Source organism: Rhizobium sp. ERR 1071, from assembly GCF_007828675.1.
GTDB classification, from domain to species: Bacteria; Pseudomonadota; Alphaproteobacteria; order Rhizobiales; family Rhizobiaceae; genus Rhizobium; species Rhizobium dioscoreae.
In genome coordinates, this window is sequence record NZ_VITM01000004.1 from 1 (window position 1) to 454,191 (window position 454,191).

Sequence of the window (454,191 nt, forward strand, 5' to 3'; positions counted from 1 at the left end):
CATCGGACACCTCGTCACAACCATCGAGCCTAGCGAATGCAGCAACTACTTCGCCAACGCCGGATACGCTTCCGTCAAAACCTGAAAAGCTCTAGTGATATCGGGCAGGAGCGAGCTGGGCTTAGCTTCAAGCTGTAATTCATGCTTCCAGCAAAACGCCTGTCTTTTTGCGGGACTGGCGTCAGCTCTGCTTGAGCCGATGTCGATGGGCTGCCTGCTTGGAGCGATTGCCGCACATCGCCATGCTGCACCAGCGTCTGCGGCGCCCGCGGGTATGGTCAACGAACATCAAGGTGCATGCGTGGCCTTCGCAGGCCTTCACATCGGAAAAATCTTCCGTGCAGACAAAACGTCCCAGCGCTTCGCCGATCGGTAATAGCAGCGATTCCGGAGAGCGCCATTTCCGCATCGGCTGAAGGCAGAGTTTGCGATCTTCGCCCGGCTTTCTTGTGACAATCCGGCTAAAACCTTCATCGCGTTCCAACAGACGGTTCAGCGGTTCCAGATCGTTCAAGGCCTCTGATGCCAGCGGCTTTCCCCTGTGGGAGTTTACGAAAGTTCTGAACCACTCACGCAGGCTTCTTGCCTGGTCGGCGACTTTGTTGAGTTCGCCCGGCAGCGCCTGCTTGCGCATGGCGGCAAGCGTTTTCCGCGGCACTAGGCCTGCCTGTTCCAGCCAGCGCAGCAGACCCTCTCCGTCGTCAATCCAGTCGATCGGCACATCCACCGGCGTTGCGACCGAATTGAGGAAATCCAGTCCGAGCGTGTCGCCAACGAAGATGGCGGGTGAACGGCTGTCCATCGACTGCTCCTTATTCCGGCCGACAGGGGGCTGAAAGGCCGCTCGAAAACATAGCGACTATATAACCCTTCCAAAGCCTCTTGACAAGTTACCCAAGTGAAGAGTAACCATATCAGTGTCATTAAAGAGGTTATTTATTCCAACTGGCGGGAGAAGGCCAATGCTACTACAGAGGGCCGAGTTGTCCGCGCTGATGATGGCGTCTGTCGCTGATATCGGTGCCAATGCAGGCGCGTCCGCGGCATCATTTGAATTCTGAGATGTAACCTAAAAAATAGATGTTCATAGGTTACGAAAGGAGCTTAACATGACTGATATCACCTATCGCAGCGTCAATATCGAAGATGTCAAGGTTTTCTACCGTGAAGCGGGCTCGGCCGGCGCGGACAAGCTTCTGCTGCTGCATGGCTTCCCGACTTCCAGCCACATGTTCCGCGATCTCATCCCGCTTCTGGCGGATCGCTACCACATCATCGCCCCAGATCTACCCGGCTTCGGGCAATCCGACGCGCCGAAGGGCAGCAACACATTCGACAGCATCGCCGAGACGATCGACCGTTTCACGGAAGTCGTTGGCTTCGACCGTTTTGCCGTCTATGTCTTCGATTATGGTGCGCCGACCGGCTTCCGACTGGCGTTGAAGCATCCGGAACGGATCACGGCGATCATCTCCCAGAACGGCAATGCCTATGAAGAGGGCCTGAGCGAAGGTTGGAATCCGATCCAAGCCTATTGGCGCGAAGCCTCCGATGAAAATCGTAATGCCCTGAAGGCATTCCTTCAGCCGGACGCGACGGCGTGGCAATACACGCACGGTGTCCCGGACCTCTCGAAGGTCTCTCCCGACGGCTATTCGCTCGATAGTCTCTATCTGGCCCGACCTGGTTCGGAGAAGGTGCAGCTCGATCTTTTCGGCGACTACAAAAGCAACGTCGCGCTCTATTCGACCTTCCAGAATTATTTCAGAACCTACAAGCCGCGTCTGCTTGCGGTCTGGGGCAGGCACGATCCCTTTTTCTTGCCGCCAGGTGCTGAGGCCTATCGCCGGGACATTCCAGACGCGGTGGTCAAATTCTTTGATACCGGCCATTTTGCTCTAGAAACCCACGCTGCCGAGATCGCAGTCGAAATCCGCGCTTTCTTGGGTTGATATCAAGCTGGACCGCGCCGGCGCTCGATCGGCGCGGTCGGATCATTCGCAATGCAAATGGGAGGAGACCGCAAAGCTGATGCCTTTCGGGGTTTCCTCGAGCGCATCAGATCGCTTAGGCTCGGAACCCTTCGTGGCATGCCTCATGAAAGGCTGATCTTGTCTTGACGCTGCCTTGACAATCCCAACGCAGATGGTTCGGCGAAACCAAATCCGCCGGACTTTCGCATGAATCAAAAGACATCAGCTGCTGCGGCGCCGGAGCGCCTCCTATCCAAGATTTCCCCTTGTCCTGCGTTGCCACCAACGGCTTCCCGACCGCCTATATCGCGATACATCGTCATCTGGAGAATATTGACCTTCGGCCTGCGCGTGCGCTGGAAGCGTGCTTTTCTCTTCTGGTGCCGCTTTGCTGCAAACCCGCTTCTGACTATTCGTTGGTGGCGCTTTATCGCGGCGTTCGCGGCTACGCATGAATTACCGCCTCCGCATGACGAACTGCTGCAGAAACCGCTTTCGAAGTTTCTCGTCCACAGAATGCCCAATTCCCGTCGGCTGTCTCTTCTCATCGAGCATTTTTCGATTGCTGAAACCATCCTCTCCAGAGACAGCATGATACGGCTCTGGCGCGGCGAATGGCTGGAAATGGGGACGGTGCAGGGCAAATGCGAGGCATATGCATGCCACCTTGCGCTCGCCGACCGCAGCGGCGGCCGCCATGAGGGTGCTTTCGCCATCAAACTCCTGCGCGTGAGCGATCAGGCTGTTCTTTGCACGGCCAGATTCACGTTCGTCTATCAAGGGACGAAGGGGCGTTATACATTCGTCGTCGGCAGCATGCAGGGACCACGCAATGCGAAGCAGCGTATCATCGAGGTAACTCGCGATCTCGCCGGCCTCAGGCCCAAAGAGGCGATCCTGATCGTGCTGCAGGGCCTGGCGGCGGAGGGAGGCATGCAGCACTTCCTCGCGGTTTCGCAGGCAAGGCACCCGATTCAATATCGCCGGCGTTCCCGGCAATCGATGCTGCTATCGAACATCGATGCTTTCTGGCTTGAGCGTTCCGGCGAGCCGGAGTGCGTCTACGGCTTCCAGATCCCCCATTCGAAAATTCAGAGAGAGGACAGGCGCAGCCAGAAAAAGTCGTGGTTCCTCAATATCGGCGAACTCTTCCACTGACGGCCCGACCGCGGTGGCCTTGTTCAACAAAGCCGGCATTGTCCGGAGGCTGTATCCTGCTCACCGAAACCGCGCGTTTCTCCAGGCATACCGTCTGGCAAATGGATTGCGACCATGGCGCCGCCCTCGGGCCGATTTGCGAATTCAAGATGTCCGCCGTGGGCAGCCGCGATTGCCTGCACCACGGATAGTCCCAGCCCGGTGCCGCCGGTCGCCCGCGAACGCGAGGGGTCGCCGCGCCAGAAAGGGTTGACGGCGACGGCATCCATATCCTGCGGAAATCCGCGACCGTGATCGAGAACGCGAATGACGATCCTATCGTCCGCCAGCTGCTCGGTTTCGCATCGCAGCCATCCACCTTCGGCAGCGTAGCGGCACGCATTTTCGAGCAGCGCCAGCACGGCTTGGCGAATGCGGGGGGAGTCGGCTGAGATCCAGGCGGGTTTCAGCTCAGTTTCGACCTGCAGCTTGCTGGCTTCCAGCATGGGTTTTGCCGAGGCGATGACAGTCTCGACCAGCAGGGATGCGTCGATGCGCTGACGTTCCATCACGAGTTTCTGGCCGATGGCGAGCGACAGGGTGCGCAGATCCTCGACAACCCGTCCCAGGCCTTCGACCTGCAAGAGGAGGTCGGAAATGATTTTCCGATCCATCGGAAACACGCCATCGAGCATGCTCTGCAGCGATCCCTGCAGGATGGTCAACGGTGTGCGCAGCTCATGTGCAACCGCCATGTTGTTGAAGCGCAATCTTTCCTCCATCGTCTCCAGGCTGGTCGCAAGGGCGTTGAAGGTTTCAACGAGGCTCGCGACTTCGCGCGTGCTGCGATAGGAGGCTGCGACGCGGACGGAGAAGTCGCCGGACTTCAGGCCCTCGGCGGCGAAAGTGAGATCTTCGAGCGGGCGCGCAAGCCGCCGCGCCAGGAAGACGCCGATTACGGCGCAGAGTAGAGCCGACAAGAGGCCGAAAACGAGGACGGAGAGCTGCACCTTGAGATCCGTAGGTTCCGTCAGCGAAATGAGGTGTTCGACCAGGAGCTTAAGGGAATCTCCATCGGGAACCTTGTTTTCGCTCAGCATCTTGTAGGTCGCCGCGGCCTTGGGCGGCAGGGCCTCGCTGATGCCTTGCTCCAGATAGGTCGCATACCAGTTGACCCCCAGATAGGTTAGGCCAACGCTGAGCAGCAGCATGATCGTGGTGACTATGGCCGTGAGCGTTGCAAGCGGCGCGCTGGGAATTCTCTGTCTTTTCATCGCGGATCCGAAAAGCGATAGCCGATGCCGCGCACGGCAGGAAAGAAGCCGATCTGCCCCATTTCTTCCAGTTTGCGTCTGAGATTAGAGATGTGGGTATCGACTGTACGCACCAGGGCATCGCTTTCCGGCAGGCAGGCATCGAGAATATCGGCGCGCGCGAAAGCCTGGGTCGGATGGCGGATCATGTAGGCGAGGATTCGAAATTCGCTCAGCGTCAACGGCACTGCAACACGGCCTTCGTCCCTGTTGATGAAGACGGTGTAGCTGCCGAAATCGACCTCCAGCGCGCCGAAGCGCTTGATGGCTTCTGCGCGCTCGCCCTGCGTCCGGCGTAGGACCGCTCTGACGCGGGCGACGACTTCCTGCGGGTTGAACGGTTTGACGACGTAGTCGTCGGCACCGAGGCGCAACCCGCTCAGTCGGTCGATGTCGTCAGCGACGGCTGTGACCATGATGACCGGCGTTGAGCCGGCCTGGCGCAGGCGGCCGAGCACACCGAAGCCGTCCAGTTTCGGCAAACGAACATCCAGAAGCACGAGATCGGGCTTCAAAAGCGCATGGTGCTGCAGCGCGGTTTCGCCGTCGCCGGCGCGGACCGTGCGAAAACCGTCCCGCGTCAGATAGCCCTCGAGTATCTGTGCGATTGCCGGTTCATCCTCCACGATGAGAACAAGACTGTTATCCACCCCTAGCGCCCTGTGTTTCTTCTGTTTTTCCGTTCGGCTTTGCCGCCCGAGTTCTACTATTGCGGACAAAACCGGCTTCCGCAATTTCCAAACAGCTTTCCGATTGCCTGATGGCCGATTCTGAACAGGGCCTTGATGCGATCTTCGCCATTTCTTGACAATCGGGATTCAGCTTGGCGCCATTCCGTCTCTGGAGATATGGCATGTGGAAATTTGCATCGAATTCCTGGAGCTCCGATTCCGGCCAAGCGCGGCTGCGCCGGCGGCAGGAGCACGCAACGGCTGATGGTGAATTGGCAGCCATCGGTATGCTGATCGTCTGGAGCAGTTTCGTCTTCGTGGTCTTTCCGAAACTCGATCTGGCCGTTGCGCGCTTATTTGCCCACGGACATGTCTTCTGGCTCGCGGAAAACCCCTGGCTGAAGGCGGTGAGGGATATTGCCCGTCAAAGCCAGCCTTATATTCTCGGCACCATGGCCGTCATCATCGTCCTGCATGTTTTCCTGCCGCGGCGATTGCGGTTCTGCCCTCCTCACAAACCGCTTTTCGTGCTCCTGAGCTTTGCCGCCGGGCCGCTATTGGTGGTGCAGACGCTAAAAGTAGCGATTGGACGCGTGCGCCCTCGTCAGCTGATCGAGTTCGGGGGCACAGCTGATTTTACCCCGGTGTGGCAGTTTTCGGCAGCGTGCACCCGCAATTGTTCCTTCCCTTCCGGCGAAGCAGCCGCGGCTGCGGCGGCGCTGTCCCTATTGATATTTGTGCCTGTGGGGCGCAGATGGATTGCTGCGGTAATCCTGGTACCATGCTCGCTGTTCGTGGCGTTCAACCGCGTGATCTTTGGTGCTCATTTCCTGTCGGATGTCATGCTCGGATGGCTTCTGACCATGTTTGTCATGGCCATGGTCTGGCGCTGGATCGAAGCGAATTCGCGGATGATCGATCGCCACGTCACGCGCCTGATGTTCAGATGATCCCATCGTTATGGAAGCAGGCGCCGACATCCTCGTTCAGCCCTGTTTGCGATCGCCGCCGAGCGGGATTGGCTGCCGGGTGTCGCCGCAATGCGACAGTCCCAGGCAAACCCATGTTACAAACCTTAATACAACGTTTCTTCACCTTTCTTTCGATCAGGGGTTACCTATTTAGCGTTGGCCATGCCGTCGGACGCGATTGAGGCCGGTAAGGCGGATGGTGAAGGGACCTTGGCGGGGTGAGAGTGACGGGATGGGGTTGGTAGATTGGGCGTTGCGCGGAATGCTCGACCCGGATGGCCGACGCAGGATGCGCTCCCGCAGAGACCATTACGAGCCGTGGGTCGTGCTGGCCGTGGAAAGTTTCGAGCGGGAAATGCTGGCCTTCTACAGGCGCTCGCAGTTCAAGCTTGTTCATACCGCGGCGTGACGGCCGCGACGCCAACGCAATAGAGCATGTGAAAGCCGTCGCCGCAGTCGGCAGTGAATGCAGGGGATGTTGCAAGCACTCCAGGGACGCGCTTGCGCCGTGAATGGCGTCATCCGATCCGCATCGACAGTTCGATGTCTTCGGCGAACGGTACGGACATATATCCGCTTGCCGGCGACCGCACCCATGCCAAGTAATCGGGGCAGAAATCCGCATTGTCGGCCAGCACGAGAGCTCCCGGCCTTAGGCGGCTTTCCACCAGCCTCAGAATGTCCGGATAGAGCGCCTTGGCGCCATCGAGAAGCAACAGGTCGATAGCATCGGGCAGATCGGCGCTCAGCGTCTGCAGGGCATCGCCTTCCCGGATCTCTACGAGATCGATGAGGCCAGCGGCTTTTAGATGTTCCCGCGCCCGTGCCACTTTGGAGGGTTCGAATTCGGTGGTGATCAGACGCCCGCCGCCATTGTCCCGCAGCGCAGCCGCAAGGTGAAGGGTGGAGATGCCGAAGGAAGTTCCGAATTCGACGATGGTGCGGGCTCCCGTGCTTCGCGCCAGCATATAGAGCAAGGTTCCAGCCTCGCGCGAGACCGCGAGCGGTATGTCCTTCAGCCGGGCATAGAAATCGAGGTAGTCGGTTTTGCTGCGCACCAGACGCGCGCGTTCCTCGCTGGAAAGGCCGCCCCAGTAGGCGGCGACCGATGGAGTTGTCGCGGGCGACGTCGCATCGGCTTCCTCGAACAGGCGATCGAGCAAGGGTGCGAGCGGGGCGTTGGTCAGGGAGGTCATATTTTTCTCCGTTCAGGACTGACGTTTTCGTCGGCGAAAAAATACGAATAATTCGTCGCTTTTCATAATCGCGTCGGCCGATGTAGGCGTGGAATGCATTTATGATTTTGAAAATATTCAGTAAATCCGCGAGCTGATCACATCCCGTGCAATCTCGTGAGAGCTGTCATTCGCATTTCAGTGGTCGCCGGAGATATCGAAACCGACGATGTCGACCGGATGGTCGAAGCCCCTCAGAGCGTGGCGGCCGAAAGACTTGCATTGAATGCCGGCGGCCTCCGCGAGAGCCGAAGTCATCAGCATAACTGCGTCCAGATCCTTGGCGAGGGCCTGCAATCGGGCCGAGCGGTTTACCGGCGTGCCGATGATCGTAAACGAAAATCTGCCTGCGGAACCGATATTGCCGTGAACGACGTCGCCGATGTCGATGCCGATCCGCGCCCGCAGCGGCGGCGCCGTCTTTCGTGACAGCATGGCATTGACGCGCTCCAGTGCCTGCAGCCCCTCCAGCGCGGCCTTTACCGCAGCAGCACAGAGCGGCCGTTCACTTTCGGCGTCCGGAATGGGAAAGAACATGACGACGGCGTCACCGACATGACCGGAGACCTGGCCGCCGGCACGAGCCAGAGGCCGGGTAATCGTCTCGAAGAACAGATTGAGGTGGTCGATGAGAGCCCGAGGATCCAGCCGCTCGGTCAGCGAGGTGAACTGGAATAGGTCGCAATAGATCACGATCGCCCGAATTTGCTCGACCTCGCCAAGGCCCACGCGGCCGTCGAGCAAGGCGGTTGCAGCATTGCGGCCCAGATAAGTCTGCAGCAGAACGCGCGCGGCGGCGGCATTCAATCGGGCTCCGAGGGCAAGTGCGAAGACAGGCGTCAAGAGATGCAGCAGCTCTATTTCCATCGCTGAAAACCCACCGGGACGCTCGGTGATGAACAGGCTCATGACGTCGTCGAAGAAACCGAGCGTGACGTCGGGGGCAAGATGGTTCGCAAAGGCGATGGCGTCCGTTGCTCTATCCTGCGGAACGGATGCAAGGCGACCGCTGCGAGCATCAAGGCGGAGAACCGCTGCGTCCTCCTCCAGCATGGCAGTGAAGATCTTACCGCCGAGAATATTGTCTTCGGTGCCTTCGCCGTCTCGCCGCCAACGAATGAAATGCTGCACCCTCTCCGGATCGACGGCATCACAGCCGATCTCGATCGTCGAAATGTCGAGACCCACCGCATACAGCGCACGGCCGAGAAGAATGACGAGCTCGGAGTCGCTCGCGCCGGCAAGTGCGGCTTTCACCAGGCTTTGGCTCACATGCGAGACAGTCTTTGCCAGGGCGTCGGTTTCGACTGCTCCGCGTGCCGGCCCGCTGCTTTCATCGCCATGTTGTTCTTCGGTTTGCATGGCGCGCAAAATACGATTAATTCGTCATCTTTCCTATTCGCATTGTCAGGCCTCGATATGACGGATCGTCCAAGAGCCCGGATTTCCTCGCGAAAGCAGCCGAAGCAGGCTCGCTCGACCGAGCTCGTTTCCGCGATCCTGAGTGCTGCGGCTCAGGTTTTGGCAACGGAGGGCGCTCAGCGCTTCACCACCGCACGCGTTGCCGAAAAGGCCGGTGTCAGTGTCGGCTCCCTCTATCAATACTTCCCCAACAAGGCAGCGATCCTCTTTCGCCTGCAAAGTGACGAATGGCGGCGGACTTCGGATATGCTGCGACGCATCCTCGAGGATACGGCAACGCCACCGCTGGGCCGATTACGCTCCCTGGTCCACGCGTTCATCCGCTCCGAATGCGAGGAGGCCGCGATGCGTGTTGCGCTCAACGACGCGGCGCCGCTTTATCGTGATGCGCCGGAGGCGCATGAGGCGCGGTCATCCGGGGACCGCATCCTGCAGCTCTTCATGCGCGAAGCCTTGCCGGAGGTCGATGACGCGGCCCGTGTCCTGGCGGCGGACTTGATCGCCACGACGCTGAGCGCCACGGGAAAGCAGCTTTCGGAAAGCACGCAAACTGCGCAGGAGATCGAAGCCTATGGCGATGCCATGGCGGATATGTTCTGCGCCTATCTTAAAAGCCTCAGGCTTCGGTGAGGGGCGGGCCAGCATGCCTCCGGCGCGGTCAACGCGATGTTGACACGCTTGCGGCAAGCGCCTATTGGAATGGCAGCCGGCGGTGCCGGCCGTAAGCGTTTGACGTCAAGCAACGCACTCAACGATCCTCGTCGGTCGGAGTGCGTTTTTTTGTGCCTTCGCTGATCGAGGAAAAGCCCGGAGATTATCATGGCTTTTCGATCGACACCTGAACAGACGCGCGGCCGGCTGATGCTGCTGAGCGTCATTCTCTTCATATCCTATCTTTGCATCGGCATCTCGTTTCCGATCGTGCCCCTTTATGTGAGCGGTCAATTGCGGCTCGGCAATGTCTGGGCCGGGCTCGGCGTCGGCATCGCCTTTCTGGCAACCATCCTCACGCGCGGCTATGCCGGCGGGCTCTCGGACCATCGCGGCGCCAAGGTGGCTGTGACGCGGGGGCTTGCATTCTATGTCGTGGGGGCTTTGATGGCTTTGGGTGCCGGCGTTCTCACCGACACGCCGTTGCCGTCCTTTCTACTCCTCCTTCTGGGACGCTTGGCTTTGGGGCTGGGCGAAAGTCTGGTTGCCGTCGGCATCATCGCCTGGGGCATTGGCGTCGTCGGCCCGGCTCGTTCGGGCAGGGTTCTGGCGCTGGTCGGCGCCGCCATCTATGGAGCGCTCGCCGTAGGCGGGCCGATCGGTCTGGCTTTGTTCAGCCGGTTTGGCTTTGCCGGGACAACGGCGATCAGCGCTGTTCTACCATTCCTAGGGCTGATGGCGATCTGGCGGGTTCCTGGCGTTGCGCCTAATCCCGGTGCGCAGCGCCCGCCATTCTGGACCGTCGTCGGCAAGGTCTGGCTGCACGGGGCGGTCGTGTGTTTTCAGGGCATAGGCTTCGCCGCGATTGGTGCCTTCTTCACGCTGTATTTCCTTAATCGGGGCTGGAGCTATGCCGGGCTGGGCCTGACGGCCTTCGGCGTCGGCTTCGTTTTGGTGCGCGTGCTCTTCGGCCATCTGCCTGATCGTATCGGTGGCTTGCCGGTCGCGTTCGGGTCACTGGCGGTCGAAGCGGTAGGCCAATTGCTGATCTGGAGTGCCGCCGATCCCATGCTCGCCCTGGCGGGTGCCTTTCTGACCGGGCTCGGATGCTCACTGATCTATCCTTCCATGGGCCGCGAGGTCGTCCGGCGGGTGGAACCGCATCTGCGCGGCACCGCGCTTGGAGGCTTCTCGGCCTTTCAGGATCTCGCCTACGGGCTGACCGGGCCATTTGCCGGCCTTCTGGCCGACCGGACCGGCTATGGCAGCGTCTTTCTGGCGGGCAGCGTCGCGGCGATCGCCGGCCTGTTGATCGCACTCTCGCTCCGCAGGATACGCACTGTTGCGTTCGGCTGATTGATGTGGTGGTCCCTGCGTTCGGCCGGGACCGCCAGTAGGCTTGGCAATATGACCAGCGACATCCTTGGCACAGCTATAGGGCAGCGAAAACCACGCCGTAGTGATAGGGCGGCAGCTCGATCACGGCCTGGGACTTGAAGCCGAAGGTCTCGACAATCGCCGCGACCTTGGCCGGCGCCATGCGCATCTCGGTCCTGGGACCGCGCGGCAGCCCGAGCACCGTAGTCTCCTCGCGCGATCGCGTCTCCCAGTTGACGATGCCGAAAAGCCCCTTGGGAGCGAGCACCGAATGGATGGCGCGGACGAGGCCAGGCTGATCGGGAACACCGTGAAACGTGTTCGCCATCAGGACATAATTGATATTTTCGGGAAGATGTTTTGCGACGTCGCGCGCATCGGCATGGATCCATTTTTGCACGGAGACGCCTTGTCGATCGGCTTCCGTCCCCGCCATTTCGAGCATGGTTTCGTCCAAATCGAGCGCATAGACCTTTCCGGCAACGAGTTTTGCCAGCGGTGCGGTGAAGTAGCCATCGCCGCAGCAAAGATCGAGGACGGTCATGCCGGGCTTGATGCCGAGTGCTTGGAGTGTTGCCAGCGGATCGGGCCAAAGTGCCGTCCACCAATCGCGGTCCGGCATCGATGTCGCTGGAAATGCTTCGCCCATTGGGATCTCCGCAGATGGAGGACTTGCGGCACCATAGAATACCATTGATACCGCGGCGTCAGAATATCACGGCGAATGCGGCGTCATCGCGACAAGAGGCTGCAACATGCGTGGATGGTGGAGCGAGAGCAATCCGCGTGTGTTGGCGACCTTAGAGAGCTTGCGGCGCATCCTTCGGCAGGCTTTTGAGAGCCCAGGATGCGATGGCCTTGTCCGCCAGCCTCTCCGTGACCTCGAATTCGCTGATCATCAGGCTGGGTAGAAGCGAAGTGCTGCGTGCCTGTGCGGCAAAATTCCTTTCATAATGCGCCGGCTCCAGCACATATGTGGAGAAGGCGGCAACCTTCCGCCCCCCAAAATCCATCCGTTCGAGGAAACTCATGACAGGCGGCGTGATGGTATTCCACCACACCGGGCCGCCGACGAGGATCAGGTCGTATTTCGAAAGATTGGGAAGGCCATCGAGCAAGGGAGGAAGCTCTCCCGTTTCCAGCTCGTATTTGGACTGCTCGGCTGCACGCTGCATGTCGAGAGGATAAGGGTTGCGCATCTGGATTTCGAAGAGCTCGGCCCCCAGGAGTGCACGAAGCTTTTCGGCAACCGCCCTGGTATGGCCGGTATAGGAATAATAGACGACCAGAGCCCGTCGTTCGTCTGCGGCAAAGCTCCATCTGGGTGCGGCGGCCGCGGCCACCATCGATGTCAACACGGTGCGGCGGGAAATGTGCATGGGTTTGCCTTCCAATTTAAACGAGGCTTTTGGGTGCGGAAGATGACCGGACAATTTCGACGGCGGACAATCATTGCTGCCGCGCCGATGAAGCGCCCATTGATGCCACGGCCCTTTGGGCCGGCAGCATAGGTCCGCCGGAAGTCTGCATTGCCTCGTCGAGGCGCTGCTCGAGAGCCAGGGGATCGGTTTCGCCCTCGTCGGCGAATTTCATGAGCTCACGAGCGGCGATGATCGCCGTTCGATCGGCGAACTCCAGTTCGTGCCGGGCGCAGAAGATTTCGAGAACGCGGCGAAGCGTTGCGATCTGTGATAATTCCATGGCCAATTCCATATCCTCCTGTCAGCGTCGATAGTCTCGACCGGGCAAGTGATCTTCGAGCAGGAGCTTAAGACGCTCATGTCGCAGCTTTGTGCCGGAGATGTAAAAGCCTGTCGCCGGCGATGGCAGCGCCGGCCATCGGCTCTGGCACAGGCCGGCGCGGCAGTGATTGTTGGACGGCTGCTGCAAGCGGCCTATTTTGCAGAGCAAATGGCAGGATTTGCCCTTGATCGAAGCCGGGCGATGTCGTCGCCCCATTCCGCATATCGGTGGTACGAGAGCTGCGACAGCTTGTTACAAATTTGCCCGTCCGCGGCACATCCATGTGACAACAACCTTATAGTTTGTCAGCTGCAGGGGACCTCTTCGCGCAACATATCGATTGGATTTCGAGGACAGGTTCGATGAAATCCGTATCCTCTCGATACGGCTTGCACCGGCTGTCGCAAGGTTTGCAAGCGGGGGTGCCGCTTGCAGCGCAACCCTCCGGTCTATGTGAAACTTTGATACACTTTTTTCGATGCGGCTCGGAGCGGCCTTCTGTAGAATGACTTGAGATCGTGGAAACCGTCATGCAAAAAGCTGCGCACATCGCCGTCGTCGATGATCATTCGGATATAAGGGACCTTGTCGGCCAATATCTCGAGCAGCAGGGCTATAAGGTCAGCGTCGCCGATAGCGGGCTCGCCCTGAGAAGGATCCTCGAGCGCGGTGCGGTGGATCTGATCGTTCTGGACGTCATGATGCCGGGCGAAGATGGTCTCTCCGTCTGCCGCCATCTCAGGGGGACGACGGATACCCCGATCATCTTTCTGACCGCCATGAGTGAGGATACGGACCGCATCATCGGCCTTGAACTGGGGGCTGACGATTATCTGGTGAAGCCATTCAATCCGCGCGAATTGCTGGCACGCATCCGGGCTGTCCTGCGTCGGGCCAATGGTGTGCCGCAGCAGCAGCGGGAAACGCTGAAAAAGGCCAGGGTTATCCGCGTCGGTCAATGGCGCGTCAATATGGGGCGGCAGGAGCTTTCGGGCGACGACGGTGTCGGCATCCCGCTCAGCACCGCCGAATTCCGGCTTCTGAAGGTCTTCCTCGAACGTCCGGGCATGGTGCTCAGCCGCGAGCAGCTTCTCGATCTGACGGTTGGCAGGACGGCCGACATCTTCGACAGAAGCATCGACAACCAGGTGAGCCGCTTGCGCAAGAAGATCGAGCCGGATCCGAAGAATCCTTCGGTCATCAAGACGCATTGGGGCGGCGGCTACAGCCTCTCGGCGGATGTGGGGTTCGAATGATCTACTGGTGGAGGAGGAGCCTTGCTGCCCAGTTCATCGGCTTTACCCTGCTTGCCCTTGTCGTCTCGCAGTGCCTGACGTTTTCGATTTCCTGGGACGAGCGCACCAAGGCGCTGCATGCCGCCATGAAAAGCGAATTCTTCAGCCGGTGCGCCTCCGTCACGCGCTTGATGGAATCCATGCCCAAGCCGTTGCGTGAACAGGCGCTGCTCGCAAGCGAGACCAGCTATTCCCGTTTCTGGCTTTCGCAGATTGAGCCGACGGATGCCGGCGCATGGCGCTCGCGTGCGGCAAATGAACTTGCACGGCCGATCGAGAATTTTATCGACCTTGGAGCGAAGTGGGGCATGCGCTCGAGCCCGGATGTCGATCATCTGATGTCGAAGGGGGTAATGACGGCGAACGCCGGCGAGGACTGGGCTACCCCACCGCCCGTTCTCTGGAGCCTGCCGCAGCCGGCAAAGTTCGTTTATTTCGGGGATCGCAATGGATATGGCCTTGCCGTCAAGCTCAATGATGGCATGTGGCTGAATACGGCGTTCTATAAGAATGTCGGCGACCGCTGGTGGGATATGAAATCGCTCACCTCACTTGCGACCACCGCGCTCATCCTGTCGCTCATCGGAGTATTCATCGCCAGCCGCATCGCACGCCCGCTGAGACGGCTTGCCGTTTCGGCGGAAGCCTTGGGGCGTGGCGAAAATCTGCCGCCGTTGCCGGAGCAAGGACCTGACGACATCAAGCGTACCGCCGAAGCATTCAACCGCATGCAGGAGCGTCTGCATCGCTTTGTCGATGATCGAACGAGGATGCTGGCCGCGATCGGCCACGATCTCAGGACGCCGTTGACCTCGCTGCGGTTGAGGGCCGAGTTCGTCAAGGATCCGGACGTACAGCAGAAGATGCTGGCGACCATCGACGAGCTTCAGAGCATGACGGAAGCCGCCATTTCCTTCGCACGTGGTGAATCCACGGCCGAGGAAACGCGGGCCATCGAACTGGAGGCGCTGGTCGGCAGCATTTGTGACGACCTTGCCGATCTCGGCCTGCCAGTGGAGTATATCGAAGGACCAAAGACGACTTATCGCTGCCGGCCCGATGGCTTGCGCCGCGCCGTCCGCAATCTTGCGGAAAATGCGGCGCGCTACGGCGGCCATGCCAGGGTCCATATTCACCATTCGGCCGGCACCATCGATATCGTCGTCGAAGACAATGGCCCGGGCATACCTGAGGATATGAAGGAAAAGGTATTCGCGCCCTTCTTCCGTCTGGAAGCTTCGAGAAACAGGGGCACGGGCGGCGTCGGGCTCGGCCTGTCGATTGCAAGGGCAGTGGCCCGGCAGCATGGCGGCGATATCCTGCTTCAGCCCAACAATCCCGGTCTGAAGGCGATCATTTCCTTGCCCCAGGAAGGGCAGGTCAAGACGCCTTCGTCGCGGGTGAGCCGGAGAAGAAAGCGGGCGCAAGCTCTCAAGCTTGCCGGGCAGGAACATTAAAGCACGTCGCGATCTTTCAGATTCGCTTCCTGTGCTTTAGTTCCTTGATTTTGCGCATGTCGTTCTCGCAAAACCGCTACACACTTTTGCGCGACATGCTTTAGATGCTTGATTCGGCTTATGGTAGGGCAACCGCATGAACTGAAGTCGTTGCGGCGTCCCTTCTCCCCGCCGGGGAGAGGGAATTTTCAGTGCTCATCCGCCCCATGTGCAATAGCCCTGCGGCTTATGGGGAGACAATGCCGGAAGTCACAAGTAGCGGCACGGCAACGGTCAACGGGCAACCAGGAGCTACCGCATCTGCAATATGATCGGGCTGCTGCTTGCCGGATCCGTATGCTCGCGTAGGGCCTTCACATCGTTTGCTGCAACCGCTCCGCCTTGATTTCCCCACGAAGAGCGCACGAATGTCAGGACATCGGCAATCTGCTGGTCCGAAAGCTGCTGGCGGAACGGCGGCATGCGATAGGCATCCGGAATTCCGTTCGCCACGACGCGGCTGGAACCGTTCAGCGTCACATTGATCTGCGATGCGTTTTCCTTCGCAAGCGAAGCGGCAGAGCCGGCGAGCGGTGGGATCCATTGCTGCTTTCCGCGTCCGTCGACGCCGTGACAGAAGCTGCATTTTGCAACGAAAGTCTGGGCGCCCGGTATCTGCTCACGGTTGGAAAGCGATACGTTCTGGGCGGTGCCTTCGTCGTATTGCCAGGGCGTGCCGTCGCGGGCGGGATCGCCGGGCAGGGATTTCAGGTAATGGCTTATTGCCTTCAGGTCGTCATCACTCATGAACTGTGTCGAATTGTTGAAGGCATCCGCCATGGAGCCGAAGACGACGGCGTGACCGTTCCTGCCGCTCTTGAGGAAGGCATAGATATCCTCCTCGCTCCAGCGGCCAAGGCCGGTATTGGGATCGCCGCGCAGGCTTGGCGCATACCAGCCGTCGAGAAGAGCGCCGGAAAGATAGAGCGGACTGCTCTCATCCAGCGCCTTTTCTGCCATCGTAATGGCGCGCGGTGTATGGCAGCTGCCGCAGTGTCCCGGCCCCTGAACGAGATAGGCGCCACGGTTCCACTGGTCGTCGCCGGCCGTTTTCGGCTGATAGGTGCCGCCTTCGGTGAAAACGGCGTTCCAGAGTGCCAGAGGCCAGCGCATGTTCATCGGCCATTTGATGTCGGAGGGTCTGTCCGCCTGTTGTACCGGCGCGACCCTATTCATGAAATAGGCGTAGAGCGCTCGAATGTCGTCGTCGTTCATCTTCACATAGGAAGGGTAGGGCATGGCCGGATAGAGGCGATGCCCGTCGCGCGCAACACCCTGGCGGACGGCGCGGTCGAAATCTGCGAGCGTATAGTTGCCGATCCCGGTTTCCTTATCCGGGGTGATGTTGGTCGTGAAGATGGAGCCGAGCGGCGTCCCCATTTCCAGCCCGCCGGCGAAGGGACCGCTCTTCGGCGTGCTGTGGCAGGCGACGCAATCGCCGAGGCGCGCAACATATTCGCCGTTCTGCAGCAGGTCCTCCGAGGGCGCCTGTGTCGCGGCGACACTATCGAAGGGCGAAGCCGGCGTGCGCGTGACGAACCACGCAATACCGCCGGCCACAAGCACGATAATCAGGAGAAGAACCAGAAGAAGTTTCTTCAAGAGTGTGCCCTCATGTCTTTGCTTCGGGATTTCGTACACGGCCAGAGCATGATGCCGAAAAATGGGATCGGTTTTCGGACGACATCATGCTCTACTTCTTTAATTCTAGAGCCGGACAAGATCGTCCGGCTCTAAGGGGGAGCCAACCAAGCCGGCTCTCGGACCGAAAATGGGCCGAGAGCCGGAACTTTGCCTGGCGCAGCGAGTGCTGCGTCTCAGCTTTCAAAGGTGTAGTTGGAGAGGGGCATACTGCGTATCCGCTTGCCCGTCAGCGTGGAAACTGCATTGGCGACCGCCGGAGGGACGGCTGGCAGGCCCGGCTCGCCGATGCCGCCCATCTCTGCCCCGCTTTCGACGATGCGGACGTGAACGCGCGCCATGCGATCCGGCGGCAGGATCGGATAGAGGTCGTAGTTGCGCGCCACCGGCTCGCCGTTCTTGTAAACGGCCTCCTCCATCAGAACCTGTGACATTCCGAGCGCAGTCGCCGAATTGATCTGTGCTTCGATGATCGCCGGATTGACGATGCTGCCGGGATCGATCGCTTCCCAGACATCATGGACGACGACCTGGCCGTTGTGAATGGAGACCTCAGCGATTGCCGCCGTATGGCTGCCGAAGGGAGAGGCCATGGCAACGCCACGCGCCCGCTTCGAGCCATCCTCCGCCGTGAAGGGGCCCCGCTTCCAGCCGCCTGAGAGATCGCCGGCCGCTTTCAGGAGATTGCTCAGCCGCTCGTTCTTTTGCAGCAGCTTGAGACGCAGCTCGTAGGGGTCCTGCCCACCCTTGTCGGCCAGTTCGTCGAGGAAGGTCTCGTAGAAGAAGTCGTTCATGGAATTGCCGACAGAGCGCCAATAGGCGAGTGTCGTGGGGTTTTTGACGTAGATCTGTGCGATGCGGTAGTTCGGGATTGCATAGGATTTGCCGGCCAGGCCCTCCAGGGCCGTCGGATCCAGCGAATCCTCCTTGTGACCGTAAACGCCCTCGGTCGGTCCCTCGCAAGCGCTGATGGCCTCGAGCGCCACTGGCATACCGTTGGCGTCGAGTGCGCCGCGGAAGCGCACTGCCGCCATCGGGCGCATCGGATCGCGCAGAAATTCCTCCTCGCGGCTCCAGATCAGTTTGACCGGCCGCCCGACTTCCTTTGCAAGCTGGATGGCCTGCGGATAGGGATTGGCGGACGGATACAGGAAGTGCCGTCCAAAGAAGCCGCCCAGAATGGGGCTGTGGAGCGTCACTTTCGATGGGTCGAGGCCGGTCAGCTTGGCGATATCCGCCTGGAATTGCTCGGGCGCCTGGTTGGGCATCCAGATTTCGAGACTGCCATCCGGGTTGAAGCGGGCTAGGGTCGATGGCGGCTCCAGCTGCGCATGATGCAGATACTGGCTCCTGTAGGTGGCGGAAATGACGGTCTTGGCGCCGTCGAACGCTTTGGCGATATCGCCGACATTCTCCGCCTCCTTGCCATTGCCCGGTTCGTTGGCGAGCTTGTCGTTGAAAGCTGTTGTCGAAAAATCGGCGGGCATATAGCGGAGCGCAGGATCGGCGTCCGAGCCGGGTTCGCGCCAATCGACTTGAGCGGCTTCTGCTGCCCGCTTGGCATTCCACCAGCGTTCAGCGACGACAGCAACAGCGCCGGACAGACTATGGACGGAATGAACACCCGGCATCGCCTTCAGCTGGTCTTCGTTGCGGATCTTGCCGACCGTCAGGCCGAGGCGGGGAGCGTGCTGGACGGCGGCATGCAACATGCCGTCAACCTTGCAATCGATCGCGTAGATTGCCTTGCCCGTTGACTTGTCATGCATATCGAGCCGTTCGACCGGTTTGCCGATCCATCGGAATTTGCTTGGGTCCCGAAGCGCGACGTTCTCAGGGGCAGGAACCGGCAGATCCAGTGCTTCGCTCGCAACGTCGCCATAGGCGAGGCTGCGGCCCGATGCGGCATGGATCACGCGGCCGGGTTCCGTCGTCAGCTCGGTAATCGGAGCATCCAGGCGCTTGGCGGCTGCTTGCAGGATCATGTTGCGGGCGAGCGCGCCGAGCCGGCGCATGGTCTCATAGCTGGTGCGCACCGACATGCTGCCGCCGGTGATGCGCATCTTGCCGTGCACGACAAGATAGTCGCTGCCTGTCGGCGCATTTTCGACAATGAAGGTCTTCGGATCGGCATCGAGTTCTTCGCCGACGATCTGCGCCATCGCAGTGAAGACGCCTTGCCCGCCCTCGACGAAGGGGCTCATGAAGCGGATGGTGCTATCCGGGCGGATTTCGAGGAATGCCGGAACGCGAGTGCCTGGAGGCATAGCGCTTGCCGCCTGCTGTGCCCGTGCCCGGCCGACAGGAACGCCGAAGCCAAGCACGAATGCCCCGGCTGCCGCACCGGCAGAAGTGAGGAGAAAGTGCCGGCGTGAGATGTTGACCGGAGATCCGGTAGGGAATTCATCCTCCGGAACGAGATTGCGGCTGGTTTCGGTCATAGCGTCTCTCCTTCCTTGGAGGAGAGGTCTTTGACCGCCGCCTTGATCGCATTGTAAGTCCCGCATCGACAGAGATTGATCATCGCCGCGGCGATTTCGTCATCGGAAGGGTTTGGCGTTTGTTTGAGGAGCGCGGTCGCGGCGACGACCTGCCCCGATTGACAGTAACCACATTGCGGAACCTGATGCTTGACCCAGGCGGCGACAACACGCTTTCCAACCGGGTCGGCTTCGATCGCCTCGATCGTCGTGACCTGTCGACCGGCGACGCTGTCGAGCGGCGTCACGCACGAGCGCACCACTTCGCCGTCGACAAGGACCGAACAGGCGCCGCATTGTGCCAGCCCGCAACCATATTTGGTGCCGGTCATGCCCAACTCATCACGGATGATCCAGAGGAGCGGTGTATCTCCCTCCGAATCGACTTGGTACGATTGGCTATTGATTTGAAGATTCATGAGGCGCCTCCTGAGGCTTTCGATCGCGAACCTTCAATGCCGGTGCTGTTCGATGATCTGGATGCTCAACGAACGGATGACGTATAGCTCAGGCTCACAACCCGGACTATAACACTGAACCGGCCGCATCAAAAAGATTAGTATGTGAAACGTGATAGACGTTAGAAACCAGATTCATAAATCCGGTTTCCAGGCCTTTTTCGTTCGCGCAAAGGGGCGGCTGCATCGAAGAAGTGATCGATGCAGCTTTCGCGCCAAGCGATAATATGCTGATTCTAATGCGTAATCGCGCAGCTATGGTCCTGCACGTCCTCGCCGCCCATGCCCGGTGCGGCGACATCCGTCAGGACGATGAAGCCGGGGCCGTCGGCGAAGTTGGCGCCGACCACCACGAGATTGTGATCGCCCATTTCCTTTGCCGGGTCCTTCAATGTCTTGGCAAGCGCCAGGAATGGATTGAAGTCGCCCAAAGTCTCGCCCTTGACCCGGACCGCCATGAACCTGTGGCCGGCGATGGTATCGGGAAGAGGTGCCCAGTCGGCACCAATTTTGTCGGCATCGGCCTTGAGGACTGCCCGTGCATCAGCGCTCAGGCAATCGATGTGGATATGCAGCTGGTTCTGTGAGCGCGCTTGCTGTGCGTTAATAGCCAGGCTGAGGCCGTCACGCGGGAGCGCATGCGGCAATCGAACATCGACATCGGCCCGCTCGGCCCAGGCATCGGCAAAGAAGTTATGCGTTGCAGGATCGAGGAGCGCCGCGCTCTCCATGCCGGTAATCTTGTCGGTCGGAATCAGCAGAACTTGCGCAACGCCCCGCAGATCCTTCAGCATCGCGTAGTGTTCGGCCGTATTCACCGAAAGGCAGGGTGCAGTTTGTACGACGCACTTGTCATGAACGATCTTCCAGAGCACGTCGGAGTCGGCGAAGGCCGGCGCGAAAAGGAGGGGGAGGAAGGATGCGGCAAGAGCCGTGACGCGATACGAGAATGTCATGGCGGGAAATTTCCTAGGTTCAAACGGTTTGGCATTGTCCGAAATTCTGGAAGCTTAGCACAGGCCTATTAGGCTGATGTGACGGCTTGGCGGCGGCAAGTGACAAATGTGGGCAGGCGCGTGTCGCAGAGATTGCGCAGCATCAGCTTCGCTTCATCTTGGGCTAAGGCCGCTTTCAGTTTAGTTGCCTAAATGGCAGGAGCCGGGGAAAACCATGCCTCGCCCCAGGGAGGAAAAGGTCGCTTGCGGTGACTTTCCAAACATCGGCTGCGAGGCGTTCGCAACGCTCGATTGCCGCAACTTTGCGGCAGACAAAAAACGATCAGGAGCTTGAAATGGGTATCGGAAAGCTGATTGAAGAAGTTGCAGGTGCCGTGGCTGCCGACGAGGCCGTCGAGGCTGTCGACCCGAATGCCGGTTTCCTGACGAAGGCGGCCGCCGCCGTCGCCGGTTTCGAAGGCGTCAACAAGCTGACGGACGTGCTGAAGGAGAAAGAACAGGAGCCGGCTGCCGACAATAGCGGCGACCAGAACGGCTGACAGGAAGCGGCAAGCACGCCTGCCGAAAAGATTTTGAAAGCCGGGCATGTCCCGGCTTTTACGCCAGGTTCATCAATCTGCTGTCCGTCTTCAGCCATCGGCCTCGATGGAGATAAAAGGGCGAAAGAATGCAGTCGGCTGCAGGATCGAACTGGCGATATTGGCGATGATCGGGCCTGAAGCCTCGCTCTTTGCCAAAGCTTCCTTCCAGACCGGATCGGTTACGAACTCCGCCCATTTCCGCTGGCGTTCCTCTAGTGATTGCCATTCAAGTAAATAGATGAGGTCATTGCTGGACGGTCCGATCATCGTCGTCCAGAAACCGATGGGGCGGATTCCGATCCGATCCCAGATCGCGAGTGTCGCCGTTTCAAAACGCTCCTGGAGCGCTGGCAGCTTGCCGGGTAGGCAGGTATAGATGCGCATTTCATGGATCATGAAAATCCTCCTTAAGTGAATTCACAAGAGGTCGAGCCTGTCACTGACGGCCAGATTTAAAAATAGTTGAGCGATGACAGGAGGTTGTGATCATTTTGGTGCTGAATCAAAATGAGGGTCCGATGGCCTCGGCTACTATTGCTCGATTTGAGCATAACTTAGGTACACTTCATTTTTCAAGTGATTTGATGGATGGGGAGCGGGCGTTGATCGATCCCTTCACCCCGCCGGCTCGCAAGAAGGGACCGAGGACAAATAGCAGAGGCTCTTTCGATCCGCCTCCTGCCCATCCTCTATCTCGATCGTTTCAAAGCTAGATTCGCCCGAATGTCGGGGCTTGACGAAAACAAGCCAGGCATTAATTTAAACGGAGGCGCCTCCGTTTATTTGTTGCGTCCTCCGCTTCCCAATTCAGATGAGAGCCGATCATGACGTCAGAATTCCATCGGCCCATCTTTCCAACAGAAACCATAGCAACCGGTAGACCGACGGATAGATTCCACTAGATTCCGCAGGTCTTATCTTCGTGACGATGGCAGGAGCTTATCATGACACGAACCATCCATATCGCGCTCGACATTAACGGGCAGCGCCACGAGCTCGATATCGAGCCGCGTGTGACGCTTCTCGATGCGCTGCGCGAGCATCTTTCCCTCACCGGCACCAAGAAGGGCTGCGATCAGGGACAGTGCGGCGCCTGTACCTGCCATGTCGACGGTAAGCGCGTGCTATCCTGTCTGACGCTGGCTGCGCAGGCCGAAGGCCGTGAGATCACGACGATCGAGGGACTGAGCGGCGAGAGCGGCGATCTGCATCCGGTGCAGGCCGCATTTATCGAGCAGGACGCTTTCCAGTGCGGCTATTGCACGCCGGGCCAGATCATGTCGGCGGTTGCCTGCATCCGCGAGGGACATGCCGGCTCGGATGCGGAAATCCGCGAATATATGTCCGGCAATCTCTGTCGGTGCGGGGCCTATAACAGCATCGTTGCGGCGGTGCGCCAGGCCGCGGAGGTGGCATGATGCGAAACTTCTCCTATCTGCGGGCCACATCGACAGCAGAAGCCGCCCAGGCGGCGCAGCAGGCCGGCGCCATGCTGCTTGCCGGCGGAACGACGCTGCTCGATCTTGCCAAATGCGGTGTCGGCGAGCCCGATACCGTCATAGACATTACCCATCTTTCCGGTATGAGCGGCATCACCGTAACCGCCGATGGTGCAACGATCGGCGCGCTTGCCAGGATGAGCGAAGTCGCCGACCACAAGGATATCCTCGCGGCCTTCCCGGCTGTTTCCGAATCCTTGTCTCTGGCCGCCTCCGCCCAGCTTCGTAACATGGCGACAGTCGGCGGCAACCTCCTGCAGCGGACGCGCTGTTCCTATTTCCGCGATCCCGGCGCCTTTCCCGCCTGCAACAAGCGCAATCCCGGTTCCGGCTGTTCGGCGATCGGCGGCGTCACGCGCAATCACGCCGTGCTCGGAACCAGCGAGGCCTGCATCGCCTCCTACCCCGGTGATCTGGCGGTTGCTCTGGTCGCATTTGACGCCGTGGTCGAGACGGATAGCCGTAAAGTCGGCATCGACGATTTCTTCCTCGTTCCGGGCGACACGCCGAACAAGGAAACCGTCCTGCAGCGCGGCGAGATCATTACCGCCGTCACTATTCCTGCCTCCGCCGCTGCTCGGAACTCCACCTACCTCAAGGTCCGTGATCGGCAGTCCTATGAATTTGCTGCCGCGAGTGCCGCAGTCGGCCTGGAGCTTGAAGCCGACGGGAGAACGGTGCGTGATGTCCGCGTGGCAATCGGCGGGGTTGCCACCAAGCCCTGGCGGGCACGGGCAGTCGAGCAGGCACTCATCGGCAAGGCTCTCACTCCGGAGGCTTTGGAGAAGGCCAGCCGGCTCGCCATGGAGGGTGCCGCCGATCATGGCGGCAACCATTATAAGATCGAACTTGCGCCGCGCGTCATCGTCCGCGCCATTCAGAAGATGGGAGGTCTCGCATGACCATGATGGAACCCCGCAAGCACGGCGATGCGTCCGACGGCACCGTCGGCGGTCGTCAGTCGCGCTTCGAAGGCAGTATGAAGGTAACGGGTACGGCGACGTATGCGCTGGAATATCCGGTCGAAAACCTCGCTTATGCCGTGCTCATCCAGAGTACGATTCCGGCTGGCCGCGTTGTCGAGGTGGATGCTTCGGCAGCACTTGCGATGCCGGGCGTGCTGCTGGTGCTGACGCCGGAAGATGATCTCGGTCTCAAGCTTTCGGCTGATTGGGGCGGCAATAAGCCCGCCGACGGACCCTACTATCCGCTGCCGCGTGATGTGGGTTTCAACGGACAGTCGATTGCCGCTGTCGTTGCGGAGAGCCGCGAACTGGCGACGGAGGCCGCCAGGCTGGTGCGCGTCACTTACGAAGAGAGCCAGCACGTCGCCGATCTCAACGATCCGAATGCCGGCGAGGGCAAGCTCATGGAGCCCCTCTCGATTGCCTGGGGTGATGCCGAGGCAGCACTTGCTGCTTCCCCGGTTAGGATCGAAGCGGAATATTCGACACCGCGCGAATATCACGTGGCGATGGAGCCGCATGGTCTGACGGCGAAATGGGATGGCGACCAGCTGACGATCTGGGAGCCAAGCCAATGGTCCCATGGCATGGCGCGCATGTATTCCGAATGGTTCGACATGCCCTATGAGAATGTCCGGATCATTTCGCCCTTCATCGGCGGCGGTTTCGGATCGAAGGGGGTGCCGCTTGCCTATGGCGCGGTCGCCGTTGCGGCTGCCAGAAAGCTAGGCCGGCCGGTGAAACTAGCGGTCACCCGCCCGCAGAATTTCACGAGCTATGGCGGGCGCGCCGCGACCAGGCAGAAGATCGCGCTTGGCGCGACGGAAGACGGTATCCTGCAGGCGATCGTCCATCGCGGTGCCAGCGAAACCTCGGTCGATGCCGACTGGCCGGAGCAGACGGGGGCGGCAACGTCGATCCTCTACAAGGTCGAGAATTTCTCCTCGCAGCATCGTGTCGTGCCGGTCAATAGCGTCACGCCGGGCGCCTTGCGTGGTCCGGGCAAGAATCCGAGTGCCTACGGCATCGAATGTGCGATCGAGGAGCTGGCCTACAAGCTCGGCATGGACCCGCTCGAGATAAGGCTGAAGAACTATGCCGATCACGATTACCAGTCCGGCAAGCCGTGGTCGACGCGCCGGCTGCGCGAGGCGCTGACGGAAGGCGCGGAGGCTTTCGGCTGGTCGCGGCGCAGCCACGCGCCGCGCTCGATGCGGGACGGCAAGACGCTGATCGGCTGGGGCATCGGCTGCGGCACCTTCCCGGTCATCCGCGCACCGAGTGAAGCGATGATCCGCATTCTCGCAAACGGTCGGGTCGAGGTCGTCAGCGGCGCCATCGATATGGGGCAGGGCACCTACACGATCCTTGCCCAAAGCGCTGCGGAGGTCTTCGGCATTCCGGTCGATCAGGTCGAGGTCTATCTCGGCGATTCACGCCTACCGGGTTCGGCGATCGCCGGCGGTTCCATGCTGGCAGGCTCGATCATGGGGGCCGTCCATAAGGCGGCGGTCGCTGCCCGTGACGAACTCATCGGCCTTGCGCTTAGTGATGCCAATTCGCCCTTCCGCGATACGGGTGCAAATACGCTGAATTTTGCCGAGGGGCGCATCGCAGCCCCGCGTGGCGAGGCACCATCGCTGACGCTCGCCGAACTGATGTCCGCGCTGAAGCGCGAGGAGATCGAAGTCCGGCGCAACACCCTGCCTGACGGTGCGAACGCACAGGAGCAGCTTCAGGCGTGGACCACCATGGCTAGGGTTCAGGGACCGACCATGGGCGATTATTCCATGCATAGCTGGTGCGCCCATTTTGCCGAAGTGCGAGTCGACGAGGACTTCGGCACGGTGCGCGTCTCGCGCATGGTTTCCGCCTTTGATTGCGGCCGGCTCTACAATCCGAGGCTGGTGGAAAGCCAGTGGCGGGGCGGCATCATCATGGGCATCGGCCAGGCGCTTCTGGAAGAGGGGCTGGTCGATCAGCGTAACGGACGCACCGTCAACAACAATGTCGGCGATTACCTCGTGCCGACGAATTCCGACATTCCGGATATCCAGGTGATCTCCGTCGGTGTTCCTGACCATAATGCTTCGGCGCTCGGAGGCAAGGGCGTCGGGGAAGTCGGCATCGTTGGTGTTGCGCCTGCCATCGCCAACGCCGTGTTCCATGCCACCGGCAAGCGTGTTCGCGACCTGCCGATCACGCTGGAAAAGCTGCTCTAACGACAGTTCGGCTTGAGCCGCATTGTGTAAATGCGTGCGGCTCAAATGCCTCAAGCCTATCTCACTTCTGGTGGGTGTCTTCCAACAGATTTTCTCCCCCGCGAGCGTTGCCATTTCGGCAATCAGAAGGCCGAAAATCGGCGCTTCTTCAGAACGCTCCCATTTGTCATAGTTCGTCGAAAGCGCCCTTGAGAGCGCTGCGAGGCGAGCGTTATGGCTTACGTAATCACCGAGCCCTGCATCGATACGAAGGATGGCGCCTGCACTGTCGCCTGTCCGGTCGATTGCATCTATGAGGGCGGACGTATGTTTTACATCCATCCGGACGAGTGCATCAATTGCGGCCTCTGTCTCTCGGTCTGTCCCGTCGACGCCATCCTGTGGGACGAGGAAATGCCGGCGGAGCGGCTGTTCCTGCGCGACGTCAACCGCGATTTCTTTGCCGACGGCGTGACCGGCTGGGGTGCCCCCGGCGGCTGGGACAAGAGCCGCACGACCAGTCTCGATCATCCCTTCGTGGCGGCTTACGATGGTGCGCCCGAAAATTGCTTGTGATGCAAAGATGTCCTGATTAGGTGTCTCCGCTGCTCTTTGGGCAGTGGTTGTTGCCTCTCGCGATATCAGGAAATGCCGGACCAGCTCGCATAATAGGCGCGCGTCGCTTCCGACAATGCGTTGACGAGAGGCCGTTGCCTCTCAAGTCTCGGCAGATCGGCTCTTGCCTGCGCCAGGAGCTCGGCAATGGCAGCATCGAAGTCGACGCCTGTCAGTTCGCCTCCGCGCATCACCTCGCGGCCAGCCACGACAAGTCCGCGGGCGTATTGCGCGCTCATGCGCGTCAACAGGACCTCCGCCTCGTCGACATCATCGAACAGCGCATCGGCGATTAGGGCTTTATAATCGATGATCGTAAAGTCTTCCGCACTCTTGGCATTGATGACCTGCCTCCCAACCCGGATTGCTGCGTCGAAGACATTCTCGGCCGTCAAATGTCGTGTCAGGTTACGTCCGCCATGTAGCAGATAAAGGAGACGCATTTCCCGCCATAGATCCTGATCGTCATCCAGCCCTGTGCCGTCGAGGCCGATGGCGAAGGCGGGACCGCCGAGTTCGGTCATGGATGCGATCGGAGCGATGCCGGAGCGAAGGCGCAGATTGGCTGAGGGATTGCTGACGAGCTGCACGCCGCGCTCGGCAAGCAGTTCAAGTTCATCGGGGCGCAATTGGACGCCATGGGCGATGGCGAGCCGCGGCGACAGGAAGCCTATTTTGTCGAGATAGTTGACGACGCCCTCGGGAAAGCGGCGGTCCAGCCATAGGCGCTGGCGGGGACTTTCGAGCAGATGCATGTGTATGCGTCGATTATGATGCGCAGAAGCCTCCGCAATCGCCTCCAGAAGCGCGTTCGAACACCATTGCGGCCCGATCGGCCCATACTGCACATCGACCAGCGGGCTGGTGTTGGCCGCAGCAACCGCCTCAACGGCTGCAAGTTGGGTGGAGATCGGAGCGTAGGCTGGGATGGTCGGCTCCAACGCCTGCCAATCACCTGTGGACAGAAACGGCTTCAGCCGTTGCGGCCCGCCATCATAGGCCCAGGCATTATAGTCGAGCAGCGGGCAGGAAAGCGCAAGTCGAATGCCGATATCGTTGGCGGCCCGTATGACGGCGATTGCCTCATCGACCAGATGATCGACATTGAGCGAGTTGTGGCAGTGCATCGTCGCGCCGACGCCGGTTTTGGCCAGCCGGCCGAAGGCGACAAGCGCCTCGAGATAGGGATCGGTGCGCGGCCGCAGCCTCAAGCCCGGTATCCACACCTCAAGTGCGTCGTCGACCGCGCCAAAATCAAGTGTGCGGATGCCATAGCCATGATCGTGGGCGTTGACGGGCGAGGGGAGGATGAGGTCGCCGGGCAGCGCAGTCGCAGCGTTGAACTGCAATGGCAGGTCTGTCAATCTGTCGAAGCGCGTGGCCGGGTCGTAGCCAGGACATTTTAGCAGGCGGATCGTTTTCATACTTTTCTCATCTGCTGACGATGGCTCTCAAATCCTCGCCGAACCTGCGCAACTCGGTATTAAGCAGCTCGATGACTGCTTGGCTAGCATGAGTTAGATGCCGATCGCGGGGGACGAAAACAGCGATATCGACGGTGCTGAGCTTGAAGTCCCGAATCGGAATGGCAACGATTTCGCCCGTCTGGATTTCCGGCCAGAGTCCGACCGGGGTAAAGAAACCAATGCCGTCTCCCGACATGATTAATGGTTTGAGGAGGATTGGATTGTTGGATGCGACCAACGTTCGCCCCACACGATTAAGCCCCGCAAGCTCGACCGCTATCGCCGAACTGACGACTTCGCTGTCGAGCGCCAGAAGCAGCTTATATTGGGCGCATTCTGGCAGCGTCACCGATTTCGCCCTAGCCAATGGATGCGATGAAGCGACCATGGCCATGAAGGCTGTGCGGATCGACCCCACAAGCTTCAGGTCATGTGGGGTCGCAAGGTCAAAGCTGATGCCGATATCAATGTCGCCCGCCGCCATGAAATGGAAAATATTGTTGTAGGCTCCCGCTCGGACGCGAAAGTCGACCGCAGGATGCAGTTTATGAAACCTCTTAATGAAATCAGGAAGAAACGTGACGAGCAGGCTGTCGAGGGCGGCGATATGGACGCGGCCCGTATTCTTTCCCTGAAGGTCACCGAGATTGGACTTCATTACCTCGAAGTCCTGCAGCGTCTCCTTGGCGTGGCGCAGCACGATTTCGCCGGCGGACGTCAGCCGCAGCCCGTCGGAAAAGCGTTCGAAGAGCGGTGTTCCAAGCTCGTCTTCGAGCTTCTTGATCTGGCGGCTGACGGCGGAGGTTGCCACATGCAGCTCTTCGGACGCCTTGCGGATGGATCCAGAGCGTGCGACCTCGGTGAAATATTTCAGGATGCTGGCATGCATAGAAAGCCCTCGGCAATCTTGAAGCTATAGCATGCCTATCTGCCGCGCCAAACGGGCGCACGCTTCTCGCGGAAGGCCGCTACACCCTCCATCGCATCCTCGCTTTTCAGCGCCTTGATGAGCGCCGGCGTCCGCAGCGCCTGTGCCTCGGCCGGGCTCAAATGGGCGGTGCGATTGACCGTCTGCTTGATCGCCCGCAGCGACAGCGGCGCGCAGGCGACAATGTCGGCAACCCAGCGATCGACAGCCGCATCGAGTTCGCCAGCCGATACGACTTCGTTGACGACACCATAGCTTGCCATTTCCTGGGCGCCGAACTGACGTCCCGTCAGCATCACGGCCATGGCGCGGTTGAACGGGATTTTGCGCTGGAGCAGCACCATGCCGCCATCGAGCGGCATGCGACCGACGCGCGCTTCCGGCAGGCCGAAGCGTGCCGTTTCCACCGCAATGACGATATCGCAACCGAGCACCATCTCGAAACCGCCGCCCAGCGCGTAGCCGTTGACGCGGGCGATGACGGGCACGTCGAGCGAGCGGCGGAACGCGAGGCCGCCAAAGCCGTTTTCCCGGCCGACGGTCCAATAATCGACGCCGGAACTGCCGCTGCCACCCTTGAGGTCGGCGCCTGCACAAAAAGCCTTTTCGCCTGAGCCTGTCAGGACGACGCAGCTGATATCGTCGCGCTTCTCGATCTCCGCCCAGATCGACTCAAGTTCGGCTTCCGTCTCGGCATCGACGGCGTTCATCCGGTCGGGCCGGTCCAGGGTGACGCGGGCGACGCGGTCTCCTACGGTGAAGGAGACGCTCATGCTGCGTCTCCCTGCACCTCGGAAAGCGAAGCCAGAATTTCGTCATTGTGCTGGCCGAGCTGCGGCGGAGAAATTCGCACGGTCACCTGTGCGGCCGACATGTCGATCGGCGAGCCGATCAGACGGATCGGACCGGCTGCGGTCTCGCCTGCCTCGAGGATCATCTTGTTGATGATCGTCTGCTCGTCCTTCAGCGCCTCGGGGAGTGAACGCACCGGGGCGCAGAGGATGTCGACGCCTTCCAGCCGTTCAATCCAGTGCGCGGTGCTGTTCTTGGCGAAGTTGTCGCGGAAGATCGCCTGCAATTCCGGCCGCCGCGCCATCTGCGCATCGAAATCCTTATAGTGCGGATATTGCGAGAGGTCCTCGATCTCCAACGCCTCGCAGATGTCACGCAAGGGGTTCGGCTTGAAGGCGCCGACCATGACGATCGCGCTGTCCGTTGTCTCGAAAACACCCGTCAGCGGAAAGGCGCCCCAGTTCAGATCCTTCTGCCGCATCAGATGTGTCGTGCCCTCCTGCATCTGCATGGCGATCATGGAGTTGTAGAGGCTGACGGCGACCTGTTGGCCTTCGCCGGTCTTGTCGCGTTGCAGCAGGGCAAGCAGGATGCCCTGGACGAGATGCATGCCGGCCGAGTAATCGGCAAGCGGCGTGGCATAGATCGAGGTCGGGTGGCTATTGTCCGACTTGCGGCGCATGACGCCGGAGACGGCCTGCGCCAGCACATCCTGGCCGCCTTTATGCTGATAGGGGCCGGTCAGCCCGAAACCCGTGCCGACGGCATAGATCAGGCGCGGATTGATCTTCTTGAGATCCTCATAGCCAAAACCCATGCGTTCCATGACGCCGGGCCGGAAGTTGTTGACGACTACGTCGGCAGTCTCAAGCAGCGCCTGGACGGTTTTGCGGGCGCCGGCATCCTTCAGATCGAGCGCCAGGCTCTTCTTGTTGCGGTTCAAGGAGCAAAAGACCGGATTGTTGAGCCCGTCCGGATCGGAGCCCAGCGACCAACGCGAGAGATCGCCGATCTTGACCTTCTCGATCTTGATGACTTCGGCGCCATAGTCGGCCAAAACCTGCGTGCAGGAAGGGCCGAGCATGACCTGCGTGAAATCGATCACGCGGATTCCGTCGAGTGGCAAAGTCGTCATTCTGCAGCCTCCAAATATGTCGCGTTCTCCGAGGGAATGTCGCCTGGATCGGCTCCCTGAGCCCGCATCTGCTTCTGAATTGCCCGGATATCGGCCTTGCGAACGGTCGTTCCGGCATTGAGGGCAACCGTTGCTGCGACACCCGCCGCTTCGCCCATCGCCATGCAGGGCGGGATCTCGCGGCTGGATTTCTGTGCCTGCGGCGTTGCCGAATAATGCCGGCCGGCAACGATCAGCTGATCGACCTCCCTGGGCAGCATGGCGCGGTACGGCGTGTAGTAATCGCGGCCGCGGCAGACCGTGTCCGCAAAATGGCGGCGGGTCATGACGTCGTCCTTCGTTACGACATAATCTCCCTGCAACAACCGCGTCTGGCGCACGCCGGTCTGCGGCGCAAAATCGACGACATAGGCGTTCTCGAAGCCGGGCATTTTTTCCCGCGCGAAATCGAGCAGCTTTGCGATCCGCGAGCGGCCTTCCATCTCCGCCTTGGTCAGGTCGTCGACCTTCAAACCACTCAGCGTCGGCATATGCGGGCAGTTCAGCCAGACGACGCCTGGCAGCGGCGTCTTCAGCCACCAGAAGGACCAGCAACCGCCGATCAGCCGCTTGGCTTCGTGATCGAGCGCCTTGAAGGCTTCCGGCTCCTGCCGTTCGAAACGCTCCGCCGCTTCCGTATCGACGCCACCCCAACGCGAGACCGTCGTCAGGATGAAGTTGGATTCGACATGGGAAGCCCCCGCGCTTGCAGCGACATCGAGATCGCCCGTCGTGTCGATGACGACATCGCCGAGGATCGCCTGCATACCTTCCTTGGTCTGGCAGATGACGCCCTTGATTGCGCCACCTTCGACGATCGCCGAGGAGAACCAGCTATGGGTTCTGAGCTTGATCTTCGCTTCGGCGATCATGTCATAGGCCGCGCGCTTGAAGGCGTCGGGATCGAAGGCGGCCGAAAAACAGATCGGATGCGGCATCGACTGGGTGTGGAAGTCGAAAAGGCCCCAGCGCGCCCAGCGCTGCCAGGCCTCCGGCGTATCGCGGAATTCGATCAGGCGATCGCGATCGGTCGGGGTCACGCAGAGTCCCCAGCGCTTCATACGCTCGATCATCTCCATGCAAATGCCGCGCACAGTGATTTCAAGCTCGTTGATCATGTCGTCGAGCACGAGCACCATGCCGCCGGCGGCAAGTCCGCCGACATAGGGATAACGTTCGAGAAGCGTGACGCTGGCGCCGTTGCGTGCGGCCGAGACGGCAGCGGCAATCCCTGCCGGGCCACCGCCGACCACAACCACATCAGAGCGATCGACGACACGGATATCCCGTGCAGGCTGGTGAATAACCTGTTCCATTGGTGTTCCCTCGATGTTTTCTAAGCTTTAGTGCTGTCCCGCCGGTTTCCAGCGGATCATCTTCGCCTCGGCGACTGAGACGATGAAGAAGAGGATCACGGCCAGCAGCGCGGCAATGACAACCGTCGCGTAAAGCAGCGGCGAGCGGAAATTGTAGGTCGCCTCGATGATGAGCGCGCCAAGTCCGAAGCTGGAACCGATCCATTCCGCGACGATCGCGCCCATGACACTGCTCGTTGCGGCGATCTTCAGCGCGGCGAACAGAAATGGCAGCGAGCTTGGCAGACGGACCTTCCAGAGAATCTCCGAATTGCTGGCCGAAAGCACCCGCATCAGGTCGAGCATTGCGGGGCTGGCGGAGCGAAGTCCCTGCACCATGTTGACCAGCGTCGGGAAGAAGCAGATGAGGCCGGCAATGATGATCTTCGGGGCGACGCCGTTGCCGAAGATCAGGACCAGGATCGGCGCAAGCGCGATGATCGGGATCGCCTTGACGAAGACGGCGATCGGATAAAAGGCCTTCTCGGCCGTCGCACTGTGGACGAACCAGATCGCCAGCAGTATGGCGACGAGATTGCCGAAGACGAAACCGAGAACGGCCTCGAGCACGGTCGGCAGGAAGTTTCGCGTCAGTGTCGCGGCATTGTCGCGAAAGGCAGAGAGCACATCGAGCGGGCTTGGCGCCATGAAAGTCGGGATCTTGAAGATCCAGATGACCGCCTGCCAGAGCACGATGCAGCCGAGTGCCGCAAGAATCGCGGGCATGTGCGAGGAGAGAACGCCGATGGTTGCGTCGAGGATGGCGACCTTGCGCGGCGCCTTGGCGATGTGGCCGATGTCAGAGTGCACGGCGTTGCTCATATGCATTCCTCCAGGAGCGCGCGCAGATGCGCGGTCACTTTTATGAAGTCGACCGTGTCACGCATCGCAAGGGCGCGGGGATAGGGAAGATCGACCTTCATGAATTCTTTCACCCGGCCGGGGTGGGCCTGCAACATCAGCACGTGCTGACCGAGGAAGACCGCCTCCGGAATGGAATGGGTGACGAAAACGATGGTCGTGCCCGTTTCGCGCCAGATGCGAAGCAGTTCCTCGTTGAGCTTGTCGCGGGTGATTTCATCCAGAGCGCCGAAGGGCTCGTCCATCAGCAGGATACGTGGCTTTGTTATCAGGGCGCGGGCGATGGCGACGCGCTGGCGCATGCCGCCGGACAATTCGTGCGGCAGGGCATTTTCGCGACCCTTGAGGCCGACGAGAGCGAGCAGCTCCATGGGATCGGCGTAGGAGCTTTTGTCGTGCCTGCCGACTTCCAGCGGCAGGCGGACATTGTCGATGACGCTCCGCCACGGCAAAAGCGTTGCCTCCTGGAAGACGAAGGCAAAATCGCGACCTTGGCGCGCCTCTCGTGGCGGTCGGCCGAAAACCGAAACCGAACCGTCGCTGATGTCAACGAGATCGGCGATGCAGCGCAGCAAGGTCGACTTACCGCATCCGGACGGCCCGAGCATGGTGACGAACGATCCTTCCGGAATATCGACGGAGACCTTGGACAGAGCGGTGAACTCGTTGCCCTTGTCGCCGAAGCGAATATCGAGATCGCGAATGGAAACGGCAAGCCTTGACGTTTCGACGACCGGTAGCGGCGGCTGCTTGATGGTGGCGGCGCTCATCATGGCATTCATCCGATCTGCTTGCGGATATCGGTCGTCGCGTCGAGGATCGCCATGGTGGCGACGTCATCGACGGTCGGTATTGCTCCCGTAAACTGCTTGAGATCGGCGTAAGCCTTGATCTGTGCTGCCCAATTGTCCTTGTTCATCGCGCCCCAGCCGGTCTGCTTGGTGCTATCGCCGAAGGAGAAATCGATAACCGGGTGGACGGCTTCAAGCTCGCTGGCCTTGTCGAGATTGGGATAGGCATCGACCAGCATGTCGACGGCTTCTTCCGGATGGTCGCGGACGTAACCCCAACCTTTGGCGGCAGCCTTGGTGAAGCGCACCAGCACGTCGGAATGTTTGTCGAGCTGTTCGTCGGTCGTATAATAGACGTTGGCGTAGAGCTGCAGGCCGGCATCCCAGAGCATCATGTCGACACGATCGTCGCCGAGCACCTTCAGCGCGTTGGTGTTCGTGACCCAGCCGGTGACGGCATCGGCCTGGCCGGTCATCAGCTGGTTCATGTCGGAACCCATGTTGACCATCTTCACCTTGTCTTCCGGAATGCCGTTTTTGGCGAGGAGCGCGCGCAGCAGGATGAAGGCGGTCGGCTGGGTGGCGATCGTCTTGCCGATCATGTCCTTCGGCTCGCGGATCGGCGCCTTTTTCAGCGAGAAATATGTAAATGGATGCTTACGGTATCCTGCCAGAAACGCCTTGACCGGCATGCCGGCCGAGCGCGCGAGCATGACGGACGGGCTGGAGGAAATCTGCCCGATGGTGGATTGGCCTGCCGCAACGCCGGCAACGCCATCGACATTCGGGCCGCCGGGGACGATGGTGAGATTGATGCCCTGCTCGGTGAAAAAGCCCTTCTTCTGTGCCGCGACTTCGCCGATGAGTCCGTTGGAAGCAAGCCAGCCGAGCTGCATGCGCACTTCGGCAACATCGGCGGCCTTGCCGGCACGGATGCCGACGAAGGTCTGGGTCGCAGCAAGACCCCCGACCAAGGCAGCATTGGATAGGAAACGGCGACGATTCATCATGAATTGAGACATGCTGATAGTTCCCCTGTTGATTGGGCGATCGGACTTTTCGTCTCGTTATCCACCAATGCCAGGGATGATGGGGGAATTCAGCGTTCTAATAAAGAACAATTATGCGCACTATCGATTGCCGAAAAGGCAACGGTCAAGGTGGCGTAAGTCATGCCTTAGTTGCCGTGTTCATCACGAGAGTGCAGCCGTCGACCACCGCCGGACTTTGCGAGATCGGTGGCGGATAATGATGGATCAATGCTGTATGGGATATTCGAGCTGCAGCGCGACGATATCAGATGTTCGCGCACCATACCGCGCGGCAATCTCGAACAGCGTCTGATCCAGCGCCTGCGCGGGCGGGCGCGCGGGAACCGTCAAGACCGAGGCCTCGGTATGGGCTGAAAGGTCCGGCACAAGCAGGAGGCCGCTGCGCGAACGGATGGATTGGGCCGGCTCCGCAATGACAGCCTTCGAACGATAGGTTCTCGACCACGCATCCGCCGTCAGCGCCAAAGCGATTTCATCGAAACCGTCCTCCGCGGGCAGGCGGATGATCTCGTGGTTCCAGAAGGCAAGGGTGTTGCCGGCAAAGCGCCAGAGGCGGCTCGTTGTCATGTGAAACGGTGCGGAATCATGCGCGCTGCTCCAATCGATGACACCCAGCCGGGTGGCAGCCGAGCGCGCCTTCTGCGCTCCAGCAATGGCCTCCACCAGAGTCAGGGAAGCGGGGATCGATGCCGTGACGCCCGTGGTGCTCATGACATTACCGTCGACGATGTAACGCCGGTTATGAACCCACACTGTCCGCGGAAAGGTACGGCGGATTTCGTCGAAGGCGTACCAATGGGTGGTGGCGCGCTTGCCGTCGAATACGCCGGCCCTTGCCGCAAGCCAGGCGCCCTCACAGATCGAAACGACCATCGCGCCCTTCGATGATTGCTCGCGAATCCAGGCAATGACGTTGCGGCTGCTGTTGTCATGCATGGCGGGGATGATGACGATATCGGCGCCTTCCGGATGCTCACGGTCAAAATCCCGCATTGTCGCGTCCGGCTTGATTTTCAGCGCCGGCATGAGGTTCACGATGCCAGCCTGGGTCGAGACGATAATGACATCGGCGACATCGGCACTGCGCAGGACGCCGTAGGGGATGACGAGATCGGTTGTCTCCGTGCCTCGGTTGTCGGCGGCGATCGCGATGAGAGGCCGTGTCCGTCCGGCTTTGAACGTCGGGAGCCGGATGGCATTTTCCGCAGCTATCACAGGTCTTTCGAAAGGGAAAACCGCAATGCAAAATACGAGCAGGGCGAGAAGCAAGATTTTGGGGGAATGGCGATCCATGGCACGTGTCCAGATTTTTGATGTCATACCCTCGGAAATATTTGGTTCGCAGGCTGGCGAAAATGACAAAGATATCGCATTTTTCGCCAATGCAGGATTCTGGACATTCCCCGCGGCGTATCGTCGTTATCGGCTATGACGGTGTTCAGGCGCTCGATATCGTTGGACCCATGGAGGTCTTCGCGATGGCGAACCTTCATTTGCCCGAGGGTGCGCCGCCTTACGAAGTCGTGCTCGCGTCCCCGGCCGGTGGATCGGTGAAAAGCAGCTCCGCCGGCGGCCTTGTCTTCGGCGAGACCATGAGCCTCGAACAACTGCCCGCCGCTCTCGATACGATCATCCTCTCCGGCGGCAGCGAGGATGGGCTTCGGCAGGTCATATTTCAGACCGACCTGCTTGCCTGGCTGCATTCGCGGGCGAAGCCTACCCGGCGCATGGCTAGCGTCTGCACCGGAGCCTTCATCCTCGCGGCCGGCGGTTTCCTCGATGGCAGACGCGCGACCACGCATTGGAATTCCTGTTCCCTTTTGAAGGAATTGCGGCCTCAGATCGAGGTCGAGCCCGACGCCATCTTTGTGGCGGAGCCGCCCGTCTTCACCTCAGCCGGCATTACGGCTGGCATCGATCTATGTCTGGCGCTGGTCGAGGCCGATTGTGGTCCGAAGACCGCTCTTGCCGTTGCGCGACAGATGGTATTGTTCATGCGCCGGCCGGGCGGTCAGTCGCAGTTCAGCGCGGGCCTCGCCCTTCAGGCGAATGCGACACCGCGCTTGCGTCAGCTCCTGAGCGAGATCATCGACGATCCCACAGGGGATCTATCGGGACCTGCTCTTGCCAGCCGGGTCGGCATGACGGAGCGCACCTTTTCGCGCAGTTTCCGCAAGGAGACCGGAACAACGCCGGCGCAATTCGTGGAAACCGCACGGTTGGAGCGGGCAAAGGCGCTTCTCGAAAGCTCTGACTGGCCGCTGGCCCGCATCGCCGAGCGTTCGGGCTTTTCAAGCCCCGACACGCTGCATAGGGCCTTTCTCAAGAATCTTGCCATAACACCCGGCTTTTATCGGGCGCGTTTTGGCACGGGCGCCTGACGACAAGGTCAGCCTCGTCACTCACATGCCGACTCATGCCGCGCTGGTAAAAACTTCTCTTCTTTCGTAGATAAATATGGATTTGGAGCCAAGCTCGCGCATCAGCCGCCATATTCGATGATTTCGAGCCCGGCATTGTAATCCGTGGCATAGATCAGACCATTGGCGTCAACAAAGACGTCGGCTGATTGGATCACTTTCGGGCGGCCTGGACGGCGGTCGGTCATGACAGTCGGCCCCGCCGGCACGAGAGCGCCGGTTTCGACAGGATGATAGGGGTCGGAAATGTCGAAGGCGCGGATGCCGGCATTCTGCCACGTCGCAAAGATCAGCGTCTCGGAGACGAAAGATCCGGGCCGGTTTTCGTGCAGATTGTGCGGTCCGAAATGACCGCCCTTCTTCGCGTAGTCGATTTCGGCGGGGATCGGGAAAGTCGAGATGCTGATCGGATTTTCGGGCACGCGGATGTCGAAGACCCAGGTATGTTTCCGGCCGTCTTCCTCATTGTCCAGCACAGCCTCATCCGCCACGACAAGAAGATCGCGGCCGGGAAGTGGCAGCGGCGAATGTGTGCCGCCGCCGTAGGGCGGGCACCAGTTATGGTGTTTGATGAGCCGGGGGGCGGAATGATCCTTGATATCGAGGAGCGTCAATCCGCCATCGCGCCAGCAAGCGTAGGCGGTGTCGCCATGGACGAGCGCGTGGTGCAGGGCATAGCGCTTGCCGTCGCCCCAATTTGGGGTTTCGCCCGCCGCGCGGTTCATGCCGGGAAGCCACCATTGGCCGACAAGTTCGGGCCTGGTTGGATCGGCCATGTCGATGGTCACGAAGATATAGTCGGTAAAGCCGTCGAGCAGCGCCGAGGCATAGGCATAGCGGCCGCCGACATACCAAAGCCTGTGAAAGCCGACGCCTTCGACATCCAGTTGGCCGATCTTGCGCGGCTTGTCGGGAACGGAAATATCAAACACGCTCATGCCCGCGGTCCAGGCGCGCTCACGCTTTCTGGAGGCGACCGTCTCGCCGACGGATTGCGTGTAGTAGGCCTTCTCGTTCGTGAAGGTTTCCACGTCGGCAAAGAGGTCGAGCGCGTTGATGACCAGCAGCAGGTCGTCATGCGTCTGCAGATGGATGTTCCAGGTGTTGGCTGGCGCTGGCACGTAATTGACCGTCTTGGGATGTTTCGGGTCGCGTACGTCAACGATCGAGAAGCCCTGCGACCAGGGATGGGCGACATAGGCGTAGCCTCGATGAACCATCAATTGCAACCCATCGCCACGGCCGCCGATATCGTTATGGCCGATCAATGTCATGTTGCGGGCAAAGTCGGGTTTCGGCAGGTCGGTCGATGCCATGGGACGTCTCACGCTCAGGGGAATGAAAAGGGCCGCCCTTGCGGGCGGCGCCTGCGAAAGCAGCTGATAAGTCTCAGTTCTTGGCCGCCGGAATCCAGGCTGCCGTCGCGGCATCGCTCTTCAGGAAGGCCGGGAATTTCTGTTGCAGCTCTTCGATGGTGCCGATCTTGTTGTTGACGAGATCGTCGCGCGTGATGAGTGTCGGCTGCAGAAGAACGGAGTGGCCCGGAGGCTGACCGGCAATGGCAAGCGAAACGGCGCGGACGGAAACTTCACCGACGACGGCAGCGTTGGTGGCAGCCGTCGCTACCCAGGCGCTGTCCGGTTCGACCATCAGCTGGATATCGGCAGTCGACGTGTCGACGCCGTAGATCTTCACTTTGGCGGAAAGGCCGAGCTCGTCGATAGCGAGCTTTGCACCCTTGGCGAACTCATCCCATGGCGTGAAGATCACCGAAATATCCGGATTGGCGCGCAGGACGGCCTTGGTCTGGTCGGCGACGGAGGCGGGAACGGTGTCATTGACCACGCCCCAGACGGCCTTTTCCTTCAGATTGTGCTTGGCAATGAAGTCCTTCCACACCGCATATCGGCGGTCGAGCGGCGCGAAACCGGCAACGTAGACCGCACCGCCGGTGAACCCGTCACCCTTATCCTTCACGGCCTGGTCAAGCACGAGCTTGGCCATGTCCTTGTCGCTCTGTTCGATCTGCGGAATTTGCGGATTGTCGAGGTTGACGTCATAGGCGACCACCTTGATGCCCTTGTCGAGTGCCTTCTGCACGACATCCTTCAGGACCTCTGGACGGCCATTGTTGATGATGATGCCGTCGACGCCGAGATTGATCGCCTGCTCGACAAGATTGCGCTGCGTGTCGTTGTCATTGCGGGCCTGCGAAACAGTGAGGTTGACGCCAAGCGCATCCGCCTGCCGCTTGACGCCGGCCTCGAAGGCTTGCAGCCAGTCGCCGCTGCCAAGGAAGCTGATGACGGCGATATTGACTGTTCTTTTATCGAAGGGAGCGGGCGCGCCGCTGAGGCCTGCCGCCGATGCCGTGGTCATGAAAAGCGAGCCGGCGACGACGGCCGAAGCTATGATTTTGAATAATTTGATCATTGAAAATCCATTGAGCGTTGAGTTGGGATGGATGGCGGGATCACGCCTTGCTGCGGCCGATCCCGTAGGTCAGCGCAAGCGCGCCGACGAGAACGGCACCCTTGATGAAATCCTGGGTATAATAGGGCGCATTCAGCATCGTCAGGCCGTTCAGAAGCACACCGACGAAGACCGCTCCGATCGTCGTGCCAAGAACGTTGGGGCGGCGCAGGCCAAGGACGGCAAAGCCGATGAGCGAGGCTGCGACGGAGTCCATCAGCAGCGATGCGCCGGAAGAGACGTCGCCGCGACCGACGCGGGCGGCAACGATAATGCCGCCGAGCGAAGCGAGAACGCCTGACAGCACATAGGCAAAGGTTTTCAGCCGGGCGATATTGGCGCCGGCGAGCCGCGTCGCGGCTTCATTGCCGCCGGTTGCGTAAAGAAGGCGACCGAGGCGCGTACGCTCGGTGAGGACATAGAGCACGACGGCGACGACAAGCATCAGAATGACGGGAAAGGGAATGGTGCCGAACAGGCTTGAACGTCCTATCGTCAAAAAGGTGGGATCGACCTTGCCGATCGCCTTCGTCCCATCGGGAAGGATCAAACCCACCGAGATCGAGCGTCCGGCTGTCGGGATCAGCTGCAATCCCGTGAGCAGGAACATGGTAGAGAGGGTCGCGAGGAGATCCGGCACCTTCAGCCGAACGATCAGCAGAGAATTGACGAGCCCGACGATCGCGCCGAAAGCGAGAACCAGCGGCACGGTCTCATAGACATCGAGGTTCCATACGATCATGGCATAGCTGGCGGCCATGACACTGGAGGCAGCTACCGCGCCAACGGATAGATCGAAACCGCCGATGGCAAGCGTCACCGTCACGCCGGCACCGATGATGGCGACCACCGAAACTGCCTGCAGGATGCTCATCAGATTGTTGATGTTGATGAAGGCCGGCTGGGCGAAGCTGAAAATGATAATAAGGGCAAGGAGGAGGAGAAATACAGCGCCCCGCCGCACGAATTCCTGCGGTGATATCGCATGGTTCGTCCGCCTGATCTGTTCGGGGATTTCCACGGTACCTTCACTCATCAGGCATATTCCTCGTTCTGCCGGCCGCCTGAGGCCGCATCAACGGCTTCTTTGAGACCATGATGTTCCATCACCAGCACCCGGTCGGCGACTTCGAGTGCCTCTTCCGGATCGGATGTGGCGATCAGCGTAGCGCGGTCGGTATGGGCGCGTATGGCCGCGATAATGTCCTGGCGGGCGCCGACATCGACCCCCTGAAAGGGCTCGTCGAGAAGCAGCAGGCGGCTTGGCTCGGCTTCCCAGCGCGCGAGCACGACCTTTTGCTGATTGCCGCCGGAAAGAGACCAGACGGACGCCTCGGGACCGGGGGCCTTTATGCCGAGGCGCCGGATGGCCTTTTCTCCCTCACGGCTCTCGTGCCCGGAAAACAGGAAACCCGATGGATACCAGCGTTTTAGGTGCGGTAGGCTGATCGTTGCCGCAATACTCTCTCCGGGCCAGTCTGATGGCATCAGAGAAGAGCGATGCCGGTCAGCGGCAGCCATGACGACGCCACGCGCGATTGCATCCGCAGGCGAGCCGGGCTGAAATGCAATGCCGTCCAGAAGCGCCGTGCCGGAGGCAAAGCGTCCGATGCCGAAAAGCGTAGACAGAAGACGGCTCTTGCCGGCGCCGAGAACGCCGGTAATGGCGACGACCTCGCCGACATGAAGCCTGAGATCGATCGGGGGGCTATCGGCAAACAACTGTATGCCCTGAAGCTCCAGTATGGTTCGGTCGAATTGTTCACGGCGATGCGGGCGAGCCGCCTTCATGGAACGGCCGATCATGGTTTCGATGGCGGCGTCGAAGTCAATCGGGCGCGAGAAGGCACCGACGTTGCGGCCGCCGCGCAGGACGACCACGCGATCGGCGAGCGCATCGAGATCGGCCGTACGATGCGAGATATAGAGAATGCCCAAGCCGCGGGCCTTCAGTCGACGGACGATATCATAAAGCCGGCTCGCCTCGCGCGCAGACAGGCTTGCGGTCGGCTCATCCAGGATCAGCAATTGCGCCTGATTGGAAAGGGCGCGCGCAATGGCGACCATCTGCCGGTCGGCAGTGCCGAGATCGCCGAAATCTCGATCGAGCGGCAAGTCGAAGCCGGTTTCAGAGAGGATCGCTTCTGCCTTCCGCCGCGCTGAACGCTTCGACAGAAAGAAGGGCAGGCGTCCGTCAACATATTGGTTGAGCAGCAGCGCATCCGCGACCGAAAGGCCGGCGACCCCGACGACATCGGTCGATTGATGCACGGTAACGATGCCCTGCGCTGTTGCCTCGGCCGGACTGTCGGGGCGATAATCCGCGCCGTTCCATAGGATCGTGCCTGAATCGGCGCGGTGAATACCCGACAAGATTTTGACCAGCGTCGACTTGCCGGCGCCATTCGCTCCCATCAGTGCGACGACCTCGCCGCGATCAACGGTTAGAGACGCTGCCGACAAAGCCTGTGTCGAGCCGAAAGCAAGCGAAAGATTTTGGGCATCCAGCAAGGTCATGGGCATGGGTTCGATGATTGTCAGCGGTACTCGTAAGCCACTGGCGATCAATTAAAAGGACGAGCCTTGCTTTGTTTATTTAATCCATAGAATAAATTTTTTCGGGCTCCGGTTCGCCTCCATCTGGAGCTCGTGGATGTGCGGCGAGATCGAGCAAGTGTTGCCGACGCCTGTCGTCAGGGAGTTTAATTTGTCTGAAATTCCGAGGGAGCCGGAAAACCCTTCCTTTAATCTACTAATTTTATAGACAATATAAAACCGTTAAATATCAGCAATGTCCGCGATAGCGAGGTGATCACGTCGCGCCCGCGGAAACATGCGCCAGGGGTTTTCATGGATACAGTGCTCTATCTCGCTTCTCTTGCAACGCGGCCAAGCCTTGCGGCAACCAAACGCGCCTGGTCGATCCTGCAGCATTTTCTGGCGGGCCTGATGGTCCTCTTTTCGCTTCTGGTGCTGCTCCACGCTCTTTGCGGAAGCTGAGATCTGCGCTTCGATTAAGGGTTGGCGAGACGAAGCAAAGAAAGGCCCGGCGTGCCGCATCTGAACGCCGGGCCTTATGCGGTTACTTGATGCTGTTCAGATCGACGCCCTTGGTTTCCCGAACGAAGATAAGGCCGATGATCAGAGTCATCGCAGCAATCGCGATCGGGTACCAGAGGCCGTAGTAGATATCGCCCTTGGCGGCGCTCATGGCGAAGACCGTTGCGGGCAGCAGGCCGCCGAACCAGCCGTTGCCGATATGATAGGGCAGCGACATACCTGTATAGCGGATGCGGGTCGGGAACATCTCAACCAGGATTGCGGCGATCGGGCCGTAGACCATCGTCACATAGATGACGAGGATGGTCAGGATGAAGATGGTCAGCGGCCAGTTGATGACCGAGGGATCGGCAACCATCTTGAAGGCACCACCCTTGGGTATGGTGTAGACCGGCATTTCGGTCGCGCCGCCGGCCTGATCCGCCGTCAGAAGCTTCGCCTTGACGAGATCCGCGACCGGAGTGACTGTCTTGTCGCCCGCCCGCACGGTTGCCGCATTGAGCCCGAGTTCCGGGTTTGCGGCGATGAAGGCATCCAGCTTGGCGTCCGGTACCTTGGCGGGATCGCGCGCCAGCGGGAAGCCGGCCTTCTGCAGGGCAAGGTTCATGTCATGCGTGAATGCCGCGCTCTTCGCTGCTGCACCGGCACCTGCCGCCGTCGCATCGTAAGAGGTGATGGTCGCGTCGCCGACCTTGACCGTCGCCGGCTGCCCGGCTGCGCCTTCGACAATCGTATAGGGCACGGACGACTTCGCCAGGAAGGACGTGGCGATATCGCACGAATTGTTGAACTTGGCGGTGCCTACGGGATTGAACTGGAAGGTGCAATCGCCAGGAGCAGCCGTCACCGTCGCCCGGATGGTTTGCTCCGCTTGGGCAAGCGCCGGATTTGCGGCATTGGTCAAAGCCTTGAACAGCGGGGAATAGGTGAGGATCGCCAGTGCAAGGCCCGCCATGATGATCGGCTTGCGGCCGATCTTGTCGGAAAGCCAGCCGAAGAACACGAAGAAACCGCTGCCGATCAGAAGCGCGATCGCGATCATGATGTTGACCGATTGGCCGTCGACCTTCAGCACGTTCTGCAGGAAGAACAGGGAGTAGAATTGGCCGGCATACCAGACGACCGCCTGGCCGGCGGTAAGGCCGAGCAGGGCGATCAAGGCGATCTTGGCATTCTTCCACTGGCCGAAGGCCTCGGAAAGCGGAGCTTTGGAGCCCTTGCCCTCTTCCTTCATCTTCTTAAATGCCGGCGATTCGCTGAGCGACAGCCGTATCCAGACGGAGATGGCGAGCAGAAGGCAGGAGAGCAGGAAGGGAATGCGCCAGCCCCAGGCGGCAAAGGCATCCTTCCCGAGGGCGTTCTGGACGATCAGGATAACGATCAGCGACAGGAACAGGCCGAGCGTCGCAGTCGTCTGGATCCAGGAGGTGTAATAGCCGCGTTTGTTGTCGGGTGCGTGTTCGGCGACATAAGTCGCAGCACCGCCATATTCTCCGCCGAGCGCCAGACCTTGCAGCAGGCGAAGGATGATCAGGACGACGGGCGCGGCGATGCCCCAGCTCGCCGATCCGGGAAGGACGCCGACCAAAAAGGTCGAAAGACCCATAATCAGGATCGTGACGAGGAAGGTGTATTTACGCCCGACAAGATCGCCGATGCGCCCGAAGACGAGGGCGCCGAACGGCCTGACGAGGAAGCCGGCGGCAAAGGCGAGCAGGGCGAAGATATTGCGGGTTGCTTCCGGATAGTCGCTGAAGAAGGCCGTGCCGATGAAGGCGGCCAGAGAACCGTAAAGATAGAAATCGTACCATTCGAACACGGTTCCAAGGGAGGAGGCGAAGATGACCTTCTTCTCCTCCCTGGTCATGCCTCGACTCGTCGTCTCGGCCACGGACGTGGATGCCATGAATCAATCCTCCCAATTGCACCAGGGACATGGTCAAAAGACCCGTGTCATGTCCCCCATAATGACATTACGCAGGACTTTCCTGCCGATGGGCGCGGAAAGTCGCGCCAGTGGGTGCTCTCCTGATTTCCTCCCCCAGAAGATCACGCACCTGATGCATATGTGAGTGTTGGCCAAAAATTGAAAATTGCAATGGCTGCAACCGCTGCCGCTTACGGAAATCTGTGTGTAAGCATCAAGAAATACGAATATGTCCTTCCCCAGCGTGGCGGCAAGGGCTTTTGGCCGAGAAAAGAGCTGTCGGGCTTGGTGAAATATGAGGCACCCGACAGGTTTCGCGGAAGCGGGTCCAGGCCGTTTCCAGCCTGTCTTATGCCGCCTGCAGTTGCAGGCGGCGCATTGGCGGAAAGGCAAGCGCGATGGCGGCAGCCCCCAACCCCACAAGGGACGAGCCGATGAAGAGCCAGGAATAATTGGCGAAGGTATCGAAGATCCAGCCGCCGATCAAAGGCCCGGCGGCCATGCCGATGCTCGAGAGCATCGATGCCGCGCCAAAGACGGTGCCGATGACGCGCGGTCCGAAATATTCGCGCGCGAGCACGGCATAAAGCGGCATGACACCGCCATAGGCGCTGCCGAAGATGACCGCCAAAGCATAGAACTCGCCGAGTTCACTGACCATCAGATAGGTAGCAAGTGCCGCCGCCTGCACGAGAAGGCCCGCAACAAGCACCGGTTTCACACCGAGCCTGTCCGCCAGCGCCCCGTAAAGAAGACGGCCGCCAAGGCCTGCGAGGCCCTCGACGCTATAGATGCTGACTGCTGCCATTGGCCCTACACCACAGATGGTGGCGTAACTGACCATGTGGAAGATCGGCCCGGAGTGGGCTGCACAGCAGGCAAAGAAGGTCGCGCCGAGTACGAGGAATTGCGGCGAGCGGAAGATCCGGCCAAGGGGCAGGCTCTGCTCTTCCCTCTGCCCGCCCGAAGCGGTGGCTTCGGCAAGAACAGGTGCCCGCCGCACCAGCAGTGCCGCCGGTATCAGTAGAACCCAGGCCATGATGCCGATGATGAGCATGGCGAAACGCCAATCGTAAGCGGAAATCAGGTAACGGGCGAAGGGCGATACCGTCATAGGTGCAACGCCCATGCCGGCCGAGACCAGCGACACCGCAAGACCTCTGCCCTCGTCGAACCAGGCGGTCGTCGCTGCGATCATCGGTGCGAAGAAGGCGCTGGCGGCAAGGCCGACGAGAATACCGTAGGTCAGCTGGAATTGCAGAAGCGAGCCCGCCCGGCTTGCCAGAACAAGCGCAAGTCCAAGCAGCAACGCTCCGATCACCACCACGATGCGGATGCCGAAACGATCGCTTGCGGCACCCCAGGCAAAGGCGCCGAGGCCCATGGTCAGGAAATTCAGCGTCATGGCGGCAGCGATGCCGGCATGCGACCAGCCTGTATCGGCGGCAATTGGTACCTGAAAGATCGCCAAGGAAAACATCGCGCCGAGCGCAACACAGGTCATCAGCGCGCCGGCACCGACAATCACCCAACGATAGGACGAACTCATTTTTGCAGCTCCCTTCATCCGGTTCAGCTCACGCGCGAAAGATCGGATAATATCCTTTCGCGTCATATCTGGAATAAAGACGATTGCGTCGGGACGATTTCGACATTGCCGCCGGAAAAATTTTTATCGGCGGTGCGGGAACACGTTGAAGCGGCCTGGATGAGAGGCGTCCTCGGCAACCGAAGTGGTAGAAGCTTACCCTCCCCTTGAGGGGCCTCGAAGGGAGGTTTTGTTTCGCACCCAGTGCGCCCCGCTAGAAAAATGTCCTCCTGCGGGGTGATGGCCTGAACGTCCAGCCGCCGCCAGCATCCGGAATTTAATCTTGAGCTCATATAGGGCTGCTAAGACAGCCGCCTCGATGCTGGAAGACCCTGCTTCGCGGCTGTAAGGCCAGCGCATGCAGCTGCAAATGACATACATGCTCAAAGCAATACCGAACCAGATTCATATCATGGAGCGGACCATTCAATGGCTCATATCGTCATCATCAATCCGCGTTTCGAAACCTCTTATTGGGGCATGGAGCACGCTCTGCCGCTGTTCGACGTGAAGGCCAACCTTCCGGTTGCCTGCCTGCCTTTGCTGGCGGCGCTGACGCCGGCCGAACATACCGTCACTCTGGTGGACGAGAATATCGAGCCGATAGACTACGGCCTTTGCGAGAAGGCCGATATCGTTGCGCTGACGGGCATGATCGTCCAGCGCTTCCGCATGACGGAAATCCTGACCGAGCTCAAACGGCGCAACTGTTTCACCGTCGTCGGCGGACCTTGGGTTACGGTCAAGGAGGATTATTTCGGCAATCTCGTCGATGTCTCCTTCATTGGCGAGGCGGAAGAGACATGGCCCAAATTCCTGGCTGAATGGCAGGAGGGTCATCATGCGCGGCGCTATGAACAGGCTGACAAGACGGATATGAGCAAGGTGCCCGTGCCGCGTTTTGATCTCCTGAAGATGGACGAATATGCTGTCGGCAGCATCCAGTTTTCGCGCGGCTGTCCCTTCACCTGCGATTTTTGCGATATCATCGTCGTTTTCGGCCGCAAGCCGCGCATCAAGACCAGTACGCAGATTATTGCCGAGATGGAGGCCCTGCTCGCCTCCGGAATGGATACGGCTTTCATCGTTGACGACAATCTGATCGGCAACAAGAAGGCAATCAAGGAGGTCCTGCGGGATGTCGTTGCCTGGCAGGAGCGCCATCATTACCCGATGACGTTCCTGACGGAGGCATCGATCGATCTGGCTGACGATGCTGAATTGATGCAGTTGATGGTCGATGCCAATATCCGCGTCGTCTTCATCGGCATCGAAACTCCGAACGAGGAGGCGCTGCGCGAAACCAAGAAGCTGCAGAACCTGCGCAAGGGCGGGACGATGCTGGACAAGATCCACACGATCCAGCAGACCGGGATGGAAGTCTGGTGCGGCATGATCCTGGGCTTCGATAGTGACGATGCGACCATTTTCGATGCGCAGCGGGTCTTCATCAGGGATGCGCGCATCGTCAACGCCATGATCGGCATGCTGGCGGCGATTCCGAAGACGCCGCTTTATACGCGCCTCGCCAAGGAAGGTCGCCTCGACCACGACGATCCGCCCGCCTATGGCACCAATGTCATACCGCTCAATCTCTCGCGCGAAACCCTGCGGGATGGATATCTTTCGGTTCTAAGCGATCTGCACGAGCCGGCCGCCTATTTCGATCGGTTGGATGCGCTTTACATCGATGCGCGTATCGAACCGGAAAGTACCCGCTTACGCCACCTGCGCCGCCATCCACTGCGCCTGCTGGCACTCAACGCGACATGGGCATTCGAAGCTGTCGGGATTTTCCTCCGGTTGATGCGCCGAGTTAAGGAGGCTGATTTGCGCGCCACTTACCGCGCGCGGCTTTTCAATCTCCTGCGGCATCGGCGCTCTCCTGTCGTCCTGCAAATCTACGCCATCAAATGCGCCATGCACTACCACGCCCATATTATGGTGCAGCAGATGCGCACTGGCGGCGGTATCGTCAATTCATTCTAACGGGCTCTGTAATTTCCGTTTGTCGTCGGGCTCGCCTTGCGGCCGCGGTCTAACATTTCGTTCGCAGACGATTATTCGACACCATCGTCACTGTTGCTTCGATGCAACATATTGTGCCGGATATTTGCAATTCGAAATTGTGGGGTTGCCGATTTGTGGATCTCGCGTATGATTACGCCATCCGTAAATCGAACAAGGAGGCGTGACATGCATAATTCACATATGTTTACCTACGTCTCCGGCGGAATGATGTCGATCGCCATGGTGTGTGCTGCACCAACCGCGCGGCGACTCTATAATTAAAGCTCAAAAGAGCTTTATTTTCTGCCGCTTAGGCGTTTTCCCAATAAACCTATATGACTTGCCGAGGGTGTGATTTGGTGTGTCGTTGACGCATCGACTCCTGAAGCCGGTCAAGCTTCAAGAGGACCTGGTCGCGTGACTGCGCCAGGAATAGCGATGACTCATTCACAATTTATAGTTGCCGAGAGTTTGACGGCGACGGTCGATGAACTGTACCAGAAATTCGGTGCGTGGAGGACTGCGCGCGCCCTGCTGTTTGTTGTCTGGAAACGGCGGCAGACTTATGAGCAGGTATACGGATTATCGAATTATCAGCTTCGGGATATCGGTCTTCCCGAGCGTGAGGAAGGGCTGGATTATCGCAGCTTGCTGGCGTTGCATGTGAGCCGCCTTAAATGAGGTGGGTTTGATGCAGATGGGCACTTTACGGCTCGTCCTTCTTGACCTCTGCTGGTTCGAGAATGGCGGTGCGGCTGCGAAATCACGACGGACGGGAAACCATTTGTATGGTGGGTTCACCGCTCCGTTCGCTGTAGCCTACCTATCAGCCGCCGCGCGGCGGATATCGCAGGGGGAGGCGATGCCTTCCCCTGTGACCTGACTGGCGTCGAAAGCCGAAACTGGCCGATATCTTTCCTACCGACAGCGTATCGGTCTGAATTCTCCAGTGAATGATGAAGTGTCGCCTGGAGAGGGTCGCAATCTTCCCGCAATCCGCTTATGCAATGCAATCCTTACATTTTTGGGGACGGTTCATTGCGGATATTGTTGCTTGAAGACGAGCCGGAAATGGCTGCGGCGCTGAGCGCTGCGTTGCAGGCTCGCGATGCCGTCGTCGATCACGTCTCGATCCTGGCCGATGCCGAAGAGGCTGCGATCAATCTCCCTTATGATGTCATTCTCCTCGACCGGCAGGTTCCGGATGGCGATGGCTTGTCGATCATTCCGAAGCTGCGCGCGGCCGGCATCGATACGCCCGTTATCGTGTTGACGGCACGCGGCGATCTCGACGACCGTATTGGCGGCCTTGATACCGGCGCCGACGATTATCTCGTCAAGCCTTTTGCCATGGAGGAGCTTCTGGCGCGACTGCGCGCCATCCTGAGGCGCCCCGGCGAACTGCGGAGCGAGGTGATGAATTTCGGCAGGCTATCTTATGACTTCGGCTGTCATGACATCCTGATCGAGGGTGAACGGCTCGAATTGCCCCGCCGGGAAGTTCTGGTCTTTGAGGCGCTTGCGCGTCGGCTTGGTCGCACGGTATCGCGCCACGCTCTGGAGGAGGCTGTCTATGGGTTCAGCGAAGATATCCAGTCAAACACCCTGGATGCGCATATCTCCCGTCTTCGCCGCAAGCTTGCCTCGGTGGAGTCCGGGCTGGAGATTCATCCTGTTCGCGGCATTGGCTATCTGATGAGACTGAAATCATGAGCGGAGGCCAGCCTTCCTTGCGATGGCGTCTCGTATCGCGCCTATCATTCCTGCAAGCGATCTTCCTGTCGCTGCTTGCGGTGCTCATCGTGGCTGCTCTTTGGGCGACCGGCAGTTTCATCTCTCTTCAGCCGGAAGATGAGACCATCGATGCCATCTCCCGGTCCCTTGGGCGCGATCAGAATGGTGCCCTTATGCTGAAGGAGACGGCAGCGCTTTTGGCGCGGCGTGGGGATCTGCCGGGTCTCTGGTTCGTCGTTCGCGATCGCAGCGGCGCCACGATCAAGGACGGAAACGTACCCGCGGCCTATGCCGCGATCGGCGCTGCGCTCGACGGTGTCGGACAAGCCCGTTTCGGCGGCAATCTCGGCGGCAGCACCGTACCTGCCGCCCGGTTGCAATGGGTCTCGTCTCCGGCCGGTGAGGTCCAGGTTCTGACAGGTATGGACGGCAGCGTGTCGACGATCCGTGTCCTTGGCGCGGTGGGCATTGTCTTCTTCAGCGCTCTTCTGCCGCTGCTCATCGTAACGGCGATCGCAACGGTGATTGCCGCGCCGCTCGTGATTCGCCGCGCTTTTTCTTCGCTCGATTCCGCCGTTGCCCGCGCCGGGCAGATCGATATCAATCGCCAGGGGATGCGGCTACCGATCGATGATGTTCCGCGCGAGATCCTGCCGCTTGTCGAAGCCGTCAATGACGCGCTGAGCCGGCTGGACGACGGCTATGAGCGGCAGAAGCGTCTGTTTTCCCATCTTGCCCATGAGTGGCGGACGCCGGTCGCAATCCTGCAGGCACGTCTCGATGGTCTGCCGGCAGGCCCTTTGAAGGAGCGGCTGTTTGAGGATACGGTGCGCCTTGCGACGCTTGCCGAGCAGTTCCTCGATCTTCAGCGCCTCAATCATCGCTTCGAGCCAACTTCAGTTGATCTCGTACAGGTCGCCGAACACGTCGTTTCGGAACTGGCGCCGCTCGCGATCGCTGCCAATTACGAACCCTGTTTCATCAAGGACGAGGAGGCCGTGGAGATCCTTGGCGATCGCATGGCCATCGAGCGGGCCGTCACCAACCTCGTGCAGAATGCGATTCAGCATGGCGGCCGCCGCGGCAGGATCACCGTCCATGTCGGCTGTGCCACCGGCATCACCGTAAGCGACGAAGGAAATGGTGTCCCGCAAGAGGAGCGGGACCGCATCTTCGAACCGTTTCACCGCCTCCAGGGACGCAGCAAAGGTTTCGGCCTCGGGCTGAACCTCGTTCAGGAGATTGCGAGGCTCCATGGCGGAAAGGTTTGCGTCATCGACGGACCGACGGGTGGTGCGTCTTTCAGATTGAACTTTCCGATGGCCGGATAGCCTATCGGCTCCCGATGCAATGTTCTCGCAATCGGCTCCTCCTAGGAAAAGCCTGCCGCACAGGCGAATCTCTTGAGCCCCTACTGGCGGGAACATATGTCAAACACATCACTATTCTTGCGAACTCTGCTGACCAATCCGCGCATGGTGGGAGCGATCGCCCCCTCCGGCCCGGTCCTAGCCAATCTGATTACAAGCGAAATTGGTCCTTCGGCGGGACCGATCCTCGAGCTCGGTCCGGGCACGGGAGTATTCACACGAGCCCTACTCGCACGCGGCATATGCGAAAGCGATATTACGCTGATTGAATCCGCTGATAGTTTTGCCAGTCTGCTGCGACAGCGGTTTCCTGATGCCCGCGTCATCTGCGCCGATGCTGCGCGGCTTGATGCCTATGACTTGCCTGAAGGAGAGCTGTTCGGCTGTGCGATCAGCGGGTTGCCGCTACTTAACATGTCGCCGAAGACGGTCATTGCCATTCTTGCTGCGGTATCAGCGAGGCTGCGTGAGGGCGGGGCACTCTATCAGTTCACCTATGGCCTGCGCTGTCCGATACCGCATCGCCTGCTCGACCGGTATGGCTTCAAGGCAACGCTGCAGGGCCAGGTGCTGCGCAACTTTCCGCCTGCTAGGGTCTATAAGATCGTCCGGCGCAGGCCGATAAAATCTCCGGCTGCCGCCACATGAGTGACTCCTCCTATATGTTGGATGTTCTGCCCGATCTGGCGGCGTGGGGACTGTTCGGCCTTGCATTGTGTTCCGCGATCGAGAAGCTTGTCCCCATCCTACCGTCGATCGCCCTATTCTTGATGCTGGGCATGCTGGGTGTCGCCAACCCGGTTGATCTGCCTGCAGTGATCGCCGTTACCGCCGCCGGTTCAACGGCAGGCTCGCTGTTCTGGTATGGAATAGGCCGTTGGCTGGGACCTGCGCGTGGCGACCTCTTCGTGCTGAGGATGACCCGGCGTCTGGATATCAAAGAAGAGTGGTATCTGCGCCTGAAACGCAATTATCATGGTCATGCCATACGGGCCACGCTCTTCGGTCAGCTTGTGCCTATCGTTCGCGCCTATATGGCATTGCCAGCAGGTGTGCTTGCCATCCCGGCGCCAGGCTTTGCCATCGCGACATTCTGCGGCGCATTGATTTGGAATACGCCGTTTCTGGTATCGGGTTATTTGTTGCGTCAACAAATATTGGCGCCAGATGCAGCAGCACCTGCCGCCGTCGTAGCAATCATCTTGGTCAATCTTCTGCTTGCGCTGCTGCGATTTTACCGGCCAAGCCGTAGCGCGGCTTAGCCGGTCATCATGCTTACCGTCGGCTATACGGTCAGAACGGCGTATATGACGCCACCGTTTTCGCCGCGTGTAAGGGAAACATCGGCGATCGGGTGTTTGACCTTGTCGATGATCGACTGGACATCCTCGTCCGTTCGCCAGATCAGCGGCCAATTCATGAAGGTCTCCATATAACCTTCGACACCGATATCCTTGGCGAAGTTTGCGAGCAGGAATTTGCCGCCGGGCTTCAGCATCTGCAGGCAGCGTTCCGTCAGACGCACGGCTACGCTTTCAGCCAGATAATCGTAAAGGCCGGCTGCATAGATGAAGTCGAACGTGCCGAGCTTCTGCGCGCGTCCCAAAATGGTGCGAACGGAGCCATTGATCGCTTCGATGCAGGTGCCATGGAAGGTCGAGCTCACCGCCCCGACACTGACCGGGTCCTGATCAAGCGCGACCCAGCGCTTGAGCCTGCCGCTCTGCAGAGCCTTTGAGAGCTCCGCTTCGCGAAGATGGCCGGCCGCGATTGCCAGGACTTCGGCGCCATCCGTCGCCTCCGCCACTGCATCGACGTGGGCTGCCAGGATCTCCCGCCTTTCTCGCACGGCGACGGCGGATGGTGCGCGCCGGGTGAAATCGTAAACTTCTGCGCCCAGCGCCGAAGCTTCCGCCACCTGTGCGGCAACGGCCGGATGTTCATAGATGAAATCCAGCAGATAGGCATCGCCGCTGTAGCCGCGCGGCTTTTCGAAGGACCATCGCGTCAGAGGGTCCTGCAGCAGGTAGGACGACACGGGATGCCCCTGCGCCACCGAGGCGAGATGTGCCCAGGTCAGGGGTGTCGTCTTGTTTTTCAGCGCCTGCAGACGCTCCGTCAAGGCTTGCATGGTGCCTGGAACGGGCGCGTTTGCTTCGAACGCCTGCTGCGTGAGGGAGAGAATGAGGGCGAGTTCGGCCTCGCCCTCCTTTATTTGGTCGGTTGCAATGTTGTTACCGGACGATCTCGTATGTTCCGAGATGGACTGGGAGGTAACGAGGCTGAAGCCATCAAGAGCGGTTTGAAATTGTTTCAATTTTAAATCATTCCGTGAACACTACGCAAACCATATCTCATATAAAAATTGAGCGCTATGGTTTTGTTAATGTCGCTGCGGCAACGCTGTCGTTATCAAACGGATCAAATTAGCCGCCGTGGTGAAGCGAGCGATTTGTTCATTCGAGCGACGCAAAGGTAACGCGGTGGACATGAGGTCTCGGCTAACTCGGGTGATGATGAGCATGCGTCGATTGTCGGGAAACAGCGATCTTGGTCAGAGCGAGGCTCGCATGACTAACCGCCCCGATGAGCTGCGCGGGCTCTACAAAGCCTATAGCAACGATGCGCGGCGCGTCTTGGCTCGCAGCGGTCTGTGGCTTGCCGTGCCCGTTTATATCCTCTTCCTGGTCACGGATCTGGTCTTCATTCCCGACGTCTCGCACGTGACGATCCCTGCGCGGTTTCTGATTGGGGGCTTTTCGCTTTTGATCCTGGAAATGCAGTTTTCGCGGCAACGTCGTGCCGGCGAGCTTGAGGCGACATGTGCTGCGGCCGTCGTTCTTGGATATGTCGTGTGGCTGCTGCCGGCATTGCAGACGGCCAATGCCGAGGCATTCTCCTATTATGCCGCCTTCGGCGCCATCTTCATGATGGGCGTTAACCTGTTCTTCAGCCTTGAATTCGGCCTGGCACTGATGTCGTCAGGGCTGATCTTCGCCTTTTTCCTGCTGTCGCTGACGGAATTTCACTATAGCGCCGCCTACTGTCTGGCCTTCACCACCTTCTATCTCTGCTGCTTCGTGTTCACCTCCTATGTGAACTGGAAACTGAACAAGGAGCGTTTCAACGTCTTTCTCAATGCCAGGGAAGCGGAGCTGCAGCAGCGCCAGGCGACCGAGCGCGGCGAGGCGCTTCTGCGGCTTTCGATCACGGATTCCCTGACCGGGATGGAGAACAGAAGAGCCGCGGATATAAGGCTGAAACAATTTTGGGATCGCTGGCGCGAGAAGGGCGCAGCATTCGCCATCCTGCTGGTCGATGTCGACTTCTTTAAGAAGTATAATGATTATTACGGCCATCAGGAGGGGGATCACTGCCTTGTGACGGTTGCCAATGCGCTGTCGAACATCGTTGCTCCACTCGGGGCAACGGTGGGACGTTACGGCGGCGAGGAATTCATCGTTATCCTCGATCTGGAGAGCAGTTCGGATGCGCTGGCTCTGGCGGATGCCATTTGTCAGGGGATAGAGGCTCTCGATATCGTCCATGCACAACGTCTGGACGGCTTCCGGCATGTCACGGTGAGCGTTGGAGCGACCATTACGAGAGACGTCGCCGGCGCGAAGCTGGAGAACGTGATCAACGAGGCAGACCGTGCTCTGTATTCGGCAAAGGCGAGCGGCCGCAATTGTGCACGGATCTTCGATCCGAACGAGCTGCCGGGCGGCGATGCGAGCGAGAATATCGCGGCTATTTTGAAGATCGCCATCCAGCAGAACCTCGTCTCGCTGGTCTACCAGCCGATCCAATATCTCCAGACTGGAGAAATCGGTGCCTATGAAGCTCTGATGCGCCTGCAGTTGCTCGACGGATCGAATGCTTCTCCCGCCGTCTTTATCCCGATAGCGGAACGCACCGGCGCCATCATGGAACTCGGCTATTGGGCGATCAGAAGGGCCTGCTGTGATTTGCTTACCCGCGACATTGTCGACACGGTCAGCATAAACGTCTCCCCGATCCAGCTGCGGGCTCCGGGTTTCGCCGCACAGGTGGCCGCTATTCTGGCGGAAACGGGCGTTTCGGGTCACAGGGTGGCGTTCGAGATCACCGAGGGCGTCGATATGGAGATACGCCCCGATGTCCTCGACAGCATTCAGGATCTGAAGAAGCTCGGCATCAAATTCTGGCTGGATGATTTCGGCACAGGTTTTGCCGGATTGTCATGGCTGCGGCTGATGGAATTCGAAACCGTCAAGATCGACAAATCCTTCCTGCATGACGCGGCAAGCAACGACGGTGCGAAGATCCTTCTCGAGGACATCATCGGTCTGGTGCGCAATCGCGGCCATCGCATTCTGGTCGAGGGCGTGGAGGACGAGGAGCAGCTCAATCTCGTCAAATCCTTTGGCATCGATGCCGTTCAGGGATACCATATCGGCCGTCCTGCACCGGCGCTCAAGCATCCGATTACGATGATGCATACGAGTCGCCGCCGTCTGCAGGCATCGGCCTGAAGCGCAGGCCGCCTCCAGGGCGTGGGTGATGAGAATGGCAAGCGTCGATCTGTCCGAGGTCTACCGAGGCTATATTGCCTGTCTGAACAAGCAGGATTGGTCGAATCTGGGTAAATTCGTCCATGAAGACGTGCATTACAATGACGCCTACATTGGACTATCGGGCTATTGGCAAATGCTCGAAGGCGATTTTCGCGCCATTCCTGATCTTCATTTCGATATCACTCTACTGATCTGCGAACCGCCACGCGTCGCAAGCCGCCTGCAATTTGATTGTAGGCCGACGGGAATGCTGTTCGGTATGGCGGTGAATGGCAGAAGGGTGCAGTTTGCCGAGAATGTCTTCTATGAGTTTCTGGATGGGCGGATCCGGAACGTCTGGTCTGTCATCGACAAGGCTGCAATCGCAGCTCAGCTCTAGGACTTCTTCCCAAGGCGCAACGCGATAAAGCCTGCTGCGAATGCCGCGAGGCCGCTTGCGATAATCGGGCCGGAATAGCTGCCGGTATGGTCGAAAATAAAGCCTGCTGCAGTTGGCCCGATCAGGGCTGCCACACCCACGGCCGAATAGAGATACCCGATAACCGCACCAATCTGGCGCGTGCCGAACAGATCGGCGGCGACAGCCGGATAAAGGCCGACGCACCCGCCATAGCTCATGCCGAAGATCAATGCGAACAAGATCAGCTGGATCATGCCTGATGCCGACGCCCATATGGCAAAGGAGGCCGCGACTGCAAGGGTGAGCGATGCCAGCAGTTGCTGGCGGCCGAAACGATCTCCCAGGCCTGCCAGAAAGAAGCGGCCGATGACGCTGCCGACACCGATAACGCTGACAAGGGCGGTTCCGTCCTGAATGGAAAGCCCCATGTCGCGGGCGGCGGCGACGATATGAACATAGGGGATGAAGGTGCACAGAGAGGACAGGAGCAGCACGATATAGAAAAGCCAGAACCGTCCGTCGCGCCATATAGCGGGGAGCTTGGGATTGCCGGCGTGCGCCGGGAACGAGATCGTACCGTCACGGCGCTTGCGGACAAGCAGAGCCGCCGGTATGCCAAAAACGGCGAAGATGCAGGCAAGCGCAAGGAAACACCCTCGCCAGCCGATGAAGGGAAGAGCCTGGCCGATGGCGAAGGGCAGGATCAAGGTCCCAAGCCCAATCCCCGCCGTCGCGACGCCCGACGCCTGGCTTCGTTTGTGGATGAACCAGGATTGCACCGCTCCGATCGCCGGAACGTATGACAGGCCGATCCCAAATCCGACGCCGAAGCCATACCAGATGTAAAGTGCGGTCAAGGATCCGGCACGACTGGCGGCGATATAGCCAATGATCATTGCACCCAGTCCCAGAAGAACAAGGCTGCGCGACGACCATCTGTCGGCGAGAGGCCCGGCAATCGCGCCGAGCGAGTAGAAGAGAAATGCGGAAATGGAAAAGACGAGGGCGACCTCGCCGCGCGACGCATTGAACTCCGCAGCAAGCCCCGGCAAAGTGGCGGAGAAGGAGTAGGCGGCTCCGAACGTCACGGTCGTCAGCACATGGGTGGCGGCGACGACCTTCCATCCATCCCGCGTATCGGCTTCTTCATGGTCGCGCGAAAGGATAAGGTCGGGCATATCGGGCTCTGCAAAAGATCGTGCTGCTGGTCAATATGCTTCACGGGGCTACGTTCGAGAAATGAATAGTGCTGATGGCGCCTATTGATTCTCTTGATCCATCCCACCGTTGACGGACAGGGCTATTCGCGAATTGCCTGCGAGGCGGCCAGGTCGGTTTCAATGAAGACGCATGATCTGTCTGCTGTTTGCAGCAGTGTGTCTGCCACGCTGCCATAGGAGAGGCTGCCACTGGCTCGCTTGCTCACGCCGATCACGATCAGATTATATTTGCCGCTTCGGGCGTGCCGCAGGATCGAGAGCTCCGGTGACGGTCCTTGCTGAACCACCTTCTCGATCTCGACGCCATAGTACTCCGCGATCGCGCCGACCTTGTTGAGAACGTCCCATTGGTCATTGCCTCGGTCGCTGATGCGCGGAATGGCTCTGACCTGTCGCGGTTCAACGATCCGCAGCAGGGCGCAATGGGCTCCCGCCGCCTTCGCAATCGCAAGCCCGAATTCGGCTGCCCGGACGGAGCGTTCGGTGCCGCTGACGGGCAGCAGGATTCTCAAGTCCTGGGGACGTTCGGGGAGCATACCGCGTGCTGTTACGATAGCTGACGTTCCCTGGAAGGCAGAGGTCATGATTTGCAGGGCCGTGCTGAAGCGCCCGTCTTCGCCCATGGTCGGTTCGATGCCCATGAAGAGGAGATCGTGGCCGGCACCCGAGACATCTTCGAGCATGGTTTCCAGCGTGTCGTTCTTCTCCCGGACCGTAACATGGATATCGCTTTCGCTGGCCATATCCTGCTTCGGGGAAGCCGACGCCAGTAAATCGGTCGCGCATTGTCTCAAATCGTCAGCGACGGCTCGACCTTGCGGCGCTGCGCCTGTCGTCGCTGTATCATTTGGATCGTATATTGCGTCGCGTGGTTCCCTGATATCCAGGACGGTGACAGGCATCTTGCGCGTCACGGCGAAGAAGGCGGCGATCCACGTGGCGAGGCGGCTGCTTTGCGAGCCATCCACGGTCAGCAGGATGCGTTCGAAATTTCCGAGGAAGCTTTCGCTTTCGAATTCTTCACGTTCGAGCCGGTCACGCTCCTCTTCGCGCAATGGCAGGCGGGCAAGCGCCCAGCGAAGTGTTGGTGGCATCGCCATCGTAGTGATGACGGCCATGGCGACAATGATGGAGAAGAGTTTCTCGTCCAATACGCCGACGGACAGGCCTATGGTCGCGACGATGACTTCCGTCGATCCCCTGGCGTTCATTCCACAGCCGAGCGCCAGAGCTTCGGATGCCGAATAGCCGCCAAACTTGGCGGCGGCAAAAGCGCCTCCGAACTTGCCGATGCTCGCTATGATGACGATGGCGGCCGTCAGCAGCAAGATGGAGGGATCGGCCAGCACGGTAAGATCGGTCTGCAGGCCAGTCAGCCCGAAGAAAACAGGCATGAACAGCGCCGTCGTCAAGCCGCGAAGCTGGACGTCGATCTGTCGGGTAAGGATCGGCGATTCACCGACGAGAATGCCGGCGACGAAGGCGCCGAGCACGGTATGGACGCCGATGAGATTGGTGATGATGGCCATCCCGCCCATGATCGCAACGATGGCGCTGAGCACGGGCAGGTCGCTGCGAAAATTATCGTTGGTCCAGCGGATGATCTCGAACACGATCCGCCGTCCTACAGTGAAGCTCACGGCCATGAAGGCCAGTGTGCCGATGACGCTGGTCGCCAGTGTCATGAGATCGACCGTCCCTTTTTCCGCAAGACCAAAGGTTATGGCGATGATGACCCACCCAACCGTATCGTCGATAATGGCCGAAGCGACGATCAGCTGACCGATGTTCCGGCGCATGAAATCCATTTCGCGGACGACGGAGGCGACGATCTTCACGGAAGAAATGGAAAGCGCGGTACCAAGAAAAAGTGATGTGACCAGCCGCTTTTCGGGATCGGGAAGAAAGGCGTCCGGGATGAGCTCGCCGAGTGCAAAGCCGGCCGCAAAGGGAATGACGATGCCCGTCAACGAAACGCCGGCCGCCGATTTGCGCAGGCGTTTCGCAAGAGCGAGATCGGTCTCCATGCCTGCGAGCAGCAGGAGAAAGAGAATGCCGAGCTGGCCGATCGCGTCGGTCATGCTCTTTTGCGCGCCGTCCGAAGGAAAAAGGCTCGCTTGTGTATGCGGGAAGATCAGGCCGAAAAGGGAGGGACCGAGAATGATGCCGGCGATGATCTGACCCATGATCGATGGCTGGCCGATGCGCACCATCAATTCGCCGAGCAGCCTGCCCGATACGACAAGCAGAATGATCTGGACCAGGAACAGCCCTTCCGAAGGGTGGCTGGCCTTCTGCCCTTCGACAGCGAAGGCGGATTGCGCAATCGACAGCAACAGGGTGATGGCAATGAGAATGATAACGGCGGCTGACGGAAATGCTTTTAAGACATTCTGGCGTGATGGCATGGACTGATCCCACTGAGCAGCAGGAAAAACGCGCCAGAACCTTTGCCGTTCCAGTTTTATCGCTGGTTGCAGCCTTCAATGACCCGGCGTCGGGTTTCGGCCGCGAGCATGATCCGCCGCTCATGTGGCGCCGGACCCCCGCCTGTTCGCAACGATCAGACCCGTTCCAGCGCGATGGCGATGCCCTGGCCGACGCCGATGCACATGGTCGACAGCGAATAGCGGCCGCCGGTTTCCTTCAGCTCCAGGGCGGCGGTACCGGTGATGCGGGCACCGGACATGCCAAGCGGATGACCGAGCGCGATGGCGCCTCCGTTGCGGTTGACGCGCGTATCATCATCGGCAATGCCGAGTTCGCGCAGCACGGCAAGCCCCTGCGAAGCGAAGGCCTCGTTCAATTCGATAACGTCGAACTGTTCCTGGTCCATGCCGAGGCGCGTCATGAGCTTGCGGGAGGCGGGAACCGGGCCGATCCCCATGATGCGCGGGGGAACACCGGCGGCCGCACCGCCGAGAATGCGGGCAATCGGTGTCAGGCCGTATTTCCTGGCAGCTGCCTCTGAAGCAATGATGAGCGCGGCAGCGCCATCATTGACGCCGGAGGCGTTGCCGGCCGTCACCGTGCCGCCTTCCTTCTTGAAGGGCGTGCCGAGCTTTGCAAGCGCCTCCATGGTGGTTGCGCGCGGATGCTCGTCCTTGCCGACAATGACAGGATCGCCCTTGCGCTGCGGGATCGTGACCAAAGTGATTTCCTTGGCAAGCCGGCCGTTTTCCTGTGCCGTGGCTGCCTTTGCCTGCGAACGAACGGCAAAGCCGTCCTGGTCTTCGCGGCTGACCTTGTAATCTTCTGCGACGTTCTCGCCGGTTTCCGGCATGGAATCCACGCCGTATTGCTTCTTCATGACAGGGTTGATGAAGCGCCAGCCGATGGTGGTATCGTAGATCTCGGCATTGCGCGAAAAGGCGCTTTCAGCCTTGGGGATGACGAAGGGCGCGCGCGACATGCTTTCGACGCCGCCGGCGATCATCAAATCAGCCTCGCCGGCGCGGATGACGCGGGCGGCTGCGATAACGGCATCCATGCCCGAACCGCAAAGCCGATTGATCGTCGTGCCGGGCACTGAAATCGGCAGGCCGGCCAGCAGGCTTGCCATGCGCGCGACGTTGCGATTGTCCTCGCCCGCCTGGTTGGCGCAGCCATAGATCACGTCGTCGACGGCTTCCCAGTCGACAGAGCCGTTGCGTTCGATCAGCGCCTTCAGTGGTATTGCACCGAGATCGTCGGCGCGGACGGAAGAAAGCGATCCGCCGAAGCGGCCGATCGGCGTGCGGATGTAATCACAGATGAAGGCTTCGGTCATGGTCTTCTCCCTACGGCATGGCGCGCAAAAGTGAGCAGCGGATTTGCGACAACGGCATGCGAAATATTATAAGCTTAAAGCATTGCGCGCGAATCTGAAAGATCGCAACGAGCTTTAGAGCGTCGGCACGATCAGGTCGGCAACCGGGCCGTCTGTATGCAGGGGCGCACCGGTCATCGCTTGCAGCTCGTTCATCGTCATGGCAGCGAGTTTTTCGCGCACGACGAAACCTTGCTTGCCAATGTCGATGACTGCATGGCTCGTATAGATACGGGTGATGCAGCCGACACCGGTCAGCGGAAAGGTGCAGGCCTCCACCAGTTTCGGTTTGCCGTCCTTCGTCACATGTTCGGTGATGACAAAGACCTGCTTGGCGCCATGGACCAGATCCATGGCTCCGCCGACGGCAGGTACACCCTTGGAGCCGACGCGCCAATTGGCAAGATCGCCGTTCTGCGCCACTTGATAGGCGCCGAGGATCGCGACATCCAGATGGCCGCCACGCACCATGGCGAAGCTATCGGCGTGGTGGAAAAAGGACGCGCCCGGTTTCAGCGTGACGGCCTTTTTGCCGGCGTTGATCAGATCCCAATCTTCCTCGCCTTCCGCCGGCGGCTCGCCGAAATTCAGGATGCCGTTTTCGGTGTGGAAGATCGCCTGGCGGCCCGGCGGCTGATAGCGGGCGACCATTTCCGGAAAACCGATGCCGAGGTTAACATAGGCGCCGTCTTCGATATCCTGAGCCGCGCGCCAGGCGATCTGGGCGTTGGAGAGCTTGATGTCTTCGCGTGTGTCGATGGTCATACGTAGGCCACTCCAGCTCGAATGAGATTTTCTTCCTGCTGCGGATCAGCGACTTCAACGACACCATTGACGAAGATGCCGGGGGTTACGATGTGCTCGGGATCGAGCTCGCCGGCGGCAACGATTTTCGAGACCTGTGCGATCGTCTTGGCCGCGGCCATGCACATCAGCGGATTAAAATTGCGGCCGGCCTTGTTGTAGATGAGATTGCCCTGCACGTCGCCGACTTCAGCCTTGACGATGGCAAAATCGGCCTTGAGCCAGCGCTCTTGAACATAGTGGCGGCCGTCGAATTCGGCGATGACCTTGCCGTTGGCGAGTTCGGTGCCATAGGCGGTTGGGGTATAAAAGGCTGGAATGCCGGCGCCGCCGGCACGGATACGTTCGGCGAGCGTCCCCTGAGGCACCAGCTCCAGCTCTATTTCGCCAGCTAGATAGCGGTCGGTGAAGGCGCGCGGATCGGACGAACGCGGGAAGGAGCAGATCATCTTCCTGACCATGCCGGCATCGATCATCGCAGCGATGCCGATACGCCCGTTGCCGGCATTGTTGTTGATGACGGTCAGGTTCTTCGGGCCTTTGTCGATCAGCGCATGAATGAGTTCGATCGGCGCACCGGAGCCGCCAAAGCCACCGATCATGACGGTCGCACCATCGCCGATCTCGGAGACGGCAGCCGCCGTGCTCGCAATTGTCTTATCCATGCGCAAACTCCCACTTGCCAATGCGGGCGGACCAAGGCGCCCCGTCCTCTTCCTTTCGAATAGATCAGCAAGGGCTGGACGGCAATTATTTTGTGCGATATTTGACATTTGTTCATATATCGCACAAAATGCCGCCAAAATCGGGGATCAGAGATGCGCGAAACGGATTTCGTCAGCGGCTTTGCCAAGGGATTGAAAGTCATCGAAGCCTTCGGCGAGACGCAGCAGCGCCTGACGATTGCCGAAGCATCGAAGCTGACCGGCCTCGATCGCGCCACCGTGCGCCGTTCGTTGCTGACGCTCTCCGAACTCGGCTATGCCACTTATGACGGCAAATTCTTCACGCTGACGCCGAAGATCCTGAGGCTCGGCCACGCCTATCTGGCCGCGACGCCGCTGCCGACGATCATCCAGCCCCATCTCGATCAGCTTGCTGAGCGCGCCGGGCAGAATGCGTCAGCCTCGGTGCTCGACGGCACGGAGGTCGTCTACATCGCCCGCGCCTCGCAGCGCCGGGTGATGTCGATCAACTTGACGCCGGGCAGCCGGCTTCCGGCCTTCTGCGCCTCGATGGGCCGCGTTCTGCTGGCCGCTTTGCCGGAAAGCGAGGCGCGCTCCGTGCTTGGGCGAACCGACCTCAAGGCGAACACGCCCAATACCAGGACCGATCCGGAGGAGCTGATGGCGGAATTCCGCCGGGTGAGGGAACAGGGCTACGCCGTTATCGACCAGGAACTGGAGATCGGGCTGTGCTCGATTGCCGTGCCGGTCGAAAACGACCGTGGCCAGACTGTGGCGGCGATCAATATCGGCGCACCGGCCGCCTATGTCGCGGCTTCCGACATGGCCGAGCGCTTTCTGTCGCTGCTGAAAGAGACGCAGAAGGCACTGCGGCTAGTGCTGCCGTAGCTTTTGTGTATTTTCGGGGCCATCCTCGTCCTTCGAGGCTCCGCCTTCGGCTGCGCACCTCAGGATGAGGATGGAGCATGCCCGACGCTCGATATGCTTTGGAGCCTCTTTTTGGCGAAGTGAGAGGATTAGCCCTCATGGTGAGGAGGCCTGTAAGGCCGTCTCGAACCACGAGGGCGGGTGATTACCCGATTGATTTCTGTTCACATTCCCAACCTCTCCCTCTCCTCGATGCGCCAGGCGCGCGGCGTCTGGCCGGTCTGCTTGACGAAGAAGCGGGAGAAATAGGCGGGGTCGGCAAAGCCGAGGCGATAGCTGATTTCCTGAACGGTCGCGAAGGTGAAGACCAGCTCGCGCTTGGCCTCATCCAGCAGCTTGCGTGTGATCAGCTCGTGCGCGCCATGCCCGGTTCTGCCACGCACGATGCGGCTGAGATGGGCCGGCGAGATGCCAAGGCTTTCCGCATAGAAGGCGGCCGGCTTGTGCGAACGGAGGTGGCGCTGGATGAGGCCCTGCAGCATCTCCATACGGCGCTCGCTCTCGTCGCCTGGGTTCGACCCGTCGTCGGCGTTTTGGGCGATCCGCGCCGTCAACAGCAAGGCCGCGGTCAGATAGGCCTCCAGCAGGTCGTTGCGGCCGCTGCGGTGGCTTGCGAATTCTTCGCCCAGACGTTTCAGCGTGCTGGCGACGTGCGCGGCATCTTCGTTGCGGGTGTCGAGCAAGGTCAGATGCGGATCGGCAAGCCATGTCCCGAGCCTGCTGCGATCGCCAGGCGAGGCCTTCAGATGCGAGATCAGCACCGTGATGACGAAGCCCTCTATGTCTCGCGAAAACCGGAAGCCGTGATTGAGGCGTGGCGGAATAGTAATCACGGCGGGTGGCGTAATGGCGTGGGAAATTCCGTCGAAGATTGCGTCGCCGGATCCGGCATCTATGTACAAGATCTGAAAGAAGCTCTCATGCCGGTGTGGACGGATTTCCCAGTGATGGAGGCTGCTGCGAGAGGAGATCGTCTCGCAATGTAGCCAGAAATCGGGCTTGCGACCGGTATTTTCGCCATAGAGCTCATAGGTCGGCACATTCTTCGTCATGGCACTCCTCGCTTACCATGTTCGATTTGTGCAATTTCGTGACCGAAATGTCCATTGCGGACTTACCTCGCGCCGAAGAGACTTGAGGCAAGAAATACGCATGGGAGGAGACGATGCGCACTCAAGTCGCCATTATCGGTTCGGGGCCGTCCGGGCTTTTGCTCGGCCAGCTGCTGACGGAGGCCGGCATCGACAACATCATTCTCGATCGGGTCGGCAAGGATTATATTCTCGGCCGCGTGCGCGCCGGCGTGCTGGAGGAAGGCACCGTCCGATTGCTGGACGAGGCAAAATCCAGCGCGCGGCTGTATGCCGAGGGCTTGCCGCATGACGGCTTCTCGCTCGCCTTCGACGGCCGTGATCATCGTATCGACCTTCATGGCCTCACCGGCGGCAAGCGGGTCGTCATCTATGGACAGACGGAGATGACCCGCGACCTGATGGCCCGCCGCGAGGAAAGCGGCGCTCTAACCATCTACAGCGCTGCCAACGTCCAGGCGCACGGGTTCGATGGCGATATGCCCTATCTGACCTATGAGAAAGACGGCGTTTCCCATCGCATTGATTGCGATTTCATTGCCGGCTGCGACGGCTTTCATGGCGTCAGCCGCAAATCGGTTCCGGAAAAGGCAGTCCGCAGCTTCGAGAAGGTCTATCCCTTCGGCTGGCTCGGCGTGCTGGCGGAAGTAGCGCCCGTCAATCACGAGCTGATCTATGCCAACCATCCCCGTGGTTTTGCGCTCTGCTCGATGCGGTCGATGACGCGCAGCCGCTATTACATCCAATGTCCGCTCGACGAGAAGGTCGAGGACTGGAGCGACGATCGCTTCTGGGACGAGCTGCGCCGTCGATTGCCGGCCCATCATGCCGAGGCGCTGGTGACCGCACCACCCTTCGAGAAATCGATCGCGCCGCTGCGCTCCTTCGTGGCCGAGCCCATGCGTTTTGGCCGCCTCTTCCTGGTTGGCGATGCGGCCCATATCGTGCCGCCGACCGGTGCCAAAGGGCTCAATCTGGCGGCAAGCGACGTGCATTACCTGTTTTCGGGTCTTGTCGAGCATTATCAGGATCGCTCCAATACCGGATTGGATGCCTACTCGGCTCATGCGCTCGCCCGGGTCTGGAAGGCGGTGCGCTTCTCCTGGTGGATGACAACGATGATGCATCGCTTTCCCGATACCAGCGATTTCGACCAGAAAATCCAGGAAGCCGAACTCGACTATCTCACCCATTCGCGTGCCGCGTCGACCGCGCTCGCCGAGAATTATGTCGGCCTGCCGTTCTGAGCGAGCTTTTAGAGCTTCTTGGCGATCTCGCTTGCCGCTTGCCGGATGGTCTGCATCAGGATCGACAAGGGAAGGGTGGGGATGGCGTCGGTGCGCATGGTCAAGCCCACCGGCCCCTTCGTCTCGCTGGTATCGATCGGCAGAAGTGCTAATAGTCCGTCCTCGACATCGCCGGCAACGACGCCGGCCGAGATGATCCAGATAGCGTCGCTCGAGCGCACGAAGGCGCGGCCGAAGGAATCGGAGACGGTCTCGATCTGGTTGGGCAGCCCGCCGGCGCCGTTGGCGATCAGAAAGCTCTCGACGAAGGGTCGGATGATCGAGCCGCGCGTCGGCATCAGGACTGTATAGCGATTGAGATCGGAAAATAGCGACTGCCTGTCGGACAGAAGCGGATGGCCGGCCCTGACGGCGAAGACGACCTGTTCGGAGTAGAGGTGCTCGAAGGAAAAGCCGGTCATTTTGTCGGGGCTTGCCAATCGGCCGACGACCAGATCGAGATCGCCGATGCGCAACTGCTCCAGAAGGACCGCGTTTTCGCCGGTCACGATCTTGATGCGGCTCCAGGTCTCTTCCTTGAGAAACAGGTCCATTGCCCGCGGCATGATCCGCGTCGAAACCGTCGGCAATGCGCCGACGCGGATCGGCGGCGCTTCGCCGGAGCGCTCCTGCGAGACGGAATCCAGCCCTTGTCGGAGTGCTGTCAATGCGGCACCGGCATGGCGAAGGAAGACTTCGCCGTAGCGGGTGATGCGGATGCCGCGCCCGTCGCGCTCGAAGACGGCGACACCAAGCGCTTCTTCCAGCTCGCGGATGGTCTTCGTCACCGCCGGCTGGCTGATATTCAGCAGGCCAGCCGCCTTGATCACGCTTTTCTGGCGCGCAACCTCGACAAAGGTCTGCAGATGGCGGAACTTGATGCGTGCGTCGAGCATGCTCACCCATAACCCCGGAGTTATCGTAGAGCAAAGAAATATCATTTTACCTAACCAGATTATACATCCAATCTCGCACCCGAGGAGATTTCCAGTGCAGTTTGCCCGCATCAACGACGTCACGATCCATTACCAGATCATTGGCGGCCCCGCCGACAAGCCGGTTCTTGTCTTTGCCAATTCGCTCGGCACCGATTTCCGGATCTGGCGGGATGTGATCGTGCGGCTCGCCGGCGATTTCGCCATCGTGCTTTACGACAAACGCGGCCATGGTCTCTCCGATCTCGGCCAGATGCCCTATACCATTGAGGACCATGCGACCGACCTCGCCGGCCTGCTCGATTTTCTCTCGGTCAAAAATGCGATCGTTTGCGGCCTGTCGGTCGGCGGGCTGATCGCGCAGTCGCTCTATCAGCGGCGACCGGACCTGGTACGGGCGCTGATCCTCTGCGATACTGCCCCCAAGATCGGCACGACCGAGAGCTGGAATGCCCGCATCGCCAAGGTCGAGGCTGATGGTATCGAATCCATCGTCGATTCCATCATGGAGCGCTGGTTCACGCCCGCCTTCCGTCGTCTGGAAAACCTCGCCTATGCCGGCTATTGCAACATGCTGATCCGCCAGCCGGTTGCGGGCTATGCCGCTACCTGCGCGGCCCTTCGCGATGCCGATCTGACCGAAGCCGCGGCAAAGATCGCCGTGCCAACCATCTGCATCGTCGGCGATCAGGACGGCTCGACGCCGCCGGAGCTGGTGCTTTCGACGGCAAAGCTTATTTCGAATGCGCGTTATGAAGTTATCAAAGACGCGGGCCACATCCCCTGCGTCGAACAACCCGAGGCGTTGACCGAAGTCATCCGTGCCTTCATCGATGTCGTCCTGCGTGGAGAACAAGCCTGATGAATGATCCCACCGCGCCGTCCGAGCGTTATCTGCAGGGCATGGGAACGCGCCGCGCAGTCCTGGGCGACGAGCATGTCGATCGCGCGCAACAGGGCGTGACAGAGTTTGACAAGCCTTTCCAGGAGCTGATCACCGAAGCGGCCTGGGGGCACGTCTGGTCGCGCCCGACGCTCAGCCGTCGCGAGCGCTCCATCGTGACGATCGCGCTTCTGGCGGCACTCGGCCAGGATGACGAGGTGGCAATGCATGTGCGCGCCACGCGCAACACCGGCGCGACGCGCGACGATATCTGCGAGGCGCTTCTGCATGTGGCGATCTATGCCGGCGTGCCGGCGGCAAACCACGCGATCAAGATCGCCAAGCAGGTTTTCGAACAGATGGACGCCGAACAGGCGGCATGAAGCGAGGCAGACATGTCCGATAGAAGCAACAGCAAGCCCGAAACGGGCGCCTTTTTCGCGAGAGACCGCGCCTGGCATCCGCCGGCCCTCGCGCCCGGCTATAAGACGTCCGTATTGCGCTCGCCGCAGCGCGCATTGCTGTCGCTTGACGGCACGATCTCGGAGATCACCGGGCCGGTCTTCGGCCATTCCATATTGAACGAGCTCGATAACGACCTGATCCATAATTTTGCCAAGCCGGGCGAGAGCGCTATCGGCGAGCGGATTATTGTCCATGGCCGCGTGCTCGATGAGCGCGGCCGGCCGGTGCCGGGCGTCCTGCTCGAGTTCTGGCAGGCCAATGCCGGCGGCCGTTATCGCCACAAGAAGGAAACCTATCTCGCGGCCATCGATCCGAATTTCGGTGGGTGCGGCCGCGCCATCACCGATGATGAAGGCCGCTATGCCTTCCGCACCATCCGCCCCGGCGCCTATCCCTGGCCGAACGGCGTCAACGACTGGCGCCCTGCGCATATCCACTTCTCCGTCTTCGGCCATGGCTTTGCGCAGCGGCTGATCACGCAGATGTATTTCGAGGGCGATCCAATGATCTGGAAATGTCCGATCGTCGGCACGATCCCCGACAAACAGGCGATCGAGCAGCTGATCGCACCGCTCGACTGGGGCAATACGATCCCGATGGATGCCCGCGCCTATAAATTCGACATCGTGCTGCGTGGTCGCCGGTCGACCTTGTTCGAAAACCGGCTGGAGGGCAATTGATGGTACAGGATCTCGGTTATCTCAAGGAAACGCCGTCGCAGACGGCAGGGCCTTACGTCCATATCGGTCTGACGCCGAACTATAGCGAGATCGGCGGTGTCTACGAAACCGACCTTGGCTCCGTCATGTTGAACGACAAGACGCTCGGCGAGCGTATCACCGTGACGGGCAGGGTTCTCGATGGCGCGGGAGCGCCGGTCAAGGATGCTGTTCTCGAAATCTGGCAGGCCGACAGTGCCGGGCTCTACAACAGCCCCTCGGAGCTGCGCGGCACGGCTGATCCGAATTTTACCGGCTGGGGGCGTTGCCCAACCAGCTCGACCGACGGCGTCTTCCGTTTCGAGACCATCAAGCCGGGCCGTGTTCCCTTCAAGGACGGCCGCAAGATGGCGCCGCACATCACCGTCTGGATCGTGGCACGCGGCATCAATATCGGCCTGCACACGCGCATGTACTTCCCCGAAGAGGCCGCCGCCAACGCCGAGGATCCCTTGCTGCAACGGATCGAACATAAGGATCGTGCGGCAACGCTGATCGCCCACAAGGAAGGTTCCGTCTACACGTTCGATATCTATTTGCAGGGCGACAAAGAGACGGTTTTCCTCGATATATAGGCCATGAGCGTTTCTCCCTTCGACCACCCTTTTCTGTCTGGTCTTCTCGGTGACGAGGAGATGGCGGCATATTTTTCCGCCGAGGCTGATATCCGCGCCATGCTCTCTTTCGAAGCGGCACTTGCCAAGGTCGAGGCGCAGCATGGTTTGATCCCGCAGGAGGTGGCTGGACGGATCGCGGAGGTCTGCACGACTTTCGAGCCTGACCTGCCAAGCCTGAAGACGGCAACGGCGTCCGATGGCGTCGTCGTACCCGATCTTGTTCGGCAGTTGCGCGAGGCGGTCGGTGAGGATGCAGGCAAGCATGTCCATTTCGGCGCCACCAGCCAGGATGTCATCGACACCAGCCTGATGCTACGTCTGAAGGCGGCCGCTTTTGTCCTGATTGGTCGTCTTTTCGCGGTATCGTCCGCGCTTACCAAACTGGATGAGCGTTTCGGTTCGAACCGGCTCATGGGCCGCACCCGGATGCAGGCCGCGATCGCAATCACCGTGTCCGATCGGCTGCGGGCGTGGCAGCATCCGCTCGATCAGTATCGCGATCGGCTGACGCAGGAAAGCTTCCCGCTGCAGTTCGGCGGCGCGGCGGGCACGCTCGAAAAAATCGGCGAGAAGGCAGCCGAAGTAAGGAGCGCGCTGGCGCAGGCGCTTGGGCTTACGGACGAGCCGCAATGGCAGAGCCAAAGGGCGCGCATTGCCGAGCTGGCGGGGTTGCTCTCCATGATCTCGGGCAGCCTTGGCAAGATCGGCCAGGACGTGGCACTTCTGGCGCAGGCGGGCGACGAGATCGAACTCGCCGGCGGCGGCGGCTCCTCCGCCATGCCGCACAAGCAAAATCCGGTCGCGGCTGAAACGCTTGTCACGCTAGCTCGCTTCAATGCCGTCCAGCTTTCCGGCATTCACCAGTCGCTGGTACACGAGCAGGAGCGCTCTGGCGCCGCCTGGACATTGGAATGGCTGCTATTGCCGCCTATGGTGGTGGCAACGGCAGCTTCATTGCGCCACGCGTTGCAACTGGTCGGTTCGATCAAGCGCTTGGGAACGACGGCTGAGTAGGATATTCGTCGCATCCATAACTGAATCGGTATGGAAGCAAGGTTTTATTTCATTTTACATCACCATTTCTCATGAGAAATTGGCGATGATCAGAATTTGAATGATCAAGGGCAGCTCAAAAAGACGGCTGCCGGGAGGAGAGAAAATGAAACGGTTTGTCTTGGCCGCCATTGCGGCCGTTGCTCTTGGCGGTGCTGCCTATGCCGATACTATCAAGGTCGGCGTCATCGGTCCGTTTTCGGGTCCGTTCGCGCTGCAGGGCAAGAATTTCAAGGCTGGCATCGATGCCTATATGGCCGTCAATGGCAAGAAGGTCGGCAATGATGAGGTGGAGGTGATCTATCGCGACGTGCCGCAGGCCGATCCCGCCCAATCGAAGTCGCTCGCCCAGGAGCTCGTCGTCAAGGAGAAGGTCCAGTATCTCGCCGGGTTCTACTTCACGCCGGATGCGATGGCCGTGACGCCGATCCTCAAGCAGGCCAATGTGCCGATGGTGATCTTCAACGCTGCCACTTCGGTAATCGTCACCAAGAGCCCGCTCGTCGTACGCACGTCCTTCACCACTTGGCAGACCTCGACGCCGATCGCCAAGGTTGCCTACGATGCCGGCGTGAAGAAGGTCATCTCCGTCGTCAGCGACTACGGTCCGGGCGTCGATGCCGAAAACGCGTTCAAGGCCGGCTTCGAAAAGCAGGGTGGCGAAGTGGTGCAGGCGATCCGCATGCCGCTCTCGACCAATGACTTCAGCCCGATCATGCAGCGCATCAAGGATTCCGGCGCGCAGGGCGTCTTCGCCTTCCTGCCCTCCGGCCCGACTACGCTCGGCTTCGTCAAGGCCTATAATGAGAATGGCCTGAAGTCCGCCGGCATCAAGCTCTTTGCGCCGGGCGACCTGACACAGGAGTCCGATCTGCCGGCGCTTGGTGATGCCGCGCTCGGCATGCAGACGACCTTCCATTACGCGATTTCGCATGACTCGCCCGAAAACAAGGCTTTTGTCGCAGCCGCCGACAAGGCGATCGGCAATCCGGCCGAGCTGACCTTCCCGGCCGTGGGCGCCTTCGATGGTATGCATGTCATCTACAAGATGATCGAGGCGACCGGCGGCAAGCAGGATGCGCAGAAGGCGGTCGATGCCGTGAAGGGCCTGTCCTGGGTCAGCCCGCGCGGTCCCGTTACTATCGATCCCGAAAGCCGACATATCACGCAGAACATCTATTTGCGCGAGGTCGCCAAGGGCGATGACGGCAAGTACTACAACAAGGAAATCCAGACCTTCGAGAAGCAGGGCGATCCCGGCCTTGCCGCTGCGAAGTAAGTTGCGCCAAAACTTCATGCGCCTGAGTGTAGACATCCTCAGGCGTGTGATGGCAGCGGCCGCGCTACACAAACCGGACCAGCGATATCAATGCAAACCGTGCTCAGCATAGCAGTCGATGCCCTCGCTTACGGCATGGTGCTGTTCGTCATCTCCATCGGCCTTTCCGTCACCATGGGGCTGATGCGCGTCGTCAATCTGGCCCACGGCGCCTTTGCCATGATCGGCGGCTATATCGCTTCCTATGCGGCGCGCGATCTAGGGCTTGGTTATGGCGCCGCCGTATTGCTGGCGGTCGTCGGCACCGTCATCATCTCCATCCCGATCGAACGGTTGCTTTATCGGCGCATCTATGGCGCGCCTGAATTGACGCAGGTGCTGATGACGATCGGCATCACCTTCTGCATCATCGGCATTGCCAATTATGTCTTCGGCCCAACCTTGAAAACCATCCCCTTGCCGGGCAGTCTGCAGGGCTCCGTCGATCTTGGCTTCCGCACCATTGGCACGCATCGCATTTTCGCAATCACCTGCGGTCTCATCGTCGCCTTGGCCTTGTGGTACACGATCGAGAAGACCTCCTTCGGCGTCAAGCTGCGTGCCTCCGTCGATAATGCCGCGATGGCGGCCGCTCTCGGCGTCAGGACGGAAATCGTTTATGCGGTCAGCTTCGCCATTGCCGTCGGGCTGGCCGCCTTCGGTGGCGTGGTGGGTGCGGAGCTTCTGCCGGTCGAGCCCTATTATGCCCTGCGCTACATGGTGACCTTCTTGGTTGTCGTCTCGGTCGGCGGCGCGGGCTCGATCTCCGGTGCGCTGCTCGCCTGCCTCATTCTTGGCTGCATCGATACGACTGGCCGCTACCTCATGCCGGAATATGGGGAATTCTTTTTCTATCTGGCCGTCATTGCCATTGTCTGCGTCTTCCCGCGCGGCTTTGCCGGGAGAATGAAGTAACATGGCGCTGACGCTTGAAAGAGAGGCCGCTTCGATCGTGACCAGACATCGCACACTTGGACAGGATTTTATCGCGGTGGCGGTCATCGTCCTGCTGGCTGCCGCCGGCTACCTGCTGTTTCCGGATAATCTCGCTCTTCTCACCCGACTGATCGCGATCGCGCTTCTCGTCCTATCGCTCGATCTTGTCACCGGCTATTGCGGCGTGGCGACTCTCGGCCATGCGGCGTTGTTCGGCGCGGGTGCCTATGCAGCCGGCATTGCGTCAGCCCATTACGGCATCAACGATCCCTTGCTGATGACGCTTGCCGGCATCGCCGGCGGCGCGGCTGCCGGGTTGATTTGCTCCATTGTCATTTTGAGAGCTCATGGCCTGCCGCAGCTCGTGCTCTCGATTGCGCTGATCTATCTCTTCCACGAATTCGCCAACAAGGCGTCGAGCTGGACAGGCGGCAGCGACGGCCTGTCGGGTATTTCAGCTGATCCGCTGTTCGGTGTTTTCGAATTCGATCTCTATGGGCACACGGCCTACTTCTATGGCGTGGCACTGTTGCTGATCGTGCTCGTGCTTTTGCGCTTTCTCGTGCGTTCGCCCTTCGGCATGCTCTGCCGCGGCATCCGGCAGGATCCCTTGCGCATCCGCGCTATGGGTGCCTCGCCGAAAGTAGCTCTCATCAAGATGTATGTCATTTCCGGTGCTGTTGCCGGCATCGGCGGTGCGCTGAATGCGATCTCTACGCAGGTCGTCGGTCTCGACAGTCTCTCCTTCACACAATCGGCCGAGGCTCTGGTCATGCTCGTGCTCGGTGGCACCGGATCGCTGTTTGGTGCGCTCGTCGGCACGCTGATCTTCATGCTTTTCGAGGATTATGTCTCCGCCGCCAACCCCTTCCATTGGCTGACGATCGTCGGCGGGCTTCTCATCCTCGTTGTTCTCTTCGCGCCCAAGGGTATTTACGGCACGGCGGCTGCCTATGTGGCCCGTCGTAGGGAGGCGCGGGCATGAGCGTGATTTTCGAAGTCAGCAATCTGAAGAAGGCGTTCGGCGGGCTGACGGTGACGAACAATGTCAGCCTGTCGATGGCGCCGGGCGACCGCGTCGCTCTCATTGGCCCGAACGGCGCCGGCAAGACCAGCTTCGTCAATCTCGTGACGGGCAATCTGCAGGCGGATTCCGGTGAAGTCCGCATTGCCGGTCAGAACGTCAACAAGGTCGATGCCATCGGTCGTGTGCGACGCGGGCTGGTGCGCTCGTTCCAGGTGACGCGGCTGTTTCAGGATATGACGCCGGCCGAGCATGTCGGCATGGCGGTGCTGCAGCGGACGGGTCGCTCCGGTCGCATGTTCGGTAACTTCCTCTCCATGCGCGATGTCATGGCCGAAACGGAGGAACTACTCGGAACGCTCGGCCTCAGCGCGCTTGCGCATCGCAAAGTCAGCGAGATTGCCTATGGCCAGCAGCGGCTATTGGAAATTGCCGTTGCCATGGCGCTGAAGCCGAAGGTGCTTTTGCTGGACGAGCCCGCCGCCGGCGTGCCGCAGAGCGACACCGGCCGCATCGAGCAGGCGCTGGCCGATCTGCCTGCCGATCTCGCCGTGCTGATGATCGAGCATGACATGGACCTCGTTTTCCGTTTTGCCAAGCGCGTCGTGGTGCTTGCGGCCGGCACGATCATATTCGACGGATCACCGAAAGACGTGACGCAGGATGCGCGGGTGCGCGAAGCCTATCTGGGGAGCTACGCCAATGCCGGCCACGCCGCTTGAAGTCGAAAATCTGTCGGCCGGTTATGGTCCGACACGGGTGCTGGAAGGCGTCTCCTTTTCCGTGCCGGCAGGCGGACGGCTCGCCGTGCTCGGCCGCAATGGCATGGGCAAGAGCACGCTGCTGGCCACGCTCGCCGGGCAGACCCGGCGCTATGATGGCCGCATCCGGCTCGGCTCGGCCGATATCGCCGGCTTACCGAGCGCACGCCGCGCTCATCAGGGCCTCGGCTATGTGCCGCAGACGCGTGACGTCTTTCCGACGCTGACGGTGGAGGAAAATCTGTCCGTCGGGCTGAAGGGGCGGCCGAAGGCCGCCCTGCAGGAAGCCTATGACATGTTTCCACGCCTGCAGGAGCGCCGCAGAAACCTCGGCGGCCAGCTTTCCGGCGGCGAGCAGCAGATGCTGTCGACGGCCCGCACCATCCTCGGCCGGCCCTCAGTCCTGCTTCTGGACGAGCCGCTGGAGGGGCTTGCCCCCGTCATCTGCGAGGAACTGATGGCGGCCTTTACCAAGCTCGCCAAGGCGGGCGACATGACGATCCTGCTGGTGGAGCAGCGCATCCAGAGCGCATTGGATTTTGCCAGCGATGTCATTATTCTGGAGCGCGGCCGGCTGGCCTGGAAGGGTACACCCGAGGCGCTGGCCGCGGATCATCACGCGGTTGAACGCCTGCTCGGCGTTGGTGGCCTGCACTAGCACCTTTTACAGCGGCCTCGCGCCCTTGCATTTCATGACGGTTCATCGCTCCGGGAACGGTTGCGCCGCCAGCCTATCTGGTCTGGCTGATCGCGACTTTGCCCTCGCTTGCCTCTTGGCCGACTCGACATACTAGTGGTGAAACGCGCCGCTATCGGCGATTTATGTTGACGACAAAACGTTGACGATTTATCGATATATTATCATCGTTGTTGGTGTCGTTCTGCTGGAGGCGGGTTTGTCGGAGAATATTTCGGGTCGTTGGGATTTCTGGATCGACCGCGGCGGCACCTTTACCGACGTTGTCGGGCGCGATCCGTCCGGCGCTCTCCACGCCCGCAAGGTCCTCTCTGAAAATCCGGAGGCTTACCGCGACGCAGCCGTTCACGGCATCCGCCTGCATCTTGGTCTTGGCAAAGGTGAGCCGGTTCCCGAAGGTGCAATCGGCGAGGTCCGCATGGGCACGACGGTCGCCACCAATGCTCTGCTCGAGCGCAAAGGCGAGCGCCTCGCTCTGGTAACGACAAAGGGTTTCCGTGACGCGCTGCGCATCGGCTACCAGGAACGCAAGAAAATCTTCGCGACCGAGATCGTCAAACCGGAAGCGCTCTATGAAGATGTCGTCGAGATCGAAGAGCGCGTGCTTGCCGACGGTACCGTCGAATTGGCTCTGGACGAAAAGGCCGCCGAAATGGCGCTGCGTGACCTTCTCGCCAAAGGTTATCGCTCCGTCGCCATCGTCTTCATGCATGCCTATAAATTTCCGGCGCATGAGGCGGCCGTTGCCCGGATCGCAAGGTCGATCGGCTTCGAGCAGGTCTCGGTCAGCCATGAGGTTTCGCCGCTGATCAAGCTCGTCGGCCGCGGCGATACGGCTGTGATCGACGCTTATCTCTCGCCGGTTCTCGGACGCTATATCCGCCAGGTCTGTGATGAGCTCGATGTCGAGCGGACCGGCGCGCGCGTCATGTTCATGATGTCGTCGGGCGGGCTGACGGCGGCAGACATGTTCCAGGGCAAGGATGCCATTCTCTCAGGCCCCGCCGGTGGCGTTGTCGGCCTTGCGAAGACCGGTGAGCAGGCGGGCTTTGCCAATGTTATCGGCTTCGACATGGGCGGCACCTCCACGGATGTGGCGCACTTCGACGGCGAATATGAACGCGCCTTCGAGACGGAAGTGGCCGGCGTACGCGTCCGTGCGCCGATGATGCTGATCCATACCGTGGCCGCCGGTGGCGGCTCGATCCTGCATTTCGATGGCGATCGCTTCCGCGTCGGCCCGGATTCGGCCGGCGCCTTTCCGGGTCCGGCCTGCTATCGCAATGGCGGTCCGCTGGCCGTCACCGACGCCAATGTCATGGCCGGCAAGCTGCTGCCGGAATTCTTCCCCTCCATTTTCGGACCCAATCAGGACCAGCCGCTCGATGTCGAGACGGTGCGGTCCAAGTTCGCCGCACTCGCAGCCGAAATCGGCGATGGCCGCAGCCCGGAAGACGTCGCCGACGGCTTCATCCGCATCGCCGTTGCCAATATGGTCGAGGCGATCAAGAAAATCTCGGTACAGCGCGGCTATGACGTGACGCGTTATGCGCTCAACTGCTTCGGCGGCGCCGGCGGGCAGCATGCCTGCCTGGTTGCCGACGCGCTCGGCATGAAGAGCATCCTTCTGCATCCGATGTCCGGTCTTCTCTCGGCCTATGGTATGGGCCTTGCCGATATCAGGGCAACGCGCCAGAAAGCGCTCGGCGTTTCGCTTGATGATGCCGCACCCGTCGCCATTGCAGCGCTCGGTAGCGAATTGCGCGGCGAATGCGTGCCCGAGTTGGAAGCCCAGGGCGTCGCAACGGGCGACATCAAGACGGTCCAGCGCGCCCATATCCGCTATGCCGGCACCGATACCTTGTTGGCGGTCGAGACGACTTTCCCCGAAATCGACGATCCCGCGCGGCTGCGCAGCCAGTTCGAAACGCTGCACAAGCGCCGCTTCGGTTTCGTTGCCGAGGACAAGCCTCTGGTCGTGGAAGCCGTCGAGATCGAAACGATCGGCGGTGCTGCTGCCGATATCGCAGTCGAGCTTGAAGCGGCGGCCGAGGGTGAGGCGCAAGCTGCAAGGCGCACCGCCTTCTACTCAAACGGCGAAAGTCACGATGCGGCCGTCGTCCTGCGTGAGGCGATCAAGCCGGGCCAGACTGTCACCGGCCCGGCCATCATCATCGAGCCGAACCAGACGATCGTCATCGAGGATGGCTGGCAGGCGCAGCTGACCACAAAGGATCATATCGTTCTCAAGCGCATCAAGGCGCTGCCCGAGCGCAATGCCATCGGCACCAAGGCCGACCCCGTCATGCTGGAGATCTTCAACAATCTCTTCATGTCGATCGCCGAGCAGATGGGTATGACGCTGCAGAACACCGCCTATTCGGTCAATATCAAGGAGCGGCTGGATTTCTCCTGCGCCGTCTTCGATGCCGAAGGCAATCTGGTCGCCAATGCGCCGCATATGCCGGTTCATCTCGGCTCAATGGATGCCTCCGTTGCGACCGCGATCCGCGAAAATGCCGTCATTCATCCGGGCGATGTCTTCCTGATCAATGCGCCCTATAATGGCGGCACGCATCTGCCTGACCTCACCGTCTGCACCCCTGTCTTCGATGATGCCGGTCAGAAGATCCGCTTCTGGGTTGCCAGCCGCGGCCATCACGCCGATATCGGCGGTATCTCGCCGGGATCGATGTCGCCGCTTGCCACCCATATCGAGGAGGAAGGCGTCTATATCGACAATTTCAAGCTGCTTGATCGGGGCCGGTTCTGCGAGGTGGAGCTTACCAAGCTGCTGACGGGTGCCCGCTATCCTGTGCGCACGCTGGCGCAGAATATCAATGACCTCAAGGCCCAGGTTGCCGCCAATGAAAAGGGCGTCGCCGAGCTGAAGAAGATGATCGCGCTCTTCGGCGAAGATGTCGTCGATGCCTATATGGGCCATGTTCAGGACAACGCGGCGGAAAGCGTGCGGCGTGTCCTCGATCGTCTGTCGGACGGCGAATTCAGCTATGAGATGGATCAGGGCTGCAAGATCGTCGTCAAGATTTCGATCGACAAGGACAAGCGCGAGGCGACGGTCGATTTCACCGGCACATCGGCGCAGCGCCCCGACAATTTCAATGCGCCGCAGCCCGTCACGCGCGCTGCCGTCCTCTATGTCTTCCGCGTTCTCGTCGAGGCGGATATTCCGATGAATGCCGGCTGCCTCCGGCCGATCCGGATCATCATCCCCGAAGGCACGATGCTGACGCCGAAATATCCGGCTGCCGTCGTTGCCGGCAATGTCGAGGTCAGTCAGGCCGTGACCAACTGCCTGTTCGGCGCGGTCGAGGCGCTTGCCGCAGCCCAAGGCACGATGAACAATCTGACCTTCGGCAACGATGCCTATCAATATTACGAGACGATCTGCTCCGGCGCGCCGGCAGGACCGGGCTTCAACGGCGCCGATGCTGTGCATACGCACATGACCAACTCGCGCCTCACCGATCCCGAAATCCTTGAGACGCGGTTCCCCGTCGTGCTGGAGGATTTCCATATTCGTCCGAATTCGGGCGGGCGCGGCAAATGGAACTCCGGCAACGGCACGCAGCGCACGATCCGCACGCGTGAGAAGCTGGAATTCGCGATCCTGTCGGGCCATCGGCGTGTGGCGCCCTTCGGCATCAAGGGCGGCGAAGCCGGACAGACTGGCCGCAATTATGTCCGCCGCAACGATGGCAGGATTGAAGAGCTGATCGGCTCGGCCCATACCGTGCTCGAAGCTGGCGAAGCCTTTACGGTCGTCACTCCCACCGGCGGCGGCTACGGAAAACGGGAGGAATAGCAATGTGATGCCGGGTCGAGCGGCCTTGATCGCTCGGCCCGTCGAATCTGCTGGGCCTTGATCCGGTTCGAAGGAGTTTTCAGGTGACGTCCGAGGAAAAGAGCAAACGACGCGAGTTGATCGTATCATCGGCCCATCTTGCCGGCGGCAGCTCGCCAGCCTTGTCGGAGCTGGAATACGGGTCGATCCTCTTTTCCCATGCCTTCAATCGTTGGCTAGTGCGCTGCATGGCAGCGGCCGGCGTGCCCGGTCTTTCACCGATCGAGATCCTGATCATCCATTCCGTGCGGCATCGCGACCGGCCGAAGACGCTCGCCGATCTCTGCCTCGTCCTCGATATTGAAGACACGCATGTTGCCAATTACGCCATCAAGAAGCTCGAGGCGGCAGGCCTCGTCAAGAGCGGCAAGGCCGGCAAGGAAAAGACCATCCGGGTGACGGATAAGGGCTTGGACGCGCTGAAGCGCTATACCGAAATTCGCGAGCGGCTATTGGTTGAGGCAACGAAAGTATCGGGTCTCTCGCAAGACGATCTCTCCGATATCGCTTCGCATCTAAGGGCATTGTCCGGCTATTACGAACAGGCGGCGCGGTCGGCCGCCACGCTCTAGGATAGACGCGCGCAAGTCTCGGCCAAATCTTCTCAGTCTCTCGCACAGGTTCGCATCTTGTTGTGGTCTAATATAGATTAGCCCATCGGGACCACACGCAAATTCCCCCTCTTATCTATTCTGCCATTTCATACCTATATTAGGCCTGTGCGATCCGTTGGCGACAATCCGCCCAACGATCTGTGTCGGCTGACCGATGAGATCCAGTTTTTACCACTGCACGACTTTTAGAAATTGCTGGCTTCGCACGATAGCAAAAGTGTGCTTTTTTTGACCGAAAGGGGAATGGTGTAAAAACTTCCATGAACAACGATAGTTTTGAGCTGAAATTTTGGGGCGTGCGGGGGAGCATCCCTGTATCGGGACCGGAATTTGAGCGGTACGGCGGTAACACGTCGTGCATTGAGTTACGGCATGACGGCAGGCATATCTTGTTCGACGCAGGGACCGGTTTGCGCGAAGCGGCGGCATCCCTTGCCAAGGAGGAGGTCCGCAACATCGATCTCTTCTTCACCCATTCGCACTATGACCACATCATCGGCCTGCCTTTCTTCAACGCGATATACGATCCGCGCGTTAGCGTCGATCTCTGGTCGGGCCATCTGGCCGGCAAAACGACGACGCGGCAGCTGATCGGCCAATTCATGCGGCCGCCATGGTTCCCCGTCGAACCCGACATCTGTCGGGCGACGATGAATTTCCGCGATTTTGCCGCCGGCGACACGTTGAAGCCGCATCCCGGCATCGTCATTCATACGACGAGGCTGAACCATCCCGGCGGCTGTATCGGCTATCGCATCGAGTGGTCGGGGCGAGTGATCGCCATGGTCTATGATACCGAGCATGTGGCGGGCCGTCTCGACGAGGCGGCGCTTGAGCTGATGGCGGATGCCGATCTTGCCATCTACGATGCGACCTATCTCGAAACGGAGATGCAGAAATATCTCGGTTTTGGCCATTCTACATGGCAGGAGGGCATCAAGCTCGCGAAGAAGGCCGGTGCCAAGCGGCTTGCCATGTTCCATCATGCGCCCGGCCGGACGGACCGGGAACTGGATGACATGCAGCGCGATGCGCAGAAGAGCTTCCCCGAAGCGTTCTTCGCCTTTGACGGGCAATCGCTGCAGCTCTGAGACACCGTTTGGCTAGAAGTGTCCGTTATTACACGGGGTAACAACCCTTTGACTGAAACGGCTTTCGGGAGGTTGAAGAGATGGCCGTCAAGCGAATGGACAATGTCGGAATCGTCGTCGAAAACCTGGCAGGGGCGATTGATTTTTTTCGCGAACTCGGCCTCGAGCTTGAAGGGCAGGCGACGATTGAGGGAGAGTGGGCCGGGCGTATCACCGGCCTAGGCGATCAGCGCGTCGAAATTGCCATGATGCGCACGCCGGACGGCCACAGCCGGCTCGAGCTCTCCCGTTTCCTTGCGCCGGCCGTCGTCGCGGATCATCGCAACGCCCCGGTTAACGCTTTGGGTTATCTCCGCGTCATGTTTGCCGTGGACGACATCGACGACACCCTTGAAAGGCTTCGCGCGCGTGGCACGCAGCTCGTCGGCGAAGTCGTCCAGTATGGCGACGCGTATCGCCTCTGCTATATCCGCGGACCTGAAGGACTTCTCATCGGGCTCGCCCAGGAACTCGGCGCGTAGCTGAACGACTAATGTACGAAGTCGCCGACCGGCCGCCATTCGATGGCGGCATGGTCGGCCGTCTCCTCAAACAGCGCCTCCACGAAATTCCAGGCGAGATCGTCATGGGCGAGATGGTGCGTCATCACCCCGATCGGTTCGTCATGGCCGTCGAAACGGATCCGGAGTTCTTCCACGAGACGTCCGATTACTTCGGCATGCGGTAAACCACCACGTACGCCGTGCCATCTCATGATGTCGATATGGGTGTTGATCAAGCCGATGGGGGCCTGTTTTGCCAGTCCGAAAACGGAGACGGCGCGATAGCCGAAGGGGGCGAGATGTGGCAACAGCGCATCATCGATCCGGTTCCACGGCGGGACCAACAGCGGCACGAACTGTTGTGGGTAAAGGGTCTTCAGCTTATCGAAGCCGCGGTGCAGCTCGTCGAGCACGATCGACTGCGGCCGATGCAGACCGAGCTCCTGCTTTTTGGTTTCGTCAGGAGCATAGTTTTGATGCGTCCAGCCGTGCACCGTGGCGGTGATGTGGCTTTCCCGCGTCAGACGTTCGGCGAGTGCCTCGCCCGTCGGTCCCGGAATGATCGCCAGAGCCATCGGCATGTCGAAACGATTGGCAAGCGACAGAAGCCGGTCGAGGGCAGGGGTCGGCTCGATGGCGTCGTCGTCGCGGAACCAGAATTTCACCTTCCGTCCCGCCTCGCTCCATCGCCGCAGTTCGTCACGCACGGGCTGCCAATCGGCTCTATCGCTCATAATAGGTGTCTCCCAAATGGTTTCGAAGAATGGTTTCCAACCGCCGCGCTGCGGCGGTCAGCGAGCGCTCCTGATGCACGAAGTCATAGGCTGCGTCTGCCATGGTCTGCCGCAGGTTCTGATCGTTCAAAAGTCGAGCGATGGCACTGGCATAGGCCTCGATATCGCCCTCTGGTGTTAGAAGTCCGGTCTTGTCCGCCATCACCACCTCCGGCACGCCGGCCGTTGCCTGCGCGACGACGGGCAGGCCCGCCGCCTGCGCCTCCAGATAGGCGAGGCCATAGGCTTCGTTGCAGCCGGGCCAGACATAAAGACCGGCGGCCGCCAGTTCTTGCGCGATCTCTGGGGTGGAACGCTCTCCGCGCCAGATGATGCGGCTTTCGCCGAATGTGGAAAACAACGACCTTGCCTCGGCCCGCATCGGCCCGTCGCCAATGATGGTCAGGATCCAATCCTGATCGCGGATAAGATCGAGCGCACCCGCCAGCATGGCGTAGCTGTCAAACTTGTCGCCCTTCCGTAGCATTGCCACTGTAATCAGCCGTCGCGGATCGGAGGACGAGCGGGCGAAGGGTGCGGTATCGATGAAGGGCAGGAAGCGCTCGTAGCGGGCATCGGGGATCGCATCGAGCAAACCAAGCCGGTCCCGCTCGGTAAAGCACAGATTGACGGCGGCAAGCCTTACCGCATCGGCGATAAGGCGCTGGTTCTCGCTCCAGCCGGTCTCGTCATGACGGCGAGAGTAGGAGGCCTCGGCCGTCACATAGGGAATGCCCAGCGTCCTGGCGACGCGTGGACCGATGAGATCGGGTGTCTTGTAGTAGGGATGATAGGTGAACCACAGATCGGGTGCCGCCTTGTCCCGCCATTGCTCCCGCAGTCGGCCCATCTCGCTCTCCGCCTGCCGGGCGATCTCCGCGCGTGAGTCGGCTTCCGGGGTAAGCGTGAAGCTGCGCAGTTCGGACGCGACTTCGACCTCATGCCCGGCCATCTTCAATGCTGCGATGATCTGGCGCGCCATCAGCCGGTCGCCGGATGGGACCGGATGGGCAGGCGACTTCAAGGGAGCATAAAAGGCAATCTTCATGATGTCGTCGCACAGTTGACGATTAAGTGATGGCAGGAACCCGAATCGTGAGAGGATTGCCCGAATTCCGACCGGTTGCGTGACAATAAGGTCCCTGCTTCAAAAAGCCGCATCCTCGACAGTATGCGGTGTTGCGGCTACTGCATAATTCCTTAAATCGGAATCGATTTGAGGATAAAATTATGCAGCAGGTTAAAAGTGCTTCAGCGATTTTTGCGCGTCATATATGACGCGCGCCGCTGTAGATAAATAGGCGATAGCCGTTTTCGGATCTGTTGTGAACGGGCAATATACATTGGGTTTGATGACCATCGAGGCAAGAAAGCCAATCATAACCGATCGCCTCGTGCGAAAGCTCCGTCTCGGCTCCGGTCTGATCGTTTTTGCTTTCGTCATCATGCATCTGGCCAACCATTCCCTCGGTCTGATCTCGCTCGGCATGGCCGAACGTGCGCAGCATTGGTTCATGGCGGTTTGGCGCAATCCGGTCGGAACCGTGCTGCTCTATGGGGCACTGATCCTGCATATCCTGCTCGTGTTGCGAATGCTCTACAAGCGCAGGACGCTTGTCATGCCCGCGGGCGAGGCTTTTCAGATCGTTACCGGTCTATTGGTCCCCCTCCTGCTGATCGACCATATCGTTGCGACGCGCATCGTTCATGAGGTCTATGGCTATCACGATACCTACAAGGCGATCGTGCGCAGCCTGTGGGTGACGTCGCCATTCAACGGTGTGCGCCAGTCGCTCGTCCTTCTGATCGTTTGGCTTCATGGGTGTATCGGCGTTCATTTCTGGCTGCGCTACCGCCCCTGGTACATGGTGATCGCGCCCGTCATGCTGTCGCTCGCCATTGTTCTGCCGATCCTCGCTTTGCTCGGCTTTGCCGCAATGGGCAAGACGGTGGCACATGAGGTCGCCCAGGAGGATGAGCGCGGCTATCCCGGCGGCTATTACAGCGACGTTCGAAGCTTTGGCGAGTCAGGCTCGGCGCCTGGCAGTAAAATGGCGGAAGACTTGTTGCCGTACCGCGCCGGATTCTATGGCGCCTTCAGCCTGTCGATCGCCGCCCTTTTCGCCTTCCGGGCACAGCGCAGGCTAAAAGAGCGGCAATATCAGGTCGCCATTCGTTACGCGGGCGGGGAAGTCGTGCACGCGCCGCGCGGCTTCAGCGTGCTCGAGGCAAGCCGTCTCGGCGGTATCCCGCATTATTCGGTCTGCGGCGGCAAGGGGCAATGTTCCACCTGCCGCGTGCAAATCATCGAGGGAGCGGAAAACCTGCCGCCGCCCGAGCCGTTGGAGCAGAAGACCCTGAACCGTATCGGCGCCACGCCGGATGTCAGGCTTGCCTGTCAACTGCGTCCGACCGGAAACGTCAGCGTTGTGCCGCTGCTGACGCCGATGGCCGAGGCGACGATTCCGGTCTACACGCAAACGGCAAGTCCCGGCCGCGAGCGCGAGATCGTCGTCTTCTTCTGCGATCTGCGCCATTTCACGTCGTTGACGGAATCGCGGCTGCCTTTCGACATCGTCTTCCTGCTCAACCGCTATTTCGCGATCGTCGGCCGTATCATCGAAGAAAATGGTGGCCGGATGGACAAGTTCATCGGCGATGGCGCCATGGCGCTCTTCGGCCTTCGCACGACCCCGAAGGAGGCCAATCGCCAGGCATTGAAGGCCGCCGCGGCGATCATCCGCGAGATCGACAAGCTCAGTGCGGAGCTCGCTGATGAACTGGCTGCCCCACTCGAAATCGCCATCGGCATCCATACCGGCCTCGCTGTGGTGGGCTCGATGGGGTATGGCACCGTCAAGAACGTGACGGCAATCGGCGATACGGTCAACGTCGCCAGCCGCCTTGAGAGCGTCGCCAAGGAGTTCAATACCGCGCTCGTCTTTTCAGAACCGGTGGCGCAGCTTTCGGAAGCAGATATTGCCGGCACAGAAAGCCGGGAGATTGCCGTCAGAGGCCGGGGTGAGCCCTTGCGGGTCTACATCGTTTCGAAAGAGGCGAGCGCCCACTTTGCCTGATTTTCAGAGCGTAGCGGCATCGTCGACCTTGTCCGTTTGCAATGCAATGGCGCCGGTGTAGAGATGGCGCTCATGTTCGATCGTAGGATTCTCACAAAAAAATACTGGAGACGGGCTTTTCGCCGCAAGCGGGATGCGATCGCCACGCGCTTCTTCGACACCAGGCTGGGCCGGGATATCCTCGTCAGTGCGATTGGGCCTCGCGTCAAGATGATGACGGTCGATTGCGGGGATCACGTCCTCAGTTTCTCGCCGGCCGACTATATCGGCCGCAAGGTTTTTCGCAAAGGGCATTTCGAGCGCGACCATGTCGACCGCTTGCTGAGCGTATTGCGCGAGCGCGGCTTACTACGCAAGGGCTCGGCGCTGCTGGAACTCGGCGGCAATATCGGCACGCAGACCTGCTATTTTGCCTTGAGCGGCGCCTATGATCGTATCGTCAGCGTTGAGCCGGATCCGCGCAATTTTCGCCTGCTGGAGGCCAATATCGCCGACAATGGCCTGCAGAATATGGTGACGGCGGTCAATTGCGCCGCCGGCGATCGCGAGGGGCAGCTCGATTTCTATCTCAACCACAAGAATCATGGCAAGAGCAGCGCATTGCGGCAGAGCGCGACCGACGAGAAGATCTCGGTGCCTGTCCAGCCGGTCGGCGATATTCTCCTGCAGGCGGGCGTCGATTCCGCCGATATCGGGCTGATCTGGATGGACATCGAGGGCTATGAGCCGGTTGCCTGTCGTTCGATGGGTGCGCTGATGGCCTGCAAAGTGCCGCTTTATATGGAATTCACCCCGGCCTTCTACGGCAAGGATCAGACCAAAGACTTCATCGCCGATCTCGCCGGACACTATAGCGAATGTCTTGCGTTCTTCGAAGACGGCGAGCAGGTCATGAAGGTGGTCGAACTGCCGGTCGAAGGCGAACAGTTCGACGTTCTGTTTCTGCACTGAGCCTATTTGCGCCGATAGATGAAATAGCGGCCGTCCTTGACGGTCGAGGGCAGGGGCAGCGCCTCGAGATCTGGATGATCGAGAGGAAGGCCGCTGACCGCAAGCCCGCCCGGTGCCAGCACCCCAGCCATGATCTCGGGCAGCCAGGTCAATGTTATTGCATCCTTGTCTTCGTAGCCGGTGCCGATATCGGCATGGGCGAGCGAGGCATTGGCGCCGATGAAGGTTTTCGCCGTGTCCCTGATTTCGCCGAGCACAAGATCGTCGGCCGATGGCATCGAAGGACCGTAGGCATTGACCGTCCGGTCGAAGGCAATGATGCGGCGATCGGGAAAAAGTTCGCGCAGGTGATCGAAGGTGCGGCCATTGCCAAGACCGAGCTCCAGCACGGGGCCGGCAAGCGTTCTCACCTCGTTGGCAACGGTATTTAAGATATCGCGCTGCGCGCTGAGGCGGCGAATGAAACTATCGAGGCGGCTCATCGTATTTGAAGTATCCTTGGCGTCTTGTGCCTCTCCCGCAGTGGGCGTAGCACGGCGGGTATTGCGGCGTCGACCACCCGCTAGATTTTCGGCGCATTTGCTGTAGGGATAGATTGTCGCGGCGCTCAATGAAGGGGGACATCATGGCCGAGCCATCCAATGATGATTTCTTCCATAAGCTTGCGGGTTTCACGCGTTTCGAAGGCGTGACGGACAGCGCCAATTACCAGCCCCTACCGGATGACTGGCTGATTGCGATCGCCGATATCGTCAGCTCCACGAAGGCGATTGCCGCCGGACATTACAAATCGGTCAATATGGCAGGCGCCAGCGTGATTTCCGCCGTACTCAACGCTTTGGACCGAGGCGACTATCCCTTCGCCTTCGGCGGGGATGGTGCATTGGTCGCCGTCCCGCCTTCCGGCGCGGAGCAGGCGCGACAGGCGCTTGTGGCGGTACGAGGCTGGGTGATGGAGGAGCTGCAACTCGATCTGCGCACGGCTTTGGTGCCGATGAGCGCCATTCGCGGGGAAGGGTTCGACGTGCAGGTCGCGCGGTTCAACCCGAGCGACCATGTTTCCTACGCCATGTTTTCCGGCGGCGGCACGAGCTGGGCGGAACGACAAATGAAGGCAGGACGCTTCATCGTCGAAGACCAGCCGGAGAAGGAGGAGCCAGATCTCACGGGCCTTTCCTGTCGTTGGAACCCGATCAAGGCGCAAAATGGCGAGATCGTCTCCATCATCGCCATTCCCGGCGAGGGTGGAAACGGTCCGCAATTTCAGCAATTGGTCGCCGATATCATCGCGATCTCTGCAGAGCAGAGCCGCGACGGCCACCCTGTCCCGGTCGAAGGTCCGACGCCGGCATTGAGTTTCGGTGGCGCCGATATCGAAGCGCGGGCTTTGGCCACCCCGGCCAATCGCTGGTGGCGAAAGCTTGCAATTGACGCGCAGGTCATTCTGTTGTGGGTTCTCTCTAAGTTCGGAGCGAGGGCTGGAAGCTTTGATGTCAAGATCTACCGGCGTGATCTCGCAGCGAATTCCGATTTCCGCAAGTTCGACGACGGTCTGAAAATGACGATCGATGTCGACGCCATGCATCTTGAGCGTATCGAGGCGCGCTTGCGTCAGGCCGAGGCGGAGGGTGTCTGCCGTTTTGGTCTGCATCGCCAGGATAGCGCGTTGATGACCTGTTTCGTGCCTACCCCGCTGATGCGCGACCACATGCATTTCATCGACGGGGCGAGCGGGGGTTATGCGATGGCGGCCATGGCGCTGCGGGAAAAGAGGCCGCCCGAGCTTGCCGCGAGCGAATGATCTTCGATTGCCACGCGCAGCTGGCCATGGGTTTCAGTCGTGATTTTTATCGACCCATTTCGGTTTAGCCCATTGTTTCAGCTGAATATGCGCCTTATCTGAAAGAGAACAAAACGAGAGTCGCCGATTGCGACGGCTGTCGTTGTGCTGCATTTCTGGTGCGGGGGCGTGAGAGATGCAGTCGATTTTCTGGTGTCCGCGCGATCCAGGGGTAGCAAGGGAACGCGCTGGTGCCGTTGAATGATTGTTTCATCCAGCCTTGAACAATAGGCCGGAAATTCCGGAAGTGGACGTCGGCGAAAGAGCCGGTGCTCCATGGCCGGCGAGACATCGGGCATTGCAAGATAGGCCGCGGGGACAATGACTATCCATTCGAGTGTTTCTGATCTTCTTCTCGATAAAGTAGCGGAATGGCTGACACAGGCGGCGCTCACGGGCGAGAACCTGGAGACCATCATTCGCGGCTTCTGCGAACGCATGGCTGCGACGGGGATGCCGCTCAAGCGCGTGCATTTGACCTTTTCCATGCTTCATCCGCTCTATGATGCGCTCGGCTTTACCTGGCGGCGTGCCGGCGGTCTGATGATCGAGGGCTATCGGCATGGGAACGAGAAACCGGAACGCTTCGTGCAGAGCCCCTACTACTATCTCTTGTCCAACAATCTTCAGCACCTGCGTCGCCGGATCGATGTCGACGGTGCGGTCGAATTTCCGATTTTCGAGGATCTGCGCAAGGAGAAGGTCACCGACTATATGGCCTTCGTGCAGACTTTCGGCGCGGGCTCGGTGCAGGGGATGATGGGTTCCTGGTCGACCGACAGCATCGGCGGTTTCAGCGAAGAGATGATCGGCGCGCTGATGCGCATGCAGAACCATCTGGCCATGGCCGCCAAGATGGCGGTCCTCGGCAAGCTCGCCAACAATATGCTGACCACCTATCTCGGCGGCGATGCCGGAAAGCGCGTGCTGAACGGCCAGATTCGCCGCGGAGACGGCGAGACAATCCGCGCAGCCCTCGTCATGGGCGACATGCGGCAATCCACAGTTTATGCCGAAAAGGAAGGGCGCCAGGCCTATATCGATACGCTCAATGAGTTCTTCGACGCGATCGCGGCGCCGTTCAATCGCAATGGCGGCGAAATCCTGAGCTTCCTTGGCGACGGATTTCTCGCCGTCTACCCATGCGGGCGGCACAAGGACCCGTCAAAGGTGGCTTGCGAAGCCGCACTTTCGGCTGTTTTCGAGGCGCAACGCCGTGTCAAGGCACTCAACAGCGATCGCCAGTCGCGCAATTTGAGCGAAGTTCGCTATGGGATCGGCCTGCATGTCGGCAACGTCATGTTCGGCAATGTCGGCTTGAGGGACCGGTTGACGTTTTCCGCATTCGGCGCGGCGGTCAATGAGGTCGAGCGCCTACAGTCGCTGACCAAGAAATATGGGACCGAAGTCGTCGCGAGCCAGGCATTTTCCAGCTACACCGATTGCGAATGGGGAAAACTTGGAGAGGAGAAGCTGCGCGGTGTGCGTCAGCGCTTCACCGTCGTCTCCCCGAAAGCGGCGACGCCATCCAATGGCGCGCTCGAGACCTTTCAGGAGACGGCACCAGACAGCCTCTCCGAGGCCGAACAGGTCATTCTCTTGCATAGGGACGCCAAGAAGTTCGAGAGCCGTCTTCAAGTCGAAAACCTGACTCCGTGACTGCGCATGCCTCGCGCTTCAGCATAAGCCGATATATCACTGGAAAGGCGACAGTTTTTTTACAGTCTCCGCATTGCTTTGACCAGCTAGACACCCGTTATGGCCTACGTTAGTGTGCCGTCCAAGGCCACAAAGGTCATGTGAGCGGGAAGTAATATGTATGGCGTCAGGGACTGATCTACTGCGTATCGAGAACCTCGACGTCTCGTTTTCCCTTTACGGAGATAGTCTGCGCGTCGTCAAGAATGCCGGCTTGAGAGTGCTTCCAGGCAAGGTTACGGCGCTCGTCGGCGAATCTGGCTCCGGCAAGTCGATCATCAGCCAATCGATCATGGGCATTCTCCCAACGGCGGCAAAGGCGACGGGCCGGATTCTCTTCACCGATCCGCTCAACGGTCTGACGACCGATATTCTCCAGCTGCCGCGCGACGGCGCCGCGATCCGCGGGCTGCGTGGCGCGCGCATGGCAAAGATCTTCCAGGAGCCGATGACCTCGCTGTCGCCGCTGCATACGGTCGGCAACCAGATCAGTGAAGCGCTTCGCATTCACAGCGCAGGCACCAGTAGAGCTGAGCAGCGCGAAAAGACGGAAGAGATGCTGAACCTCGTCGGCTTTCAGGACCCGGTTCGCACTTTCGACATGTATCCCTTCGAACTTTCCGGAGGCATGCGTCAGCGCGCGATGATCGCCATGGCGCTGATCTGCAATCCGGCGCTGCTGATCGCCGACGAGCCAACGACGGCATTGGATGTCACCATTCAGGCGCAAATTCTCGGACTGCTGCGCAATCTCCAGCAGACGTTCAACATGGCAATGTTGCTGATCACCCACGATCTCGGCGTGGTTGCGAACATGGCCGATGAGGTCGTGGTCATCTATCACGGCGAGATCATGGAAGCAGGTCCCGTTGAGACGATCTTCCGTCAGCCGCAGCATCGCTATCTGAAGGCGCTGATGTCGGCGGTGCCGCATTTCGACATGAAGCCGGGAGAGCGATTGAAATCTTTGCGGGATGTCCCGGTCAATCTCGGCACTTTCTCGGGGAAGAAGAAGCTTATCGGCAACGGTGTGCCGGCTGCGGGCACCGCACTCGATGTCCTGCTCAGCGTGCGCAATCTGACCAAGACCTACACCTCGAAGGCCGGTGGGCTGTTCGGGCGGCGGGATGGCACGAAGTTCCGTGCGGTCGATGATGTCAGTTTCGATATTCGCCGCGGCGAATGTCTCGGCCTGGTCGGGGAAAGCGGTTGCGGCAAGACGACCGTCAGCAAGATCCTGATGCGGGGTGTTACCGCCGATAGCGGTTCCGTCACCTTCGATGACGGCAGCGGCAAGATCGATGTGCTTGCCGTCAAGGGCGATGAATTGATGGATCTGCGCACGAAGATCCAAATGGTTTTCCAGGACCCGGTCTCTTCGCTTTCTCCGCGCATGACCATCCGCAACATCCTGAGCGAACCCCTGGAAATCCACGGGCGGGGCGAAAGCGACGAGCGCAAGGAGAAAGTCACGGCGCTGATGCAGGCGATCGGGCTCGACAAGCACTATCTGAGCCGCTATCCGCACAGCTTCTCCGGCGGCCAGCGCCAGCGCATCGGAATTGCGCGCGCATTGGCGCTTGGGCCAAAACTTCTGATCCTCGACGAGCCCGTCTCGGCTCTCGACGTGTCCGTCCAGGCGCAGATTCTCAATCTCCTCAAGGATCTGCAGAAAGAACTCGGCCTGACCTATCTGTTCATTTCGCATAATCTGGCGGTGGTCGACTATATGGCTGATCGGATTGCCGTCATGGCGCGTGGACGCATCGTCGAAATCGCGCCGCGCGAGATCATCCTGCGCGATCCCGTTCATCCCTACACGCGCTCGCTGCTTGCGGCGGTGCCATTCCCCGACCTGGACCGGCCGCTGGATTTCTCCGCCCTGGGCAGCGAAGGCGCCGCGGCCAAGCAGAAATGGGGGCCGCAATTCTCCGAGGGATCAGACGGAGATCTGGCCTATGCCGATTTGGGCGGGGGGCATTTCGTGCGCGCCCGCCGGGGCCTCGGTGCCCGGGAGCTGCGCAAATGATCAATCGGCGCACTTTTCTTGGCCTTTTGGCCTCTACCGTTCTGCCTCAGCCCGTTCTCGCAGCCGACATCGACAACGAGCCGGAATATTTTGCCGATTGGCTGAGGGCGGGTCAGATGCCGCACCTTGCCAAGCGTTTGCCGAAATTCCCGCGCATCGTCAACGTCGCGGCCATGGGCCGTACGCCGGGTCAATATGGCGGCTCCGTGCGCACCATTGTCGGCAGCCAGAACGATATCCGCTTCATGACGATATACGGCTATGCCCGTCTCGTCGGCTATGACCGTACCCTGTCGTTGCAACCTGATATTCTGGAGTCATTCACCTCCGTCAACGACATGGTTTTCACCTTCAAGCTGCGCGACGGACATAAATGGTCGGATGGGCATCCTTTCACGGCCTATGATTTCCGCTATTGGTGGGAAGACGTCATCCTCAACAAGGAACTGACACCGGGCGGCGGCGCCTTGGAGTTGCGCCCGCACGGCAGCCTGCCGCGCTTCGAGCTGCTCGACGAACTGACGGTGCGTTATTCCTGGGATGATCCTAATCCCGATTTCCTGCCGATCCTTGCGGCGCCGCAGCCGCTCGTCATTGCCGGCCCTGCGCATTATCTGAAGCAGTTTCACAAGAAATATCAGGACAGCATTCGCCTTTCCTCGCTGATGAAGGAAAACCGCGCCAAGAAATGGCAGGACCTTCATATCAAGATGGCCCGTTCCTACCGGCCTGAAAATCCCAACCTGCCGGTACTCGATCCCTGGCGCAACACGACCGCCCCACCGGCCGAGCAGTTCGTCTTCGAGCGCAACCCCTATTTCCATCGCGTCGACGAAAACGGCCGCCAGTTGCCCTATATAGACCGGATGATCCTGAACATCAGCTCTTCCGCGATCATCGCTGCCAAGACCGGCGCGGGAGAAAGCGATCTGCAGGCAAACGGCATAGATTTCAACGACTATACCTTCCTCAAGGAAGCGGAGAGGCTGCACCCGATCAAGGTCAATCTCTGGAAGGCGGCGCGTGGGTCGCGGGTCGCACTGTTTCCCAATCTGAACAGCGCGGATACCGTATGGCGAGACGTTTTGCGCGATGTCCGGGTGCGGCGGGCCCTGTCGCTGGCGATCAATCGCCATGAGATCAACATGGCCGTCTTCTATGGCCTCGGCACTGAAAGCGCCAACACGGTCCTGCCAGACAGCCCTCTCTTCAAGCCCGAATATGCGGCGGCCTGGATTGCGTACGATCCGGATCAGGCCAATGTGCTGCTGGACGCCGCCGGTCTTGCCAAACGCGATGAAGACGGCGTTCGCCTGTTGCCCGACGGGCGGCGCATGGAGATCACGGTTGAAACACCGGGCGAAAGCCCGCTGGATGCGGACGTCCTCGAACTCGTCACCGATCACTGGCGCAAGGTCGGCATTGCGCTGTTCACGCGTGTATCGCAACGCGACATTTTCCGCAGCCGCGCCATGGGCGGGCGTATCCTGATGTCCTTGTGGTACGGCCTGGACAATGGCGTGCCGACAGCGGACATGAACCCGGCGGAACTGGCGCCGACAACCGACGACCAGATGCAGTGGCCGCTCTGGGGCATGTACTATCTTTCGCGTGAGACGCAGGGCGTTGCGCCCGATGTTCCGGAGGCGGCCAAGCTCGTCAAGCTGCTCCGCGAATGGGAGGCGGCCGCCTCTTCCTTCGAGCGCGCCGAGATCTGGCACGAAATGCTGTCGATCTATACGGACCAGGTTTTCTCCATCGGCCTCATCAACGCCACGCTGCAGCCGATCGTGCATTCGGCGCGCATGCAGAACGTGCCGGAGAAGGCGCTTTACGGTTTCGATCCAACCTGTTTTCTCGGTGTCTACATGCCGGATACCTTCTGGATGAAGGAGGATCGCCGGAATGCTTAGATATATCCTTTGGCGCATCGCGGTGATGATCCCGACCCTGATCGTCATTTCGATGCTGGTCTTCACGATCATCCAGCTTCCGCCTGGCGATTTCTTCGAAAGCCAGATCGCCGAGCTGCGCGCCCAGGGCGAGACGGCGAACCTTCAGGAGATCGAGAATCTTCGTCACGAATACGGCCTCGATCAGCCTATGCCGCTTCAATATGTCCATTGGGTTGCCGGAATGCTGCATGGCGATTTCGGTTATTCCTTCGAATATCAGCTGCCGGTTTCGGATGTCGTCGGCGACCGCTTGTGGCTGACCATTCTCGTATCGATGACGACGATTCTCGTGACCTGGCTGATCGCCTTCCCGATCGGCATCTATTCGGCGACTCATCAATATAGCTGGGGCGATTACGGCCTGACTTTCCTTGGTCTGCTCGGTATCGCCATTCCGAATTTTATGCTGGCGCTGATCCTGATGTATTTCGCCAATGTGTGGTTCGGCGTGTCGATCGGCCATCTGATGGATCAGCAATATCTCTCGCAGCCGATGAGCTGGGAAAAGGCGCGCTCGATCCTGTCGCATCTGTGGATTCCGGTCATCATCGTCGGCACGGCAGGAACGGCGGGCATGATCCGCCGCCTTCGCGCCAATCTGCTCGACGAGATGCAGAAGCAATATGTCATCACCGCACGGGCAAAGGGGTTGCACCCCCTGAAGGCTCTGGTGAAATATCCGCTGCGCATGGCGCTGAACTTTTTCGTCGCCGATATCGGCTCCATCCTGCCGTCGATCATTTCGGGCGCTGAGATCACCGCCATCGTGCTGTCGCTGGAGACGACCGGCCCAATGTTGATCCGGGCCCTGCAAAGCCAGGACATGTATCTTGCCGGTTCATTTCTGATGTTTCTCGCCTTCCTCAATGTTATCGGCGTGCTGATCTCGGATATCGCGCTCGGCTTTCTCGATCCCCGCATCCGCTTGCAAGGCAGGAGTACAAAGTGAGCGTATCTCTGCCAAAACCCGGGGCTCCCCTGGAGCATTACGTCTCGAACGCGGATTTCGATCCGGATCAGTTCGAAGCCATGTCGGCCGGCCAGCAGCGCTATTACATGGCTTCGCAGAAGAAGCTGATGTGGTGGAAGTTCAAAAAGCACAAGCTTGCGCTCGCCTCCGGTATCTTCCTGCTGCTCGCCTACGGCATGATCCTGATTGCGGAATTCCTGGCGCCCTACGGTCTGCACAGCCGCAATGTCGATTACATTCATTCGCCGCCGCAGATGGTTCATTTCTTCGACAAGGGCGAGTTCGTCGGACCGTTCGTCTATGGCCGGAAAATGACGCTCGATATCGATACGCTGCGTCGGATCTATACCGAAAATCCTTCCGACGTGCAGCCGATCCGTTTCTTCTGTCGCGGCGATTCCTATCGTTTCTGGGGCTTGGTGGATTCGAACCTTCATCTGGTCTGCCCTTCCGTCGGCGGGCAAATGTATCTGCTTGGAACCGATCGCCTGGGCCGGGACGTGCTGTCGCGCATCATTTACGGCGCGCGCATATCCCTGACGATCGGGCTGATCGGCATAGCGATCAGCTTCGTGCTCGGCGTCGTCATCGGCGGTCTGGCGGGCTATCACGGCGGTCTTTTCGATCTCCTCGTTCAGCGCGTGATCGAGGTGCTGCAATCACTGCCGAGCCTGCCATTGTGGATGGCGCTGGCGGCGATCATGCCCGTGAGCTGGAGTCCGATCATCGTCTATTTCGGCATTACCATTATTCTCGGCATTCTCGACTGGACCGGCCTTGCACGCGCCGTGCGCTCGAAGCTTCTGTCCCTGCGGGAGGAAGACTACGTGCTCGCCGCGCAATTGATGGGCGCAAGCACACGCCGCATCATCGGCCGTCATCTCGTTCCCGGCTTCATGTCGCATCTCATTGCCACGGCGACGATCTCTGTTCCCAGCATGATTCTCGGCGAAACCGCCCTTAGCTTTCTCGGATTGGGGCTTCGCCCGCCAATCACGAGCTGGGGCATTTTGCTGACCGAGGCAAGAAGCGTCAGCGTCATCGCCTTCTATCCATGGCTCCTTTTCCCTATGATCCCGGTGATTTTGGTCATTCTGGCGTTCAACTTTTTAGGAGACGGCTTGCGCGATGCCGCCGATCCCTACAAATAGCAGGATGAACGGCGAAGACAGGATTGCAATTCGAGAAGCGGCCCGCGGATGTCGTTTGCCGACATACCGCGTATAACTTTCACCCCCAGAGGTTTTTGCCTATGAAGCGGCGCTTAGAAGATGCTCGAATCCTCATGTATAGCCATGACACGTTCGGTCTCGGCCATCTGAGGCGGTGCAGAACGATTGCCCATGCGCTTGTCGAGGACTATCGCGGCCTGAATGTGCTGATCATATCCGGCGCGACGATCGCCGGCGCATTCGATTATCGCGCCCGTGTCGATTTCGTCAAAGTGCCGAGTGTCATCAAGCTGCGCGACGGCGAATACACGTCTATGGCGAGCCATGTCGCATTGCAGGAAACGCTGAAGATGCGGCAATCGATCATTCGCCACACGGCCGAAACCTTCCAGCCCGATGTTTTCATTGTCGATAAGGAGCCGATGGGGCTGAAAGGTGAGGTCGAGGAAACGCTGACCTATCTCAAGGCGCGCGGCACGACGCTCGTACTCGGCATGCGCGACGTCATGGATGCGCCGCATCTCCTGGAAGCCGAATGGAAGAAGAACAACGCCCTGCAGAAGATCGATCAGTTCTACGATCGCGTCTGGGTCTATGGCCCGCCGGACTTTCACGATCCACTCGTCGGCCTCGATGTTCCCCCCGGCGTGCGCCGGAAGATGGAGTTCGTCGGCTTCCTGCAGCGCAGCGTTTCCACCCTGGGCACGAAGTCGGAACATGTGCCTGACGAGGATTATATCCTGGTGACGACTGGCGGCGGCGGCGACGGCGCCGATCTCGTCAGCGATGTCATTGCCGCTTTCGAGGAGGATAGCTCTCTCACGCAGAAGACGCTGATCGTGCTCGGCCCCTATATGCCAGCCAAGGAGCGCGGTCAGCTTTTGGAACGCGCGAGCAAGATCGACTGTCTGCAGGTCATCGAGTTCGACAACAAGATGGAAGAGCTGATCGCCGGCGCCAAGGCCGTTGTTGCCATGGGCGGCTATAATACCTATTGCGAGATCCTGTCCTTCGACAAGCCGGCGCTGATCATTCCGCGCACGCGGCCGCGCGAGGAGCAGCTCATCCGCGCGCAGCGGGCAAGCGAACTCGGCCTCGTCGACATGCTGCTGCCGGAAGAATCGGCCGATCCGAAGCAGCTTGCCGCTGCGCTGAAGCGCCTGCCGAACAGGGCGCCACCTTCGGCGAGCAACAGCAACATGCGCCTGGAAGGGCTCGTGCATATTTCGCGCACCGTCGGCGAATGGTTCGATGACCGCGAGCGCTATACGCCGCTATCGATCGTTGCCGAGTAGATCACCGGAACCTGTCGATGCGGAAGAAAATACTGGTGGTCCTGAAAGGCTATCCCCGCCTGTCGGAAACCTTCATCGCGCAGGAGCTGCTCGGCCTGGAAAAGGCCGGCTTCGACCTGACGCTGATTTCGATGCGCAAGCCTACGGACAAGAAGCGCCACCCCGTCCATGACGAGATCAAGGCGCGCGTCATCTATCTGCCCGAATATCTGCATAACGAACCGTTGAGGGTGCTTCGCGCGTTCTTTGCCGGTATCGGCAAGCCCGGGTTCAAGCCGCTCCTAAAGCAGTTCTGGACCGATCTCAAGCGGGATATCACGCCGAACCGCGTGCGGCGCTTCGGTCAGGCCCTGGTGCTGGCGCATGAATGGCCCGATGGCGGCGAATGGCTGCATGCGCATTTCATCCATACGCCGGCCTCGGTGACATCCTATGCCAGTATCATGACCGGCATTCCCTGGACGTGTTCGGCCCATGCCAAGGATATCTGGACGTCACCGGACTGGGAGCTTTCGGAAAAGCTCGGCCGCGCCCGCTGGACTGTGACCTGCACGCGCACCGGTTTCGAGCACATGCGCGATCTGGTCGGAGCGGACGACAAGGTTCATCTGAGCTATCACGGGCTGGATCTGGATCGCTTCGGCTCCTTCACTGGCGAACATTCCAGCCGCGACGGCAAGGACGCTTCCGATCCCGCTTTTATCCTCAGCGTTGGACGTGCGGTGGAGAAAAAGGGATACGACGTGCTGTTGAAGGCGCTGGCATTGCTTCCCGGCGATCTCAACTGGCGCTTTACCCACATTGGCGGCGGAGATGGCTTGACGAAACTCAAGGCATTGGCTGATACGCTTGGCATCGCCGACCGCATCACCTGGAAGGGTGCGCTGGCACAGGAAGACGTGCTTGCCCAATATCGCCAGGCCGATATCTTCGCGCTCGCCTGCCGGGTGGCCGCCGACGGTGATCGCGACGGGCTGCCGAACGTGCTCGTTGAAGCCTCTAGCCAGCGCCTTGTCTGCGTTTCCACCGATGTCTCCGGCGTTCCCGAACTCCTCGAAGATGGTGCGAACGGTCTTGTCGTTCCTCCGGAGGATCCGCAGGCGCTCGCCGTAGCGCTGGAATCCGCCATTCGTAACCCGGCACTGCGTCACAGGCTGGGCGAAGCGGCCGAAAAGCGGGTGCGCGAGCATTTCGACTATCACGCCAGCATCCGGCAACTGACGGGGCTGTTCGAGGAGCAATGGCAGAGAGAAGATCAATGGCGGAAATCCGCATGACAACCTCGCATAGCCTACCGTTGCGGGTCTTTTTCTACGTTCAGCATCTGCTTGGCATCGGCCATCTGGCGCGCGCGAGCCGCATCGCCAGCGCGCTGGCGCAAGACGGCTGCCAGGTGACGGTGGTCACCGGCGGCCTGCCGGTAAACGGCTTCCCGGGGGCGGACGTCACCTCCGTCACATTGCCGGCCGTGGTTGCGAGCAGCGCCGGCTTCTCCGGTCTCGCCGATCAGTCTGGCAATGCCGCCGGCGAGGAGTTCCTGTCTCGGCGCCGCGACTTGTTGCTGGAGGCGTTCCGGCAGGCGGCGCCCGATGTCGTCATCATCGAGGCCTTTCCCTTCGGTCGCAGGCAGATGCGTTTCGAGCTTCTGCCGCTGCTCGATGCCATTTCTGAAGCCGATCCGAAGCCGAGGCTCTACACCTCGGTGCGGGACATTCTGCAGCAGCAGAAGAAACCGGGGCGCGACGAAGAGACGGTCGGCCTCCTGCGCGATCATTTCGATGGCGTGCTCGTCCATGGCGATCCGCATTTCGTCCGGCTGGAAGAGACCTTTCCCCTGACGGAGGCGATCGCTGACAAGATCATCTATACGGGTCTTGTCGCACCCGCTTTGCCACCGGAACCAGTCGAAACCTTCGACATCGTCGTTTCAGCCGGCGGCGGCGCTGTCGGGCGCGACCTTATCCGCGCCTCGCTCGAAGCGGCAAGCCGAGTGGCGAGCGATCGCCGCTGGCTGTTGATCGCCGGGCCGAACCTCCCGGAGCGGGATTATGCTGAGCTCGCCAGCGACGCGCCCGGTAATGTCGAACTGGTTCGCTTCCGCAAGGATTTTCCCTCCCTTCTGCGCGGCGCCGAGCTTTCGATTTCGCAGGCCGGCTATAATACGGTCGGCGATCTTCTCGTGGCTGGCTGCCGAGCTATCCTGGTTCCTTTCACCGCCGGTGGGGAGACGGAGCAATCCGTCCGAGCCGAGCGGCTGGAGAGATTGGGCCTGGCCTTGGCCTTGCCAGAAGCGGGATTGACGACGGATATGCTGGTCGAAGCCGTGAAGACGGCATTGTCGCGCCCCAAGCCAGGCAAGCCGGATATCGATCTTGGCGGCGCCGCCAGAACTTCCGCCATTCTGCGTGAGGTCATGTAGCGACGTGTGCGGCTGATATCGGAGACATCCTGTCGTTTTATCCTCCTGGATTCCCGCAATCTTGTGATATAAATCGAAAAATCGATGAATCGGGAGGAGCGTGGACGAAAGACCGGGCGGAGTCCCCTTTCACATATGGGGCCACGTATCCGTAACGAAACCTTCCCGCATCTCTGCAACATCGGTGCCGGCATCGCGCTGGCGCTGGGCGTTGAATTTGAAAGCCTGCAGTAAGCAATGGAAAAAAGCCTAGCGCGTTACATTTGGTCGAATACCCGGCTGGAGCAGGTCTGGATACTGCTCGTCGTCGCGGCCTCGATGATCCCGTACTTCCTGTCCTTCGACTTGCCGAAGCAGATCGTCAACGGGCCTATCCAGGGCAAAGGTTTCGAACATCCCGGCGATACGCAGACCTTCATGCACATTGCTTTCAATGTGCCGCTCATCGGCCATGTCGAGATTTTTCAGGGCGTGCAGCTGACGCGCATGTGGATGCTCGTTGCGCTGAGCATGGTGTTTTTGGCGCTCGTCGTCCTCAACGGTCTCTTCAAGCTCTATATCAACACCTATAAGGGACGTCTGGGCGAGCGCATGCTTCGCCGTATCCGCTTTGAGCTGATCGACCGGGTCTTGCGGTTTCCGCCGGCGCACTTCAAGCGCGTCAAGCCCGCGGAAATCGCCACTATGATCAAGGACGAGGTGGAGCCGATGGGTGGCTTTACGGGCGATGCTTTCGTGCAGCCCGCCCTTCTCGGCGGCCAGGCGGTGACGGCGCTCGTCTTCATCATCATGCAGAATTTCTGGCTCGGCATGATTGCCGCGGCCATCGTCGCCGTGCAGGCCATCGTCATTCCGCGTATGCGCAAGCGGCTGTTGGAACTTGGGCGCCAGCGGCAGCTGACGGCGCGCGAACTTTCCGGCCGCGTCGGTGAGATCGTTGATGGTATCGGCACTATCCATGCCAACGATACCACGAACCTGGAGCGCGCCGATATCGCGCACCGGCTCGGATTGATCTTCTCGATCCGCTACGATCTCTATCAGTGGAAGTTCCTGGTCAAATTCATCAATAACTTCCTCGCTCAGGTAACGCCGTTCCTGTTCTATCTGATCGGCGGCTTCCTGGCGTTGCAGGGCCGACTGGACATCGGTCAGCTCGTCGCCGTCATCAATGCCTACAAGGATCTGCCCGGACCGCTGAAGGAGCTGATCGACTGGGACCAGTCGCGTCAGGACGTCCAGGTAAAATACAATCAGGTGGTCGAACAGTTCAGTGTCGAGCATCTGATCGATCCGAAAATCCAGGCGGTTTCGCCGGCGCCCGCCGCCCGCATCACCCATTCTCTCGTCGCGACCAATCTGACCATCGTCGACGACAGCGGCGCGCGTGTGCTGGACCACGTTTCGGTTGAGATTCATCCGGGCGAAAGGGTGGCGATCGTCGGCGACAGCGGTGCGGGCGGCGAATATCTTGCAGAGGCGTTCGGACGCCTGATCTGGCCGGATAGCGGCCGCATCTCGATCGACGGCCACGATATTCTGGAACTGCCGGAATCGCTCATCGGGCGACGCATCGCCTACGCCTCCTCCGAGACCTTCTTCTTTCACGGCACTTTGCGCAGCAATCTCCTCTATGGTCTCAAGCACGCTCCGCTCGTTGCCCCCGTCTATAGCGAGGATGAAGCGACAAAGGTCAAATGGAGCATGGCCGAGGCGCGTCGTGCGGCCAATCCGGAATTCGACCTCAATAGCGACTGGGTGGATTATGCCGCCGCCGGGGCGACGGGGCCGGATGATATCTACTCCGCCATCCGTCCGGTTCTCGATGCCGTCGCCATGTCGCAGGATATTTTCGACATGGCCTTGCGCTCGAATGTCGATGCCACGGCACATCAGGATCTGACGTCGCGCATCGTCGAGCTGCGGCAGGCATTGCGGTCGCGGCTCGAGGAGGAAAAACTCGCGGATCTCGTGGTTCCCTTCGAGTTCGATGCTTATAATCCGCAGGCGACCGTTGGTGAAAATCTGCTTTTCGGTACGCTGAAGCGGCCGCAGATGACCAATCGCAAACTGGCGGCTCATCCCTATTTCCAGCAGATATTCGCCGAAACGGGTCTGGTATCCGATTTGTACGATATGGGCCTGGAGATCGCCGAAAACGCAGTCGAACTCTTCACGGACCTGCCGCCGGACCATCCGTTCTTCCAGCAGCTGACCTTCATGACGGCGGAAGACATCCCGACCTATGAGGCGCTGCTGCAGAAGCTCAACGGCAAGGGCTATGAGGCGGCTAACGACGATGAGCGTGCGGCCATCATCCGGCTGAGCTTCTCCTATATCGAACCGCGTCACCGCTTCGGCCTTCTGACGCAGGTGCTCATGGAAAAGATCGTGAAGGCGCGCGCGAAGTTCTACGAGAATATTCCGGCCGATCTCGCCAAGGTCATCGAGCGCTACGATCCGGAGCGCTTCACTGCGTCTGCCACCTTGATGGACAACGTGCTGTTCGGGCGCATTGCGCATCAGCAGGCGAATGCGCCGGAGCGTATCCATCAGATCATGTATGATGTGTTCGGGCGTCTCGGCATGCATGATGCAGTTCTGTCGATCGGGCTGGATTTCGACGTCGGCTCGGGCGGCAAGCGCCTGACCAACGTGCAGCGCCAGAAACTCAATCTCGGTCGCGCCCTTTTGAAACGAGCCGATTACATCATCTGCAATCGCCCGCTGCCGGCACTCGACCATCGCGTCCAGGATCAGATCGCGAGAGCCATTCTGGGCGAACTCCATAGCGGCGATTATGCGCCGGCGATCATCTGGGTTCTCTCCAACCCCAGTTTTGCCGAATTGTTCGACCGTGTCATGGTTTTCGATCACGGCAGCCTCGTCGAAAATGGCTCTACCACCGATCTTTTAGAGAAAAACGGTATGTTCAAAGAACTGTTATCGTAATATCCTATCTCGACAGTGGCGTCTGGGGCCGAACACTGGGGGTACCGAAGCTCATGCTTCTGAAGGACGAAGTTGAAATGCTGAAGCGGGTGCCGATTTTTTCGCGCATTGCACCGGCAAAATTGAAACTCTTGGCGTTTACGTCCGATCGGGTCAGCTACAATGCTGGCCAAACCCTGTTTCATCAGGGTGATCAAGGTGATGCGGCCTATGTTGTTCTTTCAGGAACTGCTGATATTCTCGTCGATAGCCCAGCCGGCGAGATCAAGGTTGCCGAAGTCGACCTCAATTCCATCGTCGGCGAAATTGCCATCCTCTGCGATGTCTCCCGTACAGCCACGGTGAAAGCGACTTCCAGGCTGGAAGCCTTGAAGATCAGCAAGGAGCATTTCCTGAAGCTGCTCAGCGATTTCCCGGAGATGGCCGTCGAGATCATGCGCGTGCTGGCCGATCGCCTGAACCATACAACCTCGGAACTGACCGCTGTGCGCAGCCGCCTCGACCAGCCGCAGTCGATGTCCACTCATTGAGATTGAGGGAGCCGGTGCTCGTGCTTTTGAGAGGCGGGCGTCCCATTTCAATATGGCAAACTCAATTCCGAAATATGCGCGGCCCGAATATGAACGCCGATTTCTCCTCAGCGACATTCCAGATCTTTCCGGTCTAGCATCCCGGCTGATCGAAGATCTTTATCTCGACGGCACCCGGCTGCGCCTGCGCAAGATCATCTGCGAGAATGGAGACGAGCAATACAAGCTCTGCAAGAAGTACCCCGGCCCGAGCGCCAATCCCCTCGCAATCGTCAATATCTATCTGACATCGCAGGAATATGATCTTCTTTCAGCGTTGAACGGCAAAGGCATTCGGAAGAGGCGGTACAATATCGCCTCGTCTGCGCTTTGCCTCGATGTTTTCGAAGGTCAGCTTGTCGGCCTGGTTCTATGCGAGATCGAGGCGGAATCCGTCGCCTTGCTCGAAGCGCATGCATTGCCTCACTGGATTGGACGCGACGTTTCAGACGATCCGTTTTTCACCGGTGGCAATCTTGCTTCTATCGATGCTGCGCAACTCTCGGCGAGACTGGTGTCGCTCGGATCTTGCGCTTAGTCGTCAACGATCTCGCAGGCAATGAAGAAGCCCCACTGTAGGCAGCGCGATCCAATCAAGCCAATCGGAGGGAGGTGCGGCGTTGCGTCGTCCTTTTTCGCGAGGGGGTTTTTCTGCCGCCTCGTCGGCTCCGACGGCAAGGTTGCTGGTGGCCCGGACAGTCGTCGCGATGATGCGGCGCGCTCTTACCCGTGAAGAATATTGACAATATATGCTACGAACTCCACAATTGAGGTGGAATGGAAGGATAGTTCCGATGGCGTCGGGTAGCATTCATGTGAAGGTCAGCGGTGCGCTGCAAGACCACATTCAGCAGCAGATCGGCGACACTGGTCTTTATGAGAACGCCAGCGAATACATTCGCGCCTTGATACGTCGCGACCTTCAAACCCGTAATGAGGCGTGGGATGCGCTGCAAAAGGAGCTTGCACCGGCCATGCGCGCGGATGACAGCGAGTTTATCGCAGTTTCCGCCGAAGATGTCATTCGCCGCAATACGCGTCGCTGATCATGGTGGTGTATCGCTTTTATCCGCGCGCGGATGCGGCGCAGGACAAGATTTGGCGGGATACAGTTGAGACATGGGGAGAGAAGCAGGCGGTGACGTATATCACCGGCTTGCATACCCATTTGCAGCGGCTATGCGAGGAAAGGGCGATATGGCGCAAGCTTCCGCAGCGTCTTGCAGTTCCCGCCGACGTGAAACACGAGGCGTATTTCAGTCGCTACGAGCATCATTATGTCTTCTTCCGGGAGCTCGATAACGGCGATCTTGGCGTGATGAGCATTTTGCATGAGCGCATGGACCTGCCCGTGCGCCTTGCCGAGGATCTGGCGGCGCTTTCCGGGAGAGCGGGATCTTTCAAGGCATAGGCTCGGTGTGGCCAATTCGCCTTTGAAGTCTCAGATCAATCCCCGCCGGGCCAGATTGCGCATCAGATGCGAGGCGCCGAAGGTCCAGGGCGGGCATTCGGTCGACAACAGCACGCGGTTGCGCAGCGAACCGAGCTTGTCGTTGGAAATAGTGACGATGTCGCCGACCTTGTGGGTGAAGCCTTGGCCGGGCGTGTCGCGATCTTCGACGGGGGCGAAAAGCGTTCCCATGAATAGCACGAAGCCGTCGGGATATTGATGATGGCGGCCGATGGTCTGGGAGACGAGATCGAGCGGATCGCGGCTGATTTCCTTCATCGACGAGCGGCCGTGCAGCACATAACCGTCCTCACCTTCGACTTTGAGGTCGAGATCGGCGTTGCGCACGTCATCAAGATTATAGGTCTCGTCGAACAGACGGATGAACGGCCCGATCGAGCAGGAGGCGTTGTTGTCCTTGGCCTTGCCAAGGAGCAGGGCGGATCGGCCTTCCACGTCGCGCAGGTTGACGTCGTTGCCGAGGGTGGCGCCCTTGACCCGGCCCTGGCTGTCGACCGCCAGCACGATTTCCGGCTCGGGATTGTTCCACTTGGAGATCGGATGCAGGCCGACATCGGCGCCTTGTCCCACAGACGACATTATCTGCGATTTGGAAAAGACTTCCGCGTCCGGTCCGATGCCCACTTCGAGATATTGCGACCAGACACCTTCCTCGATCAACGCCGCCTTGACCTTGGCCGCTTCCGCTGAACCGGCCTTCAAGTTGCGCAGACTGTCGCCGATCAGTGCGGTCACCTTGCCGCGGATCGCTTCGGCTAGGTCCGGATTACCGGCTGCGCGCTCCTCGATGACGCGCTCCAGCATCGAACGGGCAAAGGTGACGCCACAGGCCTTGATCGCCTGCAGGTCGATGGGGGCGAGAAGGTGGATGGCCGAGTGGTCGGCCTTGGCGGCCAGCAGATCATCGAGTTTGGCGATGGCTTCGCCTTTCTGGGTGCGAATGAAAGCCACCGGATCATCTTTTTCCAGAAGGTCGCGCATGGTCGGCGTTTCCTTCGAGGTGATATCATAGAGCGTGCCGTCGCGAAGGGTGACGAGAGCGGGGCCTTGCACATCCGGGCGCCAGATGCGGCCGACGAATGTTCCGGTGGTGAATGTGTTCGAGCTGGCCATGTCGTTCGTCTCCTCCAAACTGCGAGCGTTTCTAGCGCAGTCGATCCCGCTTTGCCATCTGTTATGACGGCATCATTCGCTGCATTTTGGATTTTCATCTTTTCCTGGAAGCTAAAAATGTAAGGCCCCGCGGCGCCACCGCGAGGCCTTTTGGGCCGCAAGCCGGGAGAGAGTGGCTTTACGCGGCCTGAACCTTGCGATTGCCGCGCGCCCATTCCGGCAGCCAGTCGCCGTGGGCTGCCAACAGCTCGTCGACCAGCGACCAGATTTGGTCGAGATCGAGTTCGGCTGCCGTGTGCGGATCCATCATCGCGGCATGGTAGATGTGCTCGCGATTTTCGGTCATCAGAGCTTTCACGGTCAGCTCCTGCACGTTGATGTTCGTGCGGATGAGCGCCGTCAGCTGCGGCGGCAGATCGCCGACATAGGTCGGCTGGATGCCGGAGGCATCGACGAGGCAGGCGACTTCCGCCGCGCAATTATAAGGCAGCGAGGTGATGCAGCCATTGTTGCGGACATTGCCGTAGATGACGGAGGGTTCGCCGGTCCAGACCGAATTGATGATCGAGGAGGCATATTCCTTCGACTGCTTGACCTCGATCTTTTCCGCCGTGCGGTATTCCTCAGCCTGGTTCTTCCAGCGCGCCACCTGCTCGATGCAGCGTTTCGGATATTCGTCGAGCGGAATGCCGAACTTCTCGATCAGATCCTCGCGGCCCTCCTTGATGAAGTAGGGGGTGTATTCGGCGAAATGCTCGGAGCTTTCGGTGACGAAATAGCCGAGGCGGGTCAGCATTTCATAGCGCACCTTGTTCGGGCAGCGCGGGTTCCAGCCGGGCTTCGGCGCGCGTCCTTCGCGATAGGCGCGAACGAGATCCGGATAGAGATTACGATAGGAACCATCCGGCTGACGATGCTCGAATTCGAGATAGAAGGCCATGTGGTTGATGCCGGCCGAGCGGTAGCGGATCTCGTTGTAGGGAATGTCGAGATCGTGCGCCAGTTCCATGGCCGTGCCCTGCACCGAATGGCAAAGACCGACCTGCTTGATCGTTGGGTACTTCTCCCCGATCGCCCAGGTATTGATGGCCATCGGGTTCACATATTGCAGCATGATCGCGTTCGGGCAAACGGCGAGCATGTCTTCGCAAATCTTCCAGAGATGCGGAACCGTGCGCAGGCCGCGCATGATGCCGCCGACGCCGAGCGTGTCGGCGATCGTCTGGCGCAGGCCATATTTCTTCGGCACTTCGAAATCGGTGACGGTGCAGGGCTCGTAGCCGCCGATCTGAAAAGCGACGACGACGAAATGCGCACCGTCGAGCGCCTTGCGCTGATCGGTAAAGGTTTCGACCGTCGCGGAGGTGCCCAGCGTCGAGGCCAGCTTGCGGGCAACAATGGCGCTTTCGTCCAGCCGCTGCGGATTGATGTCCATCAGCGCGATCCGGGCGTCCGCAAGGGCGGGCCGCTGCAAGACGTCGCCGATGATATTCTTCATGAAGACGGTCGAGCCGGCGCCGATGAAGGTGATCTTGGGAGTACCTGTCATGTCAAAATCTCCTGGGATGCTACGAAGCTACTTCGAACGCCGCTCTGACAAGGCGTTCTGTGTAAGCGGTCTTGGGATGGGACAGAACCTCTTCGACCGGCCCTTGCTCCATGATCTTGCCATGCTGCATGACGATGACGCGATGGCAAAGGGCGCGGACGACCTTGAGGTCGTGGGAAATGAAAAGGTAGCTCAGGCCTTTTTCATCCTGCAGCTTGCGCAGGAGGTCGATGATCTGGGCCTGAACGGAAAGATCGAGTGCGGAGGTCGGCTCGTCGAGCAGAATGAATTCTGGCTCGAGCGCGATGGCGCGGGCAATGGCGATACGCTGGCGCTGGCCGCCGGAAAATTCATGCGGGAAGCGCGAGAGAATGTTGGCCGGCATGCCGGCACTGACCAGTGCCTCCTTGACGCGCTCCAGGCGCTCCGCCTTGTTGGAACCGAGATTGTTGACAATCAGCCCCTCGCAAATGATCTGGCCGATGGTCATGCGCGGATTGAGCGACGAAAAAGGATCCTGAAAGACGATCTGCATGCGCGAGCGCAACGGCCGCATCTCGGCGCGAGACCGGCCATGGATCGGCTGCCCGTCGAAGAAAATCTCGCCGCCATCGGCATCGATCAGCCGCAGTAGCGCCTGACCGAAGGTGGTCTTGCCCGAGCCGGATTCACCGACAAGCCCGAGCGTCTCGTGGCGGCGCAGCTCGATATTGAGGCTGTCGACGGCGACGAGTTCGCGCATGTCGGGTTTGAAGAAGCTGCCGTGCCGCAGCATGAACGCCACCTTGACGGACTTGCCTTCGAGAATCGTGTCGCAGTTCGGCGGCAGCGGCTTTGCCTGTCCGCGTGGCTCCGAGGTCAGCAGGTGCTGCGTATAGGGATGCTGCGGGCGCGCAAAGAGCGCCTCCGTCGTATTGTGCTCGCGCATCTCGCCATGCTGCATCACATAGACGTAGTCGGAGAACTGGCGCACGACCGTCAGGTCGTGAGTGATCAGGATCACGGCCATGCCGAGCTGCTTTTGCAGGTTGCGGATGAGGTTCAGGATCTGCGCCTGCACGGTGACATCGAGCGCTGTCGTCGGTTCGTCGGCAATCAGTACGTCCGGGTCGTTGGCGAGCGCCATGGCGATCATCACGCGCTGGCGCTGGCCACCGGAGAGCTGGTGCGGATATTGTTTCAGCCGCGCTTCCGGATCGGGAATCTGAACCTGCTTCAGGAGATCGAGCGCCCGCTTCTCCGCGTCGCGGCGGCTGACCTTGCGATGGACCCGTATCGCTTCGACGATCTGGCTACCGATGGTGTAGATCGGATTGAGCGAGCTCATCGGCTCCTGGAAGATCATCGAGATGCGGTCGCCACGCAATTGCCGGCGCGCCCGCTCCGAGAATTTCAGCACGTTCTTGCCGTCGTAATGCACGGCGGACTTGTCGGAGACGACGGCGCGTTTGGTCAGCAGGCCCATCACCGTGCGGGCGGTCACCGATTTTCCCGAGCCGGATTCGCCGACGATGGCGATGGTTTCGCCGCGATAAAGCTGGAAGGTGATGTCTTTGACGGCATCGACCATGCCGTCCTCGACCTTGAACTTGACGGCAATATTGCGAGCGTCGATGACAGGTGCGGCTGTCTTGTTCGCAGCATCGAGCCGCCTGTCGGGAGCGAAGGAATTGACGAGTGCAAGAGCCATATCCGTTCTCCTCTCAATAGGGATCGATCGCGTCGCGCAGGCCGTCGCCAAGGGCGTTGAAGGCGAAGACGGTGACGAGAACGAAGGCGACGGGCGTCAGGATCCAGGGATAGGAGCCGATGACCGAATAGGTCGACGTATCCTGCAGCATCAGACCCCAGGAGATCAGCGGCGGTTTGACGGCAAAGCCGAGGAAGCCGAGGAAGGATTCCAGCAGCACGACGCTCGGGATCGCGAGCGTGACCGTCACGATGACGTGGCTCATGACGTTCGGGAAAATATGCTGCAGGATGATGCGCCGGTCGGTCGCGCCGACCGCCATGGCCGCCCGGACATAATCGATCCGCGCCAGAGCCAGCGTCTTGCCGCGCACCTCGCGCGACATCTGCGCCCAGCCGAGCGCCGACATGACGACGATGACGAAGGCGAGGAAGACGTTGGTCGGAGCCGTCACAGGGATCAGCGAGGTCAGTGCCAGGTAGAGCGGCAGTTGCGGGAAAGCCAGTACCACTTCGACGAAACGCTGGATCCAGGCATCGAGCGTGCCGCCGAAATAGCCAGATATCATGCCGACCGCAGTGCCGACGACGGTGACGATGGCGACTACCGTCAAGGCGATCATCAAGGAGATGCGCGAACCGTAAATGGCGCGCGACAGCACATCCCGGCCGAATTTGTCCGTGCCGAGGAAATGAACGGGGCCGCCGTCGGTGGCGCCGAAGAGATGCCGGTCACCGGGGATCAGGCCAAAGAGATGATAGGGGTCACCCTTGACGAAGAGACCAAGCAGGCGAGGGTGATCGTAATCCGGTCCGACGATCGGTTGGAACGTGACCGGATCGAGATCGCTGGTCTCGGCAAGCGCGTAGACCCGAGGCTGGAGGACGAAATTGCCGTCCTTGTCGTGAAAGCTGATGACCTGCGGCGGCGCGAAGCCGGTGTCGGTCGCCTTGGGGTCGAGCGGTGCGATGAATTCGGCGAAGATCGCCATCAGCAGCAGCAGGACGACGAGAGTAAGGCCGCCCATGCCGGTCCAGGAGCGCTTCAGGCGACGCCAGACCAGGGCGAGGTAGCTCTCATTGCCGCTCTTCTGCTTGATTTTCTCTTCGGGCGGCGGCGGGGAGTTGCTGAAGGCGAGCATCAGTGGATTCCTCCCTGTTGACGCACACGTGGATCGAGCAGGGCAAGCAACACGTCGGCGATGATATTGCCGACGATGAGGGTTGCCGAAAGCACCATCATGAAGGTTGCGGTCACGTAGACGTCGCCGACGGCCATCGAGCCGACGATCGCCGGCCCGACGGTCGGCAGCGTGAAGATGATCGCGGTCTCGATTTCGCCCGTCAGCATATAGGGCAGAACCACGCCCTGATACATGATCAGAGGATGCAGCGCATTCGGCACGGCATGGCGCATAACGACGGCGCCGCCGGAAAGGCCCTTAGCTCGCGCCGTTTCCACATATTGGGCATTCAGCGTATCGAGCAGATTGCCGCGCATGATGCGCATGTTGTAGGCGAGGCCGCCGAACGTGGCGATCGCGACGACCGGCCAGACATGCTTGACGAGATCGACGAATTTGGCCCAGGACCAGGGCGCACCGCCATATTGCGGCGAGAAGAAGCTGCCGATCTCCGAGACGTTGAGCTGGAAGACGAGGAGATAGACGATGATCAGTGCCATCAGAAAGCGCGGCACCGTCATGCCGAGGAAGGAGATGCCGGCAAGCAGATTGTCGATCCAGCTATATTGCCGCGTTGCGGCCCAGATGCCGAAACCGATGCCGAGAATGGAAGCCAGGATGTGGCACACGAGCGCCAAGGCTAGTGTTCGCGGCAGGCGCTCCCCGACGACATCGGCCACCGGCTTGTTGTAGACCATGCTGTAGCCGAAATCGCCCTTGGTGACGATGCCACCGATCCAGTTGAAATACTGGACGATCATCGGCTTGTCCAAGCCATGTTCCTTGCGATAGGCCTGCGCCTGGGCGTCGGCCTGTTCGAAGGACGCGCCGCCCTGGTTCATCAGTTGCGAGCGGATATAATCGGCATAATCGCCCGGCGGCGCCTGGATGATGGCAAACGTCACCACGCTCAGGATCAGGAGCACGGGAATGGCGGAGGCTATGCGAACGAGCAGGAATCGTAACATGGGACGGTTCGCTTCTCTTGATGCTGTCGACTGTCCCATTCTCCAGGAACGACATCGCCAGCGCTTCATTTAACCCGGCGATAGCTGATCGCTGGATGTTTCAGGTCCCATGGCAGCCTGCATCATACAGGCTGCCATGGGGTTGGTTGGAACCTTATTTGATCGGGCCGGCGCTGCCTGGGGCACCCGGCAGTTCCTCTGGGAACAGCTCGTATTTGCCCTGTTTGTCTGCCGCCACCCAGAGCCGCTCGCGGATGATCGAATCTTCTGCCCAGTTGAACAGGAAGATCGGCGTGCCCGGAGGAACGTTGGAGAAGCGCTTGTTGATGATGAGAGCGCCTGGATATTCGGTCAGGCCGATATTGTAGAGATGCCCGGTCGAGATCTTCTGGAACTGCTTCATCAAGGCCACGCGCTCGTCGTTATCTTTCGACGTGATGAACTTGTTGACGACATCGACCATGTCTTTTTCGAAGGGCATCAGGTCCAGCTGACCGCTTTCCGGGGCGCGGTGGTTCCAGCTGGTGCGGGGGCCGACCGGTGCAAGCTGTTCGGTATTCTGCACGACCGAGGCAAGCTCGGTGCTGTTGCGGCGGACCATCCAGTCGAAACGGCCGCTATAATTGGCATCGTCGCGCTTCGGACCAACGAGCGAGTTTATGATCACTCGAAGCCCGAGTTTTTCCATCTGGCTGACGACACCCTCGGCAAGGCTCTTGTCGGTGGTGTAGTCGCTGCTGACCAGAAGCGTGATCTCGACATCCTTGCCGCCGTTGATGCCGGCCGGGAAGTTGACGATGCCGTCGCCGTCCGTGTCCTTCAGGCCCGCTTTTGCAAGCTCGGCCTTTGCCGCCGCGAGATCGAACGGGTAATAAACCGTGGAATTGCGATCATAGAAGCTGCTGCCGGAGGATAGGCCGCCCGGATAGATCGCGGTGAACGGTCCCTTGACCAGTGACTCGCCAAGCGCCTTGCGATCGAGCGCCATAGTGACGGCCTTGCGGAAATCCTCATTGCGGTTCAACTCGCGCACCGCTTGTGCACGCTCGTCCGGACTGCCCCAGCCATTGGCAGAGAAATTCATCTGCAAATTATAGCCGATGAGGCGGGGACCGAAGGCGAGACGGGCAGGAGCATCGGGCTGTGCGGCGCGCTTCAGAGAGGCGACGAAGTTTTCCGGCTGCTCGAGGTTCGACAGGTCGCCAGAGCCGGCAACTGCCTGTACGTCGCGGTCTGCCCAGGTCGAGAGCTTGTAATGCAGCTCGTTGAGGTAAGGCAGTTGGTTGCCCTTTTCGTCGACCTTCCAGTAATAGGGATTGCGGCGCATGACGATGATATCGTCGGAACGGTATTCGACCGGGACCCAGGCACCCATGACCGGCATGTTCATATATTCCGGCGGGAAGGCGTTCTTGAACTGGTCGTAGGTGTTCTTGGAATATTTCGGGTGCTGCGGCTTCAAAAGATGCGACGGGCCTGGGCAGAAATTGGGATAGGCCATCGTGTAGAGATATTGTTTCGGGAAGGCGTCCTTGAAGGTCCATTCGATTGTGTAATCGTCGATCTTCTTGAGAGTTGTTCCTTCGCCGAAAGCTTCCGGAGATGCACCGCCGCCAAGCGGCGAGACGTTCGGATCGATGACCTCGTCATCCCAGTAGAACATGATGTCATCGGCGTTGAAGGGCGCGCCGTCGGACCATTTTGCACCTTCGATCAGGTGCATGGTGAGCTTATGGCCGTCCGACGACCATTCCCAGCTCTTGGCGAGGTTCGGCAGCGGTTCGGTGTCCTTGGCTTCCACCTGGAAGAGGGGAGCCGTGCGCGTCAGGCACTCCGAAAGGCCGATGTCGATGCCGCCCCAGCCCTGCGTCTGGCCGGCGCCGTAGTTCCAGCCTTCCGGCCGGCCGCCGATGACATGGCGCAGCGTGTCGCCATAGACACCGATGCCGTCGGGCATGTTGCCGGTTTTGAACACGAGCGGCTCTTTCGGCAGGCGATCCTTGACGGGCGGCAGTTTGCCGGTCTTCACGAACTTCTCCGTCACCCAGGCAGGCTCGTGATATTCCGGCAGCGCCTTGAACTCCAGAATGGAGTTGCGCTCGACATATTTGATTTTTCCTTCCGCCGGAAAGACCGGTGGAACGGGCGGCACAGTCGGGTCGGCCGCATGGGCGCTGATCGCGATTGCGGATGTGGCAATCGTCAACGCAGCCAAAAGGCCGATCGGTCGAAAATGTCTCATCTTTTCTCTCTCCCTAAATCGCGAGCGTTCCGTTCGAGACCTCGCGTTCCTCCTTTGAAACGAAAGATGGCTGGTTGAAGCGGGATATCCCCTTAAGATCCCGCCTCAACCTCCACCTTCCGGCCTGCCTGCTCGTCAGCCAGCCTGTTTCAAGGCTGCTTTCTCTGCGCGCAACTCCTCGATCGAGCGAATGTTGCGGCTCGCCGCGCCCTTCCAGTCGCGTGTCTTGACCTTGCCGCGCGACAGGCGCTCCTTCGCCTCGTCCACGGCATGTGCATATTGCGGCAGCCAGCGCGCTTCCGCGACGACCATTTCGTCGACCATCTGCCAGACCTCTTCCGGCGTGGCGACGGCGCCGACCAGCGGATCATGCAGGACGGCAAGTTTCAGGAGGTCGATATCGCCGCTAATGGCGGCATGAACCGACATACGCTGAACGTTGATCGAGGATATGCAGGTGGCCGCACATGCCTCCGGCAGTGTGATACCCGCCACCATATTGATGCCGAAGCGATCGACGAAGCCGGGTGACTCGATGATGGCATCGGCAGGCAAATTGGTGATGACGCCATTGTTCTTGACGTTGAAATGGCCGCGATAGACGCGGTTGGTTTCCAACGCTTCGAGAATATGGCTGGCGTGCTCGTTGGAGCGGCGTGTGGGATCGATCGGTTGCGACGCGCTGTCGAGGATCTGCTGGAATTCCGTCTCGAACCAGTTGCGCGTCTCGGTGGAGTGGCGAAGATAGCCGCCGGTCTCGCCATGGATCCAGTCCGACATGTCGATCCATTTGTTGATCTCGTCGGGGCGCTTGCGATACCAGGGCAAGTATTCCGACAGGTGTCCGTTGCTCTCGGTCGAATAGACGCCGAAACGCTTCAGCACGTCGATGCGCAGCTTTTCCTGCTGCGAATAGACTGGATGCGCCTCGAAGGCCGCGATCAGCTCGTCCCTGCCGATCTTGCGGCCGTTGAGGCGCAGGTCGACGAACCAGGTCTGGTGGTTGATACCGGAGCAGATATAGTCGAGTTCGCGCTTGTCCTTGGCGCCGAGCACTTCGGCAATCTGTTCGGCGCCGTGCTGGACGCCGTGGCAGAGGCCGATCGTATCGACTTTGCCGTATTCGATGGCCGCCCAGGTGTTCATCGCCATCGGGTTGGCATAGTTCAGGAATTTGGCGCCGCTCTCGGCGACTTCACGGATATCCTTGCAGAAATCGAGAATGACCGGAATGTTGCGCTGGCCGTAGAGAATGCCGCCGGCGCAGATCGTATCGCCGACGCACTGGTCGATGCCGTATTTCAGCGGGATGCGGATATCCTCGGCATAGGCTTCCAAACCACCGACCCGCACGCAGCTGATGACATAGCGGGCGCCCTCCAGTGCCTTGCGCCGATCCGTGCTGGCGGTGACGCGTGTCGGCAGCTTGTTGGCTTCGACGATCCGATCGAGGATCGCCTTGATCATCGTCAGATTGTGCTCACTCACGTCGGTTAGCGCGAATTCGACGTCGCGGAATTCCGGCACGCAGAGAATGTCGGTGAACAGCTTTTTCGTGAAGCCGACGCTGCCGGCGCCGATAATAGCGATTTTGAAACTCATGATCCTCACCTTCAAGTCGATCGAACAAGCAGCGGCAGGGAAATCGACGGCATTTTCGTCCAGTGTCGTATCGGTTGCGGAACAGGCCGAAATCGAGATTTTTCCTCCGATCGCCGTTCCTCGCCGGCGAGCATGCGCTGTTTTCTGGCGGGATTATGCCTATAATCGCCGAGGCGAACAGAGAACTATTATGCTTTTGAGGGTAATTTTGTGCTGCAAGAATTGATCGACAACGGACAGGTCATGCGGACGGTTTCGCTGCCGCGCGGACGCCACCGATTGCACGCCATGCCGACCAGTGCGGGATATGAAGTGCGCTATGACGAACCCTATGATTGGGATGGACGACGGCGCGGTCTGACACCCTTCACCGTGCTGCAGCACACGATCAGTGGCACCGGGCGCCTGCGCTATGAAAGCCGCAATTATCGTGTCAATGCCGGCGACACGCTCCTCGTTCTCGTGCCGCATAATCACCGCTACTGGCTCGAGAAGGGGGAGCGCTGGGAATATTTTTGGATTTCCATGAACGGCGAGGAAGCGCTGCGCATTCATCGGCTGATTCTCGCCGCAGCCGGTCCTGTGTTGAAGCTGCAGCAGGCGACGATCGATCATCTTGCCGATTGCAGCCTTCGGCTCGTCAAGGGCGCCACGACGCCGGCTTCGGCTTCGGCCATCGCCTATGAGGCGGCCATGGCGCTCTATGACGACGTCTTCGGCTCGCATGCCTTTGCCGCCGACCGATCCGTCATGCAGATCGTCATCGACTACATCAATGCCAATCTCGACAAGCCGCTGCCGGTCGAAGAGCTTGCGAAGGTGGGCGGCCTCAGTCGCGCGCATTTTTCGCGCGTTTTTGCCGAGAGCGAAGGCGTGCCACCCGCGGAATTCGTTCTACAGCAGCGCATGCAGCGCGCGGCGAAGCTGCTGACGAAGGCTGCCTTCATTCCGGTCAAGGAAGTCGCGATCATGTCGGGCTTCGACGATGCCAATTATTTCTCCAAGGTGTTTCGCCGCATCTACGGCATCAATCCGACGGAGTTCCGCACGACGGGCATGTATGCCGCGGTGCGCAGTCCAGTCGAGGAGACGAAGAATGCACGGAGCCGATAGAACCGTAATAGGTCGACGTTCTTGCTATCGCTTGCCTGTCTTGAAAATGGAAATCCGCCAACCCGTCGCATTGCGCAACGACGGCGAGCCTGTATAGATATCGCCCCGCGGCGTCCCGCCTGCCTCGCCGCGCGTCTGACTTCCCAGCAACATCTGTTCGTCATCCGATGCGACGGGCTTAATCGATAGGATTGAATATGCGTTCTGTTGTCGCCTTCAATGAATCCTGGACGTTTCATGAAGGGTTTTCGCCCGGAGATGCCGGCCGCCCGCAGGATGGACAGCAGGTCACTCTGCCGCATACGGCCGTCGAACTGCCCTTCAATTATTTCGACGAGAAATCCTATCAGCGCGCCTTCACCTATCAGAAAATCGTCAATTGGGATGAAAGCTTCGCAGGCCGTGAGGTATCGCTGATCTTCGATGCGGCCATGGCCGATGCCGTCGTCTATCTGAACGGCGAGGAAATCGTTGCCCACAAGGATGGCTACACGCCGTTCGAGGCGCGGCTGACTGGTCGCCTGCATAAGGGTGAGAACCTGATCACGGTCAAGATCGATGGCAGCGAGAATCCCGAGATCCCGCCTTTCGGCGGTCGGATCGACTATCTCACCTATGCCGGACTCTATCGCGATGTCTGGCTGAAGGTCGCTGCGCCCGTCTCGGTCGCCAACATCAAGATCGAGACGACAGATGTCCTTTCCGACCACAAATCCGCGACGGTGCGCTGCGACATCTCCAATCCGCAAAATCTCGCTTTCAAGGGTACGGTGACTGTTACTCTGCGCTCTGCCGACGGAGCAGCCATCGCTTCGGGTGAGGCTGACACATCAGGTGAAAGCGTCAAGCTCAGCTTTAGCGGCCTTTCCGGTCTTGCGCTTTGGGAGCTCGACAACCCCGTCCTCTATTCGGCGGAAGTGGAGCTTGCGAGCGAGCACGGCGCGGACCGTCTTGCTGCGACTTTTGGCTTCCGTACCGCGAGCTTCACAGCGGAAGGCTTCCTGCTGAATGGCAAAAAGCTGAAGCTGCGCGGTCTCAATCGCCATCAGGCCTTCCCCTATGTCGGCTATGCGATGGGCCGTTCCGCCCAAGAGCGTGATGCCGAAATCATGAAGCGTACGCTGAAATGCAACATCGTACGCACTTCGCATTATCCGCAATCGAAATGGTTCCTCGATCATTGCGACCGTATCGGCCTCTTGGTCTTCGAGGAAATCCCCGGTTGGCAGCATATCGGCGATAAGGAATGGCAGCAGGAATCGATCCGCAACGTGCGTCGGATGATCGAACGCGACTGGAACCATCCCTCGATCGTCATCTGGGGCGTGCGCATCAACGAATCCCAGGATTCTCACGATTTCTACGCCGAGACGAACCGCCTGGCACGCGAGCTCGATCCGACGCGCCAGACGGGCGGGGTGCGCTATATCACCGAGAGCGAAATGCTCGAGGACGTCTATACGATGAACGATTTCATCCTCGGCAACGAGGAACTGCCGGGTGCCAACCGGCCGCGCACGCCGCTGAGGCCGCAGCAGGAAAATACCGGTCTCTCCAAGGATGTGCCCTATCTGATTACCGAATTCGGCGGCCATATGTATCCGACGAAAATCTATGACCAGGAGCAGCGCCAGGCCGAGCATGTCCGCCGGCATCTGGAAGTCCTGAATGCCGCCTATGGTGATCCGTCGATATCGGGCGCCATTGGCTGGTGCATGTTCGACTACAACACGCATAGCGATTTCGGCTCGGGTGACCGGATCTGCTACCACGGCGTCATGGACATGTTCCGCGAGCCGAAATTCGCCGCTTATGTCTATGCCAGCCAGTGCGAGCCCGCCGAAGAGATCGTCATGAAGCCGGTAACGATCTGGGCGCGGGGCGAGCGCAACATCGGCGGCGCGCTGCCGCTGATCGTGCTGACGAACTGCGACGAGGTCGAACTGCGCTATGGGTCGCTGACCAAGCGTCTCGGCCCGGACCGGGAAACTTTCCCGCATTTGCCGCACCCGCCTGTCGTTTTCGATCATCGATCCTTCACACCGGACGAACTCGGCGTATGGGGGATGGAGTGGGAGGACGTGCATTTCACCGGTTACATCAATGGCAAGCCGGTAGCGCAGCAACATATGGTCGCCAATCCGCTGCCGACCTCGCTGCAGGTGGAAGCCGATGCCGATACTCTGCGCGCGGGTGAGCGTGACACGGTGCGTGTCATCGTGCGTGCCCTCGATCAGGCCGGCTCGCGTCTGGCTTTTCTCAATGAAGCCATCACGGTCAAGATCGATGGCCCGGGCAAGGTCCTCGGACCGCAAACGGTGGCATTCCAGGGTGGAACCACGGGCTTCTGGCTGCAGGCGACGGGCAAGTCTGGGACGATCAACCTCGAAGTCTCGTCCCCGCGCTTTGCCAGCCAAAGCTTGAGTTTTACTGCGAGGTGAGCGAGCAGCCGGCTCTTGCCGTCAGGCGACCGAGCCGGCAATTTCCCCCGCACCCTGGGGGATCGACTGTAACAGCGTCTGCCGCGCCGAGGCGAGATGCCGGCGGCACGCGGCCTCGATCCTTCGCTGGTCGCGTGATTGCAGGGCCTCGATATAGTCGAGGTGTTCGGTCACGGCGCGGGCATTGCGCTCGCGGGCGAACGTCTTGTTCCACTGGTAGTGATAGTGAAAGATGATGGCGATGACGTCGTAGAAATCGGCGATGAAGCGGTTCCTTGAGGCGCGATGGATGAGAAGATGAAACTTTTCATCGAGACGCGAGAAATCGCGGTAATGCGCGTCGAAATCCTCGAGCAGGGCGTGATGCTCCTGCTCGATCGCTTTGAGATCCTCCCAGGCGCGGTGATTGGCGGGCAGGCGGCCGAATTCGGCGGCGGAATGCAGCTCGAACATTTCGCGCACGTCGGCGAGCTCAAGCGCAAATTCGCTGGTGAAGCCCTTGAGGATCCAATGGCTGTTTGGTCGCTTTTCGATCAGGCCGAAGCGGCTGAAACGAATGAGGAATTCGCGCACGACCGAGGTACCGGTGCCGATCTCGCGCGCCAGTTCCAGCTCGTTGATCTGCATGCCGGGCTGTGCTTCATCGGACATGATGCGCATCATGAAACTGCGTTCGATGATGTCATGGAGTGAATCGGTCTCTTCCTTCGGGAAGAAATCGTCCTCCGTCGGCCGGCGCAGAACCGTCTTCTGCCGCTTGTTCCAGAGAATGATGCCGGCGTCATTTAGACGCATTAGGATCGCGCGCGCCGTGCTGCGGCTGACGCCGAGTTCGGCGGCGATTTCCGGCTCGCTTGGCAGCTCGGTATCGGGCTTCAGGCGCGCCGCATAGCGATTATACGCCTCCTTGAAGAGCGTGTTTTGCCTTGCCATTTCCCCCTCGCGTATCGTCGCCGCTCTTTACCGGCGGCGCTGTCTGAACCATGATCGAATGGCAGTCAATTGCAGGAGTGTTGATGGAGCGCACTGGCCACCTTCCTCCAAGGCGTCAGGCGATTTGCTCGTTGACACCAAAATGTTTATTGTAGATAAAAAACAAAATCAATTGGTGGATGGACTATCGGGAGCTGACCGCCACCAATGACGAAGGAGGAATGGGAGCGGCCCGCTTGGATCGCTCCGATAGGGATACAAGAGCGCCGGAAATGCGCTCATGGGAAATTGCGTGACAGCCATCACAAGGGAGAGGTGATGCAAATAAGAACAATCGGCAGGACGGCCCTCAAGGTCACGGAGATCAGCTTCGGCGCTGCGGCGCTGGGCGGCCTCTATCGTGCCTGTCCGCGCGACCAGGCAATGGCAACCCTCCAGGCCGCCTGGGACAGCGGTATTCGCTATTTCGACGCTGCGCCCTGGTATGGCTTTGGCCTTGGCGAACGCCGCGTTGGTGATTTTCTACGAGACCAGCCCGAGGACAGTTACGTGCTGTCGACCAAGGTCGGTCGTCTCATGCGCCCGGTGCCGACCGACAAGGTGCCGAATTACGGCTATGTCGATCCTCTGCCCTTCGATGCCGACTACGACTACTCGTATGATGGCATCATGCGCTCAGTCGAGTTCAGCTATGCCCGTCTCGGACTCAATCGCATCGATATTCTCTATGTCCACGATATCGGCGGCTATACGCACGGCAAAGCCTTGAACGAGCGTTACCTTGGGCAGCTCCTGGGGTCGGGATTGAAAGCTCTGGGGGAGCTGAAGTCGTCCGGCGCGATCAAGGCCTATGGTCTCGGCGTCAACGAAGTGCCGGTCTGCCTGGATGTGATGAACGCGGCTGATATCGACTGCATTCTGCTTGCAGGCCGCTATACCCTGCTGGATCGTTCGGCCGTTGCCGAGCTGCTGCCGCTTTGCGAGAAGAAGGGAACGTCGCTCATCGTGGGCGGCGTCTTTAACTCCGGTATTCTGGCGACTGGCCCCGTGCCTGGCGCGCATTTCGACTATCTGCCGGCGACGCCGGATATTCTGGCCAAGGTGGGGGCGATGGAGGAGATCGCCCGCAAGCACGGTGTACCGCTTGCCCAGCCGGCGCTTCAGTTCCCGCTGCGCAGCCCTTGCGTGGCGTCGGTACTGATCGGTACGGCGAAGCCGGAAAGTCTTGTCCGCAACATGCAGCTCGTGGAGCCAAGGCTTCCCGACAGTCTCTATGCGGAGTTCGAAGGTTTGACTGTGGTCGCGCCTCCATTGGGAGACGAGGCGGTCAGAGTCTAGCAGATTGGGAGCTATCGAGCCGTCGGGAGAGACGGCCTCGAAGAGGAGGAAAGCCTGTTTTGGCGTCGGTGGCCTTTCCGCCGCGCGATGCGTAATGCCGCAAGGCGTTGCGATACCGAGCCGTAAGCGTTCAGCGGCGGGTGTGCAGGAGAACAGAGCGCGTTGAGAGGAGAAGCAGATGAAAATTGCCAAGTCACTTCTATCCCGCCGCAGCTTTACCGGCCTTGCCGGCGCTGCCATCATAGCGATGGCGATGCCCGTGCAGTCCTTCGCGGCCGACGTGACCATTCCGATCATTGTCAAGGATACCACATCCTTCTACTGGCAGATCGTTCTTGCCGGCGCTCGCCAGGCGGGCAAGGATCTCGGTGTGAAGGTGCCGGAACTCGGCGCACAGTCGGAATCCGACATCAACGGTCAGATCAGCATTCTCGAAAACGCCGTTGCCGGTAAGCCGGCTGCTGTCGTCATTTCGCCGACCGAGTTCAAGGCGCTCGGCAAGCCCGTGGATGAAGCCGCCAAGTCCGTGCCGGTCGTCGGTATCGACTCTGCTGCCGATTCCAAGTCCTTCGTCTCGTTCCTGACGACCGACAACGTCCAGGGCGGCCGTATCGCTGCAGACGGTCTTGCGGCCGCAATCAAGGGCATGACCGGCAAGGAAGAGGGTGAGATTGCCATCATCACCAGCCTGCCGGGCGTCGGTTCTCTCGACCAGCGCCGTCAGGGCTTCCTGGAAGAGGTCAAGAGCAAGTACCCGGGCCTGAAGGTCGTTGCCGACAAATATGCGGACGGTCAGGCCACGACCGGTCTCAACATCATGACCGACTTGATCACGGCCAATCCGAAGCTGGTCGGCGTCTTCGCTTCCAACCTGATCATGGCGCAGGGTGTGGGCCAAGCGATTGCGGAAAACAAGCTCGGCGACAAGATCAAGGTCATCGGCTTCGACAATGACGACAAGACGGTCGGCTTCCTGAAGTCGGGCGTTCTTGCCGGCCTCGTGGTGCAGGACCCTTACCGCATGGGTTATGACGGCATCAAAACGGCGCTCGCTGCTTCCAAGAAGGAAAAGGTCGAGGCCAATGTCGACACCGGCGCCAACCTCGTCACCAAGGCGAACATGAGCGATCCGAAGATCGACGCGCTGTTGAACCCGAAGGTCAAGTAAGGCTTGAGGCCGCGCCTGCACAAAGCGGGCGCGGCCTTTTCGTCTGGCCGCTTCTCCGAGGCGGTCGCGCGGCGGTGCGAGAGGGAGGAGACCTCATGACGAGCCTTGAAGAAATCAGCCATCGGCACGACGATACCGTCAAGACGGAAGCAAACCGCATTCCGCCAGGCTCGCCAATCCTGGAACTCAAGGGCCTGCAGAAACGCTATGGCTTCGTCGAGGCGCTGAAGCCGGCGACCGTCACGTTTCTGGCTGGAGAGATTCATGCGATCGTCGGCGAAAATGGTGCGGGCAAATCGACCCTCATCAAGCTCCTGACCGGCGTCATCACCAGGACGGCGGGCGAAATTTTCTGGTGTGGGCATCCGGTTGCGCTCGCAACGCCGAATGAGGCAATCGCCCGCGGCATCAATGCGGTGCATCAGGAAGTCGTGCTTTGCCCGCATCTGACCGTCGCTGCCAATCTTTTCCTTGGCGATGAAGTCAATCGTTTCGGCCTGATGCGCAAGAAGCAGATGGTGGCGATGGCGCAAACCGTGCTCGATGATCTCGGCTTCGGACTGCCGGCCGGCGAACTCCTGAGCTCGCTCACCATCGGCCAGCAGCAGCTCGTGGCAACGGCAAGAGCCGCGATGCGCGGCACCCAATTCCTGATTTTCGACGAGCCGACTGCCTATCTCACCCGCCAGGAATCGGCGCAATTGTTCAAGCTGATCCGCCGTCTGCAGGGCGAAGGCGTAACGATCGTCTATATCAGCCACCGCATGGAAGAGGTGTTCGAGCTGGCCGATCGCGTCTCGGTTTTGCGTGACGGCACGCATGTCGGCACCCGCACGATCGCCGAAACCAACGAGGACGAGCTGATCAAGCTGATGATCAATCGTTCCATCGAGCAGATCTACCACAAGGAGGAGATCCCGATCGGCGATACCATCCTCGATGCCCGCGGCCTTTCCGGCCCCGGCTTCGAGAATGTTTCGCTCAGCGTCCGTGCAGGCGAGATCGTCGGTCTTTACGGACTGATCGGCGCCGGCCGAAGCGAATTCGCGCTGGGTCTTTATGGTCGCCAGCCGCTTTCTGCAGGCGAAATCTACTGGCAGGGACGCAAGGTCGACATCCGCAACGAGCGTGACGCGATGGAACTCGGTATTGCCCTGGCACCGGAGAGCCGACGCGATCAGGGCCTCTGCCTCAACCTGCCGATCGGGCTCAACATCAATCTCCCCGTGTTCCGGCGGCTGAGCCACGGTCCGATCATCAACAACAAGAGTGAAGCTGCGAATGCCGACAAGCAGATCCGCGATCTCAGCATCAAGACACCGAGCCGGCGGGTTCTGGTTTCAGCCATGTCCGGCGGCAATCAGCAGAAAGTGGTCATCGGCAAATGGCTGAGCCACGGTGCCAAGCTCTTCATCTTCGATGAGCCGACAGTCGGCGTCGATGTCGGAACGAAGGCGGAGATCTATCGGCTATTTGCCAAGCTGCTGCGCGCCGGCGCCGGCATCATCGTCATTTCGTCCTATCTGCCCGAGGTTTACGAGCTCGCGGACCGTCTGCACGTCTTCCGCCACGGCCAGCTGGTCGCCAGCCATGATTTCCATGCCGCGACGCATGAAGAAGTCCTCGGCGAGGCGATCGGCGTCTGAACAATAAACAAGTCTAAAGAGGGAGAACAAAAATGGCCGCGAATACGACAGAAGGCCCGACCGTTGCGCCCCGGCGCAAGATGAACATCCTCTTCAGCTTGACGCTGATCCTGCTGTTGCTGGCACTGTGGGTCGTGCTCGGACTCTGGACCGACAAGTTCTGGACGCCGCTCAACATCACCAATCTGATGCGTCAGGGCTCTATGACGGCCATTCTTGCGCTTGGGCAAACCTTCGTCATCATCACCGCGGGCATCGACCTTTCCGTAGGCGCGATCGTCGGCTTCTGCACCGTCATCATCGCCTGGCTGCTGCAGGCCGGGTTTCCGGTCTGGGCGGCCATCCTGATCACATTGCTGTTCGGGGTTCTGATCGGGGCGTTCCATGGTTTCGGCATCGTGCGCATGGGCCTGCCACCCTTCATCATCACGCTCGCGACATTGACATCGCTTCGCGGTATCGGCCTGCTGATTACCAACGGTTCGACGATCAATATCGTCAATGATGATTTCACCAATTTCGCTGTCTCGGATTTCTTGGGAATCCCGAGCCTGTTCTGGATGGTGATCCTCGTGGCGATCCCGGCCGTGATCTTCCTGCATCTGAGCCGCTGGGGGCGCTATCTCTTCGCCGTCGGCTCAAACCGCGAGGCTGCACGTCTGTCCGGCGTCAACGTCAACTGGATGATCTATCTCGCCTATATCCTTTCAGGGACCTGTGCGGCGTTCGTCGGCATTCTTCTTGCCTCGCGTATCGCCATCGGCAATGCCACGCAGGCCGACGGCTGGGAGTTGCAGGCGATCGCCTCTTCGGTGATCGGTGGAACCAGCCTGTTCGGCGCCGTCGGAACGGTCTACGGCCCGCTGATCGGCGCCTTCATCCTGGCAACCATCAACAATGGCGCCAACCTGCTGAACCTGAATTCCTTCTGGCAGCGCATTATCACCGGTGTCCTGATCATCGTCATCGTTTATTTCGACCAGCTGCGGCGCCGCCGGGCCTAGGAAAGGGACAGGGCGAGGCATGGGGCGACAATCGAGCGGGACGCTATCCCCGTTCGATTGTTGCCCATGCTTGTCGTCAAGGAAGGTCGCTTTGGAGCGCTGTGGGCCTAGACCTATCCGGGCAGGCGCCAGTTTAGAGGCTTGCAGGTAGAAGCAGGCATCAGTCTGCGCACAAGCTGCGCCGGAACCAACTGTCCTTTAGGAGAGGTCTACCGAGGCGTCCTCAAGCGTATGCGCGATATTGCGCAACGGGTGTGCGCAGCGCGGGCCTCAGGCCGGCGAAGGGCGCGATCTTTGCCAGCTCAGGTTTCTCAGCAGATTGCGCAGCGGCTTTTCGACAGCTTCGTAGGCGCAGATGCCGAGAATGGTGCCGCTGATGACGGCGACGAAGGTGATGGCGTCGGAGGGTATCTGCATCCGCGCCATCAGCTTGACGACCACCGAAATGGCCAATGTGTGCCAGAGGTAGATCGAATAGGAGCTGTTGCCGAGATAGGTAAGGAGCGGGATGGAGGGCAACTTGCCGCTGCGTTCCACCGACACCATGCCGAGTACGAGGGCAACAGCGAGGGGTCCGCAGGTCACCTCGTTGAAGTCCAGGCCGAGAATCTGGATCGCAGCAAAGCCCGACAATGCGACGGCGATCAGGGCAAGACCGAGGCCCGCCCCCGGCACGTGTCCGGATAGCCAGAGGCGTCCGAGGATTGCGCCGGCGACGAATTCCAGGATGATCGGCCGCGTATAGGTCAAAAGCAGCGGGGACTGTGAGGCGATGATGCCGCCGGCAAGGACAAAGGCGAGGAAGATCGCCGTCATGCTGGCAAGCCGCAGCCGTTGCGGCAGGAACAAGCAGGCCGCGAAGATGACGTAGAAGAACATTTCGAAATTCAGCGTCCATCCCTGCACCAGAACCGGCCAGATCTCATCACCGCTCGTGCTTGGCGAGCGGACAGGAATGAACAGCAGCGAACCGAGGATATGACCTGCCGTCAGCTTCATGTTCGGAAACAGGCCGATGGCGGCGCCGGCAATCATGATGGCGGTCACGATCCAGTAGGATGGCGCGATGCGCTGCAGCCGGTCGAGCGCAAAGCGCAGCGGCGTCACCGGTCGACGCTCGCTCATGGTCCACATGATGAATCCGCTGATGACGAAGAAGACGTCGACGCCAGCGGCGCCGATGCGGAAATGGCCGCCGCTGCGCTCGGCTGCGTGAAAGAACACTACCGCGAGCGCTGCAAAGGCACGGAGATATTGAATGCCGTAGAGTGTCTTCATTGGCCCGTTCGCGGCTCCCAGTTGACAGGCGGCGCGAATGGTATCTGCTCATCCGTTCGCAATGGCATGTTCGCCGGCATGCGCGCTCGCATGGAAAGCTTTCCTGCTGTGAAGTAAAACAGGAAGGACCCGACATGGTACGGATTGAGAATATCGATCTCGACGAAAGAGCGGATCAGCAACAGGGTCGCGACACCCAGAAGGATGTAGGATTCATCGTTTCTGATGTCGCTCAGAAAGCGGCTGATATGGCCGATGAAAGCCGTCAGCAGGATCGAGGCGAGCAGGAAGACGCCGACGAGTCCGGTTTCGACCGTAGTTTCGATATAGGTATTATGGAAATGGAAGCCAGCGCGGGAGGCGATAAAGAACTCATCCCACAGTCGCTCGGGCTCGGAGAAACCCTGGACCCAATAAGCTTGATAGCCGACGCCGAAGAAAGGATTCTGCTGTGCGGCCGCGATGCCCTGCTGCCAAAGATAGGTACGCCCGGTAAGCGTGGAATCCTTGCCAAACGCACCGAGAACAAGATCGACCGCACCGAGATAGACGCCGGCAACCGCGAGGATGACGCCGGAGACGGCCGCTGTCACAAACAGCCTTTTACGCTGCTTGGGAGACAGATACAGGATGACGCGCAGGCTTATGCATAACACTACGACCAGTCCCGTCGTCAGCACCGATGTTGCCGATGCCGAAGCATGGAGGCAATAGGCGGACAGCAGGCCGGCAAATCCTGCACCCAGCATCCAGATCCGACGTTCGCCAAGGACGAAGACGGCTGCGAAGGCGAAATAGATGCCGAGCGAGGCATAAAAGCCGAGCTGGTTCTTGGAATCGAAGGCGCCGACGAAGCTGTAGCTTCCGTCGATCGGATCATAGGCGTAATAGCCGAACAATATCGAATAGATGAGCACGATGGCGGTGCCCGCGATCGCGCCGCGCGTCAGCGTGCGGATATCGAGCGTGCGCATGGCGACCAAGGCGCAGAAGATATGCGTCATGTACTGGATCGCCGCGCGCGCCGTCACGGAGGGCACGACCGACCAGAAAATCGAAAGGCAGGTGAAAACGCCGAATGCGAAGAGCCAGAGCTGTCTATTATAGCTGCCGAGCACGTTCCGGTAATCGATCATGACGAGCGGAAACCAGAGGGCATAGTACAGCAGAATCGAGGGCTGGCCGAAGCGGGAGGAATAGGCAAATACGAAGAAGGAGAGAGCAATCGCCACCGCTCCGTAGGTGGCGTTGCTGCCTGGACGCACAAAGATCGATTTGGCTATCCGCATCGACTTTCCTATCGGATGGCAAGGCCGGTAGTGACCTTGATTAGGTCGCCCGGCAGTACCTGCGTGTTCTCCTGAGCCTGAATTTCCTTCGACTGGCCGTTTTCGTCACGAATGATGGTGTAGGAGATGCTGACACCCGGTCCGCTTGGATCGAGGTTGCTGGCGTCGGCGGATTGGGCCACGGCTTCCTGCATGAGCGATTGGCTGGTCGACAGTTTCAGCTGCAGCGTTTCCAGCTGCGTGTCGGTATCCTGCATGTCCTGGGCCAACGAGCTCTGCCAGTCGTTGTGCAGAGTGATCTCGTCCTGGTTGGCCTTGTTGATATCCTGTTTGGCTTTCAGGGACGCGGTTTCCGTATCGAGAAGCGTCGCTTCCAGATCGGAGGCGCGCTGTTCAGCGGAGATCCTGCGGGAGGCAAGCTCCAGGCCGCGTTCCGTCAGGCTTTCGACTTTGTCGCGATCGGCCTTGGCCAGATCGAGCTGGCGGCTCTGCGTGTCGTTCTTTTTCGAAAGCGCCTCGACTTCGTTCTGTAGGAGCGCCTTCAGATCTTCCAGTGATTTTAGCTGCGTCGTCATGCGCTTGGCGCGCGTGTCCATCAGCGCTTTCTCGCTTGCGAGCAGACTTGCCGTTTGGGGCAATTGCTTGAGCTCTGGCGGCACATCGATGTCATCCTTGCCAGCCAATTCGGCCAGCAGCCGCGCCTTGCGCATCAGCAGGCGGCTGCGCTCCGCCATGTAGACGACGGCGTCGCCCTTGGCATTGATGAAATCGCGCGCAAAGCGCTGTCCGGCATCGGCACGGCGCATGCCGCCGCCGAGGCTTACGGCTTTCAGCACGGTCAGGTTGGGTACGAACGGATATTCACCCGGATTCTGCACTTCCCCTGAAAGGTAGATCGGTCGGAACTGCGACATTTCAACTGAAGCCGATGGGCGATCACGCAGGCCGAACTGCTTCTGCAGCCCGAGGCCGATGGCTTCGGCGATCTGATCCGTGGTCTTGCCGACTGCGGGCATGTCCCCGATGAAGGGAATGGATATCGAGCCGGAAGGGCCGACCGTATAATCGCCCGAAATGGTGGACCAGTCACGAACCGTGCCTTCGGCGGTCTGCCATTCGGCGACGCGCACATGCAGCTTGTCCATGACGCCCAGATGATATCCGGGAAGGTTTTCGGCCGAGGCCGAGACGGAAGCTACGCAAAGGCTGAGAGCAACGATAGTTGCGCAGCGTAGCGATGTATTGACGCGTACAAGCCTCTTGGAAGGCCGAAATTCAATCATGCAGGATCTTCCCTGTTATTGGTAGGCAACCCGCAAGACGCGGGAGAACCGCAGGAAACCTCCCGCGGTATCTGTCAGTCATCATCAATAGCTGCCGCGCGAGAGGCAGACTGCAGGAATGGTTTTGGCGATGATCACCATGTCGCTGCTGAGCGACCAGTTCTTCACATAATGCGTGTCGAAGGCGACACGGCTTTCATAGGAGACGTCGTTGCGGCCGCTGACCTGCCACAGACCGGTCAGGCCCGGACGGGACTGCAAATAGTAGATTGCCGCGGTCTCGTAGCGTTCGAGCTCGTCTTCCACGACCGGGCGTGGTCCGACGACGCTCATTTCGCCGCGGATGATGTTGATGAGCTGCGGCAGCTCGTCGAGGCTGAGCTTGCGCAGGACGGCCCCGACGGTGGTGACACGGGGGTCGTTCTGCAGTTTGCGCGTTGCGCGCCACTCTTCCATTGCCTTCGGATTGGCCTGCAGGTAGGCATGCAGCACCTTGTCGCCATCGACGACCATGGTGCGGAACTTCAGGCAACGGAAGGTCTTGCCGTTATGGCCGATACGGCGATGACCGTAGAAAGCGGGGCCGCGGTCTGTAAGTTTTACCAGCAGCATCAGCATCAGAAAGAGCGGGCTGATGAGAACCAAAGCGAGCATAGCGGTAGAGACGTCGAAAACGCGCTTCAGTACTCCACCAGTGGGCGGAAAGACGTCGCTTTCCGCGGCGCTGAAAAAAGCCGATGTGGCCGATCTCGTCGCAGACTTCATAGAGAAAACTCCATTCATGTTGACGATTGGTCGGAAATTCTCGGACGCGTAATTAGAGCCGGGATGATCGGAGTGTAGGTTCCGATTTGGACTTTTTAAGCCAAACTTTTGTAGCGATATGGCATGGCGGTATAGAATTACCGCACCGATGGTGAATTGGTTTAATTTAGTGATCAACTATAGATGGGTTGTACTGTATCGTGTTGCGTATAATGTCACGGTTGACAGCTCTGCCGCGTCATAGTCGACGATTTCTAAGGATGTTATAGGCATCGAACGGTAAGTTGTTCATTATCATTGGCTTCGATAGCCTGTGTTTGGTTTCCCTTCAGCTATATGCTATCCCGATTTCTTCATGAGATATATTGCGCTGCAGCAATATTTTGCAGCGCACATACTGAGATCGGATTTTTCAGGACTTTGTAATAAAAGTTGATTGGATTGACGATGAAACGATGGAGGCGCGGCTGACCTCATGCTTCGTAAAAATTGCATTATTTCATTACATCTCCATATAATTGCAAAGAGAAAGATGAACAAATTCAATTGTAATTATAATCGAGGTGTAGTTTTAACAGGCCCGGCGTTAGGGTCGTCTCAAATCGCAACGGATCTGGGTAACTTGGTTGAATCTCAATGAATCATAAAATATATTTAAGACTTAGGTCTGATAAGGGAGGAAAGACCTTGATCGTTTTTCATTTGATGGTCGAGCGGGCGGGGTAAGATTATGTATGCGCCCCGCGTTTTCATCAGCATGCTGGGCACGCTGATCGTATTTGCCATCGCAACATATTTCCTGACGAACTCGCTTTCGACCACCCTGATCGAAACGGTCATCTGTGCCGTCCTTCTGCAGGTCGGTTATTTCCTGGGTGTGCTCTACCTTGTCTGGAAAGAGCGCAAGGCGCATGAAGCCCTGTCGAGCGAAGATAAGGTGCCGTCATCGGCCCAGGAGGACAGCAAGGTCGCCGGTCTGTCCGCCTCCAGTTTAAAGCGTTCGGAACCGTTCAACCCCTGAACCGGCTAGACGATTAGATCTTTTGATGATCCGGTAGTTGCCGGATCGGCGCCATGTCCTAAGTCTCCGCCTGAACCATTGGAGGCTGACGTGATCGACAGTGCAGAAAAAAGTGTCTGCGTAATCATTGCCGCAAAGAATGCCAGCGACACCATCGGGCTGGCCGTTGCCTCGGCCCTTCGCGAGCCCGAAGTGGCGGAAGTCGTCGTCATCGACGACGGTTCGACGGATGGGACCGCTGCCGCGGCGGCCAAGGCCGATGACGGCAGCGGCAGACTGACGATCCAGGAATTCGAGAAGAACCGTGGTCCCGCCGCAGCACGAAACCACGCGATCGACATATCCAAGGCTCCGCTGATCGGCATTCTCGATGCCGACGATTTCTTCTTTCCGGGGCGTTTTGCTGCGCTGCTTGCCGCTGACGATTGGGATTTCGTCGCCGACAACATCGCCTTCGTCAGTGCCGACACCGTTCCTGACGCGCATGCACGGCTCGATCATTTCGATGCGAAGCCGCGGTTTCTTGATCTTGCTGCTTTCGTCGAGGGCAATATTTCCAAGCGAGGCGTGCGCCGCGGCGAGATCGGCTTCCTGAAGCCCTTGATGCGGCGTTCCTTTCTAGATGCGCATGGCCTGCGCTACAATGAGGCGCTGCGCCTCGGCGAGGACTATGACCTTTACGTCCGCGCGCTGGCGAAGCGTGCACGTTACAAGGTCATCCATAGCTGCGGTTACGGCGCCGTGGTGCGCAGCGATTCCCTGAGCGGCCGGCACAGGACGGAGGATTTGCGTCGTCTCTATGAGGCTGACCGGACCATTCTTGCCAAGGGCGGGCTTTCTTCGGAAGATGCTGCGGTAATCCGCCGTCATGAGCAGCATATCCGCGATCGCTACGAGCTCAGGCATTTCCTAGACATCAAGTCGCAATCGGGGCTCTTGTCTGCTGCGATCTATGCGCTTTCGCATCCCTTCGCCGTCCCGGCGATTGCCGGCGGCATTCTGGCCGATAAGACCGAGCGCTTCCGCAAGCGGAGCGGTGCGCCCATTGCCCATGCCGGTGCGAACGGCCTGCGCTATCTTCTGCAGGCCGCTCCGAAATAGCGGTATCGCGGCTTACAGATAATCGCGGCGAACGCCTTCGACCACATTGAGGAGGCGCTCCTTGCAGGCGGCGAGCGCGCTATCCTTGCTCAGCTGCGGCCTCGCCTTGCTTGCCTGCCACAGAGCCAGGGCGGAAGGCATGGCAAGTGCCTGCTTTGCCATGATGCGCAGCGTAGTCTGCTCGGGATCGGCAAGCATCACGTTTTCCCCGTAGCGCTGTTTTCCGAGCTCGTCTGCTGCCAGCTTGCTGCGTTCGAAGCCGACTCCCCAGAACTTCGCGCCCTTGGCGATCGCCTCGGCGCGGGTCGAAACGGGGATGTGCTTCGGCTGATAGGTGACGCCGAGCGAGCGCGCCCAGTCGTTCCATTTGAAGCTGTTGATGGAGCGCGAGGAGCTGACTGCAATCCATGGAACGCGGAAAGCATCGGCAAGGATGGCGCCATGCATGGACTCCGCAACGATCATTTCTGAGGCGGCAATTTCGCGGATCACGGCCTTTGCCTCGCCGCGGGGATCGAGATAGGAAAGGCCCACGGTCTTGCAGATTTCAGGCCAGAGACCAGCGGCAGCCGATTCCCAATGCGGAATGAAGGTGCGCTTGCCGTTTTTCGAAATGCTCTGGAACTCGGGCATTTCCGTCACCAGGACGGCGGGGTCGACAATGCCCATTGTGGCAGGCAGGCCAGCCTTTTCCGCTGTCAGCGGGCCGCGTACGCTGCGAATGTCCCATTGCGATGTGTCGCGCATGTCGGGAAGGGAACCATAGCCGAAGCCGCTGCCGATGACGAGCTTGCGTCCCTCGTCGGGCAGGATCTCTGTGTTGAGGACGGTTCCGACGCCGACCAGCAGTGTTTCCTTGTGAACATCGCGAAGGCCGGGAAGTAGGAAATCCCAGAGCCAGAGATTGAGATCATCACCGAAATTGCCATGGGTGGATTCCCAGTGGAACGGCTTCATACAGGACTCCTTGCTGATCCAAACGATAGCGGGGCACGCCGTGGCTCTTCGATGCGGCATGCGCAGCTCATGCTGCGCTGCAAAATCTAGGGCGCGAGTTTGCCGACGGCAAGCTGCATGACGCTTTGTAAAATCGCCGGGTCGCGCAAGGCCCATTTTGCCAGCAGTCCAAATTGCGGCAGACGCCGCTGCCGCACCTGCCGCGCCTGGCTCCAGAGCGCCTGCCGCCGGGCGCGATTTTTATAGAGGCGGATGGACTCGACATCCTGAGGCCGCCGCGAAAATCTCTGTTCCAGCGTGTTGAGCGCCGTCCACGTGTTGAATTGCTGACGCAGGAATTCGGGGGAATCGTTATCGATGCTGTGGAAGATATTCACGCCTTCGCCACGCAGTGCACCGGCATTTTCACATAGCAATACCCGCTTGGCTGCGAGAACGCAGTCGCAGAAGAACAAGACGTCCTCTGCCGCCAGCCGCAATGACGGCTCGAAACGGATCTTTTCGAAGAGCGGCCGCCCGATCACCATGCAGGACATATGCAAAAAGCTCCAATCCTGCAGCATGACGCTGGCAATGTTCGGAATTTCGACGACGGCGGGCCTGTCCGACAATCGTATCGTATCGGCCGACTTTCCGAGTTCGGCGATGCTGAAATGATAATAGAACTCCTTGCCGCCATCGATGGAGTCCCAGTAGCAATCTGCATTGTAATGGGTCAGCGTTCCGAAGGCGTTGCTGAGATGTTCCGGTGCCCATTCGTCATCGGAATCCAGAAAGGCCACGAACCGGCTCTCAGCTGGCACGCTGTTAAGGCCGGTATTCCGGGCCCCGCCGGGACCCGCGTTGGTCTGACGGATCACACGAATGCGTTTTCTTTCTTCATTGCTCAGCGACTGCAGCTCGTCTTCCGCCGGAAGCGGCGATGCATCGTCGACGATGAGGATGTCGAAATCCTGAAATGTCTGCCGGGATATTGATTTCAACGCGCGCAGCAGAACGCCGGTTTGCTTCTGATAGAACGGAATAACAATTGTGATAGACGCCATTTTCCCGCCTTTACGGTTTTGATTCAGGGGCTTGCGGTCTCATCCCCGAGGGCATGATCATTGGCTTTCCAACGGCATCCGCGGCAATTTTCCGGCCGATTGACCCATAACGGAGGTCGTTGTGACGCCAACAGGTAGCGTCCAATCGGTGTCGAGCAATGTTGAGAAACGAGATTTTCTGAAACTTTATCCCAGCGCGACGGCATCCAGACCATCCCGCCGTGGGATCCCAGACCATCTCGCGAGGGATCATTGTGACACATTGCGCGCCATGATCTTACATTTATGCACCCATGAGGGGAGCGACGTAAGCCGCTTTTCTCACATGGATTGAAATGCTGTCGCATTTTGGTCATGGTTCGCCTACCAAACTCTGCTGCGCTGCAAAAAATCTTCACCTTCCAGTAAAAAAACAAGACGGGTCGAACTCTTCCTCGGAAGCCGGCATCGAAAGTTCGCGCGGGCGTCTAAGTGCCTTTCGCAGCAGAGCTTTTCTCCAATTCAAATCGATTATTCCATGCTCAAAGGCATGCAGACCGGTGTTTTCAGCACTGGTCCGCATATGATTTTTTACTCATTTTTGCTGCGGTGCCATATTCCCTTTCCAAAGAGCGCCCTAGGTTAAGTCTGCGAGCTCTGCTGTGCTCTGTTTGAAATGGCTGCAAGGGGGGATGCAGCACGAAGAAGGGGTGACAGACATCGTGAATGTGACTGCCAACGTATCTTCGCGGATAAACCTCATGCGTATCGTGCTCATCTCGGGCATAATCTTTGTTCATATACCGTTCGATCCGCATAGCAGCCCATTCAACGGCGCCTATGGCTTTTTCGATTGGCTGCGAGTGTTCCTGCGTGACAGCTTGTTCCGTGTAGGTGTTCCCTGCCTGAGCGTAATCTCCGGATACTTGCTGTTTCGAAATGGAAAGGCACCGCAGAGCTATACAGAGACCATTAGCCGGAAGACAAAGACAATTATTCTGCCGTTCCTGTTGTGGAATAGCGCGTTCTTCCTCTTCGTACTTCTTCTTCAGTATTATGGTATCGGAGATGGATACCTGCCGGATCTGTCGGAGGCTAATCCGTACACGATATCGAATCTCCTGCTCGCTATCGATGGCGAACCGATAAATCTGCCGCTCTATTTCCTGCGCGATCTTTTTGTTTGCATTTTGCTGTCGCCGGTGCTGGCTTTTCTTATTCGTCGTGCTCCGTTACCGACGTTGATCTTTCTGCTCTTGCTGGCGGCATGGCCAATATCTATCGGGATAGTGTTGCGGAACTCGATCCTCTTCAGTTTCAGCTTTGGAATCTACCTGAGCCTCCATCGTATCGACGTGACGCTCATAGATCGCTATGCCGCCCTGATCGCGCCCGCCTTCATTGCGCTTGCCGCGCTTCTGGCCACGGCTGCCTATATGACAGGGCCTGGATTGCCGTTGTGGCTCGAGGTTTGTCGCAATCTGATGGTGTTGGTGGGCATTCCCGGGTTCTGGGCAGTATCGGCAATCTTCATCCGCAGCCGGATCGGGATGGGTCTGGCGGGAACGGGCAGCCTCAGCTTCTGGATTTTTTGCGCCCATTATCCGTTGCTCTTCTGTCTATGGGTTCTTTGGAACCGCGGCGGCAGCGAACTCTATCCGATTTTCTATCTTTTGGCGGCAGCGCTTGCCTTACTGCTGCTGCCCTTGACCAACGGCATGGCGCGCTACGCCCTGCCAAGCTTCCACAACCTGCTGACTGGCAGCCGGGTACGCCCGCAAACCGGAATCCGTGCTGTCCAGAACCGCGCCGCCGAAGGTCGGCAAGTGCGTTCGAAGCAAAGGTGATGCCATGACGACATCGAAAAGAAGTTACATGCAAAGACTTGGTCTTGTCTCAATCGCTCTCCTGAGCGCGTGCTTCCTGCCACAGGCCGTGTCTGCCCAGGATGATCAGGCAACCGGCCAGTCATTCGTCGACAATTTCGAACGTTTGGATACCAGCCGCTGGTATATTTCCGATGGCTGGAACAATGGAGCTTATCAGAATTGCACCTGGTCGCGGAAACAGGTGAACGTCAAGGATGGGACGCTGCAACTGCAGTTCACCCAGTCCAAGACTGGCGATCGCAATTATGCTTGTGGCGAAATCCAGACGATGAAACGCTATGGATACGGCACCTACGAGGCGCGTTATCGCACAGCCAAGGGGCCTGGCCTCAACTCAGCCTTCTTCACCTATATCGGTCCCACCGACAAGAAGCCGCATGACGAGATCGATTTCGAAGTGCTCGGGAAGAATCCCGGCCAAGTTCAGGTCAACCAATATATTTCCGCCAAGGGCGGCAACGAAAAGCTGGTGCCGGTTGCAGGTGGCGCCGACCAGGACTTCAACGATTATGCCTTCGTCTGGGAAAAGGATCGTCTGCGCTACTACGTGAACGGCAAGCTCGTTCAGGAAGTCACCGATCCTTCGAAGATACCGACGAACGCGCAGAAGATCTTCTTCAGTCTCTGGGGCACCGATACGCTCAGCGGCTGGATGGGCAAGTTCGCCTATAGCGGCGAGCCGGCAACCATGGAGATCAAGCGCGTCGCCTTCACTGCGCCGGGAGAGAAGTGCCTGTTCCCGGAATCGATCACCTGCAAGCTCGATTGAACATGGCCGGCCGCGTGGCATCTCGCGCGGTCGGTTGCAATGCCACCATGCAACACCAACCACACAAGGCGCCCGGTCGTGGCCGGGCGCAAAAGCGGAAATTTTGATGCTGCATATACTGTATTTCGTCCATGATCTTGCCGACCCGGCTGTGCGCAGGCGGGTGCTGATGCTGCAGGCCGGCGGGGCACTCGTGACGCTCGCGGGGTTCCGGCGCGATGACAATGCGCTGGCTGCCATCCAGGGTGTCGAGCCGATCGAGCTCGGCAAGACGCGGGACGCCCAGTTTGCGCAGCGCATCGCGGCGGTGGCCAAATCGGCGGCGAAACTGCGTGGTGCGCTGCGCTCGGTCGCAAGGCCGGACATCATCATCGGCCGCAATCTCGAAATGCTGGCGCTGGCCCATCGCGCCAAGTCCATTTTTGGCGGCGATATGCCTGTTGTCTATGAATGCCTCGATATCCACCGGCTATTGCTGCGCGACGATGTCGTGGGCAGCGCGCTTCGCAGTGCGGAACGCCATTTCGGTTCGCAGGCGGCATTGCTGGTGACCAGTTCGCCAGCCTTCATCGAACGTTATTTCCGCCCGCGCTCCGGGCTGCATGTGCCGGTCATGCTGCTCGAAAACAAGGTGCTGGCGCTTGAACCTGCGGCGCGCGCCATCGCATCGACAGCAAGACCGCCGGCTGCGGGCAAGCCCTGGAAGATAGGCTGGTTCGGCGCTCTTCGCTGCCGCAAGTCCTTGGCCTTGCTCGATCAATTCTCGCGGCGGATGGAGGGCCGTTTCGAGATCGTCCTGCGGGGTCGCCCGGCCTACTCCGAGTTCGAGGACTTCGATCGCACCGTCCGCGATGCACCCTTCATGCATTTTGCCGGCGCCTACAAGAATCCCGAGGATCTTTCGGCGATCTATGGCGAAGTCCAATTCTCCTGGGCGATCGATTTTTTCGAAGAAGGCTTGAACTCCAACTGGCTGCTGCCGAACCGCCTCTATGAAGGCGGTCTTTATGGCGCTGTGCCGATTGCGATCAAGGATACGGAGACGGCAAGATTTCTTGCCAGCCGAAAGATCGGGCTTACGCTCGACCAGGCTGATGCCGAACATCTGACGGCGCTTTTGGGTGAGATGGACATGAGGCGTTATCTCGACGCCTTCGAGGCGGTGGCTTCCCAGGATCGCAAGCAATGGATGATGGATCGCGCCGACTGTCAGGGGCTGGTGCAGCGGCTGGCGTCGCTGACGCACGCCAATGAGCAGATTGCCGAAGTACAGGCCCTCCCACAACTGCATCGCAATAGAGGTGGATTGCAATGACGACTGAAAGCTCTGGGGACATGCGCTGCATAATCGTTATTCCTTGCCTCAACGAGGAAAAGCATATCGAGCCGCTGATCGCCAAACTCGGGCAGGCTCTGGACGAACTCGACGCCAGGATCGTAGTGGCTGATGGCGGCAGCACCGATCGCACGCGCGAGATCGTCCGGGATATAGCTGTAAGAGATCCCCGCGTTCTGTTGCTCGACAATCCGAAGCGGCTGCAGAGCGCAGCGATCAATCTCGCCATCGAGACGTTCGGCGACGATCATGAGTATTTCATCCGCATTGACGCCCATGGCGATTATCCCGACGATTACTGCCAGACGCTGGTGCAAGAGGCCGGTGCGACGGGCGCGGATTCCGTCGTCGTTGCTATGCGCACCATGGGTTTCAGCGCCTTCCAGAAGGCAACGGCCGTCGCGCAGAACTCCAAGCTCGGCAATGGCGGCTCCAAACATCGCGAAGGAGCCAAGGGCCATTGGGCGGAGCATGGGCATCATGCGCTGATGCGCGTTGCCGCCTTCCGTGCCGTCGGCGGCTACGACGAAACCTTCAGCCATAATGAGGATGCCGAGCTGGATTATCGGCTGAACAAGGCGGGGTATCGGATCTGGCTGACGGACAAGACTGCCATGACCTACTATCCGCGCTCCAGCGTCCCGACGCTCTTCAAGCAATATCTCGGTTATGGCCGTGGCCGCGCGCGCAATATTCTCAAGCATCGCAGCATGCCGAGCCTGCGCCAGATGCTGCCGCTTGCGGTCGTGCCGATTTTCATCGGTGCCTTCCTGGCGGTCCTTAACTGGATTGCGGTTATTCCGGTTGGTCTGTGGGCTGTGGCCTGCATCGCCTACGGTTTCTGGATCGCTCTCGGCCAGAAGAACCCCTACGGCCCCCTGGCCGCAATTTCCGCCATGGTCATGCATTTCGCTTGGTCCATGGGCTTCTGGATGGAAGTTTTCAGCTTTCGCAATCGCAGGGTCGCGTCATGACACAAGTCCATCGACGCCCCATTAAGATCGACATAGCGGTCTGCACCTATCGGCGGGCAGAGCTCGATCAGACGCTGCTGTCGCTTGCCGTGCTCAACGTCCCCACAGGTGCGGTCATCCGGATCATCGTCGCCGACAATGATGTGACGCCGAGCGCGCGGGGCCGTGTCGACGCCATGCGTTCGGCCGTACCCTTCGAGATCGTCTATGTCCATTGCCCGGCATCGAACATCTCGATTGCCCGCAATGCCTGCCTCGATCATGCAAGCGGCGATTTCCTTGCCTTCATCGATGATGACGAGACTGCTTCGGAAGACTGGCTGACGGAAATGCTCATCATGGCCGACACGACCGGCGCCGACGCCGTTCTCGGCCCCGTGCAGGCGGTTTACGCGAATGTCGCTCCGGCATGGATGCAGCAGGGCGATTTCCATTCGACTCTGCCGGTCTGGGTCGCGGGAGAAATCCTGACCGGCTACACCTGCAATGTATTGCTGCGCCGCGGCGCGCCTTCGCTTGCCGGGCGGCGTTTCAATATCGCCCTCGGGCGCAGCGGCGGCGAAGATACCGAGTTCTTCACCCATATGCACAAGGCGGGCGGCAGGATCGCCTATGCCGCGGATGCGCTGGTCTACGAACCCGTTCCCAACGGTCGGGCAACCGTCTCTTGGCTCTCGAAGCGCCGGTATCGCATGGGACAGACGCATGGTCGCATGCTGCTGGAAGCCAGGGGTGGCTTCGGGCGCTGGCGCGCGATCGCGCTTGCAGGCACGAAATCTGCCTATTGCTTTGTTGCCGCGGCGTTGCTCTCGGCATCGCCCATCAAGCGCCATCGCTATGGCCTGCGCGGCATCATGCATGCCGGCGTCGTCAGCGGCCTCTTCGGAGTTCGCGAAATAGAACAATACGGAAATCTGGAGAAGGCACCGCAATGACGGATTTCATCCCCGATGTCAGCTTCGTCATTGCTGCCTATAATGCCGAGGAAACGCTCGAGCGCGCCATTGACAGCGCGCTGGCGCAAGGTGCCGTCAGCATGGAAGTCATCGTCGTCGACGATTGCTCGACGGACGGCACGCGCGAGATCGCCAGCAACCATCCCGATCCGCGCGTACGACTCGTCGCCATGGCCCGCAATGGTGGCCCGGGCGCTGCCCGCAATGCCGGGCTCGATGCGGCCCGGGGTCGCTGGGTGGCCGTGCTCGATTCTGATGATGCCCTGCGTCCGGACCGCATGGCCCGCCTGATCGCCAGGGCGGAAAAGGCCGAGGCGCAGATCGCGGTCGACAATCTCGACGTCATCCGCGAGGACGTGGGCACGATGCTGCCGATGTTCCCCGAGGCGATGCTGGCACGCATGCCGACGCTGACGCTGGCAAAGTTCATCGCCTCCAACATGATTTTCCAGTCCGAGCACAATTTCGGCTATATGAAGCCGGTCTTCGAGCGAGCCTTCGTCGAGAAGCATCGCCTGCGCTTCGATGAAACCCTGCGGATTGGCGAGGATTACATTTTCCTGGCTTCCGCGCTCGCTCGTGGCGGCCTCTGCGTCGTCGAGCCGACCGTAGGCTACTTGTATTACATTCGCGATGGATCGATCTCGCGTGTTCTCAGGCAAGACCATGTCGAAGCCATGCTTGCCGCAGATACCAGATTCTTCGCCGAACATCCCTTCGGGGCTGCTGCCCTTGCCGCACAGCGGCGACGCACGCGCAATCTGAAGGACGTCATCGCGTTCCTGAAGCTGGTCGACAGCATCAAGGAACGTGAATTGCAGGCGATGCTCAAGATCGCATGCCTCAACCCGCGGGCGGTGCGCCATCTCAGCATGCCGATCTTTGCGCGTTTTCGTCGGTTGGCCGCATCTCTGCGGAGCGGTCGCCAGCCGTCGCCTACCTCCCAACTTTCCTCCCCCCTGCCCAACATGGGCGCAGGCCCTCACTCTAACAAAGGATAGAGCCATGGACCCCAAACGTCGTGTGAGAAAAGCAGTCATCCCGGTTGCCGGCAATGGAACGCGCTTCCTGCCCGCCACCAAGGCGATGCCAAAGGAGATGCTGACGATCGTCGATCGTCCGGTCGTGCAATATGCCGTCGATGAAGCCATCGAAGCCGGCATCGAGCACATCGTCTTCGTCACCAGCCGCAACAAGTCGGCGATCGAAGACCATTTCGACGACACGCCGGAGCTGATTTCTTCGCTGCAAAGGGCAGGCAAGAGCCACCAGGTCAGCGAGCTGGAACGCCTCCTGCCGCGGCCGGGCGCTGTCAGCTTCACCCGCCAGCAGGCTCCGCTCGGCCTCGGCCACGCTGTCTGGTGTGCCCGCGATCTGATCGGCAACGAGCCATTCGCGCTGCTTCTGCCTGACATGCTCTGCTACGGCATTCGCGGCTGCATGGCCGGCTTGATGGACCTCTATAATGAGACCGGCGGCAACATCGTCGCTGTCGAGGAATGCGCTCCGGAAGAAACCTCGAAATACGGCATTATCGGCAAGGGCGAGTCCGTGCGCCATGGCTTCGCCGTGACCAAAATGGTCGAGAAGCCGCATCCGTCCGAGGCGCCTTCAAACTTTTACCTCAATGGCCGTTATATTCTGCAGCCCGAGATTTTCGACATTCTGGCCCGTCAGGAGCGCGGCGCCGGCAATGAGATCCAGCTGACCGACGGCATGCTGCGCCTTTCCGAGACGCAGACCTTCCATGCCCAGGTCTATAACGGACGCACGTTCGACTGCGGGTCCAAGCACGGCTTCATCGAAGCGAACGTCGCCTTCGCGCTCGCTCGCTCCGATATCGGCAGCTTGGTCTATGACTCGATCCGCAACATGGTCGTCTCGCACGAAGCGCAGATGACCGCCGCTTAAGCCTGTTCACATTGTGGCCTGCGGCCGGTAAGGCCGCGGGCCATGGCTATTGTTCATTCGGGCTTCTCCGACAAGGTGGTCGCCATGCATCAGAAGAACTTCACTTTCCACAGCGCTCTTCCGCAAGCGGAGTCGCAGGATAGCTTTATCGATCTCGACCGGCTGATGGCCGTCGTGGTCCGGCGCATCCGCACCATCATTTTCGCCGTGGCCGCCTTTGTCATCCTGGCCGTCGTCTATCTGTTGACGGCCACCTCGAGCTATACGTCGATGACGCAGATATTGCTCGACGAAACCATGACGAAATATGCCGAGGATCAGCCGCCGGCGGCAAGCAGCCAGCAGGCGGACATGGAGATCGCCAGTGCGGTCGAAATCCTCAAATCGAACGAGATGGCGTTGCGTGTCGTCGACACGGCGGGCCTCGCGGACAACAATACCTTGCTCAATCCGCCCGTATCTCCGGCGGCCTTGCTCAAATCCGGCGTTAGCCTGATCGTCAGCGTCTTCACACCTGGCCGCCCACCTATGACGCCCGAGGAACAGCGGGAAGCCCAGCGCCAGAAGGTTGCTGCCGTTCTGCAGGATAATCTGAAGGTCGAGCGCGTCACGCGAAGCTCGGTCGTAGCCGTCTCCTTCAGTTCGACGGACAAGCGTCTCGCCGCCAAGGTTACGAGCGCTTATGCCGACGCTTATCTGACCGACCAGCTGAACGCCAATTTCGACGCAACCGAACGCGCTTCCGTCTGGTTACAGGAACGCTTGAACGACTTGCGCCAGCGCGCTCAGGAGGCTTCGCTGGAAGTCGAGAAATACAAGGCGGACAATGGCCTGACGTCAACCGGCGGCGAACTGATGTCGGAACAGCAGATTTCCGACCTCAACAAGCAGCTGATCATCGCCCAGGCCGACACGGCCAGCGCCGCCGCCCGCTACAATCAGTATAAGTCGATCATTGACCAAGGCCCTGATAACGCCGTCAAGAACGCGACCATCTCGTCGAGCTCGACCGACAATTCGGTGCTGCAGGATCTAAAGACGCGCTATCTCGCCGTCGAAAAGCGCGAACAGGATGTCACGCAGAATTTCGGCGCCGATCATCCGCAGGCCGTGGCGCTCAAGGCCGAGCGGCAGGACATCACCCGGCAGATCTATCAGGTCCTTCAGCAGCTCACCGCCAGCTACAAGAACGAGTATGATGTCGCTCAGTCGCGGGCGGAATCGCTGCGCGAAAGCATCGACAAGGTCGTCGGCAAGAATTCCGAGGCCAACAAGTCGCTGGTTCACCTGAATGAGTTGAACCAGAAGGCATCGGCGCTGAAGACGCTTTACGAGTCCTATCTCGGCCGCTTCGAACAGGCGACCCAGCAGCGCTCGTTCCCCATCGCCAAGGCTCGCGTCATTTCGGTGGCCGGCGTGCCCACTGCGCCGTCCAGCCCGAAGAAGACGCTCGTCATGGCGCTCTCGGTCATCCTCGGTCTGATGGTCGGCTGCGGTGTAGCTGCATTCCAGGAGTTCCGCGACCGTTACTTCCGCGTCGAGGCCGACGTGCGGGCTGCTCTCGGTTTGAAATTCCTGGGCTATCTGCCGCTGCTCGGTCAGCAGAGCAAGAGCAAGAGCAAGAAGAAGTCGCGCAGGGCCGATGCCGGAGCGGAGCCGATAACGGCGGAAGAGGGAGAAAACGGCGTCGCCTTCGAGCGCATAATGCGCATCTCCGTCGAAGCGCCGCGCTCGATCTTCGCCGAGACCTTGAGGAATGCGAAACTCGCCAGCGACGTGATGCTGCAAGGCCGTGCCGACCGTGTCATCGGCGTCGTCTCGGCACTGCCGGGCGAAGGCAAGTCAACGACGGCTGCCAATTTTGCCGCCCTGCTTGCGAGCAGCGGTAAGCGCACGCTTCTCATCGACGCCGACTTGCGCAATCCGGGCCTCAGCCGCACGCTGAAGACGCCGCCGCAGGCGGGCCTGATCGAGGCTGTGCTTGGCGAGGTGCCCTGGACGAATGCCGTGAAGGTCGACCCGCGCACCAAGCTTGCCATTCTTCCGGTCGCCGTGCGTGATCATCTGCTGCACACCAGCGAGCTTCTGTCCTCGCAGGGCATGCAGCATCTGATGGAAAATGCCCGCAAGATGTTCGACTACATCATCGTCGATCTTGCGCCGCTTGGTCCCGTCATCGACGCAAAGGCCTTCGCGCCGCAGGTCGATGCCTTCCTGCTGGTGACCGAATGGGGCGCAACGCCGACCAATCTGGTGCGTGATGTTCTCGAGCAGGAGCCGCAGATCAACTCGCGCATCCTCGGTGTGATCCTCAACAAGACCGACATGTCGGAACTGCCGCGCTACAGCGATTTCGGCGGAACGGAGCGCTACCGGCAGAAATATGTGAGCTACTATACCGAGGTGCAGCCGCGCGCCCAGGTGGATGCTTAGCCCGCCGGTCTCTTGCCGGTCTTGAGCCGGGTTCTCGCCAGGGCATGTTCGCGCCAGATCGTGAATATGCCCGCCGCGACAACGATAAGCGCGCCTAAGATCATGGGCGCGCTCAACTTTTCGCCGAATATCATGACACCGATAATGGCGGAAAAGACGAGCTGCAGATAGGTCAGCGGCTGGATCACCACCGCGTCCAGCATATCGTAGGCTCGGATGAGGAAATAATGGCTTGAAACGCCGGTCAGGCAAAGAATGCCCATGAAGATCCAGTCATGGGGCGCAAGCGGTGTCCAGAAGAACGGCCCGATGCAGGTCATGGCGATCGCGCCCACCACACCCGTATAGAAAAAGCTGGTCATGGCGCCGTCTTCGCGGCTGACATAGCGTGTCAGGACGACGTAAAGCGAAAATAGCAATGCGCCGAAGAGCGGCACCAGGAAGCGCGCATCGAAGACGCCGCTTTCCGGCTTCAGGATCAACAGCACGCCGAAGAAACCGAAACAGATCGCCAGCCATCGCCGCCAGCCGACCTTCTCGCCGAGGATGGGGATCGACAGCAAGGCCACCATCAGCGGACCGGATGAAAAGATCGCCTGAGAATGGGCAAGGCCGACGACGACGAAGGACGAGATGGCGACGACGATCTGCGCGGCGAGCAGCAAGCCCCGGGCAATCTGTAGGACAGGGCGTTTGGTCCTGACGTTGCGCCGCAAGCCGCCAGGCGCGCGCGAAGCCATTGCGATGGCGAAAAGCATGAAAGCCCAATAGCGGATCATCGCCACCAGAAGCGGCGGGTAGGCGCTGACAAGGTGCTTGGAGATGCCGTCCTGTATGGCGAATATGCTGATTGCCAACAGCGTGAAGACGTAACCGGTACTATTGGATTTCATGGCTTTCGAAGGAAGAAGATGTGCGGGGCCCCGGAGGCGCCGGGACCCGGCACCACATTCACATTAGGTCATTCATCGGTTCAATCATAGGCTCCATGTTTGCGGTCCGGTCCATCCGCAGAGCCACGCATCAGTCCTTTTTGCGATCCGCGACGAAGGCCGTGAAGCCATCGATGAAAGCCGCAAGATTGTGCTTCACTTTCTCGTCGACGATTGCGCCATCGGCATCAAAGACACTGCCGGCACGTGACACCATGAGCCGACCGCCGAACCAGGCTTCGGCGCCGAGCGTGCGCAACACCGTCAACCAGGCGTTCTGGCTGAGGATGGTACCGAAATTGCCCGGCGAAGCTCCGAGGACGGCGATCGGCTTTCCGCCGAAAACCTGAGCGATGTCTGTGGAGGGCCGGCTCATCCAGTCGATTGCGTTCTTGAAAACGCCCGGAAGCGAATTGTTGTATTCCGGCGTAAACAGGATCAGCCCATCGGCTGAAATGGCGAGGTCCTTGAGTTCCTGTACTTTTTCCGGAATGCCATCCGCAGCCTCGAGATCGGCATCGTAAAGCGGCACGCCATGGATGGTGCGGGCGATCAGCTCGACGCCGTTTGGTGCCAATTCGACGGCCGCGTGCAGCAGGGCCGTGTTGAAGGAGCCTTTACGCAGGCTGCCCGATATGCCGAGTATCTTCATCGCTTCCCCCATTTGCCGTGATGGGAAGACATTTATGTTTCGCCGTCCTTCGTCAAGGCCTGACGGAATCTTATGTGGTGAGCAATAACTTCGGTTTGACCGTGCTTACCGCCCGGAAGGCATGACCCGGATCGGCGCTGAAGCCGATGCTGGCCGCCGCCGGCATCACTGGCCCTGTTGAAGCCGCCTGGTTTTGGTTGCCGCTCTCAAGGAGTATAGCCTAAGTCATCAGCTCTAACTGGGTAGTCCGCGGGCAACTTGCCGTCCACTCAGTCATGCGAATGGGGTTCGGGGTGGTCTGCGCCGTTGTCGGATGGAATGATGTGCAAGTTCCCGAAGCGTACGCCGCGTTGCGTCACGACGCTGTCGGCAAAGGTCTTTATCTCGTCCACCTTACCCTTCAGCACGGAGACTTCGAGGCAATCTTGCCCATCGATATGAACATGAAGCGTCGAGACTGAAAGATCGTGGTGATCGTGTTGCGCCGTCGTCAGCCGGCGCGACAGGTCGCGGGTCTCGTGTTCATAGACGTAGGCAAGGGCCGCGTAGCATCGCGCTTCGCCATCTATGGTCGGCTGCGCGCGGGTCACGGCATCGCGCACGAGATCGCGCAAGGTTTCCGAGCGGCTGGCATAGCCGCGCTGCGCGCTGATCTTATCGATCGTCTCCAAAAGATCGTCGTCGATGGTGATGGTTATGCGTTGCATATCCTGATCCTCGTTCCACGCAGCGGTTGACATCGACTAGAGGAAATTTCGAAGCGATTTGCAACGGTATCAGGCGTTATTGGCGGCCACGGAAACGACGCTGATAGGTGGGATCGTAGAGCGAGCTTTCGCGGAAATCACTAGCGGCGAGCGACGGGCCGACGAAGATCAATGCGGTGCGCTCGATCGGCTCCGCCGCTACCTTTGCCTCAATCGTGGCAAGCGTGCCCCGGATAATCCGCTCATCGGGCCAGGATGCCTTGACGACGATCGCAACCGGGCAGTCCGCGCCATAAAGCGGCGTCAGATCCTCGACGACTTCCTTGAGTGCATGGATGGCCAGATGGATCGCGAGCGTCGCGCCGGTCGCGCCGAATTTCGCTAGCGTCTCATTGTTCGGCATCGGCGAGGCCCGACCGGAAACGCGGGTCAGAACTAGGCTTTGGGCGAGGGCTGGTATGGTCAGTTCGCGGCCGAGCGCCGAAGCTGCGGCTGCGAAAGCGGGAACGCCTGGGGTCAGCGTATAGTCGATGCCATGCTGCTCCAGCCGGCGGATCTGTTCGGCAACCGCGCTCCAGACCGAGAGATCGCCCGAATGCAGGCGCGCGACATCCTCGCCCGCTGCATTGGCTTTCAGGTATTCGGCCTCTATCTCGTCAAGCGACATCGGCGCCGTATCGATGATGCGGGCGCCGGGTGGGCAATATTGCAGCAGTTCCGGCGAGACAATCGAGCCGGCATAGAGGCAGACCGGGCATTTGCCGATCAGGTCGCGGCCGCGCACCGTGATCAGGTCGGCGGCGCCTGGGCCTGCGCCAATGAAATGCACTGTCATCACTCTACCTCATTCTCAATTATGGCTTGATCCAAGACCATTGCGTCACCGGCATGGCCGGCCGCCAGCCGGTCATGCGGCCGACAGGTGCGGCGCGCGCAATGTCGATACGGATCAGCGAGCCGCCGCGGCGTGCCTGTTCGGCCAACAGAAGGACTTCCATTTCGGTCGTGACGGCATTGGCGACCAGCCTGCCGCCGCTTTTCAATTGGCCGATGGCGGCCTCCAGCACGCCGGCATCGCTGCCGCCACCGCCGATAAAGATCGCATCCGGTGCCGGCAGGCCGGTAAGAGCAGCCGGCGCCTCGCCTTCGACAACGGTCAGGCCCGGTACACCGAAATTCGCTGCGTTTCGGCGGATTCGAGCGGCGCGTTCAACGGAAGCCTCAATGGCAATGACGCGCAGTGACGGATCGGCCAGCATCCATTCGATGCCGATCGAGCCGGAGCCGGCACCGATATCCCAGAGCAGCTCACCATAACGTGGCGCCAGCGCGGATAGCGTCATCGCGCGGATCTCCCGCTTGGTGATCTGGCCGTCATGTTCAAAAAGCTCGTCGGCGAGGCCTGCGCTTAGCGGCAAAATCCGCGCGCCGGCTTCCGCCTTGACCTCGACGCCGCAGATGTTCAGATCGTTGATGCCGGAGAGGCTAAAGCTAGCCGCAGTTTCCCGGGAGACTTTTTCGTATGGACCGCCAAGCGCTTCCAGAACCGTCAGTTCTGACGGACCGAAACCAGAGCTGCGCAGCAGGGCGGCCAATTCGGCGGGGCCTTTGCCATCGGATGTCAGCGCCAGGATCTTGCGGCCCGAATGCAGGTGCGGCCGGATCAGATCGATGGACCGGCCATGGAGCGACAGAACCGTCGTCTCCTGCAGGGGCCAGCCGAGGCGCGACGCGGCAAGGCTGAAGGAGGAGGGTGCTGGGATAACGGTCATTTCAGCGGCCGGAATGTGCCGCGAAAGTGTCGCGCCGACGCCGTAGAAAAAAGGATCGCCGGAGGCAAGAACCACTGTCGGTTCTCCGCGCCGGGCAAGAACCGCTTCAACGGATTTTTCGAATGGCGAAAGCCATTGATGGGTTTCGCCTGTTATCAGTGACCTCATCAACTCGATGTGGCGTACACCACCGAAGACCGACGGCGCGTCAGCGATCTGCCGTTTGGCCTCGTCGCCGACACCGGCTGGACCGTCTTCGCCGATGCCGATAAGAGTAAGCCAGCGTTGAACTGAAGGTGTCTCAGCCATGGGCAAGGTCCGCATTCTGATCCTCGGCGGCACGACCGAGGCCCGAGCGCTGGCGGCGGCGCTTGCCCCGCGCACTGATCTCGACATTGTTCTGTCCCTTGCCGGACGAACCGCCGATCCGGCGCCGCAGCCCGTTCCGGTGCGCAGCGGCGGTTTCGGTGGCGCAGAGGGGCTTGCCCGCTATGTCATCGATGAAAAGATCGATCTGGTGATCGATGCCACCCATCCCTTCGCGGCCCGCATTTCCGCCAATGCCGCGCAAGCGGCTGTTCAATGCGCTGTGGCGGCCTTTGCGTTGCGCCGTCCGGCGTGGATGCCGGTCGAAGGCGATGACTGGCTTTCCGTACATAGCGTTTCGCAAGCCATCGCTGCACTTGGCGCCAAGCCTTTGCGTGTCTTCCTTGCGACTGGCCGGCAGGAGGCGCATCAGGCGAACGCGGCGCGGCAGCATCATTACTGGGTCCGCAGCGTCGATCCCGTCGAGCCGCCGCTGACCGTGCCTGACGTCAGCTACATCCACAGCCGCGGTCCGTTCCGCCTGGAGGACGAGCTGGAGATGCTGCAACGGCATGGAATCGAGGCGGTCGTCGCCAAGAACAGCGGCGGTGACGCGACCTACGGGAAGATAGAGGCGGCAAGGCAGCTCGGAATCAAGGTGATCATGGTCGAGCGCGCGGATACCGCCGGGTTGCCGGTGGTCGAAACGGTAGACGCTGCGCTCGATCGGATCGATCATTTCGTCTCTTCCCTGATGAAGCGCGGCGTATAGACCAGATCGGGGCGTCCTTCGCGGGCAATGACGCGCGTCTCGGCCGAGCCGATGATGACGCAGGTCGCCATATCCGCCTGCGAGGCCTCGGCATCGGCGAGCCGAGCCACTGTCATGCGCTCGTCGGGACGACCGGCGGCCCGACCGAAGATGGCAGGTGTTTCGCCGGGCAGCACGGCGCGCAGGATCTCGAAGGCTTTGCCAAGCTGCCAGGGCCGCGCCTTGCTGATCGGATTGTAGAGCGCGATCACAAAGCCCGCTTCGGCAACGGCGCGGAGGCGACTCTCGATCAGCGGCCAGGGTTTCAGATTGTCCGAAAGCGAGATCGCGCAGAAATCGTGCCCAAGGGGAGCGCCGATGCGGGCCGCAACGGCAAGCATGGCCGTGATACCCGGCACGACGATAAGGTCTACCGTCCGCCATTCAACCGGACCATGATCGATCGCCTCGCAAACGGCGGCCGCCATGGCAAAAACACCGGGATCGCCGCCGGAAACAACGCAGACATTGACGCCGGCTGCCGCCCGCTGCAGCGCCACCTTGGCGCGGTCCAGCTCCTCGCGATTGTCGGATGCCTGACGGATCTGGTCGCTGCGCAACGTCAGGCGGTCGAGATAGGGGCCGTAACCGTAAAATTCATGAGCATCCGTGACGGCAGCAAGCGCCTCTGGCGTCGTCTGCTGGGGATTGCCGGGGCCGGTGCCGATTACATAGAGACGTCCGCTCATGGCCGGCTTTCCCAGCCGGGAACCAGCACAATGGAGAAATAGGGCGCTTCGGCATCGTCGCGGCTGGCAAGCGGCGTCATGGCGCCGTTCGCCATCGTGCCGCGCTCCACATAGATCGCTTCCTCCAGCCGGCCGGCGGCATCGAGCGCGCGGCGGATTTTTGGCAGATTGCGGCCAACCTTCATAATGACGGCAGCCTGTGTATCACCCAATCTGCGGGTTAGCTCGGCCTCCGCCATCGTTCCGGGGAGCACGGAGAGAACGTCGTCTCCCTGCACCATCGGCAATCCTGCAAGAGACCAGCAACCGGACATGGCTGTCACGCCCGGGATGACTTCAGTGGGGAAGCGATCGGCAAGGCGCACATGCAGATGCATGTAGGAGCCATAAAACAGCGGATCGCCCTCGCTGAGTACGGCAACCGTCTTTCCTTCGCGAAGATGCGCCGCCACCATCTCGGCCGAGGCGTCATAGAAGGCGGTGATCTGACGGAGATATTCCGGCGCGTCCTTCTCGATCTCGGTCGTCACCGGATAGTAGAGCGGCAGCAGCGTGACGTCCGCTTTCAGCAGGTCGCTGACGATGGCCTTGCCGTTGCCGTTTCTGCCTTGCTTGGCAAAATAGGCGACGACATCGGCGCGCTCCAAAGCCTTGACGGCCTTGACCGTCAGCAGTTCGGGATCGCCAGGCCCGGTGCCGACACCGATCAGATTTCCGTTGGATGGTGCGCTCATAGGCCCGGCCTCGCAAGCGCGTTGAGGGCGGCTGCCGTCATGGCACTGCCGCCTAGCCGGCCGCGCACGATGGCAAAGGGAACGCCGTAGGAGTTTTCGGCAAGCGCATCCTTCGATTCCGCCGCGCCGACGAAACCGACGGGCATGCCGATGATGGCAGCAGGCTTCGGCGCGCCATCGCGCAGCATTTCGAGAAGGTGGAAGAGGGCCGTCGGCGCGTTGCCGATAGCAACGACGGAGCCCGCCAGCCGATCGGTCCAAAGATGCATGGCGGCCGCCGAGCGCGTGTTGCCAATGGACTTGGCGATCTCCGCCGTGCGCGGGTCCTGCAAGGTGCAGATCACTTCGTTGGCGGCAGGCAGACGGGCGCGCGTGATGCCGCGAGCGACCATCTCCGCGTCGCAGAAAATCGGTGCACCGTCAGTCAGCGCCTTGCGGGCGGATGCGACGAAATCGGGAGAGAAGAGAAAATGTTCTGCCGCTTCCACCAATCCGCAGGCATGAATCATGCGGACGGCGACATCGGTCTCGGCTTCAGGGAAACGCTGGAGATCGGCTTCGCTGCGGATTATCGCAAAGGAGCGCTCGTAGATCGCATCCCCTTCGCGGATATAGTCATAGTCAGGCATTTCTATCCCTGTCGTAAGGCCGTCGCGATTGCGTCCCGGCCGAGCCGTTTAAGACACTGCTGTGCCGATTCGCCAGCAGCTTTGTTGTTTCGCACCAGTTCCCCGAGCGCAGCCAGCGCCGATTTCAGATATTCCTTATGGATGTAAGCCACGGGCTCTGATGATGCTGACCCATTTACGACAATAGCATAGCCCGTTGCAGCACCGACGATGGTCAGCATCGCCGGGAAAGGATGGGCGCAGCCTTTTGCGCAGCCGGATAGATGCACCTTGAGCGAACCATCCAGCAGCTCAGGCCCGATTTCGACCAGATCGGCGGCCGCCTTTTTCGTGGCGTAGTGGGCAGAGGCGCATGCGCCGGCACCGGAACAGGGAACGGCATAATTTGCAGGATCATCGGCGCGTGTCTGAAAGCCGCAATCAGCTGCCGCGGCGAGAATGCCATTGATCCGCTCGCGCGGGAGGCCGAGCAGCAACAGGCTGTGTTCGGGGCCGGTCCGTAATTCATGCGCCCCCGCCATCTCTGCATGGTCAAGAAATCGGATGAATTCTTGAGCGTGGATTTGACCGAAGGCGGGCCGCAATCCGAGTGCGGTCTGTTCGTTGTCGAGCGGAATGACACCGACAGGAAGGGCGGATGAGTTAGTTTCTCGTCGTGGGAAGCTGGAAGGGGCAGGAAACTGTAGTCCTAAAGCGGCGATGTCCAGGTCACGGCCACGGGCGCGGGGTCCGATTGCAGCCAAGGCTTTGAGCAATGCCATGACACAGGCTATCGCTTCTTCGCCAGGCAGGACGACAAGCCGTATGGCCGTCGCCTCGGTTCCCGCAATGGCAAGAGTCCAAAGCTTTCGGCCATCGGCGGCAGTGACAGCCTTCAGCCTGATATCCGCCGAGAGTTCGTCAAGGACGAGCCGGCCGCCGCCGTCAACGATAATGGCGAGCTTTGCAGCGAGCAATGGCTTGGGACGAAGTGCATCGATGGCGCTTCGCAGACGCTCAGAAAGCCCGCGTGCATCAGCGATCTCGGACGGATCGACACCGCTGAGCGGCGGGACTTCGATCGCGACGCCGCTCTCTGGCACGATGCCGGCCCGATCGATATCGGCGGCCAGTCCAGGCATGCTTTGCAGCGTCATGCCACGTAGCTGAATATTGCCGCGCGCAGTGATCTCGATCAGGCCATTGCCGTGTCTCTCGGCTGCTTCCGCCAAGAGGCGTAATTGCGCGATAGTCAGCCCCGGGGTCGACGGCCGCAAGCGAACAAGAAGGCCGTCGCCGGTCTGCATCGGTGCACTCAGCGAGGGGCAGGCACCGCGAACCATAGAGGGCAGGGGCGATGCAACGCCGTCCTCGGCAGCTCCCCCCTGAGAGAAGCACGCTTGTTCCTCCACTGTCTGCGCGTCGACCGCAACCATAAGACTGCCCTTCATAAGGGACATTTTCTTGCACAAACCGGATCGGCGGGCAAACGATTTGGTATTTGGCGCTTATTCGAGATCGTCGAAGTCCCGACCCTTACGCATAAGATAGATATCCATGATCCATCCATGCCGGGCGCGGGCTTCGGCGCGGGTCGCAAGAATCCGCTCGCAAACGTCCGCCAGCCTGCCGGCGATGATGATTTCATCCTTGGTGCCGAGATAGGCGCCCCAATAGATATAGGCATCGGGATCGTCGATCTTGCTGAAGGCCTGCTCGCCATCGAGCATGACGACGGCCGTTTCGGCAATTCCGGGAAAGCTTTCGGCCAATCGCCGACCGGTGGTGATCTGAACCGGCTTGCCGACCAGATTGAGGGGGATGCGATGACTTGCTGTCAGCGCTTGGATGCTGGTGATGCCGGGAATAACGCTATAGTCGAGCGCAACATTGCCGCGGGCGACGACACGCTCGAGAATGCGGAGCGTGCTGTCATAAAGGCCGGGATCGCCCCAGACGAGGAAGGCAGCACTTTGGCTTTCCGTCAGATGTTCCAGAAACAGCCGCTCGTAGGTCGCGGAAATCGCGTCATGCCATTCATCGACGCTCCGCACATAGCTGCGGTCCGCCGTCTGGCGTGATGGCACGTCGTAATCCACGTAGCGGGTGGCTGGATTGGTGACGTAGCGCTGGCAGATCTCGCGCCTGACGTCGGCAAGCTCGCTCTTGGCCGCGCCCTTGCTGGGAATGAGGATGACATCGGCTGAGTTCAGCGCATTGATTGCCTGCACGGTCAGATGTTCGGGGTTTCCCGTGCCGATACCGACGATGTGAATATGCCGCATATGCTTTGCCTCGCTCTTCAGCGCTGTTTGCCGGAAGCGCCTGCTCATTTCAAGAGGAGGCTTCAAGCTGATTGCCGCTCAAGGGTCCAGCGGTTGGCCATATAGCTGCGCGGCGAGGTGCCGAGCATGCGGCGGAACATGGTGGTAAACGCCGCCACGCTCTCATAGCCTGCTTCGAGCGCGATGTTGGTGACGGGCTGGCCCTCCGCCAGTTGCGGCAGGCAGGCAAAGACGCTTGCCTGCTGGCGCCAGGTGGTGAAGCTGATGCCGGTTTCCTTGCGGAACTGCCTGGTGAACGTTCGGCGGCTTACCGAAAGCTTTTCGGCCCAATCATCCAGCCTGGCATTAGGCGATGGGTTGGAGAGATAGTTGCGGCAGAGCGCAGTCAATCGGCGGTCGGACGGGAAGGGCAGGCCGAGCGGACGCTCGGGCAACGTTGCGATTTCCTCGACCAGTAGCGACAGAACGAGCTTGGCCTTGCGATGGCTGACCGGCGCCTCCCGCAGCCGGATGGCTTCGAGCAGCAGGCTGCGGGCAAGATCGGTCACTTCGACGACACGCGGCGCTTCACCCTTCGGCGGCTGGCCGCGCGGCGTCACGTAGACGGATTTCATGCTGACGTCGCTCAGGATCTCAATCGAATGCTCCAGCCCGACGGGGATGAATAGGGCATGGCCGGGCGGCACCATCCAGCGGCCGCGCGCCGTCATAATCAGGGCGACGCCGGCGAAGATGCAAAGCAGCTGCGTGCGGCGGTGGTGATGCCAGGGAACCGTGTAGCCCTGCGGCGGCTCGGCGCTATGGACGAGCACGTCGGCTGGCGATTCCTCCATCCAACGCATGTTTCGCACATGGTCGTCGTCGAGGGTCGCCAGCAACTGTTTCGATAGCTTTTCCATTTTGGCCCAATCGAGAAACTATTGGACCAAAACACGAAAGAAGGACATTCGCAAGCCGTGCTAAAGGCGGATCAAGTCATATCGTCGGCAAGTCTCGCCGGCGCAGGAGGATTCCCCACATGGTTGCGGAAGTGGCGGGTACGCAGGCCCGATATCAAAAGACGACGATGTCGATCGTTATGGCGGTCAGCACCTGTCATCTGCTGAACGATACGATGCAATCGCTGCTGACGTCGCTCTATCCGATGTTCAGAGAGAATTATGCGCTCGATTTCGTGCAGATCGGCCTGTTGACGATGATGTTCCAGATTACCGCCTCGCTGCTGCAGCCAGTGGTCGGTATCGTGACCGACAAATGGCCGATGCCCTATTCGCTGCCCGTGGGCATGGTCAGCACCTTTGCAGGCCTGGTGCTGCTTGGCTATGCCGGCAGTTTCGGCGTGCTCCTGATCGCTGCAAGCCTGATCGGCTTCGGTTCGGCCGTCTTCCATCCGGAGGCTTCGCGCGTTGCACGTCTCGCTTCGGGCGGACGTCACGGGCTGGCGCAGTCGCTGTTTCAGCTCGGTGGTAACGCCGGCTCGGCGATCGGGCCGCTCATTGCCGCGTTCTTCGTCCTCCAGCATGGCCAGAAGAGCGTCGCCTGGCTTTCGGTGCTGGCCGTCATTGGCTTCATCGTTCTGAGCTGGGTCGGCAACTGGTTCATCAACCATCGCCGCCAGCAGTCGGCCCGCCCTGCACCGAGCCGCGCCTTGCCGATCGCGCGCAACAAGGCGATGTGGGCGCTTGCCATCCTCATCCTGCTGACGGCGACGAAGAACGTCTACATGGCGAGCATTTCGAGCTATTTCACCTTCTACGTCATCGACAAGTTCCATCTCGATGTCCGGGATGCGCAGCTGATGCTGTTTCTTTTCCTCGGCTCGGTCGCGGTCGGCACGATCATGGGCGGGCCGGTGGGCGACCGTTTTGGCGCGCGTTTCGTGATCTGGTTCTCGATCCTCGGCGTCATCCCGTTTGCGCTGCTGATGCCCTATGCGAACCTGTTCTGGACCTGCGTCCTGACCGTCGTCATCGGCCTCGTGCTTGCCTCGGCCTTCCCGGCGATCGTGGTCTTTGCGCAGGAGCTGATCCCTGGCCGCGTGGGACTGATCGGCGGCATCTTCTTCGGCTTTGCCTTCGGGGCGGGTGGACTGGGTGCGGCCTGGCTCGGCGATTTCGCCGATGCGCGTGGCATCCCTTTCGTCTATACGCTCTGCTCGTATCTGCCGTTGTTGGGATTATTCACGATCTTCCTGCCACGAATTCCGCGGCATTGATCGAAACCGGCGGGCGATCAGCCCCGCCGCTGTTCTTGAGCGCCCGCGTTGAGACCCCTTTGTCAGGCGTAGCGGCTGATCGCGAGGTCGGTCGCGTCGATATCAGGCTTGCGGCCACTGACGAGATCGCTGATGACGCGTGCCGAACCGGAACTCATGGTCCATCCAAGCGTGCCATGACCGGTATTGAGATAAAGCCCCTTGATCCTCGTCGGTCCGATGACCGGCGTGCCATCCGGCGTCATCGGCCGCAGGCCCGACCAGAACGAGGCCTTGGCGACATCGCCGCCGGGGAAGAGATCGGTCACGGAATGCTCTAGCGTCCGGCGCCGGGCAAGGCCGAGATCATTGGTATAGCCGGAGATTTCCGCCATGCCGCCGACGCGGATGCGGTCGCCGAGGCGAGTGATGGCGATCTTGTACGTTTCGTCCATGACGGTCGATTCCGGTGCGCGCGAGGCATCGGTGATCGGGATCGTCAGCGAATAGCCTTTGACCGGATAGACGGACAGGTTGATGCCGAGCGGTTTCAGCAGCAGCGGCGAATAGCTGCCGAGCGCGACAACGATCGCATCGGCATCCAGGCGTCCACGATTGGTCACCACGCCACGTACTTGGCTGCCCTCGATGTCGAGCCCCTTGATCGTCGTGCCGTACTGGAACCGGACGCCAAGCTCAATCGCTTTTGCAGCAAGCGCATTGGTGAATTTGAAGCAGTCGCCGGTCTCGTCCTTCGGTGTCAGCAGACCACCGACGATCTTGCCGCGGACATGCCGAAGGGCCGGTTCGACGCGAATACAGCCATCGGGATCAAGCACCTCATACGGAATGCCGTCGGCCGCAAGAGCCTTGACGTCCTTGGCGGATGCATCGAGCTGCGCTTGCGTGCGGAAGAGCTGGAGCGTGCCCTGCATACGCTCGTCATAGGCAATACCCGTCTCTTCGCGAAGCTCAGCGAGCGAAATGCGGCTGTAATCGGCAAGGCGCAGCATGCGGCTCTTGTTGATCGCGTAACGCTCCGACGTGCAGTTCGACAGCATCTTGACGAGCCATGAGAGCATGGCGCCATCGACCTTCGGGCGCAGGATGAGCGGCGCGTGGTGCATGAACAACCACTTGATCGCCTTCATGGGAATGCCGGGGGCCGCCCAGGGCGAGCAATAGCCGAAGGAAACCTCGCCGGCATTGGCGAAGCTCGTTTCCAGCGCCGGGCCCTGCTGCCGGTCGATGACCGTAACCTCGTGGCCCGCCTTGGCAAGCTGATAGGCTGACGTCACGCCGATGATGCCGGCACCCAGAACGACGACTTTCATGATGTCCTCAGAGACTTGAGAGATGGGAAGGTCAGCGATATTGACGGTGGAAGCGATGGCCGAGACTGGTCAGGATTTCATAGGAAATCAAGCCGGCGTCGCGCGCAAGATCATCCACGGTCTGATGATCTCCCAGAACTTCCACCATGCTGCCGAAAGAGAGAGCGCCTTCGGGCAAGGCGCTGATATCGATTGTCGTGCTGTCCATCGACACGCGGCCGACGATGGGCAGACGCACGCCGTCGTAATAGACGGCGCCGCGATCGCTGAGGCTGCGCGGCAAGCCGTCGGCGTAGCCGGCGGCGATCGTCGCGAGCCGGGTCTTGCCTTTCGTCACATGCACGCCGCCATAGCCGACCCGAGCGCCTTCCAAAACGGTCCGTGTCTGCACCACGGCAACTTCGAGCCGGACAACCGCTTCCATGGGGTTGGCAACGCCACTGGTGGGAGCGCCGCCATAAAGAGCGATGCCTGGCCGTGCCAGTACGCCATGGAAATCTCCGCCAAGAAAGATGCCGCCGGAATTGGCGAACGAAACATCGTATTGCGGAAACTCCGTTGCGACGCGACACATCTCGGCAAGCTGATCACCGTTTTGCCTGCTGTCGGTCTCATCTGCGGAGGCGAGGTGGCTCATGATGAACAGGATATCGACGTCGTCGGATGTCTGCAGATGAGCTGCCACGGCGCTTCTGTCCTCCGGCGGTATGCCGAGCCGCGACATGCCGGTATCGAATTGGAGAACCGCGGGGAGCCTGCGGTGAAGAGAGCGTGACATCTCCGACCACTGCCGCAACTGTTGGAGCGAATTGATCACAGGCACGATGCCGCCATCGGCGCAGGCAGCCTCATTGCCGGGTAAAAGGCCGTTCAGCACAAAAATAGTTGCATCGCCACGGAGTTGCGGACGCAGCCGTAGCGCTTCAATGAAGTGGGCGACGAAAAAGTGGCGGCAACCGCGCTCGTAGAGTGCTTTCGATACCTGATTGGCGCCAAGTCCGTAGGAATCCGCCTTGACGACGGCGGCGGCCCGCGCCGGTGCGACGATAGTGGATAGCTTGTCATAGTTCCGGCATAGCGCGGCCAGATCGATCGTCAGATAGCCACACGCTCCACTATCGATCGCCAATTTTGGCGCCAGAGAATCCACAATACCGCCGTCCATGTCCGCCCTCGTCGTTCAATATAAGATTATTGAAAGGATCGCGAAATTGCTTGCTAAACAGTGATTGATTATTGTTTAAATGCATTGATATTGAAAGGATCTGCGAATTTTTGAAAGAATCCACATGCCCGCTCTCGACGCCATCGACCGCAATATTCTCCGCTTGCTTCGCCTCGATGCCCGAGTCAGCAACGCCAAGCTGGCAAGCGAGGTGGGGCTGTCGCCATCGGCCTGCCTGCGGCGTATCAAATTGATGGAACAGGCGGGCGTGATCAGGGGCTATACGGCCCTGGTGGACACGTCCCAGGCAGAGGCATCGATCGCCGTCATCATCAACATCACGCTCGAGCGGCAAACGGAGGAGCATCTCGATCGTTTCGAGGCGGCGGTACGCAAACATCCCGAGATCAAGGAGTGCTTTTTGATGACGGGCGGCTCCGACTATCTGCTGCGCGTCGAGGTCGCCAATCCCGGCGACTTCGAACGCATCCATAAGGATATTCTGTCGACCATGCCGGGAGTGCTGCGAATCCATTCGAGCTTCTCGATCCGCAATGTGCTTGCGACGCGGCCGAAAGGACTGCGTTGAATCGACCGGGATTGAGCACCGGGTGCGGCGTTACTCTGCCTTGTCGTGAGCTTGATCCCAGCCGATCCCTGCGGCGGCATCCACCGCGCAGATCAAGCCGCTCGGCTCGTAACGGACTTGGACCTTGCCGCTCAATTCCGCCGCCAGCAGGTTTTCGATCAAGCGGGAGCCGAAGCCCTTGCGGGTCGGAGGCTTTACGATTGGCCCTCCCGATTCCTGCCAGCGCAGTTTGAGGTGATCCGTCCTGCCCGTTTCCAGTGACCACGTGATCGCAACACGGCCATCCGCCACCGAAAGCGCACCGTATTTGGCGGCATTCGTCGCAAGCTCATGCAGCGCAAGCGATATGGAAACGACAGCTCTCGGCGCGAGTTTGATTGCCGGTCCGGAAATTTCGAACCTGTCCTTCGGATAGGGGGATAGCGCCTGGGCAATGACGGCAGTCAATTCCGCCTGCTCCCATTGGCCGTGGATCAGCAGATCGTGGGCGCGTGCCATCGAGGACAGCCGCGCCTCGAATGTCTCGACGGATGCCTTGTCCACATCGTCCCGCCCGAGCGTTTGGCGCGCGATGGCCATCACGGTTGCGAGCACATTCTTGACGCGATGATTGAGCTCGCCCACCAGCACGGTCTGCAGGCGCTCGGCCTCCTTCTTGGCGCTGATGTCATGAGCAGTTTTGGACGCCCCCACGATTCTGCCATAGACGTCATAGATCGGGGAAACGCTAAGCAGAACATCGACAAGCGCGCCGTTCTTGTTGCGTCGCTTGGTTTCGTAAGGCTCTACCTTTTGGCCCGCACGAATCCGCGCCAGGATCGCCGGCTCTTCGTCGCTGCGGTCTTCCGGAACGAGCATCATCACGGATTGGCCGATGGCCTCTTCGGCCGATTGTCCGTAAAGCCTCTCAGCACCGCTATTCCAGCTTGTAATGATCATGTTGAGATCGATGCTGAGGATAGCGTCGTCCGATGAGGCGACAATCGCCGCGAGTTGCCGCTCTACTTCCTGTGCACGCTTGCGCTCGCTTATATCGGTGACGATCGCGGCAGCCTGCTGGATGCGTCCCGAACCGTCTTTCAAGGCGGAAACGCAGTTCGCGACCCAGACGAGGCTGCCATCCTTGCGAACATAGCGCTTTTCGATCTCGAAGCTTTCTCCCGTCGCCATCATCGCTTCGAACAGACGAGTATTCTCATGCAAATCGTCCGGATAGGTGATGTCGTATGTCTTCATGCCGAGGAGCTCGCTCTCGGAATAGCCTACAATTTCGCAGAAACGCTCATTCACCCGAACGAAACGGCCGTCGAGTTCGCACTGGGCAAACCCTGTCGTCGATTGCGAGATGACGGCGCGAAACAGCTCTTCACTTTCACGCAGCGCCTGTTCCGTTCGGACCCGTTCCGTCGTCTCGTTGACGATGCAGAATACACCCAACGCCTTGCCGTCCGTACCGCGGACGGGCGAATAGGAAATGTCGAAGTAAACCGTTTCTGGATAGTCGTAGCGCTCGATATAGAAGGGCCGGTCCTTGGCAACGACCGCCATGCCATCATGAAGGACGGAGCGAAGAAGCGGTTCGAGATCGCTCCAGAGTTCGGCCCAATTTTCCCGCGCAGGCCGTCCGAGCGCTCGCGGATGCTTGTCGCCTATGGTTCGCGCGTATGCATCGTTGTAGAGTGCGATAAAGTCCTCGCCCCAGAACATGACGATCTGTGCTTGGGCAGGGAGCATGAGGTCGACTGCAGCGGTAAGGCACATGGGCCACGCCGATCTGGGGCCAAGACTGGTGGCTGCCCAATCGTAGCTAGAGATAAGTGCAGCCATCTCGTTCGTTTGTCTCGACAGTTCCGGCACGATATTCAGGATGCATCCTCTCTTTGGCGACCGTAATCCGCACGGATTGCCCGGTTCGTCTTATGCTTGCGAGAATTCATAGCATATTATCCCTCACGAAGTGCAGAGAGAAAAACTGCTGATTTCAATGTATTTTAGCTGACATAAGCAGCGTTTCCGTCGTGACTATTTCCGATTGCTCGAGGTGGTGTTGCAAAGCCTCTCATCCGAGGCGAGCGCAATCCGCCCCTGGCTCCGAGTGAGTTGTCAGGTGTCCGGCCTTGCATGCATTTCGGCCGTCAGCCATCTTTCGAGCGCTAGGGCATCCGGCCTTCCGGCAATGTGCGGCGCGATCCAAAGCACCATGCGGCGCGGGCCGGGTAGAAAACCGAAAGGTGCCACCAGCCGCCCGGAAGCAAGTTGATCGAGCACGAGCATTTGCGGCACGACCGCCATACCGAGGCCGCATGCGGCGGCCTGGATCAGCAGATAGAAATGATCGAAGGCCGCCTGTGGTGTCAGACGCAGATCCGCCTGTCCGGCTATGGCCTGCCAGTCGCTCCAGGCTTGCGGTCGTGTCTGCGTGGAGAGGATCGCTGCATGTTCCATATCGTCGGGACGCGAAATGCCGGAGCGGTTCAGATATTCCGGCGAACAGACAGGACCGATGGCCTCGCCGCCGAGCTCCCGGATGATCGCATCCTTCGGCGGATCGATGACACTGGAGCGGATGGCGAGGCTGATCTTGTCTCGGACGAAGTCGACCTGATCGTAATTCATGTTGAACTGAAGGGCGATATGCGGGTGGCGCTCGTGAAACTGGCCGATGCGCGGAATGATCCAGCCCATCATGATCGAGGAAGAGCAGGAGAGCGTCAGCGGGCTTGGGCGGACGCGCTCGACGCTTGCCTGCATCAGGCCGAAAGCACTTGCCAGCCCTTCAGCAAGCCGCGAGCCTTCCGGCGTCGGCTCTGTCGAACGGGCGCGGCGGGTCACGAGGATGACGCCGAGCGTCTCCTCTAGCCCGCGAATGTGCCGGCTGATCGCACCATGCGTAACGCAGAGCTCGTCGGCAGCAAGCGTCATCGACCTGTGCCGCGCGGTTGCTTCGAATGCCTTCAGCGCATTCAAGGATGGAAGAGGGCCGCTCATTTTTTAGATTCTGCTATCCCGTGATGTGATTTTTCCTCACATGATAGGGAGATTAAATCGTTTGCTTGCGGCTTGTCCATCCCGCTAGAGATCAAGGTCATTCGAAGGCGCATGCGGCCGAAGGCAGGGACTGGAGGGGAAGTCGGAGTTTCCGTCCTGTCAGCGACGCAAGCGGATCGCTGCGTTGTCAAGATTTCAGCACGGGGGAGGGATTTTCATTGCAGCCCGCAAATCAGGAAATGTCACAGGTCGAGCGTTCGGCCATATCAAAGGTTTCGAAGCGGCTGGTGCCGTTCATCGCCTTGATGTTCTTCATTAACTTTCTTGACCGCACGGCGATTTCCTTCGCCGGGCCGAACGGCATGACGACGGATCTGGCGCTGACGGCGGCGCAGTTCGGCTTTGCCGCCGGCATCTTCTTTTTCGGTTACATCGTTCTCGAAATCCCGAGCAACCTCGCGCTTCACAGATACGGCGCGCGCCGCTGGCTTGCCCGCATCATGGTAAGCTGGGGCATTGTGGCGATCTTGTTCACCTGGGTATCGAGCGCGACGGAGCTCTATGTGCTGCGCTTCCTGCTGGGCGTTGCCGAAGCCGGCTTCTTCCCGGGGGCCATCCTGTTCTTGAGCATGTGGGTGCCGGCCAAGCATCGCAGCAAGATCCTGGCACTGTTCTACCTTGCCCAGCCGCTGACAACAGTCGTCGGAGCGCCCTTTGCGGCCACGCTGATCCAGATGCATGGCCTCTTCGGCCTCGAAGGCTGGCGTGTCATGTTCTTCGGCGTTGCCATTCCGGCTGTCATCGTCGGCATCATCACCTGGTTCTACCTCGCTGATCGCCCCGATGATGCGAAATGGCTGACCCAGGCCGAGAAGGATTGGCTGAACCGGGCGCTTGCCGGCGAGGAAAAGGCAAAGGCGGCGGCGCATGGCAAGATGACCGGCCTTGCCTTGACGGACGGCCGCGTCTGGTTGCTGTCGGTCATCTATTTCGGCCTGATCTACGGCCTCTATGCGCTGGCCTTCTTCCTGCCGACGATCATTGCCGGCTTCGAAACGAAATTTGGCACCAAGTTCGATGTCTTCGACAAGGGGCTGATTACCGCTATCCCCTACCTGCCTGCGGCTTTTGCCCTCTTCTTCTGGAGCCGCGATGCGTCCAGACGTGGTGTGCGGCCGTGGCACATCGGCATTCCGGCCTTGGTGGGCGCCTTCAGCATTCCGGCCGCGCTTTATATGGGCTCGCCTGAAGCGACGATCGTGATGATCACACTGACGGCTTGCGCGATCTTTTCCGCCCTGCCGAATTTCTGGGCCATTCCGTCGCGCTTCCTGACTGGGCCGGCGGCTGCCGCGGGCATAGCCCTGATCAACACGATCGGCAATATCGCAGGCTTTGCCGCACCCTATGTGACGGGTCTCGTCAAGGATGCGACCGGCCTCTATGAGCTGCCGATGTTTATCGTAGGCGCACTGATGCTGTTGTCGGCCCTGCTGGCCTTCTCTTTGAATGGACGGGTCCGCGAGCCGGAACTGGTTGCTTACGGCAGCAAAGGCTGAATTCGCCTAGCCTGAAGGACGGATGTGTTTGATGGCGACCGTGGAAATGGCCGCCATTATCTTTCGTCAGGCTGCCCTGAGCAGCATGCCGAAGAGATCGCGCGGATCGTCCGGGTCGGCGATGATGTCGAGCTTCTGGAAATAGTTCGTGCCCGCCAGCTTCTCGCGAACGTAGCGCAGGGCGGAGAAATCTTCGATCGCGAAGCCGACGCTGTCGAACAGCGTGATCTGCCGGTCGCTGCTGCGGCCGGGTGCCCGGCCGCTCACGACCTGCCAGAGTTCGGTGACCGGATAATCCGGATCCATCTGCTGGATTTCGCCTTCGATGCGGGTCTGCGGCGGATATTCGACGAAAGTGTCGGAGCGCAGCAGGATATCGCGGTGGAGCTCCGTCTTGCCGGGGCAATCGCCGCCGATGGCGTTGATGTGCACGCCGGCACCGACCATATTGTCCGTCAGAATGGTCGCGAATTGCTTGTCGGCCGTACAGGTCGTGATGATGTCGGCACCTTCGATGGCGGCCTGGGCCGAAGTGCAGTGCACGAGCTTCAAGCCGGTCTTTGCGAGATTGCGAACCGTCTTTTCCGTGGCTCTCGGATCAATGTCGTAAAGGCGGACTTCCTCGATGCCGAGGACGGCCTTCATCGCCAGCGCCTGGAATTCCGCCTGTGCGCCATTGCCGATCAAGGTGAGGCGGCGCGAATTGGCCGGCGCCAGATGTTTCGCCGCCATCGCCGAGGTTGCCGCAGTGCGCAGCGCCGTCAGCAGCGTCATTTCCGTTAGCAGCACGGGATAACCGGTCGAAACTTCCGCAAGCAAGCCGAAGGCGGTCACCGTCTGCAGGCCCTGCGCCATGTTCTTTGGATGGCCGTTTACATATTTGAAGCTGTAGACGGCGCCATCCGATGTCGGCATCAGCTCGATGACGCCGTCATGCGAATGGGAAGCGACGCGGGGCGTCTTGTCGAAGAGGTCCCAGCGGCGGAAATCCGCTTCGATGGCGTCGGTGAGTTCGATGAGCACGGTTTCGATGCCGATGTGATGGACGAGCCGCATCATGTTCTCGACGCTGACGAAGGGAATGAAAGCTCTTTCCGATGGGAGCGGTGCGGACATTCTCGTATCCTCGATGGAAATCATTTCCCATAGGGTATCAAGCGGATCGATTGACTGAAATCGCAAAACTGTGCCAGTTTTGGTATGGGTTTGCACAAATTACCCATAATTTTTGACGGATTGAACAAGATCAGGATCGTGCGATGACGCTCGCCAAATATATTCCCGATGATCTCGACCGGCGTATCATCGCTCATCTGCGCGCTGACGGGCGGGCTTCGCTCTCCAAACTGTCCGATGTCTTGGGCGTCGCGCGTGGTACGGTGCAGAACCGGCTGGATCGACTGATAGAGACCGGCACGCTGCTTGGCTTCACCGTAAGGGTTCGGGAAGATTATGAGGAGCAGACCGTGCATGCCGTCATGATGATCGAAGTCGTCGGGAAATCGACGACGCAGGTCATCCGTAAACTGCGCGGCCTTCCCGAAATATATTCGCTGCATACGACGAATGGCAATTGGGATCTGGTCGCCAATATCCGCGCGACCAGCTTGTCGGACTTTGATCGGGTCTTGCGCGAAGTGCGGATGATCGATGGCGTTGCGAACAGCGAGACAAGCCTTTTGCTGAGCAGCCTGTGAGAGGCATCGTTGGCGGATGTGGCCGATGCGAACCGCATACAGCCAGCCATCATGGATTCTCGCGCTGTCGAACGGAAGCGCAGACAGGCCGTGCCCCGCAGCTTGAAAACTCGCGGCTTGTTGTTATGATTTTCGTATGGAACTTGCTCTGCTTGCCCATGCCCTTGCCTGGATCGTGCTTGGTCTGATCGCCGTGACGACGGTCGTTCCGGTCGGGACGAGGTATCCGTTCATGGCGATGGCGAGTATCGATAGCGTCATCCCGTTCGGCCTTCTGGGGTTTTTGTTTGTCATGGCTTACCCGGAAGACCGCCGCATCATTGCTCTTGTGTGCATATTGGTTGCAGCTGCAAGCGAGTCGCTCGCGCTCATCCTGCCGCAGAAGTGCCTCAGGATCGAGCGCGCGATCTTGAAAGTGCTTGCTACGGTTTCGGGCCTGCTTTTGGGCGCATTATTTATGGAGTGCATGCTGCAGGCATCGTAATTTGCCGACAGCACCCAGCCCATTCGACCCCCCTTGCATCCTTTGCGCCTTCTCAAAGCGAATGAATGATCATATCTTCCATATACAACTAACGATCAGACGGCTTGCCGCTTTGGCTCTCCAGCCGATAGCGATGCCCAGGATAAACGAGGCGCGCTGTGGAGACAATGCCGCGCGCCGACCATGTGCGCCTCCAGATCGTCAGGCAGGGTTCGGTCTTCAGGATCGTCAGCAGCTTGCATTCCCAGGCTTGCGGCATGACGGCTTCGACGACATGTTCCGATCCGCTGAGCGGAGCAACGGCCGAGAGATAGGCGTTCGGCGTCATGTCGGTAAAATCCTGCTGCAGATAGTCGGGTGCGGCGTCCGGATGGACATGCCGGTCCTCGATCTGCACGGGCACGCCGTTCTCGCTATGCACGATCAGCGAATGGAAAACCGGCGATCCGATGTCGAGTTCCAACGCGTCGGCAATGTCGGGCGATGCGGCTTCCCGGGCGAGAACGACTACGCTTGCCTGATGGGAATGGCCGCGTTCGGCGATCTCCTCGGCGATGTTGCGGACCTCGAACAGGGCGGAGGCGCCCTTGCGCTCGGCGACGAAGGAGCCGACGCCCTGGATGCGAACGAGCTCGCCTTCATTGGCCAGTTCCCGCAGCGCACGATTGGCCGTCATTTTGCTGACGCCAAGTTCGACCACCAATTCGTTTTCGGAGGGAACGCGATATTTGGGCGGCCACTCGCCACTATGAATGCGGTCGAGTATCATCTGCTTGACGCCGGCATAGAGGGGCGCGGCGTCATTTTCCGCCAGTTCGCGTTTCATCTCGCCGGAACGTTTCATTGCCTATTTCCTTTGCACAGAGTGAATCTGCCTCGAAAACAACTTTCCCACTTGCATATCATAAATTATCACATATGGTACCCTATACAACCTCGCAATCAATCCTAAAAATTAATTGGGAAAGCGGGCAAGCCGGCGAAGATCGGTAGGAAATGCTGCAAGGCTTATTTCAACCTCAGAGGAGCTCTACACGATGAGATTCAGTGCAATTCTCTTGTCAGGCGTCGTGGCTGCCGCCGCTTTTGCCGCGCCGGCCTTCGCCAAGGACTGGAAGACGGCAACGATCACCCTGGAAGGTGCTTACGCGCCGTGGAACATGACGAACGCCGATGGTACGCTCGGCGGCTTCGAGCCGGAGCTTGCCAAGGTTCTGTGCGAACGCGCCAAGATCGATTGCAAGCTCGTCGCTTCCGACTGGGATGGCATGATCCCGGCGCTGAACGCCGGCAAGTTCGACGTCATCATGGATGCTCTGTCGATCACCGACGAGCGCAAGCAGGTCATCGGCTTCACCATTCCTTATGCTGCAACGCCTGCCGCTTTTGCGACCGCCAAGGACAGCCCGCTTGCCAATGCTGCCGGCACCGGCACCACGATCAAGATGACCCCCGGCCAGACCGGCGTTAAGGAAATCGACGTGTTGAAGGAAGCCTTCAAGGGCAAGACCATCGGCATCCAGGCCGCAACCGTCTATGCCAAGTTCGTCTATGACAATTTCGGCTCGATCGCCACGATCCGCGAATACAAGACCGGCGCCGACCGCGATCTCGACCTGCAGAACGGCCGCATCGATCTCGGCTTCGACGATGCCGTCTACTTCGCGAACGCTTTTGCCAGCGCGAATGATTCGCTCGCCTTCACCGGCCCGGAAATCGCCGGTTCCATCTGGGGCGAAGGCGAAGGCCTTGGCATCCGCAAGGCGGATACCGACCTGCGCGACAAGTTCAATGAGGCGATCAAGTCCGCGCTTGCCGACGGTACCATCAAGACCCTGTCGATGAAGTGGTTCAAGGTCGACGTCAGCCCGAATTGATGAGTACGTCTTTGGGCCGTTATCATCGGTCTCCGGCTTTGCGGCCGGAGACCCTATGGTATCCTGACGCCTAAAACTGCCACGGACAGGGATTGGATCTATGGCAAGCTTGCAATTGCTGGGCTTCGGCTCGAACGGGTGGGGCGCGCTGCTGCTTGTTGCCGCCTTGATGACGCTGGCCGTGACGGCGACCGCCTTGGCCATCGGCGCCGTCCTCGGCGCGGCCATTGCCTTCGCGAAGCTCTCGGGAAGCATGGTGTTGAAGACGCTCGGCAATATCTACACCACCGTTTTCCGCGGTGTGCCCGAACTTCTGATTATCTATCTGATCTATTTCGGCGGGTCGTCGGCGGTAACCTCCATCGGCAAATGGCTTGGCTATGAAGGCTTTCTCGGCCTGCCATCCTTTGCCGCCGGTGCTCTCGCTGTCGGCATCATTTCCGGCGCTTATCAGGCAGAGGTTTTCCGTGGAGCCTATCTCGCCATTTCCAAGGGCGAGCTTGAGGCGGCGTCCGCAATCGGCATGCATCGCGGTTTGCGTTTGCGTCGCATCATCATTCCGCAGGTCTTCCGCTTCGCCATTCCCGGGCTCGGCAATGTCTGGCAGCTCAGCCTCAAGGATTCCGCTTTGATCTCGGTCACGGGCCTTGCGGAATTGATGCGCACCAGTCAGGTGGCTGCCGGTTCCACCCGCCAGTATTTCCTTTTCTTCATAGCCGGCGGCATTCTCTATCTGGTCCTGACCAGCCTATCGGATCGCATCTTCAACAAGGCTGAACGTCGCGCCAATCGCAGCATGCCGGCTGCGACGATCGGCCAGGCTTGAGGAGGACGGTATGGATTTCGATTTCCTTTCGAGCACGATGGTCACACTGCTGAAGGCAGTGCCAATGACGCTGCTGCTGTTCTTCCTGTCGATCTTCTTTGGCGGCATTCTGGCGCTTGTCATCGTCGCCATGCGCGTCAGCGGCAATCCGATTCTCTCCGGTTTTGCCAAGGGCTATATTTTCGTGTTCCGCGGCTCGCCGCTGCTGATCCAGATGTTCCTGGTCTTCTACGGTTTGGCGCAATTTTCGATCATTCGCTACTCCTTCCTCTGGCCCTTCCTGCGCGAGCCGGTCGTCTGCGCGATCCTGTCGCTGGCGCTTTGCACCGCCGGCTATTCGGCCGAGATCTTCCGCGGCGGCATCCGTGCCGTTTCGCCGAAGGAGATCGAAGCCGCCCGTTCGATCGGCATGTCCGGCTTCCTGCTGGTGCGTCGCATCATCGCGCCGATCGCCTTCCGGCATGCGCTCCCGGCCTATTCGACCGAGATCGTGCTGATGATGAAGTCGACCGCGCTCGCGAGCCTCGTCACGGTCTGGGAGGTCACGGGCGTTGCGCAGCGGCTGATCTCGCAAACCTACCGCACGATGGAGGTCTTCATCTGCGCGGCGATCATCTACCTCGTGCTGAATTTCATCATTCTGCAGGCCATGGCCCTGCTGGAATATTCTCTGTCCCGCCATCGCCGTGCGATCCCGCCGGCGCTGAAGGCTTAAAGCTTACTGGAGCAGGCAAATCATGCCAGGTGTCACCCGACTTTCCGTCCGCAACATCCGCAAGAGCTTCGGTACTCACGAGGTCTTGCGCGGCATTTCCCTCGATGCACAGGATGGCGATGTGATTTCGCTGCTGGGCGCTTCCGGCTCGGGCAAATCGACCTTCCTTCGCTGCATCAACCTCCTCGAAATCGCCACGGATGGCGAGATCTGGGTGGATGGCGAGCAGATCCGCATGGTCCACAAGAATGGCAAAAGCTATCCGGCGAGCCATAAGCAGGTGGATCATATCCGCTCCGAACTCGGCATGGTCTTCCAGAGTTTCAATCTCTGGTCCCATATGACGATCCTGCAGAATGTCATCGAGGGGCCGGTTCATGTCCTGAAGCGTCCCCGCGCAGAATGCATCGCCGAGGCCGAAGTGCTGCTGGAAAAAGTCGGTATTGCCGACAAGCGCCACGCCTATCCCGCGCATCTTTCCGGCGGGCAGCAGCAGCGAGCGGCGATTGCCCGCGCGCTTGCCATGAAGCCGAAGCTCATGCTGTTCGACGAACCGACCTCGGCGCTCGATCCTGAGCTTGTCGGCGAAGTGCTGCGTGTCATGCGCTCGCTTGCCGAAGAAGGCACGACGATGCTGGTCGTCACCCACGAGATGAGCTTTGCCCGCAACGTCTCCAACCGCGTCGTCTTCATGAAGGAAGGCCTCGTCGAAAGCACCGGCACGCCGGACGAGATGTTCGGCAGCGGCGCCTCGCCGGCCTTCCGTCAATTCATCGGCCATTTCGGAAATGGGCAATGACCGTCATCGTCGATAAGTCGCTATCCTGGCGCGACGTCGTTCGTGTTGGCGGCGGTGAGCCGCTGATCCTCTCCGACAAAGCCTGGAAGCGCGTTGAGCAGGCAAACCGCATCGTCGAGCGTATCGTCGAAACGGGCGTGCGCGCCTATGGCGTCAACACCGGCGTCGGCGCGCTCTCCGATACGGTGGTCGATCGCGATTCCCAGAGCCGGCTCTCGCGCAACATCATCTTGAGCCATGCCTGCGGTGTCGGCCCGCTTCTGCCGGCGCGCGAGGTGCGCTCGATCATTGCGGCGCAGATCGCCAATTTCGCCCATGGCTATTCCGGTGTGCGGCCCGAGATCGTCAGGCATCTTGCTGCGTTTCTCGAATATGACTGCATTCCGGAAGTCCCGTCCAAAGGCTCTGCCGGCTATCTCACACACAATGCCCACATCGCTCTCGTTCTGATCGGCGAGGGCAGAGCTGTCGTGAAGGGCAAGCTGATGAGTGGTGCAGAGGCGCTCGCAGCGATCGGTCTGCCTCCCCTGGTACTGGGTGCCAAGGAGGGTTTGAGCCTCGTCAACGGCACGGCATGCGCCACGGGATTGTCGGCGCTTGCAGTCTCGCGTGCCGAACGCCTGCTCGATTGGGCCGATGCCATCGCCGCGCTGACCCTGGAAGCCGTAGGCTGCCAGATGGCAGCTTTCGAGGGAAATGTGCTTGCGCTGCGTCCATCGGCCGGGATCGCCAAGGTCGGGCGCAGGCTTCGCAGCCGCTTGAATGGCAGCGGCCTTGTCGCTGCTGCCCTTGGGCGGCGGACGCAGGATGCTCTGAGTCTGAGATCGGTACCTCATGCCCATGGCGCAGCCTGGGATGTCTTCGAGCAGACGGCGCGCATTGTCGATCAGGAACTGGCTTCGGTCACCGATAATCCGGCCGTTTCGGGTACGCCGGAGGAGCCGATCGTCTCGTCCGAAGCCCATGCCGTTGCCCCCGCCCTCGGCCAGGCGGCTGATAGTCTGGCGATCGCGATCGCCCAAATTGCCGCGATGAGCGAGCGGCGGACGGATCGTCTCGTCAATCCCCTGGTCAGCGGCCTGCCGCCGTTCCTTGCGAGCGACGCCGGCAGCCATTCCGGCTTCATGATCGCGCAATACACGGCTGCCGCGCTGAGCAACGACAACCGGCGTCTCGCCGCGCCCGCATCGCTTGACGGCGGACTGACCTCCGGCCTGCAGGAGGATTTTCTGGCCCATCCGACAGCGGCGGCCAACAAGCTGCTCGCGATCCTCGATAACGCGGAATACATCCTGGCGATCGAACTGATGGCGGCGGCCCAGGCGCATGATTTTCTTACCTCGCACGGGACGCGGGCGCCGGGAACCGAGCGTATCTACGCGGCCGCCCGTTCCTGCGTGCCCATCTATGGCGATGACCGTCCGCTGAATGCGGATATGGAAGCCTTGCGGGGCATGATCGCCAAGATCGCGCCACCTGCGGAAGATGAAACTGGAGCATGAAATGACTGCGGAATTCGACCTTGCCGTCATTGGCCTCGGCGCAATGGGAAGTGCAGCCTTGTCTTTCGCCGCAGCGCGCGGTGCAAAGGCGATCGGGATCGAGGCACATTTCCCCGCCCATGTGCTCAGCTCCTCGCATGGCGACAGCCGCCTGATCCGCCTCGGCTACTTCGAAGATCCGTCCTATGTTCCGCTGCTGAAGCGTGCCTATCAAAACTGGCGCTCACTGGAGGCGCGGCTGCGGGCCGAAATCCTGACCGTCACGGGTGTCCTGCAGATTGGCACGCCCGACAGCAAGATCGTCAGCGGCACGCGCGCCTCCTGTGACATGCATGGATTGCCGCACGAGATACTCGATCGCGATGCCATGAAGCGGCGCTTTCCGGCTTTTGCGCTGGAAGAAGGGGAGGTCGGCGTGCTCGATCCGCAGGGCGGCTATGTCAGGCCTGAAGCAGCGATCATGGGCTATTTGAAGCTTGCGGCGGAAGATGGTGCCGTTTTGCATTTCGGCGAGCGCGTTGTCGTGATCGAGCCCGACGATACGGGCGTGACGGTCGTTTCCTCGACGGGACGATATCGCGCCCGCAAGGTGATCGTTGCAACAGGTGCATGGATTGCCGAACTCGTGCCACAGCTGAAGGCGCACGCACAGCCGATCCGCCAGGTGGTTGCCTGGTATCAGCCGAGGGACGGTTTTGTTGCTGAGCCGCAGCGCATGCCCTGCTTCCTGCGGGATGAAGGCGCCGAAGGCTCCTATTTCGGCTTTCCGGCCATTGGCATCGATGGTGTGAAAATCGGCCGCCATGCTCACTTCAGGGAGCCGATCGATCCCGCCATGCCCAATCCGCCGGTCAATGACGCCGACACCGATCTGCTCGACAGCTTCGCCCGCAAGCGCTTGCCGAATGCCGCGTCATATCGCGTGCGGGCGACGACCTGCCGCTATACAATGCTGCCGAGCGAAGATTTTCTCATCGATAAAGTGCCTGGACAGCCGAATGTGGTGGTCTCGTCAGCCTGTTCCGGCCACGGCTTCAAGTTTACGAGCGTGGTCGGCGAGATACTCGCCGATCTGGCGCTCCAAGGCGGCAGCGCGCTGCCGACTGCTCTGTTCTCCTTCGAAAAGCACTTGGCGGCCAACCCGCTTAGCCGCCAATTTCGCAGATGACCTAGCCGATCGTCATACGTCGCAAGACATCCGATTTGAAATAGAAGTGCTGAACAAACGCTCCGAATATGTGCAGTACGACGGCGATCCAAAGCAGCGTCTTGATCGGGCCGCCATGGACGAAGGCGGCTGTATCGATACCGAAATAGTAGGCTGCCATTCCCGATAGGGGCATTGCGAAGATCAGTGCGTAGAGCAGGAAATGCGTGATGTTTGCGATGTAATGTAGAAATGCGGGCTGATTGTCGGGCAATGCTGGGACATCGGACACCAATCTCAGGCAAAGGCGCACGATAGCCAGCAGCAGGATCGCGATACCGGCATAGGCATGGATGTTGGCACTGGCGACATCGGCCGGTGTTGGCACCTGGCCATGCCGCACAAGACGCCGCCACGCGTTCATGCCATCGGGAAACAGGAGATTGAAAAAGATGAGAATGGCCATGAGCCAATGAAGAATGCGTTGCGGAGCAGAGTAGGTCGATCTGGCAGGCATCGGGTCTCCTTAAATTGGAATTGTTCTAAAGGTAGAACATGATTCTAACGAGAACCTGAATGCGAGCCTTCCAGCGTACTTCGTTCGGCATCCTCATATCCTGGCGCATACCTGGCGGTATCCTGAGGGCGCCAGCCTTCGCGTCCGGCTAGGGAGGTGCCCGGAAGGCTGTTAAGCTCTTCCGGGGCTCCGGGCTTCCTCACATCAGCTGAGCACCGCGCGCGGTTCGAGAAATGATTCCAGGCCGAAGGCGCCGAATTCTCGGCCTATGCCCGAGTGCTTGAAGCCGCCGAAGGGTGCAGTCGGTTCATGCGGCGCGCCATTGATGACGACGCGGCCCGCTTCGATGCGATCCGCCATCCGCTTTGCCCTGTCGACATCGGCGGAGAAGATGTAGGCCTGCAAACCATAGACGGTGTCATTGGCGATCTCGAGTGCATGCGTCTCATCGCGATAAGGGATGACGCAGAGTACCGGTCCGAAAATCTCTTCGCGAGCGATCCTCATGTCGCTATTGACGCGGGAGAAGATGGTTGGACGAACGAACCAGCCGCGATCGACCCCTTCCGGCCGGCCTTCACCACCCGCGAGCAGCCACGCGCCTTCTTCCTGGCCGAGACGGATATAGGATTGCACGCGATCCCATTGTTTCCGGCTGACCATGGGGCCGATCCTGACGGCGGGATCGCTTGCATCGCCCACCTTGAGTGTCGCAACCGCTTGAGTCAGACGATCGTGGATTTCCGCCAGCCGGCCTTCGGGCGCGAGAATGCGTGTGCCGGCGATGCAGGCCTGGCCGCTATTGGCAAATCCGGCTGCCAAGACCTGCGGGATGACAAGATCGAGATCGGCATCGTCGAGAATGATGTTTGGGCTCTTGCCGCCAAGCTCAAGCGTCACGCGCTTAAAGGTCGCCGACGCCGCCTGAAGGATCGCCCGTCCCGTCACCGTCGAGCCGGTGAAGCTGATCTTTGCGATGTCGTGGTGGCTGCTGAGAGCGGCGCCTACCACATGGCCGTAGCCGTTGACGATGTTGAAAATCCCATTCGGCAGGCCGGCCGCATGCAGGCACTCGGTGAGGAGTTGCGTCTGGATCGCGCTCATCTCGGAGGGCTTGATGACCATGGTCGCGCCTGCAGCGATGGCTGTGGCCAGCTTGTTGCAGATGAAGCCGTAATTGCTGTTCCAGGGCGTGATCGCGGCTGCAACACCGGCTGGGCGCATCTCTATTTCCGCATGGCCGATACGGCGGCGAAATTCATAGGTTTCGAGTGTCTTGGCCATGTTGAGGAATGCCGTGGCGGCATGTGGCACCGAAAAACCGATGAAGGATGCCGGCGCGCCATATTCCTCGCGCATGGCGTCGGTGAGGTCTGAGGCTCTGGCCGCAACGGCGTCGTGCAGGCTGTGCAGCATGGCGACGCGCTCGGCCTTCGAGCTTTGCGACTGGCTCGCAAATGCCGCCTTGGCGGCGCTGACAGCGTTGTCGACATCCTGCTCGTCGCCAAGGCATACGGTGCCGATCCGCTCTTCCGTGGCCGGGTTGAAAAGAGGTGCTTCCTCTTTGCCATGGGGCCGAACGAAGCTGCCATTGATGTAAATCGTATCTATCGCGCGCATGAGCGTCTCCTTCATCTTCACGACAGAGGTAAGATGCGCTATCTGTTCGGTCTAGTAGGACAAAGTGGGACAGGCTGATAAGGAAAATCGCGCAATGAAGGCTAGTCTGGCGGAGCTTGAGGCGATCGCTGCGGTTGCCCGCCATGGCGGTTTTCGCGCGGCCGCCCGCGAACTCGGGATGTCCTCCTCGGCGCTCAGCCACGCGGTCGCAACACTGGAGGAGCGCCTGTCCGTACGGATATTCAACAGGACGACGCGCAGTGTCACGCTATCGGATGCCGGTGAGCGCTTCGTGGCGGAAGTGGCGCCGGCGCTTGTGGCAATCGACAGGGCTATCGAAAATGCAGGCCTGTCTTCCGGTACGATATCAGGCACGCTTCGTCTCAATATGGCGCCCGGCGCAGCGCGCATACTACTGACGCCGCTTATTCTCGAATATGGCCGGCGCTATCCTGATGTCGAAATCGAGATCGTCACCGATAACGCCTTGGTCGATGTCATCGGCAAGGGCTTTGACGCCGGCATCCGGATTGCCGAGGCAGTTCCGACCGATATGGTCGCAATCCCGATTATTCCGACGCTGCGCTCGCTGGTCGTCGGCTCACCTGCCTATTTCAGCAACAGGCCATACCCGCTTGTTCCGGGCGATCTCCTGCGACATCGCTGCATCCGTGCTCGCATGGCGAGCGGCAAGCTTTATCGCTGGGAGTTCGAGCGGCACGGCCAGTCCATCCTTGTCGATGCACCGGGAAGCCTCACCCTCGATGCTTCCGACCTGATGTTAAGCGCTGCGCTCGAGGGGGCGGGGCTGGCCTATATCAGCGAAGCCTCCGTTGCCGGGCACATAGCGGCGGGCAATCTGATCGCGGTGCTGGAGGATTGGAGCCCACCCTATCCGGGGCTCAGCCTGTATTTTGCCCAGCGCCGCCAGATGCCGGCCCGATTGCGGGCCTTGATCGAGCTGATCCGCGAGCACAATGCGTCCCGCTGAACGTCGGTGAAAGATTAAGTTTCAGACATGAATCTCCATAGCGCTTGAGTGGCGCCATATCGAGATGTAGCCATATCGCCTGAGATATCGTCGAGATGATTGCTTGGAAGGTGAGCGTGTCATGGACCAGAAGATCGAAGCCGTTCTCGAAGCCTATCATGGGCTAATTCGTGAAGAGCACAGCAAGCCGAGGGAAATGCCGCCGGGCGGGCGTGACGGTGGTCAGGATCGTCGGTTGAGGGCGGTCGGACCGGAGACGGGTCGCTTCATCAACATTCTGGCGAAGAGCCTGAAGGCGCCCACCATTCTGGAGCTTGGCACATCCTTCGGCTATTCAGGTATCTGGCTTGCTGAGGCCGCGCGCGCCAGCGGCGGCAAGCTTATTTCCATGGAGTTGCACGCCTACAAGACCGAGTTTGCCAGAGAGATGGCCGAAAAGGCGGGGTTATCGGCGCATATCGATTTCCAGATCGGCGATGCGGTGGAGATGATCAAGGCGCTGTCGTCCGGCGTCGATTTCGTGCTCGTTGACCTGTGGAAGGATCTCTACATCCCATGCCTTGAGGCCTTCTATCCGAAGCTCAATGCCGGCGCCATCATTGTGGCCGACAATATGTTCATGCCCGGGAATGAGGATGTGAAACGCTATGGCGAAGCCGTTCGCGCCAAACCTGGCATTACCTCTGTTCTGTTACCCGTCGGTTCCGGGATCGAAGTTAGCCGCTACGATCCTGTATAAGGACTGGAGGCAGGCGGCGGTTCATTCCTGAGCCGCCGTCTGCTTGAGTTTACTTGCCGGCGTCCTTGGCTGCCTTTTCGATGACGGCGGCGACCTTTTCCGGCTGCGAGGCGAAGACGGCATGGCTCGCCTTGATTTCGGTCACGTTGCTGCCGGCGCGCTTTGCCATGTCGCGCTCAAGCTCGGGGTTGATGGAGCGGTCGTTGGTTGCGACGACCGCCCAGCTCTTCTTCGCCCTCCAGGCGGGATCGCCGACTTTGGCGGTGAAGGCGGCCTTCGACGCGAAAACCTGTGACTTCGCCAGAAAATTGGCTTCATCCTTCGGCAGGTCGGCGGCAAAGTCAGCAGCGAAAGTCGCCGGATCGAGATAAAGATACTGGCCGTCCTTGGTTTCGCGGATGTTCATGCTACCTGCCGGCTTTGAGCTCGCAAGGCTGATCAGGCTCTCGCCCTTGTCGGGCTGGAACGCTGCGACATAGACGAGACCGGCAACATCAGGGCGATTGCCCGCTTCGGTGATGACCATGCCGCCATAGCTGTGGCCGACGAGCAGGCTCGGCCCGCTCTGAAGGTCGAGCACGCGATTGGTGGCGGCGACATCGTCAGCGAGCGAGGTGATCGGTTCCTGCACGACGGTGACGTTGAAGCCGTCCTTTTCAAGGATTGCGGCGGTCTTGCGCCATCCCGAACCGTCGGCAAGGGCGCCGTGGACGATAACGATGTTCTTGATCTCGGCTGCCTGCGCAGCAAAGGCAAAGGTGCTTGCGGCAAGGCCGAGAGCGATGATGGAGAGAAAACGGGTCTTCATGGGTATAACTCCTGTCAGTTGAGCTTCATGCTTGGGGGTGAAGGGGAATTTCAGCCGAAAGTGAAGGCGTAGGCCTGCACCCCGCGATCGAGGAAACGGATCTCGAAGTTACGGGCGGTGACATCACCGGACTGGCGGACGAGCTGATAGAGTCTGGTGGCCGTCACGGTGCCGTTGCCGTCGGAGTCGATATCGGAGCCATGGTCCATACCCGGCGCTTTTCCGTCCACGGTCACCTGGAAGCGGATCGGCTTTCCATCTGCCGAGGGGCCAAGGACGAGGTGCAGGTCGCGGGCGCTGAAGCGGTAAGTGATGCCGCCGCCTGCCTTATCGAGCGATGCCTGTTCCGGGCCGATTGTCCAGGTGCCCGTCAGACCCCATTGATTGAGGCCGGGATTGGCAATGGAATAGTCGGCGGCCGTATCTGCCTTCAGTCCTTCGGGGGAGACGAAGCCTGTCGCCTGGCTATAGCCGATATAGGTTTCGCCGGAGCGGATATGGCTGAGGTCCGGGCTTGCTTCCGCACCCTTTGCATTCGGAACCACAGGGGCGCTCTGGGCCATGTCGCTGCCTGCTTCGCGCAAGAGGTCCTGGATTGCCTGTTCCGTCTGGCGATAATTGCCTTCGCCGAAATGCTGGTAGCGGATCTGCCCCTTGGCATCGATCAGATAATGGGCAGGCCAGTAGTTGTTTTCGAAGGCTCGCCAGATGCGATAGTCGTTATCGATTGCAACGGGGTAGCTGATCTTGAAGTCGGCGACCGCCTTCTTGACGTTGTCGACATTCTTCTCGAAGGCGAATTCCGGAGCATGGACGCCGATGACGACGAGGCCCTGATCCTTATACTTTTCCGCCCAGGCACGAACATAGGGAATAGTGCGGATGCAGTTGATGCAGGAATAGGTCCAGAAATCGATGAGGACGACCTTGCCGCGAAGCTCGGCCGTCGTCAGCGGCTGCGAGTTCAGCCAGGTGACCGCGCCATCGAGCGACGGAGCGGGGCCTTCGACGGGCAGATCGCTGTGGAACGGGCGCACCGCGTCTGTCGCAACCTTGACGGCGCTGTTGCTGGCAACCTCGGTTTCCGGGGCTGAGGTCTTGGGGTGCAGCTTCTCCAGCAAGGCCTGCTCGAAGGAACCGGTGCTTGCGTAGGAGAGGCGGGCGAGCAGGCCGGTATCGAGGCCAAGGGCGATCGCTGCAACACCGGCCAAAACGGCGGCGCCAGCGAATTGGCGGATGCGTTCGCTGACGCCGAGAGACTGCTTCATGCGGGCAAAGATCTTGCCGCCGGCAAAGAGAGCAACGGCAAGCGAGGTCGCGGCACCGGCACCATAGGCAAGCAGCAGGAATGTCGTCTGCAGATTGGCGCCCTTCAAAGCCGCACCAGTCAGGACCAGTCCGAGGATCGGGCCGGCGCAAGGTGCCCAAAGCAGGCCGGTTGCGATGCCAAGCACGAAGGAGCTTCTGACGCTCGCTGTTGCCCGATTGGCCCCGGCGGCGTTCAGCAGGTTGTTGCCGAGATCGACGGCCGGTCGGGAGAGGGCGCTGGCGATGCGCGGCGAAATCAAGCTCAGGCCGAAGAGGCCGAGCAGAACGATCGCCGCGAGGCGGCCATATTCATTGGCGCGGATCGCCCAGGCACCGCCGACAGCAGCCAGCGTCGCGACGACAGCAAAGGTGAGCGCCATGCCCGCAAGCATGGGAAGCGTGCTGCGGACGAAGGGCTGTCCTGCACGGGCAAAGACGAAGGGGAGGATGGGCAGGATGCACGGACTGAGAATCGTCAGCGCTCCTCCGAGATAAGCTATGATAAGAAGCGTCATCGTTCTTGTTCCTTTAGAAGCGATTGAGCGGCTGCGAACGGCCAGGTGCCGTGTGCAGCAGTGACGCTATCTGCCGGTGGCGACGTATCTCAAATGTGTCTGATTGGATGGCCGAATGTACCGAAACGTCGACGTCTCGGGCTGCGATACATTGCGATACAAATTGATTGTCGCGAGCCGATTTGGACAGGGGTCTCGGCGCCTATCGAATGTTTGCGGGTCAGGCGTAGTGGATTGTATCACACTGTATCTGTGCCGCCGGAAGCTACAAAGGCATTCAAAACGCCGCTGGCTGCGACACATCGGCGATACATGCGGCTGGCTTTCTTATGCTCACGATCCAATCGACAGGAGATAGAGATGTCCGAGGAAATCAACCACACCCGCCGCCGCTTTTTCGGCATGGCCGCCATCGCCGTCGCCGCCGCCGAATTCGGCCTGCCTGCCATTGCCGGCGCACAAGAAACAAAGGCTTCCACATCGACCCTGCCGGCGATCAAGGCCGGCACTCACACGTCCTTCGGCGCGCTGAAGCAGATCAATGCCGGCGTGCTCAATGTCGGTTATGCGGAAGCCGGCCCGGCCGATGGCCCGGTCGTCCTGCTGCTGCACGGCTGGCCCTATGACATCTACAGCTTCGTCGATGTCGCGCCGCTCTTGGCCGGTGCCGGCTACCGGGTCATCATCCCCTATCTTCGCGGCTACGGGACCACCCGCTTCCTTTCGAAAGACACGCCGCGCAATGGTCAGCAGGCAGCCCTTGCCGTCGACATGATTGCGCTGCTCGACGCGCTGAAGATCGAAAAGGTTGTAGTTGCCGGCTATGATTGGGGTGGCCGCACCGCTGACATCATGGCGGCTCTCTGGCCTGAGCGTTGTAAGGTGCTGGTCTCCGTCAGCGGCTATCTCATCGGCAGCCAGGAGCTCAACCGCAAGCCGCTGCCGCCAAAGGCAGAGCTCGCATGGTGGTATCAATTCTATTTCGCCACCGAGCGCGGCCGTCTCGGCTACCAGGAGAATCGGCACGATTTCGCAAAGCTGATCTGGCACACCGCCTCGCCGCAATGGGCTTTTGACGATGCCACTTTCGATCGCTCGGCCGCAGCATTCGACAACCCCGACCATGTCGATATCGTCATCCATAACTACCGCTGGCGCCTCGGTCTGGTCGAAGGCGAAGCGAAGTTCGATGCCTATGAAAAGAAGCTCGCCGCCGGCCCGGTGATTTCAATCCCGACCATCACCATGGAAGGTGACGCCAACGGCGCGCCGCATCCGGAGCCTGCGGCCTATCGCGGCAAGTTCTCGGGCAAGTACGAGCATCGCACCATCACTGGCGGCATCGGCCACAATCTGCCGCAGGAAGCGCCGCAGGCTTTCGCCCAGGCTGTAATAGATGTTGATCGTTTCTAGTTCAGCGGTAGCGTGTGGGAGGGTGCCGGCGTAAGCTGGCGCCTCCTGTCGTTGGTGCTATGAGGGAATGTTCGTAGCTCGATGCTTACGATGATGAGTGGGAAATCGAAATGGATCATATCGACCATATCCTGATCGTGGATGACGATCGGGAAATCCGCGAACTGGTGTCGAGCTATCTGAAAAAGAACGGTTTGCGGGCGACAACGGCCGCCGATGGCCGGCAGATGCGCAGTTTCCTCGAGGCCAATTCGGTCGATCTGATCGTGCTCGACGTGATGATGCCTGGTGATGACGGCCTGGTACTGTGTCGCGAGCTTCGTGCGGGAACGCACAAGGCGACACCCATTCTGATGCTGACAGCGCGCAGCGACGAAATGGACCGCATTCTCGGCTTGGAAATGGGCGCGGACGATTATCTGGCAAAGCCGTTTGCCGCCCGCGAGCTCCTCGCCCGCATCAAGGCGGTTCTGAGGCGCACCCGCATGCTGCCGCCCAACCTGCAGATCAGCGAAGCCGGTCAATTGTTGGTCTTCGGAGACTGGCGGCTGGATACGGTCGGCCGTCATCTGCTCGATAAGGACGGCACGGAGATCACGCTTAGCGGTGCGGAATACCGCCTGCTGCGCGTCTTTATCGATCATCCGCAGCGGGTGCTCAATCGCGACCAGCTTCTGAACCTCACCCAGGGCCGCGACGCCGATCTCTTCGATCGGTCCATAGACCTCCTCGTCAGCCGTCTTCGCCAGCGGTTGGGGGATGACGCCCGGGAGCCGATGTATATCAAGACGGTGCGCAGCGAAGGCTATGTCTTCTCCGTGCCGGTGGAAATTGCGGAGCTTCGCCCATGACGGTGGTCGACCTTCCGGGTCACCGGCCATGGTGGCCGAGTACCCTGCGTGCACGCATTTCGCTGATCCTGCTGGCCGGGCTCGCGATCGCTTACGGCCTGTCTTTCAGCGTGCTCTATATCGAGCGCTACATGTCGGCAAAGGCGGTCATGCTCGGCACGCTGGAGAACGACGTTGCGACCTCGATCGCCGTTCTTGATCGCCTGCCGGCCGATGAGAGGGCGAATTTCGTCGATTGGCTCAGCCGCGGCAATTACAATTTCGAGCTGGGGACGGGCCTGCCTGGTGTGCCCGATACCTCTGCCCATGGCGCGGAGATCGCCGCCAAGATAGAAGAGGCGGTTGGCCATCGCTTTCCCATTCGCATGGAATCGATACCAGGGCCGATCTCGCGGCTGCAGGCACATCTCAATTTGAGCGATGGCAGTCCGCTGACGATCGATGTTACGCCCAAGGGCGTCATGCCGATCGCGGCCTGGCTGCCCTATGTCTTCGTTGTACAGATGCTGCTGATCGTGCTTTGTACCTGGTTTGCCGTCCGCCAAGCGACACGTCCGCTCGCCGAGCTTGCTGCTGCGGCCGATGCGCTCGATCCGAACAACAAGAGCCCGGCCTTGAGCGATCGGGGGCCGAGCGAAGTCGCGCATGCCGCCAGGGCCTTCAACGCCATGCGGGATCGAATAGCGCATTATCTCGAAGAGCGCGTGCAGATCCTTGCGGCGATATCGCACGATCTGCAGACGCCGATCACCCGCATGCGCCTGCGCGCCGATATCGCCGACGATTCGCCCGAGAAGACCAAGCTGCTGCAGGATCTCGGCGAGATCGAGCGTCTGGTGCAGGACGGGATCGCCTATGCACGCAGCGCCCACGGCAATGGCGAGAAGAGCGCACGCATCGATCTTGCCTCCTTCATCGAAAGCATCAGCTACGATTATCAGGACACCGGAAAATCCGTCGAGATTCTTGGCCTGATCCAGGGCACGGCGACGACGAAGCCGCATGCGCTCCGCCGCATCCTTACCAACTTCATCGATAATGCCCTGAAATTTGCCGGTGCGGCGGAGATCGCCGTGGAGCGGCGGGATACGGGCCAAATTGCGATCACTGTTCTGGATCGCGGTCCCGGCATTCCGCAGGACCAGATAGAGGCGGCCATGCAGCCCTTCTTCCGGCTGGAGCAATCGCGCAACCGCAACACGGGCGGTACGGGGCTCGGGTTGGCGATTGCCCAGCAGCTAGCCCAGACGCTCGGTGGCTCCGTCAGGCTCTATAACCGCGAGGGCGGCGGCCTGGCCGCCGAAGTTGTTATTTCCTGATCGCGCGGAAAGGATTTAGATAAACTGGTCGTTCTGTTCGTCCGGATAGCGGTTAAATCCAACCAAAGAGCCACGCTAGTAATAGGAGCATAATAGCTAGCGCCAACCAAGACAGGAGTCGTTCTCTGGATCGTCGTTTGGCATCCTCTTTGGAAACAACTTTATATGCCTCCATCCGAATCTTCTCTGCGTCCCCGTCCAGATCGCGTGTCTCGAAATGTTGTCTGGTTTCGTTATACCCCAAGCGTGTCTCTGACTTCGCTGTTCCCGTTATCTGGTCCATTTATTATTTTCAGGATCTTTGTAAGCAATTGTATCCGGCCTGTTGGCGCCTACGTTTTGTAACACTTCCGGCGATTTCGGAAACATGCCGGATACGTCGATCCATCAAAAACAACTCCGTCAACTGACGTTGCCCCCACAGCATAGCAGACAGGCAGCGCAACAAAGGAGTGTTCCATGACCAAGATCGACAAGGTTCTCTACACCGGCAAGACCCACACCATCGGTGGCCGCGACGGCTTCGCGCGCAGCGATGACAACCAGCTGGATGTCAAGCTTTCGCCTCCCGGCAGCGCCCATGCCGGCACCAATCCCGAGCAGCTCTTTGCCGCCGGCTGGTCGGCGTGCTTCATCGGAGCCATGGGCCTGGCCGCTGGCAAGCGCAAGATCAAGCTTCCTGCCGATCTCGCCGTCGATGCCGAAGTGGATCTGGGTACCACGGATGGTGCTTACTTCCTGCAGGCGCGCCTGACCATCAGCATGCCCGGCATCGAGCCAGAGCTTGCCCGTACGCTGGTCGAGGAAGCTCACCAGACCTGCCCCTATTCGAAGGCGACTCGCGGCAACATCAATGTCGAGCTGAAGCTCGCCTGAGAATCGCTCAAGCGTCGATATTGCGCGTCGTTCCGGAAGGTGCGGCGCGCCGAATCGTTAATTTTTCTGCATTGACTATCAAGCAGGCCGGCGCCTGCTTTTCCCTCTGGAGGATCTCATGCGACCAATCATTCTTCTCCTTGCAGGAGCTGCGATTTTTGCCGCTCCCTGCGTCTACGACCCCAGCTCCAACGAGCCTTCGGCGCTTGCGAGCCTCGCCGTTTTGTGGGGCGGTTCGGGCCCCAATCGAGCCCCGAATTAACCATTTGTTAACCATATCAACGGTACACAGGATCAACGATTTATTCACATAGATGACCAAAGTGCTAACAGACGCTCGTTCGATCCGTATCAAGGGCCGCTCTTTTCTTGCGGTCATGCTTTCGCCGGATCTTCCGCTGGATCAGTGGTTGACCAGGCTTGACGACCTAGCAGCCCGTTCGGCCGGCTTCTTTCTGGGGCGGCCGGTCGTGCTCGACATCACCGACCTGCCGATCGACAAGGCGCAGCTCAAGGAGCTGATTGCCGAGCTTTCGGCTCGCAATGTCAGCATCATGGGCATCGAGGGCGGTCGCCCGTCGATATCTGGACCCGGCATGCCTCCGATCCTGAAGGGCGGGCGTCCGGCTGCCGATTTCGAAGTCTCCGAGGCCGAGCCGGTCGTCGAACGCCGCAACAGCGAGCCCAAGGCTGCGCCTCAGGAAGTGCGTGCGGTTACGCAGTCGCTGATCATCCGCGAGCCGGTACGCTCCGGCCAATCGGTGATCTTTCCCGAGGGCGATGTCACCGTCATCGGTTCGGTGGCATCGGGCGCGGAAGTCATTGCGGGTGGATCGGTCCATATTTACGGCGCCCTGCGCGGCCGCGCCATGGCGGGCTCGATCGGCAATGCCTCGGCGCGAATCTTTTGCCGCAAGCTCGAGGCCGAGCTGCTGGCGATCGATGGCATCTACAAGATGGCGGAAGACATATCACCCGGCCTCAAGGGGCAAGCCGTCCAGCTCTGGCTGGATGGTGAAACGATCATGGCCGAAAAACTAATCTGAGCCGAAGCCGGCCAAAACAGGAGAGCAAGATGGGCAAGGTAATCGTCGTCACATCAGGCAAGGGCGGAGTTGGAAAGACGACTTCGACGGCCGCATTGGGGGCGGCTCTGGCACAGAGAAACGAAAAGGTCGTCGTCGTCGATTTCGACGTTGGCCTGCGCAACCTCGATCTGGTCATGGGCGCGGAACGCCGCGTCGTCTATGATCTCGTCAACGTCATTCACGGCGATGCCAAGCTGCCGCAGGCCTTGATCCGCGACAAGCGGTTGGAGACGCTCTTCCTCCTGCCGGCTTCGCAGACGCGCGATAAGGACAATCTGACGCCCGAGGGTGTCGAGCGCGTCATCAACGAGCTCAAGAACTATTTCGACTGGGTCATCTGCGATAGCCCGGCCGGTATCGAGCGCGGCGCCACGCTTGCCATGCGCCATGCCGACGTCGCCGTCGTCGTCACCAACCCGGAAGTCTCCTCGGTACGCGATTCCGACCGGATCATCGGCCTGCTGGACTCCAAGACGCTGAAGGCGGAGCGCGGCGAGCGCATGGAAAAGCACCTGCTGCTGACCCGCTTCGATACTGGCCGCGCCGAACGCGGCGACATGCTGAAGGTCGACGACGTGCTGGAGATCCTCTCCATCCCGTTGCTCGGCATCATCCCGGAAAGCACTGATGTCCTGCGCGCGTCCAACCTCGGCTCGCCGGTGACGCTTGCCGATGCGCGCTGCGCGCCGTCGCTTGCCTATTTCGACGCCGCACGCCGTCTTGCCGGCGAGCAGGTGCCGATCACTATCCCCGGCGAGAAGCGGGGTATCTTCGGCAAGATCTTCGCAAGGAGGGCCGCATGAGCATTTTCGGACTGTTCCGCAAGCAGAGATCTGCACCTATGGCGCGTGAGCGTCTGCAGATTCTCCTTGCCCATGAGCGCGCCTCGATAGGCTCGGATCTCGTATCCGTGCTGAGGGAGGAAATCCTCGCCGTCATCGCCAAGCATGTGCAGGTCGATCGCGACAAGGTGCAGGTGAAGATGGATCGCGACAAGGATGTCTCCATGCTGGAGATCGATGTCGAGATCCCGCGTGATGCGGCCTTGCAGGCTGCCTGACGAAAGATCAGCGCTTGTAAAATGTGCGAATTCTGTCACATGGAATTCTCGTGTGACAGAATTGCTAAAATTTTCGCAGCCGCCTCTTGCAAAGGGTGCGATTCGCGATTATTTGCAGCCCATCACCTGTATCGATGGCCTGCCGCGTTGACATTTCTGTGTCGAGCCGGTGTTCGCTGTCCGGGTCAATAAGCAAGGGCGCTCCCCAGAAATGGGTAGAGCGCCCTTTGCTTTTGTCGCATTCCTGATGCTTTTCTTGTTCCATGCGATATGCCAGTTTGCAGCGATGAGGCGGGAGGCGGCTGGCTTGAGCGGGTTGAATTATCGAAGGAATGCGATCTTCAGATGGCTGCTCGCCAGCCTCTTGGTTGCGGCCTACGCCGTCTCTGCTCGCGCTGCCGATAAGACGATCTTTCTGACTTTCGATGACGGCCCTTTGCCTGGAACGAAGAACATTCTTTCCGTGCTAAGTCAGGAAAATGTCCCCGCCGCCATGTTCATGGTCGGCCAGCATGTCGAAACTATTCCAGCCGGGCGTGATCTCCTGGCAGAAGCCAAGGCGATGCCGCTGGTGACCGTCGGCAATCACAGCTACAGCCACGCCAATAATCGCTATAGACGATACTATTCCAATACCCAGGCCGTGGTTGCCGACATGCTACACGCCAATGAGGTGCTGGGTCTGACGCCGATCGTCAATGCGCGACTGCCGGGCAGGGACGTCTTCCGGCTTCCGACCGTATCGCGGGAGGATCTATCCATCAACGTTGCCCAATGGGAACGCGAGTGGCTGGATTACGAGCTCGTCGCCGAAGCAGGCTTCTATCTCTATGGCTGGGATTTCGAATGGGTGCATAGCGACGACGGCAAGCCGGTCCAATCGGTGGACCATCTCGTCAACGAGATCGACCACCTTTTTCAATACGGTCGTTTCACGCAGCGTGGAAAGATGATCCTGCTCATGCATGACGAGATGTTTCAGGACCAGTTCAATGGTCGCGAAAACCTGCAGTCGCTGATCCGCAAGCTTAGGGAGCGCGGCTACGCTTTCGGCGACATCAGGAATTATGCGCCCTCGAAACCTTGAACACTTCTGTGTCTTCAGGTTCGGGTCTGTGATCTCTCGGACATAGCGTGAAATCACCGTGCATGTTTGCGCGGCAGGGCGAAGGCTCGAGACAGAAGCGATCGTCGTTTTCGAATATGCTCGCCTTATGTATTCGCGCGAGCGTCATAGTTTTCCTGTGCCTCTTCGATGTGCCGCAGATGGTTGATCGCCCATTCGTAGACCGCGCCGAACGGCACTTGAAGCGTCCGGCCAAGATCGGTGATCGAATATTCCACCGCGACCGGTGAGGTTGCCAGCACTCTGCGCGAAATCAGCCCGTTTCTTTCAAGCCGTCGCAATGCCTGGGTCAGCGCCTTGTGAGTAATTCCTTCCAACCTGCGCATGAACTCATTGAAGCGGGTGGGCTTTTCCTCAAGCACGGTCAGTATCATGACGGACCATTTGTTCGCGACCTGATCGAAGAACGAGCGCGCCGCACAGTCCGCGAAGAAGACGTTGTCCACCTTGCCGGGCATCTGGATATCCTCCGGTATATCTACGCACTTTAAGGTGCGTAATTGATCGTAGATTTCCAATGTATATCTACAAGTCACCCGAGCAATCAACACCGGGCTGCCGAGCGGGAAGCTGGCGGACATGCCAGAGATTTCAAAGGAGACTATCAGTGGCAGAGAGCAATTTCGACCTATCGCGGCGCGGTCTGATGACCATCCTTGGAATGACGGTTGCGGCTGCTGCTGCAGGCCCCGGTGCTGCCCTTGCCGCGCCGCCGCGCACCGCCAAGCTTTTCTATACGGTCTCCGGAAAGGGCCGGAACGTAATGCTGCTGCATGGCTGGACGTGTGATTCCCATGACTGGAGTTGGCAATTGCCCGCCCTTGAAAGCCGCTATCGGGTCGTTGCCGTCGATCTGCGCGGCCATGGCTGGTCCGAGATCATGCCATCAGGCAGCTACATGCCTGGCGACTATGTTCGTGACATCGAAGCTCTGATCGAAAGGAAATTCGAGGGTGAGAGATTTATATTGATAGGACATTCCATGGGTGGGCAGGTCGCCGCGCGCCTTGCGGCAAAGCGGCCGGATCTTGTCGATGCGGTTGTATCAGTCGATGGTTCTCTCGGCTTTGCGGACAGCCTTGGGCCGATCTTCAAGAAAACCGTCGACGGCCTCCAGACGCAGAGTCCCGGCGTGGTCGGTCCGGCCCTGTTCGAAAGCGTCTACGACCCTTCAACCGATCCGGCAATCAAGCGCTGGCATGCGAGACGACTTCAGGGAATGCCGGAGCATCCTGTTCGAGAATCCTTCGGACCGCTATTCTTCGGATCTGATCAAGTCGGCCTTGGCAGCAATAGCGAAACCTTCTGCAAGACGATCACAGTCCCTTTCTATCATCTCTGCCGCGACGAGAGCCAGGCCGTACGGATGCGCACATGGTTCTCGAACGAGAAGTCCAAGGTCGATGTCTGGAAGAACGCCGGGCACTGGATCATGCAGGACCGCAAGGACGATGTGAACTCGGCGATCGTGTCTTGGGTAGAGTTGCTATGAGCGACGGGGGGCTGAGTGCTCCCTTAATGAACTTCCAAGCTGACAGAAGGAGTCGACGAGGATATCGAGGCAGTCAGGAAACCGTTCGTTGAAGCGGCGGTCTGAACGGCACCATACGACGGAGCGCGTTTCCCTTACAACGGATGTTAGCCTTACCTCGCCGCAGCTCCTGCTGCGACCGTCAGGATGAAATCGTCGAGCTCCTGTTCCAGGCTTTCGATCGGCAAGCCGACGAAACGCCCTTCGAGGCTGATGCTGACGACGCCATGCACGGCGCCGAAGAGCGTTCTCGCCCGGATGGCGCGTGCCGTCTCCGACATGTTCGGCTGCAATTCCGCGAGCGGCTCGGCAATGACGCCCATCAGGAACATATGCTCTTCCAGATGCCATTCGGGGCTCGGGCGGTCATCCGGCGGGCGGTGATCGAAAAGCGCCTTCCACAGATTGCGATGGGTGACCGCAAAGCGCAGATAGCCGCGCGCGAGATTGCGCAGCCGGTCCGTCGGTGTGTGATCCTTGACTTCGGCGAGTGTCAGCGATGCTTCCAGCGCCTTCAGGGTTGCCGAATTGACGTGAATGACTAGATCGTCAAGGTCAGCAAAGACAGTGTAAAGACCTCCGAGAGCACAGCCGACATCCTGTGTGACGTCGCGCGCTCTCAGGTTGGAAAGCCCGTCGGCTGCGATGCGATTGCGCGCCGCCTCGATCAACCTGAGCTTCAGATCCTCGCGCTTTTCCAGAGTTTTTCTCGCCATTGACAATTCCAATTCGATTTTTTGAACGTCGTTCAAAATTTTCTTGAACGACGTTCATGATTCTGGCATAAGTCGTTTTGTGAACATCGTTCATAAACGGGAGACGACAAATGTTCAATTCAATTCTGACGCTCATTCGCGGTCGGTCCTACGATGCCGAACAGGCATTCATCGATCGCAACGCGGTGCCGCTGCTGGCCCAGCAGATCCGCGAGGCGGCCAGCGCGATTCAGTCGGCGCGGCGGGCCGTGGCGATTGCCATCGCGCAGAATGAGCAGGAAAAGAACCGGCACGCAGCGATCATCGGCCGCATTGCGGACCTGGAAACACGCGCCGTCGCCGCCCTGCAGAAGGGAAGCGACGAACTTGCGCGGGAGGCGGCCGAGGCGATCGCCCAGCTCGAAGCCGAGCGCGATGCATCCGAGAAGGCACAGGCGCAATTCACTCAGACGATCGGCAAACTCAAGGCAACCGTTCGCACATCGGAAGCGCGGCTGCAGGAACTGCAGCGGGGCGAACGCCTGGCGCGCGCCACCGAGCAGACACAGAAGCTCAATGCCGCCTGCGACGACAATTCCGGCCTGGCGACGCTTGATGACGCCGAGGAGACGCTTGCCCGTCTTCAGGCCTATCAGAGCCGCTGCGAGATCGCAGCCTCGGCCATGAAGGAGATGGATGCCGCGAGCCGGCAGGCACATATCATCGAAAAACTCGCCAATGCCGGTTGCGGCGCTCCGTTAGGCCCTTCAGCCGACGACGTGCTTACCCGCCTGCGTGAGCGCATGAATTCAGCAGCCTGAAACCGAACACAACGAACACATTTGAGAGGATACAATCATGAATGACAGCTTTCAGAAACATTCCCAGGCTTGGGTCAGCTTCTCCTACATCTCTTTTGCGGCCGCGGCTTTCATGCTCCTCATCGGCCTTTACATGATGCCAATCGATCTCTGGGGCAAAGGCTATCTCGTCATGGGCATCCTGATGCTGGTGCAGACGGCGGTCAACGTCACTAAGACGATCCGAGACAATAGCGAGGCTGACAAACTGATCCGCAAGGTAGAAGATGCCCGTACGGAAAAGCTTCTGGTTAAGTTCAATCGTGACGGTCAGGACTAGTCTTTATTAACGACGCCGTAGAGTTGTATCCGCGCTCAACCTTTGCGTAACAACTCTATGGCGTCCTGTTGGCCGAATGAGGGATACGCCATGCAAACGCACCTGATGAGATCGAGGAAGTTCGCGCCGCTGTTCTGGACGCAATTCCTGACCGCCTTCAATGATAATTTCTTAAAGCAGACCCTGGTTTTCGTCATTCTCGCGCAGATGGCGACGGAGGGTGCGGCGCTGGTGACGCTTGCCGGCGGCATCTTCATCGTCCCGTTCCTGCTCTTGTCGGCGATTGCTGGCGAGCTTGCCGACAAATACGACAAGGCCAAGATGGCAGAGCTTCTGAAGCGCTGCGAGCTCGGTGTCGCGGCGATCTCCGTTGTCGGCATCGCCTTCTCCTCCATCTGGATCCTGATGCTTGCCCTCTTCGGCTTCGGCGTCATTTCCTCGCTCTTTGGGCCGATCAAATACGGCATCCTGCCGGATCACCTGCAAAGCCGGGATCTTCCAAAGGCGAATGCCTGGATCGAGGGCGGTACTTTCATTGCCATCTTGACCGGCACGATGGTTGCGGCGGTCGCCTTCCGCGAGGGCGAAAATGTCTGGATCTTCGGGCCGATGATGATGGGGCTTTCCATCCTCTGCTGGTTCGCCGCCCGTCTGATTCCTGCGACCGGTTCCAAGGCACCTGATCTCATCGTCGACACCAATGTCGTGCGCTCGAGCTACCGGCTGGTCAACGAGCTTCGCGCTGACAGCCGCATTTGGCGCGCTTCGCTCATGAACTGCTGGTTCTGGTTCGTCGGCGCCTTCATCATGTCGATGCTGCCGGTCATGGTCACCGATATTCTCGGCGGCTCGGAAATCGTCGTTCCCGCCTATCTGGCGATCTTCGCCATATCGGTTGCCATCGGCTCGGCCATTGCCGGATGGATGGCGGCCGGCCGCATCGTGCTCTTGCCGGCGCCGATCGGCATGCTGATCGTCGCGCTCTTCGGCCTCGATCTCGGCTGGAACCTCTGGGGTCTGCAGTCGACCTCTCATGCCGAAACCATTCTCGCCTTCTTCGAGGGACCAAAGACCATCCGCGTTGCCATCGACCTCGCCGGCATGGCGATTGGCGGTGCCTTCCTGGCGGTTCCAACCTTCTCGGCCATGCAGAGCTGGGCGCATGAGGATCGCCGCGCTCGCGTCATCGGCGCGTCGAATGTGCTTTCCGCTCTCTTCATTGCCGTCGGCCTGGCGCTTGTGGCGGTGCTTCAGGCCGTAGGCCTGTCGATCCCGATGATCATCCTCTGCATCTCCGTGCTCAACGTGGCGATCGCCTGGCTCGTGCTGAAAATGCTGCCAACCAATGCCTTCCGTGATCTCATCTCCATCATCTTCCGCGCCTTCATGCGGCTGGAGGTCGAGGGCCTTGAGAACATCCGCAAGGCCGGCCCCGCACCGATCATCGCGCTCAACCATGTAAGCCTGCTCGACGGTGCTCTCGCGCTCGCCATCACCGAGGAAGAGCCGGTCTTTGCCATCGACTATGCCTTCGCGAGGAAATGGTGGGTACGGCCACTTTTGAAGATGTGCAAGTTCCTGCCGCTCGACCCGACCAAGCCGATGGCGACGCGCTCGCTGATCAAGGTCATCCAGGACGGCAGCCCGGTCGGCATCTTCCCCGAGGGACGCCTGACCGTCACCGGCACGCTGATGAAGGTTTACGACGGTGCCGCCATGGTGGCCGACAAGACCGGCGCCATGATCGTGCCCGTTCGCATCGATGGGCTGGAGAAGAGCTATGCCTCCTATCTGACCTCAAGCCATGTCCGCCGCCGCCTCTTCCCCAAGGTCAAGGTGACGATCCTAGAGCCGGTCAAGCTCGACGTATCCGCAGAACTCAAGGGCAGGAAGCGCCGTATCGCCGCGGGTGCCGCTCTCTACCAGATCATGTCGACGCTGATGTTCCGCACCGCCGACACCAATAATACCGTCCTTGGACGCGTCATCGACAGCGCCCATGAATATGGCGGCAAGAAACTCGCTGTGGAGGATCCGATTGCCGGCAAGCTCTCCTATGCCAAGCTGCTGACAGGCGCTGCGGTATTGGGTGCGAAGTTCAGGAAGATGTTTCCGAACGAGAAGACGCTCGGCGTGATGCTGCCGAATGCCAATGGCACGGCCGCGACTGTGCTTGGCGTCATGTCGGCGGGCAAGGTTCCGGCCATGCTGAACTTTACGGCCGGTGCGGCCAACATCCTGTCGGCCTGCCGGACAGCTGAAGTCAAGCATGTGCTCTGCTCGCGCGCCTTCATCGCGCAGGCCAAACTCGGCCCTGTGGTCGAGGAGCTCGAAAAGCATGTGACCTTCGTCTGGCTGGACGAGCTGCGCACTGAGGTCACCTTCGTGAACAAGATCCTCGGCCTCATGCGCAAGTACCGACCGCTGGTTAGGCGTAATGCCGACGACCCGGCCGTCATTCTCTTTACATCCGGTTCCGAGGGCGCGCCGAAGGGCGTGGTGCTGACACACCGCAATGTTCTCTCGAATGCGGCCCAGGCTGCCTCGCGCATCGACTTCCACCCTGGTGACAAGGTGTTCAACGTCCTGCCGATGTTCCACTCCTTCGGCCTGACGGCAGGCACGATCCTGCCGCTGGTCTCGGGCGTGCCGGTGTTCTTCTATCCGTCGCCGCTGCACTACCGCATCGTGCCGGAGCTGATCTATGTGTCGAACGCCACCATCGTCTTCGGCACGGATACGTTCCTGAACGGCTATGCCCGCACAGCGCATCCTTATGATTTGCGGTCGATCCGCTACATCTTCTCGGGCGCCGAGCCGGTGAAGGCATCGACCCGCGAGGTCTACATGGAGAAGTTCGGCCTGCGAATCCTGGAGGGCTACGGCGTGACCGAAGCCGCGCCGGTCATCTCATTGAACACGCCGATGTACAACCGCACCGGGACGGTCGGTAAGATCATGCCGGGCATGGAATGGAAGCTCGAGCCGGTTCCCGGCATCGACGAGGGCGGCCGTCTTCACATCCGCGGCGCCAACGTCATGGCCGGCTACCTGCGCGCCGACAATCCCGGCGTCCTCGAGCCGCTGCCTGAGGGTTGGCACGATACCGGCGACATCGTTACGATCGATGAGGACGGCTTCGTCAAGATCCGCGGCCGCGCCAAGCGCTTCGCCAAGATCGGCGGCGAAATGATCTCGCTTGCCGCGGTGGAAACGCTTGCCGCACAGCTCTGGCCGGGTGCTCTCAGCGTCGTCTCGGCGGTGCCCGACGTCAAGAAGGGCGAGCGTCTCGTGCTCCTGACCGATGCGCCGGGTGCGACGCGAAGCGATTTCCTAGCATTCGCCAAATCGAAGGGGGCCACGGAAATGATGGTCCCCGCCGAAGTGACCGTCGGCAAGGTGCCGGTTCTCGGCTCCGGCAAGGTCGATTTCGTGACGGCGCGTGCCATGGCTTTGGAAGCTCAAGCGCAGTCACAGGCGGCGTAAGCTCCGGATCCTGAAGCAGTGGAGCGGTCGATGGTTTCTGCCATCGGCCGCTTTTTGCTGCCAGTTCATGGCGGAGTGCATCACTTTCGTTTCAGGCGGCAATTGGCAGGATGATCTGAAACGTCGTGCCATCCTTGCCGCTATCCAACAACTCGACGCTACAGCCATGCGAGGCGAGCATTGCTCTCACGATGCCGAGGCCCATGCCCGTGCCGCCATCGTCCCGCCGCGTCGAAAAGAAGGGCTCGAAGACACGATCCCGATTGCCATCGGCAATGCCGCGACCATTATCGCGCACTTGGATCGTCATTCTCCGCCCTTCGTCGCTTGCCTTGATTGTAAGGCTTGTGGCGCCGTTCTGAGAGGCATTTTCTGCCAGATTGGCGAAGACAATACCGACGGCCTCGACTGGCAACGGCAGCATCATGACGACGCTGCCCTCGTCGCTAATGGTCAATTGGCGAAATTGCATCTTTAGCTCGGTTATAACGTCGCGAAGGCTGCTTGAACCTTGCTCGGACGGAAGCTCGGCTTTCGCCAGCTCTCGCAGGCGGGACAATAGCCTGTCCAGCCGTTCGGTGTCTGCGATGATGTTTGCGAGAAAGCGGTTGCGCTGCTCCTGGCTCATCGGATTGCTATCGTCATCGTCGCGCAGCAGTTCCGCCGCTCCCTTGATCGAGGTGAGGGGCGATTTCAGTTCGTGCGAAACATGGGTGGCAAAGGAGCGCACATAATCGGAATGATCGACCAGCTTGCCGGCGAGATCGAGAAAGCTCTGCGAAAGGGTTGCGACCTCGCGCGTGCCGTAGATGTCGAGCGGCCGGATTGCGGATCGTCCGCCGCGGGCGATCTCTTCGGTGCGGGCGATCAGGGCATTGATCGGCGTAGTCAGCGTGCGCGTGAGCACATAGGCGACGATGAGGGTGAGGATCAGAACGGCAGCGAGGGTGGCGATCTCCGCCGGTGCCATGGCTCCCGAGGCGGCGCGTACGGCGCGAAACCAGATGACAGTCAGCAGCGGCAGCATCATCACGGTCAGAAGCACGGCATAGACGATGAGGGCAAGCGGCGGCCGCCATTTCGGCTTTACCCTTGGCGCATGCATCAGACGCTTCCTTCCGTTGGTGATGTCAGCTTGAAGCCGATGCCGTGCACCGTGGCGATGATGCCCTTGCCGCCGGCGGCCGAAAGCTTGGCGCGAAGATTGCGGATATGGCTGTCTATGGTGCGGTCAGCGACCTGCATGTCAGCGCCATAGGCCGCTTCCATCAGTTGATCGCGGCTGAAGACGATCTCGGGGCGCGACAGCAGCGTATCGAGGATCGAGAACTCAAGTGCGGTCAAGGTGAGCGGTACATCGGCAAAACTGGCGGTGCGGCCACCGCGATTGAGCCGCAGAGATCCCACGGACACGGAGCTATTGGCCGCATCCGGCTCAGAGCCATGGCCGGTTCGCTTCAGGATAGTCTTTACCCGGGCAACCAGTTCGCGCGGGCTGAAAGGTTTGGTGACATAATCGTCGCCGCCGATTTCCAGGCCGAGGATCCTGTCGATTTCTTCGTCGCGCGCCGACAGGAAGAGGATCGGAAGGTTCGATGTCTTGCGAATGCGGCGGCAGACTTCCAGTCCATCCATATCGGGCATGCCGACATCAAGGACGATGAGGTCGAGACCGCCTTTGTGAAAGGCCATCATGGCCTCAGTGCCATTGCGCGCGGTCGTCGTCTTCATGCCGGCGCGGTCGAGCGCGAAGCAGATCACGTCGCGAATATTCGGTTCGTCGTCGGCGACGAGGATGCGCTGGGCCATGCTGTAAGGATCCTGGTTCACCCATTCGTTTTCTTCGTTTCCGCCTGATCTTGCAAGAGTTGCGTCCGCTTGAGGTAGCCGTCGAGGCGGGCTCCACGATATGTCCAGCTTCGCCAATCGTGCGAGCGTCCGAGATGCTGCCATAGTAGTGTTTCGCGCACCCTGCGAGCATCCGCGTCGGCGGGCAGCGATGCCAGATAGGTGTCGAGCGCCGGAATGGCTGCTGGGCCAAGTGTCAAGAGATAATCAAGATCGAGCACGATGCCTTCACCCGATATCTCGCGGCTATGGGCAACGTTGAAGCGGGCGATGAAGGCGGGAATATCCGCGAGCGCGGCGGCATAGAGCGTAAGAACCAGCATTGCGGAGCTTAACGCGATCAGCCACTCGTTGGAGCGATCCAGCAGGATGCGCAGAAGGATGAGGCAGAGACCGACCGCAACCAGCCCCATCCAGATGCCGGCAGCAATGCGCAGTTCCGTCAGGGAATAGACTTCGACATAGAGGTCGAGCCGCAGAATGGAGGAAAGGCAAAGCAGGATGTTCTGCGCGATCCAGAGATGCACCAGGCCGCGAAGCATGGGGCTTCTGTCGCCTGGCCCGCCGCGCCGCATGGCGGCAAGCACGAAGATGGCAGCGAGGATTGCGGTGAGCATCAGCGGATAGGCGCCGCGATGGGCGTATTCGGCATGGCTCATGCCATCTGGCAGGCTGGCGCCACCCCAGAGATAGGTGAGATCGAGCAGCGTCTGCACGGCAAACAGCACATTGAAGACCAGCAGCGAACGCAGCAGGGCACCATGGCTGAATAGCGCATCTTCAGCTCCGGTTGCGATATCGGGAACATCCCGTCGGCGAAGGCGCCGCCGCATGAGGCGTGGGCGAAGCAGCAAGCACAGGAAGGCTGCAACGGCAAGCCAGAAGCCGATCCGCCATATGCTCAACAGTTGCAGCAGGAAGGTAAGGTCGATGCTGCGCAGCGTCTTGTCGATCAGCGGATTGGCGGCTGCAAAGAGGGCAAGAAAGCCTGTTGCAAAAACCAGCGGCATGATCCAGTTGCGAAGATGATGCCGGACGCCGCGCGGTGACGGTTTTTGCAGGTGCTGCAGCCAGCGATAGCTCGCGCGGCGAAAAGGCCGCGCCGGCACGTCCAGAAGGAAACGCAGCAGCACGAGCGGCAGGCGAGTCCATTGCGAGGGGATCAATCCGCCGATGCCGAGCGAGATCAAGCAAAGGCCGAGAAGGCTGATTGCGATGCCCATCCAGGAGGTGGCTTCGGCAAGCGGAATGGACGCGACAAGGCCGAGGGCGACAAGCGCCGCGATTTTTTGAACGGATGGTCTTTTTCGGAAGGAGCTGAGCAGACCGGCGGCAACGGCATTGGTGAAGATAAAAAGATTGAGGCCGGGCTGTCTGTCGAAAAGGAGAAGGTCTGCCAGGGCGACAAGGGCAATGAATGTGAGGAGTTTGCGATGGGATTTATTTGTGGAGTTTAAGGGAAGGGGCGCTGCATCGGATAGGCTCATCGGTATCGGCTCCGTGCGAGATATTCGGCGAAAGGTATGATCTTGGCCCCTTGAGCGGGCGGATCGACTTGAGGATGATGATCGTCCCCGAGCCACCAGCCTTCTTTGAGAAGGCTGCGTGGCAAGCGGGTGGGCGGAGCGGTGATGGTCTCGGGCGTGTTATTCATGGCGCGACGATGGCGCCCGTCTTTGCAGAATCTGTGCAGAAGCCGAGGAGCTATTCAGGAAAATGGGTTAGGTTGGAAAGTTCAAATCATCGCACTTGTCTGAGATTTGAACAACAATTGCCGTGCGCAAGGCCAATCTGGGCAGGATAAATTTTAGCATTGCGTGAAAGATGTCTCAAAATGGGGCAGTCACTTGTGGAACTTAAGCATATATTTCCCAGCTTCCAGTCGGCCTATGGATTGCGGGTCTGAAAATCGATTTGTTGACGCGGCTGTCGTACTCACCCCTGACGACAGCCGGGAATCTCGGAAGCGGCCGCTCGGCCGCAACCGAGGTTCTCGTCAGAAGGTCGCGACGCCTACAGCTCTCCGCGCCGCGCGATGCAGACGAGGGTTCGTGCCTGTGCGCCGGGAATGAGCTTTCCACGCTGCATATTCTCGCTTGATCCCGCGGCTGCTTTTCTTAATAGAGGGCTCGGCACGGCATGTACTTTAGGGGTGCCTGAAAAAAGGCATAGAGGACGGCAGATGAGAATTACCACAATTACGAATTGGGCCTACGGTATCACCGTGGTCCTGACCGTGCTGTCGGCTGTGGCATTCATTCTCTCGGCCCGAAGTGCTGTGCAGGAGCGGCAGGCCGTGGAGCAGCATCTGCTGCTGAACAGCATGGGCGAGGAGCTTGCACTCGGCGCGGAGGAGACGACGGACGAAGCTCGCCTCTATGTCGTGCGCGGCGAGGAGAGGCATCTGAATGCCTTCACCGTTGATGAAGGTGAAGAGCGTCGTCGGGATGCGGCCATCAATGCTCTGCGCGGCCCCGGCATTCCGGATGCCGAGCGTCAGGTCATCGAGGAGGTGGCGGTCAATGCGCAGGCGCTCGATAAAGTGGAGGCGGCGGCGGTCGCCGCCTATACCGGCGGCGATCAGACCGGTGCGCGCGATACGCTGTTCGGCCCTGAACATGAGCGCATCCAGACGGCACTGCTCAACAGCGTCAATCAGTTTCGCGCCCTGGCGACGGCGCGCACCGAGGCCTCCTTCCATTCCGCGCAGGCACGCAGCGATCTCTGGGCCAACATTGCCAAAGTGATGCTGGCCTTGACTGCGGTCATATTCCTCGGCGTGCTCTATTTCATCCTGCGGCGCCGGGTGGCGCTGCCGCTGGTGCGCATGACCGGGATCGTCAACCGGCTGGCAAGACAGGATTATGCCGTCGAGGTGCCGACCGACCGCCGCCGTGACGAGATCGGAGAGATGAACGACGCGATCCAGATCTTCCGCGAGAACGGTCTGGAGCGAAACCGTCTCGACGCCGAGCGCAAGCGCGATCTGGAAACCAAGGATCTCATCCTGCAGATGATGCATCGCCTCCAGGCCTGCTATGCCCAGAACGAGCTTGCCGAAGTCGTCGCACTCTTCGTGCCGCAGATCTTTCCCGGTGTCGCGGGATGCCTCTACACGATGAACGAAAGCAGGACGGCGCTGAGCGAGGTCAGCCGGTGGCTGGAGCCAGAACATACCGAGCCGTCCTTTGCTGCTTCCGCCTGCTGGGGCCTGCGCCGTGGTCGCCCGCACGTCAGCCACGTGGCGGATACCGATATTCCCTGTCAGCATCTGGACCACTCCCGCGTGCCGGGTCTTTGCGTCCCCCTGACCGCGCTCGGCGAGGCGATCGGCCTGCTTTACTTCGAGGACCGCACGAAGGATGCGACGGCCGCCGATGCGCCGCGACTCTATCTGGAGCTGATCGCCGAGAATATCGGCCTTGCGATCGCCAATCTGCAGCTGCGCGACCGGTTGATCAATCTCGCCGTGCGCGACGCGCTGACAGGCCTGCTCAACAGGCGCTCCCTGGACGAGGCGCTCAACAACCTTCACAGGGATCAATCCGCCCGCACGGTCATCTGCATGATGATCGACATCGATCACTTCAAGCGTTTCAACGACGAGTTCGGCCATGATGCCGGTGACGAGGTGCTGCGGCATGTCGGGCAGATCGTTGCCGATACGGTTGGCGAGGCCGGTACAGTCTACCGCTTCGGCGGGGAGGAGTTGACGGTCATTGCCACGGATATGACCGACGAGGAAGGTTTTGCGCTTGCCGAGAAGCTGCGTACGAGTGTGTTCGGCACGCCTTTTTCTTATCGCGCGCGGATTGTTGGGCCGCTTTCCGTCTCCGTCGGCATCGCCTCTTCCCCGGTGTCGGGACCGACCACGACCCTGATCAACCGCGCGGACGGCGCTTTGCTGAAGGCAAAGCTGAACGGCCGCAATCGGACAGTGGCGGCGTTCGTCGTGGAGGCGGGCGGTGAATTGCGGGTGGAACGGAGCTGATTTCGACGGACGACAGCGGCGGCGAAATGCGGTGTGGTCACCTTGCCGAACACATGCTTGGATTGTAGCCTGAGCTGAAGGTCGCATGGCGGAGGAAGGTGATTTCATGGCCGTGACGCAGAGCAACTCATCCTTGTTACCTGATCGCGAGACCTTGCAGGCCATGGGCTTTGATCCCGGCCTCGGCCGCAAATTTGAAGCCGGCATCGAATCTGGCCTGCTGCGCGATCTGCATGTCGTGCTTGCCGCCCGTTCCGGGCGCGTATGCCTGGAATATTACGCCGTTGGTTCCGACGAAAATTGGGGAGATCCGCTTGGGGATGTCGCCTTCGACGCCGATACGCTGCACGATCTTCGTTCGGTCACCAAGAGCATTGCCGGCCTTCTTTATGGCATCGCGCTCGACAGGGGATTGGTACCGCCACTGGATGCATCGCTCTACGAGCAGTTCCCGGAATACGGCGATCTCGCCCGAGATCCTGCGCGCGCCAAGATCACTGTCGGCCATGCCCTGACGATGACGCTGGGGATGGAGTGGGACGAGGATCGCCCCTATACGGACCCGCTGAACAGCGAAATTGCGATGGAGAATGCGCCGGACCGATATCGTTTTGTTCTGGAACGTCCGGTGATCGCCGAGCCGGGAACGCACTGGATTTATTCCGGCGGCAGCGTCGCATTGGTGGGGGCGATCATCGAGCGCGGCACGGGCAAGCGCTTGCCCGATTTTGCGCGAGAGGTTCTCTTCGAACCGCTGGGGATTGCAAAATTCCACTGGAACGCCGGGCGTGACGGCGTGGCGTCGCCTGCATCCGGATTACGCCTGACCGCTCCCGATTTGCTGAAGATCGGGATGCTTTTCCTCCAGAAGGGCGTGTGGAACGGCAAAAGGATCGTCTCGGAAGAGTGGATCGCGCAATCTCTCGCGCCGGCGATTTCGACCGGGGACGGTCTGAGCTATGGCAGGTTATGGTTCTCGGGCGACGCGCCGGTGCCGGCGTTTGATGGGCCGCGTCCATGGTATGCTGGCTTCGGCAATGGTGGGCAGAGGCTCTGGCTGATGCCCGATGCGGATATCGCCGCTGTCATCTACTCCGGCAAGTATAATTCCTGGGACGCCTGGATCACGCCCACCCGCGTCTGGCGCGAAATCATCCTTGCCAATCTGCTGAAAGCGTGACGATGGCGCCTTCAAAGGCCGAGTTCCCCACCCTTGTCACCGAGCGGCTGCGGCTTCGCGAAGCGAGTATGGCCGATCGCGACGACTTCCATGCGCTGATTTCGATTCCGGAGGTCACGCGGTTCTCGAATTGGGTTGATGCGCCCAAAATGGCGCAGATTGAACGTTCCCTGCGATGGATGATCAAAATCTTCCCCAAGGGAGCAGGTTGTTCATGGATCATCGAGGATTGGCTTTCAGGCCACTTGCTCGGCGCGATCCGCTTCAATAGCATCGATCGGCGTGCCAAATGCGCCGAACTTGGATATGAGCTGCATCCTTCGGCCTGGGGCAAGGGGCTGATGAGTGAGGCGGCGAAGGCTATCGTCCGGTGCGGCTTCGACGATTTTTCGCTCAATCGCATCGAAGCCTGGACGTTGCCGGGAAACACAGCTTCCGATCGGGTTCTGGAAAAAGCGGGCTTCCAATATGAGGGCACACTGCGGCAGAAGGCGCGGTTCAAAGAGGCCTTCCATGATTTCCGCATGTTTGGCTGCCTGGCCAGCGACCGACAGAACTAGCCTAGTCAGTCCCCTGGCTGATTTCGCCGGTCAGTGTTGCGGTTTGAAAATAGTCTCGGGGCGAGCGCCCGAGCGCCCGCCGGAACATGGCCGAGAAGGCGCTTGGGCTCTCATAGCCGCAGTCCAGCGCGACATCGAGAACACTTCGACCTTCCGCGAGCAAGGTGAGAGCCTTCAGCATGCGTGCCTGTTGTCGCCACCGGCCGAAACTCAGTCCCGTTTCGCGCTGAAATAGCCGCATGAGGGTTGCCCGGCTCATATGCAGCCCATTGGCCGCCTCTTCGATCGAGATTGTGCTCGCAAGATCGCCGAGCAAGGTTTCACAGAACGCCGCAAGCCCCGGATGTTTCGGTAGAGGGAGCTTCAGCGGCTGTGCCGGCAAGAAGGTAAGTTCGAGAAGCAGCAGGTGAATGACTGCCTCCACAACCTCTTTCTGATCGGGTTTGTCGACAAGACCGGCGAGCCGCAGGATGAGTTCGCGCAGCAGCGGGGTGACTTCCACCACCGTGCACTCATTCGGTAACGCATCTCTGCCATTGGGATCGATCAATAATGAGCGAAACTGCACGCTCGTATGGCTTGCCGTCACGTGTTCGAGCTGCGGCGGCAGCCAGACCGCTCGGCTCGGCGGTACGACCCAGGTGCCGCTATCCGTGGTCAAGGAGATCACGCCGCTGACGGCGTAGAGCAGTTGCGCCTGCCTATGGCTGTGGCGAGAACTGGTGAAGCGATGATCGTCATGTGCGATGACGGCGACACCTTCAGCGACATCGGTGCCGTGCTGAAGATAGTACTGATCCTTTTGCGACGATGAATGATCCATACGCGCGAGAATATCAAAGATGTCGACAGTAACCTAGAGTTCCTTTCCAGCAGGATATCTACTTTCGTGTCTGCCGCATCCCACAATCTGCATCGATCGGATCGGCCGCATGGCGCTGCCGTCGCATCGCTGCGCGTGCGGATGGATGCCGACACCTCGTCCTGCATACCCGTTTTTCTTCAGTTTTCCGTTGCATTGCGACTTAGCCGCGGTCGTCGGGCCTGACGGCATCCCGGCGGCCGTATTCTGCTGTCCGCTTTCTCCCCAATTGACCGACATGCAACGGAACGGATCATGCTGAAGAATCCTGAAACCAAATATCGTCCTTTCATCTCGCCCATCGAATTGCCGGATCGGCGATGGCCCAACAGGCGCCTCGCCAAGGCACCCCGCTGGCTGTCAACGGATCTGCGCGACGGAAACCAGGCGCTTGCCAATCCTATGGATGTCGAGCGCAAGCTGCGCTTCTACGACATGCTGCTCGCCTCCGGCTTCAAGGAGATCGAGGTCGCCTTTCCGTCGGCCTCGCAGATCGAGTTCGATTTCGTCCGTGCGCTCATCGAGGAACACCGCATCCCCGAGGATGTGACGATCCAGGTGTTGACCCAATCGCGCGCCGATCTCATCGCGCGCACGTTCGAATCCCTCATCGGCGCCCGCAAAGCCATCGTCCATCTCTACAATGCGACCGCACCACTCTTCCGCCGCGTCGTCTTCGGCATGGAGCGACACGAGATTGTCGACCTTGCCATCAGCGGTGTTACCGCAATGCTGGAGGAAAGCCTGAAGCAGCCGGAGACCGACTGGACCTTCGAATATTCGCCGGAAACCTTCTGCTTCACCGAGCCGGATTTCGCGCTCGAAATCTGCGAGCGCGTGCTCGATGTCTGGCAGCCGACTGCGGAACGCCCAGCCATCCTCAACCTGCCGGCAACGGTGGAAGTGGCGATGCCGAATGTCTATGCAGACCAGATCGAATGGTTCTGCCGCCATATTTCGCGCCGCGATGCCGTCATCATCAGCGTTCATCCGCATAATGATCGCGGTACGGCGGTGGCCTCGGCCGAGCAGGCGCTGCTGGCGGGCGCCGATCGGGTCGAAGGTTGCCTGTTCGGCAATGGCGAGCGTACCGGCAATGTCGATCTGGTGACGCTGGCTCTAAACCTCTACACGCAGGGCATCGATCCCGGCCTGACCTTTCCGTCGATCCGTGAGGTGGTGAAGACGGTGGAATATTGCAACGGTCTGCCCATTCATCCGCGCCACCCTTACGCGGGCGAACTCGTGCACACGGCCTTCTCCGGCTCGCATCAGGATGCGATCCGCAAGGGATTTGCCGCGCATGAGCGGCGCAATGACGGCGTCTGGGAAATGCCCTACCTGCCGGTCGATCCCGCCGATATCGGCGAGAGTTACGAGGCCGTCATTCGCGTCAACAGCCAGTCGGGCAAGGGTGGGGTTGCCTGGGTGATCGAGCAGGACAAGGGCTTGAAGCTGCCGCGCGCCATGCAGGTCGATTTCAGCAGGCGGGTGCAGCTCCTCGCCGATGAGACGAAGCGCGAACTGACGGCCGAAGATATCTGGAAGGCGTTCGTCGACGCCTATCATGTTGACGATTTCGAGCGCTTCGAACTCGTCGATTACGAAGGTGGTTTTCGCAGGGGAACCGGCACCGAGCGCATCTTCACTGGCCGGATTCGCCATGGCAATCAGGATGTCGTCGTCAGCGGTCGCGGCAACGGCCTCGTTTCGGCGGTACTTGCCGCGATTGCCGAGGCCTTCGCAGTGGAGCTGAGCGTCATGGACTATCAGGAGCATGCCCTGCGTCGCGGCAGCGATGCGCAAGCGGCCGCTTATCTGCAATGCGTCCGGCCGGACGGATCGCAGCTCTTCGGCGTCGGTATCGATCCCGATGTTGCGACGGCAACCGTCAAGGCGGTCCTCAGTGCCGCCAGTGCGGCCGGTTGACGATCGTCTGTTCCGCCCGCGCTATCGGCTGCAAATCGGCCGATAGCCGGGCGGCGCCAAGACGCCGGATTGGATCATTCGATTGGCTGCAGCCAGCCCCGATAATGAACGACGGGGCCGATGAGAGGGAGGGCAATCGATACGTCGAAGTGGAAGCGATCGTCCTCCGCCCATTCACGAGCGATGCTTTGGGGCGCCAGAAGGCGCGGCAGCGGAATGCGCAGGAACGACCAGTGTCGCATCTCCATGCTGAGCCCGTTGCCACGGCTAGGAAGATCGAATGCAAAGCGGAAGGGACCGAAGCGTTCGACAAGGTGGCCATTCTCTTCGTTCAAATGGCTGTGGAAGCGCTGGCCGGAAAAATCCCGCGTCCATTCTTCTATGCCGTTGGTTTCCTCGAAGGACACATGTAATGCGTGCTTTCCTGCCGCGGGAAAGCCAAATATTTTCGCGACCAGCCGTGCAAGCGGTGAGCGCCCACGGGTGACGACCGCCTCGCCTCTGGCGCCGCCATCGCCGAAGACCTCGTGCATGGCACGGACCGGTTCGGATAGATGAGCAAATGCAGGCCCCATGACACGCTGATAGAGCGGCATATAGGGTGCTTCCGTCGTTTCCTCGGCAACCGCCAGATCGCGAAACAAGCCCCGGAAATCCTCAAGCGACAGGAGCCTGCCGGCGTGACGGGCGCCGGGCGAAAGACGGCAGTCGCGCAAGGCCCGCGCCAGCAATTGCGCCGGAAGCGTGGGAATTTCCACGCCGTCTCCATTTTCGGCGATCAGGGTCCAGCGACGAGCCTTCATGGTGCCTTGCTCTATGCCCTTGATCTCGATCATCACAGCCGATCGCGCCGTGCCAAGCCTCGCTGTCAGGCGTTGCAACGGCAGCAGAAAGCGGCTGATCTTTCTAAGCGATGTCAGCCAGCCCCAGGCGACCGGCCAGGACAACAGCCAGAGCGCCAAAGACTGAAAGACGAATTCCGGCCCCGCGCGGAAAATGACGCTGGGCTGTCCGGCAAAACTATCGACCAGAAGATCGTGATCCGGCACGTCGGCAAGCGCCACCAGCCGGCGCAGAGCGCGGTGGCCGGAAACCGCATAGGTTTCGCGCTTCAGCATGTGCCAGCCCGTCGCATCCTGCCAGTGCCGGCCGCGCCAGAGCCGCACCGGCTTGCCGACGTAACTCAGGATCGCGGCTGCGACCGAGGCGCCGGCGGTCGCGCGATTGGAGGCGCTGATCGACATTTTTATCGAGCGAACCTCCTCCATGTTCTTGGCAAGGGCGGCTACGACGGCGCCGGAGAGCGCCGGGACGCTCGACGCGCCCGAGATGATGGTGACGCCAGCGGTCTTAGCCTCTTCGTCAAGCGAGCTGATCGCGCCGACGAAATCGCGCGCGTCGGCAAGATCGATATAGTGGATACCGGCCTCTATGCAGGACCGCGGAACTCTCTGCTCACTATATTGGAAAGGGCCTGCCGCATCGATCAACAGAAAGGGTCTGTGCTCCCCGAGGATCGCAGAGATATCGCCATTTCGATCGGCTTGCAGGGCAAGTGCGTTGGGTAATCGAGCGGCGATTGCTTTTGCTGCTTCAAGATTGCGTCCGGCGACCAGAACCTCGAAGCCGTCTTCGGCAAGGCGCCGCGATAGCCGCGCGCCGAACCCGCCATAGCCGCCGAGAACGAGGGTTCTTTTCAAAGTATGCGGCTCGCCTGCTCGGGTGTCGGCAGCCAGCATGTCTCCCGTTTGCCGAAGATGCGATAGCGATTGCGGGCAAGCCAAAGGTAGATCGGGTCGCGCAGCATGCGCGGTACGATGCGCAGTACGGAAATGGCCTTCCAGGGCCAGCCGAGACCGGCATAAATGGCCAGCACCGCGTCACTATCGCGCAGCACCTTCGCGCCGTCGACGATGATGAGGCTATCCGGATCGGTGGGGTCCATGCCGCAGCGGCGATAGAGGGCGATGCCGGTTTCATTCTGCATGGAGGCAAGACGAAAACGGCCGAGGCGATCATGACGCAGCACGAACTGGGCGTTGGCGGTACACAGGACGCACATGGCGTCAAAGACGATGATCGGCCCTTGATAGTCGCTGATGGTGCTTTTGCTCATGTTGGCGGCATTGTTTTCCGTAGACCCGTCTGGTCACAGCTTTGACCGGTTGCATTGTCGCCGTCAATTGCACGTTTCCGTGGGCTGCCATGTCAAACCGGCAAACGACCGCGAGCTTTGCATCGCAGCGCTGGGCAGCGGAAGGATCGAGAGAAGCAAGCCGTTCGATCGCCGGTTGGCATGCGGCCCGATCTGCAAGATCGGGCCGCGCGCATCGCGGAAGAGTAGCTTAGCGATAACGCCAGCCACCATGCCACCACTCGCGATGCACCCAATAGCGATGCCCATCCCAGTAGCCGCGGCCGGGATAGTAGATGCCATAGGCCGGAACCGCCGGCACGACGACCACAGGCCGTCCATCCGGACGGCAGTAGCCATAGGGATTGCGATGCCAGCCGATGCCGCAGCCATCGCGGGCTTCGGCTGGAGAGATGGCCGCAAAGCAGGCGGTCGCGGCGAAAGCCAGCAAAATGATCTTTTTCATGATGTCCTCATTCGTCCTTGAAGAGCTTCAAGCTGTTATCCCTTCAGCGCTTGAACGGGGACGAGCGGCAAATCCGTCGCTGCATAGCGATGATTTTGCATTCGGACGGGAAAGGCTGGCATACGCGGTGCGTAAGCCGGCGAGCGATGCAGGAGAACTGTACTTACCGCGGAATCAGGCCGCGAGATCAGGATCGAATTTCAAGGGCTCGGGATGCGAGGCGAGATTGAGCCGGGCACGATTTTGCTGCAGGCACCGTTTTCCTGCCGATGAGCGGCATGCGCCGGATCAACGCGCGCAGAACGGCGAGAATTGCCTTGTATTGTTCCCCAGGACACAAGCGGCCGCTGGAATCATAGGCAAACAGGAGACGGCGTCGCGCGAATGCATGCGCGAGCCACAGGGCAAAAGCTACGCCGACGCCCCAGCCCATTAGCGTGTCGCTTGCCCAATGTGCGCCGACCCATTGGCGCGACAGGCAGATGAGGACGCCGACAGGCATGAAGACGGGGCGAAGGCGGGGAAAGACCAGCGCCAGCGACATCGCCATGGCGCCGGCCGTTGCCGAATGTCCGGAAGGAAAGGAGGCAAAGTCGGCGTGGAAGGCAAAGGGACGAAAGAAAAAGGCGCCGTTCGTATCCAGGAGTTCCGGCCTGGCGCGACCGATGATGTTCTTTGCGAGCGAATCGACAATGCCGCCGCCGGCCACCGCCAGGAAGACGAAAGCAGCCGCGGTCGCGATGAGATCTGCCCCCGTTCGCATGGATTTCCGCAGCTTATGCGCGGGCGCGAGGATCGCAAATATCAGCAGCGCTCCGCTGAATGAGAGCACCAGAAGCCCGGTGCCGAGGCTGCTGATCCATTTCGCCGTCCCACGCAATTGCGCGGGAAACGATTTCATCCAGATGCCCAAGGGATAATCGGCCGCCCACATGACGAGCAATGATAAGGCGAGGAAGATGGCGATGATAACGATCGGGCGCTCCAGAAATGCGCGATTCGCAGGCGGCTTAATGGTCGGGGTGTTGAAGAAGCAGTGAAGGCCGCCAGCCATGCGTCTGCGACCGGTGTCGGCGGAACGTCCCAGCATTTCTTTTATGGCCTCTCGGCCCCGCTGCCATGCCTGCATAAAGCCGACTTCCATCAATGTCGAAACAGCCGCTCGTGGAGCTGGGCTCACCAATCGCCTTCCGCTCCGTTTCCCTAGGAAGAAGCTGCTACAGCAACACGCTGACAGCGGCCTGAAAGGTCGCGATTGGCGGGTCAGATCTCGGTTGTGTAGGCGGCAAAACCAAAACGCACGGCATCTGCCAGACAGCTTCGATGTTCGGACTGTGCAATCATGGGCTGAAGAAACAACGGTGCCGAAAAAGACTGTGCCATCAACAAGGTAGCCGCCGAATTTCGCGGCCCTGGGCGAAAGTCGCCACGAGGATTGCTTCGATGGCCTTTTTTAGCGACAATTGGGCTAGCGTTCGGTGGGAGGAGCCAAATGCAGCACTATTCCGCACATGCGGATCAGGTTTACGCGTCGGCGCAATCGGCGGCGGCGAGTTCTTCGGTCGTTGCCTCCTGGCGACGGTGCATGGTCATGCATCGTCTGGCGCCGGAAGAGAAGCGTCTGCCGATGCGCTTGACCAGCCAGGAATTTCAAACAGCGCTGGAGCGATCGGAACGGCTGGTTGCCGAAGCGGCCAGTGAACTGGATCGTCTTTTTCTCGCGGTCGGCAAAGCCGGTTGCTGCCTGCTTTTGACCGACCGGGATGGCATCGCACTCGAACGCCGGGGTGCTGCCGGCGACGACAAGGATTTCCACGATCTCGGTCTATGGACGGGATCCGTCTGGACGGAAGCGAGCATCGGCACCAACGGCATCGGTACGGCGCTTGCCGACGAGCGGGCAGTTGCGATCTTCCGTGACCAGCATTTCTTCTGCTCAAACATCAATCTCAGCTGCACCACAGCGCCGATCCGCGATCATCGCGGCCAGCTTGCCGGCGCGCTCGACATTTCCACCTGCCGCGATGACGTGAACGACGCGACACTGGCGATCCTGTCGCAGACGGTGCGCGATGCGGCTGTGCGCATCGAACTCAATCTTTTCCGCAGCGCCTTTGCAGGTGCCCGCTTCGTCATGGTGCCGACGGATACGGCTTCCACCTCAGCACTGCTGGCCGTCGACCGCAACGACCTCGTGCTTGGTGCGACCCGCGCGGCCCGTCTAGCACTGCGGCTCGATGATCACCGCATTGCTGCAGGCATTCCTGCTTCTGACATTCTTAGCGAGCAGGGGGCCGGGAGTGAGGATCTCCTGGAGGCCGAGCGCGCTGCTTTGCTGAGGGCTCTTTCGCGCGCCAACGGCAATGTCTCCCAGGCGGCCGCAGCGCTCGGCATGAGCCGCTCGACGCTGCATCGGAAGATGAACCGCCTCAATCTCCACTGAAGCGCCATCAACGCGCATTCGATCTGGCAGCTGTCGCAGAGTTGCGACACTGTGCGCTGCAGCACGGCAAGCCGCCTCTATCGCCCGCCGCGATATGCCCTCAGACTTCTCCCATCGGTTCGCTTATTGAACCTGCCGACCAAGGGAGGATGGCATGCTGCATCAGAAGATCGTGGAATCTCCGTTCAAACTCAAATATGGCAACTATATTGGCGGCGAGTGGCGCGAGCCGATCGCGGGCAAGTATTTCGACAATCTCACGCCGATAACAGGCGGCAAGATCTGCGAGATACCGCGCTCCGACGAAAAGGACATCAACGCCGCGCTTGATGCCGCCCATGCAGCCAAGGACAAGTGGGGGCGGACGTCTACCACCGAGCGCTCCAATATCCTGATGAAGATCGCCCAGCGCATGGAAGACAAGCTGGAAGTGCTGGCGCAGGCTGAAAGCTGGGACAACGGCAAGCCGATCCGCGAAACCATGGCGGCCGATATCCCGCTCGCCATCGATCACTTCCGCTATTTCGCCTCCTGCATCCGTGCCCAGGAAGGCTCGATTGGCGAGATCGACCACGATACCGTCGCCTACCACTTTCACGAGCCGCTCGGCGTCGTCGGCCAGATCATTCCCTGGAACTTCCCGATCCTCATGGCCGCCTGGAAGCTTGCGCCGGCACTGGCCGCGGGCAACTGCGTCGTCATCAAGCCGGCCGAGCAGACGCCCGCCTCGCTTTTGGTCTGGGCCGAACTGGTCGGCGATCTCCTGCCGCCGGGCGTACTCAATATCGTCAACGGCTTCGGCCTCGAAGCCGGCAAGCCGCTCGCCACCAGCCCGCGCATCGCCAAGATCGCCTTTACCGGCGAAACGACGACGGGTCGGCTCATCATGCAATACGCCAGCCAGAACCTGATCCCCGTCACGCTCGAACTCGGCGGCAAGTCGCCGAACATCTTCTTTGCCGATGTTGCGGCCGAAGACGATGACTTTTTCGACAAGGCGCTTGAGGGCTTTGCGATGTTTGCGCTTAACCAGGGCGAGGTCTGCACATGCCCGAGCCGAGCGCTGATTCAGGAATCAGTCTACGACCGCTTCATGGAGCGTGCCGTCAAGCGCGTGGAAGCCATCAAGCAGGGCAATCCGCTTGATGCCGCAACCATGATCGGCGCCCAGGCATCGAGCGAGCAGATGGAGAAGATTCTCTCCTATCTCGATATCGGCCGGCAGGAAGGTGCCGAGGTACTGGCGGGTGGCGGTCGTGCCGATCTCGGCGGCGAGCTGTCGAGCGGCTACTACATCAAGCCGACCATCTTCAAGGGCCACAACAAGATGCGCGTGTTCCAGGAGGAAATCTTCGGTCCGGTCGTATCGGTCACGACGTTCAAGGATGAGAGGGAAGCGCTTGAGATCGCGAACGATACGCTCTACGGCCTCGGTGCCGGCGTATGGACCCGCGACGGCAATCGCGCCTATCGCTTTGGTCGCGAGATCCAGGCCGGCCGCGTCTGGACGAATTGCTATCACGCCTATCCGGCCCACGCCGCTTTCGGCGGCTACAAGCAATCGGGCATCGGACGTGAGACGCACAAGATGATGCTCGATCACTATCAGCAGACCAAGAATATGCTGGTGAGCTACAGCCCGAAGGCTCTGGGCTTCTTCTGAGACCTCCCAACGGAAGCTGACAAGGCTCCCGGCTGCGGCCGGGAGCCTTCGAGTATTCGCACATTGGGGATGGAGGATCATCATGGACGATAATGGGTCGGAACCGCGGGTGCTTGCGACCGAGAAGGCACTTGAGCTTATCCGCGAGATACAGAAGGACCATCCCGATATCCTGTTTCATCAGTCGGACGGGTGCTGCGACGGCTCTTCGCCGATGTGCTATCCGGCCAACGAATTCATGATTGGCGACAATGACGTCAAGCTCGGCGAGATCGGCGGTGTGCCCGTCTATATCAGCGGCAGTCAGTTCGAGGCGTGGAAACACACGCAGCTCGTCATCGATGTCGTACCGGGACGCGGCGGCATGTTCTCGCTCGACAATAGGCGGGAGAAACGATTTCTCACACGCTCGCGCCTCTTCGGCGGTGGCGAAGCCTGCGTAATCCCGGACATCAACCGTGCGCCGGTGCAATAGGCGGGGCCATAAACGGCGTGTAGTATTCGCCTAATACCTGCGACCGCAGACACTTTGCTAAAGTGCCGTCCGTTGGTTTTCAGGGAGGAAGACGATGCCAGCAGCAAAGATCCTGATGATTACAGGTGATTTCACCGAAGACTACGAGACCATGGTGCCGTTCCAGACGCTGCTTGCCTGCGGCTACACGGTCCATGCCGTCTGCCCTGGCAAGAATGCCGGCGAGACGGTGGCAACGGCCATTCATGATTTCGAAGGCGATCAGACCTATTCCGAGAAGCGCGGTCATAATTTTGCATTGAATGCGACATTCGCCAGCATCCGCGCCGAAGATTACGATGCGCTCGTCATTCCGGGCGGCCGTGCGCCGGAATATCTGCGCCTGAATCCAGACGTCATCAAGGCTGTTCAGCACTTCTTCGAGGCGGGCAAGCCGGTTGCCGCCATCTGCCACGGCGCGCAGCTGTTAGCCGCGGCCGGTGTCCTCAAGGGACGCACCTGCTCGGCCTATCCCGCGTGCCGGCCCGAGGTGGAACTTGCCGGCGGCATTTATGCCGACATCGCCATCAATGATGCAGTTGCCGACGGCAACCTCGTGACTGCACCCGCATGGCCGGCGCATCCGTCATGGCTGCGCCAATTCATGGCCGTGCTGGATGCCAATGCCTTGTCGTCAGCAAACGCTGCTTGAACTTGAGGGGAGACGCGCATGTGCGAATTGTTCATCAAGGCCGATGCCAGGCTCTGGGAAAGCACCACGCGCTCCCTGCGCATCGATGGCATGGTGACCAGTGTCCGGCTGGAAAATTTCTTCTGGTCGAAGCTGGAGGAAATCGCGCGACGTGACGGAATGAATGTGGTGCAGCTGATCACCAAGCTGCACCACGAATCCATCGACGCCGGCCACGATCTCGGCAATTTCACCTCGTTCCTGCGGGTGTGCTGCGCCCGCTATCTCGACCTGCAGCTGGCCGGCGACATTTCCAGCGATCTTTCCCAGCCGATCGCTGGTGTGGACGCGCCCGCCATCCTCGGTCGCGAGCGCCTGAAGTATCATTGAGCGTATTGCTATGCAGCGCCCGAGAGCCGGTTCTCGGGCGTCTTTGCATCCGACAATCGTTCGGCAATCAGCCGTGCCGCCGCATCAGCAGCGGTTTCCATGTAGCTCGGATCGCGATGGAGCAGGACCACCGCAAATGAACCGTCGAGGAGCAGCATGATCTGGCGCGCGAGCGGCAGGGCATTGTTGCCCGCGCCCGCCTCCACGAAGACCGATCCCAGCCACTCCTCAACCCGCTTCTTGTGAGCGCGCGCCGCAACCAGCGCGGGATGGCCGGGAAGGTTGATGAGTTCCACCGAAGTCCGCAAAAAACCACAGCCCTTCCATTTGGCGCTGCGTGCCGATTGCGCCAGCTGGCGGAAAATGCCGGCAACCTTTTCTGAAATGTCGCCTTCGGTTTCTTCGAACCAGCGTTTGAAGAAGGCAAGGTTCGGCTCGTCGCGCGCCTGCAGATGGGCGGCGATCAGGTCGTCCTTGCTGCGGAAATGATAATAGAGGGTGCGCTTGGTGACGCCTGCCTTCTCGGCGATGGCGTCGACACTGATCGCGCGGATGCCGTCGCTGTGGAAGAGTTTTGCGGCGGCCTGAAGAATACGCTCGCGTGTCGGCAGGGAACTGTCTCTCATGGCTCAATGTATACCGGGTAGTGAATATACACAACGCGGCGATCGTCCCATCTTGACGCCCATGAGCCAGCAACCTCGACCATCCTTGAATGAAGACAGTCTTTCGATTTCCATCCCCTGTCGGGATGACGTCGTTCTCGGTGGCCGCCTTTGGCTGGCGGAGACGAAAAGGCCGGAAGGCAGCGTCATCATCAACCCGGCCACCGGAGTTCTCGCACGCTATTATCACCGCTATGCGCAATTTCTGGTGCGGCATGGGTTCGATGTCCTGACCTTCGATTATCGCGGCATCGGCCAGTCGCGCCCGCAACGGCTGCGTGGGTCCCGTTATCGCTGGCGGGATTGGGGCGAGCGGGATTTCGATGCCGCGCTTCGGCTGATGTCCGATCACCGTCGCAACGGTCCGCTTTTGGTGGTGGGTCATAGCGTCGGCGGATTCCTGCCGGGATTGGCTGAGAATGCTCCGGAGATCGACAGGATGCTGACGGTCGGAGCTCAATATGCCTGGTGGGGCGATTACATGCCGAGCAGGCGGGCCGCTCTGTTCCTCAAATGGCATGTGGCTATGCCTGCGATGACTGCGCTCTGCGGCTATTTCCCGGGCCGGCGGCTTGGCTGGCTGGAGGATCTGCCGAAAGGTGTGGCAAACGAGTGGAGCTTTCGTGGCCCCCGGTTCGAGCGCAGCCATCCTGTGGGCGAGAGGCGGGAGGTGCTACGGCGAATGAGCGCCGTGAAAGCATTGATCCTGGCCGTTGCGGTTTCGGACGACGAACTTGGCACCGTACCGGCAATTCGCCGCACACTGAATTACTATACCGGCGCGCAACGTCAGTCGGTGCTGCTCCGTCCGGCTGATTTTGGTCGGGACGCAATCGGCCATTTCGGCCTCTTTCACGATAGCCATGCTGCCGGTTTCTGGGTCGATACGCTGTCGTGGCTTCGGGAGGGCCGTAATCCCTGGCCGGCATCCGAGCTGAAATAGCAAAGCCGAGTATCCGCATCGGCGCACCACTTCGCGCTTGTTGCATCGGCTGATTGTCTCGGGTAGATGCCATTCACAGATCGTGAATGAGATGAAAGCTAGGCATTTGCCGGCTTTGGAATACTCAAGAAACTTGCAGAATGGAGTTTGGCATGACCAGCCAAAATGACGAATATGTCTATGACGAAGTGACCGGCGAGTGGCGACCTGCCGCGGAGATGGCAGCGGCTGCCGTCGCTACGGAGCTTGTCGTTCACGATGCAAGCGGCAACGTCCTCGCCGATGGCGACTCCGTCACCCTCATCAAGGATTTGAAAGTGAAGGGCGCCAATCAGACTTTGAAGCAGGGTACCGTTATCAAGTCGATTCGACTGACCGACAATCCTGAAGAAGTCGATTGCCGTTACGACGGGATCAAGGGTTTGGTTCTTCGCACCGAGTTCATACGCAAGCGCTAGAACTGTTCCTCCCTCTTCGCATTGCAAAATTGAACGATATCGGGCCGATTATCCGGATTCCCGAATTGTAAAATTGGAAATTGGTGCTTATCTCCTTTGCTGGATGCTTTTACATAACCTGCACGGGTATGTAACGGTTGCAGGCCGGCTGGGGGATTATGCATGCATCTTGAAGACTATGCCGCACTCGGCCGCTCGGAGTTGCGCGTCAGTCCGCTTGCGCTCGGAACCATGACTTTCGATAAGGGGTTCATCCGGCATTCGCATGAAAATCAACCTGCGGCGATCCTGACGCGCTATCTCGAACTCGGTGGCAATTATCTCGATACCGGCAACGGAGCGATGAAAGCGGGCGGCCAGACGGTCGTCGGCAGCTATGTCGCACAAAACTCGATCCGGCGCGATCGTCTTGTCATCGCAGCCAAATTCGATGTCGCGCGACATGGCGAAAGGCTTGGCCGCAAAGCCGTGATCGACGGCTTCGAGGAGACCCTTCGTCGGCTGCGCACCGACTATCTCGACCTCTATTGGCTGAACAATTGGGACATACAGGCGCCTTTGGAAGAAATGCTGGAGGCGCTCCACGATCTCGTTCAGTCGGGAAAGCTGCGTTATTTCGGCATTTCAGATACGCCGGCCTGGAAGGTAGCGCATGCCCATCTCCTGTCGCAGTCCAACGGCTGGGCTCCATTCATCGGTTTGCAGATCGAATATTCGCTTGCCGCACGGCTGTTTGAAATCGAGCTCATTCCCTTGGCGCGCGGGTTGGGGCTTGGCGTCGTCTCGCATTCGCCATTGAGCGGCGGCCTCATCAGCGGCCGATATACGCGTGCCAACAATGCGGGCGCAAGAACAGGGCATGCGGCGCAATTGATGCAACGGCCCGACGAACAGGATCTTGAAATCGTCGACGCCCTGTTCCGCGTTGCCGATGAACTCGGTACGACGACCGCACGCGTCGCCCTTGCCTGGGCAATGGCGCGCCTTGGCGTATCTTCGACGATTATCGGCGTCCATACGCTGAAGCAACTCAATGAGGATATCGGTGCGCTCGAAGTCCGGCTCTCGCCCGAACAGACAGCGACGCTGGATGCGCTTACCATTCCCAATCACACCATCGCCCTGCCGTTGCCGTTGCAGAATGCCGCGCCTCTGTGCTGCGTCGATTGAACTCCCAGCACGTGTTTGAGGAGTTAGTGTAACGAAGTCGCATTACTCCAAATGCCAGCGTGTGCTTAATTTCGGTAATACTTAAAGTAATTTCATTAATATTGATGTCTTACGCTAGCGGTTGGATAGCTCAACCGATGGTTACCGATGTCAGAAGCAGGAAGACCGCCCCATATTCCGGCCCTAGATGGATGGCGTGGACTGGCCGTCTTTCTGGTGTTGATGGGTCATTTCGGCGGTGACAACTACCTGCCCGGTCTTGGATCCGCCGGTGTTGATCTATTTTTTGTCCTCTCAGGACGGCTTATGGCCGAGATCCTTTTCGTCAGGGAGATGCCTTTGGGCATTTTCTTCTTTCGGCGTTTCAGCCGCGTCTATCCGACTTTGTTTATATTTGTTTTGGTGAATGCAGCGATCTTCTCCTCAACGTCGCTTGCACCCGATCTTGCGGGTGTGCTCGCCGCGCTTTCTTTCACGCTGAACTACTTTATAATTACGAGCCATACTTTCATTTCGATATTCGATCACATTTGGTCATTATGCGTCGAAGAGCACAGCTATCTTCTGCTCGGACTGCTGGCCTTTGGCTTGCGCGATGCCGGCAACAAATTCGTGGGATTTTCCCTGTTGTTACTTGGTCTTACCGCACTTGCCACCGGCATTTTGCAATATGACGTTTACGGGCAAAATCCATTTATCGTCTTTTGGTCGAGCCAAGTGGCGGCAGCGCCAATTTTGATTTCTGCCGCGTTGTTCCTGCTGATCGGGCAGCGAAGCTGCGGATTATCCCTGGAATGGTTGGTACCTTTGATATTTTTCTGCGGCTTGGCCGCACGCTTGTTCGCGGACGCCGCCTGGCTGTTTTTTGGCGTTAAAACCTTGTTGCTGGCGATCAGCGTATGTTCGATCGGGAGTGCTACTCGCTTCTCTAAGATTTTATTTGAAGGCTCTGCCATCCGGCGACTTGGGCGGATGTCGTTCTCAATATATTTATGGCAGCAACCGTTTTACGTACTGGCTCGGCTAGATCGCTTGGCCGAACTGCCTGCGCTTGTCATAGCCGTATGCCTCGGGTTGCTTAGCTACTATCTGATCGAGCAGCCGGCACGCACGGGATTGAATGCGTGGTTCGAAAGAAGCAAGCGGCAAAATGCCGTCTCTGAGACCGGTTGAAAAGGGCGCGATCACCTTTGATCGCGCCCGATATCTTGCATCAAGCGATGTCGAAGCGGTCGGCGTTCATGACCTTGGTCCATGCCGCAACGAAGTCCTGGACGAACTTCTTCTCGGCATCGGACTGGCCGTAGACTTCGGCGATCGCGCGCAGCTGCGAGTTGGAGCCGAAAACGAGATCGACGCGCGTGGCGGTCCACTTCACGTCGCCCGTCGCGCGGTCCCGTCCCTCGAAGACGTCTTTGGCATCCGAAACCGCCTTCCACTCCGTGCCCATGTCGAGCAGGTTCACGAAGAAGTCGTTGGTCAGCGTTTCCGGACGCTTGGTGAAGACGCCGTGCTGGCTCTGACCAACATTGGCGTTCAGCACACGCAGGCCGCCGATGAGGGCGGTCATTTCCGGCGCCGTCAGCGTCAGCAGCTGTGCCTTGTCGATCAGCAGTTCTTCGGAAGAGACGGTGTAGGCCTGCCGCTGGTAGTTGCGGAAGCCATCGACGATCGGTTCGAGAACGGCGAAGGCCTCGACGTCGGTCTGTTCCTGCGTCGCATCGGTACGGCCGGGAGCGAAGGGGACGACCAGGTCATGACCGGCCTTCTTCGCAGCCTGTTCGATAGCGACCGAGCCGCCGAGAACGATCAGATCGGCAAGCGATACCGTCTTTCCACCGGTCTGAGCATCGTTGAACTTCTTCTGGATGCCTTCGAGCGTCGCCAGCACGGAAGCGAGCTGGGCCGGCTGGTTGGCTTCCCAGTCCTTCTGCGGAGCAAGACGGATGCGAGCGCCGTTTGCGCCGCCGCGCTTGTCCGAGCCGCGGAACGTCGAAGCTGAAGCCCAGGCTGTCGAAACCAGCTGCGGAATGGTGAGACCCGATGCAGCAATCTCGGCCTTGAGGACAGCGACATCGTTGGCATCGATCGATGCGGGACCGGCAGCCGGGATTGGGTCCTGCCAGATGAGCTCTTCGCTCGGCACTTCCGGACCGAGATAACGAACACGCGGCCCCATGTCGCGATGAGTCAGCTTGAACCATGCGCGGGCGAAGGCATCGGCGAACTCATCCGGATTTTCGAAGAAGCGGCGAGAAATCTTCTCATAGGCCGGATCGAAGCGCAGGGCGAGGTCGGTCGTCAGCATCGACGGCGCATGACGCTTGGACTTGTCGTGCGCGTCGGGGATCGAGCCGGCGCCGGCGCCGTGCTTCGGCACCCACTGATGCGCGCCAGCAGGGCTCTTCGTCAGTTCCCATTCATAGCCGAACAGGTTCCAGAAGAAGTTGTTGCTCCACTTGGTAGGCGTCGAGGTCCAGGTGACTTCGAGACCGCTGCCGATCGTGTCGCCGCCCTTGCCAGTGCCGAAGCTGTTCTTCCAGCCGAGGCCCTGTTCTTCGATGCCGGCTGCTTCCGGCTCGGGGCCGACATGGGCGGCATCGCCTGCGCCATGCGTCTTGCCGAAGGTATGGCCGCCGGCGATGAGGGCGACGGTCTCCTCGTCGTTCATTGCCATGCGGGCGAAGGTCTCGCGGATGTCGCGTGCGGCTGCAAGCGGGTCCGGATTGCCGTTCGGTCCCTCAGGATTGACGTAGATGAGGCCCATCTGCACGGCTGCGAGCGGGTTTTCCAGATCGCGATCGCCGCTGTAGCGCTTGTCGCCGAGCCAAGTGTCTTCCGCGCCCCAATAGATGTCTTCTTCCGGTTCCCAGACATCTTCACGACCGCCGCCGAAGCCGAAGGTCTTGAAGCCCATCGATTCCAGCGCAACGTTGCCCGTCAGGATCATGAGGTCGGCCCAGGAGATGCTATTGCCGTATTTCTGCTTGATCGGCCAGAGCAGGCGGCGGGCCTTATCGAGGTTGACGTTATCCGGCCAGCTGTTGAGCGGAGCGAAACGCTGCGTGCCGGAGGAGGCGCCACCGCGGCCGTCGCCCGTGCGGTAGGTGCCGGCGCTATGCCAGGCCATGCGGATGAAGAGCGGACCGTAGTGACCGAAGTCGGCTGGCCACCAATCCTGCGAATCCGTCATAAGGGCGGTGAGGTCCTTCTTCAGGGCCTCCAGATCGAGCTTCTTGAATTCCTCGGCGTAGTTGAACGCCTTGCCCATCGGGCTGGAAAGGGCCGAATTCTGGTGAAGAATCCGAAGGTTCAGCTGATTCGGCCACCAGTCTCGGTTCGAACGTGCGGAAACGCTCGTGTTTCCATGCGGAAACGGACATTTGCCGGCAGTTTCGACTTTTGTATCCATGATACTCTCCCTTACGATGATTTGATTTGTGACGACCGGAGAAGGAGCTTTGCCAGCCCGCCGGAAAATGGCCCGGTTCTAAAACGGGTATGGCAGCGACATGTCAGACGCATGAATCTCTCGTTGTTCTGGCCTCGCGTGAAACGGAGACGTGGAAGCAGGCAAAGCTTGGGTCCCCTGCCTTCCGACCGGCCCGTGCATCGATGGACTGAACGCAGTCAATGCTCTCAATATGAGCTTCGTATGACAGGCGGCCGCATCTCATCTCTGCTGCGGCACTATAGCCAAGCCTTTCCATTAATTTAAGTTGGATTTCCTGATTGGCACGATAAGATGGGCTTATGGCAAACTTCACGCTCAAACAGCTTCGCTATTTCGAAGCGCTGGCTCGGCTCGGCCACTTCGGACGTGCGGCCGATCTATGCGCGATCTCCCAGCCCGCCTTGTCGATGCAGATCAAGGAGCTGGAGGAGCAGCTCGGCACGGACCTCTTCGAAAGAGGCGCGCGCCAGGTCCGGCTGACCAATTTCGGGGAAGCTTTCGCGATTCGCGTCCGCGACATCCTGCGCTCCGTCGACGAGCTGGGAGATCTTGCCCGCGCATCGCATAATCAGCCCGTGGGACGGTTGCGGATCGGCATCATCCCCACGGTCGCGCCCTATCTCTTGCCGAGCATCATCGGCAACCTCACCCGTATCTATGACGGGCTTGATATCCATGTGCGTGAGACCCTGACCTCGAAACTGGTCGAGGAGCTGGAGGAGGGGAGGCTGGATACCGCGATCGTCGCCCTGCCGATCTCCGAAACATCGCTCACGGAAGTGCCGCTATTTGCGGAAAACTTCGTACTCGTGCGGCCGAGCGAGGACGAGGGCAAGCCGGTGCCCAACCGGGAAGCGCTTCGCGAAATGCGGCTGCTGCTCCTGGAGGAAGGACACTGCTTTCGCGATCAGGCGCTCTCCTTTTGCAACATCCACTCAGCCCTGCCGCGGGAGCTGATGGACGGCAGCTCGCTGTCGACGCTGGTGCAGATGGTCAGCGCCGGCATCGGCGTCACTCTGATACCAGAGATGGCGGTAGCCGTGGAAACCCGCTCGGCCTCGGTGTCGACGGTGCGCTTCCAAAGCCCGCAGCCCTCACGCACCATCGGCATGATCTGGCGCAGGACGAGCCCTCTCGCCAAGCAGCTTCTGCAGATTTCCGAAGTGGTCCGTGAGGCGGCCGATGCCATGCGCGAACAACACGATTCAATCTGGCGCGCGCAAGACCTGGAGCTCGAAGGGCGATTGCAACCGCCGGCTGCTCGCCGTCCCGGCTTTGGCACCATCGATGATCCGGCTTCGCATCGGTAAGCTCCGCATTGCGCATTAACGCTATTTGGATCTTTTCCACAGAAGGTGATATTTCAAACGATTGAAAATATTCTAATCGTTTAAATATTTTAATAGCTTGATTTACAAAGAAACTCCTCCATGTCATGCCAGTAACGCATGACAATGGAGGTCGTGATGCAAGAGCTTGAAAGCGTAAGAAATGAAATTCCTACGTATGTGATTGATCGCCTCGAAAATGAATGGCGGGTAATGCAGACTCGGAATGTGCAGCTGGAAACCGGGCTGCGGACTGAAACGCCTGCAAATACGGCGCCTGCAACGGGCGATAGTCGCGGATCGCTCGATAAGTAGTATTTATGAATGCAGGAATCGCACTGCTCTCGCAGGCCTGGCGTCGCTATTGAAGGCGTCGCATTCCGCTTTTTCCATGACATTCCAGAAAACGGACCAGCCCCGGCTTATTGCCAGGGCTATCGTTTATTGTCGCGTCGCCGGTTCCTCGTGCGATCGAGATAAGAATAGGTTCAGGCGTCGAGATAACGCTCGGTCAGGCGTGCCCACATCGCCGCACCGACGGTGAGACTTCCGTCGGCGAAATCATATTTGGCGCTGTGGAGAATGGCCGAATTCAAGCCATTGCCGAGGCGCAGGAAGCTGCCGGGCTTATGCTCCAGATAATGGGAGAAATCCTCGCTGCCGGGAATCAGGCCACAGGTGGTGACTTTATCAGCGCCGACGAGCTCCTCGGCAACCATCCGCGCGAATTCCGTTTCCTTCTCCGAGTTGACGACGACCGGATGGCCGTGGACATAGTCGATCTCTGCACTCGCACCATAGCCATCCGCGATAGAAGCCGTCAGCTTGCGAATACGGGCTTCAAGCAGCTCACGCACCTTCGGATCGAAGGAGCGGACCGTGAGTAGCATCTTCGCGCTTTCCGGAATGACATTCGAAGCCTCGCCGGCGTGGATGGCGCCGACGGTCACGACCGCCGTCTGCGTTGGGTCGACACTGCGGGCAACGATCGTCTGCAGACTGACGACGAGGTTGCAGGCGACGACGACGGGATCGATGGTCAGATGCGGGCGTGAAGCATGGCCGCCCTTGCCTGTGATGGTGATCTCAACTGTGTCGGCGGCGGCCATTAGCGGGCCGGAGCGTAGCAGCCACGTACCTTCCGGCGCACCCGGATGATTGTGCAGCCCGTAAATGACGTCGAAGGGAAAGCGTTCGAAGAGGCCATCCTTGATCATCGCGGGAGCGCCGCTGACCGCTCCCGCCTCTTCGGCCGGCTGGAAGATCAGGTTTACAGTACCGTTGAAGCGGCGGGTACGAGCGAGATATTCGGCAGCTCCGAGCAATATGGTGGTGTGGCCATCATGGCCGCAGGCATGCATCTTGCCGGGCACCTTGCTGGCATAGGGCTTACCAGTCTGCTCGGTAATCGGCAGCGCGTCCATATCGGCGCGGATCGCGATGCTCTTCTTGCCGGCACCGACCGTCATGCGCGCAACGACACCATGGCCGCCGACATTGCGCGTCACCTCATAGCCCCAGGCTTCCAGCTTCTCGGCGACGAAACGCGCCGTTTCCGCCTCCTCGAAAGACAGCTCAGGATGGGCGTGCAGATGCTGGCGAATATCTGTCAGTTCGGCCTTCATCGGCTCGAAGTGGGAAAGGCGGGCGAAATCGTTGTCGAGGGTCATGGCTATTCCAATGGTTCGCTTGAGCCGCCATCCGCCATAGAGCGTGCGGGCTTCACTGATGATATCTGTGTCGCGCTAGATGAAGCGCGACAGGAAACTTCTGGTGCGCGGATGCTGCGGATTGCCGATTACATCCTCCGGTTTGCCCTGCTCGACGATCTTGCCGCCGTCCATGAAGACGACACGGTCGGCAGCCTCGCGGGCAAAGCCGATCTCGTGGGTGACGACGATCATTGTGAGGCCCTGTCTGGCAAGGTCACGCATGGTGGCGAGCACTTCGCCGACCAGTTCCGGATCGAGCGCAGACGTCGGCTCGTCGAACAGCATCAGCTTCGGCTTGATCGCCAGCGCTCGGGCGATTGCGACGCGCTGCTGCTGGCCACCCGAAAGCTGGCGCGGATAATTGTTGGCCTTGGCTGACAAGCCAACGCGGTCAAGCAACGCCAGCGCATTTTCCGTCGCCTGCTTCCGGCTCTCGCCATGGATGCCGATCGGTGCCTCGATGACATTCTGCAGCGCCGTCATATGCGGATAGAGATTGAACTGCTGGAACACCATGCCGATCTTGCGCCGCTGCAGCGCGATCGCATGGTTGGAGAGCTTGACTAGCCGGCCCTTGTTCAACCGATATCCGATCTGTTCGCCGTCGACTTCGATCGAACCGCGATTGATTGCTTCCAGATGGTTGATGCAACGCAGAAAGGTCGACTTGCCGGAACCGGAAGGGCCGAGGATGACGACCACTTCGCCTGGCGCCACATCGAGGTCTATGCCTTTCAGAACTTCGAGATGTTCGAAGGACTTGTGGACGTTGCGCGCCTGTACCAGGGGACTGACGTTGATGGCTGAGTTCATGGGAGCGTTCATTGGCCCGCCTCCTGTGCCGGCACGAGCGCGGGCGTGCTCTCCGTTGCCGCCTTCGTCCCACCGGTGCGGCGGTCGGCGCGGCTGTAATAGCGCTCGATATAGCTCTGGCCGATGTTGAGCACCGAGGTAATCAGCAGATACCAGATGACGGCGACGAGCAGCATCGGGATCACTTCGAAGGTGCGGTTGTAGATCGATTGCACGGAATAGAGCAGGTCGGCCATGGCTATGACGCTGACGAGCGAAGTCGCCTTGATCATGCTGATGAGCTGGTTGCCGGTTGGCGGCACGATGGAGCGCATGGCCTGCGGGATGATGATGCGGCGCAGAGCCCGGATTCTCGTCATTCCGAAGGCCTCGGCGGTCTCGAACTGGCCTCTGTCGACGGAAAGCAGGCCGCCGCGAATGATCTCGGCCATATAGGCGGCTTCGTTGAGGGCGAGGCCGGCGATTGCCGCCGTCATCGGGCTGATGACGGAATTCGTGTCCCAGCTGACGAAGGTCGGGCCGAATGGAATGCCGATCGACAGCGTCGGGAAGAGCGTCGAGAGATTGTACCAGAAGATCAGCTGCACGAGCAGCGGCGTACCGCGGAAGAACCAGATGAACAGGGACGCAAGTGTGCTTGCCAGTCTATCCTTCGACATGCGGGCAATCGCCAAAAGCAGGCCGAAGATGATGCCAAGCGCCATGGCGACGACGGTCAGACCGAGCGAGACATAGAGGCCGCTGATGACGACGGGATCGAAGAAGTACTGGGCGACAACATGCCAGCCGAAGTTTTCATTGTGGGCGACCGACCAGGCCCAATAGGCTGCGATCGCAAGCGTGACGACCCAGGCCGTCACACGACCCTTCGGGAACGGCGTGTGGGCATTCGCCACATCCCGTTCCGACGCATCGCCAGAAGGCGATGCGTTGTTTCTGGAATTCGTATTCATTTCGGCAATGTCCCGCCAAGATTGATACCGGGTTCCTTGATCATGTTGTTCTCAAGGCCCCACTTCTTCATGATGGCGGCATAGGTGCCATTGTCCATAAGCAGTTTGACGGCATCCTTGAGGATGGGACCGAGAGGCGAGCCCTTCGGCACGACGGCGCCCTGATAGAGATCCTCGAAGCCGTTCTTCTGGCCGACGCCCGTCAGTTCGAGCTGGCCATTCGCCTGCGAGACAAAATAGGTGAGTGGGGCCTGCGAGGAGAAGAAGGCATCCGAACGCTTGGAGCGGACGGCGAGGATCGAGCTCGGCTGGTCTGTGAAGGACTGGACCTCGATCGCGCCCTTGCCATCCGTCTTGCATTTCTCGGCCTGAACCTGGATCACCTTTTCTGCCGATCCTCCGGCCATGACGGCGATGCGCTGCCCACAGGCGCTGTCGAGCGAGGTGATGCCCTTCGGATTGCCTTTCTGGACGGCGAAGACGACGAATTCCTGTACCCAGTCGACGAAGTCATTGGCTTCCTCGCGGCTCTTGAAATCGCCGATCGGGCCGAAGGCGAATTGATAGCGGCCGGAGTTGATGCCGGCGAGGATCGCAGGCAGCCCGCTGACGCTTTCATGCTCGATCTTCACGCCGAGCACCTCGCCGATCGCATCGGTCAGATCGGCGCTGGCGCCCGTCAACTTGGTGCCGGTGACGATTTCATAGGGAGGGAAGGAGCCGTTGTTGACGGAAATCATCTTGCCCGATGTGCGGATCGCCTCTGGCAGCTTGGCCTGCAGGTCCTTGTTGATCGAAAGTTTCGGCAAGCTCGCATCCTCGGCGAAGGCAGCGCCCGACATCATCAGGCTTGCCAGGGCGACGTAGGTCATTTTCTTCAGCGACATGTTCATTCCCCTTTTTTGCTTTGCGTCTCTGATTTTCAGTTGGTGGTCAGGCAGCGCTCGTCCGGCTGCCGTCGACGTCGAACGGGAAGAGTTCCTCCGGCGTCATGAGCCGGAGCAGGATACCCTGCACATGCAGTTCCCTGGCGAAATCGGCGATCATCTTGCGGTTGGCGGCAAAGCCGCTCGCGTCCCACCCTTCGGGCAGCTCGGTTGCCGATTTCAAGAGTTCGTCGAGCATGAAGGGCGTGGTGTCGGCATATTTGCGCCGCTTGCTGAGCCACATGCGTTGCGATTCATCGATAAGAGCGCTCAGTTCGCCCATGACCCAGGGATGCTCGGCGACGAGCTCGGCCTTCAAGCCGATCAGGTGCATGCCGGGTACATAGCCCACATCGGCAAAATAGCGATGCTCGGCGGCGCGGAAATCCGGCAATAGCTGGCGGAAGCCGGAATTGCCGGCGAAATAGCCATCCGGCATGAAGGGCGTGAAGATTGCGTCGAGTTTGCCTTCCTTCAGCAGATCCACCATCGGCCTTTCGCCAGGTGCTGCCTCAATGCGGCCGGGGCGGCCGAAGCCGTCGAGGCGATCGGTGATCGGATGGGCTTCAGTGAGGCGGCCGGCATACCACATGGCATCTTCGACGCCGACACCTTCGCGCCGTAGTGCTGCCCGAGTCCAGGTATTGCCGGAGTCGCGCCAGCCGGTTACGCCGATGCGCTTGCCGGCGAGCTCGGCAAAGCTTGTGATCGGGCTTTCCTTGGTGGTGATGACGCAGCGATGGCGGAAGCCGCGCATGATGAAATTCGGAATGCCGACGACACTTTCGTCACCGTCGATGCGCATCTGCGTGTAGCGGCTGAAGGACGTTTCCGCCGCGTCATAGGCGTCGCTCTTGCCGACATGCGGGATCAGCGTGCCGACCCGGTCCACTCTAATGTCGAGTTTTGGGGAAGAGACATCGCCCAGGACCAGAGGGGTCATGTAATCCCAGTCACGAAGGGCAAGGCGGAGAGCAAGGGGCATGAAATTCACTCGCAGGAAAACTTGTTTTCTCAACGAGTAAATGTTCAATATAGGTCGATCAAATGTTATTACGTTATTGAACATTAAAAATGGTGCGAAAATGAGCGAAGAGTGGGATGCGAAATGGTTTGCCTCGAAATTGAGCGATCGGACCATTCGCGGCATCGCGCTCGAGACGAGCGCGCTCATCCGAGCCGGTGCCCTACCTGTTGGCACCAAGCTGCCGCCGCTCCGCGACCTGGCCTTTGCCCTTGGTGTGAGCCCGGCTACCCTATCGGAAGCCTGGAGCGAGCTCAGACGCCAGAAGATCATCAGCGGGCGCGGCAGGAATGGCACATGGGTGAGCGGCGACCGCTTCGTCGCCAAGCCGGCACGGCTGGCAAGCGTCGGCGACTACGGTTCCGATGCCCTCAATCTGACGGCAGCCGTTCCCGATGTGCAGCTACTGCCGAAGCTGGAGGCCGCGATGGCCTATGGCGCCTCGGCCGAAAATCTCAACAGCTACGAGCGCAGCCGCATCCTGCCGGAGCTTGAGCGCGAGGTCAGGAAGACATGGCCCTATGAGCCGGAAGCGTTCCTGGCGACCAATGGCGGCTATAATGCCGTCTATACCCTGATCAATGCCTTGGTCATGCCGGGTGCCGCCGTTGCGATCGAGGATCCGACGGGAATGCGGCTTCTCGATATTCTTGAGGATCGGGGCGCCCGCATCATTCCGGTGAAATGTGATGAAGAGGGTCCGCTGCCGGCCTCGCTGGAGGAGGCGCTGAAATATCGCCCGGTCGCCTTCATCTTTCAGCCGCGCATCCATTCCGTCACGGGCCAGAGCGTGAGCCCTGCACGCATGGCAGGGATCGCGGAGATCCTTCGCGACAAGGATACGTTGATCGTCGAAGACGATGGTGTCGCCGACATCTCGATCTCGCCTCGCCATTCCATGGGGCATCTCTTTCCCGATCGGGTCATCCATATCCTGTCATTTTCGAAAACGCATGGGCCGGATCTGCGCCTCGCCGTATTGTCGAGCTCGCGCGCGATCATCGACCAGATCCAATCCTATCGCAGCTTCAGCTCCGGCTGGACCAGCCGCATTCTGCAGGCGGCGGCTGCCTGGTTGCTGCGCGATCCGGCAACGGCATCATGCCTCGATCATGCCCGCAGGACCTATCGGGAACGCCGCGCAGGCCTCATCGATGCGCTTCGCGAGCGCGGCGTCGATGCGTGGCATGGAGAAGGACTATGTGCCTGGGTGCCTGTCTCGTCGGAGCCCTTCGCAATGGTGACGCTTGCCGCCCGGGGCATTGCAGTGCATCCCGGCGCCAAGTTCTCGATCCTGCCCAGCAGCCATTTGCGGGTCGCGACGGCCAAACTCTTGGAGCGGCGCGAATATGTTGCGGATGCCATCGCACTGGCGGCCGTTCACACGTGAAGGGTGGAGCTAATGGCTTGAAGTTGCGCCCAGGCTTTTAGGCGTCTCCCTCCAAGAGGAAGCGTACTTGACGAGGATAGTCGCAAGCCTGGCCGAGATGAGCGAAATGATGGAAATTGCGACGAGATAGATCGCGATGTAGACGGGCTGCGGCAAGTGGATATTACGCATCAGATGCCCGTAGATCTCGGTAAAGCCGCGATGGCACATGTAGATCGGGTAGGAGAGATAGCCGAGAAAGATTCCGAGCCGCTGCAGCCTCTCCGGCAGTTCGAGCATGGTGCCGGCAAGGACGATGAGCGGCGAGATCAGAATGCAGAAGACAAGCGCATATTTCAGCGAATAGGTGGGGAGAAACAGCAAGGCTAAGATCGCCGCGATAGGCAATAGTGCGGCATAGCTGTTCACCGTGCGCCCCAGCACGGTTTTACCTCGAAGCCGATAGATGATCATTCCGAGGGTGAAGGAGAAGAAGACGCGGGCAAGGCCGCCATCCACAGAGTGCCATTCCCAGCCGAGATCGAGCGATTTGTGGAAAAAAACCGAGACGATCAGCATCGCCAGAGATGCGGCGGCAATGAGGATGAGGCTCCGCGTTTTCAGCCTGAACAGCACCAGTGCGAATACCAGATTGGCCAACAGCTCCCAGAACAGCGACCAGGCGGGACCATTCAGCGGGTAGAGCGCCAAGATGTCTCCGGCCGACCGCGTCAGAAAGCTTGGAGAAGGCAGCATCAAGACGGTGGTGAGGATGCTTGCGGCAAGATCGGCCCGCCCGACGCCTGCCGCCTGCCAATGTAGCAGCAATTGCACGAGGCCGTAGACGCTGCCGATCAGGAAGAGCGGATAGAGACGCGCGTATCGTGCCTTCATGAAGGCCAGCACCGTCATGCCGCCATCAAGCTTTTCACCATAGGCCCTGGCGATGACGAAGCCGCTGAGCACGAAGAAGAAATCGACGGCGATATAGGCCGAAGGCGCATAGGGCCTGTCGAGGTGATAGACGACAACGGCGAATGCCGCCAGGCCGCGCATCGCATCCAGGGCGGCATATCTATGTCTCGTCGCATCAGCCGGCATTGATCGAAACCTCGTTGAGCGGAAGGGATTGCGCTTACGCTATCCAGCGGCACGCGCGCCGAAAAATTCGCTTCTCAAATTTCGATCGAGCGGGCGCACCCGCGAAAGATTGCCCAGGAACTGACGGGGACTTGTCAGCACCGACCGGTTCAGGAAATGGGTCCTGATGAGATTGGAGGACTTGCTGTGGGCACCCGCATGGCCGACCCGATAGATCGCGCCGCGGAAAGGCAGCGAGCCGAGCGGCGCGCCGGCGTCTGCAAGCAGCTTGCCGATGCGCACATGGCTGCCGAGCATGGATTTGATATAGTCGATCTCGGCATCCTCGAAGGTCGCCGGCAAACGGTAGAGATCGGAGCGGATGATCAGCGATGTCCCGCAAAAATTGGCGAAGTCGTTGTGATGCATAAGCAGCCGGCCGCCTTCGTTCCAGAGATAGCCGCGGTCGATCTTCCAGCCGTTGGCATCGGGATTTCTAGCGGCGAAATCGACGATATTGGCGCTGACAAAATCATCGTCGTCGACGATCATGAAGAAGCGGGTATCGCGCGCGGACAGCATGCCGCTCAAGACGCGGCGGCCCTTGTCCAGCCGGAACGCATCGTAGACCTTTTCGCGATCGGCACCATCGATGTCGTGGAGCTGGTTCGGCGGGAAGGTCACGCGTTCCGCCGTAAAATTCGGCGGCAGATCCGGCAGATCTGCGCCTTCATTGGCGACGACTACGCCGCGCCAGTTTTTGTTGGACTGCCCGGCGATCGATGCGATCGTTTGCGACAGGCGTCGTTTGAGCGCCGGCCAATCATTGGAATTGGCCTGATGGCGAACGGGAATGATGAACGTGACCAGTGTCATGAGGCGCCTTTCCGACTTGGTATTCTATCGCGGGATCGAATGAGCGTTGTTTCCGTCCTTATTCGCGATGGCGGCTACTATGCCTTCGCGCGACGGCCTTGCAGCGTCGTCCGCACGAGGAAGAGGACCCTTTCCTTGCATAAGAGAAGGATGAGGGCCGAATAGGCGAGGCCACCGACCAGGACTTCGCAGACGAGGCGTTCCGCAAGGGGCCGGTCGATCAGCGCCGACGAGATTGCCAAGACGGCGACAAGCATGCCGAGATAAGCAGCGATAGGTCTTAGGAACTGGCCGAAATATTCCAGAATGCTGAGGCCGATCAATCGCGACACCATCCACAGCGTCACCGGCCAGAGCATCACCACTCCGAGCATGAGTCCGAAGACGACGGTTGTCACCCCATATTGGTGAAGAACGAGCACGGTGAGGATTGAGACGATGTTGCGCACCAGCTGATAGTAGAACCACCAGTCGGATCTGCCCTGGCTGGTAATCAAGGAAGCCTGGATGATGCCGATGCCGGCCATCAGGCCGATGACGCAGAAGAAGCGAACCGGCCAAACGGCGGCAGCCCAGTGCGGCCCGAAGATCAGCGGAATGGCATCGTCGGCGACCGCTGCAAGCCCCATGAAGGCCGGAAAGGACACTAGCGAGCACCCGAAGGTCGCCATGAGGAAGGCTTCACGCACTTTGTCCTTATCATGCTGCAGTGAGGAGAGCAGCACGTGGCTGACCGAATTCAGCCCGCCCGCCACGACATTGTTGAGCATCTCGTAGAGCCGCCGGGCGAAATTATAGATACCGAGAGCAGCCGGGCTTACCAGCGTGCCGATGATCAGCTGGTCGAGATTCATGGTCTGGAGGAAGCGGTTGCCCGAGGCGAAGATGCCGTAATGCAGCAGTTCGCGCAAGCTCGAGAGCTTTACCCTGAAGCCAGGCAGCCATTTCGCACCCCAGAAAGCGGCGATGCAAGCGGCGGCCGGTGCTGCGATTTGGGCAATCGCAAGCGCCCACAGGCCGAAACCGGCGAAAACCAGCGAAAGACAGATGATCGCCGAAACAGAGGTGGCGATCGCGGTGCGGGCCGCAGCAAGATGGAAGGACATCGTGCGGCCGATCAGGGCATTGGGCACGATGATCATCATGTCGAAGAAGATTTTCAGGCCGATGATCAGCAGCAGTTTGACGATATCGTCATGTCCTAGCCAATGGGCGAGAAACGGCGAAAGCAGAAACAGCGCGGCATAGAGGATGGCTGCAGAGACGAAGGATAGCCAGAAGACCGTATCGAGATGGCTGCGCCGAATGGATTTCTGCTGGATCAGCGCCTCGCCGAAGGCCGTCGGGCCGAAGCCGGAGGCGAAACTGACGATGGCGAAGGCGAGCGCTACCAGGCCGAAATCCTGCGGCAGAAGGAAACGGGAGGTGACGACGAAGACAAGGCTGTTGAGTGCCGTCGGGATAAGCGTATCCAGCGCCGACCAGAAAGCGCCCCTCAATGCGGCCCGTGACCGGTTTTCGCTTAAGTGTTCAAAGACGACTTCATCCGCTTCGGACGCTAGCAATCGCATACCTCGCCGTTTTAGATCTGCAGCGGATGCCGGAGATCCGGCGCCCGCCATTGCCGCTTCGCCATCGTTTGATAGAGCAGGACGGCGTGTTGGATGCTTGATCTAGGCCAGCCCCTCGATTTGTCTAGGGAGAATTGTTGCATTGCAACATTGCGTTGCTGAAAGTGATCTCGCGATCAAGGCAAACGCGAATTTTATCTGTTCAGAGCGGCGAAAAGCGCCGCCTTCACTGCGCGGCCGAGCGGACTCTTGGCTCGTCCCATTCGATTTCGGGAGCAGCATCGGCTTCATCCAGAGGCTCGTTCATCTCGTAAAGATAGCCTTCGAGCATGTCGCAGGCGCGTTCGTTGGCGCCGATCTTGGCTTCCGTTTCGCTGATGGCGGTGGCGATCGCCTTGATGCGGGCGCGCAGCATGTGTCCGACCACGTCCTTGCCGGGGCGCTTGCCGAGCCGGTCGAGATGAAGGCCGATGCGATTGGAGTGTCGCTCGAGCTCGCTCTTGCTGAAATTCGCCTTGCGAATTTCTTCCAGAAGGCTCGCTCGCATCTTGGCGACCGGATCGAATGTGCCGGGTTCCCGCTCGTCCAGCACTATCTCGGTAATCAGCTTTTCGATGGCGACCAGCGCCTGCAAGTCGACGGCATCGGTCAGTTCGACGTCATAGCCGGTATCGTCGAACACCTTGCGGCGAACGGGGTCGAGAAGAAGCTCGTAGGCCTTCTGCAGCTGCGCGAAAGCGTCGGTATCGCCGCCGGAATCCGGATGGGCTGCCTTCGCGCGCTTGCGATAAGCCGCCTTGATCTGCTCTTCGCCCGCATCGCGCGCAACGCCGAGAATATCGTATGGATCAGTCACTCCAACTCCTGCCGCCGCTTGTTCCTGTTTTAAGGCCTGGCCGCTGATATCGCCCGCGCGGTTTAAATGTCCCGCCTGGCCGTTTCAATCGGCTCCGGCGCTATTTGTACCATCACAAAGGCAGAGTTTGGACAAAAAGAGTCCTATGTCAAAGGCGAGCAGCCTCTTCTGTGGAAATTCAGCATCTCAAATCGTTCGGTCGAGCGCGACTGCTTGAGCCGGCAGAGTTGACAATGGTCAGCCTTGTGGAACGTCGGCGTCTTTTGGTGACATAACGGCAATCGGCCCGCTTCGTCGACGGAAGCGGGCCGATCATTCACTGCCTCAGATGCTTACGCCGCCGAGAACGGCACGGCGACGAAGGTCTTGTTGCCGTCGCGCTCGATCAGAAGCAGCACGGACTTGCGACCATCCTTGCCGGCCTTGGCGACGGCCGTCTGCACCTCATGGGCGTTATGCACCGGCTGGTCGTTGACCGAGACGATAATGTCGCCGGTCTGGATGCCGGCCGCAGCGGCGGGCTTGTCCGGATTGACACTGGCAACGACGGCGCCCTCGACGCCATGCGGCAGATTCAGCTGCTCACGCACATCCGGTGTGAGGTTGGCAAGGCCGACACCGATGCTTGGCTGGTTGGACGGTTGCACCTTGCCGTCGCCAGCGTCGTTGGCAGCCTGCTTGCTGTCGTCATTGCCGCCGATGGTGACATTGACGTCCATGCTCTTGCCGTCGCGCCACAGTGTGACCGAACGCTTGTCGCCGGGAGAAAGATCGGCGACCAACCGCGACAGATCCTTCGGCGTCTTGACGGCCTCGTTGCCGACGGCGGTAACGATGTCGCCGCTCTTGATGCCGGCGCGTGCGGCTGGCGTATCGTCATTGACGCTGGCAACGAGCGCACCCTGGGTCTGCGAGAGGCCCATGGCATTGGCGATATCCGAGGTCACCGGCTGGATGGCGACGCCTAGATAGCCGTGATCGATCGAGCCGTTCTTCTCGAGCTTGGCGACGATCGCCTTGGCCTCGTCGGAGGGAATGGCAAAGCCGACGCCGACGCTGCCGCCATTCGGCGAGTAAATAGCGGTGTTGATACCGACCACATTGCCTTCGCGGTCAACCAGCGGCCCGCCGGAGTTGCCGTGGTTGATGGGCGCATCGATCTGGATGAAATCGTCATAGGGGCCGCTGTGCAGGTCGCGACCGCGGGCCGAGACGATGCCGGCGGTAACGGTCGTGCCGATGCCGAAGGGGTTGCCAATCGCCAGAATCTGGTCGCCAAGCTTCAGCTTGTCGGAATCACCCCAGGCGATTGTGGCGAGCGGCTTCGGCGCGTTGATCTTCAGGACGGCAAGATCGGATTTAGCATCGGCACCCAAAAGCTTGGCAGGCAGCTCGGTGCCGTCATCGAGCGTCACCTTGATGTCGACCGCATTCTGAATGACGTGGTTGTTGGTGACGATGACGCCGTCCGGGCTGATGATAAAGCCGGAGCCGAGCGCCATGGCGCGCTGGTTCTGTTGCTGGTGCGGCATCTGCTTCGGGAACGGGATGCCCTGATTTTCGAAGAATTGCCGGAACTGCTCGTCCATCGGCGAATTGCTTTCGGCGCTGGTGTCGGTCGCCTTCATGGTGGTGGTGACGGTGACGACGGCCGGTTTATCGGCGTCGACGATCGGAGCGAAGGAGCCGCCGGGCGCGATGATGCCGGCCGGCTCTGCCGCCGAGGCGAGGGTTGCGGATGTGCTGAAGGCAAAAGGCAATGCGCCGGCGCCGACGATGATAGCGGCACCGACGATGGCGGCTGTGCGATGTTTGCGGAGAAGAGAAGGCATGGCAAAAGTCCCTTGCGAGATCGTTGGCGGTTTGGCGGCCCGTCCATATCGGGGATGGGCTGCGATTGGTCCGCGTCAATTTTGCGAGCGACTTCGTTTCCCATTTTTTACTACGGGAAGCAAAGTATAGATTTGAATTGGCGCTTGGTGTTAATATGATCCGCAAATTAACTTTTACAAATTAAATATTGATCATGTTTTTATTGCAAAATTTTAAGATATTACATGAATTTAATGTTGGGCGGCCGGAAATTTTCCATATTCAAAGCTGCGCTGCCGGCCAACGCTTGAGGGCCTCTGTTCCAAGCTCCGTCAGCGCGTAGATGCCGCGGTCGATGCGCTCGAACCAGCCATAGACATTATCCCTTAGAATTTGTGGGGCCTTCGGTGCCGCTTCGCGCATATCCTTAGGGCGCTGCACGCCGTTTTCGATAGCGGCGGCGCAGTCAAGGGCCTGTTGGCGGTAGGCGGTCATGATCGGCTTGCGGGTGCTGCCGCCGAGTGCCGGGTCACCCTTGCGCCGGCGATGTTCCTCGACAAGGCGCGATCTGCGCCGTGTGTTCTTGCGCGGCATTGGCGCGATGGGGCTGACGACGATATCCACGACGTCGTTGTCCGATACGGCGAGCATGCCAAAGCCCAGCCGGCGGCACAAGTCGCGGAACCGGCGATCGCCTTCCCGGCCCTTTCCCTTCTTCGAGACGCGGGCGGCGATCCAAACTTCATCGCTGGCAGCTGCGCGATCCACCGCCTGCAGGATGAGTTCGAGATTAAAGGTCATCTTCAGTTCGCAGATGACCACGACCGGCGGCTCGCCATCAGTCACTCCAACGAGGTCGCAGCCGCCGATTTCGCCTTTCACCGCATAGCCGGCGGCTTCGAGAAATGACTTGATGGGGAGATAGAGCGCCGTTTCCAAATCCGCCTCCGGGCTTTGCATGTCCGGACAAGGTTAGCCGATTCGGTTAACCAGACGGTCGATAAAGGTGCGAAGCGGGTCTTGCTGCAAAGGCGAATATTGCAGGCGTGTGAAAAAAAAAGGGCCGATGGCGAGGCCCCTCTCACGGGTAGCTTACGCCTTGAAATCCAGCTTGACGTCGCAGGCGCCGATCGAAGCCGGCAACAACGGCTTGCGGATGCGCTGCCCGAATTGCCGCTTGAAACCGAAGATATTGCCGATGAGGCTCTTGGTATAGAGGCCGGGGCCGCTCGAATAGATGCGCCAGCCGCCATCGACGGCGATATCGCCTGCCTTGACGCGCGCCCATTCCGCGGAAGCCTGATAGCGGTCGTCGAAGGTCGCATCGCTGCTGCTGAAATAGGTATTGCGCTGGCGCAGCGACGCATGTTCCACCCGGCCGCTGACTGCGATCGGGTTGGCAAGTGCCAGTGCTGCCCATACGGCCTCTGCATCGTCTTCAAGCGCCAGGGCTTCGCAGTATCGCAGATGCGCATGCACATACATGAGTCCGATCTCGCGGCCGAAGAACGACGAGGATTCGGCACGCCGGAAGAGCTTTTCTGGGCCGCCGGAATAGGTCGCCGGCTTTTCCATCAATCGGACGCCATCCGGGAACAGCAGGTTCTCGCGGATGATCTTCATATGGACATGGCGCTGATCGGGCGTGAACAGGCCGCCGATCATCGGCTGCGTCATCGCGATCAGCGAATAATGCAGGCCCGTGCGCGTATCCTCTGGATGCAGAAGCAATTCGACGCCGTCATGGCTCGGATCGAAGACGCCATAACCGGCAACGATGCCGTCACGCATCAGGAGCCGGTTGAAATCGGCGCGCATGGCGACCGCAGTCGCTTGAAGCGACTGCGCTTCCTCATTGCGGCTGGCAAGCGTCAGGATATTGGCGTAGCGCACCAGCTGCTCGTAAAGAAGTGAAACGGTCCAGCTGCTGACCATCCAATCGCGCAGATGCGGGTCGGCCGGCTGCAGGCTGTCGTTCCAGTCGCCCTCGCCGTAGCGGATGAGGCTCGTGCCCGGCACGAAGCGGCTGCGTACGGTGTTCAGCAGTTTTTCGATGTGATCGGAGATCGTCGCGCGTTCCGACGTCAGCTGCATGGTGTCGTCGGCACGCCACGGCACGGTTTCTGCAAGGAAAGCGATGTCGCCGGTCGCCTCGATATAGTCGCAGAGCGCCTTCAGCGGCCAGACGACGATATCGCCGTGAGCCTCGCCGGCGCGGATGTTGGCATAGGGCTCCAGCATGAACCATTGCGGCCAGTCGCCGCGATCGCGATACTGCTCGGAAAAGAGCGTTGAAAGGATCTGCCGGACTTCTTCGTCATGCTCGTAGGAAAGCAGGAACTCGATCGGCCCCTGGCAGACGTCCCGCGTGCCCCAGGCAGCACCCGTATATTGTTCGAGCCCGTGCGGCACGCTCAAATGCACGATGGCATCATGCGCGATCCAGGGCAGCATGACCGCCTGTGCCGCCACATCGCGGCCATCGCCCTCGATGCGCGCGCTTCGCGTTACATGGCTCCAGAAACGTTGCGCGGGTGCGAGCATCTCTTCGCTCTCGACACCGGCGCTGTAGCGCGCGGCAAGCGCTTCCGCCGCATCCGGATCGGTCATCGAGCCCGTGACGGCAAAGCGTAGTGCCTTCGTCGGGCGCGATTTCAGGGCGATGAACGGGCCGTTGCGGGTGGTGCCATCGGTATAAAGCAGCTCATCGCCGCCAACGGTTTCGAAGGCATCCGGGGTCGACGTGACGAGGTGATAGCCGGCCTTCGGGTAGCGATCCCAGAGCCAGGACGGCTGCGGCCGGAAGGAGATGCGCTTGCCTACCGTATCGATTGCGATGTTCGCCACGGCCTCATAGTCTCGCTCGCCAAGCACGACATAGCCGAAGACGAGGAAACGGCAGGGTTCGCCCTCCACCGAAACGCTCCATTGCATGGCCGGATCGTCGCCAGAGGCGATTGCCGAAACGATGATGGTGCGACCGGGGAGCTTGTAGATCCACCTGGTATCGCTGAGCCCCATTTCGAAGGCGGCGGGCACGCCGAGCAGGCGCCAGCCGTCGCCAAGGTCGACGAGAATGCGCAGGCCGCTCGATCGCGTCATATTGTAGGGATCGCGCGAGACCGAGAACAGCTTGTGGAAGGAGGTGTTGCCGATGGTCAGCTGCGCGGCGAAGATGCCCTGCATCCAGCAGGTGGCAGCCAGCGTCTGGTCATCGAGCAGCATATTCTGGCCGCTGCGAACGATGGCGCCGTGGCGGCGAGCCACCAGGCGTTCCTTTTCCTGGAGCACGATGTGCCTGTTATGCACTCCATCCGGCACGAAGAAGGAGAGCAGTTTTCCATCGGCCCGCTCCTCCAACATCCGCTTCGGATAAAGCGTGTCGATGGCGGCCTGATCCAGGCTGCCGCTCTCAGCAAGAGGGGCATCCTGCACGAGACTGCGTGCCGATTGAGCGGTAGCAATCGTATCGATCGCCAATTCGCCCTGAAGTTTCGGCAGGCCATCGAGATGGGTAAGGTCGGCATCGCTGGAAGCAGCCGGATGATCGGCGATGAAGAGGCCGAAGAAGGTCGTTGTGGTTGATGCACCTGCTGCTAGGGAAAGCGGCTTCGACTGAATTGTCGGGCAGGCGACCTCATGCTGGCGGCGCGTGCTCGGCAGGCTGGCGCCGAAATCCGGCACCATGACGCCATCATTGCTCTTGGGGGGCACGAGCAGCTGGATTGCATCTGTCGCGTAAGCGGCCGCACCTTCGAGGCAACCCTGCGCAAGCCACGGATTTCGCCCGCCGCCCTGCTTGAGGTTTTGTCGATTCATGATGACAGGGCCGAAGGCGGCATGGCTGGCGATGTGATGGTCGATATATTGTGAGGCATAGGCCTCGCTGTTCATCAGGAAGCCGCGATCGCCGAGGCCGACATCCTGAACGAGGATGAGATCAGCCGAAAGCATCGCGTTGGTGCTGTTTTCCAGCGAAATTTGCCAGAACCATGCGGTCTGGCTCGGATGCAGCCGGAGGCTGACGGTGTGTCGTACGCCTTCCGTTTCGCCGCTCCAGGAAAAGCCGCTCTTGCCATGGCCGAACTCTACCGTGGCTTTCGGGCCGACGATTTCGGCCGTCGCCGGCTTACGCCCGCCGATGCGCAGATAGAGCCGGCCAATACCGCCATACACAGGCGATCCGAGCACCTGATTGATCATAACGCCGCCCTGCTGGTCGGCAAAGTCGATCGAAAACAGTGTGCCGTTCGGCAGCGCCGAAGCCGAAAGACCGGCGGTATTGGCGAGCGTGATAAGGCCAAGTTCTTCGCGGCGGGGCGTTTGAAAGCTGCGATTGGTGTCCGAGGACATAAGCGTGATCTCGCTGATTCATGGATCGGATGAGGGGCACTAGATCACAAGGCGGCGCCCGATCATAGGAGGCAATTCGCCATTCACCAGCGCAATCTTTTGTGACGGCCTACGGAAAATACAGGCGCCGATCCGGCGCAATGCGCCGGATCTTTTCTGTGGGAGAGCACCCGGTGTCAGTGGTGCGGGTGCTCCGCAACCTGGTTGGCCGTGCGTATAACAGCCGAAAGATCGGCATCGTCGAAGGCTTCCTTGGAAATGCCTTTGACCTTGAACGTTCTGCTTTCGCCAGGCGCGAGATTGACCAGCATGTCGTCGACTTCGGCATTCGGACTGATGCGATCGACGAACAGGCAGACATCACGCAGGAAGGACTGCGCCGTGATGGTGATAGCAATCTCGTCCGGCGTCTGGACGCTTTCGATATCGAAGCGGGGCTGCGGATATTGCAGCTGCATGTCCTTCTCGAAGAACCACCAGGCTTCCGCATCGCCGAGGCGAGCGCGCAGATATTCGCGGCGCGGATCGCCCGGGGTCGCGACCTCGGACGGGATGTCGATATCGGTATTTTCGAAGCGATCGCAGAGGATGCGCCAGACGTGGTGACGGGCGAGCAGCTTGCCGGTGAAATCGAAACGCTCGACCGTGAAGGGCACGCGCCAGAACAGGGTCGCGTCGTTGACGGCAACGGCGGCCAGCCCATCGCCGCGTGGCTGAATGGTGAGGAGATGCGGCGCATAGCTATGCTTCAAGGCATACCACAGCGGCTTCTTCCTGCCAGCGCCATCGACGGCCGCCCAGGAGGTGACCGGCCAGCAATCGTTGAGCTGCCAGACGATGGTGCCCATGCAGGTCGGCCGATGCGAGCGCATATGGTCGATGCCGTAGCTGATTGCGCGCGCCTGGTTCAGCTGCGTGACGAAGAGCCAGTCGTCGAAATTTTGCGGGTGGGGAAACCAGCCTTCCAGCCCCTGTAGAAGCTTGTCATTGCCGCCGGTTGCCTTCTGGTGATGCAGGACCGCGGGGGAGGCCGGGGCGCGATCCTTCTCGCGAACGGATTGGGCAAGTGTTGCGAAGGTCGGCGGCGCCTGCCAGCCGAATTCGGAGCAGAAGCGCGGGATATAATTGCGGTAGGTCTCGTAGCCCACCTCGTTCCACACATCCCAGATATGCCTGCAGCCGTGCTCATCGGCATTCGGCGCGATCTCCATCGAGCCGGAATAGGGGCTGCCTGGCCAATAAGGACGGGTCGGATCGATCTCGGCCACCAGCTTCGGCAGGAGGTCGAGGTAGTAGCCGGCGCCCCAGGGGCGATTGCCCAGCACGTCCTGCCAGCCCCAGTCGAAATAGCCCCAGATATTCTCGTTATTGCCGTTCCAAATGACCAGCGAAGCGTAAGGCATGAGCCTTGTGATCGCCTCGCGCGCTTCCGCCTCGATCTCGCTGTAGACCGGCTCTTCTTCGGGATAGGTGGCGCAGGCAAACAGGAAATCCTGCCAGACCATGATGCCGGCGGCATCGCATTCCTCGTAGAACGTATCGGTCTCATAGATGCCGCCGCCCCACACGCGCAGCATATTCATATTGGCATCCCGGGCCTGGGCGATCCGCTCGCGATAGCGTTCGCGTGTCACGCGCGGCAGGAAGCAATCGTCGGGAATCCAGTTGGCGCCGCGGGCAAAGACCGGCACATCGTTGACGACGAGGGTGAAGGCGGAGCCGACTTCGTCGGGCGTCGTATCCAACCGCACGGAGCGGAAGCCGACGCGCCGCTTCCAGCCGTCAAGCGCCGCACCATCCGAGCCGAGCAACTGCAGGTCGAGATCGTAAAGCGGCTGACCGCCCATGCCGTGCGGCCACCAGACCTGCGGATTGTCGATGCGGCATTCGATCAGCGCGTGGGTCTCCCCCTGCGCGACGCGCACTTCCGCGCGCTTGCCGCCGACGGAGAGCACGAGCGCCACGCTATCCGTGCCCTTGTCGGCCCATTCGATTTCGACATGCAGGCGCGCGACGCCCTGGCTGCCTTGCAGGGTGATTTCCGGGCGGATGCTGCCGAGACGGGCCTTCGACCAGCTCTCGATCAGGATCGGCTTCCAGATGCCCGAAGTGACGACGGTCGGGCCCCAGTCCCAGCCGAAGTTGCAGGCCATCTTGCGGATGAGATTGCTTGGGCCGGGATAGTTCTGGGGAATATCGGCGGCGCTGCCCAGCTGCTTGCGGACTTCCTCGCCATGTTCATAGGCGGATTGGAAATCGACGATCAGCTCGTTGCGGCCGCTTTTCAGATGATCGCTGATGCCAAAGCGGTAGCTGCGATGCATGTTGCGGGTTTCGCCAAGCAAACTGCCGTTCAGTTCCAGGCGCGCGGCAGTGTCGAGGCCGAGGCAGGAAAGATCGATGCGCTCGGCGTCCTCGCCGTCCCAGTCGAAGGCCAGACGATAACGCCAGGCGGCGCGGCCGATCCAGTCCTGCGAGATTTCGTTGACGTCGAGATAGGGATCGGTGATCAGCTGCGCCGCCATCAGGTCGAGATGAACGTTGCCCGGCACGGTCGCGGGAATCGAATTGGGCAGGGCCGGTGCGCTGGAGGGCGCGCGAAGGCGCGAGATGGTCCAGCCGGTGTCGAGCGTCTGTCTTTTCATGTCATGTATCCGTGATGAAATGGATGTCTCAAACAGCCTTTGGCGCGATGAACTGCAGGCCCGCCTGCAGGTGGCGGTTCATGTGATAGGCGTAAGCGATTCGATCCCGTTGTTCCAACGCTTCGATAATGGCGCGATGGTCATGATAGGCGCTGTCGACGGCCTCGCGTGAGCGCTTTCCCGCCTCCATCAGCCGCTGCAACAATGGCTGCAGAATGCCATAGACTTGTGACAGGGTCTGATTGCCGGCGAAGCCGACAAGGGTGGCATGAAACCTGAAATCCAGTTCCGCAGCTTCGGCCAATGTCGATGCGGCCTTCATCGCGTCGTTGATGGAGCGCAGCCTGTCGACGGCGACTTCATCAAGCGTTTCGAACAGAAGATCGCTGAGATTGACCTCGATGAGGCGACGAAATCCCTGGATATCGAGAAAGCTCTCCGCCGAGATGTCGATAGCGAAGGAGAAGAGGTCCATCAGTGCCTGCTGGCGGCGGTCCGTAATCACCGCGCCGACCTTCTGGCGGCTTTCGACAATGCCATAGGCCTTCAGGATGCGGATCGCTTCGCGCACCGTATTGCGGCTGGTATTGAACATGGAAGCGAGCTCGGCTTCCGAGGGCAGTGCGTCTCCGAGACCGAGATTGCGCTCGCGCATCAGTCGCCGCAGCGCGTCGACCACCTGATCGACCGCGGAACCTCTATCCTCGATATCAGCGGTATCCACCACCGTCTCTCCTCCGTTGTTGAAAGCATATTGTTGGTCAATAGTGGCGTCAAGCGACCAAAGATGATGGACATTTCGCTTTTCAGCGGTATTTTGACCGACAAATGGAGGGGACATCATATGGAAAGCTGCTGGCGGTGGTTCGGCCCGAAGGATCTCGTTCCGCTCTTGCATGCGCGCCAGGCCGGCGCGACAGGCATCGTCACGGCATTGCATGAAGTCTCGCATTCGCGCGTCTGGACGCCGGCCGAAATCGAGGCGCGAAAGGCGCTGGTGGAAGCGGCGGGGTTGCGCTGGAGCGTCTGTGAATCGATCCCGGTACCAAACGCGATCAAGCTCGGCGGGGCAGGAGCAAAGGCTGCGATTGGTGTCTGGAAGGACAGTCTCGCCCATCTCGCCCGCGCTGGCATCAAAACCGTCTGCTACAATTTCATGCCGGTCGTCGACTGGACGCGTACGGATCTGCGCTTCGAAATGCCGACCACCGCGCTCGCATTGCGTTTCGACATGGCGGAGTTCGTTGCCTATGATGTCTTCGTCCTGCGCAGGCAAGGTGCGGAAGAAAATTATGCGCCGGACCTGCTGCGGCGTGCCGAGGAGCGGCTGAAAGGGCTCTCGCCGGAGGCCGTGCAACGGCTGGAGAATAACATCATCGCCGGTCTTCCTGGCGGCGAAGACAGCTATGGCCGCGATGCCATACGCTCGGCCATCGCACTCTTCGACGGTATGACGGCTGAGGATCTCCAGGCCAATCTCGAAGCCTTTCTGCACGAGATCGTGCCAGTTGCCGCAGAGCTCGGTGCGAGACTTGCGATTCACCCCGACGATCCGCCCATCTCGCTTTTTGGCCTGCCCCGCGTCGTCTCGACGGCGTCGGATCTGCGCCGCATCCTCGGCAATGTCGACGATCCGGCCAACGGTTTGACGCTCTGTGTCGGATCTCTCGGCTCTCGCGCCGACAATGATGTGTTTGCTATCGCAAGCGAATTTGCCTCGCGCATCAATTTCGCGCATCTGCGCGACGTTGCGCTCGAAGCCGATGGTTCATTCGTGGAGGCCTCCCATTTGGAGGGGCGCAGCGATATGTATGCCATCCTGCGCACATTGCTCACGGAGGAGGCACGGCGTCGCAAGGAAGGCCGGGAAGACCATATGATCCCGATGCGGCCGGACCACGGACATCTGATCGGCGACGATATCGATAAGCCGACCAATCCCGGCTATTCCCTCATCGGCCGCTTGAAAGGTCTTGGCGAACTTCACGGCGTCATCCATGCGATCGGCAAAGCAGGGCTTTGAACCTCACGGCATTTGCCGTCCCATGTCGGTGAAAAGGGGCGGAGGAATAAAGCCTGCTGTTGCATATTCGATAGGCTTTTGCCTAAAGTTTAACCTTGTTACAATTTTGATTTTATTTAGTTTTCTCGTCTATCAATGTCCAATTCGCTGATCTTCAAACTCGAATTGGCAAGGTCGACCTTCCTATGAATTCCGTTTGGCCCGACGCCCCGAACGACGATTTTCGGTCACTTTTCAAGACGCATCCGTCTCCGATGTGGGTCTATGATCCCGAGACGCTGAAATTCCTGATCGTCAACGATGCCGCCCGCGATCTCTATGGCTATAGCCTCGCTGCTTTTGCGGTCATGACCGTCCTTGATATCCGGCCTCCGGAAGAGCGCGAACGCATGCTCGATGCGGTGCACCACCGCACCGACATCGAGACGGCGCAACGCTGGACGCATCTGAAGGCGGATGGCGAGACATTCGAGGTTCTGACCTATGGGCGGGAAATCCGCTTCGACGGCAAGATGGCGATTCTGGCGATCGTGCAGGACCGCACCGAGGTCAATGCGGCACGGCGGCAGGTCGATGCCACCCAGTCGCTGCTGGACAGCATCGTCGACAATCTCCCCGTCGGCGTTTTCGTCAAGGACATGGAGCGGGATGGTCGTTATATCCTGTTCAATGAGGCGTGCGGCGCCATCGTCGGGCAGGCAGCACCAGATGTGATCGGCAAGTCGGATCGTGCGATATTTTCCGATGAGCAGACGGCGCTTTTCCGGGAGCAGGACAAGCTTGCCTTCGAAACCGCCGAAACCGTCTACTTCGAGGAAACCATTCACACGGTGGACGGCGTATTGCGTATCCTGAAGACAGCGAAACGGGCGCTTCCCGCCCCGTCAGGGCAAGCGCCGCGCTATGTTCTCGGCATTTCCCAGGATGTGACCGAGGAGCGCAGCGTCGAGGCAAGGCTTGCGCATCTTGCCATGCATGATTCCTTGACCGGGCTTCCGAACAGAGCTTTCTTTTCCGAGAACATCGTGCGGCAGGTGGCTGCTGCGAGGCCGGAAAAGCCAATCGCGCTGCTCTATATCGATGTCGATCATTTCAAGCATATTAATGACAGCAAGGGCCATGCCGCCGGCGACATGCTCCTGCGCCAGGTTGCCGAACGCCTCCAGCAGCTTGCCGAGAGGAGCGATCTGGTCGCGCGCCTGGGTGGCGACGAGTTCGCGCTGGTTTTACGGATGACGGATGCCGGGCGAGCGCGCCGCTTCGCCGACCTGTTGTTGCAATCGCTGTCGGCACCCTTCGATCTCGATGGCGTCCGGGAACATGTGACCTGCAGCATCGGCATTGCCATTGCGCCCGAGCACGGCAACGATGCTGACGTGCTGATGCGGGACGCGGATCTGGCGCTCTATGCCGCCAAGACGAGCGGCCGTTCGACCTATCGGTTCTACCAGACGGAGATGCGGCTCGAAGCTGAACGGCGCCATCAGCTCACGCTGGAGCTTCGTGAGGCGTTGCAGAACGACGAATTCGAACTTCATTACCAGCCGATCATTCGTCTGGACGAAGATACTCTCTCCGGCTTCGAAGCTCTGATCCGCTGGCGCCATCCGAAGCGCGGACTCATCTCGCCGGCAGAATTCATCCCCATCGCCGAAGAAACGGGGATGATCGTTCCGATCGGCGACTGGGTGCTGAGGGAAGCTTGCCGGACCGCCATGGAGTGGCCCGGCAACCTGAAAGTGGCAATCAATCTCTCCGTCTATCAATTCCGTCATTCGAGCCTGCTGGCCACCGTCGTTTCAGCACTGAGCGAGACAGGTCTTTGTCCCGGACGCCTGGAGATCGAGGTCACGGAATCCATCCTGCTTTCCGAGGTCGAGCAAAGCTTATCGCTGCTGCGTGCCCTCAAGGAGCTCGGTATTCGCATCGCGATCGATGATTTCGGCACGGGCTATTCCTCGCTCAGCTATCTGCGCTCCTTCTCTTTCGACAAGATCAAGCTCGACCGCAGTTTCGTCGCCGGCATGGATGCCGATCCCGGTAATCTTGCCATCGTGCGGGCCGTAGTTGGCATCGCCTCCGGCTTCAATGCGGTCACATTGGCTGAAGGCATCGAGACGGAGGCTCAATTGGCAAAATTGCGAGCCGAGGGCTATCACGAGGTGCAGGGTTTCCTGCTCGGCCGGCCAATGTCACGCGAGGATGCCCTGGCGCGAATTCTCCGTGAGGCCTATCCCGCCCCGACGTTACGTGCCCGAAAACCAGCGCATGTATGACCGCCGAAACCTTCGGGCGGCCGTCGCAATTAATAACCAAAAAAATTTGGTACCTTGTTGTCGGGAAGGGTGGTTGACCAACGTCCTTGGATCAGCCCCGACAAGGGCGCGACACAAAGAACCGTTCCAAGGAGACCAACATGAGTGATGCAACAGAACAGTCCCAGCAGCCGCGCGTGCCGGTTCGCGGCGGCGTCGTAGCCTATCTGACGGTAGATGGCGCTGTGAAGGCAGCCGAATTCTACAAGCGCGCCTTCGGCGCCGAGCAGGCCTTCATGTATCCGGTCGATGAAAAAGGCCGGACCATGCATATTCATCTCTACATCAACGGCAGCTCGGTCATGCTCGGCGACGCTTTTCCGGAATACGGCCATGCGCTGGAAAAGCCGCAGTCCTTCACGATGCAGCTTGTCGTCGATGACCTCGATTTCTGGTGGAAGCGTGCCGTCGATGCGGGAGCGGAAGTGGTCGTCGAGCCGCAGGTTATGTTCTGGGGCGATCGCTGGGGCCAGCTGCGCGATCCATTCGGCGTCGCCTGGGCGATGAATGCGCCGGTCAACGGCTGACGATATAATGCCCTCGGTGTTTGTGGCGCCGAGGGCATTTCTTTTGGTCCCGCTGCGAAGACGCTATTCTGCAAGCAGGGTCCGCGAGAGAGGATGCTCAGCGTCCGTAAGGCCGTCCAGAACCGAATAGTGATGCTTGTCGGGCTCCACCACGACCTCGGTCGCCGCGCCGAGCCCGGTCCAGATATTGGCGAGCAGCGCATTCTGGCGGACGAATTCGGCGCGCTCGGCACCGCCAGCCCAACAGGTTAGGCGAATGTTGTCGACCGGCTCGAGGAGAGCCGGGCTTTCGGTCCTTGCTTCGGCGTCGTCGATCTGAAGCTGCGCGTTCATGCTGCGCTTCATGATCGGGCGCAGATCATGAAGGCCGGAAATGGCAAGCACATGGCGAATGCGTTTGCGGATTGTCTCGTTCAGCGGCGATGTCGTTGTCATCATGCGGGCGACAAGCTGACCGCCCGCCGAATGGCCGGTCAATACGATGGGTCCGCTGACGAGTTCAGCCGCTTTCGTGATCGCGGAGGCGATTTCCTTGCCGATCCCGGCGATGCGATTTTCCGGGCAAAGCGTATAGGACGGGATCGCAACCGCGTATCCTCTGATAATTGAGCCTGCTGCAAAGTGCGACCAGTAGCTTTTGTCCAGTTGCAGCCAGTAACCGCCATGGACGAAAACCACCAATCCCTGCGGCTGGCTTTCGGGCAGAAAGAGATCGAAGCGATTGCGCTCCGCAGGACCATAGGCCAGATCGAGTTTCGCGCGTCCCGCGGTCGTCAGCCTGTCACGGAAGGATTTTGCCGGCTCGACCCAGGCGGCTGGCCAGTGATCGCCGTCGACGATATAGGCGCCATTGGTATAGGCTGCGTCCCAATCGGTGACCCTGAAATAGCTCATGTTCAGCTTCCTCTCTCCAGCTGCCGACGCCTGTAGATCAGGTCACGGCCGCGCGCACCGCAAAGCGTGCGTCCTTCCATGATCCGCTGCTCAGGATTTCCTCAAGCACCGTCACGGCGCGCCATACGTCATGATAACCGACATAGAGCGGCGTAAAGCCGAAGCGCAATGTCGACGGGGCGCGGAAATCGCCGATGACGCCGCGTTCGATCAGCGCCTGCATGACCTCATAAGCATTGCTGTGGATGAAGGACACCTGGCTGCCGCGCTTTTCGCTGTCGCGCGTCGTCTCGAGTTCCACACCATATTGGCCGCATTTGGCTTCGACCAAACGGATGAAGAGATCGGTCAGCGCTATGCTTTTCCGGCGCAGCGCGTTCATGTCCACCTCATCCCAGATGGAGAGCGCTCCTTTCAGAGCCCGCAAGGAGAGGATCGGCTGCGTGCCGCAGAGAAAACGCTTGATGCCGGCATCGCCGTCGAAGCTTTGTTCGAAGGCGAAGGGACGGGCGTGGCTCCACCAGCCACTGAGCGGCTGGACGATCGATGCGTGATGACGCTTCGCCGCGTAGATGAAGGCCGGCGCGCCCGGGCCGCCATTCAGATATTTGTACGTGCAGCCGACGGCGAAATCGGCACCGGCACCGTCGAGATCGACGGGCAGGGCGCCGGCGCTGTGACACAGATCCCAGATGACGAGTGCGCCCGCTGCCTGGATGCGCTTCGTCAGTGCCACCATGTCGCGCAGTTCGCCGCTCTTGTAGTTGACATGATTGACGAGAACGACGGCGACGGTCTCATCGATCAATTCCTCGATGGTGTCGGCATCGCGGCCTTCGAGGCGCAGCGTGACACCTGGGCGCGTCGAAACGACGCCTTCGGCCATGTAGAGATCGGTCGGGAAACTGTCGCCCTCCGCCACGATCACGTTGCGATCCGGTCGCATCGCGAGCGCCGCATGAAGTGTCTTGTAGATGTTGATCGAGGTGGAGTCGGTCACGACAGTCTGCCCTTCGGCAGCGCCGATCAGTCTGCCGATACGATCACCGAGTTCCAGTGGCAGATGAAACCACCCGGCGCTGTTCCAGCTGCGGATCAGGCCATTGCCCCATTCTTCCATGGCGGCCTGGCGCACTTCGGCAAAAACCTCGTGCGAGGCCGCGCCGAGCGAATTGCCGTCGAGATAGATGACGCCAGCGGGCAGGGCGAAGCGGCTGCGGAAGACGCGCAGCGGGTCGGCCTCGTCCATGGCCTCGACGGCCGCGAGATCGGGAAGGCTATCCATGATGTCGTTGCCTCGTAAACTTATTCGCGAATGGTTTCTCGGGTGACGGCTCCGCCGCGGCTGCGGCGGATGCTCGGCAGCGCCAGCATGATCAGCACGAACAGGCCGGTAGCGAGTTTGAGGTTCGGCGGCGGCATGCCGGCGGCAAGGCAGAGCGATACGAGCTGATAATAGATGATGGAGCCGACGAAGGGCGCCAGCAACTGACGCAGGACTGTCTGCTTGCCGGTGAAAGCTTCGCCGATCATCAGCGCTGCAAGGCCGTTGATGAGGATGCCGATACCCATATTGACATCGGCAAAGCCCTGCGATTGCACCATCAGTGCACCGCTTGCGGCTGAAAAGGCGCTGGCGATGCCGACGCCGCCGATGGTGGCAGCCCAGACATTGATGCCCTGTGCCTCGGCCATGTCGGGATTGGAGCCGACCGCCCGCATGGCCGTGCCTTTCTCCGTCTTGAAGTAAAGGTTAAGGGCGATCAACACGATGATGGCAAGCAGGCCGGCGATGACGATCTTGCTCGCGGGAAAGCCGGGCTCGGTGAATGGCACGACATCGAACACGGTCGGAGAGCCGAAGACGGAGAGGTTCGATTTGCCCATGATGCCGAGGTTGACACTATAGAGCATGGTCGACATCAGGATGCCGGCAAGCAGCGTATGGATGCGGAAGCGCAGGTGAATGAAGGCCGTGCAGCAGCCGGCGGCAAGGCCGACGGCGAAGGCGACCGCAATGGCAAGCGGCGGCGCGACGCCGGCGGCAAGCAGGATGCCGCAGACGCAGCCGCCGAGCGGAAACGCACCTTCACTGGTCAGATCCGGAAAGCTCAGCATACGGAAGGGGATCATGATGCCGAGGACGACGAAGCTCAGGATGAAGCTCTGCGCCAGCGTGACCGGGATGAGCGAGACGAAGCTCGAAACGGTTGATTGAATGAAATCCATCATGATGTCAGCTCACCAGCAGCATGCGGTCGGTCTTGACGGCGAAGTGGCCGATCAGTTCGGGCACGGTGATGCGCCGCTTGCCATCTCCGGTTATTTCGAGATGGACGCGGCCGGCATCGAGCATGATGATGCTGTCGCCGAAATCGACGGCGTGCTGCATGTTGTGCGTGACCATCAATGTCGTCAGCTTCAGCGCCTCGACCGTGCGCACTGTTGCCTGCATGACGATATCGGCCGTGCGCGGGTCGAGCGCGGCTGTGTGTTCATCGAGCAGCAGCACATCTGGCGAGCCACCGACCGCCATGATGAGCGACAGCGACTGGCGCTGGCCGCCCGAAAGAAGCTCTACTTTTGTGTCCAGCCGATTTTCGAGGCCGAGGCCGAGGACGGCGAGCCGATCCTTGTAGGCGGCGAGCCGCGCCGCATTCAGGCCGGGCCGAAATCCTCTGGCTTTGCCGCGCAGTTCCGCCAGAAGCATGTTTTCGCCGACCGTCATGCTGGCGGCGGTTCCCTTCATCGGATCCTGAAATACGCGAGCCAGACGCGCGGCGCGTTTGTGGACCGGCATGTTCGTCACGTCATCACCGTTAATGAGGATCTGACCGGAATCGAGGCTGAGAGCGCCGGAAATCGCATTCAGCATGCTGCTCTTGCCGGCGCCGTTGGAACCGATGACGACGCCGAATTCGCCTGTCTTGAGGGAGAGCGTCAGGCCATTAAGCGCGACCTTTTCGTCGGGCTGGCCTCTGTAGAAAACCTTGCGCGCGGATTTGATCTCAAGCATCCGTGCCTCCCCTGCAGTGTAGGGTTATGAAATGGCGGCGTTCCTGACGCCGCCATGGATCGGATTGATCCTACAGCGCCGCGCGTCACATCTGACGCGCAAAAGTCGCTGTAGCACTTTAAAGCTGCTGCATAATTTTATCCTTAGATCGACATCGATTTAAGGAATTATGCAGTAGAAAATGCCGCCTATTACTTCGTGAAGCAATTGCAATCGGCAAGCGAAGCCGGAACTTCGGCGCCGAATGCTTTCAACACGGTCTTGTTGATCAGCGGCGCGTGGTCCTTGTAAGCCGGAACGGAGGGCTTGATCGTCTTCGGATCGGCACCCTTGAGGATCTCAGCGGCGATCTTGCCGGCATTTTCGCCAACCTGCTCATAGTTGACAGCAAAGCTTGCCGGCACGACGCCATTGCGGACGGCCGCGTCGTCGGAATTGACGATCGGGATCTGAGCCTGGCGGGCGGCGGCGGCAACGGCGGGGATTGCCGGCTGCAATAGGTTGGAAGCGGGCGTGTAGATCACGTCTGCCTTGCCGGCGAGCGATGCGATGCGCTGCTGAATGTCGTTGACATTGTCGACGCCGACCGGAACCACTTCGAAGCCGGCTGCCGGAGCGGCGGCCTTGACCTTGTCGATCAGCGCAACGTCGTTGGCCTCGCCCGGATTATAGGGCACGCCGATGCCCTTGGCATTCGGAAGCAGCTTCTTGGTGAAGGTGAGGATGGCCGAGATGTCCTGCAGGTCGCTCGAGCCGGTGATGCCTGTGTCACCGGCGTCCCAGGACGGGACGAGCTTGGCGGCGACGGGATCGGTGACGGCCGTAAAGACGATCGGAATGCCGGAGCCGGCCAGCGCCTTCTTGGCAATCTGCGATACGGGGGTGGTCACCGTATACATCAGCTTCGGATGTTCGGATTGCAGCTTGGCGATCATCTGCGGAACGAGCGAGGCGTCGAAGCTCGTGTTGCTTTCGGAATAGACGACATCCTTGCCTTCGACGAAGCCGTTGTCAGCAAGAGCCTTCTTAAAGCCGGCAATCGATGCGTTGAGCTGCGGATGCTCGCCGAAGTTGGCGATGGCGATCTTGATGGGCTCGGCCGATGCGGTTGCAACGCTTGCTGCGAAGGCGCCGACGACAGCGAGGCCGGCCAGCCACTTGGACGTAGATCTCAGCATATTTTCCTCCCGGTGTAATAAGGAGCCGTTTTCCTTCGGCTCTCTCGGGCAGGGATCATAGCGAGTGCTGCAGGCCTGTCAATTTGTGATATATGATATTCACGATGGGCATATATAATATATAATTTCCGGATAAGGAGCTTTTATATATAATCTGCGCCTGGGGAGGATCGGGACGAGGGCCATGCAGGACAAGGATGCGCTGAGCAAGACGGAAGCGGCTTACTGGCTGTTGCGACGCGACATCCTCAATACCAAGCTAAGGCCTGGTGCCTCTCTTCGGTTGAGCGCCCTTCGGGATATCTACGGCCTCGGCTGGACGCCGCTTCGCGAGGCGCTGTCGCGGCTGGAGGCCGAAAAGCTTGTGACTGCGATCAGCAATCGCGGCTTCGCTGTCGCTCCAGTATCGCGGGCCGAACTGGAGGACCTGACGCGGGCGCGCATGGTCGTAGAGCTGCCGCTTCTCATGGAGTCGATTGAGAAGGGTGGCCCGGATTGGGAATCGGCCGTCGTTACTGCACATTATCGCCTCTCACGCTGCAAGATCGTGCCCGACTCCGCCTCGGAGGAGATGGCGGACGAATGGGATGAGAAGCACAGCGCCTTTCACGCTGCGCTTGTCAGCGCGGCAACGTCGAACTGGCTCCAGCGTTTCCAGTCCACCATCTCGGATCAGCTTCGCCGCCACCATCGTTTTCTCGGCCTTGCGCCGACGCAGCGCGCGGCTGCTGGCCTTTCGATCGGTTATGAAAAAGCCGTTGCCGCTTTGCAGGATGCCATGGCGATCGAGCATCATACGGCATTGATGGAAGCGGCCCTCGACCGGGATCTGGAACGTGCCAGAGCGCTGATGACCGAGCATATCGGGTACACGCTGCAGGTTTATATTCGCTCGGAGGGTCATGTGAGTTAGGTCGAAACCGGATCATCGGAGAGCTGGAACGCTTGGCGCGCGAGATGTCTCCCCCTGCAGGTTTTCGTCGATAAGCCGCTCGTCAGCGCCGCCAAGGAAAATATCCTTGCCGGCGTTGCCGCTATCGAATGCGAACTGGTGCGCACCCCAGGGTCTTTCCAGCCCGTTCCAGTGATTGCAGCTCCATCGGTTCGATTCCCGTTAGGAGCGCTCAACTTGGGCCTGCCTGGGGTGGGTGATCGGTCATTGCCCAAAGCGACTGGGTAGGAAAGGGCATGCGTTGTCGCTGATGCGACGTTCCAATGCGTCGAGTACCAGATCCGCCGTTTTGGGAGCTGCCGCGATGCCGACATGCCCGTGGCCGAATGCGGCGATCAGGCTGGGATGGCGTGACAGTGGGCCGATCACAGGAAGCCCGTCGGGCGTGGATGGCCGATGTCCCATCCAGAGGCGAAGGTGGGGTGTCTTGTCGGCAGCCAGATAGGGGTAGCTCGCCAGGGCATGGCGTTGCAGCACCTGCGCGCGCTCCCAATTAGGGGGTTTGTTCACGGTTGCAAGCTCGACCTGGCCCGAAAGGCGCAGGCCCATATTGGTCGGCGTATTGGCCATCCGGCCGGTACTCGGCATGACGGGAATTTCGAAGGGTGCCTGCCCTGATGTCACAGTCACATGATAGCCCCGTTCGCTCTGCATCGGAATGCGCACGCCAAGCGGGCGAAGCAGGCGGCCGGAATGTATGCCCGCGGCCACGACGATGCGGTCGGCAGATAGCGTCTCGCCACCCTCCAGCACCGCCTGCGGCGTTACGCCGTCGAGGATAGCTGTCACGGCGGACTGGTGGAATTGTACACCCTTGCGTCGAGCGGCTTCCACAATGCCGGCTACATAGCTTCCGGTGTCGCGGCAATGGGCGCCGTTCACCACATGGATGGCGAAGCGATAGGGGGGACCGAGAGCCGGAAGCCTTTTCCGGATTTCGGTCTCGTCCCACTCCACATATGCTACGCCGTTTTCTCGGCGCAGTTCCCAGCTCAGCGCTTCCGCCTCGAAGGAGGCCCGGTCGGGATAAGCGTAGAGCAGCCCTTTCTGAAGAACGAGCTGTTCCTGTCCGGTCTTTCGCGCGAGTTCCAGATGTCGCTCAGGGCCATCATGCAGCAGGAAGTTCAGCAATTTCGCCGTCCGGCGTACGCGGGTCTTACTGGCGCCAGCCCACAAGAACCGCAGGAGCCAAGGCGTCAGCTGCGGCAGCGACCTCCAGTCGATCGTCAGCGGCCCGTTTCGATCGAGAAGGAAACCGGGAACCTTACGCCACAAACCGGGCATGCTCATCGGAATGATCGATGCCGGGCTGATCCAGCCGCCATTGCCGTAGCTTGCCCCGGCTTCGCTACCCGGGGCGTTGCCGTCGCAAAGCGCGACATCCCAGCCTGCCTCCGCCAATCTCAATGCCGCGGTGGCACCGATAATGCCAGCGCCAACAACGATTACCTTGCCTGTCATTGCCGTTTTCGTCCTGCTCTCAGGAAAGTCCGCCATGGAAATGGCTGAGGAATTCTCGCGTTCTCGCCTCGCGAGGCTCGTTGATGACCTGGCGCGCATCACCCGACTCGACGACGAAGCCGTCCTGCATGAAGATGACCGTATCGGCGACATCGCGGGCAAAGGCCATCTCATGAGTGACGAGGATCATCGTCATGCCCTGCTCGGCTAGCTGACGAATGACCGCCAGAACTTCGCCGACCAGTGCAGGGTCGAGTGCCGAGGTGGCCTCATCAAACAGCATGACTTCCGGTTTCATGGCGAGCGCGCGCGCGATCGCCACGCGCTGCTTCTGCCCGCCCGAAAGCTGCTCCGGGCGCGTGTCGGCTTTCGCGACCAGGCCGACCTTGGCGAGAAGCTCCATCGCGACGGTTCGCGCGGAATTCCTGTCCTGCTTCAGCACGCTCACAGGCCCAACCATCACGTTGTCGATGACGCTCATATGCGGGAACAGATTGAAGTTCTGAAACACCATACCGGTATTGGCACGGAAGGCCGCAAGGTCCCGGTCGCGCATGGCAACCCGGCCCGCGGAAAAATCCATCCGCCTCCCGCCGATGGTAATGCAGCCCGCATCCGGCAACGACAGCAGATTGAGGCTGCGCAACAGGGTCGACTTTCCCGAGCCGCTTGGCCCGATCATCGCCACCACATGACCGCGCGGCACCGAAAGGTTGATGTCCTTCAAGACGTCGAGAGGACCGAAGGATTTCTTCAGGCCCACGACCTCGATCATCGGCTCTTCTGCGCCCATTCTCTCTATCTTGCCATTCATGCCTTACGACCCTCCAGCCAGTGCGCCAGGCGCGTCATGGGGAACAGGACCGCCAGATAGACGAATGCAATCAAAGTGTAGGTTTCAAGCGGCCGGTAGGTGGCCGAGGTCACGAGCTGACCTTGATAGAGCAGGTCGGGCACGGCGAGCACGGAGAGAAGCGAGGTGTTTTTGAGCTGCAGGACAGACTGGTTGACCAGCGGCGGCACCATGCGGCGCAACGCCTGCGGCAGAATGATCTTGGCCATCAACTGGCCTCGACGCATGCCGATCGCGCGGCCGGCATCCCATTGCCCGGCATCGATCGAGACGATGCCGCCCCGAATGATCTCCGCATAGAACGCGGCGCCGTACATGGTCAGCGTGATGAAGGCTGCCATCGCAGGGGAGATCTGAATTCCGACCAGCATGGGCAAGGCATAGTAGCACCAGACCAATTGTACGAGCACGGGCGTACAGCGAAAGAGTTCCACGATCGTCATGATCGGAACGGTGACGATTTTCAGACCCGAAAGCCGGGCAAGAGCGAAGAGCGTGCCGACAAGGATTCCGGAAACGATGGTCAGAACGGTAAAGCCGACCGTGTAGCCCAAGCCCTGAAGAAAGAGGCCGCGATACTGCCATAGGCTGGAAAAGTCCCATTGATACTGCATCACAGCGCGCTTTGTTCGGCCCGGCTGAAAGTCCGGGGAGAGGTTGATGTAAAAAGCCACTCGCCCAATGTCAGGATGTCGAAGACGGGAAGGCCGAGAGCCGTCGCGATCGCCTGCGCAAAGGGTGGCATGTTGGTGCATTCCAGCACGATGGCGCCGACCGACGGATGCTCGGCGACGAGCTTGCGAGCAGCATCGATCACTTCGGCCTCCAGCGCCGCGTGATCGTATGCGGCAGAGCCTTCGATGAGCGCGTGAAATGCCCCGTTGGCGGGCACGCCGCGCACGGGCACGGATGGATCTGCTCCGCAGGCTTCGAACACCTCGGGAACGAGGCTTCCTGCATCATACGTTATCACGCCGGGGCGCAGGCCTGCGCCGAGCGCCATCTCGACCATGGGCAGCTGCATGAGACTGGAGGCAGCCACCGGCACGCCCAACGCCTCGGCCAGTTTCCGTTGGTGTCGCGCCATGAAGCCGCAGGACGTGACAATCGCGCGGCAGCCCTCCGAAATCAGCTCCCGTCCGGCGGCGACGAAATCGTCGACGAGACCCTCGCCGCCAGCACGGACGACGAGGGAAACGGATGCACCGCGCACCCGACGGAACCGGACCGGAAAGCGCCATGATCCAGCATGGCCGACATCGCCGGGCGGGCGTTCGAACGTCGTGTCCAGCATGATGATGCCCAAGGCACCCGAAGAGACAGACATGGTCGTGCCTGTCAGAAGGTCAGGCTTGCAGGCAGTGCAGCCTTGTCGACACCCACGAGCGCGAGGCTATCGACAATCCAGCCCGAGACCTTGCCTTGTCCGCGGCGTTCCGCAAGCCAGGCATCGACATAGTCGCGGAACTCGCCATTCGGATCGCGGCGCACGCCGATCGTGGTCGGCTGGCTTCCGTGAGGGTCGGGAATGATGAGTTTGACGTTTGGAGCGAGGTGTTTCGTCGTCACGACAGCGAGGAGCGCGACCTGGATGATGGCATCGGCGCGACCCGACTGAAGCGCCAGAATGGTCTCATCGGCAGATTTGAGCGCAACCAGCGTGCAGTTCGGCAGGTTCTTGCGGGCGAAGTTGTCCTGCGTCGAGCCGAGGTCGACGGCCACCCGCATCTCCGGTCTGTTCATTTCCTCCCACTTCGTCACCTCCAGATCCTTGCGGGCAACGAGTGTGAAGGTATTGTCCATCAGTGCCTTGGTGAAATCGACAACCTTGGCGCGCTCCGGATTGTTGCTGAGCCCGAACATGATATCGATCTTGTTGCTTTGGAGATCGATCACGGAGTTGCCCCAGGTCGTCTCGACCAGTTCCAGCTTGACGCCGATATATTGCGCGAGGTCTTGTCCCATCGCGACGCAGAAACCTTCCCATTTTCCGGTTGCGAGATTCTTGTGATAATAAGGCTCGGTGCCTGCAAACACGCCGATCCGTAGCGCCCCCCGCGCCCGGATCGCTTCGAGCGTCGGACCTTCGGTCGCTGCAAGAAGTGCGGAGGATGGAAGTAGCGCAGCAGCGCCTGCGAGCAGCACTGCCCTTCCGAAATCACGTCTGTTCATGGTCATATCCCAGTTGATTGCTCGTTCCCTATTGCGCCTTGCGGGCGATCAATGCGTTTTCGCGATTGATTTTGTTGGAAAGGACGACCGAATAGGTCACGCTTTCGATTTCTTCGATCCGCGCAAGCTCATCGATGAGCGCTTCCAGATCTTCTAAAAAATTGACGTTCACGCGGCAGAGAATGTTGGCCGGGCCGCTGATCGCGTCGGCGGTCAGGATCTCGGGATAGCCGCGCAATACCGCAAACAGCCTTTGCGTCGCGCGCAGGGCGGTGGTGATGAAGATATAGGCTGAAACGCTTTGATCAATCTCGCGACGGCCCACGATCGCACGATAGCCAAGAATGACGCCGCGACGTTCCAGCCGCTCGATACGCTCCTGGACACTTGAGCGCGCGAGGCCGACGCGTCGCGCCAGTTCACTGGCCGTTACGCGTGCGTTTTCCTCCAGGATGCTAAGCAGATTGCGGTCAATGCTGTCGCCGTAGTCCATGTCGTTCCCACTTTCTTTTGCGGGAAGACTGGGGCCAAATTTTCCCAAAGAAAAGCATTGAAAAATGGGTTCTTCATGACTTTTATTCATGCTGGTCAACAGGAGCTTCGTCATGCGCCGTTTTCTGCCGTCCTTGAGCGCCCTGCATGCCTTCGATGCATCCGTGCGTCACTTGAGCTTTACCAAGGCTGCCGAGGACATGGGGATCACGCAGAGCGGCATCAGCCGGCAGATAAAAAACCTTGAGGATTTTCTGGGGCTTACCCTGTTCGAGCGCGCCGGCCCGAAGCTGGTGCTGACGGAGGAGGGCGCGCGCTATTACGATGAGATTTCGCGCCTGCTCGACAAGTTGGAAGATGTCTCCATCGATGCCGTCCGCGGTCGAAAGGCGCAGAGCATGCTGAAGATCGGCTTTCCGCCGACATTGATGCGGCGCTGGGGTGCTGCGATGCTGACCGCCTTTGCAGCCGCGCATCCTCAAACATGGTTCGAGGTCTATCCCTGTCGTCACGATCTCGATTTCGCGGCATCCGAGCTGGATCTTGCGTTCGTGCGCGGTACGGGCAATTGGAGCGGGGCGCGCAGTCAGTTGCTCTTCGATGAAGAGTTGATCGTTGTGGGAGCGCCGAATCTGGTGCCATTGCAAGGCCTGCCAAACGACGAGGCGCTGCTGGAATACCCGCTGATCCAGAATTCCAGCCGGCCGAGCCTGTGGCTGCATTGGCTGCGGGGAGCAGGTGTGCACTACAAGAGCCGCATCTACGGTCCGCGTTTGCCGAACTTCGATATGATCCTCGAATGTGCCATCAGCGGCATGGGGCTGGCGGTCGTTCCCGAGCTCCATGTGCGCACCGAACTTGCCGCAGGAATTCTGAAGCCCGCCTTAAGCAGGCTCCAGACGTCGGGGGAAGGCTTTTATCTCTGTTTCCCGCAGGCGCGGATGAACTCGGCCAACGTGCGGATCTTCCGCGATTGGTTCGCCACCGAATTCACGCGCCGGCGGCAATTCCTGCCTCTGGCGTATCCCTTGGATCAAAAATAGGCCTTCTCCACCGGCTTTAGCTCGAGCGGATCCTCTCCCCGCTTCAATAGCCATGAATAGACCGGCGGTACCCGGTCTGCGATGGATTCGACATGAACGTCGATGAAGCACGGCCCATCGTCGTGAGCAAAGGCGGACGCCAACGCGGTATCGAGTTCCGAAGCCGTTTTGGCCGTCCATGCCTTGAGACCATAAGCCTCCGCGATTGCCTGACCGCGCGGCGCCAGAAAATCCACACCGAAGCACTGATTATGACCTTTGAGCCGGTGGAGGCCCTTGATCCAGCCGAATGTCCCGTTGTTGAAGAGGATAAGGATCGCCGGCACCTGCAGGCGCATCAGTGTTTCCAGTTCGCCGACCGTCATGCCGAACGATCCGTCGCCGAAGAGACCGATCGGCCTCTTGGATGGATCGGCCCGCCAGGCTCCGACTGTGGCGGGAAGCGCTGAACCCAGGCCGCCAAAGGCACGTGGTATGGCAAAGCGGGTCTCGCGGTCATTGATTTTGAGGAAGCGCGTCATGTATGGGGTCGGCGTTCCCGCATCGGAGTAGATGAGCGCGGGCTTGCCGGAAGATTGCAAAGCTTGATTGAAAGCACGCACGGCGCGCTCGGGCCGTAAAGGAACCCGCTCGTCGGAAAGCGCCTCCTCCGCATGCTCCCAAAAGACTTGCCGGCGCCGGTTGAGCTCGCCGACCCAGGCTTCGTGCAATGCGGGCTCGATACTTGCTTTCAGCTCCAGCAACTCCGTGAGGACAAGCAAGGCATCTCCCTGGATGGACAGCAGATTCTCGTAGTTGTTCGCCATGATCTCGGGCGAGATATCGATCTGCGCCAGGCGTTTATTGAGCGTGATCCGCGGAAAGGTCCAGCCGATGGTGACGACCGAACCAATGCGCGAGCCTACGAACAGCGTGAAGTCGGAATGTTCAAGCGCCCAGTTCGCATGCGGATGATATCCGTTGTCGCCGATGACGCCGATTGCGAGGCGATGGTCGTCATCGATTGCACCCTGGCCAGTCATCGTCGTGCACATCGGCACATTGAATTTTTCGGCAAGCCGGGTGATCTCGTTGCCTGCACGGGCGCGGTTCACCCCACCTCCCGCCACGATCAGCGGTCGCTCGGCCCTGGAAAGAAGCTCCAGCAGCTTTTCGAGCTTCGAGCGCGGCGGCAGCGTAGGATAAGCAGGGAAGGTACGGCATTCCTCCTCGACATGCAGAGATATTCGCGTCAGGTCTATCTCGGCCAGAAGCATATCCTCGGGGATCTGCAGATGTACCGCGCCAGGTTTGCCTGAGCAGGCGACGCGAAAGGCGCGGCGGATGATTTCGGGCAGTTTTTCCGGCGTCTTTACCTGCACGGACAGCTTTGTGACCGGTTCGAACAGTTTCGCGCAATCTAATTCCGTCAGGACGCCGCGTCCCTCGCCGGGTAGTGGAATGTCGATGGTCAGCAGGATTACCGGCACCGACGATCCGTTCGCTTCAGCGACCGGCGGCAAGGAATACATCGCGCCGGCGCCCGATGGGCATTCAAACACGCCGGGCTTGTTGGTGAACCGCCCGTAAGCATCCGCCATGAAGCCGGCAGAGCGCTCGTCGCGGGCCATCACATGCCGTATTTCGCCTTCGCGGTGCTGAAGTGCTTCATAGAGCGGCACATTGGTATCTCCGGGGACACCAAAGATCGTATCGACCCCGTATCCGATGAGCATGTCTACCAGAATGTCAGCACCGCGCATTCGTCTCTCCTGTATCTCGCTGTGCTGATCAGGATAATGAAGCAGAGGTTTGCCGGGGACCGGCAAATCGGCGGCTTGAAGCGGCAGCCGCCGGCAATCTGCCGGCTCTGTCCTTGAGATTGTATGGGGCTGGCGTGCGCCAAGCGCATTGCGATCATATCCGCGCTGTGACTTACCAAGCGAGGCGTTATCGATTGCTGTCGTGAGGTGGTGAGGCGACCGATCCGCGCTCGATCAGGCCTGTTTTGATGGCGGTTCGCCCGACGGGCAGATCCTTGCCGTTCAGCCGCGAGATAAGGCGCTCGGCCGCCTTCTTTCCCATTTCGTAGACCGGCTGGTCGACGACGGTGATCGGCGGTGTCGTGACGGTCGTCCAGTCCGCATCAAGGAAAGAGATCATCGATATATCGCGCGGCATGGACAATCCCAGTTTTTGCAAGGTCTTGAAGACCCTGAGCCCGACGAGACTGTCCGACGCTATGATGGCGGTCGGAGGCGCCGCATCGTGCAGCAGGCTCTTGACGACATCATCCGTCCTTGACTGGTCGGTCGCGCCGAGCCGCACGTAATATAGCGCGTTCTCGATGCCCGCATCGGCCTGCTCCTTCAACATGCCATCCACCCGTTCGTGCACGGCAGAATTGGAAATGCTGCTGATATCGCCAAGGGGTTCGCTCCCGGCATCCATCGCCGATATATAGGCGATCCGTCTATGCCCCATGTCGAGAAGATGGCGGGTGGCGACCATGGCGGCATCGAAATCGTCACCCGTCACGGCGTCGACGCCGAGCTCCGGAATGTTTCGGTCAAAGAGGACAAGAGGCACGCCGACGCGGCGTATGTCCTGAAGATGCTCCATTCGGTCGCAGCGTGCCGGCGTTACGATCAATCCATCGACGCGCTTGCCGATGAGCAGGTCGACCGCCGACTTTTCCGCATCGAGTTCTTCACCGGAATTGGCAATGATCACATTGAAGCCGGCCATGCGCGCGGCATCGCTGATGCCCCGGACGGCAAGGCTGAAGAAGGCATTTTCGATATCGCCGACCACGACCCCGATGATGCCGGATTTGCCTGTCGTCATGCTCCGGGCAAGTTCGTTCGGCCGGTATTCGAGCGCCGCCGCAGCGGCAAGCACCTGCTCGCGAACCTTGTCACTGACGGTGCCATAGCCGCCGAGCACGCGGGCAGCGGTCGCCTTCGAGACTTTAGCGACCCTGGCAACATCGGCGACTGTTACGGAGCGTTTCGAGGTGAGGGGCTCTTCCATGGTATGACGATTACAAGAGTTGTTGACGGGCGGTCAATCTGAAGTTAACAAATAGCATTGAGACCGGTCTCTTTATGCATGATACCGGTCTCTTGTCCAGAAAATCTCTTGCTGCCGCAAGGAGTGGAGATGCGGACGCGCATGCATGAATGCCGATAAGAGCATCCTTCAGAGCGGAGAACGAACATGAAACTATCCAGCATTTTCTCGGCCATCGCCGCGCCTCTGCGCGCTGGCGTGCTCGCCTATATCGTCGCGGCAAGCGTCGGCCCGGCGGTCGCCGCCGACAATCCCTATAACCTGATCGATCCGAACGTCATCAGCGTCGGCACGATGGGAGATTCCAAGCCCTACACCTTCACGACGGCCGATGGGCAATTCACCGGCTTCGATATAGAGCTCTTTCTGAACGTCGTTTCCCGCATGGGCTTTCCCAAGGACAAGGTGACGTTTACCGGCCAGGAGTTCTCGGCCTTGCTGCCCTCCGTTGCCAACCAGCGTTTCGACGTCGCCGTCGCGGCGATCGGAACGACCGAAGCACGCAAGAAGACGGTCGACTTCTCCGATGGCTATCTCGCCGGCTATCTCTCGGTTCTGACATCGGATGCCTCGATGAAGGATGCAGCCGGCCTCAAGGGCAAGCGCCTCGGCGTCGTGCAGGGCACGCTGCAGGAGGTCTATGCCACGAAGAATTTCACCGGCACCGATCTCGTCAAATTTCCGGACAACAATTCTGCCGTGGCGGCGCTGAACAACGGCACCATCGATGCACATTTCCTCGATTATGAAGCAGCCAAACAATATGGCGAGCGCTATCCGGCACTGAAGATTGCCGTGAATATCCCATCCTTCGACGCACCGGCGGGCTTCGTCGTCCACAAGGGCAACGACGCCTTCCGGCTGGCGCTCAACAAGGCGCTGCACGAAGCGATGCAGGATGGCACCTGGAAGACGCTCTATGAGAAATGGTTCCCCGGCTCGCCGATGCCCGATCAATATCTTCCCAAGAAGTAAGGCCGCGCTGCTGCCCGGCTTCCCGGGCAGCAGCATCAACCTGCCTCACGAATTTCATGGGGAATTGAATGGATTGGCTTGAAAATCTCCGTCGCAGCTTCCTCGATTGGGATGCGATGGCAGAAGTCCTGCCGAGCATGATCACGGTCGGACTGAAGAACACACTCATCCTGGCGGCAGCCTCCACCGTGCTCGGCGTCATCATCGGCATGGTGCTCGCCGTTATGGGCATTTCGCAGTCACGTTGGCTGCGCCTGCCGGCGCGCATCTATACCGATATTTTTCGCGGCCTGCCGGCGATCGTGACGATCCTCATCATTGGCCAGGGCTTTGCCCGCATCGGTCGCGAGATCTTCGGGCCGTCGCCTTTTCCGCTTGGCATCATCGCGCTGAGCCTGATCGCCGGTGCCTATATCGGCGAGATCTTTCGATCCGGCATTCAGAGCGTCGAGCGCGGGCAGATGGAAGCCTGCCGCGCGCTGAGCATGAGCTACGGACAGGGCATGAGACTGATCGTCATTCCGCAAGGGGTCCGGCGTGTCCTGCCCGCCCTCGTCAACCAGTTCATCGGCAACGTCAAGGATTCGAGCCTTGTCTACTTCCTGGGGCTGCTGGCCTCTGAGCGCGAAATCTTTCGCGTCGGCCAGGATCAGGCTGTGGTGACGGGCAATCTCTCGCCTCTGCTGCTGGCCGGCATCTTTTATCTGGTCATCACCGTGCCGCTGACGCATCTCGTCAACTACATCGACGCGCGTTTGCGCCTTGGACGGCAGGGGCGCGGATCCGGTGGCACGAGCGGCCTTGTCGAGGTCGGCGAGCTGGAGGCCGCTTCGGGTACCGGGATGCCTACAGACGCCGCTACTCCGCGCTCCAAAGGTGGGGCCGTTCAAATCCGCGATCTCAGCATGTCCTATGGCGATCTCGAAGTGCTGAAAGGCATCGATCTCGACATAGCCAGAGGCACGGTGACCTGCATCATCGGGCCGTCGGGATCGGGCAAGTCGACGCTGCTCCGGTGCTTGAACAGGCTCGTTGAGCCGAAACGCGGCGACATCGAGCTCGATGGCGAAAGCATCCTGTCCATGAAGCCGGAAAGCCTGCGCCGCCGCGTCGGCATGGTGTTTCAGCACTTCAATCTCTTTCCGGATCACACCGCGCTTGAAAACGTCATGCTGTCGCTGACGAAGATCAAGAGGATGCCGAAAGCTGAGGCGCGCCGGATTGCCGAGACCCGCCTGGCGGAAGTGGGGCTTGGTGGCCGCAAGGACCATCGCCCAGCCGGTCTTTCCGGCGGCCAGCAGCAGCGCGTCGCCATTGCCCGGGCGCTCGCCATGGATCCGGAAGTCGTCCTTTTCGATGAGGTCACGAGCGCGCTCGATCCGGAATTGGTGAAGGGCGTGCTCGACCTGATGGCCAATCTCGGGCGCCAGGGCATGACCATGGCGGTCGTTACTCACGAAATGGGATTTGCCCGCAGGGTCGCCGATCAGGTCGTCTTCATGGATGAAGGCCGCATCGTTGAAGCCGGCCCGCCGCAACAGATCTTCGACAATCCGCAAAGCGAACGGCTGAAACGCTTCCTCGCCGAGGTCCTCTGACAAACGGGCCGGCGAGAAATCGGACGGCCCTTCCATCGTAACAATTCCTACTGACAAGGTTTTCCAACATGCATGCTCCCACTCGTTCTTCAAAAGTCGTCGTTGTCGGCGGCGGTATCTTCGGGGTTTCCACGGCCGTTCATCTAGCGCGGCTTGGCATTCAGACAACGCTGATCAACGACGGCCCGCTGGCGAATGGCGCATCGGGCCGCTCGCTTGCCTGGCTCAATTCCGCAAGGCGCCGCTCCGATGCCTATCATCGGCTACGTCTCGCCGGCATCGACCGCTATCGCACGCTTTCCGCACGATATCCGGACGCGGCATGGCTACGTTTCGACGGCGGCCTGACCTGGGATGCCGACGAAGCCGATAACGACATTGCCGCCGTCTTCGATTACGAGCGTGACCTTGGCTACCATGCCCAATTGCTGACGCCGGGCCAGATTGCGAAAGTGACGCCAGGCGTCAATGCAAGCGCCGTCACGCAGCAGGGCGCAATCTTCAATCCGGGCGAGGGGTGGGTCGATCTGCCGTCCCTGATCGGCGTTCTTGCCGAAGAGTTCCGGGCATTGGGCGGCGAAATCGTCACCGATGCCGGCCGGGCGGCTGTCAAGGTGGAGGATGGCTGCGCCCGTGGCGTCACGACTGCGAATGGCGCCCGTTGGGCCGCCGATGCCGTATTGTTGGCGGCCGGCGGCGAGGTGCCGGCGATCGTTGCGGAAGCCGGTCAGCATATTGGCGACGATACGCCGATCGCTCTTCTCGTTCGGACGAAGCCGGTCAAGCATCCCCTGAAGGCTGTGCTGAATACGCCAAGGGTTGCCATCAGGCCCACTCCTGACGGCGCTTTTGCGCTCGATTCAGCCTGGTCGGAGGAAGAGGTTGTCGTAAAGGACGATGGCAGCTATGCAATCAAGCCTTCGACCCTTGAAGGGCTCCTGCAGGAAGCCTCAAAGGTGTTGGAGGGGAATCCGAAGCTCGAAATCGGCGACTACGGCGTTGGTCCCAAACCCATTCCGGGGGATGGCGAGCCGGTTTTCGGCGAATTGCAGGCCATACCGGGCTATTTCGTTGCCTTCAGCCATAGCGGTGCCACTCTCGGCCTGATCGCCGGCGAACTGCTTGCCGATGAGATCGCCACCGGCAAGCGTCATCCGCTTCTGGCCCCTTTCCGGCCGGAACGCTTCGTCAGATAGTTTGATCGGAACAGCAGCAGACAGGTTCAAGAGTGTCCGTGAGCGCACACAAGCGATCTTCACGGTCAAACCTGTCGCGCCTGCCGGCATTTCGGCCTTCTCCTGATCGAGGATGTTGGCGGCGATCAGGCATGCGGCGGCAAAGGAACGCCCGCCAGTTTGGTCTTGATCCAATCCGAAATACGATAATAGCGCAGCGTCAGCTTCGGACCGTAATTCATATAGAAGGGAGCCGCTGAAAGCGGCTCCAGCTTCAGCGACAGGTCTTTTTCCGGCACGCCTCTGGCCCATTCCGAGAGGATACCGCCGAGCATGCTTCCTGTTGGCACGCCGCGGCCAGACAGGCCCGTCAGCGCCACGACGCCTGGTGCCAGATCGTAGAGGCGGGGGATGGTGCGGTATTGCATGTCCAGCTCGCCAAACCAGAAATATTCCCAGCGGATCTCCTGTTTGATCTGCGGATGCAGCCATTTCAGCCGGTCGCTCATGACCTGCCGCGTATAGTCCATGTCGCGGCCGCGCCGTCCCATCGGGAACATGGAGGCGACGATCCGGCCTTCGGCATTGTATTTGTAGACATAGATATCGCCACGTCCATCATGGATGGTGGTGTTGCGCGGCAGCACCGACAGCCGCTCGTCGTCGGAAAGCGGCTGGGTAGCGGCGACGAAGACCCTCTGGATCTTGAAGGTCCGATCGAGTTTCGGCCAGCCGCCGACGGTATAGGCGCCCGTCGCGAAGATCACCTTGTCGGCAATGACTTTCCCTTTCAGCGTGCTGACCGCCCAGCCGCCCGCCACGCGCTCGCATCCGGTCACTGGCGAATCGGTGTGAATGACGCCGCCTTCCTGGATGACGGCACGTGCGAGACCACGAGAATAGCCGAGGGGATTAAGATGGCCGGCCTCTTCATGCAGCCAACCGCCGTGAAAGCGCGGGCTGCCGGTGATCGCTGCAACCTCGTCCCTGCCGATGGCCCGCGTTTTCGCGCCGACAGCATTGTAGGTGCGAACCTTCTCCTCGATTGTCTTCATCAAGCCGGGATAAAGCGCGCCCATGACATAGCCGTTCTGCTGCCATTCGCATTGGATCTGGTACTGCCGGATCATGCTGGAGACACGGTCGTTGGCGCGCGTCTGCCGGGCGATCAATCGCTCGGCCCAGGGCTCGCCCAGCATGGAGCGCAGTTCCGGCAGGCTGTAATGGGTGAAAGTCGGCGTGCAGTGCCCGGCGTTACGGCCAGAGCCGCCGAAGCCGATTTCCTCCTTTTCGAGAAGTACGACGCTTGTGCCGCTCTTCGCAAGCTCAAGAGCGGTGGTCAGGCCCGTATAGCCGCCACCGACAATGCAGACATCGACCTTGATCGTGCCTTCCAGCTCCGTCGTATCGGGTGCGGGGGCCGCAGTGGCATACCACAGGGTTGTTTTGAACGGCGAAAATTTCGTCATCCCGCATCCTCAGTGCAGATCGCTGCGGGCATCGAGCGCATCGCGCAGGCCGTCGCCGATGAAGTTGAAGCTGGTGACGGCGAGCGTGATGGCGACGCCCGGGACGATGGCCAGCCATGGTGCGCTGGCGAGATATTGCTGGGCGCCGTTCAGCATATTGCCCCAGCTCGGGAGCGGCGGCTGGATACCGTAGCCGAGGAAGCTGACATAGGCTTCGAGCAGGATGGCGCGGGCAACCGTCAGCGTAGCGGCGACGATGATCGGGCCGATTGCGTTCGGCAGCAGTTCGCGAAACATGATCCATCTGTTGGAGAGGCCGAGCATGCGCGCGGCGAGCACGAAATCGCGTTCGCGCAGCGATCGCACTTCCGCCTCGACGATGCGCGCGGTCTCCATCCAACTCGTCACCGCGATGATGACGGTGATCATGAACGGGCTCGGCTTGATGAAGGCGGCCAGCGCCAGCAGCAGGAAGATGCTGGGAAAGGACAGAAAGGCATCGACGAAGCGCATAAGCAATATCCCGATGCGCCCACCGTAATAGCCCGCCACCACGCCGATCACCGTGCCGATCAGTGTGCTGAGCACCATCGCGAAGAAGCCGACGAGGAGCGAAATCCGGCCTGCCATGAACAGGCGTACAGCAACGTCGCGCCCAAGCGGGTCAGTACCGAAAATATGGTAGCCGGCCGTAAAGGGCGGTGCGAAACGAGCCCGCAGGTCGATATAGAGCTCGTCATAGGGAAGCAGTGACGGCCCGAGCAGGCAGGCAAGGACTATGAGCGTGATCATGGCCACGCCGAGGAGCGCGAGCCTATGGCGGACGAAACGGCGCAAAGTCCGATTTTGCCACCAGCGCGAATGGGCGAATAATGATTGCGAAAGGGTTGCGGGGGAGGAGGAAGACATGGCGTTTCTCCTAACCAAGCCGGACGCGCGGATCGACGAAGGCGACGAGCAGATCCGCAAGCAGATTGCCGATCAGCACGAAGATTGCCGAGAACATCAGGAGGCCCATGACGACCGGATAGTCGCTGTAGCCAAGGCTATCAAGGAAAAGCCGGCCCATTCCCGGCCAGGTGAAGACGGTCTCCGCCACCAGAGCACCACCGAGAATGGTCGGCAATTGCAGGCCGGCAAGCGTGATCATCGGCAATAGCGCGTTGCCGACGACATGGCGCATCAGGACGCGCCGGGGCGAGAGGCCCTTGGCCCTGGCGGTGCGTACGAAGTCCTGGTTGATGACCTCGAGCGTGGCTGTGCGCATGTAGCGGCTCCAGACCGCGATGTTGACAAGCGCAAGCACGAGGCTCGGCATGATCAGATGGATCGCATAATCACCGAGCGAGCCGTTGCCGACCGTGTACATGTTGCCCGCCGGCAGCCATTTCAGCTTCAGCGAGAAGATATAGATGGCGACGAGACCGAACCAGAAGGTCGGTATCGACAGCGCCACCATGGCGCCGACGGTGGCGCTGTAATCGAAGATCGAATAGCGGCGGGTTGCCCCCTTGATGCCGATCCAGGTGCCGATCGCGATCGAGATCACCATCGATGTGCCCATCAGCAGCAGCGTGGCGAACAGATGGCCGAAAATGATCGACAGTACCGGCTGGTTGTCCCGGTAGGAGCGGCCCCAGTCGCCCATCAGCAGATGTCTCAACCAGTCGAGATATTGGATCGGCAGCGGCCGGTCGAGACCCATTTGGGCAGCGATCCTGTCGAGCGCTTCCTTGGTCATGCCTGGCGTCAGCGTATATTGCGACAGCGGACCGCCGGGAGCGAGGGTAAGTACGGCAAAGCCGATCATCGATACGAGGAGCAGCAGCACCAGGCTCTGCCACAGGCGGCTCAGGAGATAGCGCAACATGGCATTCGTCTCCGATGGTTGCGGAATGTGAAGCGATCAGCCCTTCGATGCTTCGGCCGAAGGGCTGGAACGAGCAGCCTATGCCTTGGCCCAATACCAGGTGCCCACATTCCAGCTGTCGATGCGCACATTGATGTTGGGAGTGACGTTTTCGACCCCCACCTTATGGCCGCGTACGGTCGCATACTGGAATAGCGGCAGGAAAGGCAGGTCGTGGCGCATGATCTCCTGGATCTTCTGGTAGACCTTCTTGCGTTCCTCCGGCACGAAGATCTGGCCGCCTTCCGCAAGGAGCTTGTCGACCTCCGGATTGGCATATTGCCAGGAGTTCTGGCCGGCTCCGCCCTTGGCGGTGATCGCCGAGGAACGGAAATAATCGGAGGTGTCGGGGTCGGAGCCGGTCTGGAAGTTGATGCCGACGATGACGGAATCGAACTTCGACATTGTCCAATAATCGCCCCACATGACCGCCGGCGGCAGGTTGGAGATCGTAAGCTCCACGCCGATGTCCTTGAAGGTCTGCTGCATGAACTGCTGCACCTGTTCGCGGATATGATTGCCGGCGGTGGTGGAGTTGGTGAAGGAAAGCTTGACGCCGTCCTTCATGCGAATGCCGTCGGGACCGGGCTTCCAGCCGGCATCGTCGAGGATCTTCTTGGCCTTGTCGGTGCTGAATTCCTGCTTCGGCAGGTCCGGATTATAATAGAAGGACTGCTGCGGAATGTAGCTCTCGGTCGGTGTCGGCAGGCCGTAGTAGAGCGCATCGATGATCGTCTGCTTGTCGATCGCGTAGTAGAGCGCCTCGCGCACCGCCGGATCCTTGAATTGCGGCTTCTCCATGTTGAAGCCGACGGATTCGACCGTGGCGGCCGGAACGACGGCAACAGCCTTTCCATCCAGCCCCTTGGCCTCGTCATAGTGATCCGGGGTGATCCATTGCAGGCCGACGACGTCGATATCGCCGGTCTTGAACTGCGTATACAGCACCGTCAGGTCGGGAACATATTTGTAGACCAGGGTTTCGAGATAAGGGCCGGTGCCGAAATAGTCGGTATTGGCCGCGAGCGTGATGTGATCGCCGGGGACGCGCTCGACCCATTTGAAAGGGCCGGTGCCGATGGGGGCATTGTTGAAGGGGGCGGTGTTCTTGTCCTTCTCCGCACCAAGGATATGCTTTGGCACGATGAAGGTCATGGCGAGGATCGACGGGTAGGGCGCAAATGGCTTTTCCATCCGCCAGGTGATTTCCGTCGGCGAGACGACGGTCAGGTCGCGTACCAGCTCATGGCCGGTCTTGCGCCAGCTGCGGAAGTTCGGATCGACCATGAGTTCGAGGGTGAACTTGACGTCTTCGGCGGTGAACGGCGTGCCGTCATGCCACTTCACGCCATCGCGCAGTTTGACCTTCCAATGAAGGCCGTCGGCCGAGATGCCGCCGTTTTCGACCGTCGGAACTTCGGTTGCAAGCGAAGGGGAAAACTTGCCCTCCGGTGTGACGGTAAAGAGCGGATCGAAGACACTGAAATGGATGCCCTCATCGACTTCGATGTGGATCAGATGCGGATTGAAGACGGTCGGCTCCTGCGAGAAGCCGATGACTAGCTGGCCGGTCGGCTTGGCGGGAGGTGCCGCGAAAGCCTCGCCGCGACCGAGGATATTGGGCATGATCAACCCGGAGGCACCGAGCGCCATCATAGTCAATGCCTGGCGGCGGGTTGGTTTCAGGAGGATGGTGTCATTTGCATCGGTCATGATCGTTCCCCTTTTTGTTGGTAGGATTCGGCTGTTTTTCTCTTTCGTCTTTGTATTGTCTGCTTGGTTCGGAGAGGTCAGAAACCACTGATCAGTTCGATCTTCGAACCGTCATGGAAGCGGGAAAAGCGGAAGTTCTTGCGATCCACCACTGGCGGCTTGCCGGTGACGATGTCGGCCATCAATCGTCCGGCCGCAGGCCCGATGCCGAAGCCGTGGCCGGAAAAGCCGGTGGCGATATGAAAGCCCGGAATGCTGTCGATCGCATCGATCACCGGCACGGCATCCGGTGTCACGTCGATATAACCTGCCCAGCGCTGAGCGATCTCGGCCTTCTCGAAAACCGGAAAGGCTTTCTTGAGGTTGGCAAGCGCCGCATTCGAAAGCTTGGTGGAGGGTTTGGGGTCGAGAACGCGGCAATATTCGAAGGGGCTTGCCTCGTCCATCGCCCACCGATTGGGAATGCGCGCTTCGTCGAAGAACCGGCCGGAAACGCGGAAGTTCAGCGAGCGCCACTCCTTTTTCAGCGCCGGCAGGAACTTGCCGGCGTAGCGGAAGGAGCTCGGCACGATGTCCACGATGTTCTCATGGCCCGAAGCGATGGTGTAGCCGCCATCCTGACGCTTGCGCAGGGCAAAGCCGCTCGCCCAGATGGCTTGCTCGGGGCCGCCTTCCAGCGGCTTGGTGCGCAAGACGGAATTCATCACCTTCAACTGCGGCAGATCGAGCCCGAACATGCCGGCAAACAGGCTTGACCAGGCGCCGCCGGCAAGCACGACGGCCTTGCAGGCGATGGGACCACGTTCCGTGATGACGCCGGAGATGCGGCCGCCGGCTGTCTCGATACCGCGCACGGCGCATTCGGTCAGAATGGAGGCTCCCTTGTCGCGGGCGGCCTCGGCAATGGCGGGGGCGGCTCGCTGCGGCTCGGCACGGCCGTCGGCGGCGGTAAAGAGCGCACCCTTGAGCTCCATCTGCGTGCCGGGAAAGAGGTTCTTGAATTCGGTGCCGCTAATCATGCGGCTTTCCAGCTGGTAGCCTTCCAGATTGCGGTTCCAGCGCTCATGATCGGCATATTGCTTGTCATCCGCGCAGGTGAAGATGATGCCGGCGCGCTTGTAGCCGGTGTCGCGGCCGGTACGTTTGTCGAGCGTGCTCCAGATGCGCAGGGCCTCCGCCATGAGGGGCACCTCGCGCGGATCGCGCCTCGAAATGCGCACCCAACCCCAGTTGCGGCTCGATTGCTCCTGGCCGATGCCACCCTTCTCGCAAAGCGCGACCCGCAGGCCCCGTTCGGCAAGTTCCAGCGTCGTCGAGGTGCCGATGATGCCACCACCGATGACGACGACGTCGACTTCCTTGGGCAGTTCCGCATCCCCGTGAACGGGAACAACATAGGGGCCGGGCATGGTCAGAAGGACTCCTCTAACTGGCAATTGATGGTAAATTCGGCAACGCTTGCCTCGTTCGGCAGCTCCATCAGCATGGAAATGATGCGGGCGAGGTCGCGCGGATCGGTCATCTCGCTATCGGGCTTGCTCGTAAGTCCGCGCGCCATGTCGGTCGCGACGAAGCCGGGGCAGATGGCGGTGGCGCGGATGCCAAGGTCAAAGCCGGTGTGGCGTATGGCGTGGGCCAGCGCGACCGCCGCGAATTTGGAGACGGCATAAAGGCCGGAGTTCGCGGACTTCACCCGCTTTCCCGAGAGCGAAGCGACGATGATGACGCGGCCGCGACCGCTTGACGCAAGGGCGTTCCACGCGGATTTTGCAAGTCTTCGCGGTGCCTTGACGTTCACCTCGAGCAGATCGTCGAGGTCGGCATCATCGGCTTCGATCACCGTCTTTGCGATGCCAATGCCGGCATTGGCGACGATCGCGTCGATGCGCCCGAAGGTGCGAAGCGTCTCTTCCACCCAGCGATCGGATGCGTCCGTATCGATGGCATCATAGGCAAAGGCGCTAACGTGCGCAGGGTCTGCCCAGGCGGGCATTTCAGGACGGCGCATGCCGAGCGAGAGCCGCCATCCCTTGGCGGCAAGTTCCTCGGCGAGTGCGGCGCCGATCCCCCGGCTGGCACCGGATATCATTGCTACCCGCTCGTCACTCATGCCCATGTTTGCTCTCCCACGGTTTGCCGGCTCACGATTGCGCCACGATGCGCCGGTAAGTCCGGCGCAGTATGTCGATCAGGAGCCTGTGTTCTTCGTCGGTGATGTCGGAAAAGAATTCGCGTGATTGCTTGGTGACGATGGCACGCACACGTTTTGCCAGTTCGTGACCTTTTTCCGTGATGTAGAGTTCCTGGGCGCGGCTGTCGTCCGCCGACGTCTCGCGCGTAAGGAGATCATGTGCTTCCATCTGTTCGATCAGCCTGCCGGTCGCCGAGCGGTCTTTCAGGATGATTTGCGCGATGGTGGAAGGCCGGATTCCCGGATTGTCGTCGACCAGGAACAGGGTCGTGATCTTTCCCGTTCCGCGGGCGACGTCCAAACCTTCCAGCTTCTCGTCCAGATCGCGCGAGACGGCGAGATTGATGCTGCGGATGTAAAAGCTCAGCGTATCCTCCAGGACGTCGATATCGATGTCCTTGACAGAAGTTGGCGGGGCCTTGGTCGGCGGCATGGCTCGGAACCTTTGAAAGGCGACGAAACACCGTTCCCGCCACCCCTAATGCGTGGCAGGTCCATGATCGTCTGCGGCGGATCGTCGCTGGAAATTTCATGCTCATGAAAGGACGGATAGTGGATAAATGCAACTATTTTTTCGCCCAATCAGATAAAAAATAATCAGTGCGGAAGGCTGCCCGTTTCTCAGGCATCAATCGCCGCCGGTGCATGCACGAATGGTGGTAATTAAGCAGAAGCGGGTCGCATTCGGCGCCGCCATGCCTCGTTGGTGGACATTTAGCCGACCGCTTCCCAATCGCCGCCGGGGATGGCAGCCAACAGGTTTTGGGTATAGGCATGAGCCGGCGCACGAAAGATCTGCGAAGGCGGCCCACATTCGACAATCTCGCCCTTGTACATGACGGCGACTTCGTCACAGATCTGGCTGGCGACGCGCAGGTCGTGGGTAATGAAGATCATCGCGACCCTGGTATCCTGCTGGATTTCGGCAAGAAGCTTGAGGATTTGCGCCTGGATCGAGACGTCGAGAGCGGAGACTGCCTCGTCGGCCACCAGCAGCACGGGGTCGAACATCAAGGCGCGGGCGATGCCGATGCGCTGGCGCTGGCCACCGGAGAACTCATGGGGAAAGCGGTCAAAGGCACCTTCGTCGAGGCCGACGCGCTTGAGAAGACGCAGTGCCTTCGCCTTGGCCTCATGCATCGACAGGCCGTGCGCCATCGGTCCAACGGTGAGAATGCGGCCGATCGTATGGCGCGGGTTTAGCGAGGCGAATGGGTCTTGAAAGATCATCTGTATATAAGGACGCAATGGCCGGAACTCGTCGTCTGACAGCGGAGCGATATCGCGGCCATCGAAGAGAATCCGACCACTGTCCGAGCTCAAAAGCTTCAACAGGACGCGGCCGAGCGAGGATTTTCCGGAGCCGGATTCACCGACCACTCCCAATGTGCGTCCCTTGCGGATCGAGAAGCTGACGTCGTTGACCGCCTGCACCGTCCGCGATTTCGACAGGAAGCCGCTTCCCGCTCGATAGGTCTTGTTGAGCTTATCGACTTCCAGCACCACGGGCGCTTCGGCAATGGTTTCGCGACCGGCGGTCGTCATGCGGGGAACGGCCGCGATAAGACGCTGCGTATAGGGATGAACAGGCGCATTCAGCACCTGCGCCGCCTGTCCCTGTTCGACAAGATGCCCCTTCTCCATGACGATCACCCTGTCGGCAATCTCGGCGACCACCCCGAAATCATGGGTGATGAACATGACGCTCATCTTCTTGCGCGCCTGTATCTTGCGGATCAATTCGAGGATTTGGGCCTGCGTCGTCACGTCCAATGCAGTGGTCGGTTCGTCGGCGATCAGCACATCCGGATCGAGCGCCAGCGCCATGGCGATCATCACGCGCTGACGCTGCCCGCCGGACAGCCGGAAGGGATATTGATGCTGGAGAAGATCCGGATCTGGCAGGCCGACTTCGCCGAGGAGTTCCTTCACCTTCTGTCGCCGGCTTTCCGGCGTGCCGATCTTATGAGCATCGAGAACCTCGATGATCTGGTCGCCGATCGTCATCAGTGGATTGAGTGCCGAGAGCGGGTCCTGGAAAATGATCGAAACGGCTCGTCCCCTCAGGCTTTGAAGGGTGGCAGCGTCGGCGCTTACGAGGTCCACGCCCTTGAAGCGGATCGTACCCGCCGTTACTCTTATGATGGATGGCAACAGGCCCATGATCGCATTCGCGGTCACCGATTTCCCCGAACCGGATTCACCGATGATGCAAAGGATCTCGCCTTGCATCAGGTCGAAGGTGATATCCTGCACGGCATGCACGCGTTCCATGTTCTTCGGGAGGCTGACCGTCAGACCGCGCACGGAAAGTACCGGCTCGTTCGGCAGGACTCTATCTTGAGTATCGGATGGGATCATGGAAGGCCTCCTTGCTCTGAACCAGCGAACACGCCCTCTCAGGGAGAGCTGACGAATTGCCAGAAGCAAGAAGAATGCCGGTATTGCTGCCCTGAAGGCAAGCGAAGGAAATTAATCGACAGATTTTTGCCGTCCACCCGCGCTTCAAGCGATCGGTCACAGCAACCTGCGGGTATGGAAATCTTCGCCTATGCACATTTGCTATCGTTCAAACGGTTCGCCAAGTGAGGCGACACCATTGAGCTTCAGGAGCCGGCGATCTACGGAGATGATGCCAAGGACGATGATCGTCACGAGATAGGGCAGGCATGCGAGCAATTGCGAGGAAATTGCGAGCCCGCTGGCCTGCGCCGCAAGACCCATCAGCGACACCGCACCGAACAGGCAGGCGCCCAGGAAAATCCTGGATGTCAGCCAGGTTCCAAAGACAACGAGGGCAATGGCAATCCAGCCCCGCCCGGCGATCATGCCGTCCGCCCAGAGCGGCGTATAGATCGTGGAGGCGTAAGCGCCGGCAAAGCCTGCCATCATGCCGCCAAACGCAACTGCCGCGAAGCGGATCGAGACAATGGGATAGCCGATAGCATGCGCAGCTTTCGGATTTTCGCCGACGGCGCGAAGAATAAGACCGACCTTGCTATAGGCAAACATCGCCCATATGCCGACCGTCACGACAAGCGAGATCCAGACGACGATATCCTGGCTGAAGAGGCCGCCCACGACTGGAATTTGTGAAAGCCCGGGAATTGCGATCTTTGGCAAGGTGGTGACGGTCAGGCTCTCATAACTCTTGCCGAATAGTGCCGAGAGGCCCTGGCCGAGAATGCCGAGGGCAAGACCGGCAGCAACCTGGTTTGCGTTGAAGCCCAGTGTGATAGCGGCAAAAATCATGGAGAGGAGTGCACTTCCGAGACCGGCCGCAAGGAAGGCAAGAAGATGACCGCCGCCATGATAAACGACAATGAACGCGATGACGGCGCCAACGGCCATCAAGCCCTCTACGCCGAGGTTCAAGACGCCGGCGCGCTCGGCAACAAGCTCGCCCAGGGCTGCCAGCAGAAATGGCGTTGCGGCTGCCAGCATGCCGGCAAGAATGAACTCGACGGCGCTCATGATGCGCTCCGGACGGGCATGGGGCGCCAGACGATGCGATAGCGCACGAAAGCCACGGCGATGAGATAGATGAGGAGCAGACTGCCCTGGAACACGCGGACGGCTGCAATGGGCAGATTGGCGGAGACCATGGCGTTATCGCCACCGATATAGAGAGCTGCCATGATGATCGCGGAGATGACGATGCCGATTGGATTGAGGCCGCCAAGATAGGCAACGATGATTGCCGCGTATCCATATCCGGTCGAGATCGAACGCTGCAGCTGGCCAAGCGGTCCGGCAACTTCAGCGGCGCCCGCAAGTCCGGCGGCCGCTCCGCCAATGATCAGCGACAGCCAGATTGCCCAGCTCTCCTTGAAACCGGCATAGCTCGCGGCCCGGGGAGCCAGTCCGCCGACCTGCAATTTATACCCGGCGAAGCTCTTCTGCATGAAGATCCACGCCGCGATCGACAGGCCGACGGCAAGGATAAGCGAGACATTGACGCGGGTTCCCTCGAACAGGATCGGCACCATTGCGTCGTACTGGAACATGACCGATTGCGGGAAATTGAAGCCGCCGGGATCTTTCCATGGGCCGAGAAGAAGATAGTTGAGCAATTGCGCGGCAACGAAGCTCAGCATCAGTGAGACAAGGATTTCATTGGCGTTGAGCCTGACGCGCCAGAAGGCAGTGAGAGACGCCCACAGAGCACCGCCGAGAGTGCCGAGCAGCAGCATTGCCGGCCATATCCATTGGCCCGTTGCCTGCGGCATCCAGATGGGTATGGCGGAGGCGAAGATTGCGCCAAGAATGAATTGGCCCTCAGCGCCGATATTGAAGACCTTCGCGCGAAAGCCGATTGCGAGACCCTGTGCAATCAGAAGCAGGGGGCCAGTCTTGAGCAATACTTCCGAGAATGAGGCCCAGGAGACGAATGGTTCGATCAGCATGGCATAGATCACCGCCATCGGATCACGGCCCATCGCGACATAGAGGCCGAGATTGAGTGCGATGGTGACGATGAGGGCGATCGGCGGCGCGAGCAGCTTTGCGGCGAACGAGGCTCGATCGCGGCGGACAAAGCTGGGAAGGATTGCAGAAAAGGAACGGCTCATGCGAATGCCTTTTCGCCTTGGGGCTGTGCGCCGATCATGTATCGACCGATATCTTCAGCTTTTGTATCGCGGGTCACGAGTGGCAGGCTCAGCGTGCCGTGGTAAAGGACCTGAATGACGTCGCTAAGCTCGAACAATTCCTCGAGCTCTTCCGATATGACGAGAATTGCCATGCCTTGATTGCGCAGCTCGATCAGTCGCTTGCGAATGGCGGAAGCCGCGCCGACATCCACGCCCCAGGTTGGTTGCGCAAGAAACAGCAGTTTCGGGGCGAGCATGATTTCGCGGCCGACGATGGACTTCTGCAGGTTTCCCCCGGAAAGCGACCCGGCTTCAGCCTCTGGACCGCGCGTGCGCACGTCATAATCCCGGATGCACTCGTTTGCGAAATCCGTAGCCTTCGCTTTGTCGATGAAACCATGCCTGACAAGCTTCAAGGGATGGGCCGTCAGTAAGCTGTTGAGCGTTAAGGACATTTCGGGAACGGCGCCATGCCCGAGCCGATCCTCCGGAACAAAGGCAAAGCCAAGCTTCCGGCGGCTGGCGGCGTCGAGACTGCCGACATCCTGTCCCATCATGAAGATCTGATCGCGTTTGTCTCGGGGCAGGGGCATTTCCCCTGAAATCAGGGCGGCAAGCTCCTTTTGCCCATTCCCGGAAATGCCGGCGATGCCCAGAATCTCGCCGCTGCGCACCGTCAGGCTGATCATGGAGAGCGGCATGCCAAAGGGGTCGTCCGGCCGGTAGTCGAGGCCGATGATTTCCAGGCGCTTTTCACCCTCGGCCAAAGCCAAGGCTGGCATCGCTTCGGGCATGTCGCGGCCGATCATCATGCGGGCGAGATCATGGGCGTCGTGTTCGCGCGGATCCACATGCCCGGTCACGCGTCCGCCGCGCAGGATCGTAGCCCGGTCACACAGGGATTGGATTTCTTCCAGCTTATGCGAGATGAAGAGGATCGACACGCCGCGATCGCGCAGCCGGCGCAGCGTGTCGAACAGCTTCTCGACGGCTTGCGGCGGCAGGACCGATGTCGGCTCGTCGAGGATCAGCAGCTTCGGATCAGTCATCAGGCACCGGATGATTTCCACCCGCTGCCGCTCGCCGACCGACAGTTCGTGCACATGGGCGAGCGGATCGACTTCGAGACCGAATTCATCTCCCAGGGCGCGGATGCGCTGCGCAAGCTCGGCCCTGCTCCCGGAGACGATCAGGCGAATATTCTCGACCACCGTCAGGCTCTCGAACAGCGAGAAGTGCTGAAAGACCATCCCGATGCCGGTACGCCTCGCTTCCGCGGGGGAGGCAAGGCTCAAGGGCTTTCCATGCCAGGCAATGGTGCCTTCGTCCGGTTGTTCGACGCCGTAGATCAGCTTCATCAGCGTCGATTTGCCGGCGCCGTTTTCTCCGAGGATGGCATGGATCGAGCCCGGGGCTACGTCCAGATCGATATGCTTGTTGGCATGGACCTGGCCGTAGCTTTTGGAGATGCCGCGCAGCGACAGCAGCGGAATGGTCATGAGCGACTTACTTCGGCAAAGGCGTCTTCACACCTTTGACATGCCAGTCCATCGCGACGATCTGGGCATCCGTCAGTGTCGCGCCCGAAGCCGCTCCTTCGCTGCCATCGGCCTTGGTGATCGGGCCGGTGAACGGCGAAAAGCCGCCGCTTGCGATCTTACCTTCGATTTCCTTGATCTTGGCCATGGTGTCGGCCGGAATTGCAGGGCTCCAGTCGACCACTTCGACGACCTTGTCCGCGACGCCGAGGAAAGCGTTGGCACCCTTGAAGGTGCCCGCGAGATGGGCATCGACCGATGCCTTGAAGAAGGGCGACCAGTCTGTGGACACGCAGCCGAGATAGGTTTTCGGCGCATATTTCTTCATCGAGGAATTCAGGTTGAAGGCGTAGACACCGGCAGCCTCGCAGGCTGATATGACCGAGGGCGTATCCTGTGCGTTCGAGAAGATCACATCGCAGCCTTGCGAGATCAAAGCTTTGGCGGCCTCTTGTTCCTTGGCCGGATCGAACCAGGAATTGACCCAGACGACCGATACCTCGATATCAGGCTTGACGGCCTGCGCGCCTAACGTGAAGGCGTTGATCGACGTGATCAATTCGGGAATGGCGAAGGCGGAAACCGAACCGAGCTTGCCGGTCTTGGAAACGGCGGCCGCTGCCATGCCGAGCAGGTAGGTTCCCTGGAAATACTTGGCGGCGAAGGGCGAGAAATTCGGCGCGACCTGGAAGCCGGAGGCATGCAGGACGGTCACCTTCGGGTTGCGGCGGGCAATCTGAAGCGCGCCGTTCTGATAGCCGAACGAGCCAGCGATCAGGAAGTGGTTTCCGTCGGCGACTGTCTTGTTCATGATGCGATCCGCATCCGGGCCTTCGGCGATGTTCTCGATCACGGTCACCTTGACCTTGTCGCCATAGGCGGCCTTGATCGGATCGAGGCCCGCGGCCAGCGCATGTCCCCAACCGACATCGCCGATCGGCGAGGGCACGACGAGCGTAATGCCGAGCGGTTCGGCGGCGGCAAAGGCGGAGCGACCGGTAAAGGCCGTTGCGAGGCCTGCGACGGCCGCGCTCTTCATCAATGTTCTACGGGTCAGATTCTTCTGCATCCCAGTTCCCCTTTTTGGCTTTTCAGAATTCTACTGTTGCAAGAGCCGCCTCAGCCGCGGCAAACAGCGCGGCCTCGTCCAGTCCGGTGAATTCACCGCCTTGCCAGACGATGCGTCCGTTGATCATGGTCAGATCGGTGGGCATGCCGATCCCGACCTTCGCAATCAGGCTCAGCGGGTCATGCCGCGTCCCGACATAATCCATTCGTCGCGTATCGATCGCGAAGAGGTCGGCGGCCATACCTGGGGCAAGTCGCCCGATATCCGTGCGCCCCAACAGGCTTGCGCCCCCGCTGGTCGCATATTGGAGGAAGTCGAGCGGGGCCGGAACGGCATGCGCGCGCGTGGATGCCGTCAGGCATTGCAGCATGTAGGCGGAATGGATGCAGTGCATGAGGTTCGAGTTGTCGTTCGATGCCGCTCCGTCGCAGCCGAGACCGATGCGCAAGCCGAAGGCCTGCATCGCCGGGATGTCGGTCACTTCGGCGCCGACAAGGTAAACCGGTTCCGGGCAATGGGAAACGCCGGTGCCGCTTGCCGCCATCTTGCGCAACTCGTCATGCGTCAGCTCCCAACAATGGGCGTAGAAGGTGTCAGGGCCTGCAAAGCCCAATTCCGCGCAGTAGTCGACCGTGCGCATGCCATGCCGCGCCTCGATGACTGGGCTTTCGCCTTCGCCGACATGGGTGTGCATTTGCACACCGCGATCGCGCGCCAGCGCGACCGATTCGACGAAGGTTTCGCGATAGCAATTGACCGGCTGGCAAGGCGCGACAACCACCTGGCGCATGCTGAAGGGGCTGGCATCGTGATAGCTATCGATCAGCCGCGCGCAGTCGGCGATGAATTCGTCGGTGGTTTCGAGCATGGCATCCGGGATCGTCGATCCCTCGGACTTCGGCAGGGTGTTGCCGCCACGGCCTGCGTGAAAGCGCATACCGAGCAATTCTGCCGCCTCGAACTGGCGATCGATCAGGCGCTTTCCGGCATGGCGGGGAAAGCAATATTGATGGTCGAAGGCGGTCGTGCATCCGTGCTTGATCATCTCGGCCATGGCGGTGACCGAAGAATGATAGAAGCAGTCTTCCGTCAGCCGTGAGAAGATCGGATAGATCCGGTCGAGCCATTCGATGACCGAAAGCTTCGTCCAGTCGAGGTCGGCCCGGTTGCGCGCGAAGCATTGAAAGAAGTGGTGATGGGTGTTGACGAGCCCCGGATAGACGAACCAGCCGGATGCGTCCTGGACTGCCGTTCCTTCGGGTAGGCCGTTCAACGACAGGTTTTCGCTAATCGCCTGGATCGCTGAGCCCTTGGTGAGCAGGTCGACGTTCCGGCGTACGCTCGGCCCATTGCCCTCATCGACGATAACAGCCGCACAATTCTTTAGGAGATAGCCGGTCATTCCATCATGCCTCTGCTGCCGGATGCGGATCGGGTTTCAACTCATGCAGGCGATGAATGCCGGGCATTTCGATGAAACCGGGTAGGCTGCGGATGGCGCGCATCCAGAGGCGGATCAAGGGATAGGGATCAAGCGGGATGCCGCCGTCAGGCGCAAGCGCGACATAGGGAAAGCAGGCGATATCGGCGATGGTCGCCCGGCTTGCTGCAAGGAATTGCATGCCGCGCTCGCCCTGTTCGAACAGGGCAGCTTCGAGTTCGCGCAATGCCGCAATCCCCTGAGCCTGTAGAACCTTGATGTCACCCGGTCGCAGGAGCATTTCGTGGAGCCGCGCGCCACCAAGATTGGCGGTCAGGCGATGAGAGAAGGAAAGCCATTGCTGTACGCGCGCCGTCTCCTGCGGCGAATCCCGGCCCAGCCATTCCGGCGCAGCATTGGCAGCGAGATAGGCAAGTATTGCCGAGGACTCGGTGAGCACGAGATCGCCATCCTCGAGGATCGGGATGGAGCCTGCCGGATTGAGCGCCAGAAGCTCCGGCCCGCGATGCTCCGCGCCGGGATGGAAGTCGACCGGCCGGATTTCGAGCTTGATGCGGAGGATCGCGGCCATCAGCCGGATCTTGTAGCAACTCGGCGATAGAACATAATCGTAGAGCTTCATTGTGCGACCAACTGTGCGCCGTAGGTATAGTTGTGGCGCTTGAGCCATCGCCGGTAGGCGACCGAGGTGAGGTCTGCCCTTGTCGGAATTTCCATGCCGGGATCGAGCGGAAGAAGCGCGGGTATCTGGTTTTCGAGGATCGAACGATCCTGCAGGAAGATCGTCTGTTGAAAGTGGATGAGGTCGGTCATCGGCGTTTCATCATCGAAGAGCGCCATCCAGGGCCATACGTCGCATAGGTCTTCGGCAAGAGGCTGGACGAATAAGGTGATGACGTCCCATTCGCTGGGGCGCGGAGGGCACGTCTTGTAGAGGACGGAACAGGTCGGGGCCGGCACGCGGTACATATATTCGGTCGTAATGCCACCGGTCGCGGATTTTGCAGCCTGCGGCTGGTAGAATTTTACCTGCGTTGCCCAGACTTCATCCACACCCTCGCGGATCTCGACCTTGTAATTTTCGACCTCCGTATGTGGTTCCGCACCGAGGATGTCAGTATGGACGAAGGGAAAATGCGCGATGTCCAGAAAGTTCTCCACCGCGCGAAGCGGCGAACAGCGCACGCGAACGACGCCGACATCGACGAAGCGCCGGCCCGGCTGATCGGCCTCCGGAATGGCGAAAAGCTCCTTATCCGGGTTGCCGAGGGAGGACCAGACATGGCCATACCGGACACGGATCGGGAGGGCTCTTCCCTCGGCGGTCGTCACACGCGCATTGCCATCCTGATCGCGCGCGACCTCGATGGCCTCGCCCATCAGCCAGGTCTTGATTGCCTTCTCGCTGAGCTGGCTGAAAAGGCCCACCGGATACCATTCGTCGATCATAGCGCCGCCTTTCATTCCGCACTCTCCTTCAGGCGCTCTTCCGCCGCGCGGCGGAGGGACTCGACAATCCTGGACGCCGCAATGCGGTCTGCCGGGCTCCGATCCCTATCGATCAAGAGAAGAAGGAGCGTATGTTTTCCCTGGGGTGCCAGCAGCAGCCCGATCCAAGGAAATTGAGGTAGGCGAACCAGCCCCCTTGCATCATTCTTTGCCCCTGCCGCAGCTTCGATCTCCGCGACGCCCGTTTCAACGATCAGGGAGCGCAGCGGGATGAATTCCTCGAGCTGAGGAGGCGGTGTTGCCGGTTGTCCGATTGCCACCCATAGAACACCATCCGCTTCTTCCACTTGCTGGACGGCGACGCGGATGGTTTCCGGCGGAACGAGATCGGGATGGGCCGGAATGCGAATACATCCGCCTGACGGCGAATAGCTCCACCCGTGGTAGATGCAGGAGAGTGCCTCGCCGCGGACGAAGCCATGTGACAAGCTCATTCCGCGATGCGGACAGCGATCGGATGATGCGGTTGCGCGACCCGACTGACTGCGCCATAGAGCAATCGGGCCAACCGATGTCCAGGCCGGTATGACGGTTCCTGGTGGCAGATCGGAGGAAAGGGCGACTGGCGCCCAGGATCCGGCCCCATCAAATGGCATGGTCTCAACTCTCTAATTTCACCAATGGCTTAGCGCCACAGGTCATAGGCAGGCACTGATGCCTGCATCCCCTTAGCGTTCAAAGATTTTGCATAAATAATTCGCATTGGCAACAATGATTAAATAAAAGGCAATAGATCAGGAATTCCTAAGATGCGATGTTTCCGGCCCATTCATGACCCTGCGTTGAATCTCCTCAACCCAGACGTCGATCGGACCGAGTGAGCAGCCCATTTCCAGCATGTCGATCAGTTCCACAGGTCCGGTGACCTCAAGTTCGATCCGGGCCGCATCGGAATGGAAGAATGTCTGCGCAAGTCCGAGCTTGTTGGCGTGACGCCGGATCCACGGGACGAATGAGGCTGCGTTAAGGTCGCCCAGTATCGTCATGCGCTCCCGAAATTCACCTTGCGGCACGTGCATTCGCCAATGATCCCTGCCTTGCATCAAGATTACAGAATAACCGCTTCATGGGTTTGCGAAAGGGGCATCTCCCAAAACAATGCTCCGCCGTCCCTGTGGGCAGCGGAGCTTGAGGCTGTGTCAATTCTTGACGGTGTCTTCCAGGAAGAATCGGCCAAGCGGGTTTTGATGGAAATTATCGATATTCTTGCGCGCGACGTTGATATACGGGCTGTAATATAGGTCGATCCAGTTGACGTCGTCCTTCGCCATCTTCTGCAGATCGATATACATCTGCTCGCGCTTCTTCGGATCCAGCTCCAGCCGCGCCTTGGCGACGAGATCCTTTACCGCATCATTCTTGTAGTTGGTCATGTAGTTGTTGTTGGAATCGTGGCCGAGAACGAAGGTCGTCTTCTGGTCCGGATCGAGAATATCGTTGGTCCAGTAATTGACGGAAATGTCGTAGTCGCCAGCGATGGTCATGTCCCATTCCTGGCTGGGGTCCACCTTTTGCAGGTCGGCGGTAATGCCGGCCTTGGCGAGTTGCTGCTGGACCAGCACGGCCGTCTGTTCATCCACTTCATCGCCGGCGCGAATGAGGTATTTTAACGTGAGATTGGAGACGCCGGCCGCTGAAAGCATCTGCTTGGCCTTTTCCGGATCGTAGGGGCGTTGCGGATTATCCGCATAGTAATACAAGGCGCCCTTGGGAATGTAGGAATTGGCAACGGTGCCCTGATGGAAGGTAACGGCGTCGACGATCGCCTTCTTGTCGATCGCCATATCCAGAGCCTGGCGGACCTCCTTCTTGCCGAGGTCGCCATGGGCGTGGTTGATCAGCAGGTGATCCTCACGCGTGGAAGGATCGATCAGCACGTTGAGGTTTGGGTCCTTTTTCAGCTCTTCGACACGCGAGAACGGAACGAAAATGGCGGTATCGAGCTGGCCGGCCTGCACGTTCAGCATCCGGGTGTTGTCGTCCGGTACCGAGATCCATTCGACGCCGTCGAGTTTCACGCGGTCGGCCTGCCAGAAATTCGGGTTCTTCTTCAGGATGATGCGATCGCCGCGGCGCCATTCCTCGACGGAGAAGGCGCCGGAGGCGATCGGCTTTTCCGCATAGGCATCCGGCCCCATCGATTCCATCCCGGCCTTCGAGATGACCGATGCGTTCGGCAATGCCAGCGTTGAAAGGAAGGGCGCCGATGCATGTTTGAGCTTGATCGTCAGCGTGTGCGGATCAGTCGCGACGGCGGTATCGATCACCTTGTATGAGTCGCTCCAGAGCGATGCCTTGTCGTCGCGGATGCGCAGCAGGCTGAAGGCTGCATCGTCAGCCGTCAGCGGCGAGCCATCGGAAAACTTCGCATCGCGAATCTTGAAGACATAGGTCAAGCCGTCATCCGAGGTCGTCCAGCTTTCTGCGAGACCCGGCTCCAGCTTCGTGCCCGTCTTGTCGACGCGCACCAGCACGTCGTAAACGTTGGAGAACACCCAGTTGTCGATATTCTGCGCTGTTTTGATCGGATCGAACGTCGTCGAGTCCTCACGGCGGCCGATGGTCAGCACGCCGGCGGCTTCCGCATAGCTCGCGCTCAGCGTCAGGCCGGCGAGGACGGCGGCAAGCCCGATTGTCTTCCATTTGTTGATCATGAATTCGTTCCCTTCGTTGTTATCGCATGCGTTTGGCTGATTGTGTCTGCCCTGCGGGTGCCGCATCGCGTTCGCCATGCAAGGGCTTGTCCGGATCGATATCGGGAATGGCTGCAATGAGCGCTGCGGTATAGGCATGCTTCGGGCGGGAGAAGATCTCCTGCGAGCGGCCTTCTTCGACGATCTCGCCGCGATACATCACAACGGTTCGCTCACAGAGGTCGCGCACGATGGCGAGGTCGTGAGCGATGAAGATCAAGGTCAGGTTTATCCGGCGCGTCAGTTCGCGGAAGAGATCGATGATCTGCGCTTGGATGGTGACATCGAGGGCAGCCACGCATTCGTCGGCGATGATGAGCTTCGGATCGACCGCAAGCGCCCTTGCAATGCCGGCACGTTGGCATTGGCCACCGCTCATGCTGCGCGGCTTGCGATCGGCGAATTCGCGCTCCAGCCCCACGAGATCCAGCAACTCGCCGATGCGCGCGGGGATGTCGGACTTTGCGATCTTGCCCTGGACTTTCAGCACCTCGGCAAGCGTCTGGCCGATCGTCAGCCGCGGGTTAAGCGCATTGAAGGGGTCCTGGAAGACCATGGCGGTTTCGCGCCGGAGCCTTGCGAGGCCAGCGCTCTTCTGCTGGGTCAGATCGACACCATCGAACGTGACGTGACCGGAGGAAATCGGGGTAAGGCCGAGAACGGCACGCGCAAGCGTGCTCTTGCCGCTGCCGGATTCTCCGACGATGCCGATGGTTTCGCCCGGCATGACCTGCAGGCTGACGCCGGAAACGGCGCTGACCGTCTTTGCGCCGCTGCCCCTATAGAGACCGCCGCCGACCCTGAAGTCGACACGCAGGTCATCGATTTCGAGCAGCGGCTTGGTTGACGTTTTCGGCCTGGTTGGCTCCGATTGCGTTGCAGCTTCGTCGGGCAGGGAAGGGTGGCTGTTGATCAGGTCGATCGTATAGGGATTTTCAGGCCGGCTGAGGATCGTCCTTTTGGGACCCTGTTCGAGCAGCCGGCCGTTGCGCATGACGGCGATCCTGTCGCAGGTCTGGGCGACGATGCCGAGATCGTGGGTGATGAGGATGATCGAAAGCCCGCGCTTGTCGCGAATGTCGATCAACAGTCGCAGGATCTGCGCTTGGATGGTGACGTCGAGCGCTGTCGTCGGCTCATCGGCGATCAGGATCTTAGGGTTGCAGGAGAGTGCGACACCGATCATGGCGCGCTGCCGCATTCCGCCGGAAAACTCGTGCGGATAGCTGTCATACTGTCTTTTGGGATCGGGAAAGCCGACCTGCTCAAGGATCTCGGTCGCGGCTGCGCGCGCCTCGCGTGCCTTGAGACCTTGATGATAGCGGATGCCTTCGGCGATCTGGTCGCCGATGCGCATGACGGGATCGAGATGGCTTGTCGGATTCTGGAAGATCATGCCGATCTCGCCGCCACGCACCTCGAGCATCTCGGCATCGCTGATTTCCGTCAGTTCCCGCCCTTCGAGGCGGATGGAGCCACTGTCGATCTTCAGAAGCGACGATGGCAGCAGTCGCAGCAGCGAACGGCACAGGAGGCTCTTGCCCGAGCCGCTCTCGCCAACAAGGCCAAGTATCTCGCCCTTGCAAAGATCGAGCGAAACGCCGTCGATCAGCGTGCGGGCACCATCGTCTAGGCGGGCCTTAACCACGAGGTCGCGGACGGAGAGGATGGGCTCGCTCATTCATGCACCCCGAGCAGTTCGCCGAGCGCATCGCCCAGCATGCTGAAGCCAAAGGCGAGGCAGACGATGGACAGGCCGGGAAACAGCGTGATCCACCAGGCCGTGGTGATGAAGCTCTGGCCTTCCGCGACCATGACGCCCCATTCGGCAAGTGGCGGCTGAACGCCGAGGCCGAGATAGCTGACGGCCGCACCGCTTAGGAGCACCAGAACGGCGTCCGACATGGAAAAGACGATCGAGCCGGCAATGGCATTCGGCAGCAGGTGACGGAACATGATCCTGGGCCGGCTGAAGCCGAGACTGACGGCGGCAATGGCATAATCGCTGCCCTTCAGCACCAGCATTTGTGCGCGGATCAGGCGCGCATAGGAAACCCAGCCGACGAGAGCCATGGCGATATAGAAGCTGCTGAGCCCCGGTCCCAGAATGGCGATGATCGACAGCATCAGCACCAGGAAAGGGAAGGCGAGGATGATATCGACGATGCGCATGAAGAGCGCATCGACAATGCCGCCGAAGAAGCCGCCGATGGTGCCGACCGTGGTGCCGATCAGAAAGGGGAAAAGCACGCCGATCACGGCGATCTGCAGATCGATGCGCACTCCCCAGATGACGCGCGAAAGAATATCGCGCCCGAAATTGTCCGTGCCGAACGGATGCAGGAACGACGGTGCCTGCAGACGCATGTCGGCATTCTGGAATATCGGGTCATAGGGAGCGACGATCGGTGCTGAAATCGCCAGAAGAAGGAAGAACAGAAGGATGCCTCCGCCAAGCGTCAGCGTCAGGTGTTTTCCGAAGAGCCTGTTCAAGCCGAGGGAGGTTGTCGCTGTCGTGCCGATGCTCATAGCTTCACCCGCGGATCGACGGCGACCGTGACGATATCGGCGAGGAAATTGACCAGCACCGTGGCGCAGGCAAACACCATCGCCACGCCCTGGACGACCATGTAGTCGCGCGAGAAGATGGCGCGCACCAGCAGTTGACCCATGCCGGGCAGGGCAAAGACGCTTTCGACGACGACCGTGCCGCCGATCAGCCAGCCGATGTTGACCGCAAGCAGGTTGATTGATGGCACCAGCGAGTTCGGCACGACATGCCGCCAGAAGACGATGCCCTCAGGCATACCCCGGGCGCGGGCCGCAGTCGCCACATCCGATTTCAAGGATTCGATCATCGCCGCCCGCAGGCTGCGGGTGAGCACGGTTGAAAGCGATAGCGCAACCGTCAGGGCCGGCAGGATGAGATGGGCGATCTTCTCGCCGATCGTCGAGCCATATCCCGAGACCGGCAGCATCCCGAGTTGAACGCTGAACAGGATGATCAGCATCAGCCCCAGCCAGAAGGGCGGGAAGCCGATGCCGAAGGTCGAGACCACGCGCACGATGTGATCCGGTGCGCGCCCGACATTGCGTGCGGCAATCGCCGACATCGGCACGGCAATCAGGATCGACAGGATGACGCTCGAGACGACCAGCGAGACGGTCGGTTCGATCCGCGTCGAAATCAGCGGCAGCACGTCGATCTTGTAGAGGATCGATTTGCCCATCTCGCCATTGCCGAGATTTCTGATGAAATAGAAATATTGCAGCCACATCGGCTGATCGAGGCCGTATTGCGCGCGAATGCTGGCAAGCGCTGTCGGGGTGGCGCGTGTGCCGAGGATATTGCGCGCGGGATCGCCGGGAATGAGGCGGACCAGAACGAATGTGATGACGCTGATGCCGAAGAGGACAGGCAGGAACTGCAGCGGTCGCGTCAGTACGAATCTATAGCGATGCATGGCGGCGATCGCCCCCTTGTCGTCGGTGGGATTGGATCACCTTAGCTTGCATCAGCTTGCCCTATGCCGCGACAGGAAGTCGAGGAGCGCCGGATAGTAATCCCACGGGTTCTCATAGAAAGGCATGTGGCTGGCATTGGCGAAGACCTTGAGTTCGGCATCCTTCAAGGCACGCTTCATCCTGAGCGCACAGGCCGGCGTCAATTCGTCATGTTCGCCCGCCGTGATCAGCACCGGCATGGCAAGCTGCGGAAGGTCCGGAATGCGGTTCCAGTCCTTGAGATTGCCGATATAGAGAAATTCATTCGGCCCCTGCATCGTCTCGTAGGGACCCATGTTCCAATCGTCGAGCGAGCGGCGGACGGGTGCCGGCCATTCCGGCAGACGGCAGACATGGCGATAATTGAGGATGGTGACGGCGGCGAGATATTCGGGGTGATTATAGGTGCCCTGCGCCTCGTGCTTCTGCATCATGGCGACCGTTTCCGGACCGAGTGCCGCGCGCAGCCGCTCCAGCTCGGAAATCAGGTGCGGCATATCGGCGACGGTATCTTCGAGGATCAGCGTCTTGAGGTTCTCGGGATAGGTCAAAGCATAATCGATTGCCAGCCAGCCGCCCCAGGAGTGACCGAGCAGATGGACCTTGCCGAGGCCGAGCGCCTTGCGGACAGTCTCGGTCTCCTCGACATAGCGGCCGATGGTCCACAAACCCTTGTCTGTTGGGCGGTCTGAGGCGCCGGTGCCGAGCTGGTCGAAGGCGACGACCCTGTACCCCTTGTCGATCAGGCAGGAATGCGCCTCGCGCAGATAGTCGCAGGGCAAGCCTGGGCCGCCATTCAGGCAGTAGACCGTCTCCGGCCCGCTGCCGAAGCTGTAGGCAACCACCTTGTAGCCATCGACCTCGACGACATACCGCGCCTCCGGCTCAATTTCACGCCACATTGATAACTCCGGCGAAAGATTCTGCTTGCTCAATATTTGAGCATGGCTAAATTTTTTACCTTAAACCGTGCTCGGCACCAGCTATAAGAAGTGATAGGTTGGGAGGTCGCAGGCACAGACGGGAACCGCTGCATGTTCGATCAAATCGGAACCATCAGGCGCCAGTTCACGGCGCATCAGACGCTGGACGGCCGTATCGATCATATCTTCGAGAGCATGAAGGCGATCGGTTTCGAGGCTTTGATCTACGATTATTCGCCGGTGCCCTACGACCTAGACGGCAAGATCATGATCCCTTCGCTTCTGAAGCTCAGGAACATCTCCGACGACATGTATGAATATTGGTTCGATCGCGGCTATTTCCGCATCGATCCCGTACAGCAAGTGGCGCTACGGACTTCGGCGCCGTTCTTCTGGAATTACGATCCCGATGCCGATACGCTGATCAAGCGCTTCATGAGCGAGGACACGGTTCCCGTCGCGCGCTACCTGAGTGAGCGCGACATGTCGACGGGTGTCACAGTGCCTGTGCACATGCCGCGCGGCGATTATGCGACGGTCACCGGAGTTCGTTTTGGTACCAACAAGGAGTTCGAGCGCGACGCCCTGCGCTATATCGCTGATTTCAACCTGCTTGCGCATGTCTTTCATGAGACGGCCTATTCGCTCTTTGATACCGCAGCGCTGAGTGTCGGCAAAATCCGGCTGACGGAGCGCGAGAGGGAATGCCTGCGCTATTCCGCCGAGGGCTATTCCGCCAAGGAGATCTCGCGCATCATCGATCGCTCGGTGCCGACCGTCGTCATGCACTTGAATGCCGCGGCAAAGAAGCTCGGCGCCAAGAACCGCACGCAGGCAGTCGTCCGGGCCACGCATTATCGCCTGCTGGACGCACAGCCATCCTATAACTTGTGATAGCTGCCGTACCCGTTTCGGCCGCGTTATGGTCTGGTCCATCGAAGCCTGGAGATGGAGAGATACGTGGCCGCAATCCCGACGCAGGAAGCCTTTCTGCCCTTCCGTGAATACCGGACATGGTACCGCATCACCGGCTCGCTCGATTCCGGCAGGCTGCCGCTCGTCGTCGCCCATGGCGGGCCGGGCTGCACTCATGACTACGTCGACAGCTTCAAGGGCATTGCCGAAATCGATGGCCGCGCCGTCATCCACTATGATCAACTCGGCAATGGCAAGTCCACGCGCCTGCCGGAGAAAGGCCCCGACTTCTGGACGCCGGCGCTTTTCCTCGATGAGCTGGATGCGTTATTAAGGCATCTCGGCATTCAGGAGCGCTACGCCTTTCTCGGGCAATCCTGGGGCGGCATGCTGGGTGCCGAACATGCGGTGCGTCGACCAAAGGGTCTCAAGGCGCTCGTGATCGCCAATTCGCCGGCCAACATGCATACCTGGGTGGCGGAAGCGAACCGCCTTCGCGAGGAGCTGCCGCAGGAGGTGCAGGACACGCTGCTGAAGCACGAACGGGCTGGCACGATCACCGATCCGGAATATATCGCCGCTTCCCGCGTCTTTTACGATCGCCATGTCTGCCGTGTCGTGCCTTGGCCGGAGGAGGTTGCTCGCACCTTCGCCACCATGGACGAGGACAATACCGTCTACCGCAATATGAACGGCCCGACCGAGTTTCACGTCATCGGCACCATGAAGGATTGGACGATCGAAGACAGGCTTGCCCTTATCGAAGCACCGACCTTGCTGATTTCGGGCAAGTATGACGAGGCGACGCCGCTGGTGGTCAAGCCCTATGTCGATGGCGTGAGGGGTTGCGAGTGGGTGCTCTTTGAAAATTCGAGCCATATGCCGCATGTCGAAGAGAAGGATCTTTGCCTGAAGACGGTTTCAAGTTTCCTGGAGCGGCATGACTGATCGTTGGGCCTTAACAGTGTAGCTAATCCCGATGCCAGGCTCGCTTCTTCCGCGTGGACCAATCGGATTCCATAGCGGAATAGCGCGCTGTCCTAGATCGGTTTGTGGAGCATAGGGCGGCCGTTGTCGAAGCTCTTGCGCCCCTTTTTCCAGCCGGCAATCACTCGGGCAATCTCGCGCACGGCCGCACCGGGGCCGGCACTGTCGAGGAGCACGATCGTCGCTTCGTCGCCGGCCTGCAGACGCGTGCTGCCGTCGCGTTGGCCCGCTGCCATTCCGCTCACCATGTCGAAAGCCAGGCTCATATCTTCGTCACGCGAAAGCTGGGCGACATTGGCGTAAAGATTGGCCATGCGAATGAGCGAAGCGTCGCCATAGGGCGTGAAGGGATTGAGAATATTGTTGGTCGCGATGGAGGTGACGACCCCTCTTTTTGCGAGCAGATGGGCCGGCGCTACGCCACGTGGAATCAGCCGGTCTTGACCTCGGCCCATGAGGAACAAATCGGTCGCCGGAAGCACCGATAAAGCGATCCCTGCTTTTACCAGGTCGTTGGCAATGGCAAGAATCTGCGCCTGTGGCATGGCCGACAGATTGGTGACGTGGCCGATCGATACGCGGCCCTGCCAGCCATGACGGAGCGTCGCGTCAATCACGTCAGGCAGATCGGTTCGATCCGGATCGAGACTGAAATCGAGATGAAAGTCGACCGCGACATTGTGCTTTACGGCAAGGGCAAAAATCATGTCCACGTGCCGGCCGGGGGAGGGATCTGTATAGGGGCAGCCGCCGACCAGATCCGCACCATCGGCAAGTGCTGCGTCGAGCATATCGTATGTTTGGGGTTCGTTCGTAAGCCCGTCCTGGGCAAAGGCACAGATTTCGATGTCGATCGCGAAGGCATAATCCCGACGGAGACGCTTGATCGCTTCAAAGGAGCGGAAGCCCGCGCGCGGATCGATTTCGACGAAGGTGCGCATCCGCGTCGTGCCATGGGATATCGCTTTCTCCACGACGCGCGCAGCGCGCGAATAAACATCGGCTTCTTCGAAGCCTGCCTTCGCTTTGGCGACTTCCCGCACGGCCTCAGTCAGTGTCCCCTCGCACATTGCGCAACGATCGAGAATGCAGGCCTTGTCGAGATGAATGTGGGTATCGACAAATCCGCCAAAGGCGAAGCTTCCCCCGCCGTCTACGTTCGATACTGCGTCACATCGAATGCGGGGTTCGATGGCTGCAATCCGGTCATCCCGCACGCCGATGTCGACGAAATCGCCATCTTCTACAACACGGACATTTCGAATGATGAGATCGAACGGTTGGCCGTTGGCGCTCACAGCAGGATCGCGCCTCCGTCGCTCCGCGGATCATGCGCGCCGTCAATCGCCCCGTCTTCGCCGATGCGGATGATACCGGCTTGGCCCCCAAGTGGACTGAAGGCGTCGATGGTGGAGATCTCATGCCCCATGGCTGCGAGGGCAGAAACCGTTTCGGCGCCAATATTTTCCTCGATCTTTAAGCTATCCCGACTGTCGGAAAATGTGCGGCCGAGCAAGAAGCGCGGGCGTGCGAGTGCTGCAGCGGGATCAAGGCCGTGGTCGATCAGCAGGCTGAGCAGCAGCGACAGGGTCTGGGGTTGACCGTCCGCGCCCTGTGTGCCGTAGACCAGATGCGGACGCCCGTCCTTCAGCGCAAGGCCCGGGTTGAGCGTATAGAAAGGACGCTTTCCCGGTTGGATGCAATTGGGATTTACCGGATCGGTGCTGAAGGCCGCCCCTCTGTTTTGCCAGAGGAGGCCAGTGTCGCCGACCACTACGCCGCTGCCCCAGTCGAAATAGAGGCTTTGCAGCAGAGAGGCGCATCTTCCATTGGCATCCACGGCGGCAAGCAGCGCTGTATCGCCGTGTCGATAATCTTGTGGCCAAGGCAGGGCTCGTGCCGGATCGATCGCCGCAGCCTTGGCGGCAAGGCGCATTGGATCGAGGAGGTATTTCGAGGCGTCCTCGGCGAAACGAGGATCGGCGATCGCATGCCGATCGAGGAACGCCTGTTTCACGGCTTCGACCAGCGCATGATAATAGGCTGGACCGTCAGGTCGGAAATTCGCCATCGGCAGATGGTCGAGCACACCCATGATGGCGAGGGTGGTTATTCCTTGCGTCGGAGGGGGTGGAGCAAGAAGTATCGTGTCGCGATACGCCTTCTGGAGAGGAGCCGCGACATCAGTCCGCGTGGCAGCAAGATCTGCGGCCGAAAGAGGAGAGCCGGCCTCGGCAAGCCCGTTTACAATTCGACGGGCGAGAGCCCCCTCATAGAATTCGCGGGTGCCGTGACGCGCTATGGCTTTGAGCGTCTGCGCCAAGGCAGGCTGGTGCTGGATGCCGCCGGACTGGAAGAGCCCGGTAAAGCCCGGCCAGCCCTCCAGTTCATCGCGCCGGAATTCGTACCAGAAGGCTTGCGACCTGCTGACTTCGAAGCCGGCGTCCGCCAGTGCGATGGCGTCATCGAGAAGGGCCGGCAATCGCTCCGTGCCGCCCCATTCGTCGGCGGAATAGGCAAGCACTTTCTCCCAACTATCCACGAGGCAGGCCGTCGTCAGGGTAGAGGCTGCGCCCCGCAAAAGTATGTCTCCACGCGGAATGGCCGCAGCCGCCTGCCCGATGCCGAGGAAAGTCTGTGCATTGCCTATTTCGTCCGCCACCAGCCAGACAGCGTCACCGCCGAGCCCGCAGAAATGGGGGTAGGTTACCGATAGAGCAGCTCCGGCCGCGACCAGTGCCTCAATCGCATTGCCGCCGCGTCTGAGCACTTTCGCGCCTGCTTCGCTGGCCTGCCAATGCGGTGTCGCAATCATGGCGCGGGACGATGGCGAATTGGTTTGAGCGATCTGTCTGGTGGAGGGAATCATGAAATCAGCGGTCGCACTGATGGCGATGATGTCTTGTTCGGCATTGGTAAATCCTGGCGGCATGGTCTGGAAAACCGGACATGCAATACCGATGCCATAAGGCGACGCAGCCGGACGATCATGATTCAAGCCATTGTATCTATTCAGAATAAATCAGTTCCTTGTCGCCAAGGCGGCAAAGATGCCAAGGGCCGATCTTGCGTTCATGCCTCAGCGAGTGCCCAGGAATTCGCATGCTCGTGTATTGGTGATGGAAAAAGTGGCGGTTCAGCCCCCGATGCAGTCCGGAAGACGCCGCTGCCATTGGATGACGCGCTGGACTGTCTGCGAGTGCCACCCGCAATCTCGATCGCAGCGCACTACACCGCTGCCTGCGCCAAAGTGATGCTCGGATGCCTCCGTCACCGCCTCCAGCAATGAAGACGGTGATGAATGACTTTTTCAGCCATGAGAGGGGATGACAAAGCCGTTCGCTCTCCTATTCTCACGGAGCAGATCATTTCTTTGATATCGGCAGCCGCCGATTTCGATCTTGACCTTGGGAGGACATCATGACGCGCACGGTGATTATCGGTGCAACGGGCCATATCGGCACCTATCTCGTGCCGCGGCTCGTGGAAGCAGGGCATGAGGTCGTGGCGATCAGCCGCGGCCACGCCAAACCCTATTCGCCGAACAAAGCGTGGAATGATGTGGATATGCAGGCGATGGATCGCTCCGCCATGGAGAAGGAGGGCAGCTTCGGTCCAGCCATTCGCGCCTTGAAACCGGATATCGTCATCGACATGATCTGCTTCACGCTCGATAGCGCAAGGCATCTGACTGAGGCGCTCACCGATCATGTCGGCCATTTCCTGCATACGGGTACGATCTGGACACATGGATTTTCGACCGTGGTTCCGACGCCGGAAGAGGCGCCGAAGCGGCCCTTCGGCGACTATGGCATCCAGAAGGCGGCGATCGAAGCGCATCTGCTCGAGGAGGCGCGCCGCAGGGGATTTCCCGCAACCCTGATCCATCCCGGCCATATTGTCGGTCCAGGCTGGGAGCCTCTTAATCCCGCCGGGCATTTCAATCTGTCGGCGTTTTCGACATTGGCGCGCGGTGAAACCCTCGTCCTGCCGAATTTCGGCCTGGAGACAGTCCACCACGTTCATGCCGACGATGTCGCGCAAATGTTCATGGGCGCTATCGCCAATTGGCGGGCCTCGATAGGAGAGGCTTTCCATGCGGTTTCAAGCGGTGCGCTGACGCTTAGAGGCTATGCCGAAGCGATGTCGCGCTGGTTCGGACATGAGCCGAAGCTGGAATTCCTGCCCTATGAAGCATGGGCCGAAGGCCAGTCGGCGGAAGATGCGCAGGCGACCTGGGAGCACATTGCCAGAAGCCCGAATTGCTCGATTGCGAAGGCCGAGAGGCTGCTTGGATACCGGCCGCGCTATACGTCGCTGCAGGCCGTTCAGGAGGCGGTTACCTGGCTGATGGAGAATGGTCGGATCGGTTGAAAGGCCAGTCTTTAAGCCTGGTCAGTGGTTTTGAGCCAGGCATCCATGCCTTTTGCTGCAGCATGACCAGTCGCAAAGCAGGCCGTCAGAAGATAGCCGCCGGTCGGCGCTTCCCAATCGATCATTTCTCCGGCCGCGAACAGGCCGGGAAGTTTCTTCAGCATGTATCTCTCGTCGAGCTCATCCCAGCGAATGCCGCCGGCAGACGAGATGGCTTCGGCAATGGGCCTTGGCCTCAGCAACGGAATCGGCAGGGCTTTGATCAGGCGGGCAAGCGTTTCCGGATGCGAGAGAACGGCGGGCTCGGCAAGCTCGCGCAAAAGGCCCGCCTTGACGCCCTCGATGCCGGCGCCCTTGCGCAGGCGATTGGAGAAGCTGGCCTTTGGGTCCTGCCGCGCCAGATCGCGCGCCAAGCGCACCTCATTGCGTCCGGGCGCCAGATCGACAATGAGCGAAGCCTCGCCCATTTTTGCCAACCGGTCGCGCAACGAGGCGGCATGCGCATAAACCAGACTGCCCTCGATTCCCGTTTTCGAGATGACGAATTCGCCGGGAAAAGTCCCTTCTTCCGATGTTGCCGTCACGGATTTGAGGGGTTCGCCGGCAAAGCGCTCGCTGAAGGTCGCATTCCAGGTGACGTCGAAACCGCAATTGGCCGGCTGGAAGGCGGCGATATCGATGCCTTTGTCGCGAAGCCAGCTGACCCATGCCGCATCCGATCCGAGCCGGGCATAGCTTGCCCCGCCGAGTGCCAGCAGAACGGCGTCATGATGCACGAGCTCGCGCCCGTTCGGTGTTTCGAAGACCAGGCCGCCATCTTCGAAGCCGCACCAGCGATGCCGCGTCATGATGCTGACATTACGCGCCTCCAGCCCTGCCAGCCAGGCACGCAGCAGCGGCGAGGCCTTCATGACTTTTGGGAAGACGCGGCCGGACGAGCCGATGAAGGTTTCCGTTCCCAGGCCTTTCGCCCAGGCTCTGATGTCATCCGGTTGGAAATCGTCAAGCGCTGCGCGCAATCGGGACGAGGCGGCGCCGAAGCGGTTGGCAAAGACATCGTAATCTTCCGAATGCGTGATGTTGAGACCGGATTTTCCGGCCAGCAGAAACTTGCGCGCAACCGTCGGCATGGTGTCGTAGATCACGACGCGATGGCCAAGCCGCGATAAGGTCTCTGCCGCCATCAACCCGGCAGGGCCGCCGCCAATGATTGCAATTTGCTTTTTTGTCATACTCACCCGGTGCCGCTTGCCTACTGTTCTCTAGGGCCGGATGGGGGCCGAACGCAAGATCGCCGCCGTCCCGGTCCAATCTCACTGTCGTTGAGCCGGGTTACGGCAGCGCCGGAAATCCCACGTTTCCTCTCGTATCCCGTGCCATATCCACGTTTAAATCGATATAACCATATGGTTACTATTGCTTCTGATTCACCGGGGGCTGTCAACTTATGCGATGATCGGTTACTTATCGGCGTGAGGGTGGGCCGCATAAGCCTTACGAAATGCCGCCGGGAGCCATGATGTCAGAAGCCAAGACCGTGAAGCGCAGCGCAAGGAATGCAGGCCTTGCGAATGCAGAGAAAGCTCCCTCGCGCGCAGCTTCGGAACGGCCCCGTCTCAGGGATGCGGAACGCACCAGCAAGGCGATTTTGGCGGCCGCGACCAAGGAATTTGCCGAGCGCGGCTATGGCGGTGCTCGCGTCGATGCCATCGCCGAACGGGCGAAAATCAATAAGCGGATGCTCTATCACTATTTCGGCGGTAAGGATGCGCTCTACGTCGCCGTTCTGGAAGGCAGCTATATCGCCATCCGTTCGGCGGAAGCACGGCTCGATCTCTCGCATCGCTCCCCTGCAGACGGCTTGCGGGAGCTCGTCGTCTTCACCTGGCAATATTTTCTGGATCACCCGGAATTCCTAGGAATCCTCAGCACGGAAAACATGCATAAGGCCCGCTTCCTGAAGCGTTCGGCGCGCATTTTCGAGCTGCACTCGCCGCTGGTGTCGGAGATCTCCGGCTTGCTGGACCGCGGCGCGGCCGCGGGCGTATTCCGCAGCGGCTGCGATCCGGTGAAGATCTATATGAGCATCGCGGCCCTCGGCTCGTTCTTCCTGACGAACCGTTGGACGCTCTCGACGATCTTCCGTCGCAATCTCTCGGACAAGAGCGAAATCGACGCCTGGGGGGAGCATATCGTCGACGTGATTTTCGCCTATCTGCGTCCCTGAAATCTCCCGCGCAACAGACTCAGCAACGATAGACGATTGCCGCTGTGACCATTGACGATGGCCGTTGACAGCATGGCTTTGCCATGTCAGTTATGTAACTATATAGTTATTTACGGGAGGAAGAAACTCATGGCAACGAAGCCGATCGGCATCATCATGCACGGCATTACCGGCCGCATGGGCTATAACCAGCATCTCGTGCGTTCCATCCTGGCGATCCGCGAACAGGGCGGCGTTCTTTTATCGAACGGCGACAGGCTGATGCCGGAGCCGGTGCTTGTCGGCCGCAATGCTGAGAAGATCGAGGCGATTGCCCGCAAGCACGGTCTGTCCAAGACGACGACCGATCTCGATGCCGCTCTTGCCGATCCCAGCAATACGATCTTCTTCGATGCCGGTTCGACGCAGATGCGCGTCGAGCTTCTCGAGAAGGCGATTGCGGCCGGCAAGCATGTCTATTGCGAGAAGCCGATCTCGGAGACGCTGGAGGAGGCGCTCTCGGTTGCGGCTTCGGCAGAGCGTCGCGGCGTCAAGAACGGTGTCGTCCAGGACAAGCTCTTCCTGCCTGGCTTGCGCAAGATCGCCATGCTGCGCGATAGCGGCTTCTTCGGCAAGATTCTCTCCGTGCGCGGCGAATTCGGCTATTGGGTTTTCGAAGGCGATTGGGGCGTCAAGGCACAGCGCCCATCCTGGAACTATCGCAAAAAAGATGGCGGCGGCATGATCCTCGATATGTTGCCGCATTGGCGTTATGTGCTCGACAATCTCTTTGGTGAAGTCAAGTCGGTCAGCTGCCTCGGCGCCACACATATTCCAAGCCGCGTCGACGAGAACGGTAACACCTATGTCGCCGATGCTGACGATGCCGCCTATGCTACCTTCGAACTCGAGGGCGGCGTTATCGCCCATATCAACTCCTCCTGGGCGGTGCGTGTACGCCGCGACGATCTCGTCACCTTCCAGGTCGACGGCACCCATGGATCCGCCGTCTGCGGCCTGATGCGCTGCTGGACACAGCATCGCGTCAACACGCCGAAACCGGTCTGGAACCCCGATCAGCCGCAGCCAATCAATTTCTTCGATACCTGGGAAGAGGTGCCTGACACGCAAGCCTTCGACAATGGTTTCAAGGCGCAATGGGAGCAGTTCCTGTGCCATGTGGCCGAGGACGCGCCCTGGAAGTTCACGCTGCGCGAGGGCGCCAAGGGCGTGCAGCTGGCAGAGCTGGCACAGAAGAGCTGGGCGGAACGTCGCTGGGTCGACGTGCCTTCCCTTTCGGCCTGCTAGGAGGCTGATCTCATGGAGAGAAGCCTTCACTTGCCAAGGGCGGACGGCACGATCACTGCCTTCTCGCCCGTCAATGAGCCGTTGATCGCGCCTGTAAAACCGACGGGCGGCCATCACTTCAATCGCGTGGCCTATGCGGCGGCGCATGTCGTGGTCGATGCGCTTGCGGACAACGATCCCTGGCTTGACCGCAACATCGACTGGGAGCGCACGATCGCCTTCCGCGAATATCTCTGGGGTCTCGGCCTCGGCGTCGCGGAAGCGATGGATACCGCACAGCGCGGCATGGGACTCGACTGGACCGGCGCAAAGGAGCTGATCGCGCATGCGCAGTCGGCCGCCCGCGGCCGGCCGGATGCCGTGATCGCCTATGGCGCCGGGACTGATCATCTGCAGCCCGGTCCCGATGTCACGATCGATGATGTCATCCGCGCCTATGAGGAACAGGTCGCTTATGTCGAAGGACAGGGCGGCCGCGTCATTCTCATGGCGAGCCGGGCTCTGGCGGCAGTCGCCAAGAGCCCGGACGACTATGTCAGGGTCTACGACCGCATCCTCGGTCAGGTCAAAGAGCCCGTCATCATTCATTGGCTCGGCTCGATGTTCGATCCGGCCCTGGCGGGCTATTGGGGCTCGGCCGACGACATGCTGGCCATGAAGACGGCAACAGCGATCATCAATCAGAACGCAGCCAAGGTCGATGGCGTGAAGATTTCGCTGCTTTCGGCAGAGAAGGAAATCATCATGCGCCGCCGGCTCGATCCGTCGGTCAAGATGTATACCGGCGACGATTTCAACTACGCAGAACTGATCGCCGGTGACGAGCAGGGCTATTCGCATGCCCTGCTCGGCATCTTCGATGCCATCGCGCCGGCAGCGAGCGCAGCTCTCGCAAAGCTCGCTCAGAACGACCTCGACGCCTTCCACGCGATCCTGGCGCCGACCGTCCCGCTATCGCGCCATATCTTCAAGGCACCGACGCGCTTCTATAAGACAGGTGTCGTCTTCCTCGCCTATCTTAACGGCTTCCAGGACCATTTCCAGATGCTCGGCGGCCAGCAGAGCGCCCGCTCGATCCAGCATCTTTCGGAGCTGTTCCGTCTGGCGGACACGGCGCGCGTACTGCGTGATCCGGATCTCGCAGTCTATCGCATGAAGGCAATCCTTGCCACCATCGGCATCGACTAGCGGATAAGAATGGGGGAGGATCACGATGGCCGTAGAGGGTCTGTCCATCAATCTGGCGACGGTGCGCCAGCAATATGACATGCGCCAGGCGGTCGAAGCCTGCCTGAAGCAGGATATCGTCGCTATCGCGCCCTGGCGCGATCAGGTGCATAAGATCGGGCTTTCGGAGGCTGCTCGCATCGTCGCCGACAACAAGCTCAAAGTGACTGGCCTTTGCCGCGGCGGCATGTTTCCCGCGGCAAGCGCCGAGGGTAGGGCGGCTGCAATCGACGACAACAAGCGGGCGATCGACGAAGCGGCGGCGCTGAATGCCGATTGTCTCGTCCTTGTTGTCGGTGGCCTGCCGGAAGGATCGAGGGATATCACGCATGCCCGCGAGATGGTAGCGGACGGTATCGCGGCGATCCTGCCACATGCGCGCAGCGCCGGTATTCCGATCGCGATTGAGCCGTTGCATCCTATGTATGCGGCCGACCGCGCCTGCGTGAACACGCTGGAGCAGGCGCTCGACATCTGCGATCTCCTCGGCGAAGGCATTGGCGTCGCGATCGATGTCTACCATGTCTGGTGGGACCCGAAGCTTTATCAGCAGATCGCGCGCGCTGGCGCCGGTGGCCGCATCCTGGCGCATCACATCTGCGACTGGCTCGTGCCGACCACGGACCTGCTGCTCGATCGCGGCATGATGGGCGACGGTGTCATCGACTTGAAAGGCATCCGCGCCGAGATCGAAAAGGCCGGCTTCTTCGGCCTGCAGGAGGTCGAGATCTTCTCTCAGAATAATTGGTGGAAGCGCCCGGGTGAGGAGGTCCTCTCCACCTGCATCGAGCGTTTCCGCAGTGTTTGCTGAGTGGCAGTACCCAGGATCGATAACAAAAAACCGGACCAGCAAGTGGCCCGGCTCTTTTTCGAAGCGATGAGGTGACGGCTTACTCGGCCGAAACGATCTTGCCGCCTTCCCATTTGTAGAGCGAGAAGCTCTGCGAGGTCAGGTCGCCGGTTTCGCCGTAGGTGACCTTGCCGATGGCGGTGTCGATCGGTTCGCCTTTCTTCAGAGCGGTACCGACTGCTTCGGCATCGTCTGCCTTGCCGGCCTTCTCGATGCCGGCCTTCAACACCTGCACGGCAGCATAGGCGTTCAGCGTGAAGGCTTCGGCCGGGATGTTGCGCGCCTTGAGGGCGGCAACGGCGCTCTGCGAATCCGGGTTCTTCAACGCGTCAGACGCGTTGGTGAAGAGCGTGCCGGCAGCCGAATCGTTGGCGATCGCCCAATATTCGGTATTGGAAAGGCCGTCGCCGCCGATGATCTGCGCCTTGACGGAGATGTCGTGCAGCTGGCGGGCCAGCAGACCTGCTTCCGGATGATAGCCGCCGAAGTAGATCACGTCGACGCCGGCCTGCTTCAGCTTTGTCGTCAGAGCGCTGTAGTCTTTCTCGCCGGGGGTCAGCGAGTCATTGACGACCTCAGTGATGCCACCTTTGTTGATCGCAGCCTTGAAGGCGTCTGCCAGGCCCTTGCCGTAAGCGCCCTTATCGTTGAGGATGGCGATCTTCTTGTCCTTGAAGTTCTTCACGACATATTCGCCGGCGACGACGGCCTGCTGGTCATCTCGGCCGCAGGTGCGGAAGATGTTCGTGAGACCACGATTGGTCAGGTCCGGAGCGGTTGCGGTCGGCGTGACCATCAGGATGCCGTTTTCGGCCAGCGCGTCCGAAACCGGAATGGCAACACCCGAAGTGACCGGGCCGACGACGAAGCGGATGCTATCGCCGACAAAGCCGTTGGCGACGGATACGCCCTGCTTCGGATCGCCGGCATCGTCGCCGAGCTTCAGGATGAGCTTCTGGCCGAGAACGCCGCCGCTCTTGTTGATTTCGTCGATGGCGGTCTGTGCGCCATTCTTGACCTGCTCGCCATAGGCAGCGACGGGGCCGGTCAGCGGCGCGATGAGGCCGATGGTGATGTCCGCATGTGCGAGAGGTGCGAAGGCCAGCGAAGCGACGAAGGTCGCGGCCGTCAATGTCTTCAGACTCATGTTAGCTCTCCTTGGATGGGCGCGGCAGCGCCCTTTGAACCCGCTCGCAATCGCCTGTCTCGACGCGCAAACTGCCGTGAGGCGTTCTTTTTAAAGAGACAAAGCTGATATCGAAGCCGATGATCGCCTTCGGACATTTTTTGATCTCGAAAGCGCTCATGAGGGTATTTTGTGTAGGAATATTGCGACGATTCCGCAAGAAAATAACCGTCGCGAAGACAATTTTAGCGTTTTTTCGAAAAATTTTGACGAGGGATGGTTGTTGCCTGCTTGCCGCAAGGGCCTAGGTAATAGGGCGGCAAAGCGAGGTGGATCTGAAAGTGGAAATCTGCATGCGGCGGATCCACATAAGCCGCGGCGTCTGTCATGGTGCGGCCCGGGCCAAGGAGATCAGTATCGCGTGAACGACAATGACGATTCGAAGGTCTATTTTGACCTCTGGCGGCTGATTCCCGACGGTACCCCGATCGTGACGCATTCCAGCCGGCTTTTTCCCGTGCGTCGTGATGGCGAGCCGGCGATGCTGAAGATCGCCGACGCACCGGAGGAGAAATCGGGGGCCGAGCTTATGGTCTGGTGGAATGGCATTGGTGCTGCGCGCGTTCTCGAGCATCAGGACGATGCTATCCTGCTCGAACGGGCAATAGGCAGCCGCTCACTTGCCGAGATGGCAAGGAATGGTGAGGACGACCAGGCAAGCCGGATCATCTGCAAGGCCGTCGCCGGGCTCCACGCCTCTCGCGGCGGCGCCTTGCCGCAATTGGTTCCGCTTGTCCACCGCTTTCGTTCGCTCGAAACCATGGCTCATTGTGAAGGCGGTATCTTCGTCCAGTCCGCGGTTGTCGCGCGCATGCTGTTGGCGGAGCCCCGCGATGTCGTCGCCCTGCATGGGGACATTCATCACGGCAATATCCTCGATTTCGCGGAGCGTGGCTGGCTTGCGATCGATCCCAAGGGCCTGGTGGGCGAGCGCGGCTTTGACTACGCCAATCTCTTCTGCAATCCCGATAATGCCGTCGCCACATCTCCCGGCCGTCTTGCCCGGCAAGTAACGGTCGTTGCCGAGGCGGCGGGAATGGAGCGCGGACGCCTGTTGCAATGGATCATTGCCTGGGCCGGCCTTTCGGCAGGTTGGCTGATCGAAGATGGCGAGGATGAACACGTCGAAGCAGCGTTGCGCGTTGCCGAAATCGCGGCGGCAGAACTCGCCAGAACCGAAGATTAGGAGATCAGGGTCCCGCGCCAGGACTGCCGATAGCGCGCCAACCCCGGCAGTTCGGTGCGAGTGGAGGAGCTGGCCGCGGCACTGATGGGTCTTATCCCCGTCAGCAAGGCGGCACCCTGGCTGGTGCCCGTTGAGCCGGCTAGTGCGATGACATCGGTGCTCGTCAAGGCAGAGAGGGCGATGAGGTAGGCGCGATTGAACGCAAAGGGACCTTCGACGAAGATTGGTCCTTTAGCGCCGATCAGATCGAGGCAGGCTTCCGTCATCAGCGCGAGATAGACGCTGACGGCGGCAAGGCGTTCGGCGGAATTGGTCGCACTGCCGATCCAACGCATTTTCCTGCCCGGAAACGGACCAGAGCCCTCGACTACATTGGGCAGTAGCATGAGGCCTTTCTCGATCACCCGTTCCAACGCGGCTTCGATTGCTTCATGGGATGCAATACCGATTTCCGCTGCCAGAATCTCGAACTCGCGGCCGCCCATGAAGCGGGAAGACGGCACGGCGCGGCCATAGGCATCGACATTGGCAAGGGTATCGCGGGCGGGATCGAGATGATCGAGATCGCCGCCGACGCCAAAACTGATAACCCATGTCCCCGTCGAGACGACGGCAAAAGGCGCTTCATTCTCGACAAGATGCGGCAGCAGCGAGGCGTTGGAATCATGAATGCCGCAATAGACAGGGACAGGCGACGAGAGACTGATATCGGCGGCAAGTGCTGGTAGCACCGGGCCTAGGGCGTCGAATGCCGAACGGACCGGCGCCATCAAGGCACGAATGCCAAGCGTGTCAACCAGGGACGAATAGCTTTGGGTCGTCGGGTTCCAGAGATCGGTATGGCAGCCAAGAGACGTCATCTCGTTGGCCGCGACGCCGGTCAGGCGAAACGCCCAATATTGCGGATAGGTCAGGATCGTTGCGACGCGGGCAAAATCAGCGGGGAAGGCGCTTTGCTGATAGTGGATCTGCGCGCCAGCATTCAGGCCACCGGATAGCCGCGGCGAAAAGGTTTCGGCAAAAGCCGGACGCACTTGCCCATAGGCTTCCTGAACGGTTTGCGGATAGATGTGTTCGTAATCGAGAACCGGCAAGGCAAGATCGCCGCCGGCGTCCAACAGGACCACCGAAGCACCGTGCGTCGTGATTGATATGGCATCGAAGCCGGGCGTGGCTGCAAAGCCCTTCAGCGCATCAATGATGAAGCGCCATAGGCTTTCGATATCGTAATGCGGGTAAGGACCTGACTTCAGGACGCTGTTTGTAGTCCTGACGGCGGCAATCTCGGCTCCGGTCCCGGCATCCAGCACAACGACCTTGGCGTTGGTCTTGCCGATGTCGATCACGGCGATGTGGCGGTAGGCTGTCTCGCTGTTCATGGCAGATGAAAGACCGTGACAAGATCGCTTTGGATGGGCGAGTTATCGGGATTGGTCGCCATGATGTCCGCCATATGTGCCCACCATTTCTTCATGATGGGATGTTCGGGCAGGCTGGCCATGGTGTGATCTTTCGGCCGGGTCAGCACGCCGAAAAGCGTATTCGTCTCGCGGTCGAGATGGATGGAGTAATCGCTGACACCTGCCTGATGCAGCAGATCCACCAGCTCAGGCCAGATTTCATCATGTCTCTTGCGGTATTCTGCTTCCATGCCTGGATTGAGCGTCATCTTGAAGGCGTGGCGTTCGTGAGCAGCGGTCATTTGGAGCTCATGGTCTTGATGCGCTTTGCCACGATCGGCAGCGCGATGGTGATGATGAGGAGGAGGCCGATGAAAATCGACATGACAATGCCGGGAACATTCAGCAGGCCAAGGCCGAAGGTGACCAAGCCCATGACGAAAGCAGCGATGACGACGCCGCCGATCGTCCCCGAGCCGCCGAGGATCGATACGCCGCCGAGCACGACCATGGTCACCACCTCCAGTTCCCATCCCAGCGCGATCGAGGGGCGCGTCGAGCCGAGGCGCGAGGTGAGGCAGACGGCGGCGATACCGCTCATGATGCCGGTTAGGAGAAACAGGATGAATTTGACCCGCTCGACTGGAATGCCCGAGAAGCGCGCAGCAAAATCATTGTTGCCGATCGTATAGACCTGCCGGCCGAAATTCGTCGCATGCAGCAGGATGGCAAAGGCGATCGCCAGCACGATGAAGAGCACGAATTCGAACGAGAAGACCCAGACGACATAGCCCTGGCCGAAATAGGCGAAACTATCCGGATAGTTGCCATAGGCCTGGTCGCCGAGAACGATATAGGAAATGCCGCGAAACAGGCTCATCGTGCCGATGGTGACGACGATTGACGGCAGCTTCAGCACGGAAACGAGGAATCCGTTGAAGATGCCGCAGACGAGGCCGACGCCGATACCGATCGCAACGAGGCCGGCCGTGTCGACGCCCATTTGCGCGGCAGCGCCCATCGCCGTCGACGCCAGCGCGATGATGGCTGCGACCGAGAGGTCGATTTCGCCCGCGATGACGAGCAGCGCCATGGCAAAGGCGATCATCGCCTTTTCGGTAAAGTTGAAGGTCGCGTCCGAGAGATTGAACGGATCGAGGAAATAGGGCGAGGCCAGCGAGTTGAAGATGAAGATCGCGACCGCGACGCCGAAGAGCAGTGTTTCCCAGCTTGCCATGATGCGCTTGAAGGGCGTGCCGAGGCGATCAGGAATGGCGCGCTTTTCCGCGGTTGCCGCTTGCGAACCGTTGCTCATGCGTGTGCTCCCTGGCTGGCGGTGTCCTTTGCGGCTTGATCGCGCAGGATGATGCGGCCGCGGTTGCGTTCGCGCCGGGCGTTGAAGACGACGGCAAGGATGATGACGGTGCCTGAAATCGCCATCTGCGTGAACGGCGAGATGCCGATGACCGGAAGTGCGTTCTTGATGACGCCGAGGAAGAGGGCGCCTAAGACCGCGCCGGCGACTGAACCGACACCGCCGGCGATCGATATGCCGCCGATGACGCAGGCGGCTACGCTATCGAGTTCGAAACCATTGGCGATATCGACATAGGCGACCGCATAGCGCGAAACCCAAAGGTAGCCGCTCAGTCCCGCGAGCGCACCAGAGAGGACGAAGGCGAGGAAGCGCGTCCAGCCGACATCGATACCGGCATAGACGGCGGCAACCGGATTGCCGCCGCTGGCATAGGCCGAGCGGCCGAACTGCGTGTAGCGCAGCACCAGATACATCATCAGAACGATGGCGATACCGATCCAGGCAAGCACCGGCAGGCCGAGAAGCGGCGTGCGCGGCACGTTCAGGAAAATCGGCGTGAATTGATGCGCATTGACCCAGGCGCCGCCCGATAGGACGAATGCCATGCCGCGATAGATCGTCAGGGTGCCAAGCGTGACGACGATCGGCGGGATTTCCAGCGCCCAGACGAGATAGCCATTGATGGCGCCGAGAGCCGCGCCCATCAGGATTGCCGTAATGACGAGTGCGATCAGCGGAATATCGGGATAGGATGCGTTCAGCATTGCAACCGCCATGCCGGTCAACGCCAGATTGGCGGCAACGGACAAATCGATCGATTTTGTCAGGATGACCGTCATCTGGGCGAGCGCGAGGATGATGAGGATCGATGTGTCATTGAAGATATTGGCGAGATTGGCGGGCTCGGCAAAGCCGGCTGCGCGCGTCGCGAAGCCGGCGATCATCACGACGATGATAATGGCGAGCAGAGTTTCGCGCTTTTTGAGGATGCGTGGCATCCCGTCCTCCCTATGCATTTCCAGTGGCGGCGCGCACCAAGGTTTCCGGCGTGAGCCCCTCGCGCTCGAAAAGGCCAGCGGACAGGCCTTCCTTCATGACCAGCACACGATCCGACATGCCGAGGATCTCGGGCAGTTCGGAGGAGATCATGATGATGCTGAGACCTTCAGCCGCCAATTCGCTGATGAAACCATGGACGGCGGCCTTTGAGCCGATGTCGATACCCTTGGTAGGCTCGTCCAGAATGATGATCTTCGGCTGCGTCGCCAGCCACTTGCCGATGACCACCTTCTGCTGATTGCCGCCAGACAGCGTGCCGACGGGCACGGAAAGTGCGGCAGCGCGCAGATCGAGCCGCTCGGCATATTTGCGGGCGAGAGCGAATTCGTTGGCTGCCTTCAGGAAGCCCTTGCGCGAGGTGCGCCCGAGTGAAGGCAGCGACATATTCTGATAGATCGGCATCGGCAGTGCCAGGCCGTGGCGACCGCGCTCTTCGGGCACATACACGATCCCCGCGCGAATGGCATCCTGCGGCGATCGCACTTGGATTTCCTGTCCGTCGAGCGTCAGGCGTCCGGACAGCGGTTTGGTAATGCCGAAGAGCGATTGGCAAAGCTCGGAACGTCCGGCGCCGATCAAGCCATAGACGCCGAGGATCTCGCCGCGCCGAAGCTTGAAGGAAATATCGCGGAATTCGGTGCGGTGACAGTATTTGTCGACTTCGAGAACGGTTGCACCGATCGTCACAGGCACTTTCGGGAAAGCGTCCTTGACATCGCGGCCGACCATCATACGGACGATCTCATCCTGTGGTGTCAACTTCAATTTGCCGTGGCCGACGGCCCGGCCGTCGCGGAAGACGACGAAATTGTCGGCGATCTCGTAGAGTTCGTCGAACTTGTGGCTGATGAACAGGATGGCCTTGCCCTTTGCCTTCAATCCCTCGACGATGCGGAAGAGATCATCGATCTCCTTGCGGGAGAGAGCGGCGGTGGGTTCGTCCATGATGACGATGCGGGCCTCGATCGACAAGGCGCGTGCGATTGCCACAAGATGGCGCTGCGCGATGGAGAGGTCCTTCAAGCGGGTTGTCGGATCGATCGCGCTTTCCAGCGATTGGAGAAGCTCTTTCGATCGGCTGTTCATCCTCTTCCAGTCGATGGTGCGCCAGGATGTGCGCGGCGCATGGCCGAGGAAGATGTTTTCGGCAACAGTCAGCTCGTCGAAGAGTACGGTTTCCTGATGAATAGCTGTGACGCCGGCATCGATAGCGGCCTGCGCATTCGCAAAGGCCATCGCCTTGCCATCGACGAGGATCTCGCCCTCGTTCGGGCGGTAGATTCCCGTGAGAATCTTGACGAGTGTCGATTTGCCCGCGCCGTTCTCACCGATCAGGGCGGTCACCTTGCCGGGATAGAGCGAAATGCTGACGCCATCCAGCGCCTTGACGCCGGGAAAGATCTGGGAAATGCCGCGCATTTCCAGAATGGCCTGATTGTTCGCGGCTGGTGCGTCCGCGATGGAGCGTTGAAGGACTGTGGTCATCAGCAATGTACCGGATCAATGAAACCAGGTCCGGCGGCTGATGCCGCCGGAGAGCTGCGAGTTCGATTTTCGATCAGAAAACCTTGGAGAACTGATCGATGTTCGAAGCATTGTAGACGAACGGATCGGCCATGGCGGCTTCGCCGTTTTCGCCAACCTTGATCTTGCCCATGCGGCCGGCATTGATCTCGCTGCCCGGCTTGCCGTCGGTCTCGCCCTTGACGAGGCGATAGGCGATCTGCGTTGCGGAATAGCCGAGATCGATCGGATTCCAGATCGCAAATTCCTTCGTCGCGCCGGACTTGATGGCGCCGGCCATTTCGGACGGCAGGCCGAGACCGGTGACATAGACCTGGCCGATCTTGCCGGCATCCTTGACGGCCTGCGAAGCGGCGAGCACGCCGACGGTCGTCGGAGCGACGATGACCTTGACTTCGGGATGCGAGGTCAACAGGCCCTGGGCTTCACGATAGCTCTTGTCGGAGAGATCGTCGCCATAAACGGTCGTGACCAGGTTGAGGCCGGGGAAATCCTTCAGCTGCTTCTTCATCTCGCCGATCCAGATGTTCTGGTTCGTCGACGTCGTCGTGGCCGACAGGATGGCGAAATTGCCCTTGCCGCCGTCGAGGTGATCCTTGGCGAGCGTCAGGCACATCTTGCCGATCAGTTCGTTGGACGAGGGGTTCAGCTGCAGGATACGGCCAGCCTTGGCGACGCCGGAATCCCAGGAGATCACCTTGATGCCGCGCTGTGCCGCCTTCTTCAGGGCCGGAACAACTGCGTCGGGATCGTTTGCGGAAATCGCGATGGCATCGACCCCTTGGGCGATCAGCGAGTTGATGACTTCGATCTGGCCTTCGGCCGTGGTCGAGGTCGGGCCGGTGTAGATCACCTGCACGCCGCCGAGATCCTTGGCTGCTTCCTGTGCGCCCTTGTTGGCGGCTTCAAAGAAGCCGTTGCCCAGCGACTTCACCACGAGGCCGATCTTGATGTCCTTTGCACTGGCCGCGCCGGCGAAAAGCGTGGCGGCGAGCGCGACGCCGATCGCCAATTTCTTTGCAATATTCATGTCACTTCCTCCCAAAGTTAATAGGCATGCTCACCCCACCTGAGCCGCGCGTCTCATGCGACCGACGGGGAATCTTCCTCCTCGGCTTCAGCCGAAACATTTGCAATAATGAGCGAAATGCCCGCATCCTCGATCATGCGCATGGTTTCGGCGGTAACACCGTCGTCGGTGATGATGGTCGAGACCTGATCGAGCGGGCAAAGGATCAGGCTGGAGCGCTGGCGGAATTTGCTTGAATCCACCATGACGACGAGTTCGTCGGCCTGGCGCATGAGCTTCTGCTCGCTCTGGATGACCAGCGCGTCGGCTTCCATGACGCCCAGCGGGCCTACGCCCTGCGCACCGATGAACATGCGCTGAGCATAGAAATTGCGGATCGTATCGTTGTCGAAGGGCGAGAGGATCAGGCTTTGTTCGCGATAGATCGCGCCGCCCGGCACCGTCACGTTATTCTTCGAATGCTTGACCAGGTGTTCGGCGATCGCGAAGGAATTGGTCATCACCTGCAGCCGGAAGGCCGAGATATAGTGAACCAGCTGGAATGTCGTCGTGCCGCCATTGATGATAATGGCGTCGCCGGGATTGCAGAGTTCGGCCGCCTTGCGCGCAATTGCGCGTTTCCTATCGATGTTGACGGCTTCGGATACACGAAACGGCCGCGCGGCCAGATTGCCGAGCTGCGGAGGATGGATCGATTCCGCTCCGCCGCGCACACGCCTGATCTTTCCCTGTACGTGCAGGGCAGCGATATCACGGCGTATCGTCGCTTCCGAAGCCTCGGTCAGCTCGGAAATATCCTGAATCGTCACGACAGACTTTTCCTGTACGGCGCTCAGAATAATGCGATGGCGTTCGCGTTCGTGCATTGGCTCCTCCTTGTCGGCGGTTATTTCGCAAATATGACAATGTGTCAATCATAAACGATCATAAACTTTCATATTGCATCGCAACATTATCGAATTTGATCGTTTTCGATTGACAAGGCGACTATACGTGAGCGATACCCTGCTCACAAAGGGCGGTTCCATCATGATCCGATCTGCCCGAAAGACTTGATTTCAAGGGAGGATGACATGGCGGCTGGCGTTCAGCTTCTGGAAAACCGTTGGGATGATGCACATGCTGATGGGCTCGATGAGCCTGGCAAGCTGCTTTATCGGTCGAATCTGCTCGGTGCCGATAAGCGTATCACCAACTATGGTGGCGGCAACACGTCGGCCAAGGTCATGGAAACCGATCCGCTCTCCGGCGAGAAGGTTAGGGTGCTCTGGGTCAAAGGCTCCGGCGGCGATGTCGGCACCATCAAGCTTGACGGTTTCGCCACGCTTTATCAGGACAAGCTGGACAGCCTGAAGAACATCTATCAGGGCGTTGCAGACGAGGATCGCATGGTCGGCTTCCTGCCGCATTGCACTTTCAACCTCAACGCCCGTGCCGCTTCGATCGATACGCCGCTGCATGGCTTCGTGCCGTTCACCCATGTCGACCACATGCATCCGGATGCCATCATTGCCATCGCCGCCTCGAAGAACTCGCGCGAGCTGACGCGCGAAATCTTCGGCGACGAGATCGGCTGGCTGCCCTGGCGCCGTCCGGGCTTCCAGCTCGGCCTTGATCTCGAAGCCTTCGTCAAGGCGCATCCGAATGCCAAGGGTGTTGTTCTCGAAAGCCATGGCCTCTTCACCTGGGCCAACGACGCCAAGGAATGCTACGAGCTGACGCTCGCGATCATCAACAAGGCGATCGAATGGTTCGCAGCCAAGACCGAAGGCAAGACGATTTTCGGCGGTGCCATCACCCAGAGCCTGCCGCAGGCGGAGCGTCGTGCGATCGCCGCCCGGCTAATGCCTGAGATCCGCGGCCGCATCGGCAAGGCCGAGCGCAAGCTCGGCGATTTCGACGACCAGGATGCCGTGCTCGAATTCGTCAACTCAAAAAACCTTCGCCCGCTTGGCGCGCTCGGCACCAGCTGCCCGGATCACTTCCTGCGCACCAAGATCCGGCCACTGATCGTCGATTTCGATCCGGCCAAGCCTGATGTCGATGCCGTCATCGCCGGCCTCGACAAGGCATTGGAAGATTACCGCGCCGACTACGCACGCTATTACAATGATTGCAAGCATGACAATTCGCCGGCCATGCGCGATCCGAACCCGGTGATCTTTCTCGTGCCCGGCGTCGGCATGCTGTCCTTTGCCCGCGACAAGGCGACTGCCCGTATTGCTGGCGAGTTCTACGTCAACGCCATCAACGTCATGCGTGGCGCCTCCACGGTTTCCGAATATCAAGGCCTGCCTGAGCAGGAAGCCTTCGATATCGAATATTGGCTGCTGGAAGAGGCAAAGCTGCAGCGTATGCCGAAGCCGAAAAGCCTCGCCGGCCGCGTTGCCTTCGTGACCGGTGGCGCCGGTGGCATCGGTCGCGCCACGGCCGCCCGGCTGGTAGGCGAGGGCGCCTGCGTCGTTTTGGCTGATATCGACCAGTCGGCACTTGAAGATACCCAAGCCGATTTTGCCAAGAGATACGGTGCGGATGCCGTGCGCAGCGTTAAGCTCGACGTGACGAAGGAGGATGCCGTTATATCCTCCTTCGCTGAGGCTTGCGTCGAATTCGGCGGTATCGACATTCTGGTCTCGAATGCAGGCATTGCTTCGTCCGCGCCGATCGAAAGCACCGAGCTTTCGATGTGGAACCGCAATATCGATATCCTCGCGACCGGTTATTTCCTCGTCTCGCGCGAAGCCTTCCGGCTGTTCCGCCGTCAGAACCTGGGGGGCAATGTCGTTTTCGTCGCGTCGAAGAACGGTTTGGCGTCCTCGCCGAATGCCGCTGCCTACTGCACGGCAAAAGCCGCCGAGATTCATCTCGCCCGCTGCCTGGCTCTGGAAGGTGCGGAAGCCGGCATTCGTGTGAACACGGTCAATCCCGACGCCGTGCTGCGCGGCTCGAAGATCTGGAACGGCGAGTGGCGCGAGCAGCGCGCTGCTTCCTCGAAGATTGAGGTGGACGAGCTGGAGGAACATTACCGCAAGCGCTCGATGCTGAAGCTCAATGTTTTCCCCGAGGACATTGCCGAGGCGATCTACTTCCTGGCATCGGATCTTTCCGCCAAGTCGACGGGTAATATCATCAACGTCGACGCCGGCAACGCGCAGAGCTTTACGCGGTAGTTGGCCGCACTTCCTTCTCCCCACTGGGGAGAAGGTGGCCCAAAGGGCCGGATGAGGGGGCGCGGCAGATGCAGTTCTATCTTTCGCTCACGCTCAAGATGGTCGTCGCTCCGCTCCTTATCCCCTCATCTGCCCGTTGGGCATCTTCTCCCCGCGGGGGAGAAGAGGGAATAAGCTGATCGAAACGCCGATATTTCGAATAACGCATTGGGAGGAAAGAATGGCCGAATACAGGATCGCGCCCGATCTGGTCGCCGCAGAAAACGACAAGCGCGCCGCCGCATTGAAATCCGATTATGAGGCGCTGGGCGCCACGCTCGCCCGCCGCGGCGTCGATATCGAAGCCGTCACAAAAAAAGTTTCGGAATTCTTCGTCGCGGTCCCGTCCTGGGGTGTCGGAACCGGCGGCACGCGCTTCGCCCGTTTCCCCGGCACCGGCGAGCCACGCGGCATCTTCGACAAGCTCGACGATTGCGCCGTCATTCAGCAGCTGACGCGGGCAACACCAAGGGTTTCGCTGCATATTCCCTGGGACAAGGCCGATGCGAAGGAATTGAAGGCGAAAGGCGATGCACTCGGCCTCGGCTTCGACGCCATGAACTCCAACACTTTCTCCGATGCGCCCGGTCAGGCGCATTCCTACAAATTCGGTTCGCTGAGCCATGTCGATGCGGCGACCCGCGCCCAAGCTGTCGAGCACAACATCGAATGCATCGAAATCGGCAAGGCGATCGGCTCGAAGGCGCTGACGGTATGGATCGGCGACGGCTCCAACTTCCCCGGCCAGACGAATTTCACCAAGGCCTTCGAGCGCTATCTCGCCGCCATGGCCGATATCTACAAGGCGTTGCCAGATGACTGGCGACTGTTTTCCGAGCACAAGATGTACGAGCCGGCCTTCTATTCGACGGTCGTGCAGGACTGGGGCACCAACTATCTGATCGCGCAGACGCTCGGCCCCAAAGCGCATTGCCTTGTCGATCTCGGCCATCACGCGCCGAATACCAATATCGAGATGATCGTCGCGCGCCTCATCCAGTTCGGCAAGCTCGGTGGCTTCCACTTCAACGATTCCAAGTATGGTGACGACGATCTCGATGCCGGTGCCATCGAGCCCTACCGCCTGTTCCTCGTCTTCAACGAGCTGGTCGATGCGGAACGGCGCGGAGTGAACGACTTCAATCCGGCGCATATGATCGACCAGTCGCATAACGTGACCGATCCGATCGAGAGCTTGATTTCCAGCGCCAACGAGATCCGCCGCGCCTACGCGCAGGCGCTGATCGTCGATCGCGATGCACTTAGCGAGTATCAGGACGCGAATGACGCGCTGATGGCATCGGAAACGCTGAAACGCGCCTATCGCGCCGATGTCGAACCGATCCTGGCCGAAGCTCGCCGCCGCGCTGGCGGTGCCATCGATCCGGTCGCCACCTACAGGGCGAGCGGTTATCGCCGCAAGGTTGCCGGAGAGCGTCCGGCTTCCGTTGCCGGCGGCGGCGGTATTATCTGAGATTATCGGGTGCCGGCACAAAATGGCGCCGGCACCCGATGCCTATCGCGCCTGCCCCAATTGCTGGAGTTCGGCCTCTCGCCAGGCGGACCAGCGACGCCGCAATTCGCCTGGCCGCAGGCCATAGTTTTCGTCGAGCACCTCGACCGCGAGAATTCGCTCCGTGCGGAAATGCCGGAAGCCTCCACGTAGCTCGCACCACGCCACCAGAATGCGGCTCGTGTCGGAATAACCAAGGATGACGGGCCAGACGATCCTTGTGCTTTCCGCGCTCGCATCGGACCGATAACGCAGGCGAAGTTTTCGTCCTTCGCGGATTGCCGCCCGCAGCATTGGCAGGTCGATGTTTTCCTCTTCGGATTCCTGAAGAAGCGGTTTGGCGCCGACGCTCGGCTCGAGGATGAAGGGGCGCAGGTGCTCGGGCACGATGGCAGTGATCTTGGCAACCACATCGCGTGCGGCATTGGCAAGGGCCTTGTCGGCGCGGCTTGCAACCCATTGCGCTCCGAGGACGACAGCCTCGATCTCCTCCGGTGTCAGCATCAACGGCGGCATTTCGTAGCCGGGCGAGAGGAGATATCCGAAGCCGGCCTCACCCTCGATCGGCACGCGCTGGCCCATCAGATCGGCGACGTCGCGATAGACCGTGCGTTTGGAGACTTCGAGCTCACCCGCCAGCGCGGCAGCGGTCACCGGCCGGCTCGACCGGCGCAATATCTGTATGATCTGAAACAAACGGTCGGCGCGACGCATTCCTGCTGACTCCTGCTGTCAGTATGGTGGCAACAGCCTTATGCAACAAGAGCCTTCGAGCGCCAACGATATGTTCGGCCGGCCTTTTGAAGGAGTATGCGATGAAACTGGCATCCACGCGTCTGATCGCCTCAGACATCAGGAAAATGGTCGGCTTTTATGAGATGGTCACCGGCCATCGGGCCGAGTGGCTGGCACCGGTCTTTGCCGAGATCGTCACCCCCGCGGCGACGCTTGCGATCGGGAGCGTCGAGACCGTCGCTCTGTTCAAGGAGGGCAGTGCCGAGCCCTGCGCCAATCGCTCTATCATCATCGAATTCCAGGTTGATGATGTCGATGCCGAATTCGCAAAGCTAAAGGACATGGTGGAGGTCGTGCACGAACCGAAGCTGATGCCATGGGGCAACCGGGCAGCGCAGATCCGCGATCCCGAGGGTACGCTCATCAGCCTCTACACGCCTGTCACGGACTTTGCGAAGCAGCGTTTTGCTGGACGTTGAGCGATAAGGCGCCGGCGAAATCCTGCGGTTGGGCGATGCCGTCTGCCTGTCGGCATTTCTCGTCTTCAGTCACGCCTTGGCGTCTTGCGAGCGTGACCAACCGACCTAAATAACTGCATATTTGTCATGGTCGTCTGGCAGATTTGAAATCATCTTTCGGCACGACAACCGAAGATGGTCGCAGCCGTGCTTCGTCGATTTGCTTCAGTCGCATGTGCACTTTCGAGTGGCCCGACAGTGGGAATTGGGTATTGTCGCTTGCAACGGCTCGCCTTGATTTGACGGTCGAGGCTGGCAAAAAGCAGAGCCCTGCTGTTGATAGGTGAGGAAAGACGATGACGACTGACATGAACGGTTTTACCGGACGCCTGAAACGCCGCGAGAATGGCGGCATGATCTCCGGCTGGGTCGGCATACCCGATCCGATGCTCGTCAATCATCTGGCGCAGGAAGACTTCGACACCATCGTGCTCGATATGCAGCATGGCATGTGGAACATGGAGTCTGCCGCCAACGGGATTGCCTATGTGCGCCTGGCCGGCAAGCCGGCGATTGCCCGCATTCCCGTCGGCGATTTTGCCTCTGCCTCGCGCCTTCTCGATGCGGGCGCCTCCGCGATTATCGCGCCGATGATCAATTCTGCCGATGATGCGCGCGCGTTGGTGCAAGCGACGAAATATCCGCCGCTCGGTGAGCGGAGCTGGGGGCCATCGCTGGCGCTCAATCATTTCGGCCTGCCAGCTGAAGATTATCTGCAGAGCGCCAACAGCCTGACCGCCACCATCGCCATGGTGGAAACCCGCATGGCACTCGATGCGATCGACGAGATTCTCGCGGTCGACGGCATCGATGGTATCTTTGTTGGCCCGTCCGATCTTTCGATCGCGCTTTCGAACGGCGCCCGTCTTGCACCCGATAGCGCCGCGATCGATCAGGCGCTTGCAACCGTGCTGGCACGCTGCCGCGCCCACGGCAAGGTCATTTGCGCCTTCGGCGGCGATGGCGCCCGCGCCGGGGAATATCTGAAGCTTGGCCTCGATCTGGTTATCGCCGGCACGGAAACGGCGCAGCTGCGCGCCGGCGCCCGCACGGCCATTCAGGCTGCGCGAAAAGGCGCTGATTCATAATCGGCTGAGATAAAAGCTGCCCGAGGTATCCCACGGGCAGCGGTGGTTGCGCTAGAGCCGGATGATTTAGGTCTGTTCAACCTAAAATCTGGATCCGCTCTAGTTCACCAGCTTTACATAGCAGGGCCGATAGGTCTCGGTACCGCAGCCGCCACCGACCGCTTGTGCCGGCGTGATTGTGTTTTGGATGGCGATTGCCGCGAGCGCGACGGCGATGATTGTCAAAACAGTTTTGGTGTATTTGTCCATGAGTTTCCCCTAATGATAGAATGACTAACGATATGCATCTTAAAATTGCTTTTCTGAATGCGGGCTGAATACAGATGCTCAAGGTTGTGCCCCGATGTCGGGTGATACTATCGGATAACAGCCCAAACACGACCTTCCCCCCTTGTCGACTTTGATCGCAGCCTGCGCTTGCATCGTCACCCGCCTGCGGGCATTCTCGCTCCGACATGGCGGAGCGGAATGATTTGTCGAAGGTGCAGGGATTGGCGGCGGGGCGCGGCTTGCGTCGCGAAGTAGGTCAGCGCGTGACCTTGCGGACCGTTGCTACGGCTCTCGGTCTTTCGGTCACGACGGTCAGCCGTGCCCTTAAGGAGGGCGCAGAGGTCAATCGCGAGACCATCGAACTGGTCAAGCGCGTTGCGGGCGAGCTTGGCTATCGTCCCAATCTCGGTGGCATCAATCTGCGCACCGGCAAAACCCACGCCATCGGCATCGTGCTGCCTTTCGGGCGTGAGGGCGAGATGAACATTGTCGTTGCCTCGCTGATCGAAGGCGCTTCGCGCTATATGAAGTCGCGAGGGTACCGAACGACAATCGTCCCGCAGCTCCAGGCAGATGATCCACTCGCGACGGTGCGCGATATCGTCGAGGAGGGATCGGTCGACGGCGTCATCATCACGCATACGACACCACAGGACGATCGCGTCAAATACCTGCTTGAAGTCGGCATGCCTTTTGTCACCTTCGGGCGGACGGAGCTCTTGAGCGTTCATCCGAGCATCGATCTCGATCATGAAGTGATCGGCGCAGAGGCTGCACGCCTTCTGCTCGATGCCGGCCACCATATGCCGCTGCTGATCGCGCCCAACCAGCAATTCACCTACAGCCTGCAATTCGTAAGAGGGTGGCGCAGGACTTTTGCCGAGCATCATCTCGATGTGCCTGATGATGGCATCCATTTCACCACGGCGACACCCGACAATGGTCGCGAGATGGCAAAGCACATAGCAGCGCAGAATCCCGCAGCGACCGCCGCTTTCGTTGCCAGCGAGGAGGCAGCTCTCGGTTTCCTCGCCGGCTTGCGCGATGCCGGGCGGCAGGCCGGCAGTGATTTCGCGCTGATTACCTATGGCGGCACCGCACTGCCAGATTTCTTCAACCCGCCTTTGAGTACCTTTCACTATTCGAACCATGCCATAGGCGAGCGATTGGCGGCCTTCCTGCATCGGGCAATCGCCGGCGAAAATCCGGCCGATCTGCGCGAAGTCGTCCAAGCCGCCTTCGTCGATCATCAAAGCCAGTCACGTCACGCTTGAAAAATATTGCTGCTTGCAGGATGAGCAGGCGGCGAGAAGGTATTCGTAACGTTACGAATTTGCAGATTGCGCAATATTGAAACGTTAGTCGGCCAGAAAATCGCTGATTGACAGTCTTCCTCTTTTCCATAATCGTAACGTTACGAATTGCCGATTTCGAGTGAGGAAGCTCATCGGCAAGGCACATTGTTCAGGCGTGGAGGCCTCGCCGCGCGCGGCTTCACGCATTGTAAGGGGAGGATGACGTGAGCGACGGATCGCTTTTTTTCGGATCGCCTATTTGGACCTTCAATTGGAACCCGCCGTATCAAGCGCCGTTGCGGCGGCTCGCTGCGACAGGCTGCAAGGGATTTGAGCTCACCGCCTGGTCGGTGGACATGTTGAGCTACTACACGCGCGAAACCATCCGCGAGTTGAAGCAGATTGCAGACGGAGAGGGGCTGGTGCTCACCAACTTCTTCTTCAATCTACCCTTCAGCCGCGCAGCAAATGCTGCCGTCTCGACAGTTGACCTCGATGGCTACAGGCGCGGCATGGAAGTCGCCGCCGCGATCGGCACGCCGATCGTTACCAGCATGACACCCTATCCGTTTCAGTCCGAGGTCAGGCCGATCCTGCAGCGGCCGATCTCGCAGGAGTGGGGCGCGGCAGTCGAACCGCAATGGGATTGGACGGGTGAATATGAAGCCGTCGTGGAGGGTTTTATCCGGGCTTGCGAGATTGCCGCCGCCGCGGGTCTCAAGGTCGCGATCGAGCCGCATCCTTATCGCTGGGTCAGCTCCGGTCAGGGCATGCTGCGGCTGATCGAGCGCACCGGTGCCGCCAATCTCGGCCTGAACTTCGACCCGAGCCATCTCTTTCCGGCCGGCGACATGCCGCATTACGTCGTGCTGGCGCTCGGCGATCGGATCTTCAACACGCATTTTTCCGATAATGAAGGGCACACCAACGCCCATTGGCGCCCGGGGCGCGGCAAGATCGATTGGAAGGCGATTTTCGCGGCACTCAAGACCATCGGCTATTCCGGCCCGATCACGCTGGAGCTGGAAGACGCGCCGGGTGCATCGCATTGGACCCATTTCCGCGAAGCGACGACGGAATTCGATGACGAGATGCGCCGTGGCATGAGCTATCTGCGCGCCGCTGCCGCCGAACTCGATATCACCATTTCCTAGAGGCAAGCCAATGAGCAACGAACCCATGAAAGTCGGCATTGTCGGCGCCGGCAATATCAGCGCCACCTATGTTGCGACCCTGCATATGTTTGATTTCATTCGCGTGAAGTCTGTTTACGATCTTTATCAGGAGCCTGCCCGCAAGCTCGCCGAGCAGTTTGGCATCGAGGCCGTTGCGCTCGATACGATGCTTTCCGATCCGGAAATCGGTCTCATCATCAACCTGACGACGCCGGTCTCGCATTATGCCATCAGCAAGAAGGCGCTGCTTGCCGGCAAGCATGTCTATTCGGAGAAGCCGCTTGGCGTCTCCATGGGCGAGGCGGAGGAGTTGATGGCCATCGCGCGGGCAGGAGACCTGCGGCTCGGTTGCGCTCCCGACACCTTCCTTGGCGGCGGTCACCAGTTGACACGGCGCTTGCTCGATGAAGGGCGCATCGGCAAGACGATTTCGGCCACCGCCATGCTGCTGTTGCCGGGTCATGAGCATTGGCATCCCAACCCAGACTTCTTCTACGGCCGCGGCGGCGGGCCGATGCTCGATGTCGGTCCGTACTACGTGACGAACCTCATCGCCTTGCTCGGCCCCGTGCGCGAGATCTTTGGCACTGCGAAGATCACCCGCATCGAACGCACGGTGAAGACTGATCCGCGTCGCGGCGAGACGATTAAGGTACTGGTGCCGACCCATCTGACGGGCGTTATGGAGTTCCATAGCGGTGCGACCGTCACCATTGCCACCAGCTTTGATGTTATCAAGCACAAGCACAATCAGATCGAGCTTTACGGTTCGGAAGGTACTATGGTGACGCCGGATCCAAACAATTTCAGCGGCAAGGTTGAGATATTTCGCGATGGCGATGAGGCGTGGAGGGAGATCCCCGTCGATCACCCCTATACGGAAGGTGTGCCAGGTCATCTCGGTCTGCGCGGATTGGGCGCGGCGGAGATGGTGGATTCCCTTCGCTCGGGACGTCAGCATCGGGTATCGTCGGAACTAGCTTTCCACGCCCTTGAGGTGATGACGGCATTCGAGCGTTCGGCGCAATCGCGTTCTGTGGTTGCAATCCACAGTAGTTGCGGTCGGCCCGATCCAATACCGCGCGCAATAAATGAGGGACGTTTCTCATTGAGTGCGCTATAGAGTTGAGAAAATGCGGTCCTTTTGGACTGCGGGCTTGACGAAGGGGCAATGCCTGAGGAAGCATTGCTCACGTGCTGCAGGGAACGGAGGCCCTGCCGCACAGTTTTGGAGGATCAGGAGATTCGGCATCCGGTGTCTGGAGACGGCGGCGGCTGAGGAAAGGCGTTTGAAGAACGCCCTCAAAGGAGGAGGAACGCATGCGCAAATTGATGATGGCATTGGTCGGCGCTACGGCGCTGGTCGCGGCGAGCGTGACCGGCGCTCTGGCCGAAGGCAAGAAGGCCGAAGTTCTGCATTGGTGGACTTCGGGCGGTGAAGCCGCAGCCGTGAAGGAGCTGGCCAAGGCCTTCAACGCTGCAGGCGGCGAATGGGTGGATACCGCAATTGCCGGCTCCGGCTCGACTGCTCGTCCGATCGGCATCAACCGCATCATCGGCGGCAATCCGCCGACGGCCATGCAGTTCAACACCGGCACGCAGATGAACGAACTGGCCCAGCAGGGCCTGCTGCGGCCGCTCGACGATCTCGCCAAGGAGCAGGATTGGAAATCGGTTCTGACACCATCTTTCTATCAGGCCATCCAGTTCCAGGATCATATCTATGGCGCTCCCATCAACGATCACGGCCAGAATTGGGTCTTCTATTCCAAGGCCGTTTTCACCAAGGCCGGCGTGACGGAAGAGCCGAAGACCTGGGATGAAATGTTTGCCGCGCTCGACAAGATCAAGGCTGCCGGCCTGATCCCGGTTGCCGTCGGCGGTCAACCTTGGCAGCTGCAGTCGATGTTCAACGCCATCCTGCTCGGCGAGGGCGGGAAGGATCTCTATGCTAAGGTCTGGAAGGATCTCGACACGGATGCCGTCAAGTCCGACCAGTTCAAGCATGTGGCGGAAGTCTTCGCCAAGCTCCGCAACTATCAGGACCCTGGCAGCCCGAACCGCGACTGGAACGTCGCGACCGGCATGCTGATCGACGGCAAGGCCGGCATCCAGTTCATGGGCGACTGGGCCAAGGGTGAATTCATCCATGCCGGCCTCGTCGCCGACAAGGATTTCGGCTGCATCCTCGGACCTGGCGAATCCAACTTCATGATGGGCGGCGACATTTTCGTCTTCCCCGTTCTCAAGGATAAGACGGCGACCGACGCCCAGACCCTGCTCGCTACCGTCATCATGTCGAAGGAAGGCCAGCTTGCCTTCAACTCCAAGAAGGGTTCGGTGCCCGTGCGTCTCGACGTCGATACGTCAAAGCTCGACGCTTGCGCCCAGAAGGGCCTGAACGCACTCAAGGATCCGAGCCGCCAGATCCTGGCACCCGACGTGCTGACCCCTCAAGATATCGTCCAGACCGAAGGCGATCTCATTGCTCAATACTGGACGACGCCCAGCATGACGGCGGACCAGTTCGCCACGCAGTTTGCCCAGGTCATCGAACAGGCCAAGTAAGCTTCGATCGACATCCATGCGGCGGCAGGTGAGCCTGCCGCCGGTTTCCATGAATGCTGAGGAGGAGCGCGTCCATGAGCAGCCCCAATACGAGCGCCACTGCTGCAAAAGCGGCTGTCGCACCTGCGAGCGTCAGCCGCAGGAGGATACATTTTTCGCCCTACGTGGCCCTGTTTCCAGCCTTCGCCATCGTGCTTCTGGCCTATGTCGTCACCGTCGTCTGGAACATCTGGATATCGTTCACGGACAGCAAGGTGCTGCCGGTCAACACTTTCGTCGGCACGAAGCAGTATGAGCGGTTGTTTTCGACGGCGCGCTGGCTGCTGTCGCTGCAGAACGTCGTCGTCTTCGGCATTCTCTTCATTGCCGGCTGTCTGATCCTCGGCTTTCTTCTCGCCGTCGCGCTCGATCAGAAGGTCCGTTTCGAAAACACCTTCCGGACGATCTTCCTCTATCCCTTTGCCATGTCCTTCATCGTCACCGGGCTGGTCTGGCAGTGGATCATGAATCCGACGCTCGGCCTGCAAAAGGTTGCCGACAGTGTCGGCTTCACCTGGTTCCGCTTCGACTGGATCGTCCAGAGCGATCTCGCGCTCTACGTCATCGTGCTTGCCGGTGTCTGGCAATCTTCCGGCCTCGTCATGGCGATCATGCTTGCGGGCCTGCGCGGCGTCGACCGGGAATTGTGGAAGGCGACCCGCATCGACGGCATACCGAGCTGGCGCGTTTACCTGCATATCGTCATCCCGATCCTGAGACCGACCATCATCACCGCCAGCGTTCTTCTGGCGATTGCGGTTGTGAGGGTTTACGAACTGGTTCTGGCGACGACCGGCGGCGGTCCGGGTATCGCGACCGAAGTGCCCGGGAAATTCATCATGGATTACCTCTTCGGGCGCGGCAATATCGGCCTTGCAACCGGAGCATCGACCGTGATGTTCATCACGGTGGTTATCCTGGTGACGCCCTGGCTCTATTATGAATATTTCCGTGAAAAGCCGAGGGGGAACTGATGACGACGCCATCTTCCGTCACTGGTGCCATGCAGGGTCCGACCGGCCGCAAGCCGCAGCATCTGACCCCAGGACGCATCGGCCTTTATCTCTTTCTCGTCATCGCGGCCCTGTTCTTCCTGCTGCCGCTCTATGTGATGCTTGTCACCTCGTTCAAATCCATGCCGGAGATCCGTCAGGGCAATATCTTCGCCTTTCCGCAAATGTGGACTGCGGATGCCTGGATACAGGCGTGGAGCACGGCCTGCACCGGACTGGAATGCGGCGGCATCAGCGTCGGCTTCTGGAATTCGGTGAAGATCCTGATCCCGAGCATGATTTTGTCGATCCTGATCTCGTCGCTGACCGGCTATGCGCTATCCTTCTGGCGGGTCAAAGGGGCAAACGTGCTCTTTGCCATCCTGCTGCTCGGCGCCTTCATACCGTACCAGGTGTTCATCTATCCGCTGGTTCTGATCTATCGCGACGTGGGCATCTATTCGACGTTGCCCTGCATCATCATCACCCACACAGTCTTCGGTCTGCCGGTGCTGACGCTGCTTTTCCGCAACTATTATTCGAGCCTGCCGATGGAGCTCTTCAAGGCAGCTCGCATCGACGGCGCGGGGCTGTGGCAGATCTTCTTCCGGCTGATGATCCCGATGTCGATCCCGATCCTGGTGGTCGCGGCGATCCTGCAGGTGACCGGCATTTGGAACGATTTCCTCTTCGGCGTCGTCTTCGCCGGCCGAGAAAACTTCCCCATGACCGTGCAGCTCAACAACATTGTCAACTCCACCCAGGGTGAGAAGCTCTACAACGTCAACATGGCGGCGACCATCCTCACCGCCCTGGTTCCGTTGATCGTCTATTTCGGCTCGGGCCGCTGGTTCGTGCGCGGTATCACCGCCGGCGCAGTCAAGGGATAGTTCATGGCCAATGTTTCCATTCGCGAACTTGCAATCGATTTCGGCAGCGTCAGCGTCCTGAAATCGCTCAATCTTGAGATACAATCCGGCGAGTTCATCGTACTCCTCGGCCCCTCCGGCTGCGGCAAGTCGACCTTGCTCAACGCCATTGCCGGGCTGACCGATATCACGGACGGCCAGATCTGGATCGGCGACAGGAACGTCACCTGGGAGGAACCGAAGGACCGCGGCATCGGCATGGTGTTCCAGTCCTATGCGCTTTACCCGACGATGACCGTCGAAGGAAATCTCTCCTTCGGGCTGCGCATTGCGGGCATGGCGAAGGAGGAGATTGCCGAGCGTGTCGACCGCGCCGTGCAGATCCTGCAGATCGACCCCTTGCGCAAACGGCGACCGGGGGAGCTTTCCGGCGGCCAGCGCCAGCGTGTCGCCATTGGCCGTGCGCTGGTGCGTGACGTCGACGTCTTCCTGTTCGACGAGCCGCTCTCCAACCTTGACGCCAAGCTCAGAACCGAGCTGCGTGTCGAGCTGAAGCGCCTGCATAGCGGCCTCGGTTCCACCATGATCTACGTGACGCATGACCAGATCGAGGCGTTGACGCTCGCCGATCGCATCGCCGTCATGAGCGGCGGCGTCATCCAGCAATTCGCCACGCCGAAGGAGATCTATCGCCGTCCGGTCAATCGCTTCGTGGCAGGCTTCGTCGGCTCGCCATCGATGAACTTCCTGTCGGGGCAGGTGGCGAGCAATGGCGGCATGCCGGCGTTCATGTTGCCGGATGGCCGCGCGATCGACCTCAACGGCTACGAGTTTTCCGGCACGCCGGGCGAGGGCCGCAAGGCGACACTTGGCGTTCGGCCCGAGCAAATGCAGTTCCGGCCCGCGAGCGGGCGGGCTGCCAGCCTGCCGGCGACGTTCACCATCGTCGAGCCCATGGGCTCGGACAATCTGATCTGGGGCCAGGTCGGCGGCGAAACACTGTCGGTGCGGATCGATGCCGATGAGGATGTCGCACTCGACACCGAGCAGCCGGTTTATTTTCAGCCGGCGCTCGCGTCGTTGTTCGGGGAAGACGGGCAGCGTCTATAAGATGCGGTGCCGCGCGTTGGACGAAGCGTGCGGCACAATCTTCATGCCCTGACTTCGAAGATCATGTTGAACGGCGTTTCAGTCGCCTTGCGGAAATGCGAATAGCCCGCATCCATGGCAACCTTGCGCAGTTTCAGCTCGCCAGCCTGCGCGCCCAGACCAAGCCCGACCTCCTGCGACAGCGAGGCTGGCGTACAGATCATCGTTGAAGCCCCGTAGTAGACGCGGCCGACGGGGTTGAGATTGTCCTTCAGGCAATCATGGGCGAAGGGCTCGACGATCATCCAGGTGCCGTCATCGGCGAGGGTTTCCTTAATATGTTTGCCGGCACCGACGGGATCGCCCATGTCGTGCAGGCAATCGAACATCGCCACAAGATCGTAGTCGGCAGCCGGGAAGTCCTTGGCGGTCGCCTGTTCGAACGTGATACGGCCCGCAACGCCCGCTTCCTGCGCCGCAGCTTTCGCTCGTTCGATGGACGGGAGATGGTAGTCGAAGCCGAAGAAAGTCGAGTTCGGATAGGCTTCTGCCATCAGGATGGTCGAGGCGCCGTGGCCGCAGCCGACATCGGCGACGATCGCGCCGGCCTCGAGCTTTTCCTGCATGCCGTCGAGCGCCGGTATCCATTCCGAAACGAGATGGCTGTTGTAGCCTGTCCGGAAGAAGCGTTCCGTGCCGCGAAACAGGCAGGTGCTGTGCTCATGCCAACCAAGGCCGCTGCCGGTCTTGAAGGCGTTGACGACCTTCGGCTCGTCGATCCACATGGATTGAACGACATCGAAAGCGCCGACGAAAAAGGCAGGGCTGTCTTCCTCCGCAAATACCATTGCCTGTTCCGGCGTCAGGTAGAAGCGCTCGGTCTTATCGTCATAACTGACATAGTCGGCGGCTGCCTGAGCTGACAGCCATTCGCGCACATAGCGTTCTTTCACACCGACTTTGTCGGCCAAATCGGCCGAAGTCCTTGGCGTTCCGTCAGCCATGGCCTTGAACAGGCCCAAATGGTCTCCGAGCGTTACCAACACGCCTGAGACCGCCGCGCCGAGATCGCCGACCAAGCGCCCGACAAGGGTATCGAGTTTCTGCATATCAGGTTCGCGCATGACATCCTCCCATCAGAATTGATGCAGCGTTCCGTCACGATGTATTCGGATAGGGAAAGATACTCCCAGGCTGGAGGGCAGGCAATTACGCCATCCGGCTGAACACGCCAGGCCCTCGCCCTGAAAAGTAGCGCAACCTATTGATGTGATGTGTTATTTTTGGAGGTCCAAAAGAGAGCTCACGCCTCAGTTGGCGCGCGCCAGCTCCTTTTCCAGAACTGAGAGCAGGCGCGGATCGTCGGCGGTTACGTCGGGCGCAAAGCGCGCGGCAACCTTGCCGTCGCGGCCAATCAGGAATTTCTCGAAGTTCCAGACGATGCCGCCATTGTCGCCGGTGTGCAGGCCGCGATCGGCGAGGCGGGCACGCATCGGACCGTCGCCGATGGTCTCGACGCCGGATGCGATCAGGCTGTCGTACAGCGGATGACGCTCGTCGCCAGTCACTGCGATCTTGGAGAACATCGGGAACTGCACGTCGTAGGTCAGCGTGCAGAAGTCCAGAATCTCTTTGTCGGTGCCTGGCTCCTGGCCCTTGAAATCATTGGCCGGGAAGCCGGCGATGACCAGACCTTCGCCGCGCTTTTCTTCATAGAGCTTTTCCAATCCTTCGTACTGTACCGTCAGGCCGCATTTGGACGCGACATTGACGACCATGATGACCTTGCCGCGATAGTCGGCAAGTGTCGTATCGCTGCCGTCGATCCTCTTTACCGGAATATCGAGCACGCTATCGGTCATATCATTCACTCCAGATGAGACGGAAAACAGGATGCCGATATTTGCCCGGAATTCGGTGGCGTCAAGGTCAGAATGCGCGTCAGGCAGCCTCCTCCATTCGAACCAGATGGCCCTGCGAGACTTCGCGGTAGTGTCGCGCGGGTGGCTGATAGCCGACGGGGCGCACCGGGCTCTTCAATTCGTCGACGGCGAGGTTGCGCCGGATGCCGCGCCGGGATGGATCCGGTACCGGGACGGCCGCCATCAGCTTCCTCGTGTAGGGATGCTGTGGATTCTCGAAAACCGACGCGCGCGGGCCGATCTCGACGATCTCGCCGAGATACATGACGGCGACGCGGTGGCTGACGCGCTCGACCACGGCCATGTCGTGCGAGATGAAGAGATAGGAGAGATTGAGGCTCTGCTGCAGATCCATCAGCAGATTGCAAACCTGCGCCTTGATCGACACGTCGAGTGCCGAGACGCTTTCGTCGGCGACGATTACTTTCGGATCGAGCGCAAGCGCGCGGGCAATACAGATGCGCTGACGCTGGCCGCCGGAGAATTCGTGTGGATAGCGGCTCATCATGTCGGCCTTTAGCCCGACGCGCTCCAGAAGATCGGCGGCTTTTTCCCGGGCTTCGGCGCGCGTGCCCAAGCGATGCTCGATGAAGGGTTCGGCAACCGCAGCGCCGATCGTCATACGCGGATTGAGGCTCGCGAACGGGTCCTGGAAGATCATCTGGATGCTGCGGCGCATCCGGCGCAGATCTAGCGTATTGAGCTTCATCACGTCATAGCCGTCGAGGCGAACCTCGCCGGATTTGGGATTGATGAGGCGCATGATGGAGCGCCCCGTCGTCGACTTACCGCAGCCGGATTCGCCGACCAGCGACAGCGTTTCCCCTTGTGCAAGATCGAAGGAGACATTCTCGACCGCATGGATCGCGCCCGTTGGGCGGGCCAGCAGGCCGCCACGAAGATCGAAGCGGGTGACGAGGTTCTTCACCTCGAGCACCGGTGTCTTGCCGTGATCGACGGTATCCGCGAGCGCCTTCGGTTCGCTGCGCTCGCCAGTGCTTGCGTCGACGACCGGGAAGCGCAGCGGCTGCGGCTGATCTTTCATGGAACCGAGGCGCGGCACGGCTGACAGCAGGGCGCGGGTGTAAGGATGCTGGCCGCGATGAAAGATATCGTCGGTCTTGCCGGTCTCCACCGCTTCGCCGCGATACATGACGATGGTGCGGTCCGAGATTTCGGCGACGACGCCCATGTCGTGGGTGATGAAGAGGACGGACATGCCTTCCTCTTCCTGCAGCACCTTGATGAGATCGAGGATCTGGCCCTGGATTGTCACGTCGAGCGCGGTCGTCGGCTCATCGGCGATCAGGAGTTTCGGGCGACTGGCAAGCGCCATGGCGATCATCACGCGCTGGCGCATGCCGCCGGAAAACTGGTGCGGATATTCGTCGAAGCGCGAGGACGCGTTGGGGATGCGCACTTTCTCCAGGAGGCGGATCGTTTCGGCTTTTGCCTCCGCCTTGGAAATATTGCGATGGCAGGTCAGCGCCTCGGAAATCTGCCGGCCGATGGTGAAGATCGGATTGAGTGAAGTCATCGGCTCCTGGAAGATCATCGCGACGTCCTTGCCGCGCACCTTGCGCATCTCGGCCTCCGGCAATGCCAGGAGATCGCGGCCGTTTAGCCGGATCGAACCTTCGGTGCGGCTGTTTGCTCTTGCAAGAAGCCGCATGATCGAGAGCGAGGTCACGCTCTTGCCGGAGCCGCTTTCGCCGACGATGGCGACCGTCTCTCCCGGCATGACATCGAAGGAAATGTCCTTCACGACCTTGCGCCACTCGCCATCGACGAGAAACGACGTGGTGAGATTGGAGATGGAAAGAACAGGCTGGGTGTGTGGATTGGTCATCTGCGCTGCAACGGTCGGCATGAAGTTCCCTTTTATGATTTTACCATTGGTCAGGCTTCAATCGCGATTGCTCACGATGGGACTGCCATCGTGGCACGGGAGGCTGAAGGGCGACCTTCGGCAATCCTCTTGGCCTCAAGCGCGGCAATCTTTTCGTCGACCTCGCGGCGGTCGGTCATCCCGCTGGGGTTCTGCCGCGTCGGCATGGTTTCTGCGACATGCAAATAGCGTTCCTGCGCAACTGTGTAGAGCCGCTCGAGTTCGGTCAGCGGATCGGCGCTGTCGTCGACTCGGATGTTCAGCCAAGCGTAATCCTGGTCACGGTGGATGACGAGTGCTGCCGATTGCTTGCCACGCTTATCCCCGCCTGCATCTTCGCCCGCCCGCATGGCTTCGAGCAACCGCTCCGCAAGTGGTTTGCCTGCGGCCTTCTTGAAGGTCGCAAGCGTTTCCGCAATCACCTGCGGTCCAGCCAGCATGTTGCCGGCCACCGATACATTGTCGTCGACCAGATGCCCCGCCCAATCGATACACCTGGCGCCGGTAAAGGCGGCATTGTTGCCCTTGTTGTCGATCAGGTGAAACTGCCGCTGTTCGCGGCCTTCGTCGCGGGCGCTCAGCGTTTCCAGAATTTCATGGGGCGCATGCCCGGATGCCAGCATCGCAAGTCCGTCGATGCCGTAAAGCGGGCTGGCAAAGGCCTGCGTCGCAACCGCGCCGATGCCGCCGCGAATATGCGGCACGATGCTGCCGACGGCAAAGAAGCGCGTGGCGACGGCGATGGCGAGATTTCCGGTTTCGGGTTCTCGGGCAACGATCGACCATGTCATCGGCTCTATCTCCCAACGGCATAGGCTTGCATCAAACGAGGTGTTGCCGCTGCGCGCAAGAGGCCATCGGCGTCGCGCCGTGCGGCGGTCAGCCGACCCACGGTCCACTCCGGTGCGACGGTCAGCTGGTGGCCTCTCTTGCGGAGCGTATCGAGCACGTCAGCGCCGAAATTCGCCTCCGCCGTCAGGCCACCCGGTTCGCGGGTGCGCGGATAGAAGGAGCTCGGGAAATGCGTGCTGTGGAACAGCGGCTTGTCGATCGCTTCCTGCAGGTTCAGCCCATGATGGACATAGCGCAGGAAGAAGGAGAGCTGCCACTGCTCCTGTTGATCGCCGCCGGGCGTGCCGAAAGCGAGCGTCGGGCGTCCTTCATGCAGTGCCATTGTCGGGGTCAGCGTCGTACGTGGCCGCTTGCCCGGTGCCAGCGAGGAGGGCAGACCCGGCTGCAGCCAAAACATCTGGGCGCGAGAATTGAGGCAGAAGCCGAGGCCAGGAATGATCGGCGAGGATTGCAGCCAGCCGCCCGATGGCGTGACCGAGATCATGTTGCCTTCGCGGTCGATGACATCGATATGCACGGTGTCGCCGCGCTTCTCGGTAAGATGCGACATGGTGGGCTCATAGACCGCGCCGCTCTTGGCTTCCGGTGCGTCGAGCATCGCCATGGTAAGATCGTACTGGCTTTCAAAGCCGGGCAGCTTGCCGGGGCGCAGGGCAAGCGACGCCTCTGACGAAACCAGCCGGCGGCGCTCGTCGGCATAGGCGTCCGACAGTAGGGTTTCGAGCGGTACGCGCGTGAAATTGGGGTCGCCGTAATAGACCTCGCGATCGGCAAAGGCGAGTTTCATGGCCTCGGTCACGGTGTGGACGAAATCGGCGCCGGCGGGATCCATGCCGGCCAGATCGAAACCCTTGAGCAGCGACAGTGTCTGGAGGAAGACGGGGCCTTGACCCCAGGGGCCGATCTTGGCGACCGTCCAGCCGTGATAATCATAGGTCAGCGGCGCCTCGACCGTCGCCTGCCAGTTGGCCATGTCGTCGGCGGTCAGCACGCCCTTGTGGCGCCCGCCGCTTGCATCCATGACCTCCGTCTTGCTGACATAGCTGTCGATGGCTTCTGCGACGAAGCCGCGGTAATAGGCATCGCGAGCGGCTTCGATCTGCGCTTCGCGATCGCTCTTGCTTTCCGCTTCCGCGACAACACGCTTCCAGGTGTCGGCAAGAACCGGGTTCCTGAAATTGGACCAGGGTTCGGGCGCAGCTCCCCCCGGCAGCCAGGTCTCGTAGGAGGTCGGCCATTCCTTGCGGTAGAAATCGGCAAGACCTGCGATGGTGGCGGAGACGCGCGGCAGGACTGGATGGCCTTTCTCCGCATAATGGATCGCCGGTTCCAGTACGTCGCGGACGGTCAGCCTGCCGTAATCGCGTAGCATCAGCATCCAGCCATCGAAGGCACCGGGGATGACGGTGGCGAGCAGGCCATCGCCGGGGATCAGTTTCAGCCCCTCGCGCCTGTAATGCTCGATCGTCGCGCCGGCCGGTGCCGGGCCTTGGGCACAGATGACCTCGACCTTATCCTTCTTCTTGGAATAGAGGATGGCTGGCATGTCGCCGCCCGGCCCGCAGAGATGCGGCTCGACGATCTGCAGCACGAAGCCTGTAGCAACGGCCGCGTCGAAGGCGTTGCCGCCCTTTTCGAGAATGCTCATGCCGACGGCGGATGCGATCCAGTGCGTCGACGTGACGACGCCGAAGGTGCCGAGGATTTCAGGGCGGGTGGTGAATGCGGTCATTGGGGGCATCCTTTTGAGTTTATTCATGCTTCGCGCGGGTCGAGCGCATCGCGCAGGCCGTCGCCGAGGAGATTGAAGCCGATCACGACGAGAAAAATAGCGGCACCCGGCCACATGGCCATCCAGGGCGCCTGTTCGAGATAGTTCTTGGCGACATTGAGCATCGAGCCCCAGCTAGGGGCAGGCGGCTGCTGGCCGAGCCCGAGGAAGGAGAGGCTCGCCTCGGCGATGATGGCGGTCGCGATGGTGAGTGTTGCCTGCACGAGGATCGGAGCAAAGACGTTGGGCAGGATATAGCGGGAGATGATGCTGAAATGGGTGAGACCGATCGAGCGGGCGCCCTCGACATAATCCTCCGTCTTGACCGCCAGCACCTGGCCGCGCGTCAGCCGCACGAAGACCGGCGTTGCGGACAATCCGATCGCGATCATCGCGTTGGTGAGGCTCGGGCCGAGGAAGGCGGCAAGCGCAATAGCGGTGATAAGGAATGGCATCGCCAGGAAGGCCTCGGTGATGCGCGAGATGATCTGGTCGATCCAGCCGCCATAGTAGCCGGAGATGAGACCGAAGGGCACGCCGATCGCGACCGCGATGGCAACCGAGAAGACGCCGGCCATCAGCGATGCCCGTGCGCCCCAGATCATGCGGGAGAGAATGTCGCGGCCGAGATCGTCGCTGCCGAGCCAGTGTGCGGCGGATGGCGCCTTGCGGATCGCAGACCAGCTGGTTGCGACCGGGTCCGGAATCGGCAGGAGCGGTGCAAGCGCAGCAAGTGCGGTAAAGAAAAGGATGATGGCAAGTCCGACCAAGGCCCCCTTGTTGGCCCTCAGCTTCCGCCAGGCCCGATTGGGAGCGCGCTTGGCGGGAGGGGCTGCAGCGGCCGTCTGAACGATGGTGCTCATAGGGCTGCCCTCATGCGCGGATTGAGGAGGACGTAGAGAATATCGGCAATAAGGTTCATGGCGATGAAGCCGATGGCCGTGCAGAGCACCACGCCCTGGACGACGGCGTAATCCCGGTTGAAGACCGCATCGACGATCAGCTTGCCGAAGCCGGGGATGGTGAATATCTGCTCGGTCAGAACGGCACCGGCCAGGAGCTCTCCGAACAGCAGGGCGCTGACGGTGACAACGGGCAGGATGGCGTTGCGGAAGCTGTGCTGCAGCACGACGGCCATCTCCGGCAGGCCCTTGGCGCGGGCAGTGCGGATATAGTCGGCGCTGAGCACGCTCAGCATCGACGAGCGCGTGTGGCGCATCAAGGTGGCAGCAAGCGCATTGCCGAGCACGAAGGATGGCATCAGCATCGTCTGGATGGAGCGCCATGGATCTTCGAAGAAGGGTTGGTATCCCGAGGCCGGCAGCCAATGCAGCTTCACCGAGACCAGCAGGATCAGCATGATGCCGAGCCAGAAATTCGGCACGGACAGGCCGCACAAGGCGATGATGTTGGCGAGAAAATCGATGAAGCTATTCTTCTTCACCGCCGCCAATATGCCCATGGGAATGCCGATGGCGAAGGCGAAGATCATCGACATGACGGCGAGCTGAATGGTGACCGGCAGCTTTTCGGCAACGAGCGTCAGCACCGGTTGGTTGGTGCGCAGTGAAACGCCGAGATCGCCCTTGGCGACGCCCTGCAGCCAGTAGCCATATTGGTAGATCACAGGGTCGCTCAGGCGATATTTCTCGCGCAACAGCTCCAGCACCTGAGGATCGCGCTCCTCGCCTGCCATGGCTAGCACCGGATCGCCGGGCAGAAGCTTCTGCAGCGAGAAGACGAAGATCGAAATGATCAGAAGCGTCGGTATGGCGACGAGCAGCCTCTTTCCGATATAGCTATACATGGGCAGATCCTTGCCGCGATGTCGAATGTGAAAGCGCCATCCGGAAAGAAGCCCGCATGGCGCTCATAGCTCAGCCGCTTTTCTTCACGCCTACGAGGCGGATCATGCCGTCCGGGGAGGGCACAAAGCCGGACACCTTCTTATTGTAGGCCCAGATCCAGGCCTGATGCCCGAGAAAGATGATCGGCAGGTCCTGGCTGAGGATCGCCTCGGCCGCATCGTATTTCTGCTTGCGTACGGTGTTGTCCTGAGACTGGCGCGCCTCAAGCAGCAGCTTGTCGACCTCCGGATTGCTGTATTTGGAATCGTTGAGGCCGGCGCCTGTTGTCACGAACTGCTGGATATTGCCGTCCGGATCGGAGCGGCCGGACCAGTCGGATCGGCTGAGCTGGTAGTTGCCGCTCGACTGCGCGTCGAGCAGGGTCGCGAATTCCGTCGTCTTCAGTGTCACGTCGAAGCCGGCTTCAGCAACCATCGACTGGATGATCTGCATCATCTGCATCGATACGGGATTGTTGGCGACGGCGAGCTCGACCGGGATACGGTCGAAACCGGCTTCCTTGACCAGAGCCTTAGCCTTGTCGACGTCGCGGGCGGGTACCGGAATATCCTTGTCGAACCAGGGGCTGTTCGGTGCAAAAGGCTGGTTGCCGGCAAGCCCGGTGCCATCGAAGACGATCTGCATGGCGGCTTCGCGGTCGATTGCCAGCGAGAAGGCCTGGCGCAGGCGCTTGTCCTTGCCCATTGGATTGTCGGCGCGAGCGCCATTGCCGACATTGGCGTAGACGCCAAGCCAGCCGGTGCCGACAGCGTCGGCATAGACGAGATTGGGATCGCTCTTGACAGTGCCGGCATCGGAGGCGGCCACGCGCTCGATCATGTCGAGGTCGCCGGAGCGCAGGTTTGCAAGACGCACCGTTGTGTCGGGGATCGGCAGATAGGTTACCTTATCGATGAAGATATTGTCCTTGTTCCAGTAATCCTGGAATTTTTCGAGCACGATCCGGTCCTGCTGCACGCGCTCGACGAATTTGAAGGGGCCGGAGCAGACGGGATGGTCGCCGAATTTGGCACCGGCAGCCTTTGCAGCCGTTGGCGAAACCATCATGCCCGAGCGGTCGGAAAGCTGGGCAAGCAGCGTGACATCAGGCGCCTTCAGGGTGAAGGTAGCTTCGTATTCACCGGATGCTTCGACCTTGGCGACAGAGGAAAGCTCGCTCTTGCGGCGTGATTCCGGCATGGTCTGATAGCGCTGGATGTTGTCGACAACAGCTTGCGCATTGAACGGCGTGCCGTCCTGGAATTTCACGCCCTGGCGCAGCTCCATGACGAGCTGCTTGCCATCGGCGGACCATTTCCAGGATGTGGCGAGCTGCGGCACGAACTTCAGGTCCGGTGTTACGTCGACGAGCTTGTCGCAGAGCGCGGTATAGACGATGCGGCCGACGAAGGTGCGGGATTGAGCTGGGTCCAGCGCATCGGCATCGTCCTGCAGGCCGATCTTGAGTTCGACGGCGAAAGATGGCAGCGCGATCAGGGCGCCGGCGGCAAGCGATGCCATGAATTTGGCGATCTTCATTTCGTTCTCCTGTTTATCGTTTTCGTTCTTTGCAGTTTCGACCGGTTTCCTCTCCGGTCGTGGTGGGCAGGCCGGCTTTGGGGTCAGCCCACCTCCTCGGTCAGTGGCTCCTCAGCTTGCTGCGCATCCAGCGACGTGATGCGGATCAGGCTTTCCTGCAGCATCAGCAAATGTTCGCGCATGGCCTCGGCCGCCTTCATCGGATTGCGCGCGGCAATCGCGTCGATGATCGTCCTATGCTGGGCGTAGGAGACCGGGCGGGTCTTGTTGATGCTGCGGGCCAATTCGCGAATGGTTTGCCAGGCTTCGTCCTGGCGGACATGGTTGATGACGTCGAAGATGGTCAAAAAGAACTGGTTGCCGGCGCTTTGCGCGATCAGCCGATGCAACGCGCCATCCCAGAGTTCGCGGCTGTCGGCGTCGTCGCTGGCGGTGATCTTCTTTGCCAGTTCGTACATGCGGTCGATGTCGTCGGGCTTGGCGCGCATGGCGGCGAGCTGGGCGAGTTGCGGCTCGATACGCAGGCGGACTTCCATGACCTCCATGAGATCCGTGCCTGCCACAAGCGTGCTGACATGCTGGCTCCAATCGTCCGGTCGCTGTCCGACATAGGTTCCCGAGCCTTGGCGCCGCCAGACGTGGCCTTCGGCTTCCAGCACCTCGAGCGCTCGCCTGATCGCTCGCCGGCTGACGCCGAGGTTCTCCGATAGAGCCCGCTCCGTCGGCAGCTTTCCATCCGCCGGGAGATCGGCCGAATTCAAGAGCCCACGGAGCCTTTCCAGGGCATGAACCGAATTTTCCGGAAGGCTGTTGATTGCCATATTGAAAGGTGAACCAATTTGGAATTGGTCCAATAGAAGTTGAACTCGATCGTCTCGTCAAGCGCTTTTTTGTGCAATTTCGGCAATGCACAATGTTTGTGCGCAATGCAGAAAGGCGACCCGCAAAACGAGTCGCCTTCTTGAGATGACGGATCAACGATGTCCGCCCTCGCGGTTATGGGACTTGAGCTTCAGCGACCGACGGCGCGTGCCGAAATGGCTATCTCAGGCGTGAAGTCGAAATCCTTGTCGAAGGGATAGGTCGGCTTGGCCTTGCGCAGGCGCGGCAGGCGTTCGACGAACTGGTCGACGACACCGGGGGAGAGAGCCATCAGGTTCGGGTTGGCGATCGGCGCCAGTTCCGGCGAGAGGTAGCCGGATTTGACGACGATGATCTTCGCTTTGTGCGGATCAAGGCCGAGGCGGGTGAAATCGGCGATATTATGGTAGGGGCGGCGCTTGGCCGACAGGACGAGATCGATGCCGCCGATGGAGACGACGGCCTGTCTGTCGCTGGCTTCCGTAGTGTCCAGCAGGTACTTGATCGTAAAGTTACCCTTGACCGGCTTGCTGCCTTTAGTGTCGAGCGATGCGCCTACGGAGAGATCGAGGGTGGCGCCGATGCCAGCGGCATAGCATGCTTCCGTAGCAGCCTTGTCGGCGATGCCAGCGAAGATGACGCCTTCTGCACCGTTGGCAATTAATTCAGCCAGCACATCGGCACGGTCGCCGACACCGCCGCCCGTCGGGTTATCGCCGGATTCCGCCAGAACCACGGGCGCGGTCGTACTGGCGATTGCCTTCGCGACGCATTCCTCGATCGAGCCGATCTCCGAGCCGAAAACGAAATCCTCACGCACGTCCCAATAGGCCTGGGCCAGTCGTTTCGCCTCGCGTTCGAGTATGCTGCGATCCGTGCCGGTCATGATGGCAGCAGCCGTTGCGCGCGGCTCGTCGGCCCAGACATAGCCGACCATGAGCGAGGCATCCCAGACGCCCTCGATGGCGTCGATGCCGGGCAACATGTCGTAGAGGCTCTTGGCCGGCTCATCGACCGTACTGGTACGTTCGCCCGGCAGCACTACGGGGATCGGCGCCCAGAGCAGGATCGGCTTCACGCCGGTCTTCAGGCTTTCGGTCAGCATCTTGACGGCGCGGCGCATGGTTTCCTCGACATCGATATGCGGCGCTGTGCGATAGGTGGAGTACATGTCGAGCGCATCGATGATGCGCTGGGTGACATTGCCGTGCAGGTCGTAGCTTGCCGAGACCATGCAATCCTCACCGACGACGGCGCGAGCCGCACTGATCCAGTCACCCTCGGCGTCTTCCATACCTTCGACATACATGGCGCCGTGCATGGCGAGATAGAGTCCATCCAGCGGCAGCAGGGCCTTCAGCCCTTCCAGAAACTCCGCCTTGAAGGCTTCGTATGTATGACGGGCGACCGGGCCGCCGGCGATCGCTCTGGCATGGATGGTTGGCAGGAATTCGCCGTCATAATCCCTAAGGAAGGCGAAGTAGGGCGAGGCAGTCAGCTCCGCGCCGCGCAGAACGCGAAAATCCTTCTCTTCGTTCAGGACGGGATTGTAGGTGCTGCATTCGATGTGAATGCCTCCAACGGCAATACGCATGGGAACCTCAATAGGGGTTGGGACCAATCAGGAAATTATGGGCGGCAATGCTGGCAGCGCCCCGCGCCCAGACATCGCCATCGACACGCTGCGTGCGGATCGGCGTCTGGCCGGCATAGCGCGGCAATACGTTCGCCTCGACCGCCTGCCGCATGACGGTGCCGAAGAGGCGATCAAACCGGCCTTCGACATGGGTAATCAGGATTAGGCCGGGATCGTTGAACTGGATGAGATGCGCAATCGCAAGCCCAAGTGCGCTGCCGGCGCGGTGCAAGATGCGGATTGCGGTGGCACTGCCGAGAGATGCTTCCGTCTCCAAGTCGTCGAGGGATTGACAGGCGAGACCTTCCGCTTTTGCCATTTCCTTGATCGCCTTCAGCGAGGCCACGGTATCGAGACAGCCGCGCTTGCCGCAGCGGCAGGGCGAACCATTGAGCTCGATCGTGCAATGAGCGATTTCGCCAGCGCCGCCATGATTGCCGCGGTAGAGCTTGCCGCCGACGAAATGGGCGCACCCGATACCGTCATCGAAGGAAACGACGCTGAAATTCTGCACGTCACGGGCGCCGCCGAACAGCTTTTCGCTGACGGCGACCGCCTTGGCGTCGTTTTCGATAAAGGTGGCGATGCCGGTCTTCTGCCTGACGATACCGGCAAGCGGTACATCCTGCCAGCCGAGTAACGTGGATTTGACGCAGCTCGCTTGCTTTTCATCGACGAAACCGGAGAGCGCAACACCAAGGCCTGAAAGCTTTCGTCCGGCATCTTTACATTCGGAAAGCAATTTCGGCAGCGTGTCGGCGATCATTGCGGCGATGACATCAGGATCGCGCGACAGTGGCATCGTCTGACGCGCGACGATATTGCCGTTGAAATCGCAGAGAACCAGCGGCGCCGGGTCTTCGAGAAGCGAGATGCCGCCGAAGAAGGCGCCTTCCGGATGCAGGTCCAGCAGGATCGAGGGGCGGCCCTGTCCGTAGATCGTTTCCGTTTCCCGCAAGACGCCGAGGGAAATCAGATCGCGCGCAATCCCGCTCATCGCAGCCTTGCTCAGCCCCATGGAGGCTGCCAGAACTGTGCGGCTGGAAGGGCCTGATTGGCTGATGACCCGTAAGAGCTGCTGCTGGGAGGACGTTAGCAATTCGACGTTCCGCCTGGATTTTTGCTTGTTTTGCCGAGAATAAGTTCAGAAAATAAACAAAGCAACCATATTTGGTTTCATTGCAGCCCTAATCACGCCGCGCTGCAATGTAGCGGAAGAACGCACCGATTGCTCGACCTGCTTTGTGAAAGGCGGCAGTCCAGGCGCCGTCATGGGGCGATTTCGCAAAACATGTTCGCGTTTAAATGGTTGACATCGACCCGTATCAATATGCAAAGCTTATCATAACGATTCAGCCGGCGCTCGCCCGCAATCGTCTCGTCCCTAGACTTTGATCCCACAAGCTTCGCGCTCGACCATGGCCGTTATGGCGGCATGTGCATGTTTCGATCCCGGGTGCAGCAGTCAGAAAGGAATGCCATGTCCAGCACGGTCGATCGTTCGAGACGCCCGTTGGTCATCGTCTCGATCATGCTTGCGACCTTCATGGTCGCCATCGAAGCGACCATCGTCGCGACCGCCATGCCGCGCATCGTTGGCCAGCTCGGCGGCTTCACCTATTATAGCTGGGTCTTTTCCGCCTTTCTGCTGGCGCAATCCACCACCACCGTCATCTATGGCAAGCTTTCCGATATTTTCGGCCGCAAGCCGATGCTGATCGGCGGCATCATCATCTTTCTCATAGGCTCGACGCTCGCTGGTTTCGCCTGGTCGATGGCGTCCCTTATCGTCTTCAGGCTGCTGCAGGGCCTCGGCGCGGGTGCCATTCAGCCTGTGACGATGACCGTCGTCGGCGATCTCTATAAGCTGGAGGAGCGCGCCAAGGTGCAGGGCGCGCTCGCCAGCGTCTGGGCGATCTCCGCCGTCATCGGCCCGCTTGCCGGCGGCATCATCGTCGACAATCTCTCCTGGGCCTGGATTTTCTGGATCAACCTGCCGCTTGGCGTGCTCGCCATCGTCGGGTTCATCCTCTTCCTGCACGAGTCGGTTACGCCGCGCGAGGCGAAGATCGATTATCTCGGCACGATCCTGTTTTCGATATCGATCGTGTCGCTTCTCGTCATCCTGACGGAAACCGATGCGGGCTTCGCCGTTCTCTGTCCCCTGGCGATCGTCTTTATCGTTACCGGCATTCTGTTCCTGTGGCAGGAGCGGCGAGCGCCGGAGCCGATCATTTCGATCGCTCTCTGGAGCCAGCGGCTGATTGCCACCAGCAATGCCGCAACGCTGCTTGCCGGCATGGCGCTGATCGGCCTGACGACCGTTCTGCCGATCTATGTTCAGGGTGTCCTTGGTCGTTCGCCGCTAGAGGCAGGCTTTACGCTGACGATGCTGATTGTCGGCTGGCCGCTGGCCGTGATGCTGGCGAGCCGGTTCTTCCGCACTTTCGGCATCCGCAACACCTTGCGCGCCGGCAGTCTCATGTTTCCCTTCGGCTCGCTTTTCCTGCTGTTCCTGACGCCGGAGAGCAGCCCGGTGATCGCCGGCATCGGCTCGTTCCTGATGGGCTTCGGCATGGGTCTCATCAGCCTGACGAGCGTCGTGCTGGTGCAGGAAAGCGTGGAGTGGTCGATGCGCGGCAGCGCCACCGCATCGATCATCTTCTCGCGTAGCCTCGGCAATACGCTTGGCGCAACCGCACTCGGCGCGATCATGAATGTTGGCATCGCCCATTATGGCAGCGGCGAGCTCGCAACCAGGCTGCACGATATCCTCAATCAGCCCAGCGGCCTTTCCGATCTTGTCACCGATCCCGCGATCAGAAGCGTCTTCGATGCGGCCCTGCACTGGAGCTTCTGGGGTGTCGTCATCGTCGCTTTGACGACCTGCGTGACCATCTGGCTGATCCCGGTCACCCGAGACGCCGGCCGTGGGTCGTCGGCACCCAAGGCGGATGCACAGGAAGCCATGACTCCTTAGCGCGAGGTCCGGGCGGTCGGGCAGGGCTTGATCTGTCAGAAGCCGTAGTTGCGCGCGAGCCAGGCTTCCAGCAGGTTTCGCGATGCCTTGATTGCGGCGTCCGTATCCTGTGCGACGATGGCGTCGAGGATCGCCTTGTGAAGGGGCAGGGCGCGCTTTTGCCCTTCGGCGATGTCCTCATGGCCGGAAAGCGTGCGATTGGCATAGATCCCGACGGCGATCAGATCGATCAGCTGCGAATAGATCATGTTGTGTGTGGCGGCGAAGATCGCCGTATGAAAGCGCAGATCGGCATCGGCATTGCTGTTGACGTCGCCGATGGTGGACGCCATCTCCTCGTAGGCGGAGCTGATCGCAGCAATGTCGCTCTCGGTGCGGCGCAGTGCTGCGCGCGCCGTCGCCTCCGGTTCGAGTGCCAATCGCAGGTCCTTGATCGATCGCATGATTTCGACCGACGGGCCAGTCTCATAGTACCAGACCATGACATCCGTATCGAGATGATGCCAGTTGGAGCGTTCCTTGACGCGCGTGCCGACGCGGGTCTTGATCTCGACCAGTCCCTTGCCGGCCAGGCACTTCATCGCTTCGCGGATGACCGTGCGGCTGATGCCGAATTGTTCGACCAAATCGGGCTCGTTTGGCAGCGTTGCGCCGACTGGATAGTCTCCGCCGACGATACGGCGGCCGAGCTCGTGGACGAAATAGCCGAAGACGCCACGCCGGGGGATCGTGCCGTATTTTCGCACAAAGGCATCGAAGGGCGACTGCGTTACGATCAGTTTCGACTCCGGGGTAGCCCTGGAGGTTATTGCGTCCTGGCCATGTTTCATTATGCGGGACTCTCGTTCCTTATTGATGCGCCGTTCGCGAGAACAATCATCAGCCTACGTCGATTTGCGAGGCTTCTTGCTGGTATCTCGGCCAGTTTGGGGCTGTTCCATATTGATGTTGTATCGATCCCATTGTTCTTCCCGCGGCATTTTCCAGTGAAAACCCTAGCATGTCTTGCGTATGCATGCCTACTGGCACCGGGTTGATCGATCTGTTCACCAATTTGAACATGCTAATGCGTTTCGCCCCGGGCCTCTATTGGGATCGGCAGCGGTGATCAAATTGCGCACCATCCGCTAAGCGAAACGTGATCGCTTAATCGATTGATGGGACGATTTCGACTATCGTAAACGTTACCGAACCGGTTAAATGCAGGCGGGATGCGAGGCGGATTCGGAGTTGCTGATCCATGAATGACATGTCCACGCCTGGGCAAAGGGAGGATGCGCAGGAAGCGGGCTCGCGCTCGCTGTTGATTGCATTGCTCGTGGCCGGTGCCTTCTTCATGGAAAATCTCGACGGTACGGTCATCGCGACCGCATTGCCGCAGATGGCCGTTTCCTTCGGTGCTCGCCCGGTCGACCTCAATATAGGCATGAGTGCCTATCTTCTGACCCTAGGCGTCTTCATCCCCATCAGCGGCTGGATCAGCGATCGCTTCGGTGCGCGTCTGGTCTTCACAACTGCCGTCGTCATTTTCACGCTCGCCTCCGTTCTCTGCGGCTTTGCCAATGGGGTCGGCTCCTTCGTTGCCATGCGCATTCTGCAAGGCATCGGCGGGGCGATGATGGTGCCGGTGGGCCGGCTTGTCGTCTTGAACAATACGCCGAAGGACAAGCTGATCTCGGCCATTGCGACGATCACCTGGCCGGCGCTGGTGGCGCCGATCCTCGGGCCGCCGCTCGGCGGTTTCATCACCGACCATGCTAGCTGGCGGTGGATCTTCTTCCTTAACCTGCCGCTCGGCATTCTGGCCTTCATCTTCGCGCTCATGCTCATTCCGGAGACGAAAAGCACGGCGCGCCCGCCTTTCGACTGGATCGGCTTCGTCGTCAGCGGCATCGGACTTGCCGGCCTCATGTATGGGCTGGAACTGATCGGACGCCCCAATCCCGTCTGGCTGGAAGCCTGGACCTATGTGATCGTCGGCTTTGTCCTGCTGGCCATCGCCGTTTTTCATTTTCTCCGCACGGAGCATCCGCTCATCGATCTCTCGGGGCTGAAGCTGCCGACGTTCGCCATCACCATCTCAGGCGGATCGCTGTTCCGCACCGCCATCGGCGCGGTGCCCTTCTTGCTGCCGCTGATGTTCCAGGTCGGCTTCGGGCTCACCGCCTTTCATGCCGGCATGCTGACGCTCGCTGTTTTTGCCGGTAATCTGGCGATGAAGCCGGCAACAACGCCCATTCTGCGCCGCTTCGGCTTCAAGCCGGTGCTGATCGTCAATGGTCTTCTGAATGCCGTCTTCATCGCTGCCTGTGCGCTGTTTTCGCCCGATACGCCACTCTGGTTCATCGTGCCGGTACTGTTCATTGGCGGCATGTGCCGGTCGATGCATTTTACCGCACTCAACACGATCGCTTTTGCCGATATCCCGCCAGGGCAGATGACGGGTGCCAACACGCTGTTCAGCACCGTCTTTCAGCTGACGATGGGCATGGGCATCGCCGTTGGCGCGATCGGCATTCGCATCGGTCAGGCGATCAGCGCACCGCTCGGAGTGGGGAGCATCGTCGCCATCGAGTTCCGCCTCGCCTTCGTGCTGCTCGGCATCATCGCGCTTCTGGCTGTGCTGGATTGTTTGCCGCTTGACCGCAAGGCAGGCGAAAACGTCTCGCGCAAGCCAAGGAAGGGTGTGTCGAAAGCGGCGTAGTGATGTCTTTTTCCGAAGCGGTTAGTATGAGAGTTGGATGAGATTATAATGCAGCAATATCGCTGGAATCGCCATCAGGATGATCAGAACTATTGCGACGCTTGCCGCGCGCATCATCCGCCTCCGGCGGGCGCGCTGACCGGTCCAATCATATACTGTCATAATGAGCCCCTCCTTCTCATTAGTGATTAGAAAGACAAGAAATGGAACGCCAGTCAATATCGGCAATAGCGAGCTAAATAATAAGCGTTATCTAATATTTTGAGGGCGAAACATACTTCGATGGCTGAAGAGAGCCGTCGAACTTCATCTGCAAGAGCCTAAAGATCGTTTTATGATGCCGGCTCACACGATATAACGGAAAAGGATTTCGTCCCTGTGTCAGCGGGACGCCGGCTGCTTTGGAAAAAGAGGAAAAGGCAATGAGCAAGATGCGTGCCCTGGTTTTGGAGCGTCAGCATGAACTGGCGATCCGCGATATCGATCTGCCGCAGGAGGTCGGGCCGGGCCAGGTGAAGATCAAGATCCATACGGTCGGTGTCTGCGGGTCGGATGTGCACTATTACACGCACGGAAAAATCGGCCCCTTTATCGTCAACGAACCAATGGTGCTCGGGCACGAAGCGGCGGGAACGGTAGTGGAAGTCGGCGCAGGTGTGACGCATCTGAAGGTCGGTGACCGGGTCTGCATGGAGCCCGGCATTCCCGATGCCAATTCCAAAGCGAGCCGTCTCGGCATGTACAATGTCGATCCTGCGGTCACCTTCTGGGCGACGCCACCGATTCATGGCGTGCTGACGCCATTCGTCGTGCATCCGGCCAACTACACCTTCAAGCTGCCTGATAATGTCAGCTTTGCGGAAGGGGCGATGGTCGAGCCTTTCGCCGTCGGTATGCAGGCGGCGACCAAGGCACGCGTCACGCCCGGTGACACCGCTGTCGTGCTTGGTGCCGGCCCGATCGGCATCATGGTTGCGGTTGCAGCGCTTGCCGGTGGCTGCGCCCGGGCGATCGTTGCCGATCTCGCCCAGCCGAAACTCGATATCGCCGCGCAGTATCAAGGCGTCATTCCGGTCAATATCCGCGAGAAGAACCTCGTCGAGGAAGTCGATCGCCTGACCGATGGCTGGGGTGCGGATGTCGTCTTCGAATGCTCGGGCTCGCCGAAGGCCTGGGAGACGGTCATGGCGCTGCCGCGTCCCGGCGGCGTCATCGTGGCCGTCGGCTTGCCGGTCAATCCGGTCGGCTTCGATGTTTCCACGGCGTCGACCAGGGAGATCCGCATCGAAACGGTCTTCCGCTATGCGCATCAGTACGAGCGCTCCATCGCGCTGATTGCTTCCGGCCGCGTCGATCTCAAGCCCTTGATCTCCGAGACATTCGACTTCGAGGACTCGATCAAGGCTTTCGATCGCGCCGTCGAAGCCCGTCCGACCGACGTCAAATTGCAGATCGTCCTCGACAAATAGTCGCTCGCTGTCCCATCGCCTTGTCTCAAGTCTTCTTCTGGCTTCACGCACCGGCAAGGCGATGTTTTCCCTTAGGTTTCATATCTCCCGTAGACGGCCTGGCAAAAGCGATGCTAGGTAGCCTTTCACAGAGGGAAACAGGCTTTGACGCCGTGAAACGGGAAGGATCGCCGTGCCGCACGACGTTGCATTGATCGCATTGATTGCCGCCGGCTTCGTATTCGCGGCCATTTTCGGCTATCTGGCCGACAGGCTGCATTTGCCGCCGCTGGTCGGCTATCTGGTGGCCGGCGTCATCATAGGCTCGTCCACGCCGGGTTTTGTCGCCGATGTTTCGCTGGCATCGCAGTTGGCCGAGATCGGCGTCATCCTGCTGATGTTCGGCGTCGGTCTGCATTTCTCGGCCGCCGACTTGTTGGCCGTGCGCGGCGTCGCCATTCCCGGCGCCATCGGTCAGATTGCAATCGCGACGTTGCTCGGGGTGGGGTTGACCTCACTATGGGGCTGGAGCGTCGGCGCCGGGGTTGTCTTCGGCCTTAGCCTTGCCGTTGCCAGTACGGTCGTGCTCCTGAAAGCGCTGGAAGAGCGCAATCTCGTGAGTTCGACGAATGGTCGTGTCGCCGTCGGCTGGCTGATTGTCGAAGATCTGGCCATGGTGCTTGCGCTCGTGCTCTTGCCGGCCTTTGCCGGTGTTCTGGGCGGTCATGCGGACGCCGGCGGCCATGCCGCTTCCGGTTCGATCTGGCTGACGATCGGCATGACGCTTCTCAAGGTGGCCGCTTTTGCAGCTGTCGCGATCTTCATCGGCCCGCGTGTGGTGCCATGGCTCCTGACTTCGGTTGCGCGCACGGGTTCGCGTGAACTGTTCACGCTGTCGGTTCTGGCGATCGCGCTCGGTATCGCCTTCGGCGCGGCCGAAATCTTCGGTGTGTCCTTTGCGCTGGGCGCCTTCTTTGCCGGCCTCGTGATGAGTGAATCGCATCTCAGCCACAGGGCGGCGGCCGACTCCCTGCCGTTGCAGAATGCCTTTTCGGTTCTCTTCTTCGTGTCCGTCGGGATGCTTTTCGATCCGACCGTCCTGATCCGCGAACCGCTGATGATTATCGGCGTGCTTGCCCTGATCATGCTCGGCAAGGCATTGATCGCCTTCTGTGTCGTGCTACTGCTGCGCTATCCCGCCAGCATCGGCTTTGCGGTTGCAGCCGGCCTTGCGCAGATCGGTGAATTCTCCTTCATTCTCGCGGGGCTCGGCGTCTCGCTTGGATTGCTGACGCGGGAAGGGCAGGATCTCATTCTCGCCGGTGCGATCCTGTCGATCACCCTTAATCCACTGGCTTTCTACGCCACGGAAAAGCTGGAAAACTGGGCCTTTGCGCGCTGGCCGTTCCTGGCGAACAAATATGGCGTGGCCAAGCAGGAGGCTCTTCGCCGCCAGCTGGCCGTTATCAACAAGCAGCGCGAGGAGCGGGATCGCCAGCATCATCTCGAGATCGAGCAGCTCATCGAAACCTTTCCGATGTTTGCCGAACTTGATGATAACGAGCATGAGGAACTTCTGCTGCTCTTCCGCCCGAGATCGGCTTCGCCCGGCGACCGGGTGATCAGAACCGGTGATCGCGGCGACAGCATGTTCTTCATCGCCTCCGGTGCTGTCGAAGTGCAGCTGGAGAATGACGAGATCCGGCTCGGCGCGGGCGCCTTCTTCGGTGAAATGGCGCTGCTGACGGGGGCACGCCGCACGGCCGATGTCGTTGCCGTCGATTTCTGTCAGCTCTTCGTGCTGGATCGCCGAGATTTCAATCTGTTCATGTCGCGCCATCCGCAGCTGCGTGCCGCCGTCAGCCGCATGGCGCGGGAGCGGCAGGAGAGCAATGTGTCACGCCAGCGGCGCGACCTTTCCCAGGATGCCAGCTGATATCAGGCTGATGTTTTATCGGCGTTTCAGCCAGCTTTTCGAAACACGGCAGGCCATGGTGTAGGCAGGGTCGAAGACGTTGCCGACATCATAGCGCACGACCTGACCGAGCAGGTGGCTGGCTGCGGTCTTGTCGAGACCGTAATCGGAGCCGAGCCAGCGCAGCATCTCGCTGGTGGCATGCTGCAGGGCTTGATCGAGCGGCCGGGCATTGCCGATGGTGAAAATATCCTCCGCCGTCTCGCCGCGCGGCCAGATGATCGTCTTTTTCTTTTCGACGCTGAGGCGCACCGTCACCTCGAAAGTGGTCTCTATCCCGGTGCCGACGATCTCGCCGTCTCCTTGCACTGCATGGCAATCGCCGAGGAAAAAGAGCGCGCCAGGCGTCGAAACCGGAAACCAGATGGTCGTGCCAGGCCCCAGCAGTCGATAATCCATGTTGCCGCCGAATTCGCCGCTGGTGGCGGTCGATATGGCTTGACCGAGCGACGGTGCGACCCCGAAGCAGCCGATCATCGGAGCCAGCGGCAGGGTAAGGGTTTCGAGACCCGCCACCGGTTCGGCCAATCGCGCCGTGAGATTCTGGCGGTCGATCTGCCAGATAACCCTCTCGCGTGCCGGTAGCGCCCGGACATCCTGCGGATCGACGACGTTGGCGGCGACCACGCTGCCGGTGAAACCCGTATCGCGCGTCGGCGCCATTGCGAGAATCTCGACCTTGAGAGAATCTCCCGGCTCAGCACCCTCGACGAAGATCGGCCCGTTCATCGGATTGGGGCCGGATATCTGGCGGACATCATGCTTGTCGTAGCCGGCGGCATCGAGCGTTTCGGTAACAACCGTATCGCCATCGGCAACATGCAAGGCCGGCGGCAGCGAGCCGATGACATTGTGATAAAGGGTAGGGGCGAAACGGTGTATTGCCATTTTGCTTAAGCCTCACGTGGAATCCGGTCGCGTCAGCCTATGACGACTCCGAACGTCTGGGAAAGAGCGCAGCGACCACATTTATGCAGAAAGGCCACTTCGTTTGGTATGCGGTTAAATGCCTGCCGCCGCAGACAGGCCTCAAGCAAAATGATCGCGAAATGCCTGCGGCGTCGTGCCGAATTTCCGCATGAAATTGCGTCGCATGGTTTCTTCCGAACTGAAGCCGCAGCGCATGCGTGCCTGATGCACGCTCAGGCCTTCCTCCAGAAGGCGGCGGGCTGCCTCGATGCGGATTTCCTCCACGGCGCGTGCAGGCGTCCGCCCGGTCGCCTTCAAATAATGGCGCGAGAAGCTGCGTGCGCTCATATTGGCCTGCTCGGCAAGCGTCGGCAGGGAAAGATCGGCGCGCAGATTGTCCATGATCCAGCCATGCAGACGGTCGAAGCGTTCGCCGCCCTCCTGAAGTTTCAGTGCCGCACTGAACTGCGCCTGGCCGCCGGGGCGCTTGAGGAAGACGACGAGTTCGCGCGCGACGGAGAGCGCCAGTTTTCTCCCGAGATCAGCTTCGACCAGCGCAAGCGAGAGATCGATGCCGGCAGTCACGCCGGCGGAACTCCAGATCTGCCCGTCCTGAACGAAGATCGGATCGGGCTCAAGCTTCACTTGCGGAAAGCGCTTGGCGAATTCCTCGCAACGATTCCAATGGGTCGCTGCCCGCCGCCCGTTCAGAAGACCGGCTTCCGCAAGCAGAAAGGCGCCGCTGCAGACCGAGGCTATCCGTCGGGCATTCGCAGCTCGCCGGCGCACCCATTCGATCAGGTCGAGGTTCTCGCAGGCTTTATTGACGCCCCAGCCGCCGGCGATGATCAAGGTGTCGAGCGGTGTATCGATATTGCCGAGTGGGGCGGTCATGAGCACGAGACCCGAGCTCGTTTGCGTCTGCGGGTCTTCCGCGACCACGATGGCCTCGTATGGTTTCGGCCGATCGAGCTCATGCGCCGCCTCGTTGGCGCTGGTGAAAACCTGCAGCGGACCGGTAACGTCGAGCAGCTGGGCATTGTCGAACGCAAGAATTTCGATGCGGCGCATGATTGGCAAGAAATGACGGTGGTTTGGCAAATATGCCAGATCGTTGTCGCATAGGTTTGGAAAAGTCAATCCTTGGAGACATGTCATGACCATTCGCTTCGGCCTGCTTGCCTTTCCCGGCGTCCAGCAACTCGATCTGACCGCACCTTATGAGGTATTCGCCTCGATGGATGATGCGGAGGTGCATCTGGTGTGGAAGGACACGTCACCTATCGTGTCGGCAACGAAGCTGGTGTTGCAGCCGACGACAGCGTTTGCCGAATGCCCGCCGCTCGATGTGATCTGCGTGCCCGGCGGTGTCGGCGTCAATGCATTACTCGAGGATACGGCCGTCCTGAGCTTCGTCCGGGAACAGGCGACCCAAGCGCACTTCGTAACATCGGTGTGCACCGGTTCTCTCGTCCTTGGAGCGGCCGGCCTGCTCAAGGGCAAGAAGGCCACGACCCATTGGAATGCGTTTGATTTCCTCGAGAGTTTCGGAGCTGTTGTCACGCCGGGGCGCGTGGTGCGGGATGGCAATATCTTCACCGCGGGCGGCGTGACTGCTGGCATCGATTTCGGATTGACGATTGCTGCCGCTTTGCGCGGTCGAGAGGAAGCCGAGGCGATCCAATTGTCGCTGGAATACGCGCCAGAGCCGCCATTTCATTCCGGATTGCCCGAGAAGGCTAGCGCTGAGGTGTTGGCGAGAACCAGGCAACGCCTTGCCGGCTCGAGAATGGCGCGGCAGGAGATCGTCGCTCGCCTCACGGCGGCCAGACATGAGCCTGAATGAACATCGGCTTGTCCACCGGTACTGTCACCTCAATGAAACGGAGCATCGATAGGGAAGCGATCAACGGTTGATCGTGTCGAGGCAATGATGGGCAGCGGATGAATGGAAATTCCAGTCTCACGTCGCCCATCATACTTGACACAAATAGCTTTTCTGCGACCGTGGCATCACAATAGCGTCCACGGCCTTACGGGGAAAAGGCTTATTTGATGAACGAGTTCCGATCGTTGCGCTGCATTTTCCGTTTCGTCATGGCAGTGACCGTTCTGATATGTGCAGGCCTGGGGTCGATATCGCACGCTGCAGCCGCCGAGACATCCGAGATCGCTCCGCAGACAAAGGCTTCGAGCGAGCAGATCGAGAAGCTGATCGGCACCTTGCGTGACAGCGGCGCGGTGTCCGGAGCCGACCTGTTGCAACGCCGCTCCGATTTCGAAAAGCTCATGGCATCGACGCCAGGCCCGGCGCGTGTCCAGATACGGCGTGTCGACGCGAACGGGGTGGATGGCGATCTGATCTGGCCGGCACGATTGCATCATCCGATCGGGCGGCGTGCCATCCTTTATTTGCATGGCGGCGGCTTCTATAGCGGCTCCCTTCGGACGCACGCCAACATAGCGGGTTCGCTCGCCAAGGCCGCCTCGGCTGATGTGCTGTTGATCGATTATCGCCTCGCGCCCGAAAATCGCTTCCCCGCGCAAAGAGACGATGCCATTGCGGCCTATCGCTGGCTTCTGACATCTGGATACAAGGCCAGCAACGTTGTTATCGTAGGCGAGTCGGTTGGCGCGACTCTGGCCATCGAGGTCGTTTTGAACCAGCTTAGGCTGAGCGGTCCGCTTCCCGCTGCCGTGGTCGCAATGAGCCCGATTACCGATTTCGCTGCAACGGGCGCTTCCCTGGCCGCCAATGCCGTAAGCGATCCCTTGATGAACAAGGCCGAGTTGATCCTTATCCACGATGCGTTCGCGCGTGATCGCCCTCTCGCCGATCCCGATATATCGCCGCTCTATGGCAATGTCTCCGGGTTCCCTCCGCTGCTGATCCAGGTCGGCGCTCGCGAAGTGCTACTTGATGACGCCTCGCGGTTCGCAGACAAAGTGCGCCAGGCGGGTGGCAATGTGAGCCTGGAAGTCTGGCCGGGGATGATCCATCAATGGCAGATTTTCCCGTTCTGGCTCGATGATGCGAGGAAGTCGAACGAGCGCGTTGCGCAGTTCGCGATTGCGCATTTCGTCGATAAGCCAGTGCAATAGCTCGCACACCTGGTCGAGCTCAATCTGATTGCGAAAATGTCTGCTCTTCTGCGGTGCCTCATCAAGCGCGCTCGGTCGAACGGCTTATGGCGCCTAATTATTTATCGCAATAAATAATCGTGGATTAAATTTTTATATAGACAGGGCAGGCGAAAGCCATTATGCATGTCAATGTCGCGATAATAAATCGCACGATAAATTTAAGTGGAGATTGAAATGAGCCAGTCGATCCCTCAAGCTACTCGTCGGGGCGTTATGACAGCCGGGCTGGGCCTTGCCGCTGCTGCAGCTGCCAGCCCCTTCGCTCAACCTGCACAAGCCTCTACAAAGCAATCAACTTCGAAAGGTAAGGACACAATGAGCAGCAGCACGATCACCACCAAAGACGGCACCCAGATCTTCTACAAGGATTGGGGAACGGGCCAGCCGATTGTCTTCCATCACGGATGGCCTTTGAGCTCCGACGATTGGGACGCCCAGATGCTATTCTTCCTTCATCAGGGCTACCGCGTCATCGCCCACGACCGCCGCGGCCACGGCCGCTCCAGCCAGACGGCGACCGGAAATGAAATGGATACCTACGCCGCCGATGTGGCGGCTCTTGCCGAGCATCTCGATCTCAAGGGCGCCATCCATGTCGGCCATTCGACAGGCGGCGGCGAAGTTGCGCGCTATGTCGCCCAGTATGGCGGCCATGGCCGCGTCTCGAAGGCCGTGCTGATCGGCGCCGTACCGCCGATCATGGTCAAGTCCGACAAGAACCCCGGCGGCCTGCCGCTGGAAGTTTTTGATGGCTTCCGTGCAGCGCTTGCAGCCAACCGCGCTCAGTTCTTCCGCGATATTCCGGCAGGGCCGTTCTACGGTTTCAATCGTCCGGGCGCAGCTGTTTCGCAGGGTGTTATCGATAATTGGTGGCGCCAGGGCATGATGGGCGGCACCAAGGCCCATTACGATTGCATCAAGGCCTTTTCGGAAACAGACTTCACCGAAGACTTGAAGAAGATCGAAGTCCCGACCCTCGTCATGCATGGCGACGACGACCAGATTGTGCCGATCGCGGATTCGGCGCTTCTCTCCTCGAAGCTGCTAAAGAATGGCACGCTCAAGGTCTATAAGGGCTTCCCGCACGGTATGGCCACCACGCATGCGGACGTGATTAACGCCGACCTGCTCGCCTTCTTCAAGGCCTAAGCATTAAAATGGTCATGCGCCCGCCAAAAAGGCGGGCGCTTCACAGCCTGCCGGGTGCTGGTTACCACCCTCACCATTTCAGCTGTCGAGTTTCAACGAGAGCTGAACGGCGCGGGGCAAGGGCGGTAGCGGCCGGCTGATTTCAACGCGGCGCGTCCATGTGGCGCGCCGTTCCTGTTCGCGCTCCCGAAGGGCCTTCGAGACAGCGACAAAGGTCATTGCACGTTCGATGACTTGTTCTGCCTTGGTCATGGAAATCTCCATTTGTTCACTTTATGTTCTCATATGGAGTTCTGAAAGTCAAGCAAGACAGCGTTCGGGCCGCGGCCGCCGATAGGCGCAGCGGCTTCCCAATGAAAACGCCAACCAGCGACTCTAATTCCCTTGTAATTTATGGGTGATTTTCGGCCAAACTCGTCAATCAGAAAATGTGGTCTTGCCTTTGCCCTATCATTGACAAAGAAGCAGCGGGCTTTCGTTTTGAGCATCATTGACGGTGCAGATTGATCTCGCTGGTTACGACCGATTTGCCGGAGCTCAGATCCTTGTCGATGGTCCGGAGCGTCAGCTGGTCGTCGCCCTGCCTGCGAATGGTCATACTGGCATCGCGATCGCCGTTGACGAGACGTGCCCAGCGCACCGCCAGATTGATGACATCGCCCTGCCTGCTGCCCGACAGCTGCGATGTCGCACCGGAAGGACCGGTGTAGGTACCTGAGTATCTGTTTCCGCGCGCTGTGAGCTGGGCCGAGATCGCGCGACTGATGATGAGAAGGCCGCGGCAGTTTCCCCTCATCGAAATCGAGGAACCCGGTGCGCTGATGGTGAATCTGCAGGAGACATTGATCGGCGTGTCGCCGATCTTCCGAAGCACCTTGCCGGTTCCCGTCCAGCTGCCGTTCAGCGGCTTCAAAAATCCGATTTCATCGGCGGTGACAGGTGTCGCCAGGCAAACAGCGGCAAGGAGGGCAAGAAGGCACGCCTGATAACGCATGATATCAATCCCTTCGTCAGACTAACTAGGAACGTCGCAGGCTATGCTCAGTTCCCAGGCAGTCAGAGCCAGTTGATGCGCTTCAGAATATAGAGAGTGATGATGGAGGTGACGGCGACCAATACGACGATGATGATGAAGGCCCAGGTATCGTTGACGCCTGGAATACCGCCGACATTCATGCCGAACAGGCCGGCAACGACGCTCGGCGGCAGCAGCAACGCGGCAAGCGCTGCAAGCCTGTTGGAGTTGCGGGCGATGCGCTCGCTGATGACGGTCGAAAGGTCATCGTGCAGGATGCCTGTCCGGTCGCGGATTGCATCCAGATACTCGATGCAGCGCATCAGCTTGTCGATGACCTCACGCATGCGAAGCTTGTCGCGTTCGGCAAGCCAGGGAGCGTCGTCATGTTCGATGCGATTGAGGGCATCGCGTTGCGGCGAAAGATAGCGTCTTAGCTGCACGGCGCGTCTGCGAAGCAGCTTCAGGCGCTCGCGGACTTCGGCGGCCTCGCCATGGAAGATCAGCTCATCCAGCTCGTCAACTTCCTCATCCATTTGATCAAGAACGGGCTCCAGGTCCCTCACGAGCTTGTCGCTGACGAGGGCAAGCAGTTCGCCGGTACGCTTCGGTCCCTTGCCCTTTTCGAGCGCCTGGCGAATGTCCCGAAGAGCGGTGATGTAATGGCCGCTGTCGCGAAGCGTCACGACGCGGTTCTCGTCCACCCAGGCATGCAGGGGAACGAGATCCAGATCCTCGACCGTCACATCCGCTTCGTCGGGCGGTGCAGCGCAGACGCCGCGAAGAATGATCAGCAGGCCGTCGTCAACCGGCTCGACACGGGGACGTGATTCATCCTCGAGCAACGCGTCGGCGACGAGCGGATCGAAACCGCCATTTCGTGTTATCCAAGCGGCCGCCGCATCATGGTCACGCTCGAGATGAACCCAGAGAATTCCGTCTGTCGGCTTCCAACTCTGGAGGCCGGCGGCACCGATCTCGCGACAGCTGCCATTGCCGTCGAGAAGGACGGCGAAGCGTATGCCCGGCTCGGCGCCGTAGCTGAGTTGAACCTTCCGGCCCTCGATCTCCATCCGCTCCCATCCTCCCCCGAGTGTAAAAGGAAAGCGAAATCATGCAGCTATTTTCAATAGTTCTAGCACCGAGAACGTTAAGGTGAAACTGCAGTTTAACGCGAATGATCGGTTATGATGCCAGACCGTTCATTCTGCCGCCGCGGCAAGACAGCTATCGATGATCATACGGATCTCGGCACGGCAGGAGCCGCAATTGGTTCCAGCATTAAGCTTCTTGCCGACGGCTTCGACACTGTGACAGCCGCCGCGAATGGCCGCGACGATTTGATTGACGCCGACGCTGAAGCAGGAACAGACCGTCGCGCCGGCATCAATCGTATCGGCTCCCGGCCTGCCTGCGATCAGCGCAAACCGCTTGTTGAGATTGCCGTGCGATGCCGAAAGCTGGGCGATCGCCCAATTTCGGGCGACCGCGACGGGCTGGCGGGCGACAAAGAGAGCCGCAAGCAGCCGTTCGCCATCGAAGAAGGCAAGGCGCAGGTCTCCGGAAGCCCGATCGGCATAGCCGAGCGGCTCGAGGTCAACTGGTATATCGAATGTCGCGCGGCACCAGCTGACCCAGTCGTCCGGTACCAGATCGAATGCAAGTTCTGTCCGCCATCCACCATCGGTCTTGGCAAGCGCCCAATAGGCACTCTCGAGGTCGCGCGGCTTTGCTGTGGAGACCGTGAAGCAATAATGCGAGGCTTGGAAGCGGCGTGCGCAGACTGCGACATTCTTCGACGCGGGCTGACCGGAAATCGGATCTGTAAGGGGAGCGACCACGGCGTCGATGCGGGCTTTGGCGGCGAAGCTATCGTTCCAGTGGATCGGTACGAAGAGGCTGCCGCGCGCCTGCCGCTCTGTCACCAAGGCGCGGACGATCACCTTGCCATGCGGGCTCTCGATCTCGACCAGGCCCGCTTCGGCGACACCGATCTCGATTGCATCACGCGGATGGATCTCGACGAAGGGCTCGGCGATGTGGCCCGATAGGCGGGCGCTTTTGCCGGTGCGCGTCATCGTATGCCAGTGATCGCGAACGCGTCCGGTATTGAGCGTCAGGGGGAAGCGACGGTCGGTTCGATCGGTAGCCGGCGGTTCTATGGCGACGAAGCGCGCCTTGCGATCGGAATGATAAAATCCGCCATCTGCGAAGAAGCGTGTGATCCGTGGTGCCGCCCCGGCTGGCTGTGGCCATTGGAACGGCGTGAGCGCGTCGTATTCTTCTGTGGCGATCGCTTGATAAGCGCCGATGTCGAAGTCCCGGCTGCCCTCGTTTTCGAAGCCGGAAAGGCCCGCGTGCTCGGCGAAGATCTCCGCATGTGTGCGAAACGAAAAGGCTTGCGAAAATCCCATGCGCCGGCCGACTTCGGCCATTTGCCACCAGTCGGGCCTGGCTTCGCCGGGGGCTGCGAGAAACTGGCGCTGCCTCGAAATCCGCCGTTCGGAATTGGTGACGGTGCCGTCCTTTTCCCCCCAACCCAGCGAGGGCAGCAGCACATGCGCGTGCCGCGTCGTATCCGTCTCGCGCAGGATGTCGGAGACAACGACGAAGGGACAGGCTCTGATGGCCGCCTCGACGGCATCGGCGTCCGGCATGGAGACGACGGGGTTGGTCGCCATGATCCACAATGCCTTGATGCGGCCGTCGGCGACGGCGCGAAACATGTCGACCGCCTTCAATCCCGGCTTTCCGGCAATCCGCGGTGACTGCCAGAAGCGCTGCACGCGGTCGCGATCCATAGCGCTCTCGATCGCCATGTGAGCGGCAAGCATGTTGGCGAGGCCGCCGACCTCGCGGCCGCCCATGGCATTCGGCTGGCCGGTCAGTGAGAAGGGTCCCATGCCGGGCCGGCCGATGCGGCCGGTCGCGAGATGGCAATTGATGATGGCGTTGACCTTATCGGTGCCGGATGAGGATTGGTTGACACCCTGGCTGTAGCAGGTAACGACCTTCTCGGTCTGCGCAAACAGTCGGTAGAATTCGCGAAGCTGCATGGCAGGCAGGCCGGTCAGCTCAAGCACGCGGTTGAACGACAGGGCGCCGGCGGCTGCGAAGGCTTCGGCAAAGCCGCCGGTATGCTCGGCAATATAATTCTGATCGATGGTGTTGCTTGTGATCAGATGCTCGAACAGACCCAGGAAAAGGGCAACGTCACCATCCGGCCGGATCGCCAGATGCAGATCGGCGATATCGCAGGTCATGGTCCGGCGCGGATCGATGACGACGATCTTCATCGTCGGCCGTGCCGCTTTTGCCGCCGCCAGCCGCTGGTAGATGACCGGATGGCACCAGGCGAGATTGGAGCCGGTGAGGATGACGAGGTCGGCAAGCTCGATATCCTCGTAGGTGCCAGGCACCGTATCCGAACCGAAGGCGCGGCGATGACCGGCGACCGAGGATGACATGCAGAGCCGCGAATTCGTGTCGATATTGCCCGAGCCGATGAAGCCTTTCATCAGCTTGTTGGCGACGTAATAATCCTCCGTCAGCAGCTGGCCGGAGACGTAGAAGGCAACGGAATCAGGGCCATGCTCGGCAATCGTCTCACTGAGGCGTCTCGCGACCAGATCAAGCGCATCGTCCCAGCTTGCCCTCTGGCCGGCAATTTCCGGATGGAGCAGACGGCCGTCGAGATCGATAGTTTCACCGAGCGCCGAGCCCTTCGAGCATAGCCGTCCGAAGTTGGAGGGGTGGTCGGGATCGCCTTTGACGGAGACCTTGCCGTCGTCATCGACCCTGGCGATGACGCCGCATCCGACGCCGCAATAGGGGCAGGTGGTTTTGGTTTCAATGGACATGGGTGGGGTCCATGAAACTCAAAGGACGTGGCGAAACACCCCCCTCTGTCAGCTTTGCTGACATCTCCCCCACAAGGGGGGAGATCAGTGGGAGCGTGAGATTGCCTCCGCGCTGCGAAAATGATGACTCCGCTTGCAGGAGCACCATATGATCTCCCCCCTTGTGGGGGAGATGTCCCGAAGGGACAGAGGGGGGTATTCTCCCGCGCACCGTCATCCTCACTCCGCCGCCATCATCAGGCTTTCAAGCGCAATGAAGAGCGCGCCATCCTCGTTGCGGACGGGAATGGTCCTGACCTCGCCCTGGTCGGCGCCAAGCGCCTTGCCGGTTTCGAGCGAGATCACCCAGTTGTGCAGCGGGCAGGTCACCGATGCTCCATGAACGATGCCCTGACTGAGTGGCCCACCCTTGTGCGGGCAATGATCCTCAATGGCGAAGACCTCGTTTTCGGCGGTGCGGAACACGGCGATCTTGCCCTCAGGGGTTTTCACGCAGCGTGCGCCGCGCAGCGGAATGTCCGAGATATCGCCGATTGCATGCCAGATTTCCTTTGGCCAGGTCGTCATATCCATCTCCTCACTCGGCGGCCTGCGGGAAGCCGACCGTCGCCATCGGCTTGAACTCGTGCTTGTCCTTGCCGGAGACACGCTCCGACCAGGGATCGACCTGGGCGAATTTCTGGCTGAAAACAAAGCGCTCGTAATAAGCCTTGCGCTTTTCGGCATCACCCATGATCTGGCGGCGGATCTCATCGAGGCCGATGCGCTTGGCCCATTTGTAGATGCGCTCGAGATAGCGGGCCTGCTCACGATACATCTGCGTCAGCGCCACGATATGCTCCAGCGCCTCGTCCTCGGTCTTGACGAGGCCCAGAACTTCCGTGCCCTTGATATCGAGGCCGGCGGCACCGGCGAAATGGATTTCGAAGCCGGAATCGACGCAGATGACGCCGACATCCTTGCAAGTCGCCTCGGCACAATTGCGCGGACAGCCGGAAACCGCCATCTTCACCTTCGCCGGCGTCCATGAGCCCCACATGAATTTCTCGATGCGGATGCCGAGACCGGTGGAATCCTGCGTGCCGAAGCGGCACCAGTCGGAGCCGACGCAGGTCTTCACCGTACGCAGGCCCTTGGCATAGGCTTGCCCCGAGATGAAGCCAGCCTTGCCGAGATCGGCCCAGACGGCGGGCAGATCCTCCTTCTGTACGCCGAGAAGATCGATGCGCTGACCGCCGGTCACCTTTACCATCGGGATTTCGAACTTGTCGACGACGTCGGCAATCGCGCGCAGCTCGTTCGAGCTGGTGACGCCGCCCCACATGCGTGGCACCACGGAATAGGTGCCGTCCTTCTGGATGTTGGCATGCACGCGTTCATTGATGAAGCGCGACTGGTAGTCATCGGCATATTCGTCCGGCCAATCGCAGACGAGGTAATAGTTCAGAGCCGGGCGGCACTTGGCGCAGCCGCAGGAGGTCTTCCACTCAAGCTCCTGCATAACGGCAGGAATGGTCTTCAGTCCCTTGGCTTTTATCAGCCTTCTGACATCGTCATGGCCGAGCTCGGTGCAGGTGCACATCGGTTGGACGGCGGCAGGGTTGTAGCTGTCGCCGAGCGTGATCGACATCAATTGTTCGACAAGGCCCGTGCAGGATCCGCAGGAGGCTGAAGCCTTCGTGTGGGCGCGCACGTCGTCGAGCGATGTCAGGCCCTTGGCCGTGATGGTCGAGGTGATCTTGCCCTTGCAGACGCCGTTGCAGCCGCAGATTTCCGCATCATCCGGCAAGGCTGCAACGGCCGCCATAGGGTCCAGCGGTGACCCTCCCTGATAGGCCTGACCGAAGATCAGGGTATCGCGCATCTCAGAGATATCCACCGCCTTCTTCTTCAGGTCGTTGAACCAGGCGCCGTCGGCGGTCTCTCCGTAAAGCACCGTGCCGATGATCTTGTTGTCCTTCAGCACGAGGCGCTTGTAGATGCCGGCCGCCGCGTCGCGCAGGACGATCTCTTCGCGATCGTCGCCATCGGCGAAGTCACCGAGCGAAAACAAATCGATGCCCGTGACCTTGAGCTTCGTCGGCGTGTCCGAGTGTACGAAGGCGGCGCTCGTATCGCCGGCCAGATGCGAGGCGGCGACACGCGCCATCTCGTAGAGGGGGGCGACGAGGCCATAGACCATGCCGCCGACTTCGGCGCATTCGCCGAGCGCCATGATCGAGCCATCCGAGGTCTGCATGCCGTCATCGACGACGATGCCGCGGTTGACGGCGATGCCCGCTTCCTTGGCAAGGCCGACATTGGGACGGATCCCGACGGCCATGACGACGAGCGTGGCCGGGATCACCCGTCCATCATCGAGTTCGATCCCCTCGACCTTGCCATCACCGATGATCGCCTTGGTATTGGCCTTGGTGATGACCTTGATGCCGCGCTCCTCGACCGCCTTTTGCAGGAGATAGCCGGCGGCCGGATCGAGCTGGCGTTCCATCAGAGTCGGCTGCACATGAAGAACGGTCACATCCATACCACGCAGGCTAAGCCCAGCGGCCGCTTCCAGACCGAGCAGGCCGCCGCCGATGACAACGGCCTTTTCGCGTGACTGAGCCGCAAGCAGCATGGCCTGCACGTCGTCCAGATCGCGATAGGTGATGACCCCGCGCAATTCCTTGCCCGGAACCGGAATGATGAAGGGGACGGAGCCGGTTGCGATGACAAGCTTGTCGTAGCTCTCCGTCACGCCGTGATCGGAGGTGACCGTCTTTGCCGCCCGGTCGATGGCGACGATCTTGTGTCCCTTGTAGAGCGTGATGCCGTGCTTGATGTACCAGCCGTCGCCATGGATGATGATCTGCTCGTAGTCCTTCTCGCCTGACAGCACCGGCGACAGCATGATGCGATCGTAATTGACGCGCGGTTCGGCGTTGAAGATCGTGACCTGATAGAGGCAGGGCGCCTTTTCCAGCAGATGTTCCAGCATGCGCCCTGGCGCCATGCCATTGCCGATGATGACGAGTTTCTGGGTCATGGTATCACTCCGCGGCTTCGACGAAGCGGTGGCGTTCGTAGAGGAACTTCAGCACGGCCTCGCGGCATTTGAGGTAGGTTCTATCGGACGCAAGCTCGATGCGGTTGCGCGGCCGCGGGATCGGCACTTCAAGGACATCGCCGATATGAGCGGCCGGGCCATTGGTCATCATGACGATGCGGTCGGAGAGCAGCACTGCCTCGTCGACATCATGGGTGATCATCACCATCGTGCTACCGAGGCGGGCGTGGATTTCCATGACGGCATCCTGAAGATGGGCGCGGGTGAGCGCATCCAGCGCGCCGAAGGGCTCGTCAAGCAGCAGGATCTTTGGCTCCATGGCGAGTGCGCGGGCAATGCCGACACGCTGCTTCATGCCGCCTGATATTTCCGAGGGACGCTTGTCCTTGGCATGGGCCATCTGCACGAGATCGAGGTTGCGCATGACCCAGTCATGACGCTCCGCCTTGCTCTTCGTGCCGCGGAATACCTTCGAGACAGCGAGATTGACGTTCTCGTAAACGCTGAGCCAGGGCAGCAGGCTATGGTTCTGAAAGACTACGGCGCGATCCGGACCTGGCGCGTTGACTTCCCGGTTCTCAAGCAGCACCGCACCGGCGGAAACCGGCGTCAGGCCGGCAATGAGGTTCAAAAGGGTCGACTTGCCGCAGCCGGAGTGGCCGATGATCGACACGAACTCACCCTTGTCGATGACGAGTTCGATGCCCTTCAGAACTTCGGCGCGCTGGCCGCCGCGGTCGAAATATTTGTCGATATGATCGAGCTTCAGATAGGCGCTCATTGGGTTCTCCTCAATTGCTCGTCATGCCGCGGGTCACGACGGCACCGAGGCCTGCGACCAGGCGGTCGAGGACGAAGCCGGTGATGCCGATGTAGGCGAGTGCGACGATGATGTCGGGCAGACGCGAGGAGTTCCACGCGTCCCAGATGAAGAAGCCGATGCCGACACCGCCGGTCAGCATCTCGGCGGCAACGATTGCAAGCCAGGAAAGCCCGGCGCCGATGCGAAGGCCCGTGAAGATGTAGGGAGCGGCCGCCGGCACCATGATGCGGAAGAAGAATTCGATCTGGTTTAGCCGCAGCACCTTGGCGACGTTGCGATAGTCCTGTGGAATGTTGCGAACGCCGACTGCCGTGTTGATGATGACAGGCCAGATCGAGGTGATGAAGATCACGAAAATCGCCGACGGGTTGGAATTCTGGAAGGCCGCGAGCGACAGCGGCAGCCAAGCAAGCGGCGGGACGGTACGCAGCACCTGAAAGATCGGGTCGAGACCGCGCATCGCCCAGACCGATTGTCCGATCACCGCACCGATCAGCACGCCGGCAACGGCGGCAAGGCCGAAGCCATAGGCGACGCGCTGCAGCGAGACGAGCACGCGCCACGCAAGCCCGATATCCTGCGGCCCGTTATAGAAAAAGGGGTAGACGATGAGGTCGTAACTGTCCTGCCAGACCTGCGAAGGCGGCGGCAAGCTGGCGCCCGCCTGCTCACAGAGCAGCTGCCAGATAGCGAGCAGAAGCACCAGGACTACCAGGGGCGGCAGGGCGTTACGCAAGACCGAGACAGCGATACGACCTGGATTGATGCGCCGAGCCGGGCGGGCCGCCAATGTCACGACATCGCTCTTTGCGGGAGCAGGCGCTTGCGCAACGGCAGCTTGCTGTTTGCGGGCGGTTACGGACATTGAACGAATCCTTTTTGGAAGAGAGTGCCGAGCCTCATGACGCCACCTTGATCGAGAGGCTTTCGAGGTAGGCAGTGGGATTTTCGGGATCGAAAACCTTGCCGTCGAAGAAGGTTTCCTTGCCGCGCGAAGTCGATGCGGGAATGTCCGACGCGGCAACGCCGAGATCCTTGGCGGCATCGCGCCAGATGTCCTGGCGGTTCACCTGGCCGACCAGCGTCTTGATATCGGTATCGGGAGCGAACTTGCCCCAGCGAATGTTTTCGGCGATGAACCAGGCGTCATGGCTCGGATAAGGATAGGAAACGCCTCCCTTCCAGAACTTCATGTAAAGATCGGTGCCCTTGGCGATCCGGCCGTTGCCGTAGTTGATGTCGCCCTTGAGGCGGCCGAGCACGTCCTTGGGCGGCACGTTGAACCATTGCCGCTTGCCGAGAATGGCCGCCATCTCCTCCTTGTTGTCCATGCTGTCGCACCATTGCTGGGCTTCCATGACCGCCATCAGCAGGGCCTTGGCCGCATTCGGATTCTTTTCGATCCAGTCTGCGCGCATGCCGAGCGCTTTTTCCGGGTGGCCCTTCCAGATTTCGCCGGTCGTACAGGCGGTAAAGCCGATCCCCTGATTGACGAGCTGCTCGTTCCAAGGCTCGCCGACGCAGAAGACGTCCATGTTGCCGACCTTCATGTTCGCCACCATCTGCGGCGGCGGTACGACGATGGTCGAGACGTCCTTGTCGGGATGGATGCCGCCGGCCGCCAGCCAATAGCGGATCCAAAGATCATGCGTGCCGCCAGGGAAGGTCATGGCCGCCTTGATCTCCTTGCCCGCGGCTCTTTTCGCATCGAAGGCGGCTTTCAGCTTGGATGCGTCAAGCTGCACACCGGTTTCCGCATATTCCTTTGCAACCGAAATGCCCTGGCTGTCGTAATTGAGACGGGCGAGGATCGCCATCGGCACGGCTTGGTTGTTCTGCGTTACCTTGCCCGTGTGCATGAGGTAGGGGAGCGGTGAGAGGATGTGGGCGCCGTCGATGCCGTTTGCCGCCCCGCCGAGCACGAGATTGTCGCGGGTTGCACCCCAGGAGGCCTGCTTGGCCACATCGACGTTGGAAAGGCCATGCTTTTCGAACAGGCCTTTTTCCTTGGCAATAACCAGCGGTGCGGCATCCGTCAGCGCGATGTAGCCAAGCTTGACCCCCGACACTTCAGGTCCGGCGGTTGCTGCAAAGGCGCCGGAGGGGAGAGCGGTCCTGACGGCGCCGATCAGGGCTGCCGTGGCGGATGTCTTCAAAAGGTTTCGGCGCGTAATACCACCGGAAAGGATCTTCTTCACTTGCAGTTTCCCCTTGTTTTGCTCGTGACGCGTGGATTTTGGACATAAAAAAAACGCCGCTCGGTTGATGCAGCCCGGGACAGGAAAGGAATCCTCGGGGCAAGAACCTTGCGACGTCGATGTCTTTGCGAGCGCGTTTTCCGCGCATTGCGTGCTTCGATCGCCGTTGATCGAAGCGAAATTGAATAAGCAAGCCGCGTGCCAGTTTTTCACGGCGCGATCATAGCATTGTAATTGCTCGATTATTCAGGAAGATGGTTCGAAGGCCGCTGTGCGGGCAGTTGCGATTTCTGCAAATATTTTGAGCGGATGCCGCTCGCCGGCTTTTGATCCTGCGTTTATTCTGTGCAGCGCAGCATGCCTTGAGGCTAGATGTCGTCGCTCAAAGACTGCGTCGCGCTTGTCGTTTTCACGGCAAATCCGGCGACATAGGCGGCGATCTCCGCTGGATCGAAAATATGGCCGTCCATGAAGCGGTCGCCATCCCTGCCGCCCTCGATACGGATATCGGCATCGTCGGGCGACGCCTCGCTGCCGAGTGCCAGCCGATAGAGATCGGAACGGTAGGCCGAGGCTGCCATCTTCATGTTCTGCTCGGAAAATGCGCTTTGCCCCCAGCGTATCATCTGGCTGAAGATCCAAAGTGCCTGGCTCGGGCGCGGATAGTTGGCAAAGCCGCCATGGAAACTGAAATACCTGTCGATGATGCGGCGATGGCCTCTGGCATCAAGGTTGAATTCGCCTGCCAGCACATGGCGGATGATGTGTACAGGTGCCGCAATATAACGCTGATCGGCAAGCGCTTCGGCAAGGGAATCGTGATTTTCCGGCCGATCACACCAGCGCGCAGCTGCGTCCAGCGCCACGATAAGGCGCGACACGGTTTCCGGATGGTTTTCGGCCCATTCCGGGCGCATGCCGATCACCTTTTCGGGTGCGGAGGGCCAGATATCCTGCTTTGCTGCGACGATGCGGCCGACGCCTCGTTCGGATGCGACCATGTTCCAGGGGGCGCCGACGCAGAAGCCATCGATGGCGCCGGCGGCGAGCGCATCGGATGTGAGAGGCGGCGGCACGACGACGAGCTTCACGTCCCGGTCCGGATCGATGCCGCCGGCGGCCAGCCAATAGCGGAATTCGTAATTATGCGACGAGAAGGGATAGGTCATGCCAAGCGTCGGCGGCTGCTCCCCGCGCGCCTTCATGGTATCGACCACCTTCGCAAGCGCCTGCGAATTTTCCAGTGCGCTTGCCTGATCGCACAGGCCTGTTTCTTCGCACATGCGGTCGAACAGCCGCGTCGATAGCGTGATGGCATTGCCGCCATAGCCGAGAGAGAATGGCGTAATCGTGGGCGAGGGGTTTGAGCCGAGCCCTAGCATCGCTGCGACCGGCATCGGCGAGAGCATATGGGCGATGTCGAATTGGCGAAAGGCAAGACGGTCGCGGACATTGGCCCAGGAGACGTCCTTGACGAGATCGAGGGCGATCCCCTCCTTGCGGGCGAAACCGAATTCCGCCGCCGCAATCAGGACAGAAGCATCGACGAGCGGAATGAAGCCGGCGCGCAGTATGCGCGGGCCTTCGCCGGCAATCTGGGCAGGCGCCGAAGGATTGCTGTCACCCGCCTGTTGGGCTTTGGCGGAACGGGTTGCCTGCGCTCTCATATTCACTCCGATGCCTCCCCTCTCAAGGCGACGGACAAGATGGGGCTCGGTACGCTCACATCAGCAACCCCGCTGCCGTCACAACGCTTTGCGCGATCTCGGACATCTTCTTCTTCTCGTTCATGGCCGTCTGTCGCAGCAGCGCGAAGGCTTCCTCTTCCGAAAGGCCGCGCATCTTCATTAAGATTCCCTTGGCCCGCTCGACGATCTTGCGTTCTTCAAGCGCAGACTTGGCGTCCGCCAATTCCCGCTGTAGCCGGCTGAAGGCATTGAAGCGGCTGACGGCCATATCGAGGATCGGCTTGACCCGCTCCTTCTTGAGGCCGTCGACGATATAGGCTGATACGCCGGCCTCGACAGCCGCTTCGATCGAGGCGGTGTCGGAACGATCGACGAACATGGCGATTGGCCGCCCTACCGTCCGCGTCAGCTGAAACAGATGCTCCATCATGTCGCGGTTTGGATTTTCGAGATCGATGATAATGACGTCGGGACGCAACGTCTCGATCGTGCGTGCGACGCCCTGCACTTCATGGATGACCGTCACCCGCGCATGACCAGCCTCCCGCAGCCCCTCTTCGATAATCGAGGCGCGGATCGTGTTTTCATCGATCACAAGAATGGTCAGATCGAGACGGCTCATTGCATCTTTATGACGCAACGCAGCAAGGCGAACAAGTGTTGTTCGCTGAAATATTGGGCGACTTTAAAAATCGCCTAAATATTGGGCTGCCTCGACCTGTTCTGGCTATTTCCTCATCAACGCTGCCAATAGGCGGCGATGCTGAAAGTGCCAGGATCCCTGGCGATCTCGCTCTTGACGAAAGCGCGGACGGCACGCGCCTGCTTCTGTTCGCAGGCGACCCAGACAAAGGTTTTCGGATCGGCCGCAGGCACGATGTCGCGCAGGATGCGTTCAAGCGTATCCGTCGTCCCGGCAGCGGCATCATTGCGATGCAGCCAGGTGACATTCATCGATGCGCTTGATGTCAGCGGCTGCTCTTCTTGTTTGTCGGCGACCTCAAGAAGGATCCGCAACTCGGCATTGGCAGGGACGGAGGCTGCGATGCGGGCGATGGCCGGCAGCGCGGTTTCGTCGCCGGCGAGAATGAGCTTGCGTGCTGTCGGCACGCCGCCGCCACCGGGGCCGATCAGGCCGGCAGGATCGCCGGGGCGAGCAGTCAACGCCCAGGTCGCTCCCGGCACATCGTCGCCTTCATGTACGACGAAATCGATATGCATCTCGCCGCGGTCAAGATCGATGCTACGGATCGTATAGGCGCGGATGGTCAGCGCATCATCGCCCTTCGGCCAATGGATGCGGCCGTCCGGCTCCGTATGCGGCCAGACCGGCTCGCGGCCTTTCGGCGGAATGAGCAGGCGCGCATGCAGGCCGCCCTCGACGAAATGCCTGGCATCATCAGTCGCAACGACGACGCGGCGCATGTGCGGAGTGATATCGTAGGCATCGACGACCCTGATTTCGCGGAAGTTCGGTATGGCTGATGGTTGCGGGCCGTCGGCCCAATCGAGGGCGAGAGTGTTGCTGGTGGAGAGTTCGAACAGGTTTTCGGCGACCATGCTGCGGATCGTGAAGAGCATGGCTGCCGTCGGGCAACGTAGCTTGATGTCGAGACGATCCTTGCTGACGGCGATGTCGGCGCTGCCGATGACGGTATCGAGGCGGGCTCCGGCCTCACTTCTCGTGATGGTGACATGTTCGGCAAAACGCGCGCAGAACTGATCCAGCAATTGACCGGCATCCTTGTGGGTCGCCACGCCGGAAGCGGTGAAATCCCTTGAATGCATCATTTTTTCGTCTCCTTGCGGGTCAGGAACCAGATGAGATAGGGCCCGCCAATCAGCGCCGCGAACAGACCGACGGGAACCTCATAGGGAAAGATCACAATGCGCGACAGCCAGTCGGCCAGCACGAGCAGCATGGCGCCAAGCAGCAAGCTCGCGCCCAACTGTTTGAGGGTGCTACGAAAGCCTATGAGACGCCCAAGATGCGGTGCGATCAGCCCAGTCAGGCTGAGCGGGCCGACGAGGAAAGAGGGGATCGCAGTCAAGATGGCCGCAAGAACCGCCAGAGTGAGGCGGCTTGCCGCAACCGAGAGGCCGACGGAGCGCGAAACGTCGCCGCCGAGCGGCAGCACATCGAACCATCGCCTCAGGATCGGCAGGATCGGAACGAGAAGCACAAGCGAAATGACGCCGGTCCAGGCTTCGAAGGAACCGGCCCGATTGGTGGAGCCCGACAGCCAGGTCAGCAGGAGATAGGCGCGCAGATCGCCGCGTGAGAGAACGACAGTGACGATTGCCATGCAGAGGGCGCCAATGGCGACGCCCGAAAGCAGCAGTCGCTCGGGGTCGAAGCCGCCGCGCGCGCTGAATGCCATCATGGCAAGGAATGCAATCAGCGCGCCGATCGTCATTGCGGTGATCGTGACGACGGGGGAGGGGAATGCAAAGAGCAAGAGTGCAATCGTCAGGCCCGCACCGCCGCCGGCGCTCACTCCCAGGATCTCGGGGCTTGCGAGCGGATTGGCGGTGAGGCGCTGCATGATGAAGCCGGCTGCGGCGAGCATCGCGCCCGCAGTTGCCGCAACGACGGTGCGCGGCAGGCGGAAAGGCAGAAGTTCCCGAAACTGGCTGCCGATCGCTACGTGCCAGCCATCGAAACTGCGCCCGACCGACAGAACAATGAGGATCAGAAGAACGAAGCCGAGTGCGAGCAAGGCAAGCGCTCGTCCCGGTGCTGCAATCGTCAGCCGCGCGCGAGGACCGTCAACGGCGCGCAGCGCATTGCCGGAATGCAGGCGCCGCAGAAGCAGCAATAGGAGGGGGCCGCCAAGGAGCGCGGTCGCTGCTCCCGTCGGGGCAAGGTCGGTGAACCCCGGCGAGAGGAGCTGCACCAGGCAATCCGTCAGGAACAGCAAGCCGGCGCCGGCGATAGGGGCGGCGATCAGCAGGTGCTGCGTGCGCCGCGCGCCGCAGAATCTGGCGATGTAAGGTGCGGCAAGCCCAAGAAAGCCGATGATGCCGACCTGCGCCGTCACCGAAGCCGCCAGCCAGACGGCAAGCGCCAGAATGGCGAGGCGCATGCTGTGCAAGGCAAGGCCGAGGTTCTTGGCGCTGCTGTCGTCCAGGCTCATCACCGTCAGAGGGCGGACCAGTACCAATGCGGCTGCAAAGCCGATGATCAGGCGCGGCGCAAGCGTGATGACGCCGTCCCAGTTTTGCTGGTTCAGCGCGCCCGCGCCCCAGATGAAGACGGACATGGCATATTCGCCGCGCGCGAGAATGATGGTGACGCTAAGTGCGGTTGCAACCAGCGTCACCATCATGCCGCATAGCGCCACCGTCACCGGGTCGAGACCACGCCTCCAGCTCAATGCCAGAACGATCAGGACCGCAGCAAGCCCGCCGACAAAGGCAGAGATCTCCCGCGGCAGGCCGATCAGCAAGGGAAAGAGCCCGACAGCGATCGTCATTGCCAGCTGCGACCCGGCGGCGATCCCGAGCGTCGAGGCGTCGGCGATCGGATTGCGCAAGACTCTTTGCAGCAAGGCGCCCGAAAGGCCGAGAGCCGCACCGGCTATGATTGCGATAGCCGAGCGCGGCAGCAGGCTATCGGTGAGCAAGATATGGTTGAGTGCGGCTGCCTCGCGTACATCAGCGGCAAGCTGCGGCCGCAGCAAGAGCAGAGCTGCAAAAGCAAGGATGCAGAGAGTGGCGAGCAGAGCACCGTTGCGTGCCAGCGATTTGCCTTGGGCAATCACAGGCCGATCAATCATTCCATGCACGGTTGAGGCCTCCTGCAAGGAGATCGGCGAAGCGTTCTGCCGCCGGCAGCGCACCATAGGGATTGATCGAGCCGAGCATGAGGACACGACCTTGCCGTACCGGCGGAAGCGCATTCCAGAATGCGCTTTGCTGGAGTTCCGCCAGAGCTTCGGCCGGATGCGGCGGGATGAGGACGATCCATGCATCCGGCATGGCGGCTAGCCGTTCGATGCCGACCGGTGCGGTTGCCGAATAACTCGTCAAATCCGGCCAGGCATTGGTTAGGCCGGTGCGGGTGAGAACTTCGCCGAACATGCTATCGGAACCGAAGACGCGAAAGTGCCTGGCGTCGCCCAGATTGATCGGCAGGATCGGCCGGTGATCGCCCTTGCTGAAACTGACGCGATAGGCTTCGAGTTTTTCGCGCATTGCATCGACGAGGGTGCGACCTGTCATAAGTCCGAGCCGTTCGCCGATCGCAAGGGTTGCCTGTTCCGAAAGCCGGTAAGGGCTGGCTCCGGGTTGATAAATGGCGTGGCTCTCGACCGGTGCGATCAGCCGCATGCGATCGTCGGCCCAGGTATAGAAATTGGAATTGAAGATCAGATTTGGCCGGGATGCATAAAGGGCTTCGAAGTTCGGCGTGCCGCGCAGCCCGAGATCGGCAACGCCCGCGGGAATGGCCGGGGTCACGGCAACGTCGCGGAATTGCAGTAATTCGGTGCCGGCAACCACATTTGCGCCGATCGCCAGCAGGGTTTCCAGAATGGCCCAATCGAGCGTCGCCACACGCGGGCTCGCCGCGGCGCGCGCCGGCGTCACGCCGGCGATCGCACTTGCGCCTGCCATCGCAATGAACTCTCTTCGAGACAGCTTATGAGCGTTTCCTGCTGTCATTGGAAATAGCTGACCAGGCTGCAGCACTGTGACTGGGCAAGCATCCCTGCGCCGACGCGGTAAATTCGCAGCCACTGCGTCGTCATGCGTAAGCGTTGCCTTCGTTTTGAAACGAGTTAGAGGATTGCGTTGCGGCAATCCCCCGGTTCCTTGCCATGATTGAAAATAAAAGTATACCTTAATCCTCAACTTACCACTTCTTGCTGAGCTTGAAGGTGATGGTTCTCGCTTCGCCGTAGCCGCAGACATTCTCGCCGGCGCAACCCGAGACATATTCCTTGTCGAACAGGTTCGAGACGTTGAGCGCCGCACCCCAGCCCTTCTTCTCGTAGCGAATGCCCGCATCAAAGAGCGTTGCGGAGGGTACACGCAGCGTATTGGCCTGGTCTGCCCAGGACTTGCCCTGGTAGCGCACGCCGGCGCCGATGCTGAGCCCGTCAAGCGCATCGCTCGTGAAGGCGTAGTCGATCCAAAGGGATGCGGTGGAATTCGGCACCAGATAGGGCGAGTTGCCGATGATGGAGGAGTCGAGGTCCTTGGTGATCGTCAGATCCGTGTAGGAATAGGAGCCGAGGAGCTTCCAATTATCATCTAGATTGACCTTGCCTTCGAATTCGACACCGCGCGAGCGGACCTCGCCGACCTGGCGCTGCAGGAAGGTGACCGGATCGGTCAGCGCCATGTTCTTGCGGTTAATCTGGAAGATGGACGCCGTGAACAGGCCGTCGATGAAGTCGGGCTCATACTTGATGCCGGCCTCGTATTGCTCGCCCTTTTCCGGGGTCAGGCCGCCGCCGCTGACGCTGGTGCCGATCAGAGGATTGAAGAAGGTGCCGGCGCTGACATAGGGCGTGATGCCGTTGGAAAACTCGTAGGCGAGGCCCGCACGGCCGCTTGGCGCTGATGCGTTCGACTTGTAACTTGTGCCGACCTTCGAGTCGGAATTGGTGTCGACGAAGTCGTAACGGCCGTTGAGCGTGACCAGCCAGCCATCGCCGAAGCGCATCTGGTCCTGCGTATAGATACCGAGTTGCTGCTGCGTCATGACCTGATTGAGGTAGACGAAGTTGGTTCCCTGCGGCGTGCCGTAGACCGGGTTCGTTGCGCTGATCGGATTGGAGCCGCAGCACGCCTGGATCTGGTCGAGGCGGTAGATCGAATAGTCCGTGCCGATCAGGAAATCATGGCTGATCGGGCCGGTGTCGAACTTGTTTTCCGCGCGTGTGTCGACGGAGAACGTATCGACCTTTGAGCGCTCGAAGAAGCCGATGCGGTTCAGCATGTAGTTGGGATCGTCATAACCAGGGCTGAGCGGATTGCCGTCGACATAGCCGTTCAGATAGGGGCCTTCCTCGCGCTTGTAGAGATGGCCGTAACGCGCGTTCTGCGACACGGTCCAGCCGCCGTCGAAATCGTGTGAGAATTCGTAGCCCAGCATCTGCTGGGCATATTTGAGATTATCGATGCTTCGCTCGCCATAGAAGGCATCGCGCTTGATCTTGCCGAAGGGCGCATCGACAACGGTGCCGACATAGGGGAAGAAGCCGTTGCCGCTATGGATTTCATCCAGGCCGCTCAGCATGCCGAAGACGGTCAGCTTGGTGGACTCATCGGGTGAGATGGTGACCTGCGGCATGATGAAGCCGCGCAGGTCGTGGGTGCCATCGCTATAGGTGTCGCCGCCGGCGATCTTGCCGGTCAGGCGGTAGCGATAGACGCCGTCGGCCGAAAGCTTGTCGGAAAAGTCGAAGCCGACGAAGGCATTGCCGAGATTGTTGATGCCGATCTCGGTCGAATATTGCGGAATGTCCGTTGGCTCCTTGCGAACCATGTTGACGAGGCCGCCCGGATTGGCGCCGCCATAAAGCACGGAGGAAGGCCCCTTCAGCACTTCGACGCGCTCGAGCATATAGGGATCGATTTGGAAGCCACCGAAGCCGTAGCTATAGAGCGTCAGGCCATTCATGAAGACGCCGCTCTGCGTCGCGTCGAAGCCGCGAATGTAGAACCAGTCGGTATCGCCATCATTGCCGAAGGGCTGCGCGGTGACGCCGGGCGTATAACGCAGAGCCTCATCCACCTTGTTGGTGATGCCGCGATCCTGCATTTCCTGCTGGCCGATGACGGAGACCGATTGCGGTACCTCGGTGATTGGTGTGTCGGATTTTGAGCCTGCCGTGGTCTTCCTGGCGACATAGCCCTTAACCGGCGCGGTACCGTTGTCTTCACTCTTCTGTTGCGAACCCTGAATAACCAAAGGCTGCAACTCCGTCGGCGTTTCCTGCGCCATGACCTTGGAGCCCGCCAGCAGCGCGATAAGGGCTGCGCCCGTTGCCATGAGCCGCGCTCGCGATACGTCCTGCTTCAATCCCTGCATTTCCGTCAATTGTCCCGAATTCTTGCGCCCGTTCAGCCCCGGTGGCCGATCCGTCGATAAGATGAGCAGTTAACTCATATTTACAGGCGCGGCTTGTCTGTCACGGGGGAAATTGAATGTTTTTGGGCAATTCTCCGCAAAACCTACAATTGCTCGCGGGCTGTGGTTTTCAGGCAAGCCTGCTGCGCTTCCAGCTGGCAGGCGCAGCGCCGACATTCTTGCGGAAGACGCGGGTGAAATGCGCCTGATCGGCAAAGCCGGTTTCGACGGCAACGGTTGTCAGCGGCATCTCGCTGTTCAGGAGCAGATGCTTGGCCTTTTCGAGTCTGGCCTGCGTTTGCCATTGATGCGGCGGCAGGCCCGTCGACGCCTTGAAGGCGTGGCTGAAATGCGACTGCGAGAGGCCGGTCAATTCAGCCAGTTCTTCCAGCCGGATGGCGCGCGTGCAGTTCTCTTCGATATAGTCGACCGCGCGCCGCAGCTGCCAGGTGGCAAGGCCACTGCGCTTGCGCGGCTGGGTGCCGCGCAGTTGCAGCACATTGATCAGCAACGAAAGTGTCAGGCCGTCGCCGTAGAGATCGTGCAGCGGCTCCGGGTTTTCACACTCGGCCGCGATCAGCTCGGCAAGCGCCATTATGCGCGGGTCGTTGAAATGCAGCTGCGGACGGTCGAGCCGCGCCGCGTCGATATGTTCCATCAGGCGCTGGCTGATGATCTCGGCGTCGAAATGAATGTCGAGGTGGCGGACGAACTCGACGCCTGCCATGTCGACCCAGAGCTCCATGCCAGCGGGAATGTAGGAGATGCGACCACTACTATAATCCTGCAGCTGGGCCTGCGCGCGAGGCGAGGGGCGGACATTGGTCTTACCCGCACCGCGCTGTTCCAGAAGGATGAACAGACGCGGATCGCGTGCCACATAATATCCGCCAGCCTGCGCCGCGCAATTGACGTTCCAGATGTCGGCAACCATGCCGTTCCAGTGGCGGCGATGCATACCGCCGATGACGGAAAAGCCTCCGATCTTGTTCTGCATTCTTGGCTGAAACGTCATTTGCTGCTTCCGGCGTTGCTTCTGCGCAATAATCCTTCAAATTAAACTCAAGTTATTATAACAACACTGCCAGGATAGCAATCCGCATGGGCGCGAGGGCGGTTGCCATGCAAAAAGATCTCTACCCGCGTCTCCAAATACAAACGGGATGCCCTTTCGAGCATCCCGCCTTTGAGATCGATACTACTGACTTAAGGTCTGTATCCTAGAACAGACCTGCCAATCTCACCGTTTTTGCATCGGGCTGAAACGAAGCCTGGATCACGTTGGACGGCTGATGGTTGGGAGATGGCTGGGGTGCGACGGCATGTGCCGGCCGAGGAGCCGGGCTCTGAGCCGGGCCGCAGCTTCCGGAGCTCGTTTTCTCGACCCGAGGCTTGCCGCTGCCGGAGCTGAAATACTCCACGGTTTGCGTGCAGGTGCCCTTGCCCGATGTCATCGAGATGACCGTATATCCTTTCACGCCTGCGGGGAGCTTCGACAGATCGATCTTCATGAGATTATCCGAGCCATCCGGCCACGGCGCGAAAAGACGCGGATCATTCATCAGGGCTGCAGCCTCGCGATCCATGGCAGCCGAGATGCGCTCTATGTCGGCGAAGGGCGAGACGTCGTCGATTGGAGCAAAGCCCGCCATCGACGCCGGATCGTCCCGGAAGGTAATCGTCGGTGGCTGAGCACCGCTGTAGCGGATCAATTCCAGCGAGCCGTCCGGCAGGCGAACTGTCATTTGGTGCGTATTGGCGGATTGCTCAATCTTCTGCTGAGCGACGGCCTGGCTCGCCAATCCTGTGGCTGTGATAAGGCCGGCGCTGATGAGAAATGCATTGCGGAGGGTTAGCACGATGATCTCCTTTGCGTTGAGAGCATGTCGGATCGGCTCCCGCTTGAATGGCTTGGAGCGCCGATCGATGCGAACCCTTTCGATCTTGGTCTCGCCTCTGCCAAATTTATGGCAGTCACTGCGGCACCACGCCGCAGTGGGGCCGCACTGCTGTCAATCCTGCGTGATAAACTCGTGACAGAAGCGTCGCGTGAACGCTTCCGCACGCGAAGCGGGCCCATTCGCTCGTTTTGAGCTCTATGGGACAACGCCCGCTTGAAATTTCGCTTGTCTTCCGCCACCTGTGCGGCGCGACTTTTTTTATTCCCAGGAGACTAGACGCTTATGACGACCACCACCGCAGAAAATACCGCCGAGAGCCACGTTTTTGAGGCCGACGTTGCCCGCCTTCTGCACATGATGGTTCACTCGGTTTATTCGGACAAGGATGTCTTCCTGCGCGAGCTGATCTCGAACGCGGCCGATGCCTGCGAGAAGCTGCGCTACGAAGCGATTGCCCATCCCGGCTTGCTTGCCAACGATCCCGACAGCCGCATCCTGCTGACGCTTGATGCCGATGGCAGCAAGCTCATCGTCGAGGATAACGGCATCGGCATGAGCCGCGACGAGATGATCGAAGCGCTCGGCACAATTGCCCGCTCGGGCACGCGCGCCTTCATGGAGCGAATCGAGGCCAACAAGCAGGGCGAGGGTGCGCAGCTCATCGGCCAGTTCGGCGTCGGCTTCTATTCCTGTTTCATGGTTGCCGACCGCGTCGACGTCATCTCGCGCCGCGCCGGTGCGGAGGATGCCTGGCTCTGGTCTTCCGATGGCAAGGGCGGCTACAGCGTTGCGCCTGTTGACGTCAGCGAGGCACCGGCGCGCGGCACTCGCATTACGCTGCATCTGATGGAAGATGCCAAGAGCTATGCCTCGCGCTGGAGCGTCGAGCGCATCGTCAAGGAACAGTCCGGTCATGTGCCGGTGCCGATCAAGATCGCCGAAAAGCCCGGCGAGGAAGCGACGCAGCTGACCGACGGCACCGCGCTCTGGACGAAATCGAAGAACGACATCACGTCTGAAGAGTACACCGATTTCTATCGCGGCGTTTCCGGCCAGTATGACGAGCCGGCGCTGACGGTGCATTTCCGCGCCGAGGGTCGCCATGAATATTCGGCGCTTGCCTTCGTGCCGGGCTCGCAGCCCTTCGATCTTTTCGATCCGGACCGCAAGGGCCGCATGAAGCTCTATGTGAAGCGCGTCTTCATCACCGATGAAGCCGAATTGCTGCCGCGTTATCTCCGCTTCGTGCGCGGCCTCGTCGACACGTCGGACCTGCCGCTCAACGTCTCGCGCGAGATGATCCAGGAAAGCCCGATCCTGACGGCGATCCGCAAGGGCGTGACCAATCGTATCATCACGGCGATCGAGAAGCAGGCGGAGAGCGATCACGACGCCTTCCTGAAGATCTGGGAGAATTTCGGCAGCCTCATCAAGGAAGGCCTCTACGAGGACTTCGAGCGCCGCTCGCAGCTTCTGGCGCTCTCGCGCTTCCGCACGACTACCTCGGGAGATGGCTATCGCTCGCTTGCCGACTACATCAAGGATGCCAAGGAGGGCCAGCAGTCGATCTACTATCTCGTCGGCGGCAGCCTCGAGCAGCTGAAGGCGTCGCCGCAGCTCGAAGGTTTCCGCGCTCGCGGTATCGAAGTTCTGTTGCTGACCGATTCCGTCGACAGCTTCTGGGTGACCAATGCTCCGGAATTTGAGGGCAAGAGCTTCAAGTCGATCACGCAAGGCTCCGCTGATCTCGCCCAATTCAAGAAGCAGGACGAAGACAAGCCGGAAAGCGAAAGCGCGCCCGCCGAAGTCCAGGCCTTCCTCGACTATGCCAAGCAGAAGCTGGCCGACGAGGTCTCCGATGTCCGTGCATCCGATCGTCTGATCGAAAGCGCCGTTTGCCTCGTTGCCTCCGAGCAGGGTTATGACCGCCAGCTTGAAAAGATACTGCAGGGCGCCGGCCGCCTGCAGTCTGGTGCCAAGCCGATCCTTGAGATCAATATGGATCACCCGGTCGTCAAGGCGATTGCCGCCAAGGCGGATGCGCCGTCCCTGCGTGACGATGCGGCTTTCCTGCTGCTCGATCAGGCCCGCGTTCTCGACGGCGACAAGCCGGCCGATCCGCGTGCCTTCGCCGAACGACTGGCGCGGCTGATGGAAAAGGCACTGCAGTAATCAATCAGTCGGCACGGCTTTGAAAGGCCGTGCCGACCTGCTCGGCAGAGCTTGCGTCCGCGTGGGCGTCGGATGCGAAACTTGTCTAAAATTATCATCTTTTCGTTGCGCGAGGAAACGTCCTCTTTTATAGAAGACATGCACACTGGCCGGATCGCTCGGCCACGTAAGCGTTAACGTCACTCAACGCGTATGATCGAACGGCTCTGCGGCTTCGGTCTGCGCGACTGTGTCCTGCGGATCGAGATCAAAGTGCCTCGAAAGGACACCCATGGATACCCCCCATAGTTCCAACCCGGCCATCTCCGCTCCGAAGATCGAGCGCGTGCGCCATGAACTGAAGCGGCGCACTCTGACTGTAACGGCCATCGACAGGATCACGCCCGGCATGCTGCGCATTCGGCTGGCCGGCGAAGATCTCGCCGATTTTGTCAGCCTTGCGCCCGACGACCACATCAAGGTGATGGTTCCGGGCGCCGGCGAGGAGATGGAGCGGCGTGACTATACGCCTCGCCAATACGACACCGACGCGCGGACACTCGTCCTCGATTTTGCCGTCCATGAGGCAGGCCCTGCCACGCAATGGGCGCTCGACGCTCGCGTCGGCGACAGGCTGGAGATCGGCGGTCCCCGCGGCTCGGCCGTCGTGTCCGCAGATATCGAGAACTGGCTGCTCATCGGCGACGAGACGGCGCTGCCGGCCATCGGCCGCCGGATTGAGGAGGCACGTGCGGGGGCACATATAACGGCGATCGCCGCGGTTGCCGATGCTCATGAACATCAGGCATTTCAAACCGATGCGCAGCTGGATATGCGCTGGGCATATCGGCCTCTCTCGGAAGCGGCGGATCCGTCCTCGCTTCTGAAGATATTGCAGTCGATCGATGTGGTGCCCGGCACGTTCGTCTGGATCGCCGCCGAAGCCTCCGTCACGCGCGCCTTGCGCTCCTACCTCGTCGAAGACCGCGGCTATCCGCTGAGCTGGATCAAGGCGTCCGGCTATTGGGTCAAGGGCAAGGCGGACACGACGGAGAAATTCGACTGAATGCGGGAGGCAGGCGGCAAGATGCCGCTTGCTCATCCTAATATGATAGGTCAGGCATCTTGCCGGAACAGGCTGCTGCCCCATTTCATGGCGCAATTGTCCCGCAAGTGGACAAGGCGTTCCGCGATAAGGTTGGGTTCACCGAAACTGCATTCTGGATAGATTTCGACTTCCTAAATTACAAGGGATCGTTGAAGGTTAGGCTTGAAGCGGGAATGGTGGCAAAGCCATAGGCGATCGCTTTGCAGGTCCATGCGCCGAGCGGGAGGCGGTGCTTTGGGCGTCATGTAAATCCCTGCCGTACGCGACGGCCAATGTTGAGGATCGACGCAAGGTGCTTGCCGTCCCGAAAGACCCGCCGCAGACATTCGTCGCATTGATGTTGTCGGCGCTTCGTAAGGCCTTCATCGGCATCGCTCTGGCGAGCGCGGCCATCAATGTGCTGGCGCTGACCGGCTCCTTCTTCATGCTGCAGGTCTATGATCGGGTCATTCCGAGCCATAGCCTGCCGACGCTGTCCGGTCTCGTCATCATCGTCGTGACCCTCTATCTGTTTCAGGGCGTAATCGAATTCCTGCGCTCCATGCTGCTTGTGCGCATCGGCATGTCGCTCGATGAGCGTCTAAACAGGAAGGTCTTCGGCGCGCTTCTGTTCCTGCCGAGCAAAAAACAGACGTCGGACGATGGGCTGCAATCGGTGCGTGATCTCGAGCAGATCCGCTCCTTCCTTTCCGGTACCGGTTCGACGGCGCTTTTCGATTTGCCATGGGTGCCGTTCTATCTGATCCTTTGCTTTCTGTTCCACTTTTGGATCGGCTTTACGGCTCTTTGCGGCGCCTTGCTGCTCGTCGGCATTACCGTGGCTGCCGAAATGCTGTCGCGTCGACCGGCGCTGGAGGCGGCCAGGTCTTCGGCAGCACGCCTCGGCTTTGCTCAGGCTGCGCGGCGGAACTGGGAGGCTGCTATTGCTATGGGGTTTTCCGGCCGCCTCACCGATAAATGGGCTGTCATGAATGAGGATTATCTCAGTCACCAGGCGATAGCGAGCACCCGTGTCGGCGCGCTGACCATCGCCGCCAAGATTGCACGCATGATGCTGCAATCCGGTGTCCTTGCCGTCGGCGCGATCCTCGTCATTCGCCAGGAAGCGACGGGAGGTATCATCATTGCCAGCTCGATCCTGGTGACGCGGGCGCTGGCGCCCGTCGAGCTTGCGATCGGCCAATGGAAGGGTTTTGTGGCTGCACGCCAGGGTTGGACTCGGCTTGCCGCACTCCTCGACGCCGCGCCGCCCGAGAAGCAGGCTTTCGCCTTGCCCGCACCGTCGCGGGAGCTCAGCGTCGAGAATATCACCGTGACGTCGCCCGGCAGCCGCGATCTTATCCTGCGCAATGTCTCGTTCAAGATATCGGCGGGAACCATACTCGGCGTCATCGGCCCGAGCGCATCGGGCAAGTCTTCGCTGGCACGTGCAATTGCCGGCTTGTGGCCGGTTGCAATCGGCTCCGTGCGGCTCGATCGTGCCGCTCTTTCGCAATGGGATACCGATGAACTTGGGCAGCATATCGGCTATCTGCCGCAGGATGTAGACCTCTTCGACGGCACAATCGCCGAGAATATTTCGCGTTTTGCTGAGGACATGCGAACCGAATCGATCATTGCGGCGGCGAAAGCGGCGGGTGTCTACGACATGATCGTCAAACTCCCGGATGGCTTCGATACCAAGATCGGCGAAGGCGGATCGCGCCTTTCGGCCGGGCAAAGGCAGCGTATCGCCCTGGCGAGGGCGCTTTACGGCGATCCCTTTCTGGTGCTTCTCGACGAGCCGAATTCCAATCTCGATGCGGAAGGCGAAGCGGCACTGACGGCGGCCCTCGCAGGCGTCAAGGAGAGGGGTGGCATTGCGATCGTCATTGCCCACCGGCCAAGCGCTCTTGCCGCCGCCGATAGGGTCATGATCGTTGCCGGCGGCCAGGTCCAGGCATTCGGGCCAAAGAAGGACATCCTCGGTCCGTCGCCCAAGCAGCTCGGAACGACGCATCTGGCCATCGCCGGCGGGGAGACGCACGGATGATCGGCAAGGCCTCGTCATCGAACGAACGAATGATCCGCCGCCTGTCGCTGTTGGTGATAGCCGCCATTTTGCTGTTGTTCGGCGTCATGGGCGGCCTTGCCGCCGCTACAAAGATTTCCGGCGCGGTCGTCACCTCCGGCACGCTTGTCGTCGACAGCTATGTAAAGCCAGTAAAGCATCTGAAGGGCGGGATCGCCCGTGCGATCCTGGTGAAGAATGGCGATCATGTCGCCGCCGGCCAGGTGCTCGTCCGGCTTGACGACACCCAGACCCAAGCCAACCTCTCGATCATCCGCAAACGGCTCAACGAACTTTCTGCCCGCACGGCGCGTCTGGCAGCGGAGCGCGACGGCCGGCAGGATATCGACTTTCCGGCCGATCTGCTCTCGTTTGCCGAAGATGCTGATGTGGCAGCTATCCTGGCAGGCGAGCGTCGGCTCTTTCGCGATCGTCAGATATCGCGCGATGGGCAGAAATCGCAGCTTCACGAGCGCATTCAGCAGCTCAGGCAGGAGATTGACGGTCTCGTCGCCCAGGAAGAGGGCAAGCGGCGGGAAATCGCGCTCATCGCCAAGGAGCTCGGAAGCCTCGAAGGCCTGCTCGATCAGGGCATCATTTCGGCGACGAAGGTCTACTCGTTGCAGCGGGAAAGCGCTTCGCTGAACGGCGATCTCGGAAACCTCGTCTCGTCCGTCGCCCAGACCAAAGGCAAGATTGCGGAAACCGAGCTGCAGATCCTGCAGATCGATGCCGACCGCAGTTCGGAAGTATCCGAGCAATTGCGCCAGGCGGAAAGCGATAGCGGCCAGTTTGCCGAGCGCCTTATCGCCGCCGAGGACGATCTGAAGCGGATCGACATCAAGGCGCCGCAGGCGGGGATCGTCGACCAGCTAAGCGTCCATGCCGAAGGGGCAGTCATTTCGCCGGCAGAGGCGATCCTGCAGATCGTTCCGGACAAGGACGCGCTGGTCGCAGAACTGAAACTCGCGCCCCAGGATATTGATCAGATTACCGTGGGACAGGCGGTGTCCCTGCGTTTTCCTGCCTTCAATCAACGGATTACCCCGGAGCTGAACGGGCATGTCGATACGATCTCCGCGGATCTGACGACGGATCAGCGTTCGGGGCAAAGCTACTATGTCGTGCGGGTCAAGGTGGCAAAGCAGGAATGGGATCGGCTGGGGCAGCTTACGCCGCTGCCCGGCATGCCTGTGGAGGCCTTTCTGCAAACGGGCCAACGAAGCGTCCTTGCTTATCTGACAAAGCCGATGACCGACCAGATCAGGCGAGCGTTCAAAGAGGATTAGGCATATAGGTGCATCGGCGCAGAGTTGTGATGCGCAGGAGCGCTATTGCTCACAGCGATCAATTGCGCAGCGGTCGATGCAAACGCTTCATCGCTTGACTTTTGAGGAGGGTAGCATGGATCAATACAAGGGCGGTTGCCTATGCGGCGAGGTCCGATTTGTGGCATCGGGTCGGCCGTACCGGGTCGGCCTTTGCCATTGTCTCGACTGCCGCAAGCATCATGGCGCGCTTTTCCATGCCTCTGCGATATTCCCCGAGCAGGCGGTCAAGATCGACGGTGAGGCCCGGGATTATGCAGGGCGCTTCTTCTGTCCCCGCTGCGGCTCGTCCGTTTTTTCGCGCACCGTGGATGAAATCGAGATAAGTCTGGGCTCCCTGGATGCTCCCGACCAGCTAAAGCCCACTTACGAGCTATGGACCATCCGTCGCGAATCGTGGCTGCCGCCTTTTCCGCTCGAGAAGCGATACGCACGCGATCGCGAGGGTACCGGCCGCTTCGAGGAATAGCTCCCGATGGCGGTTGGTTTCGGCCGGATCAATCCGTCCGAAACACCTGTTTTGACGCACCGATTGTTCGATGCAGTCAGATGTGCCAGTCCGTCGTGTGGGCGGATTGCGTCGAGGCGGCAAGCTGGGCGTTGTGATCGTCCAGGGAATAGGCCTTGATATAGTCGATCTTCATCTCCGACCCATTCGGGAGACCATCCGTCGGCGTCCCCGCCACGCCGCCGACCGCGAGATCGACCAGCATGTACATCGGCCCGTGCATATCGGCCGGCGTATCGGCATGGGCAACGGCAACGTCGTCGAAATACCAGACGATCTGATCCTTGTCCCAGAGCACGCCGTAATTGTGGAAGCCATCGGTGCTTGGCACTTCCACTGGAATAGAGGTCTTCGTGTGCTCGCCGGTGGCATTCGAATGAACCGTCACATTGACCGTGGTCGGGTTTTGTCCGCGCATTTCCACCACGTCGAGTTCCGGTGGCCAGGAACCATCCTCCGGCAGCAGCCAGAAAGCGGGCCAGACGCCCTGATTATGCGGCATCTCTGCCCGCATTTCGAAATAGCCGTAGGTCTGCGAGAAGGTCGAGTGAGTGGTCAGAATGCCTGAAGTATAATCATGGTTCTCGACGATCGATTTCAGCGCGTCCGGCGTCTGTTTCGCCGTAATCGTCAGAATGCCGTCGGAGACAGAAAAGGGGTTGGCGGATGCGGTCGGTGCATAAGAAGGATTGATGTACCACTGCAGTTCATCATTCAGGCTGCTGCCCTTGTCCGGCGCCCAGGAATATTTAGCATCCCAGGTGCCCTGCGTCCCCTCGTGCAGCGAAAGCGTATTGAAATCGTCCGAAAAAGTCTGAGTGAGCGACGATCTGTCGAGCCCGAGCTGAAACTGGTCTTCATGCAGGTCGGAGATGGTCTTGTTGGCGAAGACCAGGCTTTCGCCATTACCGAGATCGAGCCGGACATTGGCACCTTCCTGCGTGGAATGGCTCACGACCTGATCGAACGACGTCAGGCCATACTGATTGAGCCTGACCTTGTCGTCATCGCTGAAATCGGTGATGAGATCGCTGCCGTTGCCCTTGCTGATGATGAAAGTATCGGCGCCGCCACCGCCCGTCAGCACGTCGTTGCCGGCACCGCCATCGATGGTCTGGCTGCCGCTGCCGCCGGTGATGATGTTATCGGCGTCATTGCCATAGGCATGGCGATTATTGCCCGTGACCGTGAGATTTTCGAAATTTTCGGGCAGCGTATAATCCATCCAGGTATTGATGGTATCCACGCCGGCGTTGGATGCTTCATAGGCGTGATTGATGCTGGAATAGAGATAGTAGATATCGTCGCCGGTGCCGCCCATCATCGTCACATTGACGGAGGCGTCACCCCACATGGAGTCGTTGCCGGCGGTGCCGTAAAGCACCGGGCCAGAGCCGGTGGCGGAAAAGAAACCTGTCGACGTATCGCTATAGTAAAGTGGCTGTCCAAGGGCATTCAAAACTGAATTGGGCATGAGAATCCTCTTCCTTCGTGCCGGACGACCTCCTCCATCGAGCTAATATTTCTCCCCGCTCATATGCATCAAATAGCGTGCATTGTTTTTCTGCCCACCCCCGACGGCAAGTTTTTTCGCCAACCTGCCCAAAAGTGCTGGTTGGAGCATTCGTGCTCATGGCTATGAGGCCGGGACGCAGTTATTCACCGCGTCCCCGAAGCCAGAATTTAGAGCGCGGCCTTTACCTTGGCAGCGACATCCGGGCTTACCCATGTCGCCCAGATGTCTTCATGGTTCTTCAGGAAGTATCGGGCGGTGTCTTCGTTGGTGCCCTGGTTATCCGTCTGCCATGCAAGAATGCTATTGACGAGATCGTTCGTCCATTTCCGTTTCTTCAGATAGTCCATCGCGAGGCCGGCGTGATCGGCAAACTTCTTGGTGACGACGGTGTAGACTTCCGAGACGGGATAGGAATTGACCTTTGGATTGGCGCAATCCATGACCGAGGTGCATGCGTCCCATTCGGCCTTGTCGTGGGGTACGCCGAAGGAAAGGCGCACCATCGGATACTTACCGAGGATCGCGGTCGGCGACCAATAATAGCCAAGCCAGCCCGTCTTCTTTTCGAAGGCATTGGCGATCGTACCGTCAAGAGCGGCGGCAGAGCCGGTCTCGACGATTTCAAAGCCCTTCTTCTCGCCGTCGAGCGCCCGGTAGAGATTGCCGAGCGACGCCTGGCATTGCCAGCCGGGCGGGCAATTGTAGATGACGCCCTTTTTCGGATCGTCCGGCGCGGGGAAAAGTTCCGGGTGTTCCAGCGCCTGCTGGACGGTCTTGATATCGGGATGGGCGTCGGCGAGGAATTTCGGAATCCACCAACCATCCTGGCCGCCATCGGAAAGAATGCCGGCAGCGATGACCAACCGTCCCTCGGAAACCGCCTGATCCAGCGGCGTGCGCACCGCATTGATCCAAAGTTCCGGCGCAACGTCCGGTTGGCCTTTCTCGTTCATCGAAGTAAATGTTGGCAGCGTGTCGCCCGTGAGGAGTTCGACCGAGCAGCCATAGCCTTCCTGGAGGATGATCTTGTCGACATTTGCCGCAACGCCGGCCGACGCCCAGTTCATTTCGGCGATGGAGACCGAACCGCAATCGGCATGCGCGGCGCCGGCAAAGGTATAAAGTGCTGCAGCGAAGACGGCGGCAGCTATAGGCTTCTTCATGTAAGACCTCCAGGTCCTGATGTTGCTGTTGTCGAAGGATGTCGCGGGTGAAGCCGTTGATCTTTTCCTTCGCTCTTGCGATGCCCCGGCAGCGCAACGGCCACGCAGAGGCAAATCCGGACAGTCAAACCCGTCCGGGCGCGTCCGGATTACTGCCACATCGATCCCGATGCCATGTGTTGGCCGGATGAAGTTTGAAGCTTTCCCACAGGAAATGAACGGATGCTACCGGCATCATCGGCGTCTTATGCCCGACACGGAAGCTGGAGATCCGTTTGATCGCTGCCGAATGGACCTGCGCGCGAGCTGCGGAGGGAACGGGCAGTTCCGTTGGCGACCACGATCATATCGAAGGCTTCAGCTTTTTTTGACCCTCCGCAGCGATGCTCTCGTGGGTAGAGCGTTTTCCGACTTTGCAGCTATTGCCTTCAGGGTGATCGAGGATAGATCGCAGCATGTTGAAGCAATCAGGAGTTTCATATGCGGAAGATCATTCTGATCGGTATCGTGGCATGCGGATTTGCCGCGCCAAGCTATGCACAGGTATCAAACGACCAACTGGAATTGGCTTACAATTCGGCACGCAATCAACTTGGCGTGCTGAAATATTGCCAGAATGCAGGCCACATCGATGGGGCTGCTGTCGAGACTCAAACGAAAATGCTCGCTCTCATACCGGCGCCCTCGGATACGGCGAAGGGCGAAGCGGCCGAACAAGAGGGTGAAAAAGGCAAGATCTCCGCCATGGGCGTGAATCAGGATCTTGCAGCCATTACAAAAGCGCAGAACGTGACCGAAAAGCAGTTTTGCGAAACCATCGCAAATGCGGTGAAGCAGGCTGGCGCGCAACTTCCAAAATGAAATGCAAAACTGCGACGGCGCGAGCCGTCGCAGCTTGCCATGTACAATATCCGCTTGGCATCCGCATCGCTTCGGACTGCCTCATAGTTTGCTTGAGATCATTCCAACGCCAGCGAACGCGCCACGGTCAGGTTGCTGCCGACGGCCTCAGCGATCTTGAAACGGATTTCCGCCTGTCTTCGCATAAACGCATCACAATGCCTTTAGTCTAGTATTTTTATAGACAATTATCGTGCCGTTCAGCCTGCGCGGTGCCGAGCGGCCTTTTGGCCGCATGATCGATGTCGTGGCGGCCAAAATAGGGACGGGATATGAGAAAAACGCATTCAAGCGCGAAAACCATCGGGCGAAGCAAGATCCGCATTGCCCTGGCATTTTCTTTTCTGACGATGATGGGCACTGTCGCAAATGCCGCATCCGATACGGCAAAGCCGGTCGATGGGGGCATTCTCAACGTCGGATTGGCAACGGATGCCTCCATTATCGACCCGTCGATCACGGGCAACTCGGTTACGGCATTGATTACCCGCAATATCGTCGACTCGCTTGTCGGGCAGGCCGAAGACAACAAGTTCACGCCGTGGCTGGCAGAAAGCTGGGACATCAACGGCGACAATACCGTCTATACTTTCCGTCTGCGTCAGGGCGTGACATTCAGCGACGGCACTCCGCTCGATGCAGCCGCGGTCAAATACAATTTCGATCGCATTCTCGATCCGAAGACGACATCGAGCTACGCCAAGTCGCTGCTCGGACCGATCGACAAGATCGAGGCGCCGGATAGCCGTACGGTCGTGATCCGCTATCGCCAGTCCTTCGCGCCTTTGTTGCAGGGGTTGAGCCTTCCCTATCTCGGCATTCAATCATCGACCTATCTTCAGAAGGCGCAGAGCACGACGAATACGGTCATCGGATCGGGTCCCTACGTGCTCGACAATTTTACCAAGGGCAGCGGCAGCAAGCTGAGCCGCCGTGCGGATTACAATTGGGGTCCTGGCTATGCCGCGCATAAAGGGCCGGCCCATTTCGATCAGATCGTCTTCAAATATCTGCCGGAGGCTTCCGTGCGTCTCGGTGCGCTGGCAAGCGGTCAGTTGCAGGCGATCGACGCGGTGCCGCCGGCAAATTATCGCTCCGTTCAGGGTAACGGCAAGCTGCAGGTGGTGACGCGGGAAAACCCGGGCGTCAACAGCGCCTATTTCCTGAACACCTCGAAGGGACCATTTCAGGACTTGAAGGTGCGGCAGGCTTTCCAGAGCGCCGTCAATGGACCGGCAGCGGTCAAGGCTGCCTTCTTCGGAACCTTGAAGCCGGCCGACAATATCCTCGGCCCCTCGACGCTCTATTATGACCACGATATTTCCAGCTCATGGGGCTTCGATCTGGCAAAGGCCAACCGGCTGCTTGACGAGGCGGGCTGGTCACAGAAGGACGCCGATGGTGTCCGCAAAAAAGATGGCGGCCGGCTGACCCTGCATTATGTCTACGACAGCACCTCGCTCGCCGCGACGGAAGTGACCTTGGCGCAGGCCATTCAATATCAGGTGCGGCAGGCGGGTTTCGATTTGCAGCTCGATCCAGTCGATTCCGGTGGCTGGACCGCTCGCGCCAATGCCAATGATTACGATCTCGTGTCCTTCTACTATGTGCGTGCGGAGCCCGATATCCTGCGCACGGTATTCCATTCGGCCTATATTCCTCCAGCCGGTCAGAATGCGTCTCGCGTCAAAAGCCTCGATGAAAAGCTGACGAAAGCGGTCGGGGCTTCCGATGCCGAGCGTAAGAAACTCTATGCCGAGATACAGAAGGAAGTGATCGAGCAGGCTTATGCCGTACCACTTTTCGTAGCCGCCTATCAGCTCGGCGCCTCGAAGAGCCTGCATGGCATTTCCTGGGCCACCAATGCGAAGCCGAATTTCTACGATGCCTGGCTGGACCGCTAAGCTCTTCCAAACCGCTGTGCGGCGGACCGGGGTGATCGTTGCCGTGCTTTGGGGCGCGGCAACGATTGCCTTTATCGCCGTAAAGCTCATTCCCGGCGATCCCGTCGCGATCCTGGCTGGCGGGGAGAACGTCGTCGATGAGGCAGAGCGGGCCGCATTGGTGCATCAATATGGCCTCGACCAGCCGCTTGCGCTGCAATATGCGCATTATATCGCCAAGGCCTTAAGTGGCGATTTCGGACAAAGCTACCAGTACAGACAGCCTGTTTCAGAGGTGATCTATGAGGCTGCGGGGCCGACATTGCAGCTCGCCGGCAGCGCGATCGTGCTTGCTCTCCTTCTGGCGATCAGCGTGGCCTTGGCAACCGCAGGCCGTCGCAAAAGCCTGACGCTGCTGTCCTCGGGAATAGAATTGATCCTTCTGAGCACGCCCGTCTATTGGATCGGCATTGTCCTATTGTCGGTCTTCAGCTTCAATCTCGAATGGTTTCCGGTCACAGGCAATGATGGACCATCGGCGCTTGTGCTGCCCGCCATTGCCTTGAGCCTGCCGCTCGCCGCACTCTTGAGCCAGGTATTGCGCGACGGCCTGGAGGAGGCGCTGTCCCAGCCGTTTTCTCTGACCGTGCGGACACGCGGCGTCGGCGAGACGGTCCTGCGTGTCAGACATGGTTTGCGGCACGCCGCACTGGCGGCCTCGACCCTCACCGGCACGTTGCTTGCCAGCACCCTAGGCGGCTCGATCCTGACCGAGACGGTATTCGGCCGTTCGGGCATCGGGCAGGTCACGCTTCAGGCGATCAAGACCCGCGACATGCCGTTGATCCTCGGTCTGGTGATGCTGTCTGCCCTTGTCTTCGTTATCGTCAATCTGCTGGTCGATGCTTTCTACCTTGTGATCGATCCACGTCTAAGGAGGACAGGCCTTTGAGCGATGTCGTGCTAGCTGAAAGCGGGCAGCGCCGCATCACGCGCAGACGCCCCGTCTGGCTGTCTTTCGGACTGCTTGCTCCCTTCGCCTTTTTTGTCCTTCTTTGTGTAGCGGTCTGGGCGCCACAATGGCTCTCTGCTCTCGATCCCGAGGCAGTCGATCCGAATGCGATCCTCTTGCCGCCTGATGGGCAACACTGGTTTGGAACCGACGAACTGGGCCGGGATCTGTTTTCGCGGGTGGTTTATGGCACCTCGCAATCCCTAACCATCGGCATCGGTGCGACCCTGATTGCCAGTCTCGGCGGGATCGTGTTGGGGACGACGGCTGCACTGGCTCCAAGGCCGATCGCCCGGCTTTTGTTACGCATCATCGATATCCTGCTTGCCTTTCCGGAAATGCTGCTTGCATTGCTGGTGATTGCCGTTCTCGGCCGCGGGCCTGCGAACACGCTCTTGGCGGTCGGGCTTGCCAGCATCGCCGGCTACGCGCGGCTGATCCGTTCGCAGGTGCTTCACATTAAGCTGTCGGGCTATGTCGAACATGCTGTGGCACTTGGCGAGCATCCGTGGACGATCATCAGCCGGCATATCGTCCCCAACGCCATCCGGCCACTTCTCATCCTCGCGACGATTGGTGTGGGCAGTTCGGTACTGTCCGCTTCGGCCTTGAGCTTCCTTGGTCTGGGCGTCGTGCCTCCGGCCGCCGAATGGGGTGCACTCCTCGCCAATGGCCGCAATTTTCTCGATATCGCGCCCTGGACCAGCCTGTTGCCGGCGACGGTGGTTGCGCTTTCCGTCATTTCGATCACGCTCCTGGGCCGCCGGCTGCAAACCCTCCTCGCAACGGGAGATCTGCGATGAATATTCAGTCCGGCCTGCGAAACTTTCAGACCACCGCTTCCGAGCCGCCCCAGCTGCTTGCGGTCAAAGGGTTGAATGTGGCCTTTCAGACCCCGCAGGGCCGCGTGGATGCGGTTCGCGACCTGTCGCTACAGATCGCGCCTGGCGAGATCCTCGCTTTGGTCGGCGAATCCGGCTCCGGAAAATCTGTAACGGCCCGGGCGATTGTCGGCCTCGCCGGCTCGCGCTCCGTGGTAAAAGCCGACAGGATGGATCTGAGCGCGCATGATGGCCGGCCGCTCGACCTCCTTGATCTGTCGGAAAAAGCCTGGCGCCATGTGCGCGGCCGCGAAATCGGTTTCATTCTTCAGGATGCGCTCGTATCGCTCGATCCCCTGAGGACGGTCGGTCGCGAAATCGCCGAGCCCATCCTCACGCATCGACTGGCACCACGTTCGCTTGTATCGCAACATGTCGTGGAATTGCTGGAACGTGTTGGTGTTCCCGAGCCGGATTTGCGGATGGCGCAATATGCGCATCAATTGTCCGGCGGATTGCGGCAAAGGGCATTGATTGCCTCCGCGCTTGCCGGGCAGCCGCGCTTGCTCGTCGCCGACGAGCCGACGACAGCGCTGGATGTCAGCGTCCAGAAAAGAGTGCTCGCCATCTTCAAGGAACTGGCCGCCGCCGGCCACGGCATCCTCCTGATCACGCATGATTTCTCCGTTGCCGCTCAGCTCGCCGATCGGGTCGCGGTGATGCAAAAGGGCCGGCTGGTGGAAACGGGCCTGGCGCGCAGCGTCCTGTCAGATCCACAGCATGACTATACCCGGCGGCTCCTGGCAGCCGTAACTACAGCGGTCAATCGCGGCCGTCGCCTCAGTGCAGCGAATACGCCCTTGCCGCTCCGGAAGCCCGTTTGCTCAACCGAGCGTCTGCTGGAGATACGCAACGTATCGATGAGTTTCAGGCACGCGGATGGCAGCCTTCTGCGCGCCGTCAGGGACGTATCGCTTCATATCGGCAGCGGCGAAACGCTGGGTGTCGTCGGCGAATCCGGTTCGGGCAAGACCACGCTCGGCAAGATTGCGCTGGCGCTGCAGCGGCCGGATGCGGGGGAGGTGCTGTACGAAGGGCGACCGTGGAGCGCGCTTTCAGAACGCATTCGCCGCCCCCTCAGAGCCGGAATACAGACCATTAACCAGGACCCGCTGAGCTCCTTCAATCCGCGCTTCACCGTCGAGCGCATCATCGAGCAGCCTTTGCTGCTTCATGGCGGCCTCGGCAGATCGGAGCGCCGCGAGAAGATCATCGGTCTAATGGATCTGGTCGGGTTGCCGCCGGATTTGCTCGCCCGGAGGCCGACCGCGCTTTCAGGTGGCCAGCGCCAGCGCGTATCGATCGCCCAGGCTCTTGCGGCCGCGCCGAAGCTTCTGATTTGTGACGAGCCGGTTTCGGCACTCGATGTCACGACGCAAGCCCAGGTTCTGGATCTATTGGTCGATCTGCAGGCAAGGCTCGGCCTGTCGATGATGTTCATTTCGCATGATCTGGGGGTGATCCAGCATATCAGCCATCGGATCGTCGTCATGAAGCAAGGAGCGATCGTCGAGGCTGGGTCTGTCGAAGAGGTCTTCCAGCGGCCTCGCCATGCCTATACGCGCGAACTTATTGCATCCGTGCCGAGGTTTTCGCGCTAAAAGGCCTGATCATAACATGGTTGGCTTCATTCTTTACGTCTCCTTGCCGCCGGCAAAATAGCCGGTTCCGGCCTAATTACTGTCGGCGCGTTACCCTTGAGAAGCATCACGCTGTCAACCTGCTCGGTATCAGCTTCACAATATCTGCCAGAACGGACCTGAGCCGAGGCTGCTGACGTTGCCGCCGGGATAGTTGGCGACCAGCGTTTCGCCGGAAAAGCCGCTGCCGCTGATCCTGCTGTCACCGGGGCGGCGAGAGAGATTGTCAATGCAGTCTTTCTGGGAGCTGTCATTCAAATGACCGCCGGCCAGCCTCGCTCCATTCGTGAGCGGCTTTTGCAATATCATTCAAACCTATTTTGTCTGTGATTTCTATTTTCAATATAAGTGAAATTGAAGTAACAATTAATAATACAAATTGAAAGAGATATTTCGGAATCATAAATCCTATGTATAGTCTACAAAAATACCTTACTAAGGCTGACGAGGGTTATGGTGATTGAACGTGATGAAAGTGTAATTCTTATCGCTACATAAATTCTATGATGCAATGGCATAAAATTAACGCTATTGTTGTCGAAATAACCTCGGGTTTTGAGGGGCGAGGGGTAAGGTGGGGCGCATAATGTTGCGGGGAGCAGAGATGAATGGGATGGCGCTGTTCGCGCTCATAAGGCGTGCCGATAGGCGCTTGCCCATATTGGCAAGTCGACCGAGCGGAGGATTGTGATGGCTGGCCGGACTACTATCGCCGCCGGTTCAGGCACATTGCAGGAGCGTTACGGCGACTGGACGCTTACCATCGTCAATCAGGGAGCCGCCGATCAAGCGCGGCCACATTATGCGATTTCCTATACGCTGTATGATCTGCAGACAAATGCGCCAGTGCTTTCGATCGAACTTACTCCCGACGGCGGAAGCCTGAGGGGTATACTGGCGTTGCCGCTGGGGCTGCATCTGCGGAGCGGGCGGTTGCCGCGGGGTGACGAAGCTGCTTTGGGTCTGGCTCAGCCGCTCGGTGCGGCTTCTTCGCGCGGCTGTCCGGTCGAGCTGAAGCTCGATGCAGCCATGATTGCCAACCTGCGGCGACGGCGTAGCCTCCGCGTGATGCTGGCGGCGACCGATACGGGTCGTGATGTGAGCTACGTCATTTCGCTCAATGGATTTGCCGAGGCTCTCAGCCGGGCGCTCTCCATTGTCGATCCCTACGCCGCAAGAGCCCACATCAGGTCGGGCTTGACCCTTCAGTAGCAGGTCGGATTTCGGGCAGGGTTGCCCGTGCGATTGGCGGTGCCGCCAACCGCACGCATTTTCTTCGCTCCGGCAGTATGCTCGAATTCCGATGTCAAGTTTCCCGGCTAATGCTTGCAAGCAATGTCCGGCGCGCCTCGCTCAGATGTGCCGTGCAGGTCTGGCCAATTTTTCTTTGGTCCCTTGAGAGAATCGCATCGATATAAGCCAGATGCTGATAGACAGCCGCTTCGTTGCGAATGCGCTCGTCTTTCTTGTTCCATTGATAATGGTAGAAGAAAATCAGTGAGATGACGTGGTAGAATTCGGTGACGAAGCGATTGCTGGAAGCACTGTTGATCAAGCGATGCAATTGCTCGTCAAGGAGCGAGAACCGGTGATAATCGGTCTCGATCGTCTCCAGCAGCTTGAGATGCTCGGTGCGCAGTCTGCGCAGCGCGTTCCAGCTCGGGTCGCTGTCATCGAGTTCCGCAAAGCGCATGACGGACCGCATTTCGAAAATTTCGCGGATATCGGAAAGCTCGTTGGCGAATTCCAGGGTCATGCCGCGGAAGACCCATTTGCCGCCGGCTTCGCGCTCCATCAGGCCAAAATGCCGGAAGCTCTGCAGAAACTCGCGGATCGTCGTCGTCGACACGCCGAATTGCCGCGCGAGCTGAAGCGCATTGATCGCCTGGCCCGGACCGCTATCGGATTGGAGTATCCAGGTCAGGAAGGCGCGCTCGACGATCAATGTCGGCGGGATGGTCTCCGCTTCGGCATAGAGCTCGGATGGTTCTGCCTGCCGCAGCACTATCCTGTCCTTGGATAGAAGGCCGTTCTCCATCGCGGCCGCCAGGCACTTGCGGACCGTCGTTCTGCTGGTGCCGAGGGTTCGGCCGATCTCGCGTTCCGAGCCAAGAGAGTGGCCGTGACCGACCGATTGTACGTGGCGCAGGAACTCGTTGAACTGCCGTTTGAAGAGGTTTTCAGAACGCATGCCGATTTGGTTTCGTTGGTTTTTTAAACAAAAAATACCACTTTAAATCGATCGCCTCAACCGTGTAGATTCCGCCTCAAGCTAAGGAGGATAGCTCGGGAATGAGACCAGCATATCTCGTTGCTCACTGGCGCTGCCGGGAAGATGGCGTCGTATGAGCTACACTTTTGATTTCGAGGGCCTGCTTCCCTATTGGGATCAGTTTGCGGAAGGCGTCTGGCTGACGATTCAGCTTTCGGTGGCGGCAACTATCGTGGGGTTTGTGCTGGGCACGTTCTGTGCGATCGCACGGACCAGCGGCTCGGCGACGCTGAAGACGGTCGTCGGCGCCTATGGCGTCGACCTGCCGGCCGACATCGCTACCCTGAACTGATCTGTTTCCAGCGAACCGGGTGCAAGCGCTCGGTTCACGCCCCCAAACCGGAAAGGTATCGTCACGTGAAAGCCCTATTGATCGAAAGTGAAGGTGTCAGCCGTTTCACCGATGTCGCCCGCCCGCAGCTCGGAGAAGGCGATGTCCGTATCGCCGTCCGCCATGTCGGCATCTGCGGGAGTGATCTCAACACGTTTCGAGGCCTCAACCCGCTGGTGGAGCTGCCGCGCATCCCAGGGCACGAAATCGGTGGCGAGATCATCGAGACAGGGGCGGGCGTTTCGTCGGCCTATCAACCGGGACAGCGCGTCATCGTTCTTCCCTATACCAGTTGCGGTACTTGCTCTTCCTGTCGCAAGGGTCGCGTGAATGCTTGTCGCTACAACCGCACGCTTGGCGTCCAGCAGGATGGCGGGCTTGCCGAAGAGATCGTTCTTCCCGCAGAGAAGGTGATCCTGAACGACACGCTCGATCCTCGCTTTCTTGCTTTGGTCGAGCCGCTGTCGGTAGGCTTCCATGCGGTGGCGCGCGGCCGCGTTTCGTCGAGTGATCGCATCGTCGTGCTGGGCTGCGGCATGATTGGTATGGGCGTGGTCATCGGAGCCGTTGCGCGCGGAGCCGAGGTGATTGCCGTCGATCTCAGCCCGGAAAAGACCGCGCTGGCACAACGCTTCGGAGCGCGCCACACAATCGATGCCGGCACGGAAGATGTCGCTGCGCGCATTGTTGAACTGACTGATGACCAGGGCGTCGATGTGGCCTTCGAGGCGGTCGGTCTTCCGGAAACCTTTCGTCAGGCGATCGATCTTGCCGGCTTTTGCGGGCGCGTCGTCTATGTCGGCTACGCCAAGGCTCCCGTTACCTATCAGACACAAATGTTCAATCTCAAGGAGTTGGATATCATGGGCTCGCGCAACGCGACCAGGTCCGATTTCGATGCGGTGATCGCTTATCTGGAGACGATCGGCGACCGCGCCGCCTCGCTCATTTCCAAGATCATACCCTTCGCCGAGGCCGAAGGTGCATTGCCCTTTTGGGACAAGAACCGTGACGTTTTGAAGGTCATTGTCGAAAGATGAATACGCAAGCATCCATGAAATCTCCAACAGGGCTTCCCGACTGGCATGGTGCGTTCCGACTGGACGGACAGCGCGCGCTGGTGACTGGCGGAGGCAGTGGACTGGGCCTCGCGATCGCGCGTTGCCTCGCCGGCTCCGGCGCTGAGGTGGTGCTGGCTGGCCGCAGGTCGGATCTCCTTGAGATGCTGCGGCGTCGATTAGCCCCCTGGCGAAAGCCGCACAGCTCGACCTTCGTGATCTTGCTTCGATCAAAACCTTCGCCACCGGAGTCGAGGAGACGCACGGCCCGGTCGATATCGTCGTCAACAATGCCGGGAATACGGTGAAGAAGCCGTTCGAGGAAGCCGATATTGCCGACTTTGACGAAGTCATGGACGTTACCGGTGGCAAGACGAGCCTTGGCCACGCGACTGAAAGACGGACCTTGCCCCATTATCGGTGTACCGGAGAAGCCGGCTTTTTCGACAATCTGGGAGAGAAATGAACCGCTTCTTTGCGGCAACGCCTCCTGCAATGCTTCGGCAGGACAACCCATCCCATTCCAGCCGCCATTTGGCGTCCGCGGCACTTTTGAAAGACGCAAGCTTGTCGTCCAATCCTTCAGCCGGGTGGCATTTTTGCGCCCTGTCCAGCTGGCTCCAACGTAGAAAGAGATTTTCCAATTCCCATGCCTTCAGAGATCGCTGTTTCTTTTAATCTACTATTTTTATGGACAATATTTGCATTATCGAAAATGCATGCGATCTTCGGAAGGGATGAGAATGAGTGCGCCCAAACTCGTCGGCATTGCCGGCAGCTTCAACAGGCCGTCGAAGACCTACGCGCTGGTCCAGACCGTCGCGGATTTGGCAATTAAGCGATATGGCTTCTCAAGCAAGGTCTATGATCTGCACGATGTTGGTGCGTCCCTTGGCGCCGCTCAGTGGCGCAACGAGCTCGACGACCAGGCGAAAGGTGTGATCGACGATATCGTCTCATCGGATGCGCTGATTATCGGTTCGCCGACGTTCAAGGGATCCTATCCCGGGCTGTTCAAGCATCTGATCGATCTTATCGATCCGCACGAGCTGCGCGCCAAGCCGATCATCATCACCGCGACCGGCGGCGGAGACAGGCACGCGCTGATGGTGGAACATCAGCTGCGGCCGCTCTTCGGCTTCTTCATGGCACACACCCTGCCAACCGCTGTCTATGCGTCTGATCGTGATTTTACCGACTACAAGGTCTCTTCGGAACCGCTGGCCAACCGGATCAATGAAGTGGTCGGTGAGCTCTCGGCTTTCTTCCCGCATTCGGTAAGGGTGTTGGCTGCGGCCGAATGATGGGCTGATGGACAAATTGCCTTCGACCGCCTCGGATCTATCAACCAAATGGAGGGTTACATGAAATGGAATGTCATTAGCCGCCTGAAGACGATTTTCGCTGGGCGCGCGTTGCGGGATGCGGATGGACGCATCCAGTCGGTCGATCGGCCCGAGTCCGTCGAGCGAGAGCTCTCCGCGCGCGACTACGAGATCTACTATTGGTGTACATCCCCTGGGCCTTGGCATTGAAGGGAGATGTGCTTTTGATGTCCTGTCGCAAGCTTTGTGTTCGATCTTTCTCGTGAGGCTTACATGACCAGAGTACTGATTGTGCCTGGCCTTTTCGGCTCGGGCGAGGGGCATTGGCAGCGCTATTGGCTGCAGGATCATCGCGACGTTCGGCTTGTCGAGCAGGATGACTGGGACTTTCCCAATCTCGGCAGTTGGATGGAGAAATTAGAAGCCGCGCTGGAAGAGGCCGGTGAAGCCTATATCGTCGCCCACAGCCTGGGCTGCGTGTTGACGGCGAGGCTGGCTGGCCGCGAGGCTGCGCGAAGGGTCAAAGGTGCACTGCTCGTAGCGCCCTGCGATATTCCTGTGACGGAAGCCCTGCATGCCGGACATCTGTCCTTCGGCACCATGCCGACCGACACGCTGCCTTTTCCCAGCACGACGGTCGGGAGCTTGAACGACATCTATATGAGCCTCGACCGGCTCGGCATGTTCGGACGGCTTTGGAATTCAGATGTTCGCAATATCGGCCTTGCAGGACATATCAACATAGCAAGCGGTTACGGGCGCTGGGCGGGTGGTTACCGCTTTCTGGACATGTTGAAGGCGCGTAGCAGGCATCGCAGGCCGCAGGGATTTTCAGCGGCAATCGCGGCGTCCATTTGAAAGAAGGGCTTTTCATATCCGACATTCGACGCCATTGTGCGACGGATTTTTTTCTCGCCTTTTGGCCGCCATCCCAAGCGCGCGCCGGGGCATGTTCTTTGGAGGTAAGGCAATGAGTTTGCGCATCAACGATATCGCGCCGGATTTTACGGCCGAGACGACGCAGGGCGAGATTAAGTTCCATGACTGGATCGGTAATGGCTGGGCCGTGCTCTTCTCGCATCCGAAGAACTTCACGCCGGTCTGCACGACGGAACTCGGCGCCATGGCTGGCCTGGAAGGCGAATTCCGCAAGCGCGGCGTCAAGATCATTGGCATTTCCGTCGATCCCGTGGAGAGCCATGGTCGCTGGAAGAACGATATCAAGACGGCGACCGGCTTCGACGTCGACTATCCGCTGATCGGCGACAAGGATCTCAAGGTTGCCAAGCTCTATGACATGCTGCCGGCAGGTGCCGGCGAAAGCTCGGAAGGCCGCACGCCGGCCGACAATGCCACGGTCCGTTCCGTCTTCGTCATTGGCCCCGACAAGAAGATCAAGCTGATCCTCACCTATCCGATGACGACAGGCCGCAACTTCGGCGAAATCCTGCGCGCGATCGACTCGATCCAGCTGACATCCAAGCATCAGGTCGCAACACCGGCAAACTGGCAGCAGGGCGAAGACGTCATCATTACGGCCGCCGTCTCCAACGAAGACGCCATTACCCGCTTCGGCTCGTTCGATACGGTATTGCCCTATCTGCGCAAGACCCGGCAGCCGTCAGCCTGATCGGCGTGGTGACTGAGAGTTTTAGCTGATACGATGCGGCCCTGACGGCCGCGTCGCTTTTTACAGGTGAACATTCTCGCGCAAAAAATCCAGCAAGGTACGCACGCGCGCTGGCAGGGGGCCGCCTTGGCCGATATAGACGGCGTGGAATTCCTCGATATCGCCGGAATTGAATTCTTCCAGCAGGGGCTTTAGCCGCCCGGCCGCGATATCCGATTTGACGGTGAAGGCAGCAAGCCGCGCCAGGCCGGCACCGGCAAGCGCCAGATGCCGCATGGCTTCGCCGTCGCCCACCTGCAGGCTGCGCGCTGCCGGTACCGTCGCAACCTCGCCGTCAATGAGCAGCGGCCAGTCTTCGATGGCTCTGGAATAGCTAAAGCTGATGCGGCAATGTTTTGCCAATTCCGCGGCGGAGTGAGGCGTTCCATGCTTACGCAGATAGTCCGGCGAGGCGACGATGATATTTCGCGTCGCTCCGAGCTTGCGGGCCGTGAGGCTGGAGCTCTTCAGCGGCCCGGCGCGGATTGCGACGTCGGCGCGCTCCTCCATCAGGTCGATGACCCGGTCCGTATGGAAGATCTCCAGCGAGACATCGGAATGTAGCGCCATGAAGCTTGGAATGAGCGGAGCCAGCACATGATTGCCGAAGGAGCCGCTGGTGTTGATGCGGATATGACCGGCTACCTGCTCTCCCGCCGATGCGTGGCGTTCGGCTTCGGCAATATCGGCAAGAATGGCGACGCTGCGCTCGAAGAAGGCACATCCCTCTGGGGTAAGCTGCAGCCGTCGCGTCGAGCGATGGATAAGACGCGCACCGAGGCGCTTTTCAAGTCTCGTGACGAGCTTGCTGACGGCTGAAGGCGTCATGCGGCAGGCCCTGGCCGCGGCGGTGAAGCCGCCGAGTTCCACGGCGCGCACGAAGACTTCCATTTCCCCAGAACGATTGATCTCTTGACGGCTCATGATGAATTAAAATCATAAATCAGTTTCTTTCCGGCAATCTATATCACCTTCATCCGAGCGTCTATCTATCTGAAGAACCAATAGGAGACAGACCATGGAATACAGAAATCTCGGTGCTTCCGGCTTGCGCGTTCCGGTTCTCAGTTTCGGCGCCGGCACCTTTGCCGGCAGCGGGCCTCTCTTCAGCGCCTGGGGTTCGACGGATGCGGCGGAAGCGCGGCGTCTGGTCGACATCTGCCTGGAGACCGGCGTCAATCTCTTCGATACGGCCGATGTCTATTCGGCAGGCGCATCGGAGGAGGTGCTTGGCGAGGCGATCCGGGGTAAGCGAGATGCCGTGCTGATCTCGACGAAGACAGCTTTGCCGATGGGCGATGGACCGGCCGATTGGGGCAGCTCGCGTTCGCGCCTGATCAGATCGGTCGACGCCGCCCTGCGCCGGCTCGGGACAGATTACATCGACCTTTTGCAATTGCACGCCTTCGATGCCTCGACGCCGATCGAGGAAACGCTTTCCACCCTTGATGGCCTCGTGAAGGCGGGAAAGGTCCGCTACATCGGCGCTTCCAACTTCGCTGGCTGGGAGCTGATGAAATCGCTCGCGATCTCCGACAAGTACGGCTATGCCCGCCATGTCGCCCATCAGGTCTATTATTCGCTCGCCGGTCGCGATTACGAATGGGAGCTGATGCCGCTGGGTCATGATCAGAACGTCGGCGCCTTGGTCTGGAGTCCGTTGGCGTGGGGCAGGCTGACAGGCAAGATCCGTCGCGGACAGCCATTGCCGGAAAAGAGCCGCTTGCATGAGACCGCGTCATTCGGCCCGCCTGTTGATGACGAGAAGCTGTTCGATATCGTCGATGTGCTGGATGAGATCGCCGGCGAGACCGGAAAGAGCGTTCCACAGATCGCCCTCAACTGGCTCTTGAGCCGGCCAACGGTCGCAAGCGTGATCATCGGCGCGCGCAACGAAGAGCAGCTGCGGCAGAATCTCGGTGCGGTCGGCTGGACGCTTTCGAAAGAGCAGATCGAGAGGCTAGACAAGGTGAGCGAGATGACAGCGCCCTATCCCTATTTTCCCTATCGGCGACAGGAAGGCTTCGCCAGACTCAACCCGCCGCTGGTTTGACGCGGCAAGCGATCCGATGGCGGCGGCGAAGCAGGCAAATGCTTCGCCGCCGGATGTCATTTAACGGCCACCCTCGATCTTGCGATGGCGCTGGTTTCGGCCGCTTTCGCCATAAGGATAGGCGGCTGGTTGCGGCGCGCTGACCTCGTTCAGCCGGTCCATCTCCGCCTCCGACAGCGTCAGCTTGGCGGCGCCGAGATTGTCGGCAAGCTGTTCACGCGTGCGGGCGCCGAGAATGACTGACGTCACCGCCGGGCGTGCTGCCGTCCAGGCAAGAGCTACCTGTGCCATGGTCACATCTCGTGCCTTGGCGATTTCCTCGACAGCGGCAATGATTGCCCAGGTCCGTTCCTGCGCATTGCGCGGCGCAAAGGATTCGCTGCCGCGGTTGGGGTTCTCGCCAAGCCGCGTGGCGCCGGTCGGCATTTCGTCGCGCTTGTATTTGCCGGTCAGCCATCCGCCGCCGAGCGGCGACCAGGGAAGCAGGCCCATGCCGGCATCCAAGCAGGCATCGACGATCTCAAGTTCGATATCGCGAACGAGCAGGTTATATTGCGGCTGCAGCGTCACCGGTCGCGTATAGCCGCGCGCCTTGGCAATCTCGACCGCCTTGGCGATATGCCAGCCGACGTAGTTGGAGAGGCCGTAATAGCCGATCTTGCCGGCGCGCACGGCATCGTCGAGAAACCGCAACGTCTCCTCGATCGGTGTTAGGGCATCCCAGGCATGCATCTGATAGAGATCGATATGCTCGATGCCGAGACGGCGCAGGGAATCGTCCAGCGCCTGGCCGAGATGACGGCGCGACAGACCGAGATCGTTTGGTCCGTTGCCCATCGGAAAGCGGCCCTTGGTGGCAATCACGGCCTGGCGCGCTTCCGTCGGACGAGCCTTCAGCCAGCGTCCGATGATCTCTTCCGACTTGCCTGCACTATAGACATCGGCGGTGTCGATGAAATTGCCGCCCCATGCGAAATAATCGTCGAGAAGTTTATGTGATGCGGCCTCGTCTGCTTCCGCGCCGAAAGTCATGGTGCCAAGGCAATAGGCCGTGACAACGGCCCCGCTTGGGCCGAGCTTGCGATAATCCATTCCTGCCTCCTCTGAACGGAACGCTGGCACCCGATCGGCAAAGCTGTCGGGAAAGCCGCAGGCTCCGTGATCCATAGCAATGTGGTGCTTGAGACGGCCTCCACCGTCGATGGGGATTCGACGCTCGGCGTTTCAATGCCGTGGCCGCAGAGACACCATAGTCAATCATCCCATGATTACCAAGCGCATTCGTTGCCTGAGTGGCCTCGCTTGCGTAAAATTCTCCGTGATGATTCTTCTCTCGCCGAATGCTTCCCTTCATGGATGAAACGCCGACAAGCCGTATGCTTTCCTGGGCACGCAACTCCACCATCTATCGTCTCGAGCGCCGGATGATGACGGAAAAGCAGCTGTTCGACGCGATCACCAAGAAAGCTAAACAGAAGTTCGAGGATATCAGCGACGCACAGATCAAGGCGCTTGCCGATTTCGCCGTTAAATTCGCTTACGAACTGAAAGTCCTCGACGATGTCGCTTTTGCCGAGATCAGCACGCGCTCGGCCGTTCGTTCCGGCAAATCGAAGAAAGCCATCGCCTTTAAGCTTGCTTCCAAGGGCATCAGTGGTGAAACGGTTGACGCGGCCGTGGAGGAGGTCGACGATCTCCATTCCGCCGTCATCTTTGCCAGGAAGCGTGGTTTCGGCCCGTTCCGGCGCGGCGATCTCGATGAGAAGCGCAAGGCAAAGGAACTATCCGCCTTCGCCCGCAACGGTTTCAGCTTCGCAGTCGGCAAAAAGGTCTTCGAGATGGAGCGAGAGGATGCCGAGGAACTGTTGCTGTCGGCCTCGGCATTCTGAAGATCGATGCTCATTGAAATAGCTGAGGTCACCCGCTAGCTTTGCCGCGCTTGAGTGGGGCATGCAGGGGACGTTCGTGAAAGCAGTCATTCGATTACTGGCAGCGGTGACGTGCGTTGCCTCTTTGCCGATGGCCGCCCATGCCGAGTGGCAGGCGGTCGAGACGACCAAGACCTACGCGATTGCCGGAACATCGGGGCGCGAACTCTACGATTCCATAGGCGAGCGCGGTCCATTGCTCGGACCCAAGGTCAGGGCGATTGCGCATACCGATTTCAAGCTGACCTGGACTCGGAAATATGAGTTGCAGCCGGACGGCGCCTGCATGATCACGGTCAACATACCGAAGCTGATCATCACCTACACCTTGCCGAAACCCCCGGCGCAATTGCCCGCTTCGACCCGAAAAAGCTGGCAGAAATTCATCGCCGGGGTCGAAGCCCACGAGCGGGTGCATGGCGGCTTCATCAAGGACATGGTCAGGGAAATCGAGACCATGAGCGTCGGCTTTTCCGTGCCCGACGACCCGAAATGCAGCAAGATCCGCGTGGAGCTGACGAAGCGGCTCGGTGAGATTTCCAACAGGGAACGGCAGCGCAACAGCGATTTCGATAGGGTCGAATTCAGCGATGGCGGCAATCTCCAGCAGCTCGTTCTGAAGCTGGTCAAGGAAGAGTAATTGAGGGTGACGCAGCCGGACGTATCCGCCGGCTGCGTCACCCAATATGTGCCTTATCGACCCTTCTGCTTCCGCCATTCGGCGAACTTCTGTTTCGGAGCGTCGCTGGTTGCCGGGTAGAGGCCGATGATGGTCGCGCCGTTCATGACCTCTTCGGTAACGAAATCCTCATAGGCTGTCATTTCCACGGTCTCAGTGGCGATCTCATCGGCGAGGTGCGCGGGAATGACGATGACGCCCTCATTGTCGCCGACGAGAACGTCGCCGGGGAAAACCGCGACATCGCCGCAGCCGATCGGGCCATTGATTTCGATGGCCTGATGCAGCGTCAGGTTCGTCGGCGCGGACGGGCGGTGATGATAGGAAGGGATATCGAGGGCGGCGATTTCCGGACTGTCGCGGAAGCCGCCATCGGTGACGACACCGGCCACGCCACGCACCTGCAGCCGCGAGACCAGTATGGAGCCAGCGGAGGCAGCGCGTGCATCCTTGCGGCTATCCATGACCAGCACGAAGCCGGGCGGGCATTGCTCGACGGCGGCGCGCTGTGGATGTTCCGGGTTGCGGAAGACTTCGAGCGTGTTCAGGTCCTCTCGCGCCGGAATATAGCGCAGCGTGAAAGCCTGGCCGACCATGTTCGCCTTCTTCGGCGAAAGCGGCCGCACATCCTGGATGAACTGGTTGCGCAGGCCGCGCCGGAAAAGTGCGGTGGCGATCGTCGGTGTTGCGACGCCTATCAGCTTGTCGCGCGTCTCTTTGCTCAGCACGTAATTGCTCATGCGATATATCCCTCGTGATCAATAGATGTCTGGTTCGCCCGGCGTCGGGCCGAAGCCGGTTTCCAGGAAGTCGAAATCGCAGCCGGTATCGGCCTGCGCCACATGGCGCGAGAACATCCAGCCATAGCCGCGGCCGAATTTTTCCGCCGGCTTGACCCAGGCGTCGCGCCGGCGCTGCAGCTCGTCCTCATCAACAAGCATGTCGACGCGCCGTGCTTCGAGGTCGAGGCGAATGATATCGCCGTTGCGCAGCAGCGCCAGCGGGCCGCCGACATGGGATTCCGGCGAGACGTGCAGGATGCAGGCGCCATAGCTGGTACCGCTCATGCGGGCATCCGAGAGGCGGAGCATATCCCTGTGCCCTTTCTTCAGAAGCGCCTTCGGGATCGGCAGCATGCCCCATTCGGGCATGCCGGGACCGCCTTGCGGGCCGGCACCGCGCAGCACCATGACGTGATCGGGCGTAATGTCGAGATTTTCATCGTCGACCGCCGCCTTCATCTCCGGATAGCTGTCGAAGACGAGCGCTGGCCCTTGATGCTTGTGAAAGCGCGGATCGCAGGCGGCCGGCTTGATGACGGCACCGGTCGGTGCAAGGTTACCCTTCAGCACCGCAAGCGACCCCTCATGATAGACCGGATTGTCGAGCGAGCGGATCACGTCGTCATTGTAGCATTTCGCCCCCTCCAACGTTTCGCCGAGGGTGACACCGGAGACTGTTAGCGCCGAAAGGTCGAGCTTCGGGGAGAGCTTCGCCATCAGCGCGCGCAGACCGCCGGCATAATAGAAATCCTCCATGAGATAGGTCTTGCCGGTGGGCCTGATATTGGCAAGCACGGGAGTCGTGCGCCCGGCCTTGTCGAGATCGTCGAGCGAGAGATTGACGCCGGCGCGGCGTGCCATCGCGATCAGATGGACAACGGCATTGGTGGAACAGCCTGTCGCCATCGCGACAGCAACGGCATTGTTGACGGCGGCTTGCGTGACGATCTTTGAGGGGACCAGATCTTCCCAAACCATCTCGACGATACGTCGACCGACAGCTGATGACATGCGGATATGATTGGCGTCCGGCGCGGGGATCGAGCTGGCGCCGGGCAGGGTAAGGCCCAGTGCTTCGGCGATTGCCGTCATCGTGCTTGCCGTGCCCATGGTCATGCAGTGACCGTAGGAGCGGGCAATACCGGCCTCGACATCGACCCATTCTTTCTCCGAGATGGTGCCGGCGCGGCGCTCGTCCCAGAATTTCCAGGCGTCGGATCCGGACCCTAGATATTCGCCGCGATAATTGCCGCGCAGCATCGGGCCGGCCGGGAGGTAGATCATCGGCAGCCCCATGGAGAGCGCGCCCATGACGAGGCCGGGCGTGGTCTTGTCGCAGCCGCCCATCAAGACGGCACCATCGACCGGATGCGACCGCAACAGCTCCTCCGCCTCCATCGCCAGCATGTTGCGATAGAGCATGGTCGTCGGCTTCACATAGCTTTCCGAAAGCGACAGGGCGGGCAGTTCCAGCGGAAAGCCGCCGGCCTGCAGGATGCCGCGCTTCACATCCTCGACGCGATGCTTGAAATGCGCATGACACGGATTGGCGTCGGACCAGGTGTTCAGGATGGCGATGACGGGCTTATCGGTCCATTCTTCGGGCGCATAGCCCATTTGCATGGTGCGCGAGCGATGCCCCGAGCTTCTGAGATCATCAGGCGCAAACCATCTGGCGCTGCGTAAATCCTGGGGCTTCTTCCTGCTGTTCATTGTATTGACGCCTTGTATTCGGATGTTGGTCGAAGGGATAAATCCGTGCGCCGCATCATTCCTTCATGCCCCATTTTAGCAGGGTGCGCCGCTCGATGGTCTGGAAGACCAGGTTTTCGACAATAAGCCCGATGACGATCACAGTCAGCAGGCCGGCAAAGACCGAGGGGATATCGAGAAGATTGCGGTTTTCGAAGATGAACCAGCCGAGGCCGCCCTGGCCGGAGGAGACGCCGAAGACGAGCTCGGCGGCGATCAGCGTGCGCCAGGAAAAGGCCCAGCCGATTTTCAGGCCGGTCAGGATCGACGGAAAGGCGGCGGGGATCAGGATGCGGAAGACATAGGATAGCCCCGTCAGCCCGTAATTGGCACCGACCATGCGCAGAGTGCGCGAGACCCCGAGAAAACCGGCATGCGTGTTGAGCGCGACAGCCCATAGGACGGAGTGGATAAGCACGAAGACGAGGCTTGCTGGACCGAGGCCGAACCAGATGAGCGCGAGCGGCAAGAGCGAGATGGCCGGCAGCGGATTGAACATCGCCGTCATGGTTTCGAGGAAATCGGTGCCGATGCGGGTGTTGATCGCAACGACCGTCAGGACGGCGGCGAGCACCGTTCCCGAGACGTAGCCTGTCACCAGTATCTTCAGCGTGGTCCAGATGCGGGCCGGCAGCACACCGTCGGCAAACCGGTCGTAAAGCGCCGTCAGCGTGTCGCTCAACGTCGGAAACAGCAGCGGATTGTCGAGATGCCGGGCATAGGCCTCCCATATGACGGCGAGGACAACGATCAGCAATGACTTGCGGAAAAGGCCCGACTGCCAGAGGAGCTCGATCGTGCCGAGCTTTTGTTCGACGGCTGCGATATGGCCGGCCGTTTCCGGTGACTGCGGCGCAAGGATAATCTGCGGTGCGCTCATGGATTACTCCCTGTGCCCCTGTTCGGCAAACAGCATGTGATGGATCTCCTGCTCCAGCTTGGCGGCGGCTGTGGGGTCGTCGCGGACGGCCTCCACATCGCGCACCTCGGCCTTGACCCGACCGGGATGCGGCGACAGCAGCAGGATACGATTGGAGATCTTGATCGCCTCGGCGATCGAATGGGTGACGAAGATGACGGTAAAGCGTGTATCTTCCCAGAGCTGCAAGAGCTCGTCCTGCATCTGCCGGCGGGTGAGGGCATCGAGCGCTGCGAAAGGCTCGTCCATCAGCAGGATATCAGGCTGCATCGCCATGCCGCGGGCAATCGCGACACGCTGTTTCATGCCGCCGGACAGCATGTGCGGATAGGTATCGACCGCACGTGTGAGCTTGACTTTCTCGATATAATCGCGGGCGATCGCCTCAGCTTCGCTACGCGGCAGGCGGCGGGCTGTCGTCAGTGGGAACATGACGTTTTCAAGCACCGTCTTCCAGGGGAGCAACTGGTCGAATTCCTGAAAGACCATCATGCGGTCGGCGCCTGGTTTCTTGACCGGTTGCCCCTTGATTTCGATCCGGCCTGCCGTCGGTGTCATATAGCCGCCGATCGCCTTCAGCAGCGTCGATTTTCCGCAGCCCGAGGGGCCGAGGAGGACGAAGCGATCGGACTGGCCAACGGAGAAGCTGACATTTTCCGTCGCGGTGATCAGCAGGTTCGGCGTCTTGTAGCGAAGCGTCACCCTGTCGACATTCAGAAGCGGTGTCGCGGTCATTGTTTCCGTCATCGGCATGTCAGCACGCGTTTTTGCCTGAAGCATGGGCCTTCTCCGTGAGCTGGCTTGAAGGCGGCATTCGCGCCGCCCGTAGACATCAGTTGCCATTGAGATCGGCGGCTTCCGGCAGGTAGTAGTCGGTCCAGGCCTTGGGCATGGTCTTCAGCGTACCGATCTTGTGGAGGTGCGCCGCGAACTTCATCGTTCCCTGCGGATCCATGCGGAACTCCATCATGTGCGGCTCGTTCAGGATCGCCAACAGGTCTTCGACGCTGGTCTTGTCGCCGCTGACGGTCTTGTAGGCTTCCACCGCCGATTTCGGATCCTTCTTGATGAAGTCGATCGCTTCAGCCGTCGCCTCGCGTACCGCCTTGATGATCGTCGGGTTGGCGCTTGCAAACTGCGTCGTGGTGAAGAAAGTGCCCTGGGTCAGCTCGCCGCCGATGATGTCGCGAGAATCGATGACTTTGTGAACGCCCGGCTGCTTCAATTCCAGATATTGGAAGGGTGGGGCGGAGAAGTGGTTCTTGACCTCATGGGTCTGGTTGGCGAGCGCTGCCATCGCGTCGGGGTGACCGAGCTGCACCGTATTGGCGTCGAACTTGTGTACCTGGTCGTCGCCATACATTTGCGCGGCGGCCATCTGCAGCAGAATTGCCTGCGTGGAGACGCCGACCGTCGGCACCGCGATCTTGTCGCCGGCCTGAATATCCTTCAACGACTGGATGCGCGGCTCGCGCGAAACCATGATGACCGGCTGGGCCGAATTGGTAACGATGCCCTTGACCTTGCCTCTGGTGCGGTCCCAAAGCAGCAGCAGATTGCCGGTGCCGGTGTTGACGATGTCGACATTGCCGGACAGCAGCGCGTCGGTCTGCGCGCCGCCACCGCTGAAGGTCCGCCATTCCACCTTGACGCCCTGTAGGCCGTCTGCGGCCGCGTGCTTCTCGATCAGCTTCTGCGTTTCCATGACGTGACTGGCGAGATAGAGAATGCCGGGCTGGCGCGTGATCGAAATATCCGTCTTTTCGGCTGCTCCGGCTGAAAAGCTGCCCGCAATCACCATGCCGACCGCAGTCAGACAGCGAAGAAATCCTCTCATTTGCTCCTCCCGATTGATCCAACCTTTGAGAAAGGAGGTTGGCGTCGGTTCACTAAAGCACTAATGTATCAGTGCATCAAGCCCTGAATTGTGTTTAATGAGCAGACGCTCTTGCCCAGAAAGGCCGCCAGTGAAGCTCAATCCGAAAGAATTTGCCCTCGATCGCTCCCGCCAGGTCGCGCCTCAGATTCTCGAGATCCTGCGATCGCGCATTCTTTCGATGAGCCTGCCGCCAACGACGGTCTTGTCGCGCATCTCGCTGCAAAGCGAATTCAATGTCAGCCAGACTCCCGTGCGCGATGCCCTGATCCGGCTTGAGGAGGAGGGGCTTGTGGAGGTCTATCCGCAATATGCGACTGTCGTTGCGAGGATCGATATCCGCAACGCAACCGAGGCGCATTTCCTGCGATTGTCGATCGAACTGGAGGCTGTCCGCAGGCTGGCTGCGGATTCGCCTGCGGAAACCGCAGCAATCCTCGAAGGCATCCTGGCTCGCCAGAAGCATGTGGCGTCACAGGAAACCTATGATCTCTTCGACATGCTCGACAAGGATTTCCATCGCGTTCTCTACGAGCGGGCCGGCATTCTCGGCCTCTGGTCCACGGTCCGGCGCCAAAGCGTGCATCTCGACCGGCTGCGCATGCTCAACCTGCCCATGCCGGGCAAGCTCGAGCAGATCATTGTCGATCATCAAGCCGTGGTCGATGCTATCAGCTCGGCCGATGCGGAGGCCGCCGTTGCCGCTTTGCGCCGGCATTTGTCAGGCACCTTGTCGATCGTCGATCTTATTTGCGAACAATATCCGGATTATGTGAGCCGTTAGCCTATCGGCTTTTCGGACCGATGTGAGGTGTGGAGCGCGCCGACCCGCGGATTGGCTTATGCGTCGCTTCATGCGACAAAGTCGCAGGGAAACAATTCATGGAGTTTGCTTGACCATCGGGCTTGCGCATGCCGAGTTGATCGCGGTTTTGACGGCTGTTACGGGCGGCGATCCAAGGGTGATGACGGTGCGGTCGGGCGATGCCTTGCCATCCGGTCCGTTTGAACTCGGACACCGCACGCTGCAAAGCGGGTTGCGCGAATGGGTTCAGGAGCAGACGGCCCATCCCGTCGGCTATCTGGAGCAGCTTTATACCTTTGCCGATCGCGACCGAAACAACGAAATTCTCGGCGGTCGCACGATTTCGATCAGCTATCTGGGGCTGGTGCGCGAGCAGGCAGCCCCTGGCGGCGGGATGCCGGGCTGGCACGGCTGGTACGAATATCTTCCCTGGGAGGATCATCGAGATGGCCGGCCGCCGATTCTCGACAATATCGCCGCTCGGCTCACATCCTGGGTCGAGGAGGACGCGACGCGCAGCAGCCAGCGCCGTCGGCGGGCCGACTTCGACTTCGGGCTGAATGGTGCGGCGTGGAACGAGGATCTTGTCCTGCAGCGTTATGAACTGCTCTATGAGGCGCGTCTCGTCGCCGAGGCGGGCTGCGATCTCAAGCACAATTTCGGTCGGTCGATGTTTGCCGATCATCGCCGCATCCTTGCGACGGGCATGGCGCGGCTCAGGGCCAAGATCAAATATCGGCCTGTGGTGTTCGAACTCATGCCCGAGAATTTTACGCTGCTACAATTGCAGAAGACGGTCGAGGCGCTGGCCGGGCTGACGCTGCACAAGCAGAATTTCCGCCGGCTGATTGAGCAGCAGGAACTGGTCGAGGAAACAGGCGGTACTGAAAGCGAGACCGGCGGCCGTCCGGCCAAGCTCTTCCGCTTCCGTCGCGCCGTGCTCGAAGAACGCGAATTCGCCGGAACGAAATTACCGCTCTCCCGCAATTGACATATGCTCACGCTGAGAATATCTATTTGCTCATGATATACTCAAAATGAGTATAATAAGGAGCCGGCCATGAATCTTCCCGTATCCGCATCTTCCCTTTACGATCGCGTCAGCCGCGTCATTCCCAAAGCTGAATGGCTGACTTTTCAGGATGACGTCGAGGCGATCCTCGAATTGAAGCGGCGGCACAATGCCGTCATTCTCGCTCACAACTATCAGACGCCGGAAATCTTCCATGGCGTTGCCGATATCGTCGGCGACAGCCTCGCGCTTGCGCGGAAGGCCGTGGAGGTCGATGCCGATATCATCGTCCTGGCCGGTGTGCATTTCATGGCCGAGACGGCCAAGCTGCTGAACCCGGAAAAGACGGTTCTGATCCCGGATATGGAAGCGGGCTGCTCGCTGGCGGAATCGATCACGCCGGAAGATATCGCGCTGCTGCGTCAGGCTCATCCGGGCGTTCCGGTGGTCACCTATGTCAATACGTCGGCAGCCGTAAAAGCGGCGTCAGATATCTGCTGCACTTCGGGCAATGCCCGGCAGGTGGTGGAATCGCTCGGCGTGCCGAAGGTGCTGATGCTGCCGGACGAATATCTGGCGCGCAACGTCGCACGCGAAACCAATGTCGAGCTCATCGCCTGGCATGGGCATTGCGAAGTCCACGAGCTCTTCACCGCGGACGATATCCGCCAGCTTCGCGAGAATTATCCCGGCGTGACCGTACTGGCCCATCCGGAATGCCCGCCTGATGTCGTCGAAGCCGCCGATTTCGCCGGTTCTACCGCCGTCATGTCTGACTATGTCGGCAAGAAGCACCCGTCGCGTGTGGTGCTGCTCACCGAATGTTCGATGAGCGACAATGTCGCCGTGCATCACCCGGATGTCGAATTCATCCGGCCCTGCAATCTTTGCCCGCACATGAAGCGCATCACGCTTGGCAATATTCGCAAGGCCCTGGAAGAGGGGCGGCATGAGGTGACGATCGACCCGGCAATTGCCGCAGACGCCCGCCGCGCAGTGGAAAGGATGCTGGCGATATGAGCGAGATTCGTGAAGACTTGAGCGGCCGCATCGTCATCGTCGGCAGCGGCCTCGCCGGATTGATGACGGCGCTGACGCTGGCTCCCGAACCAACCGTGATTATTACCCGCGCCTTGATCGGCGCGGAGACCTCAAGTGCCTGGGCGCAAGGTGGCATCGCCGCCGGCATAGGTGAGGGCGACAGCGCGGCCCTGCATCTTGCCGATACGCTCGCTGCTGGCGATGGACTTTGCGATGCAAAGGTCGCGGCAAGGATCGTTGCAGAAGCCCCTGCGGCCATCGCGGCGCTGGAGCGCTTCGGCGTCGAGTTCGACCGCAACGATGCCGGCGAATTGTCACTCGGTCTCGAAGCTGCACATTCGCTTCGGCGTATCGTGCATTCCAAGGGCGATGGCTCGGGTGCCGCCATCGTTCGCGCACTTGCCGAGGCGGTCGCCCGCACGCCGTCGATCACAGTGCTCGAGGGCTATCAGGCGCAGCGGCTGCTGCTGGATGGGGATCGTGTCGCCGGCCTTTTGTGCCTGACCAGCAAGGGCAACGTCATCTTGCCGTCCTCCCGTATCGTCCTTGCCACGGGCGGCATCGGCGGCCTCTTCGATGCCACGACCAATCCGGTCGGCAATTTCGGGCAGGGGATTGCGCTTGCGGCACGGGCAGGGGCACGGCTTGCCGATATGGAATTCGTGCAATTCCATCCGACTGCGCTCGATAGTCGCAGGCGTCCGCTGGCGCTTGTCAGCGAAGCGGTTCGCGGCGAAGGCGCGCTCCTCGTCAATGAGAGCGGCGAGCGCTTCATGGCCGGTGTCGAAGGTGCCGAGCTTGCGCCGCGCGATGTGGTCGCACGCGCGATCAGCGCGGAAATCGCCCGCGGCGGTCGGGTCTTCCTCGATGCGCGAGGCGCGCTCGGCAATCGTTTTGCCACACGCTTTCCAGTCATCGAGGCCCTTTGCCACGAGGCAGGCGTCGATCCTGCGAGCGATCTCATCCCGGTGCGTCCGGCGGTCCACTATCATATGGGTGGCGTTGCGACCGACGAGAACGGCCGCAGTTCGGCTCCCGGCCTATGGGTGGTGGGCGAGGCGGCTTCCACCGGCCTGCACGGCGCCAACCGCCTTGCCAGCAACTCCCTGCTGGAGGCTGCGGTCATGGGTATGCGGGCGGCGCACGATATCGCCGGCACGGATGCAAGCCCCGCAAGATTGCAGAAGCAACTTCCCGAGACATTTGCGCCAGACCTGACGTTCGTCCGGCCGATCGCGTCGCGCCATCTCGGTGTGCTGCGCAACGCAGGTGCCATCCATGGTGCGATTGCCGCACTCCTGCCGCTTTGCGAGAGCGAAGGGCCAGCGACAGACCCCGCGCTGGTGGCCCTGCTGATCGCCGTCTTTGCGAGCCTCAGGACGGAGTCGCGCGGTGCCCATGCGCGCACCGATTTTCCGCTGAAACTGCAATATGCGCAGCGCCGCATGATGAACCTTTCCGACGCCTTGGATATTGCCAGGTCCGTCACCCCCTATTCGCTCGCAAGGAGTGCCTGACATGACGCTTGCTCCCCTCCCGCGCCTGATCGTTGAGCCACTGGTGCGCAATGCATTGGTCGAAGATCTCGGCCTCGCCGGCGACATCACATCTACGGCCGTCATCCCGGCGGAACATCGGTCCCGCGTTGCTATGGTCACCCGCCAGCCGGGCGTTATCGCAGGTCTCGACGCCGCTGAACTTGCCTTCCAGCTGGTCGATCCCACCATTGTCATGACCCGTCACGTGCCAGACGGTACCAAGGTGGAAGCGGGCGAGGTCATCGCGACGATCGAAGGGCCATCCCGCGGCCTGCTGACGGCGGAACGCACCGCGCTCAACTTCCTCGGTCATCTCTCTGGTATCGCCTCCGTGACGGCCGACGTCGCCGAGGCGATCGCAAGCACGAAGGCCTCGATCGTCTGCACGCGCAAGACGACACCTGGTCTTCGGGCGCTGGAAAAATACGCCGTGCGCGCCGGCGGCGGCATGAACCATCGCTTCGCGCTCTATGACGCGGTATTGATCAAGGACAATCACGTCGCCATTGCCGGAGGCATCACTGAAGCCATTCGCTGCGCCAAGGCGGGCGTGGGTCATATGGTCAAGATCGAGGTCGAGGTGGATACGCTGGAGCAACTTCGCGAAGCGATGCAGGAGGGCGTCGACGCCGTGTTGCTCGACAACATGACGCCGGATCAACTGCGCGAGGCGGTCGATATCGTCGGCGGCCGGGCCATCACCGAAGCCTCGGGCCGCATCACGCCGGCGACGGCTTCCGCAATCGCGGCCTCCGGCGTCGATCTCATCTCCGTTGGCTGGCTGACTCACAGTGCTCCGACGCTCGATATCGGGCTGGATTGGAAGGCAGCGGCCTGAGGTAGGGTAAGTTCCGCATTTTGGAGGGCCGGTAACGCGAGGTTACCGGCTCTCCAGCTTCCAGTTGGTCATTTACTTCATCAATGCGGATCGCACGTCGGTCAACGCAAAATCATCTCCGACATAGAGCAGAGGGGCTGAATGTCGTTTGGCAAGAGCATAGGCGAAGCAATCACCGAAATTCAGGCCGCCTCGCGTGCCGAAACCCTTGCCGTATTCCACACGGGCCTTCATCGCGGCTCGCGCGAGATCTTCATCTATCGAGGCAATCTCGATGCGGAATTCGGTTAAAAATTCATCCAGATCGGCAATCGCTTCATGCCGGTCTCCCTCTTTGATCCTGCCCGCCATGACTGTTCCGGCCTCGACGTAATTCACAGCCGATATGAGACGCTGAGCGTCCGTCTGAAGGGCCATCATGCAGTCTGGAGCTTCCGCCTCCTCGAACATGATCGCAATGATGGCAGACGCATCAACGATCATCATCGGGGGAAATCGAGGTCTTCAGCTGTGTCGCCGACCGCTTCATCCCATTCCTGTTTCGTGACGGGCCGGCGGTCGTAGCGGCTGGCGCGCCCGCGAACGAAATCTCTCATGCGGGCAATATAGTCGCCCTCCGCCTCCTGCTTGGCGCGCAGCCGTTCAAGCCGCTCGCGCATGGCCTGGGTAATGGCGTCGGTCATGGTTTCGCCGGTCAGGCGGGATAATTCCCGCGCCAGCCGATCCGCTTCTTCGGTCTTGATGCTCAACGCCATGGCCGCGATCTTTCTAGATGAGTGATCTAGATAGCACGCATATATCGCTTCTTCAATGCAAAAGGGTCCCGATCAAGTTGAGCCCGGTCAACACGTAAGCCAAATTGACTTCTTGATTCTGATGCGACCAAGCCTCTGTTCAGTTTTCACACAACGACCGGCACTTGCGCGCCGTCCATGCTGATCACGACGCCGGTGACATAGCTTGCTTTGGCCGAACTCAGGAAAGCAACGACATTGGCAATGTCGGCGGGGTCTGCCATGCGGCCGATCGGAATACGCTTCAGCGCATCGACTAGCGCCTCCTTCTCGGTCGAGCCGGAAGCCTTCGCGGCTGCTTTGAGACCCTCGGCGACTCGATCCGTTTCGGTGAGGCCGGGGTTGAGGCCGACGACGCGCACACCTTTGCCGGCATAGGCGTTAGCAAGCCCGACGCTCGCGAGCATCAGGGCGGCATTGGCCGATCCTCCGGCCAAATGGACGGGCGAGGCGACCTTGCCGCCGTTGCCGATGATATTGATGACGGTACCTGAGCCGCGTGTGCCCATGCGCTTGATGACGGGATCGATCACATTGATGTAGGAAAAGTATTTCGCATCCATCGCAGCGCGCCAGATGGCGGGCGTCAGCTTGTCGGCGGGCGTGCGCGCTGCGGCACCGGCGCTGTTGACGAGGATGTCGATCGGGCCGATTTCCGTTTCGACCTTGTTCACCACGGCAAGCGCCTGTTCATCGGAGATCAGGTCGGCGGCATAGCCGCGCGCACCAGGAAGCCGGGAAAGCGCGGCGTCGATATTCGACTGTGAGCGCGAGCAGATCGCAACCCGTGCACCTTCCTGCAGGAAGAGTTCAGCACAGGCGAAGCCGATGCCCTTGGAGCCGCCCGTGATCAGAACGACTTTATCCTTGAGGCCGAGGTCCATGGAATGTCTCCGGTATGATTTGCTTGGATCGCCAAGCTACGTCCCGAAATCACCACCGTACAGGGTCGCGGTCGTCACAGCTTGGTTACCGGAGCGCGATCTTATGAAAGACGCTTGGCCTTCAGCACGGAAACGGCCGTCTCGCTGTTATGGACATAATCGTTGGCATCAGGCTGACGCTGCACCAGGAGAATGAACAGCAGGTCGGTCAGCATCAGCTGTGCATCGCGGGCGGTAATCGCCGACGAGCGCACGCGATCCTCGTCGCCGACGGTATGGAGGCAGATATCGGCGACGCGGGCAAGCGGATTATCCTGCAGCCCGGTGACGGCAATGACGGTTGCCTGGCGCTGGCTTGCCAGCTCCGCAATCCGCAGTGTCTCGATGCTGGCGCCGGAATAGGACAGCGCAAAGAGCAGGTCGTCAGGCCCAAGCGTCGATGCATTGGCCATCTGCACATGGCTGTCGCTGTCATGCAGCACGTTACGGCCGAGCTTCATCAGCTTATAGGAAAAGTCGCGCGCGACCAGCGACGAGGCGCCGACCCCGGCCAGATGGATGCGCCGGGCATCATGAAGCGCCTCGAGCGCCTTTTCGATATCGGCTTCGTTGTTGACGGAAATGGTCTGCTGCATGGCCTGCATCTTGCTGCCGAGCAGCTTCTGCAGGATTGTGAGATAGCCGTCGCCCACTTCGATCGTGCCGTGGATCATGCCGGCCGGCGCCTGCCATTCCTGCGCTTTCGCCTCGCTGACGGCCAGCTTCAGCTCTTGATAGCCGGCATAGCCGAGTTTCTGGCTGAATTTCACGACGCTCGACTGGCTGCGGCCCGTTTCAACAGCAAGTGCTGCGGAAGAAAGGCGCAGCATCTGGTCGGGATTGTCGATGATGAACTGACCGATCTGGCGATCGGCGGGGGCCATGCTTTCCAGCTGCGCGCTGATTTTCTTTAAGATCGACATTTGTCCCTTCGAGCCGTCAAGGCCGCTTTACCCACCCACACGAGCGCACCAAAAATAGCATCCGGTTCAAGCTCGGCAATCTCGCTTCGTGCGATCGGACGTTATCACAGCAGGTTGGAATAAAAAATTCCAAATCTGGTTGACAGCATGGAATGACCGATTAGTCTTTGGGGGAAACGCGTGAAGGACTCGTGGCGTCCTTACCTTTTCCTCGACGGATTTTCATCATGGACAGACTTCGCATCTCCGGCGGCAGACGGTTGCAGGGCGCGGTGACCATCGCGGGTGCCAAGAACGCCGCCTTGCCGCAGATCGCCGCAGCGCTTTTGAGCCCGCATCCGCTGGAGCTCACGAACCTGCCCGCCGTCAGCGACGTCGAGAATATGCTCGGCGTTATTGCGCTGCACGGCGCCAAAATCACTCGCGGGCCGCACGGCACAACGATCGATGCGAGCGAAATCGTCTCGAAAGAGACGTCCTACGATACGGTCAGGCGCATGCGGGCGACCGTTCTTGTGCTGGCGCCGCTGCTAGCCCGCTTCGGCCATGCGCGTGTTTCCCTTCCGGGCGGCTGCGCCATCGGAGCCCGGCCCGTCGATATGCATATCAAGGCGCTGGCGACTTTGGGCGCCGATATCGCGATCGAAAGCGGCCTGATCGTCGCCTCGGCGCCGAATGGGCTGAAGGGCGCGCGGATCGTGCTGAGCTCCCCATCCGTCGGCGCGACGGAGACGGCCATAATGGCCGCCTGCGCGGCCAAGGGCGAAACCGAGATCCTGAATGCCGCCCGTGAGCCGGAGGTGGCTGATCTCGCGGCTTGTCTTTGCGCCATGGGTGCGCGGATCGAAGGAGCCGGCACACATCGTATTCTCATCGACGGCGACACCAGCTGGCGCCCTGCCAAGCATCACGGTATTCCCGACCGAATCGAGGCGGGAACCTATGCCGTAGCGGCTGCGATCACCGGCGGCCAGCTCGAGCTCATTCATGCGCGGTTGGAAAATCTGGCCTCGGTCGTCCAGGCGCTCGAAGCCATGGGTGTCAGCGTCTGGCCCAGCGACCGAGGCCTTGTCGTCTCCAGGGATGGCCCACTCAAGGGAGCCGATATCACCACCGAACCCTATCCGGGTTTTCCAACTGATCTGCAGGCGCAGTTCATGGCTCTGGCCTGCTGCGCCGAAGGCGCGTCGTTGATCCGCGAAACGGTATTCGAAAACCGTTTCATGCATGTGCCGGAGCTGACGCGGCTCGGCGCCAACATCACCCTGCAGGGCACGACGGCACTGGTGCGCGGCGGGGCGCCGCTCAAGGGCGCGCAGGTGATGGCGACGGACCTCAGGGCATCCGTGTCGCTGGTTCTCGCCGCCCTCGTGTCCAAGGGCGAAACCATCGTCAACCGCGTCTATCATCTTGATCGTGGCTATGAGCAGCTTGATCGCAAATTGCGTCTCTGCGGTGCCGATATCGAACGGCTGACATCATGACCGCCCCATCGGAAAACGCTCCCTATTTCCTCGGCATCGATGGCGGTGGCACCGGCTGCCGGGCTCGCATCGAGGATGTCGAGGGCACGGTTTTAGGGCAGGGATTGTCCGGGCCGGCAACGACCCGGTTAGGGATTGACGAAGCGTGGGCATCGATTTCGCGCGCCTTCGATGCCGCTATCGAGGAGGCGGGGCTGAGTGCCTCCGATCTTGGGCGCATCCATGTCGGTGTCGGGTTGGCCGGGATCGGCCGCAAAGGCGCCCTTGCCGCGCTGAAGGCGATAGAACACCCCTTCGCCAGTATCGATTTCATCAGCGACGGGGAGGGCGCCTGCCTCGGCGCCCATTCCGGTCGCGATGGTGCCATCGTCATTGCCGGGACGGGCTCCATCGGGCTCGGTCTCGTCGAAGGCCGGCAATTGCGGGTCGGCGGCTATGGTTTTCCGATTTCGGATGAGGGTAGTGGCGCTTATCTCGGTCTGAAAGCGGTTCAGCTTGCACTGCGCGCGCATGACGGTCGCGAACAGAAGACCGCATTGCTGGCCGAAATCATGCAGCGCTTCCAGAACGATCCGATGGAGGCGGTCGCCTGGATGGACCGGGCTTCGGCCACGGACTACGCGGCTCTTGCGCCCATGGTCCTGCGACATGCCGATCAGGGCGATGCCGCCGCACGGCGAATCGTGCAAAGTGCGGCCGGCCATATCGATACGCTGGTTCGCACCCTGTTCGAAAAAGGTGCACCGCGCGTCTGCCTGCTCGGCGGTCTCGCAAGTCCACTTGAACCGTGGCTCTCGCCCGATGTACGCCGCCGCTTGAAACCCATCGATGGTGACGCCGTATCCGGTGCGATCATTCTGGCAAGACGAGCTGTTTGCGGTCGTACTGAATGATTGCGGGCATACAATAAACGTCTTTCTCTTCCCCCTTGATTCCGTCGACGGCAGGTCCTATTTTGACTATATATGGTCATTTTCGATTGAGGGCCGTGATGTCAACAATTAGCGTAGCAGAAGCAAAGGCAGGCTTTGCCAATCTGGTCGATGAAGCTGCCAATGGTGATTTTGTCACCATTACGCGCCACGGGAAGCCCGCTGCCGTACTTGTGTCGGTCGAAGCGGCAGAGGCCGCAAAGAAGGCTTTGGAGAAGCCAAAGCCGAATTTCGGGGATTTCCTGCTCACCTTTCCCGGTGGTGTCGATCTAGATCGAAACTCGTCAAAAATGAGGGACGTTGATCTGTGACAGGGTACCTGCTCGATACGAATATTATCAGCAGGTTTGCACCGGATAAGGTGCCGCCCTCCGATGCCATCCGGATCTGGTTCCACAGTCAGGGCGAAGCCGATGCGCTCTTTCTGTCGGCCATGTCTGTCTCGGAGACCGAAAAGGGAATACGCTCTCTTCATCGCCGTGGCGCGACTGAGCGAGCCAAGCGTCTCTCTGACTGGCTCAATTTCATCATGGACAGTTTCAGTGATCGTATCCTACCCATGGATACGGTGGTTGCGCGGATCGTCGGCGCTCTGGAAGACGATGCCCTGAGCAAGGGTCACAATCCCGGCCTCGGCGACATTATCATTGCAGCGACGGCGCGGGCTTATGACCTGACCGTCATTACCGAGAACTTGCGGCACTTCCAGCCGCTCGATGTATCGGCTGATCTTCCGGCGGTTTTCAGATCGGAATGATCGCTATCTCCACAATGAATAGCAACCAGCGCGACGATGGCGACCTCCTCTACGATTAAGCTGACCGAGCCGCAGCGCTAGCTGACGCAGTCGGCAAATTACACATGCCGCTGTGTGCTGCCTCGCATAATCGCAGTGGTGAATTTGCGTGGCAGAAGTGGAATATTTTATTCCTTTGTAGATTGACGAAAGGAATAATCAGACATAGTGTTAACCAAGGTAAACAGGGAGTGGGCAGGAAGCGAAGCCGAAAAAGGCCGTCCGAGCCCAGGCTGAATTTGATCGGCCGTCTGACTGAAAGCCGACCCTTGCTGCGGTGTGTTCGATATTAGAATGATCGAACTTGCCCCTGCGAGCTATTGATATCGAAGCGTTATTTCGCGAGCAGGCCCATGACAGAACAGACGTTGATATCCGAACTGGAACAATTGGTTTCCGAAGGGCGCAATCCGAATACGATGCATATCGATCTATTGCCGACTTTCGATATCTTGCGTGAAATCAATTATGAGGATCAGACGGTGCCTCTCGCCGTCGAGAAGGTCATTCCGGCGATTGCCGCCGCCGTCAATCAGATCGTCGCCGCCTTCCAGAAGGGCGGACGGCTGATCTATATGGGGGCCGGCACCAGCGGCCGTCTCGGCGTTCTGGATGCCTCCGAATGCCCGCCCACCTTCAGCGTGCCGCCGGATATGGTCATCGGATTGATTGCGGGCGGCCCGGATGCGCTGCGCCGTTCGATCGAAGGCGCGGAGGACGATCCGGTACAGGGGCGTCAGGCGCTGGAAGAGATCAATCTCACCAAGGATGATGTGGTCGTCGGCATCGCCGTCAGCGGCCGCACACCCTATGTGATCGGCGGCCTGAACTATGCCAAGAGCATTGGCGCTTTCACGGTCGCACTATCCTGCAATCCCAATTCCATCATCGCCGGCATCGCTGATCTGGCGATCTCGCCTGTTGTCGGCCCGGAAATCCTGACCGGCTCGACCCGTCTGAAATCCGGCACGGCACAGAAACTCATTCTCAACATGCTGACGACGGCGAGCATGATCCGCATCGGCAAGAGCTATCAGAACCTGATGGTCGACGTCAGCGCCAGCAACAAGAAGCTGGTGGCGCGCGCTTCGCGCATCGTCATGCAGGCGACCGGCTGTACGCAGCAGGAAGCGCGCCGTGTGCTCGACCTGACCGGCAATGACGTCAAGCTAGCCATTCTCATGGAAATTACCGGGATGGGCATTGAAGAAGCCCGCGTGGCATTGCAAAACGCTGATGGATTCCTGCGCAAGGCCATCAACGCCAGGACTGCTTGAGACAACCGTCGCAGCTAACCGCGACGGCAATCAATGGCCAAAATCGGCCGGGGACATTTAAAAAATTTGGAGGACTGAAAGTGGAAGGGAATTTTGGAAAGAAGCTGATTTCAGGCGTGGCGCTGGTCGTGGGGATCGGTCTGGCGACGGTTGCGATGCCTGTGGAGGCAGCGACGTTGCGCATGGCATGGTCGCAGGACGCAACCGGTCTCGATCCGCATAAGCAGACCGCCTTCTCCTCCATCCGCCTGCTGGAGCTGATCTATGAGCCGCTGGTTCGCCTGGACGGCAATCTGCAGATCGTGCCCGGTGTCGCTGAAAGCTGGCAGTTCTCGCCCGACGGCAAGCAGTTGACCTTCAAGCTCAACGCAAAGGCCAAATTCCAGAACGGCGCAGCCCTCACGTCGGCCGACGTCAAGGCTTCCTTTCAGCGCATTCTCGATCAGGCGACCGGTGCCGTCGCCCGCGCGAACTTCCTGTCGATCGCAAGTATCGATACGCCCGATGCCACAACCGTCGTCTTCAACCTGTCGCAGCCCGACGTCCCGCTTCTGACGGCCATGACGAGCCTCAACGCTGCCATCGTACCGGCAAGCGAGATTTCCGCCGGCACTATCGGCACCAAGGCGACCGGTTCCGGGCCCTTCAAGCTTGACAGCTGGGTTCCGAACGCCAAGGAAGTCTTGAGTGCCAATAAGGATTGGGCAGGCGGCGCCACCGGCGTCGACGGCATCAACATCAGCGTGCTGCCGGATGAAACCGCGATCCTTGCCTCGCTCCGCACCGGCCAGATCGATTTCGCGCTTCTGAACGATCCGCTCGTCGCAACGCTTGTGCCGAAGGAGTCGAAGCTGCAGCTCACCCGCACGCCGGTGCTCTCCTACAACGTTCTGCAGCTCAATCCCTCGCGCAAGCCGATGGATCAGTTGGCCGTGCGCCAGGCGATCTCGTGTGCCATCGACCGCAAGGATGTGATGGACACCGCAGCTCTCGGCGAAGGCAAGGTGACCGGGCCACTGACGATGCCGCTCTATGCGACCGATCCCAGCAAGCTCTTCTGCTACACGCGCGATATTGCCAAGGCGAAGAAGCTGATGGCCGATGCCGGCTTTGCCAACGGCTTTTCGGCGACTGTGATCGCCGCAACCGGCGAGCCGCCGACGGCCACGGCCGAGGCGCAGGTCATTCAGTCGCAGCTCGCCGAAATCGGCATCAAGCTCGATATCAAGGTGATGGAACTCAACGTCTATGTCGACACCTGGCTGAAGGGCAATTTCGACATGGCGGTGGCACTTAATGGCGGCAGTGCCGACCCTTATTCAATGTATAACCGTTACTGGACCAAGACCGGCAACCTGCAGAAGGTCGCCAACTATATCGATGATACGCTGGATAGCCTGATGCAGAAGGGCCGCGCCGAAACCGATCCGACCAAGCGCAAGGAGATCTTCGCCGAGTTCGAAAAGCATCTTGCCGAAGTCTCGCCCTGGATCTGGCTCTATACGGCCTACGGCTACACGGCCGAGCAAAAGAACGTCGAAGGCTTCGTGCCGACGCCGACCGGCTCGCTGTTCGGTCTGAGCAAGGTTTCGATTAAGTAACGACGATCGGGAGCTAGAGCATTTCCTTTTCAAATGACATCATGGAAGTGCTCTATCTCTTTGTTTTTACGCAATTTCGGCCGTAAATTTACGTCTTGGTTCAGCTGAAATTGTTCTAGAGGAATTATAATGTCGTATCTGACGCGCCGGTTGATGACATTCCCGCTGATCATGCTGGGCGTGTCCATCTTCGTCTTCGTCGCCATCCGGCTGGTGCCGGGCGATGCGATCACGGCGATGCTCGGAACCAATGCGGGCCTGCTGACGCCGGAACAGCGGCAGGCCCTTGCTGCCTATTTCGGCATCGACCAGTCCTGGCCGATCCAGTACTGGCATTGGCTGCTCGGTGTATTCCAAGGCAATCTCGGCATATCCGTCACCTACGGAAAACCAGTGCTCGACATCATCCTGGAGCGCTTTCCGCTGACGCTCGAGCTTGCTTTGCTTTCCATGGTGATCGCGCTTGCCGTCGGCCTGCCGGCGGGCGTCTTTGCCGCCACCCGCAATGAAAAACTGTCCGATCTTGCGGTGCGCATCGTCGCCATGGTCGGGCAGTCCACGCCGAACTTCGTTCTCGGGCTGCTGCTGATCTATGCCTTGTCGGCGGGATTTGGCGTGTTGCCGACTATGGGCGCCTTCACACCCCTTTGGGAGAACCCGCTCGAAAATCTCGGCCAGATGATCCTGCCCGCGCTGACGCTCGGTTTTGCTTTCGCCGCGTCGGTGACGCGCGTGGTGCGCTCCGCCATGCTCGATGTCCTGAGCGATGATTATGTCCGCACCGCCCGCAGCCGTGGCGTGCCGGCGCGCGGCGTCATCTGGCGGCATGCTTTGCCGAATGCATTGATCCCGGTGGTGACCCTGAGCGGCGTCGAATTTGGCTATCTGCTTGGCGGTGCTGTCCTGGTCGAGCAGATCTATGCCCTGCCCGGGCTGGGGCGCATGGTGCTCGATGCCATCCTGCAGCGTGACTATGCGCTGGTGCAGGGAAGCGTGCTGTTCATTGCCTTCAACTTCATGATCGTCAATCTGCTTGTCGATCTCGCCTATGTCGCGCTCGATCCGCGCGTTCGGCTGGGAGAAGGCTGATGCGGATCATCAGAGCCATCTTCGGACATATGAGCGGGCGGATCGGCGGCGTCATCGTCCTCATCTATATCTTGCTTGCCATCCTCGGCACGCTCGGGGTCACGCCGCACGATCCACTGACGCAGAATAGGATCGACAGGCTGCATCCGCCGAGCCTCACCTATTGGATGGGCACGGATCTCTTCGGCCGCGATGTCGCAAGTCGGTTAATGCACGGTATCGGCGAATCCTTCACCGTCGCCTTCTTTTCCGTCGCCGTTGCTACCCTGATCGGCACCGTGCTTGGCTTAACCGCCGCCTGGTCTGGCAAGCGCTGGGATGGCGTCATCATGCGTACCATGGATGTGCTTCTCGCTTTCCCTGCGATCCTGCTCGCGTTGCTCATCATCGCCATCGTTGGCCCCGGTACCTGGACAAGCGTTGCCGCAATCGCGATCGTCTATACGCCGATCTTCACCCGCGTCGTGCGCGGCCCGGCTCTTTCCTTGAAAGGACGCGATTTCGTCGATGCCGCCCGCACCTTCGGCAGCAGCCGTTCCTATATCCTGACGCGGCATCTTCTGCTCAATCTCGTCGCACCCTTGACCGTGCAGGTGACGCTGGCGCTTGCCTGGTCGCTGCTGACGGAAGCGGGCCTCAGCTTCCTCGGCCTGGGAACGCAGCCGCCGTCCTCTTCGCTTGGCCTGATGCTGAGCGACAGTCGCAATCTTATGGAAACGGCGCCTTGGCTGCTGATCTTCCCTGGCGTGACCATCATGATCTCCATCCTCGGCTTCAACCTGCTCGGCGATGCCCTGCGCGATATCCTTGATCCGAAGATGCGGAGGGCGACGGTATGACACCGCTTCTTTCTGTCTCTGATCTCAGCGTCGGCTTCGGACGCAACCCGGAGACCAAGCCCATCGTTCGCGGTGTCAGCTTCGATCTTGATGCCGGCGAGACGCTGGCAATCGTCGGCGAAAGCGGCTCGGGCAAGTCGGTCACCGCACTTTCGATCAATCGTCTCGTCGATTTCGGCGGTGGCCGCATCACCGGCGGCTCGATCCGCCTGAAACGTGCCGATAACAGCATCCTCGATCTGACCAAGGCGAGCGAAGCGGAACTGACGAAGATCCGTGGTGCCGAAATCGGCATGATCTTCCAGGAGCCAATGACCTCCCTCAACCCCGTCCTGACCATAGGTACGCAGATCGAGGAATCCTTCCGGCTGCATCGCGGCCTGACGGGGAGTCAGGCGAAAGCGGCGGCCAGGGACGCCTTGGATCGCGTGCGCATTCCGGATGCCGCGCGGCGCTTGACCTATTGCCCGAACCAGCTTTCCGGCGGTATGCTCCAGCGCGTGATGATTGCAACCGCGCTTGCTTGCAATCCACGTCTTCTGATTGCTGACGAGCCGACGACGGCGCTCGATGTCACCGTACAGGCGCAGATCATGGCGCTCCTTGCCGAATTGAAACGCGAAACCGGCATGTCGATGATCTTCATCACGCATGATATCGGCCTCGTCGCCGGTATTGCCGATAAGGTGATGGTGATGCAGGCAGGCCAGGCGGTTGAGCAGGGCGAGCTTAATCAGATCCTCGATCATCCAACCCATCCCTATACCCGCCATCTGCTGCATTCGGTTCCCCATTTTTCGTCCGGACAGGCGGCACGCGCCGATTTTCAACGGGACGAGGTGTCGTCCCAGCCGGCATTGAAGGTCGATGGCTTGACCGTCCGTTTTCCGGTCAAGGGCGGCCTCCTTCGGCGGTCGAGCGGCGCCGTTCATGCCGTCGAAGGCGTTGGTTTTGACCTGATGCCGGGCGAGACACTGGCAATCGTCGGCGAGAGCGGATCGGGTAAATCCACCACAGCCCGCGCGATCCTCGGATTGGTGAAATCGACCCGCGGCACCTTTACGACGAATAGCGGCAAGGCGGCGGATCGCACGAGCGCGGTGCAAATGGTTTTCCAGAACCCATACGCTTCGCTCAATCCGAGACTGCGCATCGATAGCATCCTTGCCGAACCGGTGATCGCCGCGGGCGCGCGGGTTTCCGCCGAAACCCGCGAGCGAATGGTCATGCTGCTCAAGCGCGTAGGCTTGCCAGAAAACGCGCTGGAGCGCTATCCGCACGAATTTTCCGGGGGCCAGCGGCAAAGACTATGTATTGCGCGCGCTTTAATGCTGAATCCGTCAGTGCTTGTGCTGGATGAAGCTGTGTCCGCGCTCGACGTATCCGTTCAAGCTCAGGTTCTCGAATTGCTGATCGAACTTCAGCGCGAATACGGGCTCGCCTATCTGTTCATCTCGCACGACATGGCTGTCGTGGAGCGCATCGCCCATCGCATCGCAGTGATCTATGCCGGGCAGATCGTCGAGATCGGTGATGCCGCCTCGGTCTTGTCGGAACCCAAGCATTCCTATACCAGGCGGTTGATCTCGGCGGTCCCGACGGTTGCGCGGCGGAGGGAAAACTTCACGCTCGACACTCGTCAGGTTCCGTCCCTGGTGCGCCCCTTGGGCTTCGAGCCGGCCATTCCCGAGTGGCGCCGCTTTGCGCCGGATCACATCGCGCTGGCAGAAGCCTGAGCGGGCCGAGGAGAAGCGAGATGGCAGCGAGGGGGAGCATGCAGTTTCAAGAGCGTTTCGATCGGGCCTTCGCGCCGATCGAGCAGTCGGTTGCGGCGGCGCGCATCCCCGGCGGTGTGCTTGGCATTGTCGATCTCGACGGTATCAGACAGGTCCGCGCCGTCGGTTCGGCGCAGAAGGTGCCTGATGTCAGGCCGATGCTTCCAGATACCTGGTTCGACCTTGCATCCCTCACAAAAGTCATTTTCACCACACCGCGTATTCTTGCTCTGGCAGAGGCCGGCACGATCGACCTCGATGCTCCCTTGATCGAACTCCTGCCCGATCTGCGCCAGTATAGTGCCGAGGCCTGGGAGCGAAAGGTAACATTCCGCCAATGCCTCGGCCATCAGACGCCGTTCCCGGCGGTCGAGCCGATCTACACCTATGGCCGCGACCCAGAGCTTCTGCGCGCCTTCATCCTGCAGCGCGAATGGCGCGCCGGGCCGCCCGTCTATTCCGACATTAACTTCATTCTGCTTGGCCTCGCGCTGGAGCGGCTGAATGGGAAGACAATCCGCGCCATGGATCCCGGGCCGGGATTTGCCTTCTCCGCGCCGCCGGAATTAGCTGCTGCAACGGAAGACTGCACCTGGCGTCACCGTGTTCTGTCGGGCGAGGTCCATGACGACAATTGTTCGGCATTGCAGGGTGCCGGCCATGCCGGCTTGTTCGGAACGGCGGATGCGATCCTCGACTTCGCAAAGGGGCTGCTGGATGGCAACGGCGCACCGGCCCGCTCGATCACCCTGATGCGAACACCGCTTTCGGCAACGCGGACCCATGGCTGGGAACGGCCCCATGACGGTTGGCATGGCGGTGCTCTCTGCTCGTCCGGCACGATCGGTCATACGGGGTTTACCGGCGTGGCCCTCTGGGTCGACTTCGACAAGGGCCGAGCCTGGACCCTTCTTACCAACCGCATTCACCCGACGCGCCACTTCGACAGCGGCATTCTGGCGCTCCGTCAGGCCGTCAGCGATCTCGTCAACGCAGCATAGGAGTCTGACCATGGAACCAATCTGGGCAGTCGGTCTGATGACCGGAACCGTCCTCGACGGCAATATCGATGTCGCCATGCTGAAGACGGACGGCGAGCGCGTCGAGGAATTCGGCCCCTATGTTTTGGCCCCTTATCCCAGCTGGATTCGAGAACTGCTGGAAGAGACGCTGCGGCAGGCGCGCGCATGGAATTTCGAAGGACCTGAACCGGCGATCTTCAAGGCGGCCGAGGAAGCCTTGACGCGAGCACAGTCGGAAGCCGTGAAGGAACTCGTGGAAAGCAACGGCATGACGATGGCAGACATCGGCGTCGTCGGCTTCCATGGCCAGACCGTCTTGCATCGCGCGCCGCAGAAGGACCGGCTGGGGCAGACGCGCCAGCTTGGCGATGGCGAGCTGATGCGGTCCATTCTCGGCACCAAGATCGCCTATGATTTCCGCTCGGCCGACATGCGCGCCGGCGGCCAGGGCGCGCCGCTTGCTGCTGCCTATCATACCGCGCTGCTGCGCGGGGCGGGTGCAGCAGGAGAGGCGGCCATTCTCAATCTCGGCGGCGTTGCGAATGTCACATGGTGGGATGGAGAGGGCAATTTCGTTGCTTTCGATACCGGCCCGGCCAATGCGCCGCTCAACGATTTCATCAAGTCGCACGGGCTTGGCGAGATGGACCGCGACGGTGCGCTTGGAGCTGCCGGCAAGGTCGATGAGGCACGGCTCGAGCGGCTGCTGCAGCACCCCTATATGACTGCACCCTATCCGAAATCGCTGGATCGTTTCGATTTCGGTGCCGCCATGGCAGATGGCCTCGGCCCGGAAGATGGCGCCGCCACGCTTTCGGCCTTCACGGCAAGCGCCGTCGGCAAGGCGCTGGACCTGCTGCCGCGCAGGCCCACTAAGGTCGTCGTCAGCGGCGGCGGCCGACACAATCCGACGATCATGTCGATGCTGAAGAGCCGGGCCGGCGTCGAGCCGATCTTTGCCGAGGATCTCGGCTGGCGCGGCGATGCTGTCGAGGCCGAATGCTTTGCCTTTCTCGCCGTACGCGTTCTGCGTGGCCTGCCGATCAGCTTTCCTGGCACGACGGGCGTGCCGGCGCCGATGCGCGGCGGACGCCTTGCGGAGTAACAGCCTGCGCGTTGGCTGTCGCGCGAGAGGTTTTCGCTTCCGTCCATCGATGATATGAAGAGGCCGCGAATTTGCGATCGGTTGGTGTCGGACGGATATCGCTTAAATGGCAGGCAGGCATTACCGAGCAGGCTTCTTCGGCATCATCGTCGCTTTTGCGATCGCATTTTCCATTGACGGTTTTGCTTTCAGACCCGCGAGAGCTCAACCGGAATGGACTGTCGCACCACCTGTCTGCATTTCGGGGCCGCTGACGACGGAGACGGGCCAAACGCTGTGCCTGCGCAAGGACAGCTACAATCGCGATCTCTGCACCGCCATCGAATATTTCGCGCATGCCAACCGTCTGCCGCCGGATTATCTGGCACGGCTCGTCTGGCGCGAAAGCCTGTTTCGCTCCGATGCCGTCAGTCCCAAAGGCGCGCGCGGTATCGCGCAGTTCATGCCGGGAACAGCGAGGCTGCGTGGCGTGCGCGACAGCTACGATGCGCTTGAAGCGCTCGGCAAGGCGGCAACCTATCTCGATGAATTGCGGGGCCGCTTCGGCAATCTCGGGCTTGCGGCGGCTGCCTATAATGCCGGCGAGGGCGGTCTTGCCAATTTCCTGAATTCGGGCGGGCTTCCCTATGAGACGCGCAACTATGTGAGCGCGATCACCGCCCACAGTGTCGAAGAATGGCGCGATGATCCGCCAGATATAGCAGCCCCCGTGCTGGATAAGAGCAAGCCGTTTGTCGATTCCTGCGTCGCCCTTGCTCAGAGCCGACGCCTGAAACCCATTCCGTTGGAGCAGGAGCGGCCGTGGGCGCCCTGGGGTGCGCAATTGGCCGAGCATTTTCAGCTGGATGCCGCTCGCCGTCTGTTTACCGCAAATATCCGGAAGCTGCCGTCACCGCTGAATTTGGAGAAGCCGTTGATCGTGCGGCAGCGCAATGCCGACTTCGGTCGCCGGGTCCGTTATGCGGCGCGCATTCCGCGGCAAACGCGGGAGGAAGCGGATGCCGTTTGCACGCAGGTCCGGCAGCAGGGCGGCAGTTGCCTGGTTTTTAAGAACTGAGTTTGGGGCGCGTCAATACCTGCGTCATTTGCGGCCGGCGCGTATCGATTGTTTTGTCAAGTGCCTATTGGTAGCGCTTTACTCTCTCCTGCCGCCCGCTTATTCGTTAGAGATCGGCATTTGGGAGGAAGCCGTTTGGGTAGCCAAAGGAGCGTATGATGACGCAGAAGCGTGAAGTCCCCGGTATCCGTCCCTATAATAGCCCAGCTGGCGGTTGGGGAGCCCTGAAGGCAACCGCCAAGGCGGTTCGCGACCAGATGGATGTCACCGAGGCGCCGGGCCTTCTCCTGCGCACCAACAAGCCCACGGGCTTCGATTGCCCTGGCTGTGCCTGGCCCGACAAGGAACACACCTCCACCTTCCAGTTCTGTGAAAACGGCGCCAAGGCGGTCACCTGGGAAGCGACGAACAAGCGCGTGACGCCGGAATTCTTCGCCGAACATACGGTCAGCGAGCTTTTGACCTGGAGCGATTATGAGCTCGAAAATGCCGGCCGGTTGACCCATCCGATGGTCTACGACCACGCATCCGATACCTACCGGTCGATTGCCTGGGAAGACGCCTTTGCCCGCATCGGCGACGTCATGCGCAGCCAGCCCGATCCGGATATGGTCGAGTTCTACACATCCGGCCGTGCCTCCAACGAAGCGGCCTTCCTCTTCCAGATCTTCGCGCGTGAATACGGCACCAACAATTTCCCCGATTGCTCGAACATGTGCCATGAGGCGACCAGCGTCGGCCTGCCGCAATCGATCGGCATTGGCAAGGGCACCGTCTCGCTCGACGACTTCGATGAATGCGATCTGATCATCTCCATGGGGCACAATCCCGGCACAAATCATCCGCGCATGATGGGTACGTTGCATGGATGCTCGCGCCGCGGCGTGCCGATCATTGTCTTCAACCCGCTGAAGGAGCGGGCGTTGGAGCGTTTTGCCGATCCGCAGGATCCGATCGAGATGGGAACCTTCAGCTCGACCCGAATCGCGTCGTCCTATTATCAGGTGAAGATCGGCGGCGATGCCGCCGCGCTCAAGGGAATCATGAAAGCGGTTCTGGCGCTGGCCGAAACATCACCTGAAGTCCTCGATCATGCCTTCATCGCCGAACACACCACCGGCTTCGAAGCCCTTGTTGCCGATATTAACCGGACTGAGTGGGCCGATATCGAGCGGGTCTCCGGGCTCGCCCGCGCTGATCTGGAACGAGTAGCGGAGATCTATGCCAAGTCGAAGGCCACGATCGTCGCCTACGGAATGGGCATCACCCAGCATGCCAAGGGAACCGCGAATGTGCAGCAGATCGCCAATCTCTTGTTGCTACGCGGCAATTTCGGCAGGCCTGGTGCCGGCATCTGCCCGCTGCGCGGCCATTCCAACGTCCAAGGCAATCGCACCGTCGGAATTACCGAGAAGCCGACGCCGGCTTTGATCGAGGGCATCGAACGTGCCTTTGGCTTCACCGCGCCGGCTCATCATGGTCACGATGCCGTCGCCGCCATGCAGGCTATGGCGGAAGGGCGCTCCAAGGTGCTCATCTGCCTCGGCGGCAATTTCTCGATCGCGCTTCCCGATCCGGAACTCTGCGCGCAGGCGATGCGCAAGCTCGATCTCGCCGTTCACATGAATACCAAGCTCAATCGCTCCAATCTGCTTATTGGTAAGGAATCCTTCCTGTTCCCCGTACTTGGCCGCACTGAACAAGACGTTCAGGCTACCGGTGCGCAATCGGTGACGATCGAAGATTCGATGTCGATGGTACATGCGTCGCGCGGACGGCTGAAACCGGCCTCCGACCAGCTGCGTTCGGAACCTGCGATCGTCGCGGGAATAGCGCAGGCGACCCTGCCGAACAGCAAGGTTGCCTGGATGGAGCTCATCACCGACTACGATCTGATCCGCGACAAGATCGAAATCGTCTATCCGGATTTCGCCGACTATAACGAGCGCATCCGCGTGCCGGGTGGCTTTCGCCTGCCGATCGGACCGACCGAGCGCGTCTGGAAGACGCCGTCCGGCAAGGCAGAATTCAAGCTCTTTGATGGTCTGAACGAAGATATCTCGCTTTCGGATGGAACTATCCTCAAGCTCGCTACAATCCGCAGCCACGACCAGTACAATACGACGATCTATGGGCTCGATGACCGCTATCGTGGCGTCTTCGGCCGCCGCGACATCCTGTTCATGAACGACAAGGATCTGAAAGCAAAGGGCCTGGAGCACGGCGATCTGGTTGAGATCGAAACGGCGCTCCCATCGGGTGCCAAGCGATTGCTGAAGCTGACGGCGATTTCCTACGATATTTCCGAGGGCTCCGTCGCTGCTTATTACCCGGAGGCAAATTGCCTGATCCCGATCGACTATCAGGACAAGGAAAGCGGCACGCCGTCGTATAAATCCGTTCCGGTGCGGGTCAGCAAGGCGGCATAGTTTCGTTTTGCCTTCTAGCCGTCTTTTGCCATCTTGATGGCTGACTATCCTGTGGCTATGTTAGTTGGAACAGGAGACAGATATGGCTGAACCACAACTATCCGTTCGCAGTGCTCGAGCACGTGACCTCGCGCATCGCCTTGCGCGGCGTGAAAACCGGACGATCGCCGATGTCGTCGAACGAGCATTGGAAGCCTATGAAATTCGCGAGGCTGGTCGCGAACCCGCATCGTCTTTCTATGCTCGAATGGCGATGAGGGATGATGATGATATCGACCTCGAATCCGTCATTCGCGATGGGCGTCAACCCAATCACGGTATTGATCTGTGATATTTCTGGACACGAATGTCATCTCCGAAACTTTCCGGAAACTGCCTGACGAGGCTGTGATATCGTGGCTTGGTCGGTATGATGCGGAGATAGCACTTTCCACTGTGGCTATTGCTGAAATCGCCTTTGGTATTCAAAAGATTGCTCCCGACCAGAGGGCTGCCCGGCTTGAGCAGAGATTATCTGAATGGCGCCATCGTTTCGCGGATCGGATCTTCGGTCTTACCGAAGAAGCCGCATTAGACTACGGCGAGCTAATGGGTGCAGCGAAGAGGCAAGGACGACCAATGTCGACGGCGGATGGCATGATTGCAGCCATCGCCCGCGTAAATGGCGGACGTTTGGCCACTCGCAATCTGTCCGACTTCCGTGAGACTGGGCTGGATCTGATATCTCCTTGGGAATTCTAGTCCGCTTGCAATGGTGACGACCTTTCCGGCATATGTGCGGTTGCTCGAGAAGACAGCTACCGCAGCCGTCCTCCCTGCTTGTCGAAATAGCGCCGACGTTCGGGCGGGCAATGCAGATGGAGCGTGTCGCCGCGCTCTATCTCCGGTCCGTCGCGATATTCAGCGATGATCGCCTGGCCGTCCTCTGTCTGGCAGTAGAGATAGCGTGTGCCGCCCAGATATTCGGTGACGTCGACCGTCACCCGCACGGCATCGTCGGCATTTGACGCGACGACGAAATGTTCAGGGCGCATGCCAAGCAGAATCGTTTCGCCCGCCGATGGCTTGGTCTGTGAAAGGTCAACCTTGATGCTGTCGTTTCCGACCTTTGCCGTCCCGTCATCCGACCATGTCGCGCCGATCATGTTCATCCTTGGCGAGCCGATGAAGCCGGCCACGAAACTGTTAGCCGGGTCTTCATAGACCTCGCGCGGAGTGCCGACCTGCTCGATCCGGCCGTCCCTCAGCACGACGATCTTGTCGGCGAGCGTCATCGCCTCGGTCTGGTCATGGGTGACATAGATCATCGTATTGCCGAGTTCCCGGTGAAGCCGGGCAATTTCAATGCGCATGGAGACGCGAAGTTCCGCGTCGAGGTTGGAGAGCGGCTCGTCGAAGAGAAAGACATCCGGCTCGCGAACGATGGCGCGGCCGATGGCGACACGCTGGCGCTGGCCGCCGGAAAGCTGTCCCGGGCGGCGGTCGAGGAGATGATCGATCTTGAGGATCGCGGCGGCGGAGCGCACGCGTCTTTCGATTTCGGATGCATCGGTCCGGGCCATTTTCAGCCCGAAACCGAGATTGTCGCGAACGCTCATATGCGGATAGAGCGCATAGGACTGGAAGACCATGGCGATGCCGCGCTCGGACGGATCGAGATCGGTGACGTCCCGGCCCTTGATGGCGATCTCACCGTCGGTCACCTCCTCCAGCCCGGCAATCATGCGCAGCAGCGTGGATTTGCCACAGCCGGAGGGGCCGACAAAGACGACGAAAGCGCCTTCCGGTATGTCGAGATCGATGCCATGAATGACCTCCAGCCCGCCGAAACTCTTGCGGACGCCGGTCAGGCGCATACCGTTCTTCGTCATGTCAGGCTCCGCGCTGCAGCTGATCGGCGCGGATCCAGACCAGCATCTCGCCCGGATCGCGATTGTCCCAGAGATGATAGGGCACGAAACGCGCGGTGGAGGCAGCGCTTTTCGGTGGTGTCGTCCGATAGAGATCGGAGCCCCAGTCGGCCTCATCGCGCATAACCGAAACATCGAGCGCTACCGCGCCCTCCAATGCGGCAATTTCCGTCGTCTTGGCGGAAGCCGGATCGCTGGAAAGCGAGATGCCGTTGAGGTCGTGACCATTGTCGGTGGTTTCGACGCAATAGACGAGCGGACCCCGCATCAGGGCCGCACGACCGGCGTCCTGGCGGACTTTCGGATTGGCAAACAGCGTGCGCGGGATGAGCGGAAGGGTGAGGTCGACGCTGTCGCCCGCCTTCCACTCGCGCTCGATACGGGCATAGCCATCGACAGTGATCGCTGCCAAATCGATCGATGCACCATTGATTGCAAGCGTCGCGCCCTCGGCCCATTCGGGGATGCGCAGCGATAGTGCGAATTTGGCTGCGCGATCGGGATTGACCTCGAAGCGAATGGCGCCATCCCAAGGATATCGCGTTTCCTGTGAGAGCTGCACGGTCACGCCGCCGGCAAGCGGCACGCGCGCCTTGCTCTCGCCGTAGAGATGGACGGCAATCTCATTGTCGGCCGCGGCGTACATGTAGGAGCCGACGGAGGCGAGAAGACGCGCGATATTGGGCGGGCAGCACGGGCAATGGTGCCAGATCCAACGGTGATGCTTGCCGGCGCTCTCCAGCGGATTTTCGTAGAAGAAGGTCTTACCGTCCTGCGATAGCCCGGCCATTGCACCGTTATAGAGCGCCACTTCCATGATGTCGGCATAACGGCGGTTCGGGCCGCGGCCGAGCATGCGGTTGGCCCAGAAGACCAGACCGACGGAGGCGCAGGTCTCGGCATAGGCGCTCTCGTTCGGCAGGTCGTAATAATCGGTGAAGCCTTCGTTCGAGGCAGCCGGCCCGATGCCGCCCGTCACATACATCTGCTTGGTCGTCAGGTCGTCCCAAAGCGTCTCGAGGGCCGAGGTCAGCGTATCATCGTTATATTCCGTGGCGATATCGGCCATGCCGGAATAGAGATACATGGCGCGCACGGCATGGCCGACGACCTTGGTCTGTTGGCGCACCGGCAGATGCGACTGGCTGTATTCGTAGGTCTTCTGCACGAAGTTCTTCGGGTCGCGGCCGTCGCGAAGCGCTTCCTCAGTGAAGAAATGCGGTTCCTGGCCACGCTCGTCGATGAAGTATTTCGCGAGATCGAGATATTTCGTCTCGCCGGTGACCCGGCCGAGCTTGACGAGCGCGAGCTCCACCTCTTCATGGCCGCAATAGCCGCGCAGCTGGCCTTCGCCATGCCCGAAGACGGTAATCATGTAATCGGCAAAACGGCTCATGATATCGAGCAGCTTGCGCTTGCCCGTTGCCTGGTAATAGGCGACGGCAGCCTCGATCAGATGGCCGGCACAATAGAGTTCGTGATGATCGCGCAAATTGGTCCAGCGGCGGCCTGGCTGGACGCGCTGGAACCAGGCGTTCAGATAGCCGTCCTCCTGCTGCAGCTTTTCATACATGTCGATGATGGCGTCCGCGCGCGCTTCCAGTTCGGCATTAGGGTGGCGATAGAGCGAATAGGCGATGGTTTCGATCGACTTGCCGAGATCACTGTCCCAGAACATCTGCGTCGAGCCTGACCAGGTCTGCAAGGGAATGACGATGCCGGGGCTTGGCTGGCTGACGTCGATGGCCTTGATCATGCCGGCCTCGACGCAGCGGTCGAGTAGCGTCGCTGCGGTGGAATTGCAGATGGCATCCTGGCGAGCACCGAAGAGCCCTCCAAGTTCGACATTCGGAACGGGCAGGGGGCGAAACTGGCGACTTTGCTTGTCAGACATGGCTTTGATCCGTTGTTGAAAGGGTTATTTCACGGCGCCGGCCATCAGCCCGCGCATGTAATAGCGTTGCAGAAGCAGAAAGACGATGACGCAGGGGATGGTCATGACGGCAATGCCGGCCTGGACCGCACCCCAGTTGACTGCACCGAGGCGACCGGTCCTGACGGCGATCATCAGCACCGGCAGCGTGAATTTCTCGTTGCTCGACAGGAGCACCAAGGCTGCCAGGAACTCGTTCCAGGCGTTAAGGAAGGCGAAGATCGCAACGGTTGCGACACCCGGCAGCACCAGCGGGAAGAGAACGCGGAAAAGAAGCTTCAGATCACGCGCGCCATCGATGCGCGCCGCCTCCTCGATTTCCTTCGGTACGGCGTCGAAGGCATTGCGCATCATGAAGACGGAAAAGGGAAGCTGCAGCGTCACATAGACGAGCGTCAACCCGATCAGCGAATTGTTGAGGCCGAGCCGTGCCAGAATGATGAAGAGCGGCGTCAGGATCGACTGGAAGGGGATCATCAGCGTTGCGATGATCAGAATGAATAGGGCGCCCTTGAAGGGGAAATGATAGCGCGAGAAGCCGTAGCCGGCGAGCAGGCTGACGATCACGGTCAGAAGCACCGTTGCGACGGAGACGAAGAGCGAGTTCAGCGTATGCTGGACGACCCCGGCGCCAAAGCCATCGAGCGAGCGATAGGCGTCGAAGCTGAAGCCGGTTGTCGGCCATGGCGGCAGCGGCGGCAGGCTGGCTTCAGTTCCATGCCGGAACGATGACAGCAGCGCGATCGCGAACGGCGCGAAGAAGAAGATGACGATGACGACGCCGATGCCGTGATAGCCGATGCTGCCCCGGAGCTTGCGCCTTGCGCGGCGCTCCTTTGCTGTAGTCATGGCTTGTCCTCCCCGACGCGCAGCAGCCAGAGCTGGACGATGCTGATCAGCACCAGGATGACGAGAAGCGCGATCGAGAGCGCCGCGCCATAGCCGAGATTGAAGGACACGAAGGACTGGTTGAAGATGTAGTAGACGACCGAAATCATGCGGTTCTGCGGGCCGCCTGATGTCATGATGTAGAACTGGTCGAAGGCGAGCACCGAGCCCGTGATGGAGATGATCAGCGCGAGCGCGATCGTGCGGCGCATTAGCGGCAGGGTCAGATGCCGGAAGCGCTGCCAGCGCCTCGCGCCATCGATGCGGGCCGCCTCGGTCAGCTCGGAGGGGATCGCCTGCAGGCCGGTCAGCAGAATGATCATGGTAAAGCCGGCGATCTTCCAGACCACCATGACGATGATCGTTGCGAAGGCCATGTCGAAATCGGCAAGCAGGTTCGGCCTCTTGTCGACAAGACCAAGCGCCAGCGCGACCGGCGCGAAGAAGCCGGCGTCGACATTGGCAAGCCAGACCCAGAGCAACGAAGCCGTTGCAAGTCCCACGACGACCGGAAGGAAGATGATCGTTCGGTAGAAGCCGACGAACGGCTTGTGCTTTTCGACGAAGAAGGCGAGCGGAAAGGCAACGGCGAAGATCGCGATGGTGACGATGACGGTGTAATAGGCGGTGAAGCGCAATGCTGCCATGAAGCGCATGTCGGAGATCATGCGGACATAGTTTCCAAAGCCAATCCATCGGGGATTGCCGAGCAATGGCCAGTTGTGGAAGCTCATCCAGACGGTAAAGACCACGGGCAGCACGAAGAAGACGATAACGAGCGCCATGGCCGGCGCGATGTAGAGAAACCCGTGCCAGCCGGCACGCTTTCGCCGTTTTCGCGGACGCGCGGTTGCGATAGCTCCAGGGCCAGCCATGGAATGCTCCCGATATTGCGATGGAGGGACCGGGGAGTATCGAAGCTCCCCGGCGTTCATGGGTCGATTATTGTTGGGCGTTGTCGATGATCGACTGCATCTCCGATTGGGCATTGGAGAATGCGCCATCGACATCGCTTCCGAAGATAGCCGCGTTGGTGAAGCCCGCCCAGGGACCGTTGGCGCTGTTGATCAGGTCGTTGAACTGCAGCGTATAGGGCGTCTTGGCGACAGCAATCGCCTTCAGGCCGACCTGCATGCGCGGATCCAGGCCCTGCAGCACCTGGTCGGCGATATCGCCGCGCGTCGGCAGGCTACCATATTTCGCCATGATCTTCTGTCCCTCAAGCGAATAGGTGTATTCGAGAAACTTTTTCACGGCATCGAGCTTCTTCGTGCCCTTGGATATGACGAAATTATCGCCGCCGGCAAAAGAGGACGGCTTGCCGTCGACGCCGGGGATCAGGGTCACGCCGAAGTGGATATCGGGATATTGCGTGATCAGCGTGCCGATCGAGAAGGCGCCGATGCTCTGCTGGCCGATCTTGCCGTTGCTGATGCTGAGGAAGTTGGCGCCGGTGTCACTTGCGGCACCCGCCGGCACCAGATCCTTCTTGACCATATTGCGGTATATATCGACCGCCTTGCGCATTTGCGGCGTGTCGAGCGTCGCCTTCTTGCCGTCTTCCGAGAGAATGTCGGCGCCGGCACCCCAGACAAGCGGCGTAAAGGTGAAGATCATGCAGCCGCCGCAGCCGCCGCCGGAGAAATAGAACCCGTAGGTATCGCTGCCGAGCGCGCGGATCTTTTCGGCATTGCTCGTGATCTCGTCCCAGCTGGTCGGCGCCTTTTCAGGGTCGAGGCCCGCCTTTTTGTAGAGATCCTTGTTCCAGGCAAAGACCGACGTCTCGACGGAGAGCGGCAAGCCATAGATGTGGCCGTCATAGGTGCCGAGCTTCACATGCGAGGGCGACAGCGAATTGAAATAGGGCAGGCTCTTTGCCCAGTCCGTCAGGTCCTCGAGTTGGCCGGCGGCAGCAAAGGCCGGTGTATAGATGAGGTCCATCGACAGGGCGTCGGGCGCCTGGCCGCCGGCAATGGCGGTCGCATATTTCTGCACGAGTTCGGCAAAAGGCACTTCGGTCAGCGTGACCTTGTCCTCATGGCCGGCATTATAGGCTTCGACGACCTTCTTGAAGGAATCGCCGATGCCGCTTCGCACCCACATGGAGATGTTTTCGGCGGATGCGGCGGATGCAAGCATTAGGGATATAAGGCCGGTGGCGGCCAGAAATCGCTTCATCATGTTCTCCTCCCATGGGGCTACTCCCATCAGCCCCTTTTCCTTTGATCAACGACCGGGGTTTCCCCCGCATGATTGCCGCACGATAAGCTCGCAGGGCAAAGTTCTGATGCCAGGTTCGACGCTGCGTCCTTCCGCAAGCGCGAGAACCGTCAGCCCGGCCTCACGGCCAAGGGCTTTAAGATTCATATCGACCGTCGTCAGCGGCGGCCGGGTCTGGGCGGCGACGATCTCCCAATTGTCGAAACCGACCACCGAGACATCCTCCGGCACCCGTACGCCGCGCTCACGAAGCGCATCGACGACTGCACGGGCAATCTGGTCGTTGCCGCAGAAGATCGCATCCGGCTTTGCTCCGGCCACGCTCCAGAGCTTTGCGACGGCCTCGTGTCCCCAGGCCTCGGACCACATGCCGAACATGACCGGCAGTTCGTCTCCGGCGAGGTCGCGATAGGCCTTGGCGCGCTCACGCACTGAAACGAAGCTTTCAGGACCGGTCACATGGGCAATCCGGCGTCGGCCAAGCCCCTGCAACCATTCTACAGCAAGGGCAGCCCCCTGATAGTCATCCGCGCAGAAGGTGACGCTTCCCGGCGCCCCTTCAGTGAAGGCATAAATCACGGGAATCGGCAGATTGGACAGATCCACCGGCAGGCGGCGGTCGATCCGCTTTCCCGAGGCGATAATGCCATCCACATGCTTGTCCAGCATCGCGTCCACATGAACCTTCCCAAGCGCCGGATCGTCCTCGATCGTGCAAAGAAAAACCGAGACGCCGTGATCGACGAGTGCCTCCGTGATGCCGGCCATGACCGGCAGCGTGAAACGTCCGTAGGTATCATTTGTCAGAAGACCGATCGTGAACGTGCGATTGCTGAGCAAACCCTTGGCCAAGGCATTCGGACGGAAGCCTATGTCGGCGGCAGCGCGCTTGACCCTCTCGCGGGTCTCGTTGCCCATGCGGCCGGTATTGTTCAAGGCCTTGGATGCCGTTGAAATGCTCACGCCTGCAGCCGCCGCAACGTCATGGATCGTTGCACGTCCGCTTTTCGCACGCTGATTTTCCAGATGTCTTCTCCCAGTCAGTTTTCGTGAGAAAAGCTTTTCTCACGGCGAGAGTCAATATGAGAAAAGCTTTTCTCAAAAATTTCTGTGCAGGAGAGAAGGAGGCCCGGAAGCTGGATGAGGGCCGCAGCGAATTTGCAGGTTACTGCAGAATGTGCGCCATGAAAACGAAGCGGCGGCTGAGACCCTGCGGGTCCCGACCGCCGCTTAAGTTCTAGATCGCTGTCAGCTTTAGCCGATTGTCATCAGGCTGGCATTGCCACCGGCCGCCGCGGTGTTGATCGACGTCGTTATTTCCTCGAGCAGCCAGTTGAGGCAATAGGCGTCGGGGTTCTTGGCAATGTCCTCGCTCGACGCTGCCTGTGTGAGAACCAGCGGGCCGGGGATAGCCGCGATTGTCTTGATCGCCTGCTGGACGCGTGCAGCATCACCTTCGATGAGAGCGCCGGCAAACGGTCCATCCGCTGTCCAGTCCTTTGTCCAGGAGATGCGGTTTGCGACCTGCGCAGGCAAGCCATGAAGCTCGCCCTGCAGGCCCGATGCAGCATCGATGACGATTGAATTGCCTGTCGCAAGGCCTGCGGCGATTTGGACATGCAGACCAAGTGCTGTCTGCGGAGCGAGCAGAATTCTCCCTCGCGGATGCAGCGCATAGAGGTTCAGCTCGCCAACCGGGCCTTGCAGTTCGGTATTGAAGCCGAGCGACGACTGGGCGGCGACGACACGAGCCTGTTTGGCCGCATTCCCAGTGCCCTTGCTTTCGAGCCAGGCGATGAACTGCTGTGCAGCCGGATCGGCCTGCACGGAGGCATCGCGCAACGGTTCGGTCGGGGAGGCGACAAGGCGGCGCAGGTACATTGGGCCGCCGGCTTTCGGCCCCGTGCCGGAAAGGCCACGTCCACCAAAGGGCTGGACGCCGACGACAGCGCCGATGGTATTGCGGTTGACGTAGAGATTGCCGGCACGGACGCGCTCCGTGACATGGGCGATCGTATCGTCAAGCCGGGTGTGCAGGCCGAAGGTCAGGCCGTAGCCGGAGGCATTGATATCGGCGATCAGCTTGTCCAGGTTCTTGCGTTGATAGCGCATGATATGAAGAACGGGACCAAAGACTTCGCGCTTCAGATCGCTCAGCTTCTTCAGCTCGATGATTGTGGGAGCAACGAACGTGCCTTTCTCGGCGCTTTCGGGAAGGTCGAGCTGTTCGACATTGCACCCAAGCTTGCGCATGCGTTCGATATGCTCGTCGATGCGGCGCTTGGCGTTGTCGTCGATGACGGGGCCGATATCGACGGCGAGCCGATCGGTCCTGCCGACCGAGAGTTCGCGAAGAGCGCCGCGCAGCATTGCTAGCGTGCGATCGGCGACTTCTTCCTGCAGGCAGAGGATGCGCAGGGCCGAGCAGCGCTGGCCGGCGCTGTCGAAGGCCGAGGCGATGACATCGCCGACGACCTGTTCGGCAAGGGCCGAGGAGTCGACGATCATGCCGTTCTGCCCGCCGGTTTCGGCAATTAACGGAATCGGCTTACCGAATTTGGAAAGCCGTTCGGCCAGCTGAGCCTGGATCAGGCGGGCAACTTCCGTGGAACCGGTGAACATGACGCCGGCGGTTTCCGAAGCGTCGACGAGGGCGGCACCCATTTGCCCCCCGCCCGGGACAAATTGCAGAACATCGCGCGGAATGCCCGCCTCATGCAGGATGCGGACGCCTTGGGCTGCGATCAGCGGCGTATTGCCGGCGGGTTTGGCGACGACCGGATTGCCGGCGACCAGTGCGGCCGCGATCTGGCCGGTAAAGATCGCCAATGGGAAGTTCCATGGGCTGATGCAGACGACGGGGCCGAGGGGCACGCTCTCCGGCTTCAGTACTTGACGTGCCTGCGCAGCATAATAGCGAAGGAAGTCGATAGCTTCACGGATTTCACCGACCGCGTTCGCAGCCGATTTTCCGGCTTCGCGGATGGTCAGCCCGACGAGAACAGGCATCTCGCTCTGCATGAGATCGGCAGCACGTTCAAGAATGGTGGCCCGCTCAGCAGGGTTCACCGCGGCCCAACCTTCGGCTGCCGCGGCGGCAAACCGCATGACGTCGGCTGCATCCTGCGGCTCAAGCTCGGTGACGTGGCCGACGACATCGCCATGATCGGCGGGGTTGAGGACGGCGCGAGCCACGCCGCGTTCGGAGGCGTCGGCGAGAAGCGGCTTGGCGATCCAGTTCCTGGCTGCCGAGGCTTGCAGCTGCGCGGAGAGATCGGTTAGCGCCGCTTCATTCGACAGATCGACGCCGGCGGAATTCCGTCGCGCGCTACCGAACAGATCGGCCGGGAGAACGATCTTGTCGTGCTGTGCGCCGACCACGGTCATGCCGCGCACGATCTCGACGGGATCGGCAATCAGCTCGGAAACGGGCACGGCTGGGTCGGCGATCTTGTTGACGAAGGAGGAATTGGCGCCGTTCTCGAGCAGGCGGCGGACGAGATAGGCAAGCAGCGTCTCATGTGTGCCGACCGGCGCGTAGATCCGGCAGGGGCGATTGAGATTTTCGGCGCCGACCACCTCTTCGTAGAGCGGCTCGCCCATGCCGTGCAGGCACTGGAACTCGTATTTGCCGATAGCAAAGTCGTCCCCGGCCATATGGTAGATGGTCGCCAGGCTTTGGGCGTTGTGGGTGGCAAATTGCGGGAACACTACGTCGGTCGCGGCCAGGAGCTTCTTGGCGCAGGCGATGTAGGAGACGTCTGTATAGATCTTGCGTGTATAGACCGGAAAGCCTTCCAGGCCGTCGAGCTGCGCGCGCTTGATCTCCGCGTCCCAATAGGCGCCCTTGACGAGGCGAACCATCAGGCGATGCCTGGAGCGACGGGCAAGATCGATGATGAAATCGAGGACGAAGGGGCAGCGCTTGCCGTATGCCTGCACGACGAAGCCAATACCATCCCAGCCGGACAGATCCGGATCGAGGCACAGTTCTTCCAGAAGGTCGAGCGAGAGTTCGAGACGGTCTGCCTCTTCGGCATCGATGTTCAGGCCGATGTTGTAGCCCTTGGCAAGCAGCGCCAGCGCCTTCACCTTCGGCAGAAGCTCACCCATCACCCTGTCGGCCTGCGAGCGCGAATAGCGCGGGTGCAGCGCGGAGAGCTTGATGGAGATACCGGGGCCTTCATAGATGCCGCGGCCAGCCGAGGCCTTGCCGATCGCATGGATGGCGTTTTCGTAGTCGCGATAGTAGCGCTCGGCATCGGTATGCGTCGTCGCGGCTTCGCCAAGCATGTCGTAGGAATAGCGGAAGCCCTTTGCTTCGAGCGCGCGGGCGCGCTTCAATGCTTCATCGATCGTCTCGCCGGTGACGAATTGTTCGCCCATCATGCGCATGGCCATGTCGACGCCGCGGCGGATGACGGGCTCGCCGGCGCGGGCGATCAGCTTTGTCAGTGCGGCGGAAAGCCCGCCTTCGTTGACTGTCGATGTCAGCTTACCGGTGACGACCAGTCCCCAGGTCGCGGCATTGACGAACATCGAGCGGCCGCCGCCGATATGCGACTTCCAGTCGCCGCCGGCGATCTTGTCGCGGATCAGCGCATCGCGCGTCGCCGTGTCGGGAATGCGCAACAGCGCCTCGGCAAGGCACATCAGCGCGACGCCTTCCTGGCTGGAGAGGGAATATTCCTGCACCAGCCCCTCGACGCCGTCTCCCTTGTGTTTGGCGCGTAGCGCTTCGATCAGTTTCCTGGCCGTCTTCTTTGCCGCTTCGCGCGTCGTGTCCGGCAGGGTCGCCGCTTCGACAAGGAACGGCAGGCATTCGGTCTCGGAGCGTCTGTAGGCGGCAGTGATCGCCTGGCGAAGCGGGCTCTGCTCGCGAATGGGCGGCGCGAAATGCGAAAATGGGGCAGCGTCTGGAGCTGGTTCTTCAGTTGCGAGCTTGGCAGAGACAGTCATGATAACCTCAAGGTGCAAGGGGCCTAATGGTTTGAGCTGAGGTCAGCGATATTGCCACGCCCAGCTGTCCCATTGCTTCGACGAGAACATACTTCATTGCAGAAAAGCGTTCCGCCTTGAAACTGCGGCTTTCCAGTCATATTGAACTTCAATAGCGCTTATTTCAAATAGGAATGCCTGCGAAAATGACCAAATCCAGTGAAATTGACCAGTTCGACCAAAAGATCCTCGACGCCCTAGTCGAGGATGGCCGCATGTCGATCACGGAGCTTTCAGAGCGGGTCGGTCTTTCCAAGACTCCCTGTCAGGCACGGCTCAAGAAGCTGATCGATTCCGGCTATATCGACGGCTTCAAGGCCATCCTCAATCCGATCAAGCTTGGCCTCGATCACGTTGCTTTTGCCGAAGTGAAACTCACGGATACCCGTGAGGAGGCCTTGCTGAGCTTCAACAATGCCATCAAGAAAATCAAGGAAATCGAAGAGTGCCACATGATCGCTGGCCGCTTCGATTATCTCCTGAAGGTCCGGACGTCCGACATTCGCCGCTACCGCATTGTTCTCGGCGAAAAAATTTCCAGCCTGCCTTTCGTGGCAAGCACGTCGACCAATGTGGTGATGCAATCTGTCAAGGAAAACTGGTCGTAATTCCGCTTCCTGCTCCATCAGCCGGGCGAGGGGTCGCCGCTCTATTCATCTTGCCGGCTAAACAATGACCTAGATTTCGCCATTCGAATCGGATCATTGCAAGGCGCTAAAATAAGTAGGATGGAGTAGGCATGGAGACCAGTGCAGGCGACCGAGACCTTGTCGAGGTCATGAAGCGGTACTTTGCGGTGAAGGCAGAAGTCGAGGAAATAAAGCTCCGCCTGGAGGCGGCAAGGCGGGAAAGCGGCGAAGAGATCGACGCATTCTACAATCCGCGCACCAACGCGAACCACGCCGCCGACATCATTCGTTCTCATGCTCTCAAGCAGGAAATGGTACGTCTGATGGATTGGGCCGAAGGCTGGGGGCGGCAGAGCCTCACGCCGGATGTGGCCTGACGGTCGCATAAGGACCGCCAGGCTTCGATCGTGAAATCAGGTCGTTCAGCTATCCGATTTCAGTTTGCCCGCCGTGGCCCAGGATTCTTTCGATATCTCCGTGACGATGATTTCCACCGATTCCGGCGGGCAAGCGAGGGTTTCCACAGCGGCCCTGGTCGCTTCGCGAACGAAAGCGCGCTTCTGGTCTTGTGTGCGGCCGGGATGCATTTCCAAGCGGAGGATTGGCATGGCAACTCCTTGATAGATCATTGAATAGGTTCTGCCTGATGTCAGGCACCGCGGACTATCTTGCAAAACCAGCTGGCGATAAATACGCTCTTATTTGCTTCATTCCGAACCTATAGGTATGCAATCATGGACAAGTTGGCCGGCATGGCGATGTTCGTCAGAGTGGTCGAACAGGGCAGCTTTGCCGCCGCTGCCGACATAAGCCGGGTGTCGCCAGCCATGGTCGCCAAGCATATCAGGACGATCGAACAGCGGCTTGGCGCACGCCTGCTTCACCGCACGACGCGCCGTCATCAGCTGACCGAGGTCGGCAGGCTCTATTACGAGCGCTGCAAGACGGTGCTGGCGGAGGTGGAGCTAGCCGAGCAATCGGCCTCCGAACTGCAATCGGCGCCGCGCGGGCGCCTGCGGCTCGTCGCACCCGTCAGTTTCGGGACGCAAAGCCTCGTGCCGGCACTCGTCGACTATCTGCATGAGAATCTGGAGGTCAGCGTCGATCTGGCGCTCGACAATAATCCGCATGATCTGATCGGCGAAGGCTACGAACTCGGCATCCATATCGGCGATCTGACGGACACCAATCTCGTGGCGCGTCCGTTAAAACCCTATCGGCGTGTTCTCGCAGCATCGCCGGATTATCTGGATCGCCGTGGCAGGCCGCAAAGCCCTGAGGACCTTGCCAATCATATGTGTCTCGGCCATTCCTACTGGCGTCTACAGGGGCGCTGGCATCTCGTCGGCCCGGATGGGGAAACGCGCGAGATCGCCATCAAGGGCAGGTTCACCACCAATCAGGGCGGTGCTCTGCGCGTTGCCGCTCTGCATGGAGCCGGCATTGTGCTGCAGCCGGAACTGCTTCTGGCAGCCGATCTTGATGCAGGCCGGCTTGAGCCGGTTCTGCCCCTCTGGTCGTACCAGCCGACACCCATGCACCTTGTCTATGCACCGGACCGGCGCCCGACGGCCATGCTGCGCAGCGTTATCGATTTTCTCGTCGCTCGCTTCGGTTGACATTTTCACCTCTTTCATCCGCCACGGATCCATGATCAAATCTGATCATCGGGGGCAAGTGAGGGACGCGTGGCCAAGATTACGTTGAAGGATGTGGCGGCGGCCGCGGGTGTGGGAGCAGCCACCGTCGAGCGTGCACTCAACGGCCGCGGCAATGTGTTGCCGGAGACGGCGGAAAAGGTATTCATCGCTGCAAAGCGGCTCGGCTACCGTATGCCGCTCGCCGGCACTAGGCATGGTCTGGTGCGCATCGAAGTCGTGCTGCTCCGTCCTGAGACCTATTTCTACTCAAGGCTCAATCGCGCTTTCGAGCGCATCGCCGCCTTGCTCGATAAGGATATCCAGATCCAGCGCACTTTCGCCAGGGAAGACGATCCTGCCGATTTTTCACGTCATATCGCCAATCCGCAGGCGCGGCGTTCCGCCTTGATCGTCGTCGCGCCCGATCATCCCGATGTTGTCGGCAGCATCCGCAAGGCTGCCAGCGGCGGCATTCCTGTCGTGCAGATCATGACGCGGCCAGCGCTGGAGCTGCCTTACGTCGGCATCGACAACGAAGCGGCCGGTCGCACCGCTGCTTTCTACATGGCGCGCATGCAGGCTGGCATCTCAGGCACTTTCGTCGCGCTCTGCCACAGTGGTGCTTACGAGAACCACAAGGCACGTATTCGTGGTTTTTCCAGCTATCTGCTTGATCACGCGACCCCATTGCATCGCTTCGTCGAAGTCATGTTCGATGAGGATGATGAAATGAAAACGATCGAGCTGCTGACGAGTGCCTTCGCCCGATATCCCGACATTGTCGGCCTTTATAGCGCCGGCGGCGACAATGCCGCGATTGCGACGGTTCTGCGCCGATATCGTCAGCAGTCGGTCTTCTGGGTCGGGCACGAATTGTCCGACGCGACGCGCACCTATCTCAAGGAGGGGCTAATGACGATCGTTCTCGATCAGGCTCCGGAGGTTCAGGCTCGGCGTGCCATCGATCTGACACTGAAGCGGCTGGGCCTGATTGATACCGACGTGGATCTCGAACCGGTGCGGTTTCTAACCATTACTCCTGAAAGCCTCTGAAGACATTGGTGCGTCGGCTCAGATATCTCGCGCCAACCGGCGCTTGTTTGCTTTAAACCGCATAGGCGCCTAGAGGAGCGGAGTCTTGATTTTTCAAGCCTGTGGAATTAAGTATATCCCAATTGCATATCCCAAAATCAGGAGCCGAACATGACGAGTTCGACTGTATTCACCAGCAATCGAAGCCAGGCTGTGCGTCTGCCCAAGGCCGTAGCATTCCCTGAGGACGTACATCAGGTCGATATCCTGAAGATCGGTCGCAGCCGCGTGATCGTGCCGCAAGGTAAACGATGGGATGATCTCTTCCTTCATGGCCCCCGTGTCAGTGACGACTTTCTGGACGAGCGCGAACAGCCAGCGGTGGAAGAACGCGAGTCCTTCTGATGCTGACCTACATGCTCGATACGAATATTTGCATTTATGTGATGAAGACCTATCCGCCTGCCGTGAGGGAAAAATTCAACGCGCTGGCGGAGCAGCTTTGCATATCGAGCATAACCCTTGGCGAGTTGTATTATGGTGCGGAGAAGTCGACTCGGCGCGCGGAAAACTTGACTGCCGTCGAGCATTTCGTGGCTCGGCTGGAGGTTCTGTCGTTCGGCGACAAGGCGGCTGCACATTACGGACAAGTGCGAGCCGAGTTGGAGCGCGCAGGGACTCCATGCGGCCCGCATGACATGCAGATCGGAGCCCATGCCCGCAGCGAGGGGTTGATCGTGGTGACGAACAACATGAAGGAATTCATCCGCATGCCTGGCATTCGGGTGGAAAACTGGGTCTAGCGGTCGTGATCGTCGGCGTCGGGCTCGAGCAGTCCAGCTTGGTGCCTAAGCGATTGCGGCACTGGCAGCAATCAGCCAGTCGCGAAACGTTTCCGCATCGTCGGAAAGATGGTCGGCTTCGATCAGCCAATAGGACTTATCGGTATCCAACGCCGTATCGAACAGGGCAACCAGCGTTCCATTGCCCAATTCTTCTGCAATCAAGGCCGTTGGGCAGAGGCCCACACCTTGCCCGCCGATGACGGATCCGATCATCAAGCCGAAATCGGCAAAGATCGGTCCGGGTTTAGGAGGCTGGTGGATGCCTTCAAGGGTGAACCAGCGTGTCCAGACGGCCGTCGTTTCATCGTGCAGGAGGTCGACATTAAGGAGATCGGCTGGCGTCCTGATCGGTCCGTGACGGCGCTCATATTCTCTCGAACAGGTTGGCCGCGTTTCGGCGGGCAATAGGGAGATGGCATGCGTCGAAGGTCTAGGTCCGTGACGAATCAGAAGATCGACGCTTGCCTCCTCCGGCGTCCTCGCATCAAGCGCGTAGACGATATTGATCTGAATTTCAGGGTATTCCTTCTTGAATGCCTGCAATCGCGGTATCAGCCAACGGGTGGCGACGGAAGCGATGCAGGCCACGCTGACCGGCCGATTGTTGCCGGCAAGCCGCAGCTGCCGGGCGGCGATATCAATATGTCGAAGACCGTTTGCCACCGCTGCCCCGAAACTGCGGCCGGCCATGGTCGCAGTGACGCCACGGGCATGTCGCGTAAACAGCTTGATGCCAAGCCATTCCTCGAGGGCGCGCACATGCTGGCTGACACCCGCAGCCGTGAGATTGAGTTCAGCCGCCGCCTTGGCAAAACTCTCATGGCGAATGGCCGCCTCGAAGGCGCGAAGGGAGGCAAGCGGGACATGTTGCATCGGATAAGGCTAAGTAAAACTTGGTCAAAGCGCAAGGATAATCGCTGTTGCGCAGGCGCCTTGTATTCGTAGAGTGATGCCAAAACGAATGTCTTCCTGTCAGATCGGTGAGGAATGAAAGCCGCCATGAACAGTATTTTCGATATGCCCGCGCCCGGCGATGCCGAAGAGCGGCGTGGCAAGCCACCTGTCGTCGTCTATCCGAACGGCACGCTACCGCCCGCTGACATGGATGCGCTGCGATCGGCGCGGCAAACCATGACCAAGATGGCCGAAATCGTCGTCCCCCCGCGCGAGGGCGGCAGTTTTCGCGTGCCGAAGGGACATTTCTTTCGGATCGTCAGCGTGGAGGGAGCGCAGGTCGGCGATCTCAATCTGTGGAATGCCGCCGATCTTTCCGAGCGTTTCTTCAGCGGCAAGACGCGAGCGTTGCATGCCACCCATGTCGGTCTCGGCGATCGCCTGTGGAGCACGTTGCCCTATCTGCGCCCCATGGCGACGATCACGCATGATACGCTTGGCTGGTATGGCTGGGACGCGGACGGGGCAGGCGTTCATGACGTCATCGGCACGCGCTGCGATCCCTATACGAACCGGCTGCTGAAGGGCGACGACTATCACCATTGCTGCCATTCGAACCTGTCACGCGCGCTCGCCAAGGAAATGGACATCTCTGTCCAGGAGGCGGAGTTTCACGTTCACGACGTGCTGAATGTCTTCATGTGTACGGGCTTTACGCGTGACACCCATCAGTATTTCATGAAGGCGAGCCCCGTGCGGCCGGGCGACTTCATCGAGTTCTTCGCGGAAATCGATCTGCTTGGCGCTCTCTCAGCATGCCCTGGCGGTGACTGCGGCAGCGAACATTCGAGCGATACGGTGCCCTGCTATCCATTGCTGGTCGAAATCTGGCGGCCCAAGCCCGAAAGCCTCGTCGGGCGAATATTCCCGGAGCGCAATGCCTATCCGAGGACGCACGGACTGTAATTTGCCGGCCTAAAACAGTTTGCCGGCGGTCTTGGCCGCCGGCAAATCCAAATCATCCATCAAACGATGCGCCCATTCAGGACGATGCATCGTTGACCGCTTAGTTACAAACGCGAATGCGCTCGTAATGCCAGCCATAGTCATACTCGTTCTGGACGCGGCGATCCTCGTACCAGCATCTTGGCGGCGGCGGGGCGACTTCGTAAACCGGGCCTCTATTGGCAAGGGCGCCGCCGACGATCAGTCCGCCGAGGAGACCGGCAGCAACACCGCCGGCGATCGCGCCGCCATTGCCATGGTGGTGATGGCGACGCCAATCATCATGGCCGCGCCAGTCGCCGCGATGGCCGTCGTAATACTGTGCCTGTGCGCTGCTGACGGGCGCCAATGCGCCGCCTACGACCGTAGCGGCCAGCAAAACCGTAAGAACCGTCTTCTTTATCATGACCACCTCCAAAGCAGTCTTTGTGCTCAGCGAATGCGCGAGTCATCTAATTAACGTCTTCAGCATGATTATGTTCAGCTGAATATTCAATGAATGGCCCGTTCATCGGGCAAAGCGGCTGAAAATAACCCCTCCCACGGGCTCTGAGGCGCGAACTTGTCAATTTGGAGGCAGCCGCCGCGTCGCGTTCAGCCATTCGAGCGTCCGCGATTCGGGGTCTGGATTGCGAGTAATATCTGTCACGACTGCCGCGACATCGGCGCCGTGCTCAAATACGCCCGCAAGACGCTCGACCGTCAGGCCCCCGATTGCGACAAGCGGCCGATCGCCGATGCGAGCCTTCCACTCGCCGATCCGCTCAAGGCCCTGGGGCGCCCAGGGCATGGCCTTGAGGACGGTCGGATAGATCGGTCCAAGCGCTATATAATCGGGTTCGGCAGCAAGTGCCGTCTCCAATTCCGCCTCATCATGCGTCGAAAGCCCCAGCTTCAATCCGGCATTCCGTATGGCGGAGAGATCGGCGTAAGCGAGATCCTCCTGGCCGAGATGGATGAAATCGCAGCGCTCCTCGGTCGCGAGCTGCCAATAATCATTGATGATCAGCTGGCATCCATGCGCGGCACAGATTGCCTTCGATTGGCGAATTTCCGCGCGAACGTCGGAGGTTGGGCGATCCTTGATGCGCAACTGCACCAGTCTGATGCCGAGCGGCACCAGCCTCTGTATCCAGGCGGCGCTATCGACAATGAGGTAGAACGGATCAAGCTTCATGAGAACACCGCCTTGCCGATGACGGGTGTCGATGGCACGGCCATGTCGCGCGGCTCCAGCATCCCGGCGCCAAATGCCTGCCTGCCGGCATCGATGGCCTTGGCGAAGGCTTCCGCCATCGCGGCCGGATCGCCGGCGCCGGCAACCGCTGTATTCAGCAGCACGGCATCGAAGCCAAGTTCCATGACGGTCGCTGCATGCGACGGCCTACCGATGCCGGCGTCCACGATCAGCGGTACCTCGGGAAAATGTGCCCGCATCGATCGCAGGGCCGAGAGGTTGAGCGGTCCCGCCGCCGTTCCGATTGGCGCGCACCAGGGCATCAGCACCTTGCATCCGGCTTCCAGCAGCCGCTCGGCCACGACAAGATCGTCCGTCGTATAGGGAAAGACCTCGAACCCCTCGTCGGTGAGGATTTTTGCCGCTTCCACCAGCGCGAAGACGTCTGGCTGCAATGTATCGTGGTTGCCGATCACCTCGAGCTTGATCCAGTTGGTCCGAAAAACCTCGCGTGCCATTTTCGCGGTCAGGACCACCTCGGAGACGCCGTGGCAGCCGGCGGTATTGGGAAGGACACGAACGCCGAGTTCGCGAATCATCTCGAAGAATGCACCGCCGTTGCGCCCGCCTGCCGTTTCCCTGCGCAGCGACACGGTGACGATCTCGGTTTGGGAACGTTTGACGGCTTCCGCCAGTACGACCGGAGAGGGATAGCGCGCCGTGCCGAGAAGAAGGCGCGATGCGATTTGGGTTCCATAGAGTTCAAGCACGGGTCAACCTCCTTGCATGGGAGTGAGGATTTCGATCCTGTCGTCGTCGGTCAGGGTATGGTCATCGCGCTCGTCGCTATGGATGAGCTCGCCGTTGACGGCGGTTGCCAGCCATTCCCCCTCATATTCGAGCGCAGTGAGAAGCTGCGAGAGCGTGGTGACTTCGACAATCTGCGCTTCGCCGTTGATGATCAGGCGCATTGGCGACTCCTTTCGTTGTGTCCGGAAAAGACGAGATCGGCGGCTTTCTCGGCCATCGCCGGCGCCAGCAAGAAGCCGTGACGATAAAGGCCGTTGACGAAGACGGTGCCTCCCTCGCGCGTTACGCGGGGAAGATTGTCAGGAAAGGCAGGTCGGATGCCGGCGTCTGTTTCGATCACGGCGGCTTCGGCAAAGGCCGGGTGCAGCGCATAGGCTGCATTCAGGAGTTCCATCAGCGAACGGGCGCTGATCGGCCCTTTGAAATCGGTCTCGATCATCGTCGCGCCGACCATGAACAGGCCGTTGCCGCGCGGCACGATATAGACGGGAAAACGCGGATGCAGCAGGCGGACGGGGCGCGAAAGCGAGATCTCGTCGCTTTGCAGATAGAGCATTTCGCCGCGCACGCCGCGCAAATCGCGGATGCTGCCGATGCTGGCAGCCCCTGTACAGTCGACGATGTCGGAGAACCTATCATCATCCAGGTGCCCGTCGACAAAGGTGACGCCTTTTGCAGATAGATCGTCCTTCAATGATCGCAGGATCTCGCGGGGATCGAGATGCGCCTCCTGCGGAAAGAACAGGCCCAGGCGGAACCGGCCGGCAAGCGAAGGCTCAAGAGCGGCGATTTCGTCTTCGCCCACCCAGCGATGGCCTGTCGTGCGGCTGGCGAATCGCTTCAGCTCGTTTTGATCGCGGTTCGGCGCGACGACGAGCGTTCCGTTGCGGACGACCTTGCCCGGCAGAATCGCGTCCCATCGATCGGCGGAATCACGACCGCGCTCGAGCACAGCCTCATCAGCGCTTTCCCGCTCGCACCATGGCGCCAGCATGCCGCCGGCAAGCCAGGAGGCGGCGCGATGAAAATTCCGGCTTGGATCCGAGATCGTGACCTCTGCTCCGCGCCGGATCAGCTCGTGAGCGACCGTGAGGCCGGCAACGCCGGCCCCTTTGATGAGGATGCGCATGTCACTCGGCCGGCTGGGTAGGGGCTTCGACCGGCATATAGAGATCGCCGCCCTCCCGATATTTCGCCGCCATCGCTTCCAGCCCTTCCTTCTGTGCCTCCGCGCGAATGTCGTGCGAAATCCGCATCGAGCAGAATTTCGGGCCGCACATCGAGCAGAAATGCGCGACCTTGTGAGCCTCCTTCGGCAAGGTTTCGTCGTGGAAGCTGCGGGCGGTATCCGGATCGAGCGACAGGTTGAACTGGTCCTCCCAGCGGAACTCGAATCTCGCACGCGACAATGCGTCGTCGCGGACCTGAGCGGCCGGATGACCCTTGGCGAGGTCGGCCGCATGCGCGGCGATCTTGTAGGTGATGACGCCGGTCTTGACGTCGTTGCGGTCGGGCAGGCCGAGATGCTCCTTCGGCGTGACGTAGCACAGCATCGCCGTGCCAAACCAGCCGATCATCGCAGCGCCGATGCCCGAGGTGATGTGATCGTATCCCGGTGCGATATCCGTCGTCAGCGGTCCGAGCGTGTAGAAGGGTGCCTCGCCGCAGACGGCGAGCTGCTTATCCATGTTCTCCTTGATCTTGTGCATCGGCACATGGCCGGGGCCTTCGATCATCACCTGGCAATCTTTGGCCCAGGCGATCTTCGTCAGTTCGCCGAGCGTTTCGAGCTCGGCAAACTGCGCGGCATCGTTGGCATCGGCGATCGAACCGGGCCGCAAGCCGTCGCCGAGCGAGAAGGAGACGTCATAGGCGCGGCAGATGTCGCAGATTTCCTCGAAATGCTCGTAGAGGAAGCTCTCCTTGTGGTGATGGAGACACCACTTGGCCATGATCGAGCCGCCGCGCGAGACAATGCCGGTGACGCGGTTGACGGTGAGCGGGATGTAGTGCAGCCGCACGCCGGCATGGATGGTGAAATAGTCGACGCCCTGTTCGGCCTGCTCGATCAGCGTGTCGCGATAGATCTCCCAGGTCAGTTCCTCCGCGATGCCGCCGACTTTTTCCAGAGCCTGATAGAGCGGCACCGTGCCGATCGGCAGCGGCGAATTGCGGATGATCCATTCGCGGATATTGTGAATGTTGCGGCCGGTCGAAAGATCCATGACGGTATCGGCACCCCAGCGTGCTGCCCAGACCATCTTCTCGACTTCCTCCGCCATGGAGGAGGTGAGTGCGGAATTGCCGATATTGGCGTTGATCTTCACCAGGAAATTCCGGCCGATGATCATCGGCTCGCTTTCGGGATGATTGATGTTGGCCGGAATGATCGCTCGGCCGCTCGCAACTTCCTGGCGAACGAATTCAGGCGTGACGTGATCGGGAATATGCGCGCCGAAGCTCTCGCCATCGCGGATCAAGGCTTCTGCCTTCGCCTTACGGCCGAGATTTTCGCGGATGGCGATAAATTCCATTTCCGGGGTGATGATGCCGGCACGCGCATAGGCGAGCTGAGTGACGGCCTTGCCATCCTTGGCGCGCAGTGGCTGGCGCTTGGCCGGAAATTCCGGTGTCAGCCGTTCGCCGGTGACGAAGCCGTTGTCTTCGGGACGCACATGGCGGCCTTCATAAGCCTCGACATCGCCACGGGCGAGAACCCAATCGCGGCGCAGCTGCGGCAGGCCCTCTTCGATGCGGATATCTGCACCTTCGACAGTATAGGGGCCGGACGAATCGTAGACGATAACTGGCGGCTCGCCCGATGTCGGATGGACGCTGATTTCGCGCATCGGCACACGGATATCGGCATGGATATCCCCGGTGATATGGATTTTTCGAGAGGCCGGCAGCGGGCCGGTGGTGACGGTCGGAGTGAGGTTTTTTGCGGCAATGTTCATGGTGTGAGGCTCCAAGTTGCAGTTGGAGACCCAGTCAATCAGCCGGAATGATGAAAAGACGCCGGCATGGAATCCAGGCGGGAATCCGAAGCCTCGAGCGCTTGCACCGTCCCTACGCCAGTATGAACTGGATCAGGTTCAACGGGTCACTGCGCCCACAACCGGCATAGCCGTATTGTTCAGCAGTATCTCAGCCCCTTGCCGGGACCCCCCTGGTGAATGTCAAAAGGCTATGCCTTACTCTTGTCCTCTGTCAACCCCGCAGCGGCGGTCGCATTTTCCGGGAGATTGACCATTGCCGCGCCCGTCGAATTGCAACTTTATCGCGCAGATCATCGTGCGGACTTGTCGCGCCTTAGTAACGTGGTGTGGTATTGCCGACGAAGCGATGGGGGCCGGTATGGGACAGCTTACTCGCGGTATCGAGCCAGATCTTGCCGCCGAGGGCGCGCCAGCGGTGACAGAAGGCGAAGTCCTCGCTGAGATAGATCCCCGTTCCCTCCTCGACCATGCATTCAAACAGGGCGTATTGGGTGCTGGGCGAGCGTTTGGTGCTGGGATAGGCGTGGATTGCGTTGTAGCGCAGCTCCGGATAGGCCGCGATCATTCTTTCTATAACGTTGCGCTTGATCAAAAGCATGCCCGTACCTGCATAGATGGCGCTGACGAAATCGCCATCACGCTCTGCAACCTGGCCGACAAGTGGCGTGCCGACATAGTGAAGTGCGGCTGCCGCAAGTGTTTCGCCGTCTGCTGAATTGATACGGGCCGCCGTCTGCCAATCATAATCCTTGATCGGATACATGGCGGCGACCACATCCTTATCGGCTTCCAGAAGCCTCATGACCTGATCGGGCTCGAAGCTGATGTCGGCGTCGATGAAGAGCATATGGGTCGCCGTCGTATCGTTCAGGAAGGACGAGACAAGCGTGTTTCGGCTGCGGGTAATCAGGGCGTCATTGCCGAGCAGAGCCAGCGTCAGCTGTATGCCCGCCTGCGCTCCCGTCTGCATCAGTGAGAAAATGGACTGCATGTAGTCCTTGGTAACGAGGCCGCCGAAGCAGGGGGTCGCTATGAAGATCAGCCGGTTCTCATTCATTCGCGATTTTCCCTCTCCGATGGCGCGAGTCGCCGGAATCTAGGAAAATTCAATATTTCTGTGTGTAGCGAATTATTGAATTTCATTGCTGATCTTTGCTCAAACCGACCGGTCATTGTGCCGTGGAATTCCCGATGGCCATATCATAACCAGATTGGGCAGCCATGGTCGTCATCGACCGCCGACATCGCGGTGGCCTTAAATGCGGTGACGGCCCTGACTGGCAGGCGTTCTCGTGAACAGGGACATCTTTGCGATCTCTGCCGGTGCCGCCATGGCCTGCGGTCGCCAGTTGCATTTAAGCAACAGAGGCCAAGACTAACGCCCCAGCGCCCTTCATATAATTGACAAACATACGGGCTGTTTGTAAATCCAATACAGGACATAAGTTGTCTTACGGTCGAGCAATCGGTCGGATCGGTAGAGGCATTTCAAAACCTTTTGCCGCGGGGGTAATCATGAAGGTTCGAGGGGACTCAAGCCAACATCAGGTGCGTATTTGCCGGGCTGCCCGGTCGTGTTTAGACCAAACCGATCCCCAGGGCAGTGTTCCAGTTTTGCGCTCGCGGTAAAATAGAAATGCATAATACAACCAGGAGTTTAAAATGAACATCAAGAGCCTTCTTCTCGGCTCCGCTGCCGCTCTGGCGGCAGTATCCGGTGCCCACGCAGCAGACGCGATCGTCGCCGCCGAGCCGGAGCCGCTGGAATACGTTCGCATCTGCGACGCATACGGTGCTGGCTACTTCTTCATTCCGGGCACGGAAACCTGCCTCAAGATCGGCGGCCGCGTCCGTACCGAAGGCGAATGGTACGATGCCTACAACCCGAACAGCAAGAACGGTACGCTCTGGCATACCCGCGCCGAGCTGAGCGTCGATACCGCGACCGACACCGAGTACGGCCCGCTGAAGACCAACACGGTCATCCGTTGGGACTGGAACGACGGCAACTCGACCTCCACCAAGCTGCTGTTCGCCAACATCAGCCTCGGCGGTTTCCTGGTCGGTAAGGCCGATTCGCAGTATAACTACTACATCGGCTACGCCGGCGACGTCATCAACGACGACGTGATCTATGACGGTCCGTACGAACTCAACCAGTTGACCTACACCTACGATGCCGGCAACGGCTTCACGGCTGTCGTCTCGGTTGAAGACTCGAATTCCAGCGGCTCCGGCGCCTCCTACGGCTCAAGCTGGTGGTCTGACGACAAGGGCAACCACTACGCTCCTGACGTCGTTGCCGGTGCTGGCTTCAAGTCCGGCGCATGGGGCTTCAAGGTCGTCGGCGGTTATGACTCCATCGTCGAAGAAGGCGCCATCAAGGCTCGCGTCGACGCTGACTTCGGTACCTTCTCGGCCTTCTTGATGGGCGGCTGGAACACGGACGGCGACAAGCTGAACAAGTACGCCGGCACCAACCTCGATCGTTCGGCTTGCCC

General features: G+C 60.0%; 406 protein-coding genes and 1 riboswitch (1 of these 407 only partly in view). Of the genes, 196 read left to right on the top strand and 210 right to left on the bottom strand.

Annotated features, from left to right (window positions below; all coding sequences use genetic code 11):
• Window positions 1–181 precede the first annotated feature (181 nt).
• Window positions 182–802, bottom strand: coding sequence for a CGNR zinc finger domain-containing protein (locus FBZ99_RS14830; protein WP_145633948.1), 621 nt, complete (start codon window positions 800–802; stop codon window positions 182–184).
• 307 nt (window positions 803–1,109) lie between these two features.
• On the opposite strand from FBZ99_RS14830, the gene FBZ99_RS14835 reads away from it, so the two are divergent.
• Window positions 1,110–1,952 (top strand): alpha/beta fold hydrolase, encoded by an 843-nt coding sequence (locus FBZ99_RS14835; protein WP_113350691.1) that lies wholly within the window; start codon window positions 1,110–1,112, stop codon window positions 1,950–1,952.
• A 354-nt stretch (window positions 1,953–2,306) separates the two neighbouring features.
• Entirely contained in the window at window positions 2,307–3,131 is an 825-nt protein-coding gene (locus FBZ99_RS14840; protein WP_246661119.1) for a DUF535 family protein, read from the top strand.
• 23 nt (window positions 3,132–3,154) lie between these two features.
• Here FBZ99_RS14840 and FBZ99_RS14845 read toward each other — a convergent pair whose 3' ends face one another.
• Together FBZ99_RS14845 and FBZ99_RS14850 are read right to left on the bottom strand one after the other, a co-directional pair.
• Entirely contained in the window at window positions 3,155–4,384 is a 1,230-nt protein-coding gene (locus tag FBZ99_RS14845) for an ATP-binding protein (RefSeq protein WP_113350689.1), read from the bottom strand.
• Window positions 4,381–5,073, bottom strand: a complete 693-nt coding sequence (locus FBZ99_RS14850; protein WP_113350688.1) for a response regulator — start codon at window positions 5,071–5,073, stop codon at window positions 4,381–4,383. The genes FBZ99_RS14845 and FBZ99_RS14850 overlap by 4 nt, the downstream gene beginning before the upstream one ends.
• Before the next feature lie 308 nt (window positions 5,074–5,381).
• Here FBZ99_RS14850 and FBZ99_RS14855 point away from each other — a divergent pair, with 308 nt between their 5' ends.
• Window positions 5,382–6,044: a phosphatase PAP2 family protein gene (locus FBZ99_RS14855; RefSeq protein WP_233788565.1), complete on the top strand. Its 663-nt coding sequence runs from the start codon at window positions 5,382–5,384 to the stop codon at window positions 6,042–6,044.
• Window positions 6,045–6,297: 253 nt separating this feature from the next.
• On the top strand, window positions 6,298–6,474 hold the full coding sequence (locus FBZ99_RS33110; protein ID WP_162748755.1) for a hypothetical protein: 177 nt from the start codon (window positions 6,298–6,300) through the stop codon (window positions 6,472–6,474).
• Window positions 6,475–6,583: 109 nt separating this feature from the next.
• Here the strand turns inward: FBZ99_RS33110 and FBZ99_RS14860 are convergent, their stop codons facing one another.
• Both FBZ99_RS14860 and FBZ99_RS14865 read right to left on the bottom strand, forming a co-directional pair.
• A complete protein-coding gene (locus FBZ99_RS14860) occupies window positions 6,584–7,261 on the bottom strand; it encodes an O-methyltransferase (protein ID WP_113350685.1) in 678 nt (225 codons plus the stop codon).
• A gap of 177 nt (window positions 7,262–7,438) precedes the next feature.
• Window positions 7,439–8,662, bottom strand: a complete 1,224-nt coding sequence (locus FBZ99_RS14865) for an adenylate/guanylate cyclase domain-containing protein (protein ID WP_113350684.1) — start codon at window positions 8,660–8,662, stop codon at window positions 7,439–7,441.
• Window positions 8,663–8,719: 57 nt separating this feature from the next.
• Between FBZ99_RS14865 and FBZ99_RS14870 the strand changes: the two genes are divergently transcribed.
• Entirely contained in the window at window positions 8,720–9,352 is a 633-nt protein-coding gene (locus tag FBZ99_RS14870; protein ID WP_113351047.1) for a TetR family transcriptional regulator, read from the top strand.
• 189 nt (window positions 9,353–9,541) lie between these two features.
• The gene (locus FBZ99_RS14875) at window positions 9,542–10,729 is read left to right on the top strand and encodes an arabinose transporter (protein ID WP_113350683.1); all 1,188 of its coding nucleotides are present in this window, start codon (window positions 9,542–9,544) and stop codon (window positions 10,727–10,729) included.
• 76 nt (window positions 10,730–10,805) lie between these two features.
• Here the strand turns inward: FBZ99_RS14875 and FBZ99_RS14880 are convergent, their stop codons facing one another.
• The 3 genes from FBZ99_RS14880 to FBZ99_RS14890 all read right to left on the bottom strand — a co-directional run bounded on the left by FBZ99_RS14880 (window position 10,806) and on the right by FBZ99_RS14890 (window position 12,451).
• Entirely contained in the window at window positions 10,806–11,399 is a 594-nt protein-coding gene (locus FBZ99_RS14880) for a class I SAM-dependent methyltransferase (RefSeq protein ID WP_113350682.1), read from the bottom strand.
• 151 nt (window positions 11,400–11,550) lie between these two features.
• Entirely contained in the window at window positions 11,551–12,129 is a 579-nt protein-coding gene (locus FBZ99_RS14885; protein ID WP_113350681.1) for a flavodoxin, read from the bottom strand.
• A gap of 70 nt (window positions 12,130–12,199) precedes the next feature.
• Window positions 12,200–12,451, bottom strand: coding sequence for a hypothetical protein (locus FBZ99_RS14890; protein WP_145633950.1), 252 nt, complete (start codon window positions 12,449–12,451; stop codon window positions 12,200–12,202).
• A gap of 572 nt (window positions 12,452–13,023) precedes the next feature.
• Here FBZ99_RS14890 and FBZ99_RS14895 point away from each other — a divergent pair.
• Complete coding sequence (locus FBZ99_RS14895) at window positions 13,024–13,749, top strand: response regulator (protein WP_113350679.1); 726 nt, start codon at window positions 13,024–13,026, stop codon at window positions 13,747–13,749.
• Window positions 13,746–15,245, top strand: a complete 1,500-nt coding sequence (locus FBZ99_RS14900; RefSeq protein WP_113350678.1) for a sensor histidine kinase — start codon at window positions 13,746–13,748, stop codon at window positions 15,243–15,245. Before FBZ99_RS14895 ends, FBZ99_RS14900 begins: the two co-directional genes overlap by 4 nt.
• Before the next feature lie 291 nt (window positions 15,246–15,536).
• Here the strand turns inward: FBZ99_RS14900 and FBZ99_RS14905 are convergent, their stop codons facing one another.
• From FBZ99_RS14905 to FBZ99_RS14920, 4 genes are all read right to left on the bottom strand, one after another.
• Window positions 15,537–16,886, bottom strand: coding sequence for a c-type cytochrome (locus FBZ99_RS14905; protein ID WP_113350677.1), 1,350 nt, complete (start codon window positions 16,884–16,886; stop codon window positions 15,537–15,539).
• Between the two features lie 215 nt (window positions 16,887–17,101).
• Window positions 17,102–19,366 carry a xanthine dehydrogenase family protein molybdopterin-binding subunit gene (locus FBZ99_RS14910; protein WP_113350676.1) on the bottom strand — a complete coding sequence of 755 codons (2,265 nt, stop codon included), beginning with the start codon at window positions 19,364–19,366 and terminating at the stop codon, window positions 17,102–17,104.
• Window positions 19,363–19,824, bottom strand: coding sequence for a (2Fe-2S)-binding protein (locus tag FBZ99_RS14915; protein ID WP_113350675.1), 462 nt, complete (start codon window positions 19,822–19,824; stop codon window positions 19,363–19,365). The genes FBZ99_RS14910 and FBZ99_RS14915 overlap by 4 nt, the downstream gene beginning before the upstream one ends.
• A gap of 275 nt (window positions 19,825–20,099) precedes the next feature.
• Window positions 20,100–20,819, bottom strand: coding sequence for a CDP-diacylglycerol diphosphatase (locus tag FBZ99_RS14920; RefSeq protein WP_113350674.1), 720 nt, complete (start codon window positions 20,817–20,819; stop codon window positions 20,100–20,102).
• 335 nt (window positions 20,820–21,154) lie between these two features.
• Between FBZ99_RS14920 and FBZ99_RS14925 the strand changes: the two genes are divergently transcribed.
• A complete protein-coding gene (locus tag FBZ99_RS14925; RefSeq protein WP_092707204.1) occupies window positions 21,155–21,358 on the top strand; it encodes a hypothetical protein in 204 nt (67 codons plus the stop codon).
• Between the two features lie 90 nt (window positions 21,359–21,448).
• Here FBZ99_RS14925 and FBZ99_RS14930 read toward each other — a convergent pair whose 3' ends face one another.
• The gene (locus FBZ99_RS14930; RefSeq protein WP_113350673.1) at window positions 21,449–21,796 is read right to left on the bottom strand and encodes an NIPSNAP family protein; all 348 of its coding nucleotides are present in this window, start codon (window positions 21,794–21,796) and stop codon (window positions 21,449–21,451) included.
• Window positions 21,797–22,344: 548 nt separating this feature from the next.
• Between FBZ99_RS14930 and FBZ99_RS14935 the strand changes: the two genes are divergently transcribed.
• The 4 genes from FBZ99_RS14935 to fdxA all read left to right on the top strand — a co-directional run bounded on the left by FBZ99_RS14935 (window position 22,345) and on the right by fdxA (window position 26,641).
• Window positions 22,345–22,818, top strand: coding sequence for a (2Fe-2S)-binding protein (locus FBZ99_RS14935; RefSeq protein WP_113350672.1), 474 nt, complete (start codon window positions 22,345–22,347; stop codon window positions 22,816–22,818).
• Window positions 22,818–23,801, top strand: a complete 984-nt coding sequence (locus FBZ99_RS14940) for an FAD binding domain-containing protein (protein WP_113351046.1) — start codon at window positions 22,818–22,820, stop codon at window positions 23,799–23,801. The genes FBZ99_RS14935 and FBZ99_RS14940 overlap by 1 nt, the downstream gene beginning before the upstream one ends.
• Window positions 23,798–26,086, top strand: coding sequence for a xanthine dehydrogenase family protein molybdopterin-binding subunit (locus FBZ99_RS14945; protein WP_113350671.1), 2,289 nt, complete (start codon window positions 23,798–23,800; stop codon window positions 26,084–26,086). Before FBZ99_RS14940 ends, FBZ99_RS14945 begins: the two co-directional genes overlap by 4 nt.
• Before the next feature lie 213 nt (window positions 26,087–26,299).
• Window positions 26,300–26,641 carry a ferredoxin gene (gene fdxA, locus FBZ99_RS14950; protein ID WP_113350670.1) on the top strand — a complete coding sequence of 114 codons (342 nt, stop codon included), beginning with the start codon at window positions 26,300–26,302 and terminating at the stop codon, window positions 26,639–26,641.
• 65 nt (window positions 26,642–26,706) lie between these two features.
• On the opposite strand, the gene FBZ99_RS14955 is transcribed toward fdxA, so the two are convergent.
• The 9 genes from FBZ99_RS14955 to FBZ99_RS14995 all read right to left on the bottom strand — a co-directional run bounded on the left by FBZ99_RS14955 (window position 26,707) and on the right by FBZ99_RS14995 (window position 36,314).
• Window positions 26,707–28,104, bottom strand: coding sequence for an amidohydrolase family protein (locus tag FBZ99_RS14955; protein ID WP_145633952.1), 1,398 nt, complete (start codon window positions 28,102–28,104; stop codon window positions 26,707–26,709).
• Window positions 28,105–28,111: 7 nt separating this feature from the next.
• Complete coding sequence (locus FBZ99_RS14960; protein ID WP_069610244.1) at window positions 28,112–29,035, bottom strand: LysR family transcriptional regulator; 924 nt, start codon at window positions 29,033–29,035, stop codon at window positions 28,112–28,114.
• Between the two features lie 35 nt (window positions 29,036–29,070).
• Window positions 29,071–29,847, bottom strand: a complete 777-nt coding sequence (locus FBZ99_RS14965) for an enoyl-CoA hydratase-related protein (RefSeq protein ID WP_113350668.1) — start codon at window positions 29,845–29,847, stop codon at window positions 29,071–29,073.
• Entirely contained in the window at window positions 29,844–31,001 is a 1,158-nt protein-coding gene (locus FBZ99_RS14970; protein ID WP_113350667.1) for a CaiB/BaiF CoA transferase family protein, read from the bottom strand. Before FBZ99_RS14970 ends, FBZ99_RS14965 begins: the two co-directional genes overlap by 4 nt.
• A complete protein-coding gene (locus FBZ99_RS14975; protein ID WP_112723316.1) occupies window positions 30,998–32,356 on the bottom strand; it encodes an FAD-dependent oxidoreductase in 1,359 nt (452 codons plus the stop codon). The genes FBZ99_RS14970 and FBZ99_RS14975 overlap by 4 nt, the downstream gene beginning before the upstream one ends.
• A gap of 27 nt (window positions 32,357–32,383) precedes the next feature.
• Entirely contained in the window at window positions 32,384–33,217 is an 834-nt protein-coding gene (locus FBZ99_RS14980) for an ABC transporter permease (RefSeq protein ID WP_113350666.1), read from the bottom strand.
• Window positions 33,214–34,029, bottom strand: coding sequence for an ABC transporter ATP-binding protein (locus tag FBZ99_RS14985; RefSeq protein ID WP_113329810.1), 816 nt, complete (start codon window positions 34,027–34,029; stop codon window positions 33,214–33,216). Before FBZ99_RS14985 ends, FBZ99_RS14980 begins: the two co-directional genes overlap by 4 nt.
• 5 nt (window positions 34,030–34,034) lie before the next feature.
• Window positions 34,035–35,069 carry an ABC transporter substrate-binding protein gene (locus FBZ99_RS14990; protein ID WP_113329559.1) on the bottom strand — a complete coding sequence of 345 codons (1,035 nt, stop codon included), beginning with the start codon at window positions 35,067–35,069 and terminating at the stop codon, window positions 34,035–34,037.
• Window positions 35,070–35,303: 234 nt separating this feature from the next.
• A complete protein-coding gene (locus FBZ99_RS14995) occupies window positions 35,304–36,314 on the bottom strand; it encodes a DJ-1/PfpI family protein (protein WP_233788566.1) in 1,011 nt (336 codons plus the stop codon).
• A 140-nt stretch (window positions 36,315–36,454) separates the two neighbouring features.
• Between FBZ99_RS14995 and FBZ99_RS15000 the strand changes: the two genes are divergently transcribed.
• Window positions 36,455–37,480, top strand: coding sequence for a GlxA family transcriptional regulator (locus FBZ99_RS15000; protein ID WP_246661120.1), 1,026 nt, complete (start codon window positions 36,455–36,457; stop codon window positions 37,478–37,480).
• Between the two features lie 101 nt (window positions 37,481–37,581).
• Here FBZ99_RS15000 and FBZ99_RS15005 read toward each other — a convergent pair whose 3' ends face one another.
• From FBZ99_RS15005 to FBZ99_RS15020, 4 genes are all read right to left on the bottom strand, one after another.
• Entirely contained in the window at window positions 37,582–38,835 is a 1,254-nt protein-coding gene (locus FBZ99_RS15005) for an LVIVD repeat-containing protein (RefSeq protein ID WP_113350664.1), read from the bottom strand.
• Between the two features lie 73 nt (window positions 38,836–38,908).
• A complete protein-coding gene (locus FBZ99_RS15010; RefSeq protein WP_113350663.1) occupies window positions 38,909–39,952 on the bottom strand; it encodes a substrate-binding domain-containing protein in 1,044 nt (347 codons plus the stop codon).
• A 40-nt stretch (window positions 39,953–39,992) separates the two neighbouring features.
• Window positions 39,993–41,027, bottom strand: coding sequence for an ABC transporter permease (locus FBZ99_RS15015; RefSeq protein ID WP_113350662.1), 1,035 nt, complete (start codon window positions 41,025–41,027; stop codon window positions 39,993–39,995).
• Window positions 41,027–42,508, bottom strand: coding sequence for a sugar ABC transporter ATP-binding protein (locus tag FBZ99_RS15020; protein ID WP_113350661.1), 1,482 nt, complete (start codon window positions 42,506–42,508; stop codon window positions 41,027–41,029). The genes FBZ99_RS15015 and FBZ99_RS15020 overlap by 1 nt, the downstream gene beginning before the upstream one ends.
• A gap of 333 nt (window positions 42,509–42,841) precedes the next feature.
• On the opposite strand from FBZ99_RS15020, the gene FBZ99_RS33115 reads away from it, so the two are divergent.
• Window positions 42,842–42,991 carry a hypothetical protein gene (locus FBZ99_RS33115; RefSeq protein WP_162748754.1) on the top strand — a complete coding sequence of 50 codons (150 nt, stop codon included), beginning with the start codon at window positions 42,842–42,844 and terminating at the stop codon, window positions 42,989–42,991.
• A gap of 82 nt (window positions 42,992–43,073) precedes the next feature.
• On the opposite strand, the gene FBZ99_RS15025 is transcribed toward FBZ99_RS33115, so the two are convergent.
• Both FBZ99_RS15025 and FBZ99_RS15030 read right to left on the bottom strand, forming a co-directional pair.
• Window positions 43,074–44,957, bottom strand: a complete 1,884-nt coding sequence (locus tag FBZ99_RS15025) for an MFS transporter (protein WP_113350660.1) — start codon at window positions 44,955–44,957, stop codon at window positions 43,074–43,076.
• 370 nt (window positions 44,958–45,327) lie between these two features.
• A complete protein-coding gene (locus FBZ99_RS15030) occupies window positions 45,328–46,527 on the bottom strand; it encodes an MFS transporter (protein WP_113351044.1) in 1,200 nt (399 codons plus the stop codon).
• 468 nt (window positions 46,528–46,995) lie between these two features.
• Here FBZ99_RS15030 and FBZ99_RS15035 point away from each other — a divergent pair, with 468 nt between their 5' ends.
• From FBZ99_RS15035 to FBZ99_RS15060, 6 genes are all read left to right on the top strand, one after another.
• Window positions 46,996–48,555, top strand: a complete 1,560-nt coding sequence (locus FBZ99_RS15035) for a DUF4070 domain-containing protein (protein WP_113350659.1) — start codon at window positions 46,996–46,998, stop codon at window positions 48,553–48,555.
• Between the two features lie 459 nt (window positions 48,556–49,014).
• A complete protein-coding gene (locus FBZ99_RS15040; protein WP_113329568.1) occupies window positions 49,015–49,257 on the top strand; it encodes a DUF1127 domain-containing protein in 243 nt (80 codons plus the stop codon).
• Between the two features lie 357 nt (window positions 49,258–49,614).
• A complete protein-coding gene (locus tag FBZ99_RS15045) occupies window positions 49,615–50,289 on the top strand; it encodes a response regulator transcription factor (protein ID WP_162748753.1) in 675 nt (224 codons plus the stop codon).
• The gene (locus tag FBZ99_RS15050; protein WP_113350657.1) at window positions 50,286–51,641 is read left to right on the top strand and encodes a sensor histidine kinase; all 1,356 of its coding nucleotides are present in this window, start codon (window positions 50,286–50,288) and stop codon (window positions 51,639–51,641) included. Before FBZ99_RS15045 ends, FBZ99_RS15050 begins: the two co-directional genes overlap by 4 nt.
• Window positions 51,642–51,737: 96 nt before the next feature.
• Complete coding sequence (locus FBZ99_RS15055; RefSeq protein WP_112723326.1) at window positions 51,738–52,328, top strand: class I SAM-dependent methyltransferase; 591 nt, start codon at window positions 51,738–51,740, stop codon at window positions 52,326–52,328.
• Window positions 52,325–52,942 carry a DedA family protein gene (locus FBZ99_RS15060; protein ID WP_145633953.1) on the top strand — a complete coding sequence of 206 codons (618 nt, stop codon included), beginning with the start codon at window positions 52,325–52,327 and terminating at the stop codon, window positions 52,940–52,942. The genes FBZ99_RS15055 and FBZ99_RS15060 overlap by 4 nt, the downstream gene beginning before the upstream one ends.
• Window positions 52,943–52,965: 23 nt before the next feature.
• On the opposite strand, the gene FBZ99_RS15065 is transcribed toward FBZ99_RS15060, so the two are convergent.
• Window positions 52,966–53,997 carry a class I SAM-dependent methyltransferase gene (locus FBZ99_RS15065; RefSeq protein ID WP_113329572.1) on the bottom strand — a complete coding sequence of 344 codons (1,032 nt, stop codon included), beginning with the start codon at window positions 53,995–53,997 and terminating at the stop codon, window positions 52,966–52,968.
• Between the two features lie 253 nt (window positions 53,998–54,250).
• Here FBZ99_RS15065 and FBZ99_RS15070 point away from each other — a divergent pair, with 253 nt between their 5' ends.
• Together FBZ99_RS15070 and FBZ99_RS15075 are read left to right on the top strand one after the other, a co-directional pair.
• Window positions 54,251–56,194 carry a putative bifunctional diguanylate cyclase/phosphodiesterase gene (locus FBZ99_RS15070; protein WP_246661121.1) on the top strand — a complete coding sequence of 648 codons (1,944 nt, stop codon included), beginning with the start codon at window positions 54,251–54,253 and terminating at the stop codon, window positions 56,192–56,194.
• Between the two features lie 34 nt (window positions 56,195–56,228).
• On the top strand, window positions 56,229–56,615 hold the full coding sequence (locus tag FBZ99_RS15075) for an ester cyclase (RefSeq protein ID WP_113350654.1): 387 nt from the start codon (window positions 56,229–56,231) through the stop codon (window positions 56,613–56,615).
• Here FBZ99_RS15075 and FBZ99_RS15080 read toward each other — a convergent pair.
• The 5 genes from FBZ99_RS15080 to FBZ99_RS15100 all read right to left on the bottom strand — a co-directional run bounded on the left by FBZ99_RS15080 (window position 56,612) and on the right by FBZ99_RS15100 (window position 63,133).
• Complete coding sequence (locus tag FBZ99_RS15080; protein WP_113350653.1) at window positions 56,612–57,814, bottom strand: MFS transporter; 1,203 nt, start codon at window positions 57,812–57,814, stop codon at window positions 56,612–56,614. The two genes, FBZ99_RS15075 and FBZ99_RS15080, sit on opposite strands and share 4 nt — an antisense overlap.
• A gap of 122 nt (window positions 57,815–57,936) precedes the next feature.
• Window positions 57,937–60,264: a cation:proton antiporter domain-containing protein gene (locus FBZ99_RS15085; protein ID WP_113350652.1), complete on the bottom strand. Its 2,328-nt coding sequence runs from the start codon at window positions 60,262–60,264 to the stop codon at window positions 57,937–57,939.
• A 155-nt stretch (window positions 60,265–60,419) separates the two neighbouring features.
• A complete protein-coding gene (gene pcaF / locus FBZ99_RS15090; RefSeq protein WP_113350651.1) occupies window positions 60,420–61,625 on the bottom strand; it encodes a 3-oxoadipyl-CoA thiolase in 1,206 nt (401 codons plus the stop codon).
• 114 nt (window positions 61,626–61,739) lie between these two features.
• Complete coding sequence (locus tag FBZ99_RS15095) at window positions 61,740–62,429, bottom strand: 3-oxoacid CoA-transferase subunit B (protein ID WP_113350650.1); 690 nt, start codon at window positions 62,427–62,429, stop codon at window positions 61,740–61,742.
• Window positions 62,426–63,133, bottom strand: a complete 708-nt coding sequence (locus FBZ99_RS15100) for a 3-oxoacid CoA-transferase subunit A (RefSeq protein WP_069610268.1) — start codon at window positions 63,131–63,133, stop codon at window positions 62,426–62,428. The genes FBZ99_RS15095 and FBZ99_RS15100 overlap by 4 nt, the downstream gene beginning before the upstream one ends.
• Before the next feature lie 153 nt (window positions 63,134–63,286).
• On the opposite strand from FBZ99_RS15100, the gene FBZ99_RS15105 reads away from it, so the two are divergent.
• The gene (locus tag FBZ99_RS15105) at window positions 63,287–64,042 is read left to right on the top strand and encodes an IclR family transcriptional regulator (protein ID WP_113329580.1); all 756 of its coding nucleotides are present in this window, start codon (window positions 63,287–63,289) and stop codon (window positions 64,040–64,042) included.
• A gap of 203 nt (window positions 64,043–64,245) precedes the next feature.
• Here FBZ99_RS15105 and FBZ99_RS15110 read toward each other — a convergent pair whose 3' ends face one another.
• A complete protein-coding gene (locus FBZ99_RS15110) occupies window positions 64,246–65,133 on the bottom strand; it encodes a helix-turn-helix domain-containing protein (protein ID WP_145633955.1) in 888 nt (295 codons plus the stop codon).
• A 113-nt stretch (window positions 65,134–65,246) separates the two neighbouring features.
• On the opposite strand from FBZ99_RS15110, the gene pobA reads away from it, so the two are divergent.
• On the top strand, window positions 65,247–66,419 hold the full coding sequence (gene pobA, locus FBZ99_RS15115; protein ID WP_113350648.1) for a 4-hydroxybenzoate 3-monooxygenase: 1,173 nt from the start codon (window positions 65,247–65,249) through the stop codon (window positions 66,417–66,419).
• 8 nt (window positions 66,420–66,427) lie between these two features.
• On the opposite strand, the gene pcaQ is transcribed toward pobA, so the two are convergent.
• Window positions 66,428–67,354: a pca operon transcription factor PcaQ gene (pcaQ, locus tag FBZ99_RS15120; protein WP_113350647.1), complete on the bottom strand. Its 927-nt coding sequence runs from the start codon at window positions 67,352–67,354 to the stop codon at window positions 66,428–66,430.
• Window positions 67,355–67,448: 94 nt separating this feature from the next.
• On the opposite strand from pcaQ, the gene pcaD reads away from it, so the two are divergent.
• From pcaD to FBZ99_RS15190, 14 genes are all read left to right on the top strand, one after another.
• Window positions 67,449–68,255 (top strand): 3-oxoadipate enol-lactonase, encoded by an 807-nt coding sequence (gene pcaD, locus FBZ99_RS15125; RefSeq protein WP_113350646.1) that lies wholly within the window; start codon window positions 67,449–67,451, stop codon window positions 68,253–68,255.
• Complete coding sequence (pcaC, locus tag FBZ99_RS15130; protein WP_113350645.1) at window positions 68,255–68,659, top strand: 4-carboxymuconolactone decarboxylase; 405 nt, start codon at window positions 68,255–68,257, stop codon at window positions 68,657–68,659. The genes pcaD and pcaC overlap by 1 nt, the downstream gene beginning before the upstream one ends.
• A gap of 12 nt (window positions 68,660–68,671) precedes the next feature.
• Window positions 68,672–69,421, top strand: coding sequence for a protocatechuate 3,4-dioxygenase subunit beta (gene pcaH / locus FBZ99_RS15135; protein ID WP_113350644.1), 750 nt, complete (start codon window positions 68,672–68,674; stop codon window positions 69,419–69,421).
• Window positions 69,421–70,035 (top strand): protocatechuate 3,4-dioxygenase subunit alpha, encoded by a 615-nt coding sequence (gene pcaG, locus FBZ99_RS15140; protein WP_113350643.1) that lies wholly within the window; start codon window positions 69,421–69,423, stop codon window positions 70,033–70,035. The genes pcaH and pcaG overlap by 1 nt, the downstream gene beginning before the upstream one ends.
• A gap of 3 nt (window positions 70,036–70,038) precedes the next feature.
• Window positions 70,039–71,091, top strand: coding sequence for a 3-carboxy-cis,cis-muconate cycloisomerase (locus tag FBZ99_RS15145; protein WP_113350642.1), 1,053 nt, complete (start codon window positions 70,039–70,041; stop codon window positions 71,089–71,091).
• Between the two features lie 145 nt (window positions 71,092–71,236).
• Window positions 71,237–72,409 (top strand): ABC transporter substrate-binding protein, encoded by a 1,173-nt coding sequence (locus FBZ99_RS15150; protein WP_113350641.1) that lies wholly within the window; start codon window positions 71,237–71,239, stop codon window positions 72,407–72,409.
• Between the two features lie 90 nt (window positions 72,410–72,499).
• Window positions 72,500–73,363 (top strand): branched-chain amino acid ABC transporter permease, encoded by an 864-nt coding sequence (locus FBZ99_RS15155; protein WP_113350640.1) that lies wholly within the window; start codon window positions 72,500–72,502, stop codon window positions 73,361–73,363.
• A 1-nt stretch (window position 73,364) separates the two neighbouring features.
• Window positions 73,365–74,369: a branched-chain amino acid ABC transporter permease gene (locus FBZ99_RS15160; protein ID WP_113350639.1), complete on the top strand. Its 1,005-nt coding sequence runs from the start codon at window positions 73,365–73,367 to the stop codon at window positions 74,367–74,369.
• The gene (locus FBZ99_RS15165) at window positions 74,366–75,130 is read left to right on the top strand and encodes an ABC transporter ATP-binding protein (protein WP_113350638.1); all 765 of its coding nucleotides are present in this window, start codon (window positions 74,366–74,368) and stop codon (window positions 75,128–75,130) included. Before FBZ99_RS15160 ends, FBZ99_RS15165 begins: the two co-directional genes overlap by 4 nt.
• A complete protein-coding gene (locus FBZ99_RS15170) occupies window positions 75,111–75,827 on the top strand; it encodes an ABC transporter ATP-binding protein (protein ID WP_113350637.1) in 717 nt (238 codons plus the stop codon). The genes FBZ99_RS15165 and FBZ99_RS15170 overlap by 20 nt, the downstream gene beginning before the upstream one ends.
• A 238-nt stretch (window positions 75,828–76,065) precedes the next feature.
• Window positions 76,066–79,692: a hydantoinase B/oxoprolinase family protein gene (locus FBZ99_RS15175; RefSeq protein ID WP_113351043.1), complete on the top strand. Its 3,627-nt coding sequence runs from the start codon at window positions 76,066–76,068 to the stop codon at window positions 79,690–79,692.
• Window positions 79,693–79,775: 83 nt separating this feature from the next.
• The gene (locus FBZ99_RS15180) at window positions 79,776–80,303 is read left to right on the top strand and encodes a winged helix DNA-binding protein (protein WP_069610284.1); all 528 of its coding nucleotides are present in this window, start codon (window positions 79,776–79,778) and stop codon (window positions 80,301–80,303) included.
• 302 nt (window positions 80,304–80,605) lie between these two features.
• On the top strand, window positions 80,606–81,436 hold the full coding sequence (locus FBZ99_RS15185; RefSeq protein WP_113350636.1) for an MBL fold metallo-hydrolase: 831 nt from the start codon (window positions 80,606–80,608) through the stop codon (window positions 81,434–81,436).
• An 80-nt stretch (window positions 81,437–81,516) separates the two neighbouring features.
• Window positions 81,517–81,957 (top strand): VOC family protein, encoded by a 441-nt coding sequence (locus tag FBZ99_RS15190; RefSeq protein ID WP_113350635.1) that lies wholly within the window; start codon window positions 81,517–81,519, stop codon window positions 81,955–81,957.
• Window positions 81,958–81,965: 8 nt separating this feature from the next.
• On the opposite strand, the gene FBZ99_RS15195 is transcribed toward FBZ99_RS15190, so the two are convergent.
• A complete protein-coding gene (locus FBZ99_RS15195) occupies window positions 81,966–82,712 on the bottom strand; it encodes a polysaccharide deacetylase family protein (protein ID WP_113350634.1) in 747 nt (248 codons plus the stop codon).
• Window positions 82,702–83,799 (bottom strand): glycosyltransferase family 4 protein, encoded by a 1,098-nt coding sequence (locus FBZ99_RS15200; protein WP_113350633.1) that lies wholly within the window; start codon window positions 83,797–83,799, stop codon window positions 82,702–82,704. Before FBZ99_RS15200 ends, FBZ99_RS15195 begins: the two co-directional genes overlap by 11 nt.
• Before the next feature lie 304 nt (window positions 83,800–84,103).
• Here FBZ99_RS15200 and FBZ99_RS15205 point away from each other — a divergent pair, with 304 nt between their 5' ends.
• Window positions 84,104–85,828, top strand: coding sequence for an adenylate/guanylate cyclase domain-containing protein (locus tag FBZ99_RS15205; RefSeq protein WP_113395014.1), 1,725 nt, complete (start codon window positions 84,104–84,106; stop codon window positions 85,826–85,828).
• Window positions 85,829–85,900: 72 nt separating this feature from the next.
• Complete coding sequence (locus FBZ99_RS15210) at window positions 85,901–86,779, top strand: FkbM family methyltransferase (protein WP_113350631.1); 879 nt, start codon at window positions 85,901–85,903, stop codon at window positions 86,777–86,779.
• 2 nt (window positions 86,780–86,781) lie between these two features.
• Here FBZ99_RS15210 and FBZ99_RS15215 read toward each other — a convergent pair whose 3' ends face one another.
• Window positions 86,782–87,261: a class I SAM-dependent methyltransferase gene (locus FBZ99_RS15215; RefSeq protein ID WP_113329599.1), complete on the bottom strand. Its 480-nt coding sequence runs from the start codon at window positions 87,259–87,261 to the stop codon at window positions 86,782–86,784.
• Between the two features lie 143 nt (window positions 87,262–87,404).
• On the opposite strand from FBZ99_RS15215, the gene FBZ99_RS15220 reads away from it, so the two are divergent.
• The 14 genes from FBZ99_RS15220 (at window position 87,405) to FBZ99_RS15285 (ending at window position 105,089) form a co-directional block, all read left to right on the top strand.
• Window positions 87,405–88,580 (top strand): DUF3095 domain-containing protein, encoded by a 1,176-nt coding sequence (locus FBZ99_RS15220; protein ID WP_113351042.1) that lies wholly within the window; start codon window positions 87,405–87,407, stop codon window positions 88,578–88,580.
• Between the two features lie 360 nt (window positions 88,581–88,940).
• Complete coding sequence (locus tag FBZ99_RS15225) at window positions 88,941–90,278, top strand: adenylate/guanylate cyclase domain-containing protein (RefSeq protein ID WP_113350630.1); 1,338 nt, start codon at window positions 88,941–88,943, stop codon at window positions 90,276–90,278.
• 160 nt (window positions 90,279–90,438) lie between these two features.
• A complete protein-coding gene (locus FBZ99_RS15230; RefSeq protein ID WP_113350629.1) occupies window positions 90,439–92,346 on the top strand; it encodes an ABC transporter ATP-binding protein in 1,908 nt (635 codons plus the stop codon).
• Window positions 92,343–94,259 (top strand): ABC transporter substrate-binding protein, encoded by a 1,917-nt coding sequence (locus tag FBZ99_RS15235; protein WP_113329602.1) that lies wholly within the window; start codon window positions 92,343–92,345, stop codon window positions 94,257–94,259. The genes FBZ99_RS15230 and FBZ99_RS15235 overlap by 4 nt, the downstream gene beginning before the upstream one ends.
• Complete coding sequence (locus tag FBZ99_RS15240; protein WP_095437102.1) at window positions 94,252–95,250, top strand: ABC transporter permease; 999 nt, start codon at window positions 94,252–94,254, stop codon at window positions 95,248–95,250. The genes FBZ99_RS15235 and FBZ99_RS15240 overlap by 8 nt, the downstream gene beginning before the upstream one ends.
• Entirely contained in the window at window positions 95,247–96,422 is a 1,176-nt protein-coding gene (locus FBZ99_RS15245; protein WP_113350628.1) for an ABC transporter permease, read from the top strand. Before FBZ99_RS15240 ends, FBZ99_RS15245 begins: the two co-directional genes overlap by 4 nt.
• A gap of 101 nt (window positions 96,423–96,523) precedes the next feature.
• On the top strand, window positions 96,524–97,738 hold the full coding sequence (locus FBZ99_RS15250) for a glycosyltransferase family protein (protein WP_113350627.1): 1,215 nt from the start codon (window positions 96,524–96,526) through the stop codon (window positions 97,736–97,738).
• Between the two features lie 11 nt (window positions 97,739–97,749).
• Window positions 97,750–99,015: a glycosyltransferase family 4 protein gene (locus FBZ99_RS15255; RefSeq protein WP_173004577.1), complete on the top strand. Its 1,266-nt coding sequence runs from the start codon at window positions 97,750–97,752 to the stop codon at window positions 99,013–99,015.
• On the top strand, window positions 99,012–100,157 hold the full coding sequence (locus tag FBZ99_RS15260) for a glycosyltransferase family protein (RefSeq protein ID WP_113350625.1): 1,146 nt from the start codon (window positions 99,012–99,014) through the stop codon (window positions 100,155–100,157). Before FBZ99_RS15255 ends, FBZ99_RS15260 begins: the two co-directional genes overlap by 4 nt.
• Before the next feature lie 237 nt (window positions 100,158–100,394).
• Window positions 100,395–103,109, top strand: a complete 2,715-nt coding sequence (locus FBZ99_RS15265; RefSeq protein WP_145633958.1) for an ABC transporter ATP-binding protein — start codon at window positions 100,395–100,397, stop codon at window positions 103,107–103,109.
• 53 nt (window positions 103,110–103,162) lie between these two features.
• Complete coding sequence (locus FBZ99_RS15270) at window positions 103,163–103,639, top strand: cyclic nucleotide-binding domain-containing protein (protein WP_069610301.1); 477 nt, start codon at window positions 103,163–103,165, stop codon at window positions 103,637–103,639.
• A 52-nt stretch (window positions 103,640–103,691) separates the two neighbouring features.
• Entirely contained in the window at window positions 103,692–104,216 is a 525-nt protein-coding gene (locus tag FBZ99_RS15275) for a hypothetical protein (protein ID WP_113329608.1), read from the top strand.
• Between the two features lie 256 nt (window positions 104,217–104,472).
• Window positions 104,473–104,724: a ribbon-helix-helix domain-containing protein gene (locus FBZ99_RS15280; RefSeq protein WP_112723358.1), complete on the top strand. Its 252-nt coding sequence runs from the start codon at window positions 104,473–104,475 to the stop codon at window positions 104,722–104,724.
• Window positions 104,725–104,726: 2 nt separating this feature from the next.
• Window positions 104,727–105,089: a type II toxin-antitoxin system RelE/ParE family toxin gene (locus tag FBZ99_RS15285; RefSeq protein ID WP_113329609.1), complete on the top strand. Its 363-nt coding sequence runs from the start codon at window positions 104,727–104,729 to the stop codon at window positions 105,087–105,089.
• A 30-nt stretch (window positions 105,090–105,119) separates the two neighbouring features.
• Here FBZ99_RS15285 and FBZ99_RS15290 read toward each other — a convergent pair whose 3' ends face one another.
• From FBZ99_RS15290 to FBZ99_RS15320, 7 genes are all read right to left on the bottom strand, one after another.
• Window positions 105,120–106,262 carry a fumarylacetoacetate hydrolase family protein gene (locus tag FBZ99_RS15290; protein WP_145318881.1) on the bottom strand — a complete coding sequence of 381 codons (1,143 nt, stop codon included), beginning with the start codon at window positions 106,260–106,262 and terminating at the stop codon, window positions 105,120–105,122.
• A 178-nt stretch (window positions 106,263–106,440) separates the two neighbouring features.
• A complete protein-coding gene (locus tag FBZ99_RS15295; RefSeq protein ID WP_145318878.1) occupies window positions 106,441–107,811 on the bottom strand; it encodes an alpha-glucosidase/alpha-galactosidase in 1,371 nt (456 codons plus the stop codon).
• Window positions 107,812–107,830: 19 nt separating this feature from the next.
• Window positions 107,831–109,501, bottom strand: a complete 1,671-nt coding sequence (locus FBZ99_RS15300) for an ABC transporter ATP-binding protein (protein WP_145633960.1) — start codon at window positions 109,499–109,501, stop codon at window positions 107,831–107,833.
• 13 nt (window positions 109,502–109,514) lie between these two features.
• Window positions 109,515–110,642, bottom strand: coding sequence for an ABC transporter permease (locus tag FBZ99_RS15305; protein ID WP_113350620.1), 1,128 nt, complete (start codon window positions 110,640–110,642; stop codon window positions 109,515–109,517).
• Window positions 110,642–111,652, bottom strand: coding sequence for an ABC transporter permease (locus FBZ99_RS15310; RefSeq protein WP_113350619.1), 1,011 nt, complete (start codon window positions 111,650–111,652; stop codon window positions 110,642–110,644). The genes FBZ99_RS15305 and FBZ99_RS15310 overlap by 1 nt, the downstream gene beginning before the upstream one ends.
• A 154-nt stretch (window positions 111,653–111,806) precedes the next feature.
• Window positions 111,807–113,894 (bottom strand): ABC transporter substrate-binding protein, encoded by a 2,088-nt coding sequence (locus FBZ99_RS15315; protein ID WP_113350618.1) that lies wholly within the window; start codon window positions 113,892–113,894, stop codon window positions 111,807–111,809.
• Between the two features lie 135 nt (window positions 113,895–114,029).
• The gene (locus FBZ99_RS15320) at window positions 114,030–115,496 is read right to left on the bottom strand and encodes an alpha-glucosidase/alpha-galactosidase (RefSeq protein ID WP_113350617.1); all 1,467 of its coding nucleotides are present in this window, start codon (window positions 115,494–115,496) and stop codon (window positions 114,030–114,032) included.
• A 210-nt stretch (window positions 115,497–115,706) separates the two neighbouring features.
• Between FBZ99_RS15320 and FBZ99_RS15325 the strand changes: the two genes are divergently transcribed.
• Window positions 115,707–116,609, top strand: a complete 903-nt coding sequence (locus tag FBZ99_RS15325) for an AraC family transcriptional regulator (RefSeq protein ID WP_113350615.1) — start codon at window positions 115,707–115,709, stop codon at window positions 116,607–116,609.
• A gap of 197 nt (window positions 116,610–116,806) precedes the next feature.
• A complete protein-coding gene (locus FBZ99_RS15330; protein ID WP_113350614.1) occupies window positions 116,807–119,050 on the top strand; it encodes a glycoside hydrolase family 2 protein in 2,244 nt (747 codons plus the stop codon).
• A gap of 21 nt (window positions 119,051–119,071) precedes the next feature.
• Here FBZ99_RS15330 and FBZ99_RS15335 read toward each other — a convergent pair whose 3' ends face one another.
• On the bottom strand, window positions 119,072–119,983 hold the full coding sequence (locus FBZ99_RS15335) for a GntR family transcriptional regulator (protein WP_113350613.1): 912 nt from the start codon (window positions 119,981–119,983) through the stop codon (window positions 119,072–119,074).
• 318 nt (window positions 119,984–120,301) lie between these two features.
• On the opposite strand from FBZ99_RS15335, the gene FBZ99_RS15340 reads away from it, so the two are divergent.
• The 4 genes from FBZ99_RS15340 to FBZ99_RS15355 all read left to right on the top strand — a co-directional run bounded on the left by FBZ99_RS15340 (window position 120,302) and on the right by FBZ99_RS15355 (window position 125,139).
• Complete coding sequence (locus FBZ99_RS15340; protein WP_113350612.1) at window positions 120,302–121,321, top strand: aldo/keto reductase; 1,020 nt, start codon at window positions 120,302–120,304, stop codon at window positions 121,319–121,321.
• A gap of 178 nt (window positions 121,322–121,499) precedes the next feature.
• A complete protein-coding gene (locus FBZ99_RS15345) occupies window positions 121,500–122,489 on the top strand; it encodes an ABC transporter substrate-binding protein (protein WP_113350611.1) in 990 nt (329 codons plus the stop codon).
• Between the two features lie 95 nt (window positions 122,490–122,584).
• Window positions 122,585–124,135, top strand: coding sequence for a sugar ABC transporter ATP-binding protein (locus FBZ99_RS15350; RefSeq protein ID WP_113350610.1), 1,551 nt, complete (start codon window positions 122,585–122,587; stop codon window positions 124,133–124,135).
• 32 nt (window positions 124,136–124,167) lie between these two features.
• The gene (locus FBZ99_RS15355) at window positions 124,168–125,139 is read left to right on the top strand and encodes an ABC transporter permease (protein WP_069610314.1); all 972 of its coding nucleotides are present in this window, start codon (window positions 124,168–124,170) and stop codon (window positions 125,137–125,139) included.
• Window positions 125,140–125,409: 270 nt separating this feature from the next.
• Here the strand turns inward: FBZ99_RS15355 and FBZ99_RS15360 are convergent, their stop codons facing one another.
• The 4 genes from FBZ99_RS15360 to FBZ99_RS15375 form a co-directional block, all read right to left on the bottom strand.
• Window positions 125,410–126,417, bottom strand: coding sequence for an acyltransferase family protein (locus FBZ99_RS15360; protein ID WP_113329622.1), 1,008 nt, complete (start codon window positions 126,415–126,417; stop codon window positions 125,410–125,412).
• The gene (locus tag FBZ99_RS15365) at window positions 126,414–127,706 is read right to left on the bottom strand and encodes an O-antigen ligase family protein (protein ID WP_113350609.1); all 1,293 of its coding nucleotides are present in this window, start codon (window positions 127,704–127,706) and stop codon (window positions 126,414–126,416) included. The genes FBZ99_RS15360 and FBZ99_RS15365 overlap by 4 nt, the downstream gene beginning before the upstream one ends.
• Window positions 127,707–127,714: 8 nt before the next feature.
• Window positions 127,715–128,989: a polysaccharide biosynthesis/export family protein gene (locus FBZ99_RS15370; RefSeq protein WP_113329624.1), complete on the bottom strand. Its 1,275-nt coding sequence runs from the start codon at window positions 128,987–128,989 to the stop codon at window positions 127,715–127,717.
• 84 nt (window positions 128,990–129,073) lie between these two features.
• Window positions 129,074–129,754, bottom strand: coding sequence for a sugar transferase (locus tag FBZ99_RS15375; protein WP_095437080.1), 681 nt, complete (start codon window positions 129,752–129,754; stop codon window positions 129,074–129,076).
• A gap of 730 nt (window positions 129,755–130,484) precedes the next feature.
• On the opposite strand from FBZ99_RS15375, the gene FBZ99_RS15380 reads away from it, so the two are divergent.
• Both FBZ99_RS15380 and FBZ99_RS15385 read left to right on the top strand, forming a co-directional pair.
• On the top strand, window positions 130,485–130,775 hold the full coding sequence (locus FBZ99_RS15380) for an exopolysaccharide production repressor protein (RefSeq protein ID WP_113350608.1): 291 nt from the start codon (window positions 130,485–130,487) through the stop codon (window positions 130,773–130,775).
• A gap of 90 nt (window positions 130,776–130,865) precedes the next feature.
• Window positions 130,866–131,876 carry a glycosyltransferase family 2 protein gene (locus tag FBZ99_RS15385; RefSeq protein WP_113350607.1) on the top strand — a complete coding sequence of 337 codons (1,011 nt, stop codon included), beginning with the start codon at window positions 130,866–130,868 and terminating at the stop codon, window positions 131,874–131,876.
• 12 nt (window positions 131,877–131,888) lie between these two features.
• On the opposite strand, the gene FBZ99_RS15390 is transcribed toward FBZ99_RS15385, so the two are convergent.
• Together FBZ99_RS15390 and FBZ99_RS15395 are read right to left on the bottom strand one after the other, a co-directional pair.
• Window positions 131,889–132,833: a polysaccharide pyruvyl transferase family protein gene (locus tag FBZ99_RS15390; protein WP_145633963.1), complete on the bottom strand. Its 945-nt coding sequence runs from the start codon at window positions 132,831–132,833 to the stop codon at window positions 131,889–131,891.
• 86 nt (window positions 132,834–132,919) lie between these two features.
• The gene (locus FBZ99_RS15395) at window positions 132,920–133,879 is read right to left on the bottom strand and encodes a glycosyltransferase family 2 protein (protein WP_113329627.1); all 960 of its coding nucleotides are present in this window, start codon (window positions 133,877–133,879) and stop codon (window positions 132,920–132,922) included.
• Between the two features lie 671 nt (window positions 133,880–134,550).
• Here FBZ99_RS15395 and FBZ99_RS15400 point away from each other — a divergent pair.
• The 8 genes from FBZ99_RS15400 to FBZ99_RS15435 all read left to right on the top strand — a co-directional run bounded on the left by FBZ99_RS15400 (window position 134,551) and on the right by FBZ99_RS15435 (window position 144,126).
• Window positions 134,551–135,705, top strand: coding sequence for an acyltransferase family protein (locus FBZ99_RS15400; RefSeq protein WP_246661122.1), 1,155 nt, complete (start codon window positions 134,551–134,553; stop codon window positions 135,703–135,705).
• 4 nt (window positions 135,706–135,709) lie between these two features.
• Entirely contained in the window at window positions 135,710–136,516 is an 807-nt protein-coding gene (locus tag FBZ99_RS15405) for a glycoside hydrolase family 16 protein (RefSeq protein WP_145633965.1), read from the top strand.
• Between the two features lie 106 nt (window positions 136,517–136,622).
• On the top strand, window positions 136,623–137,831 hold the full coding sequence (locus FBZ99_RS15410; RefSeq protein ID WP_145633967.1) for a glycosyltransferase family 4 protein: 1,209 nt from the start codon (window positions 136,623–136,625) through the stop codon (window positions 137,829–137,831).
• Entirely contained in the window at window positions 137,828–138,826 is a 999-nt protein-coding gene (locus FBZ99_RS15415; protein ID WP_112723370.1) for a glycosyltransferase family 2 protein, read from the top strand. The genes FBZ99_RS15410 and FBZ99_RS15415 overlap by 4 nt, the downstream gene beginning before the upstream one ends.
• Window positions 138,823–139,761 carry a glycosyltransferase gene (locus tag FBZ99_RS15420; RefSeq protein WP_095437072.1) on the top strand — a complete coding sequence of 313 codons (939 nt, stop codon included), beginning with the start codon at window positions 138,823–138,825 and terminating at the stop codon, window positions 139,759–139,761. Before FBZ99_RS15415 ends, FBZ99_RS15420 begins: the two co-directional genes overlap by 4 nt.
• Window positions 139,758–140,783: a glycosyltransferase family 2 protein gene (locus tag FBZ99_RS15425; RefSeq protein WP_113350604.1), complete on the top strand. Its 1,026-nt coding sequence runs from the start codon at window positions 139,758–139,760 to the stop codon at window positions 140,781–140,783. Before FBZ99_RS15420 ends, FBZ99_RS15425 begins: the two co-directional genes overlap by 4 nt.
• A 4-nt stretch (window positions 140,784–140,787) precedes the next feature.
• Window positions 140,788–141,693 carry a UTP--glucose-1-phosphate uridylyltransferase GalU gene (gene galU, locus FBZ99_RS15430; RefSeq protein WP_069610329.1) on the top strand — a complete coding sequence of 302 codons (906 nt, stop codon included), beginning with the start codon at window positions 140,788–140,790 and terminating at the stop codon, window positions 141,691–141,693.
• A gap of 84 nt (window positions 141,694–141,777) precedes the next feature.
• Window positions 141,778–144,126, top strand: a complete 2,349-nt coding sequence (locus FBZ99_RS15435; protein WP_113351040.1) for a polysaccharide biosynthesis tyrosine autokinase — start codon at window positions 141,778–141,780, stop codon at window positions 144,124–144,126.
• Here FBZ99_RS15435 and FBZ99_RS15440 read toward each other — a convergent pair.
• The 5 genes from FBZ99_RS15440 to cbiE form a co-directional block, all read right to left on the bottom strand.
• The gene (locus FBZ99_RS15440; RefSeq protein ID WP_113329632.1) at window positions 144,123–145,019 is read right to left on the bottom strand and encodes a DMT family transporter; all 897 of its coding nucleotides are present in this window, start codon (window positions 145,017–145,019) and stop codon (window positions 144,123–144,125) included. The two genes, FBZ99_RS15435 and FBZ99_RS15440, sit on opposite strands and share 4 nt — an antisense overlap.
• Before the next feature lie 130 nt (window positions 145,020–145,149).
• Complete coding sequence (locus tag FBZ99_RS15445) at window positions 145,150–145,710, bottom strand: NADPH-dependent FMN reductase (RefSeq protein ID WP_113389411.1); 561 nt, start codon at window positions 145,708–145,710, stop codon at window positions 145,150–145,152.
• A 269-nt stretch (window positions 145,711–145,979) separates the two neighbouring features.
• Complete coding sequence (nikR, locus tag FBZ99_RS15450; RefSeq protein WP_113329634.1) at window positions 145,980–146,417, bottom strand: nickel-responsive transcriptional regulator NikR; 438 nt, start codon at window positions 146,415–146,417, stop codon at window positions 145,980–145,982.
• Window positions 146,418–146,493: 76 nt separating this feature from the next.
• Window positions 146,494–147,252 carry a precorrin-4 C(11)-methyltransferase gene (cobM, locus tag FBZ99_RS15455; protein ID WP_113329635.1) on the bottom strand — a complete coding sequence of 253 codons (759 nt, stop codon included), beginning with the start codon at window positions 147,250–147,252 and terminating at the stop codon, window positions 146,494–146,496.
• Window positions 147,253–147,271: 19 nt separating this feature from the next.
• The gene (gene cbiE / locus FBZ99_RS15460; RefSeq protein WP_113501176.1) at window positions 147,272–148,513 is read right to left on the bottom strand and encodes a precorrin-6y C5,15-methyltransferase (decarboxylating) subunit CbiE; all 1,242 of its coding nucleotides are present in this window, start codon (window positions 148,511–148,513) and stop codon (window positions 147,272–147,274) included.
• On the opposite strand from cbiE, the gene FBZ99_RS15465 reads away from it, so the two are divergent.
• A complete protein-coding gene (locus FBZ99_RS15465) occupies window positions 148,497–149,267 on the top strand; it encodes a cobalt-precorrin-6A reductase (RefSeq protein ID WP_113389336.1) in 771 nt (256 codons plus the stop codon). The two genes, cbiE and FBZ99_RS15465, sit on opposite strands and share 17 nt — an antisense overlap.
• Here the strand turns inward: FBZ99_RS15465 and FBZ99_RS15470 are convergent.
• The 6 genes from FBZ99_RS15470 to FBZ99_RS15495 form a co-directional block, all read right to left on the bottom strand.
• Window positions 149,231–149,995: a precorrin-3B C(17)-methyltransferase gene (locus FBZ99_RS15470; protein ID WP_113389337.1), complete on the bottom strand. Its 765-nt coding sequence runs from the start codon at window positions 149,993–149,995 to the stop codon at window positions 149,231–149,233. The two genes, FBZ99_RS15465 and FBZ99_RS15470, sit on opposite strands and share 37 nt — an antisense overlap.
• The gene (locus tag FBZ99_RS15475; RefSeq protein ID WP_113389338.1) at window positions 149,992–150,729 is read right to left on the bottom strand and encodes a precorrin-2 C(20)-methyltransferase; all 738 of its coding nucleotides are present in this window, start codon (window positions 150,727–150,729) and stop codon (window positions 149,992–149,994) included. Before FBZ99_RS15475 ends, FBZ99_RS15470 begins: the two co-directional genes overlap by 4 nt.
• The gene (locus tag FBZ99_RS15480; protein WP_113329640.1) at window positions 150,726–151,358 is read right to left on the bottom strand and encodes a precorrin-8X methylmutase; all 633 of its coding nucleotides are present in this window, start codon (window positions 151,356–151,358) and stop codon (window positions 150,726–150,728) included. The genes FBZ99_RS15475 and FBZ99_RS15480 overlap by 4 nt, the downstream gene beginning before the upstream one ends.
• A 2-nt stretch (window positions 151,359–151,360) precedes the next feature.
• Complete coding sequence (gene cobG, locus FBZ99_RS15485; protein WP_113389339.1) at window positions 151,361–152,788, bottom strand: precorrin-3B synthase; 1,428 nt, start codon at window positions 152,786–152,788, stop codon at window positions 151,361–151,363.
• A 57-nt stretch (window positions 152,789–152,845) separates the two neighbouring features.
• Complete coding sequence (gene cobF / locus FBZ99_RS15490) at window positions 152,846–153,622, bottom strand: precorrin-6A synthase (deacetylating) (protein ID WP_113389412.1); 777 nt, start codon at window positions 153,620–153,622, stop codon at window positions 152,846–152,848.
• Window positions 153,623–153,684: 62 nt separating this feature from the next.
• On the bottom strand, window positions 153,685–154,521 hold the full coding sequence (locus tag FBZ99_RS15495) for an AraC family transcriptional regulator (RefSeq protein WP_113389340.1): 837 nt from the start codon (window positions 154,519–154,521) through the stop codon (window positions 153,685–153,687).
• Between the two features lie 119 nt (window positions 154,522–154,640).
• Between FBZ99_RS15495 and FBZ99_RS15500 the strand changes: the two genes are divergently transcribed.
• A complete protein-coding gene (locus tag FBZ99_RS15500; RefSeq protein ID WP_113350599.1) occupies window positions 154,641–155,837 on the top strand; it encodes an MFS transporter in 1,197 nt (398 codons plus the stop codon).
• Window positions 155,838–155,899: 62 nt separating this feature from the next.
• Here the strand turns inward: FBZ99_RS15500 and FBZ99_RS15505 are convergent, their stop codons facing one another.
• Window positions 155,900–157,150: a D-amino acid dehydrogenase gene (locus FBZ99_RS15505; RefSeq protein WP_113350598.1), complete on the bottom strand. Its 1,251-nt coding sequence runs from the start codon at window positions 157,148–157,150 to the stop codon at window positions 155,900–155,902.
• 31 nt (window positions 157,151–157,181) lie between these two features.
• A complete protein-coding gene (gene alr, locus FBZ99_RS15510) occupies window positions 157,182–158,315 on the bottom strand; it encodes an alanine racemase (protein ID WP_113350597.1) in 1,134 nt (377 codons plus the stop codon).
• A gap of 124 nt (window positions 158,316–158,439) precedes the next feature.
• Here alr and FBZ99_RS15515 point away from each other — a divergent pair, with 124 nt between their 5' ends.
• Window positions 158,440–158,904, top strand: a complete 465-nt coding sequence (locus FBZ99_RS15515; protein WP_069610343.1) for an Lrp/AsnC family transcriptional regulator — start codon at window positions 158,440–158,442, stop codon at window positions 158,902–158,904.
• A gap of 30 nt (window positions 158,905–158,934) precedes the next feature.
• Here FBZ99_RS15515 and FBZ99_RS15520 read toward each other — a convergent pair whose 3' ends face one another.
• Both FBZ99_RS15520 and FBZ99_RS15525 read right to left on the bottom strand, forming a co-directional pair.
• On the bottom strand, window positions 158,935–160,731 hold the full coding sequence (locus FBZ99_RS15520) for a PAS domain-containing sensor histidine kinase (RefSeq protein WP_113350596.1): 1,797 nt from the start codon (window positions 160,729–160,731) through the stop codon (window positions 158,935–158,937).
• Between the two features lie 276 nt (window positions 160,732–161,007).
• A complete protein-coding gene (locus tag FBZ99_RS15525; protein WP_113350595.1) occupies window positions 161,008–161,892 on the bottom strand; it encodes a LysR substrate-binding domain-containing protein in 885 nt (294 codons plus the stop codon).
• A 239-nt stretch (window positions 161,893–162,131) separates the two neighbouring features.
• Between FBZ99_RS15525 and FBZ99_RS15530 the strand changes: the two genes are divergently transcribed.
• Window positions 162,132–163,451 carry an MFS transporter gene (locus FBZ99_RS15530; protein WP_113350594.1) on the top strand — a complete coding sequence of 440 codons (1,320 nt, stop codon included), beginning with the start codon at window positions 162,132–162,134 and terminating at the stop codon, window positions 163,449–163,451.
• A 66-nt stretch (window positions 163,452–163,517) separates the two neighbouring features.
• On the opposite strand, the gene FBZ99_RS15535 is transcribed toward FBZ99_RS15530, so the two are convergent.
• Window positions 163,518–164,567 carry an ornithine cyclodeaminase gene (locus tag FBZ99_RS15535; RefSeq protein ID WP_113351037.1) on the bottom strand — a complete coding sequence of 350 codons (1,050 nt, stop codon included), beginning with the start codon at window positions 164,565–164,567 and terminating at the stop codon, window positions 163,518–163,520.
• 143 nt (window positions 164,568–164,710) lie between these two features.
• On the opposite strand from FBZ99_RS15535, the gene FBZ99_RS15540 reads away from it, so the two are divergent.
• Window positions 164,711–165,148, top strand: a complete 438-nt coding sequence (locus FBZ99_RS15540; RefSeq protein WP_015343394.1) for an Lrp/AsnC family transcriptional regulator — start codon at window positions 164,711–164,713, stop codon at window positions 165,146–165,148.
• 136 nt (window positions 165,149–165,284) lie between these two features.
• Entirely contained in the window at window positions 165,285–165,632 is a 348-nt protein-coding gene (locus FBZ99_RS15545) for a hypothetical protein (protein WP_113350593.1), read from the top strand.
• 88 nt (window positions 165,633–165,720) lie between these two features.
• On the opposite strand, the gene hutC is transcribed toward FBZ99_RS15545, so the two are convergent.
• Window positions 165,721–166,476 (bottom strand): histidine utilization repressor, encoded by a 756-nt coding sequence (gene hutC, locus FBZ99_RS15550; protein WP_069610348.1) that lies wholly within the window; start codon window positions 166,474–166,476, stop codon window positions 165,721–165,723.
• 193 nt (window positions 166,477–166,669) lie between these two features.
• On the opposite strand from hutC, the gene FBZ99_RS15555 reads away from it, so the two are divergent.
• From FBZ99_RS15555 to solA, 6 genes are all read left to right on the top strand, one after another.
• The gene (locus FBZ99_RS15555) at window positions 166,670–167,509 is read left to right on the top strand and encodes a transporter substrate-binding domain-containing protein (RefSeq protein ID WP_113350592.1); all 840 of its coding nucleotides are present in this window, start codon (window positions 166,670–166,672) and stop codon (window positions 167,507–167,509) included.
• Between the two features lie 100 nt (window positions 167,510–167,609).
• The gene (locus FBZ99_RS15560) at window positions 167,610–168,335 is read left to right on the top strand and encodes an ABC transporter permease (RefSeq protein WP_113329653.1); all 726 of its coding nucleotides are present in this window, start codon (window positions 167,610–167,612) and stop codon (window positions 168,333–168,335) included.
• Between the two features lie 10 nt (window positions 168,336–168,345).
• Window positions 168,346–169,050, top strand: coding sequence for an ABC transporter permease (locus FBZ99_RS15565; protein ID WP_113329654.1), 705 nt, complete (start codon window positions 168,346–168,348; stop codon window positions 169,048–169,050).
• 22 nt (window positions 169,051–169,072) lie between these two features.
• On the top strand, window positions 169,073–169,849 hold the full coding sequence (locus tag FBZ99_RS15570; RefSeq protein ID WP_113329655.1) for an ABC transporter ATP-binding protein: 777 nt from the start codon (window positions 169,073–169,075) through the stop codon (window positions 169,847–169,849).
• The gene (locus FBZ99_RS15575; protein ID WP_113395018.1) at window positions 169,846–171,351 is read left to right on the top strand and encodes an HAL/PAL/TAL family ammonia-lyase; all 1,506 of its coding nucleotides are present in this window, start codon (window positions 169,846–169,848) and stop codon (window positions 171,349–171,351) included. The genes FBZ99_RS15570 and FBZ99_RS15575 overlap by 4 nt, the downstream gene beginning before the upstream one ends.
• A gap of 1 nt (window position 171,352) precedes the next feature.
• Window positions 171,353–172,519: an N-methyl-L-tryptophan oxidase gene (gene solA / locus FBZ99_RS15580; RefSeq protein ID WP_113350590.1), complete on the top strand. Its 1,167-nt coding sequence runs from the start codon at window positions 171,353–171,355 to the stop codon at window positions 172,517–172,519.
• Window position 172,520: 1 nt separating this feature from the next.
• Here solA and FBZ99_RS15585 read toward each other — a convergent pair whose 3' ends face one another.
• Together FBZ99_RS15585 and FBZ99_RS15590 are read right to left on the bottom strand one after the other, a co-directional pair.
• Window positions 172,521–173,015 carry a cytochrome b gene (locus tag FBZ99_RS15585; protein WP_069610354.1) on the bottom strand — a complete coding sequence of 165 codons (495 nt, stop codon included), beginning with the start codon at window positions 173,013–173,015 and terminating at the stop codon, window positions 172,521–172,523.
• A gap of 204 nt (window positions 173,016–173,219) precedes the next feature.
• Window positions 173,220–174,635 carry an aldehyde dehydrogenase family protein gene (locus FBZ99_RS15590; protein WP_113350589.1) on the bottom strand — a complete coding sequence of 472 codons (1,416 nt, stop codon included), beginning with the start codon at window positions 174,633–174,635 and terminating at the stop codon, window positions 173,220–173,222.
• 94 nt (window positions 174,636–174,729) lie between these two features.
• On the opposite strand from FBZ99_RS15590, the gene FBZ99_RS15595 reads away from it, so the two are divergent.
• Window positions 174,730–175,626: a LysR family transcriptional regulator gene (locus FBZ99_RS15595; protein WP_113350588.1), complete on the top strand. Its 897-nt coding sequence runs from the start codon at window positions 174,730–174,732 to the stop codon at window positions 175,624–175,626.
• A gap of 121 nt (window positions 175,627–175,747) precedes the next feature.
• Window positions 175,748–176,365 (top strand): O-methyltransferase, encoded by a 618-nt coding sequence (locus tag FBZ99_RS15600; RefSeq protein ID WP_113350587.1) that lies wholly within the window; start codon window positions 175,748–175,750, stop codon window positions 176,363–176,365.
• Between the two features lie 49 nt (window positions 176,366–176,414).
• Here the strand turns inward: FBZ99_RS15600 and FBZ99_RS15605 are convergent, their stop codons facing one another.
• Window positions 176,415–177,173 carry an alpha/beta fold hydrolase gene (locus FBZ99_RS15605; RefSeq protein WP_113350586.1) on the bottom strand — a complete coding sequence of 253 codons (759 nt, stop codon included), beginning with the start codon at window positions 177,171–177,173 and terminating at the stop codon, window positions 176,415–176,417.
• A gap of 50 nt (window positions 177,174–177,223) precedes the next feature.
• Window positions 177,224–178,996: a cytochrome c biogenesis protein DipZ gene (locus FBZ99_RS15610; RefSeq protein WP_113350585.1), complete on the bottom strand. Its 1,773-nt coding sequence runs from the start codon at window positions 178,994–178,996 to the stop codon at window positions 177,224–177,226.
• 360 nt (window positions 178,997–179,356) lie between these two features.
• Between FBZ99_RS15610 and FBZ99_RS15615 the strand changes: the two genes are divergently transcribed.
• The 8 genes from FBZ99_RS15615 to FBZ99_RS15650 all read left to right on the top strand — a co-directional run bounded on the left by FBZ99_RS15615 (window position 179,357) and on the right by FBZ99_RS15650 (window position 186,690).
• Entirely contained in the window at window positions 179,357–180,409 is a 1,053-nt protein-coding gene (locus FBZ99_RS15615) for an alpha/beta fold hydrolase (protein ID WP_113350584.1), read from the top strand.
• A 110-nt stretch (window positions 180,410–180,519) separates the two neighbouring features.
• Window positions 180,520–181,260, top strand: a complete 741-nt coding sequence (locus FBZ99_RS15620; RefSeq protein WP_145633969.1) for a response regulator — start codon at window positions 180,520–180,522, stop codon at window positions 181,258–181,260.
• Window positions 181,257–182,579, top strand: coding sequence for an ATP-binding protein (locus tag FBZ99_RS15625; protein WP_113350583.1), 1,323 nt, complete (start codon window positions 181,257–181,259; stop codon window positions 182,577–182,579). Before FBZ99_RS15620 ends, FBZ99_RS15625 begins: the two co-directional genes overlap by 4 nt.
• Window positions 182,580–183,038: 459 nt before the next feature.
• The gene (locus FBZ99_RS15630) at window positions 183,039–183,455 is read left to right on the top strand and encodes an organic hydroperoxide resistance protein (RefSeq protein ID WP_113329666.1); all 417 of its coding nucleotides are present in this window, start codon (window positions 183,039–183,041) and stop codon (window positions 183,453–183,455) included.
• Between the two features lie 314 nt (window positions 183,456–183,769).
• A complete protein-coding gene (gene minC, locus FBZ99_RS15635; RefSeq protein ID WP_113350581.1) occupies window positions 183,770–184,501 on the top strand; it encodes a septum site-determining protein MinC in 732 nt (243 codons plus the stop codon).
• Window positions 184,502–184,530: 29 nt separating this feature from the next.
• Window positions 184,531–185,346 (top strand): septum site-determining protein MinD, encoded by an 816-nt coding sequence (minD, locus tag FBZ99_RS15640; RefSeq protein WP_113350580.1) that lies wholly within the window; start codon window positions 184,531–184,533, stop codon window positions 185,344–185,346.
• Window positions 185,343–185,603 carry a cell division topological specificity factor MinE gene (minE, locus tag FBZ99_RS15645; RefSeq protein ID WP_069610364.1) on the top strand — a complete coding sequence of 87 codons (261 nt, stop codon included), beginning with the start codon at window positions 185,343–185,345 and terminating at the stop codon, window positions 185,601–185,603. Before minD ends, minE begins: the two co-directional genes overlap by 4 nt.
• 307 nt (window positions 185,604–185,910) lie before the next feature.
• Window positions 185,911–186,690: a polysaccharide deacetylase family protein gene (locus tag FBZ99_RS15650; protein WP_113351036.1), complete on the top strand. Its 780-nt coding sequence runs from the start codon at window positions 185,911–185,913 to the stop codon at window positions 186,688–186,690.
• Between the two features lie 125 nt (window positions 186,691–186,815).
• On the opposite strand, the gene FBZ99_RS15655 is transcribed toward FBZ99_RS15650, so the two are convergent.
• Window positions 186,816–187,310 carry a winged helix-turn-helix transcriptional regulator gene (locus FBZ99_RS15655; RefSeq protein ID WP_308936578.1) on the bottom strand — a complete coding sequence of 165 codons (495 nt, stop codon included), beginning with the start codon at window positions 187,308–187,310 and terminating at the stop codon, window positions 186,816–186,818.
• Between the two features lie 26 nt (window positions 187,311–187,336).
• Between FBZ99_RS15655 and FBZ99_RS15660 the strand changes: the two genes are divergently transcribed.
• A complete protein-coding gene (locus tag FBZ99_RS15660) occupies window positions 187,337–188,221 on the top strand; it encodes an alpha/beta fold hydrolase (protein WP_246661123.1) in 885 nt (294 codons plus the stop codon).
• A gap of 152 nt (window positions 188,222–188,373) precedes the next feature.
• Here FBZ99_RS15660 and FBZ99_RS15665 read toward each other — a convergent pair whose 3' ends face one another.
• A complete protein-coding gene (locus FBZ99_RS15665) occupies window positions 188,374–188,976 on the bottom strand; it encodes a TetR/AcrR family transcriptional regulator (protein WP_113350579.1) in 603 nt (200 codons plus the stop codon).
• A gap of 110 nt (window positions 188,977–189,086) precedes the next feature.
• Between FBZ99_RS15665 and FBZ99_RS15670 the strand changes: the two genes are divergently transcribed.
• The 3 genes from FBZ99_RS15670 to FBZ99_RS15680 all read left to right on the top strand — a co-directional run bounded on the left by FBZ99_RS15670 (window position 189,087) and on the right by FBZ99_RS15680 (window position 193,581).
• Window positions 189,087–189,776, top strand: coding sequence for a PspA/IM30 family protein (locus FBZ99_RS15670; RefSeq protein ID WP_113350578.1), 690 nt, complete (start codon window positions 189,087–189,089; stop codon window positions 189,774–189,776).
• A gap of 37 nt (window positions 189,777–189,813) precedes the next feature.
• A complete protein-coding gene (locus FBZ99_RS15675; RefSeq protein WP_145633971.1) occupies window positions 189,814–190,095 on the top strand; it encodes a YiaA/YiaB family inner membrane protein in 282 nt (93 codons plus the stop codon).
• A 90-nt stretch (window positions 190,096–190,185) separates the two neighbouring features.
• Window positions 190,186–193,581 carry an acyl-[ACP]--phospholipid O-acyltransferase gene (locus tag FBZ99_RS15680; RefSeq protein ID WP_113350577.1) on the top strand — a complete coding sequence of 1,132 codons (3,396 nt, stop codon included), beginning with the start codon at window positions 190,186–190,188 and terminating at the stop codon, window positions 193,579–193,581.
• Window positions 193,582–193,672: 91 nt separating this feature from the next.
• Here FBZ99_RS15680 and FBZ99_RS15685 read toward each other — a convergent pair whose 3' ends face one another.
• The 3 genes from FBZ99_RS15685 to FBZ99_RS15695 are packed head-to-tail and all read right to left on the bottom strand — an operon-like array spanning window position 193,673 to window position 196,916.
• The gene (locus FBZ99_RS15685) at window positions 193,673–194,686 is read right to left on the bottom strand and encodes a sensor histidine kinase (protein ID WP_113350576.1); all 1,014 of its coding nucleotides are present in this window, start codon (window positions 194,684–194,686) and stop codon (window positions 193,673–193,675) included.
• Complete coding sequence (locus FBZ99_RS15690; RefSeq protein ID WP_113351034.1) at window positions 194,686–195,390, bottom strand: response regulator; 705 nt, start codon at window positions 195,388–195,390, stop codon at window positions 194,686–194,688. The genes FBZ99_RS15685 and FBZ99_RS15690 overlap by 1 nt, the downstream gene beginning before the upstream one ends.
• Before the next feature lie 17 nt (window positions 195,391–195,407).
• Window positions 195,408–196,916, bottom strand: a complete 1,509-nt coding sequence (locus tag FBZ99_RS15695) for a DUF4153 domain-containing protein (RefSeq protein ID WP_145633973.1) — start codon at window positions 196,914–196,916, stop codon at window positions 195,408–195,410.
• A gap of 695 nt (window positions 196,917–197,611) precedes the next feature.
• On the opposite strand from FBZ99_RS15695, the gene FBZ99_RS15700 reads away from it, so the two are divergent.
• The 3 genes from FBZ99_RS15700 to FBZ99_RS15710 all read left to right on the top strand — a co-directional run bounded on the left by FBZ99_RS15700 (window position 197,612) and on the right by FBZ99_RS15710 (window position 201,160).
• Window positions 197,612–199,420, top strand: coding sequence for a diguanylate cyclase (locus FBZ99_RS15700; RefSeq protein WP_113350574.1), 1,809 nt, complete (start codon window positions 197,612–197,614; stop codon window positions 199,418–199,420).
• A gap of 85 nt (window positions 199,421–199,505) precedes the next feature.
• The gene (locus FBZ99_RS15705) at window positions 199,506–200,600 is read left to right on the top strand and encodes a serine hydrolase domain-containing protein (protein WP_246661124.1); all 1,095 of its coding nucleotides are present in this window, start codon (window positions 199,506–199,508) and stop codon (window positions 200,598–200,600) included.
• Window positions 200,601–200,602: 2 nt separating this feature from the next.
• The gene (locus FBZ99_RS15710) at window positions 200,603–201,160 is read left to right on the top strand and encodes a GNAT family N-acetyltransferase (RefSeq protein ID WP_113350573.1); all 558 of its coding nucleotides are present in this window, start codon (window positions 200,603–200,605) and stop codon (window positions 201,158–201,160) included.
• Between the two features lies 1 nt (window position 201,161).
• Here the strand turns inward: FBZ99_RS15710 and FBZ99_RS15715 are convergent, their stop codons facing one another.
• A complete protein-coding gene (locus FBZ99_RS15715; RefSeq protein ID WP_113350572.1) occupies window positions 201,162–201,983 on the bottom strand; it encodes an AraC family transcriptional regulator in 822 nt (273 codons plus the stop codon).
• A gap of 294 nt (window positions 201,984–202,277) precedes the next feature.
• On the opposite strand from FBZ99_RS15715, the gene leuA reads away from it, so the two are divergent.
• Window positions 202,278–203,951: a 2-isopropylmalate synthase gene (gene leuA, locus FBZ99_RS15720; RefSeq protein WP_145633974.1), complete on the top strand. Its 1,674-nt coding sequence runs from the start codon at window positions 202,278–202,280 to the stop codon at window positions 203,949–203,951.
• 74 nt (window positions 203,952–204,025) lie between these two features.
• Here leuA and FBZ99_RS15725 read toward each other — a convergent pair whose 3' ends face one another.
• The 4 genes from FBZ99_RS15725 to FBZ99_RS15740 form a co-directional block, all read right to left on the bottom strand.
• Complete coding sequence (locus FBZ99_RS15725) at window positions 204,026–205,690, bottom strand: SDR family oxidoreductase (protein WP_113350570.1); 1,665 nt, start codon at window positions 205,688–205,690, stop codon at window positions 204,026–204,028.
• On the bottom strand, window positions 205,648–206,067 hold the full coding sequence (locus FBZ99_RS15730) for a thiol-disulfide oxidoreductase DCC family protein (RefSeq protein WP_113350569.1): 420 nt from the start codon (window positions 206,065–206,067) through the stop codon (window positions 205,648–205,650). The genes FBZ99_RS15725 and FBZ99_RS15730 overlap by 43 nt, the downstream gene beginning before the upstream one ends.
• A 229-nt stretch (window positions 206,068–206,296) precedes the next feature.
• The gene (locus FBZ99_RS15735) at window positions 206,297–206,551 is read right to left on the bottom strand and encodes a GCG_CRPN prefix-to-repeats domain-containing protein (protein WP_113329682.1); all 255 of its coding nucleotides are present in this window, start codon (window positions 206,549–206,551) and stop codon (window positions 206,297–206,299) included.
• Between the two features lie 187 nt (window positions 206,552–206,738).
• Window positions 206,739–207,641, bottom strand: coding sequence for a phosphatase PAP2 family protein (locus FBZ99_RS15740; protein ID WP_233788576.1), 903 nt, complete (start codon window positions 207,639–207,641; stop codon window positions 206,739–206,741).
• Window positions 207,642–208,043: 402 nt separating this feature from the next.
• Between FBZ99_RS15740 and FBZ99_RS15745 the strand changes: the two genes are divergently transcribed.
• From FBZ99_RS15745 to FBZ99_RS15765, 5 genes are all read left to right on the top strand, one after another.
• Complete coding sequence (locus FBZ99_RS15745; protein ID WP_113329684.1) at window positions 208,044–208,994, top strand: GAF domain-containing protein; 951 nt, start codon at window positions 208,044–208,046, stop codon at window positions 208,992–208,994.
• Between the two features lie 154 nt (window positions 208,995–209,148).
• A complete protein-coding gene (adh, locus tag FBZ99_RS15750) occupies window positions 209,149–210,657 on the top strand; it encodes an aldehyde dehydrogenase (RefSeq protein ID WP_113350566.1) in 1,509 nt (502 codons plus the stop codon).
• Window positions 210,658–210,739: 82 nt separating this feature from the next.
• Window positions 210,740–211,132, top strand: coding sequence for a DUF779 domain-containing protein (locus FBZ99_RS15755; protein WP_145633978.1), 393 nt, complete (start codon window positions 210,740–210,742; stop codon window positions 211,130–211,132).
• A 94-nt stretch (window positions 211,133–211,226) separates the two neighbouring features.
• Window positions 211,227–211,823 carry a DJ-1/PfpI family protein gene (locus tag FBZ99_RS15760; RefSeq protein ID WP_113329687.1) on the top strand — a complete coding sequence of 199 codons (597 nt, stop codon included), beginning with the start codon at window positions 211,227–211,229 and terminating at the stop codon, window positions 211,821–211,823.
• Window positions 211,824–211,841: 18 nt separating this feature from the next.
• Window positions 211,842–212,192, top strand: a complete 351-nt coding sequence (locus tag FBZ99_RS15765; protein ID WP_004124790.1) for a ribbon-helix-helix domain-containing protein — start codon at window positions 211,842–211,844, stop codon at window positions 212,190–212,192.
• A gap of 8 nt (window positions 212,193–212,200) precedes the next feature.
• Here FBZ99_RS15765 and FBZ99_RS15770 read toward each other — a convergent pair whose 3' ends face one another.
• The gene (locus FBZ99_RS15770) at window positions 212,201–212,818 is read right to left on the bottom strand and encodes a TetR/AcrR family transcriptional regulator (protein ID WP_113350564.1); all 618 of its coding nucleotides are present in this window, start codon (window positions 212,816–212,818) and stop codon (window positions 212,201–212,203) included.
• A 61-nt stretch (window positions 212,819–212,879) separates the two neighbouring features.
• Here FBZ99_RS15770 and FBZ99_RS15775 point away from each other — a divergent pair, with 61 nt between their 5' ends.
• The 4 genes from FBZ99_RS15775 (at window position 212,880) to FBZ99_RS15790 (ending at window position 216,601) form a co-directional block, all read left to right on the top strand.
• A complete protein-coding gene (locus FBZ99_RS15775) occupies window positions 212,880–213,800 on the top strand; it encodes an alpha/beta hydrolase family protein (RefSeq protein WP_246661125.1) in 921 nt (306 codons plus the stop codon).
• Between the two features lie 140 nt (window positions 213,801–213,940).
• Complete coding sequence (locus FBZ99_RS15780) at window positions 213,941–214,258, top strand: zinc ribbon domain-containing protein YjdM (RefSeq protein WP_113350562.1); 318 nt, start codon at window positions 213,941–213,943, stop codon at window positions 214,256–214,258.
• Window positions 214,259–214,420: 162 nt separating this feature from the next.
• A complete protein-coding gene (locus FBZ99_RS15785; RefSeq protein WP_113350561.1) occupies window positions 214,421–215,428 on the top strand; it encodes an aldo/keto reductase in 1,008 nt (335 codons plus the stop codon).
• Between the two features lie 147 nt (window positions 215,429–215,575).
• Complete coding sequence (locus FBZ99_RS15790; RefSeq protein ID WP_113420135.1) at window positions 215,576–216,601, top strand: acyltransferase family protein; 1,026 nt, start codon at window positions 215,576–215,578, stop codon at window positions 216,599–216,601.
• Window positions 216,602–216,641: 40 nt separating this feature from the next.
• On the opposite strand, the gene katG is transcribed toward FBZ99_RS15790, so the two are convergent.
• Entirely contained in the window at window positions 216,642–218,840 is a 2,199-nt protein-coding gene (katG, locus tag FBZ99_RS15795) for a catalase/peroxidase HPI (RefSeq protein WP_113350559.1), read from the bottom strand.
• Window positions 218,841–219,181: 341 nt separating this feature from the next.
• Between katG and FBZ99_RS15800 the strand changes: the two genes are divergently transcribed.
• Complete coding sequence (locus FBZ99_RS15800) at window positions 219,182–220,192, top strand: hydrogen peroxide-inducible genes activator (RefSeq protein ID WP_113350558.1); 1,011 nt, start codon at window positions 219,182–219,184, stop codon at window positions 220,190–220,192.
• A gap of 506 nt (window positions 220,193–220,698) precedes the next feature.
• Here the strand turns inward: FBZ99_RS15800 and FBZ99_RS15805 are convergent.
• From FBZ99_RS15805 to FBZ99_RS15825, 5 genes are all read right to left on the bottom strand, one after another.
• Window positions 220,699–221,880, bottom strand: coding sequence for a M20 aminoacylase family protein (locus FBZ99_RS15805; protein WP_113350556.1), 1,182 nt, complete (start codon window positions 221,878–221,880; stop codon window positions 220,699–220,701).
• A gap of 75 nt (window positions 221,881–221,955) precedes the next feature.
• Window positions 221,956–222,747 (bottom strand): amino acid ABC transporter ATP-binding protein, encoded by a 792-nt coding sequence (locus tag FBZ99_RS15810; RefSeq protein WP_442966485.1) that lies wholly within the window; start codon window positions 222,745–222,747, stop codon window positions 221,956–221,958.
• The gene (locus FBZ99_RS15815) at window positions 222,744–223,688 is read right to left on the bottom strand and encodes an amino acid ABC transporter permease (RefSeq protein ID WP_113350555.1); all 945 of its coding nucleotides are present in this window, start codon (window positions 223,686–223,688) and stop codon (window positions 222,744–222,746) included. Before FBZ99_RS15815 ends, FBZ99_RS15810 begins: the two co-directional genes overlap by 4 nt.
• Window positions 223,685–224,575: an ABC transporter substrate-binding protein gene (locus tag FBZ99_RS15820; RefSeq protein ID WP_113329823.1), complete on the bottom strand. Its 891-nt coding sequence runs from the start codon at window positions 224,573–224,575 to the stop codon at window positions 223,685–223,687. The genes FBZ99_RS15815 and FBZ99_RS15820 overlap by 4 nt, the downstream gene beginning before the upstream one ends.
• A gap of 46 nt (window positions 224,576–224,621) precedes the next feature.
• Window positions 224,622–225,599, bottom strand: a complete 978-nt coding sequence (locus FBZ99_RS15825; protein ID WP_145633979.1) for an ABC transporter substrate-binding protein — start codon at window positions 225,597–225,599, stop codon at window positions 224,622–224,624.
• Window positions 225,600–225,699: 100 nt separating this feature from the next.
• On the opposite strand from FBZ99_RS15825, the gene FBZ99_RS15830 reads away from it, so the two are divergent.
• On the top strand, window positions 225,700–227,028 hold the full coding sequence (locus tag FBZ99_RS15830) for an aminotransferase-like domain-containing protein (protein ID WP_113350554.1): 1,329 nt from the start codon (window positions 225,700–225,702) through the stop codon (window positions 227,026–227,028).
• Window positions 227,029–227,037: 9 nt separating this feature from the next.
• Here the strand turns inward: FBZ99_RS15830 and FBZ99_RS15835 are convergent, their stop codons facing one another.
• The 9 genes from FBZ99_RS15835 to FBZ99_RS15875 all read right to left on the bottom strand — a co-directional run bounded on the left by FBZ99_RS15835 (window position 227,038) and on the right by FBZ99_RS15875 (window position 240,924).
• Window positions 227,038–228,108 carry an acyltransferase family protein gene (locus FBZ99_RS15835; protein ID WP_145633981.1) on the bottom strand — a complete coding sequence of 357 codons (1,071 nt, stop codon included), beginning with the start codon at window positions 228,106–228,108 and terminating at the stop codon, window positions 227,038–227,040.
• A 39-nt stretch (window positions 228,109–228,147) separates the two neighbouring features.
• Complete coding sequence (locus tag FBZ99_RS15840; protein ID WP_113350552.1) at window positions 228,148–228,963, bottom strand: galactosyl transferase; 816 nt, start codon at window positions 228,961–228,963, stop codon at window positions 228,148–228,150.
• A 77-nt stretch (window positions 228,964–229,040) separates the two neighbouring features.
• Complete coding sequence (locus FBZ99_RS15845) at window positions 229,041–230,534, bottom strand: lipopolysaccharide biosynthesis protein (RefSeq protein ID WP_145633983.1); 1,494 nt, start codon at window positions 230,532–230,534, stop codon at window positions 229,041–229,043.
• Between the two features lie 226 nt (window positions 230,535–230,760).
• The gene (locus tag FBZ99_RS15850) at window positions 230,761–231,390 is read right to left on the bottom strand and encodes a DnaJ domain-containing protein (RefSeq protein WP_113329703.1); all 630 of its coding nucleotides are present in this window, start codon (window positions 231,388–231,390) and stop codon (window positions 230,761–230,763) included.
• A 332-nt stretch (window positions 231,391–231,722) separates the two neighbouring features.
• Window positions 231,723–233,222, bottom strand: coding sequence for a DegQ family serine endoprotease (locus tag FBZ99_RS15855; protein ID WP_113329704.1), 1,500 nt, complete (start codon window positions 233,220–233,222; stop codon window positions 231,723–231,725).
• 262 nt (window positions 233,223–233,484) lie between these two features.
• Window positions 233,485–234,141, bottom strand: coding sequence for a DUF2161 domain-containing phosphodiesterase (locus FBZ99_RS15860; RefSeq protein ID WP_145633985.1), 657 nt, complete (start codon window positions 234,139–234,141; stop codon window positions 233,485–233,487).
• Window positions 234,142–234,294: 153 nt separating this feature from the next.
• On the bottom strand, window positions 234,295–237,555 hold the full coding sequence (locus FBZ99_RS15865) for a GH36-type glycosyl hydrolase domain-containing protein (RefSeq protein ID WP_145633987.1): 3,261 nt from the start codon (window positions 237,553–237,555) through the stop codon (window positions 234,295–234,297).
• A gap of 176 nt (window positions 237,556–237,731) precedes the next feature.
• Complete coding sequence (locus FBZ99_RS15870; RefSeq protein WP_145633990.1) at window positions 237,732–240,200, bottom strand: glycoside hydrolase family 2 protein; 2,469 nt, start codon at window positions 240,198–240,200, stop codon at window positions 237,732–237,734.
• Between the two features lie 28 nt (window positions 240,201–240,228).
• The gene (locus FBZ99_RS15875; RefSeq protein WP_233788579.1) at window positions 240,229–240,924 is read right to left on the bottom strand and encodes a FadR/GntR family transcriptional regulator; all 696 of its coding nucleotides are present in this window, start codon (window positions 240,922–240,924) and stop codon (window positions 240,229–240,231) included.
• 120 nt (window positions 240,925–241,044) lie between these two features.
• On the opposite strand from FBZ99_RS15875, the gene uxuA reads away from it, so the two are divergent.
• The 3 genes from uxuA (at window position 241,045) to FBZ99_RS15890 (ending at window position 245,065) form a co-directional block, all read left to right on the top strand.
• Window positions 241,045–242,223 (top strand): mannonate dehydratase, encoded by a 1,179-nt coding sequence (gene uxuA / locus FBZ99_RS15880; protein WP_113351030.1) that lies wholly within the window; start codon window positions 241,045–241,047, stop codon window positions 242,221–242,223.
• A gap of 185 nt (window positions 242,224–242,408) precedes the next feature.
• Window positions 242,409–244,499, top strand: a complete 2,091-nt coding sequence (locus tag FBZ99_RS15885) for a putative bifunctional diguanylate cyclase/phosphodiesterase (protein ID WP_113350546.1) — start codon at window positions 242,409–242,411, stop codon at window positions 244,497–244,499.
• A gap of 140 nt (window positions 244,500–244,639) precedes the next feature.
• Window positions 244,640–245,065 (top strand): VOC family protein, encoded by a 426-nt coding sequence (locus FBZ99_RS15890; protein WP_069610406.1) that lies wholly within the window; start codon window positions 244,640–244,642, stop codon window positions 245,063–245,065.
• A 63-nt stretch (window positions 245,066–245,128) separates the two neighbouring features.
• On the opposite strand, the gene FBZ99_RS15895 is transcribed toward FBZ99_RS15890, so the two are convergent.
• From FBZ99_RS15895 to FBZ99_RS15915, 5 genes are all read right to left on the bottom strand, one after another.
• Window positions 245,129–245,959, bottom strand: coding sequence for an alpha/beta hydrolase (locus FBZ99_RS15895; protein ID WP_113350545.1), 831 nt, complete (start codon window positions 245,957–245,959; stop codon window positions 245,129–245,131).
• A gap of 37 nt (window positions 245,960–245,996) precedes the next feature.
• Window positions 245,997–247,244, bottom strand: coding sequence for a kynureninase (kynU, locus tag FBZ99_RS15900; RefSeq protein WP_113350544.1), 1,248 nt, complete (start codon window positions 247,242–247,244; stop codon window positions 245,997–245,999).
• Window positions 247,245–247,264: 20 nt separating this feature from the next.
• Complete coding sequence (locus tag FBZ99_RS15905; protein ID WP_069610480.1) at window positions 247,265–248,188, bottom strand: ABC transporter permease; 924 nt, start codon at window positions 248,186–248,188, stop codon at window positions 247,265–247,267.
• A 7-nt stretch (window positions 248,189–248,195) separates the two neighbouring features.
• A complete protein-coding gene (locus FBZ99_RS15910) occupies window positions 248,196–248,975 on the bottom strand; it encodes an ABC transporter ATP-binding protein (protein WP_113350543.1) in 780 nt (259 codons plus the stop codon).
• A 191-nt stretch (window positions 248,976–249,166) separates the two neighbouring features.
• Window positions 249,167–250,153 carry an ABC transporter substrate-binding protein gene (locus FBZ99_RS15915; RefSeq protein ID WP_145633992.1) on the bottom strand — a complete coding sequence of 329 codons (987 nt, stop codon included), beginning with the start codon at window positions 250,151–250,153 and terminating at the stop codon, window positions 249,167–249,169.
• Window positions 250,154–250,337: 184 nt separating this feature from the next.
• Between FBZ99_RS15915 and FBZ99_RS15920 the strand changes: the two genes are divergently transcribed.
• Window positions 250,338–251,066 carry a GntR family transcriptional regulator gene (locus tag FBZ99_RS15920; RefSeq protein ID WP_113350542.1) on the top strand — a complete coding sequence of 243 codons (729 nt, stop codon included), beginning with the start codon at window positions 250,338–250,340 and terminating at the stop codon, window positions 251,064–251,066.
• Between the two features lie 243 nt (window positions 251,067–251,309).
• On the opposite strand, the gene FBZ99_RS15925 is transcribed toward FBZ99_RS15920, so the two are convergent.
• The 6 genes from FBZ99_RS15925 to FBZ99_RS15950 are packed head-to-tail and all read right to left on the bottom strand — an operon-like array spanning window position 251,310 to window position 256,198.
• Window positions 251,310–252,566, bottom strand: coding sequence for an NAD(P)/FAD-dependent oxidoreductase (locus tag FBZ99_RS15925; RefSeq protein ID WP_113350541.1), 1,257 nt, complete (start codon window positions 252,564–252,566; stop codon window positions 251,310–251,312).
• Between the two features lie 19 nt (window positions 252,567–252,585).
• The gene (locus FBZ99_RS15930) at window positions 252,586–253,380 is read right to left on the bottom strand and encodes an amino acid ABC transporter ATP-binding protein (RefSeq protein ID WP_281408392.1); all 795 of its coding nucleotides are present in this window, start codon (window positions 253,378–253,380) and stop codon (window positions 252,586–252,588) included.
• Window positions 253,377–254,033 (bottom strand): amino acid ABC transporter permease, encoded by a 657-nt coding sequence (locus tag FBZ99_RS15935; RefSeq protein WP_113350540.1) that lies wholly within the window; start codon window positions 254,031–254,033, stop codon window positions 253,377–253,379. The genes FBZ99_RS15930 and FBZ99_RS15935 overlap by 4 nt, the downstream gene beginning before the upstream one ends.
• A complete protein-coding gene (locus tag FBZ99_RS15940) occupies window positions 254,033–254,746 on the bottom strand; it encodes an aspartate/glutamate racemase family protein (RefSeq protein WP_113350539.1) in 714 nt (237 codons plus the stop codon). Before FBZ99_RS15940 ends, FBZ99_RS15935 begins: the two co-directional genes overlap by 1 nt.
• An 11-nt stretch (window positions 254,747–254,757) precedes the next feature.
• Window positions 254,758–255,591: a transporter substrate-binding domain-containing protein gene (locus FBZ99_RS15945; RefSeq protein WP_113350538.1), complete on the bottom strand. Its 834-nt coding sequence runs from the start codon at window positions 255,589–255,591 to the stop codon at window positions 254,758–254,760.
• A gap of 28 nt (window positions 255,592–255,619) precedes the next feature.
• On the bottom strand, window positions 255,620–256,198 hold the full coding sequence (locus FBZ99_RS15950; RefSeq protein WP_233788580.1) for an Lrp/AsnC family transcriptional regulator: 579 nt from the start codon (window positions 256,196–256,198) through the stop codon (window positions 255,620–255,622).
• Between FBZ99_RS15950 and FBZ99_RS15955 the strand changes: the two genes are divergently transcribed.
• Window positions 256,197–257,126 carry a LysR substrate-binding domain-containing protein gene (locus tag FBZ99_RS15955; protein WP_069614756.1) on the top strand — a complete coding sequence of 310 codons (930 nt, stop codon included), beginning with the start codon at window positions 256,197–256,199 and terminating at the stop codon, window positions 257,124–257,126. The genes FBZ99_RS15950 and FBZ99_RS15955 overlap by 2 nt on opposite strands.
• Here FBZ99_RS15955 and FBZ99_RS15960 read toward each other — a convergent pair.
• Both FBZ99_RS15960 and FBZ99_RS15965 read right to left on the bottom strand, forming a co-directional pair.
• Complete coding sequence (locus FBZ99_RS15960) at window positions 257,117–258,868, bottom strand: thiamine pyrophosphate-binding protein (RefSeq protein WP_113350536.1); 1,752 nt, start codon at window positions 258,866–258,868, stop codon at window positions 257,117–257,119. The genes FBZ99_RS15955 and FBZ99_RS15960 overlap by 10 nt on opposite strands.
• Before the next feature lie 187 nt (window positions 258,869–259,055).
• A complete protein-coding gene (locus FBZ99_RS15965; RefSeq protein WP_145633994.1) occupies window positions 259,056–260,138 on the bottom strand; it encodes a LacI family DNA-binding transcriptional regulator in 1,083 nt (360 codons plus the stop codon).
• Window positions 260,139–260,324: 186 nt separating this feature from the next.
• On the opposite strand from FBZ99_RS15965, the gene FBZ99_RS15970 reads away from it, so the two are divergent.
• The 3 genes from FBZ99_RS15970 (at window position 260,325) to FBZ99_RS15980 (ending at window position 263,946) form a co-directional block, all read left to right on the top strand.
• Window positions 260,325–261,152, top strand: a complete 828-nt coding sequence (locus FBZ99_RS15970; protein ID WP_069614691.1) for an ABC transporter substrate-binding protein — start codon at window positions 260,325–260,327, stop codon at window positions 261,150–261,152.
• A 68-nt stretch (window positions 261,153–261,220) separates the two neighbouring features.
• Entirely contained in the window at window positions 261,221–262,750 is a 1,530-nt protein-coding gene (locus tag FBZ99_RS33775; RefSeq protein ID WP_113389373.1) for an amino acid ABC transporter permease/ATP-binding protein, read from the top strand.
• Window positions 262,751–262,818: 68 nt separating this feature from the next.
• Entirely contained in the window at window positions 262,819–263,946 is a 1,128-nt protein-coding gene (locus FBZ99_RS15980) for an NAD(P)/FAD-dependent oxidoreductase (RefSeq protein WP_113350533.1), read from the top strand.
• A gap of 125 nt (window positions 263,947–264,071) precedes the next feature.
• Here FBZ99_RS15980 and FBZ99_RS15985 read toward each other — a convergent pair whose 3' ends face one another.
• From FBZ99_RS15985 to FBZ99_RS16090, 22 genes are all read right to left on the bottom strand, one after another.
• Entirely contained in the window at window positions 264,072–265,394 is a 1,323-nt protein-coding gene (locus FBZ99_RS15985; protein ID WP_113350532.1) for an NAD(P)/FAD-dependent oxidoreductase, read from the bottom strand.
• 9 nt (window positions 265,395–265,403) lie between these two features.
• The gene (locus tag FBZ99_RS15990; RefSeq protein WP_113329724.1) at window positions 265,404–266,303 is read right to left on the bottom strand and encodes an ABC transporter permease; all 900 of its coding nucleotides are present in this window, start codon (window positions 266,301–266,303) and stop codon (window positions 265,404–265,406) included.
• Between the two features lie 10 nt (window positions 266,304–266,313).
• Complete coding sequence (locus FBZ99_RS15995; protein WP_069614686.1) at window positions 266,314–267,264, bottom strand: ABC transporter permease; 951 nt, start codon at window positions 267,262–267,264, stop codon at window positions 266,314–266,316.
• A 78-nt stretch (window positions 267,265–267,342) separates the two neighbouring features.
• Window positions 267,343–269,016 carry a peptide ABC transporter substrate-binding protein gene (locus FBZ99_RS16000; RefSeq protein ID WP_113350531.1) on the bottom strand — a complete coding sequence of 558 codons (1,674 nt, stop codon included), beginning with the start codon at window positions 269,014–269,016 and terminating at the stop codon, window positions 267,343–267,345.
• A gap of 77 nt (window positions 269,017–269,093) precedes the next feature.
• Window positions 269,094–270,425 (bottom strand): NAD(P)/FAD-dependent oxidoreductase, encoded by a 1,332-nt coding sequence (locus FBZ99_RS16005; RefSeq protein ID WP_113350530.1) that lies wholly within the window; start codon window positions 270,423–270,425, stop codon window positions 269,094–269,096.
• Window positions 270,426–270,427: 2 nt separating this feature from the next.
• On the bottom strand, window positions 270,428–271,126 hold the full coding sequence (locus FBZ99_RS16010) for an SDR family NAD(P)-dependent oxidoreductase (RefSeq protein ID WP_113351028.1): 699 nt from the start codon (window positions 271,124–271,126) through the stop codon (window positions 270,428–270,430).
• Window positions 271,127–271,157: 31 nt separating this feature from the next.
• Window positions 271,158–271,640: a MarR family winged helix-turn-helix transcriptional regulator gene (locus FBZ99_RS16015; RefSeq protein WP_145633996.1), complete on the bottom strand. Its 483-nt coding sequence runs from the start codon at window positions 271,638–271,640 to the stop codon at window positions 271,158–271,160.
• 281 nt (window positions 271,641–271,921) lie between these two features.
• Window positions 271,922–273,568: an ABC transporter ATP-binding protein gene (locus tag FBZ99_RS16020; RefSeq protein ID WP_145633998.1), complete on the bottom strand. Its 1,647-nt coding sequence runs from the start codon at window positions 273,566–273,568 to the stop codon at window positions 271,922–271,924.
• Between the two features lie 201 nt (window positions 273,569–273,769).
• Window positions 273,770–274,681 carry an ABC transporter permease gene (locus FBZ99_RS16025; RefSeq protein WP_113329729.1) on the bottom strand — a complete coding sequence of 304 codons (912 nt, stop codon included), beginning with the start codon at window positions 274,679–274,681 and terminating at the stop codon, window positions 273,770–273,772.
• Window positions 274,678–275,778 carry an ABC transporter permease gene (locus FBZ99_RS16030; RefSeq protein ID WP_113350526.1) on the bottom strand — a complete coding sequence of 367 codons (1,101 nt, stop codon included), beginning with the start codon at window positions 275,776–275,778 and terminating at the stop codon, window positions 274,678–274,680. Before FBZ99_RS16030 ends, FBZ99_RS16025 begins: the two co-directional genes overlap by 4 nt.
• A complete protein-coding gene (locus FBZ99_RS16035) occupies window positions 275,775–277,298 on the bottom strand; it encodes an ABC transporter ATP-binding protein (protein ID WP_145634000.1) in 1,524 nt (507 codons plus the stop codon). The genes FBZ99_RS16030 and FBZ99_RS16035 overlap by 4 nt, the downstream gene beginning before the upstream one ends.
• A gap of 7 nt (window positions 277,299–277,305) precedes the next feature.
• A complete protein-coding gene (locus FBZ99_RS16040; RefSeq protein ID WP_113350524.1) occupies window positions 277,306–278,406 on the bottom strand; it encodes a BMP family ABC transporter substrate-binding protein in 1,101 nt (366 codons plus the stop codon).
• A gap of 22 nt (window positions 278,407–278,428) precedes the next feature.
• Window positions 278,429–279,808, bottom strand: a complete 1,380-nt coding sequence (locus FBZ99_RS16045) for an amidohydrolase (protein WP_145634002.1) — start codon at window positions 279,806–279,808, stop codon at window positions 278,429–278,431.
• A 4-nt stretch (window positions 279,809–279,812) separates the two neighbouring features.
• Window positions 279,813–280,469 (bottom strand): glutathione S-transferase family protein, encoded by a 657-nt coding sequence (locus FBZ99_RS16050; protein WP_113350522.1) that lies wholly within the window; start codon window positions 280,467–280,469, stop codon window positions 279,813–279,815.
• Window positions 280,466–281,311 carry an aromatic ring-hydroxylating oxygenase subunit alpha gene (locus FBZ99_RS16055; RefSeq protein WP_113350521.1) on the bottom strand — a complete coding sequence of 282 codons (846 nt, stop codon included), beginning with the start codon at window positions 281,309–281,311 and terminating at the stop codon, window positions 280,466–280,468. Before FBZ99_RS16055 ends, FBZ99_RS16050 begins: the two co-directional genes overlap by 4 nt.
• Window positions 281,308–281,952, bottom strand: a complete 645-nt coding sequence (locus tag FBZ99_RS16060) for a Rieske 2Fe-2S domain-containing protein (protein ID WP_113329736.1) — start codon at window positions 281,950–281,952, stop codon at window positions 281,308–281,310. The genes FBZ99_RS16055 and FBZ99_RS16060 overlap by 4 nt, the downstream gene beginning before the upstream one ends.
• Before the next feature lie 138 nt (window positions 281,953–282,090).
• Entirely contained in the window at window positions 282,091–282,375 is a 285-nt protein-coding gene (locus tag FBZ99_RS16065; RefSeq protein WP_113329737.1) for an acylphosphatase, read from the bottom strand.
• A 120-nt stretch (window positions 282,376–282,495) separates the two neighbouring features.
• Window positions 282,496–284,010: an ABC transporter substrate-binding protein gene (locus tag FBZ99_RS16070; RefSeq protein ID WP_113350520.1), complete on the bottom strand. Its 1,515-nt coding sequence runs from the start codon at window positions 284,008–284,010 to the stop codon at window positions 282,496–282,498.
• A 19-nt stretch (window positions 284,011–284,029) separates the two neighbouring features.
• Window positions 284,030–285,730, bottom strand: a complete 1,701-nt coding sequence (locus FBZ99_RS16075) for a dipeptide ABC transporter ATP-binding protein (protein ID WP_113350519.1) — start codon at window positions 285,728–285,730, stop codon at window positions 284,030–284,032.
• Window positions 285,727–286,578, bottom strand: coding sequence for an ABC transporter permease (locus FBZ99_RS16080; protein WP_113350518.1), 852 nt, complete (start codon window positions 286,576–286,578; stop codon window positions 285,727–285,729). Before FBZ99_RS16080 ends, FBZ99_RS16075 begins: the two co-directional genes overlap by 4 nt.
• Entirely contained in the window at window positions 286,575–287,513 is a 939-nt protein-coding gene (locus FBZ99_RS16085) for an ABC transporter permease (RefSeq protein WP_113350517.1), read from the bottom strand. Before FBZ99_RS16085 ends, FBZ99_RS16080 begins: the two co-directional genes overlap by 4 nt.
• Before the next feature lie 51 nt (window positions 287,514–287,564).
• Entirely contained in the window at window positions 287,565–288,455 is an 891-nt protein-coding gene (locus FBZ99_RS16090) for a proline iminopeptidase-family hydrolase (protein WP_113350516.1), read from the bottom strand.
• 132 nt (window positions 288,456–288,587) lie between these two features.
• Between FBZ99_RS16090 and FBZ99_RS16095 the strand changes: the two genes are divergently transcribed.
• A complete protein-coding gene (locus tag FBZ99_RS16095; protein WP_113350515.1) occupies window positions 288,588–289,370 on the top strand; it encodes a LuxR family transcriptional regulator in 783 nt (260 codons plus the stop codon).
• A 54-nt stretch (window positions 289,371–289,424) separates the two neighbouring features.
• On the top strand, window positions 289,425–290,339 hold the full coding sequence (locus FBZ99_RS16100; protein ID WP_162748752.1) for a proline iminopeptidase-family hydrolase: 915 nt from the start codon (window positions 289,425–289,427) through the stop codon (window positions 290,337–290,339).
• A 92-nt stretch (window positions 290,340–290,431) separates the two neighbouring features.
• Here the strand turns inward: FBZ99_RS16100 and FBZ99_RS16105 are convergent, their stop codons facing one another.
• Together FBZ99_RS16105 and FBZ99_RS16110 are read right to left on the bottom strand one after the other, a co-directional pair.
• Window positions 290,432–291,676, bottom strand: a complete 1,245-nt coding sequence (locus FBZ99_RS16105) for an amidohydrolase family protein (protein ID WP_113389391.1) — start codon at window positions 291,674–291,676, stop codon at window positions 290,432–290,434.
• On the bottom strand, window positions 291,673–293,193 hold the full coding sequence (locus tag FBZ99_RS16110; protein ID WP_442966487.1) for a gamma-glutamyltransferase family protein: 1,521 nt from the start codon (window positions 293,191–293,193) through the stop codon (window positions 291,673–291,675). The genes FBZ99_RS16105 and FBZ99_RS16110 overlap by 4 nt, the downstream gene beginning before the upstream one ends.
• A gap of 605 nt (window positions 293,194–293,798) precedes the next feature.
• On the opposite strand from FBZ99_RS16110, the gene FBZ99_RS16115 reads away from it, so the two are divergent.
• Window positions 293,799–294,752, top strand: coding sequence for an NAD-dependent epimerase/dehydratase family protein (locus tag FBZ99_RS16115; RefSeq protein WP_145634005.1), 954 nt, complete (start codon window positions 293,799–293,801; stop codon window positions 294,750–294,752).
• An 11-nt stretch (window positions 294,753–294,763) separates the two neighbouring features.
• On the opposite strand, the gene FBZ99_RS16120 is transcribed toward FBZ99_RS16115, so the two are convergent.
• Complete coding sequence (locus FBZ99_RS16120) at window positions 294,764–295,984, bottom strand: TIGR03862 family flavoprotein (protein WP_145634007.1); 1,221 nt, start codon at window positions 295,982–295,984, stop codon at window positions 294,764–294,766.
• Between the two features lie 287 nt (window positions 295,985–296,271).
• On the opposite strand from FBZ99_RS16120, the gene FBZ99_RS16125 reads away from it, so the two are divergent.
• The 4 genes from FBZ99_RS16125 to FBZ99_RS16140 all read left to right on the top strand — a co-directional run bounded on the left by FBZ99_RS16125 (window position 296,272) and on the right by FBZ99_RS16140 (window position 300,304).
• Window positions 296,272–296,979, top strand: a complete 708-nt coding sequence (locus FBZ99_RS16125) for a TetR/AcrR family transcriptional regulator (RefSeq protein WP_113351026.1) — start codon at window positions 296,272–296,274, stop codon at window positions 296,977–296,979.
• A gap of 129 nt (window positions 296,980–297,108) precedes the next feature.
• Window positions 297,109–298,266, top strand: coding sequence for a Gfo/Idh/MocA family protein (locus FBZ99_RS16130; RefSeq protein WP_113350510.1), 1,158 nt, complete (start codon window positions 297,109–297,111; stop codon window positions 298,264–298,266).
• A 12-nt stretch (window positions 298,267–298,278) separates the two neighbouring features.
• Complete coding sequence (locus FBZ99_RS16135) at window positions 298,279–299,454, top strand: dihydrodipicolinate synthase family protein (protein ID WP_113350509.1); 1,176 nt, start codon at window positions 298,279–298,281, stop codon at window positions 299,452–299,454.
• Between the two features lie 25 nt (window positions 299,455–299,479).
• A complete protein-coding gene (locus FBZ99_RS16140) occupies window positions 299,480–300,304 on the top strand; it encodes a sugar phosphate isomerase/epimerase family protein (RefSeq protein WP_113350508.1) in 825 nt (274 codons plus the stop codon).
• Window positions 300,305–300,383: 79 nt separating this feature from the next.
• Here the strand turns inward: FBZ99_RS16140 and FBZ99_RS16145 are convergent, their stop codons facing one another.
• Window positions 300,384–301,490, bottom strand: coding sequence for a branched-chain amino acid ABC transporter substrate-binding protein (locus FBZ99_RS16145; RefSeq protein ID WP_113329751.1), 1,107 nt, complete (start codon window positions 301,488–301,490; stop codon window positions 300,384–300,386).
• 400 nt (window positions 301,491–301,890) lie between these two features.
• Between FBZ99_RS16145 and FBZ99_RS16150 the strand changes: the two genes are divergently transcribed.
• Entirely contained in the window at window positions 301,891–302,715 is an 825-nt protein-coding gene (locus FBZ99_RS16150; RefSeq protein ID WP_113389393.1) for an aminoglycoside phosphotransferase family protein, read from the top strand.
• Here the strand turns inward: FBZ99_RS16150 and FBZ99_RS16155 are convergent.
• The 7 genes from FBZ99_RS16155 to FBZ99_RS16185 all read right to left on the bottom strand — a co-directional run bounded on the left by FBZ99_RS16155 (window position 302,712) and on the right by FBZ99_RS16185 (window position 309,912).
• On the bottom strand, window positions 302,712–304,094 hold the full coding sequence (locus FBZ99_RS16155) for an FGGY-family carbohydrate kinase (RefSeq protein WP_113350506.1): 1,383 nt from the start codon (window positions 304,092–304,094) through the stop codon (window positions 302,712–302,714). The two genes, FBZ99_RS16150 and FBZ99_RS16155, sit on opposite strands and share 4 nt — an antisense overlap.
• Window positions 304,091–304,417 (bottom strand): L-rhamnose mutarotase, encoded by a 327-nt coding sequence (gene rhaM, locus FBZ99_RS16160; protein ID WP_113350505.1) that lies wholly within the window; start codon window positions 304,415–304,417, stop codon window positions 304,091–304,093. Before rhaM ends, FBZ99_RS16155 begins: the two co-directional genes overlap by 4 nt.
• Window positions 304,414–305,430: an ABC transporter permease gene (locus FBZ99_RS16165; protein ID WP_113350504.1), complete on the bottom strand. Its 1,017-nt coding sequence runs from the start codon at window positions 305,428–305,430 to the stop codon at window positions 304,414–304,416. Before FBZ99_RS16165 ends, rhaM begins: the two co-directional genes overlap by 4 nt.
• Window positions 305,427–306,431 carry an ABC transporter permease gene (locus tag FBZ99_RS16170; RefSeq protein ID WP_113350503.1) on the bottom strand — a complete coding sequence of 335 codons (1,005 nt, stop codon included), beginning with the start codon at window positions 306,429–306,431 and terminating at the stop codon, window positions 305,427–305,429. The genes FBZ99_RS16165 and FBZ99_RS16170 overlap by 4 nt, the downstream gene beginning before the upstream one ends.
• A 10-nt stretch (window positions 306,432–306,441) precedes the next feature.
• Window positions 306,442–307,977: a sugar ABC transporter ATP-binding protein gene (locus FBZ99_RS16175; RefSeq protein WP_113351025.1), complete on the bottom strand. Its 1,536-nt coding sequence runs from the start codon at window positions 307,975–307,977 to the stop codon at window positions 306,442–306,444.
• A 73-nt stretch (window positions 307,978–308,050) separates the two neighbouring features.
• On the bottom strand, window positions 308,051–309,046 hold the full coding sequence (rhaS, locus tag FBZ99_RS16180) for a rhamnose ABC transporter substrate-binding protein (protein WP_075853916.1): 996 nt from the start codon (window positions 309,044–309,046) through the stop codon (window positions 308,051–308,053).
• Between the two features lie 53 nt (window positions 309,047–309,099).
• Window positions 309,100–309,912 (bottom strand): DeoR/GlpR family DNA-binding transcription regulator, encoded by an 813-nt coding sequence (locus tag FBZ99_RS16185; RefSeq protein ID WP_113329757.1) that lies wholly within the window; start codon window positions 309,910–309,912, stop codon window positions 309,100–309,102.
• 207 nt (window positions 309,913–310,119) lie between these two features.
• Here FBZ99_RS16185 and FBZ99_RS16190 point away from each other — a divergent pair, with 207 nt between their 5' ends.
• A complete protein-coding gene (locus FBZ99_RS16190; RefSeq protein ID WP_113350502.1) occupies window positions 310,120–312,216 on the top strand; it encodes a bifunctional rhamnulose-1-phosphate aldolase/short-chain dehydrogenase in 2,097 nt (698 codons plus the stop codon).
• A 220-nt stretch (window positions 312,217–312,436) separates the two neighbouring features.
• Window positions 312,437–313,729 carry an L-rhamnose catabolism isomerase gene (gene rhaI, locus FBZ99_RS16195; RefSeq protein ID WP_113350501.1) on the top strand — a complete coding sequence of 431 codons (1,293 nt, stop codon included), beginning with the start codon at window positions 312,437–312,439 and terminating at the stop codon, window positions 313,727–313,729.
• 42 nt (window positions 313,730–313,771) lie between these two features.
• Here rhaI and FBZ99_RS16200 read toward each other — a convergent pair whose 3' ends face one another.
• Window positions 313,772–314,482 carry a helix-turn-helix transcriptional regulator gene (locus FBZ99_RS16200; RefSeq protein WP_113350500.1) on the bottom strand — a complete coding sequence of 237 codons (711 nt, stop codon included), beginning with the start codon at window positions 314,480–314,482 and terminating at the stop codon, window positions 313,772–313,774.
• 101 nt (window positions 314,483–314,583) lie between these two features.
• Here FBZ99_RS16200 and FBZ99_RS16205 point away from each other — a divergent pair, with 101 nt between their 5' ends.
• Together FBZ99_RS16205 and FBZ99_RS16210 are read left to right on the top strand one after the other, a co-directional pair.
• On the top strand, window positions 314,584–314,982 hold the full coding sequence (locus tag FBZ99_RS16205) for a VOC family protein (RefSeq protein ID WP_113350499.1): 399 nt from the start codon (window positions 314,584–314,586) through the stop codon (window positions 314,980–314,982).
• A gap of 335 nt (window positions 314,983–315,317) precedes the next feature.
• Window positions 315,318–316,109: an HpcH/HpaI aldolase family protein gene (locus tag FBZ99_RS16210; protein ID WP_113329762.1), complete on the top strand. Its 792-nt coding sequence runs from the start codon at window positions 315,318–315,320 to the stop codon at window positions 316,107–316,109.
• Window positions 316,110–316,208: 99 nt separating this feature from the next.
• Here the strand turns inward: FBZ99_RS16210 and FBZ99_RS33120 are convergent, their stop codons facing one another.
• Window positions 316,209–316,358: a hypothetical protein gene (locus FBZ99_RS33120; RefSeq protein ID WP_015342612.1), complete on the bottom strand. Its 150-nt coding sequence runs from the start codon at window positions 316,356–316,358 to the stop codon at window positions 316,209–316,211.
• A gap of 233 nt (window positions 316,359–316,591) precedes the next feature.
• Between FBZ99_RS33120 and FBZ99_RS16215 the strand changes: the two genes are divergently transcribed.
• From FBZ99_RS16215 to FBZ99_RS16245, 7 genes are all read left to right on the top strand, one after another.
• On the top strand, window positions 316,592–317,653 hold the full coding sequence (locus FBZ99_RS16215) for a LacI family transcriptional regulator (RefSeq protein WP_233788593.1): 1,062 nt from the start codon (window positions 316,592–316,594) through the stop codon (window positions 317,651–317,653).
• A 245-nt stretch (window positions 317,654–317,898) separates the two neighbouring features.
• Window positions 317,899–318,828, top strand: coding sequence for a sugar phosphate isomerase/epimerase family protein (locus FBZ99_RS16220; protein WP_113329764.1), 930 nt, complete (start codon window positions 317,899–317,901; stop codon window positions 318,826–318,828).
• 10 nt (window positions 318,829–318,838) lie between these two features.
• A complete protein-coding gene (locus tag FBZ99_RS16225) occupies window positions 318,839–319,972 on the top strand; it encodes a Gfo/Idh/MocA family protein (protein ID WP_113350497.1) in 1,134 nt (377 codons plus the stop codon).
• Between the two features lie 197 nt (window positions 319,973–320,169).
• On the top strand, window positions 320,170–321,417 hold the full coding sequence (locus tag FBZ99_RS16230) for an ABC transporter substrate-binding protein (RefSeq protein ID WP_233788581.1): 1,248 nt from the start codon (window positions 320,170–320,172) through the stop codon (window positions 321,415–321,417).
• Window positions 321,418–321,491: 74 nt separating this feature from the next.
• On the top strand, window positions 321,492–322,430 hold the full coding sequence (locus tag FBZ99_RS16235; protein ID WP_113329766.1) for a carbohydrate ABC transporter permease: 939 nt from the start codon (window positions 321,492–321,494) through the stop codon (window positions 322,428–322,430).
• Entirely contained in the window at window positions 322,430–323,338 is a 909-nt protein-coding gene (locus tag FBZ99_RS16240; protein WP_069614645.1) for a carbohydrate ABC transporter permease, read from the top strand. Before FBZ99_RS16235 ends, FBZ99_RS16240 begins: the two co-directional genes overlap by 1 nt.
• Window positions 323,339–323,341: 3 nt before the next feature.
• On the top strand, window positions 323,342–324,427 hold the full coding sequence (locus FBZ99_RS16245) for an ABC transporter ATP-binding protein (RefSeq protein ID WP_113389394.1): 1,086 nt from the start codon (window positions 323,342–323,344) through the stop codon (window positions 324,425–324,427).
• A 41-nt stretch (window positions 324,428–324,468) separates the two neighbouring features.
• Here FBZ99_RS16245 and FBZ99_RS16250 read toward each other — a convergent pair whose 3' ends face one another.
• The 11 genes from FBZ99_RS16250 to FBZ99_RS16300 all read right to left on the bottom strand — a co-directional run bounded on the left by FBZ99_RS16250 (window position 324,469) and on the right by FBZ99_RS16300 (window position 337,821).
• Window positions 324,469–325,530 (bottom strand): class I SAM-dependent methyltransferase, encoded by a 1,062-nt coding sequence (locus FBZ99_RS16250; RefSeq protein ID WP_145634009.1) that lies wholly within the window; start codon window positions 325,528–325,530, stop codon window positions 324,469–324,471.
• A 186-nt stretch (window positions 325,531–325,716) separates the two neighbouring features.
• The gene (locus tag FBZ99_RS16255) at window positions 325,717–326,268 is read right to left on the bottom strand and encodes a glutathione peroxidase (protein ID WP_145634013.1); all 552 of its coding nucleotides are present in this window, start codon (window positions 326,266–326,268) and stop codon (window positions 325,717–325,719) included.
• 79 nt (window positions 326,269–326,347) lie between these two features.
• Window positions 326,348–328,198: an ABC transporter ATP-binding protein gene (locus tag FBZ99_RS16260; RefSeq protein WP_173004575.1), complete on the bottom strand. Its 1,851-nt coding sequence runs from the start codon at window positions 328,196–328,198 to the stop codon at window positions 326,348–326,350.
• A gap of 50 nt (window positions 328,199–328,248) precedes the next feature.
• Window positions 328,249–329,007, bottom strand: a complete 759-nt coding sequence (locus FBZ99_RS16265) for a DUF1028 domain-containing protein (protein WP_145634015.1) — start codon at window positions 329,005–329,007, stop codon at window positions 328,249–328,251.
• A gap of 5 nt (window positions 329,008–329,012) precedes the next feature.
• Window positions 329,013–330,800 (bottom strand): gamma-glutamyltransferase family protein, encoded by a 1,788-nt coding sequence (locus FBZ99_RS16270; RefSeq protein ID WP_145634017.1) that lies wholly within the window; start codon window positions 330,798–330,800, stop codon window positions 329,013–329,015.
• A 23-nt stretch (window positions 330,801–330,823) separates the two neighbouring features.
• The gene (locus tag FBZ99_RS16275; RefSeq protein ID WP_113355826.1) at window positions 330,824–331,702 is read right to left on the bottom strand and encodes an ABC transporter permease; all 879 of its coding nucleotides are present in this window, start codon (window positions 331,700–331,702) and stop codon (window positions 330,824–330,826) included.
• A complete protein-coding gene (locus FBZ99_RS16280; RefSeq protein WP_145634019.1) occupies window positions 331,699–332,646 on the bottom strand; it encodes an ABC transporter permease in 948 nt (315 codons plus the stop codon). The genes FBZ99_RS16275 and FBZ99_RS16280 overlap by 4 nt, the downstream gene beginning before the upstream one ends.
• Before the next feature lie 70 nt (window positions 332,647–332,716).
• Entirely contained in the window at window positions 332,717–334,225 is a 1,509-nt protein-coding gene (locus FBZ99_RS16285) for an ABC transporter substrate-binding protein (protein ID WP_145634021.1), read from the bottom strand.
• Window positions 334,226–334,308: 83 nt separating this feature from the next.
• A complete protein-coding gene (locus FBZ99_RS16290; RefSeq protein ID WP_113355829.1) occupies window positions 334,309–335,046 on the bottom strand; it encodes a FadR/GntR family transcriptional regulator in 738 nt (245 codons plus the stop codon).
• A 191-nt stretch (window positions 335,047–335,237) separates the two neighbouring features.
• Complete coding sequence (locus tag FBZ99_RS16295) at window positions 335,238–336,680, bottom strand: M81 family metallopeptidase (protein ID WP_145634023.1); 1,443 nt, start codon at window positions 336,678–336,680, stop codon at window positions 335,238–335,240.
• A gap of 7 nt (window positions 336,681–336,687) precedes the next feature.
• Window positions 336,688–337,821: an ROK family transcriptional regulator gene (locus tag FBZ99_RS16300; RefSeq protein WP_113355831.1), complete on the bottom strand. Its 1,134-nt coding sequence runs from the start codon at window positions 337,819–337,821 to the stop codon at window positions 336,688–336,690.
• A gap of 381 nt (window positions 337,822–338,202) precedes the next feature.
• Between FBZ99_RS16300 and FBZ99_RS16305 the strand changes: the two genes are divergently transcribed.
• Window positions 338,203–339,702: an MDR family MFS transporter gene (locus FBZ99_RS16305; protein ID WP_145634026.1), complete on the top strand. Its 1,500-nt coding sequence runs from the start codon at window positions 338,203–338,205 to the stop codon at window positions 339,700–339,702.
• 35 nt (window positions 339,703–339,737) lie between these two features.
• Here FBZ99_RS16305 and FBZ99_RS16310 read toward each other — a convergent pair whose 3' ends face one another.
• The gene (locus FBZ99_RS16310) at window positions 339,738–340,532 is read right to left on the bottom strand and encodes a FadR/GntR family transcriptional regulator (RefSeq protein ID WP_113355833.1); all 795 of its coding nucleotides are present in this window, start codon (window positions 340,530–340,532) and stop codon (window positions 339,738–339,740) included.
• 410 nt (window positions 340,533–340,942) lie between these two features.
• Here FBZ99_RS16310 and FBZ99_RS16315 point away from each other — a divergent pair, with 410 nt between their 5' ends.
• From FBZ99_RS16315 to FBZ99_RS16325, 3 genes are all read left to right on the top strand, one after another.
• Window positions 340,943–342,406, top strand: coding sequence for a DHA2 family efflux MFS transporter permease subunit (locus tag FBZ99_RS16315; protein ID WP_210248379.1), 1,464 nt, complete (start codon window positions 340,943–340,945; stop codon window positions 342,404–342,406).
• Window positions 342,407–342,828: 422 nt separating this feature from the next.
• A complete protein-coding gene (locus FBZ99_RS16320; protein ID WP_145634028.1) occupies window positions 342,829–343,875 on the top strand; it encodes an NAD(P)-dependent alcohol dehydrogenase in 1,047 nt (348 codons plus the stop codon).
• 172 nt (window positions 343,876–344,047) lie between these two features.
• Entirely contained in the window at window positions 344,048–345,790 is a 1,743-nt protein-coding gene (locus FBZ99_RS16325) for a cation:proton antiporter domain-containing protein (RefSeq protein ID WP_145634031.1), read from the top strand.
• A gap of 15 nt (window positions 345,791–345,805) precedes the next feature.
• Here FBZ99_RS16325 and FBZ99_RS16330 read toward each other — a convergent pair whose 3' ends face one another.
• Window positions 345,806–346,717, bottom strand: coding sequence for an acetamidase/formamidase family protein (locus FBZ99_RS16330; RefSeq protein WP_113355836.1), 912 nt, complete (start codon window positions 346,715–346,717; stop codon window positions 345,806–345,808).
• A gap of 141 nt (window positions 346,718–346,858) precedes the next feature.
• Window positions 346,859–347,809 (bottom strand): GlxA family transcriptional regulator, encoded by a 951-nt coding sequence (locus tag FBZ99_RS16335; protein ID WP_145634033.1) that lies wholly within the window; start codon window positions 347,807–347,809, stop codon window positions 346,859–346,861.
• 85 nt (window positions 347,810–347,894) lie between these two features.
• On the opposite strand from FBZ99_RS16335, the gene FBZ99_RS16340 reads away from it, so the two are divergent.
• From FBZ99_RS16340 to FBZ99_RS16350, 3 genes are all read left to right on the top strand, one after another.
• Window positions 347,895–348,584 carry a DJ-1/PfpI family protein gene (locus FBZ99_RS16340; protein WP_145634035.1) on the top strand — a complete coding sequence of 230 codons (690 nt, stop codon included), beginning with the start codon at window positions 347,895–347,897 and terminating at the stop codon, window positions 348,582–348,584.
• A gap of 251 nt (window positions 348,585–348,835) precedes the next feature.
• Window positions 348,836–349,840 carry an alpha/beta hydrolase gene (locus FBZ99_RS16345; RefSeq protein WP_145634173.1) on the top strand — a complete coding sequence of 335 codons (1,005 nt, stop codon included), beginning with the start codon at window positions 348,836–348,838 and terminating at the stop codon, window positions 349,838–349,840.
• A 357-nt stretch (window positions 349,841–350,197) separates the two neighbouring features.
• Window positions 350,198–351,031: an alpha/beta fold hydrolase gene (locus FBZ99_RS16350; RefSeq protein ID WP_113333156.1), complete on the top strand. Its 834-nt coding sequence runs from the start codon at window positions 350,198–350,200 to the stop codon at window positions 351,029–351,031.
• Between the two features lie 78 nt (window positions 351,032–351,109).
• Here FBZ99_RS16350 and FBZ99_RS33125 read toward each other — a convergent pair whose 3' ends face one another.
• The 17 genes from FBZ99_RS33125 to FBZ99_RS16435 form a co-directional block, all read right to left on the bottom strand.
• Window positions 351,110–351,283, bottom strand: a complete 174-nt coding sequence (locus tag FBZ99_RS33125) for a hypothetical protein (RefSeq protein WP_015342656.1) — start codon at window positions 351,281–351,283, stop codon at window positions 351,110–351,112.
• A gap of 235 nt (window positions 351,284–351,518) precedes the next feature.
• The gene (locus FBZ99_RS16355) at window positions 351,519–352,025 is read right to left on the bottom strand and encodes a hypothetical protein (RefSeq protein WP_145634037.1); all 507 of its coding nucleotides are present in this window, start codon (window positions 352,023–352,025) and stop codon (window positions 351,519–351,521) included.
• Between the two features lie 62 nt (window positions 352,026–352,087).
• A complete protein-coding gene (locus FBZ99_RS16360; RefSeq protein WP_113389406.1) occupies window positions 352,088–353,119 on the bottom strand; it encodes a CorA family divalent cation transporter in 1,032 nt (343 codons plus the stop codon).
• Window positions 353,120–353,248: 129 nt separating this feature from the next.
• A complete protein-coding gene (locus FBZ99_RS16365) occupies window positions 353,249–355,906 on the bottom strand; it encodes a nitrate reductase (protein WP_113391719.1) in 2,658 nt (885 codons plus the stop codon).
• A gap of 219 nt (window positions 355,907–356,125) precedes the next feature.
• The gene (gene nirD, locus FBZ99_RS16375; protein ID WP_113390390.1) at window positions 356,126–356,473 is read right to left on the bottom strand and encodes a nitrite reductase small subunit NirD; all 348 of its coding nucleotides are present in this window, start codon (window positions 356,471–356,473) and stop codon (window positions 356,126–356,128) included.
• Between the two features lie 10 nt (window positions 356,474–356,483).
• A complete protein-coding gene (nirB, locus tag FBZ99_RS16380; protein WP_113354356.1) occupies window positions 356,484–358,934 on the bottom strand; it encodes a nitrite reductase large subunit NirB in 2,451 nt (816 codons plus the stop codon).
• Between the two features lie 4 nt (window positions 358,935–358,938).
• Entirely contained in the window at window positions 358,939–359,736 is a 798-nt protein-coding gene (locus tag FBZ99_RS16385; RefSeq protein ID WP_145634040.1) for an ABC transporter ATP-binding protein, read from the bottom strand.
• A gap of 10 nt (window positions 359,737–359,746) precedes the next feature.
• Window positions 359,747–360,643: a nitrate ABC transporter permease gene (gene ntrB, locus FBZ99_RS16390; protein ID WP_113333168.1), complete on the bottom strand. Its 897-nt coding sequence runs from the start codon at window positions 360,641–360,643 to the stop codon at window positions 359,747–359,749.
• A 34-nt stretch (window positions 360,644–360,677) separates the two neighbouring features.
• Window positions 360,678–361,976, bottom strand: coding sequence for a CmpA/NrtA family ABC transporter substrate-binding protein (locus FBZ99_RS16395; protein WP_145634042.1), 1,299 nt, complete (start codon window positions 361,974–361,976; stop codon window positions 360,678–360,680).
• A gap of 368 nt (window positions 361,977–362,344) precedes the next feature.
• Window positions 362,345–363,643, bottom strand: coding sequence for a CmpA/NrtA family ABC transporter substrate-binding protein (locus tag FBZ99_RS16400; RefSeq protein WP_145634175.1), 1,299 nt, complete (start codon window positions 363,641–363,643; stop codon window positions 362,345–362,347).
• A gap of 55 nt (window positions 363,644–363,698) precedes the next feature.
• On the bottom strand, window positions 363,699–364,286 hold the full coding sequence (locus FBZ99_RS16405) for an ANTAR domain-containing response regulator (protein WP_069614611.1): 588 nt from the start codon (window positions 364,284–364,286) through the stop codon (window positions 363,699–363,701).
• A gap of 116 nt (window positions 364,287–364,402) precedes the next feature.
• The gene (locus tag FBZ99_RS16410) at window positions 364,403–365,455 is read right to left on the bottom strand and encodes a siderophore-interacting protein (RefSeq protein ID WP_145634045.1); all 1,053 of its coding nucleotides are present in this window, start codon (window positions 365,453–365,455) and stop codon (window positions 364,403–364,405) included.
• Window positions 365,452–367,443 carry a Fe(3+)-hydroxamate ABC transporter permease FhuB gene (fhuB, locus tag FBZ99_RS16415; protein WP_145634178.1) on the bottom strand — a complete coding sequence of 664 codons (1,992 nt, stop codon included), beginning with the start codon at window positions 367,441–367,443 and terminating at the stop codon, window positions 365,452–365,454. The genes FBZ99_RS16410 and fhuB overlap by 4 nt, the downstream gene beginning before the upstream one ends.
• Window positions 367,436–368,281 carry an ABC transporter substrate-binding protein gene (locus tag FBZ99_RS16420; protein WP_233788582.1) on the bottom strand — a complete coding sequence of 282 codons (846 nt, stop codon included), beginning with the start codon at window positions 368,279–368,281 and terminating at the stop codon, window positions 367,436–367,438. Before FBZ99_RS16420 ends, fhuB begins: the two co-directional genes overlap by 8 nt.
• 238 nt (window positions 368,282–368,519) lie before the next feature.
• Window positions 368,520–370,706: a TonB-dependent siderophore receptor gene (locus FBZ99_RS16425; protein WP_145634049.1), complete on the bottom strand. Its 2,187-nt coding sequence runs from the start codon at window positions 370,704–370,706 to the stop codon at window positions 368,520–368,522.
• 169 nt (window positions 370,707–370,875) lie between these two features.
• Window positions 370,876–371,760, bottom strand: a complete 885-nt coding sequence (locus FBZ99_RS16430; protein WP_113354365.1) for an AraC family transcriptional regulator — start codon at window positions 371,758–371,760, stop codon at window positions 370,876–370,878.
• A gap of 205 nt (window positions 371,761–371,965) precedes the next feature.
• Window positions 371,966–372,604, bottom strand: coding sequence for a hypothetical protein (locus FBZ99_RS16435; protein WP_113354366.1), 639 nt, complete (start codon window positions 372,602–372,604; stop codon window positions 371,966–371,968).
• Between the two features lie 324 nt (window positions 372,605–372,928).
• Here FBZ99_RS16435 and htpG point away from each other — a divergent pair, with 324 nt between their 5' ends.
• From htpG to FBZ99_RS16460, 5 genes are all read left to right on the top strand, one after another.
• Window positions 372,929–374,818, top strand: a complete 1,890-nt coding sequence (gene htpG / locus FBZ99_RS16440; RefSeq protein ID WP_113354368.1) for a molecular chaperone HtpG — start codon at window positions 372,929–372,931, stop codon at window positions 374,816–374,818.
• A gap of 271 nt (window positions 374,819–375,089) precedes the next feature.
• Window positions 375,090–375,863 (top strand): siderophore-interacting protein, encoded by a 774-nt coding sequence (locus FBZ99_RS16445; protein ID WP_113354369.1) that lies wholly within the window; start codon window positions 375,090–375,092, stop codon window positions 375,861–375,863.
• Window positions 375,864–376,197: 334 nt separating this feature from the next.
• Window positions 376,198–377,937 carry a type I secretion system permease/ATPase gene (locus tag FBZ99_RS16450; protein WP_113354370.1) on the top strand — a complete coding sequence of 580 codons (1,740 nt, stop codon included), beginning with the start codon at window positions 376,198–376,200 and terminating at the stop codon, window positions 377,935–377,937.
• Window positions 377,934–379,244 carry an HlyD family type I secretion periplasmic adaptor subunit gene (locus FBZ99_RS16455; RefSeq protein ID WP_113354371.1) on the top strand — a complete coding sequence of 437 codons (1,311 nt, stop codon included), beginning with the start codon at window positions 377,934–377,936 and terminating at the stop codon, window positions 379,242–379,244. Before FBZ99_RS16450 ends, FBZ99_RS16455 begins: the two co-directional genes overlap by 4 nt.
• A gap of 115 nt (window positions 379,245–379,359) precedes the next feature.
• Entirely contained in the window at window positions 379,360–379,752 is a 393-nt protein-coding gene (locus tag FBZ99_RS16460) for a GFA family protein (protein WP_113354372.1), read from the top strand.
• Between the two features lie 76 nt (window positions 379,753–379,828).
• Here FBZ99_RS16460 and FBZ99_RS16465 read toward each other — a convergent pair whose 3' ends face one another.
• Together FBZ99_RS16465 and FBZ99_RS16470 are read right to left on the bottom strand one after the other, a co-directional pair.
• The gene (locus FBZ99_RS16465; protein ID WP_113354373.1) at window positions 379,829–381,265 is read right to left on the bottom strand and encodes a family 16 glycosylhydrolase; all 1,437 of its coding nucleotides are present in this window, start codon (window positions 381,263–381,265) and stop codon (window positions 379,829–379,831) included.
• A 209-nt stretch (window positions 381,266–381,474) separates the two neighbouring features.
• A complete protein-coding gene (locus FBZ99_RS16470; RefSeq protein ID WP_113354374.1) occupies window positions 381,475–382,470 on the bottom strand; it encodes an ABC transporter substrate-binding protein in 996 nt (331 codons plus the stop codon).
• 480 nt (window positions 382,471–382,950) lie between these two features.
• On the opposite strand from FBZ99_RS16470, the gene FBZ99_RS16475 reads away from it, so the two are divergent.
• The 5 genes from FBZ99_RS16475 (at window position 382,951) to FBZ99_RS16495 (ending at window position 388,747) form a co-directional block, all read left to right on the top strand.
• Window positions 382,951–383,331, top strand: coding sequence for a pore-forming ESAT-6 family protein (locus tag FBZ99_RS16475; protein ID WP_113354375.1), 381 nt, complete (start codon window positions 382,951–382,953; stop codon window positions 383,329–383,331).
• A 311-nt stretch (window positions 383,332–383,642) separates the two neighbouring features.
• The gene (locus tag FBZ99_RS16480) at window positions 383,643–385,274 is read left to right on the top strand and encodes an ABC transporter substrate-binding protein (protein ID WP_113354376.1); all 1,632 of its coding nucleotides are present in this window, start codon (window positions 383,643–383,645) and stop codon (window positions 385,272–385,274) included.
• Entirely contained in the window at window positions 385,255–386,205 is a 951-nt protein-coding gene (locus tag FBZ99_RS16485) for an ABC transporter permease (RefSeq protein ID WP_113390391.1), read from the top strand. Before FBZ99_RS16480 ends, FBZ99_RS16485 begins: the two co-directional genes overlap by 20 nt.
• Window positions 386,202–387,068 (top strand): ABC transporter permease, encoded by an 867-nt coding sequence (locus tag FBZ99_RS16490; RefSeq protein ID WP_113390392.1) that lies wholly within the window; start codon window positions 386,202–386,204, stop codon window positions 387,066–387,068. The genes FBZ99_RS16485 and FBZ99_RS16490 overlap by 4 nt, the downstream gene beginning before the upstream one ends.
• Complete coding sequence (locus tag FBZ99_RS16495) at window positions 387,065–388,747, top strand: dipeptide ABC transporter ATP-binding protein (RefSeq protein ID WP_113354378.1); 1,683 nt, start codon at window positions 387,065–387,067, stop codon at window positions 388,745–388,747. The genes FBZ99_RS16490 and FBZ99_RS16495 overlap by 4 nt, the downstream gene beginning before the upstream one ends.
• Window positions 388,748–388,882: 135 nt before the next feature.
• Here FBZ99_RS16495 and FBZ99_RS33130 read toward each other — a convergent pair whose 3' ends face one another.
• On the bottom strand, window positions 388,883–389,044 hold the full coding sequence (locus FBZ99_RS33130) for a hypothetical protein (RefSeq protein WP_186450316.1): 162 nt from the start codon (window positions 389,042–389,044) through the stop codon (window positions 388,883–388,885).
• Between the two features lie 432 nt (window positions 389,045–389,476).
• On the opposite strand from FBZ99_RS33130, the gene FBZ99_RS16500 reads away from it, so the two are divergent.
• A complete protein-coding gene (locus FBZ99_RS16500; RefSeq protein WP_113333190.1) occupies window positions 389,477–389,998 on the top strand; it encodes an invasion associated locus B family protein in 522 nt (173 codons plus the stop codon).
• 94 nt (window positions 389,999–390,092) lie between these two features.
• Here FBZ99_RS16500 and FBZ99_RS16505 read toward each other — a convergent pair whose 3' ends face one another.
• Window positions 390,093–390,977, bottom strand: a complete 885-nt coding sequence (locus tag FBZ99_RS16505) for a GntR family transcriptional regulator (protein ID WP_113354380.1) — start codon at window positions 390,975–390,977, stop codon at window positions 390,093–390,095.
• A gap of 154 nt (window positions 390,978–391,131) precedes the next feature.
• Here FBZ99_RS16505 and FBZ99_RS16510 point away from each other — a divergent pair, with 154 nt between their 5' ends.
• The 8 genes from FBZ99_RS16510 to FBZ99_RS16535 all read left to right on the top strand — a co-directional run bounded on the left by FBZ99_RS16510 (window position 391,132) and on the right by FBZ99_RS16535 (window position 395,402).
• Window positions 391,132–391,350 (top strand): hypothetical protein, encoded by a 219-nt coding sequence (locus FBZ99_RS16510; RefSeq protein ID WP_113354381.1) that lies wholly within the window; start codon window positions 391,132–391,134, stop codon window positions 391,348–391,350.
• A gap of 65 nt (window positions 391,351–391,415) precedes the next feature.
• A complete protein-coding gene (locus FBZ99_RS16515) occupies window positions 391,416–392,429 on the top strand; it encodes a zinc-binding alcohol dehydrogenase family protein (protein ID WP_113333192.1) in 1,014 nt (337 codons plus the stop codon).
• A gap of 14 nt (window positions 392,430–392,443) precedes the next feature.
• On the top strand, window positions 392,444–392,755 hold the full coding sequence (locus FBZ99_RS33340; RefSeq protein WP_210248380.1) for an SDR family NAD(P)-dependent oxidoreductase: 312 nt from the start codon (window positions 392,444–392,446) through the stop codon (window positions 392,753–392,755).
• Complete coding sequence (locus tag FBZ99_RS33780; protein WP_210248381.1) at window positions 392,752–392,913, top strand: hypothetical protein; 162 nt, start codon at window positions 392,752–392,754, stop codon at window positions 392,911–392,913. The genes FBZ99_RS33340 and FBZ99_RS33780 overlap by 4 nt, the downstream gene beginning before the upstream one ends.
• Before the next feature lie 277 nt (window positions 392,914–393,190).
• Window positions 393,191–393,751, top strand: coding sequence for an FMN reductase (gene msuE, locus FBZ99_RS16525; RefSeq protein WP_145634052.1), 561 nt, complete (start codon window positions 393,191–393,193; stop codon window positions 393,749–393,751).
• A 60-nt stretch (window positions 393,752–393,811) separates the two neighbouring features.
• A complete protein-coding gene (locus FBZ99_RS33145; protein WP_173004576.1) occupies window positions 393,812–393,982 on the top strand; it encodes a hypothetical protein in 171 nt (56 codons plus the stop codon).
• Window positions 393,983–394,045: 63 nt separating this feature from the next.
• Window positions 394,046–394,630, top strand: coding sequence for an RBBP9/YdeN family alpha/beta hydrolase (locus FBZ99_RS16530; RefSeq protein ID WP_145634054.1), 585 nt, complete (start codon window positions 394,046–394,048; stop codon window positions 394,628–394,630).
• A gap of 112 nt (window positions 394,631–394,742) precedes the next feature.
• Window positions 394,743–395,402: a peroxiredoxin gene (locus FBZ99_RS16535; protein ID WP_069614590.1), complete on the top strand. Its 660-nt coding sequence runs from the start codon at window positions 394,743–394,745 to the stop codon at window positions 395,400–395,402.
• Window positions 395,403–395,462: 60 nt separating this feature from the next.
• On the opposite strand, the gene FBZ99_RS16540 is transcribed toward FBZ99_RS16535, so the two are convergent.
• Complete coding sequence (locus FBZ99_RS16540) at window positions 395,463–396,365, bottom strand: LysR family transcriptional regulator (protein WP_145634055.1); 903 nt, start codon at window positions 396,363–396,365, stop codon at window positions 395,463–395,465.
• 94 nt (window positions 396,366–396,459) lie between these two features.
• Here FBZ99_RS16540 and FBZ99_RS16545 point away from each other — a divergent pair, with 94 nt between their 5' ends.
• The gene (locus tag FBZ99_RS16545) at window positions 396,460–397,494 is read left to right on the top strand and encodes an aldo/keto reductase (protein ID WP_113333198.1); all 1,035 of its coding nucleotides are present in this window, start codon (window positions 396,460–396,462) and stop codon (window positions 397,492–397,494) included.
• A 60-nt stretch (window positions 397,495–397,554) separates the two neighbouring features.
• Here the strand turns inward: FBZ99_RS16545 and FBZ99_RS16550 are convergent, their stop codons facing one another.
• The gene (locus FBZ99_RS16550; RefSeq protein ID WP_113333199.1) at window positions 397,555–398,586 is read right to left on the bottom strand and encodes an aldo/keto reductase; all 1,032 of its coding nucleotides are present in this window, start codon (window positions 398,584–398,586) and stop codon (window positions 397,555–397,557) included.
• A gap of 260 nt (window positions 398,587–398,846) precedes the next feature.
• Here FBZ99_RS16550 and recX point away from each other — a divergent pair, with 260 nt between their 5' ends.
• Both recX and FBZ99_RS16560 read left to right on the top strand, forming a co-directional pair.
• Window positions 398,847–399,383, top strand: a complete 537-nt coding sequence (gene recX, locus FBZ99_RS16555; RefSeq protein WP_145634057.1) for a recombination regulator RecX — start codon at window positions 398,847–398,849, stop codon at window positions 399,381–399,383.
• A gap of 61 nt (window positions 399,384–399,444) precedes the next feature.
• Complete coding sequence (locus FBZ99_RS16560; RefSeq protein ID WP_145634059.1) at window positions 399,445–400,062, top strand: DUF922 domain-containing Zn-dependent protease; 618 nt, start codon at window positions 399,445–399,447, stop codon at window positions 400,060–400,062.
• A 53-nt stretch (window positions 400,063–400,115) separates the two neighbouring features.
• Here FBZ99_RS16560 and FBZ99_RS16565 read toward each other — a convergent pair whose 3' ends face one another.
• The 5 genes from FBZ99_RS16565 to FBZ99_RS16585 are packed head-to-tail and all read right to left on the bottom strand — an operon-like array spanning window position 400,116 to window position 405,391.
• A complete protein-coding gene (locus FBZ99_RS16565; RefSeq protein WP_145634061.1) occupies window positions 400,116–400,841 on the bottom strand; it encodes a ribonuclease activity regulator RraA in 726 nt (241 codons plus the stop codon).
• Window positions 400,842–400,859: 18 nt separating this feature from the next.
• Window positions 400,860–402,596: an L-arabinonate dehydratase gene (gene araD / locus FBZ99_RS16570; RefSeq protein ID WP_145634064.1), complete on the bottom strand. Its 1,737-nt coding sequence runs from the start codon at window positions 402,594–402,596 to the stop codon at window positions 400,860–400,862.
• A 55-nt stretch (window positions 402,597–402,651) separates the two neighbouring features.
• The gene (locus FBZ99_RS16575) at window positions 402,652–403,515 is read right to left on the bottom strand and encodes an ABC transporter permease (protein ID WP_145318325.1); all 864 of its coding nucleotides are present in this window, start codon (window positions 403,513–403,515) and stop codon (window positions 402,652–402,654) included.
• A 3-nt stretch (window positions 403,516–403,518) separates the two neighbouring features.
• On the bottom strand, window positions 403,519–404,334 hold the full coding sequence (locus tag FBZ99_RS16580) for an ABC transporter ATP-binding protein (protein ID WP_113333203.1): 816 nt from the start codon (window positions 404,332–404,334) through the stop codon (window positions 403,519–403,521).
• 52 nt (window positions 404,335–404,386) lie between these two features.
• Window positions 404,387–405,391, bottom strand: a complete 1,005-nt coding sequence (locus FBZ99_RS16585) for an ABC transporter substrate-binding protein (RefSeq protein WP_145634066.1) — start codon at window positions 405,389–405,391, stop codon at window positions 404,387–404,389.
• A 130-nt stretch (window positions 405,392–405,521) separates the two neighbouring features.
• On the opposite strand from FBZ99_RS16585, the gene FBZ99_RS16590 reads away from it, so the two are divergent.
• From FBZ99_RS16590 to nadC, 5 genes are all read left to right on the top strand, one after another.
• Window positions 405,522–406,214, top strand: a complete 693-nt coding sequence (locus FBZ99_RS16590; protein ID WP_069614580.1) for a GntR family transcriptional regulator — start codon at window positions 405,522–405,524, stop codon at window positions 406,212–406,214.
• Between the two features lie 109 nt (window positions 406,215–406,323).
• Window positions 406,324–407,226, top strand: a complete 903-nt coding sequence (locus FBZ99_RS16595; protein WP_113354392.1) for an NUDIX hydrolase — start codon at window positions 406,324–406,326, stop codon at window positions 407,224–407,226.
• Between the two features lie 69 nt (window positions 407,227–407,295).
• Window positions 407,296–408,267 (top strand): quinolinate synthase NadA, encoded by a 972-nt coding sequence (nadA, locus tag FBZ99_RS16600; RefSeq protein ID WP_113354393.1) that lies wholly within the window; start codon window positions 407,296–407,298, stop codon window positions 408,265–408,267.
• Window positions 408,264–409,805, top strand: coding sequence for an L-aspartate oxidase (locus FBZ99_RS16605; RefSeq protein ID WP_113354394.1), 1,542 nt, complete (start codon window positions 408,264–408,266; stop codon window positions 409,803–409,805). Before nadA ends, FBZ99_RS16605 begins: the two co-directional genes overlap by 4 nt.
• A gap of 1 nt (window position 409,806) precedes the next feature.
• Window positions 409,807–410,664 carry a carboxylating nicotinate-nucleotide diphosphorylase gene (nadC, locus tag FBZ99_RS16610; protein WP_113354395.1) on the top strand — a complete coding sequence of 286 codons (858 nt, stop codon included), beginning with the start codon at window positions 409,807–409,809 and terminating at the stop codon, window positions 410,662–410,664.
• A 72-nt stretch (window positions 410,665–410,736) separates the two neighbouring features.
• Here the strand turns inward: nadC and FBZ99_RS16615 are convergent, their stop codons facing one another.
• The 4 genes from FBZ99_RS16615 to FBZ99_RS16630 form a co-directional block, all read right to left on the bottom strand.
• Window positions 410,737–411,150, bottom strand: coding sequence for a type II toxin-antitoxin system VapC family toxin (locus FBZ99_RS16615; protein ID WP_113354396.1), 414 nt, complete (start codon window positions 411,148–411,150; stop codon window positions 410,737–410,739).
• Window positions 411,147–411,419: a type II toxin-antitoxin system VapB family antitoxin gene (locus FBZ99_RS16620; RefSeq protein ID WP_113333209.1), complete on the bottom strand. Its 273-nt coding sequence runs from the start codon at window positions 411,417–411,419 to the stop codon at window positions 411,147–411,149. The genes FBZ99_RS16615 and FBZ99_RS16620 overlap by 4 nt, the downstream gene beginning before the upstream one ends.
• 146 nt (window positions 411,420–411,565) lie before the next feature.
• Window positions 411,566–412,342 carry an SDR family oxidoreductase gene (locus FBZ99_RS16625; RefSeq protein WP_145634068.1) on the bottom strand — a complete coding sequence of 259 codons (777 nt, stop codon included), beginning with the start codon at window positions 412,340–412,342 and terminating at the stop codon, window positions 411,566–411,568.
• A gap of 101 nt (window positions 412,343–412,443) precedes the next feature.
• Window positions 412,444–413,304 (bottom strand): MurR/RpiR family transcriptional regulator, encoded by an 861-nt coding sequence (locus FBZ99_RS16630; RefSeq protein ID WP_113354398.1) that lies wholly within the window; start codon window positions 413,302–413,304, stop codon window positions 412,444–412,446.
• A gap of 227 nt (window positions 413,305–413,531) precedes the next feature.
• Between FBZ99_RS16630 and murA the strand changes: the two genes are divergently transcribed.
• The 15 genes from murA to FBZ99_RS16705 all read left to right on the top strand — a co-directional run bounded on the left by murA (window position 413,532) and on the right by FBZ99_RS16705 (window position 429,451).
• On the top strand, window positions 413,532–414,788 hold the full coding sequence (murA, locus tag FBZ99_RS16635) for a UDP-N-acetylglucosamine 1-carboxyvinyltransferase (protein ID WP_113354399.1): 1,257 nt from the start codon (window positions 413,532–413,534) through the stop codon (window positions 414,786–414,788).
• Window positions 414,785–415,681: an N-acetylglucosamine kinase gene (locus tag FBZ99_RS16640; RefSeq protein ID WP_113354400.1), complete on the top strand. Its 897-nt coding sequence runs from the start codon at window positions 414,785–414,787 to the stop codon at window positions 415,679–415,681. Before murA ends, FBZ99_RS16640 begins: the two co-directional genes overlap by 4 nt.
• Before the next feature lie 98 nt (window positions 415,682–415,779).
• Complete coding sequence (locus FBZ99_RS16645; RefSeq protein ID WP_095436838.1) at window positions 415,780–416,031, top strand: type II toxin-antitoxin system Phd/YefM family antitoxin; 252 nt, start codon at window positions 415,780–415,782, stop codon at window positions 416,029–416,031.
• Window positions 416,028–416,477, top strand: coding sequence for a type II toxin-antitoxin system VapC family toxin (locus tag FBZ99_RS16650; protein WP_113354401.1), 450 nt, complete (start codon window positions 416,028–416,030; stop codon window positions 416,475–416,477). Before FBZ99_RS16645 ends, FBZ99_RS16650 begins: the two co-directional genes overlap by 4 nt.
• Window positions 416,478–416,869: 392 nt before the next feature.
• Window positions 416,870–417,793: an N-acetylmuramic acid 6-phosphate etherase gene (gene murQ, locus FBZ99_RS16655; protein ID WP_113333215.1), complete on the top strand. Its 924-nt coding sequence runs from the start codon at window positions 416,870–416,872 to the stop codon at window positions 417,791–417,793.
• A 155-nt stretch (window positions 417,794–417,948) separates the two neighbouring features.
• Entirely contained in the window at window positions 417,949–419,394 is a 1,446-nt protein-coding gene (locus FBZ99_RS16660; RefSeq protein ID WP_233788594.1) for an ABC transporter substrate-binding protein, read from the top strand.
• Window positions 419,395–419,523: 129 nt separating this feature from the next.
• Complete coding sequence (locus FBZ99_RS16665; protein WP_145634074.1) at window positions 419,524–420,483, top strand: ABC transporter permease; 960 nt, start codon at window positions 419,524–419,526, stop codon at window positions 420,481–420,483.
• On the top strand, window positions 420,483–421,322 hold the full coding sequence (locus FBZ99_RS16670; protein ID WP_113354404.1) for an ABC transporter permease: 840 nt from the start codon (window positions 420,483–420,485) through the stop codon (window positions 421,320–421,322). The genes FBZ99_RS16665 and FBZ99_RS16670 overlap by 1 nt, the downstream gene beginning before the upstream one ends.
• Entirely contained in the window at window positions 421,319–423,058 is a 1,740-nt protein-coding gene (locus tag FBZ99_RS16675) for an ABC transporter ATP-binding protein (protein ID WP_145634076.1), read from the top strand. Before FBZ99_RS16670 ends, FBZ99_RS16675 begins: the two co-directional genes overlap by 4 nt.
• A 20-nt stretch (window positions 423,059–423,078) precedes the next feature.
• Window positions 423,079–424,098, top strand: coding sequence for a serine hydrolase domain-containing protein (locus FBZ99_RS16680; protein WP_145634079.1), 1,020 nt, complete (start codon window positions 423,079–423,081; stop codon window positions 424,096–424,098).
• A gap of 10 nt (window positions 424,099–424,108) precedes the next feature.
• Window positions 424,109–425,224, top strand: coding sequence for an anhydro-N-acetylmuramic acid kinase (locus FBZ99_RS16685; RefSeq protein ID WP_145634081.1), 1,116 nt, complete (start codon window positions 424,109–424,111; stop codon window positions 425,222–425,224).
• 106 nt (window positions 425,225–425,330) lie between these two features.
• The gene (locus tag FBZ99_RS16690) at window positions 425,331–426,281 is read left to right on the top strand and encodes a lytic transglycosylase domain-containing protein (RefSeq protein WP_145634083.1); all 951 of its coding nucleotides are present in this window, start codon (window positions 425,331–425,333) and stop codon (window positions 426,279–426,281) included.
• A 158-nt stretch (window positions 426,282–426,439) separates the two neighbouring features.
• Window positions 426,440–428,710, top strand: coding sequence for an FdhF/YdeP family oxidoreductase (locus tag FBZ99_RS16695; RefSeq protein WP_145634085.1), 2,271 nt, complete (start codon window positions 426,440–426,442; stop codon window positions 428,708–428,710).
• Window positions 428,711–428,792: 82 nt separating this feature from the next.
• A complete protein-coding gene (locus FBZ99_RS16700) occupies window positions 428,793–429,041 on the top strand; it encodes a type II toxin-antitoxin system VapB family antitoxin (protein ID WP_113354409.1) in 249 nt (82 codons plus the stop codon).
• Window positions 429,038–429,451 carry a type II toxin-antitoxin system VapC family toxin gene (locus tag FBZ99_RS16705; protein ID WP_113333224.1) on the top strand — a complete coding sequence of 138 codons (414 nt, stop codon included), beginning with the start codon at window positions 429,038–429,040 and terminating at the stop codon, window positions 429,449–429,451. The genes FBZ99_RS16700 and FBZ99_RS16705 overlap by 4 nt, the downstream gene beginning before the upstream one ends.
• 56 nt (window positions 429,452–429,507) lie before the next feature.
• Here FBZ99_RS16705 and FBZ99_RS16710 read toward each other — a convergent pair whose 3' ends face one another.
• From FBZ99_RS16710 to putA, 7 genes are all read right to left on the bottom strand, one after another.
• On the bottom strand, window positions 429,508–430,581 hold the full coding sequence (locus tag FBZ99_RS16710) for an ABC transporter ATP-binding protein (protein WP_145634087.1): 1,074 nt from the start codon (window positions 430,579–430,581) through the stop codon (window positions 429,508–429,510).
• A gap of 1 nt (window position 430,582) precedes the next feature.
• Window positions 430,583–432,514 carry a glycoside hydrolase family 127 protein gene (locus FBZ99_RS16715; protein WP_113354411.1) on the bottom strand — a complete coding sequence of 644 codons (1,932 nt, stop codon included), beginning with the start codon at window positions 432,512–432,514 and terminating at the stop codon, window positions 430,583–430,585.
• A 24-nt stretch (window positions 432,515–432,538) separates the two neighbouring features.
• Window positions 432,539–433,402 carry a carbohydrate ABC transporter permease gene (locus tag FBZ99_RS16720; RefSeq protein WP_113354412.1) on the bottom strand — a complete coding sequence of 288 codons (864 nt, stop codon included), beginning with the start codon at window positions 433,400–433,402 and terminating at the stop codon, window positions 432,539–432,541.
• Entirely contained in the window at window positions 433,399–434,316 is a 918-nt protein-coding gene (locus FBZ99_RS16725) for a carbohydrate ABC transporter permease (protein ID WP_113354413.1), read from the bottom strand. The genes FBZ99_RS16720 and FBZ99_RS16725 overlap by 4 nt, the downstream gene beginning before the upstream one ends.
• 67 nt (window positions 434,317–434,383) lie before the next feature.
• On the bottom strand, window positions 434,384–435,622 hold the full coding sequence (locus FBZ99_RS16730) for an ABC transporter substrate-binding protein (protein WP_113354414.1): 1,239 nt from the start codon (window positions 435,620–435,622) through the stop codon (window positions 434,384–434,386).
• A gap of 45 nt (window positions 435,623–435,667) precedes the next feature.
• Window positions 435,668–436,624 (bottom strand): LacI family DNA-binding transcriptional regulator, encoded by a 957-nt coding sequence (locus FBZ99_RS16735; RefSeq protein WP_371864853.1) that lies wholly within the window; start codon window positions 436,622–436,624, stop codon window positions 435,668–435,670.
• A 291-nt stretch (window positions 436,625–436,915) separates the two neighbouring features.
• Window positions 436,916–440,620, bottom strand: a complete 3,705-nt coding sequence (putA, locus tag FBZ99_RS16740) for a trifunctional transcriptional regulator/proline dehydrogenase/L-glutamate gamma-semialdehyde dehydrogenase (protein ID WP_145634089.1) — start codon at window positions 440,618–440,620, stop codon at window positions 436,916–436,918.
• 185 nt (window positions 440,621–440,805) lie between these two features.
• Between putA and FBZ99_RS16745 the strand changes: the two genes are divergently transcribed.
• Together FBZ99_RS16745 and FBZ99_RS16750 are read left to right on the top strand one after the other, a co-directional pair.
• The gene (locus tag FBZ99_RS16745; RefSeq protein WP_015342703.1) at window positions 440,806–441,267 is read left to right on the top strand and encodes an Lrp/AsnC family transcriptional regulator; all 462 of its coding nucleotides are present in this window, start codon (window positions 440,806–440,808) and stop codon (window positions 441,265–441,267) included.
• 131 nt (window positions 441,268–441,398) lie between these two features.
• On the top strand, window positions 441,399–441,665 hold the full coding sequence (locus FBZ99_RS16750; RefSeq protein ID WP_145634092.1) for a hypothetical protein: 267 nt from the start codon (window positions 441,399–441,401) through the stop codon (window positions 441,663–441,665).
• A 45-nt stretch (window positions 441,666–441,710) separates the two neighbouring features.
• Here FBZ99_RS16750 and FBZ99_RS16755 read toward each other — a convergent pair whose 3' ends face one another.
• Window positions 441,711–441,962 (bottom strand): 4-oxalocrotonate tautomerase, encoded by a 252-nt coding sequence (locus FBZ99_RS16755; protein ID WP_113354418.1) that lies wholly within the window; start codon window positions 441,960–441,962, stop codon window positions 441,711–441,713.
• A gap of 60 nt (window positions 441,963–442,022) precedes the next feature.
• Here FBZ99_RS16755 and FBZ99_RS16760 point away from each other — a divergent pair, with 60 nt between their 5' ends.
• The 4 genes from FBZ99_RS16760 (at window position 442,023) to vapC (ending at window position 444,763) form a co-directional block, all read left to right on the top strand.
• Window positions 442,023–442,907 (top strand): LysR family transcriptional regulator, encoded by an 885-nt coding sequence (locus tag FBZ99_RS16760; protein ID WP_113354419.1) that lies wholly within the window; start codon window positions 442,023–442,025, stop codon window positions 442,905–442,907.
• Between the two features lie 69 nt (window positions 442,908–442,976).
• The gene (locus FBZ99_RS16765) at window positions 442,977–443,981 is read left to right on the top strand and encodes a LacI family DNA-binding transcriptional regulator (RefSeq protein ID WP_113354420.1); all 1,005 of its coding nucleotides are present in this window, start codon (window positions 442,977–442,979) and stop codon (window positions 443,979–443,981) included.
• Window positions 443,982–444,131: 150 nt separating this feature from the next.
• Window positions 444,132–444,365, top strand: a complete 234-nt coding sequence (vapB, locus tag FBZ99_RS16770; protein WP_113354421.1) for a type II toxin-antitoxin system VapB family antitoxin — start codon at window positions 444,132–444,134, stop codon at window positions 444,363–444,365.
• Window positions 444,365–444,763, top strand: a complete 399-nt coding sequence (vapC, locus tag FBZ99_RS16775; protein WP_113354422.1) for a type II toxin-antitoxin system tRNA(fMet)-specific endonuclease VapC — start codon at window positions 444,365–444,367, stop codon at window positions 444,761–444,763. Before vapB ends, vapC begins: the two co-directional genes overlap by 1 nt.
• 45 nt (window positions 444,764–444,808) lie before the next feature.
• Here vapC and FBZ99_RS16780 read toward each other — a convergent pair whose 3' ends face one another.
• Window positions 444,809–445,678 (bottom strand): LysR substrate-binding domain-containing protein, encoded by an 870-nt coding sequence (locus tag FBZ99_RS16780; protein WP_113354423.1) that lies wholly within the window; start codon window positions 445,676–445,678, stop codon window positions 444,809–444,811.
• Between the two features lie 126 nt (window positions 445,679–445,804).
• Here FBZ99_RS16780 and FBZ99_RS16785 point away from each other — a divergent pair, with 126 nt between their 5' ends.
• Window positions 445,805–446,665, top strand: a complete 861-nt coding sequence (locus tag FBZ99_RS16785) for an urea carboxylase-associated family protein (protein ID WP_113354424.1) — start codon at window positions 445,805–445,807, stop codon at window positions 446,663–446,665.
• 100 nt (window positions 446,666–446,765) lie between these two features.
• Here the strand turns inward: FBZ99_RS16785 and FBZ99_RS16790 are convergent, their stop codons facing one another.
• From FBZ99_RS16790 to FBZ99_RS16820, 7 genes are all read right to left on the bottom strand, one after another.
• A complete protein-coding gene (locus FBZ99_RS16790) occupies window positions 446,766–447,110 on the bottom strand; it encodes a hypothetical protein (protein ID WP_113231059.1) in 345 nt (114 codons plus the stop codon).
• Between the two features lie 159 nt (window positions 447,111–447,269).
• On the bottom strand, window positions 447,270–447,881 hold the full coding sequence (locus FBZ99_RS16795; RefSeq protein ID WP_113354425.1) for a thiamine phosphate synthase: 612 nt from the start codon (window positions 447,879–447,881) through the stop codon (window positions 447,270–447,272).
• Entirely contained in the window at window positions 447,878–448,651 is a 774-nt protein-coding gene (locus FBZ99_RS16800; protein WP_113354426.1) for a thiazole synthase, read from the bottom strand. The genes FBZ99_RS16795 and FBZ99_RS16800 overlap by 4 nt, the downstream gene beginning before the upstream one ends.
• 3 nt (window positions 448,652–448,654) lie before the next feature.
• Complete coding sequence (gene thiS / locus FBZ99_RS16805) at window positions 448,655–448,852, bottom strand: sulfur carrier protein ThiS (RefSeq protein WP_113354427.1); 198 nt, start codon at window positions 448,850–448,852, stop codon at window positions 448,655–448,657.
• On the bottom strand, window positions 448,843–449,820 hold the full coding sequence (gene thiO, locus FBZ99_RS16810) for a glycine oxidase ThiO (RefSeq protein WP_113354428.1): 978 nt from the start codon (window positions 449,818–449,820) through the stop codon (window positions 448,843–448,845). Before thiO ends, thiS begins: the two co-directional genes overlap by 10 nt.
• Window position 449,821: 1 nt before the next feature.
• Window positions 449,822–451,648 (bottom strand): phosphomethylpyrimidine synthase ThiC, encoded by a 1,827-nt coding sequence (thiC, locus tag FBZ99_RS16815; RefSeq protein WP_113354429.1) that lies wholly within the window; start codon window positions 451,646–451,648, stop codon window positions 449,822–449,824.
• 91 nt (window positions 451,649–451,739) lie between these two features.
• A riboswitch (TPP riboswitch) is annotated at window positions 451,740–451,872 on the bottom strand.
• A gap of 131 nt (window positions 451,873–452,003) precedes the next feature.
• Window positions 452,004–452,747, bottom strand: a complete 744-nt coding sequence (locus FBZ99_RS16820; protein ID WP_113354430.1) for a hypothetical protein — start codon at window positions 452,745–452,747, stop codon at window positions 452,004–452,006.
• 605 nt (window positions 452,748–453,352) lie between these two features.
• Here FBZ99_RS16820 and FBZ99_RS16825 point away from each other — a divergent pair.
• Window positions 453,353–454,191, top strand: partial view of a porin gene (locus FBZ99_RS16825; RefSeq protein WP_113390404.1) — the 5' portion only. Its footprint extends 253 nt past the window's final position; 839 of the gene's 1,092 nt are visible here — the first part of the coding sequence; it begins with the start codon at window positions 453,353–453,355; its stop codon lies beyond the right edge, outside the window.

What these genes read in the sequence shown, in the direction of transcription:
- FBZ99_RS14830 (WP_145633948.1), bottom strand. Translation starts at nt 802, where the DNA reads ATGGACAGCCGTTCACCCGCCATCTTCGTTGGCGACACGCTCGGACTG.
- FBZ99_RS14835 (WP_113350691.1), top strand. Translation starts at nt 1,110, where the DNA reads ATGACTGATATCACCTATCGCAGCGTCAATATCGAAGATGTCAAGGTT.
- FBZ99_RS14845 (WP_113350689.1), bottom strand. Translation starts at nt 4,384, where the DNA reads ATGAAAAGACAGAGAATTCCCAGCGCGCCGCTTGCAACGCTCACGGCC.
- FBZ99_RS14855 (WP_233788565.1), top strand. Translation starts at nt 5,382, where the DNA reads ATGCTGATCGTCTGGAGCAGTTTCGTCTTCGTGGTCTTTCCGAAACTC.
- FBZ99_RS33110 (WP_162748755.1), top strand. Translation starts at nt 6,298, where the DNA reads ATGGGGTTGGTAGATTGGGCGTTGCGCGGAATGCTCGACCCGGATGGC.
- FBZ99_RS14860 (WP_113350685.1), bottom strand. Translation starts at nt 7,261, where the DNA reads ATGACCTCCCTGACCAACGCCCCGCTCGCACCCTTGCTCGATCGCCTG.
- FBZ99_RS14865 (WP_113350684.1), bottom strand. Translation starts at nt 8,662, where the DNA reads ATGCAAACCGAAGAACAACATGGCGATGAAAGCAGCGGGCCGGCACGC.
- FBZ99_RS14870 (WP_113351047.1), top strand. Translation starts at nt 8,720, where the DNA reads ATGACGGATCGTCCAAGAGCCCGGATTTCCTCGCGAAAGCAGCCGAAG.
- FBZ99_RS14875 (WP_113350683.1), top strand. Translation starts at nt 9,542, where the DNA reads ATGGCTTTTCGATCGACACCTGAACAGACGCGCGGCCGGCTGATGCTG.
- FBZ99_RS14880 (WP_113350682.1), bottom strand. Translation starts at nt 11,399, where the DNA reads ATGGGCGAAGCATTTCCAGCGACATCGATGCCGGACCGCGATTGGTGG.
- FBZ99_RS14885 (WP_113350681.1), bottom strand. Translation starts at nt 12,129, where the DNA reads ATGCACATTTCCCGCCGCACCGTGTTGACATCGATGGTGGCCGCGGCC.
- FBZ99_RS14890 (WP_145633950.1), bottom strand. Translation starts at nt 12,451, where the DNA reads ATGGAATTATCACAGATCGCAACGCTTCGCCGCGTTCTCGAAATCTTC.
- FBZ99_RS14895 (WP_113350679.1), top strand. Translation starts at nt 13,024, where the DNA reads ATGCAAAAAGCTGCGCACATCGCCGTCGTCGATGATCATTCGGATATA.
- FBZ99_RS14900 (WP_113350678.1), top strand. Translation starts at nt 13,746, where the DNA reads ATGATCTACTGGTGGAGGAGGAGCCTTGCTGCCCAGTTCATCGGCTTT.
- FBZ99_RS14910 (WP_113350676.1), bottom strand. Translation starts at nt 19,366, where the DNA reads ATGACCGAAACCAGCCGCAATCTCGTTCCGGAGGATGAATTCCCTACC.
- FBZ99_RS14915 (WP_113350675.1), bottom strand. Translation starts at nt 19,824, where the DNA reads ATGAATCTTCAAATCAATAGCCAATCGTACCAAGTCGATTCGGAGGGA.
- FBZ99_RS14920 (WP_113350674.1), bottom strand. Translation starts at nt 20,819, where the DNA reads ATGACATTCTCGTATCGCGTCACGGCTCTTGCCGCATCCTTCCTCCCC.
- FBZ99_RS14925 (WP_092707204.1), top strand. Translation starts at nt 21,155, where the DNA reads ATGGGTATCGGAAAGCTGATTGAAGAAGTTGCAGGTGCCGTGGCTGCC.
- FBZ99_RS14930 (WP_113350673.1), bottom strand. Translation starts at nt 21,796, where the DNA reads ATGATCCATGAAATGCGCATCTATACCTGCCTACCCGGCAAGCTGCCA.
- FBZ99_RS14935 (WP_113350672.1), top strand. Translation starts at nt 22,345, where the DNA reads ATGACACGAACCATCCATATCGCGCTCGACATTAACGGGCAGCGCCAC.
- FBZ99_RS14940 (WP_113351046.1), top strand. Translation starts at nt 22,818, where the DNA reads ATGCGAAACTTCTCCTATCTGCGGGCCACATCGACAGCAGAAGCCGCC.
- FBZ99_RS14945 (WP_113350671.1), top strand. Translation starts at nt 23,798, where the DNA reads ATGACCATGATGGAACCCCGCAAGCACGGCGATGCGTCCGACGGCACC.
- fdxA (WP_113350670.1), top strand. Translation starts at nt 26,300, where the DNA reads ATGGCTTACGTAATCACCGAGCCCTGCATCGATACGAAGGATGGCGCC.
- FBZ99_RS14955 (WP_145633952.1), bottom strand. Translation starts at nt 28,104, where the DNA reads ATGAAAACGATCCGCCTGCTAAAATGTCCTGGCTACGACCCGGCCACG.
- FBZ99_RS14960 (WP_069610244.1), bottom strand. Translation starts at nt 29,035, where the DNA reads ATGCATGCCAGCATCCTGAAATATTTCACCGAGGTCGCACGCTCTGGA.
- FBZ99_RS14965 (WP_113350668.1), bottom strand. Translation starts at nt 29,847, where the DNA reads ATGAGCGTCTCCTTCACCGTAGGAGACCGCGTCGCCCGCGTCACCCTG.
- FBZ99_RS14970 (WP_113350667.1), bottom strand. Translation starts at nt 31,001, where the DNA reads ATGACGACTTTGCCACTCGACGGAATCCGCGTGATCGATTTCACGCAG.
- FBZ99_RS14975 (WP_112723316.1), bottom strand. Translation starts at nt 32,356, where the DNA reads ATGGAACAGGTTATTCACCAGCCTGCACGGGATATCCGTGTCGTCGAT.
- FBZ99_RS14980 (WP_113350666.1), bottom strand. Translation starts at nt 33,217, where the DNA reads ATGAGCAACGCCGTGCACTCTGACATCGGCCACATCGCCAAGGCGCCG.
- FBZ99_RS14985 (WP_113329810.1), bottom strand. Translation starts at nt 34,029, where the DNA reads ATGATGAGCGCCGCCACCATCAAGCAGCCGCCGCTACCGGTCGTCGAA.
- FBZ99_RS14990 (WP_113329559.1), bottom strand. Translation starts at nt 35,069, where the DNA reads ATGTCTCAATTCATGATGAATCGTCGCCGTTTCCTATCCAATGCTGCC.
- FBZ99_RS15000 (WP_246661120.1), top strand. Translation starts at nt 36,455, where the DNA reads ATGACAAAGATATCGCATTTTTCGCCAATGCAGGATTCTGGACATTCC.
- FBZ99_RS15005 (WP_113350664.1), bottom strand. Translation starts at nt 38,835, where the DNA reads ATGGCATCGACCGACCTGCCGAAACCCGACTTTGCCCGCAACATGACA.
- FBZ99_RS15010 (WP_113350663.1), bottom strand. Translation starts at nt 39,952, where the DNA reads ATGATCAAATTATTCAAAATCATAGCTTCGGCCGTCGTCGCCGGCTCG.
- FBZ99_RS15015 (WP_113350662.1), bottom strand. Translation starts at nt 41,027, where the DNA reads ATGAGTGAAGGTACCGTGGAAATCCCCGAACAGATCAGGCGGACGAAC.
- FBZ99_RS15020 (WP_113350661.1), bottom strand. Translation starts at nt 42,508, where the DNA reads ATGACCTTGCTGGATGCCCAAAATCTTTCGCTTGCTTTCGGCTCGACA.
- FBZ99_RS33115 (WP_162748754.1), top strand. Translation starts at nt 42,842, where the DNA reads ATGGATACAGTGCTCTATCTCGCTTCTCTTGCAACGCGGCCAAGCCTT.
- FBZ99_RS15025 (WP_113350660.1), bottom strand. Translation starts at nt 44,957, where the DNA reads ATGGCATCCACGTCCGTGGCCGAGACGACGAGTCGAGGCATGACCAGG.
- FBZ99_RS15030 (WP_113351044.1), bottom strand. Translation starts at nt 46,527, where the DNA reads ATGAGTTCGTCCTATCGTTGGGTGATTGTCGGTGCCGGCGCGCTGATG.
- FBZ99_RS15035 (WP_113350659.1), top strand. Translation starts at nt 46,996, where the DNA reads ATGGCTCATATCGTCATCATCAATCCGCGTTTCGAAACCTCTTATTGG.
- FBZ99_RS15040 (WP_113329568.1), top strand. Translation starts at nt 49,015, where the DNA reads ATGACTCATTCACAATTTATAGTTGCCGAGAGTTTGACGGCGACGGTC.
- FBZ99_RS15050 (WP_113350657.1), top strand. Translation starts at nt 50,286, where the DNA reads ATGAGCGGAGGCCAGCCTTCCTTGCGATGGCGTCTCGTATCGCGCCTA.
- FBZ99_RS15055 (WP_112723326.1), top strand. Translation starts at nt 51,738, where the DNA reads ATGTCAAACACATCACTATTCTTGCGAACTCTGCTGACCAATCCGCGC.
- FBZ99_RS15060 (WP_145633953.1), top strand. Translation starts at nt 52,325, where the DNA reads ATGAGTGACTCCTCCTATATGTTGGATGTTCTGCCCGATCTGGCGGCG.
- FBZ99_RS15070 (WP_246661121.1), top strand. Translation starts at nt 54,251, where the DNA reads ATGACTAACCGCCCCGATGAGCTGCGCGGGCTCTACAAAGCCTATAGC.
- FBZ99_RS15075 (WP_113350654.1), top strand. Translation starts at nt 56,229, where the DNA reads ATGGCAAGCGTCGATCTGTCCGAGGTCTACCGAGGCTATATTGCCTGT.
- FBZ99_RS15080 (WP_113350653.1), bottom strand. Translation starts at nt 57,814, where the DNA reads ATGCCCGACCTTATCCTTTCGCGCGACCATGAAGAAGCCGATACGCGG.
- FBZ99_RS15085 (WP_113350652.1), bottom strand. Translation starts at nt 60,264, where the DNA reads ATGCCATCACGCCAGAATGTCTTAAAAGCATTTCCGTCAGCCGCCGTT.
- pcaF (WP_113350651.1), bottom strand. Translation starts at nt 61,625, where the DNA reads ATGACCGAAGCCTTCATCTGTGATTACATCCGCACGCCGATCGGCCGC.
- FBZ99_RS15095 (WP_113350650.1), bottom strand. Translation starts at nt 62,429, where the DNA reads ATGACCATCGACACACGCGAAGACATCAAGCTCTCCAACGCCCAGATC.
- FBZ99_RS15100 (WP_069610268.1), bottom strand. Translation starts at nt 63,133, where the DNA reads ATGGATAAGACAATTGCGAGCACGGCGGCTGCCGTCTCCGAGATCGGC.
- FBZ99_RS15105 (WP_113329580.1), top strand. Translation starts at nt 63,287, where the DNA reads ATGCGCGAAACGGATTTCGTCAGCGGCTTTGCCAAGGGATTGAAAGTC.
- FBZ99_RS15110 (WP_145633955.1), bottom strand. Translation starts at nt 65,133, where the DNA reads ATGACGAAGAATGTGCCGACCTATGAGCTCTATGGCGAAAATACCGGT.
- pobA (WP_113350648.1), top strand. Translation starts at nt 65,247, where the DNA reads ATGCGCACTCAAGTCGCCATTATCGGTTCGGGGCCGTCCGGGCTTTTG.
- pcaQ (WP_113350647.1), bottom strand. Translation starts at nt 67,354, where the DNA reads ATGCTCGACGCACGCATCAAGTTCCGCCATCTGCAGACCTTTGTCGAG.
- pcaC (WP_113350645.1), top strand. Translation starts at nt 68,255, where the DNA reads ATGAATGATCCCACCGCGCCGTCCGAGCGTTATCTGCAGGGCATGGGA.
- pcaH (WP_113350644.1), top strand. Translation starts at nt 68,672, where the DNA reads ATGTCCGATAGAAGCAACAGCAAGCCCGAAACGGGCGCCTTTTTCGCG.
- pcaG (WP_113350643.1), top strand. Translation starts at nt 69,421, where the DNA reads ATGGTACAGGATCTCGGTTATCTCAAGGAAACGCCGTCGCAGACGGCA.
- FBZ99_RS15145 (WP_113350642.1), top strand. Translation starts at nt 70,039, where the DNA reads ATGAGCGTTTCTCCCTTCGACCACCCTTTTCTGTCTGGTCTTCTCGGT.
- FBZ99_RS15150 (WP_113350641.1), top strand. Translation starts at nt 71,237, where the DNA reads ATGAAACGGTTTGTCTTGGCCGCCATTGCGGCCGTTGCTCTTGGCGGT.
- FBZ99_RS15155 (WP_113350640.1), top strand. Translation starts at nt 72,500, where the DNA reads ATGCAAACCGTGCTCAGCATAGCAGTCGATGCCCTCGCTTACGGCATG.
- FBZ99_RS15160 (WP_113350639.1), top strand. Translation starts at nt 73,365, where the DNA reads ATGGCGCTGACGCTTGAAAGAGAGGCCGCTTCGATCGTGACCAGACAT.
- FBZ99_RS15165 (WP_113350638.1), top strand. Translation starts at nt 74,366, where the DNA reads ATGAGCGTGATTTTCGAAGTCAGCAATCTGAAGAAGGCGTTCGGCGGG.
- FBZ99_RS15170 (WP_113350637.1), top strand. Translation starts at nt 75,111, where the DNA reads ATGCCGGCCACGCCGCTTGAAGTCGAAAATCTGTCGGCCGGTTATGGT.
- FBZ99_RS15185 (WP_113350636.1), top strand. Translation starts at nt 80,606, where the DNA reads ATGAACAACGATAGTTTTGAGCTGAAATTTTGGGGCGTGCGGGGGAGC.
- FBZ99_RS15190 (WP_113350635.1), top strand. Translation starts at nt 81,517, where the DNA reads ATGGCCGTCAAGCGAATGGACAATGTCGGAATCGTCGTCGAAAACCTG.
- FBZ99_RS15195 (WP_113350634.1), bottom strand. Translation starts at nt 82,712, where the DNA reads ATGAGCGATAGAGCCGATTGGCAGCCCGTGCGTGACGAACTGCGGCGA.
- FBZ99_RS15200 (WP_113350633.1), bottom strand. Translation starts at nt 83,799, where the DNA reads ATGAAGATTGCCTTTTATGCTCCCTTGAAGTCGCCTGCCCATCCGGTC.
- FBZ99_RS15205 (WP_113395014.1), top strand. Translation starts at nt 84,104, where the DNA reads ATGACCATCGAGGCAAGAAAGCCAATCATAACCGATCGCCTCGTGCGA.
- FBZ99_RS15210 (WP_113350631.1), top strand. Translation starts at nt 85,901, where the DNA reads ATGTTCGATCGTAGGATTCTCACAAAAAAATACTGGAGACGGGCTTTT.
- FBZ99_RS15215 (WP_113329599.1), bottom strand. Translation starts at nt 87,261, where the DNA reads ATGAGCCGCCTCGATAGTTTCATTCGCCGCCTCAGCGCGCAGCGCGAT.
- FBZ99_RS15220 (WP_113351042.1), top strand. Translation starts at nt 87,405, where the DNA reads ATGGCCGAGCCATCCAATGATGATTTCTTCCATAAGCTTGCGGGTTTC.
- FBZ99_RS15225 (WP_113350630.1), top strand. Translation starts at nt 88,941, where the DNA reads ATGACTATCCATTCGAGTGTTTCTGATCTTCTTCTCGATAAAGTAGCG.
- FBZ99_RS15230 (WP_113350629.1), top strand. Translation starts at nt 90,439, where the DNA reads ATGGCGTCAGGGACTGATCTACTGCGTATCGAGAACCTCGACGTCTCG.
- FBZ99_RS15235 (WP_113329602.1), top strand. Translation starts at nt 92,343, where the DNA reads ATGATCAATCGGCGCACTTTTCTTGGCCTTTTGGCCTCTACCGTTCTG.
- FBZ99_RS15240 (WP_095437102.1), top strand. Translation starts at nt 94,252, where the DNA reads ATGCTTAGATATATCCTTTGGCGCATCGCGGTGATGATCCCGACCCTG.
- FBZ99_RS15250 (WP_113350627.1), top strand. Translation starts at nt 96,524, where the DNA reads ATGAAGCGGCGCTTAGAAGATGCTCGAATCCTCATGTATAGCCATGAC.
- FBZ99_RS15260 (WP_113350625.1), top strand. Translation starts at nt 99,012, where the DNA reads ATGACAACCTCGCATAGCCTACCGTTGCGGGTCTTTTTCTACGTTCAG.
- FBZ99_RS15265 (WP_145633958.1), top strand. Translation starts at nt 100,395, where the DNA reads ATGGAAAAAAGCCTAGCGCGTTACATTTGGTCGAATACCCGGCTGGAG.
- FBZ99_RS15270 (WP_069610301.1), top strand. Translation starts at nt 103,163, where the DNA reads ATGCTTCTGAAGGACGAAGTTGAAATGCTGAAGCGGGTGCCGATTTTT.
- FBZ99_RS15275 (WP_113329608.1), top strand. Translation starts at nt 103,692, where the DNA reads ATGGCAAACTCAATTCCGAAATATGCGCGGCCCGAATATGAACGCCGA.
- FBZ99_RS15280 (WP_112723358.1), top strand. Translation starts at nt 104,473, where the DNA reads ATGGCGTCGGGTAGCATTCATGTGAAGGTCAGCGGTGCGCTGCAAGAC.
- FBZ99_RS15285 (WP_113329609.1), top strand. Translation starts at nt 104,727, where the DNA reads ATGGTGGTGTATCGCTTTTATCCGCGCGCGGATGCGGCGCAGGACAAG.
- FBZ99_RS15290 (WP_145318881.1), bottom strand. Translation starts at nt 106,262, where the DNA reads ATGGCCAGCTCGAACACATTCACCACCGGAACATTCGTCGGCCGCATC.
- FBZ99_RS15295 (WP_145318878.1), bottom strand. Translation starts at nt 107,811, where the DNA reads ATGACAGGTACTCCCAAGATCACCTTCATCGGCGCCGGCTCGACCGTC.
- FBZ99_RS15300 (WP_145633960.1), bottom strand. Translation starts at nt 109,501, where the DNA reads ATGGCTCTTGCACTCGTCAATTCCTTCGCTCCCGACAGGCGGCTCGAT.
- FBZ99_RS15305 (WP_113350620.1), bottom strand. Translation starts at nt 110,642, where the DNA reads ATGCTCGCCTTCAGCAACTCCCCGCCGCCGCCCGAAGAGAAAATCAAG.
- FBZ99_RS15310 (WP_113350619.1), bottom strand. Translation starts at nt 111,652, where the DNA reads ATGTTACGATTCCTGCTCGTTCGCATAGCCTCCGCCATTCCCGTGCTC.
- FBZ99_RS15315 (WP_113350618.1), bottom strand. Translation starts at nt 113,894, where the DNA reads ATGAGACATTTTCGACCGATCGGCCTTTTGGCTGCGTTGACGATTGCC.
- FBZ99_RS15320 (WP_113350617.1), bottom strand. Translation starts at nt 115,496, where the DNA reads ATGAGTTTCAAAATCGCTATTATCGGCGCCGGCAGCGTCGGCTTCACG.
- FBZ99_RS15330 (WP_113350614.1), top strand. Translation starts at nt 116,807, where the DNA reads ATGCGTTCTGTTGTCGCCTTCAATGAATCCTGGACGTTTCATGAAGGG.
- FBZ99_RS15335 (WP_113350613.1), bottom strand. Translation starts at nt 119,983, where the DNA reads ATGGCAAGGCAAAACACGCTCTTCAAGGAGGCGTATAATCGCTATGCG.
- FBZ99_RS15340 (WP_113350612.1), top strand. Translation starts at nt 120,302, where the DNA reads ATGCAAATAAGAACAATCGGCAGGACGGCCCTCAAGGTCACGGAGATC.
- FBZ99_RS15345 (WP_113350611.1), top strand. Translation starts at nt 121,500, where the DNA reads ATGAAAATTGCCAAGTCACTTCTATCCCGCCGCAGCTTTACCGGCCTT.
- FBZ99_RS15350 (WP_113350610.1), top strand. Translation starts at nt 122,585, where the DNA reads ATGACGAGCCTTGAAGAAATCAGCCATCGGCACGACGATACCGTCAAG.
- FBZ99_RS15355 (WP_069610314.1), top strand. Translation starts at nt 124,168, where the DNA reads ATGGCCGCGAATACGACAGAAGGCCCGACCGTTGCGCCCCGGCGCAAG.
- FBZ99_RS15360 (WP_113329622.1), bottom strand. Translation starts at nt 126,417, where the DNA reads ATGAAGACACTCTACGGCATTCAATATCTCCGTGCCTTTGCAGCGCTC.
- FBZ99_RS15365 (WP_113350609.1), bottom strand. Translation starts at nt 127,706, where the DNA reads ATGCGGATAGCCAAATCGATCTTTGTGCGTCCAGGCAGCAACGCCACC.
- FBZ99_RS15370 (WP_113329624.1), bottom strand. Translation starts at nt 128,989, where the DNA reads ATGATTGAATTTCGGCCTTCCAAGAGGCTTGTACGCGTCAATACATCG.
- FBZ99_RS15375 (WP_095437080.1), bottom strand. Translation starts at nt 129,754, where the DNA reads ATGAAGTCTGCGACGAGATCGGCCACATCGGCTTTTTTCAGCGCCGCG.
- FBZ99_RS15380 (WP_113350608.1), top strand. Translation starts at nt 130,485, where the DNA reads ATGTATGCGCCCCGCGTTTTCATCAGCATGCTGGGCACGCTGATCGTA.
- FBZ99_RS15390 (WP_145633963.1), bottom strand. Translation starts at nt 132,833, where the DNA reads ATGAAGCCGTTCCACTGGGAATCCACCCATGGCAATTTCGGTGATGAT.
- FBZ99_RS15395 (WP_113329627.1), bottom strand. Translation starts at nt 133,879, where the DNA reads ATGGCGTCTATCACAATTGTTATTCCGTTCTATCAGAAGCAAACCGGC.
- FBZ99_RS15400 (WP_246661122.1), top strand. Translation starts at nt 134,551, where the DNA reads ATGCAGCACGAAGAAGGGGTGACAGACATCGTGAATGTGACTGCCAAC.
- FBZ99_RS15405 (WP_145633965.1), top strand. Translation starts at nt 135,710, where the DNA reads ATGACGACATCGAAAAGAAGTTACATGCAAAGACTTGGTCTTGTCTCA.
- FBZ99_RS15410 (WP_145633967.1), top strand. Translation starts at nt 136,623, where the DNA reads ATGCTGCATATACTGTATTTCGTCCATGATCTTGCCGACCCGGCTGTG.
- FBZ99_RS15415 (WP_112723370.1), top strand. Translation starts at nt 137,828, where the DNA reads ATGACGACTGAAAGCTCTGGGGACATGCGCTGCATAATCGTTATTCCT.
- FBZ99_RS15420 (WP_095437072.1), top strand. Translation starts at nt 138,823, where the DNA reads ATGACACAAGTCCATCGACGCCCCATTAAGATCGACATAGCGGTCTGC.
- FBZ99_RS15425 (WP_113350604.1), top strand. Translation starts at nt 139,758, where the DNA reads ATGACGGATTTCATCCCCGATGTCAGCTTCGTCATTGCTGCCTATAAT.
- galU (WP_069610329.1), top strand. Translation starts at nt 140,788, where the DNA reads ATGGACCCCAAACGTCGTGTGAGAAAAGCAGTCATCCCGGTTGCCGGC.
- FBZ99_RS15435 (WP_113351040.1), top strand. Translation starts at nt 141,778, where the DNA reads ATGCATCAGAAGAACTTCACTTTCCACAGCGCTCTTCCGCAAGCGGAG.
- FBZ99_RS15440 (WP_113329632.1), bottom strand. Translation starts at nt 145,019, where the DNA reads ATGAAATCCAATAGTACCGGTTACGTCTTCACGCTGTTGGCAATCAGC.
- FBZ99_RS15445 (WP_113389411.1), bottom strand. Translation starts at nt 145,710, where the DNA reads ATGAAGATACTCGGCATATCGGGCAGCCTGCGTAAAGGCTCCTTCAAC.
- nikR (WP_113329634.1), bottom strand. Translation starts at nt 146,417, where the DNA reads ATGCAACGCATAACCATCACCATCGACGACGATCTTTTGGAGACGATC.
- cobM (WP_113329635.1), bottom strand. Translation starts at nt 147,252, where the DNA reads ATGACAGTGCATTTCATTGGCGCAGGCCCAGGCGCCGCCGACCTGATC.
- FBZ99_RS15465 (WP_113389336.1), top strand. Translation starts at nt 148,497, where the DNA reads ATGGGCAAGGTCCGCATTCTGATCCTCGGCGGCACGACCGAGGCCCGA.
- cbiE (WP_113501176.1), bottom strand. Translation starts at nt 148,513, where the DNA reads ATGCGGACCTTGCCCATGGCTGAGACACCTTCAGTTCAACGCTGGCTT.
- FBZ99_RS15470 (WP_113389337.1), bottom strand. Translation starts at nt 149,995, where the DNA reads ATGAGCGGACGTCTCTATGTAATCGGCACCGGCCCCGGCAATCCCCAG.
- FBZ99_RS15475 (WP_113389338.1), bottom strand. Translation starts at nt 150,729, where the DNA reads ATGAGCGCACCATCCAACGGAAATCTGATCGGTGTCGGCACCGGGCCT.
- FBZ99_RS15480 (WP_113329640.1), bottom strand. Translation starts at nt 151,358, where the DNA reads ATGCCTGACTATGACTATATCCGCGAAGGGGATGCGATCTACGAGCGC.
- cobG (WP_113389339.1), bottom strand. Translation starts at nt 152,788, where the DNA reads ATGAAGGGCAGTCTTATGGTTGCGGTCGACGCGCAGACAGTGGAGGAA.
- cobF (WP_113389412.1), bottom strand. Translation starts at nt 153,622, where the DNA reads ATGCGGCATATTCACATCGTCGGTATCGGCACGGGAAACCCCGAACAT.
- FBZ99_RS15495 (WP_113389340.1), bottom strand. Translation starts at nt 154,521, where the DNA reads ATGGAAAAGCTATCGAAACAGTTGCTGGCGACCCTCGACGACGACCAT.
- FBZ99_RS15500 (WP_113350599.1), top strand. Translation starts at nt 154,641, where the DNA reads ATGGTTGCGGAAGTGGCGGGTACGCAGGCCCGATATCAAAAGACGACG.
- FBZ99_RS15505 (WP_113350598.1), bottom strand. Translation starts at nt 157,150, where the DNA reads ATGAAAGTCGTCGTTCTGGGTGCCGGCATCATCGGCGTGACGTCAGCC.
- alr (WP_113350597.1), bottom strand. Translation starts at nt 158,315, where the DNA reads ATGGACGGCGGTATTGTGGATTCTCTGGCGCCAAAATTGGCGATCGAT.
- FBZ99_RS15515 (WP_069610343.1), top strand. Translation starts at nt 158,440, where the DNA reads ATGCCCGCTCTCGACGCCATCGACCGCAATATTCTCCGCTTGCTTCGC.
- FBZ99_RS15520 (WP_113350596.1), bottom strand. Translation starts at nt 160,731, where the DNA reads ATGGCTGCACTTATCTCTAGCTACGATTGGGCAGCCACCAGTCTTGGC.
- FBZ99_RS15525 (WP_113350595.1), bottom strand. Translation starts at nt 161,892, where the DNA reads ATGAGCGGCCCTCTTCCATCCTTGAATGCGCTGAAGGCATTCGAAGCA.
- FBZ99_RS15530 (WP_113350594.1), top strand. Translation starts at nt 162,132, where the DNA reads ATGTCACAGGTCGAGCGTTCGGCCATATCAAAGGTTTCGAAGCGGCTG.
- FBZ99_RS15535 (WP_113351037.1), bottom strand. Translation starts at nt 164,567, where the DNA reads ATGTCCGCACCGCTCCCATCGGAAAGAGCTTTCATTCCCTTCGTCAGC.
- FBZ99_RS15540 (WP_015343394.1), top strand. Translation starts at nt 164,711, where the DNA reads ATGACGCTCGCCAAATATATTCCCGATGATCTCGACCGGCGTATCATC.
- FBZ99_RS15545 (WP_113350593.1), top strand. Translation starts at nt 165,285, where the DNA reads ATGGAACTTGCTCTGCTTGCCCATGCCCTTGCCTGGATCGTGCTTGGT.
- hutC (WP_069610348.1), bottom strand. Translation starts at nt 166,476, where the DNA reads ATGAAACGTTCCGGCGAGATGAAACGCGAACTGGCGGAAAATGACGCC.
- FBZ99_RS15555 (WP_113350592.1), top strand. Translation starts at nt 166,670, where the DNA reads ATGAGATTCAGTGCAATTCTCTTGTCAGGCGTCGTGGCTGCCGCCGCT.
- FBZ99_RS15560 (WP_113329653.1), top strand. Translation starts at nt 167,610, where the DNA reads ATGGCAAGCTTGCAATTGCTGGGCTTCGGCTCGAACGGGTGGGGCGCG.
- FBZ99_RS15565 (WP_113329654.1), top strand. Translation starts at nt 168,346, where the DNA reads ATGGATTTCGATTTCCTTTCGAGCACGATGGTCACACTGCTGAAGGCA.
- FBZ99_RS15570 (WP_113329655.1), top strand. Translation starts at nt 169,073, where the DNA reads ATGCCAGGTGTCACCCGACTTTCCGTCCGCAACATCCGCAAGAGCTTC.
- FBZ99_RS15575 (WP_113395018.1), top strand. Translation starts at nt 169,846, where the DNA reads ATGACCGTCATCGTCGATAAGTCGCTATCCTGGCGCGACGTCGTTCGT.
- solA (WP_113350590.1), top strand. Translation starts at nt 171,353, where the DNA reads ATGACTGCGGAATTCGACCTTGCCGTCATTGGCCTCGGCGCAATGGGA.
- FBZ99_RS15585 (WP_069610354.1), bottom strand. Translation starts at nt 173,015, where the DNA reads ATGCCTGCCAGATCGACCTACTCTGCTCCGCAACGCATTCTTCATTGG.
- FBZ99_RS15590 (WP_113350589.1), bottom strand. Translation starts at nt 174,635, where the DNA reads ATGCGCGCGATAGATACGATTTACATCAATGGCAGCTTCGTTCGGCCC.
- FBZ99_RS15595 (WP_113350588.1), top strand. Translation starts at nt 174,730, where the DNA reads ATGAAGGCTAGTCTGGCGGAGCTTGAGGCGATCGCTGCGGTTGCCCGC.
- FBZ99_RS15600 (WP_113350587.1), top strand. Translation starts at nt 175,748, where the DNA reads ATGGACCAGAAGATCGAAGCCGTTCTCGAAGCCTATCATGGGCTAATT.
- FBZ99_RS15605 (WP_113350586.1), bottom strand. Translation starts at nt 177,173, where the DNA reads ATGAAGACCCGTTTTCTCTCCATCATCGCTCTCGGCCTTGCCGCAAGC.
- FBZ99_RS15610 (WP_113350585.1), bottom strand. Translation starts at nt 178,996, where the DNA reads ATGACGCTTCTTATCATAGCTTATCTCGGAGGAGCGCTGACGATTCTC.
- FBZ99_RS15615 (WP_113350584.1), top strand. Translation starts at nt 179,357, where the DNA reads ATGTCCGAGGAAATCAACCACACCCGCCGCCGCTTTTTCGGCATGGCC.
- FBZ99_RS15620 (WP_145633969.1), top strand. Translation starts at nt 180,520, where the DNA reads ATGGATCATATCGACCATATCCTGATCGTGGATGACGATCGGGAAATC.
- FBZ99_RS15625 (WP_113350583.1), top strand. Translation starts at nt 181,257, where the DNA reads ATGACGGTGGTCGACCTTCCGGGTCACCGGCCATGGTGGCCGAGTACC.
- FBZ99_RS15630 (WP_113329666.1), top strand. Translation starts at nt 183,039, where the DNA reads ATGACCAAGATCGACAAGGTTCTCTACACCGGCAAGACCCACACCATC.
- minC (WP_113350581.1), top strand. Translation starts at nt 183,770, where the DNA reads ATGACCAAAGTGCTAACAGACGCTCGTTCGATCCGTATCAAGGGCCGC.
- minD (WP_113350580.1), top strand. Translation starts at nt 184,531, where the DNA reads ATGGGCAAGGTAATCGTCGTCACATCAGGCAAGGGCGGAGTTGGAAAG.
- minE (WP_069610364.1), top strand. Translation starts at nt 185,343, where the DNA reads ATGAGCATTTTCGGACTGTTCCGCAAGCAGAGATCTGCACCTATGGCG.
- FBZ99_RS15655 (WP_308936578.1), bottom strand. Translation starts at nt 187,310, where the DNA reads ATGTCCGCCAGCTTCCCGCTCGGCAGCCCGGTGTTGATTGCTCGGGTG.
- FBZ99_RS15665 (WP_113350579.1), bottom strand. Translation starts at nt 188,976, where the DNA reads ATGGCGAGAAAAACTCTGGAAAAGCGCGAGGATCTGAAGCTCAGGTTG.
- FBZ99_RS15670 (WP_113350578.1), top strand. Translation starts at nt 189,087, where the DNA reads ATGTTCAATTCAATTCTGACGCTCATTCGCGGTCGGTCCTACGATGCC.
- FBZ99_RS15675 (WP_145633971.1), top strand. Translation starts at nt 189,814, where the DNA reads ATGAATGACAGCTTTCAGAAACATTCCCAGGCTTGGGTCAGCTTCTCC.
- FBZ99_RS15680 (WP_113350577.1), top strand. Translation starts at nt 190,186, where the DNA reads ATGCAAACGCACCTGATGAGATCGAGGAAGTTCGCGCCGCTGTTCTGG.
- FBZ99_RS15685 (WP_113350576.1), bottom strand. Translation starts at nt 194,686, where the DNA reads ATGCATGCGCCAAGGGTAAAGCCGAAATGGCGGCCGCCGCTTGCCCTC.
- FBZ99_RS15690 (WP_113351034.1), bottom strand. Translation starts at nt 195,390, where the DNA reads ATGGCCCAGCGCATCCTCGTCGCCGACGACGAACCGAATATTCGCGAC.
- FBZ99_RS15695 (WP_145633973.1), bottom strand. Translation starts at nt 196,916, where the DNA reads ATGAGCCTATCCGATGCAGCGCCCCTTCCCTTAAACTCCACAAATAAA.
- FBZ99_RS15700 (WP_113350574.1), top strand. Translation starts at nt 197,612, where the DNA reads ATGAGAATTACCACAATTACGAATTGGGCCTACGGTATCACCGTGGTC.
- FBZ99_RS15705 (WP_246661124.1), top strand. Translation starts at nt 199,506, where the DNA reads ATGGCGGAGGAAGGTGATTTCATGGCCGTGACGCAGAGCAACTCATCC.
- FBZ99_RS15710 (WP_113350573.1), top strand. Translation starts at nt 200,603, where the DNA reads ATGGCGCCTTCAAAGGCCGAGTTCCCCACCCTTGTCACCGAGCGGCTG.
- FBZ99_RS15715 (WP_113350572.1), bottom strand. Translation starts at nt 201,983, where the DNA reads ATGGATCATTCATCGTCGCAAAAGGATCAGTACTATCTTCAGCACGGC.
- leuA (WP_145633974.1), top strand. Translation starts at nt 202,278, where the DNA reads ATGCTGAAGAATCCTGAAACCAAATATCGTCCTTTCATCTCGCCCATC.
- FBZ99_RS15725 (WP_113350570.1), bottom strand. Translation starts at nt 205,690, where the DNA reads ATGCTGGCTGCCGACACCCGAGCAGGCGAGCCGCATACTTTGAAAAGA.
- FBZ99_RS15730 (WP_113350569.1), bottom strand. Translation starts at nt 206,067, where the DNA reads ATGAGCAAAAGCACCATCAGCGACTATCAAGGGCCGATCATCGTCTTT.
- FBZ99_RS15735 (WP_113329682.1), bottom strand. Translation starts at nt 206,551, where the DNA reads ATGAAAAAGATCATTTTGCTGGCTTTCGCCGCGACCGCCTGCTTTGCG.
- FBZ99_RS15740 (WP_233788576.1), bottom strand. Translation starts at nt 207,641, where the DNA reads ATGCTGGGACGTTCCGCCGACACCGGTCGCAGACGCATGGCTGGCGGC.
- FBZ99_RS15745 (WP_113329684.1), top strand. Translation starts at nt 208,044, where the DNA reads ATGCAGCACTATTCCGCACATGCGGATCAGGTTTACGCGTCGGCGCAA.
- adh (WP_113350566.1), top strand. Translation starts at nt 209,149, where the DNA reads ATGCTGCATCAGAAGATCGTGGAATCTCCGTTCAAACTCAAATATGGC.
- FBZ99_RS15755 (WP_145633978.1), top strand. Translation starts at nt 210,740, where the DNA reads ATGGACGATAATGGGTCGGAACCGCGGGTGCTTGCGACCGAGAAGGCA.
- FBZ99_RS15760 (WP_113329687.1), top strand. Translation starts at nt 211,227, where the DNA reads ATGCCAGCAGCAAAGATCCTGATGATTACAGGTGATTTCACCGAAGAC.
- FBZ99_RS15765 (WP_004124790.1), top strand. Translation starts at nt 211,842, where the DNA reads ATGTGCGAATTGTTCATCAAGGCCGATGCCAGGCTCTGGGAAAGCACC.
- FBZ99_RS15770 (WP_113350564.1), bottom strand. Translation starts at nt 212,818, where the DNA reads ATGAGAGACAGTTCCCTGCCGACACGCGAGCGTATTCTTCAGGCCGCC.
- FBZ99_RS15775 (WP_246661125.1), top strand. Translation starts at nt 212,880, where the DNA reads ATGAGCCAGCAACCTCGACCATCCTTGAATGAAGACAGTCTTTCGATT.
- FBZ99_RS15780 (WP_113350562.1), top strand. Translation starts at nt 213,941, where the DNA reads ATGGAGTTTGGCATGACCAGCCAAAATGACGAATATGTCTATGACGAA.
- FBZ99_RS15785 (WP_113350561.1), top strand. Translation starts at nt 214,421, where the DNA reads ATGCATCTTGAAGACTATGCCGCACTCGGCCGCTCGGAGTTGCGCGTC.
- FBZ99_RS15790 (WP_113420135.1), top strand. Translation starts at nt 215,576, where the DNA reads ATGTCAGAAGCAGGAAGACCGCCCCATATTCCGGCCCTAGATGGATGG.
- katG (WP_113350559.1), bottom strand. Translation starts at nt 218,840, where the DNA reads ATGGATACAAAAGTCGAAACTGCCGGCAAATGTCCGTTTCCGCATGGA.
- FBZ99_RS15800 (WP_113350558.1), top strand. Translation starts at nt 219,182, where the DNA reads ATGGCAAACTTCACGCTCAAACAGCTTCGCTATTTCGAAGCGCTGGCT.
- FBZ99_RS15805 (WP_113350556.1), bottom strand. Translation starts at nt 221,880, where the DNA reads ATGACCCTCGACAACGATTTCGCCCGCCTTTCCCACTTCGAGCCGATG.
- FBZ99_RS15810 (WP_442966485.1), bottom strand. Translation starts at nt 222,747, where the DNA reads ATGAACGCTCCCATGAACTCAGCCATCAACGTCAGTCCCCTGGTACAG.
- FBZ99_RS15815 (WP_113350555.1), bottom strand. Translation starts at nt 223,688, where the DNA reads ATGAATACGAATTCCAGAAACAACGCATCGCCTTCTGGCGATGCGTCG.
- FBZ99_RS15820 (WP_113329823.1), bottom strand. Translation starts at nt 224,575, where the DNA reads ATGTCGCTGAAGAAAATGACCTACGTCGCCCTGGCAAGCCTGATGATG.
- FBZ99_RS15825 (WP_145633979.1), bottom strand. Translation starts at nt 225,599, where the DNA reads ATGCCCCTTGCTCTCCGCCTTGCCCTTCGTGACTGGGATTACATGACC.
- FBZ99_RS15830 (WP_113350554.1), top strand. Translation starts at nt 225,700, where the DNA reads ATGAGCGAAGAGTGGGATGCGAAATGGTTTGCCTCGAAATTGAGCGAT.
- FBZ99_RS15835 (WP_145633981.1), bottom strand. Translation starts at nt 228,108, where the DNA reads ATGCCGGCTGATGCGACGAGACATAGATATGCCGCCCTGGATGCGATG.
- FBZ99_RS15840 (WP_113350552.1), bottom strand. Translation starts at nt 228,963, where the DNA reads ATGACACTGGTCACGTTCATCATTCCCGTTCGCCATCAGGCCAATTCC.
- FBZ99_RS15845 (WP_145633983.1), bottom strand. Translation starts at nt 230,534, where the DNA reads ATGCGATTGCTAGCGTCCGAAGCGGATGAAGTCGTCTTTGAACACTTA.
- FBZ99_RS15855 (WP_113329704.1), bottom strand. Translation starts at nt 233,222, where the DNA reads ATGCCTTCTCTTCTCCGCAAACATCGCACAGCCGCCATCGTCGGTGCC.
- FBZ99_RS15865 (WP_145633987.1), bottom strand. Translation starts at nt 237,555, where the DNA reads ATGTCCTCGGACACCAATCGCAGCTTTCAAACGCCCCGCCGCGAAGAA.
- FBZ99_RS15870 (WP_145633990.1), bottom strand. Translation starts at nt 240,200, where the DNA reads ATGAAAAGACAGACGCTCGACACCGGCTGGACCATCTCGCGCCTTCGC.
- uxuA (WP_113351030.1), top strand. Translation starts at nt 241,045, where the DNA reads ATGGAAAGCTGCTGGCGGTGGTTCGGCCCGAAGGATCTCGTTCCGCTC.
- FBZ99_RS15885 (WP_113350546.1), top strand. Translation starts at nt 242,409, where the DNA reads ATGAATTCCGTTTGGCCCGACGCCCCGAACGACGATTTTCGGTCACTT.
- FBZ99_RS15890 (WP_069610406.1), top strand. Translation starts at nt 244,640, where the DNA reads ATGAGTGATGCAACAGAACAGTCCCAGCAGCCGCGCGTGCCGGTTCGC.
- FBZ99_RS15895 (WP_113350545.1), bottom strand. Translation starts at nt 245,959, where the DNA reads ATGAGCTATTTCAGGGTCACCGATTGGGACGCAGCCTATACCAATGGC.
- kynU (WP_113350544.1), bottom strand. Translation starts at nt 247,244, where the DNA reads ATGGATAGCCTTCCCGATCTCGCGGCCGTCGAGGCCATGGACGAGGCC.
- FBZ99_RS15905 (WP_069610480.1), bottom strand. Translation starts at nt 248,188, where the DNA reads ATGGATTTCATTCAATCAACCGTTTCGAGCTTCGTCTCGCTCATCCCG.
- FBZ99_RS15910 (WP_113350543.1), bottom strand. Translation starts at nt 248,975, where the DNA reads ATGCTTGAGATCAAATCCGCGCGCAAGGTTTTCTACAGAGGCCAGCCC.
- FBZ99_RS15915 (WP_145633992.1), bottom strand. Translation starts at nt 250,153, where the DNA reads ATGCTGAGATCTACGTCCAAGTGGCTGGCCGGCCTCGCTGTCGTCGGC.
- FBZ99_RS15920 (WP_113350542.1), top strand. Translation starts at nt 250,338, where the DNA reads ATGCAGGACAAGGATGCGCTGAGCAAGACGGAAGCGGCTTACTGGCTG.
- FBZ99_RS15925 (WP_113350541.1), bottom strand. Translation starts at nt 252,566, where the DNA reads ATGACAGGCAAGGTAATCGTTGTTGGCGCTGGCATTATCGGTGCCACC.
- FBZ99_RS15930 (WP_281408392.1), bottom strand. Translation starts at nt 253,380, where the DNA reads ATGAATGGCAAGATAGAGAGAATGGGCGCAGAAGAGCCGATGATCGAG.
- FBZ99_RS15935 (WP_113350540.1), bottom strand. Translation starts at nt 254,033, where the DNA reads ATGCAGTATCAATGGGACTTTTCCAGCCTATGGCAGTATCGCGGCCTC.
- FBZ99_RS15940 (WP_113350539.1), bottom strand. Translation starts at nt 254,746, where the DNA reads ATGTCTGTCTCTTCGGGTGCCTTGGGCATCATCATGCTGGACACGACG.
- FBZ99_RS15945 (WP_113350538.1), bottom strand. Translation starts at nt 255,591, where the DNA reads ATGAACAGACGTGATTTCGGAAGGGCAGTGCTGCTCGCAGGCGCTGCT.
- FBZ99_RS15955 (WP_069614756.1), top strand. Translation starts at nt 256,197, where the DNA reads ATGCGCCGTTTTCTGCCGTCCTTGAGCGCCCTGCATGCCTTCGATGCA.
- FBZ99_RS15950 (WP_233788580.1), bottom strand. Translation starts at nt 256,198, where the DNA reads ATGACGAAGCTCCTGTTGACCAGCATGAATAAAAGTCATGAAGAACCC.
- FBZ99_RS15960 (WP_113350536.1), bottom strand. Translation starts at nt 258,868, where the DNA reads ATGCGCGGTGCTGACATTCTGGTAGACATGCTCATCGGATACGGGGTC.
- FBZ99_RS15965 (WP_145633994.1), bottom strand. Translation starts at nt 260,138, where the DNA reads ATGGAAGAGCCCCTCACCTCGAAACGCTCCGTAACAGTCGCCGATGTT.
- FBZ99_RS15970 (WP_069614691.1), top strand. Translation starts at nt 260,325, where the DNA reads ATGAAACTATCCAGCATTTTCTCGGCCATCGCCGCGCCTCTGCGCGCT.
- FBZ99_RS33775 (WP_113389373.1), top strand. Translation starts at nt 261,221, where the DNA reads ATGGATTGGCTTGAAAATCTCCGTCGCAGCTTCCTCGATTGGGATGCG.
- FBZ99_RS15980 (WP_113350533.1), top strand. Translation starts at nt 262,819, where the DNA reads ATGCATGCTCCCACTCGTTCTTCAAAAGTCGTCGTTGTCGGCGGCGGT.
- FBZ99_RS15985 (WP_113350532.1), bottom strand. Translation starts at nt 265,394, where the DNA reads ATGACGAAATTTTCGCCGTTCAAAACAACCCTGTGGTATGCCACTGCG.
- FBZ99_RS15990 (WP_113329724.1), bottom strand. Translation starts at nt 266,303, where the DNA reads ATGTCTTCCTCCTCCCCCGCAACCCTTTCGCAATCATTATTCGCCCAT.
- FBZ99_RS15995 (WP_069614686.1), bottom strand. Translation starts at nt 267,264, where the DNA reads ATGTTGCGCTATCTCCTGAGCCGCCTGTGGCAGAGCCTGGTGCTGCTG.
- FBZ99_RS16000 (WP_113350531.1), bottom strand. Translation starts at nt 269,016, where the DNA reads ATGACCGATGCAAATGACACCATCCTCCTGAAACCAACCCGCCGCCAG.
- FBZ99_RS16005 (WP_113350530.1), bottom strand. Translation starts at nt 270,425, where the DNA reads ATGCCCGGCCCCTATGTTGTTCCCGTTCACGGGGATGCGGAACTGCCC.
- FBZ99_RS16010 (WP_113351028.1), bottom strand. Translation starts at nt 271,126, where the DNA reads ATGAGTGACGAGCGGGTAGCAATGATATCCGGTGCCAGCCGGGGGATC.
- FBZ99_RS16015 (WP_145633996.1), bottom strand. Translation starts at nt 271,640, where the DNA reads ATGCCGCCGACCAAGGCCCCGCCAACTTCTGTCAAGGACATCGATATC.
- FBZ99_RS16020 (WP_145633998.1), bottom strand. Translation starts at nt 273,568, where the DNA reads ATGATCCCATCCGATACTCAAGATAGAGTCCTGCCGAACGAGCCGGTA.
- FBZ99_RS16025 (WP_113329729.1), bottom strand. Translation starts at nt 274,681, where the DNA reads ATGAGCGCCGTCGAGTTCATTCTTGCCGGCATGCTGGCAGCCGCAACG.
- FBZ99_RS16030 (WP_113350526.1), bottom strand. Translation starts at nt 275,778, where the DNA reads ATGAGCCGTTCCTTTTCTGCAATCCTTCCCAGCTTTGTCCGCCGCGAT.
- FBZ99_RS16035 (WP_145634000.1), bottom strand. Translation starts at nt 277,298, where the DNA reads ATGACCATTCCGCTGCTGTCGCTGCGCGGCATCTCCAAAAGCTACGGC.
- FBZ99_RS16040 (WP_113350524.1), bottom strand. Translation starts at nt 278,406, where the DNA reads ATGCAGAAGAATCTGACCCGTAGAACATTGATGAAGAGCGCGGCCGTC.
- FBZ99_RS16045 (WP_145634002.1), bottom strand. Translation starts at nt 279,808, where the DNA reads ATGACCGGCTATCTCCTAAAGAATTGTGCGGCTGTTATCGTCGATGAG.
- FBZ99_RS16050 (WP_113350522.1), bottom strand. Translation starts at nt 280,469, where the DNA reads ATGAAGCTCTACGATTATGTTCTATCGCCGAGTTGCTACAAGATCCGG.
- FBZ99_RS16055 (WP_113350521.1), bottom strand. Translation starts at nt 281,311, where the DNA reads ATGAAAGGCGGCGCTATGATCGACGAATGGTATCCGGTGGGCCTTTTC.
- FBZ99_RS16060 (WP_113329736.1), bottom strand. Translation starts at nt 281,952, where the DNA reads ATGCCATTTGATGGGGCCGGATCCTGGGCGCCAGTCGCCCTTTCCTCC.
- FBZ99_RS16065 (WP_113329737.1), bottom strand. Translation starts at nt 282,375, where the DNA reads ATGCACGTGCCGCAAGGTGAATTTCGGGAGCGCATGACGATACTGGGC.
- FBZ99_RS16070 (WP_113350520.1), bottom strand. Translation starts at nt 284,010, where the DNA reads ATGATCAACAAATGGAAGACAATCGGGCTTGCCGCCGTCCTCGCCGGC.
- FBZ99_RS16075 (WP_113350519.1), bottom strand. Translation starts at nt 285,730, where the DNA reads ATGAGCGAGCCCATCCTCTCCGTCCGCGACCTCGTGGTTAAGGCCCGC.
- FBZ99_RS16080 (WP_113350518.1), bottom strand. Translation starts at nt 286,578, where the DNA reads ATGAGCATCGGCACGACAGCGACAACCTCCCTCGGCTTGAACAGGCTC.
- FBZ99_RS16085 (WP_113350517.1), bottom strand. Translation starts at nt 287,513, where the DNA reads ATGCATCGCTATAGATTCGTACTGACGCGACCGCTGCAGTTCCTGCCT.
- FBZ99_RS16090 (WP_113350516.1), bottom strand. Translation starts at nt 288,455, where the DNA reads ATGTGGCGTGAAATTGAGCCGGAGGCGCGGTATGTCGTCGAGGTCGAT.
- FBZ99_RS16095 (WP_113350515.1), top strand. Translation starts at nt 288,588, where the DNA reads ATGTTCGATCAAATCGGAACCATCAGGCGCCAGTTCACGGCGCATCAG.
- FBZ99_RS16100 (WP_162748752.1), top strand. Translation starts at nt 289,425, where the DNA reads ATGGAGAGATACGTGGCCGCAATCCCGACGCAGGAAGCCTTTCTGCCC.
- FBZ99_RS16110 (WP_442966487.1), bottom strand. Translation starts at nt 293,193, where the DNA reads ATGATTGCGACACCGCATTGGCAGGCCAGCGAAGCAGGCGCGAAAGTG.
- FBZ99_RS16115 (WP_145634005.1), top strand. Translation starts at nt 293,799, where the DNA reads ATGACGCGCACGGTGATTATCGGTGCAACGGGCCATATCGGCACCTAT.
- FBZ99_RS16120 (WP_145634007.1), bottom strand. Translation starts at nt 295,984, where the DNA reads ATGACAAAAAAGCAAATTGCAATCATTGGCGGCGGCCCTGCCGGGTTG.
- FBZ99_RS16125 (WP_113351026.1), top strand. Translation starts at nt 296,272, where the DNA reads ATGTCAGAAGCCAAGACCGTGAAGCGCAGCGCAAGGAATGCAGGCCTT.
- FBZ99_RS16130 (WP_113350510.1), top strand. Translation starts at nt 297,109, where the DNA reads ATGGCAACGAAGCCGATCGGCATCATCATGCACGGCATTACCGGCCGC.
- FBZ99_RS16135 (WP_113350509.1), top strand. Translation starts at nt 298,279, where the DNA reads ATGGAGAGAAGCCTTCACTTGCCAAGGGCGGACGGCACGATCACTGCC.
- FBZ99_RS16140 (WP_113350508.1), top strand. Translation starts at nt 299,480, where the DNA reads ATGGCCGTAGAGGGTCTGTCCATCAATCTGGCGACGGTGCGCCAGCAA.
- FBZ99_RS16145 (WP_113329751.1), bottom strand. Translation starts at nt 301,490, where the DNA reads ATGAGTCTGAAGACATTGACGGCCGCGACCTTCGTCGCTTCGCTGGCC.
- FBZ99_RS16155 (WP_113350506.1), bottom strand. Translation starts at nt 304,094, where the DNA reads ATGAACAGCGAGACAGCCTACCGCCACATCGCCGTGATCGACATCGGC.
- rhaM (WP_113350505.1), bottom strand. Translation starts at nt 304,417, where the DNA reads ATGACCGCTGCTCACGAACGCCACGCCTTCAAGATGACGCTCAATCCA.
- FBZ99_RS16165 (WP_113350504.1), bottom strand. Translation starts at nt 305,430, where the DNA reads ATGAGCAACGGTTCGCAAGCGGCAACCGCGGAAAAGCGCGCCATTCCT.
- FBZ99_RS16170 (WP_113350503.1), bottom strand. Translation starts at nt 306,431, where the DNA reads ATGCCACGCATCCTCAAAAAGCGCGAAACTCTGCTCGCCATTATCATC.
- FBZ99_RS16175 (WP_113351025.1), bottom strand. Translation starts at nt 307,977, where the DNA reads ATGACCACAGTCCTTCAACGCTCCATCGCGGACGCACCAGCCGCGAAC.
- rhaS (WP_075853916.1), bottom strand. Translation starts at nt 309,046, where the DNA reads ATGAATATTGCAAAGAAATTGGCGATCGGCGTCGCGCTCGCCGCCACG.
- FBZ99_RS16185 (WP_113329757.1), bottom strand. Translation starts at nt 309,912, where the DNA reads ATGCACGAACGCGAACGCCATCGCATTATTCTGAGCGCCGTACAGGAA.
- FBZ99_RS16190 (WP_113350502.1), top strand. Translation starts at nt 310,120, where the DNA reads ATGGCGGCTGGCGTTCAGCTTCTGGAAAACCGTTGGGATGATGCACAT.
- rhaI (WP_113350501.1), top strand. Translation starts at nt 312,437, where the DNA reads ATGGCCGAATACAGGATCGCGCCCGATCTGGTCGCCGCAGAAAACGAC.
- FBZ99_RS16200 (WP_113350500.1), bottom strand. Translation starts at nt 314,482, where the DNA reads ATGCGTCGCGCCGACCGTTTGTTTCAGATCATACAGATATTGCGCCGG.
- FBZ99_RS16205 (WP_113350499.1), top strand. Translation starts at nt 314,584, where the DNA reads ATGAAACTGGCATCCACGCGTCTGATCGCCTCAGACATCAGGAAAATG.
- FBZ99_RS16210 (WP_113329762.1), top strand. Translation starts at nt 315,318, where the DNA reads ATGACGACTGACATGAACGGTTTTACCGGACGCCTGAAACGCCGCGAG.
- FBZ99_RS33120 (WP_015342612.1), bottom strand. Translation starts at nt 316,358, where the DNA reads ATGGACAAATACACCAAAACTGTTTTGACAATCATCGCCGTCGCGCTC.
- FBZ99_RS16225 (WP_113350497.1), top strand. Translation starts at nt 318,839, where the DNA reads ATGAGCAACGAACCCATGAAAGTCGGCATTGTCGGCGCCGGCAATATC.
- FBZ99_RS16230 (WP_233788581.1), top strand. Translation starts at nt 320,170, where the DNA reads ATGCGCAAATTGATGATGGCATTGGTCGGCGCTACGGCGCTGGTCGCG.
- FBZ99_RS16235 (WP_113329766.1), top strand. Translation starts at nt 321,492, where the DNA reads ATGAGCAGCCCCAATACGAGCGCCACTGCTGCAAAAGCGGCTGTCGCA.
- FBZ99_RS16240 (WP_069614645.1), top strand. Translation starts at nt 322,430, where the DNA reads ATGACGACGCCATCTTCCGTCACTGGTGCCATGCAGGGTCCGACCGGC.
- FBZ99_RS16245 (WP_113389394.1), top strand. Translation starts at nt 323,342, where the DNA reads ATGGCCAATGTTTCCATTCGCGAACTTGCAATCGATTTCGGCAGCGTC.
- FBZ99_RS16250 (WP_145634009.1), bottom strand. Translation starts at nt 325,530, where the DNA reads ATGCGCGAACCTGATATGCAGAAACTCGATACCCTTGTCGGGCGCTTG.
- FBZ99_RS16255 (WP_145634013.1), bottom strand. Translation starts at nt 326,268, where the DNA reads ATGACCGATAGCGTGCTCGATATTCCGGTAAAGAGGATCGACGGCAGC.
- FBZ99_RS16260 (WP_173004575.1), bottom strand. Translation starts at nt 328,198, where the DNA reads ATGCCGACCGTTGCAGCGCAGATGACCAATCCACACACCCAGCCTGTT.
- FBZ99_RS16265 (WP_145634015.1), bottom strand. Translation starts at nt 329,007, where the DNA reads ATGACATGGTCGATCGTTGCCCGAGAACCCGAAACCGGAAATCTCGCC.
- FBZ99_RS16270 (WP_145634017.1), bottom strand. Translation starts at nt 330,800, where the DNA reads ATGACCGCATTCACCACCCGCCCTGAAATCCTCGGCACCTTCGGCGTC.
- FBZ99_RS16275 (WP_113355826.1), bottom strand. Translation starts at nt 331,702, where the DNA reads ATGAGCACCATCGTTCAGACGGCCGCTGCAGCCCCTCCCGCCAAGCGC.
- FBZ99_RS16280 (WP_145634019.1), bottom strand. Translation starts at nt 332,646, where the DNA reads ATGTATAGCTATATCGGAAAGAGGCTGCTCGTCGCCATACCGACGCTT.
- FBZ99_RS16285 (WP_145634021.1), bottom strand. Translation starts at nt 334,225, where the DNA reads ATGAAGATCGCCAAATTCATGGCATCGCTTGCCGCCGGCGCCCTGATC.
- FBZ99_RS16290 (WP_113355829.1), bottom strand. Translation starts at nt 335,046, where the DNA reads ATGGCAATCAACAGCCTTCCGGAAAATTCGGTTCATGCCCTGGAAAGG.
- FBZ99_RS16295 (WP_145634023.1), bottom strand. Translation starts at nt 336,680, where the DNA reads ATGCGTATTGCCGTTGGAGGCATTCACATCGAATGCAGCACCTACAAT.
- FBZ99_RS16305 (WP_145634026.1), top strand. Translation starts at nt 338,203, where the DNA reads ATGTCCAGCACGGTCGATCGTTCGAGACGCCCGTTGGTCATCGTCTCG.
- FBZ99_RS16310 (WP_113355833.1), bottom strand. Translation starts at nt 340,532, where the DNA reads ATGAAACATGGCCAGGACGCAATAACCTCCAGGGCTACCCCGGAGTCG.
- FBZ99_RS16315 (WP_210248379.1), top strand. Translation starts at nt 340,943, where the DNA reads ATGAATGACATGTCCACGCCTGGGCAAAGGGAGGATGCGCAGGAAGCG.
- FBZ99_RS16320 (WP_145634028.1), top strand. Translation starts at nt 342,829, where the DNA reads ATGAGCAAGATGCGTGCCCTGGTTTTGGAGCGTCAGCATGAACTGGCG.
- FBZ99_RS16330 (WP_113355836.1), bottom strand. Translation starts at nt 346,717, where the DNA reads ATGGCAATACACCGTTTCGCCCCTACCCTTTATCACAATGTCATCGGC.
- FBZ99_RS16335 (WP_145634033.1), bottom strand. Translation starts at nt 347,809, where the DNA reads ATGCGCCGCATCGAAATTCTTGCGTTCGACAATGCCCAGCTGCTCGAC.
- FBZ99_RS16340 (WP_145634035.1), top strand. Translation starts at nt 347,895, where the DNA reads ATGACCATTCGCTTCGGCCTGCTTGCCTTTCCCGGCGTCCAGCAACTC.
- FBZ99_RS16345 (WP_145634173.1), top strand. Translation starts at nt 348,836, where the DNA reads ATGGCAGTGACCGTTCTGATATGTGCAGGCCTGGGGTCGATATCGCAC.
- FBZ99_RS16350 (WP_113333156.1), top strand. Translation starts at nt 350,198, where the DNA reads ATGAGCAGCAGCACGATCACCACCAAAGACGGCACCCAGATCTTCTAC.
- FBZ99_RS33125 (WP_015342656.1), bottom strand. Translation starts at nt 351,283, where the DNA reads ATGACCAAGGCAGAACAAGTCATCGAACGTGCAATGACCTTTGTCGCT.
- FBZ99_RS16355 (WP_145634037.1), bottom strand. Translation starts at nt 352,025, where the DNA reads ATGCGTTATCAGGCGTGCCTTCTTGCCCTCCTTGCCGCTGTTTGCCTG.
- FBZ99_RS16360 (WP_113389406.1), bottom strand. Translation starts at nt 353,119, where the DNA reads ATGGAGATCGAGGGCCGGAAGGTTCAACTCAGCTACGGCGCCGAGCCG.
- FBZ99_RS16365 (WP_113391719.1), bottom strand. Translation starts at nt 355,906, where the DNA reads ATGTCCATTGAAACCAAAACCACCTGCCCCTATTGCGGCGTCGGATGC.
- nirD (WP_113390390.1), bottom strand. Translation starts at nt 356,473, where the DNA reads ATGACGACCTGGCCAAAGGAAATCTGGCATGCAATCGGCGATATCTCG.
- nirB (WP_113354356.1), bottom strand. Translation starts at nt 358,934, where the DNA reads ATGACCCAGAAACTCGTCATCATCGGCAATGGCATGGCGCCAGGGCGC.
- FBZ99_RS16385 (WP_145634040.1), bottom strand. Translation starts at nt 359,736, where the DNA reads ATGAGCGCCTATCTGAAGCTCGATCATATCGACAAATATTTCGACCGC.
- ntrB (WP_113333168.1), bottom strand. Translation starts at nt 360,643, where the DNA reads ATGTCCGTAACCGCCCGCAAACAGCAAGCTGCCGTTGCGCAAGCGCCT.
- FBZ99_RS16400 (WP_145634175.1), bottom strand. Translation starts at nt 363,643, where the DNA reads ATGAGAGCGCAGGCAACCCGTTCCGCCAAAGCCCAACAGGCGGGTGAC.
- FBZ99_RS16405 (WP_069614611.1), bottom strand. Translation starts at nt 364,286, where the DNA reads ATGAGCCGTCTCGATCTGACCATTCTTGTGATCGATGAAAACACGATC.
- FBZ99_RS16410 (WP_145634045.1), bottom strand. Translation starts at nt 365,455, where the DNA reads ATGATGCATTCAAGGGATTTCACCGCTTCCGGCGTGGCGACCCACAAG.
- fhuB (WP_145634178.1), bottom strand. Translation starts at nt 367,443, where the DNA reads ATGATTGATCGGCCTGTGATTGCCCAAGGCAAATCGCTGGCACGCAAC.
- FBZ99_RS16420 (WP_233788582.1), bottom strand. Translation starts at nt 368,281, where the DNA reads ATGGCAGGCGCAAGTGCGATCGCCGGCGTGACGCCGGCGCGCGCCGCG.
- FBZ99_RS16425 (WP_145634049.1), bottom strand. Translation starts at nt 370,706, where the DNA reads ATGCAGGGATTGAAGCAGGACGTATCGCGAGCGCGGCTCATGGCAACG.
- FBZ99_RS16430 (WP_113354365.1), bottom strand. Translation starts at nt 371,760, where the DNA reads ATGACGTTTCAGCCAAGAATGCAGAACAAGATCGGAGGCTTTTCCGTC.
- htpG (WP_113354368.1), top strand. Translation starts at nt 372,929, where the DNA reads ATGACGACCACCACCGCAGAAAATACCGCCGAGAGCCACGTTTTTGAG.
- FBZ99_RS16445 (WP_113354369.1), top strand. Translation starts at nt 375,090, where the DNA reads ATGGATACCCCCCATAGTTCCAACCCGGCCATCTCCGCTCCGAAGATC.
- FBZ99_RS16455 (WP_113354371.1), top strand. Translation starts at nt 377,934, where the DNA reads ATGATCGGCAAGGCCTCGTCATCGAACGAACGAATGATCCGCCGCCTG.
- FBZ99_RS16460 (WP_113354372.1), top strand. Translation starts at nt 379,360, where the DNA reads ATGGATCAATACAAGGGCGGTTGCCTATGCGGCGAGGTCCGATTTGTG.
- FBZ99_RS16465 (WP_113354373.1), bottom strand. Translation starts at nt 381,265, where the DNA reads ATGCCCAATTCAGTTTTGAATGCCCTTGGACAGCCACTTTACTATAGC.
- FBZ99_RS16470 (WP_113354374.1), bottom strand. Translation starts at nt 382,470, where the DNA reads ATGAAGAAGCCTATAGCTGCCGCCGTCTTCGCTGCAGCACTTTATACC.
- FBZ99_RS16475 (WP_113354375.1), top strand. Translation starts at nt 382,951, where the DNA reads ATGCGGAAGATCATTCTGATCGGTATCGTGGCATGCGGATTTGCCGCG.
- FBZ99_RS16480 (WP_113354376.1), top strand. Translation starts at nt 383,643, where the DNA reads ATGAGAAAAACGCATTCAAGCGCGAAAACCATCGGGCGAAGCAAGATC.
- FBZ99_RS16485 (WP_113390391.1), top strand. Translation starts at nt 385,255, where the DNA reads ATGCCTGGCTGGACCGCTAAGCTCTTCCAAACCGCTGTGCGGCGGACC.
- FBZ99_RS16495 (WP_113354378.1), top strand. Translation starts at nt 387,065, where the DNA reads ATGAATATTCAGTCCGGCCTGCGAAACTTTCAGACCACCGCTTCCGAG.
- FBZ99_RS16500 (WP_113333190.1), top strand. Translation starts at nt 389,477, where the DNA reads ATGGCTGGCCGGACTACTATCGCCGCCGGTTCAGGCACATTGCAGGAG.
- FBZ99_RS16505 (WP_113354380.1), bottom strand. Translation starts at nt 390,977, where the DNA reads ATGCGTTCTGAAAACCTCTTCAAACGGCAGTTCAACGAGTTCCTGCGC.
- FBZ99_RS16510 (WP_113354381.1), top strand. Translation starts at nt 391,132, where the DNA reads ATGAGCTACACTTTTGATTTCGAGGGCCTGCTTCCCTATTGGGATCAG.
- FBZ99_RS33340 (WP_210248380.1), top strand. Translation starts at nt 392,444, where the DNA reads ATGAAATCTCCAACAGGGCTTCCCGACTGGCATGGTGCGTTCCGACTG.
- msuE (WP_145634052.1), top strand. Translation starts at nt 393,191, where the DNA reads ATGAGTGCGCCCAAACTCGTCGGCATTGCCGGCAGCTTCAACAGGCCG.
- FBZ99_RS33145 (WP_173004576.1), top strand. Translation starts at nt 393,812, where the DNA reads ATGAAATGGAATGTCATTAGCCGCCTGAAGACGATTTTCGCTGGGCGC.
- FBZ99_RS16530 (WP_145634054.1), top strand. Translation starts at nt 394,046, where the DNA reads ATGACCAGAGTACTGATTGTGCCTGGCCTTTTCGGCTCGGGCGAGGGG.
- FBZ99_RS16535 (WP_069614590.1), top strand. Translation starts at nt 394,743, where the DNA reads ATGAGTTTGCGCATCAACGATATCGCGCCGGATTTTACGGCCGAGACG.
- FBZ99_RS16540 (WP_145634055.1), bottom strand. Translation starts at nt 396,365, where the DNA reads ATGAGCCGTCAAGAGATCAATCGTTCTGGGGAAATGGAAGTCTTCGTG.
- FBZ99_RS16545 (WP_113333198.1), top strand. Translation starts at nt 396,460, where the DNA reads ATGGAATACAGAAATCTCGGTGCTTCCGGCTTGCGCGTTCCGGTTCTC.
- FBZ99_RS16550 (WP_113333199.1), bottom strand. Translation starts at nt 398,586, where the DNA reads ATGGATTATCGCAAGCTCGGCCCAAGCGGGGCCGTTGTCACGGCCTAT.
- recX (WP_145634057.1), top strand. Translation starts at nt 398,847, where the DNA reads ATGGATGAAACGCCGACAAGCCGTATGCTTTCCTGGGCACGCAACTCC.
- FBZ99_RS16560 (WP_145634059.1), top strand. Translation starts at nt 399,445, where the DNA reads ATGCAGGGGACGTTCGTGAAAGCAGTCATTCGATTACTGGCAGCGGTG.
- FBZ99_RS16565 (WP_145634061.1), bottom strand. Translation starts at nt 400,841, where the DNA reads ATGAGCAATTACGTGCTGAGCAAAGAGACGCGCGACAAGCTGATAGGC.
- araD (WP_145634064.1), bottom strand. Translation starts at nt 402,596, where the DNA reads ATGAACAGCAGGAAGAAGCCCCAGGATTTACGCAGCGCCAGATGGTTT.
- FBZ99_RS16575 (WP_145318325.1), bottom strand. Translation starts at nt 403,515, where the DNA reads ATGAGCGCACCGCAGATTATCCTTGCGCCGCAGTCACCGGAAACGGCC.
- FBZ99_RS16580 (WP_113333203.1), bottom strand. Translation starts at nt 404,334, where the DNA reads ATGCTTCAGGCAAAAACGCGTGCTGACATGCCGATGACGGAAACAATG.
- FBZ99_RS16585 (WP_145634066.1), bottom strand. Translation starts at nt 405,391, where the DNA reads ATGAGAGGATTTCTTCGCTGTCTGACTGCGGTCGGCATGGTGATTGCG.
- nadA (WP_113354393.1), top strand. Translation starts at nt 407,296, where the DNA reads ATGAATCTTCCCGTATCCGCATCTTCCCTTTACGATCGCGTCAGCCGC.
- FBZ99_RS16605 (WP_113354394.1), top strand. Translation starts at nt 408,264, where the DNA reads ATGAGCGAGATTCGTGAAGACTTGAGCGGCCGCATCGTCATCGTCGGC.
- nadC (WP_113354395.1), top strand. Translation starts at nt 409,807, where the DNA reads ATGACGCTTGCTCCCCTCCCGCGCCTGATCGTTGAGCCACTGGTGCGC.
- FBZ99_RS16615 (WP_113354396.1), bottom strand. Translation starts at nt 411,150, where the DNA reads ATGATGATCGTTGATGCGTCTGCCATCATTGCGATCATGTTCGAGGAG.
- FBZ99_RS16620 (WP_113333209.1), bottom strand. Translation starts at nt 411,419, where the DNA reads ATGGCGTTGAGCATCAAGACCGAAGAAGCGGATCGGCTGGCGCGGGAA.
- FBZ99_RS16625 (WP_145634068.1), bottom strand. Translation starts at nt 412,342, where the DNA reads ATGGACCTCGGCCTCAAGGATAAAGTCGTTCTGATCACGGGCGGCTCC.
- FBZ99_RS16630 (WP_113354398.1), bottom strand. Translation starts at nt 413,304, where the DNA reads ATGTCGATCTTAAAGAAAATCAGCGCGCAGCTGGAAAGCATGGCCCCC.
- murA (WP_113354399.1), top strand. Translation starts at nt 413,532, where the DNA reads ATGGACAGACTTCGCATCTCCGGCGGCAGACGGTTGCAGGGCGCGGTG.
- FBZ99_RS16640 (WP_113354400.1), top strand. Translation starts at nt 414,785, where the DNA reads ATGACCGCCCCATCGGAAAACGCTCCCTATTTCCTCGGCATCGATGGC.
- FBZ99_RS16645 (WP_095436838.1), top strand. Translation starts at nt 415,780, where the DNA reads ATGTCAACAATTAGCGTAGCAGAAGCAAAGGCAGGCTTTGCCAATCTG.
- murQ (WP_113333215.1), top strand. Translation starts at nt 416,870, where the DNA reads ATGACAGAACAGACGTTGATATCCGAACTGGAACAATTGGTTTCCGAA.
- FBZ99_RS16660 (WP_233788594.1), top strand. Translation starts at nt 417,949, where the DNA reads ATGCCTGTGGAGGCAGCGACGTTGCGCATGGCATGGTCGCAGGACGCA.
- FBZ99_RS16665 (WP_145634074.1), top strand. Translation starts at nt 419,524, where the DNA reads ATGTCGTATCTGACGCGCCGGTTGATGACATTCCCGCTGATCATGCTG.
- FBZ99_RS16670 (WP_113354404.1), top strand. Translation starts at nt 420,483, where the DNA reads ATGCGGATCATCAGAGCCATCTTCGGACATATGAGCGGGCGGATCGGC.
- FBZ99_RS16675 (WP_145634076.1), top strand. Translation starts at nt 421,319, where the DNA reads ATGACACCGCTTCTTTCTGTCTCTGATCTCAGCGTCGGCTTCGGACGC.
- FBZ99_RS16680 (WP_145634079.1), top strand. Translation starts at nt 423,079, where the DNA reads ATGGCAGCGAGGGGGAGCATGCAGTTTCAAGAGCGTTTCGATCGGGCC.
- FBZ99_RS16685 (WP_145634081.1), top strand. Translation starts at nt 424,109, where the DNA reads ATGGAACCAATCTGGGCAGTCGGTCTGATGACCGGAACCGTCCTCGAC.
- FBZ99_RS16690 (WP_145634083.1), top strand. Translation starts at nt 425,331, where the DNA reads ATGGCAGGCAGGCATTACCGAGCAGGCTTCTTCGGCATCATCGTCGCT.
- FBZ99_RS16695 (WP_145634085.1), top strand. Translation starts at nt 426,440, where the DNA reads ATGACGCAGAAGCGTGAAGTCCCCGGTATCCGTCCCTATAATAGCCCA.
- FBZ99_RS16700 (WP_113354409.1), top strand. Translation starts at nt 428,793, where the DNA reads ATGGCTGAACCACAACTATCCGTTCGCAGTGCTCGAGCACGTGACCTC.
- FBZ99_RS16710 (WP_145634087.1), bottom strand. Translation starts at nt 430,581, where the DNA reads ATGACGAAGAACGGTATGCGCCTGACCGGCGTCCGCAAGAGTTTCGGC.
- FBZ99_RS16715 (WP_113354411.1), bottom strand. Translation starts at nt 432,514, where the DNA reads ATGTCTGACAAGCAAAGTCGCCAGTTTCGCCCCCTGCCCGTTCCGAAT.
- FBZ99_RS16720 (WP_113354412.1), bottom strand. Translation starts at nt 433,402, where the DNA reads ATGACTACAGCAAAGGAGCGCCGCGCAAGGCGCAAGCTCCGGGGCAGC.
- FBZ99_RS16725 (WP_113354413.1), bottom strand. Translation starts at nt 434,316, where the DNA reads ATGGCTGGCCCTGGAGCTATCGCAACCGCGCGTCCGCGAAAACGGCGA.
- FBZ99_RS16730 (WP_113354414.1), bottom strand. Translation starts at nt 435,622, where the DNA reads ATGATGAAGCGATTTCTGGCCGCCACCGGCCTTATATCCCTAATGCTT.
- putA (WP_145634089.1), bottom strand. Translation starts at nt 440,620, where the DNA reads ATGACTGTCTCTGCCAAGCTCGCAACTGAAGAACCAGCTCCAGACGCT.
- FBZ99_RS16745 (WP_015342703.1), top strand. Translation starts at nt 440,806, where the DNA reads ATGACCAAATCCAGTGAAATTGACCAGTTCGACCAAAAGATCCTCGAC.
- FBZ99_RS16750 (WP_145634092.1), top strand. Translation starts at nt 441,399, where the DNA reads ATGGAGACCAGTGCAGGCGACCGAGACCTTGTCGAGGTCATGAAGCGG.
- FBZ99_RS16760 (WP_113354419.1), top strand. Translation starts at nt 442,023, where the DNA reads ATGGACAAGTTGGCCGGCATGGCGATGTTCGTCAGAGTGGTCGAACAG.
- vapB (WP_113354421.1), top strand. Translation starts at nt 444,132, where the DNA reads ATGACGAGTTCGACTGTATTCACCAGCAATCGAAGCCAGGCTGTGCGT.
- vapC (WP_113354422.1), top strand. Translation starts at nt 444,365, where the DNA reads ATGCTGACCTACATGCTCGATACGAATATTTGCATTTATGTGATGAAG.
- FBZ99_RS16780 (WP_113354423.1), bottom strand. Translation starts at nt 445,678, where the DNA reads ATGCAACATGTCCCGCTTGCCTCCCTTCGCGCCTTCGAGGCGGCCATT.
- FBZ99_RS16785 (WP_113354424.1), top strand. Translation starts at nt 445,805, where the DNA reads ATGAACAGTATTTTCGATATGCCCGCGCCCGGCGATGCCGAAGAGCGG.
- FBZ99_RS16790 (WP_113231059.1), bottom strand. Translation starts at nt 447,110, where the DNA reads ATGATAAAGAAGACGGTTCTTACGGTTTTGCTGGCCGCTACGGTCGTA.
- FBZ99_RS16795 (WP_113354425.1), bottom strand. Translation starts at nt 447,881, where the DNA reads ATGAAGCTTGATCCGTTCTACCTCATTGTCGATAGCGCCGCCTGGATA.
- thiS (WP_113354427.1), bottom strand. Translation starts at nt 448,852, where the DNA reads ATGCGCCTGATCATCAACGGCGAAGCGCAGATTGTCGAAGTCACCACG.
- thiO (WP_113354428.1), bottom strand. Translation starts at nt 449,820, where the DNA reads ATGCGCATCCTCATCAAAGGGGCCGGCGTTGCCGGCCTCACGGTCGCT.
- thiC (WP_113354429.1), bottom strand. Translation starts at nt 451,648, where the DNA reads ATGAACATTGCCGCAAAAAACCTCACTCCGACCGTCACCACCGGCCCG.
- FBZ99_RS16820 (WP_113354430.1), bottom strand. Translation starts at nt 452,747, where the DNA reads ATGAATGAGAACCGGCTGATCTTCATAGCGACCCCCTGCTTCGGCGGC.